Here is a 446149-nt window from a genome sequence, read left to right as displayed (position 1 = left end):
CCGAAGCCAGCGACGCCATCCCGGAACTCTCGGTCGAGGTCGTCGACGACGCCCGCGACCTCGCGGAACTCGCGCGCTCCTACGCGACGGTCGTCGCCCTCGACGAGGCGTTCGCGGGGGTCGATGTCGACGGCGACGTGCGCGTCCGCCCCGACGCGCTGGACCATCCCGAAGAGGTGGTGCCCGAACGACTGCTCGGCTTTTTCGCCGCGAACCGCGATAGCCTCTTGGCGGCCGCCCGCGTCCACGACGCCGCGGGGATGGATCCGCCCTGTGACCTGGCGGCGCTCCGGGACGCCCTCTCGCGTCTCGACGACGACGGCACCCCCGTCGGCGACGACGATCTCGACCGCCTGACCCGTGCCGTCGACGACCTGGACGCCGCCGTGAGCACGGCCGAATCCGTCGCCAACGACCATCTCCGCGACGCCATCCGGGAGCGCGACGTGACCATCGAGGGAACCGACTTCCTCTCGCTGGTCGAACAGGGCGCGCGGGTCGATACGCTCCTCGAACGCGAACTCGCCGACGCGTTCGACCGCGCGGTCGAGAAGGCGCACGCCCACCTCGTCGACAGCCTCGACCTGGCCGAGACGGAGGCCGACCTGGCCGCCCGGGTCTTCGGCGGCGACCCCACCTTTCCCCTGGAGCGCGACGACGACGCCGTCGCCCGCCTCCGCACCGAACTCACGGCTGCGCGCGACCGCCGCGCTGCCCGACTCAAGGCCGAGTTGGCCGACGACCTGGGGGACCTCCGCGACCCTGCCGACCGGCTGGTACGGGCGGCGCTCGAACGCGACGTTGAACTCGCGCTTGCGCGCTTCGCGTCCGACTTCGAGTGTACGCTCCCCGACATCGCAGACGATGTCACGGGCATCGCCGTCGAGGGCGGGCGCTCGCCCCTGCTCGACGTTTCCTTCGACGAGGTCGATCCTGTCGATTACGCCGTCTCCGGCGTTACCCTCCTCTCCGGCGTCAACAGCGGGGGGAAGACCTCGACGCTCGACCTGCTCGCGCTGACGGCGCTGCTCGCCCATATGGGATTGCCGGTGCCCGCCGACTCGGCCCGCGTCGAGCGCGTGGACGAACTCCACTACTACGCCAAGAGCCAGGGCACCCTCGACGCCGGCGCGTTCGAGGCGACGCTGCAGGATTTCGCCACCCTCGCGGCGGGCACCGACTCCCGTCTCGTCCTCGTCGACGAACTGGAGAGCATCACGGAACCCGGCGCGAGCGCGAAGATCATCGCAGGCATCCTCGAAGCCCTCGACGGGCAGGCCGTTACCGCCGTCTTCGTCTCCCATCTCGCGGGCGAAATCCGGGACGCCGCCGCCACCGATGTCGCCGTCGACGGGATCGAGGCCGTGGGCCTCGTGGACGGCGAACTCCAGGTGAACCGGTCGCCCGTGACGGACCACCTGGCGCGCTCGACGCCCGAACTCATCGTGGAGAAACTCGCGACGGAGTCGGACGGTCAACGGGCGGACGGCGGGGACGACTTCTACCGGCGGCTTCTGCGGAAATTCTGAAAGAAACTGCCAGTGTCGGCGACGCGCCCATCACCTTTATTTCCTAATATATTAATTTACACATGTATGACGGAGGACCATTCCGGGCTGTATGCCCGGCGAGTCGGGATCCCCCGGACGGCCGACGAAGTCCGCGGGTACTGGCTGTTCGTGGTTGGCCTTCTCGCTGGCGTCGTCGGCATCGTCCTCTTCCTGCCGAGCACGCCGGCGACGGGGCTGCGGGAGGCGAGCATCGCCCTCGGCGGCATCGGCCTGGCGCTTCTGGTCGCCGGACCGATCATCCGCCTCCCGTTGCGTCGGATGGCCACCTACACGACCCACCTCGGCCTCGCGGTCTGTCTCCTGGCTGTCGTCTGGTTCCTCCTCGCCTTCCCGGCGAACTGGAGCGTCCAGACGGGGAACACGGGCGTCATCGCGCTGTACGCGGTCGGCGTCGCCATCATCGGGATTGGCGGGATCCTCATCCCGTTGCTCACCCAGGCGACGGCGGCGACGGACGCCCGGACGGCCGGTCTGGAGGCGGAACTCGCGGCGGAACGCGAAGCGAGCGAGACCGAGGCCGAGACGGCGGCCGCGGAGCGCGACCGCCTCGAAGCCGAACTGGCCTCGCTCCGCCGGAGTCAGGCGCAGTTCGAGGTGTTCGAGGATGGATCCGGCGAGTGGCGGTGGCGACTCCGCCACCGCAACGGCAACGTCGTCGCCACGGGCGGTGAGGGCTACACGCGCAAGCACAACGCCCAGAAGGGCATGCAGAGCGTCCGCGCCAACGCGCTCGGCGCCGCGGTGCTCGATATCGAGACCGTCGCCGACGACGCGGAGGTGCCCAACCTCCCCGACTTGGCCGACGAGTCACAGGCGGCGTTCGAGGTGTACGAGGCCGAGGCCGGCGAGTACCGGTGGCGACTCGTCCACGAGAACGGCAACATCCTCGCCGACAGTGGCGAGGGCTACACCCGCCGTCGCGACGCCGAACGCGCCACCGAGAGCGTCCAGCGCAACGTCGCCCCCGCGGCGTATCTCCAGTTCGATCCCGCATCGTTCGAACTCTACCGCGACGCGGGCGGCGAGTGGCGGTGGCGACTCGTCCACAAGAACGGGAACGTCCTCGCCGACAGCGGCGAGGGCTACACCCGGCGGCGTGACGCGCGCCGGGCCGCCGACAGCGTCCGCGAGGGCGCCGGCGACGCCTCGATCGAGGAACAGGACTGATACTGATGGCTGTAAGTCGTGGAACGGTTCGGCACCTCGGGGTGCGAATCGTTCCCTACAGTTACAGCCGACAGTACGACGACCAACCCAGCAATCAACACCAAACATGAGTCAAACATTCGAAATCTTCGAGGACAAGGCGGGCGAGTACCGATGGCGACTCGTCGCATCGAACGGCGAAATCATCGCGGACAGCGGCGAAGGCTACGCGTCGAAAGACGGCGCGCGGCAAGCGGTCGAACGCATCCAGTCGTACGCGCCGAACGCCGACGTCCTCGATGTCGGCTACGCGGCCTTCGAAGTGTACGAGGACAACGCGGGCGAGTGGCGGTGGCGACTCCGCCACCGCAACGGCAACATCCTCGGCGACAGCGGCGAGGGCTACGACTCCCGAAGCGGGGCCCACGACGCCATTGAGAGCGTGAAGCGCAACGCGCCCGGTGCCGAGACGGAAGAGTAGCGCCGCCGCGCGCTCCGGTTTTTTCGCCCCGCGACAATCCTTAAGTGGTCACACGGGCGAGGTGAAAGTGATGACAGAGGACCCCGACGAGGGGATGCTGTCGTGGGACGAGTCCGTCTTTCGGGACGAACACGTCTTCGAAATCGACTACGTTCCCGAGACGTTCGACCACCGCGAGACACAGCTCGAGAGCCTGAAATACGCGCTTCGTCCCGCGGTGCGTGGCTCTCGTCCGCTCAACACGATGGTTCGCGGACCACCGGGGACGGGCAAGACCACGGCGGTGTTGAAACTGTTCGGCGAACTGTCGGGCCAGCCCGGGGTGCGGACCGTCCGCGTCAACTGCCAGCTCGACTCGACGCGCTACGCCGTCTTCTCGCGGGTGTTCGAGCACGTCTTCGACTACGAACCCCCCTCCTCGGGCATCTCGTTCAAGAAACTGTTCGGCCAGATCACGGACCGTCTGGTCGACGACGACGAGGTGCTGGTGGTCGCGCTCGACGACGTGAACTACCTGTTCTACGAGAACGAGGCGTCCGATACGCTCTACTCCCTGCTGCGCGCTCACGAGGGGAACGCGGGCGCCCGTATCGGGGTGATCGTCGTCTCCTCGGACCTGAACCTCGACATCCTGGACGAACTCGACGGGCGAGTGCAGAGCGTCTTCCGCCCCGAGGACGTGTACTTCCCGGTGTACGACGCCGACGAGATCGTCGACATCCTGCAAGAGCGCGTCGACCGCGGGTTCCACGACGGCGTCATCGGCCCGCAGGAACTCGACCGCGTGGCTGAACTCACCGCCGAGAGCGGCGACCTCCGGGTCGGCATCGACCTGTTGCGGCGGGCGGGACTCAACGCCGAGATGCGCGCCAGCAAGACCATCAGCACCGACGACGTCGAGGAGGCCTACGACAAGTCGAAATACGTCCACCTCTCCCGGTGTCTGCGCGAGCTCTCGGAGTCGGAACGCGCCCTGGTCGAGACCATCGCCGACCACGACGGCGAACAGGCCGGCACGGTGTACGAGGCGTTCCACGAGGCGACGGACCTGGGCTATACGCGCTACGCCGAGATCATCAACAAACTCGACCAGCTCGGCGTGATCGAAGCCGACTACGCCGATGTCGAGGGACGGGGACGGTCGCGGTCGCTCACCCTCTCCTACGACACCGAGGCCGTCCGCGACCGGCTGTAACCCGTTTTTTCTCACGCGGTTGGCACGGAAACGAGGCGGAACACCTTTACTCGCCGAACTCTGTGCAGTGGTGACTCATGCCACGACAGACGTTCACACGCCGGCGGTGGCTCGCCGCCATCGTCGGCGGTGTGACCGCGGGGTGTGGCGGGCGCTCCGCGACGGCGGACGCGACGTCGTCGCCACGAGCCGCGACGACAGAGCCACCGGTCACGACCACGGCGTCATCCGACCCCGTCGGCGCGCAGGACGCGAACCCCTCGTTCGAGCAAGGATCGGGCGCCTGCTCGCTGGGCGCCGCATCCATCGCCGACGGGACGTGGCCGATGACCCACCGTGATCCGTCGGGGACCAACGCCGCGCCCGCGGTCAACGGTCCCACGGCGTTTCCGCTCAACGAACGGTGGACGATGTCGGCACTCGATGCCCAGGTCACCTTCCCCGTAGCCGACGACCAGTTCGTCTACCTCGTCGCCGCGGACGCCGACGCCGACCCGAGCGTGCCGCAGTCGGCCGTGCTGTGTCACGACCCTCGACTCACGGGGGAGATCCAGTGGCGCCACCGAATCGATGCGACGCCGATCGGTCCCCCCGTCGTCGCCGGATCGGCGGTGTACGTCCCGTTCGGCACCCAGGACGACGCCCGCATCGTCGCCATCGACCGCGCGGAGGGGTCGCTGGTGACCACGTACGATCTACCCGGGCGGTTCGTCGGCGAACTGGCCAGCGCGGGGCCGAGTCTAATGATCCCCACTCAGCAAGCGTACCGCGTCGTCGACGCCCGGACGGGCGACCACTGCTGGTCGTTCACGCCGAACCGGGTTCGGGAGGCGGATCGCCGGGACCGTAACATCCGCGCGGCCGCCGTCGGCGACGGCGTCGCGTACGTCGGCACGGGCTATCCGGACGGCGACCAGGCGACCGAGAGCGGCCACCTGTACGCTGTCGACCCGTCGGTCGGCGGCGTTCGGTGGCAGGCGTCGCTCGACGGCCCCGTCGGTCGACTCGCCGTCTCGGACGGCGTCGTCGTCGCCACGACCGGGCACGGACTCGTGGGGTTCGGCGCCGAGACCGGCGAGCGCCGCTGGAGCGCGCCCGCTGAGGCCGGCGTCCGCCCGGCCACGCTCGCGGTGGCCGACGGCACCGCCGTCTACGGCACGCGGCGCACGCTTCACGGCCTCGATACGGCGTCGGGGACGGAACGCTGGTCGTTGCCCTTCGGCGTCCACGGCGACGTGATATTCGTCGGCGACGTCCTCTTCGGCGTCGGCCGGAGCGATCCGACGACGAACCGACTCTCGCTGGCCGCCGTCGACGCCGCAAGCGGGACCCAGCGCTGGCGACAGGAGATATACGACCCGATCGTGGACGTGATGGCTGCCAACGGCTATCTCTACGCCATCACGACTGACGGTAGCCTGTTCGCGTTCGGTAGCGTGTGAACGTGGTGCTCGGGTGGCCGTGACCCCGTCACCGACCGGGTCGTTTTTGCCCGCCGCCCACGCAGGCGTGGCCATGAAGACGCCCGGCGGTTCGGACGCGGCGAAGCGTCGCGCGGGGGAACACGCCGCCGCCCTCGTCACCGACGGCGACACGGTTGGCCTCGGGACGGGCAGTACCGCCGCCCACGCCATCCGTGCGCTGGGGCGGGCGGTCGACGACGGCCTCGACGTTCAGGGAGTCGCGACCTCCTACGCGTCGCGGGATCTGGCCCGCGAGGTCGGCATCCCGGTCGTCGCCCTGGACGCCGTCGACCGGATCGACATCGCCATCGACGGCGCCGATCAGGTCAGCGACGACCTGGCGTTGATCAAAGGCGGCGGCGCGGCTCACGCCCGCGAAAAGGTGATCGACACCGCAGCGGAGCGGTTCGTCGTCGTCGTCGACCCCTCCAAGGAGTCGGCGGCGCTGGATCGGTCGGTCCCGGTCGAGGTGTTACCGGACGCCCGGTCGACGGTGATCCGAGCGCTGCGCGCGCTCGACGGCGAGCCGACGGTTCGGGCGGCCGAGCGGAAGGACGGCCCCGTCGTGACCGACAACGGGAACCTCGTCGTCGACTGCGCGTTCGGGCCGATCACCGATCCGGCCGCCCTGGCGACCGACCTGTCGGCGATCCCGGGCGTCGTCGAACACGGGTTGTTCGTCGGTCTCGCCGACGAGGTACACGTCGGTCACGAGGACGGCGTTACAGTTCGCACGGCGGAGCGTCACGACTGACGGGCGTCGCCCCTGGCAAAAAAGTCGCGAAGCGGGTCTGAACCGCCGAATTAGAGGTCGCGCGGCTGGACCGTCTTCCGATCGTTCTGTTCGGCGCGCCGGGCGGCGTCGGCGAGCAGTTCTTCGACTTCCTCGTCGAGGGCTTCGTAGAAGTCCGAAGCAACGTTTTTGTCCTCGAACGCTTCCTTGACGGCGGCTTTGACAATAAGGTCTGCCATACGGACTACACATGCCTGGCCTTATTAATAAGATTTCCCAAATCGGCCGCACATACCCCTACAGGGCCGTTCTCGCGCATTTTGTTCCACGTATATAATATAATCGGCCGTGACGCCGGGATGCCGAGCGGCCTGCCCCGCCTGCGTGACGCCGCCATCGACGCCGAACCGACACCTACGAGTGGCTCACGGCCGGACAGCCGGTATGCGCGACATTCTCGATGCGGTGGCGCGGGGCGACCTCTCGCCGTCGGAGGCGGAGGCCCGGCTCGCCGGCTACGCCACGACGGGGGCAGGGCGGTTCGACGCGGCGCGCGAGCAGCGCCGGGGGATTCCCGAGGCGGTGCTCGCCGAGGGCAAGACGCCCGCGGAGGTGGTGGCGTTGGCCGACGCGGCGCTGGAGACGACGGGCCGCGTGCTGATCACGCGGGCCGACGACGCCACCGTCGCGGCCGTCACCGAGGGTCTTCCCGACGACGTGACCGTCGATCACCGCGAACGCGCCCGGGCGCTCGTGGCGCAGCTGCCCGACTTCGAGCCACCGTCGCTCGACGCGACGGTCGCCATCGTCACCGGCGGCACCTCGGACGCAGCGGCGGCAGGAGAGGCGGCCGTCCTCGCCCGAGCGATCGGCGCGACGGTCGACCGCGTCGACGATGTCGGCGTGGCCCACCTCGGGCGCGTCCTCGATCATCTCGAAACCCTCCGCGCGGCCGACGCGGCCATCGTCGCCGCCGGCCGCGAGGGAGCGCTCCCGACCGTCGTCGCCGGACTCGTCGACACGCCCGTCATCGGCCTCCCCGTCTCGACCGGCTACGGCTTCGGCGGCGACGGCGAGGCGGCGCTCGCCGGCATGCTCCAGTCGTGTACGGTGCTCTCGGTCGTCAACGTCGACAACGGGTTCAGCGCCGGTGCGCAGGCGGGCCTGATCGCTCGAGCTGTCGACGCTTCACGCTCCGAATAGAACGATATCTCCGGCTTTCCGCTCCGTTTCTGGACGTTCGTTTCCATCCCCCCGCCAGCGCAGCAGCCATTTACGCGTGTGAGACCATCGGCCGCGCGATGGTCGACGCGCGATGCCGGCACCGGTGGTAGCCGGCGTCATCATGGCACGTTGCGATCACTGCGGTCGCCCGTCTCGGAGCGCTTCGCGCGGGTGTTCGCCGACGCGAGTGGGCGACTCCTCGTCTGTCCAAGCTGCTCGGCGACCGCCGGTATCGCCGAAGTCCCCAGACGCCGCGCCCCGAACGCGTGACGCCGCAGCGCCGTTCGATCACCACGCGAAGCCGCCGTCCACGCCCGCCGCGTGACCCCACCGATACCGCGGCCAGTCCCCAACGCGATCGGCGCGTGTGGAACGCTTATCCGCCCGGGACTCCCCCACCCCACCAATGCACTACGTCTACATCCTCGAATGTCGCGACGGTACCTACTACACGGGCTATACGACCGACGTCGAGCGACGCGTGGCGGAACACGACGCCGGCGAGGGGGCGAAATACACCCGCGGGCGGACCCCGGTCGAACTCCGCTACACCGAACGCTACGAGACTCGTTCGGCGGCGATGAGCCGGGAACACGAGATCAAATCCCTCTCGCGACGGGCCAAAGAACGACTCGTCGCCGACGCGGAGACGAACGCCGACGACGCGTAGCCCTCCGTGTCGACGAGTCACAGACGGTTGATCTGTCGCACTTCCGTGGCGCCACACGCTGTACACGACGGGTCCTCCGCGTCCACGACCGCCTCGAACGTCTCGCCACACGCGTCACACCGGTAGACAGCGCGCTCGCCGGCGGTGAACATCTGTTTGAGGGTCTTGACGAGTGGCATGGTCTCACCCCACAGCGGCGATACTATAATGATCGATAATACTGTTTCGCTCGTGCCCCGGAACTGGACGTTCGTTCACGTCGTCGGACCGGGGACCACGACGCCTTTTTGACGGCCGCCCGGGAGGGTAGCGTATGGACGACGCCATCTCCTTTGGTACCGACGGGTGGCGCGCCCGCCTGGAGACGTTTACCGACGACCGCGTGCGGATGGTCGGCCAGGCGGTCGCGGACTATCTCGACGACGCGGGGCGCGACGCTCCGGTCGCCGTCGGCTACGACGCCCGGGAAACCTCGGAGGGATTCGCCGAATCGCTGGCCGACGTGCTCGCGGCCAACGGCTTCGACGTGCTCCTTCCACAGCGTGACTGTCCGACGCCCGTGGTCGCGTGGGCCGTCGTCGACCGTGACCTCGCGGGCGCGTTGATGGTCACCGCCTCGCACAACCCGCCCGAGTACAACGGCGTGAAGTTCATCCCCGACGACGGCGCGCCGGCGCTGCCCGCGGTGACGGACGCCATCGAGGCCCGCCTCGCCGAACCGCGTGACGACGGCCCGCGCGGATCGACCGACCGAGTCGATCTCGTCGACGCCCACGCCGCCCAGGCCCGGTCGGTGACCGACGCCGACTGCTCCGGGCTGACCGTCGTCTACGACGCCATCCACGGCAGTGGGCGCGGAGTCACCGACGCACTCCTCGAGGGCGCGGGCGCGACGGTGATCCGCCGGCGGTGTGAACGCGACGCCGACTTCGGGGGCGTCAGCCCCGAACCCAGCGCGGACAACCTCGGTGGCCTCGTCGACGCCGTCGAAACCCACGACGCCGACCTGGGCATCGCGAACGATGGCGACGCCGACCGCATCGCCGTCGTCACACCCGAACGGGGCTTCCTCGACGAGAACCTGTTTTTCGCCGCCGTCTACGACGCACTGCTCGAGGATCGGTCGGGACCGGCCGTCCGCACCGTCTCCACCACCTTCCTCATCGACCGCATCGCCGAGGCCCGCGGCGAGGACGTGTTCGAGACGGCGGTCGGCTTCAAGTGGGTCGCCCAAGCCATGGTCGACCACGACGCCCTGATGGGCGGCGAGGAGTCGGGCGGGTTCACCGTCCGCGGCCACATCCCCCAGAAGGACGGCGTCACGATGGCGCTGTTGGCGGCCGATGTCGCGGCCGCGGAACCGATGGACCACCGGGTCGACCGCCTGCTCGACACCCACGGCGACATCGTCGCGGACAAGGTGAGCGTCGACTGCCCCGACGACCGCAAGGCGGGAGTCATCGCGTCGCTCGGGGACGCCATCCCCGACCGTCTCGCCGGCCACGCCGTCGAGGATGTGGTCACCGTCGACGGGTTCAAACTCCTCCTCGATGACGGGTCGTGGGTGCTGGTCCGCCCCAGCGGCACCGAGCCGAAACTGCGCGTCTACGCCGAGGCCGGGAGTCGTGCCCGCGTCGACGAACTGCTCGACGCGGGGCGGGACCTGGTCGAGGCCCACCTGTGAAGTCGAAGCGGTCATAGTCCTCCAAACGGACTCTCTAGCCATGTCTGAGCGCCGCGTGCGCGTGATCGTCTCGGAGGTGGTCGCGTGAGCAGCGCCTACGGCCCGCTGACGCGGCTCCGACGCCGCCTCGCGACCGAGACGGCCGCCATCCGCTGGTGGTGTCTCGTGCTCGCCGCCGAAATCGCCGTCGTCACGGCGTATCTCGCGACGACCGATGTCGTCGTCACGGAACCGCGCTACGTCGTCTACCCCTTCGTCTGGATCAACGTCGGGGTGTGGGCGATGCTCCGCACCGACACGCCGTCGGTCGACCGCCGACAGCGGACCGTCGCCGTCGCGATTGCGGGCGCGTATCTCGGCCTCCTGTTCTGGGCAGGGGGCGTCCTCCTCGTGGGTCTCGACCCGCTTCCCGGCGGCGCCGTGTCGTCGATTCACTGGAACGTTCCCGGCTGGGGGCCCGCCGTCGTCTACGGGACGCCACACCTCCGCCTCTCGCTCGTCCCGTTCAAGGTCGTCGGCTACGTCGCGATGACGTATCTCGTCTACGCGCGCCTGCTCGACGCGACGCGGGCGGTCCTGTCCGGCGCCCTCGGCCTCGTCTCCTGTGTCGGCTGTACGTTCTCCATCATCCTCCCGCTGCTCGGTGCGACGACGCTGTTCGGATCGACGCTCACCGGCCTCGCGTGGGATCTCTCGACGCTCGTCTTCCTGCTCACGGTGGCCCTGCTCTACTGGGCCGACGAGGTGAGCGTCGCCTGCTCGCGTCGCCTGCGCGGTTAGGGGTCACGTCGTTCGCGCTGTCCGTGGAGGCGGTCCCCGTCGCCCTCCGCCTCGATATCGAACCCCAGCGACTCGTAGAAGGGTCGCACACCGGGGTCGAAGTCGGCGGTGAGCGTCTCCTGTCGGTCGAGCGCCGCCATCACGAGCGCGGTGCCGATACCCTGACTGCGGCGGCGTCGCCGCACCGCAACCGCCGTTACGTGGCCGTCGTCGTGGACGAGTGCGCCGACCACGCTTCCGTCGGCCGTCGCCACCAGTACCTCGCCGTCGTCGATGCGCGCCCGCACCGTCTCGCCGTCGGCCGCCAGCACCGCGCCGTCGACGACGCGCATCACGTCGAGATGGTCGTCGTCGTCGGCGGGACGGACGGTGACGCCGGCCGCGTCGCTGCCGCCCTTGACCAGACGGAGGACGCGCACCTCGTCCGTCTCGGCGCCGATCCGTCGGTCCTCGGGTACTGGCGATCCGTCGACGATGACCGCCGCCTCGTGGGCGCTGAATCCCAGGGCCGTGAGCAGGTCGCCGTAGGTGGCCTCGGCGTCGAGGGAAACTTCCTCGACGCCCTCCCCGACCACCTCGGTGCGTACCGTCGGCATGGACGGATGAAGGGGGTGGATCGCCCTGAACGTTCGGGTCCCGTCTCGGGGAGTTTATGTGCGGACCACCCCCTATATTCGGTATGAGCGAGGACGAGGGGTCGTCCGCGGGACGCGAGATATGGATCGAGAAGTATCGCCCGCAGACCCTCGACGACGTGAAGGGACAGGAGGACATCGTCGACCGCCTGCAGAGCTACATCGAGCGCGACGACCTGCCGCACCTTTTATTTTCAGGGCCTGCAGGCGTGGGAAAAACCACTTGTTCCACGGCTATCGCCCGTGAAATGTACGGCGACGACTGGCGGGGCAACTTCCTCGAACTCAACGCCTCCGACGAGCGCGGCATCGACGTAGTGCGCGACCGGATCAAGAACTTCGCCCGGTCCGCGTTCGGCGGCTACGACTACCGCATTATATTTCTCGACGAGGCAGACTCGTTGTGCGTGCCGCCAGGGACCGAGGTGGTTACGGGATATCCATCGAAACCGGAAGTGAAGCCGATCGAGGAGGTGAAACGGGACGGTGAGCCGATCCCATCTGTCGATTTCGAGACGAACGAGATACAGTCCGACAAGGGAACACTCGTGGATTCCGGTGTTGCGGACTTCTTCGAAATCGAACTGGAGGATGGACGGACGATTCTGGCAAGCCTGACCCACCCGTTCTTCGTCGTCGACGAGAACGGGGTCCTCGTTGAAAAAGAACTCTGGGAACTCTCCCCCGGTGACGAGATCGCGGATTTCAAAGATGATATCGGTGTGTCGCAGTGTGACATCTGCGACGCCTGGACTGCAGGTCAGTTCTGTTCCGTCGACTGCAAGAATGAGGGACACAGCCGCGAGATGCGCGGCGAGAAGAATCCGATGCACGGGACAACGTGGTCGGATGAGCGGCGAAGCAAGATCGTCGAGAAACTCTCGGATGGGCGGTTTGCAGGCGAAGACAATCCGAACTACGGCGGAGAGTTCCACGGAGTCAACGCCTGGGAGATGGACGAGGAGACGGTCGAGCGGGTCCGTGAAACGATCAGCGAGATGCGGTCCGGAACTCCGTGGGAGGAGTGGGTCGTCGACGCCGACCCCGACAGAGTGAAAGAAGACATCGGGACCGCTTCGGCCGAATGGTGGGCCGCTCTGGACGACGATGAGAAGGCAGCTATCATCGAAAAGAGCGTCGAGAACTGTGACTATCCCGTCTGTGATATCAGTGGCGACAACAATCCGATGCGCGACCCCGAAGTCGCACAGAAAGTTTCGGATGCTCTAAAAGGCCACGAGCCGACCGGTGGCAACGTCAGACACAGCGAGGAACTCGGCCACCTCGTTCGGTCAGACTGGGAGTACGAAGTCGGGAAGGCGTTACAGGACGCGGATATCGAATACGAGTACGAACCGTCGTTCGAACTCTCCGACTCGGTGTACCACCCCGACTTCTTGCTCGGCGATACGGTAATCGAAGTCAAAGGAGTCGCCGCACTGTGGGGACAGACGGAGAAGGTAGAAGAGTTCCTGGAAACGTACGGTGACGAATACACCTTCGTCGTCATCGGTGACGGTGACCTCCCCCATCACGAACACTCCGAGCGATCGGAGTTCGAGCCCTCAGTCCTTTCGGACGGTGGCAAACAAGCGGTTCGAACCGTGGGCATCAACCGCATCGGGTACAGCCACCGCGGGAAAGCCTACAACATCAGCATGGAGGGGACGCCGAACTTCATGCTCGCTAACGGGATTCTGACCCACAACACTTCGGACGCCCAGTCAGCGCTCCGACGCACGATGGAGCAGTTCTCCGACAACACCCGCTTCATCCTCTCGTGTAACTACTCGAGTCGCATCATCGACCCGATCCAGTCGCGGTGTGCCGTCTTCCGATTCTCGCCGCTGTCCGACGACGCCATCGCGGCGCAGGTTCGGGAGATCGCCGAAACCGAGGGCATCGAGATGACCGACGACGGCCTCGACGCCCTCGTGTACGCCGCCGGTGGCGACATGCGGCGGGCGATCAACACGCTTCAGGCGGCCGCGACGACGGGCGACACCGTCGACGACGAGGCGGTGTACATGGTCACCAGCACCGCCCGCCCTGAGGAGGTCGAGTCGATGGTCGAGGCCGCCATCGAAGGCGACTTCCAGCGGGCGCGGTCGACGCTCGAGACGCTCTTGGTCGACTCCGGGATGGCCGGCGGCGATGTCATCGACCAGCTCCACCGCTCGGCCTGGGAGTTCGACATCGACGAGCGCCGCACCGTCCGCCTGATGGAACGCCTCGGCGAGGCCGACTACCGCATCACGGAGGGCGCGAACGAGCGGGTCCAACTCGAGGCGATGCTGGCGGCGCTGGCGCTCGCGGACGACTAGCCTCGCGGCGCGAGACACCCGTTCCCGGAACTGTTTTAGGCGGAGACGGGCCAACTGGGTGTAATGAGCGAACTCGAAGACGCCTATCGCCTCGATTACTTCGAGGAAGAGGGGTTCACCCGCCTGGAGTGTGCCTCGTGTGGCGTGCATTTCTGGGCGCGCGACGCGGAGCGTGACACCTGCGGGGAACCACCCTGTGACGACTACTCGTTCATCGGCAACCCCGGGTTCGACGAGTCCTACACGCTCGAGGAGATGCGCGAGGCCTTTCTCTCCTTTTTCGAGGACCACGGCCACGAGCGCATCGACCCCTATCCCGTCGCGGCGAACCGCTGGCGCGACGACGTGTTGCTGACCCAGGCCTCCATCTACGACTTCCAGCCCCTGGTCACGTCGGGCGAGACGCCGCCGCCGGCGAACCCGCTCACCATCTCCCAGCCCTGCATTCGGATGCAGGACATCGACAACGTGGGCAAGACGGGCCGGCACACGATGGCCTTCGAGATGATGGCCCACCACGCCTTCAACGCCCGCGAGGACGCCGAGGGCGACTACGCCTACGAGGGCGAGGTCTACTGGAAAGACGAGACGGTCGAATACTGCGACGACTTCTTCGAACACATGGGTGCCGACCCCGAAGAGATCACGTACATCGAGGATCCGTGGGTCGGCGGCGGCAACGCCGGCCCCGCCTTCGAGGTCATCTACCGCGGCCTCGAACTCGCCACGCTCGTCTTCATGTCGATGGAGCAGGACCCCGAGGGCGAGTACGAGATGAAAGACGGCAACCGCTACAGCCCGATGGACACCTACATCGTCGACACGGGCTACGGGCTGGAGCGGTGGACGTGGATGAGTCAGGGCACCTCGACGGTGTACGAGGCCGTCTACCCCGAGATGATCGACTTCCTCACGGAGTACGCGGGAATCGATCATACGGAGGAGGAACAACAGCTCATCCGCGAGGCCGCCCGCCTCTCGGGTTATCTCGACATCGACGAAGTCGAGGACCTCGCCTCCGCCCGCGCGGCGGTGGCCGACGAACTCGGCGTCTCCGCCGACGAACTCGCCGACCTGCTCGAACCCCTGGAAGACATCTACGCCATCGCCGACCACTGCCGGACGCTCGCGTACATGCTCGGCGACGGTATCGTCCCCTCGAACGTCGGCACGGGCTATCTCGCCCGGATGGTGCTTCGGCGCACGAAGCGCCTGGTCGATTCGCTGGGTATCGACGCCCCGCTCGACGAACTCGTGGACATGCAGGCCGAACGCCTGGGGTACGCCAACCGCGACACCATTCGCGACATGGTGCGGACCGAGGAGCGCAAGTACAAGGAGACGCTCGAACGCGGTACTCGCAAGGTCGAGAGCATCGCCGAGGAGTACGCCGAGGCCGGCGACCCCATCCCGCGGGAGACGCTGATCGAACTCTACGACTCCCACGGGCTCCAGCCGGACATGGTCGCGGACATCGCTGCGGAGTTCGGCGCCGAGGTGGACGTCCCCGACGACTTCTACGGGCTGGTCGCGGAGCGCCACGAGACGGGCGGCGGCCCGGAGGCGGCGACCAGTCGCGACGAGCGCCTCGACGACATCCCCGACACCGACCGCCTGTTCTACGACGACCAGGAGCGCACGGAGTTCGAAGCGGTCGTCCTCGACGTCTTCGAGCGCGACGACGGTTACGACGTGGTGCTCGACCAGACCATGTTCTACCCCGAGGGCGGGGGCCAGCCGGCCGACCGTGGCGTCCTCTCGACGGACGAGACGACCGTCGAGGTCACCGACGTCCAGCGCCGTGACGGCGTGATCCTCCACCGCACGGACGAGAACCCCGGAAAGGGCGAGTTCGTCCGTGGCCGGATCGACGCCGACCGGCGCTTCAGCCTGATGCGTCACCACACGGCCACCCACGTCGTCGGCTACGCCGCCCGCGAAGTGCTCGGCGAACACGTCCGGCAGGCGGGCGCCCAGAAGGGCACGGAGCAGGCGCGCCTCGACGTGCGGCATTTCCAGCGCATCACCCGCGAGGAGGTCAAAGCGATCGAACGCGTCGCCAACGAGGTCGTGATGGACAACCAGCAGGTCACTCAGGCGTGGGCTGACCGGCACGAAGCCGAGTCCGAGCACGGCTTCGACCTCTATCAGGGCGGCGTCCCGCCGGGCCAGACCATCCGCCTCATTCAGGTCGACGAGGACGTCCAGGCGTGTGGCGGCACCCACGTTTCCCGGACGGGTGACATCGGCGCGATCAAGATCATCACGACCGAACCCGTTCAGGACGGCGTCGAACGCATCGTCTTCGCGGCCGGCGACGCCGCCATCGAGGCGACCCAGCGCACGGAGGACGCCCTCTACGACGCCGCCGACGTCCTCGATGTCTCCCCCGAGGACGTGCCGGAGACGGCCGAGCGCTTCTTCGAGGAGTGGAAGGAACGAGGTAAACAGATCGACCGCCTCAAGGAGGAACTCGCCGAAGTGCGGGCGTCGGCCGCCGAAGGCGAGGAAGTCGACATCGGCGGCATCACCGCGGTCATCCGGCGAATGGACGCCGACGCCGACGAACTGCGCGCGACGGCGAACGCCATCGTCGACGACGGCGCCGTCGCAGTCCTCGGAAGCGGCGCTGGCGACAGCGCCCAGTTCGTCGTCGGCGTCCCGGACGACATCGGCGTCAACGCCGGCGAAATCGTGGGGCAACTCGCCAGCCGCGTCGGCGGTGGCGGCGGCGGACCGCCCGACTTCGCCCAGGGTGGCGGTCCCGATGTCGACGCCCTCGACGAAGCGCTCGACGAGGCGCCCGACATCATCCGGGCGATGCAGAACGCCTGACTGACCGCCGGCTTCGCTCTCGGTCGGCGCGCCGATACGAACGATTGTAAGGCACTCGCGACCCAACCCGCGCCCATGCCCACCGCATCGAACGGCCCGGTGTCCCTGTATTACGAGACGGATGGCGACGGCGAGACGGTGGTGTTCCTCGGCGACGTGGGGTACGGCGCCTGGCAGTGGGGGTGGCAACACGGGGCGCTGGCCGGGCCGTTCGAGACGCTCGTGACGGACCTGCGGGGGACCGGCCGATCCGACGCGCCGCCGGGTCCGTACGCCGTCGACGACATGGTCGCCGATGTCCAGGCCGTCCTCAAGGACCACGGCGCCCGAGCTGTCCACGTCGTCGGCGCCGGGCTGGGCGGGATGGTCGCGCTCGAACTCGCGCGCGTCTCGTCGCGGCCGCGCTCGCTCGGCCTTCTCGGGACGGCCGCCGCCGGCGCCGGCCTGTCGCTCGATCCGCTGTTCGGCGACCCGGCCGACGCCGACACGCTACGGTCGTCGCTCGCGGCCGCGTTCTCGCGGGAATTTCTGGACGCCCACCCCGATGTCGCCGAGCGCATCGTCGAGTGGCGTACCGCGGAGGACGCCGCGCCCGACGCCTGGGCGGCCCAGACCGCCGCCGTCGAGGCGTTCGACATCTCGGATCGGCTGTACGAGGTCGACTGTCCCGCGCTGGTCGCCCACGGCCGCGACGACGCCGTCTGGCCGGTCGAGCGCGGCCGCCGCCTCGCGGAGGGGCTTCCCCGCGGCGAGTTCGCGGGGTTCGACGCGGGCCACCTCGTCGGCATCGAGCAGGCCCGCGCGGTCAACGACGAACTGTTCGGCCTCTTCGAGGGCGTAAGAGACTAACTTCTCGACCGCTTCAGACCAGACGATGAGTCGACCGCGGCTTGCGCTCCTGGACGCGTCACACGGGACCGCCCACACGCGACGCAACTTCCGGCGCGAACTGGACGCCGACCTCGTAGAGTTCGACGTAACGGATGGCACCCGCCCGCCGACGTTCGAGTACGACGGCGTCGTCGTCACCGGGTCGCGCTCCTCGGTGTACTGGGACGAGCCCTGGATCGACGCCCTGACCGACTGGGTCGCCGACGCCACCGACCGCGGCGTGCCGGTCCTCGGCGTCTGCTACGGCCACCAGGTGCTCGCCGAGGCCCTCGGCGGCCGGGTCGAGGCGATGGACGACATCGAACTCGGCTACCGCGAGGTTCGCCATACGGGCGATCAGCTCTTTGCGGGCATCGACTCTCCGTTCCTCGCCTTCGAGACGCATTCGGATCGAGTGGTCGACCTGCCCGCCGGCGCGACGCGCATCGCGGAGAACGACCGCGGCATCCAGGCGTTCCGCCACGGCGACTGCTGGGGCGTGCAGTTCCACCCCGAGTACGACCAGGCGAGCGCCGAGCGCATCACGCGGGGGAAAGACCTCCCCGCCGAGCGCATCGAGCGCGTGCTCGACGGGATCACCGACGACAACTACGCGGCCGCCTGCCGGACCAAGCGTCTCTTCGACAACTTCACGGCGCACGTTCGACGCCGAGAGCCAAGCCTCTCTGCCCACCAACCGTTTTGAACGCCGCTCCCGGAGTGGCGGTATGGCCCACGATCTGACGATCGACGAGAAACGGGTGTACGCCGACCGGATGGGGGCGGTCGAAGTGCTGGTCGCCGCCGAACAGGGGGTCGTCGTCGCGTCGCTCTCGGACGACCGCGTCGGCGAGTTCTCCCTCGATCACCGGACGACCGCTCGCGACGTCGTCGCCGACGGCACGCGCCGCGCCGTCGCCACCGACGAGGACGTCCTCGTCGGCGACTACAGCGCGACAGGCTTCGGCGCCGCCGTCGCCGTCGGTTTCGACGGCCCTGGCGGTGACTTGCTGGCGGCCGGTCCGGATGGCCGCGTGGCCCGTCTCGACGACGGGTGGACGACGGTCGGACACGTCGACGACCCGCGCGCCATCGACGCCGGCATGGTCGCCGCCGCCGACGGCGTCTGGACCGTCGACGACGGCCTGCGCAACGTCGGCCTCGCGGACGTGCGCGACGTGCACGGCCGCGGCCTCCCCCTCGCGGCGACTGGGGACGGCCTCTACCGGTTGGGTAACGGCTGGATGGACGAACTCGACGGCGCCGCCGACGTGGTGAGCGCCGACGACGCCGACGATCGCGCCCACGCCGTGAGTGATGGAACCCTGTTCGCTCGCGACGCCGTCGCGTCGTGGACGCCGGTCGACCTCCCCGCGGATGCGCCGCCGGTCGACGTGGGCTACACCGACGCGGCGACGGTGGCGGTAACGGAAGGGGGAACGCTCCTGACCGACGCGGGTGACGGCTGGCGCACGCGGGAACTGGGCGTCACGGGCGTCACGGGCCTCGCCGTCCAGTCGTAGGCGGGGCGCGGACGGACGGAAACCGTTTTCGGGGCGGGCGTCGACCCACGCAGTATGATCGTCCCCGGTTCGAACTCGCAGGCGCTCGCGGCGGCGCTGGCCGCCGAGACGGGGGAGTCGCTCGCGGCCGTCAGCTACGAGCAGTTCCCCGACGGTGAACGGATGGCGTCGGTGCCCGGCGTCGACGAGCGCGTCGACCGAGCCGTCGTCGTCGCGTCGACGACCACCGACGGCGCCCACGTCGAACTCCTGCAGTTACAGGACGCCGCGCGCGAGGCGGGCGCGAACGAGGTGGTGACCGTCCTGCCCTACATGGGCTACGGGCGACAGGAACGCGCGTTCGAGGCAGGCCAACCCGTCTCCGCCCGCGCCGTCGCTCGCGCCATCTCGACCGGCACCGACCGGGTGATCCTCGTCACACCTCACGAGGCGTCGGTGACGGACTTCTTCGACGTGCCCTGTGCCATCGTCGAGGCGGCGCCGCGCCTGGCTCGACCACTTCCCGCGGATCTGACCGACCCGCTCTTTCTCTCGCCCGACGAAGGCGCCATCGACCTCGCCGAGTCCGTGCGCGACACCTACGGCCGGGGCGACGTGGACTACTTCGAGAAGGTGCGTCACTCGGGCACTGAGGTCGAGATCATGCCGAGCGACGCCGCCGTCGACGGCCGCGACGTGGTCGTCGCCGACGACATCGTCGCCACCGGGTCCACGATGAGCGAATCCATCGGTGTCCTGAACGACCGCGACGCAGCGGGCGTCTACGTGACCTGCGTCCATCCGCTGTTCGCGCGCAACGCCCGGACGAAACTCGAACGCGCCGGCGTAACGGACATCTACGCCACCGACACCATCGAGCGCGACGTGACGGCCGTCTCCGTCGCGCCGGTCATCGCCGACGCGCTGTAAGGTATGTCCGACGCTGCTCCCGATCCCACACCGCCCACCGCCGACGACACCCTCGTTCTCGACGTCGACTGCCAGCAGTGTCCCGCCCTCGTGGAGTCGCGGGACTGCATCGCGTGGGGGAATGGTCCCCGTGACGCGGCCGTGCTGGTCGTGGGCGAGGCGCCCGCTGCTGGCGACCCCGACGACTCCACCTGGCCCGGTGGCAACCGCTCGGGACTGGCCTACACCTCTCGTCACTCCGGACGCCGCATTCGGTCGCTGCTGGCGAGCGTCGGCCTCGTCGACCGCGCGTTCTACACGAACGCGGTGAAATGCTTCCCGTCCGACGGCGAGGGGTCGAACCGGGAGCCGACGGCCACCGAGCGGGCGAACTGCCGGTCGCATCTTCGGCGGGAGATCGATCTCGTCGCGCCCACGGTCGTGCTTCCGACAGGCAAACACGCCACGGCGAGTCTGTTCTCGCTCACGGACCGGGAGCTGGACGGCTTTCTGGATCACGTCCTCGACCCGGTCGACCTGCCCGCCATCGATCCGGTGGTGATCCCGCTCTTGCATCCCTCCTACGCCGACGTGTGGCGGTCGCGTCTCGGCTACGACCGGGAGCGTTATCGTGAGGCGCTGGCGACGGCGCTGCGGGACTGCGGTCTCGATGCAACCTCGCCGTCGCCGGGACGCTTTTGAGACGGGACAGCGAATGGACCGGTATGAGCGACTGCATCTTCTGTTCCATCGTCGACGGCGACATCCCCAGTTACACCGTGTACGAAGACGACACCGTGCTGGCGTTTCTGGACGCCAACCCGCTGGCCCGCGGGCATACGCTCGTCATCCCGAAGGCCCACCACGAACGCGTCAACGACCTGCCCGCCGACCTCGCGGGCGACGTGTTCGCGGCCGTCCACGACCTGACCGAGCAGGTCGAGGCGGCGGTCGACGCCCCGGCGACGACGCTCGCGGTCAACAACGGCCCCGGTGCGGGACAGGAGGTCCCCCACGTCCACGCCCACATCGTCCCGCGGTTCGAGGGCGACGGCGGCCGCCCCATCCACGCCATCGTCGAGGATCGCCCGGACGTTTCCGACGACGAACTCGAAGACGTGGCGGCGGCGATCCGGGCCGACTGAGGCGGGTCCGTGTGACGTATCCCGGCGGTCGCTGCCTCCGTGGTCGGCGACCGCCGGAACTGACTGCCGACAGTTCGCCTGTGGCGCCGCGCGCCGCGCAGTGAGCCGCCCTTCTACGCGTAGCGGAGCGTGTGAACGACGGTACTGCCCCGCGAGAGCGACCGGTTCGTTCGGGTGTCCGTCGAGTCGCCTCCGCTGTTTCGGACGGACCACTACGTTGTACTAACCATTCATTCACAATACTACATAATTTCAACTGAAACACAGCACAAGTGATATAATTATATTAGGAAATGGCAGCAAAGAGGTTTTATACTCGAAATACGTTTGATTCAATGAATGAGGTGATCGATCATAGGGACACACCACACTGACTCGTGACCACCACCGTGGTCTGGTCCGAGACGTCGACTCATAGGGATTATCGTGCCTGTCGAGAGAGTCTCGGCGAGGCCCTCCGAGATGTCCGATGATCCCTATCAGCCACATGAGACGGTCAGTCTCCAGGGTGCTGCGTGAGGGACATGCTACCAAAATGCGTCGCCAACCGACCCACCTGCCCTACGCGGACTGTCCACCCTGTTTTCGCGACGTGCCACTCCTGTAATGCGTGATACTCCGAATTCGATGTCGGTATTTCCGCCGAGCAACGACTTCTGCGGACTCTCCTGACCCTCGGAGTTTAAATCCGAGGCGGCGGTCACACTACCGTATGACCGACGATATCGGCGACGTGGCGGCGCTGGTCGGTGCGACGGGAGGCGCTGGAACCACCCGATTGACCGTCGAACTCGGCGCGTTGCTCGCCAGCGACGGGCGTGCGGTCGCGATTCTCGATGCCGCGTTCGCCACCCAGGGACTCTCCGACTACCTCTCCGGGCGGATCGACCCCGATCTGACCGCGCTGTTGACCGACGAGCGAGAGGCGCCGCTTCAGGAGGGACTGCTCGAGTTCCCGCTCGACACCGACGCCGGGCGGATGGCGTGTCTGCCCGCCTTCGCGCCCTTCGAACGACTCGCCCGGGCGAAGTCTCCCGCCGCGGCGCAGGTATTCGAATCCCGGATCGATGCCGCGGCCGCGGCGTTCGACCACGTCCTCGTCGATACGCCACCGGTCGCGGCCAACCAGTCGGTCGCGGCGGTGAACGCTGCCGATCGTATCGCTCTCGTTGCCCCCGCAACGACCCACGGACGCGACGCCGTCCAGCGGATGGACGGTCGTCTCGCCGATATCGGCGTGGAGGCTGACGCCGTCGTCTCGACGCGCGGCGAACTGTCGGTTGCCGACGCGACGCTGCCCGAAACGGACATCGACGCACCGGCGTGTCTCTCGGAGCAACCGACGGCATCCGCGACTGCCGATGTCGCGGCGGCCGTGTTCGACATCGCGCTGTCGCCTGAGGAAACCGGTCTGTTCGGTTCGATCGGAGAATTCGTCTCGCGGTGAGCCGGCGTTACTGGAGGTCGTCGACCGAACTCATGGTCTCGGACAGTGCGTCGCGTTTGTGAACCGTCGCCGTCGCGTCGGGTTCGAGCACTCCCTCGACGGCATCCGCCAGCTCTGGCACGGCGTCGTGGGTCTCGATATACGCTGCCAGCGCGAACTCCGCGTCGGCAGCGCCCGTCAGTTCGATCGCTTCCGACCGCGGCAGCGTCCCGTCGAGCCAGTCCCGAAGCACGCGCTGGGCGGTTGGCGAGAGCGGTGAGAGCCCGCTGATGCCGCACCGATGGAGGAGTTTCGCTGCCGTCATCGGGGCGACGCCCGCTTCCCGGGCGCAGTCGCCGACGCTCGTTCCAGCGGTGTACGCCTCCAGAACCGTCGCGGCCGCCGCCGGCGTACACGGCAGCGCGTCCGCCCAGTTCTGGAGTTGGGAGCGGAGGTTGCCGCCGGTGGCGTCGACCGTCGGGACGCCACGGTCGCGCTGCTGTTCGTGTACCTCGACGCCAGCGGCGATATCCGAGAGCCCCATCGAGACTCAGTGGCCCCCTCATCACTATAAAAACCACCGCCGAGCCGGCGGGATGCCACCATAACGTACCGTTTACCGGTACGCTCTGTTCGCCGTTCGCCGCTATCCCTCCCTGCTCGCGCCCTTGTTTAAATACCCTATCGGGGACAATGTTCGACTGTGATGGCTCAGACACGCGAGGCGGAGTGTCCGGAGTGTAGCGGCCGACTGAACACGGAAGGCACCGAGACGGTCTGTGGACAGTGTGGGCTCGTCGTCGACGAGTACCGCATCGACCACGGACCCGAGTGGCGGTCCTTCGCCGACGACGAGACGTCTCCGGAGCGGACAGGGGCGCCGCTCACGCAGTCCCGACACGACCGCGGTCTCTCGACCGATATCGGCCGGTCGACGCGGGTGAAAGGGCGAAAGCGTCGCCGTCTCTCCCGGATGCGAACCCAGCATAACCGGGCACAGATATCGTCGAAGCGCGAGCGAAACCAGGTGTACGCGTTCACCGAGATTCGACGGCTGGTCGGGGAGCTGTCCCTTCCAAGACACATTCGCGAATCATCCTGCTCGCTGTTTCGCTCCGCGCAGGACGCGGATTTGCTCCGTGGGCGTTCACTAGAGGGTTTTGCCTCCGCGACCGTATACGCCACCTGTCGCGTGTGTTCGGTCTCTCGGACCGTCGAGGAAATCGTTGCCGCCGCGAAGGCGACGGCCGACGAACACCGGGCCGCGTACCGCGCGCTGAACCGCGAACTCGATGTTGCGACCGGCCCGATCCACCCGGCCGAGTACATCCCGCGGTACGCCACCGAACTCGATCTGAGCGAGGCCATTCGGCGGGACGCTGAGACCTACGCTCGCCGTCTCCGTGACTCCGGTGACACCGCCGGGCGCAACCCGAGCGGGGTCGCCGCGGCCTGCCTTTACGCGGCGGCACGGGACGCCGGCGCCCCGCTCACACAGCGCATGGCGGCTGACGTGGCCGACGTGACGCCCGTCACGATTCGAAATACCTACACGCTCTTGCAGGACTGAATCGCGGCCGCAAGCGACCGAACTCCATCGGCCGCGACGGAGTCCGGGGCTGCCGTGACCACCGGTGCCTCTTCGCCGACCGACCGGTCGACTCTGGGATCGGCCGGCACCGTCGATACGGGGGCACCGAGTATACGTCGGAGCACGTCCACTGGCGGCTCGTCCGTCGAAGTCGTCCGGTTGAGTGCGACCCCGACCAGCCCGGCGTCGAGTTCGCGGGCCAGTTCCCGTGTCCGCACCGCGTCGGCGACGGCGAACTGCCGCGGTGACGCCACGACGACGCAGACATCCGCGACCGCCAGGGGGACCCCCACGTCCGCGCGCAGGCCGGCGGGGCAGTCGACGATCACGTCGCCCGCCTCGGCGGCGACCGTCCGGAGCGTGTCTCCCAGGTCGCGGATGTCGACGGCGCGCGCTCCGGCGAGCGAGCGGCCACACGGAAGTACCGACACCGCTCCGCCCCGGATCGCTTCGGTCACCGCGGCCTGTCCCGCGAGAACGTCGTGGAGGTCCGGTCCCCGTCCTCGGGGCAGATCGGCCATGCTCAGATCGGCGTCGACGACCACCGCGTCCAGTGCCGCTCCGAGATTGTAGGCGATCGTCGTCTTCCCGACACCACCTTTCCCGCCAGCGACGGCAACGATCACGCCAGCCTCCGGAGCGCTTCGACCGGGATATCGACCGCTGTCGCCCGCTCTGCGAGCGCCGCGGTTCGATCCGCAAGTACGCGGAGTGCGGCCGCGTCCGCCGAGACGCGCGCGTCGAGTTCGACGATGTCGGGTGGGCCGTCGTCGAGCACGCTCGTCGCCGTCTCGACGGAGGCCTCGGTCAGCCGCTCTCCACGTTCGATCCGTCGTTCGACCGATTGCAACCACGTCTCGACTGATTCCGGCGGATGCACGTCGTGTTCCGTCGTTTCTCCGTCCCTCTCGGTATCGCTCTTGAGACAGGACGTTCGGATCGGAACCGCGTCGGCTGGCGGCCGCGGATCGGCGAGTTCACGAACGGCGATCGTGGCCGTCCGATCGGTCGATCCCTCTCTGTTCCCGGTCGCTCGTCCCTCGTCGATTACGTCCACTGGCGGCCGTCGTTCGGGTGCGGGACAGGCGTAGCCGATCGCCCGTCGCTCGCCCGCCGGCACGACTCCAGTGAACCCCCCGTCGTCCCACCCTGCCTCCGCAACGCCACCTCGCTGTGGCGGGAGAACGGGCCCATCGAGGCGGTTCCGTACGCACACCGATCGATCGACGGGCGAGGGGTTGTGCAGGTCGACCATCACGAGGGCGACGCCGTCACACCCTTCGAGCGAGCGTATCGACCATTCGGAGTCCATACCCCGAACTGGCCGCGTTACCGTGTATAAATCACGGGCGCGTCTAGCACCGACACGGCTTCGCTGGCCCCGGAAAATCGATCGAGGCCGTCAACGACGACCGGAGCATCGAGCGGGGCGATTCGGGTCACGCCCAGCGCCGCAGTCGCCGCGTCACCGTCGTAGTCGCCGGGCGATTCTCCGGCAGTCGCCGTTCCCGGGACGGTGCGGAGCGCCGATCGGAACCGGTCCCACACCGCACTCGTCAGGTCGCACCGGACCGTCCGCTCCAAGTTCGCTACCCGGTCTTCGAGTTCCAGGCGCCGGTCGCGACGGTCTCGGGCCTCCCTTGCGGCCGTCGCTGCGCGATCGAGCGCCTGTTCGGCCGCGATCCGTTCGGTTTCGGCCTCCGAGAGCTTCCGAACCGCCTCGTTCAGTTGTGCCTCGACGGCCGTCGTCGATGCCCCCATCTCCTGGCGTGCCTGCACGCGACCCCGCAGTTCCGCGACACGCTCGCGCAAGCGGTCCTCCTCCGTTCCTGCCTCGGCGACCCGCTGTCGCGCCGCTCGCCCGTCGACTGATGGCGGCGACAGCGACGCCAGTTCCGAGCGGGCGTCGGCGAGCGACGCACTGGCCGACGATTCGTGACCCAGCGCTCGGGCCACGTCCGCGAGCGCTGCCCGGCGGTCGAACGTCGCTGGCGGCAACAGCGCGACGTGACCGTGGGCGGCACCGGGTGTCGGACAGTCGACATCGAGCGACGCGCCGCCGCCATCGATCGCCCGCACGACCGCCGTCGCGGAGACGTCGAACTCGGTGAGGTCGATGGCCTGTCCCTCGCGCACCGCTCCGTCTATCCTCACTCGCATAAGTCGGCGTCTCGCAGAGTGTCCGGATTCGGATGCTCGGTGTTCGACGCGAACTTGGCGTACGGCGTGCTCGCTGTCTCGCGGTTCTCGTAGCTCTTGGCTGCCTCTCGGACACGGTCGGGAACCGTCGCGAACTCGTTGAGCGGGGAGGTCCGCTCGAGCTGAACGTCGTCGCCGTGTTTCTCACGGAGGCGCAAGGCGAGAAACGCGCCGAGTTCCGTCTCTTCGAACAGCGCCGCGCGGCCCAGTCGCCGAACCACGGTCGCCTCGTGGCTCCGACAGACGTTTCGGAGCGTCGTGCGGGCGGCCTGTGAGTACGTGACGACGAGTAGCACCGCGTGGGCGTGCCCCGACCGACCACCTAATGGTATCGGTACCGGCAGTCTCACCCGCTGGAGGTGGACTGCGCGTCGGTGAACTACGATAGCCGTTCGACTTCGACCGCGTCCCTGTCTGCCGCCTCGGCGTGAGACAGGACGCGTTCCCGCGCTTCCGTCCGCGAGGATGCGACCACCACGACACCGTCCACCGCCTCGGGACCGCGCCCCGCGTACGCCACGAGTCCCGTCTCCTCGTCGAACTCCGTGGCATAGGTTCGGAGCGTCGCTAGAACCCGCTCTTCGGTTGCTGCGAGGTCGGTCTCTCCCTCCTCGAACGCACGGAGTGCCTGCTCGACGTTTCTGAGTGCGGAAATTCGGTCCATCACACCACCTTGTACTGATCCGTCGTCGGACTGTACACGTCGCCTTTCCGGCGCAACTGCTCGATCTGATCCATCACTTTCTCCTCTTCGATGCCTTCGGCGGCCGCCCGGTCGATGATCGCGTCGATGGGGGCGCCGGCCTCGCCCTCGTACTCCGCGTCGACCGTCTCGATGACGTCCTTGATGCTCTTGATACGGTCGCGCTGACTCTTCGAGGTACCTGTCTCGATGACGTCGGCGTCGAACTCGCCGGTCTCGGGGTCGACTCCGATGTCCTGCAGACACGAGCGGACGATTTCGATGACGCGCTCGGCGTCCGACTGTTCGACCGTATCGGAGAGGCGGACGCGGGCGCTCGCCTCCGCGAGACGCACCAGGGCTTCGAGTTTTCGGGCGGTAACGGGGACTGGCGCGTCCTCGTCGGCGCCTTTTGCGCGCAGGTCGACGTAGAAATCGCGGATGGCCGCCTTCGCCTCGTCGGTCATCGTCGGGAAACAGGAGCGTTTGGCGTAGGCGATGTACTTCCGCAGGAGTTCGGGATCGATGGCGGGTTCGACCGTGTCGGTCACCGATTCGACCTCCGCCTCGCTGTACTCGGGGTTGGACACCTCCGTCCGCTGGGTGTTCAACTCGCCCGCGTAGTTCGTGCGCAGAATGTGTTCGGCCAGCGCGGCGTCCTCCTCCGGATCGGGCTGGTCTGTGACGGTGAAGATGAGGTCGAACCGCGAGACGAGCGCGGGTTCGAGGTCGATCTGCTCGCCGATGGGTTCGTACTGGTCGAACCGGCCGTATTTCGGGTTGGCAGCGCCGAGCAGCGAACACCGGGATTTGAGGGTGGCGTTGATGCCCGCTTTGGAGATGCTGATCTCCTGTTGTTCGAGCGCCTGGTGCATGGCGGAGCGATCTTCCGAGCGCATCTTATCAAGTTCGTCGACAGCGGCGATGCCCTGGTCCGCGAGCACGAGCGCCCCGGCTTCGAGGCTCCACTGTTGGCCCTCGCCGAAGTCGTCGCGAACTGCGGCGGCCGTGTTGTGCGTCACGATACCGTTGCCGACGAAGTTGTTCGTCTCGGGGACGGTGAGATCGAACAGCTCCTTCTTGCCGGTGTCGGTCGCCGTGACGACTTTGTCCCACACCAGGTCCGCCTCGGCTGCCTCGCGGACGACCGGTGCGATGTCACCGAGATCACGGTCCGCGAGCATCGCCCGGGCGCGCTCTCGACTGGGATTGTCGCCACGGTGGAAATTCTGATAATACGTCCCGGCCGGTCCTGCCGCGGCTGCGAGCGCCCCGGAGACGGGGAGTCGCTCGCCCCGCCGTTCGGCGCCGCCCACGACCGTTTCCAGTGCGGCCGTCTTCGCTTCCGACCGGAAGCCGACCCGCTCCGCGAACGTGTCGATGTCCTTGCCATAGATGGCCAGATGCGTCTGGATCGCCTTCGACTCGATTTCGTGTCCCGTCTCCAGTTCGTACGTCCCACGGCGGTCACGTTCACGCCGTCGTGCCCGGATGCCGTACGTTTCGAGCAGCAACTGTACCTGCTGGCCCAGCGCGTCGCTGATGGTCGAAAACTGGATACTGGAACCGCCATCATCGCGTGCGGAGACCGAACCATCCGCGTCGAACAGGCCGCGGAGGAACGCGTCGGCGTGCTCGGCAGTCGTCAGCCTCGGATCGAGTCGCAGATCGTCTTTCGGACTCTCCATCCCGAGATTCTGGAAAAAGCGGGCGATGGTGGCGCTGTGAATCCGGATGCAGGGCACGCGGTCAGGTTGGCGTTCGATGTCGACGGACTTGTCGAACGTCTCGTCGACGATTCGCGCGGCGTCTCGCAGCAGCTCCTCGTTCGAGTTGGAGATGCGGACGTGGCCGCGATTCCCGCCACGGCGAGACACCATGATGTCCCCGTCGCCGAAGACGAGACCGACGAGATACATGAGGTCCGCGTCGAACGTATCCGGGATCGTGACGCTGTTCCCGTGTCCGAGCATCGCGCGTTCGATGTCGATGTCCATTCGGTCTGCGCCGACGGCATCCAGAACGTGGTCGAGGCGGTCCTGTGGCAGGTGACGGTTGGACAGCGAGTCGTAGATGAAGTCTTCCGGCAGATCGAGCGCGGCGGCGGCATCGCGGAGCGTCCCGAACTCCTCCCGAAGCCGATTGCGGAGGAACTCGACCGACTCGGCCGTCGGTTTCAGTTTCTCCTCGGTGAATTCGAAGAAGGGGCGCGTCGACAGCGTGGACCGCTCGACATCGTCGTATTTCGGCACGGCGACGAACTCGCCTGCGTCCACGTCGGCCATCTCACGCCACTCGATGCCCTCGTCGCCACAGACCAGTACGGGCGTGTTGACCGACGTTTCCAGTTCCTTCCCGTGTGCCGTCTCGATCCGCCGACACGGCTTTTCCGGCATCCGCCAGACGTGTGAACTCTGTCGGCGGGTCATCGCCCCGTCCTCGCGGCCGAACGTGTATAGCTCGTGGCTGGCCGGAGCGGCGGTTTCCTCGTCGACTGGGGAGGGGTGATGCGGCGTGGCTAGTTCGCGAATCGGCTTGAACCCGTCAGCCGTGTGAATCAGCGTATCGCCCGTCACACAGAGGCCAGCCGAGGACGACCCCTTCCCCGACGTGTAGATGGATCGCGGCGCAATATTTCGGATGTACGAGAGCAACTGCGAGTTGTGCGAGACGACGCCGTTCGCCAAGTACGTGTGGGTGTCCGCGACTTCGAGGTCGTACACCCAGTCATCGTCGGGTTCGACGGCCTCGATCGATTCGATGCGATCCCAGACGATATCGTTCGTACAGGACGCTTCGAGTGAATCTACAGCCTCCGAAACGGACAGCGCATCGTCGATACGTTTGAGGATCGCATCTCGTGCATCGGCGGTACGGCCGCCGTCGGGAGCGACTGCGTTCCGTTCGTAGTAGCTCACGGCCGTCTGCTCAACGCCCATACGGTCTGCAAGTTCTCGCTGGGATACGTTCAGTTCTTGCCGGATCGCCTCGATGTCCTCCCAACTGCCGTTTTCCAGCTGAGCCCTCTGAAGCCACGTGAGACGGGTTCGGAATGCGTCGACGACTGTCTTGAGGCTCTGCCTGCTCGGATTACGGTCGCCGCGCTCGTAATGTTGGTCGGTCGTTCGTGGGATCCCACAGTCGAACTGTGTGAGCTGAAGTTGTTTCCGGATCTGACGAAGGTCATCACCGATTTCCGGAACAATATCTACGTTCGTATTGCTCGAAACGTCATCGTACGACCGGGATGCCTCCGTCTTCCGGTCCGTGACGAATCCAATACTTCGAACGTACGTTTCGAACGCCTCGCCGGAGATACGGAGGCGGTAACTTCCGTTGGCCCGTGGCGCAATGCTCGATTGGACACCGCAAGCCAGCAAGAGCGATTGAGCACCTTCCAGTAGTTCGCGACTCATCGATGCGACCGTAATCTCTCGTTGCGTTTCGGAGACATGGCCCTCCGCATCGACGTATGCGCGAAGGAACTCTTGTTTCGTCTCCTTCGTCGCGGTGAACAGCGCGTCTGGGACCCGTTGCGCTGCCGAATTACGAAGGATCGCTGGCTCGAGGTGTTCGAGGAAGCTGATGAACTCGCTGGCAGTACAGCGAACGTCACTGGTCGACCCACCGTTTCGAGAATCGTCGATGGTGTATGTCAGTCCGAGTTCTTCGTAGGCCTGAGAGGCGTCGGATAGGATCTCGTCGTCTTGATTCGTGATACGAACATCTGCCGTGTTGTCGTCACGGCTGATCACGTGCCCTTCGGCGACGATGTAGCCGACGAGACGCGCGAGACGGGGTGTCCACTGCTCCGGACAGTCGAGTCTGACAGTGTTGGGCGACTTTGACTGCCGATAATCAACATCGAGAGTATCATCTCCTTCTTCGCCGAGCCTTCGCGGCGTGGCAATACGCTCGCCAACGTCTAGTGTCTCTGCTCTGGTGGCGGTGAGCCGCCCGCCATCCTGTGTAAACAGGGGATGAGACGGTGTAACGTCAAGTTCCCGTCCGCTCGCCGTCCGAATGCGATACAGTTGTGCAGGTGCCTCCCGTTTCCACACTCTCGTCGCCTGTCGTGTCGTGAGCTGGCCTTCTGCGGTGACGGACTGAAGATCGATCTCGGCGTCGTCGTAGACGCCATCGTCGACTGGCGTCGGATCGTCGAGATTGCGTTCGACGAGTTCCCGGATCGGCCGTTCACGCCCGTCAGCGAGCGTCACGCGTGTGTCCCCATCGACGCACTTCCCGGTACCCGGATCCCCGATCAAAAGCATATGCAGGTCGCCACGAATCCGGGTGCCGTCCGGGAGTTCCTTGGTCACGCCCGAGAACAGCTGGAGGATCATGGCGAGTTTCTCCTCGTCGTAGCCGTAGATGGAGGGCGCGAGGGAGGCGACCATCTCGTCGTAGAGGTCGGGGTGGTTCGAGAGTTCGATGATCTCTCGCTTGTCCGTCTCGCTGATCTCCATCTCCTCGAACTGTTCGTCCTCGATCTCGACGCTGACGCCGTCCATATAGAGGTCGAACAGCTGGGACTTCTCGTTGCCCTCGGTCACCTGGTCGATGTGGAGGACGCCGGTGACGGTGACGTGGTCGCCGGCGGTCACCTCGCCCGTGATGTCGTCCTCGATGTCGATGTCGATGCTCTGGGGGGTCTCGCCGCCGCGGAGGCCCTCGGGCGACTCCTGGACACGGATCTTCTGGGAGTCGACGAACTCGGACTGGTCGTAGTTGACGCGGAAGGGTCCCTGCCGCTCACAGCCCTGGCATTCGTGGGGTTCCTGGAACCCGCCGTCGGTCTGTGGGATGTAGGTCATCGTGCCACAGCGCTGGCACTCGAAGGCCGCCTCGGTGATCTTGGGGCGGACGTCCGTCGCCTTGCGGATGATGCCCGAGACGGCGATGAGGCGGCCGACGTGGTTGTCGTGGACGCGGATCGATCGGATGTCCACGGTGTCGGGGAGGTTCCGCAGGCGGACGTGGGCCTGGCCGAGCGACACGTCCGCGGGCAGGTCGTAGACGCGAAGCGCCTCTTCGGCGTACTCGGTGAGCTGGTCCGGCTGAGAGAGGTAGTCCTCCGCGAGATCCGGATCGAACTGGTAGAGGTCGTCGTAGTCGACGTGGAGGGACCGCTGTTCGTTGGGGTAACGCTGGGCGAGCCGGCTGATCTCGTCGCGGTAGTAGTTCCGATAGAACCGGCCGAACCGGTCGATCAACTCCTGGTTTTGCGACGACTGCGCCATTATCCTCCCGTCGTTCCTACTCGCCTAAGAGTCTTCGCTAGAAGGAGACATCGGTCTCGATGTCCTCGGTCGCTTCCTGCAGGCCGTCCTTGCGGGAGTCGCTGGCGAGGTGGTCGGAGAGATCCGCGTCGGTCAGCAGTTCGGCGAAGGCGTCGCGGAAGCGGTCGTTGGCGCGGGTGGCCGTACGTTCCGCGTCGACGACCCGTCGGAGCGCGGCGACCGTCTCGGTGTCGAGCCCGTGTTCGTCGGCGATGGTCGCGTCGTCCGCGCCGTCGACGACGGCCGCGCGGACGGCGTCGTAGTCGGGGTGGTCGCGGTCGCTCTCGCGGACGAGATGGAGGTCCAACCGTGCCCGCTCGACGCGGTCCTCGTCGATGCCGAGGGCGGCCGCGAGCGCCGCGTCCGACGCGTCGTTATAGAAGCCACGGATGAGACGAGCGTACGCGTCGGCGGAGAGGTCGGTGTCGAACGCGTACTGCTCGCGCATGGGGTCGAGCAGGTCGTGCAGACGGGCCGCCTCCTCGTCCGCTTTCTCGTCGTCGACGAGCGAGCCGGGCGTTTCGGCCTGGCGTTCCGTGACCGACTCTTCGCCCGTCGCGTCGAGGAAGATGTCGCGTAGCTCCTCGGTTTTTTCGTCCATACTGACATGTACGAACGCCGCTCGGACGAAAAAACCCTCCGCTAAACCGACCGTATATCTTTCGTCAACCAGTAGCTACTAAGTGGTTTACGAGAGAGTCACCGCTATGACGACGGCAACGGACTCGGTCGAACTCGTCGGCGACGAGGTGACGGGCAACGTCGCCCGCGCGGTGCTGTTCGCGGCGGCGACCAGCGCCACGGCACCGGTCGACGTGGTGCATCCGCTCGCGCCGAACGTGCCGATCACGCTCCAGACGCTCTGGGTGTATCTCGCGGGAATCGTCCTCGGTCCGCTCTGGGCGGGCGTCGCGTTCACCCTCTATCTGCTCGCCGGGGTGGTTGGGCTCCCCGTATTCGCCGGCGGGAACGCTGGTCTCGGCGTCCTCCTCGGTCCGACCGGCGGCTTTCTGATCGGCTTCCCGCTCGCCGCGATGACCATCGGCGCCGTCACCCACGGCCCAGACGGGTTGACGCCGCTCGGCGACGTTCCGCTGGCGCGTCTCGTCGCGGCACTCGTCGCGGGCACGGCCGTCATCTACGCCGCCGGCGCGGTCGGCTACGCGCTGGTGCAGGCCATCGGCCTCGTTGCCGCCGTCTCGGCGGTCGTCCTCCCCTTCCTGCCGGTGGCGACGCTGAAAGTCGCGGCGACCGTCGCCATCGTCCGCAGCGACGCCATCGTCGCCCGATGACGATCACCGTCGAGGACTACACCGCCCGCTACGGCAAGGTCGTCGCGGTCGACGACGTGTCGCTCACCCTCGACGACGGCGAGTTTCTGTGTCTCGCCGGCCCCAACGGCTCCGGAAAGACCACGCTCGTCCGCGGGTTCAACGGCCTGCTGTCGCCCGACTCGGGCGAGGTGCGGGTGAACGGTCGCCAGGTCGAGGACGACCTGGTCGCCGCCCGCACCAGCGTCGGCATGGTGTTTCAGGAGCCGCGCGACGGCTTCGTCGCCGCGACGGTCGGGGCGGACGTGGCCTTCGGCCCGTCGAATCTCGGCCTCGATCACGCGGAGATCGACCGCCGCGTCGCCGACGCGCTCGACGCCGTCCGGATGGCCGGCCGCGAAGACGAGCGCATCGATCAGCTCTCGGGTGGCGAGCGCGAACGCGTCGCCATCGCGGGCGCGCTGGCGATGGACCCCGACCATCTCGTCCTCGACGAACCGTTCACGGGCCTGGACTGGCGCGCCCGGCAGTCGGTGCTCGACCGCCTCGCCGACCTGCAGGCGGCAGGCGTGAGCGTCGTCGTTGTCACCCACGACCTGCGGGACGTGGCCGCGCTGGCCGATCGGACGGTCGTGCTCTCGGACGGGCAGATTGCGCTCGATACCGCTGACCCCGCGCCGGCGGATCTGGAACCGCTCGGCGTCCGCCCGCCATGATCACGTACGTCGCGGGCGAGACGCCCGTCCACCGCCTCGATCCGCGGACGAAACTGTTCGTCCAGGCGGCCGTCGCCATCGCGGCCTTCGCCCGCACCACGCCGCGCGGGCTGCTCGTCCTCTCGGGGTTCGTCGTCGGCGTCTGCTGGCTGGCGGCGACGCCCATCCTGGCGAGTCTCCGCACCTATCGGGCCTTCCTCCCCTTTCTGGTCGCCGGTCCGCTCGTCGAGGCCGCGACGCTCGGCGCGCCGTGGGTCGTCCCCGCCGACGCCGTCACGCCCGCGCTGGCGAGCTATCGGGTGCTCCTCCTGTTGCTCGTCTCGACGGTCTACATCCGCACCACCCGCGTCCGTGAGTCGCGGGCCGCTATCCAGCGTCTCGTTCCGGGCCGCCCCGGCGTCGTCCTCGGCGCCGGCGTCGGGTTCGTCCTCCGCTTTCTCCCCTTGCTCCGCGACGACCTCTCGACGATCCGGGGGGCGATACACGCCCGTCTCGGCGCCGAGCGCTCGCTGTTCGAGCGGATTCGCCTCATCGGGGTGACCGGACTCCGGCGCGTGTTCGCCCGTGCCGACGGCTTCGCGCTCGCGCTCCAGGCCCGCTGTTTCGCGTGGAACCCCACGCTCCCCCGCCTCGATCCGACGTGGCGGGACGTGCCCGCCGTCGGCGTCGGTCTCGCGTTGCTTGCGTGGGCCGTGCTCTGATACCCTGCCCCGTCCGACTTATGAGGCCGATGGCCGAACGCCCGGCCATGCGCGTCAACGACGCCGACCTCGACTGGACGACGGTCGACCGCGGCGAGACGGGGTTCCGCCGCAAGAAACTCGCCGCCGCGGCGGGCGGGGAGCGACTCGGCTGTTCGCTGTACGAACTTCCGCCGGGGAAGCAATCCTGGCCCTTTCACTACCACACCGGTAACGAGGAGGCCATCTACGTCCTCAGTGGGACGGGGCAACTCCGGACCGCCGACGGCACCGACCCGCTCCGCGGCGGCGACTACGCGGTCTTCCCCACCGGCGAGGACGGAGGCCACCGCGTCATCAACGACGGCGACGACCCGTTGCGGTATCTCGCGGTGTCGACGATGCGCGACCCCGACGTGACGGTGTATCCGGACTCCGGAAAAATCGGCGTCTACGCGGGGTCGCCGCCCGGAAGCGACGCCGACCGGACGGTGTCGGGCTACTTCCGCCGCGACGACGACGTGGACTACTGGACCGACGAGCCGTGATCACAGCGTCGCCAGCGCGGTCTGTGCCGGCTCCCGGTCGCGCGCCGGCGGATCGACCAGATACGCGGTGCGGGCCTCGCGGGCCAGGCCGCGGTCGGCCGCATCGAGCGACGCGCACGCCTCACCGCGTTCGAGCACGTCCATCGCGTGGTCGGGCGACCCGCCCGCCGCGACGGTGCGTTCGACGTGGTCGAGCAGGGCGTCGTGGAGGACCCACGCCTGGTCGTGGGAGAGGTCGACGCCGTCGGGGCCGTGACAGGTGGTTGGGGACACGGTCAGTCACGTCGTTCGTCGGTCGACTGGATCTACCTTGGACCTCCGTCTTTTGGGCACGCGTCACACGCCCAATCACAGGAACTCGCGGACCTCGGAGTACCACATGTCGTGGTGATCCACCGCGCCGACGCGCTCGGCCACCTCGACGGCGAGGGCGTGCCAGCACCGCTGGGCCGGGTCGGAGGTGTCGAGGTTGTATTCGGCGTCCTTGCAGGTACAGCCACCGTCCTCGACGATGTACTCGTCGTCGTGGCCGACGACGACGGTGAAGTCGCGGTACTGCTTGATCCGTTCCTCGGAGACGGCTTCGATGGCGCGCTGGCCGCGGTCGCCGTGGACCGAGAGGATGGCGTCGACGATCGCCGGGGATAGCTCTCCCGCCGTCGAGAGCGCCGCCCGCCAGTCCTCGACCTCGCTCACGACGAAAATCGTCGGGCCTCGGCGACTAAACAGATTCGGTCGGTGTGAACCGAGGTGCTTTTCGGCGCGCCCCCGCCAGTTCCTCCATGCGCGTCACCGAGGCCGGGGTGGAGTTCGAGGTACCCGACGCCCGCGACGGCGCGAGTCAGGGCCGCGGCGAGGGGGTTTTCTACAACCCGACACAGGAACTGAACCGCGATGTCACCGTCGCCGTCCTGCGGGCGTACGCCGAGCGCGAATCGCGTGCCGACTCGTATCTCGACGCGATGACCGCGAGTGGGGTGCGCGCCCTCCGCGCCGCCAACGAGGGGTGGGACGTGACTGCCGCCGACACCGACCCCGACGCCGTTTCGCTCGCCCGCGAGAACTTCGCGCGCAACGATCTCGCCGGCGAGGTGGTCGAGCGCAACGCCAACGCGCTCATGCACGAGTCCGTCTTCGACGTGATCGACCTCGACCCCTTCGGCACGCCGATTCCGTTCGCCGACGCAGCCTTCGTCGGCGCGCGCGACCTGGTCTGTGTCACCGCGACCGACACCGCACCGCTCTGTGGCGCCCACTTCGAGAGCGGCGTCCGGTCCTACAGCGCGGTCCCCCGCAACACCGACTACCACCCCGAGATGGGCCTGCGCATCCTCCTCTCGGCGCTGGTGCGCACCGCCGCCCGCTACGACACTGCCGCCCGTCCCATCTGCTCGCACGTCTCCCGCCACTACGCCCGCACGTATCTCGAACTCGACGCCCGCGCGACCCAGGCCGACGCCTGTATCGACGAACTCGGCCACGTCTACCACTGCGAGGACTGCCTCACCCGCGACCAGGAGTACGGCCTCATCGCCCACCCGCCCGAGGACTGCCCGGCCTGCGGGAGCAATCGCTTCGTCACCGCCGGCCCCCTGTGGCTCGGCGCCATCCGCGACCGTGCCTTCGTCGCCGACGTCCGCGCCGCGCTCGACCCCGAGATGGGTGAGGCGACGCGCGCCGACCGAACGCTGCGCACCCTCGAAGCGGAACTCGACCGCCCGACCCACTACGACCAGCACCGCCTCTGTAAGGAGTGGGGGCGCTCGGCGCCCGCGATGGACGAGTTCCTCGATGACCTCCGGGCGGCGGGGTTCGAGGCCTCCCGCGCCCACTACAGCGGAACGTCGTTCAAGACCGACGCCGATGTCGAGGAGATCCGCGTCGCGACCGCTGATTGATACGGATTAGTGTAACTGTTTACCGGTGGTTCGCTGCACCGTCCCAGCGAACCACCGGCACTGACTTCCAATAAACCGTATGAGTGCGCTGGAATCGGCCGAAAGTATACCTCCCGGCGCCCGGAACATCGGGTCGATGCCGCGGGACACTCGACGGATCGTCTACTACCTCGGCGCCGTCGCGGCGACGACGGTGCTGTTTACGCTCCTGTACAATCTCGGCATGGCGACCCTCGAACACCGGCCACAGCCGATCTATCAGTCGCTCGAAGTCGTCGTCCAGACGTTCACGACCACGGGATACGGGGAGGACGCGCCCTGGCAGACGCCCCAGATGAACGTCCTGATGATCGTGATGCAACTGGCCGGCATCGGCCTCATCCTGACCGCCGTCGACGTGTTCGCGGTCCCGTGGATTCGGAACGCGCTCTCGGTCGATCCGCCCGTCGAGCGCCGTGATGTCACGGATCACGTCGTCATCTGTGGCCACTCGCCCCGTAGCGAGTCCTTCATCGAGGAACTCGACGCCCGCGATGTCGACTACGTCCTCGTCGAGGCCGATCACGACACCGCGATCGACCTGCACGACGCCGGCTACGATGTCATCCACGGCAACCCGGAGTCGGCCACGGTGCTCGACCGCGCGGGCATCGGCTCGGCGACGGCGGTCGTCGCCGACGTGGCCGACGACACCAACGCCAGCATCGTGCTCGCGGCCCGCGACGCCGCCCCCGACATCCACGTCGTGACACTCGTCGAGGACGCAACTTCGGAGCCGTACCACCGTGCGGCGGGCGCCGACGACGTCCTCTCGCCCCGCCAGTTGCTCGGGGAGAGCCTCACGCGGCGGGTGGCGACCGCCGTCTCCGCCGCCGTCCAGGAGGGCGTCACGCTCGGAGAGGCGTTCGAACTGGTGGAGCTGTCGGTTCAGGAGGGCAGTCGTCTCGACCGGCGATCCTACGGCAGCGCTCGGATCGACGAGCGGTTCGGCGTCAACGTCGTCGGCATCCGGACCGACGGCGAGTTCGAACTGTCGCCGTCCCCGGGGACCCGTCTCGAACCGGGGACGACGCTCCTCGTCGCCGGCGCGCCCGAGCGACTACAGGATCTGCAGGAGGCCGCTGGGTCGCGGATTCGATCGCTCGCGCCACAGGACGTCGTCATCGCGGGCTACGGCCAGGCCGGCTCGGCCGCCCACGAGACGCTCCAGGAGACGAACTCGCGGGTCACCGTCCTCGACATCGAGGAGAAAGCCGGCGTGGATGTCGTTGGCGACGCCCGAGATCCGGCTGTCCTGCGCGACGCGGGGATCGAGGACGCGTCGGTGTTGCTCCTGACGCTCGCCGACGACACCGTCGCCATCTTCACGACGCTGATCGCTCGCGAACTGAACCCGGAACTGGAGATACTCGTCCGGGCAAACGAACGGGAGGACACCGAGAAACTGTCCCAGGCGGGTGCGGACTACGTGCAGTCGCTGGCGACCGTCAGCGGGCGGATGATGGCCTCGACCGTCTTCGGCGACGAGGAGGTGCTCGCGTACGACACCCGGATTCAGATTATGAAACAGTCGACGGACGCGTTCGACGGGGACGCGATCACCGCCGCCGACATCCGCGAGACAGGCTGTACCGTCATCGCGGTCGTCAGCGACGGCGAGACGGTCACCGACTTCGACGCCGATCGGTCCTTCGCCGACGCCGACGCTGTGATCGTCGCGGGCGAGGACGACGACATCACGGCGCTCGAAGAGCGGTTCGGGTGAGACGGTCGATCAGTACGGTGGACGCTGGGCGCGAATGATCTCCGCCATCCGTCCCTGTTCGTCCGCGAGGAGTTCCGTCAGGTCGTCGGCCGTGATGATTCCGACCAGGTCGTCGCCGTCGCAGACGGGCAGTCGCCGCACGCCGTGGTCGCTCATGAGCTCCGTCGCGCGGTAGAACCCCGCCTGCTTGTCGATGGTGTGCGGATCGTCGGTCATCACGTCCGCGGCCGTCAGTTCGCTCGGATCGACCGACTCCGCGAGGACCCGAAGCGTGAGATCCCGATCGGTGACGATGCCCACCGGTTCGTCCCCGTCCGTGATCACGACACTTCCCACGTCCCGGGACCGCATCGTCGACGCGAGCGCCGAAATCGATTCGCCGGGTGGCGCCGTCACCACGTCGCTGCGCGCGAGGTCGTCGACTGGCATGGCCCCCCGTTCGGTGGCCACCGACGAGAAAGGTGTGCCTAACCGCGCCCGGTCTCACCAGCGCAGGACGAGATAGCACAGGACCGCGATCTGCCACCCGACGCCGACGGCCGTCGTGCGAGTGGCCGACCCCGGGTCCGGCGGGTTGCGAAACACCGCTTGCCAGAACAGCAGCGTCGCGAGCGTCGCCCCGCCCAGCAGGCTGTGGTGGAAATCGAGCGTCGGATGCTGGCCGCCGCCGACCCCGACGAGGAGCGCGAGAAACATCCCCCGAGGACCCGATCGTACTGGTCCATATGACGTTGGTAGGGGTGAGCGCCGAAAAATGGCGATGCTAACTCCCGATCACTCGATATCGACGAAGCGCTGAGAAACACGTTTTCGGGGATTCTCGGCGCTAGTCGTCTCCCACGACACCGACCGTGAGCAGCGTTCCGAACTCGCGGTACCGTTCCACCATCGCCTCGCGAGACTCCCAGCCGTCGGTCGGGAACGCCTCGGCGGGCGGGATCTCCACCTCACGGTCCGGGATGAAGTCCTGTTCGGCGACGAACAGCCCCGCCTCGCGGAACGCCTGCCGGTACTCGTCGGCGCTCCAGAGCGTCATCGAGATGTCGATGTCCGCCTGCCACTGGTGGGAATGGACGTTCTCCTCGTAGTAGTTGACGGCGCAGTAGACGGTGCCGCCGGGCCGGAGCACCCGGCGCAGTTCGGCGAGCGTCTCGGTCGGATCCGGCGCGTAGTAGAGCGCTTCCATCGAGAAGACGTGGTCCATGCTGTCGTCTGGGAAGGGGAGGTGATCGAAGTCCGCCCGCAGATACCCGATGTTCGGGTCGTCCGTGTACGAGCGGGCGTTGGCAACCATCTCGGGGGCGCGGTCGACGCCGTAGCCGCGGGCGACGGACGCCGTGTCCCGCAGCGCGCGCAGGGCGTAGCCCGACCCCGTGCCCAGATCCAGGACGGTGTCGCCCGCCTCGACCGGCATCCGGGCGAGGGCGTGTTTCGCCGTGTGCCAGTGGCGCTCTTCCATGCCTCGGTCGCGTCCCTCGCGGGCCCACTGATCGAACTCGTCGCGGACGCTCATACCCGCCGTACGTCGACGGGGCGAATAAGCCTGGCTCTCCGTGGCCTTTTGAGGGCGCCGGTCCAACTACCCGGTCGTGTCCGCTCGACTCCAGGGATGGCTCGCCGTCGCCCGGTCCGTCGCGCGCGAGGTACGGGCGCGGGATGTCACCTTGCTGGCCGCCAGCATCGCCTACTACGCCTTCGTCTCGCTCCTGCCCTCGCTCGTGTTGACGATGGTCGTCGCGACGGCCGTCGGCGGGCCGGCGCTCCGCACCGCACTCCTCGCGTTCGCGAGCCAGTCTCTCCTCCCCGTCGGCGAGGGACTCGTCGGAACGGCCCTCGAAAACACGACCGGCCAGGGTGGCGTCACCCTCGTCGGCCTCGCCATCCTGCTCTGGGGGACGCTCAAACTCTTCCGCGGCGTCGACACCGCGTTCGCCCGCATCTACGGCGCGCCGTCACGGGGGTTGCTCGGCAGTCTCCGCGTGGGCGCGACGGTTCTCGTGGCCGTCGGCGTCGGCGCCGTGTCCGGCCTCGCGCTCGTGGGCGCCTTCGCGCTCCTTCGGTCGCCACTGATCGCGGGCGTCGCGCCCGTCGTCTTCGCCGGCGTCCTCGTTATCGTCCTCTTCCCCGTGTACTATCTGACGCCGTCGGCGTCGCTCGCGCCGCGTGAGGCGCTCCCTGGCGCGGTCCTCGCGGGGGTCGGCTGGACGCTCCTCGGGACCGCCTTCGCCGTCTACGCCGCCGCGGCCACGACCAGCGGCCAGTTCGCGCTCTACGGCGTCCTCGGCGCGGTCCTGTTGCTCGTGACGTGGTTCTATCTCGCGGGACTGGTCTTGCTCGTGGGCGCGACGCTCAACGCCGTCCTCGCGGAGCGACACGTCAGCCAGGACCGGCAGGTACAACAGCCATCGGGACGAGACCACGTCACGACGGGAATGACCGGAGACGATACGCGACAGGGGGACGCCGAACCCTCGCCGGCGCCGGACATCGAGGACCTCGACGAACGGATCGACGCCGTCCGTGCCGACCTCGACGCCTTCGAATCCGACATCGAGGAGCGGACGGTCGACCGGCCGGAACTCGAAGCGGAGTTGAAGCGGTACGTCCGCCAGCGAATGCGGCGCGGACACGCCAGAGGCTGGGGACCGTATCTCGTGCTCCTCTACGGGACGGTCATGACGCTCGGCGCCTTCTACCTCCTCAACGACGACCTGCTCGCCATCGTCGCGATGCTCGTTATCTTCCTCTCGACGCTGGGGCTCTACACGCTCTTCGTGCTCGTCGGTGCCGGCCTCTCGCTGCTCGACATCCCCGGGCGCGCCCTCGGTGCGATGCGGCGCTTCCGGCGTTGACCGGTACGACTTGCAGCCGGTGGGCTAATGTCGCTGCTCGCGCACGTTCGAGACATGTCACGCGCCGACCCCTCGCTCGCCGCCGACCGCGGCATCGGTGAGACGGCGATTGCGGAGACGGCGCCCGACGCCGTCGTCGACCTGTTCGCGCTCGTCACGCGCCTCGGCGACCCCGTGACGCTCTTGCTCGTCGTCGTCGGTGGGTATCTGCTGGCCGATCAGCTCGATGTCCCTCCTGCGCGGATGGCGACCGCCCTCGCGCTCGCCCTCGGCGCGTTCGCGCTGACGCTCGCGCTCAAACACGCCTTCGTCCTTCCGCGCCCGCCCGGCGCCGCCGCCGACGGCTACGGCTTCCCCAGCGGGCACGCCCTCGGTGCGACCGTCGTCTACGGCGGCCTCGCCGCGCTCCTCGCTAGCCGTCGGGGCCGCGTCGCCGCCGCCGCGCTGATCGCGCTCGTCGCCTGTTCCCGGGTCGTCATCGGCGTCCACTACCTCGTCGACGTGGTCGCCGGCACCGGCGTCGGCATCGCCTACCTCGCGGCGACACTCCACGCTGGCGCCGGCTGGCGCCCCGACGACATCACCGCCGCCGACGCCCGGCGCGCGTTCGCCATCGCCGTCGGCGTCAGCCTCGTCGCGTTGAGCGTCGCCGTCGTCCGGGATACCGTCGTCGCCAGCGCCGCTGCCGTCGGCGGGTTACTCGGCTGGCAGTTCGCCGCCGACCGCATCGGTGATGGACTCCCCTCCTCTCGACGGCGATTCGCCGCGGCGCTGGTGGTCCTGCCCGGTGTCGCGCTCGTCGTCGGCGTCGTCCTCGAGGGTGGCGTCTCCCTGCCGGTGGCGGCGCTGCTGGCGGGCGGTATCGTCGCGCTCCTGCTCGCGCTCCCGGGACTGTCGGCGTCAGTGTCGGCGAAAAACGTGTGAGGGCGCGGCGTTAGAACTTCTCGAGGTAGCGGTCGACTTCCCAGTCGGAGACCTCGACGATGTACTCGCCGAACTCCTGGGACTTGGCCTCGACGAACTTCTCGGTAACGTGGTCGCCGAGCGCGTCCTGGATGACCTCGTCCTCTTCGAGGGCGTCGACGGCCTCACCGAGGTTGGACGGCAGCGTCGTGATGCCGTACTCCTCGCGTTTCTCTTCGTCGAACTCGTAGATGTTCTCGCGGACCGGGTCGGGGCAGTCGAGGCCGCGCTCGATGCCGTCGAGACCCGCGTGGATCATGGCCGCGAAGGCGAGGTAAGGGTTACACGACGGGTCCGGCGACCGGAGTTCGATTCGCGAGGCGGCCGGCGTGCGCGCGGCCGGCTTGCGGATGAGCGCCGAGCGGTTGCGGTCGGACCAGGCGACGTAGACCGGCGCCTCGTAGCCCGGAACCAGCCGCTTGTAGCTGTTCACGGTCGGGTCGGCGACGGCCGTGATGGCGGGCGCGTGGTCGAGGATGCCCGCGAGGAACTGCTTGGCCGTGCCGCTCAGGTTGAACTCGTCGTCGCCGTCGTGGAAGGCGTTCTTGCCGTCCTCGGTGAACAGCGACATGTGGGTGTGCATCCCCGAGCCGTTGATGCGCGCGATGGGCTTGGGCATGAACGTCGCGTGGAGGTCGTGTTCCGCCGCGATGGCGCGAACGACCGCGCGGAAGGTGGCGACGTTGTCGGCCGTCGACAGGGCGTCGTCGTACGTGAAGTTGATCTCGTGTTGACCCTGAGCCACCTCGTGGTGCGAGGCTTCGATGTCGAAGCCCATGCTCTCCAGGCCGTAGATGATGTCACGGCGGACGTCGCTGGCGAGGTCCTTCGGCGCGAGGTCGAAGTAGCCGCCAGCGTCGTTGGTCGTCGTCGTCGCCCGGCCGTCCTCGTCTTCCTCGAACAGGAAGAACTCCGGCTCGGGCGCCATGTTGACGTTGTAGCCCATCTCGTTCGCGCGATCGATGGCGTTTTTGAGGACGCCACGCGGGTCGCCCGAGAACGGCTCGCCGGTCGACGTGTTGATCACGTCACAGATGAGGCGCGCGGTCGCCCCTTCCTCGGCGTCTCGCCACGGGAGGACGGCGAACGTCGACGGGTCGGGATCGAGGCGCATGTCGGACTCCTGGATGCGGACGAAGCCGTCGATCGAGGAACCGTCGAAGTAGATACCCTCCTCGAACGCCTTCTCCGCTTGGCTCGCCGGAACGGAGACGTTCTTCACGGTGCCGAGGATGTCGGTGAACTGAAGTCGGAGGAAGTCCACGTTCTCCTCATCGATTTCGTCTAACACGTCCTGTTCTTCCGCCGTCAAACCGCCGTCAGTGACCGCATTTTCGTCCGTCATGTTCTGGACAGCGTTAATCTATACTCCTAGTATTAAGCCCTTTTTGTTGTCTGCAAATTACTCGGCGCTTCGATTGGAATTGGATATTCGTAAACTTCTATACCCCCCGGTACGTGCGTAACTGCCATGACGTACGAAAATCTCGACGCCAAGCTCATCAACGCACTACTCGGCGACGGCCGTGCGAGCCTGCGGAGCCTGGCCGAAGAACTCGACGTCTCGGTTACGACCGTCTCGAACCACCTGCGAGACCTGGAAGACGAGGGCGTGATCGAGGGGTACACGCCACGCGTGAACTACGACGCCCTCGGCTACGACGTCACCGCCATCCTGCAGTTGAAGGTGGAGGGAAGCGCGCTGCCCGATGTCACCGAACGGCTCCAGAACCAGAAACAGATGGTGAGCGTCTACGAGGTCACCGGCGACTACGACGTGATTGCCATCGGCAAGTTCCTCAACACCGACGGCATGAACGAGCAGATCAAGACCCTGCTCACCGACGCCGACATCCGCGAATCCAACACCAGCGTCGTCCTCAACGCCGCCGTCGAGAACAAGCAGTTCGACCTCGACGTCGACGACGAGTAACCGGGATCGCGGACGGCACGATACGATCCCGCTCCGCGGGGGCTACTCCCATCGGGTCGCCTCGTGTGGCGTCCCCTGGAGCTGTGCCTGTCGAACGACGGTGACGCGCCAGCGGAGCAGCCCCACGCAGACGAGCCCCACACCCAGCGCGCCGGCGACGACGTAGAACGCGAGCTCGTACGACCCCGTCAGCTCCACGATGCGCGCGACGAGCGTCGGGCCAGCGACGCCGGCCATCGACCACGCCGTGAGCGTGTAGCCGTGGATCGCCCCCAGCTCCTGCGTGCCGAACAGGTCGGCGAGATACGCCGGCAGGCAGGCGAAGCCGCCGCCGTAGCAGGTGATGATGAGAAACATCGCGCCCGCGAACAGGGGGACGGTCCGGAGGTTCGGCAACGCCAGAAAGGCGAGGATCTGCAGGGCGAAAAACACGGCGTAGGTCGCCGTCCGGCCGAGATAATCCGAGAGGCTGGACCAGACGATCCGCCCCGCACCGTTGAACACGCCGATCAGGCCAACGACGGCCGCGGCGGTCGCCGCACTCGCGCCCGTGATCGCCTGTGTCATGTTCGACGCCACCGAGAGGAGCATGATGCCCGCGGTGATGTTGAGAAAGACGATGAGCCAGACGAGGTAGAACTGCGGCGTCCGGATGGCCTCGCTCGCCGTCCGCTGTTCGAGGTCCGACGCGACGATGACGCCGTGGCTGTCGGTCTCCACGACCTCGTCTGCCGACACGCCCGCGGGCACCCACTCCTCCGGCGGCTTCTCAAGATAGCTCGCCCCCGCCGCCATCGCCACGAAGTAGCCGCTGCCGAGGACGTAGAACGTCGTCGGGATGTCCGTCGTCTCGATGAGGACGTTCGCCACGGGACCGGTCACCGGCGCCCCCGCACCGAACCCCATCACCGCAAGTCCGGTCGCCAGACCGCGCCGGTCGGGAAACCACTTCACGAGCGTCGACACGGGGCTGATGTAGCCGAGGCCGAGACCGACGCCCGCGACGACGCCGTACGTCGCCACGAAGCCGACGTAGCTCCCGACCTGCACCGCGACGCCGGCGAGGACCGTCCCGCCTGCGAACAGCACCGCCGCGCCGAGCCCCGATCGCCGCGGGCCGTATCGCTCCACGTACCGACCGAGCGCCGCCGTCGCCATCCCCAGGGTGAAGATGGCGACGGTGAACGCCAGCGACACGTCGGCGATGCTCCATCCCTGTGTCTCTTGGAGCGGCCGCTGGTAGACGCTGTAGGCGTACACCGACCCGATGGAGAGATGGAGCGACATCGCCGACGCCGCGATGAGCCATCGGTTCTTCTCTGCGTTCGGCGTGGCCATACGTCGTGTAGCGACGGGCGCCGGCAAAAAGCCTGGACCCTCCTGATGCCTCCCACCGACCGACTGCCACGGCGGTGGGCAACCGATATCCGCCTGGCGGACGAAGCGACACCCATGACGGACGACGATCCGTCGCCGAAGAACCCGCTCGCTCCGTACTCTCCGTCGGACACGCCCGACGTTCCGGGGACCGGCCGCACGTGGTTCGCCCTCCTCCTCGCCGCCATGTTGCTACTGGGGGCGGCGTACGGCGTGCTCTCGCTGCTGTTCGCCGGGTTGTAGCGAGTCGCGTCGCGCCTCGCTCAGAACCCGTCTTCGAACACGAACGTCCACATTCCACCTTTTACTCGCTCACTTCGTTCGCTCGCAAAAGCTGGACCAAAACGCTCTACGGCTTGTTCCTGTTCACCGGTGAGCCGCCGAAACAGTCCGGCGACCCACCGGTACTGACCTACAATAAACCGTCTCAGAACCCGTCTTCGAACACGAACGTCCCGTTGCGCTGGACCACGTCCCCGTCCACCTCGATGACGGAGTCCTCGGACATGTCGACGATCATGTCGACGTGTTCGGCGCTCTCGTTGCGTTCGTTCTCCTCGTCCACGGTGTCGGCGTAGGCGTTGCCCACCGCCATGTGGACCGTATCGCCCATCTTCTCGTCGAACAGCATGTTGTACGTGAACTGGTCGATAGAGCGGTTCATCCCGATGCCGAGTTCGCCGAGATAGCGCGCGCCCTCGTCGGTGTTCAGGATGCCCGTGAGCACGTCCTCGTTGCGCTCGGCGGCGTGGTCGACGACCTTTCCGTCCTCGAATTCGAGGCGTGCGCCCTCGATTTCCTTCCCTTTTCGGTACAGGGGCAGATCGAAGTGGACGCGCCCCTTCACCGACTCCTTGACGGGCGCGGTGAACACCTCGCCGCCGGGCAGGTTGTGCTCGCCGTAGTCGTTGAGCGTCGGGTTGCCCGTGACGGACATCGTCACGTCCGTCTCCTCGCCGCTTTCGATCCGCACTTCGTCGGCGCCGTCCAGAATCTCGACCATCTGGGCCTGGTGGTCGCGCTGGGCGTCCCAGTCGAGCGTGACGGCGTCCCAGACGAACTCCTGGTAGGCCTCGGTGCTCATCCCCGCGAGTTGGGCGTGGCCCGAGGAGGGGAACTGCGTGAGACACCAGCGCTTGCCCAGGCGCTCGTCGAGGACGGGGCGCATCGCCCGCCGATAGGCCGCGTTGGTGTCGGGCGTCACGTCGCTCTGTTCGGAGACGTTCGGCCCGCCGCGGGCGATGATGAACACGTCCGCCGCCTCGTAGAGCGCGAGCTGGTGGTCGGGCGTCTCGAAGGCGTCCTCGTCGCTCGCGCGGAGATACGCCCGCGTCGCCCGGTCGGAGTTGTGCAGGTACACCGGGTTCGCGCCCCGCTCACCGACGAGTTCGTGGAGCGCCACCGCCAGATCGTCGGCGACGGCCGGCATACTGATGACGACGTCATCGCCCGACTCGATGCGCGTCGAGTGGTCGACGATGGTCTCTGCGTGCGTGCGAATGCGCGGATCCATACCCGCGACTTCCGTCGCAGGCGGCAAAGCCTTTCGGCATCGGTCGGTCCCCTCGTTTCCAATCCGCGGGTCGGCGTGGCCGCCCGGCGCGCGGATCGGCGCCGTTCAGAGTTCGGGTTCGACGTAGACGAACCGCACCCGGTCGTCGTGGTCCCGGAGTTTCGCCTCGATGCGGTCGATATCGTCGTTCAGGTCGGCCGTATCGAGGTTCGCTTCGAAACTCACGTCGGCGGCGACGAGGAGTTCACCGGGACCGACGAACATCGTCCGGAACTGGTCGACGCCGGCGACACCCGGATGTTCCCGGATGATCGACTCGAAGTCGGACTCCAGCCCGTTCGGCGCGCTCTCCCCGAGCAGGAGCCGTTTGTTCTCCCAGGCCAGCGCCAGGGCGAAGCCCATGAGCATGATGCCGATCAACGCGGCGGAGACGGCGTCGTAGATGTAGTTCCCGGTGATGCGCGTCAGGACGATGCCGACCAGCGCCAGGACCGCGCCGCCGAGGGCGATGGCGTCCTCGGTGAACGCCGTCAGCGTCGTCACGTCGCTGGTCGACCGGAACGCCGTCACCAGATCCGTCCAGCCGTACTTCTCCATCTGCCGTCGGAGTTCGGCGTTGGCCTTCACGAAGGCGTACGTCTCGAACACGATGGCGCCCAGCAGGACGACGACGCTCACGTACACCGCGTCGAACGTCACGCTCGCCACGGTCACGGTGCCTGGCGCGGCCGAATGCCCGTTGACGATGGCGCCGTAGCCGTGTTTCAGGCTCTCCCAGCCGGCGATGCCGAACAGCAGGACGGAGACCAGGAAGCTGTAGAAAAACTGGGCCTTGCCGTAGCCGAACGGATGACCGCGACTCGCTTGCTTCTCGCTGTACCGGATCCCGATCAACAGGAACACCTGGTTGCCGGTGTCGGAGATGGAGTGATACGTCTCGGACAGCATCGAGGGACTCCCGGTGAGCAGAAACGCCCCGAACTTCAGGACGGCGATGGTGCCGTTCGCGACGAGTGCGGCTAGGACGACCGACTTGCTGCCTGCCATGTCCACGCCGTCGGTCGCCCCCCGATTCAACCTTCCGACCGCGGCCGCAACCGAATTGTCGCTGGCCCGCCTTCGACCGACATGCTCGTCATCTGCTCCGATACGCACGGCACCGACGGCCCGCGCCTGACCGGCCGGACGCGCACGGCCGTCGACGCGGCCGACCTCGTCGTCCACGCCGGCGACTTCACCACCGAAGCCGTCCTCGACGCCTTCCGCGACCGGACGGAGCGCCTGGTCGCCGTCCACGGCAACGCGGACACCCCGGCCGTCCAGGAACGGCTGCCGTCGGCCGCGTCGACCGCCTACGCCGACGCACCCATCGCGGTTACCCACACGGAACGCGGCGGCACGACCGCGCTCTCCCTGTTCGGCCGCCAGCGCGGCGCCGCGCTCGTCGTCTTCGGGCACACGCATCGGCCGACCGTCGTCGACGACGCGGGGCCGATGCTGCTCAATCCGGGGAGTTACGCCGATCCGCGGAGACACCGGCCGGCCCACGCCGAACTCTGGCGGGCCGCGGACGACGCGCCGCCTGACGGCGTCGAGGCGATGGACGCGGAGACGGGACTCGCGGGCGTGCTTCGGACGCCCGACGGCGACGTACTCGACCGGTTTCACGTGCCTCCGTCTGGATGACTCGTCTCGACGAAAAGTGGAGGGCCGAAGCGGGTCGGGGAGACCACGCAAATCGACGTACGGCCGGCGGGATAATATAAACACCGTAGGCTCAAACGGCCGTTTGACCGTCCCGTCGAAACGGCTTTGTGCGCGCCGGCGCACCTCCCGACCATGCATACGTCGGTCGTCGCGCTCCAGATCTCCGGGCTCCTCGAGGACCCCATCTTCCTCGTCCTGGTGGCGATCATGCTGTTGCTCGTCTTCTTCGGCTACCTGCTCGTCCGACGGACACTCCTCTCGCTCCGCGAGGGGTACGACGAGGGGTACCGATAGCCGACCCTCGTCGGCACACCGACCGCGTCCCGGGCCCGGTACCGATTAGTACCCCCCTCCCCCAGAAGGGCACGAACTGATGGTCGCTACCGGAACGCTGCTGACGTTCGTCGTCGCCGCTCTCGCGAGTCTCTTCATGGCGTGGGCCATCGGTGCTGGCTCGTCGGGATCGACGCCCTTCGCCGCCGCCGTCGGCGCCAACGCCATCTCCGTGATGCGCGCGGGCTTCATCGTCGGCCTGCTCGGCTTCGCCGGCGCCGTCCTGCAGGGCGCGAACGTCACCGAAGCGGTGGGTACGGAACTCATCGCCGGCGGTGTCTCCCTGTCGGCGACGGCCGCCATCGTCGGCCTGCTCACCGCCGCCATCCTCGTCGCTATCGGCGTCTTCACCGGCTATCCCATCGCGACCGCCTTCACCGTCACCGGGGCTATCGTCGGCGTCGGCCTCGCGCTCGGCGGCGACCCCGCGTGGGCGAAATACCGCCAGATTGCGACGCTCTGGGTGTTGACTCCCTTCGTCGGCGGCGGCGTCGCGTACGCGACGGCCCGACTCCTCCGCTCGCCGTCGGTCCCCGAGCGCTACGCCATCTCCGCCCTCGGCGGCCTCGTCGGCGCACTCGTCGCCACCATCGATTTCGCCCTTCTCGGCCCACCGGGCGAGGGTGGGTCGGTCGCCAGCACGTTCGCACCCGGCGTTCCCGGCGGGATACTCACCGTCACGCTCGGCTGTGCGCTTCTCTCGGCGGGCGTCCTGTTTCGCGGGCTCGCCACCGATCCCGAGGCGGCCCAGCGCCGCTTTCTCCTCGTCCTCGGGGGGCTGGTCGCCTTCTCGGCCGGCGGGAGTCAGGTCGGCCTCGCCATCGGCCCGCTCGTCCCTCTGCTCGATGACTTCCAGATCCCGTTGATCGCCGTGCTCGCGGGCGGTGGCTTCGGCCTCCTGCTCGGGTCGTGGACCGGTGCCCCCCGGATGATTAAAGCGCTCGCGCAGGACTACTCCTCGCTCGGCCCCCGGCGATCGATCGCGGCGCTCATCCCCTCCTTCGCTATCGCGCAGGCCGCCGTCGCCTTCGGTATCCCCGTCTCGTTCAACGAAATCGTCGTCTCAGCGATCATCGGTTCGGGGTACGCCGCCGGCGGTGGCGGGGTGAGCCGTCGGAAAATGATCTACACCGTCCTCGCGTGGGCCGGTTCGCTGCTGCTCGCGTTCGCGCTCTCGTTCGGCGTGTTCACCGCGATCGAGATGCTGTAAGGCTCGCCCCGCCGCGCGTGCCTCGTCCTACCCCTCGGCCTCGGCTTCCGTCTCCTCCGCTGGCTCCTCGCTGTCCCCGGCGTCGTGGATCGTGAGCCGAGCGCTCATGATCCGGGTGTTGTCCACCTGCTCGATGCGGATGGTGATGCCGTCGTAGTCGATCTCTTCGCCCTCCTCGACGAGGCGGCCGGCGCGGTTGAAGATGAAGCCCGCGAGCGTCTCGAACTCCTCCCCTTCCGGGAGGTCGAGATCCAGCATCTCGTTGACCTCGTCGATGTTGACCTCGCCCCGGACGATGACCTCGTCGTCGTTGACGAACTCGAACGGCTCTTCTTCGTCGCCCTCGAGGATGTCGCCGACGATCTCCTCGACCATGTCCTCCAGCGTGATGAGGCCCTCCGTGGTGCCGAACTCGTCGATGACGATGACCATCCGCATCCGGTTTTCCTGGATCTCTTCGAGCAGTTCGTCGACGTTTTTCGACTCGGGGACGTGTAGCGTCGGCTGGACCACGTCGGTCAGGTCGATGTCCCTCTCGCCGTAATGCTTCTGTCGAACCAGGTCACGGAGCGTGACGATGCCGATGATGTTGTCGAGATTGCCCTCGTAGACGGGGATGCGTTCGTGGTCGCTCTGAACGCAGGTCTCGATGGCCTCGTCGATGGCGGCGTCTTTCGGGACGGCCGTCATATCGAGACGCGGCGTCATCACCTCCTTGGCGATGGTGCGGTTGAACCGGAAGATGCGCTGGAGCATCTCCCGCTCCTCCTCCTCGATGACGCCCTCGCGCTCCCCGGTCTGGATCATGTTCTGGATCTCGTCGCGGGTGACGTAGGTCGTCTCGATGGCCGACCGGCCGCCAGTCACGCGGTTGATAACGCGGGTGAGGTAGTCGAAGACGATGACCAGCGGCATGAGCGCCAGCTCCGAATACTTGAGCGGGCGGGCGATGCGGAGCGCCCACGACTCGGTGTGTTCGACCGCGTAGGATTTGGGCGCGCTCTCGCCGAACAGCAAGACGAGGGTGGTGATGCCGAACGTCGCCGCGAGCACGGCCTGCCCCTGCGAGAGATAGAGGGCAAAGAGCCCCGTCGCAATCGAGGACATCGCGATGTTGACGATGTTGTTGCCGACGAGGATCGTGATGAGCAGGCGGTGGGGGTCGGCTTTCAGATCCTTCACGTCTTTCGCTTGCGGGACGCCCTCCTCGACCATCGAGTCGACGCGGTGGCGAGCCAGCGAAAACATCGCGATTTCGGACGACGAGAAAAACGCCGATAGTGCGATCAACACGAGTATCGCTAGCATTCCCGCGATGGTGACGGTCGTATCCGTGAGCGGCACGGAATCGGTGATCTGCGCCACGGCTCCCGCTCCGGCGGCGCTCGCTGGCGACAAACCCATGTAAGTACACGTCTTAGTTCCGGCCCTGAATTAAGCGTTGCCCTCATGGCCGCTGTATTCCCCGCAGCGAAGGGCTTAGGCCCGTGCCGTCCGTACGCCGGCCCATGTCGACCACCGACCCACCGATCACCCTGTATCGGCTGCAGGCCTGTCCCTACTGTGAACGCGTCGTTCGGGTGCTGCAGGACCTCGGCCTCGAGTACACCTCGCGGTTCGTCGAGCCGATGCACGCCGAGCGCAACGTGGTCAAGCGGGTCGCTGGATCCCGTCCCGTTCCCGCCATCGTCGACGACCGGACCGGCGTCACCATGTCCGAGTCAGCCAACATCGTCGAATATCTCGAATCTACCTACGGCGAGGGTCTCGTCGAGGCCGGAGGTGACGCCTGATGGTCGACTTCGACGTCGTCGACCTCCCCGACGCCGACCACGTCGCCGAGGGTGAGCAGGCGCCCGATTTCACCCGCCCGCTGGTCAACGCGGAGTTCTGGGAGGACGTCTCACTTTCGGCGCTGACCGCCGACGGCCCCGTCTGTCTCGTCTTCTATCCGATGGATGGCTCGTTCCCGGCGACGTACATCTGGAACGAACTCCGGGACCGCGACATCGGCGACTTACTCACCGTCGTCGGCGTCTCCATCTCGACGCCGTACGCCCACAAACGGCTCATCGAGGAGCGGGAGATGGCCGTCGACCTCTTTGCCGACCCCGCGAACGAGGTCGCCCGTGACTACGGTATCGCGCACGACCTCGACGGCATGGCTGGCCTCTCCGAACCCCGGCCTGCGGCGTTCCTCATCGACGAGGACCGGACGGTCCAGTACGCGTGGGTCGCCGAGGAGTGGCCCGACTTCCCGCCGTACGACGATCTCGAACGCGAGATTCGCGCGCTCGTGAACTGACCGCTCACGCCACGCTTTTCCCGCGCTCCCCCGGACAGTCGACTATGACACTCGATGCAGCAGCCGACGCCGTGCGCGACGGGCGCGCCGTGGTCTATCCCACGGAGACGGTGTACGGCCTCGGTGCCGACGCCACCGACGCCGACGCCGTCGAACGCGTGTTTGATCTGAAGGATCGGCCGCGGGACAACCCGCTGTCGCTCGGCGTTCCCAGCGTCGACGCCGCGCTGGAGTACACCCGCCCGACGCCCCGCGAGGAACGCTTCATGCGGCGCTTTCTCCCCGGGCCGGTGACCGTCGTCGTCGAACGGCGGTCGACGCTCCCCGACGTTCTCACCGCCGGCCGCGACCGCGTGGGCGTGCGCGTCCCCAACCACGAGCTGGCGCTCGCGCTCCTCGAACGCACCCCGCCGCTGACCGCGACGAGCGCCAATCGCTCCGGCGAACCGAGCGTCACTCATCCCGACCAACTCGACGAACGGATCCGCGAAGGGGCCGCCGTCGTCCTCGACGGCGGCGAAACGCCCGGCACCGAGAGCACCGTCGTCGACCCCGGTCGGGGCGTCATCCACCGCCGCGGCGCCATGGCCGACGACATCGAGGCCTGGCTACAGGCCGAGGAGTGATTTGAGCGAGCGCGTTCGCACCCCACACTCCTCGCGGTAGTCGCAGGCGTCGCATTTGGCCCCGTCGTCGATCCGCGGCGGCGGGCCGTCGATCGATCGGACCGTCCGCACCGTCCGCCGATAGATCGCCTTGTTGCGCGTCGTCAGATCGACGCGGCGGACGACGCCGTGAGCGGGGTATTCGATCAGCGCCGACGGAATCTCGCGTTCGCGCTCCCACGCCAGCGCTTTCGCCATCGCCACCGCTCGCACGCGTTGGGGTTCCCACACTCCCTGGTCGGGCGGGCGTCCGGGCGAGGCGAACGTCGGCGTCGGCGGATCTCCCGCCAGTAGTTTGTGAACGATACCGCGACACTCTCGCCCGTCCAGCAGCACGTTACGGGCCGCGGGGTCGATCAACGACTCCCAGTCCTCGCGTTCGGCGAGACGGTCGAGCGCCGCCCGATACGCCTTCGGCGGGCGGTCGATAGGCTCGGCGGCCAGTGTGGCGTCGCTCGCCGAGCGCAGCGCGGGATAGCGAAACGCCAGATCACGGCGTGCCTGGGCCACTGGTGGCGGCTCGTCGGCGTCGTCTCTCCGCGCGTAGTACTCCTGTCGCGGACAGTAAGCGGCCGTCGCGAGCGAACCGAACGTGAGCACGGACGGCGCTGGCCGCGTTTCCGTATTTGAACCTCCGCTCGCCGGCCGGACAGTCGCTACGCCGTCTCGACGTTGTCTCGGCCGCTCGACGCGCGGTTCTTCTCGTACTGCCATTCGCCAAGCCACCCGCCCACGGCCAGGCCGAACAGCGACATCGCCAGCGACGGGAACAGTTCGATCCCTGCGGCGAGCCCCGTTCCCGTGACCGCGAGAATGCCCATTGTCATGCCGATGATCGACGCCCTCGTGCGACTGTTGATCATTGCGAGCAGGGATATACCCTGTTCCGTATTTAGTATGATAAACCGTGTTATTTTGGCAACGACCGAAATATTGAATAGGAAAAGCTCACACCCGAGCGAAGTCGCGGTGCTCGTCTACGCCGTCTGAGAGTGACCGCCGATATCGGATGGGCGTCTCGATCGCAGTGCGTGCCTCTACCGTTTTTCGCTGCCCTCGGACGCCAGCCTGGTCTGGCCGCTGTCGTCCGGCGAACCTCCAACGCCGTGACTGACGGCGTCTCGACGACGGACGGCTAACGCGTGTCAGCGTGGGAGGTGGTCCTCTCTACCACTGCGGTGTCAGTCCTGTTCCGCCACGTCTGCCGACAGACACTCCATGCACTCCGCTCTGTCCGGCGTTTTGGCCGACTCGAAGACGTTTCCGCAGTCCTGACACTCGTACGTCCGACGGGTAACGCCCTCGTCTTCGACGGGGAGCACCGATTTGAGCTTCTGAAGCACGCTCATGCTCTCACTGTACCGGCCACGTTAACGGTTTGCACGGAAAAGCGCTGCGCGGTTTTTAGCGGCCGTGCCACGTGAAAACTTGCCACTGCTTGGCCATCGATAGGGTTTACCGGATTCGAACCACGGTCACTCCGCTCGCGTTGCTCGCTTCGTTCTCTGGCCCGAACCGGCAGAACGGACGAGTTCCTGCTCACTGACGTTCGCCGGAAATAGATGGGCCCTGCCGGATTCGAACCAGCGATCACCCGGTGTCCCATGACCACGACGCCGCCATCGCGAGCCAGTATGAGCCGGGGGCTTTGAGCCAGACTAAGCTAAGGGCCCGTACTCCGCCGTCGGCGCTCCGGCGTCTTGAACGTGCCGGACTGCCGGGCCGCGGACCAAAAGGTTGAGTACGGTCACCGTTATACCCTGGATAACCACGTTCGCCGACGGCGCCGGTCTGCCGTGCATCGGTGTCGTCGACTCTCTGCCCATGACAGACACGCCCGTCTCAAACGTCCTCCTCGTCACCGTCGATTCGTTGCGCGCCGACGCCATCGAACCGTACGGCGGCGAGTACGACACCCCGGCGCTCGCGGACCTCGCAGACCGCAGCACGATCTTCGAGAACGCCTTCGCTCACGGCAACTGGACGCCGATGTCCTTCCCGTCGATTCTCGCTTCGCGCCCCGCCTTCGCCGACACCGGCCGCATCGGCGTCGACGGTACGACGACCCTCGCCGAGCGACTGCAGGAAGCGGGCGTCGCCACCGGCGGGTTCAACGCCGCCAACGGCTTCCTCACCGAACACTGGGGGTACGACGACGGCTTCGACCACTTCGAGGCGTTCGTCGGCGACACCGACGGCCGAGCCAGCGAGTTCGTCGCCGCCCATCCGACCTGGGGAGCGTGGCTCCAACTGCTCACCTCGCCGTTCCGACGCGCCGGCAACTTCCTGCGCGGCGGGAGCGACGAGAAACCCTTCACCGACGCCTCGCGGATGCTCGACATCGAGCGCGAGGCCACATCGTTCATCGACGATACCGACGAACCGTTCTTCCTCTGGGTCCACTACATGGACGCCCACACGCCCTACGTCCCCGCGCCGCGCTACCTCCGCGACCTGACGGACCGCAACGTCGGGACGTTCCGCATGATGGTGGCCCACGTCCGAACGGGTCTCGGGTGGTCCGTCGGCGACCGCACCCTCGCGGACCTGCGCACCCTGTATCAGGCCGCAGTGCGCCAGGTCGACGCCAGTCTGGAGCGCCTGCTGACCGAACTCGACGACGCGGGCGTCGGCGACGACACCGCCGTCGTCCTCGCCGGCGACCACGGCGAGGAGTTCATGGACCACGGCCACCTCTCGCATTACCCCAAACTCTACGACGAACTCGTCCACGTCCCGCTGCTGGTCCACGTCCCCGGAACGGAACCGGGCCGCGTGTCCGAACACGTCGGTCTCGATGCGATCCCGCCGACCGTCTGTGAGCTCCTCGGCGTCGATCCCGCCGACGAGTGGACCGGCGAGAGCCTCTTGCCGACGATTCGAGGCGGGACTGCGCCCGTCACCGACCCCGTGATCAGCGTCGCCGTCCGCGGCGACGACGTGACCCAACAGCCCATCCCCCGGGGCCTCGACGAGGGTGACCTGCTGGTGAGCGCCCGGGAGACCGATTGGGTGTACATCCAGAACACGGCGACGGGGACCGAGGAACTCTACGACCGCCGGGCCGACCCCACGCAACAGTCGGACCGATCCGACGACGGCGATCCGTCGGTCGTCGCCGTCCGTGACCGCCTCCGGGCGGCCGTCGGCGACCACGTCGCCACGCTGGACGCCGTCGAGCCCGGGGGGGCTGCGGCGGATGTCGACGACGGCATCGAGACGCGGCTGAAAGCCCTCGGCTATCGCTGATGCTCCGGCGCTTCCTGCGGGCGATCCTCGTCGGCCCCGAGGCGCCCCAGATCCGCCGGTTCTTCCTCGTCGGCACCGTCGCTGCCGGGTTCCAGACGGCCCTGCTCGGCACGCTCGTCGAACTGGGCAACATTCAGTATCTCCTCGCCGCCGTGCTCTCCATCGAGACGACGATCATCCTCCAGTACGGCGTCAACAATCGGTGGACGTTCCACACCGACCGGCACGACGGGTGGCGGGAGTACGCTCACGGACTCCTCCGGACGAACCTGGTCCGTGGTTCGGCCATTCCGATCCAGGTCGGCGTCCTTTATGCCCTCGTCTCGGCCGCGACCATCCCCTATCTCGTCGCCAACGGCATCGGCATCGTCATCAGCGGCGTCTACCGGTACGTCCTCGATTCGCGGTGGACGTGGCAGGGCTGATCGTCACCAGTCGAGGCGTCGCTGGAGGAGCGTCGTGCCACCGAACAGGACCAGTCCGAGGGCGAACAGACAGACGACGCCGGCGTAGGTCAGCGCTGGCTGGATGTTCCGCATCCCCTGATTGACGAGCACACCGAGACCGCCGTTGGCGACGAACCACTCGGCGATGACGACCCCCGAGAGGCCGCTGACGAGCGAGAGTTTCACGCCGGCGATCACGGTCGGGAGCCCGTATCGGAGACGGACGATCAGCCGTGCCCAGCGCGGTGCCCCCACCGAATCGAGCAGCGATCGGTGGGCGTCGGGCAGCGTGGTGAGACCGCTCGCCGCCGCCACCGCGATGGGGAAAAACGTCGCGAGCGCGACGAGCGCGACCGCCGACAACAACGAGATGCCGAACCAGACGAGCAAGAGCGGCGCGGCGACGATGGTCGGCGTCACGCGCGCGCCCACGAGGAAGGGTCCGGCAACGGGGCGGGCCCGCGGCGCGAACGCGATGACCGCGCCGATCGTTCCGCCGATGCCCGCGCCGACCGCCCAGCCCGCCGCGAGTTTTCCCAGGGTTCCCACGGACGCCCGCAGAAACAGGCCCGGCGTCGCCCACAGCGACGCCGCGACGGCGGTCGGACGGGGGAGAAACGCCGATGTCGTCGGCAACAGGACGGTCCCGCCGACCCAGAGGCTCGCGATGGCCGCGAGCGCGAGCCCGCCGAAGACGAGCCGGTCCGGCGTCGGCGTCTCGATCCCGCCACCGCCGCTTCCGAACCCGCTCGCGACCCCCGAGGCGTCGTTCCAGCGGACCGCTCGCTCGGCGGCCGCGACCAGACCGAACAGCGCCAGGCCGATCCCGATGATCAGGACCACCTCCGCGAACAGCAGCGCCGTATCCAGCGCCGCGGCTGCCTGCAGAACGGCGTGGCCCAGGCCACGCGACGAGGCGAGAAACTCCGCGATCAACACGCCCTCGACGGCGAGCGGGGTAGCGATTTTCACCCCGGCGAAGACGCTCGGGACGGCGTTCGGGAGCCGGACGTGACGGATCCGCTTCCAGGTCGACGCCTCGACGGACTGCATGAGGTCGAGTTGGCGAGCCGGCACCGACAGCAATCCGTCGAGCGTCGCCACGGCGACCGGGAAGAAGGTGAGTATCGCGGCCATCAGCACTCGCGTCCGGAGCGTCGCGCCGAAGGCGACGATCAACAGCGGGGCGATGGCGATGAGCGGAACGATCCGCACCGACAGCAAGAGCGGGTAAACGGCGAGACGGAGGCGACGTGAGGCGGCCATCGCGCTCGCGCTGAGTATGCCGACGCCGACGCCGGCGAGCCATCCGAGACCGATCTCGTAGCCCGTGTACGCGACGTGCTGGACGAGCGCGCCGCCGTGCCCACCGAGCGCGCCGACCACGTCGACGGGTGACGGAAGGAGAATCGTCCGCACGCCGGTGAGTGCCGTCGCGGCTTGCCACAGGGCGACACCCACCACGAGGGCTGCGGCGGCCGTGAGCGGCCGAGAGAGGTCACCGGCGGCGCGACGAATCTGACCCGTTCGCATTCAGACTGGGAGGTCGTAGTCGGTGGTGACACGCGTCGCGTAGTCGCCGACGTAGTCCGCGTCGGTGTCGAGGCGGTCGTTCGACCAGGCGTCGTCGACGGCGACATCGGCGTCGATCACGTCGCTCTCGGTGAGGTTCGTTGCCACCCGATCCCAGATGTCCGCGCGCTGATAGCCCCAGCCCTGCTCGCGAACCGCCTCGCTCAACACGAGATTCTTCGCCGTGTACTTCAGTTTGAGCAGGCCGATGTCGCGGGATTTCGATAGGCTCTCTCTCGCGTCGATCATCCGATCCATCCCGTCGGCCGGCTCGTTCGAGGCCCACGCCCAGCCCCGAGCGGTCGCTCGCAGGAACCCCTCGATGACCTCCGGGTTCTCGGCCGCGTAGTCGGGGCGGGCGAACACCGTTCGGCCGATGGAGGGGGTGTAGTCGGAGAGCCAGAGCATCGACGCGTTGTAACCCTCGGCGTCGAGGCCGAGCGGGTCCGAGAAGATGCCCACCGCGGCGTCCGCGTTCCCCGAGAGGAGATGCGAGGTCTGCTGTTCGACCCCGACGCTGACGAGTTCCACGTCGTCGGCGATGCCCGCCTGCGAGAGGAGCATCTGCAGGTAGGTGTACGTCTTGGCCGATTCGGTGACGACCGCCACCCGCTTGCCCGCGAGTTGTGACGGGTCCGTGAGCTCCCCGCCGAACGCCTCTTCGACCGTGTAGATAACCGCGTTTGAGTCCTGTGCCGCCGCGAACGACTGAATGTCGAGGTCGCGGTTCCGCGCTTTCAGCAGTGCGATCCCCGTCCCGAGACCGATGTCCTGGTTTCCGAGGCCGACCTGCTTGGCGGCAAAACTCCCGCCCTGTCCGGACACAAGGTCGACCGAGAGACCCTCCTCCTCGTAGAATCCGTTCTGATCCGCGACGAAGTAGCCCGCCTGCGTCGCGTTGGGCTTCCAGTTCAGGATCACCGACACGTCCTGCTGGGACGACCCACCCGTATCGCCAGAGCCGATCGCCCCACCGACGCAGCCTGCCAGCCCGGCGACGCCCGCCGCTCCCGCTGCCTGCAATACGCCGCGCCGTGTCGTGGTTGACCGAGGCATACCTTGCAATGGCGATAGGATTCCCCTCACTTAAACGTTTCATCGGTACTATTATCAGTCACTCAGTGTCGCGAAGCCGGTGACTACCGACTGTCGTGCGACTACTGGGTGTAGAATACGGGAAGAAGCGCCGTCGCCAGGGCTCGAACCTGGGACCACCTCGTTAACAGCGAGGTGCTCTACCATCTGAGCTACGACGGCTCAAAAACTGATAGTTGCAGTCGGCAGAAAGGGCTTTCGTTTTCACCCGATCCCGTCGGTCGGTCCGGTGGGACCGACACGCTTTCGCCCGGGCGGGCGGATGTGCCTCCATGAGCGACTTCGAGTCCGTCGTCTCCCGTGTCGCCCGGCGGGTGACGCCCGACGCCACGGAGCGCGAACGCCTCCAGGCGGCCGTCGAGACGCTGACCGACCGGGTGCGCGACGCGGTCGACGACCTCCCCGTCGACGCGCGAATCGTCCAGGTCGGCTCGACGGCGCGCGGCACCTGGCTCGCCGACGACCGTGATATCGATCTCTTCGTCTGTTTTCCGCCCGACCTCGACCGCGACGAACTGGAACGGTACGGTCTCGCCGTCGGCCGTGCCGCGCTGCCCGACGGACGCGAGGAGTACGCCGAACATCCGTACGTCACCGGCGACATTCAGGGGTTCGATGTCGACCTCGTCCCCTGTTTCGACGTCGCGGACGCGACCGAGATCCAGTCGGCGGTCGACCGCACGCCCTTCCACGACGCCTACCTGCAGGAACGCCTCGACCCCAACCTCGCCCGCGATGTCCGTCTGTTCAAGGCCTTTCTCACCGGGATCGGCGCCTACGGGAGCGACCTCCGGACGCGTGGCTTCTCGGGCTATCTCTCCGAACTCCTCGTGCTCGAATACGGCGGGTTCAAGCCGCTCATCGAGGCCGCGGCCGACTGGACGCCGCCGATCCGACTCGATCCCGAGGGACACGGCACCGCCACGTTCGCCGATCCGCTCGTCGTGATCGATCCCACCGATCCGGAGCGCAACGTCGCTGCCGTCTGCGCCCCGGAAAACGTCGCTCGTCTCCAGCATTTCGCCCGGGACCTACTGGCCGACCCCCGCGAGTCGCTGTTCGTCGCTACGGACCCCGATCCAATCGACGCCGACGCCGTTTGCGACCATCTCGACCGCCGCGGCACGACCCCGGTCGCCGTCGTCTTCGAGACTCCCGATCTGGTCGCGGATCAACTGTATCCACAACTTCGGAAATCGCTCGATGGGATCGCGTCCGAACTCGATCGCCGTGGCTTCGACCCCCTTCGCACCGCCACGTTCGCCGACGACGAGGCCGTCCTGCTCGTCGAACTCGCCGTCGGCGAACTGTCGGCGATCCGTCGGCACCGCGGCCCGCCCGTCCACGTCAGCGAACACGCCACCGGCTTCTACGACGCGTACGCCGACGCCGACGTGTACGGCCCGTTTCTGGACGGGGACCGCTACGTCGTCGAACGCGAGCGGGAGTTCACGACGCCCGACGCGCTGCTCGAAAGCGACGCCATCTTCGAGGTCGCCCTCGGGACTCACATCGAGCGGGCGCTCCGTGACGAGTACGATCTGTTGGTCGGGAACGAGGTAACGTCGCTGGCCGAGACGTTCGGCGTCGCTCTCGCCCGATACTTCGATCCGTCGCCCTAGAGGCCGTGGATCGCCCGCACGTCGTCCAGCAGGTCCTGCGTGGCGTCGGTCGGGTCGCCCCGGTCGTCGACGGGCACGCGCCCGTCGAACGTCTCGTGGATGGTTGCGATGCTCTCGGAGAGCGTATCTAGACTGTAGCCACCTTCGAGAACGAATCCCAGTCCCGCGCCGACCGCCTCGGCCGTCTCGCGGAGCTGGTCGGTGAGGTTGGCGTACCCTTCGGTCGAGACGCGCATCCGCGAGATGGGGTCGTGACGGTGGGCGTCGAACCCCGCACTCACGAGCACGAGGTCGGGACCGAACCGCTCGATCGCCGGGCCAATCACCGTCTCGACGGCAGTGAGGTAGTCGTCGTCCCCCGCACCCGACGCGAGGGGGATGTTGAGCGTCGTTCCTTCGCCGGCCCCCGTTCCGGTCTCCTCGACGGCGCCCGTCCCCGGGAACAGGCCCTCTTCGTGGATCGAGGCGTAGAACACGTCGTCCTGGTCGTAACAGATCTCCTGGGTGCCGTTGCCGTGGTGGACGTCCCAGTCGAAGATGGCGACGCGGTCGGCGTCGCCCGAATCGATCACCGTCCGGGCGGCGACGGCGACGTTATTGAAAAAGCAGAAGCCCATCGCGTCGTCGGCGAGGGCGTGGTGGCCTGGCGGCCGACCGATCGAAAACGGCGTCTCTCGCCCGTCGTCGCCGGCGAGGGCGCGTTCGGCGACCCACTGCGCGAGGCCCACGCTCGTGCGAGCGGCCGTCCACGTCGCTCCCGAGGCGACCGTGTCCGGGTCCCAGTTGCCGCCGCCGTTCGCGCAGAACTCCCGCACGTCGGTCACGTAGTTGGCGTCGTGGACGGATGTCAGCGCGTCGACCGACGCCGGGTCGGTCGCGACGTAGTCGACGCCGTGGCGTCTGGATAACTGTTTTCGGATCGCCCGTAACCGGTCTGCCGTCTCCGGATGCCGGTCGCCGGTGTCGTGGTCGAGACAGGCCTCGCTGTAGCCGAACTGCATCTATTCGAAGAGGGCGAAATACGTCTCGATATCTTCCGCCTGGATGGTCCGTCTGTCGGCATGGTTCGCGAGTGTCGCGGCCGCCGCGGCGACGTTGTCCGCGTAATCCTCCAGAATATCGGCGAGTGCGATGCGCGCATCCATCGAGACCCGGTACTGCTCGCCGATTTCGAGTCGTGCGATGCGGTCGACGGGGGCGACCGGGAGTTCCAACGACTCCCGGTCGACGACCCGTTCGACGCCGAAATCGGCCGCCATCAGGGTCTTTCGTCCGTCTTCCGTCGCTCGTTCGGCCGCGTCGATGGCCAGGTTCGCCCCGTGGCGCTGGACGCGCCGTGCGAGTTCCTCCGCCGCGCCCGCACTCACCCGGAGGTCACCCGCATTCCGCCGGATGATCGTGTCTATCGGGGCGAACGGTAACTCGACGCTCATACGGTGATACCCGTTCCTGTCGCGTATAATCCTTTCCGTCGGCCGAGCGGCCGCGTCCGGGGCGTTCGACCGATTAGTGGACTTCGTCGGCGTCGATCCGCCCGTCACGGAGGTGGCCACGGACGGTCACCTCCTCGCCGAGACGGAGGTTGGCGTCGGTGTCGACGCTCCGCGTCTCGGTCCCGTCGTCGAGGACGACTGGATCGCCGGCCTGGACGACGGTCCCGGTGAACGTGACGGACTCGCTCTCTGCCTCGGCCGCGACGGCGGTTCCGCCACCTCCGCCACCGGACGCGTCGTCGGTGTCGCCGTCACCGAAGGAATCGAGACCCGTATTCCCGGTGGCCGTCTCCGTCTCCGTCCCCGCCCCCGAGTCACTGCTCGCCGCCGCCCCGGCGTCGGCCCCTGGCGCGTCCGCCGGTGGATCGGTGACCGTCACCGTCGACCGCCAGCCAGCCGAGGCCTCCAGGTCGTCCTGCCACCCCTCCTGAATCTCGGCGTCGGTGACGGCCACGTAGTCCGCGAGCTCGATGTCGAGGTCGGCTTTCTCCCCCCAGAGCGCGACCCGGATATCCCCCGTCTCGTCTTTGATCCGGACGTTCCGGACCTGGCCTTCCGACCCGTCGTCGCGGTCGAACGTCCGCTTGGGATCGGTTTCGATGACGCCGCCAGCGATGTCGGCCGTCTCGCCGAGTTCGAGGTCGTCGATATCGGTCGTCTCGGGGTCGTAGCGTATCTCCTCGTCTATCTCCTCGACGGCGCCGCGAGAGCCAACGTGCAGTTCGAGATCGCCGTCGCGTTCCCGGACGTAGCCGTCGACCACTTCGACCGACGTTTCGGGGTCGAGTTCCGTCGCACGGTCGGCCCGCTCGTCCCAGAGCGTCACCCGGACGCGCCCCGTCTCGTCGCCGAGGGTGAGATTGGCGACCCGACCTTCGGAGCCGTCGTCGCGGTCGAACGTCCGCACGGTGTCCGTCGACAGCACGCGCCCGCGCAGGTTGACATCCGACAGGCCGAGCGAGAGGTCCTCGACGTGGTAGGTGTCCTGTACCTGCACGTCGACCGCCGCGTCCTCGTCGATCTCAGCCTGGTCGACGCTCACCTCGACGCCGTTGTAGCCGTCCTGTGGTCGGCCCTTGATGCGGAGCACGTCACCCACTTCTATTTCGCCGTCGACGACCGACTGCGCCATCCGGTCCCAGAACGAGATGCGGAGCTGTCCCGTCTCGTCGGCGACCTCCACGTTGACGACGCGGCCCTCGTCGGCCTCGTCGTCTTCGTCCCCGTCGCTGTCGCGCTCGAACGTCCGCAGTTCGCCGATGCCGACCACTCTTGCGAGGAACTTCGCCTCGCCCATCCCGGGATCGATGTCGGCGATGCCGCTCACTTCCTCGTCTTTGAGTTCGTGGGCGATGAGCATCGCCGCCGTCTCCTCGTCGGCGAGCCCCCCCATCTGCTCGACCTTGTCGTGGACGGCAGCCTCGAACTCCTCGAACGCCACGTCGGTGTCGAGGTCTTCGTAGACGTCCTCGATTACACCCATCGTATCGTGCAACAGGCGAACCCTCCGGTTAAGCGTTGTCCTTGGCCGAACGACCCCACGCAGTCGGTCGATTTTCTCTGCCGTCGGTCGATCACGGTACAGCCTGGTCCCGGCTTCGGATAAGAACCTACGCCGTCACGACCGTCCGCCGGCCACCGGGCACGTCGTGAACCACACGGACCGCCGACGGTGCGCCACCCGCGACCCGGATCGTCGCCACGTAGCCCCGGTAGACGAGCGCCTGGGTGCAGGCCGTGCCCGGTGGCTCGTCCGACCCCGTCGTCACCGTCACGGTCATCGTCTCCTCGTCGAGCGTCGCCGATTCGAGCCGAGCAACCGCACAGCCGTTCGGCCCCGTGATACACCCCGTGACGCGGATCCGCGATGCGGTGGTGTCGACCGTCGCCGATTCGGGCTCCGAACACCGGCCCGTATCCCGGAGCGCCCGTTCAGTCACGCGCCGTGGCGGGTCGCTTCCGCCGTCGCCGCGGGGAGCGAGACAGCCACCGAGTCCCGTCGCCAGTACCGGAAGCGTTCGGAGCAGCGAGCGTCGCTTCATACGGCTCACCTCGGCCGGTGGCGACATACTCCTTCCCTAATCTCAAACGATCGTTTGACGTTTCCCCGCTCCGGTCGGTGTGTATCGTAACCGTCTTAAGCCGCTCCGGGGTATAGAGAGATGAGTCCTGGTAGGGTAGTGGACTATCCTCTTGGCTTGCGGAGCCAGGGACCGGAGTTCAAATCTCCGTCAGGACGTTTCCTTTCAGCGCAACACGACGAGCGTAGCGAGGAGTGTCTGCTGAAAGGAAACGGCCCCTAGATATTTGAGCAGACGAGTCGCAGCGGCCGAGCGGAGCGAGGCCGACCGTCTCGGCGAGTTCAAATCTCCGTCAGGACGCTCACTTCGTCGCCGGTCGACTTTGTCAACCGGCTGCATGCGAGACCGTCGGTCTCGCTCTGTTCCCGCCCTGACGTGGCCCACGCTCGCTGACGCTCGCGTGGACCTCCGTCAGGACGTTTCCTTTCAGCACAACACGACGAGCGTAGCGAGTCGTTCGCGCTGAAGAAAGTCCGCAAATATCGAACTCGCAGCGGCGCCTCCGCACACCACCGGAGCGGTCAGTGGTCGGGGCTCGGCGGGCCGTCCGCCTCGACATCCGCGTCGTACGCGACCCGGGTCCCGTCGGATCGGTCGAAGATGTACGACCGCTCGACTTCGATGGAGACGGTGTCGCCCTCATCGATCGGATTCCGTTCGGCGTCCACGACGGCCCGAAGTTCGCCGATGTCGCTGTCGATGTACAGGATCCCCTCGTCACCGACCGTCTCCACGAGCGTCACTTCGCCGCCGAGGCCGTCGGGTTCGCCGCGTCGAACCGTCGTGTGCCGCGGCCGGAAGCCGAACGTGATCTCGTTCGGCACGCTCTCGGTGATGTCGGTTTCGACCGTCCAGTCGGTGCCGTCGAGTTCGACGGTTTCGCCGGTGCCGCCCGGACACGTCGCCGGCAGGAGATTGATCTCGGGCGAGCCGATGAACTGCGCGACGAACGCGTTGCTGGGACGGTGATAGACCGCGTGTGGCGAGCCGTACTGCTGGATGTTGCCCTGATCCATGACCAGCATGCGATCGGAGAGGGTCATCGCCTCCTCTTGGTCGTGGGTGACGTAGACCATCGTCCCGCCGACCTGCTTCTGGATGCGCTGGAGTTCGACCCGCATCTCCTTTTTCAGCTTCGCGTCGAGGTCGCTCATCGGCTCGTCGAGCAGGTACGCCCGCGGCGACCGGATGATCGAGCGACCGATGGCGACTCGCTGTTGCTGACCGCCCGATAGCTGTCCCGGATATTTGTCGAGCAGTTCGCCGATCTGAATCGTCTCCGCGACTTCCTGGGCGCGGTCGTACCGTTCCTCCTTGGAGACGCGGTCGAGTTTCAGCGGATAGGAGATGTTCTCCCACACTTTCATGTGCGGGTACAGCGTGATGTCCTGAAACACGAACGCGAGGTTCCGGTTCTGGGGTGGCACGTCCGCGACTTCCTCGCCACCGAGGCGGATGCTCCCGCTCGTCGGCGTCTCCAGCCCCGCGATACACCGCAACAGCGTCGTCTTTCCACAGCCCGACGGGCCGACGATACACACGAACTCGCCGTCCTCGACGGTGAACGACACGTCGTCTACCGCGACAATCGTTCCGGCCTCTCCCGAGAACTCCTTGCGGAGGTCTTCGATCTGAATATCAGTCATGGATTGGATGTGGTGCAGTCATGCGGTTGCTTTGTACCCTTCGAGCAGATATTTCTGGAGGAAGTACACCAGCAGGAACGCCGGGATGATGATGGTGAACACGACCGCCATCACCTGATTCCAGAACACGTAGTTCTGGACGGCATACTGGGTAATCCCCGTCGTGAGCGGACGGAGCGCGTCCTCCGAGATGAGCACCTTCGGATAGGTGTAGTTGTTCCACGACGACTGGAAGGCGAAGATACCGACCGCGACCATCCCCGGTGCCGCCTGTGGGAGCGCGATGTCCTTGAACGAATGCCAGCGCGACCCGCCGGCCATCCAGACGGACTCCTCGAAGGAGAGCGGCACCGTCTGGAAGAACAGCCACATCGTCCAGATGCCGAACGGTAGCGGGATCGACGCCTCCGCCAGCACCAGGCCGAGCAGCGAGTTGAGCAGGCCGAGTTCCCGCCAGATCTGGTACATCGGAATCGACAGTAGGAGTGGCGGGAACATGTAGCCGAACAGGATGAACCGCGCGAGCCACTTCTTCCCGCGGAACTGCACCCGCGTCAGGCCGTAGCCTGCCAGCGTCGACGCGGTGACGGTGAACACGACGACGCCCGCGGCGACGATGAGGCTGTTCCTGTAGTAGGTGAAGAAGTTCGATGCGAGGAACACGTCCTGAATCGGCTGGACGGTGAAACTCCCGAGGATGCGCGAGAGGTTGCCTCCGAGGAGCGCGTCGAGACCGCTGAACGCTCCGATGATGACCCAGATGATCGGCGCCATCAACAGTAGGAGCGTCACCCACACGACGATCTGGTAGGAGATCGACTTGATCCGGGCAGCCTGCCGGTAGGAGATATACTCCCCGACGATCCGTCTCATGCCACCCGAACCTCCTCTTCGGGTCGAGCGACCCGGAAGTACACCAGCGACCAGCCGACCAGGAAGATGAACATGAGCGCGGCGATGCCCGCCGCCTGCCCGAGGTTATACTGGTTGAAGGCTATCTCGTAGGCGAGCAGGGGGATCGTCGTCGTCGCCTCGCCCGGTCCACCACGGGTCATGATGTAGATGATGTCGAACTTGTTGAACATCCACAGCGTGCGGAGCAAGGCCGCGATGAGGATGACGTTCTGGATGCGGGGGAGCGTGATGTCGCGGAACTTCTGCCACGCGTTGGCGCCGCACATCGTCGCTCCCTCGTAGAAATGCTCGGGGATCGACTGGAGTCGCGCAAGGGTCAGCAGCGTCACGAACACCGCGAACTTCCACGAACCGACGACCATGACCGTCACCATCGCGGTTTCGGGGAGGCCGAGGAACGCGATGGGCTGACTGAGGATCCCCAGTTCGAGGAGGACGAGGTTGATGATGCCGTACTGCGCGTTGAGCATGAACTGCCCGACCATGCCGATAACGACGGCCGGCACCATATATGGCAGGAGGGCAAGCGCGCGGGCGAGCACCGCGCCCTTGAACTCTTTGTTGACCAGCAGCGCCAGGCCGACGCCGACGACGAGCTGGAACAGAACCGAGCCGAATCCGAAGATCAGGCTCCGACCGAAGGCCGCCTGGAACTCGCTCGCCATGACGATGTCGGCCAGGCGGCCTGGCCCGGTCCACGTCCACACCGGATTCAGCGTCGACACCTCGTAGAGGCTGAGATTGAACGCCCACACCATCGGTAGGATGGCGATGAAGACGTACAGTACGAGCGCCGGCGCGAGACACAGCAGTAGCAGCGCGTAGTCGTTCTCGAAGATATCCGACAGGGTGCTGTCAGTCGTCTGCCGCCACTGTTCGGGCACGGCGGACACGACGAAATCCGTCACCGTCGACATACTCAGTTACTCCATTCCGGTGTTTTCGCGGAGGGTCGATGCGGTCTGGTCGATGGCCTGGTCGATGCCCATGCCACCCTCGGTCGCGTCGTAGAACATCTGGCCGAGCTGGAAGGAGGTGAACGCCGGCGAGGCGTAGGGGTTCGCCGGCTCCGTCTCCGCGGTGAACGGCGCCGTGCTGTCCGAGAACAGCGCCTCGCGCTCGCTCTGGATCGTCTCCTCGTCGAAGTTGTCGTTGAGGTAGTCCCAGCCCTCGCGGTACGCCGAGCCCGGCTCGTACCAGCTCTCGAAGATCGGAATGTTGTGGAAGCGGAGCGCGCGGGCGTACTCGACGAGTCGCTCGCCGGTCACCATGTACTGCACGAACTCCTTTGCGCCCTCGGGATTGGACGAGCCTTGGACCAGCGCGTATCCGGTCGCGGCCGAGTTGCCGAGATGTCCGTCACGGTTCGACGTGTTGTACGGGTTCGAGACCCGCTTGGTCGCGTCGGCCCACGGGCGGTCCTGGCCGATGGACTGCGTTTTCGGTCGGCCGCCGGAGTACAGCGCCGTGGCGGTCGTCCCGCCGGCGTAGGACTCGTAGATCTCTCCCCAGTCCCAGTTGGTCGCCGTCGGCGAGTATTCGACCATCTGCTGGGCGCGTTCGAGCACCTCGCGGACGCGGTCCCGGTTCCCGCCGGAGTCGATGGCAACCTCGACGGCGTCGCCGTTGCGCATCGCGACCTGGGCGTCGTTGCCCCAGAGCCGGTTCCACGCGTGATACGAGCCGTACACGGTCGCGGCGGTCGTGTAGCCCAGTCCGTAGAGGTCGTTGTCGGCCTCCGTGATCGCCTGGGCGGCCTCCCGCTCGGCCTCCCACGTCGTCGGCGCGTCCAGTCCGAGTTCGTCGTAGATGTCGGTTCGGTACCAGTTGTTCGCCAGCGACGCGACCGCCGGCACCAGGCGGTGCTCTCCGTCGTAGACGAACCCGAACTTCTCGGGAATGGCCTCCTCCGCCTCCTCGACGGCCTCGATGACGTCGCCGACGGGTCGGAGGATGTCCTGCGTGGCGTAGGCGCCGATGCGGAACTGCTCGGCGTTGATGATGTCCGGCGGGTTGCCGGCCTGGATGAGCTGGCTCACCCGCTGCCCGTAGTCACCACCGATCTCGGTGAATTCGATATCGACCGGGATGTCGCGCTCCGCCTCGAAGTCCTCGGCGAAGCCACGGAGCATCTCCTTGAACTGCGGCGAGTTGTTGTTGGAGATGTACGTGACGGCCTCGTTGCTGGAAGAGCCACCACCGAAACACCCTGCCAGTCCGAGCGTCATCCCTGTGGCGCTGGTTGTCGCCAGGAATCGTCGTCGAGATACCCTGCCCACCGTCCCTGTCGAATCTTCACTCGACATAGTTTCTCCTCTATATTCGAGATACAAAACCGTTTATCACGATTAACCCCGTCTATTATGTGGGTCCCGGCACCGCACACCGGACGAGCAACGGGTCGACGCGGCGTTTTTCCCGTTCGAGGCCCCAGTCTCAGCGCATGGACGCGTCGCTCCGCGCGGGCATCGCCCTCTACAACGACGGCGAGCACCACGCCGCCCACGACGCCTGGGAGGACCGATGGCTCGACCTGGAGCGCGACACCGCCGACGAGCGGTTCCTCCACGGCCTCATTCAGTTCACCGCCGCCGTCCACCACGCCCGGACGCGCAACTGGAGCGGCGCGACCGGCCTCGCGACGAGCGCTCGCGACTATCTCGCCGACCTTGAATCATCGTATCGCGGCGTCGACATCGCGGCCGTTCGGCGCTCGCTCGCGACGCTCGCCGCCGATCCGGCAGTCATCGAGCGCCGTCGACCGCCACCGCTTCGATTTGAGGGACAGGTGCTCGGCCTCGCCGACCTGCGCTTCGACGCGGCGGCCGTCGCCGCGGTGGTTCTGGCCGAGGCGTACGACTACGACGTGGCGACCGTCGACCGCGCCATCGAGTTCGCCCGCGAGGAAATCGCGGGCGGCGAGCGAACGCAGTTCACCGGCCTGGTGCTGTCGTTCGTCGCCGACGGCGACGCGCGGGATCTGGTCTACCAGCGCCTGACGGAACACGTCGATCGGCGGGAGCGGGAGTATACGGATGTCGAAGGGCTGTTCGAGGGCTGAGGACCTCTCCTCGGCTCACGCCCCGTCTTTCGGCTCGCCCGCCAGCGTGTACTCCGCCGAATCGTCCTGTGGCTCGTAGCCCAGCACCGCTTTCGCACGGTCGATGGAGTAGTACTTGCGCTCGTTGTCGGAGACGCCGTAGACGATCTCGTAGCCGTAGTCGGCGCGGATACACCGATCGAAGAGATGGGCGCAGTCGCGATGCGAGAGCCACATCGCCTGCCCGCGTTCGTAGTTGCGCGGCGGATGCCCCTCGGTGAGGTTGCCGATGCGGACACAGACGACGGCGAGGCCCTCGCTGTCGTGGTAGTAGCGCCCGAGCGTCTCGCCCGCGGCCTTGCTCACGCCGTAGAGGTTCCCCGGGCGGGGCAGTTCCGTCCCGTCGAGGCGGTAGTCGTCGTCCGTGCGGTACATTTCGGGCGTGCGCTCGTCGGTTTCGTAGGCGGAGACGGCGTGGTTCGAGGAGGCGAAGGCGACCTTCTCGACGCCCGCGTCGACGGCCGCCTCGAACACCGTCTGCGTGCCGTCGATGTTGTTTTCGAGCACCGAGTTCCACGGCGCCTCGGGCCGCGGGTCGCCCGCGAGGTGGATGACGGCGCCCACGCCCTCCATCGCGTCGGCCATCGCCTCGTCGTCGGTGATGTCCGCGACGACCACGTCGTCGTCGTCCACGCCCGGCGGGAGACGATCGCTCGACAGCGGCTCCCGGTCGAGCAGTCGCCACTCGTGGGCGTCGGCGATCCCGTTCAGGATCGCCTGCCCGACGCGCCCACCCGCGCCAGTCAGTAACACCGGGTCGTCCATTCGGGCAGTACTGGGGCGACCGAACCCAAGTAACAACCGATTCTCCGCGACGACAGACCTTACCACTGGGGGGGCCGACGCTCCCCTATGGCCACCGACGCCCAGCACGCCTGTTTCGAGGCGGGCATCAAGTTCGGATCGCTCTATCACCAGTTCGCGGGCACGCCGGTCTCCCCCGACAGCGCCGCGAGTCTCGAACGCGCGATGGCGGAATCGATCGAGAACCAACCCTTCTGTGAGTCGGTGTCGGTCGATATCGATGTCGACGCCCTCGCCGACGCGGCCGACGACCACGGCTACGTCGAACTCACGGGGCAGTTCATGGAGGTGCGGATGCGCATCGAACGCGAGGGCGTCGTCGTCCACGCCGAGATGTCGATGGTGGACGGCTACCCGCTGATGCAGCTCGTCGAGGTCGAGTAGGCCCGTTCGCGGGCCGAACGGTCGCATTTCACTTTCACTTTCGGGCGTGCGTTTAACTCACACGGCAGCGAACCCCCGTGTATGAGTCAGACGACGCTCGGCGACGACGAACTCTTCGGCGAAGCGGCAGACGAGATGCGCGCGGATGTCGAGGAGCATCTGGACGCGGCGCGGGCGGAACTGCCGGACGCGGCCGACGTGTGGGAGACCGACGCCGACAACGTCCTCGGCGTGTTGAACGGCCTGCGGTCGGCGCTCGACGCCGGCGACGCCCGCGAGCATCTCCGCCAGGCCAAGAAGTGGTACACGATGGGCGACCGTGCCGACGCCTTCGACCAGGCCGACGACCTCGCCGACGCCATCGCGGAACTCGAGACGCTGATCGCGTCCATCGATGACGCCCACGAGGACGTCAGCGACCTCACGAACGCGGTGCCGGAGCTCCGCGGCACGCTGGAGGACCTTGCCGACGGGGACGGGGACGCGGCGTAATCACCGCTCGGGCAGGTCGCGGTTCGCGACGGCCGTCAGCAGTCGATCGAGTGCGTCCGCCGCCAGATCCAGCAGTTCGTCACCCAGTTCGGCGTCGCCCGCGCTGGGGTCGCCGACCACGCCGTTTTTCGTGAACTCCGCCGAGTCGTGCGCGAGGTTCGTCCCCGTCCCCGGCACCCAGTCGCCCCAGCCATCGCTCGCGCCGTCGCGTGCGGCGCCGACCCGATCCTCCCGCACCAGTTCGGGGCGGGTCGCGCGCAGGAGTGCCGTCTCCAGTGGCCCGCCGTGACCCATCTCCGACCCGTGGTCGCCGACCGCCTCGAACCAGGTAAAGGGGACGGCGTAGGCGTCGTCGTGGCGGGTGATGGTCGCCGTCACCTCGCCGAGGGCGGAGATGTTCCCCCCGTGACCGTTGACGACGACGACCCGGTCCAACCCGTGGTGGGCGAGGCTGCCGACCACGTCACGGACGTAGCTGCGGAACGTATCGGGCGACACCCAGAGCGTGCCGTCGAACGATCGATGTTCCTCCGCGACGCCGACGGACACCGTCGGGGCGACGGCCACGTCGCTCGCGTGGCGGTCCGCGCCCGCCTCGGCGACGGCCTCGGCGTGGTAGGCGTCGGTGCCGAGCGGCGCGTGCGGGCCGTGTTGTTCGGTGCTTCCGACCGGCAACAGGGCGAGGTTCGTGTCGGTGTCGCGGACATCGGTCCAGGTCGCGTCGGCGAGATGCATACCGGGTGATCGGTGGCGGAGAACTTCAACGCCCGGCTACCCCGTGTCACCCGTTACCATTAGGTCGCTCCACCGTCCATACGTGGCTGAGCGCAACCAGAATGACCGACGGCACAGCCACGTCCCACGACGCACCCGGATCGGTCCGCGTGCTTCACGTGGATGACGACCCCGATTTCGCCGAGCTAGCGGCGACACTGCTCGAGCGAGCGGACGACCGGATCGCTGTCGAGGTGGCGACGAGCGCTCGCGAGGGACTGTCCCGACTGGCCGCGGACGATGTCGACTGTGTCGTCTCCGACTACGACATGCCCGGAATGGACGGGATCGCTTTTCTCGAAGCCGTTCGGGCCGAGTATCCGGACCTCCCCTTCGTCCTGTTCACTGGCAAGGGAAGCGAGGAGGTCGCCAGCGAGGCGTTCTCCGCGGGGGCGACGGACTACCTGCGGAAGGGGTCGGGGACCGAACGATACGAACTACTCGCCAACCGCGTTCGGAACGCCGTCGAAGCCCACCGGTCCCGGCGGATGCTCCGCGAGCGAACGCGCCGTCTGGAGACGCTGATCAGCAACCTCCCGGGCGTCGTGTACCGGTGTCGGAACGATCCCGGGTGGCCGATGGAAACCGTCGAGGGAGAGGTCGAGGCGATCACCGGCTACACCGCTGCGGAACTGGCGCGTGGCGACGTGACGTGGGGCGAGGAGGTGCTCCACCCCGACGACCGCGAGCCGATCTGGGAGACCGTCCAGAACGAACTCGACGCCGACGGTACGTTCGAGGTCACGTACCGGATCCACACCCGGGACGGCGCCACGAAGTGGATGTGGGAACGGGGGCGCGGCGTGTTCGAAGACGACGACGCTGACGAACCGGTGGCACTGGAGGGGTTCATCACCGACATCACCGACCGCAAGGAGCGCGAGCAGGAACTCGAGCGGCGGACCGAAGAGTTGGAGGCGTTGACCACCCGCCTCGAAGAGCAGTACCGGTATCTCTTCGAGGAGTCGCCGGTGATGGCCGTCGTCACGCGCGTCGACGACGGTCGTCCGATCGTCGAGGACTGCAACCGGCGGTTCGTCGAGACGCTCGGCTACGAGCGGGACGCCGTCGTCGGTGAGGAACTCGCCCAGTTCTACACGGCCGACTCCCGGCGACAACTGCTACAGGAGGGCGGCTACGAGCGCGCGCTCTCCGGCGAGTTCCTGCGCGAAGACCGGGAGCTGATGACCGCCGACGGCGAGACCGTCGAGGCGCTGTTGCGCGCCGTCCCCCGGCACGACGCCGGCGACGAAATCGTCGGGACGCTCGCGCTCTACGTCGACGTGAGCGAGCGGAAGGAACTGGAACGCGAGAAAGAACGGCTCCAGGAGTTCGCCAGCATCGTCTCCCACGACCTGCGGAACCCGCTGAACGTCGCCCAGGGCTGTACGGAACTGGCTCGGGAGGACTGCGAGAGCGAGCATCTCGACACTGCGATCGACGCCCACGAACGCATGGGCGCGCTGATCGAGGACCTCTTGACGCTCGCCCGGAGCGGCGACGACATCGACGAACTGGTGTCGGTCGACCTCGCGCCCCTCGTCGAGGACTGCTGGACGAACGCCGTGACCGACGACGCGACGCTCGTCGTCGAGACGGAGCGAGCCATCCGCGCCGACCGGAGCCGTCTCCGCCAACTCGTCGAAAACCTCGTCGTGAACAGCGTCGAGCATGGCTCGACTGGCAGTCGGATGGAATCCGACGACGCCATCGAACACGGTGGCGACGACGTGACCGTCACCATCGGCGAGCTCGACGACGGGTTCTACGTCGCCGACGACGGTCCCGGCATCCCCGAGTCGATGCGGGACGACGTGTTCGACGCCGGCTACTCGATGTCGGACGAGGGCACCGGCTTCGGACTGCGCATCGTCGAACAGGTCGCTGATGCGCACGGTTGGACGATCAGCGTCACCGACAGCGCCGACGACGGCGCGCGGTTCGAAATCCGTGGCGTCGAGTTCCTCTCCTGAGCTAGTCGGTCTGTGACCCGCGGCGCGTCGCCCGCTCGACGAACTCCTCGGGCAGGTCGTCGATTTCGCCCGCCTGCACGCCCCAGAGGTTGGCGTAGAGCCCGTCCACCGCGAGCAGTTCCTCGTGGGTGCCGCGTTCGACGACGCGGCCCTCGTCGAGGACGACGATCCGGTCGGCGTCTTTCACCGTCGAGAGGCGGTGCGCGATGACGAACGTCGTGCGGTCGGCGGTGAGGCGGTCGAGGCTCCGCTGGATCAGCATCTCCGTCTCGGTGTCGACGTCACTCGTTGCCTCGTCGAGGAGCAGCAATTCGGGATCCTTGAGCATCGCCCGCGCGATGGCGAGACGCTGGCGCTGGCCGCCCGAGAGCTTCACGCCGCGTTCGCCGACCATCGTGTCGTAGCCGTCGGGCAGGTTCGTGATGAACTCGTGGGCCTCCGCGGCTTTCGCGGCCTCGACGACCGCCTCGTGGCTCGCGTCGAAACTGCCGTAGGTGATGTTCTCCTCGACCGTGCCGTAGAACAGGAACGTCTCCTGACTGACGTAGCCGATGGCGTCGCGGAGGCTGGCGAGAGTCACCTCGCGGATGTCCTGGCCGTCGACCCTGATCGCCCCCGAATCAACGTCGTACATCCGAAGGAGGAGTTTCAACGCCGTAGACTTCCCAGCACCGGTCGGGCCGACCAGTGCCACCGTCTCGCCGCCCTCGGCGACCAAGGAGACGCCGTCGAGGATGGTGTCGTCGTCGTAGCCGAAGGTCACGTCGTCGTACGCGACGCGGCCCTCCGCCACGGTCAGTTCCGCGGCGTCCGGACGCTCGTCGATGCCTGCGTTCTCGTCCATCAAGCCGAAGATGCGGGCGGCGGAGGCGTACGCCCGCTGGTACATGTTGATGATCTGCCCGAACTGCGCCTTCTCCAAGAACTGTGTGTACGAACCGACACACACAAGTGACTGGGGTTAGAAACGGGGAGTGTAATGAGCGAACGCGTGAATCTCCGCGTACCCGAAGCCAAGAAGGAAGACTGGGACAGCCACGTAGAGGAATCCGACGTGTACGACAATCGCAGTCAGTTCATTCAACACGCGGTTGACCAACAGATACAGCGGGACAAGGGCGTGGGTGGCGACAGTACCGCTCAGACGGCTCAGACGGGCGCGAGTACGGAGCGGGTGGATAAGTTGGTGGAGACGGTCGAACGTATGTCGAACCAGATTGAGACGCTTGAGGACAGCGTAGAGGACGCTACGCGGGCTATGACCGCGGGCGGTGGGGTTGATGAGGAAACCACTACGGAAGTGTGGTCCGCCCTCCCCACGGCTCCCGAACGCGCTACCACCGCGGAGGGGATAGCGGAGGGGTTGGACACGGACCCCAACACTGTCCGCGTGGCCCTCGAAACCCTCCACGACAAAACGGGGTCCGCGGTGGAGAAGCGTGAGATACAGCAGATTGAGGAAGGCGACGGGACCACCACTGTCACGGACCACCAAGGGCGGACCCTTGAGATAGAGGACACGGGGACCGCGGTCAAACGTCGGAATCCTCTTTGGTGGAGGCGTGAGTAACGATGTCACTGGATAATATGGACACGTCCGACGTGGCGGAGGACCCCATAGAGCGGTTCAAACAGCGGTACGCCAGTCAGAAATCCGACTCCACCGCGGAGCGGTACACTACCCACCTTGAGCGGTGGCGGGACTGGTTGGAACTCCGCGAGAAGGACGTAGAGAACGTGGCGGAGGACGTAGACGCCCGTCCCGCGGACGTGGAGGGCGTGACCGCGGGGGACGTGGAGGACCACTTAGACGATATGTACGCCAGTGGCTACGCGGAGAACACTGCTAACGGGGCGCGGGCGGCTATCTCAGCCTTCTACCAAACCCTCCGCCAGTTCCGACGGAATCCAGCGGACGCGGACCATATCGACCGCTCTTGGTCCGCTACCACTCTAATTAAGGAGAAAACGCGGGACCCCGTGAAGTACCTCCCCAAGGAGGACGTGGAGGCGTTAGCCGATAACGTCCCGTCGCCAGTCCCTCGAAACGCCCTAATCGTCCGCCTACTCTACGCTACGGGCCTTCGACGTGGCGAACTGTGTAACCTCCGTGTGAAGGACGTAGACCGTGACAGTCAGACTATCGCGGTTTGGACGGAGAAGGCGGGCGACTCTCGAAAGGTCCCGTATCCCGACTCACTCCGCCAGCAGATAGCGAACTGGATGGACGTGGGGCGCGGAATGGTCTACGGAGCGGAGGACAGTGAGTACCTCTTTCCCACCCGCCAGAGTGACCGCATATCGGGCGAGACTGTCCGCTACTTAGTCACGAAAGCCGCGGAGGAAGCGGGCCTTCAAGAAGTGTACGGGACCGACGTGGAGGGCCGTGAGCGGGCGCTAATCACGCCTCACACGCTACGACACTCCTACGCGGTTCAAGCGGCCAAGAACGGTATGCGCGCCCCCTTCCTTCGGGACCTACTCGGCCAGCACGACATTAATGTCACTGAGATATACCTTCAAATCGCCAGTGAGGACGCGGTAGACGCGGGCAAGGAACACGGGCCGACTATCTGAGCCGCCCACTACGCCGTACTCAGACGCTCTTTTGCCGTTTGTAGCCGACTCAACCACCCAAGCCGCCACGTATCGACGGAATCGCTCAGACGGGAACCGCGGTCTTTGGATTTGAGTTGCGTGTGGGGTAGGGGTAGCGTGGACTAAGCACCGCCCCCGCTCTACCGCTCAGTATCAGCAGTCTCAAGCCGTCTCTGTCGGGTGGGGGTAAAACGCCTCTACGGCCCGTCTGTGGTGGGTAGAGACGCCGACGGGCCAATATCGGGGTGGCGGCCCGTGTCTGAGAGCCGTGACTCAAGCATAACTCACGGTCATATTGGCGGCCCCACAAACAGCGTGAGAGGCGGCTCAAGCGCGTTCGGTATCTCGCCCGTGGTTGGGCCGCGTTCGGCTACGGACGGGCGTAGGCGGGCGCACAACGCGCGCAACCCGGTCACGCTGGTTGTAGTACCGCACGACTACCAGCGTGGAGATTATTACACGGACGTATATATTTGCGCGCGTAAGAAGTGATACGGGCGTGTTACGGCCCGTACCGCCCGCTATCAGACGCCTTAGCCGATTCCATCTTTTCGGAATACCTACTTTCCTGACATAACCACAGCGGGCGGTCGTGGCGGGCGGCTATGCGGGTGGCTGGCATACTCCCGTCCCGCTCACGGCGGCTCGCGTTCTCAACCGCCCCCGCTGGCGGTGTGTTGGCCGATTGACGTGTCCTCGAATCGGGCGGCCGTTACCCGCGTACCCGCCCCTAATCCCGAATTGTGACTTCTACGGCCTTTGCGGGGCTTCTATCGGCTATTTTGTCCTTACGCGCCCGCGCCTGCGCGCAAGCCAAGGCGGTTCCAGTTATTAACTTGGTTCGGAGAATTATTAACTGTTTGCCGACACACATCCGACCCCATATCGCCTTTCACGTAAGCGCGGCCCAAATCGCCGTGAGTTACGGCGTGGGGCCGTCTATCTGTTGCTCAAGCCGATAGGGGCCGTGTCCCGAGAGTTGTGGGGACACTCGTCAGTACGGTATAACTGAGACGATGAGCGAACGACGAGACGCGGAACTACGGATTAACGAAAAGGACCGAGCGGCCATCAAAGCCGCCCGAAACGAACACTTCGACAAATCCACCGCCCTTGGATTTGTCGCCCGCTACGCCTGCGAGCAACTGGCGGAGGACAGTGAAGGCGATAGCGGAGGGGTCCGCCTATGAACGACCGACTCGGCTACACCGAGGCGGACGACCCCACTGGCGACGGTGAGGATTCTGTCAAATACTTTATCGAACTGGAGGGCGACGAATGAGCGAACTGGAGGTACTGGATACGGCCGTGTCGCCACTGAGCCGTGTGGAGTTTTCGGCAGATGGGCGGGTGGAGTATGACGACGGCCGTCTACGGTGTCTCTACCCGTCTGAGAAGGACACCACTGAGTTCGTTATCGCCGTGTTTCGGTACGCCGACAGTAACACGGTCGAACTCCCCGAGGGCGCGGTAGTTCTCAGTGTCGGGGAGGGCGTGGTAGTGACCGCTGTCCCATCTGACGCCTACGGTGTGGAGGGTGAGGAATGACGGACCTACACCCCGACAGTGTGGAGGCGGCCCGTGAGCGGGGTGGAGCGGCCGCGGAGGACCGCCCCGAGAGTATCACTGAGGCGGTTGAGCGGGCGGAACTCGGCTACGGCGACGGTGAGCCGCTGGTTGGTGAGTCGTACCAAGACTACCCCTCTCGGGAGGAACTGAGCAACCCCGACCGTGGGGAGTTCCTTCGGGACCTTCTCGCCCACCCCTTGGTTGATGGACTGGATACGGCCGTGGAGGAAATGACGGGGGCGGGCGACAGTCCGACCCTCCGTAAGTGGCTCAGTACCGTGGAGGCGGCCAGTGAGGCGCACAGTCTCGACGTGGACACTCTCACGGCCAAGGGTGGGGACCAAGGGGGTGGCGATACGCTCACGTCCCTTCTCGGCTACGAGCCGCCCGCGGACGTGGTACACCGTGACAACCCCGTGTTGGTGGCGGAGTTGTATACCCTTGGACTGTCCGTTGCGGAGATAGCCGACACCCTCACGCCAAGGGTGGAGGGTAGCGTCAGTGAGGGCCACGTTCGGGATATTCTCAAGACCGCAGGGTTACTGAAGGGTCGTACCCGTGACGAACAGCAAACGGCATTCGAGGACAAGGACGGCCGTATCGGTGGGACCACCTTCGACCGTTCGGAGGGTGGCGACAGTAATGGCCTTACTGTGAACGCCGAAGACTTCGCTTAGGACCGTCTGACAACCCTCTGCGGCTCTTTTTACGTTAATTCAATATCCCTTAGCCGAGGGTATAGCAGTGGCTCACTGGTATTGAGTAACACGAAAACGGTTAGAAAAAAGGAAGATGTCCAGAACGACAACGACAGTGGTGGTTGACTGGCTGACAGGCAACCACTGTGTGGTCATCAGAGCGGGCCGACAATCTCCCGCCCCTCTCAGTTATACCGTACTGACAAGTGTCGGGACGGGCGGCTCAGGCGCGTAGCCGTACTGCGGATAGCGAGGGACCGCAGGGACCGCCTCGACACGCGGGGCGGTGTGGTAACTTATTTCATAGTCTGACTTATTCTACTGTATGATGCCAGATACGAAACAGGATATACACGACTTGTGGGCGGATACTCCGATGACAGAGGACGATTCAATCGTTACCCAACACGTTAAGAATTTTATGATATACGCGGTTGGAATCGGGTTACTCACGGGAATTGTGAACGTGATATTAGGGGCGGCTCTTGGCGTGATTGGGGCGATAATCGCCCTCCCGCTCAATCTGTTTGTAGCCTACAAGGTCGTCACGAAACTGTTTACTGAGGTGGATAATCTGGTTGCCCGACGTATCCGACGGCGGGAGGGGAACCTTGCTGAGAATCTGAGCAAATAACTAATTTTGAGGCTCAGACACGGGTGGCGGGGCCGCTCATATATGCGCGGATTGTTCCGACACACCGCCCGCGGACACCCACCCCCTACCCAGTGAGGAACTGAGGACCGTCTGTTGTAATCTTCACGGGGGGAGTCGTACCGCCTTCGGGCGGTTATGGGCGTGGCGCGAGAAGTGGCGCGTGGCTTACATATCAGATTGGTAGAGTAGTCTGGCGCGTTCGGGCCGTGAATCCGCCCGTACTGTGTGTACGATACGACACACGTTGCTTTCCGAACTGCGCCATCGGCCAGATGAACCGCTGGGTGTAGAGGATGAACGTGACGAACTCGCCGGGGCGCAGGGTGCCGGTGAAAAACCAGGGTCCCTCGCCGCGGAACACCCAGAGACCGCCGACGGTGAACGTGAGCGCGAAGCCGATGCCAGCGAGTATTCGGAGGGCCGGGAAGAACTTGATCCGCGTCTCGATGGCGTCCCAGTTGGCGTCGAAATACTCCCCGCTCACCTCCTCGACCCGGTCGGCCTCGTAGGCCTCCGTGTTGCTCGTCTTGATGACCTGGATGCCGCCGAGGTTGTTCTCCAGTCGGGAGTTGACCTGCCCGACCGTCGACCGCACCTCCGCGTACTTCGGCTGGATGTTCTGCACGAACCGATAGGTGAAGACCGCGATGAGCGGGACGGGCGCCAGCGCCACGATGGCGAGTTGCGGGTTCATCCAGAGGAGGAACGCGGCGATGCCGACGACCATCACGCCGAGACGGAACGCCGAGTTCAGGCCGTCGTTGAGGAACCGCTCCAGGCGGTTCACGTCGTTCGAGAGCACCGACATCATCTCCCCCGTCTGCTTATCGGAGAAAAAGGTCATGTTCAGTCGCTGCATCGCGTCGTAGGTGTCGGTCCGGATGTCGTGCTGGACCTCCTGAGCGAACCGGTTCCAGCCCCAGTTGCGCACCCAGTGGAGGGCGGCCCCGCCCAGAAACGAAATCAGGACGATGCCGGCGGTCAGCCAGAACTGCGTCTCCGGATCCGTCGGGAGCCACGCATCGGGCACCAGCGGGAGGGAGAACGGGCCTTCGTCGAGAAAGACGGCGTCGACGGCGATGCCCAGCATCAGTGGCGGCAACAGGTCGAGCAGGCGGGCGAGCACGCTCGCGACGACGCTCACCGACAGGAGTCCGGGGCGGCCGCGGCCGTACTCGTCGAACAAGCGCCGCATCGGGTTCGCCGTTCGCTCACGCTGTCGCTCGAAGGGGTCGTCGTCCGCGGGGACGTCCATCACCCACTCTCGGTGGTCGGCAGGCAAAAGGCTGACCCGTCGGCGACGCGCCGCCCCGACGGCCCGCTCACAGCGACCGCGCTTCGACATCGGGGTCGATACCCGCCGCGTCGAGGTCGATGCGGACGCGCTCGCGGAGGGGGTCCGGCACCGTCTCGCGCCCCACCGGCACCGCCGTCTCGCCGTCGCCTTTCACCTTCCAGTAGAGGACGCAGTCGCTCGGCTCGTAATACTCGACCGCGTACCGCTCGGTTTCGCCGCGGTAGTGCACCCGCGCGGCGAACCCCTCGGCGCGCCACCCCTCCTGCTCGGCGAGCGCGTCGACCGACGACCACTCGTTCATGGGCGCCGTTCGTCGCCCTCGCCGGTGGTCCTTTCGGTCAGATGTCGCCGACGCGCACCCGGTCGCCCTCATCGATCCTCGTCTCGTTCGTGTAGCCCATCGGCACTTCGAGGACGTATTTCGCGCGGCCCGAATACCGTGTCAGGTCGTTCCCGCCCGCCCCCTCGGGCGGCAGCGGCGCGTGATGGATGGTCGTGATGGTGCCGTTCTCGGCGATGAACACCATGTCGAGCGGGAAGGCCATGTCCCGCATCACGTAGGCGTGATTACCCTCTTGGTCGTGGACGAACAGCATCCCCTGCCCCGGTTCGAGCGCGGTAGTGTCGCTCAGCCCGGTGTAGCGTTTGGTGAACGAATCCGCGATCCAGACGTCGACCGTCGCTAACTGCGTCCCGTTGCGGTCGACGAGGTCGACGGTCGCCGTCCGGTAGGAGTCGCCGGGAGTCACCGGTGTCTGTGTCGCGGTCGAGGCGGCGGTCTCCGTTCCCGCTGGCGTCGCTCCGTTCGGCGTCGGCGTCCCCGCTCCGCCACCGAAACAGCCCGCGAGGCTGACGGCGACGAGGAGGGCGACGGTGGCGAACACGGTCGCGCGGCGTGGCATGGATGACGACTCAGCCGCGTGCGGGTAAGCGTTTTGCGGACGACGAAGACAGAAACCGTTATTCGGCCGGGGGCCGGTGTTGACGACGAGGGCTCGTGGTCTAGTTGGTTATGACGCGGCCTTTACAAGGCCGAGATCGGTGGTTCGAATCCGCCCGAGCCCATCGGATTTTGTGACGAACCGCACGGTGAGTCACAAATCCGTGTACCGAGGGCGGTTCGAACGAGAGAAACGAGGAGCGAAGCGACGAGTTTCTCGTTGTTCGAATCCGCCCATTCCTCTGGAGACCACCCGCCATCTCACACCTAGCCGATTGGCTCCCAGGGACTGCGACCCGTGAGTCGTCTCGTGCCACTCGTTCTTCCCGAGATGGAGCTTCCGATCGGTCTCGTACCGGTCTTGATCGCGCTGGAGCAACCGCTTCGCCTGGGCTTTCTCGCTAGTCTGCATCCGCTTCGGCACGACGTAGGAGAGCCCACGCTGGCTGATCGTCTCCAGAACGTGCTGGCTGTCGAACTCCCGGTCCATTAACACGTTATCGACGTGAACGAGCTCTTCAGCCGAATCCAGCAAGTCCTCGACAATCTCTTTGCGTGACTCGCCTCGTCGAACTGGCCGCGCATCGAGCACAAGTGGGACAGCGTTGCCCACGAGCTGGACTGTCGCCCACTGGTAGGCGTACTCGTCGTTCTTCTCCTTCGTCCCGATGATTTCGTCTTCGTGGCCCGTGCAGTCGCCCGTAAAGGGATCGTCCTTGGTGATGTCGATCGCGACAATACCCGCCCGGAAGAACTCCTCCGTCTCCGCGAGCTCGTCGATGAGTTGCTGGGCCGCCTGTTGGTACATCTCGCGAGTTTGCTCGACAGGGATATCACGAATCTGGTCGCGATAACCGTGCCCGAGGGGTGTTCGATCACGTGTTGACTCGTGAATGACGCTCCGAGCGCCCTCGTTAGCCGCCAAGTTCTCACGGAGCCCCAGATAGGTCTGTAAGCCCCAGTGGACGTTCTCGTGTATCTCCCAGTCCTCGCCACGATTGAGCGAGAACTCGGGGAACACGACTCGATTGACGTGCTTGGTAATCGTTCCTCCCTTGTCGAGAATGGCTTGATCATTTGGGTCCGATTCAGCGGCGGCGTCGCCTTGATCCGGGAGACTCCGTTCTGGTTCGCGTGGCACGGCGACATCCGCATTCTGGGCTTTGATCAGAATTGCTCGAGCGGCTTTCTGGACCGTCTCCCGAAGCTCATCGGTGAAGCGCTCGTTCCAGGTGCGCCACAATGTAGATTGATTAGGGACCGTCCCCAACTCTAAGCGCTCACAGAGGTCGGAGTAGCTATCGAGGTACTCGAGTAGTGCTGTTTCGTGGTCCCATCCGTGGAGTTCTTTCAACACGAACACGCGAAAGAGGGTGTCCATCTCGTAGCGTGTCGAATTCCCGTAGCGATCGTGAGCCTCGAATCTGAAGTAGGCTATTGGGAGTTCGCAGACGAACTGCTCGTGTGAGTCGTGTTCGTGGTGAGTAAATCAGATTTCCGAGACGACTCGGATGTCCGATTCTAACCCGGCGAGCGAGGTTCGATCGTACAGCGGCGTCGAGTCATATGCGGGCCACTCGACGTGCTGCTGGTGTGCGATTCGTCGAAAGACACTCCATCGAGACTCGCGAGTCGCGACCACTATGGATGGATATCCCGGACATACTCAAGAGTCCGTCTAACTTATCTGTATAGCGGTTTCGGTAGCTCTATTGGATTCCTCAATCGCGAACAGGTCTGGTGTAGCTAATCGTTAGATGTAGTGTGAGCAGTCACCAACTTATCCCAACGTTGTATGGATTGATGCTCCGTCGCGAAGGTATCGCGATGATTAGACCCCATACTTTATCTGTCGGTAAACATAACTATTGATAATGGTAGAAACTGATCCTGATCCCGCCGAGTCTACGTTGTATGTGTGTCAAGAGTGTGGCGCTGGTGTCGAAAACCCGGAACATGAAGATGAGTGTCCCGACTGTGGTGGGCCATTGCGAAACACAACTGTCGCTCACGACTAATCCCAGTCGACGGCTTAGCTGATGATGCGATAGCCGTTAGGTTGCAGTAGCATTCGTATTCGGTTAAAGACCGAACCCGACAGACGCCGATGTCTTGATGATCTTATCTAAAAAACCGCGTAGAGAGAGGTTGTGCTGCCTGGATTCTCTCCAACGCTCATACGACGCCGGTTGGTTTCCCTCTTTCCTGCAGAACCGAACATGAATGGGCGTAACACGTAACCACTTGAATCTCAAAGTACTGTCAGATGAAACTCTCGACACTTATCCTTGTGGTCGGTGCGATCCTATTCTTGCTCCCAGGACGCCCGACGGGTTATCCGTCTCAGGACGTGGACGCGTGCCGGACCGATGGCGGACTGCGGCCGAGTCCCTGCTCGTTGACCTGGCCTGACCCGAGTTCGGCAGCCAGTTTTTCAATCGTGAGCGGAGTACGGCCGGTATGAGCGACAGTGAGGGAAGTCGTCCGAGCGACACGATGCGGGAGCGCGTGCCGGAGAGCAGCCGGAAATTCTGGCTACTGTTGAATGCGAACCGGTGGCTGGTTGCCGCTGGCATCGCGGGCGGCGTGTTCCTCGCGCTCGCCATCATCGGACAACTCCACCCGACCGGGACACCGGCGCTGTTCAGCCAGGAGGACCCCATCGAGACGCTGTTCCAGGGGCTGCTCACGTCCATCATCACGGGCGTCACGCTCGTGCTCACGCTCAGCCAGCTCGTCCTCTCCCAGGAACAGGGGCCGGTCGGGGACCAGCGCGAACGCATGGAGGGCGCGATGGCGTTCCGGAAGGATGTCGAGGATGTCATCGAGGAGCCTGTGAGCCCCGCCCAGCCCTCGGCGTTCCTCCGGTCGCTCGTGAAACTCACGAAGCGCCACACGGACGCTCTCCAGGACGCCATCGCGGACATCGACAACGACAACCTGAACGATCAGGTGGCCGCGTTCACAGAGAACGTGAAGCGGAACGCGGACGCCGTCGAGAGCAATCTCGAAGGCTCCCAGTTCGGGGAGTTCGACGTGGTGTTCTCCGCGCTGAACTACAACTACTCGTGGAAGTTGTACGCGGCGCGTCGCATCCGCGCAGAGAACGAGGACGTGCTCACCGAGGAAGCGCACCACGCGTTCGACGAACTCATCAACGCGCTCGAACTGTTCGGGCCGGCGCGCGAGCACTTCAAGACGCTGTACTTCCAGTGGGCGCTCATCGACCTCTCCCGGACGATGCTGTACGCGTCCATCCCCGCACTCCTCACGGCGGTCGCGGGTATTCTCTACCTGGAACCGGCGCTGTTCCCGGGGACCGTGTTCGGCGTGCGCACGCTCGTCGTGGTGGTGAGCGCGGGGGTCGCCGTCTCCCTGCTGCCGTTCGCGTTCCTGTTATCCTACATTCTTCGCATCGTCACCGTGACGAAGCGCACGCTCTCCATCGGGCCGTTCATCCTCCGGGAGACCGACCGGTCCCGTGACCTCGACTGGGGCGAACCCGAAGCGAAGAGCGAGGAGAACGCGGCCGTCGGCGACGAGGGTGAGTAAAGCAAACGTCGGCAACCAGAACGAGTAGCGCGGCCCGAGACTCACATGGTGGTGTCGCGTCAAGTACCACGTGTACGACGCGGTGCTCGTCCCGACCGATGGCAGTAACGCCGCGAGTCTCCCCGATCCAGTGATCTCGCCGCTTCGGAGCTCTCGCCAACTTATGGACTCTGGATGGAGTGATGGCCGGTGCCTCCGACGTTCGACCAGCGGACGCTTGCAACCCTTGTTCGGGAGGAACACAACGAGTTTTTTCGCCGGGCATAGGACTAGCCCTTCGTTCTTGTTGTCCGGCGACCGCGGATCGTACTGACTGACCGGTGGAGAGGCGTTCGCTGAACCTGCTTTTCGAAGTCTATCCGTTACGTTCGGGCTCACCCGTCACCGTCCACAGGACTATCCGACTAGAGAGCCAAAACTCAAATATGGCAGATGACAAACAGGGCCGAAACGAGCAAGCGGATGACGAAAAACGTCGCCAGCGAGAGCGGATGCAAAAGGAGGCACGTACCCGCGCCGATGAAGAAGAGCCGATGCGCGCCGATTCTGGTGAGCGGCTCGGTGACCTTGATGAAGCACTCGAAACCCACAACTATCCGACGACAACGGATAAATTGGTTGAAGCCTATGGCGACTATGAGATCGAAACGCAGGGCGGAACGGAAACCCTCGATGAAGTACTTGCCGCAACCGATAACCAAACGTACGACTCCGCCTACGACGTTCGAAGACGGCTACTGGAATTGATACATCACTAACGAGGGTGTCCTAGAACCATTCGGTGGTTTTTCATTGATCATTTTGCTGAAGAAGCTGACAAGCAGATCTCCCTATATATCGTTAGTGGTCATCTCCTGAATCAGACAGATCATCGTGCCGTCCTCCGTGTGGCTGAGGGCATGATCGACTTGAATTCGCTTACCGTCTTCACGAACGTACGTCGTGACGCCTGACCAGCGTCCTTCGACAGGGACGGTCGGCAGAATTTCATCGTAGAGGATATCAACATCGTCCTCTGGATAGAGAAATTCCCAGTGGTTGTCGAGGATGTCCGCCTGAGCATACCCGACCATCTCAGCAAAGGCTTCGTTGACATAGAGGAAGTACCCGTCTTCATCGAGAAGCGCGATGCCTTCGCGAGCGGTATCTATTGCTTTGAATCCGCGAACCATCTGCTGATTCGCATGATACCTGTCGATCGAATTCATGATGCGGTTTGCGAGGAGAGCATACTGGTCGGCACCTCCAGCTTTCTGGAGATAATCGGTTACGCCCGCAGCAATGGCTTCACTCGCAATCTCTTCGCTCCCCTTGCCGGTGAACAGGATGAACGGAAGGTCGGGATACCGTATGCGCACTTCCTCCAAGAATTCCAATCCGTCCATTCCCGGCATGTCGTAATCGCTAATAATGCAGTCGAGATCTGCAGCATCTAAGCGGTCAAGTCCGTCGGAGGCACTGGTTTCGGTGACCAGTTCGAACAGTTCCTGTTCGCGTTCGAGAAAGGTGGACGTGAGATCAACGAGTGGGGGGTCATCATCGACGTGGAGGATTCGATAGCGATCGGTGGGAGGTCGAACGATCCCCTCAATATCCAACCCATTATGTTGGTTATTGTTGTCCATACGATCGATTGGGGACGTTGTGTGTTAACTTTCATCATTATCTCTTCGTTCGAATCCTGCGGGTTCCCTCTTTAGAAGCAAATTCGAGTACTGTGTTTCTGTACGATGTGATAAGTAGCACCCCTGTACTGAACGGGAGTGTTACTGCTACCGTTGACGAAAGAAACAATATTTGCGAACTGTTAACACTGTTCTAGCTGGTTCACATTCTCAACCCCCACCCGCCGCCAAGTCTCTCAAGTGAAAGAACCCGTGCGCCAGTTGGCACGGACGTGCGTCGCGACGGGTTTTATCGCACCCTATGTGTCGAGAGCGTCACCCGATTGAGCGAGCGGCGCACGCAAACCATGTTCAAGACGCTGCCAGATAGTGCGCTGGCGTCGATTCGGTCGGCCGTCGAGGCCGTTCCGCCGAGCATCTTCGACCGCTCGACGAAACACAGGGAGATCAGCGGGTTCGACCAAATACCCCGAGTCGAGAGACGACTACACACCCGTCTCGGGGATCCAGAGAGAATCATCCTTCGCACGGCGAGGGAGTAGGTTCAGGTCGGAGAGCAAACAGGGGGACTCGGCGTTTCGGCGTCAAGACCGACCGAAATAGTATCCGTCGGGATTCACTCATTCCCACAGAGATGGCTCCTGACAGCTACGATACGACTCGTGACTACCAGACGATCCTCCGTTTCCAGATCGAGGAGGGGTTGAAGGAGCTTGAGCGCCCGGCTCAGGGCCAGTTCCTGTCGTCGCTTTCGTGTGGGCTCACGCTCGGCATCGGCGTCTTCAGCCTGCTCATGGTCACGACAGTACTCGGGCCCTTGTTCGGCGATGGAGCGGTGTATCTCCTCCGATCGGGGGCGTACACGTTTGGGTTCGTCCTCGCGATCATGAGCCAGACGGAACTGTTCACAGAACACACCACTCTCGCCGTGTTCCCCGTTCTTTCCGGGGATGCCACGTCACGCAGTCTCGGTCGGCTGTGGACTCTCGTGTTTGTCGGGAATATCGTCGGCGGGACGCTGTTTGCCGGATTCATCTCCGTGAGTGGTCCCGCCCTCGACCTGATCGAACCGGAGGTCTTCATCGATGTCGCCAGCACGTTCATCGAACTCTCTCCGCTCGCCGTCGTCACCGGCGGGATCATGGCCGGTTGGTTGATGGCACTGCTGTCCTGGATTCACACCTCCGTGGGCGACAGTATCAGTCGTATCGCCATCATCATCGTCTGTACGTTCCCGATTGGATTCGGTCACCTGCCCCACTGTGTCGCTGGCAACATCGAGGTTATCGCCGGCATGCTCGCTGGCGCCCAAATCACCCTCCTCCAGTGGGCTCAGTTTCTCGCACTCACCACGGTCGGGAACATCGTCGGTGGTGTCGTGTTCGTCGCTCTGCTAAACTACAGCCACGTCGTCTGGGGGACCGAAGGGAAGACCGTCGCCGAGTCCATCGAAGCGACCGAAGAGTAGGAAGGCGACCTCACGGGAGCCGTCGATGGTAGACGCGAGGGGTCGGCGGTGTGAATCGGCCTGAGAGGTGCCTCCACGAGAGCATTCAAAGGACGAGACAGTGGGAGGCATCACTCGCTGTCGGTTCGCTCCTCGGGCGGGACGAACGGGCCGACTGAGACAGTGTGGCGAGCGATGGTTGCCGCACGGAACATGTACGCGATGAACACCGCGAGCGGCGTGACGATGATCCCGAGACCGAGGCTAAACACCAGCGGGAGAGACGGTTCCGGAACGGTGACGGAGGCGGGCTGATAGATGAGGGCCATTGCGACGCTGGCGGCGAGGGCTACGAGGCCACTGTACGCGACCACACGGGAGAGTCGAGCGAAGTCCTGCTGGAGCGAGAGCGTCTTGAAGAACTGCCGCGTGACGGCGATCGCCTCCAAGAGGTCGTCGATCGCATCGAGTTCCGACTCGGCGGCCGGAGAGAACTGGTCGTACTCGTTCTGGAGATGTTCTGTCGCGGTCATGTTCCGTGCGTATTCAGTACCCAGGATGACCGCTAGAACGTTTACGATGGCTGTCTGACTCTCTATCTTCTCGGAGATGCTCTCACCGTAGGTGGCGATTCCCTCCGCGTAGTCTTCGGCCTCGGCAGAAGTGCCGTCACTGGACTCGAACGCTGAACTGAGGCGGTTCGCGCGTTCGGTGAGCGTCTCGGCGATCAGGCCGAGAAAATCCGCCGGATCGTTCGGCACGGATGACGCGCCGGCGTGCTCCCGCACCCGTTGGCGGAGGTCACGCGTGCCGTCCATCTGATCGAACAGTTCCCTGGGGGAGCCGAACATGCGCGAGAGGACCAGCTGGTTGATGGATAGCGCGATAGTGACAAGGGTCACCGTACCGGAGATGAATCCGCTCGCGAAGGCCGCCGCCGCAGCACTCCCTGGCCCGATGGCCAACAACCCGAGCCGGGTGAGTGCGAAAAACAGCACCGCGACAGCGCCGACGAGAACGCCAGTGACGGCGATTCGATTCCCACCGAGAAGGAGCCAATGCAACGCTCGTTCACCGACTCCCTCGATACTCCGGACCGAACTCGCCGTCGACGCTGTCCCACTCATCGACTCCTCCGAACAAACTGTGGCACGGTCGCGACAACTATCGATCTGAATATCACACGTTCACTCGGGCTTCGGGACGTTATTGTATAACTTGGGTGGTTGCGTAGGTGGAGTTAGGATACGAACTCCCCGATCTGGACGAATTATTATTGGAGCCGGCACAGAATCCGAGCCCACGAACGCTTTCGCAGACAGGTTGAATCAGGAGAGTTCGCCTTTGTTCGCCACTAAGAGGGTGTCATAGAAGGGTTCCCAAGGCGTTCATTAGAGAATGTCGTAGAACAGTTGCCATCCTTCTGCCGAGAGTCTGGTGGCTACTCACGATAGGGGTGTCTGTCTCAGGAAAACAGTTACTCTCTACGGAACGACACGGATGAATTAGTTCCTGGGAATCGGGGAGACTCCCCAGGCGTTGCGCGCTGACGAAAGCGTCTCGCCGGCGACAGCACCCTTGTATCCGAGGATGTCGTCATACCCTGTTTCGGACATCAGAATCGGAACGAAGGAGGTATCGGCTACGTATTCGTCCCTCTCGCTGCGTACGACGGTTGTCCCTGGTTCGACCACTTCGAAGTTGTCGACGAGGAGATCGTAGTTGGCGTCCGGCTGTGTCGAGACTGCTTCAGTCATCGTGTAATATGTCGAATCTGCCTCTACCGGTTCCCCAGGAAGTGCATCAACCAACTGGAGGAAGGCCTCAACGATTTGCCGCGCGTTCTCTGTCGCCTCCTCGGTACGCGTTCGGCCTGCTTCGATAGTGAGAACGGGTGCTGACGCTGCGAATGCTCCCTCAAAACAGGGCGTTGGGTCAACAACGTGAGTAACTGGGAGGCGAGCGGCTAGTGCCTGTACCTCGGGGTGTGACCGTGAGACGAGCGCGATTGGATCATCGTAGGAGTGGGTGGAATGGAGAGAGAGGACGACGCCACAGTCGCTGATTATTTTGAGGAGCGCAGCAGCGAGTCGGCGTTCGCGGTCCTCGCTGGCCGGATCGCCTGGAAACACTCGGTTCATGTCGGCATCGAGGTATCGGCGATGGCTCGCGACGGCAGGCGGATTCGCTACTACGAGTTGTATCGGTCGCTGTAAGTTCGTGGAGGATTCGAGAACTTCCCGGACTGCCCGAACGCCACTCGGTTCATCGCCATGAATGCCCCCGACAATTGCCACGTCAGCGTCGTCTCCGGGACCGAGTACTGCCGCTGCTGGCGTAATGTCTTCTCCGAACACTCTCATTACTATCCGGTGCAGGCCAAAATACCTCACGACCGGAATCATCCCACCTCAGCGTTCATCTAGCTCTTTAGTGTGGTAATCGTTCTATGACACCCTCCGCCACGAAAGTTGAACGAATGAAGGGCCGAGACTGGCGTCGGGACGACGCCCACCACACAGACTTTCCGTCACCAACTCGAAACGCTACCCCCATGCCCGCGGACTTCGAATCTCGCTTCGACGTCAACTACGACGGTGAACTACCGGGAAGCGTCGACGAGGCCGCGCTCAAGCGGATGGAGACGGTCGCGTACGTGCTCGACGAGAGCGTGCGCGTCCCCGGCATCGGCGTCCGCATCGGTATCGACCCGGTTCTGGGAGCACTCCCCGTCGCTGGCGACGTGGTGAGTGGCGCCTTCTCCCTGTACATCGTCGCCGAGTCGGCGTACCTCGGAGTCTCTTTCACGACGCTGCTGGAGATGCTCGCCAACATCACCATCGACGTGGCGGGTGGGTCCATCCCCTACATCGGGGCCGTGTTCGACGCGCTCTGGAAGGCGAACAAGCGCAACGTCGCGCTCGCACTGGAGGACCTGGCCGAAGCGGTGGAGACGGACGGGTCCGGCGGCGGGACAGGCGGCGTCGACATCCCCGTCGAACCTGACGACTGAGTGCTTATTCGACTGCTCTCAACGAGCCGGACTACGAGCGGCGGCTTTTGAACCACCGAGTCATGCGTGACGTGACTTCGAGATCACGTTTCGCCATGATGACGGTACTCTGAGATCGCTGGCGACCTCTTTCGGGAATGGTCCCGAACACGACATACTGGAGGGTCCTTCGCGAGACATCCCCGATACACGACGCTCAACCGGTAGGTGGTAGTCCCAGAAATTGTTTTGCCATCACTGGCCTAACTACTGTCGTATGCATTGAGATTAGCAGTCTCAACTTTTGGACCCGCGCCATTCTATATAGCGGAATAAGGTTTGTCCCATGCGGAAATGACTGTGGGTGATATTTTCGAAGGTGGGGCACAGAACAGCTTTACCGCCAGAATATGGGGGCTGGATGTGTCATGAAGCCCGGAACCCCAGCGGACGTGACGACTACCCCAGACGACTCGACCACCCTACGCTCCGTCCCCTCGGCACGTCGACCGAGAACGTGACGCGCCGCCGCTCGTCGGCCCCGAAGGCCACCGTCTGGCTGTCGTCGTAGGGATCGTCTCCTCGCTGTCGAGCAGTACGAGTTCGACGATCACGCCGCCCGCCGCGCCGTCGTTCTGGACGGTGACGTAGATGTCCGTCTCGCCGAAGAGCGCCTCGAACCCGCCTTCGATCGGTGTCGACGACGGTGGGATCGGGCGAGGCGAGCGCACTGCATCCGGCGAGCCCGGTCAGAAAGGCTGTACTGACACCGCTCACGACCGCTCGTCTGGAGGGCATGGGCGCGCCTTCGGCCGTCTCCGTAAGGGCTTTCCGGCAGTCACACCAGGCGCACCAGCGAGTTCTCCACTTCGCCGGCGACGATGACGACGCGCCCGTCGCGTCAGTACTCCTCGATCGGCTGTCCGACGTTTCTCCTCGATGGCCTCGCGGTCGATGGTCGTGTCAGGGGCGAAGACGTACGCACGTTCGGCCCACGACGTGGTCTCGCGCACGTCGAGTCGGCGTCCCGTGGCCACCGCCTCGCTCAAGGGGAGCCGTCGTCGGCGGTGGCTTCGAGCTCGCGGCCGGTGGCGTAGTCCGCGTCGCCGAAGTGGTCGACGAGCGTGGAGAGCGTCCCGTCGTTGGCGGTCCGGTACGGCCGCGTTCGTGTTGCTCGATGGACGCCGACAGCGGACCCCTCGCCGCCTCCGCGGCACTGATGCTGAGCAGCACGTCGTGGACGATCCCGACTCCGCACAGCCGGCAAGCCCGCCCGTTACGACCGTGGCCGCGAGCGCCTTCCGGAGATACGAACGGCGGTGCATCGCCCCGAGTTGGGACTGCGGGGTCTTATGCGCGTTCCCCGTGCGTGCCGCGCGTTCGGGACGAACAAAGCCTTTACCGGCGCCGGCGCGTAGTCACCGGTAATGGTACTCGACAATCTCGGGAGCTCTCTGCGGGACACCCTCTCGAAACTCCAAGGGAAGTCCCGTCTCGACGAGGACGACGTCCAGGAGGTCGTCAAGGAGATCCAGCGCTCCTTGCTTCAGGCCGACGTGGACGTCGACCTCGTGATGGACCTCTCCGACTCGATCAAAACGCGCGCGCTGGAAGAGGAGCCGCCGGGCGGCACGAGCGCCCGGGATCACGTCCTGAAGATCGTCTACGAGGAGATGGTCGACCTGATCGGCGAGTCGACCGAACTCCCCCTCGAACCGCAGACCATCATGCTCGCCGGTCTCCAGGGGTCGGGGAAGACCACCTCCGCCGCGAAGATGGCGTGGTGGTTCTCGAAGAAGGGGCTGCGCCCCGCCATCATCCAGACCGACACCTTCCGCCCCGGCGCCTACGAACAGGCCGAGCAGATGGCCGAGCGCGCCGAGGTCGAGTTCTACGGCGACCCCGAGAACGACGACCCGGTCGAAATCGCCCGCGAAGGGCTGGAAGCGACCAGCGACGCCGACGTTCACATCGTCGACACCGCGGGCCGCCACGCGCTCGAAGACGACCTCATCGACGAGATCGAGGAGATCGAGTCGACGGTCGATCCCGACCGCTCGCTGCTCGTCCTCGACGCCGCCATCGGTCAGGGCGCCAAAGATCAGGCCCAGCAGTTCGACGAATCCATCGGCATCGACGGCGTCGTCATCACGAAACTCGACGGGACGGCCAAGGGCGGCGGCGCCCTCACCGCCGTCAACGAGACCGATTCGTCCATCGCGTTCCTCGGTACCGGCGAGACAGTCCAGGATATCGAACGCTTCGAACCGGACGGCTTCATCTCCCGCCTCTTGGGGATGGGCGACCTCAAGCAACTCTCCGAGCGCGTCGAGCGCGCGATGGCCGAGACGGGGACCGAGGACGACGACTGGGACCCCGAGGACATCATGGAGGGGTCGTTCACGCTGAAGGACATGCAAAAGCAGATGGAGGCGATGAACAACATGGGGCCGCTGGATCAGGTGATGGACATGATCCCCGGCATGGGCGGCGGGCTGATGGACCAGTTGCCCGACGACGCCATGGACGTGACCCAGGATCGGATGCGCACCTTCGACGTGGCGATGGACTCGATGACCGACCAGGAACTGGAGAACCCGCGGACCATCGGTCAATCACGCGTCGAGCGCATCGCCCGCGGCGCCGGCGTCGACGAGGAGTCCATCCGCGAACTCCTCGAACAGCACAAGATGATGGAACGGACCATCAAGCAGTTCCAGGGGATGGGCGACGGCGACATGCAGCGGATGATGAAGAAGATGCAGCAGGGCGACGGCGGCGGCGGTGGCGGCATGGGCGGGATGGGCGGCATGGGTCCGTTCGGTTAGTCGCTCTCTTCTCACTCCGCCCAACTTTTCATCCCCGGCCGTGTTGCGTTCGACGATGACCGTCCGCGAGGTGGCGACCGAGGCCTACCGCGAGGCGCTTCCCGCCCTCGGCACCAGCCTCGTCGGCGGACTGCTGGCCGGCGTCGTCCTCGGCGGGATGCGCGCCGACCTCCGCGCAGTGCCGGGATTGCTCGTCCTCGTTCCCGCCTTGCTCGCGACGCGTGGCAACGTCTACGGCTCGTTCGGGGCCCGTCTGGCGACCGGACTCCACCAGGGGTTGATCGAACCGCGAATCCAGGCCGGCGACCCGCGATTGCGCGCCGCTGCGGCCGCGGCGCTCGCGAACGGCGTCGTCGCCTCGCTCTTCGCCGCCGCCGCGGCCTTCGCCGTCCTCACTGCCCTCGGCACTCCCGTCGCTGGCATCGAGCGATTGCTCGGTATCGCCCTCGTCGCCGGCGTCCTCTCGGGCATCACGCTCACCGTCGTCGTCGTCACCGTCGTCTTCGCGGGCTACCGCCGCGGCTACAACCCCGACCCGCTCGTCGGCCCCCTCGTGACCACTACCGGCGACGTCTTCGGCGTCCTCTTTCTCCTCATCGCCGTCAGATTCGTCGCGCTCGTCATGGGGGGTGCCTGAATGTCGACCGCGTGGACCGTTCGCGCCATAACCCGGGCGATGCTCCCCGTCCTCCTGCTGCTAACGCTCGTCGAAATCGGGAGCGGTCTCGTCCTCGGGAGCTTCGAGTCGACGCTCCTGCAGTATCCCTCGCTTCTCGTGCTCGTTCCCGTCACTATCGGTACCGCGGGGAATCTGGGAAGCATTCTCGCGGCCCGCCTCTCGACGGCGTTCCACCTCGGGACCCTCTCGTTCGCACTCGATGACGCCGCGCTCGTCGGCAACGCCGTCGCCATCGTCGCGCTGGCCGCCACGATGTTTCCCCTCGTCGGTTTCGGGGCGTGGGGACTGACCGCGCTCCTCGGCTCGACCGCTCTCCCGCTGTCGACGGTTCTCGTCGTCTCGCTCGCCAGCGGTCTCTCGCTCGCGGTCCTCGCCGTCGCCGTCACCGTCGTCGCCACGTACGCGGCCTACCGGTTCGAACTCGACCCCGACGACGTGGTGATCCCGGTCGTCACGAACACCTGCGACGTGCTCGGCGTGGTGCTGCTCTATCTCGCCGTGCTGGCGTTCGTGTAGCTCTTCCCGCGGACCCCCCGTATCAGTCGGGGTCGACCGGCGTTCCCTCTTCCGTCGGCGGCGCGACGTGATCGATGAACGACTCCACGTCGGGTTCGTGGACCGTCATCTGCACCTCGATATCGCCGAGTTCGTCCGGCGACCCGACCGAGAAGTTGATGATGCCCTTGAACGCCGCCTGCTTTTTCAGCGCGAAGGCGAACCCCTCGTCGTCGGCGCGGCGGAAGAACTCCTTGCGGGCGGTGTCGAGGATCGCCTGTTCGTGCAACTGTTCGGAGAGCGCCTCCATCGAGTGTGCCTCGGCGACGAGTCGTCCCGGTTCGTGTTCGATCTCCGCGTTCGGGAACAGGTTGTGGATCGCGTCGGCAACCCGATCGGTCACTTCCGTGTCGCGAACCGGCGCGACGATCCGCACGTCGACCTGGTGGATCATCGCTCGGCCTCCACGGGGTCGTCGAGTACCTCACGAACGCGGTCCCGGAACGCCGACAGCGAGCCGGTGTTCTCGATGGTCACGTCCGCGCGGTCCATCACGTCGCCCATGCCGAAGCCGAGTTCGCGCTCCTCGCGCTCTCGGAGCGCCTCCCGGTCGATATCGGTGGCGTCGCGTCCCCGTTCACCCAGACGCTTCGCGCGCGTCTCGAACGGCGCCTCGACGCTCACGAGGACGAACGCGTCGCCGAAGGCGTCCTCGAAGCGCGCCACCTCTTCGGGGGCGCGCAGTCCATCGACGAGCACTGCCTCCGCGTCCTCCAGCGCGTCCCTGATGTGTGGCAGCGAGCGTTCGGCGACGGCCGCAGGGCCGCCCTCGTCGCGGAGCGCCTGCGCCACTTCGCCGTGGTGCTCGGCCGGGTCGAGCCCGCGGTTCCGACACGCCGCTCTGATCACGTCGCCCATAGTCACCACGGGGACGCCCATCTCGCGGGCCACCTCCGCGGCTTCGCCCTTGCCGCTCCCGGGAAGCCCCACGGTGCCGACTACCTTCATTACCAGTCAGTACCGGCCTCGTGGCCTTATGTAATGCGATGCATCCGCGCTCCCGTGGCGCTTCTGGACCGCGCCAGGCTTTTGCTCGCGCCCCGCCACTCTCCACCGTGACGCAACGCTCCCTCTTCACCCGTGCCCTGTGGTTCGTCGTCGTCGGCTGGTGGGCCACGCCGGCCGTCGTCAACGTGGCGTGGTTCCTCTGTGCCACTGTTGTCGGCGCGCCCATTGGCGTCAAGCTCATCAACCTCGTCCCGACGGTGCTGACGCTGAAAGAACCCGAATCGATCGCGGATCCGTCCGCCGCTCCCGAGCAGCGCTCGCTCGCGCTCCGGGCGCTCTACTTCGTGTTCGTGGGGTGGTGGCTCGGCTGGCTCTGGGCGAACCTCGCCAGTTTCCTCGCGGTCACCGTCATCGGTCTCCCGCTCGCGATTCCCATGTTCGACCGGCTGCCGTACGTCACGTCGCTGTATCGGTTCGACGGCTGAGACGGATTATCGGAACTGTTTACCGGCGGTTCGCTGGGACGGTCCAGCGAATCACCGGTACTGACTTCCAAGAAACCGTATGAGACGGGTCGTTGTGCCGGTTTATCGGCGACGCCAACCGGTCCGTGTGAGTCGAACGGTTTTTTGACGTGCTACTCTACCTTCTCGACGAGGGCACGTAGCTCAGTCCGGATAGAGCGTCGGACTTCTAACCCCGAGGCTGGCGGGGGAAGTCATCCGACGGTCGTGGGTTCAAATCCCATCGTGCCCGTTCACTCACTTCGTTCACGGGCACGATTGAGTCCCACTCGCTCACTTCGTTCGCTCGCGGGACTCCCATCGTGCCCGCTATCTGCGAACGTCAGTGAGCAGTAGCGGCTACTGGATTTGAATCAGGGAGCGAACAGCGTGAGCGACCGTGGTTCAAATCCCATCGTGCCCGTTCACTCACTTCGTTCGTTCACGGGCACGATTGAGTCCCACTCGCTCACTTCGTTCGCTCGCGGGACTCCCATCGTGCCCGCTATCTGCGATACCGACTCAACAGCTCACTCCACGTCCTCAACCACGTACGCCCCCAGATACCCACCGAGCGCGCTCAGACCGACGGTGTACACCAGGCTGATCAGGACGCCGAACACGAACAGGAAGATGATCCCGCCGATGCCGAACACCATGTGCGGCTGGGGACCGAATCCGAGCATGAACGTTCCGACCGCGAGCACGAGGAAGATGCCGAGAAACAGCGGTATCGACGCGATGACGCCGGATATGGCGCCGATGCGGATGCCGGTGTCGTAGTCGGCGTCGTTCAGATACGCCGCGACGCCCCCGCCGAGGACGGGCGAGAACGGGATGAACGAGAGGACGACGGTCACGACGGCACCGATCAGTGCGTGGAGAGTCGAGTCGGAGACCATACACGCCCCTGTTTCGGTCGGAACAAATACCTTCGGCCGCGGTCACCCCTCCGGGATCATCGAGAGCGTCCGCGTGTACCGCCGGATCGTGTTCCCTTCCGCGTCCCGGAGGACGACCTGAAACTGCGTTTCGCCCGTCACCTCGGTCAACTCGCTCGCCCGAAGGTCGAACTCGAACGGCGGCGACCGGTCGATGGCGACACGCTCCCCGCCGCTCACGACCGTCACGTGATCGATGCCTTCGGAGTCAGTCAGGTGGCAGTGGACCTGTGTCTCCCCACCCGTCGCCGATTTCGGACAGAGCAGGTCGGGGTTGATGTCCGCGCCGGCGCAGTCGAGCGTTCGGACACGCGGTCGTCTGTCTCTCCCGGTTCCGTCGCCATGGGAGAGAATGGGACGATGAGCCGCGTATGTCTGGTTGCGAACCTGTTCGTGCCGGTTCCCAGCCCGTGAGAATCAGTGTCGCGGTTCGGACTCTCGGCCGCTCAGTGACGCCGGTCGATGACCCGTTTCGCGGCCGTCGCCTTCTCCTTCCAGCCGTAGCCCGCCTCGTAGACGTGGCGTTTCTTCTCGACCAGTGCCTCGGGCGACGCCTCCTCGAACCCGCCGCGGTCCCACGCGCCGCTCTCGTGAAGCCATTCGACGACGGTCGCTTTCGTCTCTGGCCAGGAGAGCCCGACCATCTCGTACCACGCGATCATAGCGAAGACGGCGTTGTCGTGACAGCCGGGGACGCTCCCGCGCTCGTAGAGGGTCTTGATCGGATCGCGGGTCGGCACCGACACCGCTTCGCGGTACTCCTCGGCCGGGAGGAGTCGCAGGCGGTCGTTGGACTCGTCGACCCGGCCGTCCTGCTGGAGGCGGTCGAGCGCCGCCTGCCGGATCGGTCCCCACTCCGCGACGCGTTCGGGCACGTCGTCGGCGTCGGTCACGCCGCCCGAAAGCACGCTGACGACGTCGACGTAGGCGGTCTCTATCTCCGCCCAGGGCGTCCCCTCGAACTGGCAGTCGGCGTCGTGGAGACTGTTCGTCGTCCGGCAGTCCGGGCACGGGTAGTCGAACGTCGGCACTACCACGTCGAGTAGGCCGGCGTGGACTTAGGTCGTGTGGTCCGGACGCGCTGACCGTCGCGCTTATCCACCCCGCTCCACAACCGTTCGGCGATGCGTCCCGACCCGCTCTACGCCCGCTATCCCTTCTTCCGTGCGGCACGGGAGGCGGTCCAGGCGGCCGACATCGCCCCGCCTCGCCTGGTTACCGAGGGTGACCCAGCGGTCGACCGCGCCCGCGAACGGGTCGAGCGCGCGCTCATGTCGGGCACCGTCGCCTCCGAGACGCCGGAGCGCTGGAGCGACCGCGACGAACTCCTCTCGTACCCCATCGCTCGCATCCTCGTCTCGCTGGTGGATATGCGGGCGGCAGTCGAGAAATACGCCGAGGCCGAGGCCGACACCGCCCACGACCGACTCGTCGCGGACCTCACGGCCGACGACGACGAACTCCGGAGCGTCGACACGACGCGCGCCACCCTGTCGCAGGTGCTCGACGAGTTCGACCTCACGGAATCGGTGACCCGCGTCGACGCCGGTAATGAGCGAGACGACGCCCGGGATGCCGACGCCTTCCGCATCGACGTGACCGACTACCTCCGCCTGGCCGACCCCGAGTGGGGCACCGACTGGCGACTGGTCAACCGCGAACTGGCCGACGGTGCGGTCCCGATCGACCGCAAGGAACTCCGCCGCCTGCTCCGAGAGGCCATCCGCCGCCGGGTCGCCGACGAGCTTCCCTTCGGGGTCCGCGGCAGTGCCAGCGGCGACGCCATCGCCGCCGCACTCGAAGACGACGTGGCGACGCTCCGCGACCGTCTCGCGGAGCGCGAACGCCTGCCCTCGGTCGATGTCGTCGCGCCCGACGCGTTTCCGCCCTGCATGCAGGCGTTGCTCGACGACGCTGCCGACGCGGAGCTATCACCCCACGCCGCCTTCGCCGTCACGTCGTTTCTCGTCTCCCTCGGCCTCGACGCCGACGCCATCGCCGACCGGTGGCCCGGCCTTGACGACGACGCGCTCGACTATCGCGTGACCGTCCTCGACGACGACGGCGGTCCCGGTGGGAGCCAGTACCCCACGCCCTCGTGTGCGACGATGCAGGCGCTCGGCGACTGTGTGAACCCCGACGAGCGGTGTGAGACGATCGATCATCCGCTCCGATACTACGCCGCGGCCCTTGACGACGCGACTCAGTCGGAGTCGAGCGCGGAGGGCGAGGCGGGCGATTAATCCGCGAGGAAGAGGCCGACGCCCGCCATCAGGAGAATGAACACCGCGATGCTGGCGACGAGGGCCAACCCGCCGGTTGAGCCAAGCCCTCCGTCGCTGTAGGTGGTACCGATGCCGACGACGGCCGCGACGAAAACGCCGACGACGCCGACTGAGATGGCTATTTTCCGGACCATCCCCTCTTCGAGTTCCATGTTCGCACATCCGTCAGCCTCGGCAAAAGGGCTTCGATGCGGCAGTGAGGCGCGGCCGCGCGGTCCCTGCCCTCGTGTCCGGGCGACAGCTCGGTGCTAGCCACAGCGATTTCTACCCCCGAGGACGCCGCATTCGGCCGGTAACGACCGCCCAAACGAGGGTTTAGGTGTATCGAGCGTCTAGTACCGATATCGGAGCGACGGTCGCTCCACACCTATGACGCAATCAGCATACACACCCGCGTCACTGCCGGCAACCCGTTCAAAAACGACGTTCCCCGCCGCGGGAACGGCGGGTCGGGAGCGACGCGCCCGGACCGAACCGATGGTCGTTCGCCCGCTTCGTGACGGCCGCTACGTCGTCGAAACCGATGGCGGAACGTACGTCGTCGCACTCGACGCCGACACTTGCACGTGCCCGGACAGCGAACTGCGCGGCGCCCGCTGTAAGCATCTCCGCCGGGTCGAACTCGAAGTGCGCGAAGGCCTCGTCCCCCGCCCCGGCGAGCGCACCGCCGTCTGTGCGGTGTGTGGCGGGCGCACGTTCGTCCCGACGGGCGAGCGCGGCCCGACTCTCTGTGACCGCCACGGCGTTCGCCCGGGAGCGTTCGTTCGTGACCGCGAAACCGGCGACCGACTCGTCGTCGTCGCGGCGACCGGTGAGCGCGCGGACCGGTTCGAGACGGACGAAGGACGCCTCGTCGCCGACTACCCGACCAACGAGGCCTACGGCGCGCACGAACCCGTCTTCCACGCGGTGTATTTCGACGCGCTCCGCCGTGACGGCGAGGTCAAGCGGTACGCCTTCCCGGCGTCGCGCCTCCAACCGATCGATCCTCGGGCGGACGACCCGACGCCCACGACCGACACTGCGGCCTCGGCCTCGGTGTCGCCGCCGCCCGTCTAACCGTCGAGGCGCGCCTGCGTCGAGTGGCCGACGAGTTCGTCGAGATCAGTCCCGTCAGCCAGCGCCGTCTCCTTTTTGACGCGGTAGTTGCCGCCGTCGGTCACGTAACAGTCGTCGGGGTGGAAGAAATACCAGTCCTCGCGGTCGAACCGGACGGCGATGCGGGCGCTCGCGCCGAAGTTCTGTGCGAAGTAGATCAGCGCCTCGACCTCTTCGCCGGTGAGATAGATGGGGTCGCCGGCGCTGGATTTCGCCTCGATGGCGTAGAACTGCTCGCCGTCACCCGCCAGCACGTCGGGGAGCTCTCGGTCGGTCGCGCTGCCGCTTGCCGGCGCGCGCATGACCGCAAAGCCGGCCTCGTCGAGTTTGTTGACGAGTTCGCGCTCCCGGCGGTCCCCCTTGCGGTTCGCAGACATACGAACGACTGGGCGGTGGTGGGTCTTAAATCGCCGGTTGCGGGCGGCGTCACGCGCCCGGTTCCGTCGGTGACACGTCGAAATGCTTGCGGAACCGCTGTATCGACTCGTCGCTGCCGACGATCGTGATTCGCTCGTCGCCGGTGAACTGCCGGTGGGGATCGATCCGCCCCGAGGGTCCCTCGCCGTCCTCGACGGCGATGACGCGACACCCCGTCTCCTCGTAGATCCCCGAGTCGGCAAGCGTCGTCCCCGCCAGCGGTTCCGCGGAGACGCGGACGATCCGAATCTGACTCGCCGGCGCGAGCACGTCCTCGCCGCGCAGTTCCCGGGCGACCATCCGGGCGCTCACCCGCGGCACCGAGAGGACGTAGTCGGCGCCCGCGCTCAGTGCTTTCCGCGTGGCGTCGGTGTCGCTCACCCGGGCCAGAATCTCGATGTTCGCGTTCAGCGACCGCGCCAGCACCGTGGTCAGCAGCGCCGTGGAGTCGTCCGGCAGCCCGATGATGATGGCGTCTGCCGTCTCCACGCCCGCTTCCCGGAGTGTCTCCTTCGATCCGGCGTCGCCGACGACGTCGATATCGTCGCCGTCCTCGATGTCGATGGTGATGGATTCGATCCCTGATTCGTCGACGACCGACCGCGCGGCCTGGCCGACCTCCCCCTGTCCGGCGAGGACGATCCGATCGTGACTCCGCACGCCGCGCGCCGGCCGAGTGAACTCGCTGAGCGCCTCCATCGCCTCGTGACTGCCCGAGACGAGCAACACCGTGTTCGGCCGGATGATCGCGTCGGGGTCGGGCGGCAACTGGAGTTCGCCGTCGATCCAGGCGCCGATGATGTTCGCGCCCGTCCGTTCCCGGACGTTCGAGTTGCGGATCCGCGTCCCGAGCAGTTGGCTCCCCTGGGCGACCGGAATCTCCGCCACTTCCATGTCGGCGCCGAGATCGATCGTATCCGTCAACTCCGAACTGAACGAGGAGACGGCCTTCTCCGCGAGCCGATGCCCCAGCACGCCGTGTGGCGACAGCACGCTGTCCGCACCGGTTTCCAGCAATACGCTCCGCATATCGCTGTCGTCCGTGAGCGCGATGATGTCGACGTCCGATCGGACCGATCGGACCGTCAGGATGGTGTTGACGTTCGCGTCGCCCGCGTCCGTGATGACCGCTCGGGCGGTGTCGATACTGGCGCGCTCGAAGGCGGTCGCGTCCTGTGGGGAGCCGTGGATGGCGGCGTATCCCTCGTCGGAGAGCGATTTTGCGCCCGCCTCGTCGGACGAGATCAGGACGTAGTCGATGCCGAGTTCTTCGAGTTCGTCGAGGAGTACGGCGGAGTCTCGGCGGTACTCACAGACGATGACGTGGTCTTCTTTCGGCGTGAGTCGGGAGTCGAGGTCGACCTCGGCCCCGGTGAAGAGAGGGATGATGATGAGCCGGAGCGTAAAGAAGCCGATCCCGATGCCGGAAATCTGGGCCAGCACTACGAACAGGAACATCAGGGGATGGCTCCAGATGCCCGAATCCTGGCCGTAGCCGGTCGTTGTCATCGTCTGGACGATGAACTCGAACGACGCGAAGATGGACTGGTCGACACCCTCGAGTCGAGCCATCGCGACGTTGTACGTGATCGTGTACAGACAGACGAGGAGCGCGAGGCCGACGAGGTAGTAGAGGATGAGCCGGTCTCGTCGGGAGAGTTCCGAGAGCCGGGACGGGAGTGACACCATCGATGTGTTCCGATTCCGGTGGCGCCGGCAAATATGTGTGGTGCGACGCGGACGGTCAGCCGCTCAGGTCCCGTGGCCCCACGAGTCCATGTACTCGCGCTGCTCGTCGCTCAACTCGTCGATGGCGACGCCCTCGGCGTCGAGTTTCACCTCGGCGACTTCGCGGTCGAGTTCGTCCGGCACCTCGTGGACGCCCGCGTCGTAGGCGTCGGGGTTGGCGGCGAGTTCGCGCACGCAGACGGCCTGCACGCCGAAGCTCTGGTCCATCACTTCCACCGGGTGGCCCATTGAGAGCGGGCCGGCGAGGTTGACGAGTCGTCCCTCCGCGAGGACGTTCAGGCGGCGCCCGTCGGGGAGAGCGTACTCCGTCACGCCGTCCCGGACCTCGCGGGTAAACTCCGCCATGGCATCGAGTTCGTCGAGGTTGATCTCCACGTCGAAGTGGCCGGCGTTCGCGAGGACGACGCCGTCGGCCATCCGCTCGAAATGCTCTTCGCGAATGACGTCGCGGTTGCCCGTCGTCGTCACGAAGATGTCCCCCTCGCTCGCCGCCTCCGCCATGGGCCGGACCTCGTGGCCCTCCATGTGGGCTTCGAGCGCGCGCCGGGGGTCGACTTCCGTCACGACGACGTCGGCGTTCATCCCGTCGGCCTTCTTCGCGACGCCGCGGCCACAGTAGCCGTAGCCCGCGACGACGACCGTCTTCCCCGCGATGGCGAGGTTGGTCGTCGCCGCGATGTTCGTGAGCGCGGACTCGCCGGTGCCGTGGACGTTGTCGAACAGCGTCTTCATCGGCGTGTCGTTGACGGCGAACATCGGATACTTGAGCGCGCCGTCGTCGGCCATCGACCGCAGGCGGTGGACGCCGGTGGTCGTCTCCTCGCAGCCACCCTTGAGCTGCGGGATGAGATCGGGGTGTTCCTTGTGAATGTGGGTCACCATGTCGGCGCCGTCGTCGACGGTGATTGTGGGATCGACGCCGATGGTCGCCTCGATGCCGTCGTAGTACTCCTCGGTATCGACGCCGTGGGCGGCGTAGGAGGTGACGCCGTCGACGGCGTTGAGCGCCGCACTCACGTCGTTCTGCGTCGAGAGGGGGTTACACCCCGTGATGGCGACCTCAGCGCCGCCGATCGCGAGGAGTTCGACCAGGACGGCCGTCTTGGCCTCGACGTGCATCGCCATGGCGATCCGTTCGCCGTCGAGGGGTTGCTCCGCGGAGAACGACTCGCGGAGTTCGGCCAGGATCGGCATGTGGGCTTCGGCCCAGTCCATCTTCCGCCGACCCTCGGCTCGGGCGGTCTCGGGGTCGTCGAGACGCTCGTCTATCGTGACGTGGCTCATACCTCCCATAGCGAGAGACGTGGCAAAACCCTACCGTCTCCGTCGCCCGCCGAGGATCAGACCTCGGCCCGATCCAGCAGATCCCGCGCGTGCTCGCTCGCCCGTTCCATCACGCGCACCTCGTCGAGGGTCAGCACCTCGCGGTCCCGCATCAGCACGCGCCCGTCACAGACCGTATGGCGCACGTCGGATCCCCGGGCGGCGTAGGCGAGGTGGCTCACCAGGTCGTGATCCGGCGTCAGGTGTGGCACGTCGAGGTCGAGCACCGCGAGGTCCGCGTTGGCGCCCGCCTCGAGACGCCCCGAATCGATGCCCAACACGTCGGCACCGCCGGCCGTCGCCATCCGCACGACGGCGGGTGCGGCGACCGCGCTCGGGTCGTCGGCCGCGAGTTTCCCGAGCATCGCGGCGTCCCGCATCTCGTCGAACAGGTCGAGGTCGTTGTTCGACGCCGGGCCGTCGGTCCCCAGTCCCACCGCGACGCCGGCGTCGAACAGTCGCTGGACCGGCGCCATCCCCGACGCGAGTTTCATGTTCGAGGCGGGGCAGTGGACGACGCCCGTCCCCGTCTTCGCGAGCAGGTCGATCTCGGTCTCGTCGAGGTGGACGCCATGGGCGAGAAAGTCGCGCTCGCGGCACATCCCGAGGTCGTCGGCCCACTCCAGCGGGCGCATCCCGCGCTCCTCGACGATCGGCTCCACTTCGTCGACCGTCTCGTTGGCGTGGTAGTGGAGGGGGACGCCGGCCTCGACGGCCTCCTCCGCGGCCAGTTCGAGCAACTCGGGGGTGACCGTGGTGAGACTGTGTGGCATCACCGCTGTCGACACCCGGCCGTCGGCCGCGCCGTCGAACCGCCGGGCCATCTCGACGCTCTCCTCGATGTCGGCGCGGGCCGCCTCGTCGTCCTTGCCCGCGGCGATGGCGCCGTGGCCGAGCACCGCCCGACAGCCCGCTCGCTCCACCACGTCGACCGTGCGGTCGATTTCGAAGTACATGTCGGCGAAGGCGGTCGTCCCCGACCGGATCATCTCCAGAACGCCGAGTTCGGCGCCGGCCGCGATATCCTCGGGCGTGAGCGCCGCTTCGACCGGCCAGATATCCTCGCGGAGCCACGTCTCCAGTGGCTTGTCGTCGGCGTAGCCGCGCAGGAGCGTCATGGCGGCGTGGGTGTGCGCGTTCACCAGCCCCGGGATGACGAGGCCGTCAGTGGCGTCGAGTTCGTCGTCGGCGTCGAACGCGTCGCCGACGGCCATAATTTCCCCGGCGTCGCAGTCGAGGAGGACATCGGCGTCGACGACGGTCATGTCCGGGCGGAGGACGCGCCCGCCCCGAATCGCAAGCGTCTGCATATCCGCTCTCTCGCTCCCGTCCGGGTTAAGCCACCGGGATTTCGGAAAGACATTTGCCGGTCGGCCGAGCACGTCACGACGATGCCCTCCCTGACCCGCAGACGCGCCCTCCACGGAGTAGTAGCCCTCCTCGCCGGCGTCGCCGGCTGTGCCGGCGAGCAGTCGGCGGGGTCGAGTTATCCCCCAGAATCGATCGAGAACGTCGATCTGGATCCGGACTCGTACAGCCTGCGACACGCCGAGCGAACGCCCGTCGTCTGGTCCGGCGAGCAGCCGACGCCCGTGACTGAAACCGAGGCCGAGACCCGCTGGCATCTGCGACATCACCTGCTCGTCGCCGACGCCAGCGACGCCGCCGATATCTCGTTCGCCGATATCGAGCGCGCCGGCGACGCGCGCGCCTTCCTCGACGCCACCGACTACGACGCGGCGACGGTGTACGTCGAACAGACGCCCGTCGAGGAGTGTTTCGAAAACGAACTCTGTCACGTCCGTTGGTCAGAGACGGAGGTGACGACGAGTTACGCCCGCCGCTACCGCGACGCCGACGTGGCCTGCGAGACGGGCGCCGAGGACGTCGTGGCGACGCTGATACGAATCCCCGCGACGCTCGATCCGAGCGAGGTCAGCGGCTACGGGTCGAGTCGCGGCTCCGCCTCCTGCGCGCGGCGCAACGAGCGGATCCGCCGTCAGCGGCAGGCCCGCAACGGGAGTGACCGACGGTGACCGATCTGACCCGACGCGGCGCGCTCGCCGTGCTCGGTGCGCTCGCGGGCTGTGGCGCGACGAACCCCCTCGGCGCCGACGAGTCGATCGAACTCGACGGCGCGGCGTTGCGCGCGCTCGCCGTCGCCGACGCACCGACCATCCCCCACCGTCTCCCCGTCGACATCGAGCAGTCGCATCTCGCGGCCGCACAAGGGCGGGCGGAGACGCTTCTCGATGCAGTGCCTGCTACCCTTTCTCCCGCAGAGATTCCGAACGGTGCGATCCGAGAACGAGTGCAGGGCGCCCGCGACCACGCCGCCGAAAGCCTCGAACAGGCACGGGAGCGAACCGCGCCGTTCGAACGACTCGACGCGCTCGGCGACGCCCGGGCCGACGCCCGCTTCGCCGCCGACGCGTGGCGGGCCATCGACGAGGGCTTGACGCGCGACGACCTGTCCTCGGCGGCCGCGGCCATCCGCGACGACCGCGCGGCGCTCCACGACCGATGGGCGTACGTCGGCGGTGACCCCGTGGACGCGACGCTGGTTCACGCCGCGATCGAACGGCGTCTCGACTCGGCGCAGGCCAACGCCACCCTGAGCGACCCGCATCGCTACCGCTCGGGCAACCCGCTCGGCGTCGGCGAGGCGGGCGAGGAACTCGAACGCGCGCGCGTCGCCGTCGACGACGCCGCCCACTTCTACGACCGCTATACGCGCGCGTTGGACGATCCGACCGATCTGCGCGCCCGACTGCAGGCGGCCCAGGAGGATCTGTCCGACGCGTTCGAAACGGAGCGCGAAGCGATCGAGGTCGCCGATCCGGATCGGCCCTGGGAAGTCGCCGACAGCGATATCGAAGACACGCCCGCAGCCGAGGCGTTACAGGACCTCGCCCGCCCGCTCCGGGCGGAAGTCGGCGGGAACCAGTTCGACGAAGGCGTGGCGCGGCCGCTGCTGTGGGTTCACGGCTCGCTCATCGATCTGCGGGCGTTCCGGGCGCTCCGCGATCGCGTCCAGTCCGGGGAGACGTTCGCCATCGAGTCCGTCGACGACGTGGCGGCGATGCGGACGGCGGCCATCGAGGCGCTCAACGCGGCCAACGAGAACCCGGGGGTGCCCGCGCTGACGCGGGAGACGCTCGCCAATCTGTCCTCCCGGCTGCGAGACCCCGAGGCAACCCTGTCGAACGCCGAGGGCGATGTCCGGGCAGCGTCGCTGCGGTACGACACCGCGACGTATCTCACCGTGATGGCGCGGGCCCGAGCGACGCCCCCCGAGAGCGAGCGGGTCGCCACAGCGTTGCGGTCGGGATAGCGCATCGAGGCCTCGCTCCCGATGGTCGCTCTCTCCCGCCCCGCCGCTCCACGGCTCGCGCTGCTCGCCGTTCCGCATCGAGGCCTCGCTCCCGATGGTCGCTCTCTCCCGCCCCGCCGCTCCACGGCTCGCGCTGCTCGCCGTTCCGCATCGAGGCCTCGCTCCCGATGGTCGCTCGGCCTCGCACCCAACGAAAAGCAATTCACCCGGCAGCGAGACGTGTCCGACGATGCGCATAGCCGTCCCCAACAAGGGCCGACTGCACGATCCGTCGATCGACCTGCTCGAACGCGCCGGCCTCCACCTCGAAGGCGGCGCCGAGCGGAAACTCTACGCGGACACGGTCGACCCTGACGTGACCGCGCTCTTTGCCCGCGCCGCCGACATCCCCGAGTACATCGCGGACGGCGCGGCCGCGGTGGGGATCACGGGCCTGGATCAGGTCCGCGAGTCGGGCCACGACCTGGTGGAACTGCTCGACCTGGAGTTCGGTCAGTGTCGCCTCGTCGTCGCCGCGCCCGAAGACGGCGCTATCGAGACGGTGGCCGACCTCGCGGGCGGTACCGTCGCCACCGAGTTTCCGACCATCACCCGGAACTTCTTCGCGGAACAGGGCGTCGACGCCGATGTCGTCGAGGTGACGGGCGCGACCGAACTCACGCCCCACGTCGACATGGCGGACGCCATCGTCGACATCACGTCGACGGGGACGACCCTGCGGGTGAATCGCCTGGCCGAAATCGCCGAGGTGCTGTCGAGTTCGGTCCGCCTCTTTGCCCACCCCGACACCGCCGACGATCAGAAGGTCCAGCAGTTGGTGACGGCCTTCGAATCCGTCCTGGCCGCCGAGGACCGCCGGTATCTGATGCTGAACGTCCCCGAGGACCGCCTCGACGACGTACGCGACGTGCTGCCGGGGATGGGCGGGCCGACAGTGATGGACGTGGCGGGCACCGACGACGTGGCCGTCCACGCCGTCGTCGAGGAGCGCGCGGTCTTCAGCGTCATCAACGATCTCAAGGCGATGGGCGCGAGCGACATCCTCGTCACCGAAATCGAGCGGCTGGTGGAGTGAGGGCGGTTCAGTCCCGCTCGTCGGGCGTCGGTTCCCACCGCGTGCCGTCGATGTCCTCTCGTCCCTCCCGGAGGTCGGGCGTCGTCACACCCGGTGCGATCCCCCGGTCTCCCGTCCGCCACCGCACCCAGGCAGCGATGGCGGCGCTTCCCAGACCCATCGCGCCGACGCCGATCAGGCCTGCTTCCGGGCCGAACGTCCCGCCCGTGAGGAGGCGCGGTCCGTCTCGCTGGATCGCGACGACGCTCGTCTCGATGCCGAGACCGGAGACGGGAAAGCCGTAGACGCCGCCCTGAAACAGGTTCCAGGTGGTGTGCAGGCCGATCGGAATCGCGAGATCGCCGGTCAGGACGTACCCCACCGCCAGCATGCCGCCCGCGAGGACGATGGCGCCTGTGCTCAGGAGCGTCGCGTTGGGGTTGCTCGCGTGGGCGAGGCCGAAGACGACCGACGAGATGGCGACGCCACCACCCACGGCGGCGCCGTCGCCGACCCAGCCGACCAGTCCCTCCGCGGCGTTCGTCAGAAGATACCCCCGCGCGAGCAGTTCCTCGTAGCCCCCGACGGCGACGAAGGCCACGACGAGACCCAGAAACCGGACGAGGAAGTCGGCGTCCATTGCGGCGATCCCCGTCACGCGCGTCCAGCCGGCGGCCACCTCAACGGCGAACACGAGCGTCATCAGGAGGGCGCCGAGCAGGAGGCCGAACCCGCAGTCGAGCCACCAGCCACGGTCCAGGTGGAAGCCGAAATCCCGCAGGTGCCGACGGTCGATGTAGCGCCCCGCGATCAGGACGGCGAGCGTGACGACGCCGGCCACGAGGACGATACCGGCGACGGCGCTCACCGTCGTGGCGACGACATCGCCGAACACGGCGGCGAGACGGGCGCGCAGGCCGCCGACCTCGACGCTCGCGCCGAGACTCGTGCCGAGCGCGAGCAGGACGGTGACGACGGTCAGCAGGACGACCCGCAGTGGCGCCCGAGGACGACGCTCCCTGTCGTTCCACACCAGCGTCCGCGGATCCATCGCTTGCATCTCCGGCGTGGCACGATATAGGCGTCGGGGATTGAACCGCTCTAGACGACAGCGGGAAAATATAATGAATATATACGAAACTTATGTGTCTATTGAGAACGTCTACCACGATATGGGGTCGATAACCACCGGTCCACTGGCGTTCGACTCGCCACTCGACACGGTCGACACCTGTATCACAGCGGGCGGCGCCGTCGGGTTACTGACCTACGTGGCGGGGCTGGCGCTCGGGAACGTCGAGGCGGCGACGACGGGTGTCGCCGTCGGCATCGTCTGTGTCGTCTGTGTTCTCACCTTTCGGAGCGTGCGCACCGCGACGGGTGTGTAGTCACCCCGGCGCCGACTGGACGAGGACATAGAGGCTGAAGAGGACGCTCCCGAGGATGACGCTCACGACGGCGTGAATCGCGGTGACGGCGGCGGTCAGACGCCGATCCAGCGCGTATACGGAGCGGAGCAACAGGGCATCGACCACGACGGCCACGGCGACGGCGGGGAGCGAGGGCAGGTCGAGCGCGCCGGCAGCGACGGCGATGGCGGCCGGGAGCGGCCCGATCAGAAAGGCGTTTCTGATCGGTACGTCGCCGAGGACGTTCCGCGCGGCGAGATGCGCGCTCAGCGACAGGAACAGCGCCAGTAGCGCCGCGGTGCCGGCGACGGCGAGTGGCGTCGCCGCGGTCTGAAGGAGGGCCATCGACTGGGCTGATTATTCCAGGAGACCGAGTTCTTCGAGACGAGTGACGATGACGTCGACGGCTTCCGCGGCGTCTTCCGGCTGTTTCCCGCCCGTGATGACGAGTTTGCCGGAGCCAAAGAGCAGCGCGACCACGTCCGGTTCGTCGAGTCGGTAGACTAGACCGGGGAACTGCTCGGGTTCGTACTCGATGTTTTCGAGGCCGAGGCCGATGGCGATGGCGTTCAGATTGAGATTGCGGCCGAGGTCCGCGCTCGTGACGATGTTCTGGACCGTGATGTCGGGGTCTTCGTCCACATTGATGCGGAGGTCACGGAGTTTATCGAAGACGATGTGGAGGCTCTCGTGGACATCGTCGGTCGACTTCGCGCCGGTACAGACGATCTTCCCCGATCGAAAGATGAGGGCTGCCGATTTGGGATCCTGCGTCCGATACACCAGCCCGGGAAACTGCTCGGGGTCGTAATCCGCCCCTTCGAGGTCCATCGCGACGCTCTGGAGGTCGAGTTCCTGTCCGATGCCGGTCGACGCAACCACGTTCTCGATATTTATGGTCTCCTTGGGGTCGGTCATAACACGACTTAAGTGTCGTATTTAAGGGTTAAAAAGATTGGTGTCCTGTCGGATCGCGGATAGTTGCGGTGTCGGGCGGTCGACACCCGCCGCTCAGTCGCCGACCTCCGGCGCTCGCGAAGAGTTTTCAGCCGTCCCGTCGATTGCCGCCCACATGAGCTATCGGCAGCTATCCGACCCGAACGCGTCGTACACGATGCGGGACCTCTCCGCGGAGACGATGGGGCTCTCGGACTCACGTGGCGACCGCGATATCGAGATTACGGACGTCCAGTCGACCATCGTCGAGGGGAACTACCCGTGGGCACTCGTTCGCGTGTACACGAACGCTGGCGTCGTCGGCACCGGCGAAGCGTACTGGGGCGGCGCGCTGCCGGAACTCATCGACCGCCTGACGCCCTTTCTCCTCGGGGAGAACCCGCTCGACATCGACCGCCTCTACGAGCATCTGATCCAGAAACTGTCGGGTGAAGGTTCCATCGCGGGCAAGGATGTCGCCGCCATCTCGGGGGTCGAACTCGCCCTGCACGACGTCGCCGGGAAGGTGCTCGACGTTCCCGCGTACCAACTGCTCGGCGGCAAGTACCGCGACGAGGTTCGCCTCTACTGTGACTGCCACACGGAGGCCGAGGCCGACCCCGCGGCCTGTGCCGACGAAGCCGAACGCGTCGTCGACGACCTGGGGTACGACGCGCTCAAGTTCGACCTCGACGTTCCCTCCGGCCACGAACGCGATCGCGCCAACCGCCACCTGAACCGCGCCGAAATCGAACACAAAGCCGAAATCGTCGAGCGAGTCACGGAACGGGTCGGCGACCGGGCCGAGGTCGCGTTCGACTGCCACTGGTCGTACACCGCCGGGAGCGCGAAACGCCTGGCACGCGCCCTCGAACCCTACGACATCTGGTGGCTCGAAGATCCGGTTCCGCCCGAAAACCACGATGTCCAGCGAGAGATCACCCAGGGCACGACGGTTCCCATCGCCACCGGCGAGAACGTCTATCGGACCTTCGGCCAGCGCCGCCTGCTCGAGGAGTCCGCGGTCGACATCGTCGCCCCGGACGTGCCACGCGTCGGCGGGATGCGCGAGACGCGAAAGATCGCAACGCTCGCCGATCTCTACTACGTCCCGGTCGCGATGCACAACGTCTCCTCGCCCATCGGCACCGCGGCGTCGGCCCACGTCGCCACCGCCATTCCCAACGCGCTCGCCGTGGAGTTCCACTCCTACGAACTGGACTGGTGGGCGGACCTGATCGAGGAGGAGCCGATCGACGACGGCTACGTCCCGATCCCCGAGTCGCCCGGCCTCGGCGTCACGCTCGACCTGGATGTCGTCGCCGAGCATCTGGCCGAGGGACAGACGCTGTTCGACGAGGACTGATCCCGTCGTCCCGTTCTCCCGACGCTTCGCCACTCGCGGCTTCGGTAGCCTCATGCCCGCGGCCGCCGAACCATTTGGCGTGTACGGTCTCGAACTCGCTGGCGAGGACGACGCCTTCGCGGCGCGGGAGGCGGCGTGTGCAGCGCGGGATGTCGAGGTAGTCGCCCCCGGCCTCGCGACGGCTCGCGGCGTCGACACCGATCGCTTCCGGACGCTCGCGTACACCCACCGCGCGATCCACCTGCTCGGCCAGTGTGCGGCGAGCGTCGACGCGGCGCGAGCGGTCGTGGACGCCGCGTCGCTCTCGCGGTCGGGCACCGTCGCCGTCCGGGCGCGCGACGTGCGCTCGACGGCAGGCGTCGACACCCGGCGCGCCGAGCGGGCGCTCGGTGCCACCCTCGTCGACCGTGGTTTCGATGTCGACCTCGACGACCCCGACCACGAACTCCGGGTGCTCTTTGCGGCCGACACCTGTCTCGTCGGCTGGCTCGTCGCGGAGAGCGTCCGCGACTACGGGGCGCGCCGACCCACGGACCGCCCCTTCTTCCAGCCGGGGAGTATGGCGCCGCTGGACGCCCGCGCGCTCGTCAACCTGACCGGCGTCGAGCCCGGCGAAACCCTCCTCGATCCGATGTGTGGCACGGGCGGCGTGCTGATCGAGGCGGGTCTCGTGGGTGCCCACGCCGTCGGCGTCGACGCGCAACGAAAGATGGTCCGGGGCGCCCGCGAGAACCTGCGGGCACATCTCGACACCGACTTCGACCTCGTTCGCGGCGACGCGAGCCGGCTCCCGCTCGCCGACGACGCGGTCGCAGGCGTCGTCTTCGACGCGCCGTACGGCCGGCAGTCGAAAATCGCCCGGCACTCGCTGTCCGACCTCGTCTCGGGCGCGCTCGCGGAAGCTCACCGGGTGGCGCCGCGGGCGGTCGTCGTCGCCGACCGGTCGTGGGTCGAGGCCGCGCGGGCGGCGGGCTGGACCGTCGAAACCACGTTCGAGCGCCGGGTCCACCGGTCGCTCACGCGGCACATTCTCCTGTTGGAGCGGTGAGCGGCGCCCCGCGTCACTCCCGTTGCGCGACGACTGTCTCACCTGCGCGCACCGTCTCGCCTTCGGCCACTAGCACGTCCTCGCGGCCGTATTCGGGCGGCAGGAGGATGTCTGCCCGGCTGCCGAAGGCGATGTGTCCGACCCGGTCGCCGCGCGCCACGTCTTCCTCGGGCGCGACGTAGGGGTAGATGCGCCGCGCGAACCACCCCGCGATCATCGACAGTTCGGCGTCGCCGAGGGCGATATCGACCCGCTCGTTGCGGTCGGACTCCTTCGAGAACGCGGGGCGGTGTGCGCCCGGGCGGTGGGTGAGCGCCGTGACGGTGCCCGACAGCGGCGCCCGGAGGACGTGGACGTCGGTGACGTTCATGAACACGCCGACGCGGAGGCGGTCATCCTCTTCGCGGACGACGGAGACGCGGCCGTCGGCGGGCGAGACGACGCCGTTCGGCGGTGGCGACCGTTCGGGGTCACGGAAGAACCAGCAGACGAAGCCGCCCAGCGCGAGCGCGAGCGCACCCAGCGGCGGCGAGAGCACGGCGAGCGGAACGGCCGCGACGAGCGGCGGGAGCGCGAACCGCCGCGCACCGGGAGCCAGACGCATCGTCAGGCCCCCGTCCCGGGATCGTCCTGGACGCTCCACGTCGCGAGCAGGTGCGTGAGATGGAGGCGGTCGTCCGTGCCGGTCACCAGGTCGAGGTCGATGTCGCCCGCAAGGCGGTGGAGGCGCGCGAGGTCGTCGCCGCTGTACTGCTTGCGCGCGGCGGCTAGGAGGTCTTCGAGCAGCGACTGGCCGTCGTAGCCCTCGTCGTCGAGCAGGGTGCCGACGGTCTTGCGCGCGTCGGCCAGGTCGCCGGCCGCCGCGTCCTGCAGGATCGATTCGAGTGCGTCGTCGTGACCCACGTCACGCACCGTCTCGTGGACCGTCGCCATCGTCACCTCGTCCGCCTGGGTCGCGGTGGTCTGGGCGGCCAGGATCGCCCGCCGGAGGTCGCCGTCGGCGTAGCCCGCCAGGAACTCCAGGCCGTCGTCGTCGTAGTCCACGTCCTCCGCGGCGAGGATGTCGTCGAGGACGGCCTCGATTTCGGCGGCCGTCGGCGCCCGCACCGGCACCGGGAAACACCGGGATCGGATGGGGGCGATGAGCGTCGACGGCTGGCGCGTGACGAGGACGAACTGCGTGGTGCGGTGGTACTGCTCCATCACGCGGCGGAGCGCCTGCTGGAAGTCCTCGCGGATCGCCTCGGCGTTGTCGAGGACGATGGTCTTGTAGTCACCCGAAACGGGGGCGTAACTCGCCGACTCCTTCAGCACGCGGTTGATCATGTCGCGTTTCGCCATCCGGGAGCGACCGGTGAGGAACTGCTCGAACCGAGGGTCGTTCTTGATCTCCTTTTTCGTCCGGTCGAAGAAGTCGGCGACGTTGATCTCCACGAGGTCGTTCGCCGGGTCGGCGTGGGCCTCGTTCGCGAGCGCTCGCACCGCGGCCGTCTTGCCCGACCCCGGCGGCCCCTGCACGACGAGGTTCATCGGCTCGTCGACCGCGCGCTGGAGGCGGTCGCGGACCGACTCCTGTGGCAGATCCTCGAGGCTCGGCGCGTGCGTCTCGGTCCACAGCGGAGCGTCCATCGTCCGTCTCTAGCGGGTCGGGGACCAAGAATCCCGCTATCCCTCGTCGGCCCACACCGACACGGGTTTATCGCCGCCGCCCGCAGTCGGGAGTATGTCGATGCGTGTGACGTTTCTCGGCACCAGTGGGGCCGTCCCGACGACCCAGCGAGCGCCGAGCGCCGTCCACGTCAACCGCGAGGGCGACCGCTTCCTGTTCGACTGCGGCGAGGGCACCCAGCGCCAGATGATGCGCTTCGGGACCGGCTTCGGCGTCTCCCACATCTTCGTCACGCATCTCCACGGCGACCACATCCTCGGCATCCCTGGCCTCGTGCAGTCGCTCGATTTCAACGACCGCACGGAGCCGCTGGCGATACACGCCCCCCCGCGATCGCGCGAACACCTCTCCGAACTGGTCCACGCCGGCGGCTACCAGCCCGGCTACCCCGTCCGCATCCACGAGGTGTCGCCGGGGTCGGTGGCCTACGAGGCCGAGTCCTTCGAGGTCCGGACCGTCGAAACCGAACACCGCACCCGCTCGATGGGGTACGCGTTGGTCGAGGATGACCGCCCCGGGCGATTCGACCGGGAACGCGCCGAGGAGCTCGGCGTGCCCGTCGGGCCGAAGTTCAGCCGGCTCCACGAGGGCGAACCGGTCGAACTCGACGACGGGCGCGTCATCCAGCCGGAGCAGGTGGTCGGCGAGCCGCGTCCCGGTCGACGGCTGGTCTACACGGGCGATACCCGGCCGGTCGAGGCCGTCGTCGAGGCGGCGACCGACGCCGACCTCCTGATCCACGACGCGACGTTCGCCGAGGACGCGAGCCAGCGGGCCAAACAGACGGGGCACGCCACCGCTCGCGAAGCGGGCGAAATCGCGACCCGCGCCGGCGCCAAACGCCTCGCCCTGACCCACCTCTCCTCCCGATACGCCGGCGAGTGGGACCGCCTCGAACGCGAGGCGGCAGCCGTCTTCGACGGCGACTCGTTCGTCGCGAGCGACGGCCAGACCGTCGAGGTACCGTATCCGGACGTCGGCTAGTCCGTAACCATCAACCTGCTCGCCGGCGACGAACAGGTATGGAATACCAGCCCGGACAGTGCAACATCGGGTCGCGACAGCGCCGGCGTCGGGCCGCCCTCGCCGTCGCCTCGATGCTCGTCGCCCTCGGCATCGTGGGCGGGTATCTCGCCGACGAACTGCCCCGATTCGCACTCGTCGTCCTGTTCGTCCCCCTCGCGATGGCGTTCGAGTGGGGGATTCAGGCCTACGAGTCGTTCTGCGTGCGGTTGGCCGTCTTCGGCCGCTACGATTTCTCGGGGAGCGGGGCCGACGACGCGGTCGGGACGGTGTCCGACCCGGCGGCGCGGCGCGCGGACCGGCGCTCGGCGTTACGGATCAGCGTCGTGAGCGTCGTACTGGCGGCCGTCACGACGGCACTGTGTCTCGCTTTACTGTAACCCCTCCTCGCCGTGGAGTATTTATCTCCTGACCCCCACTTTCCAGTGTGAACACCCGGACGAGTGCGCTCGACGCGCTGGTGTTCGGCGTCGACGTGCAGAGCGGCGACGTCCGCGGGGACGCCCCCTCGTATGCGGTGGTCGCTTACGACGGCGAGAACCTCGACCGAGACGTGGTGTCGTTCCGCAAACTACGGCGCCTCGTCGAACGCGAGGAACCGGCACTGCTCGCCACGGACAACGTCTACGAACTCGCCACTGACCGCGACGACCTCGTGCGATTCCTTCGGTGGCTCCCCGGCGCGACGCGCCTCGTACAGGTGACCGGTGCGGAGCGACCGGAACCCCTCTCGCGGGTCGCCTCGCGACACGGCGTCCCCTACGGCAAGGACCCGATGCAGGAGGCGGAGGCCGCCGCCCGTCTCGCCGCCGCGAACGTCGGCCACGAGGTGACGGCCTTCACGGATACGACGACGGTGAAGGTGTCCCGCGGCCGGTCGACGGGCAGTGGCGGGTGGAGCCAGGACCGCTACACCCGGCGCATCCACGGCAACGTGAAAGCCCGCGCCCGCGAAGTCGAGGATCTGCTCGACGAGGAGAATCTGGAGTACGAGCGCGACGTGACGGAGAAATACGGCGGGTTTTCGAACGCCGTCTTCACCGTCGAGGCCGCGCCCGACGACCTGCCGGTGTCGCAGTCGCGGTCCGGCGACACCCGCATCGAAATCGAGCGGGAGCGCCGGGACGGTATCGAGTTCGAGCCGCTGGTGAAGCGCCGCGACCGCGTGCTCGTCGGCATCGACCCCGGCACCACCACCGCCGTCGCCGTCGTCTCGCTCGACGGCGAGGTGCTCGACGTGTATTCGACGCGGACGGATGATACGGCGGCCGTCATCGAGTGGCTGGTCGAACGCGGGCGTCCCATCGTCGTCGCCGCCGACGTGGAACCGATGCCCGAGACGGTCGAGAAGTTCCGGCGGAGTTTCGACGCCGACGGCTGGCACCCCGATTCGGACCTGCCCGTCGACGAGAAACTCCACCGCGCCCGCGACTGCACCTACGACAACGACCACGAACGCGACGCGCTGGCGGCCGCCCTCTTCGCGTTCGACGACTACGCGGATCAGTTCGAGCGCATCACCCGGAAAGCGCCCCCGCAGTTCGACCGCGGCGAGATCATCGACCGCGTCGTCACGGGCGAGGCGTCCGTCGAGGCCGTGGTGCGCGACCTCTCGGGCGACGAGGAGAGCGACGACGAGGAGACGAGCCACGAACCCCGCGAGCTCACGCCCGAGGAGCGCCGCATCAAGCGCCTCGAACGCCGGGCGGATCGCCTCGACGAGAAGGTCGACGAACTCACGGATCGGCTGTCGGAGAAGGACAAACGCATCGCGGAGTACGAGGAGGAGTTGTCGGAGGCCCGCCGCGAGGAGCGCCGCGAGGCACGCGAGCGTCGCGAGATCAATCGCCTGGAGCGGGAGACGGATCGGCTGGAGCGCGAACGCGACGAGGAGCGCGAGCGCGCCGACCGCCTCGAAGCCAAACTCGAGCGGTTGAAGACGCTGTGGAAACTCGACCACTCGGACTTCGCCGACGTGTCCGAGGGTCGCGACCTCGTGCCGGTGAAAGTGATCGAGCAGTTCACCCGCGACGCCATCGATGCCGCCGACGAGGCCTACGGTCTCGCCGCCGGCGACGTGGTGTACCTCCGCGACGCGAGCGGGGCCGGGCGCTCGACCGCGGAGCGGCTCGCGTCGACCGGGCCACGGGTCGTCCTCCGCGACGGCAACCTCTCCGACGCCGCCGATCAGGTGCTCTTCGATCACGACATCCCCGTCGCACCCGCCGACAGCGTGACGATTCAGGAGGTGGACGAACTCGCCGTCGCCCGCGAGAGCGAGGTCGAGGCCGCCATCGCGGACTGGGCACAGCGCGCCGACGAGCGCGAACAGGAACAGAAATCGGCGATGGTCGATCAGATCATCAGCGAGCACCGCGCCGAGAGCGGCGACTAGTCGGCCACACCTCTTTATCCGAATGGGTGTCGTGTCCCAACGCATGAGCGACGCCGAGGGGCAGTCCGACATCGGCGCCGACGATGACACCGCCGCGGACGCCGACATGGGCGATCTCTTCGACGAACTCGAAGAACTGGAGGACATCGTCGACACGCCAGCCGAACGGGAGCAGGTGCGCGAGACGATGCGAGCCGCGATGGTGGCCTCGAAGGCGACGAGCCCGTTCGGGCGGGTCATCAGAGGGTACGACCGGGGCGACCTCGCGGAGGCACTTCTCGGGGCACTCCTCTTTGGCATCCCGATGGCCGTCGAGGGCGGCACCCAGGAGGTGGCCGTGTTTCTCGCCGCCCATACCGGCGCGCTCGCGGGAACGTTCCTGTTCTCCGTGGGTCTCGTCGTCGGCATCATCTACGTCGCCGACATCCAGGACGTGCGCGTTCACCAGCCGCTGTTCGGCCTGATACCGCGGCGCCTCGTCGGCGTGGTCGGCGTCTCCCTGCTCACCGCCACCCTCCTGTTGACGGGATGGGGGCGAGTCGACTGGAGCGCGCCGTATCTCGCCGTCGCAAACGTCGTCGTTGCCTTCGTCCCCATGAGCATCGGCGCGGCACTCGGCGACCTCCTGCCAGGGTCGTAACAGAAGTCATATTTCCGCGGTCCCGTTCTACAGGATATGGACGTCTACGAGCGGATCACCCGGAACGCTCCCGAGGTGGTCACCGAGGCGGAGGGACGGGCGCTGGCCGAGGACCCCGAGGGTAAGCGGGCGTACGTCGGCTACGAACCGTCCGGTGTGCTCCACATCGGTCACATGCTCACCGCGACGAAACTCATGGACCTCCAGGACGCCGGCTTCGAGGTGACGGTCCTGCTCGCGGACGTTCACGCCTATCTCAACGACAAGGGGACCTTCGAGGAGATCCGAGAGACCGCCGAGCGGATGAAAGCGCAGTTCCTCGCGTACGGTCTCGACGAAGCACAGACGGAGTTCGTCTACGGCTCCGCGTTCCAGTTCGACCGCGAGTACGTCCTCGACCTGCACGCGCTGGAACTGGAGACGACGCTCTCGCGGGCCGAGCGGGCGATGTCCGAGATCAAGAGCGGCGATTCGGTGACGGTTTCGCAGGCGGTCTACCCCCTGATGCAGGCGCTCGACATCGTCTATCTCGATGTCGACCTCGCGGTCGGCGGGATGGAACAGCGGAAGGTCCACATGCTCGCCCGAGACACCCTGCCGAAGATCGGTGAGGACGCGCCCACCTGTCTGCACACGCCGCTGATCGCCGACCTCGACACCGGCGTCGGAAAGATGTCGTCGAGTTCTGGCACCTCCATCTCGATGGAGGATTCGACGGCCGACATCGAGCGCAAGGTCAACGACGCCTTCTGCCCGCCGACGCGGGACCCCGCCCCCGACGACGACGGGAACGAGCGCGAGAATCCGGTGCTCCAGATCTTCGAATATCACGTCTTCCCGCGCTACGAGACGGTGGTCGTCGAGCGCCCCGAGCAGTACGGCGGCAATCTCGAGTACGGCGACTACGAGTCGCTGGCGGCGGATCTGGAGTCGGGCGAACTCCATCCCGCGGACGCCAAGGGCGCGCTCGCGTCGTATCTGGACGACCTCATCGCGCCGGGCCGCGAAAAGCTCCGCGAGAGCGCGGACGCGTAGACCGCCGGTGCTCGGCGCGACGCGTCGGTTTTAAACATCACGCCCCCGAATCGGCGTCCATGAGCGACGACGAGAACGGCGGGCGACAGGACCTTCGAATGCCCGACGACGACGAGGTGTTCGCCGTCGTCTTGGACATGCTCGGGGCGAACCGGGTGAAGGTGCGTTGTGCCGACGGCAAGGAGCGGACCGCCCGTATTCCGGGGCGGATGCAGAAACGCATCTGGATCCGCGAGGACGACGTGGTCCTCGTCGAACCCTGGGACTGGCAGGACGAGAAGGCGGACATCACGTGGCGCTACGAGAAATCGGAGGCAGACCAGTTGCGCCGCGAAGGCCACATCGAGTAGCGAGGGGTCTTTTACGGCCTGACGACGTAGCGTCGGTGAATGAGTGATCGCGAGGAGTTTGGCCTGCTCGCCCCCGAGGAGGGGGCGGGCGAGGACTTCGGCGACGAGTGGGAGGAGATCGATGTCTCCGATACGGAAGCCGACCGTATCGCCCGCCGTCGCGACCGGGAGTTTGCGGAGTTTCGCAAACGCCTGAAAGACGCCGACCAGTTCAAAGTCGAGCAGTCGGTGTTCGACGACGCCACCTTCGCCGCCATCTACAAACTCGTCCAGGACGGCTACATCGAGGCGTTCGGCGGCCCCATCTCGACGGGGAAGGAGGCGAACGTCTACGAGGCGCTCGGCGCCGACGATCGGGACGTGGCGGTGAAGATCTACCGCATCAACGCCTCGAACTTCCAGCACATGCGGGAGTATCTCGAGGGCGACCCGCGGTTCGAGGGCATCGGCTCGGACAAGAAGAAGGTGGTCCTGGCGTGGACGAAAAAGGAGTTCGCCAACCTGCGGCGGGCGCAGGCCGCGGGCGTCAGAGTTCCCGAACCCATCGCCGTCCAGCGGAACACGCTCGTGATGGAACTCGTGGGACTGGTGGAGGACCGCGCCCGCCGATTGGCGGAGGTCGATGTCGAGAACCCGGAGACGGCCTTCGAGGTGGTCCGTGAGTACATGCGCCGCCTCTACCGGGCCGGTCTCGTCCACGGCGACCTCTCGGAGTACAACTGCATCATCCACGACGGGGAACTGGTCATCATCGACCTCGGCCAAGCGGTGACGGTCCATCACCCCAACGCCGACGACTTTCTGGATCGGGACTGTCGAAACGTGGCCGCCTTCTTCACCCGGCAAGGTACCGACGTCGACCCCGATGATCTGCGGGCGTTCGTGACGGCCGACGAGTCCCAAAGCGAGAACGCGTGAACTACCCCACCCTACTCGCTCACGGCTAACGCCGTTCGCTCCTTGAGGGTGGGGCTTCCTGTTTCAACGACGCACTTTGCATCCACGACGGTGGACGACCCACCAGTCGCGGACGTAGGGAGTGCAGTCTCCGCAGGCGTCACTTCGGCGTATCCCACGCCTAACTCTGAAAGACCGCGTTGTAGCACGTTGTAGGCGGCGTTCTCGTCGCGGTCGGTCTCGAACCCACAGGTCGGGCAGGAATGCTCGCGCACCCACAGTTCTTTCTTAACCACAACCCCGCACTCGGCACACTCTTGTGTCGTGCCCTCAGGTTCGACTTTCACAAAGTGCGTGCCCTCGCGCTCGCATTTGTATTCGAGGAAGTCGATGAATGTCCGCCACGACGCCGACGCTCGGTTGCGACTGTTCGACGGCAGTTGCATCATCCCGTGAACGTCGAGGTCTTCGACTGCCACGAGATCGTACTCCCGAGCGTAGTAGTTTGAGAGTTTGTGCAGGAAGTCGCGGCGTTTCCGTACAATACGAGCGTGGTTACAGGCCACGCGGCGGCGTTGCTCGTGCCAGTTCTGCGAGCCTTCCTGTTTGCGACTCAACGCTCGTTGCTCGCGTTCGAGCCGCTTGTACTCGGATTCGAGGTCAAGACTGCCGACCATCGTGCTGTCGGTGTCGTGAGCGTACTTGATGATACCCACGTCGATGCCGACCATGTCGTCGCAGTCAACCTCATCCAGAACGGGTTTTTCGGGCGCGTCGTCTTCGGTTTCGATGCCGAAGATGACGTACCACTCGCCCGTTTTCTCTTGTTTGACTGTGACTTGTTTCACGCGGGCGTTATCGGGGACGTCGTGGTGGAGGTGTATCGGTATCTCACCAATCTTGGAAAGAGAAAGGATGGTCTGGTCACTCGTGTTCTTGAGTTCGAAACCAGACTGGTTGTAGGTGAGGCTCCGATACTCTCGCGGTGATTTCCACTTGAGCATCCCGACTTTGCACCCGTTGTCTTTCTTTTCTTTGAGGCGGTCGAGGTTGTCGCTGACACGGCGGGCAACCATCTGTAACACTTTCGAGTACACGTCGTTGAGATCGTCCCACCAATCTTTCAGGTCGGGAAGCATATTCTGCATCGCGGTATACGACAGGTACTCGCCCGTGTTGCGGAGTTCGTACAAGTAGTGGTTGTAGAGTTGCCTACAGGCATCTATGTGCCGTTCTAGTTCAGATTGAACGGCTTCGTCGGGGTCGATACGATACCTGTAGTTGTAGTTCATCGTGTTACTCGTCTTGGTCGTCGGTTTCGTCGGGGTCGCTGACGCGGATGACTTTCACGTCTGCGCCGCGCCAGTCTTTGGGAACGGTAACGTGGGCACTCCCGCCGAACTCCTTCGCTTCACGGTCAATGATTTCTTCGCCTTCCAGTTCGAACGTGCCCATACGTGAATATATATCTAATATATATATTATGTGTTTCGGTGGAGAGTGACGATAGCTCACGGCTGTATCCCCGTCCTACTGCGCTACTCACTCACTTCGCTCGTTGCGTTGCTCCTTGAGGACGGGGACTTAGCCTGTAAGAGTTAAACCGCTACACCCGGTACATCGGGTATGCAACACGTGAAGGTTCCGCAGGACCGACTCGGCGTTCTCATCGGTGAGGGCGGCGAGACCATGCGCGAGATCGAGCGACGCGCCGAGGTCCGTCTCGACATCGACTCCGAGAGCGGCAGCGTCGCCATCGACACCTCGGGCGACCCCGTCACCGCGATGGTCGCTCCGGACATCGTTCGGGCGATCGGCCGCGGGTTCCCGCCGGACGCCGCGCTCTCCCTCCTCGACGACGAGATGCGGATGTTCGACCTGATCGACATCGACGAGGCCACCCGAAACAAGAACGACCTCCAGCGGAAGAAGGGGCGACTCATCGGCGAGAACGGTCGCACCCGCGAACTCATGGAGGAGCTCTCGGGCGCCGAAGTCGTCATCTACGGCACGACCCTCGGCGTCATCGGCCAGCCGGAAGAGGTCCAGGCCGTCCGCCGGGCCGCCGAGATGCTGCTCGACGGCGCGCCCCACGGCGCAGTGTACGGCTACCTCGAACGCAAACACAACGAGCTCACGCGGAACGCGGGCCTCCAGCCGTCGAACTGACGGCGTATCGATCCCGTCGATAGCGTTTCGTTGGCCGACGAGAATCACCCCTGACTGCCGATCACTCTCCGAGCGCACCGTCCTTTCGCGACGCTAACGGCTGCTCGCCGTGGCGACTTTCACCGTCGAGCCACGCGACCGGACAACGGTATTCCCCCGTGCCAACAACCCTCATTCGAACCGCTAATCACCCGACTGCAGCGCGGTGGGGAACACGAAGAAACGAAACATTTTTATAGAATCACAATCAATCACTGAGTGATTATGTCTCAGCGAATGCAGCAGGGACAGCCGATGATCATTCTCGGCGAGGATTCCCAGCGGACACAGGGGAAAGACGCCCAGACGATGAACATCACGGCTGGCAAGGCCGTCGCAGAATCCGTACGGACCACGCTCGGTCCGAAGGGAATGGACAAGATGCTGGTCGACTCCGGCGGGAGCGTCGTCGTCACGAACGACGGCGTCACGATCCTGAAGGAGATGGACATCGACCACCCCGCGGCGAACATGATCGTCGAAGTCTCCGAGACGCAGGAAGAGGAAGTCGGAGACGGCACGACGTCGGCCGTCGTCATTGCGGGCGAACTCCTCGACGAGGCCGAGGAGCTCATCGACCAGGACATTCACCCGACGACGCTCGCTCAGGGCTACCGTCAGGCCGCGGAGAAGGCCGAGGAGATCCTGGAAGAGAACGCCATCGACGTCTCGCCCGACGACCGCGAGACGCTCATCAAGATCGCCGCGACGGCGATGACGGGCAAGGGCGCCGAGAGCGCCAAAGACCAGCTCGCCGACCTGCTCGTCGACGCCGTGCTCGCCGTGCGCGACGACGACGGCAACGTCGACACCGACAACATCTCCGTCGAGAAGGTCGTCGGTGGCGCCATCGGTAACTCCGAACTCATCGAGGGCGTCATCGTCGACAAGGAACGCGTCAGCGACAGCATGCCCTACGCGGTCGAGGACGCCGACATCGCGCTGATCGACGGCGCAATCGAAGTCAAGGAGACCGAAATCGACGCCGAGGTCAACGTCACCGACCCCGACCAGCTTCAGCAGTTCCTCGACCAGGAGGAGAAGCAGCTCCGAGAGATGGTCGATCAGCTGAAGTCGGTCGGCGCCGATGTCGTCTTCGTCGGTAGCGGCATCGACGACATGGCTCAGCATTACCTCGCACAGGAGGGCATCCTCGCCGTCCGCCGTGCGAAGGACAGCGACCTCTCGCGACTCGCCCGCTCCACCGGCGGCACGGTCGTCGGCTCCGTCGACGACATCACCGAGGACGACCTCGGCTTCGCCGGCTCCGTCGGTCAGAAGGACATCGGCGGCGACGAGCGCATCTTCGTCGAGGACGTGGCCGAAGCCAAGTCCGTCACGCTCGTCCTCCGCGGTGGGACCGAGCACGTGGTCGACGAGGTCGAGCGCGCCGTCGAGGACTCCCTTGGCGTCGTGCGCACGACCCTCGAAGACGGCAAGGTGCTGCCGGGCGGCGGCGCACCCGAAGCCGAACTCGCGCTCGGTCTGCGCGACTACGCCGACTCCGTTGGGGGACGCGAGCAGCTCGCCGTCGAAGCCTTCGCTGAGGCACTCGACGTCATCCCGCGCACGCTCGCCGAGAACGCGGGTCTCGACCCCATCGACTCGCTGGTCGACCTCCGCGCCCAGCACGACGCTGGCGACCTCACGGCCGGCCTGGACGCCTACACGGGCGACATCATCGACATGGAGGAAGAGGGCGTTGTCGAACCCCTCCGCGTCAAGACCCAGGCGATCGAGTCCGCCACCGAGGCGGCCGTCATGATCCTCCGCATCGACGACGTCATCGCTGCCGGCGACCTCAAGGGCGGCGGCACCGACGACGGCGGCGACGAAGGTGGCGCCCCCGGCGGCGGTATGGGCGGCGGCATGGGCGGCATGGGCGGTATGGGTGGCATGGGCGGCGCGATGTAGGATAGGCGCGCACCCCATCTCTCTCCCGTCTCCAGCATCGTCCGGTCGACCGAGTTCCGTATTTTTTCGAGACGCTGCGCTCGTAGCGCCGTCGCTGTCGGTATCGAGTCAGCACGAAAAACAGCGCCAGCCTACGCGAACAGGTCGCGAGCGTCGGCGACGGCGTCGACGAGGGCGTCGATCTCCTCCCGCGTGTTGTAGATGTAGAACGAGCCGCGGGCGGAGGCGGGGACGCCGAGTTTGTCGTGCAGCGGCTGCGTACAGTGGTCGCCGGCGCGGATGGCCACGCCGTGATCGTTGCAGATGCTGGAGAGGTCGTGGGCGTGGACGCCGTCGACGTTGAACGCGACGAGACCGCCCCGGTCGTCGCCCGGCGGGCCGTAGATGGTGACGTCGTCGAACTCGCTGAGGCGGTCGTAGGCGTACTCCGCGAGCAGTTCCTCGTGGTCACGGATCGACGCCATGCCGATATCCTCCAGGTATTCGATGGCGGCCGCGAGCGCGATGCCCTGGGAGATGGAGGGCGTGCCGGCCTCGAACTTCCAGGGGAGGTCCTCCCACGTCGCGTCCTCGTAGGTGACGCTGCGGATCATCTCCCCGCCGTAGAGATACGGCTGCATCGATTCGAGGAGATGCTCCTTGCCGTAGAGGACGCCGATGCCGGTCGGCCCACACATCTTGTGGCCGGAGAAGGCGAAGAAGTCGGCGTCGATGTCTTGGACGTCGACGGGGTGAGTCGGCGCCGACTGCGCGCCGTCGACGAACATCAGCGCGTCGTGGTCGTGGGCCATGTCGGCCAGGTCGGACACGGGGTTGACCGCACCCATCGTGTTCGAGATGTGGACGACCGACACCATCTTCGTGGAGTCGTCGATGAGTTCGGCGGCGTGGTCCATGTCGAGATAGCCGTCGTCGGTGATGCGGATGTACCGCACCTCGGCACCAGTCCGCTTGGCTATCTGCTGCCACGTCACGAGCGAGGCGTGGTGTTCCATCTCGGAGAGGACGACGGAGTCGCCGGGGCCGAGCTCGGCCAACCCCCAGGCGTAGGCCACGAGGTTCTCGCTTTCGGTCGTGTTCTTGGTGAAGACGATCTCCTCACGTCCGTCGGCGCCGATGAAGTCGGCGACGGTGTCGTGGGCCTCCTCGTAGGCCACCGAGGCCTCCTGACTCAACTGGTGAATACCGCGGTGGACGTTGGCGTTGTAGTTGCGGTAGTAGTCGCTGATCGTCTCGATGACGGGTTCGGGCGTCTGACTCGTCGCGGCGTTGTCCAGATAGTAGAGCGGCTGGTCGTCGTCGTCGCTCTCACCGGGCGACTCCACGTTCCCGCCGACCTGTCGGTCGAGGATCGGGAAATCGGCCCGGATGGCCTCTACGTCGATCGGATACGATTCCTGGACTCCCATTGGAGCGGCGTAGGTTCCGGAGGGATAACACCCCTTCGGTGTCTTACCTTTCGCTGAACCGGATTCGGTTACTCTGGCAGAATCGGTCGCCGCCTCGACACTTTCTTTAGGTAGACTCACGGGAGTTGATCTATGCAACGACGACAGATTCTGGCGACGTGTGGCGCCCTCGCGACCGGTCTTCTCGCCGGCTGTGGTGGCGGCGGTACCGATGCAACAGCCACGGCGACGGCAACAGAGACGGCGACCGCAACGCCGACGGCGACGGCAACAGAGACGGCGACCGCAACGCCGACGGCGACGCCCGGTCCCGACGGGCCGACCCACGACCTCGACGAGTCGTTCGTCGTCGGCACCGAACCGGACCACATCGGCTACCGCATCATCGACTTCTATCGCGCCGACCGGATCGGCAGTAGCGCGAACAACGCAACCGCCGACGGCACCTATCTGATCATCCTGCTGGAACTCAGTAACCCACAGGAGGAGGCCATCTCGTTCCCGCAGAACGCGTTCATCGTCGGCAACGAGGACCAACTTCGGTACGTCGACACCGGGGCGACGCCGAAAATCGCCGACGACGAGCGTCTCGACGTGGCGCCGCTCGCCACCGCGACGGTGCTCAGCGGGTCGTCAAAGGCGGGCGCCCTGGTGTTCGACCTCGACCCCGACCGGTCCTATCGGATCCGGATTCATCCCACGGGTGATTCGGGCGAGACGCATTACGTGCCTATCGGGGCTATTTCGGACGTTGAGGAACTGCAGAGTTCGAGATTCTGATAGCGATTCTTCTCGGGGCGATGCCCCCGATGATTACGGAAGTGCGAGGAGAAAGCCGCCCTTCAGGGCGGGAGGATGTCAAAGCCAGAGCAACTGCGCGTGGCGCGCGCCGCCCAGGTCGAGAACGCGCTCTTCGTCGACGAGGCCGGCCTCGATGGCGACGGTCACACACCGGTCGCCGACGAGGTTCGCGACCGTCGCACGGGTGAGCGAGTCGACCACGTCGTCGGCGTCGGCCTCGCTCCCGCCGTAGAACTCCTCGGTCACGGTCAGCGACACCTCGCCGTCTTCGTAGGTCTCGCCGAGACACTCCTCGTCGCAGACGGCGACAAGCAGTCCCTCGGGTGTGTCACGCTCCTGAACCCGCATCACGGCTGCTGATCCTCGACCAGTTCCTGCTCCGCCTCCTCGCGAAGTTCGTCCGCCTGCTTCTGGACGCGTTCGGCTTCCTCTTGTTCGCCCATCTCCTCCAGCGCCCGCGCTTTCTCTTCGAGCACCGCGGTCGTGCGCATCCCGAGGCGGATGGCGTTGTCGAAGCAGTCGACGGCGCTCTCGTGGAGGCCGCGTTCGGTGAGGAAGAAGCCGCGGTTGTACCAGGCCTGGCCGAATCGCGGGTCGACCTCGACGGCGCGTTCGGCGTGTTCCAGTGCCTGTTCGGTTCGGCCCCACTCCCAGAGCGCGTACGCAAGGTTGGTGTGCGCGGTGGCGGCGTGTTCGGACTCCTCGTCGATGGAGAGCGCTTCCTTGTAAGCGCCGACGGCCTCGTCGAACTCGTCGAGTTCGGCGTGGGCCGCGCCCTTGTTCACCCAGGCTTCCTGTTCGATCTGGTCGTCATCGGCGAAACTCGCCGCCCGCTCTAAGGTTTCGGTGGCCTCCTCGAAGCGGTTGATGCCCATGTACGATAGCCCGACATCGACGAGCTGCTCGGCGTCGACCTGGTCGCTGGCGACGTTGCGTCGGTCGAGCAGGTCGGTCAGGACCCGTGAGTCGACGGGGTCGACTTCGGCCGGGTCGACCGAGAGTTCGGGCGGGTCGAGCGAGAACTCCTCGTAGTCCTCGTCGAACCCCTGCCCTTCGGAGAACTGGTGAGGACGGTCGTCTTCCATGCGTCGTGATTGGGTGTCGGACGGGTTAAGGCCTGCGTCACCCGGCCAAGCACTCATACTGTCGGCTGTGACTGTATGGAACGATTCGTACCCCGAGGTACCGAATCGTTCCACGGACTTACAGACGTTAGTATTACCTCGCCGGCTTCCGACACCCGTTCGTATGCGTCTGTTCGTCAGCGTCGCCGTCGACGCGCTGGCCGACACCCTCGCCGCCGCGCAGTCACGCCTGCCCGACGCCGGCGGTATTCGCCCAGTCGATCCGGAGAACGCCCACATCACGATCAAGTTCCTGGGCGAGGTCGATCCCGACCGCCTCGACGCCGTGGAGGGCGGAATCGCGTCCGCCGTCGACGACGCCGGCGTCGATCCGTTCGCGATGACCGTCGCCGGATTCGGCGTCTTCCCCTCCCTCGAATACATCAGCGTCGTCTGGGCCGGCGTCCGCGAGGGGCGCGCGGAACTCACGCGCCTCCACGAGGCCGTCGAACGCGAGATGACGGCGCTGGGGTTCGATCCCGAAGACCACGACTTCACGCCGCACGTCACCCTGGCCCGCATGGACGACGCGCGGGGGAAAGAAGCCGTCCAGCGCGTGGTTCGGGACGATGATCCCACCCTGGGCCGTCTCGAAGTGAGCGCACTCCGGCTCACGGAGAGCACGCTCACGGCGGAGGGCCCGGAGTACCGCACTGTGGCGCGATACCCGCTGTAATCGGCGATTTCTTTCGGTGCGATGCGACGATGAGTCTCCGGCTGACGGGACAATTCTCTATAGCGATATATGATTTATTCAGGGGATCGAGGCGGTGTCAACACGCTTCGGGTGCATTCCGTACCGGGCGGCACTGTCGCCGTGCCTGGCCTGCTCTGCGGGCGAATCCTCGGCGTGCTGTGGGGAGCGCGGTGATGTCTGGCTGTAGTTCGGCCGATCTCCCGCGGGGTGCAGTCACGATCGTCGGATCGTCCTCGCTCCGATGAGTTCGAGGGGGAGTGACTACTGTACCACCCTGATGGTCCCAATCCTTCCGCGACTCGCCGAGAATCGTTCGCGGTGTGCCGGGAACTCAGAGCTCCCCCCAAGCACTGTCGTCTCGGTGGGGGTTCGCACGCGACAGAGATGTCCGCGAGGCGCCCTGCATTTGAGCTTGATCGGGCTTCCGGCGCTTCCTTACCGTCGATGACGTATGGCCCCGTAGCACGGGCGATCTCCTCGGGTCATCTACACCGAGGGGGCCTCCGACTATGCCACCGACGAGATAAATTCTATATCGCTATATCGAATCGGTGGGGCTGTGGCACCCCTCCCGATCGTGCCGTCGACGAGTCCAGCCGCTTCGGGGCGGACGACCGGTGTGAGACCGAATCGTCCGATGCTCTCGACTTCGCGGATCCGTGGCGAGTCGGAAGCGCCGACGACGGCGGCGCGTGACGGCCGAAAGAACAAGATTTTATGCGGCGCCGGGGTAGATGGCCCACTATGGGTAAGAAATCGAAGGCGAAGAAAAAGCGGCTCGCCAAACTGGAGAACCAGAACAGCCGCGTTCCCGCGTGGGTCATGCTCAAGACGGACCGACAGGTAACGCGAAATCCGAAGCGGCGCCACTGGCGCCGAAACGACACGGACGAATAAATGAGCGCCAACGACTTCGAGGAGCGCGTCGTCACCGTCCCGCTCCGCGAAATGAAGGCCGCGCCGTCGAACAAGCAAGCGGACCGGGCGATGACGCTCGTTCGCGAGCACCTCGCACAGCATTTCAAGGTCGACGAGAGCGACGTTCGTCTGGACCCCGACATCAACGAGGCCGTCTGGAAGCAGGGTCGGAACAACCCGCCGAGCAAGCTTCGGGTTCGGGCCGCACGCTTCGTCGAGGACGGGGAACCGATCGTCGAAGCAGAGACCGCCGAGTAACGTGTTACGCGCCTCCTTCGCCGGCTCCCCGTACGTGGGTGTGTTCGCCCGCGCGACCAACGACTGCTTGCTCGTCCGGCCCGACGCCGACAGCGACACCGTCGACGACATCGCAGACGAACTCGATGTCGAGCCAGTGACGACGACGGTCGCCGGCTCCGGCACCGTCGGCGCGCTCGCCGTCGGCAACGAGGCGGGGCTGCTCGTCTCTAGTCGCGCGACCGACCGCGAGGTGTCGGCCATCGAGGACGCGACGGGACGGACCGTCACTGAACTGCCCGGCCGCATCAACGCCGCCGGCAACGTCGTTCTCGCGAACGACTACGGCGCCTACGTTCACCCCGACCTCAGCCGCGAGGCGGTACAGACGGTGAAGACGGCGCTCGACGTCCCAGTCGAGCGCGGCGACCTGGCGGACGTCCGGACGGTCGGCACCGCCGCCGTCGCGACCAACGAGGGCGTGCTCTGCCATCCGAAATCGCGCGAACCGGAGCTCGAAGCCATCGAAGAGGCCCTCGATATCCGGGCCGACATCGGCACCATCAACTACGGCGCGCCGCTCGTCGGCTCCGGGCTCATCGCCAACGACAACGGCTACGTCGTGGGCACCGACACCACCGGCCCGGAACTTGGCCGCATCGAGGAGACGCTCGGTTATATCGAGCGCCAGTAGGAAGATACTTCCCGCTTCCTCACGACCATCCAGTACATGAGTCAGTTCGCCGTCAGCGGACGCTTTCAGGACCGAACCGGGTATCGTAGCTTCCAGAAGACGATCGAGGCCCCGAACGAGAACGTCGCGCGCGAGCACACGCTCTCACAGCTCGGGAGCGAGCACGGCCTCAAGCGCACGCAAGTCGAGGTCGAGGAGGTGACCGCCGCATGATGGGTGGCGGTGGTCAGCAGCAACTTCAGCAGCTCTCCCAGGAGATGCAGGCGATCGAAGAGGAGATCGAGGAGCTCGAAGAGGAGGTCGAGGACCTCCAGACGCGCAAAACCGAAATCGACGAGGCCATCGAGGCCATCCAGACGCTCGACACCGGGTCGACGGTGCAGGTGCCCCTCGGCGGTGGCGCGTACCTCCGTGCCGAAGTCCAGGACATCGACGAAGTGATCGTGGACCTCGGCGGTGGCTACGCGGCCGAACAGCCCCAGGGCGACGCCATCGAGGCGCTCGAACGCAAACAGGACGTGCTCGACGACCGTATCGAGGACGTGCAGGAGGAGATCGCGGAACTCGAAGCTGAGAGCGCCGAACTCGAGCAGGAGGCCCAGCAGATGCAACAGCAGATGCAACAACAGCAGATGCAGCAGATGCAACAGCAACAAGAGCAGGACGAGTAACGCAGGCTGATGTTCGACGGACTGAAAGACAAGTTGGACAGTTTCCGGAGCGACGTCGAGGAGAGCGCCGATGTCGAGCCGGAGCCGGAGGACGCCGACGCGGAAGCCGAGGCTGAATCCGAGGTCGCGGCCGAAACGGAATCCGAATCGACGGACACCGACGCGCCGACCCCCGCCGCACCGGAGGGTGACGCCGAGGCGGACGAGGGCAGCGACGGTCCCGGCCGTCTCCAGCGCGCCAAGGCCTTCGCCACCGGCAAGGTCGTTCTCGAAGAGGAGGACCTCGAAGACCCGCTCTGGAACCTGGAGATGGCGTTGCTCGAGAGCGACGTCGAGATGGGCGTCGCCGAGGCGATTCTCGACCAGATCCGGTCGAACCTCGTCGGCGAGACCAAATCCCAGATGGCCAGCACGGGCGACCTCGTGGAGGACGCCCTGCGCGACGCGCTTCTCGACGTCATCAGCGTCGGCCAGTTCGACTTCGAGGAGCGCATCGCACAGGCGGACAAGCCCGTCACCATCGTCTTCACCGGCGTCAACGGCGTCGGCAAGACGACCACCATCGCCAAGATGGCGCGCTACCTGGAGGAGCAGGGCTACTCGTCGGTGCTCGCCAACGGTGATACGTACCGCGCGGGCGCGAACGAGCAGATTCAGGAACACGCCGACGCGCTGGGCAAGCGTCTCATCGCCCACGAACAGGGCGGCGACCCCGCGGCCGTCATCTACGACGGCGTGGAGTACGCCGAGGCCAACGACATCGACGTGGTGCTCGGCGACACTGCCGGTCGACTGCACACCTCCAGTGATCTCATGGCCCAGTTGGAGAAGATCGACCGCGTGGTCGCTCCCGACCTCACCCTGTTCGTCGACGAGGCGGTCGCGGGCCAGGACGCCGTCGAGCGCGCCCAGCAGTTCGACGCCGCCGCCGAAATCGACGGCGCCGTCCTCACGAAAGCGGACGCCGACTCCCAGGGCGGCGCCGCCATCTCCGTCGCCTACGTGACTGGCAAGCCCGTGCTCTTTCTCGGCACCGGACAGGGGTACGAGGACCTCGACCGATTCGACCCCGAAGCGTTGGTCGACGACCTCCTCGGCGCGTAGCCCCTACACATACCCCGCTTGCTTTCCTACCCTCACGCATGAGTACCGTCATTGGCGTGGCGTGTGCGGAGGGCGTCGTCCTCGCGGGTGATCGGCTCGCAGTTACCGACGGCCACGTCCGGAGTCGTTCCCACCGACACGTCTTCGAGTTCGGCGAGGCCGGCGCGGCCATCGTCGGTGCGCCCGGTGACGTGGACGCCTTCGCCGACCGCCTCGACGCTGAGATCCGCTCGTATCGCACCGAACGGGGCCAACTTCGGATCGACCCGTTCGCACGGCTGGCCAGCGACCTGGCCGACGACCGCGGTGTTTCCGGCGTCGTGGCCGCGCCGGACGCCGACGGCGAGCCGGCGCTTCGGTCGATCACCCCCGGCAGCGTCACCGAGGACGACGTGGCGGCGTTCGGCAGCGGCGCGTCGGTCGCGCTCGGCGTCCTCGAAGCCGGCCACGACCCCGACGCGTCGCTGGACGACGCAGCGGAGCTCACCCGGCGGGCGCTCGACGCGGCGGCCGAACGCGACGCCGGCACCGGCGACGACATCGATACGTATCGACTATCGTGAGTCGTCGCGTGCGCGCGGGAGAGGCGCGGTCACCCGGCCGCCGTGTTCCGAAATCCTTTTGGCTCCGATTCACCTCCCAGCAAGTGCGCCGCCTTAGCTCAGACTGGGAGAGCACTCGACTGAAGATCGAGCTGTCCCCCGTTCAAATCGGGGAGGCGGCATGTTTCTGCGGCCGACAACGCGAACGAGCGTAGCGAGTGAGCCGTCGGCCGCGAAACTGCTCCCGACACGATTTGAGCAGACGAGTCGCAGCGGCCGAACGAGGCGGGATCGGAGGTCCCGCTGGCAGCCGGCGACGAAGTGAGGCCGACCGTCTCGGCGAGTTCAAATCGGGGAGGCGGCATTCCACTTTTTGTTGCGTCGGGTTTCCTCGCTCGCTTCGCTCGCTGCGGGAACCACTCCTTGCAAAAATTTGGGAAAAACCTCCGGACGCTCCCTTCGGTCGCGTCCGGTGAAACCGCGCCTCGCTCCGCTCGGCGCGGTACGTTCGGAACGCAGTTTTGCCCCACAACAAGGCGTGAAGTCGGATATTTCCGCACGATGAAACCTCAATCGGTCCGGATGCCGAAGGAACTGTGGGCGGCGCTGGAACAGGACGCCGAACAGCGGAACCGGACTACGGCAGAGCACCTCCGGGAAATCTGCCGGCAGGCGATCCAGCAGGACGTACAGGACATCTACAGCCGGATCAACGCCGTCGAGGACAGCGTCGAGAAACTCGAGCAGCGTGTCGAACAGCTTGAACAGCGGACGGAGCAGATCGACGAACTGGAAGAGTGTCTCGACCGACTGGAGGCGCAGATGTCGGGACTGACGGCGCGAACGGTCGATTCGTCGCAAGGTGAGCAGCGAACGGCTGCCGAGGGCGGCGGCCGCGAGGTGCCCGAATCGGTCGCGGACATCGATGATGTCGTCGCCATGGCCCGGGCGGAGTTCGGCGCCGCGGAATCGCAGGTCGCCGTGGGCCGGGAAGCGCTGGAACTGCTTCGCGAGCGCCGCCGGGTCTCGATAGACGAACTCCAGACGGAGATTCGGCGTGATGCCACTGATCCGGACGACTCGGCGGATGTCTGGTGGGCAGAGCAGGTCAAGCCCTTCGTCGACATCGCCATCGAGTGGGGACTGGTCGTGCAGCATCCCGGACACGAACTCGCATGGATCGGTCCACCGAACTGAGGGCATACCGACAGAACACGAGGCTGGACGCCGAATTCGGCGTCGTTCCGAGCCGGCCTCTCCGGCGGGCTCCCCGGTTATCCCTTTTCACGGGAGCGCCTCCGCAGCCGAGTACCACAAACCCGGTCCTACTGGCGTGTGAGGGTCTGACACGCGTCATACACCCCTACAGACCACAAAGCATTTACTACACCGAAGGGACATTTTGGATACCCCTACCGGTGGCTGGCGCAGCGCCAGACCACGAACTCGGCATGAAAGAGGGCAGCTCAGGATTGCCATCCGTAACAACGCAAAACATGACAGACTATAACGATCAGATCCGCGCAGTAGTCCTCGCGGCGCTCATGGTTTTCAGCGTCTTCGCTGGAACCGTGGCGCTGTCTGGATCTGCTGCTGCGGTTAACAGTGGTTCTGGTGCGCACAGCGTGTTCACCAATGCCACTGACGTGGACGAAGAGACAACTCGAACACACACGGTTAATTTCACATTCGATGGTTACACGGCTGATGGTAATACTGACACCTACACACTTGATGTCAGCCCAGCAAGCGGTGCCAATGTAACCTCGACTGCCGTGAATAGCGTCATCATTAATGGGTCTAGTGTCACGACCGGTACGAGCACTAACGACCCTGATAGTGACGGATCGCCGGAGCAGTTCCTCGTCACCTTCCAGCCGGACTCCAGTGCTGTTGGATCCGGGAACCTCAGCGGTAGCGTCAACGTGACTGTTGACGTCCAGACTGAACAGGTCTCATCCGATACTACCGCGACAGTTACCAGCACTCTCCAGGACAGTAACGATGGGACATCGACCAGCGCGTCTACGTCCTTCACCATCCGGGATGTCAGTGCACCGGGGACCTCGAACCGAGACCCGGCCGACCCTGTCGATGATGACACGACTGTCACCATCTACTCGGGTGCAACCGTCTTCCAGGGCGAGGAAGACCTCCAGTTCGCTGGCTCCACGAGTTCCCTGATCGGCTCGAGCGGTGACGCAGAGGGTCAGACCCTCACGTTCCCGATCGACCAAGACCAGGCAACGGGCCAGTACGACGCTAACGGACCGGACGCTGGCGACGGCGGGTTCAACGCAACGGTCCTTGAACCGCGCATCACCCAGCTTGAAGTCGACAACGTGAACGATGCGGACATCTCCGGCGGATCTGTCCCGCAGGGCGACAGTACCTCCGGTTCTGGTGCGCTCACTGTCGACGCGCACTACAACTACGAAGAGGCTGAAGAACTTGAACTGACCGTCGAAAACGATGACGGCCTTGATGTCACCGGCGACGCCCTGACGGGCACCCAGGGTGCCACGAAGGCTAACTCGAACGGTCAGGTTGAGTGGGGTGTCGATCTCTCCAACCTCAACACTGGCACCTTCACGTTCGAAGTTGCTGGTGCTGACGACCTCGACTTCGGTCGTGCAACGCAATCGACGACGGTCACCGTGACCGGCGACGACGACGTCTCGCTCGACCTTGACTCGGAGACGGTCACGCGCGGTCAGGACGTGACCTTCTCGATCCGAGGCTCGAACGCTGGCGACTTCCACGTCGTTGCCATCGAGGCAGACGACTTCCGTGACGGTGTCTCCGTCGGCGGCAGTGCCGCTAACGGCACCTTCCGCCAGGTTGGCGACACCGTCCGACGCGGCTCGATCAGCCTGTCGCAGGGCAACTACGCCTACGCAGTTGTCGAGGTCGACGACGACACCGGTGTCGGCGTCGGTCAGATCGACACGAGCAGCCTGGACACGACTGACGTTGATGTCAACGTCTACCAGGCTAACAACTCGAGCATCCCGCGCAGCGATCTCGTGAACCAAATCACCGAAAGTAATCTCGAAGACGACCCCTCGCTGACGATCGAAGAGGGCGACGTCTCCCTCAACACGCCCGGCAACACGTACGTTGTCGGTAGCGAAGTCGACGTCAACGGCACCGCCTCGGAAGGTGTCGAAGACGTTGCACTCTACGTCCGCCGTGAAGGCCGCTACCAGCTCCTCACCCTCGACGGTGACGAAACGATCTCGGTGGACGCTGACGACACCTTCGAGAAGGAAGACGTTATCCTCTCGAATGATCCCAGCCCTGGCAGCCAGCTCCTGTCGCTGCCCGGCACCTACCGCATCGGCGTGATTGACGCTGCTGACGTCGGTGGCACTGGAACCGTCCGTCAGAACGTCACGGTGTCCGAGTTCAACACGGGCACGAGCAACCAGAAGTCGCTCCGTGTTGTCGACACCGAACTGTCCGCTAGCGTCAAGACGGTCGGTGGACAGGTGTCCACCATCGACAACGAAGTGAACGTCTCGGGCACCTCGCTCGGCACGCAGAGTGTCGACGTGGTGTTCTTCGACGAGCGCGGCAACGCGAACCACGAAACGATCAACGTCGAGGATGACAACACGTTCGAGGACAACGAAGTCAGTCTCGGCAACCTTGCTACTGGTCAGATCAGCGTCCACGTCCTGACGCCCGGTCGAGACGGTGACTACGGTGACGGTGACGTCCCCGGCGGTACCCTCTCGGACTTCGTTGAGAAGAACCTGAGCACTGCGGGCCTCACGGGAGACCAGATGCGCGCACGCCTGCTCGACCAGACGACTGAAGAGGTTGCAAGCGACGACCGGATTGTCACGCAGAACTTCCGCCTCGCGGAACCGCGGACGTCCATCCAGAACGTCTACCCCGAAGGCATGCAGGCCTCGGGTGTCAACCCGGTCGCTGTCGACGACACGATGGTCGTCGAGGGCACCACGAACCTCCGACCAGACGACAACTCGATCACCGTGGAACTCCAGACGCAGGCCGGCAACTCGGTCGCACTGACGACGACCGAGGAGTGGGGCTACGATGGTCAGTACATGGTGTCGCTGGAACTCGAGGACGTGCAGACGGGCACGTACAACCTCGAAGCTGACGACGGCGAGAACACGGACCTCGTCGAAGTCCAGATCGTCCAGTCGGTCTCGACACCGACGCCGGAACCGACGGCAACGCCTGAGCCGACCGCGACCGCAACGGCAACGCCTGAGCCCGCAACGGCCACGGCGACGCCCGAGCCCGGTACGGCAACGCCCACGGAAACGACCGAGGGCGGCGGTCCTGGCTTCGGTGCCATCGTCGCAGTCATCGCGCTGCTCGCGGCTGCACTGCTGGCCACGCGGCGCGACAACTAACGACTAATCACGACTGACCGCCGAAAGCGGTCTTCACGCGGCTTTCTTTTATCGAACCTCCCCCGACAGAGCCATCCGTTCGTTTCGTACTCCGTGCTCGGTGCTAACGTGGGCACCGCTACGACGTTCATAATACACCTCCGGAAGACGGCCAGCTACTGGCGTAACCGTTCGAGACGCGCCCGTCAGTTCCGTCCGTCGCGGATGGCGGCGACATCTGCGCGTGAGCCGACGACGGTGTCGCCGACGATGGTTCGTTTGAGCGCCGCCGTCGCGACGCCCTCGGTCAACGCCTCCTTCACGTCGTCGCCGCGGAGGCGGCCGGAGAGGAAGCCACCGACGAACGCGTCGTGGACGCCGGCCGGATCGCGCAGTGCCGTTTCGAAGGCCGGCACCTCGTAGATCTCCTCGCCCTGCAGGCCAATCGTCGGCTGTTCCCACCGCCGGCGCGTGATGACGACGGTCGCGCAGTCGTAGCGCGTCCGGAGGCTGTGTCCCGCCTGGACCACGTCGCTGTCGAGGTCGAAGACGGCCTGGGCGTCGGCTTCGTCGATGATCAGCACGTCGACCCGATCGAGCAGGCGGTCGTACAGCTCACGGGCGGTCGCGGGTGCGAGTCCCGTCGCGTCGTATCGCGTGTCGAACGCTCGCGTCGTGTCGGCCTCGCCGGCCACGTCGAGGAGCGTCTCGGTCGTCTCCAAGAGCGTCTCCGAGCGGGCGGGGGTCGCTCCGCTGACGAACAGCGTCTTGGCGTCGCGAACCGCCCCCATCGGGAGGTCGTCGGGCGTCGTGGTCGTGATCGCGGCGTCCTCGCGGTCGGAGACATCGGTCGAATCGGTCGGGCCGCCGCGGTCGACGAACGATGTCGACACGCGGCCGGTGTCGGTCCACACGACGCCGGTCCGGACGCCGTGACGGCGCAGGTCGCCGATGACGCGTCGGCCGAGCGCCGTGTCCGGGAGTTTCGACAGCCAGGCGGCGTCGAGGCCGAGCGTCGCGGTCGCGACGGCGACGTTGCTCTCCGGGCCGCCAACGTGGGCGTCGAACGTCCCCGCCGTCTCGATGCGCTCGCCGCGCGGTGGCGAGAGCCGAAGCGTCGCCTCGCCGACGGTCACGAGATCGGTCACAGTCGCCGTTCGGCCGACGGTCGGAAAAAGGTGCGTTCGTCACTCGGAGCGGCGGCCGCCGTGACCCGGGTAGTCGCGCTCGAACCGATCCGTGATCTCCTCGCGGTCGAACGCGACGACGACGGGGCGGCCGTGCGGACACGCGTACGGGTTCTCGCAGGCGTCGAGCGATGCCAGCAGGTCGACGACCGACCCCTCCGTGAGCGACGTGTTCCCCGTGATCGAGGGGTAACACGCCAGATCCGCGAGCAGGGAGTCGGCCACGGCGTCGACGGTGCCGTCGGCGACGCCCGTCAGCGCGTCCCGGAGGAGCGACGGATCGAGCGCCGCGTCGAACACCGCCGGGACGGTCGCGACAGGGAGAAAACCCTGCACGGGATTGAAATCTGTTTTCGGGGCTATCATGGGTGACATCCTCGGTGACGAGATGGAGACAGGCGGAGACGATTAGAACCGAGCGATTTTCTCCCTCCCGCGAACCTATTTCAGTATCGACACCGTAGATGGAAGCAGAATGGCGACGCAAACATACCGGATCGTGTCGAGCGAGGAGTCGTCGGTCCACGATGAGCCCCACATCGAGGGAAGTCGAATTACCGTCCGGTACGTCCACGAGCGCGTCGAGGAGCGAGGACTTCGTCCGGAGACGGTTGCGGACCGTCACGGCCTCGATGTCGCGGACGTGTACGAGGCGCTGGCCTACTTCCATAACAACCCCGAGGAGATGAAGCAGGTCGAGGAGCGCCACGAGCGGGCCGTCGAGGAAGCCAAACGTCGGTCGACGCTGACGCCTCCCGGGGAATAGTGGATGGCGTATCGGCTGATGCTCGACGAGAACGTCGAGCATGAGGTGCTTCACCGACTCGAAAACTACGGCCACGACGTCGAACACATCGACTTTGCGGACGAACTCGGGAAGGGAACCGACGACCGGCCTATCGCTCGGTACTCTCGGGACACCGACCGCATCATCGTCACCTACGACGACGATTTCGTCCTCGAACTCGATGATGACGACTATCGAGCGGCGTTCTACTTCGCCGACGCGACCCTTTCGGCCAAGCAGGTCGCAGACGTGGTCCATCGAGTGTCACAGGTATACGCCCAAGAAGAGGTCGGCGGTCTCGAATACGTCGGGACAGAGTGGCTGTAGTTAGAGCCAGTCGACTTTCTCCCGAGCGCGGGTTTTTGCTTTCGTCGAGTAAGTTCCGAGGTACGCTTCTCGGGTCGCGACAGGGAGAAAATCCAGCACGGAATTGAAACTGACAGTTGACGAGCGTGTTGTGTGGAGTCGTGATGTCGCATTACGGGAGTACGTCGGGACGGCATGGTTCAAGGTCGAACAGAACTGGCCTCGTGACCTCGTCAAGTATCTACGGGGAGATATCCAATCTGGCGGTAAAATCCGCTCGCCCCGCGACGCAATCGACTCCTATATTCACACTTACGACGAAGATATCGAAGACCGATATCGTGGCGACATATTCAAATTCCGAATCTAATCCCCGTCATTATTGGTGCCCAGGGTAGTCACGTTCGAAGCGATCGTCAATCTCCTCGGAATCGATCTGAATCAACACCGGACGGCCGTGTGGACACGACCACGGATTTTCACAGTCGTCGAGCGCTGACAGGAGGTCGAATACCGACCCTTCGGTCAGCGACGTATTCCCCGTAATCGACGGGTGACACGCCATATCTGCCAACAGGTCGTCGGCCACTGCGTCGACCGTTTCTTCGGCTGTTCGTTCATCGTCGACGAAGTTGGTCAGAACGTCGCGTATCAGCGTCGGTCCTACCGATTCGGCAACGATGGCGGGCACGGTCGTCACGCGGACAGTTCGGTCGTCGACGAGATCGGCATGGAAGCCTAACTGCGCTACTGCGTCTCTGTAGGCGTCGAATACCGCTGCTTCGCGGGCGGTTAATTCGATTTCGACCGGTTCCGCCAACACTTGGGTTGTCGTGTCGCCATCAAATTGTTTCCGAAGACGTTCGTAGTTCACCCGCTCGTCGGCAGCGTGCTGGTCGACAAGAATGAGACCGTCGTCGGACTCGGTAACGACGTACGTATCGTGTAGCTGCCCCAATACGCGAAGATTGGGGAAGTTGTCGTATTCGGTCGGCTGGGACGCGTCGCCGCCGGTTAGGGACGTTTGCGTATCCGTCTCTGATTTCTCGGTAGACGGTGTCCGATACGAATCGGAGAGCGTGGATGGTCGTGTTGATTCGGGAGCCTTCGACTCTCGTGCCGTCGACTCCGATGACTGTGTCGTCGTCCCTGCCGATGAGTCCGACGACGTGTCCGGTGCTTCCTCGGATGACGATGCCAACTCCGACTGCGGCGACTGTGTCGAAGGCGTCGACCGAGACGAACCCGTATCATTCGGGGACTCTTCGACATCGTCGGGACCGGCCGTACTCGGTTCATCCAGTGCCGATTCGTCGGCTTCCGTACTGTTGACGTCAACGTCGGCGGTCGTCACTTCCTCGATTGACGATGTCGGATCGATGGGCGTTTCCTCGGGGGCGCTTCGCCCGCGCGGTGCCGACGAGCGAAGGATGCCCTCTTCGCGGAGCGCATCTTCCACGGCGCTACGGACTTGATGCTTGACGGCTTCCGGTTTATTGTATCTAACTTCCATCTTGCGGGGGTGGACGTTCACGTCGACGGTGTCCGGCGGCACCTCGATGAAGAGGACGGCGAAGGGGTAGCGGTCCGGCGCGAGCTGGCCGCCGTAGGCGTCGAGGACGGCCTCGCGGAGCGTGCCGGCGGTGACATAGCGGCCGTTGACGAACGTGGAGAGGTACTCGCGGCCGGCCCGCGTGGTTTCGGGGTGGCTCACCAGTCCCGACACCGACGCGACGGGGGCGTCCGTGGGGTCCCCCTCGACGGCGACCATCGACGACGCCACCTCGCGGCCGTAGACGGCGAGGACGGTCGATTCGAGGTCGCCGCTCCCCTCGGTGGCGAACACTTCGCGGCCGTCGTGTTCCAGCGCCATCGCCACGTCGGGGTTGGCGAGGGCGTACTGCGTGACCACGCGGTTGACGTGATCGAACTCCGTGGCCTCGGTCTTGAGGAACTTCTTTCGCGCCGGCGTGTTGTAGAACAGGTCTTCGACTTCGACGGCGGTCCCCGGCGGACAGCCCGAGGGAGTAACGTCGCCCGCGTCGCCGCCGTCGACGGTGAGTTCGTGTCCGCGCCCGCCGTCCCGGGGGCGACTCCGGATCGTCAGGCGCGACACCGCGCCGATGGTGTGCAGCGCCTCGCCGCGGAAGCCGAGGGTGCCGACGCCCCCGTCGAGGTCGTCGCTATCGGTGATCTTGCTCGTAGTGTGTTCCTCGACAGCGCGTTCGAGGTCCGCGTCGGTCATGCCGACGCCGTCGTCGCGGACGCGGATGCCGTCCGTCCCGCCGCCGTCGACGGCGACCGTGATCCGCGAGGCGTCGGCGTCGAGGCTGTTCTCGACGAGTTCTTTCACGACGCTGGCGGGGCGTTCGACCACCTCGCCGGCGGCGATGCGGCGAACCGTCGCGTCGTCGAGTGCGTGGATCGTCGGCGTCTCGCTCACGACACCATCCACGACGGGTTACCCTATCAAGGCAAGGGTGCGGTGCCGGCGACGTGCTTACTCGACGTTCAGCACGTCCACGTCGAACGTCAGCGTCTCGCCGGCCAGCGGATGTTCGAAGTCGACGCGCACGACGTCTCCGTCGATTTCGACGACGGTTCCGACGGCGCCGCCCTGGGCCCGCACTTCCATCCCTTCGACCGGCTCCTGCCCGACCATGCCTTCGAAGTCCTCGGCGTCGAACTCGCGGACGCTGTCGCCAGTCGCTTCGCCGTAGGCCTCCTCGGGCGGGACCGTGATCGTCTCGGAGTCGCCCTCTTCGAGGCCGAGCAGGGCCGATTCGAGCCCCTCGATGAGGTTCCCCTCGCCGACGGTCACCGTGAGCGGTTCGAACTCGCGATCCGGCTGCTGGTCGAGCAGGCCGGCTTCCTCCGCGGTGGATTCGTCGGTGGTGTCGAAGACGGTGCCATCGTCGAGCCGACCGGTGTACGCGATGGTGACGGAGTCACCAGTAGCAATCGCCATATCCGTCTGTGACTCGTCGCACCCATAAGGGCTTGGACCTGGGTTCCGGTCGGCCCGCCGTCGAACTTTATCTATCCGGATCGAGTACGGTCGCGTATGATCCTGACGGACGGCCGTCGCGGAGGACGAGTCCCGTGACCGGGCGCGCCGACGACTTGCATCCCGAGGCCCGAACCATCCTCGACCGGATCGACCTTCCGCCGACGCACGCGCTGTCGGTTTCGGGCGCCCGGGAGGCGCTCCGTTCCCAACTGGTGTCGGAGCCACCGGACGACGACCTGACGGTTCGGACCCTCTCGATTCCGGGGCCGGGCGGCGACCCCACGACGCCCCTGTCCGTGCGGACGTACACGCCACCCGGTGACGGCCACCCCGTCCTCGTCTACTTCCACGGCGGCGGCTGGGTGCGGGGCGATCTGGACACCCACGACGGCATCTGTCGCCTCCTCGCGCGGGCGGCCGACTGCGTCGTCGTCTCCGTCGACTACCGACGGGCCCCGGAGCATCCGTTTCCGACGCCGGTCCACGACGCCTACGCCGCAACGGCGTGGGCGGCCGAACACGCCGCCATCGCCGGCGGCGACCCGGGCCGCGTGGCCGTCGGCGGCGACAGCGCCGGTGGGAACCTCGCGGCCGCCGTGACGCTCCTGGCGCGCGAGCACGGCGGGCCATCCATCGACCACCAGGTGCTGCTCTATCCGATCACGGACCACGCGTTCGACACCGACTCCTACGCCGAGAACGCCGAGGGCTACCTGCTCTCGCAGGCGAGCATGCGCTGGTACTGGGCGCGGTATCTCGCCGACGACATCGACGGCGCGAACCCCTACGCGTCGCCGTTGCGGGCGCGGGATCTCTCCGATCTCCCGACGGCGACGGTCGTCACGGCGGGCTACGATCCGCTCCGCGACGAGGGGGCGGCCTACGCCGATCGCCTGCAGGCGGCCGGCGTGTCGGTGACCCACGCCCACTATCCGGGGATGGTCCACGTCTTTGCCTCCTTCCCCGACCTCGAACGGGCGACGGACGCGCGCCGGCGGATCGCGGCCGACCTGCAGGCCACCTTCGGCGACGAGTGATAGGGTTTATCGGAAGTCGTCGGAGGTTCTCGCCGGACCGTCACGGCGAGACTCTCTGGACCGTTACGATAATCCCGATGCGTGTGGCTGCCGGGAGCAGTCACAGACGCCTTTTACGTCGTGCGCTCGTATCTTCACTATGCTACTGATTCGCGGCAACGGTGGCGAGACGACGCTCACCGGAACCGTTTACGAGCGGGGCGAGCAGGCCCCGTCCTTCCAGGGGGCGCCCGACGAGGACGCCGCGTACGTCTGGGTCTGTGACGAGTTCTACGAGGTCGAGAGCGGCGGGTCGACCACCGAAATCGACGGCCGCGAGATACAGATCGCCTTCGAATCGCCCATGCCACGCGGGTTCGACACCCGTGAGCAGGCCATCGAGGCGGCGAAAGAACACCTCCGGACCCAGTTCGCCCGCGTCGGCATCCCCGAATCGACGGTGACGATCGAGGTCGAGAAGGCCGATCCGATCGACTGACGGCTGGTTCGACGATCGGGTGCGTCGGTTCCGGTGATCGCCGGGGAGTAGCGCCACCGACCCGGTTCAGAACTCCTCGCCCCACCGCCGGTCGTCGTACGTACTGACGAACGGCGAGTCCAGTCGCTCCTCGAACTTCCGTCTGAGCGCTGCCTTCTCGTCGACGCCGATCCGGGCGAGGGCGTCCGCGCGTTCGATGACGGGTGGCGGCCCGCGGGCGGTCGCCACGTCGCGGAGGAGCTGTCGCGTGAGCCGGTCGCGGTCGTCCGCGTCGCTCGTGAGTCCCGCCGGGGCTTCGATCCGGTAACAGAGTTCGGTTCGCGGGTCGTAGACGACGAAAAACGTCACTTCGTACGTCTCAGGGTCGTGCTGTCGGTCGACGCCGAGGGCGTCACCGTCCGCGGCGAGGGTGCGGTCCGAGCCGCCGCGGGAGACGAACCAGTTGGTGAACGTGAGCCGGTCGGTGTCGCCGGGTTCCAACAGGCGCGTGAACAGCGCGGTGTCGTCGACCCAGGGCGCGTCGACGCCCTTCTCCCGGAGCGTCCGGGTGACGAGTTTCGCCGACGGGTTCTTGACGAAGCCGGCGATGGTAACGTCTCGGTCGAGGAGGCGCTCGACCAGTCGGACGTAGTTCTCGACGATGGCGCGGGGTTTGGCCTCGGTCGTCAGCGCGCCGAGTTCGGCGTCGCGGTCCTGCCAGTTGAGCAGTTCTTTCGGGTACAGTGGCCCGTCGAGCAGGAGACAGTCGTCGACGGCGTCGGCGTGCTCGAGCGCGTGAGAACTCTCGGCGAGATAGAGCGCGAGCGCGTGGACGACGCCCTCGGCGTAGCGGTTCACCCGTGGGGCGTGCAGGATCTTGCGCCGGAGATACCCCTCGTCGCGGCGCACCCAGTCGGTGTCCAGCGAGAGGGTCGGGTCGTTGGCGTGGACGGTCGTGACGAGGCTTCGCGCGCGGTGGAGGTCGAGATCGGTCGGCGTGACCGCCATCGCGGCGTGGGCCACGTCGAGCACCAACCCGTTTTTGAACGTGGTGGGGTTGATCGTCCCCGAATCGAGGCCGTGGACGGTCGGAAACGGCGGGTCGATCAGCGCCACGTCGTCGATGGCGACCGAGCGCAGGCGTCGCTCGCCGAGCGGCTCGAGCACCGTCCGGCCGTCGACCTGGAGCGGATCGAGCCACTCCTCGAACGCCGTCCGCGCCAGGTCGTCGTGGTCGGTGTCGTCGACGCGGGACGCGAGCACGCCGGCGATGTCCGCGATCCCGTCGACGTGGACCGGATCGAGTGTCATACTCCACTCTCCCCGCGGAGACGCAAAAACCCCGCCGGAAGCCAGCACGCTCATACCCGTCGCCGGACTACGGCTGGTATGGAACCGGCCGCGGTCGCGTTCGACCTCGACGACACGCTCGCGGTCACGCGCAGGGATCGCGAGACGCTGTTGACGGAGTCGATGCGCGCCGTCGGTGCACCGCCGCGCTCACGGGACGCGTATCTCGACGCCCACGCCGAACATCTGACCGCCCGGAGTCGCGAACCCGTGTTCGAGCGACTGCTCGATGACGTGGACACCGACGCGGACCCCACCGATCTCGCGGCGGCGTACCGCTCACGGATCAACACGGCGCTCGAACCGGTTCCGGGCGTCGAAGAGATGCTCTCGACGCTGCGCGAGCGCTACCGACTCGGTCTGTTGACCAACGGCCCGGTCATCGCCCAGCGGTCGAAGCTCCGCGCCCTGGGCTGGGCGGACGCCTTCGACGTGGCGCTCGTGACGGGTGACCTCGACGCCGGCAAGCCGGACGCCTCGGCCTTCACGGCGCTCGTGGACGCGCTCGGCACCGACCCGGCGGAGACGGTGTTCGTCGGCGACGACGTGACCGCCGACATCCAGGGCGCGGCGGACGCCGGTCTCGTCGCCGTGCAGGTGGGCTATCCGGACGGGCCGTCCCCGAGTTCGGTCGCGACGGTCCACGTCGACCGGGCGGACCTGGCCGAGCGTCTCCCGGCGATTATCGACGCGCTGTGACTGATTCTCGCGGCGATCTGGCGCCTTACGCGTCCGCCTCGACGACCTGCTCGACGACGTCGAGCGCCCGCTTGACCGCCGCGCCGTTCTCCACGAAGACGACCGTTCGGGGTGCCTCGCTCGCCTTCGGTCGAACGCGTAGGTCGGCGTCGCGCGCCGCGGCGAGCGCCGTTTCGTGCCCGCTCTCGAACTCGATCCGGATCCGTTCCGGGTGGACGAACACCGTCGCCAGGGGATCGCCGTCGGCGCGCACCCGGTAGGCGCGCGATCCGTCCGCCGTCGGTTCGGCGTCCGGGTCGGCATCCGTCACCGTCACGGCAGTGAGCGACCCCTCGTGGCCGGCGAGGTCCGAGGCGAGTAACTGGGCGATGCGGACGCCGTCGTCGAGGCTGTCTTCGACCATACGCCGGCTACGCGCCCGAGCGGTTTCAACGCTCCTCGTCGACGGCGGGTTCGAGTTCCGCGAGGGCTCGGTCGGCGGTGCCGTCGACGTCGACGCCGCGGCCGCGGGCGTAGACGACGGCGGCGGCTTCGATGGTGACGCCGAGTTCGCGCTGGCGCTCGTTGATCGCTGCGACCGCCTCCTGTTTCTCGACGCCGTCCTCGACGAGCGCGGAGAGGACGCGCTCGAACGTGGACTGCTCGCGCAGGACGGATTCGTCGGGCGTGAACCCGTCGGGGATGGTGACGCTCGCGGGGTCGAACTCCGCGACGAGGGCGTCGTCGTCGCGGGAGACCAGACCGCGCCCGGCCGCCACGTCGACGAGGCGTTTGGCCTGGTCGGGCGTGAACCAGTCGCGGTCCAGCGAGAGGGCGACCACGAACTCCCCTTCGCCGAGTCGGGACTGTCCCCGGTCGCGGAAGGGTGCGGCGACGGCCACCTCGAGGCTCATGGTCCAGACAGCGCCGACGGCCCACTAAAGCGTACGGATCGGCGCCGCGGCGCCCGTTCGTTTCGAGCGATTCAAGTAGTTCCTGGGACTGGATAGGTGTATGAAAGATCAGGGACGCTCGACACGCAAGCGTACGGGAGGCCGCCTGCGCCCCTTCCGAAACAAGAAGCGCTACCAGCTCGGCCGCGAGCCGGCCGAAACGACGCTCGGTGAGCCTCGGTTCCAGACCGTCGACGCGCGGGGCACCGAAACGAAGACGCGAGCGCTCGCGACGAACGTCGCCCACGTCGCCGACGGCGGGGAGACGGTCGAAGCCGAAATCGAGAACGTGGTCGAGAACCCCTCGAACATCAACTACGTGCGGCGAAACATCATCACGAAAGGGGCGATCATCGAGACGAGCGAGGGGCGTGCCCGCGTCACCTCCCGACCCGGCCAGACCGGCCAGGTCAACGCCGTTCTGCTGGAGTAATCGGGCGTCTCGGTAATCTTCCGACCTTCTCACGGCGTCGGCGCTGCTTTCTGTAACGCCGTCTCCGCGACGTTGCCACCGTAGTCGGCGCTCCGTGACAGCGAGTCCACGACGAGACCGAGTAGCTGTGCCCGCGTGGGGTCGAGTTCCCGGAGGAGTTCGTCGATGGTTCGGGCGTGGCTGTCGATCTTCTGGACCGACTCCCGGGCCTCGTTGGCCTGCCGCGTGGCCTCCTCGTTGTCCTCGAGAAAGAGCGCGTCCATCGCGAGGTCGGTCACCGCGGCGGCGTCGTCGTGGAGTTCTTCGAGTGCGTCGGCCACGTCGTCGGGCACGGGGTCGTCGAATTCGAGCGCGAGGTGGGCAATCTTTGTCGCGTGGTCCGCGATGCGCTCGAGCTGTCGCGCCGCCGACTGGTAGTCGAAACAGACCTCGCGGGTGACGCCGAGTTCCTCGGCGGCCCGTGGGCTCCGCAGCGTCGCGCGGAAGATCCGCGAAACGACCATCCACAGGCGGTCGACGTCGTCGTCGCGCTGGATCACGTCCCGCGCCAGGTCGGTGTCGAGTTCGACCAGCGCCGCGACCGCGTCTTCGAGCATCGAGAGGGCGATGAGGCGCATCCGCGTCACCGCGTTGTTGATGGAGAGCTCCGAGGAGTCGAGCAGGTCACGGATCACCATGCGGTCACGCGTCTCTTCGAGCACCTCGAGGCCGACGAGGCTCTGGGTCGCCTGGCGGATCGTCCGCCGCTGGTCGGTCGTGATGCGCTGGCTTTCGAGGGCGATGATGTCGAAGCCGCTGACGTACATCGTCATGACGGCCCGGACGAGTTCGGGACCTTCGAGGTCACCCACGTCGAGGGTGCCCTCGGTCCGCTCTTCGCTCGTCCGGGGCGTCATGAAGAGGGAGTCGCCTTCGGGGTAGAACGCCACCTCGCTTCCCGCCGAGACGTCGTTCTCGTTCGCCCAGTCTTTCGGAAGCGACACCGTGTACGTCGATCCGCCGGTCACCTGCACCTTGCGGGTCTCGACCATACCCGGAACTGTTGGGCGACTCAAAATAAATCTGCTCATATCTATATACTCCTCTGGACGTGTGGTTCATCAGCGACGAAATCGGGGTTTTTCATCCCGTGTTCGGCGTGGTATGTTGCTGGGTCCGGAGCACCGACACGCCCCGTTCTGGTTGAAATGGGCGTTTAACCGTTCTGTGGCGGATATTCGCCGCTCTCTCCGCTGACGACCGACTGACGACGCCACGCCATCAATTCACGTACCTATATCTATATAGTTCTAATAGAAGGGTACTTATGTGACAGAAGATCACTTTCTGGTGATGACGGACGAACCTACGAGCGGGTCCGTGTCGCGACGAAAGTTCCTGGCGGCGACCGGTTCGGTCGGCGCCGTCGGTCTCGCTGGCTGCACCCAGAGCGGGAGCGGTGGAAACGGGTCCGATGACGGCCTGTCCGGAACCATCGACATCGCCGGCAGTTCGACCGTCTTTCCGCTGGCGACGGCGATGGCCGAGCGGTTCCAGTCCGAACATTCGGGCGTCAATATCAACCTCCAGTCGACGGGATCCGGTGGTGGCTTCGCGAACCACTTCTGTCCCGGCCGCACCGACTTCAACAACGCCTCCCGACCGATTCGCCCCGAGGAGGAGCAGGCCTGTGCCGACAACGGCGTCACCCCCGTCGAACTCACCGTCGCCACCGACGCGCTGACGGTCATCGTCAACAACGAGGCCGACTGGATCGACTGCATCACCGTCGAGGAACTCGCCGAAATCTGGGCGGCGGACGATCCGCCCTCGACCTGGAGCGAGGTGAACGACGACTGGCCCGATCGGGAGCTCGAACTCTACGGGCCGACCGACGCCTCGGGCACGTACGACTACTTCATCGAATCTATCCTCGGCGAGGAGGCCGGTCACCGACAGGACTACTCCGCGACCGAGCAGGACCGCACTATCATTCAGGGCGTCGAGGGCTCCGAGGGCGCCATCGGCTACCTCGGCTTCGCGTACTACTCCCAGAACTCGGACAGCGTGAAAGCACTCGGCGTCGACGACGGTGACGGCTGTGTGGAACCCTCGCTGGAGACCGCCCGTGCGGGCGAGTACACGCCCCTCTCCCGACCACTCTTCACCTACGCCAATCAGTCGGCGCTGGCCGAGGAGCACGTCGCCGAGTTCGCCCGGTTCTGGCTCGAGAACGCGACGAGCCAGGAGATCGTCGCCGAGGAAGTGGGTTATGTCCCCCTCAGCGACGACGACCAGGCCGAAGCGATGGAGCGACTCGAATCGGCGATCGAGAACGCACAGGGCTGACCGGGCGAACGAAGAGTTTTTTCGCCCCAACGAGAAAGCGACCACGTACTAGATGAGCACGGACGATATCGGACAGGACCTCACCCGCCGGACGGAGAACGCGCCACAGGAACTCCTAACGCGGTCGTTTTTCTTCCTGTGTGCGGTGCTTTCGATCGTCACGACGATCAGCATTATCGTCCTGCTGACCACCGAGGCGGCCAAGTTCTTCACCATCACGGCGCCCCTGATGGGCGTCGAAGGGGCCACCGCGTCGGTCGTCGACTTCCTCACCGGGACCAAGTGGATCATCAACAACCAGCAGTTCGGCGTCCTGCCGCTGGTCTCGGCGACGCTCGCGATCACCATCGGCTCCGCTGTCGTCGCCCTTCCGCTCGGCGTCGCGACGGCCATCTACCTCAGCGAGTACGCAAGCGCGCGCGCCCAATCGATACTGAAGCCCGCGCTGGAGGTGCTCGCGGGGGTGCCGACCGTCGTCTACGGCTTCTTCGCCGTCGTCTACATCACGCCCGCGTTGCAGACGATCATCCCGCAACTCGGCACGTTCAACATGCTCTCGGCCAGCATCGTCGTCGGAATCATGATCATCCCGATGGTCGCCTCCATCAGCGAGGACGCGATGTCCGCCGTCCCCGACTCCCTCCGGCAGGCGGGCTACGGCATGGGTGCGACGAAGTTCGACGTCTCCGTCGGCATCGTCGTCCCGGCGTCCCTCTCGGGCATCTTCTCCTCGTTCATCCTCGCGCTCTCGCGGGCCATCGGCGAGACGATGGCCGTCACCGTCGCCGCCGGCTCACAGGCCAACCTCATCAACCCGCTCAATCCCGCCGCGTATCTCGAAGGCGCCCTCCCGATGACCGCCGCAATGGTGAACCTCCTCACCGGCGACATCACGGGCGGCGGGATCGCCTACCGGAGTCTCTTCGCCATCGGTCTCACTCTCTTCATTATCACGCTCATCATGAACATCATCAGCGACCTCGTCGCACAGCGGTATCGGGAGGAGTACTGAGATGGCAACGGGTGACAACCGCATTGAGGGCTTCGGCCACGTTAGCCGAACCGTCGGGACCGTCTTCCGGTATCTCCTGCTCGCGGCGACGCTCTTCGGCATCGTCGCGCTGACGATCCTCCTGATCTACGTCGCCAACGACGCCATCCAGCCGCTGACCGCCGACCCCGGCTGGCATCTCACCTTCTTCCTGACGCTCGTCCTTCCGACGCTCGTAGCCGGTAGCTATCTCCTCCGCACCGACGTTCCCTCGCTCAAATTCGGCGCCGCGGTCGTCGGTATGCTCGCCGTCAGCACCATGTTCGCCGGCGGCGCGGCGATGATCTTCGTCGACATCGTCGAACCGGTCACCTGGTTCGGCTACGTGCTCGCGCTCGGCATCTCGCTCGCGGCCGTCGTCGGCCTCGAACGCCTCGACCGGCGGCTTCCCTTCCTCGCTCGCTTCGGCCTCGCGGGGGCGGTGGTCGTCCTGTCGGTGCTGTTCGTCCCCGCTTTCGTCCGATCACTGCCCGTCTATCCGAGCGACTGGATCATGCTGACGCTCTCGATCGGTATCCCCGTCGCCGCCCTCGTTGGCCGCTACGTCGCCGCCGAGGGCGGCCGCCGGGCCCTCGCCCTGGCGTTCGTCGTCGCCGTCGCGGCCATCGTGCTCGCGGGCATCGCCGGCCCGCTCGTCGGCGTCAGTTCCGTTCCCGGTCTGGTCGTGATGGCGGTCGCCGTCGTCCCGACTGGTGGCTACGCCGTGGGCACCGTCCGGCGCAACGCCGACCGCCAGACTGGACTGGCCTTCGCCGGTGTGATCCTCGGCGGCGCCCTCGTCGGTGCCGTGGCGGTCGATGCCCTGGGCTTTCACGGCCCCCGATCGTGGCTCGACTGGCAGTTCCTCACGAACGCCCACAGCGGGACCGCCGCCCAGGCCGGCCTCTACCCCGCCATCGGGGGCTCGATCCTGCTGATGGTCACCGTCGCTGCCCTCTCCTTTCCCCTCGGTGTCGGCGCCGCGGTCTATCTCGAAGAGTACGCCCCCGACAACCGCTTCACCCGGTTCATCGACGTCAACATCTCGAACCTGGCGGGCGTCCCCTCCGTCGTCTACGGGCTGCTCGGTCTCGGCGTGTTCGTCACGTATCTCGGCCAGCCGACCGGGACCGTCCTCATCGGCGGCGCGACGCTCGCGCTCCTGATCCTGCCCATCGTCATCATCTCCGCCCGCGAGGCGCTTCGGAGCGTCCCCGACGAGATGCGTCAGGCCTCCTACGGCATGGGGGCGACGCGTTGGCAGACCATCAAAAACGTCGTCCTGCCGCGGGCGTTTCCCGGGATTCTGACGGGGACGATCCTGGCGCTCGGCCGCGCCATCGGCGAGACGGCGCCACTCATCATGATCGGCGCGCCGAACGTCCTCTTCTCGCTGCCGACCGGTTTCTCCTCGAAAGTGAGCGCGATGCCCCTGCAGGTGTACGCCTGGGCGAGTCTGTTCGCCAGCGAACCGTTCTATCAGGCCGCCGTCCCCGCGGGCGTCGTCGTCCTCCTCATCGTCCTGCTCAGCATGAACTCGATCGCGATCGTGCTGCGCAACAAATACCAGAGTGATCAGTAACCCATGACAGACAGTGACCCCAAGACGTCGTTTGCCGCCGACGAATCGTCCGACGATCCGACGGCCGACGACATGGCCATCCAGACCGACGTCAGCGACAGCGTGAGTTCCACCAGCCCCACGATGCAGGCCGACACCGTCGTCCGCGCGGAGAACGTCGACGTCTGGTACAACGACGACCAGGCGCTGCAGGACATCAGCCTCGAAATCCCCGAGAACCAGGTGACGGCCATGATCGGCCCCTCGGGCTGTGGCAAGTCGACGTTCCTCCGGTGTATCAACCGGATGAACGACCTCATCGACGCCGCCCGCGTCGAGGGCGACCTCTACCTGCGCGGGAAGAACGTCTACGACGACGATGTCGACCCCGTGGCGCTCCGCCGCCGCGTCGGCATGGTGTTCCAGTCCCCCAACCCCTTCCCCAAGAGCATCTACGACAACGTCGCCTACGGCCTGAAGATCCAGGACAAGGAGGGCGACCACGACGAAATCGTCGAAGAGTCGCTGAAGCGGGCGGCGCTGTGGGACGAAGTCAAAGACCAACTCGACGAGTCCGGCCTCGAACTCTCCGGCGGCCAACAGCAGCGCCTCTGTATCGCGCGGGCCATCGCCCCCGACCCCGAAGTCATCCTGATGGACGAACCCGCCTCCGCGCTCGACCCCGTCGCCACCTCCCAGATCGAGGACCTCATCTCCGAACTCGCCGAGGAGTATACGGTCGTCATCGTCACGCACAACATGCAGCAGGCGGCGCGCATCTCGAACAAGACGGCCGTGTTCCTGACCGGTGGCGAACTCGTCGAGTTCGACGACACCGAGAAGATCTTCGAGAACCCCGAGAGCCAGCGCGTCGAGGACTACATCACGGGCAAGTTCGGCTGACTGCGCCGCCTTCATACAGATTATTGTAACTGTCTACCGGTGGGTCACCAAGACGGAGTGGAGACCCACCGGTGCTGACGTACAATAAACCGCATCAGTACGTAGGGGATAACGCTTAGGGTAGTTGAGACGAGACAGGACGTATGGCTCGAACCGATTATCAGTCGTCGCTCGAGGACCTCCGCGACGACGTTCTCTACATGAGTGAGGTGGTTGCGGAGCGGCTCAGAGCGGGACTCGACGCACTGGAACGGAAAGACGAACGACTCGCTCGAGAGGTCATCGAGGGCGACGACGAGATCAACGAGATGTACCTCGAACTCGAGGGCACCTGTGTCGACCTGATCGCCCTCCAACAACCCGTCGCCAGCGACCTGCGCTTCATCGCGGCGTCGTTCAAGATCATCACGGACCTCGAACGCATCGCCGACCTCGCGGTGAACCTCGGCGGCTACACGCTCGACGCGGAGCGTGACCTCTTCCCCGACGTGGACATGCAACGCATCGGTCGGACGACCCTGGAGATGCTCCAAGACGCGATGGACGCCTACGCCAACGAGGACGTCGACGCGTGTTACGCCGTCGCGGACCGCGACGACGACGTGGACGCGATGTGTGAGGCCGCGAGCGAACTCGTCGTGCGCGACCTCATCGAGGGCGACTATCTCGCCGATGAGGAAGCCGACGAGGACATCGAGGTGCTCATGCAGGACGTCTCCCGACTCCTGCTCACCATCCGCGACCTGGAACGGGTGGGCGACCACGCCGTCAACGTCGCGGCCCGCACGCTCTACATGGTCGAGAACGACGACGAACTGCTGTACTAACGGCGACAAAGCCGCTGCATGGCCGTCGCTTCGGCCTTCCGGAGATGTTCGGCCGCGGTCCCGGGCGCGATACCCATCTCCCTGGCTACGTCCGCCACCGACCCCTCGCGTGGCGAGTCGTAGTAGCCGCTCTCGACGGCGGCGGCGACCGCTTCGTACTGCCTGTCCGTCAGGCCTGCCTCCGGCGTCCCGGCCCGGCGGCGGTACGGTCCGATCGACTGGACGGTCGCTCGCATCCCGTCCGGTAACGCGTTGACGGCGGCGTCGAGGTCGGGAGCCGTCCCCACGAGCGTCAGCTCCGTCGTCCCGTCGCCGTTGAAGCGAATCGGTGGTACCACGACCAGCGTCCCACGGGCGAACGCGTCGAGATACCGCCGGTCGGCCGCCGTCACCCGGTCACGCACACAGCAGTAGAACACGCCATCGACCGCCTCGGTGACGCTGTAGGCCACCGTGGCGTCGCGCTCTGCCAACTTCGCCCGGAACACCTCGGGGTCGCCCCGGACCCGGAACACCTGGGCGTTCGTCTCGTCGAACACCGTGTTCCAGTGGCGGAGTTCCGCCCACTCGACGCGCTCGTGTTCCATCTCGAAGGCGTGCATCGGGTGGATCTGTTCGCCCGCGTGGTGGATCCGCAGCTGGAGCTGTTTCATCGGGACGATGTGATGAATGTATAAATAAAAACCTCGGTGCTGAGGCAGTCGGCACTCCGGCTCCCGGGCCGATGGCCGACATATGACGCCGATACAACTCGCCTTCGGCGCCGGCCTCGTGTCGGCCGCCGGCGTCTACGGCATCGTCCTCGGAACGCTGCTGACCGACCACGAGTGGTGGCCGCCCGGTGATCGCACGCCGGCGTACTACTGTCACTGGACGCTCGTCGGCGTGTTCGACGTGGCGTTGCTCGCCGTCGCCGACCTCGACTGGGGGAGCTGGAGGCTTGCCGCCCCGCTCTCGCTGGCCGGCGTCGGTCTCACCGTTCTCGGCACCGCGCTGTTCGCGTGGGGTGCTCGGACGATGCGGTCGGCGGAGACGATGGGAGTGACCGGCAACCTCTACACCGACGGACCGTACGCCTACACCCGGAACCCGCAGTATCTGGGGATGATCGTCGGCGTCGCCGGCTTCGCGCTGGCTGCCGATTCGCTGCTGCTTGCCGTCCTCGCGGCGATACACGTCGGCTGGGTCCTCCTGTTGCCGCGGGCCGAGGAGCCGCATCTGCGCGCCGAGTTCGGCGACGCGTACGATCAGTACGCTGCACGCGTTCCCCGATTCGTCGGCGTGCGGACGGTTCGCCGGGCCGTCGCGAGCGTTCGATCGTCCTGAAAGAGTTAACCTCCGCCGGCGCGACGTTCCCCGCATGAACGCGGCGGGGACCATCGAGGCGTACTACGCGGCGCTCCGCAACGGCGACCCGCTCCATCCCTACTTCGCGGAGCGTCCCGATGTCGTCAAGTTCGGCGTCGGCGAGCGACTCGTCGGCTACGAGGCGATCGCTGACGGACTGCGCGCCCAGACCCGGTCCACCGAGGACTGGACCGTCGAGAGCCAGGCGCTTCGGGTCACCGAACGCGACGACCACGCCTGGTTCTCCGATGCGGTGTTCATGTCCTGGACCGACACCGACGCTGACCACGAGTACGCCCTCTCCACGCGGTGGAGCGGGACCATGGAACGATCGGACGGCGACTGGCGCTTCGTCGGCATGCACGTCAGCACGCCGTACGTGGACTGAGATGGTCGAATCGAGCCTCACGGAGGAGAAACGACGGGCGGCGTCCCGACGGCTCAGGATCGTCTTCGTCGCGCTGGTGGGGCTCTCCGGTGGGTTCGTCGCGCTCGCCACCGGGGCGACGCCCGAGACAGCGCTCGCGGCCGTCGGCGGTGGCCTCCTCGTCGGCGCCGTGCTCCTCTTCTATCTCGTCCGCGTCGGCCGGGAGTGGCGCGGTACGCGGCGCTAAACCCGCGCGAGCCACTGCTCGGGATCGTCGAGTTCGGCGTCGGTCGGCAGGTTCTCCGGCCGGTCCCAGACGGCGCTCGCCCCTGCGAGCCCGCGCTCGTCGGCGACGGCACGGAAGAACGCGGCGCCGCGCTCGTACTGCCGCCGTTTCAGCCCCAGGCCCAGCAGGCGGCGGGCCAGACGCTGGATCGGGCCGCCGCCGCTCCGGCGCGCGTCGAGTTTGGCTCGCAGGTCGGCGTAGTCGTCGTCGAACGCGCGGTCCATCAGCAGTTCGGCGTACCCCTCGACGGCGGTCATGGTCGTGTCGAGTTCCGCGAACGCCTCCCGGTCGAGGTCGCCCGCCACGAGCGCCTCGATGCCGTGTTCGAGGCGGGTTTCGAGGTGGTCGGACAGCCAGGGGGCGGCCCCGAACTCCGCGGCGTGCGACACTTCGTGGAACGCGATCCATCGCCGGAACCGGGGCACTGACACGTCGAGCGTTTCGGCGACGTGCTCGATGTTCGGGTGGACGAAATAGAGGCCGTGGTCCTGATCACCTTCCGCGAGCAGGAGCGGATCGTACTGTCCGAGGACGTTCCGCCCGAGGAAGGCCAGCAGCACGGACAGCGTCCCCGTGTTGATGACGCGGGTGAGGTCGGGGAGCAGCGGGGTGGTGCCGTGTTCCTCGACCGGCGCCATGACGCGCCGGAAGGTGTCGACGTTGGCGTCGATCCAGTGGTGCCGGTTCTGGATCTCGATCACGTCGGGCAGCTCGAATTCGACGTCGCCGAGCGTCTGGAGTCGCTCGCGGGCCTCCCGAACGTCGGTCGCGTAGCCCGACAGCTCGGCGTCGCTCAGCGCCAGATCGCCCGCGTCGGTGCTGGCTTTCGCGGCCTCCGCGACCGCGGTCCAGTCGACGTGGCCGCGCCCCGACGCGCCGGTGACGGCTCTGGCGCTCCGAAAGAGATCCATACGGTTGCGAGTCGGCACCGACGGAAAACGCTTCCGCGCCGATCCATGGCCGCCGCTCCCCGCGTGGCAGCAGCAAAAGTGATCGGTGACCGGTTAGATGCCGGCCTCGAAGTCCTCGAGGGCGTAGGCCGGTTCGGCACCGCGGCGGTCGAGCGTCTCGTTGGCGAGCAGCCAGTAGACGACCGACAGCGCGCGTCGACCCTTGTTGTTCGTCGGAATGACGAGGTCGACATTGCTGAGCTGGTTGTTCGAGTCACACATGGCGATGACGGGGATGCCGACCGTGATGGCCTCCTTGACCGCCTGTGCGTCGCCGATGGGGTCGGTGACGACGACCACGTCGGGCTCGATGTAGCCGGCGTAGTCGGGGTTCGTCAGCGTCCCCGGGATGAACCGCCCGGTGCGGGCGCGGGCACCGATGGCCTCCGCGAACTTCTCGGCCGGGAACCGGCCGTACTGTCGCGAGGAGGTCACCAGCACCTGCTCCGGCGAGTAGTTGGCCAGGAAATCCGCCGCCGTGCGGATGCGCTTGTCGGTCTGGCTCACGTCGAGCACGTACAGCCCGTCGTCACGGACGCGGTGGATGAACCGGTCCATGTCCTGGGTCTTCTGCTGAGTGCCGATGTGGACCCCAGCGCCGAGATAATCCTCGACGGGGATGAGGAGGTCGGCCTCCTCGTCGGGCATCACGTTCTCGTCGAACGGGGAGCCCGCCTCTTCCTCTTCGGCCTCGGCCGCCTCGTCGGCCGCCTCGGCGGTCGGTTCGTCCTCCGTTCCGGCGTCGGGGGCGGCGTCGGCCTCGGGGGCCGCCTCACCCTCGTCGACATCCGGGTCTTCGAGTTCGTTGTCGTTGTCTGTCATACAGCGTCCTCCGCGATGCGGATGAGTTCGTTGAGTTTGGCAGTTCGCTCGCCACCGACCGTCCCCGTCTTGATGAAGGGGGCGTCGGTCGCCACGGCGAGGTGTGCGATGGTCGCGTCCTCGGTTTCGCCCGAGCGGTGTGAGACGACCACGTCGAGGCCGTTTCGGGACGCCATCTCGACCGCGTCGACGGCGTCGGAGAGCGTCCCGATCTGGTTCGGCTTGACGAGGATGGCGTTGCCCGCCCCCGCGTCGATGCCGCGCTGCAGTCGCTCGACGTTGGTCACGAAGAGGTCGTCGCCACAGAGGACCGTCCGGTCGCCGACCCGTTCGGTCAGCGTCGCGAAGCCGTCGAAGTCGTCCTCCTCGACGGGGTCCTCGACGTAGGCCAGGTCGTACTCCTCGACCAGGTCGGCCATGTAGTCGATCTGTTCGTCGGGCGTCCGCTCGCCGTCGCCGTAGCGGTAGACGCCGGCGTCGGCGTCGTAGAGTTCGGAGGCCGCCACGTCGAGGCCGACGCCGATGTCGAAGCCGATGTCGTCGGCCACGTCGTCGGTCGCTTCGTCGACGATTTCGAACGCCTCGGCGTCCGTGACGGCGGGCGCCCACGCGCCCTCGTCGCCCTTGCCGGCGGGCACGTCGCGTTCGTCGAGGATCTCGCCGATACGCTCGTGGACCGCGGCGTTGGCGAAGATGGCCTCGGAGACGCTCGGCGCGCCGAGGGGCACCGCCAGGAACTCCTGGATGTCGGTGGCCGCTTTGGCGTGTTCCCCGCCGCCGAGGACGTTCCCCAGCGGAATCGGGAAGTTCTCTCCGCGGAACGTGCCGCCGAGATGCTGGTACAGCGGCGCACCAAGAACGTCGGCGCCGGCTTTTGCCGCCGCCATCGAGATGGCGACCGCGCTGTTGGCGCCGATGCCCGAGAAGTCGTCGGTGCCGTCCGCTCCGTGCAGGGCGGCGTCGACGTCGCGCTGGTTGCCCGCGTACACCTCGTCGACGAGGCGGGGGCTGGCGTGCTGGCGCGCCGCGGCGATGGCCTCGCCGGGCGGTAGTTCGATCGCCTCGTACTCGCCGGTCGACGCACCGCTCGGTGCGGCCGCGCGGCCGAAGCCGCCGGACTCCGTCAGGACGTCTGCCTCGACCGTCGGGTTCCCCCGCGAGTCGAGGATGCGGCGCAGACTCACCGAGCGAATCAGCGTCATTTGCCCTCCCGCCTGACCGTGAAGGGAAGCACGCCGGCGTCGTACTCCTCGGCCGCAACGAGGATCGGTTCGGACTGCTCGGTCTCGACGAGAACGGGCGCGCCGTAGGACACCTGCAGGGCTCGCGCCCCGAGGATCCGCGCCTTCTCGTAGCGGTTGTAGCGTCCCTGGCTCATTGGTAGGGTGACACCACGTCGACCAGGTCTTTGTGCGAGACGAACATCCGTCGACAGCAGTGCCGGGTCACGCCCAGGTCGTCGAGGACTTCTGCGGGGTCCTCGTCGTCGTCGAGGCGGGCCTGGTACTCCTCCCAGTGCTCGCCGATGACCTTGCCGCACGTGAAACACCGGACTGGAATCATCATGGGTGGATCACCTCAGCGGTAGGACTTCTGGTAACGGGCCCGTGCGCCGGGGCCGCCCCACTTCTTGGGTTCGGACTGCCGGACGTCGTTGACCAGCAGCGACCGATCGAACTCCATGAACGCGTCGCGGAGTTCGGCGTCGTTGTTGTGTTGCACCAGCCCGCGGGCGATGGCGGTCCGCACCGCGTCCGCCTGGCCCGCGAAGCCGCCGCCGGAGACGCTGATGTCGATATCGACCGTCTCGCGCAGGTCCTCGCCCGCGATGCGGAACGGCTCCAGCATCTTCAGGCGGGACAGCTCCGGTTCGACCAGCTCGACGGGCTGGGAGTTGATACGCACGAGGCCTTCCCCATCGCGCACCGTAGCGCGGGCGACGGCCGTCTTCTTCTTGCCGCTCGTGTTAGTTACCATGTGACGTTCGCACCCAGTTGTTCGGAGACGTCTCCGAGGGAGACGAATTTGATGTTCGAGAGGCGGTCCAGCGACGTGCCCTCGAGCACGTCGCCGTCCTCGTCGAAGGGGTTGCCGACGTAGATGCGGACGTTCTCGAACGCCTCGCGTCCACGCGACGTCTTGTACGGCACCATCCCGCGAACCGCCCGCTTGAAGATGCGGTCGGGGCGCTTGGGGTAGTACGGCCCGCTGTCGGAGCCGAGTTCCGTGCGCTTGCGGTAGGTTGCCATCGTGTCCTCCTCGTTGCCGGTGATGACCGCGTCCTCGGCGTTGATGACGGCGACGCGATCGCCGCCGAGGGCGCGCTGGGCCACCTCGCTGGCGACCCGACCCATGATGCAGTCCCGGGCGTCGACGACGACGTCCGCGTCGAACTCGGCGAGACTCATCGGATCACCCGCACGTTGGAGCCTTCGGGGTTCTGTTCGGCGATCCGATCCAGCGTCACGGCGTCACCGACCTGTTCGATCTTCGTGCGCGCCGTCGACGAGAAGTCGACAGCGGCGACGGTTACGTTCTTTTCGAGCACACCGCTGCCCAGCACCTTGCCGGGCACGACGACGGTCTCGTCCTCTCGGGCGTATCGTTCGATCTGCCCGAGGTTGACCTCCGCGTGGGTGCGCCGTGGCTTCTCCAGGCGGGTCGCGACATCCTGCCAGACGTTGGCGCCGGATTCGCGCGCGACCGCCTTCAACTCGGCGATGAGACTATTGAGTCTCGGATTCGTCTTACTCATTGTCTACCTCCAAAAGGGAGTGCAGGGAGCAGGATTTGAACCTGCGGACCCCTATGGGACAGCGCCCTGAACGCTGCGCCGTTGGCCTGACTTGGCTATCCCTGCACGCACGTCGCAGTACCGGGCGCCCCTTCAAACCACTTTCGATAGCCACCCCGCGCCGGGACGCACAGCGTGCGCTCCCGACGGCGGCGGACGTCGATTGGGTTGGGGTCCGGGGCATAGTGGGGTCCTAAGCTGCGACTTTCGTTTCTAGTTCCGCCGCGCGGTCGCCGATGGATTCGGCGGCGCGCGTGACCAGTTCCTCGACGCTGAACGACCCGTCCGTTTCCACGTGGAAGACGAACGCGTCGGACACGTCGTGTACCTCGATTTCCTTGTCGGGATACCGGTTCGTGAGGTCGTGGTCGAACTCGCTTGTCGCGACGAGTTCGCCGTCCTCCGTCTCGATGACCCCGCGAAGGATGTTCGGCTCCTGCTCGTCGAACTCGCCGGCGTCGCCGACGACTTCGATGCGCTGGAGATGGCGGTAGCCGACGGCCACGCCGCCCTGATGTTTGGCGTGTTCCCGACCGCTGTCGAGTACGGCGTCCGCCTCGAGTTCGATCCGCTGTTGCTCTTTGAGTTCGATGACCGGGACGTTGTCGTCGGCCGGTTCGACCATCTCGTCGGACGTCTCGATGTCGCCCGAGTAGGCCGTTGCCGGGCCGTCGACGTCTAGCGCCAGCGTCACTTCGTCGCCCTCCTCGAAGTCGTCGAGGGGGGTCGTCAGCGGCACCAGCCCCAGACGCAGCGCGATCATCTCGTCGAACATCACCGACGAGTTCTCCACGAACCGAACGGTGTCGATGGAGAAGGTCGGCACGTCGGCGATCATCGCCCGGCGGATGCCGTTGGCGAGCGCCGGCGTGGCTCCTCGCACGAGGAAGCGTGCGTTCCGGTCGTCTCGTTCGATGAACTCGACGTCGAAGTCGGCTACCATGATGTTAGAGGCGGCTGTTTTTCGGCGCGCGGGTGCCGTCGTGTGGCATCGGCGTTACGTCCTCGATGCGGCCGATTTCGAGCCCGGCACGGGCCAGCGCTCGGATCGTCGCCTGTGCGCCCGGCCCGGGGGACTTGTTGTCGTTGCCCCCGGGACCGCGCACGCGAACGTGCACGCCCTCGACGCCGGCGTCGAGGGCTTCCTCGGCGACCACTTCGGCCATCTGCATCGCGGCGTACGGCGATGCTTCGTCGCGGTTCTGCTTCACGACGGTTCCACCGCTCGACTTGGCGAGGGTTTCGGCTCCCGTCTGATCCGTGATGGTGATGAGGGTGTTGTTGAACGATGCGTGGACGTGGGCGATGCCCCACTTGCTCTCTTGTTCTTCAGCACTCATTCTTGGGCCTCCGCGCGTTCAGGATGGAGTTCGTCGGCGAGCGGACTCGTCTCGTCGAACGCGACGGCGTCCTGCTCGTCGACCTCCACTTTCTTCGACGGGCGCTGGACGCGCGCGCCGTCGACCGTGATGTGGCCGTGGTTGACGAACTGACGGGCCTGATGGGGCGTGTTTGCCAGCCCCTTCCGGTAGACGACCGTCTGCAGCCGTCGTTCGAGCAGGTCCGTCACTTCCAGCGACAGGACGTCGCTGATGTCGTCCTCGCTCCCGAGGATGCCGAGCCGCTGGAGGCGGGCGACGAACTCGCTGCCTGCCTCGCCCGCGACCTCGACATCGCCCTGGGCCTCGCCAAGCAGGCGTCGCGCCTCGCGGCGCATCGATCGCAGTTCGGACTGCGACCGCCAGAGTTCCTGCTTGTTCTTCAGGCCGTAGCGCCCGAGGAGGTCGGCCTCCTCGGCGATGCGCTCGCCCTGGTACGGGTGGTTCGGCGTCTCGTAGAACTTGGTGTTCTTGCCGGTCGTCATTCTTCTTCCTCAGCTGCTTCTTCGGCCATGTCTTCCTTGATGGCCTCGACGTTGACGCCGATGGTGCCTTCGGTGCGGCCGGTGGACTTCGTCCGCTGGCCGCGCACCTTCTGTCCGCGCTTGTGCCGGACGCCGCGGTAGCAGTCGATCATCTTCATCCGATTGATGTCCTGCGTGCGCGTCTGGCTGAGTTCGGAGCCGGTGCGGTGGTCACTCTCGCCGGTGAAGAAGTCGTTTCGCCGGTTGACCATCCACTCCGGAACCTCGTCGTCGAAGTGCTCTACGACCTCGATCACGCGGTCGATTTCGTCGTCGTCGAGGCGCCCGAACGTGGCGGTTCGATCCACGTCGGCCGCGTCGGCGACGATGCGCGCCGTGCGCTTGCCGATGCCGTTCATGTCGGTGAGGCTCCGCTCGACGGCCTTCGTCCCGTCGAGGTCGGTCTGGCCGATTCGGACGAAGTACCGAAGGTCTTCGTCGTCCTCGGGGGAGCCGTCCTGTGGTTCTTCTGCACTCATTGGTTTGAATGTGCGAGCGTTGCGGCGGGGATTCGAACCCCGGAGGCTTGACGCCACAGAGTTAGCAACCCTGCGCCTTGGGCCAGGCTTGGCTACCGCAACACCTGCGTTTCGTATCGTCGCCCTACTCGGACTCGGGGCCGGGCGCCCCTGCAGCGTATGCAGTTCGAATCAACCCGGGGGCGCTACTTAAACATCACGAAAGCCCGGGGGTCGTGGAACGGCGTCACACGGTTGCAAAGAAGGAACAGCTCAGACCGTCGGGGCGCCGAGATACTCCTCGTTGATCTCCCACTCGCCCTCGTCGTTCTGGACCATGTACTCGCCGTAGTAGGGGACGCGGTTGGCGACCGTCTCGCGGAAGGTCTCGCGGATCTCGTCGCGGGTCATCTCGCCCATCGACCGGAGGTCGTCGTTGCGGTTGAGACAGCCCTTGAGGTAGCCCTCGTGGGTGACGCGAACCCGGTGGCAGTTGGCACAGAACGTCGGGTTCTCGACGGGGTCGACGATCTCGACCATGCCGCCGTTGACCCAGTAGCGCTTGCGGTCGTGCATCTCGCGGTGCTCGATTTCGTCGGCGATGTCCGCCAGCCAGTCGTGGACGCGACCGATGTCGATGTTCCACTCCGGCTTGCCTGTCAGTTCGGGCATGTACTCGATGAGCTGGAGCTGCAGCCCGTCGTTCTCGGCGACGTGGTCCACCATCCCCTCGACGTAGCCCGCGGTGTGCTCGAACACGACCATGTTCAGCTTGACGGGGGCGAGCCCGGCGTCGAGCGCCGCGTCGACACCCTCCATCACCTTGTCGTAGGCCCCCGATTTCGTGATCTCGGCGAACTCGTCGGGATCGAGCGCGTCCTGGGAGACGTTGACGCGTTCGAGGCCGGCGTCGACGAGCGCCTCGGCCCGGCCGGGGAGATAGGTGCCGTTGGTCGTCATCGATACCTCCATCGAGTCGGGCGTTCGGCGGATGATCTCCTCCAGGTCGTCTCGGAGCATCGGCTCGCCGCCGGTGAACTTCACGCTGTCGACGTCGAACTCCGCGGCGACCTCGAGGAACCGAACGATGTCGTCGGTCGACATCTCGTCGTCCTGTGGTTCCATCGGGCCGCGCGTGTCACCGAGCCCCTCGTTGTGACAGTAGACACAGTCGAAGTTGCACCGATCGGTGAGGGAGACCCGCACACCCGACACCTCTCGACCGAAATCGTCCTCCAGCATTCTATCAGTGCCTTCGTCCGGAGACGCTTAAATTAGGCCCATCGGTGCCGGTCCGTGTAACGTCGAACGGTTACTTCCCCCGGCCGTGGGTCACGGCGCGCGGTTCCGTGTTCGGTGCCGCTGTGGCTGCCAGAGTCCCGCGACAAAACCCTTATCCGCCGCTCACGCCGAGAACGTCGCATGGACGAAGCCGACGTACGGGCGCTGCTCCGCCGGGTCGAGGACCCGGACCTCGGCGACGACATCGTGTCGCTCGGCCTGGTCAACGGTATCGCCGTCGAGGGCGACACTGCGAAGGTGTCGCTCGCGCTCGGCGCGCCCTACGCCCCCAGGGAGAGCGCCATCGCCGCCGACATTCGCGAGACGCTCGCCGAAGCCGGCCTCTCGGCCGACCTCACCGCCAAACTCCCGGCCGGCGAGCGCGACGACGAGGTGTTGCCCGGCGTCAAGAACATCATCGCCGTCGCGAGCGGGAAAGGCGGCGTCGGCAAGTCGACCGTGGCGGTCAACCTCGCGGCCGGCCTGTCGAAGCTCGGCGCGCGCGTCGGCCTGTTCGACACCGACGTCTACGGGCCGAACGTCCCGCGGATGCTCGGCGCCGACGACCCGCCCGACGCGACCGAGGAGGACACCATCATCCCGCCGGAGCGCTACGGCGTGCGACTCATCAGCATGGCCTATCTCGTCGGGGAGGACGACCCCGTCATCTGGCGCGGGCCGATGGTGCATCAGGTGCTCACCCAGCTCGTCGACGACGTGGAGTGGGGCGAACTCGACTACCTCGTGCTCGACCTCCCACCCGGCACCGGCGACACCCAACTGACCATCCTGCAGACGTTGCCACTGACCGGCGCCGTCATCGTCACGACGCCCGAGGAGGTCGCCGTCGACGACGCCCGGAAGGGCGTTCGGATGTTCGGCAAACACGACACGAACGTCCTCGGCCTGGTCGAGAACATGAGTTCCTTCGTCTGCCCCGACTGCGGGAGCCAACACGACGTGTTCGGCGAGGGCGGCGGTCGGTCCCTGGCAGAGACCAACGACATTCCCTATCTCGGCGACCTCCCGCTCGATCCCGAGATCAGAACCGGCGAGGAGCCGATGGTGTTGAAAGACGACAACCCGACCGCCGACGCGTTCCGTGTCGTCACCGAGGAGGTCGCCAACAACGTCGGCGCCGTCAACCGGCGGCGCGTCTCGAATCGGTAGCGTCGCCGTAGCCGACCGCTTTTGTGCCCGGGGAGCCTTCCGTCGCTCGTGGATCCAGCACAGGAACACCCCGACAACCCGTTCGGCATGGACGCCGACTGTCGGAACTGTCCGGACCTCTGTGACGAGCGCACGACCGTCGTCCACGGCTACGGCGACGTGGCGGCCGACTTCCTGTTCGTGGGTGGGCGACCCGGTCCCGGTGCGGACCGCACCGGCGTCCCCTTCACGGGCGACCCGGCCGGCCGACGGCTGCAGCGCATTCTCGGCGACCTCGGTTTCTCGTCGTCGCCGCCCGACGCCGACCAGCCGGAACTCGACGGCGCCTACCTCACCTACGTCACCCGGTGTCGGCACCCGGAGCGCGGCCCGACCGACGAGGAGGTCGCCACGTGCGACGCCTATCTCACCGCCGACGTGCGCATGATCAACCCCGAAATCATCGTGCCGGTCGGCCAGTTGGCGCTTCGCCACGTCGCCGTCGAACACACGACCCGCGACGCGTCGACGCTCGACGTCGCGGACTGTCACGCCACGACCATCCGTGGCCGCGGATTCGAACTCGTGCCCATGCTCGATCCGGCCGAGCAGACCGACGCCGAGACGGCGGCCTTCGTCGAGCACGTCGGCGAGTCGGTACTCAACCGCGACTACCGCCAGACCAAGGGGCGAAGCGGTGCGCGGGACTGAGCGTCCGCCCCGCCGCGGACCGGCGCGTTCAAGGCCACGCCGCCACGAGCGCACGCCATGACCACGATCGCCGTGCTTGCCGACCCCCCGCGGGCCGGCCTCGTTGGCACCGAACTCGCGGCGACGAGTCCGCTCACCGAGTCCGAGGCCGCGGAGTGTTACGCAGCGGCCCTCCGTGATGTCCTCGTCGCGGTCGAACGCTCCGGTGGCGACCTGCTCGTCAACTACCGATCCGACGACCTGCTCCCCGACGAACTCGTTACGGAGACGGAGTCGGAAGCGGCCGTCCGGGCGCTCGCGGCCGCCGCGCTCGAGGACGTGAGCGACGTCCGTTTCGAGCCACAGGTCGGATCGTCGTTCGACGCTCGCGCCGGCAACACCGTCACCCACCTCCTGCGGGAGGAGGCGGTCAACTCGGTGGCCGTCGTCGACGGAGCCGCCGCCTTTCTCACTCGCCCGCTGATCGACAACGCGGCGATGAAACTCCGGCGCTCGGAAGTCGTTCTCGGCCCGTCGACGCGCGGCCGGACCTACTACGCCGGCTTCACCGAACCGGTCGACTTCGCGGACGCGTTCCAGCCTCCGGCGATGGAGACGTTGACCGCGCGGGCGCGGGACGCCGGCCACGACGTGGATTTCATCCCCATCCAGCCAGTCATCGAGACGGGCGCCGACCTGCTCGACGTCCTGCCCCTGGTGAACGCCCGCGTCGACGCCGAACGGATCGTCCCCACGAACACCGCGGCGTTTCTCGACGAGGTGGGGCTCCGCGTCGACTACGGCGACGACGGGGCGCACCTGGTCCGGGAGTGATGCGGGATATCGACAGGCCTTAGCCGCGCGATGCCGAACGTCCGGCCGCGGTGGGATGGCAGAGCGGCCTATTGCGCCTGCCTTGAAAGCAGGTAGCCTCACGGCTTCCTGGGTTCGAATCCCAGTCCCACCGGTGGCCGTCGCCCCCGTTTCTGGCGCGACGGCCGAGTACGACTGGTGGTTCGAATCAGAGCCCCGCTCATCTAACATTAACAATCATTATGTATCTGCGACTCGTTGGATCCCATATGTCGACACAGCGGTCGACACCGACGGCGACGCACCGATGTGGCTGTGGCGAGACGTTCGACTCGACCGAGGCACTTCTCCAGCACGCGCGCCACGTACACCGCTTCTCCCCCTGGTAACGGGCTGAGCGTAACGGCTTTGGGTCACCCGTCCGAGAGGCGGGTATGGACTGGCCACACGACCCCGACGGCGAGCAGGGGAGCGAGGGCCGGCGAAAGTACGGCCACGCTATCGTCGCCAAGAAAATCGACGAGGAGTCCGACTTCCCGCTCGACGTCGCGGCGTTCCTCGACGAGTATGGCGACGACCCCGTCCGTATCGACGCCGAGACGGTCGTTCCCGTGCGTGACCTCTTCGAGGGCGTCGACGCCGCGGAGTTCGACGACTTCCCCACGCTGCATCAGGCGCTCGGCGAATCGATGCGAGCGAACGACTACTGGTTCTACGAGGGTCCCGAGGCGTTCGTCGACGGCGCCTGAGACGGTTTATCGTACGTCAGTACGTGGGTCGCCGACCCGTCCTGGCGACCCGCCGGAAGACGGTTACAATACGCCGTCTGAGGGCTGCGCCGGAACTCACTTGCCCCAGGTGGCCCTACGCCGGGTATGGTCACGGTCGAAACGCCGTCGCCGGACGAGGCGGGGGCCGTCGCCGACCTCTGGGTGGCGCTCGCCCGCGATCAGCGCCGGCACGGATCGCATCTCCGCGGCGAGGCGAACTACGCCGCAGTCCGCGCCTCGATGGCTCGCCACGCCGCCGACGGGTCGCTCACGGTCGCCCGCGACGAGGACGGCGATCTCGTCGGGTTCGTTCGGTACGGCATCGACAGCGGGCCGTTGACACAGGACGCCACCCGCGGGGTCGTCCGCGACCTCTTCGTCGTCCCGTCGCGGCGCCGCGAGGGCGTCGGCGGGACCCTCCTCGACGCTGCCGAGTCGTGCCTCCGAGACCGGGGTGCCGAGGTAATCACGCTCGACGCGATGGCCCGCAACGACGACGCCGTTCGCTTCTACGAGCGGCGGGGCTACCGCCCGCATCGGATCGAGTTCGAACTGGAGGTCGAAACCGATAAACGCTCACGGCGGGACCGATAACCTGTTATCGCGCCAGGGGAGCATGGGCGGTTCATGCACTCGACTTGTAATCGAGACTTCGTGGGTTCGAATCCCACCCCTGGCTTCGCTCCGTTCTTCGAGTGATCTCACGCCCGCGGCAGCGGCCGGGCCGCTACCGACGCCGGAGCGCCGCGAGCGCCAGTCCGAACACGGCGACTGCGGCGAGACCGAAGCCGAAGCCGGTCGCCGGCATCTCCGTCGGCGTGGCCGGCGACGTGGTCGTCGCGTTCGCCGTTGGCGTCGCCGAGGCGGTGGCGGTCGGCGTCGGTGAGGCGGTGGCGGTCGGCGTCGGTGAGGCGGTGGCGGTCGGCGTCGCCGAGGGTGTCGCGGTCGGCGTCGGCGACGGGGTCGCCGTTCGGTCGCCCCGGATCGTGACGGTCGCGGACCGCTGTCCGGCGACGATGCTGCCCCGGACCGTGACGGTGTAGGTTCCGGGTGCGCGGTCGGCCATGTAGACGCTCATCCGCTCGCCGCTCTCGGTGATCCGGGCGCTCTGCGGGTTCAGTCCCAGTGGCTCGCCGTCGGGTCCCCGGATCGTCACGTCGAGACGGTCGACGTTGTCGAAGTCGTACTCGGCGCGAACGATGAGCGAGGAGAGCGACCGCACCGTTTGATCGGTGACGTTCCGGCCGTCGCCGCTCCGCAGGAGGAGACTGGTCACGTGTGGTTCGACGACGTGAATCTCCGGTCGCTGGTCGTTGTCCCGCGTCACGTAGTAGCGACCCGGATCCACGCCGGCGAAATCAGCGTTCGTCGGATCGTCGACATCGACCGACGCGTTCCCGTCGACTTGCTGCAGCGTGAGCGGGCCGTCGTTGATCTCGCCGTCCGTCGCCCCTGTCAACTGAACGTCCGAGACATCCAGCTGCTCGCCGACGTACACGGTGACCGGCGGCGACGTGTTGGTTGGCTCCGATCGGGGTTCGTTCACCGCGACGACCGGAAGGGCGAACACGCTCGCGATCAGGAGGCAGACGGTGCCGACTGCGAGTAGCTGTGTCCAGCGGGGATCCGATCCACGGCGGTGTGTCATCACCGACTTTTCGTGATGCGATGCTGTAAACGTACGGTCTAGACGGACTGATACAGGTTCAGTCCGCTTCGAACCCGCGCGGTTCCTCGGCGGGGTCGACGGTCTCGGCGGACCGGTCAGTGACCCGACCAGCGAGCCGCCGGTACTGACGGTGCGTGTCGATCGATTCGCTGCCGAGCACCGCGAACCCCGCGAAGATGGTGAGGAAGCCGGCGACGGCCAGCGTCGAGATGGTCTCGCCGAGGAGCGCCCAGCCGCCGACCGCCGCGACGACCGGGACGAGATAGAAGACGAGGTTCGCCCTGATCGCGCCCGCGGTGTCGAGGAGGCCGAAGTAGGCGATGTAGGCGATGGCACCGGCGAAGAGGCCGACGTACGCCAGCGCGGCGAACGCCTCCGGCGTCCAGCTGATCGCACTGGGGGATTCGCCGGCGCCGATGCTGAGGAGGTGACAGAGAAGCGCCCCGAACGGAAGCCCCCAGGCGGTGCGCACCGTGCTCGATAGGTCGCCACCTGCTCGTCGAATGAGGACGCTGCCGAGCGCACCGCTGACTGCGCCGGTGAACAGGATCGCTTTGCCGACGCCACCGCTCAAGAAACTCGCCGGGTCGGGGTTGACGACGAGGGCGACGCCGGCGACGCCGAGGGCCATCCCGACGACGCCCCGGAGCGAGAGGCGTTCGTCCGACAGCAGGAACGCCGCGAGGATGGGCGTCAGGATCGGATTGAGGCTGAAGACGATGGCGGCGACGGCACTGGTGGTGTACTCCTGGCCCACGAACAGGAGGGCGTTCGTCAGGCCGATGGCGAACACGCCCGTCGCCAGGATACCGGCCGCGTCGCTCCAGGTCCGCGGAACGAGGTCGGCACGCGGCGTCGTGAGCGCCGCGTAGCCGAGCAGTGCGACCGCTGCCACGTCGAACCGGAGGGCGACGAACAGGAGCGGCGGGAAATGCTCCAGACCGGCTTTCGCCGCGACGAACGTCCCACCGAAGAGGACGCCCGTCACCACGAACGCGACGAGGGCGCGACGGCTCGCCGTCGTCACTCTTCACCCCACTGGGGCGGTACGCTGCTCGATCCGAACACCGATGGCGGATGGAGGGAACTCATTACGTATCCGTACTGGTCGGAGCCGTATAGTTTAATTCGTAAAAAATTTCAAAGCAAGAAATGGCCGCACCCGACGTGGGACATTCGTGACGTGCAATGGTTCCACGGTGCGAAAGTGGTTTGTCACGTCGGTCACCAGACGTGGTATGGAGTCGGCGCTGTCGGAAATCGAATTTCTCGCCCTTTCGCCGAACCGGGTGGCTGTGCTCCGGCATCTCGCACAGGAACGGCGGACGCGAACCGAACTGGCACGCGAGACGGGCGCCTCGCAGGCGACGCTCGGGCGGATCCTGCGGGATTTCGAGGAGCGCTCGTGGATCCGGCGGACGGAGGGCGGCTACGTCGCCACCGCCACGGGTGAGCTTGTCGCCGAGGGATTTCTCGACCTGCTCGACATCATGCAGACCGAGGCGGACCTCCGGAACGTGGTGCCGTACCTGCCCACCGACGCCCTCGGGTTCGACCTGCGACACCTGGGTGACGCCACCATCACCATGCCGAGCGGGACACGCCCCAACGCGCCGGTACAGCGCCTCCTGGGCTTCCTGCGCGATGCCGACGAGGCCCGCGCGTTCTCGCACGCGTTCAACGAGGGGAGTCTCACCGTCATCGAGCAGCGCGTCACCGCCGGTGAGATGACGTTTCAGGGGGTGTTCTCCCGCCGTGCCATCGACGCCGTGGCCGACGACGCCGGCCTGCGGCGACGGCTCGAATCGCTGCTCGACGCCAGCGGCGCGGCCCTCCGGGTTCGCGAGGCGGAGATTCCACTAGCAGTGACGACCGCAGACGACATGGTCCATCTGCTCTTGCGGGACGCGAACGGCGTTCTGCAGGCGTCGGTCGACAGCGATGCCGACGCCGTTCGGCAGTGGGCCGACGAGACGTTCGAGCGCTACTGGGCCGCCGCCACGCCCGTCGACCGCGAGGACCTCCCGTCCTGACCTGGCACGTCCGTCAGGACCGGGACCGACGATAGTTTACGAGTCGTCCGCCGCAGGTCGGGCAGGTCATCCGAAACGGGCCCGCTTCGAGTTCCCGATCACAGCCTGGACAGACGTAGCGTGCCATCACACCTGCCCATTCGTTTCGCGTCCAATTAAACATTTTCGTAGGTATTCACTACGCATGTATCTCTTCTACGATTTTATCGGGACGTACGGGTGGTAATGCCCCGGCTGGAAGGGAACGCAAACACTTAGCACGCGGCTCCCGAAGCCGTTGCACATGTCCCAGTTGCGGTCCTGTTATTTCTGTGGCGCCGTCGGAGACTCGCTTCAGGAGTACGCGATTCCCGGCGTCGCGCCCGCCGAGTCACGCTCGGCGGTGCTGTGTTCGACCTGTCACGAGAAACTCCGCCGCGTGCTCGAACCGTTCGCCGGGTCGGACGCCCCCGACCGGCCGGCCGTGTCGGCGTCGGGGTCCTCCCTCCAAGAGGTCACTTTCGATTCGAGCGGTGACCGGGACGACGGCGTCGTCGCTGACGAGAACGGCGTCGGCGCGGACGCCGAGGCCGATACTGCCGACGACGTTTCCACCGGGGACGCCGATGGGCCGGACGACGGTGCGTCCGTCGTGAACGCTGCGCCCGATGTCGACGGGTCGAACAGCGACGCCGAGGAAGCCGCCGCCGAACCGTCTGCGAACGAGGGGTCGTCCGCCGACGCCGACGACGCGGACGTGCCGGAGGAGTACTACAAAGTCCTCCGACTGCTCCAGAACCGCGAGTTCCCGATGGAGCGCGCCGACCTGACGTCGCTGGTGACGGCCGCTTACGACGTCTCGCCGTCGCAGTGTGATCGAATCCTGGAGACGGCCGTCGAGCGCGGCGTGCTGGTCGAGGACGGATCGACGTTCGACCTGGGTCGGCACTGACCGCGACCGGACTACGTTTCGGCCGGCGCGAAGACGACGGTGGCAGTACTCGACTCGGTTGCCCGCGGCGACACCTCCCGGTCGCCGCTGAACCGGATCACGTCGCCCGCATCGAGGTCGTACGTCTCGTCGTCGAGCGTCAGTTCGAGGTGGCCGGCCACCAGATGGAGGACGACGTTCGTCCCCTCGTGGGTGTGTCGGGGCACGCGTTCGTCGGCTTCGAGCTGGAGACGGACGGTTCGCGGTTGCCGCCGTTCGAACACCTCTGCGTGTGGCGTTTCGTCCAGGTCTGCGAGACTGGTTCGTTCGGGCATCGGCGGCGCTACGCGCCCGGGGATGGTAACCCATCTCCCGATTCCGTTCGGGTCGCAATCGGCCACCGTTTTTGTGCCCGCTCTCCGTACGGCGTGGTATGCCAACGCACATCCTCGTTCCGTTCGACGGCTCCCCCCAGGCCGAATCGGCGCTGACGTTCGCCGTCGACGAGTGGCCCGACGCGTCCTTCACCCTGCTGTACGTCGTTGACCCCGTCACGTCCGGGCTCGGCCAGCGTGCGCTTCCCGGCAGCAGCGAGAACTGGTACGAACACGCCCGGGAGACGGGTCGAGCGCAGTTCGACGAGGCCCGCGAACTCGTGCGCCACCCCGTCGACACCCGAATCGAGGTGGGAAAGCCCGCACGGGTCGTCGTCGACGTCGCCGAGGCGGGGCCGTTCGACCACGTCGTCGTCGGGAGCCACGGCCGCGAGGGCGTCACCCGCATCTTGCTCGGCAGCGTCGCCGAGGAGGTGGTGCGTCGGTCGCCCGTCCCCGTGACCGTCGTTCGGTAACGCGAACCGCGACACCGGAACCCACCCGGCGAGTTCGGCCGATTTCAGCCGGTTCTTGTCCGTCCACCCCGTATCGGCGCATAATGCATTTCGACGATGTCATCCGCACCCGCCGATCCGTTCACCAGTACGCCGACGAAGACATCGGCGACGACACGCTCGCCGAACTCTTCGAGAGCGTCCGATACGCGCCCTCCTCGTTCAACCTCCAGCCCTGGGAGTTCCTCGTCGTTCAGGGCGACGACCTCGACCGGTTGCAGTCGGTCGCCTACGGACAGGAACACGTCACCGACGCCGCGGCCGCCGTGGTCGTCCTCGGGACGCTCGACCCGAGCGACCACGCCGACCGCGTCACTGCGGACCTACTGGAGAAAGGCTACCTCCCCGACGAGGAGGCCGCTGACGCGCGTCTCGACACCATCGACGGTCTCGCGAACGCCGACAGCGAGACGCGCCGCGTCTGGACCGTCCAGAGCTGTACGCTCGCCGCGATGGCGCTCATGCACGCGGCCTGGGGGCGGGGCATCGCCTCCTGTCCGATGGGTGGGTTCGACGCCGATGCGCTCCACGAGACGTTCGACGTGCCCACCGACTACGAACCCGTGTTGATCGTCACCCTCGGCTACCCCGAAGACGAAGCCGCCGACGTCGAACGCCCCCGGAAGTTCCGCCGCCCCACCGAGGAGTTCGTCCACTTCGGCGAGTTCGACCCCGTGGCCGCGCCGGCTGACGCCAGCGTCGCCAGCGACGACTAGAAGATGTTCGCCTGCCGGTAGACGTTGAGCCCCTCGTTCGTTATCTCGTAGGGCTTCGTCTCCCGGGAGTGGTTCGCGTCGCGGATCTTCTGGATTTCGACGGCCAGCCGCGTCTCCTGAAAATCGGAGGGACGGACGTACTGCAGGACGAACACCGCGTCGGCGAGATACTCGATGATACCGTAGCGCGAACTGTAGGGGTTGTCGCCGCTGGCCTCGCTGGTCACGAGCGTCGTCACGCCCGACTCCTTGAGCGAGCGACTGAACTGATACACTTCGCTCCGGCGTTCAGACGGGCGGTCGTACATCATCTCCAGCAGCGATACCGAGTCGAGGACGAGTCGGTCCGCGTCGAACTCGTCGATCAGTTCCGGCATGTCGCTCCGGATGCTCGTCAGACTGTTCGCCATCTCGATGGGATCGAGGTGGACGATGGCGAGCCGTCCCTCCTCGGCGTACCGCTCGAACGGCCAGCCCTTCTCCTTGGCCGTATCGAAGATCCGATCCGTGCTCTCTTCGAGCGTGAGATAGACGCCGCGGTCCCCGTTCCGGAGCGCCTGATCGAGAAACTGGAGGCCGAACGTGGTCTTCCCGGTTCCGGCGGAGCCGATGACCGAGATGAGCGACCGCTTCGGTACCCCGCCGAGGATCATGTCGTCTAGGCCGTCGATGCCGATGTCGACCCGATCGATCTCGGATTCGAACGACTCCTCGTCGAACGACTCCTCGGCAGGCGGTCCTCCGCCGAACTCGGCCGCCGGCTCTTCGCCGCCGAATTCGCCGGTCCCGGGTTCCGTCCCCGGACTGCCGCCCGACTCGGGGCCCGATCCCGGACCGCCGCCGAACCCCCCCTCCGGTTCGGGCGCGTTGTCGAAGGCGCTGGCGAAGTCCTCGTCGAACGGTGATTCGTCACCCTCCTCGGGCGATAGCGGGGTTTCGTCCGACGACGGTTCGGGTGGCGTCTCGGCCGATTCGCGCTCCGTTTCCCCCTCGCCTTCGGGCGCTTCTTCCCCCTCGCCTTCGCTCGTTTCGCCCTCGCTTTCCGTCTCGTCCGCTTCCGCCGCGCCCTGCTCGTCGCTCTCGGCCTCCCTGAGCGCCCGTTCGAACCAGTCCTCGTCGTCGTCGCTCATCGACGGCCGTCCGATCCGGCCGCAGTGATCATCGCCGACCCTGGCTCCGCTCGCTGCGCCATCGGTGCAAACTCCGGTGCCCTGTCCCATGAATGTTGTCCGTCCGGTGGGCTTTTTTTCCCCGACTGCAAGAGCGACGTATGTACGTCGGGATCGTTGCACAGCGGGACAACAGTCGTGCGGCATTTCTCGCCGCCGAGTTGCGGCGGCGACTCCGCGAGGAAGATGTCTCTGTCGCCGTCGACACGACGACGGCCGAGACGCTCGACCTCGACGGCTCGCCGGTCGAGTCGTTCGACGCCTGCGACCTCGTGATCAGCATCGGCGGCGACGGTACCTTCCTCTATGCCGCCCGCGGCGCCGACGGCACGCCCATCCTCGGCGTCAACCTCGGCGAAGTCGGCTTTCTCAACGCCGTCGGCCCGGACGAGGCCGTCGAGACGGTCCTCGACGAGGTGGCGGTCTTCCGCGCCGGCGAGTTGACGGTCCGCGAGGCCCCTCGCCTCTCCGCCAGCGGCGACGGATGGACCACGGCGGCGACGACCAACGAACTCGTGGTGCAGGGGCCGATCCGCGGTCCCGGCGGCGGCGTCGACATCGATGTCCGTGTCGACGGGTCGCAGTACTCCGTGGGACGCGCCGACGGCGTTCTCGTGGCTACGCCGACCGGGAGCACGGCCTACAACCTCAGCGAGTCCGGCCCGCTGATCCACCCCGACGTCGACGCTCTCGTCGTCAACGAGATGTGCGCCCGAGAGGGAATGCCGCCGCTCGCCGTCGCGCCGGACAGTGAGATAACCGTCGGCGTCACGGACGCCGACCGCGCCGTCGTCATCGGCGACGGGCGCGTGCTTCGCGAACTCGATCCGCCGACCGAGGTGCGGATCAGCCGCGCCGATTCGCCGGTGCGGATCGCCGGGCCGACCTCGGATTTCTTCGAAGCGCTCGGAAAACTGGACTAGGCGCCCCAGTTCGTCTGCCGGCGCGGGCGGTCCGAGATGGCCTCCACGTCGATGGGGTCGTCACGGTGGCGCAGTCCCTCGAGGACCGCCTTCGCCGACGCGTGCGTCGAGAAGTACGTGATGTCCTCCTCGACGGCGACTTCGAGCGCGTCCCGGTTCCGCGAAACGATGACATCGACCTTGCCAGCGCGGATGGCCGTCCGGAGGTCGTCGAACTCCTGCACGTCGAAGAAGTCGCTGAATCCGTCGATGAGCGCCTGTCCCTCCTCGGTGCCGGGACCGGGGAACTCCGACGCCGAGAGGTCGACGACGGCCGTCCCCTCCTCGGGAATGGCCTTGCCCGTCGCGGCCTGGGCCTTCTCGTAGGCCTTGCCGAAGTGCTGGGCCGTGCCCATCACCTCGCCCGTCGACTTCATCTCCGGGCCGAGACGTGGGTCGCTGCCCGCCAGACGGTCGAACGGTAGGACGACTTCCTTCACGCTCACTTTCTCCGGAATCTGCTCGTCCACGTCGAGTTCGTCGAGGCTGTGGCCCGCCATCACCTTCGCCGCGATCTTGGCGATGGGGACGCCCGTCGCCTTCGAGACGAAGGGGACCGTCCGCGAGGAGCGCGGGTTGGCCTCGAGGACGTACACCGTGCCGTCCTTGACGGCGAGCTGGACGTTCAGCAGGCCCACGGTGTCGAGCGCACGGGCGATTTCCAGCGTCACCTCGCGCACGCGGTCCATGACACCCGTGATTTCGTCAGCCTGCGGCGGGATCATGCACGCCGAGTCGCCGGAGTGGACGCCGGCGCTCTCGACGTGTTCCATCACGCCGCCGATGAGGACATCCTCGCCGTCGGCGACGGCGTCGACGTCGAGTTCCACCGCGTCGGCGAGGAACTCGTCGATGAGGATCGGTTTGTCCGGACTGACCCGGACGGCTTCCTCGATGTACTCCTTCAGTTCCTCGTCGTCGTAGACGACGTCCATCGCGCGGCCGCCGAGGACGTAGGACGGACGCACCAGCACGGGGTAGCCGATGTCGTTGGCGAGTTCGAGCGCCTCGCTCTCGCTGGTCGCGGAACCGCCTTCCGGCTGGGCGATGCCGCGCTTGTCCATCAGGCGGTTGAACCGGTCGCGGTCCTCCGCGAGGTCCATCGCGTCGACGCTCGTACCCAGAATCTCACAGTCCAGATCCCGGCGCTTGAGCTCTGCCTCCAGCGGGTGGCCGATGTTGACGGAGGTCTGGCCGCCGAACTGCACCATCACGCCGTCGGCGTCGGCGGCCTCGATGACGTCCGCCACTTCCTCGGCGGTGATGGGCTCGAAGAAGAGGCCGTCGGAGGTGTCGTAGTCCGTCGACACCGTCTCGGGGTTGTTGTTGACGACGTGGGCGTCGATACCCTCGTCGCGCAGCGCCTGGATGGCGTGGACCGAGCAGTAGTCGAACTCGACGCCCTGTCCGATGCGGATGGGACCCCCGCCGACGACGACGACGCTCTCGACATCGCGGTCGACGCGGAGTTCGTCCGCGGCCGATTCGCCCTCGAGGGGACCGGAGACGAACTCCGGTTTCCGCGAGGAGTAGTAGTACGGCGTCTGGGCGGCGAACTCGCCGGCGCAGGTGTCGACCTGCTTGTAGCTCCGGCCGGGAACCGCCGTCTCGACGGTGCCGACGTCGGCGCCCGCCGCGGCCGCGATCTCCGTGTTCGTGACGCCCTTGATCGCCGCTTCGGTGAAGTCGCCCTCCGACGCCGCTTCGACCGCCTCCGCGACGCGGCCGAACCGCTCGACGTACCACTCCTTGATGTCGGTCAGGGCGACGACGTCCTCGGTGGTGTAGCCGCGCTCGAACGCCTCGAAGATGGCGTAGGGGCGGTCCGGCGAGGGGCGTTCGAGATACTCGGTTTCGAGCGTCTCGTCGTCGACGGTCGCCCAGTCGACGGCCGGGTCGTACTCCGAGGAGCGAAGCGCCTTCAGCAGCGACTCCTCGAACGTGCGCCCGATGGACATCGCCTCGCCCGTCGACTTCATCGCCGGGCCGAGGGTGAAGTCCACGTCGCCGAACTTGTCTATCGGCCACCGGGGGACCTTCGTCACCACGTAGTCGATGGCGGGTTCGAACGCCGCCGTCGTCTCGCCGGTGATCTCGTTTTCGATCTCGTGGAGGCGCTTGCCGAGCGCGACCTTCGCGGTGACGCGGGCGATGGGATACCCAGTCGCCTTCGACGCGAGCGCCGAGGAGCGCGAGACGCGCGGGTTCACCTCGACGACGCGGTACTCGCCGCCGGGCGTGCCGTCGTCGTGCCACGCGAACTGGATGTTACAGCCGCCCTGAATGCCGAGTTCGCGGATGACATCGAGCGCGGCGTCGCGCATCTCCTGGTGGCCCTTGTCCGGAATCACCTGCGACGGCGTGACGACGACGGACTCGCCGGTGTGGATGCCCATCGGGTCGATGTTCTCCATGTTGCAGATGATGATGGTCGAGTCATCGGCGTCGCGCATCACCTCGTACTCGAGTTCGACCCAGCCGGCGATGGATTCGGTGACGAGCACCTCGTTGTTCCGCGAGAGGCGCAGGCCCTTCCGGACGCGTTCGACGAGCTCGTCCATGTCGTCGACGACGCCCGATCCCGACCCGCCGAGCGTGTAGGTCGTCCGCGCGATGACGGGGAGCCCGCCGACGTCGTCGACGGCGTCGCCGACGCGTTCGCGCAGGTCGTCCTCGTGGAGCCCGGACACCGATTCGTCGTCGTCGAGCGAGATGGTGGTCGACTCCGGCACGGGCTGGCCGATGTTCTCCATCCGCTTGCGGAAGAGGTCGCGATCCTCCGTCGCGTAGATGGTGTCCAGGGGCGTGCCCATGATCTCTACGTCGTGTTCCTCGAGCACCCCTTCCTCGGCGAGTGCGGCGGTGACGTTCAGCCCCGTCTGGCCGCCGAGGCCGGCGATCACGCCGTCCGGCTTCTCCATCCGGATGATCTCCGCGATGGCCTCGGTCGTGATGGGCTCGATGTAGACGCGGTCGGCCATCTCGGGGTCGGTCATGATCGTCGCGGGGTTCGAGTTGACGAGGACGACTCGGGCCCCTTCTTCCTGGAGGGCTCGGCAGGCCTGTGCGCCGGAGTAGTCGAATTCGGCGGCCTGTCCGATCTGGATCGGGCCGCTGCCGATCAACAGGATCGTGCGGTCCTCGGATTCGGTGGCGGTGTCCGCCACGGTGGCCTCGTCGGTCATCGTCAGATCCGAGTCTGCACATCGTAATAAGCCCGACGAAACAGTACGAGATGCGAAACAAAATTACGGATTTCGAAATCCGTATCCCGCACCGTATGCGGCGGCGCGACGCCGGCAGACGGCGGCGTCAGTTGCTCAACCGGTATCGATAGGGGCTCCCCTGCAGTACCTCGATGTCGCCCTCGTCCGCCCACCGGCCGAGGATGGTGGCGACGCGGTGGGCACTTTCGACCTCGTCCTGTTCGTCGAGGAGTGACAGGATCTCCCGGGCGGTCAGTGGCTCGTCGGCGTCGGAGAGCACGCCCCGGAGTTGCTCGTGCTTGGTTTGGGGGCGCATACGTCTCACAACGGCCGGGAACGCCTTAGTGTTCAGTGAGACGACCGTCCGACGACTGTCAGACGAGACGCGGTTCACGGTCCGATCCTGCCCGACCTGCCGCGCAGAGCGTTCAGACGCTCCCGTAGACGTCGTCGGCCTCGAGGTTGCGTTCCTCGCGGTACTGCTCGACGAACGCCGACACGTCGAAATCGAGCATCCGCTGTTCGAACTCCTGGATCGCCGCGTCGTCGTCGGCGTGGCTCACGGCGTGTTCCATCAACTCCACGACGAGTTCGACGATGACCTCGTGGAGGCGACGGGCGTCGAAGTCCGTCACCCACAGGAGCGCGTAGCCGACGTCGCCGTCCTCGCTCAGATCCGCCGTCGCCACCTGTGCGGGGAACTCCTCTAACACGACTCCCAGGAGATGCGGCGTGTCGAACTCCGGCATCTCCTCGCTCGTGGTTTCGACGGTTTCCTGGAGAATCTCGACGAGGAACTCCGGCAGGAATCGCTCGGGCGGGTGGACGTCCATCACGACTGCGTGCCGGTCGCCACACGGACAGTCGAACTCCCGCATCCCCAGGTCGAACTCCGTGACGCGGACGTCCTCCCCACAGGGGAGGTCGATCGTCCGCGTCTCGCCGCCGGGGACGCCCGGTTTCGTCATGCGTGCGGTTACGCGCTCGGTCGGTTAAAGGCCGCGTTCTCTATCCCTCGGCCGTCACCCACAGGATCGGGCCGACGACCAGCATGACGATGCCGAGAAACAGGTAGTGGACCGGCGCCAGCGCCTGTGGCGTCAGGATGAAGATGAGGCCGAACAGCGTCACGTTGGCGGCGATGACCCGCCGGGACTTCAGTGGGAGTGCCCCGACCGTCGCGAGAACGAAGACCAACAGGAGCGCCTGCCCGACGTTGTAGTTGAGCAGGAAACTGTCGATGACCTGTAGCGGGAGCATTCGTATTCACAACTCGCCCGGAATCGGCCATTAAAGTTCCGCTTACCGCTGGCGCGGACTATCGCTCGCTCGGCCCCGTGATATCGAGCGGTCGGATCCAGCCATACCACAGCAGCACGACCATCGTCCCGTAGCCGAGGACGAAGACCACGGAGCCGAGCGCGTCGTAGCCCTGTTCGGCGAGCAGTCCCCGTGCGATCCCCGATCCGCCGATGCCGACCACCAGCAGGGCGATGATGAGCAGCGTATCGCGGGTCAGAAACGCGTCGGTGTCCATGGCTGCTCTAGACACCCGTCGCTAGTCAATGGCTCGGTTCGCGAAAAAGCGGAAACCGCGCGGTCAGTTATGCCGGAGCAGTCGCGCGAGCGATGGTGTTGGTGCTGCCGCCCGAGGGGTTGGTCCAGATGACGCGGATGGTCTCACCGGTGTTAACGTTGTTGTAGGTGATCTGGTCACCCGCTTGGACCGTCCCACCCCAGTTGGATGTATCGAGTGTCAGGTTGTCTGTGCCGTCTCCGGTCACGCTGAGCGTGGAGTTCTCGATGGTTGCGCCGCCTTCGTGGGCGATGGTGACGCTGCTAGCGTTAGCATTATCGCCCATGGAGAACTCGAAGCTGAAGCTCGCCTGCGGTGCGTTTTCACTGACCTGGTCGCCGAGTCCGAGGACGAAGGTGCCGATGACGGCGGCGAGGATAACGGTAATCGCCACCATCAGAATGACACCGATGACCGGGCTGACGGCCCGGTCGTCCGTGAGTAGATTTTTGAGTTGCATGGGTTGTCTGTGCACGCCGGGAGCCAGGGGGAATCGCTCCCGCACGGGCAAACGTCGGCGTGCTTACCTACAAGGAATGAGGGGACCGGTTATAAATCACGTGGCTAAATATCACGCGGGATAATTTACGAAAAGACACCGTGTGACGACGTGGAAACGCCGCTCATGCTGCCGGCTGTTGTTGATGGCGAGATTCACTCCTTGAGTTGAGAACTCTCGAAACTACAGCCGACGGTATCAGTAACTCCGTTCTTTCGGCTCGTAGGTCTTCGCCTCGCCTTCGAGGACGACGGGCTTGTACCAGAGGTCGGGAGACCCGTCGTCCCACGAGACCATCGTGTGTTTGATCCACTCGTCGTCGCGGCGCTCCTGGTACTCCTTGCGCCAGTGGGCGCCGCGGAACTCCTCGCGGGCGAGCGCGCCGAGCGTGATCATCTCCGCGATGTCCAGCAGGTTCCGCGTTTCGATGGTCTGGATCAGGTCGGTGTTGTAGGTGCTGGAGGGGTCGGCGACGTAGACGTCGCGGTACCGCTGCCGGGCGGCGTGGATGTCGGCCAGCGCCTCCTTCAGCGCGCTCTCCTCCCGGAAGACGTTGACGTTGTCCGTCATCGTGCGCTGGACCGCCGCCCGGATGTCGGCGTGGCGGGTCCCCTCGTCGCGTTCGAGCAGGCGATCGATGCGCTCGCGTTCGCGTTCGAGCGCCCGCTCGACGACGGCCTCGGTCGCTTCGGTGGCCCCGCCGTCGGCGACGGTGCCGTCGCCGTTCCACGGTTCGCCCGGGTCGACGGACGTGTCGATGTCGCCCGGTTCGGCGTCCGGCCCCTTGCCGACCGGAATCTGGGGCTCACCCAGGTCCTCGCCGGCGACGTGGCGCCCGGTTCGTTTGCCAAAGACCGTGAGTTCGGGAAGGGCGTTCCCACCCAGGCGGTTGGCGCCGTGGACGCTCGCGCAGGCACACTCGCCGACGGCGTACAGGCCGTCGACGCAGGTCTGGCCGAACTCGTCGGTTTCGATGCCGCCCATCGCGTAATGCTGGCCGGGCTTGACCGGCATCGGCTCTTCGAGGCCGTCGACGCCCTCGAAGTCCTCCGCGAGATGGAGGATATTTTCGAGGCGGTCGAGCACCCGTTCCTCGCCGAGGTGACGCATATCGAGGTGGACGTACTCGTCTTCGATCCCTCGACCGGCGTTGATTTCGGTCAGCTCCGCGCGCGCCACCACGTCGCGCGAGGCGAGTTCTCCGTCGTTGTTCGCGTAGCCACGCTCGAACATGAGCCGCTCGCCCTCGTCGTTGTAGAGGATGCCGCCCTCGCCGCGGACGCCCTCCGAGATGAGGACGCCCGTGGAGGGGAGCGTCGTCGGGTGGAACTGGATCATCTCCATGTCCTCGACGGGGACACCCGCGCGGTAGGCCATCGCCACGCCGTCGCCCGTGTTCGCCACCGCGTTGGTGGTGTGGTCGTACACCTGCCCCAGACCGCCCGTGGCGAGGACGACGCCGTCCCGGGCGGTGAACGCCTCGACGTTCCCCGTCGCCGTCTCGTAGGCGACGACGCCGTGGCAGGTTCGGTCCGCGGGCTGGTCCTCGTCCGTGACCGCGAGGTTCAGCACGTACCACTCGTCGAACACCTCGATGCCTCGTTTGACCACCTGCTCGTAGAGCGTGTGCAGGAGGTGATGACCCGTTTCGGCGCCCGCGTAGGTCGTGCGGGGGAACGAGAGACCGCCGAACGGTCGCTGGGAGACGCGGCCGTCGTCGTCGCGGGAGAAGGCCATGCCCCAGTGTTCGAGCTGGATGGCCTCTTCCGGACTCTCCTGACAGAGGGCTTCGACGGCCGGCGCGTCGGCCAGATAGTCCGACCCCTTCATGGTGTCGTAGGCGTGCATCTCCCAGTCGTCGCCCTCGCGGAGCGCGGCGTTGATGCCGCCCTCCGCCGCTCCGGTGTGACTCCGGACAGGATGGAGTTTCGTGACGATGGCCACGTCGGCCCCCGCTTCCTGTGCCGCGATGGCCGCGCGCAGGCCGGCGCCGCCCGCACCGACCACGATGACGTCGTATTCGTGCATGGTTACCAGAATTTCAGGTTGCTCTTGACTGCCTCGCGTTTCAGCTCCTGGATGTGTTCGGTCAGGGGGATGTCCTTCGGACACACTTCGGTACAGGAGAACTGGGTCTGACACCGCCAGACGCCGTGTTCCTGTTCGATGATCTCCAGGCGCCGCTGTTTCATCTCCTCGCCCTCGCGTTCGTCCATCGCGAAGCGGTAGGCCTTGTTGATGGCCGCCGGACCGAGATACTCGTTGTCGCCCGCGGCGATGTTACAGGAGGACATACACGCGCCACACCAGATACACCGGGTCGAGGTCTTGATCTTCTCGCGGTTCTCCCGGCTCTGACGCTGTTCTTCTAGGTCACCCTCGGGCTGCTCGGTCGTCTGGAAGTAGGGTTCGACCGCCTCCATCTGGTCGTAGAAATGCTCCATGTCCACGACCAGGTCCTTGATGACCTCTTGGTGCGGGAGGGGCTCGATGCGAACCGGTTGCTCGAGGTCCGACAACTGCGTCTGACAGCCGAGGCGCTGCGAGCCGTTGATGAACAGGGCGTCGGAGCCACAGATGGCCTGCCGACAGGAGTGTCGGAAGGTGAGGCTGGCGTCGAACTCGTCGCGGGCGTAGATGAGGGCGTCGAGCACCGTCATCCCCGTCTCGTAGGGGACGTGGAAGTCGTCGAAGCGAGGCTCCTGTTTCCCCTCGACTTCGGGGTCGTAGCGGAACACCTTCAGATGGTAGCGCTCCGCGTCGGCGGCGGCGCGTTCGGTCTCTTCGACGCGTTCTCGCTCTCGCCGTTCGGCCTGCCGGCGTTTTTCGGCTTGGCGGCGCTCGCGGGGCGTCTCGGCCTCGGCGTCGGTTTCCGCGCTGTCCGCCTCGGTCTCGGTCTCGGGTCGTTGCGTACTCATAGTATCGGGAGGAGGTCGATGCCGGCCCACGCGTTCGCGGTTCGGAACCCCTGTACCAGCAGGACGAGGCTCGCGACGCCGAGGACGACTTTCACGACCTGTCGTTTGGTGCCGGTCAGTCCCACGTTGATCAGGGCGTTGTAGACGCCGTTGACGCCGTGGAACGTCGCCGTCACCAGAAAGAGGATCATCAGCGAGTAGTAGGACCACTGCTCCATCCGACCGGCACTCATCTGGAACGTCACCTCGTTCGCGTGGTGGACGAAATGCAGGAGGAAGAAATGGAAGGCGAGCACGACGATGAGGAAGGCAGCGGTGATGCGCTGCCAGAGCCACAGGCGGCCGCCCTCGGTGAACGAGGAGTAGCGCTCGGCCATCAGAGCGACACCCCCGCGAGGAACGTGGGGACGCTCGCGATCACGATGGCGCCCGTCAGGATCAGCGACGCGTAGAAGCTCTGGTCCTGGCTTTCGAGGCCGAGGCCCAGGTCGACCAGGAGGAGTCGCGTCCCGTTCAGGATGTGAAACACGGCCACCGCCAGCAGGCCGACCTCGAGGATGCGGACCACCAGCAGACTCTCCAGCGTCTGGATCGTCCGGGTGTAGAGGTCCTGGTTCGCCGCGACGGTCGCGGGGTCGGCGCTCGCCGACGTGAGTGCCGTACTCAGCACGGCGACGTGGGTGAACAGGTAGCCGATCAGCACCCACCCGGTGAATTTGTGAAAGATCCAGGCCCACATGCCGGCCGAGAACTCCCGCCACCGGCCGAAGTCCTCGATGAGGCCCCGATCATAGGACTGACTCATGCTCGACCGGGAGTGGGAACCGGCGTCGTATAGAAGTTACGTACATCCCGGTGTGTGTCCACACATGTCCCCCGACAGCCATCGACATCGCCTTCGGCGGTCGACGAGGGTCGACGACCGATGTACCGCGCACCCTCACTCCGGAAGGTCTATCCCGACTTGCCCCGAAGTACCGTCGAGGCGGCCGTTTTCGGCATTGGATCACCGAAAACCCTGCCGTCTCACCGTTCATACGCATCGTCCAGTCAGTGCTCGCCCAGCCGCGGCCGACGCGACAGGTTTTACCCCCGACCGGACCTCTGCCCTACTGATGGTCACGGTTCAGTTACCGTTCGACGCCGAGCGCTGTCTGGAGTATTATCTCGGCAACGCGCCCAGTCTCTCCACGCTCCTAGTCGCCAACGGCGTCGCCTTCCTCGTCGGCGTGAGTTTCTACGTCCACTCCTCGCCCTCGCTCGCGTCCCTGCCGGCCGTTCTCTATCCGCTGTTCGCCGACTCGCCGACGGCGCTCGCCCTCGTGACGCTCTCGCTCGCGACGTTGCTGCCGACGCTCGACCGGCGGGTCCGTACCGCACCCACGAACGTTCCGCTCGCCTACCTCCATACGTTCGCGTTCATCTGGCTCCTGAAGTACGGCCTCTGGACGGTCGTGGCGCTGAATCTCCGTCCCGACCTCTATGTCGGCTTCGCCGGCGCCGCGCTTTGGGACTACTGGGGAATCATCCTCACCCATCTCCTCTTCGTCGTTGAAGCGTTCGCCATCCCCTACTACGGAGTGACGACCGACCGGGCGCTGAAGGCGGCCCTCGGGGCGTTGCTCCTGAACGACGCCTTCGACTACCTGCTCGGCTACCACCCGCCGCTCCGCTACGACCCCGGCCTCCCCTTGATCCTCGCGACGCTCGCGCTGTCGGTCGGTGCCGTCGTCGTCGCCGACCGGATGTTCGACCGCCTCGACACCTTCGATCCGCTGGCGCCGGGAGGTGGCGAATGACCGACTGGAAGCGCGTCCTCCGAACGGATCCGGTGATGGCCGATCTGATCGAGACCCACGGCGATAACCGCGTCACACCGGCCGAGGGTCCGTTTCGACGGCTCGCCGTCAGCATCATCAACCAGCAGCTGTCGACCGCGAGCGCCGCCGCCATCCGCGAGCGCGCATTCGACTCCCTCGGTGAGGTGACGCCGGAGTCGGTGCTGGCGGCCGACCGCGACAGCCTCCGGGACGCCGGTCTCTCGCGCACCAAGGTGGACTATCTCCGCAACGCCGCCGAGGCGTTCCGCGACCGCGACCTCACGCCCGCAGGCCTGGCGGATCACGACGACGAAGCGGTGGTCGAGGAACTCACGCGGATCACGGGGATCGGTCGTTGGACCGCCGAGATGTACCTCATTTTCGTTCTGGGCCGCGAGGACGTGTTACCGCTCGGTGACCTCGCCGTCCGGCGCGGCCTGGAAACGCTCTACGGCGTCGACGACCGCGCGGCGATGCGCGACGTCGCGGACGCGTGGCGGCCGTACCGCTCCTACGGCACCCTGTACGTCTGGGACGCGTACGAGAGTTAGGTGCCGGCCGCGCGGTCGAGCGGGTCTTCGAGTTCTCCCAGCACGGCTTCGAGGGCGTCCGTCGCGGTGACGAGGCCGACGACCTCGTCGTCTTGGACGACTAGGGCGAGTTCCTGATCTTCGTCCTGAAACCGATCGAAGGCGTCGCTGATCGTCGTCTCCGGCGAGAGCGTCATCGGCGGGACGGCGATATCTTCGAACGTCCGCTCGTCGCGCTCGAGCGCCTCGAAATGCGTCAGTACCGACGGCGTGTAGACGATGCCCCGGAAGTCGGCCAGTCCCTCGCCGACGAGCGGGAAGCGGGTGTGGGGCGCCGCCCGCATCGTCTCTAGGTTCTCCGACACCGACGCCGTCGTCGAGAGCGCGACGATGTCCGCGGCGTCGACCATGATCGCTTCGACGTGTGTGTCCCCGACCGCGAGCGCGTTGAGCACCTCCTCCTGGCGCTCCTCCGAGATCTCTCCCTCCTCGAGCAGGCTGTCGATGCGGTTGCGGAGCTGGGCGCGGGTCTCGATGACCTCTTCCTCGGTTTCGAGCCAGGCGCCCGTCATCTCGATGCCGAACAGTTTGAGCGTCCCCTTCGCGACGGTGTCGCCGACGCGCATGACCGGCGAGATCAGCCACGCGAACCAGTACAGCGGCCGCGCGCCGTACCGGCAGACGAACTTCGAGCGCTCGACGCCGAGATACGTCGGTGTCTGCTCGCCGTGGGTCAGGTGGACGAGGTTGATGATGGCGTAGGCGACGAGCGCGCCGGCGCCGACCGACGCCAGCGCGCTCCCGGCGAATACGGGTTCGACGAGTGCGGCCAGGGCGGGTTCGGCGACGATCCCGACCGCGATGCTGGAGGCGGTGATGCCGACCTGACAGCTCGTGAGGTAGATTTCGAGGTCCTGTGTCATCTCCCACGCCCGACGGAGGGCGGGCGTGTCGAACTCCGATTCGGGGTACTGTCGGACCCGCGTGAGCGCGAATTCGATGGCGACGAAGAAGCCGTTTGCCAGGATGAGCAACACCCCGGCGAGGAGTCGGAGCGCGAGTTCCAGCGGTGTCATCGTTCCCTCGTACCGGCACGCGAGGGAAAGTAGCTGTGGCTCCGACGCCGCCCTGGCCCTCTTCGGCGAGCCGATCACCGCACCGATCCAACAGGTAGTTAACGCGCCCCGACTTCGCGCCGGTATGGAAGCCGCGCTGGTCATCCTCGACGGGTGGGGACTCGACGGCACCGGCCGTAACGCCGTCTCGGCCGCCGACACGCCCACGTTCGACCGCATCCTGGCGACCGGGGCCTCCGGGACGCTCGCCGTCTCGGGGCGGCGCGTCGGGCTCCCGGAGGGACAGATGGGTAACAGCGAGGTCGGCCACCTCAACATCGGCGCCGGCCGCGTCGTCACCCAACCCCTCGCGCGCATCAACGATTCTATCGACGACGGCTCTTTCTTCGAGAACGACGCACTCTTGGGCGCTATCGATCACGTCGAATCGACCGGTGGCCGCCTGCACATCATGGGCCTTGCCAGCACCGGCGGGGTTCACTCCCACCAGCGCCACCTCGACGCCCTCATCGACCTCGCGGCTCGGAACGACGTCGAGGCGGTTACCCACGCCTTCACCGATGGGCGCGACACGCCGCCGACCGACGGAGCGGACTCGCTGGCCGAACTGGATGTCACGGCCGCCGAACACGGCACTGGTGACGTGGCGACCGTCGTCGGTCGCTACTACGCGATGGACCGCGACGAGAACTGGGAGCGGACCAAACGTGCCTACGACGCCATCGTCGACCGCGAGGCCGACCACGTCGCGCCGACCGGCGTCGACGCCGTCGAGGCCGCCTACGATCGCGGCGAGACCGACGAGTTCGTCGAGCCCACGGTCGTCAGTGGCGCCGGGGATGTCGCCATCGAGGACGGCGACGCCATCGTCTTCGCCAACTTCCGCGCGGACCGCGCCCGGCAACTCGTCCGGATGCTCGCCGACATCGACCCCGAGTGGGGCGCCGCGGTCGATCCGCCGGCCACCCACCTCGTCACGATGACCGCGTACGACGAGCGGTTCGACTTCCCCGTCGCCTTCCCGCCAGCGGACCTCGACGACACGCTCGGGGCGATGCTCGCCCGCGCGGGCAAGACACAACTGCGGATCGCCGAGTCCGAGAAGTACGCCCACGTCACCTACTTCCTCAACGGCGGGCGCGAAGTGGCGTACGACGGTGAACGGCGTCACATCGTCGAGAGTCCCGACGTGCCCACCTACGATCAGCGCCCCGCAATGAGCGCCACGGCAGTCACCGCCGCCGCCATCGACCACATCGCCGAATCCGACCCCGACGTGCTGGTGGTGAACTACGCCAATCCCGACATGGTCGGGCATACGGGCGACTTCGATGCGGCGGTCGAGGCGGTCGAGGTGGTCGACACCCAACTCGGACGGCTCATCGAGGCGGTCCACGCCGCCGGCGGCGACGTTATCGTCACCGCGGACCACGGCAACGCCGAGTCGATGGGCGACCCTGACGACCCGCACACCGCTCACACCGCCAACCGCGTCCCCTTCGTCTATCTCGCGCCCGGCGACGATCCGTCCGGCGGCCGGCGCGTCAGGACCGGCGGATCGCTCTGTGACGTCGCGCCGACGGTGTTGGCGATTCTCGGGATCGAACAACCGGCGTCGATGACCGGCGAGTCACTCCTCGAGTAGGTCGCCCACGAGGAGGCGGTAACACGGGCCGACGAACGCCAGCGCCGCGAGGATGGCCGCGCCGACGATGACGCCGGGATGCATCGCGGCCGAGAGCGAGACGGTCTCTAACGACCCCAACGACGCGCCGGCAACGACGCCCGCGGCGACCCACGGTATTTCGCCGATGGCGGTGCCGAGCGCGAACGCTGGGAGCGAGACGCCGGCGACGCCCGCTCCCGCCGACACTACGTCCGAGGGGAGCGGAAGGAGACGACTCCCGACGACGCTCCGCAGGTCGCCCGTCTCCGCCACCAATCGCTCGCCGGCCAGGGCGACCCGCCCGCCGCCCGCGCTTCGCCCCGCGAGCCAGTAGGGCGGCACGCTCGTCAGCACGACCAGCGCGAGCGCGAGCGGGAAGCCGGCGACGCCCAGGCCGTAGCCCGCCACGACGGCGAGCAGCGTCGTCGGCCACGCGAACAGCGGGCGGACGACGGCCACGGCGACGAGGGCGGCCGTCAGTCGAAGCGGGTCGGCGGCCAGCCAGGCCAACCGGCGGAGCGCCTCGTCGGGGGCGACCAGCCAGCCGAGGAGGGCCACCGCTCCGACGAGACAGACCCCCACGAGCGGTCGCAGACGACGCTCCATACCGCTCCGGTCGCCGTCACGAACCAAACGGTTTGTGCTTCCCGCCGTGTCGGGACGTTCATGAGCGCCGACGTGTAACGGCCGGCTGTGACCGACGACGGCGTGACGGACGACCGAGCGCGAGACGACGCCCGCGTCGAACTCGCGCTCGACCTGCTGGCGAACCTCGAACACGACGAGCTATCGCTGTCGGCCGCCGTCGACCGCATCGAGACGGTGACGACTGATCCGACGCTGACGCGGACCATCCTCGACGAGGCGGAGCTACGGGGCATCATCGAGCGCGAGAACGGGCGCATCCGCGTTCGGCGCGGCGGGTTCGTCAGCTTCGAGCGCCAGGTGGTGACTCGCGAGGGCGAGTTCGACTGCCGACGCTGTGGGGCGAGTCTCTCCATCGGCCACTTCGTTCGGTTCGAGGCGGGCGAACTCGGCCCCTTCGGCTCTTCCTGTGTGCGAAAAGTGCTCGGACGGACGGACGACGCCTAGCTCAGACGGTTTATTGTACGTCAGTACCGGTGATTCACCGAAACGGTCCGACAAACCACCGGTGAACAGTTACAATAATCCGTATCACCCGCGACGCCGAAGCTCTTCGATCAGTTGCTGGATCGTCTGCTGCTGGCGTTCGAGCTGCTCGTTCTGCTCCTCGACGGCCTTCCGGAGCGCGGCGAGTTCCTCCGCGACCGCCGGGTCGTCAACGACGCCCGCCGACTCGAACCCCGAGGTACCGAACCCGTCGCGGTCCGGCGCGGGTTCGTCGGTCGTCTCGGATTCGGCGTCGGCGTTCGCCGGCGACGAATCGCTCTCGTCCGCGTCGGGGACGCTCGTCCCCAGCGGTTCCGGTCCGTCGCCGAACGACACGGTGTCCTCCGCGGTGTCGGCGTCCTCTTCCTCCACGTCGTCCTCGGCCGTGGTGGTCGTGGCCGCGCGAAGCGCGTCCACGTCGTCGACGCCGTGGTACGCACACACCGCGTCGACGAGCGCCTCGCGGAGCGCCCGGGCCTGATCGTTCGGCGTCTTGAACCGTTCCTGTCGATCGCCGACGGTGAGCACGACCGATGTCGCGACGCTTCCCTCCTCGAAGTCGAGGTCGGTCACGTCGTCGTAGTGGTACTCGTCGTACTCCTCGTCCCAGACCGCCGACCCGATGTGGCGGACGAGGCGCGCGCTCGTGATGACGATAGTCAACTCGCTGAAGCGGAAGGTACGCTTGATCGTCTCGCCCGAGTCGGTGATCCCACGGGCGTTCAACACGCCGGCGAGTACGGGGTGGAGCACCTGGTCGAGCCGGGCCGTCGGCACTGTAAACGTGCGTTCGCCGTCGAGACCGTAGTCGAGCGTGATCGTGGCCTTGCGCCGCCCCTCCTCGACGCCGACGTACTCGGCGTCGTGGGGGTATTCCTCGATCGATTCGTCCGACAGGAGGCCCTCGGCCCGGTAGACGAGCGTCCGCGTCGGCGTCACGAGGAGCAGATCCTCGCCGCCCAGATCCACGCGGGCGGCCACGGACTCGTCGTCGAGGGTCGTCCGGACGAGCTCGGGCAAACTCATGCGCGGAGTGTCCCCGCCGCGGATGATAATTCTGCCGGCTGTGAGACGATCGCGACGCTCGCTGGCCCGGGACGACGAGCATCGTGGCCCAGAAACCGTCGACAGCGCCGTCGTGGGGTGGACCGATATGAGAAGGTTCAAGAGTACCATCGGCCAACGGTTTACTGCGCCCGGGTGGCTTAGCTGGACATAGCGCCGCACTCATAGGGTATTCGAGATTCGGTGCGGATACGCCTTGGAAGCCTCCGCCTCCCTCGGGGCCCGCCGAGCCTCGTACCTGGGACATGCGGAGATCGTGGGTTCGGAGCCCACCCCGGGCATTCTCTGACTGCTATGCGCCCAGTCACGCCGTTATCGGCCGCGTTACGGTCTGCAAAATGAGAGCCGTGTTGCCGCTGTCCCGTTATTTGGACCAGATTGCCTTCACGTCGCCGCCCGAGAGTGACGCCTCCCACGTGAGGGTGAGGTCGCGTGCCTGGGTTCCTTCCGGCACTGCATACACCAGATCATCGCGCCGGATCGTCCGCCCCGCTAGTTCGCTCCCGTCGTACGGGTCGTCCGAGACCTCCTGATGCTGGGGTCGTTGCTCGCCGTTGACCGTCAGAACGAACGTACTGGGGTCCGGGGTTGTCTGGGCCTCCTGCAGTCGGTTGCGGACCTCGAGTTGCATGACCGCCCACGTTTCGCCGTCGCCGGGTGACGTGGGTGTTGGCGTCGTCTCGTTCGTCGCCGTCTCGTTCCCGCTCGTCGGATACGTTGACTCGAACGATCCGCCGAGAACGTTGAGAATGAAGCCGTTCGGTGACGCGTACTGCTTGCCGAAATCGAGTTCCTTCGGGGTCACCTCGACGGTCCACGTCCGGTCGAACTCGGGAAGTCGGAAATGGAACGGAGTCAGATACTGTCCGGTGAAACTCGGACTCCGCCATTCGCCGGTCTCGCCCGGTGAGAGCGGCATTTCGATTGTTCCCGATTTCTTCCATTCTCCCTCACCGTATTTCGATTCGAGTGGGGTGGTGAACGTCCCTTTCCCCGACCCGGTGTTCTTGACGCCGATCCGGAACTGCCCCGGCACGTTCAACGCGAGGGACTCCGGGGACTGGACGCCGATGAGTTCGAACGCGGGGGACCCGCCGCCGGGCGGCGTGCTCGTCGGCGTACTCGTTGGCGTCGCAGTCGTGTCGTTGCCGGTCGAACAGCCGGCGAGCGCGGCAAGCCCGACCGAACCGAGAAACGCGCGGCGTCGCATACCTCTCTTTCTGCGCGACCGACGTAAATGGCGTTCGGTCCCACTCGGCGACGGTGCGCAAACGCTATGCGCCTCTGCCCGTAGACCGTGCAGTATGGACGACGAGCGCATCATGACCGGCGATCCCGACGAGCAACCCCACGGCGGCACGTGTCCGGCGTGCAAGCGCCCCTATCGACAGGCGATCACGTTCACCGGCGACGGCGTCATCCGCGGCGACATCTCCGGCGATATGTGCATCACGCCCCAGTATCTGTTCGCGCACTCCGCCATCGAAATCGCCGAACCGGACGAGGAGTTCCCGACCAAAGAGGTTGGCGCGATGGGCCGGCGGCGGGAGGTGCCGGTGGAGAAGACGGAGGTGGGGGAGGTGTGGGTGTCCGATGGTGAGGAGGAGGCGTTCGTGTTCGTGGAGGAGTGAGCTTGACGTTCAATCGATGACTGAAGTTGACGACGAGCAGGATACCGGTCAGGAGGGGCCGAGGGGGCGTACGTCGTGCGAACGTGGGGGAACTGGATGACGCAGTTAGACGACCGAATCTTAGAATACCTCGCTGGCGCAGGGATGGCGACGCCGACCGTGACGGGTCACACCGCCCGATTTACAGCGAACCCATCGAGGATTCGGGGACGGTGTTGGACACTCGTTGAGAGGGAGATGGTCACCGGTTCACGCAGAGATGTTCGATATTACGAGGTTGGGGCAAGCACACCTTCGAGGCGATCTCGATGCAGAGTACCTACCGCGGTACTTAATCGGCTAGCTCCAGATGTTCCCTCTCACGGATCCGGATTAACATAATTCATATTTTCGGCTTTTGCCGCATCGACTAGGGCTGAATCTGCGCTAATGAACACAAAATTTGAACATTCGCTTTCAACTTTCTTTGCCGTAGCAAAGTGGATGGAATCAAGTGTCGTTAGACCATGCTTGTTTACATACCCGAGTGATTTCTTTAAAAAATCATTATCGGCGGGTAGTGTCAGATAGTCTCGTTTAGTTTCAAAAACAAACCGTGCCAGCCGCAGTCGGCCATTTTGGCTGGTGAGATTGTTATTACGAATCTTTTTATGAATAACAGAGGACATTTCGACAACGCCGATATTGCTAAAAACGATAGTATTTGCGGGGTTGCCAACTAACTCTTTCACCTTCCTGTGCCCCGGTTCCCTGTAGTAGCGTTTAGCAAGAGCGCAGGTGTCAAAATATACGACAGGCATTAGAACCTATCGTCTCCGCTCTTCTACGATCATCTCTGCGAGTGGTTGGCCAGAATCATCGTCTGATACCAGCTCATTAATGCTCTTGTCCGCTGCTTCCTTCATCGGTAGATCTTGGGTCTCGTAGTCCGGATTACTGCGGTTGTCATCCAACCACTGATGGTCTTTCTTTTCCTCTTCAGCGAGGTTGGGAAGATTTTGTGGTGGGCGGGCTAACTCCAAACCAGCCTCTTCTGCCTCTTCTTTGAGTGATCGGTAGCGATCAATGAACTCCTCCCTGTGCGCAGACAACTCTCCAAGCCGTCGTTTTTGAACTTGATCCTCGTATGGACCACGCACATTGTTTCGACTAATGATACAAGCGATAGCCCGCCACAGTCCTTCGTAATAAAACCCGTCACAATGGACGATTAGCGACGTTTTGGTATCGGTGTCTGTCTCAGTATCCTCTACTGCCCAATTCGAAATTGATGTGGCGACTTGTTCAAACACCTTCTCGTAAGGGATGACCTGAGAGAATTCTTCATGCATTAGCAGATCTAATTTCAAACGTTGGCAATCTCTCCGAATATCTTCTTCAAAATCATCCGGGGGTTCCCCGTTGCTCAATTGACCTGCACCATCAGTCAGGGTTTCATGGATATCCAAATTGTGCAGGTATAGGTCTCTGTACGGAATGTGATCGCTCTCACTGTAGTATTCCCGAAGATACCGGATGCTCGATCTGCGGACAAATTCGCTGAATGAGGGGGCTTCCATTGCAAGATAGAAATCAGCGATATCCTCAACATCCGGCGTATTAGACAGGTGATACTCGTTAGCCTGATCTAACAAGTCCTTTTTCCCGAATTCTCCCCTTCTAGCTAGTGTATTCCCTACTATTTCCCGTCAAGATACCACTGAATAGTGATTTCGTCACGAAGATTGAAGTGATCAATCGATTTCAGGAGAAGCTTCTGAAAGGTGATCGAATCGATATTCTCCATATCAACGCTTGATGACTCTAAGAGCGCCTCATACAACCCCTCCCTGATCTTCACGACCAAGATGTCCTCGCGATAGGGGTTACTCATTAGTATCCAATCTTTCCGGAAATGGATTAATTCTTTCCACCAGAAATCCTAGTTCGGTCATAGTCCCATACGCCGTTTTCACTTCTCTACTCCGTTCTAACACCATCGGTGATGTCTACCGTTTATTCGTCCGCTCGCAACGTGGATTCAGTTGAATTTGGTGTTGGACGATCTGGTGGTAACTTCTTCGGCGGATCGGGATGTTCAGCGCCGTCGATTTGAATATATTCAACACCTGTATTCTCAACCTCGTGGCGTGGTTCGCCGTCTCGATCAACGATGCCGATGCCGTCAAGTTCCCAACCGTCCTGTTCGGGGCACGCCTCAGACACCGAACGGCCGGGATCAGCCGCGAGTTCCTCGACACTCCGGTCGAATAGATCCTCACCGTATACACCGATGTATTCAGCGACGTACGAACCGATGTTTCCAATCACGTCGTCGGTGCTTAGTCCTCCGGGTCGAGCTCGGCGTCGACACGCGCCACGCTGGTCGGACGTGCTTCTGCCCCGGGAGCGTAGTAATCGTGGACGCTCGCGCCGGCTGGGTCGCAGTGCCGCAGGCCGGTGTCGCTCACCGGACGTAGGTCTTCCTCGGTCACCGTGACCTACCGTTTGATATTATCGTGGGCCATTTCGCGGAGTAAACCGCCAAGCTACCCACTCAACAGTAGAGACATCGATCACCTCGAAAGCAAAGTGGGACCGCCGTGATTCGAACACGGGTCCAACGCACCCCATGCGCAGAGGATACCACTACCCCACGGTCCCACGATTTCAGGAAGGAGAGTTCTCGGGTTAAGCGTGTCGTTTCCGTCTTCGTACTGACGGCTGTAAGTCCGTACAGTTACAATAATCCGTATCAGACCAGCACCCGTTCGAGGTCGACGACGAGACCCGAGTCGGCCTCCGGATCGCCGACGAGACGCCCCAGACAGACGGCCGATCCGTCGGGCGTGTGGCAGGCGACGAGCGGGGCTTCCCCGTTCTCGACGGGGCTAGCCTTGCTGTCGATCACGCCGGGCGCGTAGACGGGCGCGCCCGTCGCCACCTGCTCGGCGGCGCTCGGCGCGATCGTGACCGACGGGATGCCGTCGAGGATCCGTTCGGCGGGGTCGACGACCGCCCGAATCGGCTTCTCGTCTCTCTCCGCCGCGAACGCGAGGGCGTCGGCGAAGTCCTGCATGGTCACGAGGTCGCGGTCGTCGAAGGGATCGGTCGCCGTCCGACGGAGGTCGCCCATGTGGGCGCCGGTCCCGAGCGCGAGACCCAGGTCGTGACACAGCTTCCGGACGTACGTCCCGCTCGCACACTCGATGCGGAGCAACACCTGTCGGTCGCGCTGTTCGAGGACGTCCAACCCGTGGATCGTCCGGGTGCGGAGACGGCGGGCGACGGCGCTTTTCCGCGGCGGTTTCTGGTAGATTTCGCCCTCGAACTCCGCAACCACGTCGTCGAGGTTGGCGGGCGCCCGGCCGTGCAGTTCGAGGACGGCGACGTACTCCTTCCGTCCTTCGAGGAAGACGGGCGCGAGGCGGGTCGCGTCGCCCAGCATGACGGGGAGACAGCCCGTCACCTTCGGGTCGAGCGTGCCGGCGTGGGCGGCGCGGTCGAGGTCGGCCATGTCGCGGATCCAGCCCGCGACCTGGTGGGCCGAGGGTCCCGGCGGTTTGTCGAGGTTGAGCACGCCGAACCGAAGCAGGCCGTCGAGGTCGCGCGTTCCGGGCGGGTCGCGGAGGGTCACGGTTCGAAGTCGATGCTGTCGACGGGGTAGCGCCCCTCGTCGGTGCCGGCGTCGTAGCGTTCGATCGCCAGCGTGAGGATGGTTTCGACGTCCGCGGCGGTCCACCTGGCCGTGTTCATCACGAGGTCGTAGATCGCGAGGTCGTCGATGGGGATGCTGTAGTACTCGGCGTAGCGTTTCCGCTCGCTTCGCTCTCGGCGGAGCGTCTCCTCGCGGGCCTGGGCTGTGGATTTGTCCTCGCGGTCGGCGATGCGGGCGGCCCGGACGTCGATCGGCGCGTCGAGCCAGAAGCGGAAGTCGGCGTGGTCGCCCGCGAGCCACCCCGCGAGACGCGATTCGAGGACGACCCCGTCGCGATCCCGCGCGATTTCGTACAGGCGCCGGTCGAGGTCGCGGTCGATCTGTTCGTCCTCCTCGGCGAGTTCGTTGAATTCGACCGGCGAATACCCCCGCTCGGCCGCGAGATTGCGGAAGATGTCGCCACCGCTGACGTGATCTAGATCGAGAGTTTCCGCAAGACTGGCGGCAGTGGTGCTCTTTCCACTGCCCGCCGGTCCGGAGACGGTGAGTAGCATACCGCTAGTGAGAGGGGCCGCCTAAAAGAGCGTGTCCACTTCGGACGCGCCGTCAGTTCCCGGTGGGACTGATGTCGATGTTCAGCCCCTTGCGGATGATCTGGGTGAACCCCATCGAGCAGAGGAAATACCAGACGATCCACACTTGCACCGGCCCGAGCACCGGATCCTTCCACGCGACGCTCCCGCGGAAGGGGAGCACCATCCGCCCGAACTCGCCGCTGCTCGGGTCGCCGATGCCGACCTTCCAGTACATCCACAGGAAGACGGGGATGGTGAGGAACATGATCCAGACCATCGGGCGGAACTGCTCTTTGAACATGCCCATCTGGTCGCCCATGGCCTCCATCTGCTCGTCCTGAATGCGGTCGAGAGCCTCGTCGTCGCCCTCCTCTTTCGCTTTCTTCCGTTTCTCCTGGATCTCCTGCATCTTCTCCTGATACTCGCCCATCATCTCGGTGTCCATCAGGTTCGCCTGCAGGATCGTCGAGTACAGCCCCGTCACCACGGCGAGGACCATGACGACGGCGTAGAACGGCAGTGCGGCGTTCAACGGACCGAGGAACACGTCCATGAACGTGCCGATGACGTCCCGCATCGGTTGCCACGAGTACCCGGCGAAGAGCGCGACGCTGACGACGGCCGCGCCCTTGTCCCATTTCGACCACGAGGACTCCTCGTCCCCGTCGGTCGACGTGGTGGTCGTCGTCCCCGTCGACGTGCCGTTGCTGAGGGCGTCGCGGGTCGCCTCGGGGTCGGCCAGCTGAAAGCCGGCCTCGCCGTCGACCAACACCCCGCTCTCGATGAGGCGGCCCCACTGTCCGCTGGAGAGGTCGTCGCGGACGTCGACCCACTTGACCTCGCCGTCGTCCGCGCGGTCGAGGACCGTCCGAATGACGGCCTCCATCTCCGCGTCTTCGGAGACGAGGTCCTGCACCTTCTGCTCGATCCGTGCCATGCCCGTTCAGTAACCCCCTGCGGTTATGAACCTTTTACTCTCGGTGTGTCGGCCGCGGAGGGTGGCCGGCGGTCGTGTGGCCCGTCCGTCGTTCTCGACGGCCCGCAGAATCAGTTCGCCGCATCTTCGACGGCCGACTTGACGGCGTCGAACACGTCGTCCGGCGTGTCCTCGCCGTCGATTTCGACGAGGACGCCCTCGTCGCGGTAATGCTCGACGACTGGCTCGGTGTTCTCCTCGTACACGCGGAGTCGCTCGCGGACGGTGTCCTCGGTGTCGTCGTCGCGCTGGATCAGGTCGCCGCCGCATTTGTCGCAGACGCCCTCCGTCTCCGGCGGGTTGAACTCGACGTGGTAGTTGGCGCCACAGTCGTCACACACCCGCCGCCCGGTGAGGCGGTCGACGAGTTCGTCCTCGCTCACGTCGAGGAAGATGACGGCGTCGAGGTCGGTGATGTCGGACAGATACTCCGCCTGGTCGAGGTTGCGCGGGTAGCCGTCGAGGACGTAGCCGTCGGCCTCCTCCAGCGCCGTCTTCACGATCTCGTTGACGACTTCGTCGGGGACGAGTTCGCCCGCTTCCATGTACGCCCGCGGCGTGTCGTACTCCGTGTCCATGTGGCTCAGGTCCATGTCCTTGTTCGCGCGGAGCGCGTCGCCGGTGGTGACGTGTTCGATGTCGAACGCCTCGGCGAGCCGCTCGCTCTGGGTTCCTTTGCCCGCTCCCGGTGCACCGAGCAACAACACGTGTGGCTGGCTCATGTCACCATCTCCCGCCTCCGGGTATAAATCAGTGAAGAATCCGCGCGATACTGTCGGAACCGGAACCTACGACAGGTCGTGGATGGTCTCGACCACGGCGTCGGCGTACTCGCTCGTGGCGAGTTTGGTGCCGCCTTCGATCTGCCGGTGGAGGTCGTAGGTGACCGTGCCCGCGGAGATGGTCTCCTCGACGGCGTCGCGGACGAGGTCGGCCGCGTCGTCCCAGCCGAGCTGTTCGAGCATGATGCGGCCGGAGAGGATCATCGCGGTGGGGTTGACCTTGTCCTCGCCGGCGTACTTCGGTGCGGACCCGTGGACGGGTTCCGCGAGAACGCGGCCGTCGCCGAGGTTGGCGCCCGGCGCGATACCCAGACCGCCGATCTGTGCGCCCGCGGCGTCCGAGAGGTAGTCGCCGTTCAGGTTGGGCATCGCCAGCACGTCGTACTGCTCGGTGCGGGTCAGAAGCTGCTGGAGCATGTTGTCGGCGATACGGTCCTTGATGACCACCACGCCGTCCGGCGCGTCGCCGTCGTACTCCTCCCAGAGTTCGTCCTCGGTGATGACCTCGTCCCCGTACTCCTCCGTCGCGACTTCGTAGCCCCAGTCACGGAAGGCCGCCTCGGTGAACTTCATGATGTTGCCCTTGTGGACGAGCGTCACCGAGTCGCGGCCGTCCTCGATGGCGTAGTCGATGGCGCGCCGAACCAGACGCTTGGTGCCGAACTCCGAGATGGGCTTGATACCGATGCCGACGGGGCCGTCGTGAATCGTCTCGTCGAAGCCCATCTCCTCCTCGATGAACTCGCGGACCTTCTCGACTTCGTCGGTGCCGGCCTCCCACTCGATGCCGGCGTACACGTCCTCGGTGTTCTCCCGGAAGTTGACCATATCCATCTTCTCCGGCGACGTGACGGGTGAGGGGACGCCGTCGAGGTGGTAGGTCGGCCGGACGTTGGCGTAGAGGTCGAGTTTCTTCCGCAGCGCGACGTTCAGCGAGCGGAAGCCGGAGCCGACGGGCGTCGTGAGCGGTCCCTTGATGGCGACGCGGAACTCGCGGATGGCCTCGACGGTGTCGTCGGGCAGGTTCTCGTCATAGCGCTCGCGGGCGGATTCGCCGGCGTAGAGCCGCATCCAACTGATCGAACGCCCCGTCGCTTCGGCGGCGGCGTCGAGCACTTTCTGGGCGGCCGGGCCGACGTCCGTCCCGATGCCGTCGCCGTGGATGATCGGAATGATGGGATTCGACGGTACGTCGAGTTCGCCGGTCTCCGCGTCGGCGGTGATGCGCTCGCCGTCCGCGGGGACCTCGACTTGCTCGTAGCTCATATCGTCGGCGATTCAGCCACCAGCGTAAAAGAACTGCCGTTCTCCCGGTTCCGACGGTATCGATCCGACCCGCCGGTGCCGCCGTGCCGCAACCTCTTTCCCCGACTCACGCCAAGAGCGCCCATGAGCGTTGGACCCCTCGACGAGGAGACGGTCGAGAAGTATCGCCAGGCTGGCGAGGCGTTGCAGACCGTCCTCGACGAGGCAGCCGAGATGATCGAACCGGGCGTGACCCACCTGGAGGTCGCGGAACACGCCGAGGCGCGTATCGACGAACTCGCTGACGGCCCCGCTTTCCCCGTCAATATCAGCGTCGACGAGGAAGCCAGTCACTCTACACCCGGCCGCGACGACGACACCGAGTTCGGCGAGGAGATGGTCTGTCTCGATGTCGGCGTCCACGTCGACGGCTATATCGCCGACGCGGCGACGACGGTCGACCTCTCGGAGAACCCGGAACTGGTCGAGGCCGCCGAGGAGGCTCTCGACGTGGCCATCGATGCCGTCGCGCCCGGCGTCGACACCGGACACATCGGCGCGGAGATCGAGGATGTCATCCGGGGCTACGGCTACACGCCCGTCCTCAACCTCTCCGGGCACGGTGTCGAACAGTGGGACGCTCACACGGGGCCAACGGTCCCGAACCGCGGCGTCGACCGCGCCGCCGAACTCGAAGTCGGCGATGTCGTGGCCATCGAACCCTTCGCCACCGACGGCCGGGGGAAGGTGAGCGAGGGGAGCGATGAGGAGATTTACGGCCTGGAGCACGAGCGCTCGGTTCGCAACCGGCAGGCCCGGAACGTGCTGGAACAGATCACCGAGGAGTACCGCACGCTCCCCTTCGCGGCGCGGTGGATCGAGGGCGACCGCGCGGAGATGGCGCTCCGACGGCTCAAACAGCAGGATGTCATCCACGGGTATCCCGTGTTGAAAGAAGAGGAGGGGCGCCTCGTCAGTCAGGCCGAACACACCCTGATCGTCACCGAAGACGGGTGTGAGGTCACGACCGCTTGACGGAGTTCTCGGATGTCACGATACCTCCTCTCAGGCGTCGTTCATCCGCTGGATCGACTCCGCATCGCAGACAGTACACACGGCGACTCGATAGGGTTCTCGTGAGAACGCGGCGTTCGCCGAGGCGGGGTTCTCGGTTCGGATCTCCACGCGGACCGAGTGTCTGGTTTCCCGGCCGCAGTTGGGACACGGTTCTCGGTCGGTGTCCGGGTTCGGTCGCTTCGCCTTCATCGCCGTTCCGTACCGGGGCCGTTTGCATAAGCCCCGCCGTCGATTAACCCGGATTAAACCCGGTTAATCCGGTGTCTGACTGTTTTCAATACTGATAACGCCAGTTGTCTGACGCCCGGCTGACGATCCGCCCGCGGAGAGCCGACAGTATAAGCCGCTGGCTCTCCCTCGACACGACATGGATCAACTGTTCGCCCCGTGGCGCATCGAGTGGGTGGAGCGCGACGACGGCGGCGTCGACGGCTGTCCGTTCTGTGTCCTCCCCGAGCGCGACGACGACCGGGACAGTCGGATCGTCGCCCGGAGCGATCACGCCTTCGTCATCCTGAACAACTACCCCTACAACCCGGGGCACGCGATGGTTATTCCCGACCGTCACGACGGGAACTACGGCGCGCTCGACGACGCGGAACTACTGGATCACGCCCGGCTCAAACAGCGAACCTTCGACGCGATGGCGACGGCGTTCGACCCCGACGGCATCAACGCCGGTCTCAACCTCGGCGGCTCCGCCGCCGGCGGATCCATCGACGACCACCTCCACACGCACGTCGTGCCACGCTGGTCGGGCGACACCAACTTCATGCCCGTCATCTCGGACACGAAAGTCATCGTCGAGGCCGTCGACGACACCTACGATCACCTCCGCGACGCCTTCGCGTCCCAACCCGGGGCGACGGTGACCGGTGACGATCAGGCGGTCTCGCTCTCGTTCGAGGACCACTGACGGTCTGGATTAGACCGACTCAAAAGAAGGCTTGTAGGCGCCTAATGACACGGTTTATGTGGATATGGCTCCTTCGTGAAGCCACATGGCTGAGGATCGCGTTTCGTTTCTCAAGGCGTCGTGGGTAAACGTCGTCTCGAACGTCCTCAAAATCGTCGCGGAGGGGACGCTCGGACTCCTCTTCGGCAGCCTCGCGCTCATGGCCGACGCCGCCCACTCCGTCGCGGACCTCCTCGCGAGCGCCGTCGTGTTGATCTGGGGGCGGTTCGTCTACGACGACCCCGACGCCTCGCACCCCCACGGTCACGAGCGGTTCGAACCCCTCTCCGCGCTGTTCGTCGGCGGCGTGCTCGTCCTCCTCGGACTGAAACTCCTCTATGACGCCGGCAACGCCCTGCTCACCGCCCCCGCCGCCGAATACAGTGATATCCTCGTCGCCGGCCTCCTGTTCGCGCTGGTCGTTCGCTACGCCTGTTACTGGTACACCGTGCGCGTCAACCGCGAGGTCGGCTCACCGAGTCTCCGGGCGCTGGCGGCCGACAGCAAAAACGACATCTACACCACGCTCGCCGCCTTCGGCGGCGTCGTCGGCATGGCGTTCGGCTACCCCATCTTCGATCCCATCGCCGGGGGCGCCGTGAGTCTGCTCGTCATCTACCAGGGGATCGACATCTCGCGCGAGAACGTCCGGTATCTCTCCGACGGCGCGCCCCCGGCCGAGGAACGCGAGCGCATCGAGGCGGCCATCCGCTCTCACCCCGAGGTGCGCGGCGTCCACGACTTCGTCGCCTACTACTCCGGCCACGTCATCGAAGTCGAGTTCCACGCCGAAATCGACGCCGACCACTCCCTCGCCGAGGCCCACGACATCGAGACGGAACTCCGGGAGCGCGTCCGCGAAATCGAACCCGTCTCCGACGTGCACGTCCATCTCGACCCCGCCGGCCTCGGCGAGTGGAAAGACGCCGCCGATCGCCCGGCGTCGACGACGGCCCGGTAGGTCATACTGTCGGCTGTAACTGTTTCAAGCTATCTGCACCTCCCGGGGTGACGGATAGCTGGATTGACTTACAGCCGACAGTATCAGTCCGACAGCGCTTGGCCCATCCACTCGCAGTGGTCGCGAAGCGCCTGCTCGCCCGCCGCCGTGAGTTCGTATCGATCAGCGACGCCGTCGACGTGCGAGGTGAGATACCCCTGGCCAGTGAGCGCCTCCAGCGCACTGTAGAATGTCTTGGGTTCGATCCGGGCGTCGTATTTCGCTTCGAGCGTGGCCTTGCAGTGCTGGGCCGTCGGTTCGTCCTCGCTCGCGACGACGATGCAGATGTCCCGCCGGAGGCCGCTGCGGAGCCACTTGCTCATACTGGCTGTCCGAACGTGTACATCGCTTCGTAGCCCGTGATCTCCGCCTCGAAGGTGTCGCCGGGTTCGATGCCGCGCTCGTCGGCGCGCTGGACGATCACTTGCCGATAGGCCCCGTCGCGGCATTTCACGGAGTCGCCCGTCCCCGGCCGGACGGCGAGCACCTCGCGGCGATCGCCGACCATCGACTCGTGGACCTCGCTGACGACCTCGCGTTTCAGTTCCGACATCGCCTTCGACCGCTCCTTTTTGAGCGTCCCGCCGAGGCCCTTCAGGTCGGCCGCGTCGGTCCCCGGCCGTTTCGAGAAGCGCGTGACGTTGATCTTCTCGGGGCGAACCTCCCGCAGGAGATCCATGCTCTGCTCGTGGTCGGCGTCCGTCTCGGTGGGGAAGCCGACGATGAAGTCCGTCGCGAGCGTCCACTCGTCGAGACGGTCGTCGAACGTCTCAACCACCTCGCGGAACTCCTCGACCTGATGCTGGCGGCGCATGTCGCCGAGGACATCGTTCGATCCCGACTGGACCGGTGCGTGCAGGAAGTTGTAGAGTTCCTCGTTTTCGGCGAACACGTCGGCGAGTTCCTCGCGGATGCCGTGGACCCCCTTCGGGTTCGCCATCCCCACCCGCACCCGGAACTCGCCGTCGATGTCACAGATGCGGTCGAGCAGGACGTGGAGTGTTCGCTCGCCCGTGTCCCAGCCGTAGACGCCGGTGTCTTGACCGGTGATGCGAATTTCTTTCGCGCCCGCGTGGACGAGCGCCCGCGCCTTCTCGACGTTCTCCTCGACCGGCGGCGAGTCGATCTTCCCCGTCGCCCGCTTGGTGATGCAGTACGAGCAGTCGCTCATACACCCGCGGGCGATGGGGAGGATGCCGATGACGCCGTCCAGAATGGGGTCGGCGTCGGGCGTCGTCGTCGGGCACTCGCCGTTCATCGCCGCCGCCGGCACCTCGTCCCAGTGGACCACGTCGGCGTCGACGCCGGCCTCCGCGAACTCCTCGCCTTGGGCCAGCGCCATACAGCCCGTGACCACCAGGTCACCCGTCTCGGATTCGAGTTCCGCGGCCCGGCGGAGCATGTTCTGCTCCGTTTTCTCGACGACCGTACAGGTGTTGAGGATGGCCACGTCGGCGTCGTCGGGGCCGTCAGCGGGTCGGTGCCCCCCGTCCCGAAGCCGTTGCTCGATGGCTCGGCTCTCGCCACGATTGGCCGTACACCCGTACGTCTCGATGTGATAGCGGGCCATTTCGGTTGTCGATGATTGCGCGTGCGCGGAGAAAAACGCGACGGTCCGGGCCGACCACAGACGCTTTGATACGGATTATTGTAACTGTTCACCGGTGGTTTGTCGGACCGTTTCGGTGAACCACCGGTACTGACGTACAATAAACCGTATGAGGCTTCCGGCCGCAGTCACCATCGATGCCCTCCAGACGACGCGTGCTCGCCAGCCTCGGACTGCTCGCGACGAGTGGCTGTCTCGGCGACGACGCTCCGTCCCCGCCCCCCGCCGGTCGCACCGACTGGCCCCACCCCGATTTCAACGCCGGCGCGACGAGTTACAACCCGAACCCCGTCGGGCCACGCTCGGGGGCCGACGAGCGATGGCGTCGGCAGGTTCCCCAACCGACCGGCCGCCCCGTCGTCGCCGACGGGCGCGTGTTCCTCCCGACGCTCGGCGGCGTCCGGACGTTTGCCGTCGACGGCGACGAGGGCTGGTCGCTCTCGCCGCTCGCCGACCGCTCGACGGCGTGGATGACCAGCCCGGCCGTCCACGACGGCGTCGCGTATCTCGGCACCGACGACGCGCGGAGTCTGCTCGCGGTCGACGCCGCCGACGGTACCGAAATCTGGCGAACCGACGTCGGTGACGTGTCCGTCGCTCCCGTCCCCGACCACGACTGGGGGTCGCTGTTCGTCGGCACACGGGACGGATCGGTCGCCCGCGTCGACGCCGACTCGGGCGCGGTTCGCTGGTCGGCGTCGGTGTTCGGCGCGGTCACGTCGCTCGCGACGAGCGCCGACCTGGTCTACGCCGGGACCGAGGCGGGCGAGGTGTACGCCCTCTTCGACGGCCAGGGGCAGTGGCGGCGGAAACTCCCCGGGAGCGTCGTCGGCCTCGCTCTCGGCAACGGCGGCCCCGTGTACGCGACGACGTTCGGTGGCGGGACGTTCGAACTCGCCGACGGCCTCCACGCGGGCGCGACGCGGTGGCACGACGAGGACGGTACGGCGAAGGATTCGCTGGTCGTCACCGACGACACCGTCTACGGCGCCGATGGCGGCGGACTGACGGCGACGAGTCGCCACGGCGGCGACCGACAGTGGTCGACCGAGGGGTCGTTCACGGCGGGGATGGCCGGCGCCGGGGAGACGCTCTACATCGGCGAGGAAGACGGTGTTTCGGCGTATCGGATGGGTGGCGGCGTCGGCGTCGACGACTGGCGGGTCGGCGCGCGCCGCTGGCGAACGGCGGTGGGTGGGCCGGTCGTTCGCGGCCTCGCCGTCGCGGCCGGATCGGTGTTCGTGCCGGTCGGCGGCGACTCGGACGCGGAGGCGGCGTTCGTCGCGCTCGGCTAGTCGTCGAACCCTTCCACCAGCGCCACGCCCGCCGACGCACCGATGCGCTCCGCGCCGGCGTCCAGCATCGCCCGCGCCTCGGCGGTGGTGCCGATGCCACCACTCGCTTTCACCGGGAGATACGCCGCGAGCAGTTCCACGTCGGCCGTCGTCGCCGGGCCTGAAAACCCGGTCCCCGTCTTGAGGTAATCCGCGTCCGCGTCGACGGCCGCCTCGGCCGCGCGGCGCAGTTCGTCGTCCGTCAACAGCGGCGCCTCCACGATCACCTTCACCGGCGTCGGCACCGCCGCGACGAGTTCGGCCAGCTCCGCGACGACGGCGTCGTCCTCGCCCGCGCGCAGTCGCCCGACGTTCATCACCACGTCGAGTTCGTCGGCGCCATCCTGCCAGGCCGTGACCGCCTCCTCGCGTTTCACCGCGGGGGCGTGTTGGCCGTGGGGAAATCCGACCACCGTGGCGAGCGTCACGTCCTCGTCACGCACCTCCGCGACGTAGCAGGGTGGCACGCAGGCGTTCATCCCGTAGTCGGCCGCCTCGGCGACCACCTGCCGAGCGTCGACCGGCGTCGTCTCCGGCCCGAGGACGGTGTGGTCGATGCGCGCGGCGAAGTCGGTTCGGTTCATACTCGCGCGTCTCGCCCCCGGAGCGTAAGGCTTTCCCGGCGACTCGTCACTTAGCCCCTATGGCCGTACTCCCCGAGGGATTCGCGCTCCCGCCGCTCCCCTACCTCCTCGCCCTTCTCGCTGGCCTCGGCGCCGTCGCGTTCCTGCTCTCCCGTCGCCGCCCGCCCGTCACCGAGCGCCTCGTCCTCGCGCTCGCGCCGTGGATGGTTCTCGGCTCCGCGCTACACGTCCTCTACGCCCTCGGTGCACTCCCGGATCTGGTTCGTCCCCTCGCCGGTACGCCCGCGGTCTATCTCACCGTCGCCGTCGTCGCCGGCGCGACGTGGATCGCGACCGCCGCCGCGGTTCGCGATCCGCCGCGCGTTCTCGGCGCGCTCGGCGCCGTCGCGAGCATCGTCACCGTCGCCCTCGCCGCCGCCGCCGGGCAGGTGCTCCGCATCGTCCCCCTGCTCGCCATCCTGGTCGGCGCCGCCGTCGCGACGGCCGTCACCTGGGCGCTCCTCCGACGTCTCCGTCCCGGCGTGTCGGTCACCGGTCGCGTCGGCCTCCTCGCCGTCGCCGCCCACGCCCTCGACGGCGTCTCGACCGCCGTCGGTATCGACCTCCTCGGCTTCAGCGAGCGCACCCCGCTCTCGCGGCACATCATCGAGTTCGCGGCGTCGCTCCCGACCGCCGACCTCATCGGCGGCGGGTGGCTGTTCGTCCTCGTGAAACTCGTCGTCGTCGCGGCCATCGTGGCCGCCTTCGCCGAGACGGTGCGCGAGGCGCCCGCCGAGGGACGACTGTTCCTCGGGTTCGTCACCGCCGTCGGCCTCGGCCCCGGAACGCACAACCTCATCCTCTTCGCCGTCGCCGGGTAGCCCCCGCGGCTGACGGCTCACTCGACGTTCTGGAACCGGAGGCGGTACGTGTAGTACGTCCCGCCGTACTGCACGATGCCACGCCGAGGGTCGTCGGTGTACGCATCACTTTCGATGTTGCCGTCGAGGAGCGCCCGCGCGTGGAGCGCCCGCAACACCTCCCGGTAGGCGGCCGAGTACGGGTGTGGTTCGCCGTAGCCGTCGCCGCGCGCTTCGCGAAGCAGCGACCGTGCGTCGGTCGAGAGCGCCGACCGATCGACGCGCGCGTCGACGAACTTCGCGCGGAGGATCGCCTCCATTCGTTCGGGCGTCTCCGCCACGGGATCGACCGTCGCGCGATAGATCGCTTCGTGGAACTCTTCGTCGGTGCGCTCGATGGCGTACACCGTGTCGCGGTAGGTCACGTGGTCGGGAGCGCCCTCGCCGAGTAAGTTGCTCCGCGCTACGTCCTCGGACCGCCGATAGACGTACCCGCCGCGCTGAACCAGGCCCCAGGGAACGCCGCCCTCGTTCCCCCGCGCCCTGGCGGCGACGTGGCCGACGTGGACGACGTTCTGATCGAACTCCGACAGCCGATCCGCGTCGACGGCGTCCGGCGTCTCCGCCGAGTCGGCGTCGCCCACCGTCGACAGGCGGACCACCGGATGAGTGACGGTCACTTCGTCGACGACGATGGCATCGAGGCGGTAGTACGTCCCCTCGTATCGCGTGTAGACGGGATCGGGGTTCGCGCCGAACGGCCGGCGGTGCTGGGTCGTGTAGTCGTCGCCGTCGAGCGTGGTCTGGAAGGCCTGTTCGTCTCGGTCCGACCGCGTCTCGGCGAGGTCGACCACGTGTGCCGACCGGAGCGGCGTCGACTCGTCAGTGAGGGTGAGGTGGAGGGTTCGTTCCGCGTCGTCGCGACTGCCGTCGGTGCCGGAACAGCCCGCCAGGGCCACGGCGGCGCCCGCTACGAGAAACTGCCGTCGGTTCATACGGGCCGTACAGTCCCCGGGGGTATTCGTTCTGGGGAGACTCAAACCGACGCTTGAGTAACGCGGCGATAGAGCCGGGAGTGTTTTGCCCTCGGCGCGGCGTGACATCCGTATGGCTACCCAACCACACCTGCGGGTCGACGAGGGAGACGTTCACGACGTGGCGCTGCTCCCCGGCGATCCCGGCCGCGTCGAACGCATCGCCGCCCACTGCGACTCGGTGACGGAACTCGCCCACAACCGCGAGTACCGCCTCGTCAACGCCGAATACGATGGCGTCCCGCTGACCGTCTGTTCGACGGGCGTGGGGTCGCCCTCGGCGGCCATCGCCCTCGAAGAACTCGCCGCCGTCGGCGTCGAGACGGTGATCCGCCCCGGCACCACCGGCGCGCTCCAGTCTCACGTCGAAATCGGCGACATGGTCGTCGCGACGGGCGCGGCCAAAGAGGAGGGGACGACCAAGCGCTACGAGCGGGTGGAGTATCCCGCCGTCCCCGACTTCGAGGTGGTTCGGGCGCTGACCGACGCCGCCGAAGCACAGGACGAGGCGGTCCACGTCGGCCCCGTCGTCACCGACGACGCCTTCTACGCGGAAACGGACGACTATGTCGACGACTGGGAGGCCGCCGGCCTGCTTGCGGTGGAGATGGAGGCGGCCGCGCTGTTCGCGCTCGCCCGCCGGAAAGGGTTGCGCGCCGGCGCCATCTGCACCGTCGACGGCAACCTCGTCGAAGGGACCCAGAAGGGAAGCGGCGACGCCACCGAAGCGGAACTCCCGCCGAAGGCCCACAACAACGTCGAGCGGATGATCGGTTTGGCGCTCGACGCCGCCACCGCGCTCGACTAGGCCGATGCTGGACCGGGTGTTCGCGCGCGCGTCGTCGCCGCTGCCCGTCGGCTTCGACGGCTGGAGCGGCACGAACTCGCGGCGTTCGGACGGTGGTTGCAGGACACCAGCAACTTGCTTCATCTGACGGTGCTGGTCGCGGTGCCCCCGCTCATCGCCGTCGTGACGTTCGTCTCGAACGCCCGCACGGAACTCTCCTTCCTGCTGTTCCCGCCGCTGGCGTCCGGCGCGTACACCCTCTTTTCGGACCCGGAAGGGCGCTATGCCTCCCCGCGACGGTTCGTCGTCGGCCTCGTCGGCGGCGCGCTCTGTGGGTGGGCCGCACTCAGCCTCTCGGCGACGCCCCCGACACCCACCATCGTTTCGCCTGCCAGCGCGGCGCTCTCCATCTTTCTGGCCGGCGTCGCGACCCGGCTGCTCGACGTTGAGGAACCCGCGGCCTTCTCGACGGCGCTGCGCGTCCTGGTCACCGACGACGCCTCGCCCGAGGCGTACGTGCCCCTACGACACCGCCCGGAGCGGACGACCACGTCCGCGTCCCCATGCGCGGTGACCGCGACGCTCGCCGCCGCCGCAAACACGAACTGTGACCTCGTGGTGACGCCGTCCGAACAGGAGTACGGCCGCCTCTCGCCCTCCGTTCGCGGGCTGTTCGACGGCCGCCACGACACCATCGCGTTCCGTCTGACGACGGGTCGCCAGCGCTGGCGTCGCGTGCTCGTGACGGTAGCCAGACCGGGCAACACCGCCCACGCGATGTCGAGTTCGCCGCCCGCCTCGTCGGCCCGCGGAGAAACGCCTCGCGGACCGCCGAAACGGTCGATGTCGACGTCGAGACGCGGGTGTCCCGGAGTCAGATAACCGACTTCATCGGCGCCAACGCCGGTGCGTACAACCTGTTGATCATCGGGTCGTTCGGTGAGCGGTCGCGTGCCTCCCGACTCGTCTCGCCGCCGACCTTCGAGCGACTGCGAGCGGTGGGCTGCGACGTGGCCGTCGTCGACCGGAGACGGGTCTGAATCTCACTCTATATTTCGTCGAGCAAGCGATCGGCGATCGCTTCCGTATCCACGTCTCGCCCGCCGAGCGCCGACTCGACGAGCAGATGCCCGCCGATGCTCGCCGGACTGATGACCGTATCCGCGCCCGCCCGCCGCAGCTTGTCGACGTTCTCGCGGTGGGTCGCCGCCGCGACGATGTGAACGTCGGGCGCGAGTTGCCGCGCGGTCAGCACCGCGAGCGCGTCGGTTCCGTCGTCGTTCGTGGCGGCGACGACGGCGCGGGCGTCTTCGATGTGTGCTCGCTGCAGCGTCGCCTCGTCGCTGGTGTCGCCGGTCAGCGTGTTGATGTCACGTTCGCCGAGTCGGCGGGCCAGATCCCCGTCCGGGACGACGACGAGAAACGACGCCTTGTCCTGCAGTTCTTGCATGATCGATTCGGTCAGGTCGCCGTGACCCAGCACGAGGATGTGATCGTCGAGCAGGTCGAGTTCTGATTGTGTCATCTTTCCGAGAGCCTTGACGAGTCGTGCTTCGATGGCGGGCGTCAACAGCACCCCGAGCGCGATGGCGAAGCTCGCGGTGCCGACGACGAGCGCCGAGACGCCGAACAGCCGCGCCATCGCCGTCTGGGGCGTGATGTCGCCGTAGCCGACGGTGCTCGAGGTGACGATGGCGAAGTAGATCGCGTCGACGAGCGTCTCGATGCCGTTGAACTCCTCGCGGAGCGCGTACGCTCCGGCCGCGATGTACACCTGCGACCCTGAGAGCGCGAGGACGGCGGCGAGCTGGGTCGCCGAGAGGTCGATCGAGCGGTCGAACCGCCGGCGGTTGAGCGCGACGGCCGGCAGCGCCAGGAGGGACATGACGACCAACGGAATCGACGTCTCGCTCGCCTGGACGAGTCCCTGGCCCGCCGAGACGACGAGCAGGCAGAGCGTCGAGTACCAGGCGGCGCGGAGCCCGCGACGGAGGCCGAGCGCGCTCCCCAGCAGCAGGAACCCCGTGAGCGTGCCGGTAAAGCCCGCAGTCGCCCGTGCTACTGGCGGGACGAAGGGGACGAGCGGGCGGCCGACGGGCGCGCTCATGTGGACGATGCCCGTCACCATCGACAGCGCCCCCGCGAGGAGGGTCAGCCCCACGGCCGCCTGCACGCCGATGAACCGGTCACCTCGGCTCACAGCCATGCCTACGCTCTCGTCCACGAGGCTGATAAAGGGCCCGCAGGCGTCCCGTGATCGACGGTAATCCCTATACGTGTCCCCGCCGAGACGCGACTATGGCCTCCTTTCCGGTCGAGGTGCTGTTCGGCATCTATCTCGGCATTCTGACCGGCATCATCCCCGCGCTGGTCTCGTGGGCGTTCGGATTCCTGTTCAAATACGTCACGGGTGTCACCGTCCCCGCGTTCGGTGTCGTCGTCCTCGCGGTGGCGATCGCGGGCGTCAACGGTGGCTTGCTGGCGCTGAACGATCCGACGTTCACCCAGTCGGCGAATCAGGTGCGACTGACGGTGGCGGTGATCGTCGTGTTGATGCTCTCGCTGTACGCCCACAGCGTCGGCGACAAGATGGGCGCCGAGTTCCCCCGCAAGCTCTCGCTTCGCAAGCTCACGAACCGCACCCTCTCGACGGACGTGGTCGAACTCGTCGGCGGCCGCGGCCAGGTTCGGGTGACGGTTTCCGGCGACATCGCCGACATGGAGGGATACCCGCCCGTCCCCGCCGACCTTCGCCGCGAGATCCGGGAGGGCTCGTGGACCTTCCCCGCGGACGTTCCGATGGACGAACTGGAGTCCCGCGTCGCCGACCGCCTCCGAACCGAATACGACCTGACCGACGTGGCCGTCCGACTCGACGAGCGCGCGCGGGCAACGGTGAGCGCCGCGCCGCCCCTCGGCGGTCTCTCCAAGCGCATCCCTGCCGGCAAGCGCGGCGTCTCCCTCCGGGCGCTCCTGCCCACCGGCACGGCCCGCGGCGACGACGTGGTGGTGTCGACGGACGGCGACACCTACCGCGGCACCGTCGTGAGCCTGCGCAGTGATCGAGCGGGTGAGACGCCGATCACGGAGGGTCGACCCGCCCCCGACGGCGGGGAGGCGGCGACGCCAGCGCCGTCCCAGCCGCTTCCTGTGGCGGACGGCGGCGACGGCCGCGTGACCGTCGCCATCGACACCGTCCAGGCGGAGTCGTTGCTCGGCTCGACCGCCGATCGTCTCACGATCCAGTCCCGGGGGACGCGGCGGGAGTACCAGCTCGTCTCCCTGCTTCGCCGAGCGGGCAACCGCATTCAGAAGGTCTCCATCCGCGAGAGCGCGCCGATCGCCGGCACCACGATCGGTGACGCCACGGTTCGTGACACGTACGGCGTGACCGTCCTCGCCGTTCGACACGACGGCGACTGGCAGTTCTCCCCCCGCGGCTCACAGCCCCTGTCCGCCGGTGACGACCTGTTCGTCGTCGGCTCGCGTGCGGCCATCACGACCTTCCGGGAGGCAGTCGCGTGATCCTTCAGGTGTCGGTCCCGGCCGTCGAGCCCTCCCTGCTCCGTCTCGTCGCTCGCCTGCTCGCGTTCGCCGTGGGGTCGGCCGTCGTCAGCGGCGTCGCGGGACTCGTCTACCGCTGGTACACCAAGACCCGGCTCCCGCTGTGGCTGTCGATCCTGCTCGGGCTCTCGCTCGTCTCGGTCTATCTCAACACTGTCGGCGCGTTCTCTGACCTCCTCAGCGGCGAGATGGGGGTGTTCTCCACCGGCGCCGTCGTGTTCAACGTGTCGTCGCTCGCCGTCGGTGCCGCGGCCGCGCCGGTCGGGCGGGTCGTCGGCGACCGCATCGCGACCGACGTGTTCGCCGTCGCTGGCGTGCGCGAACTCGACGTGGAGGTGAGCCGGCTCGTCCGCTCAGTCGGCCGCATCACCGACGTCACGCTCCCCGAGGATCCCGACGACATCGCCGATATCGAGGGATACGACCCCGTCGACGCCGCCGTCAAGACGACGCTCGCGGGCAAGACGCTCATCTTCCCCCGCCGTCTGACGATGACCGAACTCGAGGACCGCTTCGTCTCCCGCCTGCAGGACGACTACGGCGTGGGGCACGTCGATGTCGAGCTCACCGACGACGGCACCGTCGACTATCTCGCCCTGGGGAGTCGCGCGACCGGTATCGGGCCGACGCTCGCGCCCGGCACCGTCGCGGTGGCGGTTCGGGCCGACCCCGCTAACGCCGCCAGCCCCGGTGATCGGGTGCAGGTGTGGCGCACGGATCCACCGGAGCGCCTGTTGACGGCCGAACTCCGCGCCCACGTCGACGACGTGGCGACGCTCGCGGTCAACGAGGAGGAGGTGACACGGCTCTCGTCGAGCGAAACCTATCGGCTGGTGACGCTGCCGGCCGAACCGCAGGCCGATCGCGAGTTCGCGTCGCTCCTGCGCGCCGCCGAGGAGACGATGTACGTCGTCACCGTCGCCGAGGGGAGCGATCTCGTGGACGCGCCGGTCAGCAGTCTCGACGCCACCGTCGTCGCGGTCGAAAGCGACCCTGGCGGCGTCGATACGCTCCCGCACGACCGCACGCTTGTCGCGGGCGACGAGGTGTATGTCGTCGGTCGTCCCGAAACGTACCGGCGACTCGACGCCCGGAGCCGCCCGTCGTCGGAGACGCAATCCCTTTGACTGACGGGGCGCGAGGAACGGGCATGCAGTGGAAGTTGTTCGCCGACCTCGCGGAGGTCGCTGGCGACCGTGAGATCCGTGTCGATGTCGACCCCGGTGCGACGGTCGGCGATGCGCTCGACGAACTGCTCGAGACCCACCCCGCGCTCCGCGACCGGGTGCTCGACGAGTCGGGCGATGTCGCCGACCACGTCAACGTCCTTCGTAACGGCGAGAACGTCGCGACTGGCGAAGGCCTGGATACGACGTTGGCTGCGGGCGACGAACTCGCGCTGTTCCCGCCGGTCAGCGGCGGAACGGATCGGGCGCGCTAGTCGGGGCGCGGGCGCGCGGTGAACAGCGTCTGGACGACGGAGAAGGGATCGTACGTCGACTGGTGACACTGGCAGTAGACGTTGTTCGGGTCGCCGAAACGGGCGGCGTCGGCGGACTGTTTGTAACCCGGGACACAGCAGAAGTGGGTGCATTTGTTGAGCCACGCGATGAACCCCTCGGCGGTGCTCGCCTGCAGCCATTCGTCGTCCTGGGCCGCCTCTTCGATGCGTTCGCTCCGGAGGAGCTGGATCGGAATCACGTCGTCGGCGTCCTGTGAGCGCCAAGTGCCGGTCGCGGGCTTGCCGACGCCCGCGGTCCCGATTCCGTTGCCCCATTCCGTGTAGTCGCTGAAGTCGTCGACGTGGAAGCGGTCGCCCGCCTCCTTCGCGGCGGACTGCCAGTCGTAGGCGGGGCTCGACCCCGAGTGGAAGTAGTTCTCGCTCTCGTAGCTGGGCTGGATGCCCTGATACCCCTCGACGCCGCAGTACTGGAACCACTCGGAGGTGTACGTCGTCCCGCCGAGATCCATCTCGGCGACCTGGATCTGCCGCCCGCCCTGCGTGACGGTTTCGACGTCGGGCCAGATACCCCTGACGTACCCCTCGGAGTCTATCTCCAGCGGAATCTGGGGCATCCCGCGGGGCGCCGGACCGCCCGTGTTCTCGATGGCCCACGCCTGGGTCATCCCCCCGCCCGACCCGGGCGACGCCGTTGCGCTGTTGACGGTGACCGTCCCGAGGGCACCGACGCCAGCGAGCGCCGACCCACCGACGACGCCCTTGACGAACCGCCGTCGGCCGCTCTCTTCGGGATATTTGTCGTCCGCGCTCATGCTCGGACCTTGGTGTGGGCAGTGAAAAGCATGACGAAGTGCTGGATACCATCGATTGAAACCCTTATTACGTCGACCGCCCAACAGAAAACGTGACTTACGATACCGTCGTCTTCGACAACGACGGTGTCCTCGTCGGTCGAACGCGTTTCGACGTTCTTCGCGAGGCCACTGCAGAGACGTTCGCGCAGTTCGGTGTGACCGACCCGGACCCCGACCACGTCGAAGAGATGACCATCGGTGCGACCCCCCGACGGGTCGCTGCCGTCTGTGACGAGTACGACTTCGATCCCGACCGGTTCTGGCGCACGCGCGACAGCACCGTCTCCGGCGCCCAACAGGAGGAGGCCCGCGCCGGCCGAAAGACGCCCTACGACGACATCGACACGCTTGCCGACCTCGACATCTCGAAGGGCATCGTCAGTTCGAACCAGCAGGAGACGGTGGATTTCCTCATCGACCATTTCGAACTCGGCGACCTATTCGACACTGCCTACGGTCGCGAGGCGACCATCGAGAGCCTCGACCTCCGCAAGCCGAATCCTCACTACATCGAGCGAGCGCTCTCGGATCTGGACGCGGACTCCGCGCTCTTCGTCGGCGACAACGAATCCGACATCAAGGCCGCCGAGAACGCTGGCATCGACTCGGCGTTCATCCGCCGCCCCCACCGCCGCGACTGGGACCTCAACGTGTGGCCCACCTGGGATATCGAGTCGCTCGACGACCTCCACCGGGTCTGTAGCGCGTAGGAACGACTGACCCTCGGGTCACGTCGTTACGACTGGTTCCAGGGTGCGTTCGGGAAGTCAACCAGACGCTTCTCCCGGTCGATACCGTCGATGCGCGCGATGTCCTCGTCGTCGAGGGCGATCCCGCGGGCGGCGTAGTTCTCCCGGATGTGTGCGGGCGTGCCGGCCTTCGGGATGACGGCGACGTTCTCCTTCGAGAGCGCCCACGCCAGCGACACCTGGGCCGGCGTGGCGTCGTGTTTCTCGGCGACGGCCTGGATCTCGGGCACGTCCGCGACTTCGTTGCGCGCGAGGGGCGCGTACGCGACCAGCCAGTAGTCGTGTTTCCGGGCGTGTGCGCGAAGTCCCTCCTGTTGGAGGAGGGGATGCATCTCGACCTGATGGGCCGCCGGCGCTCCCCCGAGACGGACGATGGCCTCGTCCAGTTGGTGGGGCGTGAAGTTGCTGAGGCCGACGTGCCGAGTCAGTCCCTGGTCTCGAGCCTCGGCCAGCGCGCGAAGCGTCTCGTCGGGATCGTACGTCTCTAGCGGCCAGTGGACGTACAGCAGGTCGAGCGTCTCCACGCCGAGGGCGTCGACGCGCTCCCGGGCGCTCTCGAGGAAGTCGTCGTGGCCGAGGCGGTCGCGCCACACTTTGCTCGCGAGGAAGATATCCTCCCGGGGCACGTCGCTCTCGGCGATGCCCTCGCCGACGAACGTCTCGTTGTCGTAGTACTCCGCGGTGTCGACGTGGCGATACCCCGCCTCGAGGGCCGTCTCGACGGCGGCCCGACACCGGTCGGAGTCGGTCAACTGGTACGTGCCGAAACCGAGTCGTGGCAGGTCCATACGCACGCGACGGCCGCGCGGGTCACGAATCCTGTGGTCTCCGCGTGTGCCGAGGGCGCCAGCGAGCACTCTGGGAGCGTGCCCCACGCCGCCCCGCCGAGCGAAACGATTTTGACCCGCGCTCGCGCAGGGTCGTTATGCCGACGGAACCCGACACCGGATACGACCCGGAACTGGGTCGGAAGTTCGTTTTCGTGACCGGCGGGGTGATGTCCGGTCTCGGTAAGGGAATCACGGCCGCCAGCACCGGCCGTCTCCTGTCGAACGCGGGCTTCGACGTGACTGCCGTAAAGATCGACCCGTATCTGAACGTGGACGCGGGAACGATGAACCCCTACCAGCACGGCGAGGTGTACGTGCTCAAAGACGGGGGCGAGGTCGACCTCGACCTCGGCAACTACGAGCGCTTCCTCGGGACGGACATGACGTTCGACCACAACGTCACCACCGGGAAGACCTACAAGCACGTCATCGAGAAGGAGCGGGCGGGCGACTACCTGGGCAACACCGTCCAGATCATCCCCCACATCACCGACGACATCAAGCGGCGCATCCGCGAGGCCGCCGAGGGGACCGACATCTGTCTCATCGAAGTCGGCGGCACGGTCGGCGACATCGAGGGGATGCCCTACCTCGAGGCGCTCCGACAGTTCGCCCACGAGGAAGACGAGGACGACGTGCTCTTCGCCCACGTCACGCTCGTCCCCTACTCCAAGAACGGCGAACAGAAGACCAAGCCAACCCAGCACAGCGTGAAGGAACTGCGCTCGATCGGTCTTCAGCCCGACATCGTGGTCGGGCGCTGTGAGGACCGACTGGAGCCGAAGACCAAAGAGAAGATCGCGCTGTTCGGCGACGTGCCGACCGAGGCGGTGTTCTCGAATCCCGACGTCGAGGACATCTACCACGTCCCGCTGATGGTGGAGGACGAAGGCCTCGACGAGTACGTCATGGACCGGCTGAACATCGCCGACGAGGCGTTGCCGGAAGACGAACGCGACAGCCGCTGGCGCGAGCTCGTCACCCGGGAGCGGACGGGCGAAATCGACGTGGCGCTCGTGGGAAAATACGCCCTCGAAGACGCCTACATGTCCATCCACGAGGCGCTGAAACACGCGGGCATCCACCAGGAAGTCGACGTGAACGTCCTCTGGGTCGACGCCGACGAGATGCGCGACCGACACACCGAACGCCTCCGGGAGGCCGACGCCATCGTCGTCCCCGGCGGCTTCGGCTCCCGCGGTGCCGAGGGCAAGATCGAGGCGATCCGCTACGCCCGCGAGAACGACGTGCCCTTCCTCGGCCTCTGTCTCGGCTTCCAGATGGCCGTCGTGGAGTACGCGCGCAACGTCCTCGGTCTCGAGGGCGCTCACTCCGCCGAAATCGATGAAGACACGCCCCACCCCGTCATCGACCTCCTGCCCGAGCAGTACGACCTTGAAGACCTGGGCGGGACGATGCGCCTCGGCGCTCACACCACCGACATTCAGGAGGGAACGCTCGCCCACCGCGTCTACGACGACGACGCCTGCACCGAGCGCCACCGCCACCGCTATGAGGTCACCCCCGAGTACATCGACGACCTGGAAGCGGGCGACCTCACTTTCTCAGGGCGCGCGGGAAACCGGATGGAGATCGTCGAACTCGACGACCACCCCTACTTCCTCGGGACGCAGTTCCACCCCGAGTTCCGGTCGCGCCCCGACCGCGCGAGTCCGCCCTTCGTCGGCCTCGTCGAGGCGACGCTTGAACAGGTCGACGCCGAACAGGAGGTGGAGGCCTGATGGTCGACGTTGACTCCTTCATCGAGGAGGCCACCGAGGAGATCAGCGAGGAGATCGGCGACGCCAACGCCATCATCGCGCTTTCGGGCGGCGTCGACTCCTCCGTTGCGGCCGCCCTGGCGTACCGTGCCATCGGCGACCGCCTCACCCCCGTCTACGTCGACACCGGGTTGATGCGGAAAGGCGAGACTGAGGGGATCCGCGAGACGTTCGCGTTCATGGACAGTCTGCGCATCGTCGACGCGCAGGACCGCTTCCTCGACGCGCTGGAAGGCGTCACCGACCCCGAGGAGAAACGCCACGTCATCGGCGAGGGGTTCATCCGGGAGTTCGAACGCGAAGCCCGCGAGGCCGACGCCGACTACCTCGTGCAGGGGACCATCTACCCCGACCGCATCGAGAGCGAGGGAAACATCAAATCCCACCACAACGTCGGCGGACTGCCCGATGTCATCGATTTCGAGGGCATCGTCGAACCCGTGCGCGACCTCTACAAGGACGAGGTGCGGGAAGTGGCGCGCGCCCTCGACCTCGAAGAGGTGGTGTCCGAACGGATGCCGTTCCCCGGTCCCGGCCTCGCCGTGCGCATCATCGGCGAAGTCACCGAGGAGAAACTCGAGGTGGCCCGCGAGTCGTGCCACGTCGTCGAGGAGGAGGTCGAAGAACACGACCCGTGGCAGGCCTTCGCGGCCGTCATCGGCAAGGCGACGGGTGTCAAGGGTGACAACCGCGTCCACGGCTGGGTGGTCTCCGTCCGCTCGGTCGAGAGCCGTGACGGCATGACCGCGCGCGCCCAGGACCTCCCCTGGGAGACGCTCCAGCGCATCCAGAGTCGCATCACCGGCGAGAACGACAACGTCGCGCGCGTGGTCTACGACGTGACGCACAAACCGCCAGCGACCATCGAGTACGAGTGACCCGAGTCGTCCTCGCGGGACCGGACCCGGACGGCCTCGGTGCGGCGCTCGAAGCCGAGGGGGCGGACGTGACTCATATCGAGGGGCTCCCAACCGGGCCGGTCCTCGACGACGCCGGCATCGCCGACGCCGACATCTTCCTGCTCACGGACCTCGCCGAGGCGACGGCGATCCCCGTCGCCAAGGACCGCAACCCCGACGTTCGGGTCGTGGTTTACAGCCACGATTCGCTGCCGGACTTCGTGAGCGGGCAGACTGACCTCGCGATGGATCCGGACCTGTTCGGCGTCGAGATGGTGGCCGAGGAACTGGTCGGCGGCAACGGCGACGATTAAATTCGGCTTAAATCGGCTTGACGCGCCCAGAACAGCCGCAATCTGGGTTTTAGCGTCTGGGCGGTTGAAGGAGGTGTCGCTCACAGTGACGGGTGCCATGTCCACTACGAAACCGCTCGCGATACTGCTCGCTGCGCTGCTGGTCACGACCGGCCTCGGCGCGGCGGCCGGCAGCACGTACGACACCGGTACAGACGCGTACGCGATGGACGCACAGTTGAACGACGGCACCGTGACGGTCACCGTGACGAACGGCGACGCGGGCGTCGAGAACGCCAGCGTCTCCGTCGGTGACCACGAGGGCGAAACCGATGCCAACGGCACCGCGACGTTCGAGCGACCCGAAGACGACGAGTTCGAGGTGAGCGTCGAGACGCCGCACGCCGAACTGGAGAGCACGTACGTCGTCGGGAACGGCTCGCTCGTCCTCGAAGAGAGCGAGTTCGAGCGCGAGGCCGACGAATCGGATGAGGAGCGGGAAGATGACGAACGCGAGGACGAATCGGACGACGAGCGGGCGAACGACGACGCCGACGAGTCGGCCGATGACGCGGATGACGAGAGCGACGATGTGAACGCCGACGTTGACGCTGACGCGAACGCCGACGCTGACGCGAACGCCGACGACGCGGCTGACCGACAGGGTCCGCCGTCGTCGCTCCCCGCGACCGTCCCGGATATCGGAGAACTGCTCGGCTCGATCTTCGGTCACGTGGCGCTCTAAGGTTTGACCATCCCACGGCTCCCGTTCGAGACGGTAGCACCTCATTTCGCTGCGTGACGGTCGGTGTCACGCCCGCGCTTCCGGACGCTGCGTCCCATTCCCCGCATCGTTAAGACGCAGGCGGCCGATTTTCCTCCATGACACTCGATCGACTGGAGGCGCTTTCGCCGGACGACGGTGAAGTGTCGACGGCCGAACTCGTCGTCAGCGACGACGTGCTGGTGAAGACCTTCGCCCTCGGGCCGGGCGCCGAACTGAGCCCGCACGAACACGGCGACAGCACAAACGTCTTTCACGTCCTCCGGGGCACGGTGACGGTGATTCAGGGAGACACCGACGAGGAGGTCGACGCCCCCGGCGTCGTCCACCACGACCGCGGCGTGTCCCACGGCGCCCGCAACGACACCGACGACGTTGCGGTGTTCACCGCGAGTCTCTGCCCGATGCCGGGGTCGGGCTAAGCCCCGCTCGCGATGCCACGCGCCAGCGTCACCACCTACGCGCGCCTCCATTTCGGCTTCTGTAACCTGAGCCTGGCGCACGAACGCCTCTACGGGAGTCTGGGTGTCGGTCTCGACCGACCACAGATACGCGTCACTGCCACGCCCCACGACGGGGTTCGCTGTGACCACTCGCCGGTCGACGAGTACGCCGAGCGAGCGGTCGACCTGCTCGGCGTCGACGGCGCCGACGTGCGCGTCGAGGGCGACTTCCCCCGTCACGTGGGGCTGGGAAGCGGGACGCAGTTCGCGCTGGCGACGCTCGTAGCCGTCGCTCGCGCACACGACCGATCGGTCGACGTTCGAGCGCTCGCGCCCGACCTGGGCCGTGGCGGGCGATCGGGCGTCGGCGTCGCCACCTTCGAGGACGGCGGCTTCGTCCTCGACGCCGGCCATCCGACTGCGCGGTTCACCACCGACCGCCCCGCAGTCGGGCAGTGGTCGGTGCCGCCGGTCACCGCCAGTCACTCTATTCCGGACGACTGGCGGTTCCTGATCGTCGTCCCCGACGCGCCGGTGGGGCCGAGTGGCGCGGCCGAAGACCGGAGCATGCGCTCGGTGGTCGAATCAGCGCCAGCGTCGCCGAGCGATCGTCTCGCGGGCGTGATCACGCGGCGCGTACTGCCGGCGATCGCCGAGGGGTCGGTCGAGCGGTTCGCCAGCGCCGTCGAGGAACTCGGCCGCCTCAACGGCACCTGGTACGCGGACGAACAGGGTGGCGTCTACCGGCCGCCGGCCGGCGAACTCGTGGCGACGCTCGACGACGCCCCGGCGGTCCACGGCGCGGGACAGTCCTCCTGGGGACCGACGGTGTACGGCGTGACCGACGCCGACCGCGCGAGCGAGGCCCGCGCCGTGGGCCACGATGCCCTCGACGACGCCGGGGTCGACGGGCGCGTCTTCGTCGCCGAGGGGCGAAATCGGGGGGCGCGGGTCGAGGAACGCCGCAACGAATAACTCCCGGAGCGCCATACACCGGGCATGGCCCGCATTCCCTTCGGCATCGCCCGCCTCGACTCGATCATCGGTGGCGGGGCTCCATCAGGAAGCGTCGTCCTCCTGACTGGCGAGGCCGGAGCGGGCGCCCGGGAGTTCATTCACACCAGTGCCACGATGAACGGCCTGTATCACGGCGACCGTGATGCGTTCGAACTCCACTACGGCGACGTCGGGGCGTCGGCGACGCCGCCCGACGAGATCCATTATCTCTCGTTTACCGCGGACCAGGACCAGATCGAGGAGGAGATGGCCTACACGCTGGATCAGGATCTCGTCGACTCCGCGGTCGACCACGTCCAGTTCCGCGATTTCTCTCCCGAATACTTCCAGTTGAGTCCCATCCCCCGCGAGTGGTACGCCGGGAAGTCACAGACGATCAGCGACCTGGCGGGCCGGCAGCGACACGACACCGCCCTCAGTGCACTGGGTGAGTATCTGGGAACCCACGCGGCCGGCAACCTCGTCGTCATCGACTCCATCACTGACCTCGTGGCGGCCATCAGCGACGATATGGCCTGGAGCGACATCGCCCTCGTGATGAAAGGGATCCAGCGAGCGGCCTACGACTGGGGGGGACTCATCCTCCTGCTGGTCCAACACGAGACGCTCGCCCCGACGGAACTGGGCCATCTGATGGACGCTGCCTCCGGCACGATCCAGTTCGAGTGGGAGAGTGGCGGCTCGCAACGCGCCCGGACCATGTTCGTCAAGGCGTTCCGCGGCGTCCTCGCCCGGCTCGAGGAGGAGAACATCATCCGCTTCGAGACGGAGGTTCACGAGGGCGGATTCGACGTGAGCGGCGTCCGGAAGATTCGGTAACTCGCCGTCCGATACTTAAGCCGCCGCGAAGAAACTACGCACAGAATGGACGGTGAGCAGTCCGAGGCTTTCCCGGACGAGTTGCGGGACTGGGTCGAGCGGCGCGCGGCCGAACGAGAGACGGATCCGGAGACCATCCTCGCCCGAGCCGTCGCGGCCTACCGCGCCCTCGACGCCGCGGCTGCGGACAGCGACCTTCCGGCCGCTGCCGACGCCGAGCGTCTCGACGAGGTGGACGACCGACTCGAGACGCTCACCGACCGGGTCGGCGCCGTCGAGGACGACCTCGACAGCAAGATCCAGGACGTCCGAGAGCGTGTGGTCCAGATCAAACGCGAGACGGACGCCAAGGCGCCGAAAGATCACGCCCATCCCAACCTCGCGAACCGCGTCGACGACGCCGTTCGCACCGCCGAGGACGCCGAGGCCCGGGTCGACGACATCGCCGACCGCCTCGATCAGGGCTTCGAGAACTACGAAGAGATTCTGGAGTATCTCACCGACGCGACCGACGAACTCGACCGGAAGGTGGATACGCTGGCGGGCGCCGTCGTCGACGTGCGGACGGAACTCCGGCGCATCGCCGCCGCCGAACACGACCGCCAGGCCGTCGATGACCTGCGGACGGCGGCGAACCGCCACGGCACGCGGACGGCCGTGTGTGCCGACTGCGACGCCACCGTCGACCTCGGCCTCCTCTCGCGCCCGCGGTGCCCACACTGCGAGGCGACGTACGTCGAGTTCGAACCCGCGACGGGGTTTTTCAGCAGCGCGACGCTCGCGACGGGCGACCGCCCGGCCCTCGCCGAAGCCGAGGGTAGCGGCGCGCCGACCGACGTCCCGGAGACGCCGGCCGATCTGTTCGACGCCGGGGAGGCGCCCGATGAGTGACGAGGACGCCGACTCCCCCGACGAGCGAGATATCATCGACGTTGAGCCGTCGTCGGACGCAGACGAGTCGGACCGCGACGCGGCGCCCGAGGCCGACGACTCACCGCTCGGCGACCTCGCGAGCGAAGTGCGCGCGCGCCGCGAGGCCCGCGCCGGCGAGGGGCCCGAACCCGGGACCGACCTCTTCGAGTCGGTCGAAACGCCCGACATCGACAGCGAGGCGATCTGGGAGGCGTTCATCGAGAACGACCCCGCCCCGGAGGAGCGTCTCGGACTCGGCGCGGACGTACAGGAGGCCGAGGAGGCGGACGAACACGTCGTCCCGAAGCGGGAGTTCTGCCAGCAGTGCCCGCATTTCACCGAGCCGCCAGAGACGGCCTGCACCCACGAGGGGACGACCATCGTCGAGGTGGTCGACGACGAGCATTTCCGCGTCCGGAACTGCCCCGTCGTCGACGCGGAACCTGGGGCGTCGCCAACCGACCGAGAGGTCGAGTGACCTTTGATACGGAGTATTGTACCTGTTTACCGGTGGTTCGATGGGATGGTCCAGCACCGGTACTGACTGACAACAAACCGTATGAGGGTCGACGCGCTACGGATCCTATGCAGTTTTGCGACGACTGCGGCTCGATGATGGTCTCTCGCGACGGCGAGATGGTCTGTACCGAGTGTGGGATGACCGCCGACCGCGATGAGGAGCGCGCGGCCGACTTCGTCTCGACGGAATCACAGAGCGAGGACGAGTTGATCGAGACGGCGGAGGGTGACAGTTTCGAAGGGAAGCCCACGGCGACCGACGTGACCTGCGACGAGTGCGGGCACGGCGAGGCGTGGTACACGATCAAACAGACCGGCGCCGCCGACGAACCGCCGACACGATTCTTCAAATGCAAGGAGTGTGGCAACCGCTGGCGCGGCTACAACTGATCACAGCGCGTCGGTGACAAACGCCGCCACGCGCTCGCCGATGTCCCGTTCCTGGCCGACGAACGCGTGACTCGCCTCGAACGTCGCGACGCTGCCACCCCGTTCGCGCGCCGCCGCGGCGACAGTCTCCGCTTCGACCGTCTCGTCTCGCGTCCCAACGCCGACCCAGAGCGGCGCGTCGATGTGGGCGACCGCGCTGGCGATGTCGCTCCCGTCCGGGAGTCGCGAGACGGGCGCGAGCGCGGCGACCGCTGCCGGATTTTCCGTCTCGGCGGCGGCCGTGATGGCGACGCCGCCGCCGAAACTGTAGCCGCACAGGCCGACGCGGGCGTAGCGGTCCGCGGCCCACGCACAGGCGGTGCGGGCGTCGGCGCGTTCGCCTCGGCCCTCGTCCCAGGGACCGTAATCGAACCGCAGGCAGTCGATCCGGGGCGGCAGTGCGTCGCTCACCGCGCCGAGGCGGGAGTCGTGGCGAGTGCCGCCGTGTTGGGGGTGGGGCGGGCAGGCGACGACGACGGCGTCGGCGTTGCTGTCCCCGTCGCGATCGAGACTCGCCCGCACGTCCCGGCCACCGGGCAGGCGGACGCGTTCGGTGGGCATCGCTGGCGCTACGCCGTGGAGCGGCACAATCCTGTCGCTCGGCGGGTGAGATTTTAAGGCACGCGTCCCAAAGGAGGGGTATGGGAATACTCTCGCGGGCCTCCTACGTCGTCCGGTCGAAGCTCAACGCCCTCCTGAACCGGGCCGAGGACCCGACCGAGACGCTCGATTACTCCTACGAGCGGATGCGCGACGAACTCCAGGAGGTCAAACAGGGCATCGCCGACCTGACGACCCAAAAAAAGCGCTTAGAGATACAGAAACGCCGCCTCGAAGAGAACGTCGAGAAACACAATGAACAGGCCCGTGAGGCCGTCCGGCAGGACCGCGAGGACCTGGCGCGGCGGGCATTAGAGAAGAAAAAGCAGAAGATGAACCAGATCGAGGACCTCGAGGGGCAGATCGCGGAGTTACAGTCCACCCAAGAGGACCTCGTCGAGAAGAAAAACGAATTACAGCGCCGCATCGAGGAGTTCCGGACGAAAAAGGAGACGATGAAGGCGCGCTACGAGGCGGCGGAGGCGTCGACCCGCGTTTCGGAGGCGATGAGCGGCGTCGGCGACGAGATGAGCGACGTGGGGCGAGCGCTCGAACGCGCCGAGGAACGGACCGACGAGATGGAGGCCCGTTCCGCCGCGATGGACGAACTCCAGGAGTCGGGCGCCTTCGAGGACGCGCTCTCCGACGAGGACGAAATCGACCGTCAACTGGAGTCGGGCAGGACCCAGACGGAGGTCGACGCCGAACTCGAGACGCTCCGAGCCGAACTCGGCGAGTCCGAGGCGAGCGAGGCCGCGAATGACGATATCGAGGCCGAACTCGAACAACTGCAGGAGAGCGAGACCGACACGGCGTCCGAGGACGACGAGGAGTCGGCCTGATGGGCGACGACGCCGACCACGCGGCTCTCGTCGCGGCGGTCGAGCGCTCGACTGACCCCGAGAGACGCGAGACGTTCGACCGGCGGGTGCGCGACCAGGCCGAGCGCATCCGCGAGGACATCCGCGCCGGGCGTCTTGACACCGACGAGTTCGCCGTCGGGATGGAACTGGAGGCCTACGCCGTCGACGCCGACGACCGTCTCACACCCATCCCGGACGCCGTCTTCGACCGCGCGGACTGTGCGACGGAGCTCGGCCTGCACAACCTGGAGGTGAACTCCGCGGCGACGGTGTTCGACGCCGCCGGACTCGCGGACCAGGCCGACCGCATCCGGGCGAACGTCGAGGCCGTCGAGGATGCGATGGCCGACCGTGACCTCGCGCCCGCCCTCGACGCGATGTGGACGATTCCGCCGGCCGAGGGCACCGACGCGTATCTCGGGGCGATCGAGCGCCGCGACGGCGTCGTCGTCGCGGCAAACATGCGTCAGTACCCCCGCTACGTCGCCCTCGACAACGAGATCCTGGAGCGAAGCGGCGGGGAGGTGACGGTCGACGTTCCCGGCGCCACCCTCTCCTATCCGACCATCCTCGTCGAATCGCTGGCGACGTCGATCCAGCCCCACCTCCAGATTCCGGACGCCGACGCCTTCCCGCAGTATTTCAACGCCGCCTTGCGGACGACGGGCCCCGTGCTGTCGCTTGCGAGCAACTCGCCGTTTCTCCCAGCGGACTGCTACGACGACGCCGACGATTCGGCTATCGTCGACGCGACGCCCCACGAACTCCGGATCCCCGTCTTCGAACAGAGCATCAACGCTGGCGCACCGCGCGGCGAGGGGAAGGTGCGCTTCCCGCGGGACCTCGACCGGGCGACCGATGTCCCCGACCGCGTCGTCGCCGACGAGACGTACGCGCCAGTCCTCGCCGACGACGAGACGGAATCTGACGACTACCGCTCGCGGATCCGCGAGTACGATCACAAACGCGGCGTCCACTGGCGGTGGGTGCGCGGCGTCGTTGGCGGACAGCCCGTCGGGACGGAACGCGAGGGAGCGTCGATCCGGATCGAATACCGCCCGCTGCCGACCCAGCCGACGGTCCGGGATACGGTGTCGCTGCAGGCGCTCGTCGTCGGCCTGCTCCGTGGCCTCGTGGTCGCGGCGCATCCGATCACGGCGCTCCCTTGGATGGACGCACGAGACGGCTTCTACAACGCCGTCGCCGACGGCCCGGACGCCGACCTCCACTGGGTGACCGCCGACGGTGATCGCACGACGGAGACGGCGACGATCTACGACGAACTGTTCGACTACGCGCGCCGTGGGCTTCGGGACGCCGGTCTCGACGACGGGACGATCGACGGCTACCTCGCTCCGATCGAACGCCGGCGTGACGGCTGCGTGCCGAGCGCGTGGAAGAAAGACCGCGTTCGGGACGCGGTCGACGACGGCGCGACGCTCTCCGAGGCAATCGAACGGATGCAACAGGCGTATCTCGACCGGGCGGGCGGCGAGACGGTGGTCGCCGACTGGTAGGTGTTACCTCGACCGGACGCCGGTCCCCGGGCGGTCGGGGAACGTCACCGTGCCGCCGGCGTAGGTCGGCCCGTCGAAGGCGTCGTCGGCGAGCAAGAGCGCGCCGTCGAGGTCGGCGTAGTCCACGAGTGGTGCGAGATGGCAGGCGGCCGCCAGCGACGCGGTGGATTCGACCATACAGCCGAGCATCACCTCCAGTCCGTGTGCGCGGGCGGCGTGGATCATCCGAATCGCCTCCCTGATTCCCCCACATTTCATCAGCTTCAGGTTCACGATGTCGACCCGGTCGGCGACGGCGGGCACGTCGGTGAGCGTTAGGCAGGACTCGTCGGCAGCGATGGGGAGGGCGCTGCGCTCGTGGACGTACCGCAGTCCGTCGGGGTGTTCGGCCGGGACGGGTTGTTCGAGGAACTCGATAGCCTGGTCGGCCAACCACTGACTTTTCCGCACCGCCTCGTGCGGCGTCCACGCCTCGTTGGCGTCGACCCGGATCGCCGTGTCGGGGGCAGCGTCACGGACCGCCGCGATGCGCTTCCGGTCGTCGTCGGTGCCGAGTTTCACCTTCAGGACCGTGTAGCCCTCGTCGACGGCCGCGGCGGCGGCGTCGGCCATGGCGTCCGGATCGTCGATGGCGACGGTGTAAGAGGTGGGCGGCGCGTCCGCGTGGTCGAGGCCCAACTGCTGGTAGAGGGGCACGTCCAGTCGGGTCGCCGCCAGGTCGTGACACGCGATGCTCACGGCGGCGCGGGCCGCGGGGTTGTCGCGGACGGTCGCCTCGAGTTCCCGGCCGATCCGGTCGAGCGACGGGGGGTCCCCGACCCGTTCGACGGCCGCGAGCAGGTCCGGCAGCACCGCGGTTACGGTCTCGACCGTCTCGCCGTAATGCGCGGTGGGGGCGGCCGCGCCGATCCCCTGCATTCCGTCCGACTCGATCCGAACGACGACCGTCTCCACCTCCGTCTGTGTCCCGCGCGAGATGGTGAACTCGCCGGCGACGGGGAGGCTGACGCGTTCGAAGCTGGTCGAGATCATCGCAGCGTGTCGAGGATGTCGTCGACGCCGAACCGGACGGGATCGGTCGCCGGCGCGTCGAGTTCGACGCCGTACTCCTCGACGGCGACGTGGGCGTCGCTGTCGTCGTCGATTGCTCGGGTGTCGAGAGCGCCCGCCACGACCGACGTGTCGGCGACGGGAGCTGCGAGGCGTTCGTACAGGTCGACGTAGGTGGCGACGGGCGGAATCGAGAACTCTTCGTAGCCGTGGATGGCCTCGCGCCCGGCGCTGTGTGTCAAGACGAGCGAATCGGGCATCGCGCCGTGGAGCAGGCTACAGGTCACCCCGGAGTACGCGGGGTGGACGATGGTGCCCTGTCCCTCGACGAACACCACGTCGTGATCGGCCGCCTGCTCGACGACCATGCGCTCGACGGCGCCGGCGGCGAAATCGGAGATCACCCGGTCGACGGGCGTCCCCCACCCGGCGATCATGATCCCCGTCTGGCCCGTGGGGACGAACCCGGCGTCGACGCCGCGCGCTCGCGCCGCCTCGACGAGTTCGAGCGTCGTCGTCATCTTGCCGGTCGAGCAGTCGGTGCCGACGGTCAACACCACCTCGCAGTCGACGTCGCCGGCCTCGCCGCCGCTCACGGTGAGGTCGGCCGGCGGCTGGCGGACGTCGATCAGGTCGACGCCGTGTTCGTCGGCGAGTGTGGCGAACTCGTCGTCGTCAGCGAGGAAGTAATGCAGGCCGGAGACGACGGTACAGCCGGATTCGATGGCGGCGCGCACGTCCGGGCGCCAGGACTCCTCGAATCCGCCGCCGATGGGCGCGATGCCGATCAACAGCGCGTCGATATCGTCGACAGCGAGGGCGTCCGCCATGGTCTCGACGATGGGGGCGTCGCTCACGTCGGGAACGTGGTCGGTGACGCGCTCGCCGGCGTGGTCCCGGTCGAGGACCGCCGCCACGTCGTAGTCCGCGTATCGGAGGACGCCGACGGCCGTCTTCGCCCGGTCGGGGAACTGTTCGTGAGCGAGGACGACCACCGTATCGTCCGGGCCGAGTTGGATAGACATGGGTCAAAAATGGTGCGTCGGCGGAATTAATACTGCCGGCTGTAACTGTTTCAAGACATCTGTCAGCCCGTGGCGACGGGTCTCTTGATTGACTTACAGCCGGTAGTATACCCCCTCGCTTCGAACGGGTCACTCGATTTCGAGGACGACCTTCCCGCGGGAGCCACTGGACATCACGCGTCGCTGGGCGTCGGCCGCCGACTCCAGCGGGTACGTCGCCTCGATTTCGACCTCGAAGGTGCCGTCGGCGAGCAGGGGACCGACCCGTTCGAGGATCGGCGCCTGGTCGTCGCCGGAGGCCATGATCGACATGAATCGGATGTCGGCGTCGGCGATTTTGCCGGTCATGGACGCGCCGGGATCGATCGTGATCGGCCCCTCCTCGCCGAGGACGACGATCCGACCGCCGCGGCCCAGGACTTCGAGGTCGGTCTCGACGTTGGCGGCGGCGTGGGTCTCCAGCACCACGTCAACGTCGTCGCCGACCGCCTCGCGAATGCGGTCGGCCACGTCGTCGCCGTGGTAGTCGACGGCGGCGTCGGCGCCGAGGTCGCGGACGAACGCCGCGTCGTCGCCGGTGGTCACGATGACCGTCGCGCCCGCGTGATCGGCGACCTGGACGGCGGCGTGACCGACGCCGCCCGCACCGCCCTGAACCAGACAGACATCGCCGATGGAGAGGTCGCCTCGGGTGACGAGGCCACGCCACGCCGTCGCAAAGGCCATCGCGGCAGCCGCGCCGTCGACGAACGAGACGCCGTCCGGGAGCGTGGCGAGGCGGTTGGCTGGGACGGCGACGTACTCCGCGTACGAACCGGATTCGAACAGGCCGAGGCCGGTCGCGAACACGCGATCCCCGACCACGAAGTCGGTGATGTCGTCACCCACCGCGTCGACGACGCCGGCGGCGTCCGCGCCGCCGACGTGTGGCAGCCCGCCGACTGGGCTCACGCCGCCGTCGCGAACGTAGGTGTCGATGGGGTTGACGCTCGCGGCGTGGACCCGGACGAGCACCTCGTCGGCCGCCGGTTCGGGCGTCGGCACGTCGTCTACCGTCAGTACATCTGCGTCTCCGTGTTCGTGGTATCGAATCGCTTTCATGGGTGGGTGGTTGCTGTGGATTCTCTCGTCTGTGCGCCCGGCTGGTCGTCGGGACTCACGCCCCTAGCCACCGTCCGGGATGACGATGACCGGGCGGTCGGTTCCCAGCAGGACGCCCTGTGTGACGCTGCCCAGGAGGACCTTTCCGATCGGGCTTCGCTGCCGGCCGGCCATGACGATGGCGTCCGGTTCCAGTTCCGACGCCACGTTGAGGATCGATTCGGCCGGGTCTCCGTGGCGGTGGTAGACATCAACGGTGAATCCCTTTTCGGAGAGCCGGCTGGCCGCCGCCGTGACCGCCTCGGGGAGTTCCTCGGCGTCGTAGAACTGCCCGGAGTCGATGTCGGACCACTCGCCGTGGACTTCGAACTCCTCGAAGACGTTGAGAAGCGTCAGGTGCGTCTCCGCGGGATCGTAATGGAGGTCGCTGATGCCCTCCACGATCCGGTCGACCTGCTCTTCTCGTTGGCTGAGTGGAACCAGGAGCTCCGGCATGACACTCCAGACGGGGGCTGTTGACTTATACTGTCGGCTGTAACTGTACGGAATGATTTGGCATCACCGGGTGCCGAATCATTCCACGGACTTACAGCCGGCATATTGAGCGCATGGCGGCCGCGCTACTCGCGTTCGTCCAGCAGTTCCGCGGTGGTCTTGACGGTTTCGACCGGATGTCGTCCCTCGGGTGGCCACCCGATGGCGACGATCCGACACGGTTCGTCGAACGGGTTGTGGACCAGGTGGACGCCAGCCGCACCGGCGTCGAATCGAACGGTATCTCCCTGTTCGGCGACGAACCGGTCGTCCTCGACCTCAACCTGACACCGGCCGGCGGCGACGTGGATCAGTTCGGCCTGACCGGGGTGGTAATGGAAGTGACTCTGCGAGAGTCGCTCGCCGGGGTTCAGGACGGCGACGTTCAGATTGAACTGGTCGATATCGAGGTCGGGAGAAAGCTCCCAGCGTCGTCCGGGTTTGTCGTCTCTCGGGTCGCTCTCCGTCGGTCGAACGCGGCGCCAGCCCTCTGACATACGTCCAGGTCAGCCGGAGCGCTAATAAAGACCTCGCCGGCGGCTACCCCTCAGCAGTCTGCGTGACTCCGAGGACACCCGGACGGAGGAAGTAGCCACAGGCGGCCACGATGGCGCCGACGAGCAGGAGCTGACCGATCGTCGTGGGAACGAAGATCGCGCCGAGCCCCAACAGCAGGAAGACCGGTCGCAGGAGCGTCGGGATGTTCTGTCGGATGCGGCCGGTGAGGCCGACGCTCACGGCGACGAACCCCGCGAAGACGATGACGAACGACACGAGCGTCATCGGACTGGGGTAGAGAAGCGGCTCGTTGAAGAAGAAAGCAAACGGCAGCAGGAACATCGGGAAGCCGATCCGGAGGGATTCGACGGCCGTCTCCCAGAAGTCGGAGCCGGCGATCCCCTGGCCGATGATGACCGAGAGCGCGATCGGCGGCGTGATGTTCGAGACGATGGCGAAGTAGAAGACGAACATGTGGGCCGTGAACTCCTGGACGCCGATCTGGACGAGCGACGGCACGACCAGCACGGCCACGATCATGTACGCCGCGGTCGTCGACATCCCCATCCCGAACGCGATGGCGGCGAGCATCGCCAGGAACAGCATGATGATGACGGTGCCGCCGGAGAGCACGACCAGATACGACGAGAGTTGCTGGGCGAAGCCGGTGACGATGAGCGCCCGGATCACGATGCCGAGGCTCGCGAGCAGGATCGTGATGTTGAGGGTTGCCTCGGCGCCCCGACGCATGCCTTCGAGCGATTCCCGGAGGAATAGCTTGATCGCGGGCCAGAGATCCTGGTCCGTGGCGTCGGTGAGGGCCTCAAAGACCACGCGGCCGACTCGAAGCCCCATCAGCGTGACGATGGCGTAGAATCCGGCGACCATCGGGTCCGCACCGATCCCGATGAGCCACCACAACAGGATGATGAACATCCCGATGTACTCGAAGTGACGGACGATATCGAACAGGCGCTTGCCGATACTCCGCGGGTCGGGTTCGGACGTGATCCGCGTGGAGACCTGCCCGCTCGTGCTCAGCGAGATGGCGACTGAGACGGTGAGGAAAAACAGGATCGCCGGTGCGACCGCACCGATGACGATGTCCGAGTAGTTCGGATCGATGAGTTCGGCCATCAGGAACGCGCCGGCCCCCATGATCGGCGGGAGCACCTGCCCCCCACAGGAGGCAACGGCCTCGATGGCTGCGGCGATCTTCGGTCGGTAGCCGTTCTCTTTCATCAGCGGGATCGTGAACGCGCCGGTCGTCGCCGTATTGGCGGCTGTCGACCCATTGATCGATCCCATGAACATGCTCGCGGCGACGGCGACCTGGCCGATCTCGATGTACTTGCGGCGCGCAGCCAGTCTGGTCATCCCCTTGATGAACGTCGCCATCCCGCCGTATTTCTCCATGAGTCCGGCGAGGATGAGGAAGATGACGACCCACGTCGCCGAAATCTGCAGGAGCGTCCCGAGCAAGCCCTCCATCTCGACGGAGTTCATCGTGATGATCCGCTCGATCGACAGCCCGCGGTGGGCGAGCAGTCCGGGCATCAGCGGCCCGAAATACGAGTACACCAAGCCGACCAGCGCGATGCCGGTGATCAGTTTGGAGACGTGCGCGAGCGCGATGAGCACGAGGATGATCACCAACACCCCCGACGCCATCGCGGCGTCGGTGTAGACGCCCGCAGTCAGTCGGATCTGGTCGTAGTTTGACTGGATGTAGTACAGCGGGATAACCGAGATTACGCTGTACAGCGCGTACCCGGCTCCCAGCGCTTTCCCCTTGATCGTCGACCAGTCCGTTCCGAGCATCTGAATGATGCCCCACAGCGAGAGCACCATCGCGAGGTGGATGATCCCGTGGCGTGCGCGGGGGAGCTGGAAGGTCTGGGCGTACCACAGGTGATAGAGGAAGAAGACAACCGTAATCGCGTACACCAGCAACTCGATCGGTCCCTTGTCCCAGATCCTTTCCGAGTAGCTATCCCGAAACTTCTCGTCGATAGTTTGCTCTATATCCGCGAGCGAACGGGTCTCCCGATCGGAGTCGTTGCCGGTGGCCATCGTCGGTAGTTACGCCTCGGGAGGGGCGGTCAGATCGTAATCTTCGAGTAAGCCCTGCTCCTCGTAGTAGCGGTAGGCCCCCTCGTGGAGCGGAACGTCCGGATGGAGCTGTCCCAGGAACCGGTCGGGGTCCGGGAAGAAGGCCATGACGTCGTCCTGTTCGAGCAGCGCCTCGCCCTCCTCGTAGGTGTACTTCGCGATGTCGTAGACGACGTCCGCGTCGGCGTTGGCGTTCACGACGTACAGGTAGGTCAGCGTGAACGTGTCGAGGGGTCCCTGGTAGTTCTCGGCGAACTGCGAGACCGTGTCGGCGTCGAGTTCGACGTACGTCGAGTAGCCGATCTCGTTGTTGAGCAGTTCGATGGTCGAGTCCGAGAGCGGGAGCGGCTCCCAGTTGACCGTTGCGTCGATCTCCTGGAACCAGCCCTGGGGCGTCGTCTGGTTGACCGTCCAGGTGAACGCCGCGTCGACCTGTCCCGAGCGGAGTGCGCTCGGAATGTCCGCGAAGGCCATGTATCGGTTGTCGACGTTGTCGAGACCGACCTCCGCGTCGACGATGGCTTCGACCGGCGGTCGCGTCCCGGAGCCGGCGGACGAGATGGCGATAGGCCGCCCTTCGAGGTCGTCCCAGCCACTCACGGCGTCGGCGTTGTACAGACCGAAGTTGTAGAAGCCCATGTAGCCCCGGACCTGCCGGTGGTTACTGAAGTCCTGCAGCGGCTGCTCCGAGTAGGGTCCCGTGTCGGGGGCGGCATCGAGCAGCTGCGTCGTCGTTCCGCTCATCTCGTACTCGCCGGCGTCGAAGCGGCGATACGACGCGCCCGTCCCCTCGGTGATGACGGCGTCGATGGATACGGAGTCCAACAGATCGTTCTGCTTCGCGTACTCGGTCCACGTCGATCCGATTCGGAACGACGACGACCCTTCAGAAGAGGTGCCGAGCGTCCAGCTTGCTTGACTGCCACCGCCGCCTCCGCCGCCGCCCCCGCCGCCCGAACAGCCTGCGAGGGTGGTCATCGCTGCGGTTGCTAGTCCAGTCCGCTTCAGAAACGTTCGTCGACTTTCCTTCATGGTAGTCCAGCCACAACTACCACGATGCAACCTAACGGATAAAAAATCATCTTACTGCCGTCCTGACACATTTTCGGCGTGAGAGCGGCAGTTTTCGCGGTTCTGTGAGTCGCCTCGTCTGTCGAAAATGTTATATTTTGGCGGCGGGCTTATACCCGAATCGACCGTATCGTCGGTATGGCGGTTTACCAGCGACGCACCCGTGTCGCCGCGTCGCTCGACGACGTGTGGGACTTCCACTCGCGAGTGCGCGGACTGGAGTCACTCACGCCCGGGTGGCTACGTCTGCGAATCGAAAGCGTTCGCGGTCCCGGCGGGGCTCCCGACCCCGAGATACTCGAAGCCGGGTCGCGGATTCGGGCGTCCGTCCGCCCGTTCGGCGTCGGTCCGCGACAGCGATGGACATCGATCATCACTGCGCGCGAACGCGCGGACGGCGCGGCGTATTTCCGCGACGAGATGGCGGACGGCCCGTTCCGACACTGGGAACACACACATCGATTTTTCGCCGACGGCGCCGATACGGTCGTCGACGACCGGGTCGAGTACGCCCTCCCGTTCGGATCGGTCGGTGACGCGATTGCTCCGCTCGCGCGTGTCGGCTTCGCCCCCATGTTCCGCTACCGGCATCGGCGGACGCGCGAACTGCTCGAGTGACCGTACGGTTTATTGTACGTCAGTACCGGTGGTTCGCCGGACCATCTTGGCGAACCACCGGTAGCCCGTTACAATAATTCGTATGAGTGCGGCGCTCCAACGGTCGGCCATGGATGTCGTCGACCTAGATCACGTCGCGCTCCGGGTGAGCGATCTGGAGCAGGCGCTCGATTTCTACCACGGCCTGCTCGGTATGCCGGTTCGGGACCGCGATCGGTACGAGGCGGGGGAGGTACCGTACGTCGCCGTCGTCGCCGGCGGCCGACACCTCCATCTCGTTCCCGCCGATGGGGCGGTCGATGTCGACGGGGAACACGTCTGTCTCCTGCTCCGCTCCGACGACACCGGCACCCGCGCGGAGATGGATGTTCTCCTCGACGACCTCCGGGACGCGGGCGTCACGGTCGAATCCGGTGAGCCGTACCAGCGCTACGGCGCCTATGGTCGGGACTGGGCGGTGTACGTCCGCGACCCCGACGGCCGGCGGGTCGAACTCAAACTTCACTGACGTGGCTGGCCGACGCGGTGATGTAGATCCCCGCGAGGACGATCACCCCGCCACCGACCGTCGCGGCGGTCGGCACCTCTGCCAGCAGCAGGACGGCGAGCACCGTGCTGCCGACGGGTTCACCGAGCAGCGAGACGCTGACGACGTGGGACTCGACGTGGCCGAGCGCCCAGTTCACGACGGTGTGGCCGATCACGCCCGGACCGAGCGCCATCGCGGCGAACAGCACCCACTCGTGGGGCGGGTACGCGAGGAGCGCGTGCCCCTGGGCGACAGCCACGACGAGCAACGTGAGCGCACAGACGCTGTAGACGACGGTCACGTAGGGAATAACCGAGAGACGGCGCCGAAGCGACCGCCCCGCAAGATAGTAGCCCGCGACGGCGACGGCGGCGAGTAAGGCGAGCGCGTTCCCGTACTGTGTGCCGGGGTCGGCGCCCGCCGCCGTCGCCGTCGGATCGATGGCCGCGAGCAGCGGTGCTCCGAACGACAACCCTGCCATGCCGAGCAGTGCGACACCGATACCGAGGACGGCCCGGCGGGTCGCTCGCTCTCCCAGCAGTAGCCATGCGCCGGCGACGACGAACACCGGTTGCGCCTGGACGAGCGTGACACTCGCGGCGACGGTGGTGTGATCGAGGCTCTCGAACCAGGCGGCGAAGTGAAGCGCGAGCGCGACGCCCGCCGCGGCGGCGACGAGGCCATCACGGTGGCTCATCCGACGCATCGCCGCTCCGCCGCTCCGTCTGACCAGGGGGAGGAGCGCGACTACGGTGAACGAGACGCGGTACAGCGCCTTGATGACGTTCGGTGCCTCGCTCCATCGAACCAGGATCGCGCTCGTACTGATCGCCAGGACCGCAACGCCGAGGGCGACGATCGGCGGGACCACGGGCGAGTCGTCCATCGCGGTCACATCGCTACGCTCGGCCGACAGGGGCTTACCGCTGTCGCCGACGCCGCCTCTGTCTCGCCCCGATGTCGCCATATCGAAGAAAATTCTTCTTCAAACTGAGGTATGAAGAATATTGCACATCATTTACGTGCCTGGATTCGTGATACGTCACCAATGACCCGATCGACACACGATTGGCTGTGGATTGCGGCGTTTGCGATACTGATCACGTTCTCGGTTCCCTGGTTCCTCTGGGGGTCGACCACCGTCGTCGCCGGATTGCCGGTCTGGCTCTGGTGGCACATCGGCTGGATGGGCGTCGCGACGGTCGTCTTCGCGCTGTTCACCCGGTACGCGTGGGATCGGATGATGGGCGTCGATCCCGACGCCAGCCTCGAGGACGGTCAGCCGAGAGGCGGTGAGAACGCGTGACGCTTCAACCGCTCTCGGTGGTCGTCGGCTATCTCCTCTTCGCGCTCGGCGTCGGCCTGTTGGCCTACCGCGTCGGCGACCACCACGCCGAGGACTTCTATCTCGCCAGCCGCACGCTCGGCACACTCGTTTTGCTGTTCACGACCTTCGCGACCCTGCTGTCGGCGTTTACCTTCTTCGGCGGGCCGAACCTCGCCTACCAGGCCGGTCCCGAGTGGATCCTCGTCATGGGTGTGATGGACGGCGTGCTCTTTGCCATCCTCTGGTATCTCATCGGCTACCGACAGTGGCTCATCGGACGGCGCCACGACTACGTCACGCTCGGGGAGATGCTCGGTGACCGCTTCGGCTCACCCGGACTGCGCGGCCTCGTCGCTGTCGTCAGTCTCCTGTGGCTCTTTCCCTACGTCATGCTCCAGCAGATGGGGGCAGGTGAGGCGCTCCGCGGACTGACCGGCGGCGCCGTCCCGTACTGGGGTGGCGCCGCGCTCATCACCGTCTTCATGATCGTCTACGTGATGGTCGCTGGTCTGCGCGGGGTCGCGTGGACCGACACGCTGCAGGGGCTGTTCATGCTCTCCGTGCTCTGGATCGCCGTCGTCTGGATCGTCAGTGCCATCGGGGGTGTCGGCGCGGCCACCCGCAGCATGATCGCCGCCAACCCCGACTTCGCGGCGCTCGGGGGCGGCGTCTACACGCCGCAGTTCATCATCTCCTCGGCGGTCACCATCGCCTTCGGCGTCACCATGTTCCCCCAGATCAACCAGCGGTTTTTCGTCGCCCGGTCGGCGCGCGTCCTGAAACGTTCCTTCGCGCTCTGGCCCGTGCTCGTCCTCCTGCTGTTCGTCCCCGCGTTCATGCTCGGTGCGTGGGCAACTGGCCTCCCCATCGAGGTGCCCGAGGGTGCGAACGTCCTCTCGGTCCTGTTGGCGGAGTACACGCCGGCCTGGTTCGCCGCCCTCGTCGTCGCCGGCGCGATGGCCGCGATGATGTCCTCGTCGGACTCGATGCTCCTCTCGGGGTCGTCCTACTTCACGCGTGACCTCTACCGGCCCTTCGTCCGTCCCGGCGCGAGCGACCGCCGCGAGGCGTGGGTCGCCCGCATCGGCGTCGCCGTCTTCGCCAGCCTGGCCTTCCTCGCCAGCCTCACGCGCCCCGGCACGCTCATCGAGGTCGGCGACACCGCCTTCTCCGGGTTCGCGCTGCTCGCCCCGCCGGTCATCATCGCGCTCTACTGGGACGCCACCACTCGCGACGGCATGGTCGCCGGCATCGCCGTCCCGCAGGTGCTCTACCTGCTCCACGTCCTCGTCCCCGCCACGACCGTCCGAGTCGCCGGGACGAGCGTCGACCTCCTCGCCCGCACGTACGGCGGCTGGGATGTCGCGCTCGCGTTCATGCTCCTCGGGACTGCGCTCACCGTCGGCGTCTCGGTGCGCTCGACGCCCGCGGTCGACGAGGACGCGGCTCGGTTCGCCGTCGACGGCGACTGATCGGGTGTCCAACAACGGTCGAGCGCTCCTCGCCTGTTCGCCTCGGTCGGAACACCTACTTGTGGGCAGTGGCCATGGCCCATTATGAGCGAGATCATCGACGCGGAGACGACGGCGAAACTGATCAAGCACATCCGGCAGGACGATCACGAGAGCCCGCACTTTCAGGCGACGATGATCAACTTCGTCTACTCGCTCCACCAGAGCGACGGCAACCTCGACGACATCCCGCTCGACGACGACGAACGCGAGGAGATTCTGAGCGGACTGCCGACCGATCCCGAGAAGGAACTCGCGTTTCTGGACTGACGCCCCGCCTTCTCAGTCCCTATCGATCCCGTCCGTGACCGATTCGTCTTCGGGGGCGGCGGACCGCTCGGGCATTCGGTGGACGACGAGTCGCCGCACCAGCCGGTAGAGGCCGTAGCCGAATCCCGCGAGCACGAGCAGGTCGATGAGATACAGCTCCGCTAGTTCGAGTACCGTCATCCGGCCCAACACCACATCGCCCGTATACGCGAGGAACACGAACGTGACGACGAGCAACAGCGCCGGCGAGAGCAACACCAGCATCCCGATCAACAGCAACACGACGCGATCCGGGAGGTCAGGGACGTCCATGCGTCCGGGTTGTCACCGACGGTATATTCGTCTGGCGGCTAACTGTGGAAATTGTCGGTCTGTTCTCGGTTCTGGAGGGGTGTTACTCAGTCGTCGGCTTTGGATTGGATGGAAAATGAGTCCGTCTTCCAATATCTGCCCGATGTGCCGAGGGCAAGTACGTGGGAGACTGCGCTTGAGGTCGGGATGTGGCACAAACGACGTGGATCGAGTGGCGATGCTGGATGTTAGCTGAGGGAGGCCTGACCTTTCAGCCGTTCCTGCCTAAGATGGTCTGTCTCTCGTCTCGGTGAGGTGCGCCAACGCCGGATTCTCCGCATCGACACCCTCAATAAACCGAAGCAACCGCTGCACTGCCGCCGGATCTTCCTCGATATTCCCCATGAAATGAATCATCCCCTGAACGGCCCGATTCTGTTTGTGGTAGTCCCAGCGATCCAGCTCCTGTTCGAGATCATCGTCGTCGATCACTTCGACGCCGGCCTCCCGAAGCGTCTCGGTTGCGCCGTCTCCAACCTCCTTACACATAGCGACGACGACCACGTTCGTCCGCCGCGCCAGTTCCATCATCGAACCCAGTTCGCTGTGGACATTCGAACTGTCGATGATGAGATCCTTCACCTCTACCGAGACCATCAAATCGGGGCCATAGTACCCATCGACATCGCCGTACCGATGCTGGCGAGATGATCCTGTTCGGACCTTACTCGCTCGGAACGAGAGATGCGGCCACTCCGTGCGGACGTAGCCGTAAGCGAGCGCCTGATAGGTCAGTCCTCCCTCTTCGCCCTTGTGACCCCGCTTGTAGTTCAGGAGGATCTCCTTCAGCGGCTCCGGAAACGGCGGGTCCCGCGTCTCGAACGATCGGGCGGCGAGACGGTCCAGACCGAGATCGATGATCTGCTGCGCGGCCTCGTACCGTCCTGCGCTGCTCAGCCGAAATGCCGACTCGAGGAGGTCGTCGTACCGTTCCCACTCTCCGGTGTGGTGCCCCGGTGAACTCGGGAAATTCGTCCGCTTGAGGTCCTCCCGGAAGAGGTCGATCACGTCATTGTGTACTGTTCGGATGGAGTAGCGTGTTCCGCCGTACCTGAGCGTGAGTGAGGTTTTCGCGGCGTTTTCGTACCACTCGAAGAGGTGGTTCCGATCGATGTCCTGTTGAAACCCATCAAGCCGATCGTCAACCCGAGAGAGTTGCTCGGCCACCATGAGGAAGTCGATCGCAACGCCGAGCGTCCCCTTCGAGGTACTAAACGCCTCACCGACTCGCTCAACCATCGATTCGATCTCGTCTCGCTCCCGACCAGAGAACTCTTCATCGAAGTTCCTCGTCCCGCCGTCCTCGTCAGCTTGATCGAACTGTGTCTGTACCTCGTCGTATCGTTCGGGGAAGTAGTCGGAGAGAAAGTCGGCGATTGCTAGTTTTTCCTGGGTGGATCGCTCGTAACTCATGACTGAGATCCGCCCCAGTAGAGAGAGAGGAGTGCAGTCGAGGGTCGATATTCAGCGACGGCGTCTACGAAATAGTACATACAGAACATCGCTAGCGGAGTGCTGAATTGAATGTTGGGGAGAGATTGAATCCGAGGCTACGCGTGCCCCGAATTATCGATTCCTCTCGTCGATGAACCCCCATTCGAAGGTTTCAGGGTCGACCTCAATGTGTCCGATCATTTCCGCTTCCGGTATTGAATCGAGATCTAATTCTTCGCGCAGATCACCGCTGATTTCCAGCTTTTTGAGTCGCCAGTTCTGGGTGTCGATGAACTTCTTCCGAGAGTTTTGGTCGAGAATATTGATTGAGCGTTCTGTGCCGTACTTCCGTTGTTTGACCTCGACCGTAATCGGAATCTCGACCATTGATCTGTCTGTTTCAGTTGCTCAGTTGTGAATACTGGGTTCAAGGAGTGCGAATGGTTAAATGCGATATAGACGAAAGTAGGCATAGTTGATGAGTGCTCAGACGCTGAGGTACGTCGATCTATTCGCAGGTGCCGGAGGCCTCTCTTTAGGGCTCGAAAACGCCGGGTTCGAGGCGGTTCACGCCGTGGAAGTTGATGAAGATGCTCAGAGGTCTTTCGCGAAAAACCGAGATGACTTCGAAGTTGAGGAGATAACGGGCGATATCCGGGAGGTCGACTCGGGCGAGATCTCGGAGTTAGTCGGCGGTGCGTCCATCGACCTCGTCGCCGGAGGCCCTCCGTGTCAGGGGTTCTCCGAGGTGGTGAGTCCGGATGGGTCCGACGAGCGGAACCATCTCTTCACGTACTTCATCGAGTGGGTAGACGAGTTACAACCGAAAGCGGCGGTGTTCGAAAACGTCCGAGGCATGGAGAACACTGCCGACGGCGAGTTCTTCGAGGCAGTGAAGGAGTCTTTCGCCAACATCGGGTACGAGGTCGTCCCGAATGTCGTTACTGCCTCGGACTTTGGAGTTCCACAGCATCGACGACGTCTCATCGTCCTCGCGTTTCGGGACGAACCGCCAGCTCACTCGATCGAGGGCTACGAACTCGATCCGATAGAGACACCGGGCGTGATGGATGGTATCGGCGATCTCCCGGAGGTCGGACCGGGAGAGGAAGTCACGAGGTACGACCAGACGCCGCGGACGGTTTTACAGCGAGATCTCCGCGGCGACAATCAGGAACTGACGATCCACCAAGCAGCTGACCACGACGACGACATGGTCGAGATGATTTCGCATATCTCCGACGGCGGGAATCGAACGGAGATCCCCGACGAGCTTCAGCCGTCGTCCGGATACCATAACTCGTACTCGCGGCTTGACTCCGAGAAGCCCGCCGTTGCGATCACGTCGAATATGTCAAAGCCCTCAAGCGCACGTTGCATTCATCCGTTCCAAGATCGCGGGCTCACGCCACGCGAGGGGGCGCGTTTGCAGACGTTCCCGGATCGGTACCAGTTCGTCGGTGGGCTAGTCTCTATCCGGCGGCAGATCGGGAACGCTGTTCCTCCGTACCTCGGTGAAGTGATCGGATACTACCTCAAGGAAGCTGTCTATGACGAGGAGCTGACCGGGCGAGATCAGGAGCGAATACGCACGCTTCGATCTGGTTCTCTCCCGATCAATCAATTTGAAGAGCGGCGAGAAGATATCGGGGGGCCGACGAAGCAGGTGACACTGGACTCGATGGATTAGAGCTCGTCTCATTGCCTGAAGTAGGGTTTTCATGTGACTTCACCGATTTCCGAAGTCGAGTTTTCCATCTTCGTTGATCGCGTGCTACTTGCAGACGCGACACCGGTAGTGACACATTCAAATCACGCCACCACGATCCCCTCCGTTCGATTGGAAGAACCGCAGGGCAGCGAGGCGGTCCGACTTGATGCTCGCCACACTTCGGAATCGGACGGGGAAGACCGAAACAGGAATCAGCGGCATCAGGTTATCGAGGCGGCAGAAAACAGCAATCGCTGTTCTGCCGTAGTTCGGCGGTGAAATGTATCCGCCCTCCCCGATTTTGAACACTGTGAGACGTGCTTACTTCGTTGCGCGCGCCTCACAAGCTCAAATCGGCTCGGTTAGATTTTCGGAGAAAATCCGCCCTCCCCGATTTGAAGCGGGCGAGACTCGCTTCGCTCGTCTCGCTGTTCCCCGCTCGCTTCGCTCGCGGGGACGGGGGGCAAGCCGATCATTGGGAAACTGTGATGCGGCTCGAAAACGAGTCCGCCCTCCCCGATTTGAACGGGGGGCAAGCCGATCTACAGTCGGCTGCTCTACCAGTCTGAGCTAAGGGCGGGCGCACCTACACCTAATCGGCAGACTGGCCTTAAGGATTCTCATTCGGCCGCCCGATCCGAACGCTTTCGTCGGCCGGTCACGTTCCCCGCGGCATGGACGAGGAGCGACAGGCGACCTTCGGTCCGGACGGCGAACTGGAGACGGAGGCGCCGGAGGCCACGGGGACCAACGACTTCGGCGAGGAGACGGGCGCCGACGAGACGGACGGCGGGTTCAACCGCTACGCGGTCGTCAGCCTGCTCCAGAAGGCGATCCGTCGCGGCGACGAGGAGGTGTCCGTGTGGTGTGCCTGGGAACTCGCCCGCTCGGGGTTTGGGTGGAACCTCTGGGAGCGACTGAACACGTTCGTCGTCGAGGATCTGCAAGCGGATCAGCAGGCCGCCCTGCTCGTCGGCCGCTACGAGGAGTTGGCCGAGCGCTGGGAGATGGGCTCCCGGCGCGGGCAGATGGCGGCGGTGCAGGCCGCCCTCGTCGTCGCCCGCGCTCGCGCCGCCCGCGAGGGGGCGAACGCGGTCAACGCCTTCCACGCCATCGCGGACAAGCGCGCCGAAGCCCGGTCGGCCGGCGAGGAGCCGACGCACACCTTCCCGGTGACGCCCGACGACCTCTCGGCGGGCGGCCGATACGATGTCGCGCTCGACGGCCACACTGGTGAGGGCGCGCGACTGGACCGGAGTTCGCCGTTCTTCCGGGTCCACGGCGCCCGCGTCGGCCCCGTGGGCGAGACGGATGTGGGCGCTCGCTGGAAGCGCCTGTATCTCATGCTCGACGCGTACGACTACACTGAGGAAGAGGTGGCCCACGCCCTCGATGCCGTCGACGCCGACGATCCGTGGGCTGAACCGGATTTCGCGGACGAGTGACGGCAACGGAGCCCTGGATCACTCGTCATCGCCCCACAGCGCGTACATGTCGTCGCGGATCGGTTCGACGTACCGCTCTTCTCCGAGAATGACGCCGGCGGGTCCCGCTTCGACGCGGCCGATATCGACGGCCTCGATTCCGGCGTCGGACAACGCGGCCTGCGCGTCCGCCACATCCCCGTCGGGGACGGTCGCCAGCAGGGCGCCCGACCCGAGGACGCGGAGCGGGTCGACGCTGACGGCGTCACACACCGCCTGCGTTTCCTCGCGCACGTGGATCCGTTCGGAGTCGATATCGAGCGTCACGTCCGCGGATAGCGCCAGTTCGATCAGGCCCTCGAGCACACCGCCCTCGGTCGGGTCGTGCATCGCCGTCGCCACGGGCGAGAGCACCGCTGCCTCGCGCAGGACGCTGAGGTCGTCGAAGGCGGCCGTCGCGCGGTCGACGACGTTCTGGGAGAGGTCGAGGCGGTCGCGGAAGTCGGTGGCGATGACGCCCGTTGCCTCGACCCCGGCGCCCTTGGTCAAGAGGACGTGATCGCCGGGCGTCGCGCCGCCGGTCGAGACGTAGCGGTCGGCGACGCCGAAGCAGGTGAGCGAGCAGAGTGGCCGTTCGAGGCCGGCGACGACCTCGGTGTGTCCGCCGGCGATGGTCAGGCCGAGGCGGTCGGCCTCGATGTCGAGTTGGGCCGTGATGGTGTCGAGGCGGTCGACGTCGGCGTCGGGTAGGAGGACGGTGCTGAGCAGGAACTCCGGGCGCCCCCCAGCAGCCGCGACGTCGTTAGCGGCGACGGCGACGGCCAGTTGCCCGATGCGTTCGGCCGCGAGCGAGATGGGATCGGTGCTGGCGATGAGCGTCCGATCGCCCACTCGGACTGCGGCCGCGTCCTCCCCGAACGCGGGGCCGGCGATCAGATTCGCACTCGACGCCCCGGTTCGCTGGAGGACGAACTCCGACAGCACCGCTCGGTCGAGTTTTCCGGTCATGGGCGTCGCTACGCCCGCCCCGCCCATGTGCCTTCCCGTCCGGCGACCGATTTGGGCCACACGCTACAAGCCGCTGGGGCCGAACACACGCGTATGCTCCTGACGCCCGGCCCGACGGCGCTCCCCCCGTCGGTCAGAGAGGTGATGAGCCACGAACTGCTCAACCCCGACGTCGATCCCGCGTTCGCCGAGCGATACGACGCCGTGCGCGAAAAACTCGAAGTGGTGTACGGCACCGACGACGATATCGTCGTTCTCGGCGGCGAGGGAATCCTCGGCCTGGAGGCGGCCATCGCCTCGACCGTCGCCCCCGGCGATCGCGTGCTCTGTCTCTCGAACGGCCCCTACGGCGACGGGTTCGCCGAGTTCGTCGAGAGCTACGGCGGCGAGGCGACGGTTGTCGGCGCTGGCTACGACCAGCCGCTCGATATCGACGCGCTGGCATCGACGCTCGAGGAGGGAACGTTCGATCTCGCGACGATGGTCCACTGCGAGACGCCGACCGGCACGCTCAACGACCTCGACGCCGCGCTCGACCTGTTCGACGACCACGGCGTGTTGACCGTCGTCGACGCCGTCTCCTCGCTCGGTGGGGTGCCGGTACCGACCGACCGCATCGACCTCTGTCTCGGCGCGTCGCAGAAATGCTTCAGCGCGCCACCTGGGCTCGCCGTCTGTTCCGTCAGCGACGCCGCCTGGGAGCGCATCGAGGCACGGGATCCCGATCCGCTGTACACGAATCTGCTCCCCTGGCGCGACGCCGAGCAGCCCTATCCGTACACGCATCTGACGACGCTCGTGGTGGCCCTCGATCAGGCTCTCGATCTGCTTCTCACGGAGGGGCTCGACGAGGTGTACGACCGCCACCGCGAGGCGGCCGCTGTCTGTCGGGAGCGCGGCCGTGGGATGGGGCTGGAGACGTACCCCGATCCGTCGCGAAGTTCGCCGACGGTCACCGCATTTTCCGTTCCGGGACGGGCCGGCGACTTACAGAAGCGTCTCCGCGCCGATCACGACGTGACGCTCGCGACGGGGCTCGGCGGGCTCGGAGACGACGTGTTGCGCGTCGGACATATGGGGTACAACGCCAAAATCGACCGTGTCGAACGGGCGATGGACGCGCTCGACGCCGAACTGTAGCCCGGCCGTCACTCGATACCCTGTTCGGTCACGCGGATCCCCTTCTCGGCGAGGTGGCGCATCTGCCGCTGGGCGAACTCCTCCTCGCTCGTGCCGCGGGTCGCCAGCACGTACACCGTCGCGCTCCCGGCGGGACGCATCGTCCGTCCGGCCCGCTGGGCTCCCTGGCGGCGCGACCCGCCGAGTCCCGAGGCGACGATGGCGAGCTCCGCGTTCGGCAGGTCGATCCCCTCGTCGCCGACGCGGGAGACGACGAGCGTCCGGCGCTCGCCGTCCCGGAACTCCGCGAACAGGCGGTCGCGTTCGTGATGGGGCGTCTCCCCGCTCACGAAGGGGGCGTCGATGGCGTCCGCGATCTCTCGGCCCTGATCCAGCCAGTCGACGAACACCAGCGCCTTCGCCGTCGGCTGCTCGGCGAGCAGATGCCGAACCTCGTCGATCTTCGCCGGATTCTCCGCGGCGACGCGGTGTTTCTGCCGCGGTTCCGCGCTCGCGTACGCGTTTCGTTCCTCGTCGCTCGCCCACGGCAGGTAGCGGATTTCGACCTCCGGCTCCTGAACGTAGCCGGCGTCGAAGAGCGCGTCCCAGTCGGTGCCGATGGGCGGGCCGACCAACGTGTAGATGTCCGTCTCGCGGTCGTCTTCCCGGACGGGCGTGGCCGAGAGGCCGAGACGGTGTTTGCTCTGGAGGTCTGCGCTCCGGCGATACACTTCGCTCGGGATGTGGTGGACCTCGTCGTAGACGATGAGTCCCCACTCTCGGCGGTCGAACAGCGATCGGTGACGGTCCATCCCGGCGACCTGATAGGTGGCGATAGTGACCGGGCGGATGTCCTTCTGTCCGCCGTGGTACTCGCCGATCTGTTCGGGGGCGAGCGTCGTGTGTTCGAGCAGTTCCGTCCGCCACTGGCCGGCGAGCTCGCGGCTCGGGACGAGGATCAGCGTCTCGCCGCCGATGGCGGTGAGCGCGCCGATGGCGGCGACGGTCTTCCCGCTCCCCGACGGGCCGACGAACACACCCGCGCGCTGGTCCAGAAAGCGGTCCACCCAGTCCTGCTGGTAGTCACGGAGCGAGGTCGTCAGATCGATATCGAGAGGGTCGCCCGTCTCCAGATCGCGCTCGTCGACGACGGGGTAGCCCGCCTCGTAGAGGATGCGCTTGATCGCGGCCTCGCTCCCCTCGACGACCCAGCTTTCGGTGTCAGAGATGGGGGCGTGCAGGTGTTCCTCGTCGAGTTTCTGTCGGGCGACGTTGCCCATCAGGCTCTCGCTCGCGGCTTCGAGGACCGTGTAGCCGTCCTCGTGGGTGGTGAGCGTGAACTGCCGGGCGCGGGTCCACTGGCGCTCGATCCACTCCTCCAGGTGGGGCGAGCGACGGGGCAGCACGGTGCGCACCGTCTGGAGGAGGGCGCTCAGATCGTCGAACGGCGCCGCCCACACGTCCTCCTGGCGCACGCGGTAGAGATACCCCTTGGTGCCCGAGGTGTCGACGAGGTGGGCGAACCGTGATAGCTGTGCGCGGGTGTACTGGCTCGGCTGGTCGACGACGAGTTCGCGGCGCTCGGGAAACAGGATCACGCGCTCGCGGTCCGCGAGGTCGCGCCACTCGGTCGGATACCAGACGACTGGATCGGCTTCCACGTCGAGGCGGTCGGCGGCGCCGTCGGCGGCCAATCGGTCGAGTGCCTCGCTAGCGGCGGCCTGCGAACAGTCGAGCCGGCGGGCGATCTGTTGGGCGGTCGCGACGGGCCGCCCTTCCGCCTGTAGCGCGTCGTGGAACGTCTTTCGTGTGACAGCGTCGGTGTCGATGTCGGATTCTTCGCCGTCATCGACGGACTCGTCGGTCATCGGCCACTGTAGGGTCCCGACGGAGAAACGCGTTGTGACCAGTCGGCGACGGCACGGCTCAGGGTGTGGCCGACCGATCACTCGTCTCGCTGTGATGATCGTTGCGGGCGCGTGTTACGGTTATCCCAGCAGGCCCAGGTCGTCGATCCGCTCGACAATCTCCTCGACTGCTTCGGCGGCGTCGGCGGTCCGCTTCCCGCCCGTGATGACGATTTTTCCGCTGCCGAACAGCAGGATGACGACGTCCGGATCGTCCATCCGATAGACGAGCCCCGGGAACTGCTCCGGTTCGTACTCGACATCTTCGAGGCCCAGCCCGATGGCGAGGGCGTTGAGGTTGAGCGTGTGCCCCAGGTCCGCGCTGGAGACGATGTTCTGGACCGTAATCTCCGGGTCTTCCTCGACCGGAATCTGGAGGTCACGGAGTTTCTGGAAGATGATATCCAATGCCTCGTGGACATCGTCGATGCTTTTCGCGCCCGTGCATACGATCTTCCCGGACCGGAAGATGAGGGCCGCGGCCTTCGGATCCTGCGTCCGATACACCAGCCCTGGGAAGTTGTCGGGGTTGAAGTCGGCGCCGGGTAGGTCCTCGGCCAACGCTTCGAGATCGAGTTCCTGTCCGATGCCGGTCGACGCCACCACGTTCTGAATCTCTATCGAATCTGCCGGGTCACTCATCGTATGCCACCAAATGCACGCCCCATCCTTATAAACCACCCCTGCTGAGACATGCGCTCACTGCCGTGTTTGTCCGTCCAGTGTGTTTTGTGGTGGAGTGCCCCACGACAGTGATCACCACGCAAATATCAACGCGTCTGGCGATCTCGCGGGAAATCAGAGGGGTTAAGTAATAACCTCCACTCTGAATGTAATGCGAAGAAGCGAGGGCACGAACGTCCTCGGCCCGGACTGGAACGCCGATGAACCGGCCGCCCGTCAACGCCCGATCAACGGGTTTATGATGGTCGCCGTCTTCGGTTCAGGTCCGGACGAAACATGAGGATCCCACCCCTGCGGTCCGCCGTAAGACGGGATCTGATGTGAGCCATGGTGGTTCGGTGTCACCCGGTCGACGCGGTGGACCGAACCGCCACCTTGGACCTCAGTGGTCTATACGACGAGAAGACAACGAGTCTTCCCGCCACCCCTCACTCCACACGGAGTGAGCCCATTCCGGTTGATCCTGCCGGAGGCCATTGCTATCGGGGTCCGACTTAGCCATGCTAGTTGTACGAGTTCAGACTCGTAGCAAATAGCTCCGTAACACGTGGCCAAACTACCCTACAGAGAACGATAACCTCGGGAAACTGAGGCTAATAGTTCATACCCGTCTCACGCTGGAATGCCGAGACGCGCAAATGCTCACGCGCTGTAGGACGTGGCTGCGGCCGATTAGGTAGACGGTGGGGTAACGGCCCACCGTGCCGATAATCGGTACGGGTTGTGAGAGCAAGAACCCGGAGACGGAATCTGAGACAAGATTCCGGGCCCTACGGGGCGCAGCAGGCGCGAAACCTTTACACTGCACGCAAGTGCGATAAGGGGACCCCGAGTGCGAGGGCATACAGTCCTCGCTTTTCACCACCGTACGATGGTAGTGGAATAAGAGCTGGGCAAGACCGGTGCCAGCCGCCGCGGTAATACCGGCAGCTCGAGTGATGGCCGATCTTATTGGGCCTAAAGCGTTCGTAGCCGGCCACGCAAGTCCACCGGGAAATCCGCCAGCCCAACTGGCGGGCGTCCGGTGGAAACTGTGTGGCTTGGGACCGGAAGACCCGAAGGGTACGTCTTGGGTAGGAGTGAAATCCTGTAATCCTGGACGGACCGCCGATGGCGAAAGCACTTCGGGAAGACGGATCCGACGGTGAGGGACGAAAGCCAGGGTCTCGAACCGGATTAGATACCCGGGTAGTCCTGGCCGTAAACGATGTCTGCTAGGTGTGACTCCCACTACGAGTGGGTGTTGTGCCGTAGGGAAGCCGCTAAGCAGACCGCCTGGGAAGTACGTCCGCAAGGATGAAACTTAAAGGAATTGGCGGGGGAGCACTACAACCGGAGGAGCCTGCGGTTTAATTGGACTCAACGCCGGACATCTCACCAGCACCGACAGCAGTAATGACGGTCAGGTTGATGACCTTGCCAGAGTTGCTGAGAGGAGGTGCATGGCCGCCGTCAGCTCGTACCGTGAGGCGTCCTGTTAAGTCAGGCAACGAGCGAGACCCGCACTCCTAATTGCCAGCACCATGTTCGCATGGGTGGGTACATTAGGAGGACTGCCGTGGCTAACACGGAGGAAGGAACGGGCAACGGTAGGTCAGTATGCCCCGAATGTGCTGGGCTACACGCGGGCTACAATGGCCAAGACAATGGGTTCCAACCTCGAGAGAGGACGGTAATCTCCTAAACTTGGTCGTAGTTCGGATTGAGGGCTGAAACTTGCCCTCATGAAGCTGGATTCGGTAGTAATCGCGTGTCAGCAGCGCGCGGTGAATACGTCCCTGCTCCTTGCACACACCGCCCGTCAAAGCACCCGAGTGGGGTCCGGATGAGGCATGGATACCCATGTCGAATCTGGGCTCCGCAAGGGGGCTTAAGTCGTAACAAGGTAGCCGTAGGGGAATCTGCGGCTGGATCACCTCCTACTGATCGGGACTCTCCCTTCTGGGGAGAGCCCACCACGTCCCACTGACGGTACCACAGGTGGCCGTTCGCCCACCACGCCGACCGGGCACCGAAGAACCACCATGGCTCACATATTACGCTCGTCCCAGGAAGGGACAGGGCCCGTAGCTCAGCGGTAGAGCACCTCCTTTGCAAGGAGGACGCCCTGGGTTCAAATCCCAGCGGGTCCATGCCGGACCGGGAAAATCGCCCGACGCGAACCACGCTGCTTAAGTGGTCAAGGGGGATAGAACTGGTCCAGACCGATGCACCATCCCGTGCGAACGCGGATGGGAAGGGTCGAACGCTCGCGCAACCCACGAGAGCGTGATGACGACCGTATGTACGTGCGATTCCAGGCGTCCACTGGACCCGACAGTCAAACCGGGTCACTAGTGTGACAAACCATCAATCTGGCTACTGTGCCAGCTGGTGAATGGCTCGGCTCGAGAGCCGATGACGGACGTGCCAAGCTGCGATAAGCCTCAGGGACCCGCATGGAGGGAAAGAACTGAGGATCTCCGAATGGGAATCCCCACCGCAATTGCTTCGCGCAATGGGGAACGCTCCGAATTGAAACATCTCAGTAGGAGCAGGAAGAGAACGCAAATATGCGATCCCGTTAGTAACCGCGCGTGAACGCGGGTCAGCCCAAACCGAATCTCTAACGAGACATGTGGTGTCGGCTGACAATCAGCACGCGACCCATCCCGAGAAATCTCCTGAAATGGAGTGCGATACAGGGTGACAGCCCCGTATCGGGATGCAGTAGCGTGTGAGTCAGTCCACGAGTAGCGAGGATTGGATATTCCTCGTGAAGATCCCAGGCATCAACTGGGAAGGCTAAACACTCCTCGAGACCGATAGTGAACAAGTAGCGTGAGCGAACGCTGAAAAGTACCCCGAGAAGGGGACTGCAATAGAGCCTGAAATCAGTTGGCGATCGAGCGACGGGGCATACAAGGTCCCACGATAAACGACCGAGGGGCGACCCTCTAGTAGGACTCGTGGGAAGCCGATGTTCCGTCGTGCGTTTTGAAAAACGAACCAGGGAGTGCACTTGCTTGGCGAGTCTAACCCGACCATCGGGGAAGGCACAGGGAAACCGATATGACCGCAGTCTTCATTCGAAGACCAGGGTCACCGTGTTCAAGCGCGGGGAGTCAAGCGGGTGCGACCCGAAACCGGGTGATCTACGCGTGGGCAGGGTGAAGCGTGCCGAAAGGCACGTGGAGGCCCGTTAGGGGTGGTGTCCTACAATACCCTCCCGTGACCTATGCGTAGGGGTGAAAGGCCCATCGAACCCGGCAACAGCTGGTTCCAGCCGAAACATGTCGAAGCATGACCTCTTCCGAGGTAGTTCGCGAGGTAGAGCTACCGATTGGATGATCCGCCTCCGAGAGGAGTCGGCCATCCTGTCGAACTCCAAACTTGCGAACGCCGTAGACGAAGGGAGTCCGGTGTGCGGGGTAAGCCTGTGCACCGTAAGGGAGACAACCCAGCGGTAGGTTAAGGTCCCCAAATGTGGATTAAGTGCGATCGAAGGTGGTCCCGAGCCCTAGACAGCCGGGAGGTGAGCTTAGAAGCAGCTACCCTCTAAGAAAAGCGTAACAGCTTACCGGCCGAGGTTCGGGGCGCCCAAAATGATCGGGGCTCAAATCCACTACCGAGACCTACCCGTGTCCTTCACCGGACAATCGCGTAGGCTGGCACGCCGCTCGGGCGGAAGCACGGGAGAGATTTCGTGTGGACCGAGTGGTGACGATAATCCTGGTCACAGTAGCAGCGATAGTCGGGTGTGACACCCGACGGCCTTACGAGCAAGGGTTCCTCGGCACTGCTAATCAGCCGAGGGTTAGCCGATCCTAAGTCTCACCGCAACTCGACTGAGACAACAGGGAAGCTGGTTAATATTCCAGCGCCATCATACACTGAAAGTCGACGCTTTGGGGACAACCGAGCTGGGCTTTCGCCCAGTCGAACCGAGTACCTCCGTGGAAGCCGTAATGGCAGGAAGCGGACGACTCTCGGGACAGCGCAAGTCGGTCGTACCTAGAGCCCGTGAAAAGACGAGTATGATGATCGTACCGAGATCCGACACAGGTGCTCTGCCGGCGAAAGGCAAGGCCCGTCGGGATCAACCGGCGTTAGGGAATTCGGCAAGTTAGTCCCGTACGTTCGCAATAAGGGATGCCTGCCTCGGAGAGAGGCAGGTCGCAGTGACTCGGGCGCTCCGACTGTCTAGTAACAACATAGGTGACCGCAAATCCGCAAGGACTCGTACGGTCACTGAATCCTGCCCAGTGCGGGTATCTGAACACCTCGTACAAGAGGACGAAGGACCCGTCAACGGCGGGGGTAACTATGACCCTCTTAAGGTAGCGTAGTACCTTGCCGCTTCAGTAGCGGCTTGCATGAATGGATCAACGAGAGCGCCACTGTCCCAACGCTGGGCCCGGTGAACTGTACGTTCCAGTGCGGAGTCTGGAGACCCCCAAGGGGAAGCGAAGACCCTATAGAGCTTTACTGCAGGCTGTCGCTGAGACGTGGTCGCTACTGTGCAGAGTAGGTAGGAGGCGTTACACAGGTACCCGCGCTAGCGGGCCACCGAGTCACACATGAAACACTACCCGGTAGTGACTGCGACTCTCACTCCTGGCGGAGGACACCGGTAGCCGGGCAGTTTGACTGGGGCGGTACGCGCTCGAAAAGATATCGAGCGCGCCCGATGGTTTCCTCATCCGAGTCGGAAACTCGGAAGAGAGCGCAAGAGCACAAGGAAGCCTGACAGTGATCTTCCCAACGAGGATCGCTGACGCGAAAGCGTGGTCTAGCGAACCCACGAGGTCCATTAATGGGACCCGTGGATGACAGAAAAGCTACCTTAGGGATAACAGAGTCGTCACCCGCAAGAGCACATATCGACCGGGTGGCTTGCTACCTCGATGTCGGTTCCCTCCATCCTGCCCGTGCAGAAGCGGGCAAGGGTGAGGTTGTTCGCCTATTAAAGGAGGTCGTGAGCTGGGTTTAGACCGTCGTGAGACAGGTCGGCTGCTATCTATTGGGGGTGTTGAAGGTATCTGACGGGAACAGGCGTATAGTACGAGAGGAACTCCGCCTGGGTGCCACTGGTGTACCGGTTGTCCGAGAGGGCAGTTGCCGGGCAGCCACGCACCGCAGGGTAAGAGCTGAACGCATCTAAGCTCGAAACCTACCTGGAAAAGAGATACCGCTGAGGTCACTCGTAGAAGACGAGTTAGATAGACTCGGGGTGTACGCGTCAAGGCAACGAGACGTTCAGCCCGCGAGCACTAACAGACCAAGCCACATTCATTGGATTTCGCACTGTGACCCGATTCGATTTGACTATCGGGTCCAGGCGTTAACTGGAATCGCACGGATATACGGTCGTTTTGACCCACCGACGCTGGCATTGCAACGGTTCGATTCCGTTGGTCGGCATGAAGGCGGCCATAGCGGCAGGGACACACCCGTACCCATCCCGAACACGGACGTTAAGCCTGCCTGCGTATCGGGCAGTACTGGAGTGGGCGACCCTCTGGGAGTGCCGATTCGCCGCCTCCCATTCATACTTCATTCACCCGCCGAGCACTGCGTGTACTCACAGTCGCTCGGCTTTTCTCATATCGAACGCGTCACGCAGTACGAGGATCGGCGCCGACGCCCGACCGCTAGGCTTAAGCGACGGACTCCGATACTATCGAACGTGCCAAGGTGGCAGAGTTCGGCCTAACGCAGCGGCCTGCAGAGCCGCCCATCGCCGGTTCAAATCCGGCCCTTGGCTTGTAACTTTTGTTACACAATCCCACTACTTAAGTGGGGTATCGTTCGGAGAAATCGACAGACAGCAGCGGCATTCACCAAATCCATTCCACCGGTTTACAACCTGTTCGAGCACAGGTAGCTCCTCCACTATCGCACTATCGGTCTTTCACTCGATAAATGTTGAGGCTCGAACGTCGACGGCGACCCCTTCAGCCCGGCCGATTTTGGACCGGGGTGAGACTCGATGACTCGGGAGTACCTTCGCGTGACCCCTACGTCCGCAGGGCTCGAACCTGACGTCGTTTCCACCGCAATCACCAGCCTGCACAAGCTTTCGGCGACCGACTCGGACGGCGTCATCGCGCGCCTAACTCCGTTCCGGAGCGAACAGCCGGTGACGTTCGAGTTCCTCGCGATTAGCGACGGGACAAACGAGCCGGTGGAGTTCTACTACGGGGCCGACACCAAGCTTGACGTTCTCCAGCAGCGCCTGCGATCCATCTACCCCGACTCCTTCGACATCGATCGTGTCGACATCGACATCGTGCGGAAGCTCATTCAGCCCGTCGAGCAGCAGCCCGCTGAATTTGATGGGGGGCTGGAGGAGGAGCGGCTTCTTGATCCAGACGCGGCTGATCCGCCCACCGACCGGAACCCGCCGATTGGGACGGACGGTGGGACGGTTCGGGCACGGCCGTCGCTAGAGGACGTCACTCCCTACGGTGTGCGCTGGCGGGGAAGCGTCGACCGGCGGAAGGATTGGATGACTTCCCTGACCGACTTCTCGGAGACCATCACGCCCACGCCCAATCACGCGGACGAGGAGAATCCGCATTCGGGTCGCGCACCCCTCGCCCCGTTGATCGACCAACTGACGGACGCTGCACAGCCGCTGGCCTTCCAGGTGGTGTTCCAGCGGAAACCGGACTGGTCGAGGCAGGCTCGACGGCGCTCGGGAGCGCTCCTCGCTGGGAAGGACACGCTCCTCCAGAAACTCCTCTCGATCGAATCACCTGGTCGGCGACACGATTCTCATCGCACATCGACGGGGAACCGACACGAACGCCACCGCCATGGTGTCGGTCGGGACCGTCGACGGCCATCCCAGACGAAGATGCGCGACCGCGAACGGGACCAGGAGACCGAGACGCGGCTCGACCACCTCCGCGAGAACACGCCGAAGCGAACCTTCACCGTGAACGCCCGACTGCTCGCACTCTCGACGGATGACGACATCGACGAGCTGGAGACACGCCTCGACACCCTGTGCTCGGTCTTCGACCCTCTCGATGGGCCATACTACGAGATCGAGGGCGAACGGTTCCGGGATCGGGGGTTGTTGGATCGCACGGCGGACACACGCGCTCGCTCAGCACTGGAGCGGTTCCGGACCCGCTCGATCGCGACGCGCCGACGCGACCATCTTCCGAGGCCGACGAACCGGGCGGACAGTCGGCTGGACCTCGTGCTGAACGCCGAGGAACTCGCGAATCTCATCGTCGTCCCGTCGGCGGCGGACCTCACTGTCGAAGGCAGCCGTGGCACGCGCGCCGAGCAGCGGAGCCGCAACCCGCTCCCGCGCCCGACCCACGATATCACCCGCCAACTGCGACGACCGGGCTTAGAACTCGGATACCTGCTCGACGAGAATCGCGACCCCGAGGACGAGCCACTCAGAATCCCACCGGATCTGCTCCCGTTTCACGTCGGCCGGTTCGCCAAGACCGGCGCCGGCAAGTCAATCGCGCTGATCAACGACGCGCTCTCGGTGTACGAGCAGACCTCGGGCCCCGTGTTCCTCATCGACACGAAGGGCGGCGGGCTGCCCGATAACTACATGCGCGCCCACGCGAAGCGCTTCGGCTTCGAGGACCTCGAGGAGAACGTCCTCCACTTCGACATCCCGGAGTTGCTTCCGGGCTTTGCGTTCTTCAACATCGAACCCGCGCTCGCGAACGGCGTCCCACGGCAACAGGCGATCAAGGACCGCGTGGACCACTACGTGGAGGTACTCAAGATGACGATGGGTGCGGAACGCTACGAGCAGGCGGTCGTCTCGCCAAACCTCCTGAAATATCTCATTCGGCTCATGTACGATGCGGAGCACGGCCTCGACCACGGTCGCTACCGCGAGTCGGTGGACTACTTCGGGCAATCACAGTTGGAGCAGGTGGTCGACCAGCTCTACGCGGCCGGCCCGCCACAGGCCGCGCCGGAGGAGGCACCACAATCCAGCAGCGAGGAGGTCACCTCGAAGATTCACCGGCACCTGATGGCCGACCCACAGACGTTCGCGAACATCATGGGCGGGGTGAGCAACCGGATGGACTACATCACGGCCGACCCGTTCCTCCGGCAGATTTTCGACACGACCGAGCCGTGCTTCGACATCAGGAACCTACTCGACGAGGACGTCGTTGTCATCTTCGACCTCGGGGACCTACGGGCGGATGCGGCGACGGTGATGGCGGGCGTCATCCTGACGAACCTGTACGACGCGGTCACGGAACGTGGGTCCGCGGAGCTGGCGGCGACCCCAGACGACTACGTCGCCAATCTCCTGATCGACGAGGCGTCGTCGATCGTGGTGTCGGACGTGTTCAACGACCTCCTCGAGAAGGGTCGCGAATTCAACCTGTCCGTGGAGCTGGTCTCGCAGTTCCCCGAGCAGATGGAACTCGAAGGCGACCGCGAGGTCTACCTGAACGTACTGAACAACATCGGTGCCCCGATCGTCGGCAAGATCGCCGTCGACGACGAGATCGCCCGGGCCCTTGCTCACGAAGACATGGACCCTACCGAGTTTCGGAACCGGGTCCGGGCGCTCCCGCGCGGGGAGTGGATCGCCCAAGTTCCGAGCCCGGAATTCGGCGAGACCGGACCGATGCCGTTCAGTATCGATCCCTTGCCGATTCCGGCGGGCCACCCGGAGAGCGAGGTGCCGCTTACGGCTGCCGAGGAAGCGCGCTTCGGGGACGCCCTCGACACCGTACACGAGCGGACGCAGGCCGACTACGGCGTTCCTGTGGACGGGAACGAGCCGACCGCCCGCGTGCCGGAGCCCCTCCAGGAGACACTCGAACTCGCCACGGACAGTCTCGACGAGTTGCTCGCGGTATTGAGCCGCTATGTCCAGCTCCGGGAGGGAGTTCGGGAGACGAACGAGCCGGTGTCCGTGCGGGCGGTGGACGACCTCCTCGAGACGTGGTACGATACCCAGCTCCCTGGATCGGATTCAGATGCAAATGACGAAGGGGACCGCAACGTGCCTTCGCGTGAGGCGCTCGCCGAGATCCGGGATCGCTCACCGCTGTTCGAGCTGTCGGTCGACACCGACCGAAACGAGACTGTAATGCGGCTGACCGAGACGGGCGAACAGACTTCCGAGCCGGAAACCGGCACGGTGCAGGCGGCCGGCACGGCTGCCCATGACGACGCGATCGGCCGGGTTGAGGCCGCGTTCACCCGTGCGGGCTTCCTGGTTGCACCGGTTCGACAGGACGGGAGCGCGCAGCCGGATGCGTGGGCGGTCCATCCCGAGGCCGAGGTTCCGATCGCCCTCGAGGTCGAAACCACGACGCACACGAAGCCCGCGAAGGTGCTGACCAATCTGGCCCGAGCTCAAGAACACGGTGTCGTCCCGGTGTTTGTGGTTCCTCCCGGCGACGACGCCGAGAGTGCCATCGCTCAACGCGTTGCGAACATCCTCGAGGATCCGGTCAAGACACGGAAGCGAGGCGAGGTCGAGTTGTACGTCGGGACCGACCACGTTACCTTCAACGGCGGGGCCGAGGCCGACAACGGCGTCACGGCCGTCCGACCCGTCGCGTCGGAGACCGACACGACATCGAATCGGACCCGGTGGCGCAGGGAGGGTAGGGAGTACGTCCTCACCGATGAGGATGGGACCGAGCACGCCCGGGTGGCGGACGTGGATGCGGCACCAAAAGAGCAGTTCCCCGCCACGTACAGTATCGACCGGGACTCTGGAACGGTGACGGTCTCGGTCCCGGGTGAACTCCCCCGGACGTACGAGTCGGAAGCGGCGTTCCGCGAGGACTGGGTGCCGGTCAAGCGCCCGGTCCTCCCGGAGAGTGATCTGCCTGTGGCGGAGTACGATCCGGAGACGTATGTGATCGGCGTGCTCCGTGATGGTGACCGAGCCACCGAGAAACGGAACGAGGACGTGGCCATCTACCAGGACAGCGCACTCCACCCGGTTCAGGGGCTCACCGAAGCCCTCCAGACGGGCGAGCTTCGAGCTGCGCGTTCCCACCCAGACGACGTCCACGGTTCTGAACAACCCGCCACAGTAACGGCTGATGGCGGCGCGTGCGAGCAGGATTTTGCAGGTAGGCAGGGAGAGGCTCAATCAACATCCACTGCGGAGACGAACTCATCGTCGCCGGACAGCGCGGCAGCAGGCGTGGAATCGTTCGCATCTGAACGGCTCGTCGAGGATGAGGGGAACGTCATCCCGTTCCGGGAAGTCTACGACGCATACGAGTTCTTCGTGGAGGCGAACGAGTTCGAGCCCAAGCCGGACACTCACCTCACACCCGCACTCAAGGAGCACATTACGGTCGAGAGCCAATCGAAGTGGTTCGACGGCGAGACCCAGCAGTGCTACATCGGCGTTGATCTGGTTGACAGCGGTGCCCAACGAGGTGACCGGGGCGAATGAGGGCGAAGACGGAGCCTCAGAGGATGACGTCTGGTCACCTCAGAGCCAGATCCCGATGCCACGTGGATCGCCCGACGGCGGTTCCTCAGAGGCAACTGGCTGCGGGGTCTCTGGGTCTGAGGGACGACTGCTGGCTCTTAGGCAGTTGTGTCACGCGATTTCCCCCGGCCACTTGCCGACCTAAGAGCCATCAATCGACTAGTATAGGTGGCGTTTTGAGCGCAAATGGGTGGTGGGGAGGCGAATCGGTGGTGGAGTGGAAATGGAGGGGTGAAAGATTGGAGTTGGTTGTTCGGGCCCCACGAGGGGGTGATGGCCATGCCGATGCAGATGCGTGACGTCGACGGCCTGCCGGACGCGCTGACGGCGCGCGACCAGTGGGTGTGCTGGCGGCGCGAGGACCGCGACGGCAAGGCGACGAAGGTGCCGGTCGAGCCGTCGACGGGCGGCTACGCCTCCACGACCGATGGGTCGACCTGGACGAGCGTCGAGACGGCGCTCGCGTCGACCGAGGGCGCCGACGCGGACGGCATCGGTTTCGTGTTCACTGACGACGATCCGATCGTCGGCGTCGACCTCGACGACTGCCGCGATCCCGACAGCGGGAAGATCGACGAGTGGGCACGAGACGTCGTCACCCGTCTGGACTCGTACGCGGAGGTGTCGCCGTCGGGAACCGGCGTCCACGTCATCGTCGAGGGCGACCTCCCAGAGGGCCGGAGCCGCTCGGGTGACGTCGAGATGTACGAGACGAGCCGGTTCTTCACCGTCACCGGCGACCACCTCGATGCGACGCCGAACACGGTGGACCGCCGCGACGACGCGATTCGGGACATTCACGCCGATTACGTCAAGGACACGACCGCTGACGACGCCGACGAGGACGAGGATGTCCCGCCGAGAACTGACGTCGGGGACGTCGATCTCGACGATTCGGAGCTGCTCGAGCGGGCCCGGGCCGCCGAGAACGGCGACCGATTCGACGCGCTCTGGCGGGGACAGACCAGCGGCTACGACTCCCACTCGGAGGCGGACATGGCGCTGTGTATGCACCTGGCGTTCTGGACGGGAGGTGATGCGGCACGGATGGATTCGCTGTTCCGCCAGTCCGGGCTGATGCGCGAGAAGTGGGACGAGGTCCACTACGCCGATGGGTCGACGTACGGGGAGAAAACCATCGAGCGGGCGATTGCGAACACGTCGGAGTTCTACGACCCATCGTCCAGCGACGACGCCGATGACGACCGTTCCACGTCAGGTGAGGTACCTACTGGGGCCGGTCGTGAGGAACCCGACCGCAGTCACGCGTATCTCACCGAGAAGACGCGGCTCTTGACTGCCCGGGTCAACGAACTCGAGGCGACGCTCGCCCGGAAAAACGAGCGCATCGACGCCCTCGAAGCGGAGATCGAGCGGCTTGAGGAAGCACTTGCAGCTGGTGACCGAGAGCCTGGGAATTCCCGAGACGCACGCACTGTCGATGCTGCTGAGGAGGATGACGAAGCCGGGGAGGCGTCCGTGTGGGACCGGACGAAACGGTGGCTCGAAAGTGATGCTACGTAGCCCCGGTGGACTGCAACGGCTTCGACCGAGGTTTGCCACAAGGTGAGTTCATTCGGCTTCAAGTTCGCGAGCGTCGAGTTCGCCGGTGAGATACTGCTCTCCCCGACGAGTGATGTCGTAGACGCCGTTTCCGAGGTGGACGATGAGGCCGTAGGTAACGAGTGTCTTGCAGCGGGCGTTGATGTGTTGGCGTGAGAATCGAACCCGATCGCTGTCCGCCATTTCTTTCGGGGTATCGGGGCCGGCTTCAGAGAGATGCTCTAGAATGCGGTCATCGGCGCGAGACATCCAGTCGGCGTCAAAGCGCATAATCACTTGTGGTTGCGCCGACGCTATCCCGAACGCGCTAAGTCAACCAGAAAATCTATAAGCAACTATAATTGACTCATAACCCTTTAAATGCCGGCCGTCCTAAGTTTCGAGCGTTGAGATGAATTGCTCTTCAAGCACGGGACCTGGGGCATCGCCGGATCTCGTCGTCGAGATTATCGAGACGCTCGAAGCGTGCGGGGTAGATCGGGACGAGTACCAGCTGTACGACGCTATCGACGTCGAAGCACTCGAACAGATCGTGAACTCGTCGGGTGGAAACGTGGAAGTACAGTTTACGGTGGAAGGGCACCGCCTTGCGGTGACTCCAGAGAGCGTCGACGTCCTGATTGACGACGAAACGTCCGATTCTACGGATCAGTAGGTGGTCTGCGATCAAAACCGTGGATCATCCTTGAAAGCCCACGGCCGCTCGGCATCCCGCGACCCACGCTGCGCGCCTCGTCCCTTCGGTGCTTGCGGGGTCGGGGGACGACCGAGGCGGCCGCGCCCTTTCTGAGTCCGCCAGGGAGGTGGATGGTTCACCGAGCGACGTGGCCGGCTGGACAGATGTGTACGTACCGGCCCGCCCCGCTCGCCGCTGCCGCCCTCCGCGTCGCTCGCGACCGACCATTCCGGGCGTGCGGGCGCTCTCCGCACCGCTCGCGCCCGTTCCGGGCTAAAGTGCATGTGCCCTCGTCGCCAGCGCTTCACCCGTTCGGGTCCTCCGGACCTCGGCAAAGCCGACCGCGACGGACGTGGTTGCGTCGCGGCGAACGGGGAATGCGCTGGACGCTCGCTCCGGGCGGGTCGGCGCGCGCTGCTGGTTGGGGCCACCTCGCTCGGGCGCGCTCTCGCTCGCGCCCGGTAGGGCGCTCGCGAAGGCGCGAGCGAGAGCGCGCAGTCGGTGCTATCGGTCGTCGACGTCGTCGGAAAACCGCGATGTAGGAGCATCGCGGTGGCGGCGCGTGAGCGCCTTCGGTCTTTGGTGAGACCAATGTCAAGTAACAGCTCTAGTAGCAAGGTCGTTACGGTGGATGAACAGGCATTCGAACGAACTGAAGACGCCGGCGTCGACGAGGACGGCTTCGAGGTGGTCGATGGGACACCGGAGCTCAGAGCGACGGTCGAGCAGGAGACGCAGGCGAAGGTGGATTCGAACCATCCGGACGGGATCGTCCAGGACTTCTCACACCTGCCGCTGGCCCAGGAAGAGCGCATTCGTGCCAGGGAAGCAGAACTGGAGCGCATCAGTGCGCAGGCCGAACTCGGAACGCAACACGGACGGGCGGAGCGCACGCGTGCGGTCGTCACCGAGCAGGTCCGCCGACGGACGAGAGCGAACTCGGACCGGGGACAGCACGGAGATACCGCTGATCCACGGGAAGCCCTTTCGCAAGAGCATCTCGCAACGGTCAACCAGGAGGCACACCGGATTGCCGAAAAGATCGAGCACGGTCCCAGTCGGGCGGCGATCGCCCGACTCCTCGCCGACAAGGTCGTGGACGGGCAGGGAATCACCGATGCGGTGTTCGACACGCTCGACGCCGTGAAGCAGATGCCCGGTGTCATCATCCCGATCGACGAGGTGCCGGACGTGCCGGTCAGCGAGGTGAGCGTCAGCGGTCAGATCATCGAGCTGTGGCGACCGAGTAGTTCGGCCATCAGTCAGGTCGGGCTGATCGCGGACGAGAGCGGCAAAATCAAGTTCACCAGCTGGTCGAAGAGCGACCAGAAAGGGGTCAGAGAGGGCGATCGCGTCCAGATCAAATACGCGAAGAAGAACTGGTACCGGGGCCGGTGCAGCATCGCACTGACCTACGACAGCCGGATCGTGTTCCCGGAGCGCGACCGGCAGTGGTGGAAGGGGTAGTGGACTAAGCGCCCCTCTTTTTGATGTGTGCCGAACCGGCCCGAGCCCCGCCACCCCACCCTCCGCTCCCGGCCTCCCTGCGGTCGGCCGGCAGCCACGACCCCGGTGTCGCTTGAACTGCGTTGCTGAGGGCAGTCGGACGCATATTTCCACCGGAAAACCCCTTTGTTTCGGCTTCAATTCCGCACGCAGTCATACGATTTTTACGTCAAAATTTCACTTTCACCTCGGTGACCTCAGTTTTAATGCTTGCGGTACCTTCAATCGAAGCACAGTGACGGATTTGAAAATCACCACCGTCAACGACTTCGACCGGAACGGCATTTTCCCGCTACGGAACATCCGCGTGGAGGGAAAGAAGATACAGACACCGACCGCAGCTACGCTACCTGGGAAACTCCGTCAGCACGAGGAGTTCCATCCAGACAGCGGCGGTGTAAGTGAGCTATACCGGACCGTGGGGGGCGACGACCTCGATGAGGCGATGCGCGATCCCGAGGGAAGTACAATCAACTCTGACCTCGAAAGTCAGTATTCCAGCGCACCCGACGACTCGTTGAAGGTCACTTTCACAAAGTACACCGAAGCAAGTACGCTCGGTGTAGCCCACGCCCAGTACCTGTCGGACATCCACGCCGCCTACTCCGACATACTCACTATCCCCCTGATGCCGAAGCTGGTGAGAAACGTCGAGGACGGACTCAACGACCCGTCCTATCGTTCGTTCAAGAAGAGCGCCGTCGCCTTCCTGAACCAGGTCGAAGAGCGACATCCTGACGCCCCTGTCATGGGCCTCATCCCGCGCTTGGGGTGGGAGTTCATCGACGATCTGCTGGAGGTATACGAGGCCCACGACGTGACGACCTACGCCTTCGACTTCGACCGGTGTAAGGTGACCACCGGCACGCAGTTGTCAATGGTCGCGCCGCTGATGCAGAGCATAGCGAACCGAGGTATCGAGGAACATACCCTGTTCTACGCCATCAATCCCTCACCGGGTACGAGACAGCAGGCAATCGGTGCCCGGCCTGCTTCCGACATCGCTTCAGTCGGTCTCGGCTTCGACATCATCGGCGGATGCCATGTGTCGCCCCGGATGCCCGAGGAAGCGTTCGAGGAGATGGAATCGGAACAGGGCGAGGATGGCGAACCCGAGTTCCGCCTGTTCGACAGGGCGGACTGGGTCTACCGTGACATTCCGGTGAGCGATCTACCGGATGTGTTCCCCGACGAAACCGCCTTCGACGCGGAGGGTGTCGCTGCTCGCGTTCGTCGCTCACCCACGAACGCTAAGTACCGCTTGCAGAAGCTGGTCAATGGCGAGCAAAAGGCGTTAGCGGCCAACGACCTCCGAGACGCGCTGGCGTCCGAGAAGGCCTATTCGAAAGTCATTACGAAGATCGGAGTAACCGACCAGACACAGTCGGCTTACAAAAAGGCACGAGCTGGGTTTGACGAAGAGCGATTCCGGCAATCGGGCGTTGGCGAGTTCTGAGGTAACTACTGGGTGTCCGGACCTGGACACCGACCGACAGCCGCTTTTCGTTCGTGTTCTATCGTTTGCATCGGTTGACCGCACTCTGGACAGAGGTCGTACTGTGGTTGGTCATCAGCGAACTGTGCGGTGACTTCGGCGAGTTTCTCCCATCCGTATCGTTCGCCGTCGTCGAGATAATTGCCACTCCAGAGGAGAAGCTGTGTGTCTGGTCCCGGTGCAGTCAATAGATAGCTCTCGTCGCCGGTGGTCAGAACCAGTTTGGGACCAAAATACGGCGTTGTACGTTTGACAACCGTGGTCTCCGACGGAATGTCGCCATGCTGTCCGAGGCGGGATACCACGTCAACAATCTGGATGTTATCACCACGTTCCGCTCGGAGCATCACCATCTTTGAATCGTACTCCGTTGCTGGTGGGCCGGGTTCCGCCTCGCGTTCAACCAGCCGTTGGTTCGCCACATGGTCCGTGGATGTTCGCTGCATGAAACGGTCTACCTAGCTGGAGAGGATAAAAGAGTGGGCTACGTCAATTGTATGTGGCTAACTACAAGGCCTTTGTTCCCTGCTTCGCTTGTCGTTACAGATAACCCTCGCTCCCATTCAGGCCGGTGCCGTACTGACTATGCGCACTGTATGAAGCAGGCTGGTATTATCAGATTTCGATGATTTCAACGGAGCTGTAAATTCATAACCTGCGGTTTGAAGCCACTCTCAGCAACGCATCGAGATTAATTTTGTCGGCCCCTGATTGGTGAGGGCCCTGCCACGACGCGGTCCTCGTTCTCCGGTGAAAACCATGGCAAGTAGAGACATCTACGAGAGAACGTTCGACGAGGACGGACAGGCTGACGCAAGCGCGAACCAGTGCCCCGAGTGCGGCGGTCACGTCACAACGAACGCCGTGGAAACGTTCTGTGAGGCCTGTGGGCTGGTACTCGACGCACAGCCGATCGACCACGGCCCGGAATGGCGAACCTTCGAAGATGACGAGACAGATCCCGAGCGAACCGGCGCGCCGCTGACGCCGACCCGCCACGATCGCGGCCTGTCGACCGAAATCGGTCGCAGGACCGACGGCAACGGGAACACGCTCTCAGGGCAGAAACGCTGCCAGTTGGGCAGACTCAGACGGGAACACAACCGCGGTCGCTGGCGCTCGAAAGCCGAACGGAATCTCGCACACGGCCTGGCCGAGACGCGCCGTGTCGCGAGCGCGCTTGACATCCCGGAGAGCATTCGTGATCAGGCCTGTGCGCTCTACCGCAGTGCATCCAGCGAGGACCTCCTTCCTGGTCGTTCCATCGAAGCGATCGCCGCCGCGAGCGTCTACGCGGCGTGTCGCTGTAACGTCCTTCCACGCACACTTCCGGAGGTTGGTGGCGTCGCGAAGGTCGCCGCCGAGCGCGTCGAGCACGCCTACGGCGTCCTCAATCGCGAACTCGGACTCCCGGCCATGCCGACGCCGCCCGGAGCCTACGTTCCCCGATTCGCGTCTGCACTTGGGCTCTCGGCTGGGACACGGCACCGGGCGGAGGCACTCGCAGCAAAAGCGAGCGACGAGCAACTCGCGCAAGGGTGTACTCCGAGTGGACTCGCGGCGGCCTGTCTGTATATGGCAGCTCAAGAGCGGTGCGAGCGGGTCACCCAGGCCGACCTCGCCGAGGTTGCGGACGTGACCCCTGTCACGATTCGCGCACGATGGGACGAACTCCGTACGCTCGTCGACGATGACGGCGACTGAACAACGGATTCCGTCAAGCTAACAGCCGCTCTATCGACTGCCGGACGATGGTCGGATCGACCTCGATGAGGCCGGCTGTCCGGTCGTAGAGATCGTCGCTCGTCATCGACTCGAACGCTGTAATGTCCTCGTCGGTCAGGCGTGCTCGAACCGCTGACCGAATGTCGGCATAGTCGGTCACGTACCAGAGGAGTGCGTGCAGGTCCGCGAGATCCTTCAGTTGCTTGTGGCTCTTGTCGCGGTCCGGAAACGCCCGGACCTTCATCGCTGCGAGGAGTTCGGCTGGGGCGATGAACGAGTCAGGCGGCTGCTCCCAGTCGACGTAGTCGGCGAGCGGCTCTCCCGCGTCTGCCTCGAACACTGGTTCGAGCAGGGGTTCAGCCGGTGGACGAAATCCAAAGGTGTCCTGAAAGACGTCGAGTGCTGTCGTATCCGGGATGATGTCGATGTCGACCCGGAAGACGTTGTGTGCCGGCTGGTCGCGCGCCGCTGCGTCGTCGAGGCGCTCGTGTGTGTCCCTGTGGAACTGCTGGTAGAAGCCGAACCGGCCGCGGCTGTATCCGAGGTCGTTCTCGATACGCTCGAGCGTGGTTGCAACCGGCGCTGTCTGCAGTTCGTCAGTCGACCACGCTGGGTCGACGTGGATCCCGAGGTCAATGTCCCGGGAGCCAATGTACGCGCGGTCGTGGGCGGCTTGAAAGCCGTCCGTGACCTGGAGGTGGACCGCCCACCCGCCGAGCAGACAGACGGGGGGTTCGGCAGCCGAGAGGACGTCCTGCAGTTCGCCTTCCGAGAGGGATGTCACCGGCTCGGCGTACTGGCTGCGATCCGCGTTACTCATCGGTCAGCCCGTGGTATTGCTTCAGGAGGCGATTCGCGGCTTCGACTGCCGGACCGTCCTCGTCGAGAAGATCGACGATCAACTGTGGGACCGAGACAGTCGTGACCTCGTCGACCGTCTGCGTATTGTAGAAGACGTGCTCGTCGGTTGCGCGGAGTTCGGTGTTTCCGCCGCCGACGAACCCCTTCTGTTCGATTACGTTCAGCCAGTCGTCGATGTCCTCCTCTCGCACGTAGAGTGCCGTCGTCGACGCGAACAGAAATCCCTGGTGTACCTGTTCGGCTTCGTCGGTCGTCAGCGCATAGTCGAGTCCCGCCTCGCGAATGGTCTCCAGCGGCTGTTGGAGCGAGACGCGCACCGCGTTCGGCTCGATCCGCGTCTCCACCCAGCGGTCATAGAGGGCTGCTGGGTCGAGGACGGTGGTGTCCTCGACGAGTCCGTCATCTTCGAGCTGGTCGAGGTAGTCGTACGCCCACGACGTGGAGACGTCCGCCTCGTTGGCGACTGCATAGCGGCTCAGCTCACCAGCATCGTGATTCAGCAGCACTCGGTGGAGGCGTTCCTTCTTGAACCCGCGCTCACGCGCTGGTTTCTCGAGTAGCATTGTGTCTAGGTTATCGGCCATACTTATATATGTAACCGGAATTCCGGTACTACGAGGAACTTAAATACTGAACCGGAACGTTTCAAGCCTGTCTTCTCAGTTCAGCTCATTTGTTCTGCGCCGGCGATGGGTGCCGGCGCAGCAGGGGTACCGATCGGATCCGTTCCACCGCGTCGGCGTGTTGAGGTGAGTACGATGCATATGGTCATTTACGCCATCGTAGAGGCATCGACGCAAGACAAAGCGCTGGCCACCGGAAAGACGGTGTTCGACCGGCTGGTCGGCGCAGACCCGCACTCCTGCGCCGTCTTCGATTACTTTGTCACGTTCGAACAGGAGGACACGACGGTCGCGGGCAAGGCGCGATGGGGTGAGCTTCCGACTGCGGCCCCGGTCGATTCCGATGACGGTCAGGCATTGCTCGAGCGTGGGTGGGAGGCGACGAAGGAGGAGTTCGAGCGCAATCTCGACCGGGTGAAGGAGGCCATCGACGAGCTCTCCGATGAGGAGATCATGCGTGACGAGGATCTCGCCCGGCACGCGTTCCACCAAGTGGGGGCGTACGACGGACCGACGGTGTTCCTGTACACCGAGCACGCAACCGGCATTCGCCACCGTGGACAGCTGGATCGACTCCTCGAGGAGAGTGAAGAGCTCTGGATCGTGCCCGCGGACGTCCACTTTTGAGCAGACATGCCCCGAATCACCAACTGGAGCCTGGAGAGTCGAACGCCCACACTCGCGTACCGGAACACCGAGACCGGTGCGCGAGCCGTCTTGCATCGAGCGCCAGACTCGTACGCCTCCAAGTGGCGCGCGGCCATTCTCGTCGACGGCTACCCGATTTGGTCGCGTGGATTCGACACGAAGGAGACGATCACGTTTCGGGATGCACTCCGGGACCGGCCGACTCCCGAACTGTGCTGTCCCGAGTGTCAGAGCGAAACCGTCTTCGTCGGCGAGAAATCGGCAGATGGATCAAAGGTACAGCGCTGGTTCGACTGCCCCGAATGCGGTTACGAAGCACCATCGAAAATCGTATACGGCGCTGAGCGCTGAAGATGTGTGCGCAACTACTGTAGGTCTATTTCTGGGCTGAGATGGGTGGCCCGTCCTGAGCGGGCTAGGTTCACCGATGAGTCTGGAAGTCATCGATCGCCACAGCGAAGCACTGTTCGAGTTCCTCTGGTGTCCGGTTTGCGGGCACGAGGTGTTCAGTCACATTCCCTTCGAGGGAGTGTTCTGCAAGAACTGCAACACGCAGGTCGTACTCCAAGAATCCCGAGAAACACGCGGCTACGAGGAGGTTGTGCTCGCCTGCTTCGACACCGACTCGACGTGGAACCTCCACGTCGACGAGAAACTGCGTTGCGACCTGCCTGACGGCTCGGCACGGGTGAAGGTTCTCGGCGCACCGGGCACAAACGAGGTCGACTGGTGGAGTCCAAAACCTGACGACGACTGGGAGCCGGTCGAGCGTGGTGAGTTCGACGATGTGGAGGAACCAGACGAGGTGTCACATCTAGCGTAGCGGATTTTAATCTCGCAACGACTGTGTGGTGTTGTTCCTGCGCCGGCGATGGGTGCCGGCGCACACGCGCCGGGGAGTATCGATGTCGACACGGAGCCAACTCCGATTCGTCCAACGAGTCGAACAGCCTGATGAAACAGCTGGCAGCGCCGCCCGCGTCGCGCAGGTGTACCGGCATTCGGACGGCTACCCGGCGAGCGTCCTCAGGGATCTCACTCAGCTGAAGGAGCTTCTCGATGCGACTCGTACCGAACGCGGACCGGGCTACACGGCGGCGACGTTCGTGTTCCTCGACAAGCTCTCGACGGTCGGCCTCTATCTGGATGGTGACTCGGAACGAACGATCGACGCGGTCCAGCCAGCGGACCTCCTCGATCCGGCCAACATGGAACACCTCGACCAGCCACTGTACCTGCTGGGCCACGGCGTTGAGGATCCGGCCGACGGCATTCACGGTGACGAGGAGTACCTCTACGTGGTCGAACTCCCGACGGAGAACGCGTTCGACGAGCCCGCAGAGTGGACCGTCAAGGTGAGCGGTCACTCCGCGTTTCCCCGCTGGGACGGTCCAACCGAAGAAGCCTTCGAGCGGGCCAGCTGGCAGTTCCACGGTCCGCTGGAGGACGCACTCGAAGAGCTGGTTGCTGAGCCGGCGTGAGAGCGCGACCGGTCTAAATGACGCCGCCGATGACGAGCAGGCCAACGACGAGCAGCAGCGTCGCGACTACGCTCCCGCCGGCCAGCCACTTGTTCTCCATCGCCTTCTCGTGGAGCGGCATCTCGGCGTACTCCTCGCGGAACGCCTCGAGGTTCTCCTCGTCGTAGAAGTATTTCGTCTTCAGTGCGAACCGCCCAGTGACTGCACAGCCCGTGCAGACCGGCTCGCCCTCCAGACGCACCGTTTTGGTGTGGCTGGTGCTGGCGATCGCCCCACAGTTGGGACAGTACGTGTACGTCTCGTCGACGCCGCTCGTGTCACAGTGGACGCAGCGATGGACGCCGTCCTCGGCGGTCACCCGTGACGGTCCTGCCGCGTAGTACTCGTAAGGGTAGGTGTACTCCTGGAGTTCGGTCGTCTGTCGAACCTCGGGGAGGTACACTGGTTCGATCGATTGGACGGAGATGTCCGAGCGGTTCGGGTCACAGGTTTTGTTGTACGTGACGTTGTTGTCGCCGGTGTAGGTCACCGTCGTCGTATGGTGCTGCTGGAGCCGCTCGACGGCCCACTCTTTGTACTCCGTTTGGGTCTGCCCGAACCGGCGCTCCTCGACCGTGTCGAACGTGTCCTGGAACTGCTCGGTGTCGAGGTCCACCGTCGCGTGGAGGTTGTCAGTGACGAGCGTCGCAACCTCGGTGTCGGCGACGTCGGGACGTCCCCGGTCGGCGTGCGCGACGAACTCCGTGCGCTCGTTAATCCGGTGGACGACGCCGACGGAGGTCTCGAAGACGGCGTTCGTGTCGGCGGTGATCGCGACCACTGGGCGGAAGGCCACTTCCGCGTGTGGGTCGGGGCGGTCAACGGCGTCGATGTTCTCGATGTCGCTGAATGCGTCGTCGACGGGCTTCTAACGAGGCGTCGTCGGGTCGTGCGGACGGAGCGTTTCGTCACAGAGAATTTCGATACGGCCGTTGTAGAGGTCGAGCCCGATCTCGTCGGCGATCTCCCGGAGGTCCTGCCCGTCGATGAGTTCGATGGGGTGGGGGTCGTCGTTCTGCTGGAGCCGGTCGGCATACTCCCGGGCGGGGTTCGTGAAGCGGCCTGTCGTGACGACCATGCCGCGTTTCGGGCCGGCGGCGTCGAATGTGGCGATCGCAGAGTGCAGTTTCTGGACGACCGGGCGGCCGGCGGTCGCGGTATGCTTGCACTCGACGACGATCGACCGCCGGGTGCCGTCGACGACCTCCTCCATGAGGACGTCCCGGCCCTCGTCGGCCGTGCGCTCGGCCTGGCGGACGTTCACGTAGCCGAGATTCCGGAACACGTCCTCCATGAGGTCTTCGAACTCGAAGCCCGAGAGATCGTCTAGTACAGCCATCCCGAATTATGTGGACAGTACGTTGCAACTGCCAAATACGTTGCCGAACGCAGCTACGTCCTGTTTTTTGAACCTCTGAGCATCTTCGATAGGTACTGGTGGGCTGCCTCTTTGTCTATGATCCCTTCCTTCGTCAGATCGAGAATGCATTCAAGCAGTATCTCGTCCCGCGTCTCTTGGCCTTGATCTCCTCTGTGGTCCTCAAGAGCCGGTTGGGACGTCTCGCTTGTTCTTCCGGCAAGGGCCGATATCGGATACCTCTCAACTGTTTCGGACTCAGAGAGGGGAATCGGGTTCTCTTCGTCGATCGGGAGAACATGGGGAGTGGGATGCGTTCGAAAATATTTCGCGGAACACATCGGGAGCCAGCGTTCACAGGACTGACAGAACCGCCGGAATTTGTTTCCAGGCCGCGGTCGCTGTTCAATCTCTTCGTCAAGGACGGGAACTACCTGGTTCTGCTGACAGTATTTACAGTTCTCCATGGGTCAGTACCCCTATCGAAAGGAGGTATAAATCCAAATTTGGATTAGCAGTCTCGTTGACCTCAGAAACCGTTGATAGGTCCCGGAAGTCGTGCTCGATACATCCCCGATATACAGTATTAGCGCTGAAACCAACATCGAGAGGACGCCGGCTAGCAGAGCGTCAACTTCCCCCAGCGTGACGCCGCGAGCGGTTTTCGCGCCCGTCGGAGAGGGCGAGGGCTCCACCGAGGGTCCTCGTTCAGAGGTGACTTCCTGTGAGTGAACAACAGAGTGCGAATAACGTCTCGATCGACGACATTCCGGTCGATATCGCGAACACGCAATCAGGCGACGTCGATCCCACCGAGGTTCCCGACGAGATCGAGTCGATCACGCGTGGGCTCGCCGGCGCGCACCCACCGACGAACCCACTCGTCGTTCTTAAAGCGGCTCGCTGGTGGTACGTCCACGGCAACGGTGGAACGGATCCCGCGTTTCGGTGGGCCATCGAGTGGGCACACCACCTCGCAACCGACGCACCGAGCGATGTAGTCCAGTTCGACGAGTTCCTCGAGTATCTCGTCTCGGTGGGCTTTGCAACCGAGAAACACGAACTGCGGTGATCGCCACCGCGAGTTTTTCTGCGCCCAGGAGGGGCGAGGCGCTCGCTGAGATGCAGCGAGTGCCGACTTCGTTCGGTGATATCCATGGGTACGACCAATCAGCCGGCGGCATCCTTCGATGATGCCGACAGCCGGTACGACGAGATGCACAGCCAGCTCGAGGCGTGGGTCGAGGAGCTGATCGACCTCGTCGATGAGGCCGCCGCGAGCGAGGAGTTCCGAGAGTGGCTCGATGTCCAGAGTCGCTTTCACGACTACTCTCACCGCAATTCACTGCTCATCAAGCTCCAGTGTCCCGAAGCGACGAAGGTCGCGGGGTACCGGACGTGGCAGGCGGAGTTCGATCGGCACGTACGGGAAGGTGAGCAGGCGATCTGGATCTGGGCGCCGATCATCGCCAAGCAGTGTCCTGACTGCGGGAACTCTCCCTCGTATCACGAGAGTAGTGACTGCGAATACGACGAGACGCCGCCCGAGGAGTGGTCGAAGGGCCTCGTCGGGTTCAAACCGACCACGGTGTTCGACGTGTCCCAGACCGAGGGTGAGCCACTCCCCGATCTCGACACGGAAGCAGCCGGTGAAGTCGGAGACCTCGTGTCGTCGCTGTGTGACGGGGCTGACGAACTAGGCGTCGACGTCCGGATCGTTCCGGCCGACGAGTGGGAGCATGGGGCTGCGAAAGGTGTCTGCACCGATCGGAGCCCGCATTCGCTCCAGCCGCTCGTCGAAGTGCAGGACCGAGAGAATCAGGCCGACCTCGCGGTGACGCTTCTTCACGAGTTCGCGCATGCCCTGCTACACTTCGACGTCGACGACGGGACCGAGCGTGCAAAGCGGGAGGTCGAGGCCGAAGCGGTCGCGTACATCGTCGGGCGATACTGCGGGCTCGACACGAGCGGGTCGGCGTTCTATCTGGCGGCGTGGAATTCCGATGATACCGAAGTGATTCAGGAGCGACTCGAGCGGATCAGTCGAACGGCAGAAGAGATCATTGGGGTGCTTGGTGGCTGAGGCTGGACCTTCGAAAGCGGAAGGAAATCCAAGATATGTTTGGGAGTAGGACAAAATTTGAGTCATCGTGGATCAGTCGCTCCTGAATCTATATGTGTAGGTAACCGTCTACACCAAGTGTGTGAAAGCCAAGTGGGACAATCTCTTCTGGTACCAGCGGGCCAATGACGAGGGGAAGGAGCAACTGGAGAACAATACCACGAAGGGATTCCTGAAGATCCTTCAGGAGTCGGAGGACCGACTTACCGATGAGTTTCTGCAGCAATTTCTTGATCTGAATCTCGAGAACGCAGAGTTCGAATACGATGCTCAGGTTGGGTTAGATGATATCGCCCCAACTGACCAATTCGTCCACCTTGTGGGGCTGTCCTACGAAGGACAGAATGTTGCAGCGGATGCAGAGCCACAGTCCGGTGATGGTCTGGTGGATGGTGTCATTACTATTCATTCGGAGGACTCACCCATTGCGATCGTTATCGAGGTCAAGACCGAGCGGGATACCTTGGGCCATGAACAGATGGGGAAATATCGTGGCGAACTCGGTATTGAATCGGACCAATTGTGCCACGGAGTAAGCTGGCTGGACGCCTATGAACTGCTGGAAGTCCACCGAGATCAAGCAGCACGTGATGTCGACCGGTTTCTACTGAAGGAATTCACCGATTACCTGGAGCTGATGAGAATGGTACCATTCAGAGGATTCGACCGAGAACGACTGAGAGGTCCAGGAAGTACAGAGTACAAGCAAGAACTCCTCCGTGGAGTTGACCAGAACAATACGGGAATCTTCTCCCAGTCTCTATACGATAAACGGGATGCCTATGGACTCGAAGCGTTCATGGCTACATCGAATCAGAAGAGTAGAGAAGTCCACCTCGCCGAGGAGGAGGCACTGAAGGACTATCCCTTCCCCAAACTGAATCACTTCTCCGCGGGATTCTGGCACGCTGGCCGGTTCAGTGTCCAGCTCTACATCACAAGACGAGTCGTCGGGAACATCACTCAAAGAGGAGCTATTGAGCCTGCCCCAGAGTTTGTTCGGGTCATGAAATCGGCCCTGCAGAATCTGGAGGACATCCAGCTCACTACCGATGATAACCCATTCATCTACATGCGCTACCAGCGGAACATTCAACAACCGAATGATTCTTTCTATGACACATTCACCTTTCCCACGGATTCCGTTGTGTATGCTCCCGGAATGACCGACGAGACGGGACTTGACCAACGATTGTCCCTCATTTCGCGATCCGTACGGGAGGCCACGAACGCTGAAATTGGCCAAGAGAAGTCATTCGTAATTGAGAAACAGATCCCCTACGATTCAGATTTCATCGACAAGAAGGAACTGGTCGACCACACCTTGGAATTCTTCGAGACACTTCTTCCCGTGTACGAGCATTTTAGCGACTAACCGGGTGGATCAAACGATCACCCGTACTTCGACCGACCGGAATCGTCCATCGAGATGGTCGGAAGACGGGCGGACGGAACGGGTAATGCGCACTATGATTGCGTTGACGAGAGGTTCGGTCAATCAGATCCATGTCTCGGAGCTTCCGAGTCGGCGTTTGTCGACCCTCGAGTGCTTAGAGTGGCTTTGTTTCTTCGACGGCAATTTCTAATCGATCGAGAAATGACGGGTCGTACTCTTCGTCGACGTGGTTCACGTTCCACAGACCGGACCGACGGATTTCTTCGCACGGGCTCGATTGCCCCACCCAGTCCTCATCCCGTGGATCGATCGATTCACATTCGAAGTTACTAACGAGGGCAATCGCGTTCCGCTCGATATAGGCCCGGTCACTTTCTGGTCCGGGCTCATCGTCTACGTTGATCCAGAGGAATGGGAGCTCTCTGATGGATTCGCTCACTCTGCGCTCATGTTCCAACTCGCTGAGGCGTCGCTCCCGGCCCGCGCTCGACCCCTCTCCCCAGTGAGGGTACTCGTTAGAGAGGTCATCTCTCTCGATCAAGGCCTCGCCGATACGCTTTCGGAACACCGACCCACGGTGGTTTCCGCCATCCTCGTACGTCCCGCTATTCGCACCGCGATGGGTCCGGAGGCGGTTCCAAAGAGAAGTGCCTGAACCGGCCGATACGGCGTGGGTCCCGACTCTCGTGAGCCGACGGTGATCGGTATCTCTCCGCCACTCGTTGTCGGCGAAAAAGAAGTAGACGCCGCGGTCGGGCCAATTCATGTAACCGGTGCATTCGTGCAATCGCTGCATCCCGTCGACACGCTCTTCGAGATTCTCCAAGAGGCCATAGAACCGGTCGAGATCGTCCAATCTGGACATTGGCGAAGGGTTTGTCACGAAGCACCAAGATTTTCCTGGTAACCGATGAGCACAATCACATGGGACCTAGCATCTTGATTCTGTCCGCATGCTCCGGGGAGAAGGCGGTCGACGAGGTGGTAACCTGCGCGGACATCGATGGCTCATCGAAGGAGGAGTTGGTCAACAGGCATCCAGACAAGTCCTTGCCGGCGCGGTCTCTGTATACTGGGGACGAGCATGGGCACGTAACAGAGGCTGTTGATCGCTTCAAGGCGATTGCTGATGTCGACTGGCGCATTATCTCTGCTGGGTTCGGTCTCGTCCGACCTGATACGGAGCTCCCCGCCTACGAGTGTACCTTTCGGAATACGGACTCGGTCCGCCGACGCGTAGAGCGAATGGGGTACGATCCGGATTCCCTAACACAACAGGAGCAAGTCCAGCGAGTAGCCAACGAGCTAGGGATCTCCGACGAGATAGAGGCGGCTCTCGATGACGGGATTGACGTCGCTTTCGTGGTGCTTGGGGAGGACTATTTGAACGCAGCTGGCTCTAGCCTTTCGTCGATCCCAGAAGACTGCACGGCGTTCGCTTTCGCTGCGGAGGGGAATCGAGACTTAATCGGTGATTGTCAATGGGTTCCATCGACTGAAACAGAACGAGATGCGCTTGGCACGACCTGGACTCAAGTCAAGGGCTATCAACTAAAGAACGTAGCTGACAACGTGGCGTCGGCCGACGACCTACTGAATCTTGAAAATGCAGCATCTGTCCGGGAAAAGAGTCTCTGTATTTGAATTTGAATTTGCTGACGTATTGTGCGAGCGACCGAACTTGGGGTCGTCACAACTGGATCCGCGGTTCGGGTTAAAGTCGAAGCCCCACAGTTCGAAACATCTTGAATAGGTGCAACCAGGCGAGGAGATATCTCCTGAAGAGGATCCTTTGGCACCATTTCAACCGGTCCTTCATGAATTGGTACGTAATCTACTACTGCCTTACATTGATATGGCTGGCTAGAAAGTTGTTTGTAGTGACCCTTTGTGACCGAGCCTTTCTCGCTGATTTCAGGACCCGATCCGGCCGAAGCGACAAAGCGAGCATTCAGCTGGGCTTCCGATACGGCTGCGGATGATCCCAACACCATTCTTTGTTTGACACAAAGTCGCGAACGAGCGGACCATCTTTCACGCCAATGGCGAGAAGAGGAAGATCCTGTTCGTTTCACCGCAACAACGGTAGACCAGCACATCGGTACGCTGTACGAACGGGCGAGTGCCTCAGTTGCCAGGAGTTCCCTGGCGAAGCCTGATCGGCTTCGTCTCGTTGAAGCAACAATCGAACGATTCGAGGCGGATAGTGGCCCGTTTTCCAACGTTCAACAGCCGTCGAACGACCTCGTTGATCAGGTGCAGGGGTTGTTCTCGTTACTTGAGTACGCCGGGTACTCCTCTTCAGATGCAATCGAACACGCACTACATTGCGCGGGAACGATGGGCGATGAGAGGATCGATCCCGAGCTCTATGGATCGTTCCGCGACGAGGAACCTGACACCCTTAACGGAGCACTCGCCGAGCAGGCAACGACCGTCTCCGATCTCTATTCGGCGTATCGAGAGCTACGTGACGAAATCCACCCGTCGTGGACGGCAGAAGCCCCGGAACAATACCTGGAGTTACTTGACCAGGAACTCCTCGTAGACACACTCCCGGCTTCCGTCGACGCTGTAATTTTGGACGGGTTGACTCGACTTGCGCCCGCTGAGCGAGAGGCAATCGCCCGAATCGCGAGGAATCGTCCTACTGTAGCGGTCGTCCCGCTTGTACACGATTCGATGAGCGGTACTGGGATCGATCTCGGTGTAAAACGCGCACTCCAGGTGTTTCTCTCGATCGGCTTTACACTCGATTACAGTACCCCAACGTCTACTGACCACGAGCGAATCGACGCCGTCAGAAGCCTCCAAACCCCCACTCACACTGAATCAACGTACTACCCAACCGACGTGGGGATAGAATGGCTTGAGCCATCGACGGAACGAGAGGAGGTGCGGACGACCGCTCGACGCGTTCGGGAGCTGCTTGCGCGTGATAGCGTCAAGCCTGCCGATATCGGCATCGTTGTTACCGACCGGTCGACCTACCGGGGCATCTTGAGCGAAACGCTCACCGGGTACGATGTCCCGTTCACGTTCACGAACGACATCGGTATCGAACAGACGCTCGTCGGGGGTGCTCTCGAAACGCTCCTCGACCTCGCTGACGACGATCCGAAGGGCAGCTCACTCGGAGCCCTTTGCTCGAACGTCTTTGTTTCGTTGAGTGACTTCGACATCGACGCGCCATCTCTCAACTCTGCCCGAGACAATGCCTCTACGGACTCGCTTCCGGAAATTCTCGAGGAACTCGAAGAGGCTGGAGCCACTGAGACAGCAGAGGGTATCGTCCGTCTCAACGACGCGGTCACCCCAGCTGACGATTCCCTCGCGGAGTACGCGAGGTCGCTTCGAGAGATGCTTTCGCGTCTCGGCATCGAAGATGCCGTCGAAGGATATGGTTCGCCGGACGAACCAACCGGGTCACACCGGCCTGCTTACGAAAAATCAGCGTGGTCGTCCATAGAGACTGTGCTCTCGTCCCTCGAAACGATCGCCCCTCATCTTCCTGATGGCGACCAACCGGGCCGCGTCCGTCGGGCACTCCGAGCGGAGCTCGTGGGTGGGCCAGACCAACGAGATGGATACGTCCGTGTCCTTCCGCTGGCCGAAGCTGAAATGACGTCGTTCGATCACTTATTCGTCTTGGGATTGACGTCAGGCTACTTCCCCAGCGAACAGGACACTATGGCGTTCTTTGGCGCAATCAACGATGCCGACGAGGAGTTCAGCCGGGCCCATACCGGCCGACGAGCACGGTACATCTTGGGGACGCTGTTGACCGGGTCCGGAAACGTAGTCCTCTCGACGCCCCGCCACACCGTCGACGGTACTGAACACGTCCCCGCACCGGTGGTATCGGAACTCCAGGAATCCGTCCAAGCACCGGAGGAATCCGAAGAGCCGTCTGACCGAGCACCCATCGTCTCCGCTGAAGACGTCCAACGAGAATATGCAACGTGGGCTGGAGATCAACAGTTCGACTCCCCGACCCGTGCTGTTGATGGCCTGAACACCGCCGAGGCCCTCTCAGATGATGCTCAAGCCTTCGCTATTCAGGGATTGAATACGGCCTGGCGACGTTCTCGGCCTGAACTGACCGCCCACGATGCACAGATCGAGGAGATCCTCGACGACGTGTTCCCAGCTTGGCGCCGGGGTCCGTATAGCCCCAGTGCGCTGGAAGATTACGCGAGGTGCCCGTTCGTTTTCCTGGCAAAGCGCGTTCTCGGCTTCGAAGAGGATTACGGCGAAGAAAACGACATCAGTCGTGCCGACCGGGGAACCTACGTACACGACGTGCTGGCGGAATTTTACCGCGAACTCCGTGAGGACACCCACGTCCCCGTCGACCTGAACCGGTTCGACGAGGACCGCCTCGAGGATGCGCTACTCCACGCAGCCCTCGACCGACTTGATACTCTCGGCGACGTCGAAACGCTGTTTGCCCAACGAACAGTCACTCGATTACTCGCCGGACTCGGATCGCCCGTGGACAACCCGTACTATGGAACGCACGGTAGCGATGACGTGAGAGGTCTTTTCGGCCGCTTTCTCGACGAGGAGCTCGCCGCCCACGAATCGGCTCAAGCCCGAGCGACCTACTTCGAGGCCGCGATAAATCTCGATTACGAAGACGTCGAATTACTCCAGGACGGGCCCGTTAGCGTAGACACCCCACACGGCCAGGTGGAGGTTCACGGGATCGCGGATCGGGTCGACGTCGTCGATGGGGACTCGCGGGGAATCCACGTCCGTGACTACAAGACCGGTAGCACGCCGTCCCGGAACGATGTCACTCTCGGAACGAAGCTCCAGTTGCCAATGTATGGGCTCGTCCTTGAGTCCGTCTTGGAAGAGGAAACTGGGATTTCTCACGAGATGCTCGGTGGCTCGTACTACAAGCTCAAATCGCCCGAGGACATCGGCGCCACCACTGCAAAGGTTTCCTCCCGCGAGGCCGTCGATGACGAGACTGGCACCCCAATGCTTCCGCCGCCGTCGCAGCCTTGGCGGCTGCCGTTCGACTCACGCAGAGAGTTCACCCGTCTCGTTCGCGATGTAACTCCTGCCCGTCTTGGAAAGATCGCGACCGGGATCGAAAACGGAGCCTTCCACCCGACGCTGCTTTCCGAGGACCTCGCGAACTGTGAGGATTGCTCCTTCAGGGATACTTGCGACGTTCGTCACCACCATCAGCAAGACACCATCGCAGGGTTGGACGAAACCCGCCACTACGTTTCGGAGCGGGCTCGGGACGTAGAACTGGAGCTCGACGCATACGCTCCAATGGGGGATGACTAATGGTGGAGTTCAGGCACTTGGAAGACCCACAGAAACTGGCGGCTCTGGCCCACGACCGCAACTATGCTGTCACAGCCGGGGCCGGCAGTGGCAAGACGACGACCTTTGCGATGCGGTATCTGAAGCTTCTCGAAACCACCGACGCCGACCCGCATTCGACCGCCGCAATCACCTTCACTGAAAGCGGTGCGGCAGAACTCAAGGAGCGGGTACGAGAGTCCGTTAGCGATCGATTGGACGAAACAGATGGCGATGGGTACGAACGGTGGCGTGAGTACCACGATGCACTCCCGGAAGCGTACATCCACACGATTCACGGCTTCTGTTCGCGACTCCTCCATGAGCATGCCCTCGAAGCCGATGTCCCGGTCGGCTTCGACGTCATCGAAGAGACGGCGGCCCGGGGACACCAACTCGAGACCGTGGAGTCGTTCGTTGAGGATCACCTGGACGACGAACGAATCGAGGAGTTGACTCATATCTACTACCGAGACAGGCTGGAAGACCTTCTCGGGGATTTACTGGAGGAACATCAACACGCTCGGGAATGGGCGGACGAGTGGGCGGATCAAGAGCCGTCGGACTACGTCGAATTCGTCCGCGAGCGTTACTCACCTATCGACGTTGGCGAAGCACGGACGCTACTTGACCGTCCAGACGTCGAGGAGGCACTCCGGGACATCCGGCAGGTGGCGGACGAAGAGAGCGCGGGCGGAAATCGGATCAGTATCGCCCAGAACGTTGCAACAGCCGTCGAGACGCACGATATCATCGGCGCGGCTCTGAATGACGTCGCTACCCATGACGCTGCAGCTGCTCTCTGTGAAGCTCTCACCTCGGACCGAACGCCGTACTATGGTAGCTGGGACAGTTGGTGTTACGGCGGACATGACGACTGGGACGACGAGAACGCCGAACGATACGACGAAGCAACGTCCGCGCTAGTGGAGGCACTCCCTGTCGAACGATGGGCCATTCCAGGACGGCTTGCCGTCGAGCGCAACGCCGCCCCGTACTACATTAGTCTCGCATCGCTCTTCCGTGATCTTCACGACGAATACGAAGATCGCAAGCGACGTGAGCGTGTCCTCGACTTCGCCGACCTGATCGACGGTTGTATCGATCTACTACGATCGTCTCCGACAGTTCGGGCAGACGTTCGAGAATCATTCGACCACGTCATGCTCGACGAGGTTCAGGACACGGACCCGAGACAATGGGAACTGGTCGAGTTGTTGACCTCCCTGGACGCCGAGTACGACGGGCTGAACGTCTTCGTGGTCGGCGACGAAAAACAGAGCATCTTCCGCTTCCGAGGCGCTGACGTTACACAGTATGCGGTAGAACGCGAGAGACTCGCCCAGGCAAACCAGCAGGCGTCGGTTCCACCGCTCGAAGAAACCTATGAGGTGGGGGAAGGGAGAGATCTGTCGCGTAACTTCCGGTCACTCCCGGGTGTTCTCGAACCGATAAACGAGCTGTTCGATGACCTCTTCGGCCAGGTCCCTCAAACCCATCAGGATGCGCCGCCGGGGATCCGTGGGGACGATACTTCCTTCGAGCCAGATCCACAACGTCTGGCCCCCGATAGAACTGACGAGGCCGAGATCGGCCTGGGTGCGACCTTCGTCCTCGTACCGGAAGAGCGGCCAGTGCGGGAGGAAGCCCTCACTGAAGATCACCAGCTTCGTGCACTCCCCGAAGATGGCGCCACCCTCGATGCACGAGCATTAGCTGCCGAGGTTGCAGCTTTCCTCGATGACGCACCTGAGCGCTACGAAGTTACTGGCTACGAGGATGGCGACCCCGTCGAGGAACCTGTCGAGCTGGAACCGAAGGACGTGGCTATTTTACTGCGGAAACGGACTCACCTCGAATCGTACGAACGAGCTCTCGCCTCGCTCAACGTTCCCTACACGGTGGCTTCGGGGATCGGGTTCTACGAGAGCACGGAGATCACGGCCATCAGGAATCTCCTCGCAGTACTTCAGGATCCAATCGATGATCTCGCACTGTTCGGCGTCTTGCGCTCACCTCTATTCGGCTTCGAAGACACGGACGTGGTCGGCCTCTGGGATAGTATCGAGCGCGACGACATCGGTGATGGTGAACTTTGGCGCGCGCTCCAGCGAACTGACCACGACCGACTGACCACTGCTCGAGAGCGTATCGAAACCTGGCGCCGACTCGCTGGCTGTAGCGGGCCGACGCCACTAGTGGAAACCTGGGACGCGTTACTCGGCCGGATAATCGAAGACACCGGGTATCTTGCGAGTCTCGCACTCGACGAGCGCGGCCAGCAGGCTATCGCAAACGTCGAGAAGTTCCGCGATCGCCTTCGAGAGTGGGGCGAAGACGGACTACAGACCCTCCCAGAAGTCGTCGACCGAATCGATCGTGAGGTCGAGCTCTCGAGCCGGGAGGGCGAAGCGGCAGTACCTGAGGATGCCGATGGCGTCAGGATCATGACCGTGCACGACGCGAAGGGTCAGGAGTTCCCGGCTGTATTCGTCCCGGGCCTCTCGACGGACTTCAACCTTCGACCTGGCTATGGCGAGAACATCGCTGAGTTCGAAATCATCGAGGACCCGCTGACAGACGACCGGCAGCCATTGCTTGGCATCCGTGCACCAGGAACCGTTGACGTCTTCGAGCAGCAAGACACGATCCTCAAACGACGACTCAACTTCTCCAGGAAACGCGAAGCCGTTGCCGAGGAGAAACGGATCCTCTACGTCGCTGCGACGCGCGCCAGGGACCACCTCTTCCTGATCGGCACCGCTGGAAGCGACGACGAGTCGGTCGAATCACTGGATACCGGTGATCGAGGCGAACCGTCGAACTGGTACGATATCGTTGCACCAGAGATACTCTCCAACGACGTTCTCGAAGAACTCGCTGTGGCCGGATCGACAGCGGTTCCGGAGGAGAGAGAAACCCCGGTAACAGTGCGGTTTCCCAGAATGAGCGCAGAGTCCGCCTCAACCGATGCCGCTGAACCCATCTCCCTGGAACCTGACGTCGATGCGTACGAGGTTGAACCGGAGTACGATATTGCGGCGTCGTACTTGGGTTCGCTCATCGAGGATGGGGCGCCCGGGGACATCGTCGTCGACCACACTGGACGGTACGTATCTTACGAACCCCCAGAGAACGATTCGGGTTCAGATACCAGTTCTTCAGGCAGTGAGTCTACGGGTCTTCCTCGGAACGTTTTCGGCGACGTCGTACACAAGGCCGTCGAGTTGCGTGTTAATCCCGACGACGAGTCCACCCTCCTGCGATTGACCGAACAGGTCGCGACTCAACACGAAGTTTCCTCCGACAACGTGACGCAAACCGACCTTTCAGATATATCGCGTCACGTGGCTACGGCATCGGAGTATCTGAACTCCCTCGATGAGGGTGGCACCGTAGACGAGAAAATGGTCCGAGCGATGCTGGATTCGGGACAACTGTACGGATACGTCGACCACATCTCGAAAACGGATGGCGGATACCACGTCGTCGACTACAAGACCAACGACATCTCACGTCCACATCAGATCGAAGCAAAGTCAGACTACTACGAGTGGCAGATGAAGGCGTACGCTGTGGCGCTTCACCAGTCTAATCCGCAGATGGACGTCGAGGCAACGCTGCTCTTTACCGAGGCTGGGGCCCAACGATCATTCCTGTGGAGTCCTGAGGAGCTCGAAGATCTGGAAACTGAGCTTGACGCTACCGTCTGTTCGCGACTCTCGACTCATCTGTGAGTAACACGACCTCATCTACAGAGATAGCCACGGAGTTGGAGGATTTAACGCGGTCTGGAACCCATGACTCACTGGAAGGCTGCGAGCCACAACTCGATAGAGTTCGAACGACTCCGAGAAATTGGATCTAAGGCGGGTGAATAGGTCGAAATGGGCCCGTTTGGCCGTCTGAGGACACTGGGCAAAACTGATTTAGCACCCCTTCTAATATTATAACGGAATGAGTCTCTGGAGATCCAAACGGCGCTACGAGACGGGGCGCCACATCAGTGATCAGGCTGATGATGCCCTGTACGCGCTTGCCCTTCTCCAGAGCAACGGGTCCGTCACGAGAACGCGCGCCGACGAACTCCGTGACAACCTCGAAGACGGGAAAGCTGTTCTCCGAACGCTCCGTGATGCGTTGGAGCACCCGGAGGAGGCTGACAACTACGCGTACACCTTGGCCCGCCGGGTACGAGAACACTACGGCGATATCGACAAGTACGCGATCAACCGTCTAAACCGGTATTTGGACCTTTTAGGACGGACGAAGGATGATCTGGAGTATCGCGGTGACCTCGACGAGGTCGTAGAGGTGTTGGAGTTAGTCGAGGAGTTGGCGACGAGAACGACCGACCAGGACGCAGAACAACTACGGGATTACGTTGCCCACACGGATCATTGATCACCGCGAGGATGATCTAGCGGAGCGGTTTGAACATCTTCAGGAGGAGGCCGAGCGCTTTTCTGACCTCCCGATTCGAACTGCGTTTGACGAGTATTTCACCGATATCCGAGGGACGTTCGAAGCAATCGACAGCCGCCGATCGGACGTCGAGGCCAATCCGGATAACGAAGCACTGTATCAGCGGTACCTTTCGAAGGTCATCTCCGCAGAGGCCGACATCTCGGATCTGGAGCTCGTACTCACTCATCTCGACTTGTTCACCCATCATCGGGAGCGTTGGTCGGACCGGATTCAACATGTCGAAGAGATCTGCGAGGAACTCACCGATGCGATCGGGCTCTCGGTGACCTGCTTCCCCGTCATCCGCGAGAACTACGCGCTCTTACCACTACTTGACGATGAGTTCTACGTAATATTCGTCCCTCGTGGAAGAGATATCGTCCCGACGACGCCGATCCTGGCACACGAAGTGGCGCACGCATTGTTGGACCAGCGTTCTTCCCGATCTCGCGAGTTCAGCCAACGGTTCGGTGAACTTCGGCGGCAGATGGATTCTGATAGAACTGAACGAGATTTTCATGGGAACTGGATTCACTGGTACGACGAGCTCTTTTGCGACGTCGCTGGCTTCTTTGCGTTCGGTCCAAGCTACGTGTGTGCCCAACTCCACCATCTCCTCTCCCAGAATCCGTACTTCATTCAACGCGACGTCGGTGTTGAGGACGAATTTCTTCATCCCCCAGACGCATTACGAGTGGAGGTCATTACTGACCTCGCAGACGAGTATCTCCCGGAGGAACTCCAGGACCCGCTTGAGGGTGTCCGAGCGGAATATTCTCAACACCTACAGTGCTATGAGGAATCAAAGCGCCCCTTTTACGACGAATGGGCTGATGACGAATTGGTCGAGGCAGTCATTTCAGATGCGGCGAGTGTCAACCACCAGCTCGATGAGCTCTGTGATCACATCCAGAATGGGGCCAATCCTTCTACTGTACCCGAGTTCGATTATCGACTGAAGGCAAATCGGTATTGGTTGGACGAGATTTAGCTGGGCAGGAATTTGAGCTGGGGGCACCTCTCGAACAACTTGTGCATCTCCGCAGGATATCTGGTCGTGATCGGATCGCTGATCTTCGAGCCAGGCGACCACCAGACCAAGAACGAGAGGTCGAAGACGTCTTGGCCGATTTCCGCGATATCGATGTCACTCGTTCCTGCTTTTTCTTGGATCCGGAATGTCCGTGGCGTTCCCTGATACGTGTATTCGCCTCCAGAGGGAGCCAGGACCATCGTGGATCCATCCACCTCAGCGTACGCTCCGGTTTGGCACTCACAGTCAGTGTCATCGGAAAATATCCGATACGACGTACTATCCCGTAGCTCGACTGCACTCCAGCTGAAGTCGTCGTCGATGTATCCTTCTTCCTTCAGGCTCTCGACGGCTGATTGGATCCCCGCAATTTCCTCGTTTCCGTAGGTTCCATTCCGGTGGACCACCAGTGAGTCGACGGCCCCCTCGTTATGATCGATTGCTTCGACGATCCCGTCGCCAATTAGCTTCTCGGCGTGGTCGAAATTGTCTACCGTCTTATCTCCTCGTCCGTGTGCTTGTTTCGTCCAGTCGATTACGTCCCCCGATTCTCCAGACACAGTAACCGAGCAGGCAGTGGTGCTTTGGTCCCCGGTTACACTCAGGCCGATGACGACATCTGCGGACAGCCCTCCCTCTAACAGGAACGGTCGCACACCGAGTTTCGACGCTAGATCTGTCGCTGTATTCCTAAGCGAATAACTCTCATCCCGGTTGCGCTCCTGTTGATAGTTATCGTGGCGAATGTGTTGGACCGGCTTCCCGGCCACTGCGTTGATCACGTCGTAGTATTCCGTTTGGCCATCACCGGTCAGGTACGCGAACGCGCCCGTAACCTTTGGAGCAAATTCTTCTTTCCACTGGTCGTATTCAGCTCTACTCTCGAAGCTTACACCGCCAGGCTGCTCTTTCAGATCAAGATCAGCGTACCGCTTCACGTACTCCCGGACGTCGTCGAACGCGTCGAATGCCGTTTGCCGGGTCGAATCTGTATGGAGCACGGCGACCCATGGCTCGTCCATCGGCTTTCGCTTCGGTCCGAACTCTTCGAGATAGTCGAGGGTTCGATACTCCCAGACATCTCTGGTCACGTCGCCTGAGCTTGTCAAGTCGGATGAACCGACCTCCAATACCGTATCGTCCCCGAAGGTGAGCGGCGGGAAATCGAATGTATCTACGCCCTCTTGGATCGGTTCGTCAGCGACATCGGCTTCGTGGTCTCCGAGGCGGATATAATGAACCGGGCGCATCCACTCCTGGACTTCCTCCCAGCGTTCGTACGCATCGAGCGTCGATGCCTGGGTCGTGACCTCCTCTTGATTGGGGATCAGACGAAGGAGTGACGGTGCAGCGTCGTAGGTTCGGTCTCCGCCCGAATACTTGTACTTCACAACCGGTTCGGTTGGATCGATTTTCCCGGCCCAGTCACTCCCGTAGTTGTCTTCGACGAACGAGAGCACCGAGGTTGGTTCTCCATCGATGTTCATCGTTTCGTCAGTGACGGTTGCGTCGGAAACTGAGTGCAGTTGTACTGGTTGTGGTTCAGGACGGTTGAAGAAGAAGTAGCGCCGTCCGTCCGCAAACTGGTCGATGACCGCGGATTCGCCCTGTGCTTCGAGGCGATCCGCGAGCGTCCGTTCGTCGACGAATTTCCGGGTGGGGTCGAGGCTGAGCATGAACCCGGAACCGGATCGGTAATCGATGCTAGTCCGGACCCCGCGGAACATCTCGAAGGTCGCTTCTTCGCCTCGAACGGTCCGAATTGGCTCGGCCTCGTAGAAGTTCCCCCGCTCGTTGTACTCCCAGCAGTCGAGGACTGACGTCAGGAATGATCCGAATCCATCTCGAAGAGCTTGGCCAAGAGCACCTCTATGCCGTGGATTCTCCGGATTCAGGGTGGTCTGATCCTCCAAGCTAAGGGTTATCCCGTCGGCATCGACCTCCTCAGGTTCGTGTTCGTGCCCAAAGACTGCGATACACCATTCTCCATCGTCCCCTCGAATGCGGTGGGCCTCTCCCCATGACCTGTCCGCCAGAATATTCTCAAAGTGAGCTAGTTCCGAGTAAGGGTTGTCCGGGAGTTTTGCAGATATCTCGTAGATCTCAGCAGGAATCTCGGGAACCGCTATCTGGAATGAGCTGAGGAACTGCCCCATTTTCGTAATCAGTGTCATGGGGCTAAGTTAGGCGTTTCGGGGGTGGGTGTTCGACTCGATGAAATGTGTTAACCAACACTCGCAGCGTCCATCGCGCGGGTGTTGGTTAATCGCGGAGAAGACGCCCTCCTGATCGTCGGTTACCACCTGCGAATGGGCGAGAGCGACTCCTGATCCAGACTTCTGCGGTAGTCCTCCTTTGCCTCATACACAGGATACCCAATAGAAGCGCCGCCGAGAGTTGTTGCTCGCGCCCGCGAGGGGTGAAGGCGCTCGCGAAAGCGCACGAGAGCGTGTAGTCAGTCCTGTCCATTCTGGATGTCAGAGATCCGCGATACTGAGACATCGCGGTGTCGTGCTCTGGTGAGCGCCTTCGGGTGCTAACCAACCGATGTCGAGTTACAACGCTCGCGAACTACTGGTTTCGGACGGACAGACGTCAACTACCGAGCAGCGCAGTCGCACGTTTCAGGTCGAGCACGAACCGTCGGCGCGGTCGACATGTCCGGAGTGCGAAGGCCAGGTGATCACCGAAGACGAGGAGTCGTTCTGTACGGTTTGCGGGCTGATCGTCGCTGACCAATGGGTAGATCTGAGCCCGACGCTGAACGACCTCGGAATGGTCGGTGACGCCGACCAGAGCATCGAAACCGTGGACCCGCTCCGGACGGACAAGGGCCTCCACACGAAGATCGGGAAGTCCACCGATGGCCACGGCAATCCCCTCAGCAACGAGCAGTGGGAGAAGTTCCAGCGTCTCCGGAAGTGGCACAAGCGCTACCAGTTCTGCAAGAAGCGCAAGCGGACCAAGCGGCTCAACGAGGGGCTGCGCGACATCGAGATGATCGGCGGCAACCTGGACCTACCCGACCACGTCGTTAAGACGGCAGCACGGTACCTCCAAAGTGCCTCGGAAGCACGGCTCCCCGGCGGGCGGATGGCCTGGGAGGCACTCGCCGGCGGCGCCGTCTTGCTGGCTGTGCGGGCCTCATCGATCGACCGAAACGAGATCGATATCGCGGTCGCGACGCACACCAAGGCGCCCCACGAGCGGGTGTGCGCTGCCGCCCGGAAGATCCGGTGTGAATGCGGGTTCGATGCACCGGTCATCCGGAGGGACGCCGTGATGACGGTGGTCGACGCACTTGAGGAAGACACGATTTCCGGGGCGCGGGCGGTGCGGACGTGGCGGCTGGCCCAACACCTGATGCAACTCGGCGACCAGGTGCCGGTTGGACCGGGGACGCCACGACGCACCGTCGCGGCGTCGGCGCTGTACGCGGCGGATCGGCTGCTCTCGCGCAAGCACCTCACCCAGGGGCAGGTCGCCGCGGCGGCGAGCACGATCGTGCCGACGTCCCGAAATCGGATCGCGCGGTACAGTCGCGAGCTCGTCGATGCCTACAAAGCCGAACACGGCACCGACGACCCGGGTGTCGGCCTCGGGGACGAGCGGGACACCCTGCGCTGAGCGGGTCGTTCCCCCGTTTTAGTGGCGACCGCCGCCCGTGGACGCCCCTCCACCCCACCCACCGCTCCGTGCTCGCTCCCTGCGGTCGCTGTGCGCGCAGCCACAACCTCGCTTACAGCCGTGTCATACACCTCTCGGGACCTCTGTTGATACTTTAGAAGAGGGTTCGTTCGGGGGACGAATCCGAAAGCTGCAGTGTATCCACTAGCCGGGTTGCCGGCAGGGAGAGGGGAGTGTGGGGGGAACGGGCCTTCGCCCGATTAACGACCTTCTTGCCCCACGTGGCCGCTTTTGATTTGATGCTGTACTTCTCATTCAGCCTCGACGCAATCTTGTACATCATCTGTTTCGTAATGTAGATGAACACCTCCTCGACGCCGCCCGTGACCGCCACCTTGCCCAGTTTCAATAGCGCCTTCCCTACCGACTGGGAGTCAAACCCATTCCCCTCCAGGGATTTGAACCCCGGCTACCTCCCCTGGAAGGCGGACACGGGTATGTCTACGTTAGACGTCCACATTAATCGAAGTTATGGTCGGTTTGAGAGGGCATACGGACTATTTCACCGTCGGCTCTCTCTAATCGAGGTGATTCCAACAGGGACGCTCTCGACGGTGCCTATGATCTCTGTAGGTTTGTCGTACCCACGAGGAGCGGAGTGAGAAACGAATGAAGGCAGTTCCATCGTACACGGTCGATAGAGAGACTGCAGCGACGCTCCGAGAGTGGTTGTTCGAGAACGCTGTCGAGAAACACGGCGAGTCCGCGATCTCCGAGCCACTCGCCGAACTGGCGGCTGCCATCGACGGCGTGCTCTACGAGGAAGCGGAGGCCGTCGAACTCGGCGCGTGGGCACAGACGGTTTCTCCCAGGTACCGAGATGCATCACACGTCGACGGGGCCCAGTCGAGGAATCCCAATCAGATGACGCACGCGAGCCAGCCGAGTCTGCTGCTCTCGATGTGGGCACCAGTAAGCCAGATCGCATCTACGACACGCTTCCTGATTCAGCGTGGCAGCTCGATCACGAGCAGTCCATGACGAACCGGGAGCGATCCCCGACAGCAGCGTCTCACGGCAAGGCGACACCGACAGCGAACCCCCGCACACGATGGCAACAGCACTGTCCGTCAGTCCAGTATCGCACCGCATACGAGTGTTCCGTGTGCGGTGGCGTTCGCGAGTTAGAAACCTCGCTTCTAGTCTGTGCGTTCGTCGATGAATGTGCGAACTGCGGAGCGGTCGCTCGCTTTACTGCAGACGGAATCCCCACGCCGCTCAGCGAGAGCTAATCACAGCGTGTTCACCAATAGTTACTGATTTTCAAGGTTCAGCCGTTCAATTTAGCCGGTTAGTATTATTTAGTGTGTATCAGTATCTTTCTCGCTCTCGAAATTTCCGATTTCAAAAATCAAATCCCAAAGCTCCTCTGTACCACGATCACGGCGTTCCCAAGGGAGGCCGAATCCTTCCATAATCAGAGTTAGACAGCGGAGCAATGCAGAAAATTCAGATCCTTCCTCGTGATATAGAATTCGCGTTCCTGTTCGAGGAATCTCAATAACATCTTCATATGATATCGGTGGGCCAAACTCATCAATAAGATCACTGAACCACTCGCTTTCGAACATCAATACTGTCCGATTTCCGTTTCTGATGCGGGCTTTGAAATGCAGTTCTCGCGTCGCGTTATCCATCCAGTTGTATTCATCCAGTAGATTCAGATAGGAGTTCAAAAGGACGAACGTGTTGAGAAGGAGGGCCCCACCATCAAGAAATCGGATATAATCGATATTTCCATCAACAGATTGATCGAGGGTTGACCATGCTCCGTAAGCTGGTTCAGGAAATGAGAGTTGAGGAACAGCAAGAAGTGCTTTTAAGCCCCCATCATCGAAGAATTTGACCGTTTCAGGTGCGCTCGCTGTATCTATTCGGCCACTATCCTCTTCCTGGAACCATTGTTGAGCTACCACCGCGTCACTACTTGCCCGATAAGCAGCGTAGGTCCGCCCCATCCCAAGTGATCCTTCTGCAGTTTCTTCATCAGTCTCCACGTCGTCGAACTCTGGTAGAACTAATTCAGATTGCTCAAGAATTGATTTGAAACCCTCAATATCATCCAGCACCTCAGAACAGATCGGGTCCCCCAGTGTAGAGGGCACCCCATATATCTCAAGAAATGGCCAGCCATCGGCCTGATGTTCTGTTTCCCCTGATTGTCCGCGGGTTAGAGTTATATCTGGATGACAAAATTGTTGTACTCGTTCGTTCCACTCATTTCTTCGTTCATACAGTTTGTCGAGGGTCCAGCGATCAGTTTCAGGCGAGATTGGGTCACTACCCTCGCCTGTACGTGTATAAATTTTCCCGCTGCTGTGTATGTGGGGTGCGTTATGACTTTCGGGAACTTCAATCAGAACGATCACGTAATCATCGTAATCCGGTCGCCGTATCACCCGACTGGTGAAATTCGGTGATGGGTTTAGGTGATCCCGTACAATATTTCGTATGGTCTCTTTTGGATTGGGATATTCCTCAACATTAACCCCGATCTGTCCCGAGGCTATATTTGTGAGATCTTCTTCAGCAAGGCCAATAAGGAAATATCCACCGTGAGTATTTGCAAATGAAGCAATAACCTTTGCAATACTCTGAGAATCGGGAAACCTCCGCTTGTATTCAATATAGGTGCCTTCGGACACGTTCTCTTCTGAAAGGCGATCTAAATCCTCCAATTCGACATCCTTCAGAGGCTTTCCAAATGGGTCGAAATCGATCATAATGTCCCTCTATGCCAAGTACAGATAGTCCTTCGGCTGAGTCTCCCTTTCCCACCCTAATCCATCAAATTCTGGATAACGTGCCCTCAGGGTGGCCGGAGATCGCGCCACCGAACATCCGTTTTTGTCCCGTCGTCCAGCTGAACACGGTACAGCACGGCGTCGCGATCATCACCCGTGACGGCGCCGGCGTCGTCCTCTAAGATAGCGATGATTTCGCCGTATCGCCCGTGTAGCCGGTCATAATCCAGGTCCGTCTCATCAGGAATTTCGATTCGCACACGGTCACCCTCCTCGAACTGGTGGTCGGTCATTCTCGCTCCCGGAGATACTCCGTTCGTTCGTGGACGTCTTTCTCGAACTCGACGAGCCACTCCTCGAATGGTGTGTCTTCCTCGTCAGTTCCGAAGAACCGTTGGATGAATCCTTCGTTTGTGTCATCGGAGGCAGGATCAAAGGTTCGAACTGAGATGTTGCGTCCCTCCGGCTGCTCACCCGCTTTGAGGAGCGCAAATGCCCGGTCGACGATTGTCGGGTCGTAATCACGCCTTAGGAGCCCAAGGTTGTTTGTCCACATCCCGAGACGGCCGTCTTCGAGCTGATCAACACGATAGGCAAGTTGAATCGTCGTAATACAGCACAGCGTTGCCAGGCCATCAATCCCGGCATCGGCAGCAGATTCGGTGATTCGTTTCCAGCCATCGTCGATGGACCCTTCGACAAATGGGTACTCCTCCTCCTCCGAGGCGCGATATCGGAGAACGGTCTGCGTGAAGCTGGCATATTCGCGCCAGACGTGTCGCAGTGGCTCCGCCTCATCGGGGAGTGTCCACTTTCGACCCTCAGTAGGGGAGATCCAATTGATATCTTGGTCTTGCACGTCGGCGCCGTACCGGTTAACGAGGACTTCGAATATCTCGCCCACCTCCCGGCTGTAGTAGTCACCGACGAGCCGGTGTGTGACGTTCGCATCCGGTCGTCGTCGGAGAAGAACAGCCATCTGATGATCCAGATGGTGCGATACCGCCAAGAACGTCGTATACTCAGCATCGCTGCCTGTGGCTTTCGTTAGTTCGAGCAGCGATTCTTTGACTGGGCTCCGAAGCCGATTCCCCTCCCACGTCAAGGGCGCCGCATCGAACGCGTCTCCGAGTCCCTCAGCAGCGTCCTCGGCGACGTCAGTAAAGCCGTGGTCGAGCCCGTCGAGAGCGACCGCCTCGACATCGTCGACTGCGTCCGAAACCAGGTCGTTTTGCTCGTGGGTGTATGCTTGCTCCAAGATCAGCGGGATATACTCTGTGAGGACCTCAGTCGAAACAGCCGATGCGTACTGGGCGGCGTCTTCTTCGGAGTGTTCGCTTTCGAGGTGCTCGAACGTCCGGATGAGAACCGTCCGAAGTCCGTAGATCCCCTGTTCTGCGGTTTGGTATTCGCCCAGCTCGATGGCTCGAGCAATCGTTCGGTACAGTGGCCGAATCGGATGGACCTCGATTTCGGTGAATTCCGTTGCGGTCGCTGGAAGGTATTCGTCCGGTGCGAGTTCCCGTTCGACCAACACCGAGATGAGATCGTCGGGGGAGCTGCGCTGGATCATCAGCTGGATGAATTGGTAGAGCGCAAACGTGGAGACAGCAGCAAGCGCAAACGCGATTCCGACGACTGCGTTCAGTAGGCGGCTGTTCTGTATCGGGAGCAGATAGACGACCAGCAGGTTGAACGCAATAGCGCCAACGAAGAGCGCGAATGTCGTACGGAACAGCGGCTCCTTGATGAACAGTGAGGTGAGGCGGGCCGAATATCGCGTCACAACGAGCTGTAGGGCGACGACGGTCACGGAGAATACGATCGCCAAGACGGAGGCTTCTGCCGTCGCTAACGTCGTCAGTAGCGCCCTGATATTCTCGGTCTGAACAGCCGGGTTGAGGAGAGCAGTCAGCGTCGCGACCACCGCAACCGTAGCGAGCGTGAGGAGAGTGTACCGAACTATGAGTAGGTGAGTCCACTCCGGAAGTACCCCTCGCCAGTTGCGGGCATTCATAAACTCGTTCTTACCCTGGCCTGCTCACTGTCACTACATAATTCTGTCAATCTTAGCACGGTCTCCCTCTCTCAGCGAATTTGAGAGTTCCAGTGGGGGTGAAGACCTTGCGATACGTCTGTTTTGATATCGAATTATATGCCGGCGGTACGGTTTTATTGGAACGCTATCTGAAGGGACATATGCCGGTAGATACTGACTCTGAAGAGTGGAAACACGCAGGCAGATATGATCCAATCACCGTCGAGATCAACTCACTTCTCTCAAACAACGAGGACCAAGCGTTCTCGATCAAGGAGATAGAGGAGCACCTCCTTGAGGATCATCAGCACCTATTTCCTAACCAGTTGGTAGGCGACGACGCTCTCGAAGGAGCAAAAGCAGCCCGACAATCGATTATCGCAAATATTCTTGAATATCGATACTGGCGCTCAGAGGTGGCTTTCCAGTACATTTCCGGAGATAGAGATTCAGACGCTGGACTCTACTTCACCTGGGATGGTCCAGGGCTCAACCCTATTGCAGAACTTGATGAAGTGAGTGACCCAAATCCGGAATCACCATTTGGAACCCTCTCAAGTCGTTTTCGACAGATCGAGAGCGACCTCGACGAGGAAGTATCTGAATTGGAAGAACGGCTCTCTCATATGGAGTACCGGCTTCGTGAAGAGCTCGATACCTACTGAGGCGGGACACAAAGAATCAGCTTACCCTAACGCCTTTTACTCAGTCGTGGAATTGAGTGAGATGACACGGTAATTAGATGGTACGAATCCTACATACTGCAGATATTCATCTCACACCAGACGCTGATGAACGCCAGGCGGCGTTAGAAACTGTCCTTTCACAAGCGGATACCAGTGATGTCGATCTCGTTACGATCGGTGGCGATCTCTTCGATAGTGATGTCGCAGCGGAGCAGCTACGGGAATCCCTCCGAGAATTATTTTCTGACCGTTCGTATCCAATCCTGACGATTCCAGGTAATCACGACGCCGATGCGTTCCGCAGTAACCTCTTCTTCGGCGAATCGTTCACGCCCGCAACCGAGACGCCTTTCGACCAGTTCGTCATCCACGACACTCGAGTTACCGCGCTCCCGTATACACCACAGGCGACTGACGAGCTCCTCGTTGGATTGCGTGATAGAGAACCATTCGACGGGACAGAAGCCCTTCTGTTACACTGTAGCTTGGAAGCTCCTGTTCAGGGTGGCGTCGGAGACGAGGGCGAACAACGGTATTTCCCCATCACCAAAGAGGAACTTGCCGAATTGGATTTCGACTACTATCTCGCGGGGCACTACCACTCACAGCACCGAACTGAACTCTCGAATGGAGGAACGTTCGTCTATCCCGGCACTCCAGCGTCGGTAACACGGAAAGAGATAGGTCGACGGACGAGTGTCCTCATCGACACCGAAGCAGCCCAGGACGTCCAGCTCCAGCCCCTCGACTCGTTCCACTATGATACGCTCGATCTCCGGGTCACTCCCGGGGACGAGGAGCGTGTCCTCGAAGAAATCCAATCGCAAGTAACCACCTGGGACAACCGGCACGTCGAACCGAAGATCAGCGTCGACGGATTCACTGAGATGGATGAAACGGCGTTCAGTGCAGCCCTCTCTGATGTGAGTGGCGACATCTACGTCGAGAACAGCACCCGAACAGTCGAACATATCCTGTCACATCCCCTGTTCGAGACGTTTCAACAGCGGCTCGAGGAGCGTGAGCAACTCCACGCTGTCGAGGAGCGCGACGATTACGATGTGGAGGGCTTCCAGGACGACGTCTGGGAAGAAATGCTCGCGATCTTCGCCGATCTGGCCGCGGAGGGGAAGCTCACATGAAGCTGACCGACATCCAAATCGATCGCTACGGGCCACTTCCCCGCTTCACTCACGAGTGTGGAGACAACTTCGAAGTCTTCTATGGGCCGAATGAGTCCGGGAAGACACTGCTATTAGAAGCCGTACTCAAATTACTCGAGCCGGATATTGAAAGCGCGATCCCGCACGTCTCCCGAGTTGACGAATCCCCGAGCGGCCATGTTGTCGTCGAGACCGGCGGCACCGAACAGAAACTCGGCGACGGATCGGTTCTCAGCGATCTGGTGGACCTCTCGCCACAACATCTTCGAAACATCTTCGTCATCCGGGATAGTGACCTGCAACTTCGCGATGAACACGAGTTCTACGATTCGGTCACCCAGCAGATCGGCGACCTCCACACGAACGAGATCGACGCGATCCAGTCTCGACTCGTTGAGCACGGACGACTGACCAGCGTCAGTGGCCGAGGGCTGTCGTCGGCCCGCAGCCGATCGAATGCAGCAGATGTGCGTGATCAGGCAGACGACCTCGCCGTGGACATCCAGGAGTATATCGCTGACGCCGAAGCGAACGATATCGCAGCAGTCGAGCGAGAGGTCGTCGCCGTCACAACTGAACTCCAGCGGTGTGAAGACGAGCTTGAGACACAGGAGGCCGCCGAAACGTGGGACACCCACGCGATACTTACGGAACGGCTGACCACGTATAGAGAGGCAATCGAGCAGCTCGACGATGAGGTGTCCCAATCGACCCTCAAAGAGTTAGAACAGCTCAACCGCGAGATCGTTGCAGCCGAGGACGAGATTGAGGACCTCGAAAACAAGCGTTCATCGCTACGTGAGGAGCGGACACAGCTCAAGACCGAGAAAGACTCCGTCGAAGCAGAGCTGGCACCGCTGGAGGCACGGGCCGACGATATTGATGAAGTTGAACAAGCGCTTGCGTCATTCAGGGAGTCCCACGGTGAGGCGGTCGGGGCATCCCGGGGGATGCGTTTCGCGAAGTACACTGCACTCGTTGGGCTCGGACTGGGCGGGGTCGCAGCAATCGTCGGGAGCACGATTGCGGGCATTCTCCTTACGGTAATCGGCGCCATCGCTGCGGGCTGGTATGGTCTGCAACATCGATCAGTAGCGGCCGCGGAACGAGAGCAGGAACAGGTTCTCCAGCAAGCGCAGGACGCAGGGCTCGATGTCACTACCACCGACGAAATCGGGCCAGCGATCAGAGCATTTCGCGACGAGTTAGCCGGCTTGCAAGATCGTCGCGACGAACTCGAACGACAAATCGAGGTCAAGGACGAACTCATCGAGGAGCGTAACGACGACCTCGAAACAGAGCGGGAAGAGCGACGCTCGAACCAAGAGAAGAAACAAACGCTGCTTCAGGAGGTAGACGCCGCCGACATCGAGGAGTACCGCGAGCGTGTGACCGCACAGGAGGCCCTCGAACGGAAGCATGACCAAGCAGCGCAAAGTCTCACAGACGCTCTTGGCACGCCGAGCACGACGACACCAGATCAAGAGGCGAAACTCGAGTACTGGGAATCAGAACTCGATGCGATGGTCGCGGACGTCGATGAGAGCGTGGACGCGGACGAGTACGACCCGGATCGACTAGCCACACTTCGCAAGCAACAGGAGGAATTGACCCACCGTCGCGATGAGCTCACAGAGCAGTTAGAGACTCACGACCGACGACTGCGTGAGTTTGACGAGCGGATTCAGGCCCTCTCTGCTGAGCCATTCCTTGATGAATCCGTATCGTTGCCGTCGCGCTCTATCGAAGGGCTTCAAGACGTCGTCCACGACTTGAATCAGTTTGTAGAGCAGATCGAGCGTGACGCAGATATTGCCCGGGAAGCGCTCGATATCTTCGACGGCATTGAGGCGGAAGAGGAACAGAAGATCACGGACCTCTTTGGCACTAAAAGCCGGGCTACAGACGTGTTCCAGGCGATTACTGACGACCGATACACGGGTGTTACCTACGATGCTGAGGAGAGGATCCTGCAGGTCCACAGGGACGGACAGGAGGTCCTCACACCTAAGCAACTCAGCCACGGGACGACCGAACAGCTGTATTTCTCAGCTCGTGTTGGGCTCGCAGAGCAGTTACTGAGCTCCGAACCTGGGTTCTTCCTTCTGGACGACGCCTTCCTCCCAGCAGACCGTACACGGCTTCAGGAAGGATTCGAGGTTCTTCGAGAGCTCGCTGATGATGGATGGCAAATCCTCTACTTCACTGCCAAGGACGAGGTTGGAAACGATCTCGTCGAGACGCACGATTTGCATTGCCGGATGCTTGACCCGCTCAGCTGAACGTGCTAATGGATGGATCTCACGACTTCTGCGGGTCGAGACGTACCGTATTAGATTCTTACCAAACACAAAGATGCAGTTGGGAGCCTTTGTTTGGTAAGAAGAAAATACCAGTCCACATTTGACATACCCAAACCTATTGACAATCTTTATTCCACGACCCACGGTGACTAGTCTCATGGGATTGTTCAGTCGCTTGTTCGGAGGAGATGGAGACTCTAATTCAAAGAACGATCCAGAACCGGAACCGGAGATCGTGATTGAGGACTCATTGGACAGCGAATTCATCCACGGACAATTCCGCGGCGAACGGGTCACTTTCTCATCAGTGTCATCGCCAAACGGCGGGTGGAGATGTTTATATGGACGCTCTGGAATGAATGGTGGTACCCCAATCATAGTGATAACGGGGGATAGAGAGGTACAACACGCATTCACTGTAACGCGAGCACAGGACGTTGTCGTCGCCGATACCGGTCATGTTGGCGTCACCGACATCGGAGAAGCCGACGATCAGGATCTCGGTGGGACGTTCGATGTCGTCGCCCCTGATGGTCAGCCACGTATTGAGCACGAATTCGATGCGAACATCTGGGAGTGTGCGATTACCGAAGACGGCCAGTACGCCTCCACAGCGACCCACAATCCTGATCGCTCAGTGTACATCTTTGACGTCGGGTCAGGCGAGCTGGCCACCAAATTCGACACGCCAGATCTCAACAGTCCAGCACAGGAGTTCGGAGAGATTGACGGCGAGATTGTTCTATACCTCTTAGACGAGGACGAACGGTACCGGGGTATCGACCTCGACGGTAATACAGTCTGGAAGAGCCAGTCCCTCAAGAATCAGGACCGTATCAATGAACTTCTGGACAGCAGTGACGAGGCAGATTTGGAGGAGGCTATTGAACTCCTTGAGGAGGCATACGAACTCGTCGACGACCAGAACAGAAAGAAATCGATTGCAAATAAACTGGCAGATGCTCACTGGGATCTGTCGAAAGAGATCCGCAAAGAGGACGGGGACACCGACGCATGGTGGTCACATCTTAACCAGGCGAAGCAGTACTATTACGAAATCGTATCCTGGCACGACGGAAGGAAGGGGGTTGCCAAGGTCGAGCGAAAACAAGCGAAGTACCACTTGAAGGAGGGCGACGAGGAGACAGCCCTTCAGCTGCTACAGAGTATCTCTGCGCTCGAGGAGGAGTACGACGTTCAGCTACTCACCGACGCTGACAAGGACAAAATCGAGAGACTCTCCTAATGCGATTCAGCTAGCCATCCAAGATCCACAGACTCGGTCGGTGTGTTTTGCAGTTGAGGGCGAGGTAGAATAGTCTAAGTAAAGACTATATTGGGGGGCTGAAACAGGCTTAGTATCCGAGATGACTCGTAAATCAATCGCCCGGAACTCGGGCAACTCCGGGCGAGTCAACATCTCCGGCTCCGAGCTCGAAGAGCTCAAGGCCGAGATCGGCGACGAAGTCGACGTCGACGTTGCCGACACGAAAGACGTCGCTCACGCGCTTATCGACAGCAAGGACGCGGATCGATTTCTCATCGTCACTCCCCGATAATCCATGCAAACGGCACTCACCTACCGAACGAATCGCGACCTGTTCTCGAACTACTACCTCGACGAGCACCTCCCCGAGACCGAGGCGTGGGACGAACTCAGCGAGGACGAACTCCGCGAGGCGAAAGCGGACATCATGGACCTGTGGGAGCGCGAGAGGGGGACGGCTCCCAAGCGCAACGAGTCCCAGCTCGAGGAAAAGTTCATCCGGCCGATGTTCCGGAAGCTGGGCATTCCCTTCGAGGTTGAGGAGAGCACCAGCCGGACCCAACGTCGGCCCGACTACGGCTTCTTCGAGTCCGAGGACGCCGCACGTGGCGCGTTCGAGCGCCGCGAGGAAGGTGGCGATTTCTACAAGGACGCCGTCGCCGTCGCGGACGCCAAGCGCTGGGATCGGCCACTCGACACCCGCGGGAGTGGAGAACACGAACGGGACTTCGAGAACCCGAGCTACCAGATTCACGTCTACCTGCAGGAGACGCCGGCGCGGTGGGCCGTCCTCACCGACGGGAAGAAGTGGCGGCTCTACTACGGCCCGACGAGCCATCGCCTCGACTCCTACTACGAGATCGACCTGCCGACCGTCCTCGAAAAGGGCGATCTTGAAGACTTCAAATACTTCTACCTCTTCTTCAGGCACGGCGCATTCCTCGAGGACTCCAGCGGCGAGTGCTTCCTGGACGAAGTCTACGACGAGTCCAATGTCTTCGCTCAGGAGTTGGGAGAGGACCTACAGGACAACATCTACGAGGCAATCAAGGTCCTCTCGGAGGGGTTCATGCAGTACCCGGATAACGACCTCTCCGAAGACGATCTCGACCTCATTCACGACAGTTCGCTCATCTACCTCTACCGGCTCATCTTCGTGCTCTACGCAGAGAGTGAGGGTCGTGACCTGCTCGACACGAACAACGAGATCTACGAGGAATCCTACAGTCTGAACACGCTCAAACAGGACGTCGCTGAAGAACTCGACAGCCCGAATCCGAAGTATCGCGACTGGCAAGACAACCTCTGGGACCGGCTGGACGAGCTGTTCAAACTCATCGACCAGGGGAGCAAATCGCGCGGTATTCCGGAGGAGGACCTCTACATCCCGGCGTACAACGGTGGGCTGTTCAGAACTGACCCGGACCAGGACGACAGCGTCGAAGCCCGGTTCCTCGCGAACCACCAGGTCGGGGATGCCTATCTCGCTGAGGTCATCGAACTGCTCACCAGGAGTCAGAACGGCAACGGCGGCGGGAAGATTTTCGTCGACTACTCGTCGCTGGACGTCCGCCACCTGGGGAGCATCTACGAGGGACTTCTCGAGTATCAGCTCGACGTCGCTGACGAACCGCTCGCACTGGAGGACGGTGAGTACGTCCCTGCCGACGAGGGTGACGAGGTGATCGTCGAGGAGGGTGAAGTCCACCTTTCGACTGGTTCTGGCGAACGGAAAGCCACAGGGTCGTACTACACGCCGGAGTACGTCGTTGAGTACATCGTCGAGGAGACGCTTGGACCACTCGTCGACGATATCTACCAGGACCTGTTAGCTAGTGATCCTTGGGGGAAGGAGGGTGGAGGCCAGTTTGCCGAGGATTTCGCAGAACGGGTGTTCGAGTTGAAAATTCTTGACCCAGCGATGGGGAGCGGACATTTCCTGACGAACGCGATTGATTACCTCGCCCGTGAGATTATCAACGCACAAGAGCGACAGGCTGAACAGCAAGGAATTGAGTCTATCGACCAGTCACGTGACATCAACTGGGCGCGCCGGCAGGTCGCCCAGCGTTGTATCTACGGTGTCGATCTAAACCCGCTCGCGGTGGAATTAGCAAAGGTGTCGCTGTGGCTCCGTACCCTCGCCGCTGAACAGCCACTTGCATTCCTCGACCACCATCTGAAGACGGGCAACTCGCTCATCGGGAGCGACATCGAGGATGTGCTCGACAACGGCGAGTCTGGGACTGAGGACGGACAGCTTACCCTCCAGCAGTCGTTCGCACGCACGCGTCAACAGGCTCTGGAGCACGTGATGGATCGTTTTCAAGACTTGCTCTCTATCGACAACGAATCCCTAGCGGACGTTAAGGAGATGGAGGCGGCCTTCGAGGACGTCAAGGACGATCCGTTATATCAGCGCCTGTTGGCAATGGCGAATGTCCACACTGCTGAAACGTTCGGGGTGGATATCCCAGAGGACGCCTACAAACGGATGGCCGAGGCACTCCGGGACGATACGTGGGAAGAAATCAAAAAGCAAGACTGGTTTGAGAGCGCTCAGGCGATAGCCGAAGAGGAGAAGTTCTTCCACTGGGAGCTTGAGTTCCCGGTCGCTTACTATGGAGAAGCGGGTGAACGATCAGCTGACGCAGGGTTTGATGCCGTTATTGGTAATCCCCCATATGGATACCGAGAGATTCCGAGTGATGCTGAGAAAGACTACCTCTCTTCAGTGTATGATTCACATCAGTATAATTATGAGAACTATATCTATTTCACTGAGAAGGCGATTAAGTTGGCAAAAGATGGCAAAAGGACCTCGTATATAATTCCAAATACCTATCTATCTGCCGATAAGATGGAGAGGTTCCGCGAATATATTCTAAACAGCTCATCAATAAAGGAAATATACTATCTTGGTCAGGGGGTGTTTGATGGTGTAACTCTTGAAAGCGTAATCCAGACACTAGAAGTGGGTGGTGAACCCACGGATACCCGGATTCGGTTCAACGAAGATGGACAGGACCTACGATCTCCGAACCAAGAATACGACATCCATCAATCCGAATTTGAGTCCTCAGAAAATAAAATTTTCAATATTTCAATTTCGCCTGAACGCCGAAATATTGTCGACAAAATGGAAAGCGAAATTCTGCTGGAAAAATTGGCATATGTGACTGTAGGAATAAATACGGGGTATATACGCGATGTGATGGTGAGTGACGAAAAAGAAGATGATCGGTATCATCGGATGGTTTCGGGCAGGGATATTGATCGATATCACCTAGAATGGAGTGGCGAGTGGATATGTTATGATCCCGAGTTAATTGAAGAGTATGGCGATAAAGCCCGTACACTTCCTCCTGAGTATATTTTTACAGATGACAAAATTCTACTTCAGAGAACCCGACGGGGGCTTGCTCGGAAATTGGTTGCAACTCTTGACCGCGAACAGTATTACAACCTAAATCGTGTATCTAACGTTGTATTGAATGACGAAGTGAACTATGACTTAGGTTATATTTTAGCACTCCTGAACTCGGAGTTGCTTGATTCGTACTTCAATTGGGTATTTGACGAATATGAAGTCAAACCGTCTCATCTACGAAAACTCCCAATAAAAGATCTTGATTTGACTTCTTCGGAGTCTGATGACTACAACATTAACTCAGAGTATATGGAGTATATCAATTCGGATACCTCACTGAAACAATTCGTCGATCACCTCCGCCAACAAACAGACCGAACTAAGCACGATGTTTTGTCCTTCTTAGCACAGAGTATCGAATCAGATTATGACTCACTTCGAGATCTCAACCTCGATCTCCTCGACTACCTGGGCAACTACACTGATGGCCCTACTCTTCCCGATATCGGGCTCTTTCAGCCTACTAACTCCAGCATCCTTAACGCCACCACCGAAGACTACGAGAACCTTCGTGTCGGCGATGTGAAAACCGAACGTGACGGTCGCCGCGTTACCATCTACGCAACGGCCCGATACAAGCCCGAGAACGAGAATGAACACGACACAGATCAGTGGGGATACACGGAAACCGACTACAAAGAAGCGTTCGCACTAACCGACCTCAGCGAGGAGGAGGCCGCGCTGGTTGGAGCGTTCGTCCCTGTCGCAGTTGAGGAGGCCGACGGCTTTGCAGGCTTCCGAGACAATGCCACGAAGACCAACTCGCTAATTGATCGGCTGAAGGTCATCACACTCCCTGACCCCGACGAGGTCGTTGACGATCTCCGGAGGTATATTAAAACAAAAGAGCGTGCCGAAGAGTTGGACGAGAAGATCGTAAAGACTGACCGACTCATCGACGAAATCGTCTATGATCTCTACGGGTTGACCGATGAGGAAATAGAAGTCGTTGAGTCAGAAGAAGGATGACTGGCTTCGTTGTCAATGATTGCGTCAAATTCGCTGGTAGACATAGAGAAGTCACGAAGATCGAAGAACAACTGAACGGCGGTCACCTCCTTATGTCTCCACTACAGAGGGACAGCTTCGCAAATCCCCCGTGGCCTTCCCCGACAAGACAGTTGGTCAAATATGAATAATAAATTAGAAGTTGTTAATATAGTAGGTTCTGGGGCACTTGACGTTGAAATAGACCTCCGTAGATTAGCTGATGATTTGCCGCTTGAAATTGTCTATATCAAAGGCCCAGGACTATATTTCAAATTTAAAGACGAAGGCCCAACCGTTGTTGTAGCACGAACTGGAAAGTATATTATCAGTGGTGCAACATCGAAAGATGGGCTACAAAACACACGCTCAAATGTTCTTGATTTACTTGAAGAGATGGGCGTTACAAGCAGTCAAGAAGATCTACATTTTTCCATCAAGAATATGGTATTCACATGCGACCTTGAAAACAGTATTAATTTGTCGGCATTAGCTATCCACGCCGGACTAGAAAATGTTGAGTACGAGCCCGAGCAGTTCCCTGGTCTTATTTTTCGTCCTCCATCCATTGATTCAGTTGCCCTGGTTTTTGCGACTGGAAAAGTGGTCATAACAGGTGTAACAAACGAATCACTCGCAGCAGACACAATTGAGTCGGTGATAACCCTGCTCGAGGGGGTTGGAATGTGAAATGACTCTTCTTTCATCATACTGTAGAATGTATCCCCGTTTATCGACAATCGTCACAAGAATATATTCACCCGTACCATCAATGAGTACCTCGATTATCTCGATGAATTTCTGGTTAAGGAGCACACCCTCTACGGCTTGGCTGATGGGGGAACCGTCGAATCGGTAGTTTACTATGAATAACTTCGAGATTGGCGACTACGTCAAGTTCGCCGGCGGGCGTGGAGAAATCACGAAAATCGAGGAACGGCCCAACGGAGGTCATCTCCTCCACGTCTACACCTCGGAGGGCCAGCTCCGCAAACTCCCTAGCGGCCTCCCTCACATCGAGAAACTCGATTCGCTCGTCGACCGCCTCACAGCGGGCCAATCCGACGCCCCGCTCCATTACGACCTCCGAGAGCGGGCGATCCGGCTGGATCTCGCCTACAAGTACGACCGCTTTCTCTCGCTGACCAGCAACCGCATCGAGATCGAACCGTACCAGGTCCAGGCCGCCTACGAGATCCTCAACTCCTACGACCACCGCTACCTCATCGGCGACGAAGTCGGCCTCGGGAAGACCATCGAAGCCGGCATCGTCATCGAAGAGCTCATCGCACGCGACCGCGCCGACCGGGTGCTCATCGTCGCGCCGGCGCCGCTGACCGTCCAGTGGCAGGAGGAGATGCGCGAGAAGTTCGACCGCAACTTCGTCATCTACGACCGCGAGACGGTCCGTACACACCGGAAGTCCCACCCCAACCAGAACGTCTGGAAGCAAGAGGATCTCATTATCACCTCCATCGACTTCGCGAAGCAGACCACGGACGACCCTGAGTCGGACCGCGTCTCCGTCCTCGATGCCCTCCAGAATCTCGACGAGGAGTGGGACGTTGCGGTCTTCGACGAGGCCCATCACCTTACGGCCAGACGGTCGAGCGACGACTCAATCGAGCGGACACAGCGGTATCAGGTCGGTGAGGCCGTCGCCGACAACTCCGATGCGCTGCTGCTGCTCACCGGGACCCCGCACAAGGGGAAATCAGACCAGTTCTACTTCCTCGTGAGTCTGCTCGACCCGTATCGCTTCAGCCACGAGTCGCAGATCAGTCCCGAGGCGCTTGAGGACCTGATGATCCGGCGGCTGAAGGACGATATGTACGAGACCGACGGGACCCGAATGTTCCCCGAGAAGAACATCGAGGCACTCCCGGTCGAGATGACACGCGAGGAGCGGAAGCTGTACGACGACGTCACCGAGTATATCCGCGAATACTACAACCTTGCTCAGCAGGAGGAGAACCAGGCGGCGGGGTTCACGATGGTCATCTACCAGAAGCGGCTGGTCTCGAGTATCTACGCGATCCGGAAGTCCCTCGAAAACCGGATGCGGGCGATTCAGAACGACGCCGTCGCAGAAGACCTCCCTGACGAGGTTCAGAACCTCATTCCGCGGTATAGTACCGAACCCGAGACACTGACCGACGCAGAACGCGCTCGGGTCGAGGAGGCGCTTGAGACGGTCACGATTACGCTCAATCAGTCGCAAGTCCAGCAGGAGCTGGACCGCGTGAAACAGCTCTGGCAGCAGGCCAAGAACATCGAGACGGACTCGAAGGCCCGATTGCTCCGACAGTTCGTCGACCGAATTCTCTCAGAGGACCCCGACGAGAAAATCCTGATTTTCACCGAATACACGGACACGCTGGAGTATCTACGTGACGAGGTCTTCGCTGACCACGACGTCGCCCAGGTGTACGGCGACCTCGAGCAGTCCCGTCGACGAGAAGAGATGAGCAAATTCGAGGAGGAAGCTAATCTGATGCTCGCGACCGACGCCGCCCAAGAGGGGCTCAACCTTCAGTTCGCCCACATCATGGTGAACTACGACCTCCCGTGGAATCCCATCCGGATCGACCAGCGGATGGGGCGGCTCCACCGCTACGGCCAGGAGCACACGGTCGAGATTCGCAACCTCTTCTTCGCCGATACCCGCGAGAGCGAGATCCTCAACCTGCTCATCGAGAAGACGAATCAGATCGAGTCGGACCTCGGGATGCGCTCAGATGTCCTCGGTCGCGTCCTCGAGGACGTCGACTTGGACGAGACGATCATGGCGGCTATCGCTGAAGGCGAGCCGACTGAACGTGTCGTCGCCGATATCGAGGCGACCATCGAGGAGAAACGCGAAGCGATTCAGACTGTCGAAAACGAGTTCCTGATTCGCGATCGCTTCGACCTCTCCGGCGAGGACGACGAGATTCTCGACGTGATCGAACGCAGTCAACACGGCGAGGTGTCCGAGGACGACATCGAGACGCTCGTGCGCGTGTTCTTTGACGAATTCGGCGGCTCCATCAAGGGTGTTCGACCCGGACCGGCCCGGATGGAGGGTGACGTGTTCCAGTTGGATGTCCCTGAGGTCTTGAGTGGAAATCAGGTGGCACGACAGTACCCACGGGCCACTTTCACCAAGGATATCGCGATGGAGGAGGATGATGTTGAGTTCATCTCGCTTGACCATCCTCTCGTCGAGTCGCTCATCGAATTCTGCTTGGACAGTGACCGGATCCAGGGTGAAATTGCGACGAAAATCGCTGCGACGGCGTCTCGAACGCCTGGCATCCTGTTCAATTACCGCCTTGGCTACGTCTCCGGTGCCGGGGATGTGGTGACCGAGAAGTTCGTTCGCTTCTATGCTCGCCCGGATGGCAGTGTAATGACGGATGTTCCAGAACTCTCGAAGACGGCCGCTCCCAGTGATGTCTCGTCGTCGCACGAGGTTGATCGGCTTTCGAGTATGGCGGAGGACCTCTACGAGGGCGCAGAAATGGAGGCGTGGACGCACGTTGAGTCGTTTGCCGAAGAGGCCCGAACCGAACGAGAACGGGAGATCGAAATCAAACGCGAGCACGCTGGGCGATACTTCGAAGAGCAAATCGAAGAGTGGGAAGAGCGGTTAGAGCAGTACCAACAGCGGGCTGAGCAGGGTGCGGATATGTCCGCGCCGATTGGGAACGCGAAGCAGAAGCTCGAAAGTCTGCGACGAGAGCGTGAAGAGGAACTGTCCCGGCTTGAGGAAGAGAAGCACGTCACGCCGCAGGAACCAGACCTCGTGACGGCAGCGTTCGTTGTGTCACCGCCGTCCGGAGGGGACTAAATGGTTGAGATCGCGAACGCCGTTGGCTCAGGCGATGTCGGTGTCGAACTGGACATTGCGGAAGTCGAAGCTGATCTCCCGGTTCCGTACACCGAATACGATCCCGAGAACTACCACGGTCTCTACGTACGGCTCGTCGAGGATGGACCACTCATCACCCTCTACCGGAGTGGCAAGTACATCATCAGCGGCCGTTCCAGCTTCGAGGAATTACACGAGACAAACCGTGCGTTCCTGCAAACCCTCGCCGGGCTGGACATCATCAATACATCCATCGAGACCGGGTTTACCGTCCAAAACGTCGTCTGTACGGGAGAGTTGCAGCGATCGGTGAACCTCAATGCGCTGTCGGTCGGACTGGGACTAGAAGCAGTCGAGTACGAACCCGAGCAGTTCCCTGGTCTCATCTACCGACCGCCGGATTTCCCAGCCGTGCTGTTAGTCTTCGCGAATGGTAATGTCGTGATAACCGGCGCAGCAGATGTAGAGACTGCGGAGGAGGCATTCAATCACCTTCAGACGAAGGTGGAGGGACTTCTCGTTGACTAATCTTACCAAAATATAGCCAAGCGATGCAGCCGAATTGTTTGGTAAGATACGACTAGTTATCTCCAGCTGACCACGTTACAAAAAGGCGAGACACCACCTCAGTCAGCGAGAACCGACCGAGTGATCCCAGCGAGATTCGGAGCTTCTAACGAGGACCCACAGACGCACTCGTACATCTCTGTGTCATCCTCTCCATCGGAGATGCGAGTGTAGAGCGCTCCACAGGAGCACTGTGGGAGTTCGGTTACCCCATCGGCGCCTGAACTCGGCATATCCGCGTCACCCTGTCGGACAAGTTTCACTCGCGAAGGATCCACGTCGAGGTCCTCCGCATACGTCCGTTGTGCATCATCACGGATGGTGAACGCGGTGTCCGTCCTCGGATCAGTGGCTGCCTCCTCAGCTTCGTCGGAACTTCCCTGTGCCATCGTAACGACGGCCGCCGATTCGCCACTCCAGTGGTCGAGCGCGAAGGCCACGATATCCCGCGCTCGTGCATCCAGCGCGTCGACGTCCCAGCCCGCTGCCGGAGCTGGGAGGTCATCACCAAGGATCTCCATCTGCGCGTCTTGGTAGATCTCCTCGTACTTTGTCGCATACTCGTCGTTCGACGCTGACGGATTATCCTTCGGCCCGAGGAGCGCGAGATTCCCCAACCGATTCACGTTCTCCTCGTGATTTTCAAGCTCCGCAGCGCTGGTCTCCGGCGTTCGCGGCGCGATGTGCTCGATCGTGAACTCGTCGAGGTCCATCACGCTGGGGAGCATTTTCAGCGACGTATCCGTGTTCTTCTCCTGGCGAAGGTGCTTCTCGTACTCGAACAACAGGAACCGGATCGCACCCTTGTTACAGAAGCCCGGCCACCCGCGCGTGTCGCTCCCCTGGATGATGTCCGACCGCGTCAGGTACTCGACGAAGTCGTTATCGGGGCAGTGCCGGCCGATGTAATTGTCGAGATACGCCGTCACCTCGTCGACGGCGGCAGCTGGGTTCTCGTAGGGCGGGTCGACGACCGCTTCACCGAACAGATCCTCGACGAAGCCGTCCTCGAACTCGGAGGCGTAGAGCCGGTGCGCTGCCTCCTTGAACTCGCGGCGTGCGGTTCGTTGCGATCGTTTGGCGACCTGGTAGACGCGGAACGAATAAACCTCACAGAGCGTGGCAATCCGCGCGAACTCCGGGCTGTCAGCATCGTATCGCTCGATGGCTGCGATGATGAGCGGCGCGATATTGGAGAAGTTGATGTTGTGGAGGGACTTGACGCGAGCCTGGACCTGGGGCGAGACGTCGGTTTGCCGGTTGAAAACGTCGAGATAATTCGCTTGGACGTAGGATTTGGAGACGCTCGAGAGCGTGTCGACGTAGTTGTTGACCCACGTCGCGACCTCTTCTGGATCCCGTTCGAGGGGAATATGGCGGGGTGATTCCTTGATACGCCGGTGGATTGGCGTCGGGCCAGATCGGTTCTTGCGGACTTTCTTGTACTCTCCCGTAAAGAGCTCCCAGTGGAACTGAACCAGTTGGTCGATATCGTCATCGTCGGTGGCGTACTGGGCGACCGTTTCGACTGCGTCGTTGAATCGGCGGGCGACTGCTTCTGAGTCCAACGTGTCGAATTCGCCGGAGACGTAGATCAGGTACGATTTGACCTTGTCGGCAAGGGTGATATCCCGTCCTCGGTCGTTGACAGCCTCGAAGAGCCGACCTGCCTCGTCCGTGCTCTCGACCTCTTGAGAGGTGAGTTTGAATTGGGAAGTGAGAACACCCGTATACCGCTTGATGGCCGTATAGTATTCGAGGAGATCCGCTTCCGTAGCCTGCCCCAGGTCTTCATCACCGAGGAAGAGTTCCCGCTTCTCACGGATCCACTTCTGGATGATTTCTTTCGCTCTGGCCAGCTTCTTCTCCGGGACAAGCCGCTCGTCATTGTCAAGGATCGTCTGTGGATCACCCTGGTCGATGATGAGTTCTGCATACGCTGCTTCAGTGAGTTCTCCGGGCTCAAGATGGCGGCCCTCCTTCCGGTCGCCAAGCTTGAGATAGTTCTCCGTGTAATTCGTCGCGAGATAGCCAGGAGGGCGAACGACACCTTCCGGGAGATCCTCCTTGCCGAGCCCCGCAGCATCGAATGCATCCGCGATCGCCTCGAGCTCCTCCACGATGCAGGCGATGAAGACGTTGGTCGTCGTGAGCCGCTGTTGCCCGTCAATTATGTCGTAAACGGTCCACTCCGACCCCATCATGTCCTGCTTGCCTCTCGCGTTGAGAACCAACGTCCCGAAGTAGTGGTAGACGTCTGAATTCCCGTTCATGTCGTTGCTGCCCGCATCGGATGGAGCAGTAGTCACGCTGCGAGCGTTCGGAGAGCCGTAGCGCCGGCGATAGACGTAGTCGATGTCGTTCAGGAGGTCCTCGACCTGCTGCGGTTCCCAAGCGTAGCTTCGCTGATAGAGTGGGACTTGTAATTTTGCGTCCGAAAAGACCTGTGAGACTGTTTTTTGATCCGCCTTCGGCATGTTAGCAGGTGTTTAAATGCCGCCGTAATAAATTCCAGTACCAATAGGGGACCAAACCCCACCTACGAACGTATGCCAGCAGGTTTCTACGCCGCACTCGCTACTTCGGCAAGCGTCTTTATCGGGATTCTGACCGCCCTCTTAGTCAGTAACCTCTCGAATCTCAAGGCCGAACGCCACTGGATCAACCGCCGGATCGAGGAGATCGACGCCAAGCTTCGAGGTCTCGACAGAGAACAGACCGATATCGAGGACAAGACGCACAATATTGACGAGCCTCGGTATGTCGAAAAACCCCGGTTGTCGCCGGAACGGGAGTTCTATCGCGAGTCGGAAGACTCACAGGCGGCGAACGTTCAAGCCGACATCCAGAGCGCCAGACGGCACAATCGAAACCATCGCCGCTGGATCCAGTTGCGGAGTCGACGGGAAGCACTCACCGACGAACGACAGCGGCTCGTGAGCCGATACGATGCTCTTGACCCAGCGAATGTAACAGGAACTCTCAAAGCGAGTGTGATCGCGATTCTCTTGGCGGTCGTTGTGCCTTCGCTCGCGTACCTCCTTCGTGTGTTGGGGATATCAACCGAGCTCGGACCAGCAGGTGTACGCTCGATAGCTGTGTTCGCAGCGTGGGTGTGTGGTCTCGGTTACGTATTCCTACACCTCTATCGAGAAATTACGGAGATTACGGACGAGTCACCCAAGCGGTCAGTGGATGATGACACGACGGACGCGGCGGACGAGAATCAGCCGGTCTAACGGTGAACTAAGTGGAAGGGTAGAGTAGTCCCTGATAGAATGCCACCTGAGTGGGGCGCTGATGTGCGCCCGCTAATCAAAGATGGAGTCCAAGCCGTCATCGAACGGCACTCCGACGTGGATGTCGATCCACCAACACGGACGTTCAATCAGCTGAGTGCTGGCGGGTTTATGCAGAACACCGAGGAAGTCTCGGTTCCAGCTCCCGGTGACCTCTTCGACGACAGGGATCTCTTCGATAATCTCTATGCTGGCGAATTTGCAGAGGCGGCCCAGGTCATCTACGATCAGCTCCCGGATCCTCCAGACGACGATCAGTTATCCGAAGCCAACCGTGTCGAGTCTATCGAACGGGGACTGTTCGAGTTCGTCGGGGTCGTGTTGAATTACGCCGGCGAGTTTCAGTTCGACGAGGATGCCTTCGCAAACGCCTTCGAGGAGCAGTTCGAGCCCCGGTTCACCGATCGAGAGTACTCCCGTTTTCTGCTCGTTCTAAAGAACATCTCCATCGAGCCAGACATCACGATTGACCTCGATACGGAGATCCAAGGTAGCCCGGACTATCTGGGACCATACGCCGTTGACACGCTCCGGATTCGCCCCTTAGACCGTCTGGAGGAAGCCGGAATCGCGACGCACGAAGCCCCGGGGACGAGCGTCCTCGAACCAGTCGAGACGCTCGATGCAGGCGGCCCGAACGCAGCGCTAGAAATCGTTCTCCGACGCCGGCGGCCCTTTAGAGAGATCGCTCGCGAGATCGATGACACCGAAATCTCCCCCTGGGAACGTCCCGATTTTGACGTCACACCGGCCGACGTCTATCCCTGGCAGCAGCTGACCAACGTAATAGAGTATCTCGCGGCGACCGTTCGTCGGTGTCTGCGGCTCCTCTGCCCGATGGGAACTGTTGGCTACGAGAAGGGCTACAACGTGGTGCCAGGCTGGGAAACGTACCGTGGAATTGCGGCACCGGTCACCTTTGAACTCGAATTCGAGTGCCCGAGTTCGACGGAAGGAACGCATATCGCTGAAGATCGTGCCCTGGAGATTCCTCGACTGTGGCGAGATCATCGACGCCGAATCGCCCCAGGCCATGACAAGTTTCAGAATCCGCTGGCCCGGTTCGAGCGAATGTTCAGCCGGGAGTCTCTCGAGGATCAATTAGTCGACTGCGTCGTCGGCTGCGAAACGACCGTGCTGAAAGGTGGCTCTCCTGGCGGGAACAAATACCGGCTCGGTGTGCGGACGGCAGTGCTTCTGGGTGAGCAGAACGCTCGCAATTGGTCGTCAGAACAGATAGGAGAGTTCTTCAGAACGCTGTATGATTACCGGAACGAGGTCGTCCACGAGGATACAACACTCCCAGACGAACCGAGCGATGGTGAGTGGATTACGGTCGAGGACGAGGAATTCCTTGCAAGCACGTTCCTCAACCGCGCTCGCGAACTCTATGCAGACCTCATCTTGGAGTACCTTGATCTAGTTTCATCACAGGACGTGTCCATACAGGATGTCAACGAACAGATCGACGACCGTACACTATGGTATGGCGCAGAGATACGCGAGCAGCTTTTCAAAACCTCTCCAGAATGATTTTAGTGGCGGCTATATTTTCATACCTCGTTGTTTATCTGAACGAGGCTATCATCCCGAATCTCTGGATGGTCTGAGTCGAAGAGGCTCCGGTCGCCTTCATCAATATCTTGGATATAGTTCAGATACCTTTCAAATGACATTACAGATTCATAATCTGTGTGTTCGAAGAGCCAGTGGCTTTTGCTGAACTGTGCCAGTTCTTGGGTACTCTGGTTCCGGGTACGCCCATGGACGCGATTAATGATCTCCCGTTTTGCATTACTCTCCAAGTGCTGGCCACTCAGGCCTTTATTGAGGTACTTGATCGTTTCATCCCCGTTTCGATAGACTGTCTGTGTGGGCACGTCGAGATCACGGACAGCTACCCGTACATCTTCGGAAAAGCTCCCATAGATGTATGGCTTCCAAGAAGCATCGGTAAGACGACGCTCGTAATTATCGATAGCATAGACCTCAGCGTAGAACACGAGCTTCTGGACTCTAAACTCGTACAGGTATCGATACTTGCTGAGAAATTCTTTGATTACACCTTTGAGTTCCTGAAAGTCATCCGGACTGAGCGAGGTTTCGATGCCTTGAGAACTCATAGGTGTGTTATCTCCGTTTTCCCTTTGTAAACTACACTTCCCCTACTTATTGTAGTTTGGCACGGAAAAGCCACTTTATTCTTCTCCTGATTCGTCATCCGTTGACTCCGCTGGTTCATCATCGTCCGGTAGCTGATCGGTGTTACTGATGGTACAGAAATCCGCGATAAGATACTGGACATAGTACTGCTTGTAATCGCCGGATGCATCGAAGAAGGCTAGGGTGGCAAGTCCAAGCAATAGGATGAATTCGGTCTCTAGGTTCCCAGTGACAGTGAAAAAGACGATATTGGAAACGGCGATTTCGTCGCCTCTGAGCTGTACGAACAATAAAATGAGTCCCTCAATTGCATCAACCACAACTGTTGCTAACGCGGAAACCGGCTTCATCACGAGAATTGAGATCCCCACTGGAACAGAGGGGACAAATGAGAGAACCAATAGTACAAGCAATCCGCTCATAGTCATCACTCCGAGAACAATCCCAAAGCTTGGACGTGTGGTGTCTAACCACCACTCTGTAGCGTATCCTACGCCCCAAGCTATCCCAATGGCAATCGGAAAAATCGCCAAAAGTGGGAACGACCGGGTTAGTTCTCCAACGACGTAAGGGGCATCAATTATCCCCTCACGAAGTGCCGCATACTCTCGGTGAACGAATAACGCTGTGTACAGAACGGTATAGGTACCCAGGACAACCCACATGCTGCGGCAAAACGAAAACCGAACCTGAAACCCCTGCGCACGGTTTACACCGGCTGATTCGATCCGGCTGGTGATCTGTGGGTAGAGTTCGTGGATGCGCTCAAAATCGTCGATATCCACGTTGAACTCGTTTCGAACAGCCCGGATGAAAGCTTGATATGAGAGATCAGAACGGTCTGCCGGGTCGCGATATGGATCAAGCTGATCGATGACTCGGTCTTCGAAGAGTCGCCGATGACTAGTGAGCGCAACTGAGATACCGTTCAACCGCCTGAGAATCCATTCGTAGACGCGGCCCGTGATATCGCTTGGATACAATCCTTCAACGGCAAATCCTCCTCGCTCTTCGTCTTCGGGTGGGACTGCTAACTCCTCAACGTCCGCTTCAGAGCTGTCTGAGGTAACTTCTGCCTCTGGTTCAGCATCGGTGTTACCAGGCTGCTCCTGAGAGAAGCCAATTTGAACTCGGAGCCAAGAGAGTCCAGATCGGATTAGGTCGGCGATACCTCGAAACCGACCGGAAAACCAGCCGACGACAGCCTCAATATTGACAGCCAGATTATGTACACTTTCTCCGAATGCAAGCCCAAGCGCGAATGCGACTACAATAAATCCAGCAACACTGGTGATCGTAATCTCTTGAGGGATGAGTACGAGCCCTGAATCGACAGGTAAAATCGAAATTAATCCTGCCAGTCCAACTAGTCCAGGGATCGCCTTGCCGAAGATATCGTAGGAACCGATAAAGTTGACGACCCCGAACCGTTGCATCATCTTCCACTCAAATTAGCGAGCCAAAATAAATTGTGTTCCACGATCCAAGCTAATCCAAAGGTATCAGTAGCATAGCTATCGACTACATTCCCTAATCACTCATCCACTGACGAGTTCGGAGTCCGGTTTATTGGCTGGACAGGCCTCCTCGCGATATGATTCGAATAACCCAGCTCCCCACTCGACGATAGCGTCATTGGTGCTCAGAATCATGGCGATGTGTTCACCACCGCCGGCCTCATTGTACACGCCAATCGCCACCTGCTGTTCGTCGTAGATCCCGATCCCGAGGGTCAGTGGCACTTCGAGTCGGTAGATATCGAACGCATCGTAGTCGGAGTCATCCAGAAAGTGTTCCATCCCCTCCTCGTGCAGCCGTTCATAGAGTGACGCATCGACGATTGCCTCTCCCTTGAGCCCGAGTTTGAGCAACATATCGTACGCTCTGAAGAGCGTGGGGTTGAAGATCGACGTCAGGACCCGGAAACGGTCCAGTCGTGGATCGCAGAGCTTGAGGGCGGCCGCGAGAACGATCCCCGGCGAGTCCGGACTCGAGACGTACAGCCTTGCACCGTCGAGCGCAGCAACCGGGATGTCGGCGTGAATCGGATCGAGCCGCTGAAACCACGGTGCCTTCTCCATCACCTGTTCGACCGTCACGCCGAGTTCGTCATAAGCGTCTAGCACGCGCTTCCCGGCGTGTGTAATCTGGTGATGTCCATCGACCTCCATGCTCCAGCCGTGTTCCGCAAACGTCTGCAACTCCCGCTGGACGGTTGGTCGAGACGGCGAGCCGGGGGTGTTCCTGGCGAGTTCGCTCGGTCGTGCCGGGTACTCGGACAGCGTTTGCAACAGGGGGAGCGCATGCGTAGATCCGGACAGGTGGGTTAGGGCGTCGCGATCAACCTGTTGTAGACATCGCTCGACGGCATCTACTATGACCTTCCCACCGGCCGTCAGCTCGTAGCCGCACTCCCCGGCCGTGGGTTTCGTCAGGCCACGGTCGGTGAACTGGGTGAGATGCTTCGAGGCGGTCTGTCGGGCGATCGGCCCGTGGCAATCGATGTCCGACGGCGTCATTACTCGCCCCTCGAGCGTGCGGACTACCTCGAGGCGAGACGAGCCAGCGAGTTCGCTAATGAACTCCCGGACGACGATTTGTTCGTTAGTGAGTGGGTTCGTGACCGCGCGTGCATCGCGGGTCATCTCAATTCACCTATTCTCGAATCTATGTCACCCATTACCATGAAATTATGGCTGGACTGCTATCCGCCGCCAGTATTTATTTTGTATCCGTAACAAGGGTTGAGTATCGTGGCGTCCCGGCTGCCTCCATCACCGTCCGGCTACCCAGTCCTCAAGAACGCGATCCATTTTGCTCGGGATCCGTTCGCGTTTGTGGAGGATGCCGTCGCCGAGTGTGGCGACATCTACCGCATGGAGCTGCCGGGAATTGACGACGTCTTCGTCTTCGCCCACCCCGAGTACTTCAATCGGGTGCTGGTAACCGACGTCGACGCGTTCGGGAAGACTGAGGATTACCGCCGGGCGTTCGGCAACGGGTTGCTCTCGGTGGAGGGCCAGCGGTGGCGACGGCAGCGCGAGATGCTCCAGCCGTTATTCTACCGCGACCGAATCCGTGGCTACACGGATCAGATGGTGGCCTGCACCAATCGACGGCTCACGACCTGGACCGATGGCGAGTCACACGACATGGAGACGGAAATGCGGGATCTGACACTCGAGGTCCTCTTCGCGACCTTGTTCGGTCGCCGGCTAGTCCCCGGCGAAGACCAAGAGCTCCGCGAGGCGGCCGATGGTCTCAACGAATGGTTCGCACCGTCATCGTGGATGTTGCCGCCCTGGGTGCCAACACCGGCTCGTCGACGCTTCAAGCAATCGACCAAGCGACTCAGACGGGAAGTCAGAGCACTGCTTGATGACAATAAGCAGGAGAACCCCTCGAACACAGATTCGGGCGTGGAGAACTCCTCGCTGAGTAACCACCGAGTTCCCGCCGAATCAGCCGTACACGATCTCCTCACCCAGCTCCAGCGTGCCCGGGAAACCGATGACGCCGCACAGCTCACGACCGAGGAGATCGAAGACCAGTTGGTGACGATGGTGTTCGCCGGTCACGAGACGACAGCGGCCGCACTCGGGTTCACGTGGTATCTGCTGGCGACGCATCCGGACATTCGCGACCGATTCCACGCGGAGCTCGACACGGTCCTCGACGGCGACCCCCCGTCTGCCGAGGACCTCGATGACTTGGAGGTTACCGAACGGATCATCACAGAAGCGCTCCGGCTGTATCCGCCGGTCCACACGATTCCTCGGCGGACGAAGACGAAAGTCGAAATCGGCGGCTACAGCATTCCGGCCGGGCACGAACTCCATCTGTCGATCATTCACGTCCACCGGGACGAGCAGTTCTACGACGAGCCGCTCGCGTTCCGTCCCGAGCGATGGACGGACGAGTTCGAGAAGGAGCTCCCCGACTTCGCGTACGCCCCGTTCGGCGGCGGCCGACGTTCCTGTATCGGTCGGGAGTTCGCGTTGCTCGAAGCCAAAGTTGTCCTCGCGACGATCGGTCAAGAATACCGGCTCGATTGGGAGCGAACGGGAGATCTCGACCTGTCGCCTCGGGTGACGACTCGAACGAAGGAAGGTATCCCGTTGCGAATTCGTCGCCGGTAATCTATTCCGTCACACCACATCAAGCAACTTCCCACCCTCTGTTCTTCAGCAGTTTATGAAACGGTCAATACAATTGAACGACGAAGCGTTCTCCGAACAGCTGCGATCAACCTGCGCAGACGCGATCGAGGCGTACCGGGCGGAGTACCCAGACGCACCCCCACTGACCGAGTCACTCCTGCAAGATCTCGACGGCCCTCTCGCCAGCGAGGCCGACCTCCACGAACGCCTGGACAAGCTCATGCGATTCTACGACGACCTGCTTGACGTCGACTCGACACCGTACCGCGACAGGTGGCGCGAGCACCTCGTCTACGACTATTCGCGACGCGAGCGTCTCGCGCTCCTCACGAGTGATCTGCCGGCGTCATTGACGCTCGTGTTCATCGGCGGGCGGTACTCTGCCCGGACGGGCTGGATCGGCGTGAGCCCAGGGCGGCTTTCCGAGTCGACGGCGTACACGTATTTAGCGTCGGAGCTGTGCCACGCCTATCAGCACCGGTTTGACTCGCCAACATGGATGCACCCGTATCTGCAGGAGGGGTTCGAACAGGCTGTCTCAATCCGTGCGCAAGCGTACCTTGCCGCCGAACTAAAACACGATTCGCTAGCCCATCTCGCCAAGAGACAGCGAACGAAGACGCTCTTGGAGGGTGTTCTCGCCCACGGGACCCGCCGGGGCGGGATTGAACCGGTGGCCGTTCGCGATCTCGGTGTAACCGACGAAGAACTAGCCGCGCTTCGAGCTCACCCGCTGTGGCGACCCTTGGGACATCTCCGACCACGATATCGGTGGAGTAACGTTGCGTTCCTCCCTGAATATGCCCTCTTCGGCTCAATGCTACTCGTGAGCGAGGCAACGGACGTGTCGGCTACATATGTTCGGGCATTCCACGGTGAGCACCCGTGGACGTCAATCGTTGATGAAATCACCGCCTCGACACCTGGCTACCTCTGGCGTCTATATCATCGGTAAACCGGAATTGAACGTTTAAGATCTAAGTCCCTCTGTTGAACGTGGTACAGTATGTCGAATTCATCGATCATTCCAGCTAGGAGATTCACTACTAATTCCCATCAACGTCATCGACCTTCGTACAGTCGGTCGCCGAGCTTACGAGGAAGGTATTTTCCAGTCTCATCTGCGACGGCTTCGATATCATAATCAACCCGATACCGGTCCACAGACAGAGACTTCAAGTCAACTACAGCGAATGCAGAGCGAGGATTCCTATCCCGAGGCTGGCCTACACTCCCTGGATTTAGTACGGTTGTCGACCCGATCTCCTTCACGAACGGTCGATGGGTGTGTCCAAAGATAACCAAGTCTGGCCGATTATCAAACCAATAGTCGAGTGCTCGTTCGTCGACTTCATCTCCCCAGATGTACTCGTTCAGCGGGTCTTCCGGAGAGCCGTGAACCACGTATACCTCTCGACCATCGATAGTTTCCTCGATTGTCATCGGAAGTGATTCGAGAAATGCGTTGCTCTCGGGCGTCAGTTGTCGCCTCGTCCAATCAGCTGCACGCTTAGCATCGATACTAAATCCTGAGGGCGTTTCATCAAGAACAGCAGCATCGTGATTCCCGACGATCGACCGAACATCGTGCTCTGCAAGGAGTGAGATGACTTCGTTCGGGAACGGGTAGTAGCCTACTACATCACCAGCACAAAGGGTCTGGTCAACATCCCTGTCGGCTAGACCATCCAGTACGACACGAAGAGCGGGAGCATTTGCATGGATGTCGGAGATAACTCCTATCTTCATTCCTATGTCAACTCTCTACAGGACATCAGACTTTATCGTGGACAGAGAGGCTTTCCAGTCACCATAGATTTGCTTCGTCGGTTCAGTGAGCATCCCGAACTCATCTTCAATTTCCTCATACAGCTCCTCGGCGTCTTCCACAGTTTGCTCTGCGGTCGCTATTCGTTCATCTATTGATTTCCCGCGGTATTTCCTCGAGATATCGTAACAAGACCAGATGTAGTGGTCCCAAGAAGCGTCACGCAGCGCCCAACCAACAGTGGACGGCGGGTCGGAGCTTTCGAAGAGCTGATCGTCGTAGTCCGATGGGGTTCGGACGGTCTCTAGGTCGAATCCGTCCTTCTGGTACATCAGATCGAGGTCTTGATCCACTCGTAGTTCGTTCAGCAGTTTGTCGGAGTAGTACTTGATGACCTGTCGGCCACCCCCCTGCTCGTTGTTGGGGTCCCAACGTCGTGTGTCGAACGCGCGGAGATTCACGTAGTGACCGGAAGCGAAGGCATCTACCCCAATCCCGAGATATAGGTGAGCGACCTGGTGAGTGTGGCCGACGACAACCTCGTAGTGGTTCTGCTTCAAGCTATTCAACAGGTCCAGAACGGAATACACGTTCGAAACGCCCGTTAGTGGGTATCTATTGTCTGTGTCGAATTCGGTAGATACGTAGAACCCGTCTGGGTCAACTCGCGTGGCGTTGTTTAGGAGTTTGCTTCGCTGGCTCTTATCGGTCAACGGTTGTTGGTCGACAGGGAGCGATGCGAACACCGGAATGTCGCGCCCTTCTTCTTCAGCGATGTGAAGGAACATTCCCGTGAGTTCCACCCATTCTTCGATTTTCTGGTCGGAGAACGTATCCAGGACTCGTGCGGGGGCGATGTAAGCATCGACATCTAAATCATCTTGTAAGTTGACGAGCTCTCGGCAGAGTGCTTCGTTCTCTGAGCCGACCGCTACGGTGTCGAAGTCGTCGCCTCCGAATTCCTGGTAGTAATCGTAGTGGTCGAACTTGGGTCGGTCGGACCGTGGGATGTAGAACTGTGGATCGAAGAGAACGGTGCCGTCGTAGCGATGGATGGTGTCCGAGATATCCTCGTTGTCGCCTTTGCTATAGTCAGCAGGGCTGAGGATTGCGCCATCTGCGTAGCCTCGTTGAAGGAGGTCTTCGACCATGAGGTGGCCGTTGTGGCCGATTTGGACGAGGAAGCTGGACTCTTCAAACATCGGCACCACCTGTGATATTGTTGAATTCTTGACGTGCGAACTTTGGCTTCCGGAATCGTTCGTAGGGCTCGAATGCGGTCATCTTCTTGAAGAATTCGTTGAGTTGTGCTTCAAAGTCTTTGTTTTCGATGTATCCGTCCAGTTCTTTTCGCTCTTCTTGTAGGATTGCATCGGGGATGGTAATATCGATGTCGTCCGGTGCGAAGGGGTGCTCTCCGGTGATGGACTCGAACATCACGATACCTGTTGCGAATAGATCTGTCCGGCATCCTTGGATTTCTTTCTCGTTGTTCAACTGCTCGGGGGCTGAATATGCGTATGTCCCAGGTGCGTGCGGGGCGAAAGTGGGTGTGAGGCTTGTTCGGTTTTGCATTCGTGCGATACCCACGTCAAGCAGAGTGATATCGCCGCTCGGGCGAACCATTATGTTCCCAGGCTTGATATCTCGGTGGATAATGTCGTCCTCGTCAAAGGCCGCGAGGACCGACAGGAGCGATCGCGTCACATCAATGCCGAGTTCGAGGTCACCGCCGTTTTCTTCGAGAACGTCCTTGAGCGTGTTCCCGGGGACGAATTCTTCGAGGATGGCGAACACGTAGGTTCCATCGATTTCCGTAGCAGTATAGCCATGAAGGTCGACCAGAATTGGGGAGTCAATTTTCTGCATGGTTTCGATCTCCCGTTTTGCGTATCCCTCGGCTCGTCTGTTGTCGATTGGGAGGATTTTGAACGCTATAGTCTGCCCCTCGTACTTTGCCTCGTACACTTGTTTATTCGCACCACCTTCGATCTCGCGTTGGATGTCGACGTCCTCGAAATGGGCGGTGATTTGGTCAATAGTGAGAGCACCGGACATATTAATCTGAACTAGCGTAGCAAGGGAACTCATCCCACATAGTTGTTTCATTGAGTCTCCACTTGTTCAGTGGTGAGTATGGGGTTTCCCGGTCCGGATCATAGTGCACAACGTATTGCTCGGAACCCTGATCGATGGAGATGAGGCCGACTCCGTAATCTTTGAAGACGTCGATGTTGTCGATTGCCCGGAGAATGTAGTCGTCATCGAGGGCGACGTACTGGTAGTCTGAGAAGGATTTGGAGCGGAAGGCCTGTTTCACCGCCTTCTGCCAATTTTTAAGTTTCAGTTCGATTGAGTACGAGCGGGTGATGTGTCTGCGGAGATGAGGGGCGGTTCGGATTCGGTCATCTTCGAGTTCCTCTACAAATCCGTTGGTGATGAGCCACTTGAGTGCTGACCTCTTTTTGCGTTCATCCATCGCTCCAAGGCGGAAAAAGTAGTCTTTCGAAATTTCGTCGCGGCTATGCAGGAGCAGGAAGGCACGCAGGTGGGAATCCTGTTCAATTGCGGTATTGATTCCGAGGACATCGAGTCGGTGTTCTCGATATGTTTCTGATTCTTTAGTCAGTACGAGATCGGTGCGGCCAGCGCCGTACGAGAACTCCTCGATTACGTTTGTTGGCCCGCCAGTGAAGCTACTATCCAGTACGTTCCTTGCAACCATTTTCATTTGTGTCTCTGATTCGAATCCCATTATATAGCCTCAGGGCAGCGTGCTTTGACTCCCAACAGCGGCTCTGTCGGGTTTTTGACTAACTAAGTCCACTCTAGGGCACTAAAAAAGTATTTCGTTGATTGAAGAAACGAGCCGTCGGTTGTGCCCCGATACAGAGATTTGGCTGGGGTACTTCGGGTTCTCGGATAGTATCCGCCTGAAAAGCGCGTTATTCGAGATTACAGATTTCGTCGACGGACGTCGTGCAGATTTTGATGCCGCCGTGGACTTAGATGTGGTCTCGGGCACACCCGCGGTACGTCCCGTAGCGTATTCCGGGTAGTATCATACGCAAGTCACATCCCCCGGTTCGAGGACGGGATCGGTCACAGGCGGTTCGTTCTTACTAGAGTCACCGTCGGTGCAGCCGTCAGTAATTTGGATAACATCCTGACTGGGTTCGATGACGATGGACGAATTCTCGCAATCGGACTCGTTCTGTCCTACTGGAGGTAGTAATCCACTGTCACCGCGTACACGCACCCGCCGACAAAGCTCGCAGCAAGAAGTGCGAGGACACCTGTCACCAATAGTTGGTCCCGGTTCACTGCGCGTACCCTCGGATTGCTACTATGTAGTGGCAGTCTGGCGCCCAGACGACCGTGAGTACACACAGAACAAGTGGTCGAACGTGACGACGCCCACGAGTACGAGCGGGAGGAAGAACACGCCGAGAGCGAGTGTGATAGCCAAGTCTGGGACCTGCGTGAACCTGCCATAGAATACTATGGAAACGAAAGGTGTGATGAGAACACGTTGGAGCGTGCTATAGGACTGCCAGAAAACGAGTGTATTGACCGAAGTCACGGCGAATAACGTGGTGGTCGGTAAGCATCTGTACTGAACAGACAATTCCCCAAACAATAGTCGAAATAAACCTCCTTCGGGATCTATTGTAAGACGATTTCCCATTGAGCCATTTACTCAGCTGTCGGTGTTCAGCCCCCCTGACACCGTCAGCGTGAGTGAGTATAACACGCATGCTTCATTAATTTAGTACTATATGGTACCGATAGCGAACCACCTGCAAAACGCCCTGCAACAGGTTCGAACCACTGGCTCGACACGGAGCGCCGTAGGAGCGGTCCTCGTGAGTGGCTTCTCGCTGACGCTGTTCGTCGGCCCCGCCGCCGCTCAGACCGAGGTCGGCAATACGCTCTGTGGGACGCCAATCGCCGAATTCATCAACGGCGTCGTCCCGCTGGTGGTGTCGCTCGCCATGATCGTCGGCGCCGTGTTCGCCGCGTTCATGCACGCTCGCGCCGGCGTCGCTCGCGACGCCGAACAGGCACGGTTCTACCTGGACTGGCGGAATCGTGCCGGATACACGGCCGTCACGGCACCGTTGCTGGCGTTCCTCATCCAGATGCTGATCGGACTCACCGGCACCGGTATCGCGTCGTGTGTCAATCTGGTCCCATTCTTCTGAACGAATGGGATCGAGCACACGAGCGGATTGGCCTGCTATCTCGGTGGCCGCTACGAGGGCGGCGGCCGCGACGAGCCCCATCGACGCCACTCACCCATGTGCAACCAGACACGACGGCCCGTCATCATCGGGGTGGTGATCCTCGTGATCATTAGCACCCTCACCGCGACTGGGGCTGGAACGGCGACGCAGCAATCGGTTCCCGAACCGCCCACCAGCAGCGATTCATCGCCTAAGCCGGCTAACGAGGTCGGTTCGAACGCAACTGACTCCGGCCACGATGATGATGGCAACTTCAGCGTCCCGAGTCGCGGCCACGGTGTCAACGCGACCGTATTCCCCCGGCTCTGGTCGGGTGACGTCGACGAGGCGGGGGCGACCGGTGACGGAACGGTTTCCGGAGTGGTCCTGTCGGCGACTGATTACGCATTCAGTCGGCCGCCGGACGCCGTCGAAACCTGGAACGCGGGTGATCACCAAGAGTTCCCCCGCACGGATGCGAACGCGTCCGTCTATCCGCCACACGCCGACCTGACCGACGAGCGTTGGATCGAGGACGCGTACATTGAGGTGTTCGCGATTCAGCCGAGTACTGTCGCCCACATCTCCCCCGACGACACGCGACACTACATCCGACCCTCCGGACAGGTGCTTGGAACGACCGACTACCGAATCGGGCTCCCACCGGACGAGCACCGCGACTACGATCCCCCAGCCCCCGACCCGGGGGAGACAGTCCTGGAGGCGGAGTCGGTCACGTGGCGACTCCTCGAGCACGAGATGAGCAACGTCACACTCCTGGCTGACGGAGAGCCGGTGGCCACGACCGACCCGACGCACAGGCCACGGCTCGCCTTCGACTCGATTCCGAATTCCACTGACCGCCTGACGCTGGAGGTGACCATCTCGGCGACGGTCGAGAAAACGACGCGCAAGACGTACCGAACGGCTACCGAGGACTGCGACACACATCCGACCGAGACGAACAACAACACCCAGACTGAGACTGACTGTGATGCCACCTATGACACCCACCAAACGTCCGATGTCGAGGTACTGAGCCACGAGGTGACCGTCCGGGATACGGTCGATGTCGACGTCTACTCGCTCTTGCCGACAGCGACCCGAACGACCTTCACCGACGGCAGTAGCGCCCTCGCCGTCAACCAGAGTGACGGCGATCCGTGGGCGATGTACCAGCTCCAGAACGGCGATACCGTCCACAACATCTGGCATTTCTACTCGGCCCGGAACCGCCACTGGGACACGCTTGTCGAGGGGACGGAGACGGGGACCACTCACCGGCAATCCGACGCGATCCCGCTGCAGGTGCATGCCTTCCCGTCCGATGGCGGGGCCTACACGCGAGCCGGGTTCGGCGAGCTCGAGGTCACACAAGTCTGGGGTCCCGAACGAGAGCCCCCAACACTTCATGATTCGATCACCATCCCTGTCGTCGACGGCCCGTATTCGATCGGATCGGTGGTCGTCGTCAGGAGCGACGGGGCAGTCGAACTCGACGGGCGAGTGACGGTCCACGGACTCGTTCGGGGTACCCAGACAAAGACAGCCGTTCGGACGACTCGGAATCAGCAGGCCACCGCGCTCGAAATGGAGTTGCTGGGAGTGAACCGCTCGGAGGGCACGGCCACGGTTCGGTTCTCCCTGCGCGAGGCAGCGACCGACCAGCCGATCGATCTCCGATCCCGGCCAGGTGTGGTCGTGGTCAACGGCGAAGCCGTCGAACCGAACGCCTCGGGGACTGCCGTCGTGACCGTTCCGCTCGCCGGACGGTTCGTCACGGCCGAATACGAGCCAGGGCCCTGGTGGGCGACCGACCCGGTCTACGACTCTGCTCGGGCGTCGGTCGCCCCGCCGACGGAATGGCCTGATCCACAGCGGCTCCTGACGGCAGCGTTCTTGGTCGTGCTCTGGCTCTCACCCCTGCTGTTCGGCATCTATCTCATCGACCGGTTGCTGGGGAAAGGGAGACTGTGGCCACCTTGGAGGGGAGTCGAATGACCGGGATTCGACCTCGCTGGTCGTGGCTGGGAACAGTCGTCGTAGCTTGTACCCTGGTGCTGTCATCGATTCTCGCGTCGCCGGTCGCAGCACAATCCGACTCGACGACCACCGAGTCCGACCCCTGTTCGGGAATGTCTCCCGGCTCGAAGTGGATCTGTGACGGGTTCATGGGCATCGTCGAGTGGGTCATCGACAGCCTCCAAGACCTCGTTCAGGGCCTGTTCACCGGTATCGTCGAGTTCATCGTCGACACGCCAGCGCCGTATCGGAACGGCGAGATGGCGTTCTTCAGCGCTCCCGACAACGCACCCTGGGCAAGCCTATACGACCTGTACCTGACGAAAACGCTCCCGATTGGTATCGCGCTGTGGGCGGTCATCGTCCTCCTCGTGCAGTTCACCCGCCTGTTCACGCACACGGCACAGGGCGAGTATCAGCGCACCCGGTTGACCCGCCGGGCGGCCTTCGGCTTCCTGATGCTGATCGCCTGGTGGCCGGTCGGAGCCTTCGTGCTCCACCTGGGTGGCGCGTTGACGACGACGATCGCTCCGTCGGGCGAGCAGATGGTCGGCACCATCAACGAGTTCTTCGCGAACATCGGCGGTGGACTCATCACTGCCATCCTGCTGTACTTCTCGTCGGGCGTCCTCGCCTTCTTGCTCCTGCTCGTGTTCTTCACCCGCCAGGTGGCCATCTACGTGCTGATGCCACTGATGCCGGTGTTGATCCCGCTGTGGATCATCGACGAGGGACCGATGAAGTACGTCTCCGGCGTGGCAGACTCGATCGGCGGTATGTTCGTACCGTTCGTGTTCATGACCGTCCCCACAGCAGCGATCCTGCTCGTGGGCTACTCGATCCAGGACGCGCTCCGGCAATCCCTGGGTTCGATCGCGGTCATGCCTGGTGTGAGTGGTGCGGCGACGACGGCGTACGGTCTCATGATGTTCGTCTTCTGGGTGATGGCCCTCGTCGCTCCGTTGTTCGTCTTGTTTGGCGGGCGCGCTGGCCTCCCACTCGCCTACCTCACTGCGGGATATCTGGCCGGTCGTGGCTTTAGCAGCGTCGCACGCCGGGGGGCGCGTGGATTCCGGAATGCCAGAGCCGGAGTTAGTGCGGCAAGCCAGAGTAGTGCAACGGCGGCCTCATCTTCAGTTGCCGGCAGTTCGGTTGGCGATCGACTCCCGGTTCACGGCCGATCAACTGCGCTGCAGTCCCAACTCCAGGAATCCGTCGGTGGTTCGGGAGGCGGAGCTGGGACGACCGGTGTCTCGGGGCCACTTGTTCGACTCCCCGGTGGTGGACAGTCGGATGTCGGTAGTGGGATGGGTGCTGGCTCTGGTAGAGGTGGGTTTGGAACCGATTCGACGTCCAGACCCTGGGATGACGTGACTGGTGGAATCGATAGTGAGCGGGTGCAATCACGGATTACACCGGGAACCGGATTTGGGGAGCAGCTCCCCGAAGAAAGGACCTACACATTCGGCTACTCCAAGAAGGGGAAGTTCCAGAAAGTAACCCAACAAGATCAACTAACGAAATACGACGTAATGAGCCGGAAATACCCGCAGATGGCTGATACGCATCTCTACTCCGATAAGTCCGACATGTATCTCAGAGACGACCAGGGCCAGCTCTACGATGTCACTCCACAGTGGCACTACGATCAGCAACACGCTAGGTTCGACGAGGAAGCTAGAGATGTCGTCTATCAGGCTCAAGATTACGGGTTCGAGTCGACGTTCGAGGCGGACCACACTAACAGGAGCAACTAATCATGAGCACGAACGATCCAACGAAACGAATTTTGACCGAGTTGGGTGAGCCTGATGACTTCTTTGGGTTCACGCTAGGGGACCTGAAGCTCCTGATTCCCACGCTGTTCGCTGGCATGTTTGTCGTTGGGAACACTCCACCGGAGATTCGAGCGATCGGCTGGGGTATCGCCGGTTGGCTTGTCGCGGGGGTACTCATCCTCATTTACGCCTCACCTGGGCATCTCACGACGGAAGCCTGGCTGAAGGCACGCTTGCAGCACCTCAGACGACCAGCGGTCCTCACGCTCAGACCTGCACGGCAGCCCGAAGACGCCGACTCATCGACTGAATTCGCCCCCGAGATCCAGGATCAGCGACAGTCCAGCAATCGAGGTGTTACCCATCGTATGACCGAGAATCTACCAGCTAGCACAAAAACGCGAACCCAGGACCTGACGGATATCGACCGCTTCCACGTCGCGCATCGAGCTGGAAAGCGAGAAGATGGATACGTGTTCGGGGCGGTGCAGGTCTCGCCGGCGAACATGGCGCTGGCTACGCGGGCCGACTGGGAGCACGCAGTCAATCGCTTCGGCAGTATCGTCAACGGCATCGAGTTCCCGTTCCAGATCTATAGTACGGTAACGCCGGTCGATCCCGAGCGGATCACGAAGGGGTATCGCGATCGGCTGGAGGATCAAACGACGGATTTCAATCCGGAATTCCGGTCGCTTCTTCAAACGTATCAAGAGAAGCTTCCCCGGGAATTCGACCGCCGAGGAACGAGTATCCGCGAGTTCTACGTTATCGTCTCCGTCAGCGCGCTCGATGTCCATCGAGACCTCAACGCGGTGAACGAGGCCGGTATCCTCGCGAAGCTGGAAGACCTTTCGTATGTTGGCGGCTTCGTCACGACATTGCAGGCAAGTCGACGCGACGTGTCTCCCCAGGAGCTCGAAGCCAAGCAGGTGGCCGAACTCGATCACCGGTTGACTACCATCGAGGAGGAACTCACGGGACTCGAGGGGTGCAGCACGACACGCATCTCTACATCCGAACTGGCGGCTCTCCTCAAGGATTTCTGGGGGCCAGGGGCTCGGAGTGACGACGATCCGACGCCGTCTGTTAGAACGGCACCGGTGGTTCGTGGCGAACCAGCGGTGGATGAAGGGGACACGTCGCCGTCACCTGGAGGTGATTCCTGATGGCTCAAACAAAATCGACGCCATCTGACCAAGACGACACGTCAACAGGGGATGGAGGAAGTAGACGCGACGACCGTAACGAGAACTCGGCTCGACCATCGACCACTGCCGAGACTTTCGGAGATCGCGACGACGGTTCGGTATATTCGTCACTAGGGAGCTGGATTTCGGGCCACGACGGGCAATCGGCTACGAAACTCAAGATCTATCTCGGGAGTGGGCTCGTCGGACTTGGCGTCTTGTTGATCGCTGCTGGCGTCGGGAGTTACATCTATGGCTTGCAGCTTCCCTCCGAGGCTACTCGATATGGGCTTGCTCTCGAAGCCGCCTACGGAATGGGAGCCAGCGGCGTCCCGGTCCTCCTCGCTGGGGCGACAGTCCTCCTCTCGAATTCGAGGAGATTGGACTTCGCGGCGGCGATCGGGACGGTCGGCTGTCTCAGCGCGGTTGGGTGGTTCATATCGGCCCTTCCAGATAGCTGGCGCTTGAGCGTGCCGTCACCGACTCTCTGGGTAGCGGGGCTGTACGGACTCGGCCTCACTGTACTCGTCCTTTGTGCTGGCATCGCAATCGGTCATCGGAACCACGACCGACAATTGGGGGCCGACCGATCCGAATCGGTCACTGAGACCGTCGACACTGAAACCGAGACTGACCAATCACCCGCTGACGTGGATGGAGTCAGCGGAACCGATGAACCGGCTAGCGTCACAGAGGTCGGCGATCTACACTCGTCGTTGATTGCAGCCCCGAGCGTTACGCTCACCTCGAAGGCCGCGCAGGTGGGCGAGCAGTGGGTGAAAACGGTAGTCATCGTTGACTACCCGGACACGGCCGGAGTTGGAATGCTCGACCGGGCTCTCACTCGCGTTCCGGATATCGACCTCGACTACAGTATCCACGTCAAGCCGCGGGATCCCACCAAAACCATCGGGGAGCTCAAGAAGAGCATTCGTGATCTGAAGGTCAAGCAGGCAGAAAAGTCAGAACGGGGTGATGTCACCCAAATCGACACCGAACAGACGCTCGACGACCACCAGGCGATCTATTCGCAACTGGTCGGCGGGTCCCAGCAGATCTTCGATGTGAGTATCTACCTGACGGTCCGCGGTGAGGAAAAGGAGGAGGTTGAGCAAGCAGCCGAGCGGGTTACAAGGAACCTCCAGTCCGTGCAATTGACAGCCAAGAGCGCGACGTATCGACAGGCCGACGCGCTGGTCGCCACCAGTCCAATTGGCAAGGACGTGATCGGCCAAACGGCGACGATGCTCGGCGGGGCAGTCGGTGCGCTCTACCCGTTCTCCTCGGGGACGCTCATCGAGGAGTCGGGCGTGTTGATGGGGTACCACTCGGTTACGGGCAGCCCCGTTGTTGTGGACCGGTTCGCTCGGGAGAAAGGATACAACTGCTTCGTTGCCGGGAACATCGGGGCAGGCAAGACGTTCAATACCATCTTGGGCCTGCTCCGGACCTATGCAAAGGACGACGATACGATGGTGATCGTTGCGGATCCGTTCGGGGATCTCGGGGCACTCACGGACATCCTCGGGGGCGAGCGGGTGGTCTTGAGCGGGAAGCGTGGCCTGAACCCGCTGGAGATTACGCCGACCCCCGACGCCGTTCTGGAGAAGAATCCCGACCTCGACCCGTACACGAAGACCGTCCAAAAGGACGTCATGGAGTTCATCCAGGCGTTCTTCACCATGGAGGACATGTCGCTGACGGGCAAGCGGGGCGTCCTCTCGGTCGCGATCAAGGAGGCCTATCGTCGGAAGGGTATCACGCCCGATCCGGCCACCCACCACAACGAGAGCCCGACCCTCCGTGATCTCCAGGACATCCTCACCGACATCTCACAGAATCCGGTCGAATACGTTGGTGACAATCCCGAGACGGTCCCCGATATCGAAGCGGATCTCTGGCTGAAGCGGGCAAGCCAACTCCGGATGGATCTGGCCCCCTTCCGTGAAGGTGGGGAGTACGCGAATCTGGCCCGGGAGACGGAGATAGACATCTCCGGCTCCGACGTGCTGTATCTGGACATGCAGCAGATCGAGGGGAAACAGAAGACGGGGTTAATGCTCCAGTTGGTCCTGCGGGCTGTTTACGAACGGGCGAAGCAGACGGACAAGAAGGCGATCTTCGCGATCGACGAGGCGCATTACCTGATGCAGAACGAGGCCAGTCTGTCGTTCTTGGAGCGTGCGACCCGGCACGCCCGGCACTACGATCTGTCCCTCCAACTCATCACCCAGACCGTCGATGAATTCTTCAGCCGGGCCGATTCGGACGAACTGGCACAGAAGACGAAGGCCATCGCGGACAATTGCGTGCTCAAAATCTTCCATCAGGTCGAGGGGCTGACCGACGCGAACGCCGAGGAGTGGCTCGACCTCTCCGGTCCCGAGGCCCAGTTCATTCGGAACGCGAAACCGGGGTCCGATGAGTACGGCTACAGCCAAGCACTAATCGAAGTCGGAGAGGCCGGTCGGTTCCCGGTCAACGTTCACGCCTTCCCAGAGGAAGAAGCGCTGATAACGAGAGCGACTTCCGAAAAAGGTAGTCAGCGAGAGGGGATCCATGCTGACTCACCGAACGACGGAGGGTCTACCGAGAAGTCTGGCCAGGCTACCGCCGAGGCCGGGGAAGCTGGCGATGATCAGGGAACGACGGCCGTCGCTAACGGGGCGGGTGACGGGGAACAGCCAACGGATTCGGAGGCCCGTTCCGATCACTCTGATAGTGACCTAACGAAAGATGAGGCCGAAAACGAGACTGCGGATTCTGGAAGTCCACTACTCAACCAAACCGACGACCTCGATCAGAGGGAGATAGCCCAATTGCTGAACGATGCTGACCCTTTAGAACTAAGAAGGACATTAGATCAAGAGGAGATAGAGAACCTCGAAACTGATCTCGATAACCATCCCAATGACTGAAGATTCTGGAGATCCGAGCGGCGACTCATTTCCTCATGATGAGGATGCATATTGGGAATTTATGGACGGGCCAAGGGACGTGTTCACCTGCGAGTCTTGTGATTCAACAGCTTATAGAGCCCATCGCGGTGGAGAACCTGGGGCATTCTATGCTGAAGTAGACGGTGAACCTGCTGTTGTTTGCCATGAGTGTGATGACCGATATGACTGGGAGACGATCGAGACCCGAATTCGAGAGCGCCGTCGAGCGACCCACCGTACCCTCGTCGGAGATTGGCTAACCCGCTTCAGAGCAGCTTTTCGACCGGTTTACACTCGCATTCCTGTTCCCCTCTCCGTCGACGAGATAGCTCCCGAAAGGCGAGATTCACTACTCCCGGAGCAAACAGTCTTCGTGGGACGGGTCGTCACGATCCTTGGCATCGTAGCGGCCGTCCTCGCTGGGGTCGCAGTCTTCGCCGCGCTCACGGGTGCTCTGTTCCTGTCGCCAAATACTGGGGTTCGATGGTTCGCAGCGACGGTGAATATCTATCACGAGTCGGTGTTGTTCCTCGTCGCCCGCCCGTTTCTTGTCCTGGGTGTCATCGGCCTCGGATACCTCACCCATCTCGTCGAATATCAGCGCCACGTTACAGACCTGGATCGGGATACGGGCCGAACCCGTCCTCGCTGGCACTATTTGACCATCTGTGCCGCTGGTGGCCTGCTTGGTTGGTTCGGCTGGGTGCTGAGCCAGCTCAATGTTCTCGGTTCGGTATTTCTACCGATAGGAGTGCTCACCTGGAGCGCGGGTACATTCGGACTCGTCTATTTCTTGCATGCAACCCTGCTGGAGGACCGCTGGAGCTACGGACTGCAGATTCACCCGGCCATCTGGAAGTTTCCCGTCCAGTACGCCGTGGGGCTCATGCTATACGATGGTGTCATTGGACTGCCCGGCTCCGAATCGAACACCCTTGCGGTGGCGATCGTTCCGCTCGTCGTCGGCCTGTTATACGCGGTGCGTCGATACTTCGCGTTCACGGAACGAGGGGCTGCATTCAGTCGCTGGGTTCGACAACTCACGTACCGCTGGCACCAGGTGATTCCGTGGCCTTCGACGTCACTGATTGGAGGCCGAGGGGATTCCCCGGAGACGAACCAATTCGGCAAACTTGACGAGTCGACGCGTGACGAACACGAAAGGGACGTCGGCGGCGCCAGTCGCCTCGATCGTGAGGAGGAACTGCGGCAGACCCGCGGTTGGGCGTCGTACCTGGAGTCGGAACTCCACGACCGCGAAGAACAGCTGCAGGACCTGGAAGCCCGCCTGGCCCAGGTCCGACAAGAACTGCAAGAGACCCGCGCAGCCGACTCGAACGACGACGAGCGAGAGGATCTGCTCACCGATCTCTTCGACATCCGGGATAATTTCCAGCGGGCACTCGACGCCGAAACCGTCCTCGAGGACGATGCAGCAGCCGAGATCACCGATGGGATCGAGCTGATCGACCGTCAGATCAAGTCGATCCTCGAGCGGGAAGGAGTCCAAGAGATCGACACGAGCGGGACGGTCGATCCCACGCGGCATCAGGTAGTCAAAACAGTGCCCGCGACTGACGCCGACCCTGGTGATATCGTCAACGTCTACCGGCTCGGCTACCGTCTTGACGACCGCGTGCTCCGCGAGGCTCGCGTCGTCGTGGCTGAAGAACCCGCCACAGACGAGGGGGGCGATGCGGCCGACGATGACAGTCAGGTCAATCGAGGGGGTGACGCGTCGTGAAGCGGCCCTACCTTCGGGTCATCCCTGGAGAGGAACCGATCGTCCCTCGAGACATCCCGGACACGATCACCAGTCTCCACAAACTATCGAAGAACGAATCCGAGTCGCTCCTCCGCCGATTGAACCCGTTCCACAGCCAGCCACCGCTCTGCTTCGAATTCGTTGCGCTCAGCGTGGGCGAAGGGCAGCCGGTGAAATTCTATTACGGTGCTGATGACCACCTTGACGCCCTCGAACAGCGGCTCCGGTCCATCTATCCGGCGTCCTACAACCTCGATCGCGTCGAGGTCGACGTCATGAAGCGATTGGTCCGGCCGGTTGCATACACTCGGGAGGAGTTTAGTGAGCGTCTCAAGGATGGTCGGCTCTATTACGAGTCAACAGCGCTCGCGGGTGATGAGCGAGCGACCGTCTCGGACGGTGGGGACGCAGCTGTCGAGCCTAGTCAACCTGCAGATGCACGTCGACCGCCAGAGGTGGAGGCAACCTCGGATGGGACTGATACCGAAGTCAGTCTGGACGGAATTGACTTGGCTTCCCCAGGTACGTACGACGAGGACGAGCCGCTAACCGCACTCGAGAAACCGACGCCGACAGACGAAGGACACATCCTGGCCCGTCCATCGCTGGCCGAGGTCCAGCCCTATGGCGTCCAGTGGTATGGCGCCGCCGAGCGCCGCAAGGACTGGATGACGACACTCACCGGACTCACTGATTTTCTCGCTGATGAACCGAGTTCGACTGTCGAGCGGATCGGACGTGCTCAACTCCCGCTCGCTCCCTTGATGAAACACCTCGTCGAGGCGCCGATGCCGGTCGCCTTCCAGGTGGTGTTCCAGCGGAAACCGGACTGGTCCCGTGACGCCCGGCGCCGAACCGGTGAGCTGTTGGACGGGACGGACACCCTCCTCCAGAAGATCCTTGGGTTCGAATCCTCGGGCCGTGGGCGGATGTCCGCCAGTAACGGTCGATCCACTCGTTCGACTCGCCGCACGTCAAGCAGTTCTCACCCACGACGAACCCAGTCACCCACCGGTGAAGGCCCCTCCCGACCGGCGAGCGTCGATGAGGCGACCCGGTACGACCTCGTCCGAGCCAACTCCCCGAAGCGAACGTTCTCGGGCAACCTCCGGTTGCTCGCACTCGCTGTCGACGAGGATGCATCGGAGGATGTAGACGCGTATTTGGATCCCTTGTGTTCAGTTTTTGACCTCATCGATGGCCGGTTCTACGAGATGGACGGCCGCCGGCTCCGATCACACGGCTACCTCCCGGGGTCCGGGGAGCGACACGCCCGCGCAGTCCTCGAACGCTTCACGTCGCGGTCGGTTGCGACCAGCGGGAACCGGTTCGCGATCACGAACAGGAGCGAATCCCGCCCGGACCTTGTTTTGAACGGGAACGAACTCGCCAACTTCCTGGTTATCCCCCCGTCACATGAGATCCCGAGTCCTTCCTCGGCATCGGTTAATGAATCTGAGTCCGACGCGACCGCAATGGAAGCACCGAGTGTCGAGAACGATGGAACTGAGAGCGCCCCCGTCGAAAGAGATGGAACGGAACGAGGGGCTGGAGCCGGGCCGTTTTCATCCATCCCCGACTCAGTGGTCCATCGCGACGACGAGGTGAACCAGCTCGCGGCCGTTCTGGAGCCACTCACCCGCGGCGAGCAGCACGATACCATTCTCATCACCGGTCCGCCAGGATCCGGAAAGACCTGCATCGCGAAGTACACCGTCGACCAGTTCTGTCGAGAGACCCCAGGGGTTGACGCGGTCTACGTCAATTGCTGGGAGGATCACTCTCCCTTCCAGACTCTCTACCGGATTCTGGACGAGCTTGAAGGCGCAGCTGATATCCACCGACAGTCGACTGCGACGGACGTCATTCTTGACCGGTTGCGCGACTACGACGAGTCACACTGTGTCCTGATTCTCGACGAGGTCGACCAGTTAGATGACGAGGACCTCCTCTACGATCTTCTCAATCTCCCACGATTCTCGCTTCTCCTTATCGCAAACCGGGAGGAGGACCTACTCGACGGACTTGACGACCGACTGGCGAGCCGACTTGGTGGCTGTGAGCGACTCCATCTCGACCGGTACGCCGTGGAGGAGCTCGTCGACATCCTCGATGAGCGGGCCACAGCAAGGTCGGTGTCGAGGGACATAAAACGGTCCGAGTTCGAGCGCATCGCCGACGCCGCGGACGGCGACGCGCGAGTGGCGATTACGACGCTCAGAATCGCTGCTCGACGGGCGGACGAGGACGCAGCAGATCGAATCACTCAGAACCTCGTCGAGCGGGCGCTTCCTGAAGCCCGCCGAGAGCTGCGACAGGAGCACTTGGATCGGCTTACGTCCCACCAGCAAGCTGTCTTTCGGGTGATCGAGGAGCAGGAGCGAATCGCTCCCCAAGAGCTCTTCGAGGAATATCGAAGCAGGGTTGATGAGCCGAAGTCAAACCGAACGGTTCGGACGTATTTGAAGAAGTTAGAACGCTACGGTCTGATAGTTGCTGAGGGTTCTACGCGTGATCGAATGTATCGCTGTCCAGATTCTCGTCCATCCAGAAGCAGTCGCTCTGCCTCTCATTTGGAGTAACTGGCCTGAGCGTTCGATAGAACTGTTCACAGAGAGTAGTTTTATCCCGAGCGATGGAACCTCTTGGTTAATAATTCTCTCTCGTTTGCGACGTCGAGAAAACACGAATTGACCGGACTCGCGGGCCTCAGCAATTCGTGTGCTCGTGGTCGTCTGTCTCACCAGCGTCACGCGGATAAGAATGGACTCCAATTCGATAGTTTTCGACGAGCCATGACACGAACTGGTTTATCCTGTCCTCGTTCGTGGTCTTCTTCTGGCCTATCTTCCCATTGGGGTTTTGGTATCCTTTGATAAGGGCCTCTCGCAGGTTATCGTCTTCTGGGAGGTGAACCTCTTTTCCACCGAAGTACCAGAACTGTCGACTCACGAGGACCGCCTGTCGGTCGGGATCATTCGGGGTATCCGCCTTGATTCGGGATGGCGGGTGATTGGGATTATCGAGTTGCACGAACGGATACGAATCTCGGTAATAAATCCGATCACCATCGGGCGTGGCAGCGCGATACGTGTCCGAGTCCTCAATCCGCTCACCACCCAGCGGCTTTCCCGTGTAGTAGATGTTATCGCCTTGCGAGTCATGGAGGTCACTATCCTTCGGCTTCTTGTACTCGAAGTCTTCGCGCTCAAAGTACTCGTCGTAGGGCAATACTTCCTCCACCCTCATCGCGTAGAGTAATCGTTCTTCGTTATCGTCCCTCGTAAGCGACCCTGTTCCAATCACCCAGTCACCCACGTTAGCGTTCATCCGGATTTTGGGCTTGCACGTTGCCAACGTACAGTACCCGTGGCTGACGTTTGGTGCAAATCCGGAGTCATGAGTCAAGACATAGGAGTAGAGTCTGGTGTCCGACCCGACCAGTCCTGTTGTTTCGTCATCTAACCACGCCCGAAGTAACCCTTCATCAGTCGGTTCCAGCCAACGGCCCGAGGCACGCGTGAGATCTTTTTCCGTGCTGTAGCCCGAAATCCGGGCTACGGAGTCTAGCATATGATACTGCTGATTGGTTCCGCTGACGTAAGCGTCAGTCAACGGGCGCGCTTTCTCGAGTAGCCGGCTCTGGTCGGGCTTCCCCTCGACGATAACAGGATACGCATCTTGGTCGGGATGTTTCGACTCCGGCGTCAACTTCGTCCGCTGTATGTGCGCGTTGTTCGAGAGCCGATCGGACAGGTCCGCCCGTTCGGTTGGCGTCTTGCCGTCCAGTTCGTGAATGGCATCAACGGTGAAGTAGCCAATCACGTACAGACGCGGATGACCCGCGGAAGTCTTCGGTTTGAGGCCAGCATAGAAGATGAGCAAGTCGTCTTCGGTGAGTTCCGCTAATTGGGATCGTTTCCGAGTGGGGTCCCCATATGTGTAGGTCGTGAACTCCGGATCAAGATGGAGAGGCCTGGATTCGTTATTGGATCCGACGTACTCGGCGTAAGGACGTCCGTCTCGCGTCGTTACCCCACCAAAGGTCTGCTGCTGCGTCGTTTCATAGCTTTCAGGAATAGGGATGTACTCGAACGTCCCATCATCGTAAATCGGTGCTAACCCGCCACCCGTGCCGTAATCTAGTCCAACCCTCAGCAGAAGCGCCTGCATATTCCTTGTTCCCGCACAGTGTCTATATAGTAGTTCGCCTGAACGACATTATCAGCTTAAATATTGTCTGGCGTCATTACCCCTTCCAAGACTGAGAAACATTCCGAGCCCTGTAACCCGGTTTTACGCCGGTTTCGGATTTCTCGTTTTCTATGGATGAACCGTTATCCCTCCGTCTCCCCCTGTTTTCCGGTAATGGGATGTGTCTGCGTGAAAGTAGTTTTGCCGTTCAAGCAGCAAAATACCCCGGGCACTCATTCCTGGGGGGCATGAGTTCTAACACTACCGCTAATGGCTTTGAATTCCGTGTTGATTGGCTAGTCTTTATGTTCCAATCATGGTTCCGTTTTTAGTATGCTCTCACCGGATCTGGACTCAATATCTATAGAACAGATACAGGCGCTGCTGGAAAGTGGAACGCCTGAACGCAAACAACTCGAGTTCAAACGCCAACTCAATCCTCGTGATAACGGTCACAAGGAGAAGTTCTTAGCCGAGGTCACATCCTTTGCAAACACTACGGGTGGAGATCTCCTGATCGGCGTCCCAGACCCGGATGATATTGAAGATGAAGAGGATGAAAAGCTGTGGTGGACCACCGACCACGACAGAGACCAGTACAAACTCGACTGGGAGAACATAATACGGAATAATACTCAGCCCCGGCTCAACACCCACGAAATACGGACAATCCCGAACCCAGATGGAGAAGGATACGTCGCAGTCATCAGAGTCCAGCAAAGCACGATTTCACCTCACCGCGTCACACTCAAATCCAAGAAACCGTTCTACGCCCGCAACTCCGCAGGAAAATACCCGTTAGACGTAGGAGAACTCCGCGAGAAGTTCCTTGAACAATACAGGTTGACAGAAGAGGTCGAACAATTCCTCGCAGATCGAACCGCAAAAATCCGGAGTGCCGATACCCCAGCACCATTTGAACCCGGACCATGTATGGTGTTGCACGTTATCCCGGCGACCGCTTTCTCGATGCAACCAGAAATCGATATCTCGAAAGCAGAGCAGGAGATAGCAGGTCTTCCACTCTTCCACAGAGATAGAGGGAATATTCACTCAGCTGCAAAACGGAACATCGATGGCATAGTCAACTCCCAAGACATCAAGAACTTCAGCAAAAGATCGGGAGAGGACAATCCATCATCCGAGTACGTCCAACTGTTCAGAGACGGTCGTATCGAAGCGGTTCACTCATTCCATTTCAGGAATCAAAGAAAAGACGAGGACCGGATTGGCTTTCTAACGCTTTACGAGATCTTGCAAGACCGTCTTCCGGACTACACGGGTTTCTTGTATGATCTTGATGTCCGGACTCCGATCTTCTTGTACCTTAGCTTTCTTGACGCAGACGGGTTCTATCTTGCATTGGGGGAAAACCGAGAGTCGAGTGAGCTTGATCGTGCAGTGGCCACGTTACCTGCTGTAACGTTGGAGTCCTATGATGTGAGCAGCGATGAAGTGGTGGAGGAGTTCTTAACCCATGTTTGGCACGCTTTCGGAGAACTTGGAGATCCGTTTGACTACTTCGACAAACCGGATGCCGCCTGATTATCGAGAAAAGAGAACTACAGCTCTAGTAGCTCTTCGAGCAGCCGGATGGAGTAAATAAGCGATAAGTCAGAGGCCCAATCGAGTTCATTGAAGATGGAATGCACCAGTTTTCGCGCTTTCTCGGCTTGAGAAGCTGGACGCCGTTTTAAGTAAGGCAAGTGAGTCATGGTCTGGCTGCTTGGGAGGTCTGGTGACAGCTTCGGAACTTGGTAGGCAGGAATCTCATCCAATTCAAAGTCCTCCCCTGTCTCTGTTTCCCGTGTAACCGTAATTACCTCTCTGCGTCGAACTTCATCAATTCGGTCATGCAAATCCAGAATGTAATCCTCACTACTTGAGTTGAACATCACAATGCTCTCTGCATTATGGAACTGAAGTAGGTTCAACTCGTCAACGACATCCGGAGATCTGATCAAGACCTGATTCTTGGAATTGCTGTCGAATACGTAGACTTCAGGGTCGTAAAGGAGCAAAATCCGGTTTCGATCTATTGGACAGAAGATTTGGAGTCCTCGATTCCCTAAGCCTGCTGGGACTAACCCCATTTCGTGCTTGTATCGGGGGATGTCGTGGACCATCGGCGCATCAGAGACAATGAACTCTCGGCTGGTGAGGTTACACAACATCACGCCATGTAGATCTCCGATACCGATATAGCCGAAGATTCCCAGTGCTATGAGGAAGTGATGAGTTCCAAGAAGAGAGGCGTCCACCATACTATCCTCCTTTTCCTGCTCGCTTAGCTCGGACTTCCAATTGATCTGACCCTCGTATCGATCGGCACCCATATCGTCTTTGACAGCTTCTCGCAGATATTCCTCACCACTTCTGATATCTTCTTTCGTGGACTTGGTCCGGGATCGCTGTGTTGTGATAAACGAGAGGAGGAGCGAGATATACTGATTAGATAGATCTGTTAAGTCGATTCCGTCACGGAGTTCTGTTATCGGTCGGGCGTGATAGCCGTCCAGGTTAGCAAGTTCTTTCTCTGCTACTGGCGGGTTACCATAGAAGTAGTCACGTGAGCATACGGAACTAGTGGCCTCCAAGAAGGATTGGTTGGCGGATAGCGGTAGAACATTGAGTTTTTGGTTAGTGGCCCAGGCACGGAGGTAGTGCTGGGGTACGTAATGCTGGTTCTTCCGCTTCACCATGTTGCTATGTAGAAGTGGATAATTGCGGGTCTATAGACCTTCCTGAGGCGTTCCACAAAATATTCACATTTCTATGTTTTGATAGGCCCTTAAATCACGTCTCCAAATTGCTCTTCCCAAATTCTCTCTTGCTCTCTACGTGAGCCTTCGACCCTTTCCGGCGTGAATTCTACTCCAGAACTTTCCGAAACAAAAGGCAGATCCGGAACAAACTCAGGAACGCTGATGTGCGTATAAATTCCTCTTCCATTTTGGGATTCAAATGCTCCACGCGAAGATCTATCTTGGTCTACCAACGGCTCTAGTTCATCATGCAGTTCCTGCATTTCAGCCTGTCTTCCCGACTCGCCATAGAACACGTTATCCTCACAATGCACCAGCTGTAATCGGTTTAGGTCTTCAACCATGTCTTCGTCATCGATCACCAGGGATCCGTCCGGATGACTTTCGACATCGTAGCACTCTGGATCGTGAAGAAGCAGGTAATGCTCGGACGTCAGCGGACAGTAAATCTGCAGACCCCGGGCCTGCCAACCAGCAAGCTGAGTATATCCTTCATCAGCGTAGTATGGATTGTGCCGAACAACCGGATGATCACTAGTGACGAATTTTGAGCTGGTCTCATTGATAAAGATCGTCCCGTAGAGGTCTGCGAGTAGCGGGGCGCAATGGATTTGATACAGCATAGAACTGAGTTGCGGACTCTGGTCCCACTCTAGTGTTATCTCTCCTGCTTGAACCCCTTCTAAATGCTCTGGCTCAAGTTCACCTGCTTCAACGCCAGCACGGACAAACTCCTCGAAGAAAAAGTCGCTATCACGTTCTAATTCCTCTCTTGATAACGCAGTTCTAGCCTCCTGGAAGGTGAGGAACTGCATTACTTGCAGCCAGTTCGGTTTCAACTCCTCCCTTACTTGGAATTCGCTGACTGCCTCTGCGTCAATTATCTCATTCAATCCTTCCGCCAATGAGCCTTCGATCTGGCCGATTGCTCTCTCGATGTCGGTGTTATCACTGTAGAAGTAGCTTCGTGAACAAACTCGTGAGATTGGCTCGTTGAATTCCTGTCGCGCTTGAGTATTATAGAGGTTGATTCGGTCACCGTCGTTTGAGAAGCGGCTGAGATAGAACTGCGGCACATAGTGCTGATTTCGATATTCTGGCATTCTTCAAAGTAGTGGGTAGTAATCAGTAATAAGTTTGGTTCAGGTAGACATCTGAGTACGATGTGTCGAAGAACCCGGCGCAAAACCTGTGGACTGCACCCCTGTCCAAGACATGGAAGAGAACTATGACAGCTACGAACAACTCCGAATCTAATGGTCGAATGAGGGGTGGTAGTCCTCGCTCTCAGAGGGGGCGACGTCAATCGCCAGTCGATACTGTTCACAGTATCGCTTTACCGACCCACCGAACTGTGCTCATATTCTGAGTGGCCTGCTTCGACTTATACCGACACTGCTGCTCCGCCACAGCTAAACCCCCCTCAGCTACGAACGTCGCAGTCGACTACGGGGTACAGTAGGGCGACAAGTCACGGCCTTCAAGATCTAGGCCAACCCCCTTCGCTACCCGACGGAACACTCCACGAAAACTGTCCTTGTTATACCGATTGCCGAAGCATGGCAGGTCCTCCTCGATGTAGTTGAGACGTAGCAGACTTCACGCGGTCAAGGCTTGATTAACCTCATTCGCCCTTTGTACAACCGTTTGGACATTTTGCTCCCATTCCTGCTGAGAGTCCTCCGGGAAGTAGGTTCTTTGTAGGTAATCAGCAATCTCTGACGGCGGATAGTTTGGATTCGCCCAATCGGTCAGCTTGGATATATTGAACTCCTCCTTTATGTCTTCATTATTCTGAATCAACGTTTCTCTCTTCTCCGAACTCAAATCCGGGAGGAATAGGTTGAGTGGTAATACTGTCAACAACTCGTCAGTAGATAGATACGATTCGATGAGTTTATCCTCCAAATTGAGCTTCACGACTTCTTGGCCTTCTGCTAAAATATTGGTTCGTGCTATGGCCTTTTTAGCATTATCAGAAGGTTGTGTTTCTTCATACCTTCTTTCAAGGATGCTCCCCTCGAACTTCGCTTTGTGGACTGATAGCCAACCATCGGCTTCTGTTTCTTGGTAGTATGGTTCTACGTGAGTTTCATAGAACTCGCTAATGTCCTCGTCGCCGTCAACCACAGCCAAGAAGGAACTGTAATATGAATTGGATATTCGCAAGTAGATGGAATAAGTAGAACCACCGTCACTTTTAACCGAGTCTTCAATTTTGGATTGAATATCACTATCGTGCTGAAGTTGGTTCATCAGGATGAGAAAATGCGTCTTGTCGGTTCGTGCTGTTTTGATCTCATTTTCGAAGCCAGAGAGGATCTGCTTAATACCGAACTCATTCAGCTTACCATTTTGGTATAGCGTGGATAGTGTTTGTTTGTAATTTCGGATTTCCTGTCGCTCTGAAGTTAGTTCAGAGATTAACCTTTCCTTCTCAACGTACTTACGAATAAATCGCTCATCAAGACAGTCATAATCGAAAACGTCAGCAGAAGCGTTGTCAAACGATATTTCAGTCGATGTCGTACAAAGTACGCTATGAATTCCCCATGCAGTTTGAACCGTCTCGTCCGTCGGGTTTCTCAAATCAAAACCTCGGCAAAAGGAGATGATTGAGTCGTCAAGCGAATTTCGCTCGAAGTGGTTCAAGTCGAACTCCGCTTCTTCGGCCAGATATACGTAGAATATGTGGAGATATTGTTCATATTCCTCCGGGAAAACGCCGTCACAATAGTCGATAAGGTTTTCAGAAGGCTCCGCCCCCTCGAAGTTCAAGATCGAGTCTTCGAATCTGTCCTCGAATTTTCTTAGTATCTTGTCGAACTTCTTTTGACGCCTCTCGATACGTCGGTTCTTCTTATAGGTCTCAAACTTCTCTTGAATGGTATTATACTGGCCTAATATCGCCAATAATGGGATGGTCGCTAAGAGGTATTGAGAAGGAACGTGATTGAGGCGTGTGAGGAGAGTGAGTGCAGGTATCGCTATGAGATAGATAAGAATCCACCATTTGTTTCGCCAAACGAACTTTCCGATAGCCATCACTAACAAATTGCTCTGGGCGGTTATAAAAGATAAGACGCCGGAGTGAAAGTAATGCAGTTACCAGATATGCTACACTACGACGATCCCATTTCCGAATCAATTACTGCTGTACTAGTACAAACCACCCGGCTTGGAACACACGTTCAACGGCTGTTTCACACATAAGACGGCGAATTGAAGGCTGCTCTGTCGTGTACAGCCTCAGTATCCTGTACATTGTTTCTGAGATCCGTCAGACAACAGTCAATCGAATGTCTGGACTTTCACTAATTCGTATCGAACAGACGAAGAGCTGTATGGCGGTTCTCCGACAGATTTGACTGCGAGCTGGTTCCCGAACTGGCGCCTTTTCCGAAAACGGTTCATCACACTGAATCACAGGAGGGGAACCTCCCTTTGGCGTTTCCGGAAGGTTTCGGAAATTTCCGAAATGCCCCGATAGCCGCTATTCGGCGAGTATCCGTATCATCGTGTCGCCATGTACGGTGAACTGAGCATACCCTCCGGACTCCGGAATCACCATCAGCAGCCCGTGATTCCCACGGAATCGGACGGACATGACCTGGGTGAGGTGATCGAACCATGACCAATGACGTGCCCGAATCGACGCGTCGGTACGTTCGAGAAAACCGCGAAGATCTCGAGTACATCCTCAAGCACGGGAGCAGCCTCGAGCTACGTGCTTACGCGGGTGCCCTACTTATCAGGGGACTCTCCGACCCAGAGATTAACCAGGTAATCGAGGAACTTCAGCAAGGCAAGGAGGCGCTGCAGTGATGTCAGTTGCCGCCCAGCGCCTCACGGAACCGTTTGGCATCCTCGAAGAGGTCGGGCCGCTCCTCGAAGACCGTCATCGCGTCCTGCGCGCGCTCGATGTCATTGAGGAGTTCGGGATCCTCCCGGATGAGCGTGAGGATGGAATCCCGGAGATCCTGCTCCTCGGCCTTGATATCTTGGACGGCATCGTGGGACGTCGCCTGGTCACACCAGACGCAGAAGTCCTTCTCTCGAGGGGTGTCTCGCCCGCAGCGCGGGCATTCCATCGGGGCGATGGGTTCCGGCTCCTCGTCGTCGTCGAGCTCCACTCCGTGGACTTTCGCGAGTTCGCGGTCGGCGTCCTGGCCGAAGACGCTGACGTAGCGGCTGGCCACGTCGCTGCCCCGGACCCAGCCGTGGTGGTCCTCGATGTGGGCCTGGTTCATCCCCTGCGAGGCGAGATAGCTCGCGGAGCTCTTCCGGAAGTTAGTGAACGTGACGGGCTTGTCGATATCCGCCTTGTCCGCGGCCCCTTCGAGGATCTTCGTGAACATCCGGTAGGAGAACTCCTCGGGCCGGTCGAGCTTGCACCAGAGCGGGGCGTTGGGGTCGTCCCGCGCGGGGTGATCCGAGAGCCACTGCTGGAGGTACGGGACCGAGGGAATCAGCGTGACTGTCCGCTGGCCGGTCTTCCCCTGGAAAGTGAGCTGGTAGCCGTGGCGGTGGTCAGTCACGTCACCGACCGAAAGCCCGCGAATCTCACCGCTCCGCGCCCCCGAGTCCCAAGCGGTAGCGATCAAGGCAGCGTCCCGACTGTATCGGGTCGCCTCGATCATCGGGAGGACGTCCGCCTCCCAGTGGAGCATGTCGCCGGGGTTGGGCGCGGGATCGTAGTTACTGGACGTTCCGGACGGGACCCACTCAATGCTCTCTGGCGGATCGTCCCCGTTCTCGTCGGTGGTGCGCCGGCCAAAGACGCTGAGGGCCACCCGGTAGTCGCGGTTGGTCTCCTCGTTGTCGTAGGTTCGGTTGATCCAGCGGACGATGTCCTCCGTCGCGTCGCGGTCCTCGAGGGCCTCGGCCAGCCCGCCGACGTGTTCGGCCATGCGAGTGCAGTGGCGGAGCAGCTTCAGGTGCCGATGGTCGCTGTACTTCGTCTGGAGCAGGTAGAGCTCGTCGCTGAAGTCGAACAGGGCCGACCGGTCGGTGTCGGAAATCTTGTCGGACGCCTCGATGCGGTCGCGCAGCGTCTCGATTTGCGCGCCGGGATCGCTCATATTCGAACATCTATCTCGACCCTCTTTAAATTATGGCATGTGAACCACTGGTTCAAATCCGGCCCTTGGCTTCCTATTCAGTAACCAGTGCCACCGACTGGGCTATCCTCGCCCTCGGTGGCCTATTCGTCGCCGCCTCGAGTTTACGCACGATGCCGCTCGCTCGCTTCTTCGATCGCCTGCGCGATGGCCGCCTCGTCTCCCATACCGTCGTCGACGGCCGATTCGTACGCGTCGGTGAACGCCACCATCACGTCTTTCGCGAGTTCCCGCACGGCCGTCTCCGACGGCTTGGCGTTCTCGATGGCCGTCGATTCCTCGGCCTCTTCGTTCACGACCCACACTTCGAAGCGTCCGTCTTGCTCCGGCGTCGGCTGAAATTTCACCTCCACCTCGACCGTGCGGTTCTCGTACTCGCGTCGCCCCGTCTTCAGCCAGCCGTCCGGTACCGCTCGACTCATACCTCTCCTTCGACGGGTAATCCAAATAAGAGTATCCCGGGAAGTCGGCAGCGGTGTGTTCGGTGACTCGCTCTCGCAGCATCCCTTCAATCGTCGGCAACGGGGGCGGCGTCGGCCTGTGCCCGCCATAGCGCGGCGTAGTCGCCATCCGCGCCGAGCAGGTCGTCGTGGGTCCCCGTTTCGACGATTTCGCCGTTCTTCAGGACGACGATGCGGTCGGCGTCTTGAATGGTCGACAGGCGGTGGGCGATGACGAACGCGGTCCGGTCCTCGACGAGACGGTCGAGGCTCTCCTGGATGCGCTCTTCAGTCTCGGTGTCGACATCGCTGGTCGCCTCGTCGAAGATGATGATCGCGGGATCGTTGAGGAGGGCGCGAGCGATGGCGAGCCGCTGGCGCTGACCGCCCGAGAGTTTCACGCCGCGTTCGCCGACGAACGTGTCGTACCCTTCGGGAAGGTCGGTGATGAAATCGTGGGCTTCCGCCGCTCTCGCCGCCTCGACGACCCGCTCGCGAGCGGTGGTCTCACCGTCGCGTTCGGCCGCCAGCGCGTCCTGATCGCCGTAGGCGATGTTCTCGGCGACGGTCCCCGAGAAGAGGTAGGGGCTCTGCTCGACGACGGCAATCTCCTCTCTGAGTGCCCCGAGGTCGTACTCGCGGACATCGACGCCGTCGACCCGGACCGCCCCGGCGTCCACATCGTGAAACCGTGGGATGAGTTTCACGAGCGTCGACTTCCCTGCGCCGGTCGGTCCGACGAGACCGACGGTAGCGCCCGCGGGCACGTCGAGCGAGACGTTCCGAAGCACGGGGTCCCGGTCGTCGTAACCGAAGGTCACGTCGTCGAAGGTCACGTCGCCCTCGACCGTCTCCGGCCGGTAGGGGTCGGTCGGCGAGGTCACGGTCGGTTCGCGTCCGAGGAGGCCGAACACGCGCTCGGCGCTGGATTTTGCGAGTTGATATTTGTTCGCGGACTTGCCAACGCGGCGCATCGGCGAGTAGAGGCGGCGCAAATAGAGGAAAAACAGGGCGAAACTCCCGGCCGTGAGCGCGCCTTCGACCTCGTTGATGTTGTCGAGGCCGCCGATGTAGAGGACGAGGACGAACACGACGCCGGTGAGTAGCCGGAGGGTGGCGAAGAAGGCCCGGCGGATGCGGAGCGCACCCACCTTCTCGTCGTGGTAGTCCTGACTCTGCTCGGCGACGCGCTCGTGTTCGAACCCGTACCGGTTGAACGCCTTGATGACCGCGGCGCCGCCGAGGTTGTTCTCCAGACGCGTGTTGAGGCGGGCGACCGACTCCCGGATCGACTTGTATCGTGGCTCGATCCAGGTGAGGAAATACCCGCTCGCGAGGCCGATGAGCGGGACCGGTGCCAGCGCGATGACCGCGAGTTGCGGCGAGTAAGTCCAGAGGATGACGGCGATGCCGCCGACGGTGGCGACGACCCGGATCATCTGTCGGAACTCGGTGTTGAGGAACTGCTCCAGTCGGTTGATATCACTGTTGAGTATGGACATCATGCCGCCGGTCTGGTGGTCGACGAAGAAGTCCATCGAGAGATGCTGGAGGTGATCGTACGTCTCGTTCCGGAGGTCGCGTTGGATCTTCTGGGCGGCCGACTGGAGGAGATACCGCGAGACGAAGCGAGTCACCGATCGGAGGAGATACGCCAGCGCCGCGATGGCCACGAGGCGTTCGAGAAACGCGATGCGGGCGGCCCGTCCCGTGATCGTGCCGCTAGGGAGCAGGCCAGCGGTGGCCAGCAGTCCCGGCTCGGCCGAGCCGAGGATGATCCGGTCGATGGTCGTCGCGACGAGAATCGGCGGGAGGAGGCGGGCAAAGCGCGTACAGAACGAGGCGATGACGCCGGCAGTCAGCCGGCGCCAGTAGGGACGGGCGTACGCCAGGAGGCTGACCATCGGGTGGCCGTCGACGTTCTCCCGGACATCCTCGAACCCGCCGTCGGTGTCCGCCATCGGCGCGCCGTACTCGGGGCAGGGTGAAGTATTGCGCGACTCCGCGATCAGAGCCGTTGGAGTTCGACGCAGAACACGGCGCCCTCGGGGTCGTTGTCCTCGATCCAGACCGTCCCGCCGTACGTCCGGACGAGGTTGTCGACGAGATAGAGGCCGAGGCCGCTCCCCGGGCTTTCGAGCCCTTTCTCTCCGCGTCCGAACACCTCGCGCTTGTGGACATCGGGAACGCCCGGACCGTTGTCGGCGATGCGAACGACCACCGACTCCGCGTCTACCGCGATGTCGACATCGATTTCGATAGCGGCCTTGTCGTTGTGGAAGACGGCGTTGTCAAGCAGATTGCCGAACACGGAGGAGAGAATCGGTGTCGCCAGGACGCGAACCTCGGGTAGGTCGTCAGCGTGGACGGAGATAGACTGCGAGCGATAATCGAAATCCGACCGCATACGGGCGATCTCTTTTTCGAGAACGGTGTCGAGACGGATGGGTTCGAGTTCCGGGTCGACCGTCCCCAGGATTGCCGCGAGGTCGCCGACTGCCTCCGTGAGTTCCTTGGTGTGGGTCGCCGCGGTCATGATGCGTTCGAGGATGTCCGCCGATCCGGGACCGAGACTGTCGGCGAGCTCGTTCCCCCACCCCAGCGCGACCGACATGTCGTTGCGGATGTCGTGGCGGACGATCTGATTGAGCACGGCGAGCCGATCGCGCTCGGTCTGCAGGGCCGTCTCGGCCTCCTTGCGATCGGTCACGTCGCGCTGGAAGCCGACGAAATGCGTGGGTTCGCCGTCCGCGTCGTACAGCGGGGCGATGGTCACTTCGTTCCAGAACTGCTCGCCGTTTTTCCGATAGTTGCGCACTTCGACCGTCACCGGCTCCCGGTTGTCGATCGCGTGGCGCATCTTCGCGACCGTTTCGGGGTCGGAGTCCGCGCCCTGCAGGAACCGACAGTTCCGCCCCACGATGTCCCCGACGGGATAGCCCGTGATCCGCTCGAAAGCCGCGTTGGCGTAGATGACGGGGTTGTCTTCCAGATCCGGGTTCGAGATGGCGATCCCAACCGGCGCCTCGTCCATCGCGCGTTCCTTGAGGTGGATATCGGCCGCCGTCCGGGACTCCGAGTGGCGGCCGACGTGTGTCACGACGGCGTAGCGGTCGCCGTCGTGATCGAGCGGTTCGAACCGGATCACCAGCGCGTCGCCGTCCTCGTCGGCGTGGTACGGATACTCGACACCGCCGTCGCCGTCGAGCACCGACTGGAGCCGTGTGGCGACTTCCCGAACCTGCTCGTTCGCGGACCGACGGAGCGCCGACAGATACGGCTCGTCGGTCGCCGGCAGTAGCGGGTGATCGGTGTCCGCGTCGAACGCTCGCCACGACGCGTTCGCTTCGACGATCCGTCCCGATTCGTCGAGCACCGCGATCCGCGCCGAGAGCGTATCGAGGACGGCATCAGTCACCCCCGGAGGCATACTATCGTCGTCACACCCTCTCCTCGGTTGCGATCCTCTTAGACCTGTCTGCTATCGACCCGACCGGAGGTGGATCCCGGACTTTTTGCCGGTCCGAACCGTTCATGGTTGTATGTCAGAGACGATGCGAGCAGCCGTCATCCCCGAAGCTGGCGCCGAGTTCGAACTCGTCGATCGAGCGGTTCCCACTCCCTCCCCGGACGAGGTCCGCATCGCCGTCGACGCCTGTGGCGTCTGTCACAGCGACGCCTTCGTCAAGGAGGGGACGTTCCCCGGCGTGAGCTACCCCCGCATCCCCGGACACGAGGTCGTCGGTCGCGTCGACGCCGTCGGCGACGATGTCACGGCTTGGAGCGAGGGCGACCGCGTCGGCGCCGGGTGGCACGGCGGCCACTGTTTCTCCTGTGAACCGTGTCGCCGCGGGGACTTCCTCCAGTGTGAGAACGCCGACATCACGGGGCTGACCTTCGACGGCGGCTACGCCGAGTACACGACCGTCCCCGCCGAAGCGGTGGCGGCCGTCCCCGACGACCTCGATCCCATCGACGCGGCACCCCTCCTCTGTGCCGGCGTGACGACGTACAACGCCCTCCGGAACAGCGACGCCCGGCCCGGCGACCTGGTCGCCGTCGTCGGCGTCGGTGGCCTCGGCCATCTCGGCATCCAGTACGCCCACGCGGCCGGCTTCGAAACCGTCGCCATCTCCCGCAGTCCGGGGAAGGAGTCGCTCGCCTACGATCTCGGCGCCGACCACTTCGTCGACGCGAGCGACACGGACGCCGCTGAGGCGCTGCAGGAACTCGGTGGGGCACGGGTCGTCCTCTCGACGGCCCCGTCGGCGGACGCCATCTCCTCCGTCGTCGGCGGTCTCGGCGCCGACGGCGATGTGGTCGTCGTCGGTCTCCCCGGCGAGTCCGTCCCCGTCGATGTCCAGCATCTCGTCGGCACCCGTGGCTCCGTCTCTGGGTGGGGCTCCGGACACGCCCGTGACTCCCAGGACACGCTCGAGTTCAGTTCCCTCCGGGAGATCACGCCCGTCGTCGAGACGTTCGACCTCGGCGAGGTCGGCGACGCCTACGCCCGGATGATGGAAAACGAGGCCCGGTTCCGCGCCGTCCTCGACGTCTAAGCCGCGATCGCGCCGTCACCGGGACCGAAACGCAGTAGTGGATTCGCCGCCTCACGCCCGGCCGAGTATGAACCGGAGAGCAACGCTCGGCATGTCGATCGCGGAACTGGTCATGGCGCGGATCGGCCACGCCGTCGCGGCGTTGTGCCTGTTGTTCGTCCTGCCGATCCTGCCCTTCCTCGCCGTCGCTGGCGCGGTGTCAGCGCTGTTGCGTCCGGAGACCGACCGGCCGGGGCCGTCCTATCGCCCGGTCTGGACAGACGAGCGCGCGTAAGTAGGTCGCTCAGTGATCGTGGTCGTGGTCGTGATCGTGGCCGCCGTCGCCCGCGACGAGGGCGTCGGCGTCGCCGTCGATCATGTCCATGTTCTTGAGGTTGTCCCGCTCCTCGAAGTCGTCGACAGCGTCGAGGATGTCCGCCTGCGTGAGCGCCGTGCGCTCCTCGGTGAGGGCTTCGAGGACGGCCTCCCGCAGCACCATCCGCAGGTCGCTCCCCGTGAGGCCCTCGGTGCGCTCCGCGACCGCCTGCGGATCGAACTCGGCGATGTCCATCCGCCGGGTGATCACCTCGAGGATGTCGGCGCGCATCTGCCGATCGGGCTTGGGGAAGTTGACGATTTCGTCGAAGCGTCGCCACGCCGCCGCGTCGAGCTGGTCGGGGTGGTTGGTCGCGCCGATCAGCAACACCTCGTCGCGGATGAGGCTGATGTCGTCGATGCTCTTTAGGAGGGTGTTGACCGCCCGCTTGAGCGCGGCGTGTTCGTCCGACCGTCGGGTTTTGGCGACCGAGTCGAACTCGTCGATGAAGAGAATACACGGCGAGAGGCGTTTGGCCACCTCGAAGGTCTTCTCGACGTTTTTCGCCGTCTCACCGAGATACTGGCTGGTGATCATCGACAGCTTCACCTCGACGAAGGGCAGGCCGAGTTCGTGCGCCAGTGCGCGCGTTGCGGTGGTTTTCCCGGTGCCCGGTGGTCCGACGAAGAGGAGTTTGCCGATCTCGCGCAGGCCGATCTCGGCCAGATACTCCCGGTGTTCGATCGCCTTGACGATCTTCTGGATCTCGCCTTCCTGGTCCTCGGTGAGCACGAGGTCGTCGAGCGTCATCTCGATCTCCTCTGGGGCGCGCACCTGGACCAGATCGAGCATCTCGGCGTCCTCCTCCTCGTCGAAGTAGGCGTCGAGGAGGCTGTCGATCCACACCCGGTCGGCGTGGATCGGGCGGGTCTGTTCCCGTGCCTCTTCGAGCGTCACGTCGACATCGTCACGGTCGGCGACGACGGACGCGAGCGTCGGGTTGGTGGCGATGCGTTCGCGGTCGGCCCGTTCGACCACCCAGTCGATGGCCATGTCGGGCTGTGTCAGCGAGATGCGGCCGGAGAAGTTCTCCTGCTCCGTGAACAGCAGGTCTGACACGGCGTCCCACGGGTGTTCGACGCCCGTCGCCTGGCGCGCGGTGCGCTCGGTAACGACGAGCGGTCGTTCGATCCCACCCGTTGGCATGTCGTCGTCGGCGTCGTCGGTGTCGTCCTCGTCGGCCCAGAAGACCCGCCGGAATCGCGGCGGCAGGTCGCTCTCCTCGAGAGATCGGTCGTCCGTATAGACGTGGGCTGTGAGGAGGAACTCAACGACTTCGAGAGCCGGATCAGTCATCCCTACGCTGTTCTCGTGGCAGCCGTTTAAGGTCGTCGGAACGACTGATAGCGGGCGCCCCGAGCGCTGCCCGCTCGCTCGGCGTTACTCGTCGGGGTGGGCGAACGACAGCGCCTCCATCACCGACTCGTCGTCGCCGATGACGGTGATTCGGTCACCGCGTTCGAGGACGCAGTCGCCGTCGGGGACGATCGTCTCGCCGTCGCGGGAGACGAGCGCGATCAGGCTGCGCGGCGGGAGATCCGGGCCGATTTCGGCGATGGACTTGCCGATGAGGTCCTCCGAGGTCACCTCGATCTCTTGGACTTCGCCTTCCTCTCCGATCTCGCTCATCCAGTTGACGAGCGCGGGCCGTTCGATGTAGTCGTCGAAGGCCATCGCCGTCGCGTCCACGGCGGAGATGGCGCGGACGCCCAGGTCCTCGAAGGCGTCCACGTTGGCGGGGTTGTTCACGCGGGCGAGGATGGTCTCGGGCGAGAACTTCGACTCCGCGAGCTGGGCGACCAGCAGGTTCACGTCGTCGTCGCCGGTCGTGGTGGCGACGATCTTGGCGTTGTCGGCGCCCGCCGAGCGCAACACCTCGGTGTCGGTGCCGTCGCCGTGGTGGACGGTCAGCCCCGCGTTGCGGGCCGTCTCTACGGTGTTCACGTCCTCTTCGATGAGGACGACGTTTTCGCCGCGGTCTTCGAGGCGCTGGGCGAGGGTCTGCCCCACGTCCCCGGCGCCGATGATGATTACACGCATGGGTATCACGTCCAGGAATTCGGCGATCTGTCTGGCGAAGCCAGCCTCCAGTGCGACCGTCAGGAAGATCACGAGGAAGACGGTGCCCACGAGCACGTTCGCCTCTTCGGGCATCCCCTGTGCCCGGAACTCGACGGCGAACAGCGTCGCGACCGACGCGGGGATGATCCCCCGCGGGCCGACGAAGCTCATGAACAGACGCTCCCCGCGAGTGAACCGATCGCCGGCCGTGCTGATGAACACCAGCAGGGGACGGATCACCAGCGCGACGGCGGCGGCGACGAGTATGCCGCCGAGTCCGAGCGCGAGGAGATACTCGAACTGGAGCAGGGCGGCGAGCGTAATGAAGACGAACGAGAGGACGATCAGCGTGATGTCGCCTTTGAAATCCGTGATCTCCTCCTCGTAGGGCACGTCGACGTTGCCGAGGATGATGCCCGCGGTGGCGGCGGCGGCGATCCCGGCTTCGGTGGCGACTGCCTCGGCCCCGCCGTAGGCCACGAGCGCGCCACCCAGCACCAGCAGCCGCGCGTTCTGCGGCGCGTTCCCCGGCGAGAGATCGACGTAGTGAAGCGCGTAGAAGACGATGGCCGCGACCGCGAGGCCGACGACGATGCCGCTTCCCAGTCGCTGGGCGAACAGCACGAACAGTTCGCTCGGCGCGTGGACATCCTCGATGATCGCCTCGAAGATGACGACCGCGAGGATCGCCGCCGTCACGTCGTTGACGATCCCCTCGGTTTCGAGGGCGGTGCCGACGCGGTTTCGCACCGGCACCACTTCCAGGATCGGCGCGATGACCGTCGGACCGGTCGCGACCAGGAGCGCGCCGACGAGCGAGGCGATCAGCCAGTTCACGTCGAGGGCGTAGTGGACGACGGCCGCGGTGCCGATGAGCGCGATGGCGGCCCCGAGCGTCACGAGCTTGAACGTCGCCGCCGGCGCCTCACGGAGCCGGCCGATGCGCAGGTGGAAGGCGCCTTCGAAGACGATGATGGCCACCGAGAGGCCGACGATGGCCGAGAGCGCGTTGCCGAAGGAGTCGGGGCCGACGATTCCGAGCACCTCCGGACCGAGGACGACGCCGGACGCCAGCAGGAACACGACGCTCGGCACCCGGAACCGGTCCGAAAGGATCTGCGCGACGACGCCCACGCCGATGAGGGCCGCGACCAGCGTGATGAGATTCCCACCGCCGGCGGCCATCAGCACACCTCCATTGTGTTCGTGACGATGGCTGCGATGAGGATAAAACCCGCCGTTTCGATCCGTGTCAGGGCGGGAAAAATTGGATAAGATCTGCTATGCACGCGATATAACGCCACGAACGATCACTTTCTGCCGATGTGGTCGAGGTAGCCGAGGGCGCCCCGGACGTTGAGGCGGTGTTCGGCTTTCGTCTTTCGTTCCCCCCACGGCTCGATCGGTTCGGCCGTCTCCGCGAAATGCTCGATGACGGCGTCGTCGTCGCCGAGTTCTCCCCGTTTCTCGCGCACCTGCTCCACCCAGTCGGTGAGGATGTCGCCGTACTCGTCCATCAGATCGGGAGAGAACGCCGCGTCGCCGAAGTGGCCGAAACAGATGGTCTCGGGGTTTCGGTCGGCGACTGTCGCCGCGTCGTCGAGACACGTCTCCAGATCGAAGTTCACCGGCGGCGACGTCGGGAACAGTGACTCCTCGGCGGGCGGTCGGATGCCCGCCGCGTCGCCCGTAAAGAGCACGTCGTCGGTTCGGTCGTGGAACATGACCTGATGGGGGGCGTGGCCCGGCGCGTGGACCACGTCGAGGCGGTGGTCGCCGAGGTCGACGGTGTCGCCGCCCTCGATCCCCTCGATCCGGTCCTCGGGCACGGGTTTCGGGTCGACGTAGTATTTCCACTGTTCGGCGACGGCCGCTTTCGTCCCCGCGACCAGTTTCGAGGGGTCGATCAGGTGTGGAACGCCGATGTCGTGGGACAGGACCGTCGCGTCGGGGTAGTGATCGAGCAGGTGTCCGGCGCCGCCGGCGTGGTCGAGGTGGACGTGCGTCGTCAGGATGGTGTCCAGAGCGTCGATACCGAGTTCGTCGAGTGCGCCGACGACGCGGTCGACGTTGGTGCCGAGGCCGGTGTCGACGACGGCGGGTCGTTCCGCGTCGAGGAGGTAGACGGAGCCGTAGCCCGGCACGTCGAACGCGCCGACATCGACGTAGTAGCAGTCGGTGTCGTCGGAGACGGCAGTGAGGTCGCCGATAGCCATGATCGAACGCCGTCGTCGTCGGTGAAAAGCGTTCGGACAGTCCCGACACGGTTTTGTCGCGTCCGCGAGAAACCCTGGCAAATGCTCAGCAGGCAGTATTTCCGCGAGAATCCGGACGTGGTGCGTCGGACCCTCGAGGATCGGGGGATGGCCGACGGCGTCGATCTCGACCGACTGCTGGAGATCGACGAGGAGTGGCGGTCGCTCAAGAGCGAGGGCGACGACCTCCGCCACGAGCGCAACCAGGTGAGCGAGCGCATCGGCCAACTGAAATCGGAGGGCAAGGAGGCCGAGGCCGAGGAGGCCATCGAGCGCTCGCAGGAACTCAAAGAGCGTCTGGCGGAGGTCGAATCCCGGGCCGACGAACTCGAATCGGAACTCGAATCGCGGCTGATGGAACTCCCGAACGTCCCCCACGACGACGTGCCGGTCGGCGAGGACGAGAGCGATAACGTCGAAACGCGGCGCCACGGCTTCGACGATCTGCGTGACCTGCCCGACACGGTGACGCCCCACTACGACCTCGGCGAGGACCTCGACATCATCGACGAGCAACGCGGCGCCAAGACCACGGGCGCGGGCTTTTACTTCCTGAAGGGGGCGGGCGCCCGCCTCGAACACGCGCTCATCCAGTTCATGATGGATGTCCACCGCGACCAGGGCTACGTTGATCTCTTTCCCCCCATTCCGGTCAAATCCACGTCGATGGAGGGGACCGGCCAACTCCCCAAGTTCGCGGAGGACGCCTACCGCATCGGCGGCGAGGAGACCGAGGACTACGACGACGACGACCTCTGGCTCTGCCCCACCGCCGAGGTGCCCGTCACCAACATGTACGCCGACGACATCCTGCTCAGCGACGACCTGCCGCTGAAACACCAGGCGTACACTCCCAACTTCCGGCGCGAGGCGGGCGAGCACGGGACGGAGACCCGGGGCATCGTCCGCGTCCACCAGTTCAACAAGGTGGAACTCGTCAACTTCGTCGACCCGGCCGAGAGCTACGACCGCCTCGACGGACTCGTCGACGAGGCCGAGGAAGTTCTCCGTCGTCTCGGTCTCCCCTACCGCATCCTGACGCTCTGTACCGGCGACCTCACCTTCGCCTCCGCCAAGACCTACGACATCGAAGTGTGGGCGCCCGGCACCGACGCCGAGGACGGTCCCGACCGCGGCGGCCGGTGGCTCGAAGTCTCCAGCGCCTCGAACTTCGAGGACTTCCAGGCTCGGCGCGCGGGCCTCCGGTACCGCCCCGAGCGCCACGAGTCGGCGGAGTATCTCCACACGCTCAACGCCTCCGGCACCGCCGTCGGCCGCGTGATGGTCGCCATTCTCGAGTATTACCAGAACGACGACGGCACCGTCACCGTGCCCGAGGCGCTCCGGCCGTACATGGGCGGCAAGGAGGTCATCGAGGGCCACGAGAAGGTTGGCGAGAGCGCGGTCGGTGCCGGCGAGAGGGACTGACACTCCCGCAAACGGTCTGACTCGCCCCGCGGCTACTTCGTGTAGGTCGACAACGCCTCGATGCCCGCCGTGCCGACTCGGTGGACGTCCACGAACCCGAACAGCGTCTCGCCGTCGGCCGCCCGCAGCAGCCCGCGGACGAACACCGTTTCCCTGTCCGCGGCCACCGCCACTGCCTCGACGACGTGCTCGGTGTCGGTCCGGGGGCGCTCCTCGCGCATGAACCGGACGAATCGCTCGCGGCCGTCGAGCGTTCGGTCGGGCCGGTGGTGGACGAACTCGGGAGCGAGCAGTTCCCGGAGACGGTCGTACGCGCCGTCGTCGATGGCGGCGTAGAAGGCGCGAACCGTCGCTTCGGCGTCCTCGGCGTCCGACTCGTTCATACGCTTCCGTGCGCGCCGACCGGGAAAACCATTCCCCCCTCGAGCGCGGCCGCGGTCGGATGCTTTCGGCGACTGCACCGAATACGTCCACGAACGCGGTGCTTTTGGCCGTCGACCGCCTGGTTCCGGCGTGGATCTGCACGTGCGCTACGCGGGCGACGACGACCCCGAGAAATGCACGGCCCGCAAACTCGCCCGGTTCGACCTCGCGACCCTTCACCGGTCGGACCGCGCGACGCCGTACGGGGTCGTACTCAACCCCCACGCGGAGCAGGCGCTCTCGCCCGCCGACGCGACGGAGACGCTCGTGGCCCTCGACTGCTCGTGGGAGTCGGCCGGCGAGGCGCGCTTTTCTCTCCCCGGCGACCACCGCGCGCTCCCCTATCTGGTCGCAGCCAATCCCGTCAACTTCGGCAACCCGTTCCAACTCACGACCGTCGAAGCACTGGCGGCCGGCCTCGTCATCCTCGGCCACCGCTCCCACGCCGAGCGCATTCTCTCGAAGTTCACGTGGGGCGAGACGTTTCTCGAACTCAACGACGAACCCCTGCGCCGGTACGCCGACTGCGACGACTCGGCGGACGTGGTGGCGGTTCAGCAGGAGTATCTGGATCGGTAGCGCGGCGTAGCCTTGATGCTGTCGCGACGACAAGACGACCGCATGCGAACCCGTCGGATGGTCCCCGTCGCGGCCGCGCTCGCCGGTCTGGTGGCTATCGTCATCGGCATCCATCAGGGCCTCGTCCACGTCGCCCCGGGGTCCGAGGGAACGATCATGACCGGCTGGGACGGCGACCTCAACCACGAGGAGCGACTGCTCGCTCGCCTCGCTCTCGTCGGCGTCGCGGGAACGGTCGCCGCTCTTCGGTAGCGATATCTCGCCATCATTCCCGTGGCGACGGGCGTCGTCGCCCTGTTCTACGCGCTCCGGGCTGTCCTGCTCTACGCGCTCGACCCCGGGCTCTACGTGGAGGTCTCGACGCACTTCGGGCCGACCCGGTTCGTCCTCGGCGCCGAACCGGTCCTGCTCGCAGTCGGCGGTGTGCTCCTCGTCGTCGCCGGCGTTACCGGCTGGCGCGCTCATCTCGATCGATCGGACGGGAGCATGCGGATCGCTGTGCCGTCGCTCCGGTAAGCCGTCCATCGCCCTCGGTGGCGGGCAACGGCGACAGCCGCGCTCACGGGGCCGAACGGACGACCTTTTATTCGCGCGTGTCGAAGTACCGACAATGATTTTCGAAGACCTACCGACTACGCCCCGGTCGGAGGAACTCATCGACAAGGCCTTCTCGCGGGCCGCCCGCTCCGGGCGGTCGAAGTCGGGACTCGAGGCCCAGCAGTCGATGCTGCAGACGGCGGGCAACATCCTCTCGGACAATCTGGAGAACGTGGTGACGGAGTGGCCGGACTTCGACATCGTCGATCCGTTCTATCGCGAACTCGCGGACGCGGTCCTGCGGGAGTCGGTCTCGTCACGCACCGCCGAGGACGGCACCGAACAGACCGGCATCGACGCCCTCCGGGCGAGCCTCTCCGAGGTGACCTGGGCGAGTCGGCAGGTGGAGGCTATCCAGCGGGAGTACAACAGCAAACTCCGGAAGACGGACGTCGACACCGCGCGCAAACACCGCAAGCAGGCCTTCGCCCGCATGGCCGATGTCGTCGAGGAGGTCGAGACCGACCTCCGGCGGGTCGGCGACGCCCGCAACGCGCTCCGTGACCTGCCCGACATCCGCCCCGACGAACCGACCATCGTCGTCGCGGGCTACCCCAACGTCGGCAAGTCGTCGTTCGTCAACGACGTCACCCGCGCGAGCAACGAAATCGCGCGCTACCCGTTCACCACGCGCGGCATCCAGATCGGCCATTTCGAGCGCGACCACATCCGCTATCAGATCATCGACACGCCCGGACTGCTCGACCGGCCGGAGGCCGACCGCAACGAGATCGAGAGCCAGGCCGTGAGCGCGCTCGCCCACCTCGCGGACGCCGTGCTCTTCGTCGTCGACGCGAGCGGGGCGTGTGGCTACCCGCTCGAAGACCAGCTTGCGCTCCGCGACGCCGTCGCCGACCGATTCGACGCGCCCGTCCGCACCGTCTGTAACAAGAGCGACCGCTCGACCGACGTCGAGGCCGACGCCTACATGAGCGTCGCCGAGGACGAGAACGTCGACGACGTGCTCGACCTGGCCATTACGACGGTCGACTGGGAATCCGACCTGCCGTCTCGGTAACCGTCGGAGTCATCCGGATATTGTAACTGTCTGCCGGTGAGTCGCCGGCCCGTCTTGGCGACTCACCGGTACTGACTTCCAATAAACCGTATCAGTCGCCGGCGACACCGCCCTCGGCGCTCGCTTCTGACTCGTCGCGCCACGTGAAATAACTCGCCAGCGCCGGCCCGGTGACGTTGTGCCAGACGCTGAATAGCGCGGGGATGAGCGCCGCGGCCGGAGAGAACAGCGCCGTTGCCAGCGCGACGGCGAGACCGCTGTTCTGGAGACCGACCTCGAACGCGCAGGTCCGGGTTCGGTCTTCGGACATGCCCATCGCTCGGCCGACGCCGAACCCGGCCCCGAGACCGATCGCGTTGTGGATGACGACCGCCAACAGGACCAACGCGCCGGCGGTGAGGATGTTCTCGACGTTCGCGCCGACGACGCCCGCGACGATGGCCACGATGGCCGCGACGCTGATCACGGGGAACACGTCGACGCCCACCTCGGCCGCACGCGGCGCGCGTCGGTCCAGCACGTACCGGATGACGAAGCCGAGCACGACCGGGATGATGACGATCTGGACGATGCTGACGAACATCTCCGCGAACGTCACGTCGACGCTCTCGCCGAGGATGAACAGCGTCCACGCCGGCATCACGATGGGGGCGGCGAGCGTCGTCAGCGTCGTGATCGCGACCGAGAGCGCCACGTCGCCCCGGCCGAGGTAGCTCATCACGTTCGAGGCGGTCCCGCCCGGGGCCGCGCCGACGAGAACGAGGCCGACGCCGATGGCGTCGGGTAGGTCGAACGCCAGATACAGGCCGTAGGCCGCCAGCGGCATCACGAGCCACTGCGTCACGGCCCCGATGCCGACGTCGACCGGGCGGTCGACCAGCCGCTTGAAATCCGCCGGCTGGAGCGTCAGCCCCATGCCCAGCATGATGAGGCCGAGCAACGGCGTGACGTAGTTCAGGATCGGCACGAACGGGTCCGGATTCACCAGCGCGGCGCCCGCTGCCACGACGACCCAGAGGACGAAGTACTTGCTCGCCAGTCTGCTCGCACGGGAGATTCGCTCGGTGGTGCTCACACCGACACGCTCGGCGCTGACGGGAATATAGCTCTGTTCATTCCGGCTTCCCCCATACGCCGAGTTTAAACCTCGCACCCGCCAAACGGAGTCATGTTCGAGGATCGTCCGGACCGCGACGAGGTCGTGCTCGTCGGCCGGTCCAACGTCGGCAAGTCGACGCTGATGCGGGAACTCACGGGGCATTCGGTGTCGACGGGGCGCAAGCCCGGCGTCACCCGCCAGCCCAACCATTTCGACTGGACGTCGGAGAGTTTCATGTTCACCGACCTCCCCGGCTTCGGCTTCATGTCCGGCGTCTCCGAGGAGCACCGCGAGCAGATCAAGACCGACGTGGTGCGCTACATCGAGGCCAACGCCGACGACATCCTCGCCGGCGTCCTCGTCGTCGACGGCAAGAGCGCCGTCGACATCATCGACCGCCACAGCGGCGAGGGCGAGGTGCCCCACGACGTGGAGCTCTTCCATTTCCTCCAAGAACTGGAGATTCCGACGGTCGTCGCCGTCAACAAGATGGACAAGGTCGACGACCGGGACGAACGCCTCGACGACCTCTGTGATCGACTCGGCCTCTACCCGCCGTGGCAACAGTGGCAGAACACCGTCGCACCGATCACCGCCAAGCGCGGCGATATCGACTCGCTCACGGACGCCTTGGAGTCACATTTCCACGACCAGAAACGGGACGACCTGCTGAAATTCCTCTAAACGACCTGGTTGGTCAGCGATTCGTCGGCGTCGAGGCGCCGGATGTTTTCGCGGACGATGGTCGCCACGCGCTCGTAGTACTCGTCGGTGAACGCGGCGGCGTGGGGGGTGACGATCACCTCGCCGTGATCCCAGAGCGGCGACTCCGGGGGAAGGGGTTCGGTTTCGAACACGTCGAGCGCGGCGCCCGCGATGGACTCTCCCTGGATGGCGTCGACGAGGGCGTCCTGGTCGACGACGGGGCCACGCGCGACGTTGACGAGATAGGCGTCCTCGCGCATGGCGTCGAAGACGGCCGCGTCGATCAGCCCTCTCGTATCCTCGGTCAGCGGCACCGCGAGCGCGACGAACCGGGCGTCGGCGACGGCCTCGGGGAGGTCCGCGGGCGGGTAGACGGCGTCGACGCCGTCGACCGGCGTCGGCGTTCGCTTGACGCCGGTGACGTCCATCCCGAGCGCCGCGGCGCGGGTGGCGATACCCTGGCCCAGCGTGCCGAGGCCGACGACGCAGGCCGACTCGCGGCGGAGGGGGAAGGCTTCGTCCCACGCCGGTTGCTCCCAGACGCCGGCTTCCTGATTCGAGCGATGGGCGTGCAGGCGGCGGGCGAACGCGAGCATGAACCCCAGCGCCGTCTCGCCGACCACGTCGCCGTGGATACCCGTGCTGTTGGTGAGGGCGATCCCCCGATCGTCCAGGGCGTCGAACGGGAAGCGGTCGACGCCGGCCTGGATCGAGTGGATCCAGTCGAGGCCGGCGTCGAGAAAGCGGTCTTCGTAGGCGAACGTCACGAGAGCGTCACACGCCGAGAGGTCGCCGTCCGGATCGACGACGCGAACCGACGGGCCGGCGTCCGCGAGGGCGTCGCGAAACACGTCCGTTGGAAACACCTCGCCGACCGAGTGGTGAACGCCGAGCGTTTCGATCGAGGGCATACTCGCGCCTACCGAGTCCGGCGGCAAAAGTGTGACTGCGAGCATGGTTGGAGGGCGTCGTCACGCAGCGACGGCTACGGCTGTCGAGAAACGGTGGCTCGGGTGAATGCTGTCGTCACACGGGGCTCAGCGGGGGTAACTCTCCTCATCGCCACCGTGAGAACGTACTCGCGCCCCGGTTAAAAGTCATCCGTCGGCGGGACGGCCGCTCTCGACCCGGATTCATCCCGCTTTATCGCCGTTAAAATCCGCTTAATAGCGGCTCAATCCAGCGAAATTCGGGTTTACGGCGATGCCCATTCAACACCCCTCGGCCACAGGGCATGCCTGCAACGATGACTCGAACCAAACTCGTCGCGGTCGTGTTCGCGGCGCTCGTGGTGACCGTCGGGACGGTCGCCGCAGTGCCCGGGAACGCGCCCGTGGATGTCGGTGCGGACGACCAGTACGACGACCAGGCCGAAGCGGCAGCCGATACCGACGACGCGGCCGCTAACGAGTCGGACGACGCTGACGACTCCGCCGCCGACGAGGCGGGTGGCCCGCCCGAAGGCGTACCCGCGGGTGACGACGCTGACCGGCGCGGCCCGCCCGCTGACCTCCCCGCGCAGGTGCCCGATCACTCTCGACGATCCACGGCCTCATCGGCGAGTTCCTGCACGGCGATCTCGACGGCTCGCTCGGTGACGCCGTCAGCGACGCGACGCCCGACGACGGAGAGAGCGGTGACGGGGCGTCCGCTGACGGCGGCGCCGACGAGACCGACAGCGACGGCGAGGGGAGCGCGTAACGCACGATGCCACCCATCACGATGCCCGGCATCGAGGATCGGCTGTTGACCTTCGCCGTTAGCCTCTTGGTCGGGGGCGCGGCGGTCCACGCGGGGGCACTCGTCGTCTCCGACGCGCGTGGCTACGCCCACGCCGTCCTGACGGCGCTTCTCGGCGCCGTCGTCTGGGCGCTGCTCGAACCGGTCCCGCTGATCGGCGGCCTCCTGGCGACCGTCGCGTGGGTCGGCGTCGTCAACTGGCGGTACGACGGCGGTTGGCTCCGCGCTATCGGCGTCGGGGCCATCGCCTGGGCCGCGGCCACGCTCGCCCTCGCTGCGCTGGACCTCCTCGGCGTCGGTGCGGTGTCGGCGCTGGGCGTGCCCGGAACCTGACCCCCGCTGGCGCGGCCCTCCCCCGTCCCTCGTTTCCCCCGTCTTCCACCGCCGCTCGGCGCCCGCAACGATTTTCCTCGCGCTCGCCGACGACCCGATATGGAGTTGGCGATCATCGGCGACACGCACGTCCCGTCCCGAGCGAGCGGCATCCCGGACTGGGTTCGCGAGCGCGTCGAGGCCGCGGATCACACCATCCACACCGGCGATTTCGAGACGCCCGAGGCGCTCCGGACGGTCCGGTCGCTCGCCGACGGGTCGCTCACCGCGGTGCGGGGCAACGTCGACCCTGCCAGCATCGACCTGCCGGCGGTCGCCACCGTCGACCGCGGCGGCGTCACCGTCGTCGTCACCCACGGAACGGGCGACCGGATGGGGTACGAGGACCGCGTCGCGTCGACGGTGCGGGACCACGCCGGTCCCGACGCCGTCGGCGTCGCCGGCCACACGCACGACCCGAGGGACACGGTCCACGACGGCGTGCGCCTCCTGAATCCGGGGTCGGCGACCGGGGCGTCGCCGGCGACGCAGACGACGATGCTCACGGCAACCGTCGACGATGGCGACCTGGATGTGGCCCTGCATCGCGACTGATACGCCCGCTGAACTACCGGCCGCCTTCGCCAGTGGCGCGTCCCTTTTTGGCGGTGCCTGCCCGAAGGGGTGTATGAACGTCTTCGCCGTACCGGACCTGCCGGAGGTGCACCCGGGCGACTCGCTCCCGGCGCTCATCCGCGAGCGGGTCGACCTCAGACCGGACGACGTGGTCTGTGTCGCCAGCACCGTCGTCTCGAAAGTCGAGCGTCGTATCGCCGACCTCTCGGCGTTCGACCCCGGCCCCCGCGCCCGCGAACTCGCGGCCGACCTCGAACGCGCCACTGGCGACGAGAAAGACCCGCGGTTCGCCCAGGCGGTGCTCGAAGAGAGCACCGACCTCCTGATGGAGGCGCCCTTCCTCCTGACCGAGACGCGGTTCGGACACGTCACCGTCAACGCGGGTATCGACCGCTCGAACGTCCCCGGCGGCGACCTGTTGCTCCTGCCGAAACGGCCGAGCGAGAGCGCCGCCCGCATCGAATCGGGCCTCGACGCCGACCGCGTGATCGTGACCGACACCTGCGGCCGGCCGTTCCGCCACGGGCAACGCGGCGTCGCGATCGGGTGGGCCGGGATGCCCGCCGCCCGCGACTGGCGGGGCGAACGCGACCGGGAGGGGCGCGAACTCGACGTGACGGTCCAGGCCGTCGTCGACGAACTCGCCGCCGCGGCCAATCTCGTCGCTGGCGAGGGGGCGGGCGGGACGCCCGTCGTCGTCGTTCGCGACTTCGAGTTCGGCGACCACGCGGGGAGCGACGCGCTCTTCCGCGACGTCGAGGGCGACTTCGTTCGCCAGGCGCTCCGGGGGTGGTCGTATGCTGGGCATTGAACTCACGCCAGAGCATCCGACCGACCGCATGGTCGACCTCGGGCTGGCGGCCGAAGACGCGGGCTACGACACCGTCTTCGTCTCCAGCCACTACAACAACCGCTCGCCGTTTGCCGTCCTTTCGCGACTCGCGGCCGCGACCGACGACGTTCGCCTCGGCCCCGGCGTCGTCAACCCGCTCGAACGCCACCCGGTGACGCTCGCGGGCGAGGTGGCCACCCTCGCGGAGGCGAGCGACGGCCGCGCCGTCTTCGGCATCGGTCCCGGCGACCCCTCGACCCTGGAGAATCTCGGCCTCGTCGAGGAGCGGGGTCTGCGGCCCGTCCTCGAGGCGTTCAAAGTCGCCCAGCGGCTCTGGGACGGCGAGCGCGTCACCCACGACGGCACCTTCGAGGCGACCGACGCCGGCCTCAACTTCGACGTGCCCGGGTCCATCCCCACCTACGTGGGCGGCGAGGGGCCGCATATGTGCAAGATGGCCGCCAAACACGCCGACGGTCTGCTGTTCAACGGCTCGCACCCCGCCGACCTGCGCTGGGCGCGCGACCAGGTCGCGGAGGGCCTCGACGACCGCCTCGACGGTCTCGGCGACTTCGACCTCGCGGCCTACGCGAGCGTCAGCGTCGCCGCCGACGGCGAGGCCGCACGCGAGGCCGCCCGCCCCCCTGTGGCCTTCATCGCGGGCGGCGCGGCGCCGCCCGTCCTCGCCCGCCACGACCTCGACGCGGACCGCGCGGCCGACATCGGCGACCACCTCAGCGCGGGCGAGTTCTCGGCCGCGTTCGACCTCGTGACGCCCGCCATGATCGACGCCTTCTGCATCGCCGGTACGCCGGACGCCGTCGCTGCACGCCTGGATGCCGTCCTCGAACACGCCGACAGCGTCGTCATCGGATCGCCGCTCGGCCCGGATCTCGACGCTGCGATCGACCTTGCGGCCGCGGCCCACGACCGCGCGACTGAGTAGCGATCAGCCCCGCCGCGGGTGGCGGTCGAACCCCTGCGCGAGATGCGCCTCGTCGATGGCCAGCACCGTCGGCCGGCCGTGCGGGCACGAGAACGGCTGCTCGCACGCCCCCAGGCGCTCGATCAGCGCCGCCGCGTCGTCGTCCGAGAGCGTATCGCCCGCCTTCAGCGACGGATGACAGGCCAGGTCCGCAAGCAGGTCGTCCCGCCAGTCGGCTGACTCCCCCTCTCGCAGGGCGGCGAGCGCTGCCTCTAGGGACTCCGGGTCGGCCACCCGGCCGAACGGGGCGGGCACTGCCCGTATTCGAACCGTTCCGCCGCCGAAGGGCGCACAGTCGAAGCCCAGGCGCGCGAGGGCGTCGTCGTGGCTCTCGACGGCGGCCACTTCGCCGGGTGACAGCGAGAGCGTCGCCGGCGGGTCGAGGTCGGCCGAGGGAACGCCCTCGGATTCGACCGCCATCCGGAGACGCTCGTAGTTGATCCGCTCGTGGGCGGCGTGCTGATCGATCACCAGCAGGTCGTCGTCGGCCGCACACAGGAGATACAGGTCGTGGAACCGGCCGACGAACTCGGCGTCGCCGAGCACCGACGGCCCGGAATCGACGGGGTCGAGCGCCGCCTCCAGATCCATCGCCACGTCCGCCGACCGCCGGAGGTCGGCCGTCGACAGGGCGTCGCTCACCGCGGCCTCGACGGCGTCGGCGACGGCGTCGCCCGCCCGAAGCGCCACCGTCTCCTTCGTCGGATGCACGTTCGGGTCCACCGCTCGCGGCGGGAGCGACACCGCGAGCGCGACGATAGGGTGGCGATCACCGGGGAGGAGCGAGCCGTAGCCCCGTTCGACCGCTTGGCGCAGCGTCGGTACCGAGACGGGTCGCCCGTTGACGGCGATCCGAACGTGGTCGTTCGCCGACCGCGTGACCGACGGATACGCGAGCAGGCCCCGGAGGTCGACCGCCGCTTCCTCGTCGCCGATTTCGACGCTCGTCTCGGCGGTCAGCGTCGTGCTCTCGCGGGCCACTTCGCGGCCGTACACCGCGAGTGCGGCGTCCTGAAACGAGCCCGAGCCGGGCGTCGTGAACACGCGGCGGCCGTCGTGGTCGAGGGTGAACGCCACGCCGGGGCGGAGGAGGGCATAGGCCGCGACTCGGTCGCTGATGCGTTCAAACTCCGTCGCCGGCGCGGCCAGCGACTCCTTGCGCGCCGGGCGGTTGTGAAACAGGTCGTGGACTTCGACGGTCGTACCGCAGCCACGCCCCGCCGACTCGACGCTCGCCTCGTCGTCGACGCCGACGCGCACCCCGCGGGCGCCGCCGTCGTTGGTCGTCAGCGTGAGTCGAGACACGTCGGCGATGCTCGCGAGCGCCTCCCCGCGGAATCCGAGCGTGTCGACACGCTCTAGGTCGCCGTCGGGGAGTTTGCTCGTCGTGTGGCGCTCGACGGCGAGTGCCGCCTCGTCGTCGCTCATCCCGCGGCCGTCGTCCGCGACGCGGATCCGTTCCGTCCCGCTTCCCGTCACCTCGATTTCGACGCGGCCGGCCCCGGCGTCCAGCGCGTTTTCCACGAGTTCGACCACGACCCGCGCCGGCCGCGTCACCACCTCGCCCGCCGCGATGCGGTCGACCGTCTCCCGATCCAGGCGTCGCACGCTCATGGTTCCTCGATCCGGTCTTTGAGATCTGCGAGCAGAGTCAGCGCCTCGATGGGCGTGGTCGTCGCGAGGTCAGCCTCGCGGAGCGCGCTGGCGACGGCATCGTCGGGGCCGTTCGTCTCAGCCTCTCGCGACGATGTCTCACTGGCGGCCGCCTTCGTCTCGACATCGTCGAGCGTCGCCTGCTCGGCCGCTCCATCGTCCGAGGTCGGGCTGTCCGCGACGAGCGCCCGTGACCGCTCGACGACGGGGTCGGGAACACCCGCCAGGCGCGCCACCTCGACGCCGTACGACGACGAGGCCGGCCCCTCCGCGACCCGGTGGAGAAAGGTCACGCCGGAGTCGCTCCCGGTCTCTCCGTCGCTCTCCGCGGCGAAATGCAGATTCCGCACGCCATCGCGTTCCGTCGCGAGGCCGGTCAGGTCGTGATAATGGGTCGCAAAGAGCGTCGTGGCGCCCACCTCGTCGTGGATGAACTCGGCGGTAGCGCGGGCGATGGCGCGGCCGTCGGCGGTGCTGGTCCCTCGTCCCACTTCGTCCAAGAGGACCAGCGAGTCGTCCGTCGCTGCGTGGAGGATGTCGCTGAGTTCGGTCATCTCGCGCATGAACGTGGACTGTCCGCCCGCAATGTCGTCGCTCGCGCCGACGCGGGTGAACATCCGGTCGACCACCGGCAGGCGGGCCGCGTCGGCCGGCACGAAACCACCCATCTGCGCGAGGACGACGATGAGCGCCACCTGACGCATGTACGTCGACTTCCCGCTCATGTTCGGTCCGGTCACCAGCGTTACGCTCCCCTGCGGCAGCGTGGCGTCGTTCGGGACGAACCGTTCCTGCGTGGCCTCGACGACGGGGTGGCGGCCGGCCGCCACCTCGACACCGTCGTCGTGGAACGACGGGCGCACGTAATCGCGCTCGACGGCGACGGTTGCGAGCGCTGCCAGCGCGTCGAGGTCTGCCAGATGCGACGCCAGCGCCTGCAGGCGATCGGTTTCCGCTGCGACCGATGTCCGAACTTCGCGAAAGCGCTCGTACTCCAGCGTGTCGGCGCGTTCGGCCGCCCCCAGAATCTCGTCTTCGCGGCGCTTGAGCGCCGGCGTGTAGAAGCGCTCGGCGTTTTTCAGCGTCTGGCGCCGCGTGTAGTCGTCGGGGACGCGGTCCAGGTTGGGGTCGGTCACCTCGATGTAGTAACCGTGGACCTGGTTGTGCCCGACCGACAGCGAGTCGATGCCCGTCCGTTCGCGTTCCCGCGCTTCGAGGTCGGCGACCCACTCCCGGCCCTCGCGTTCGGTCGCGCGCAGGTCGTCGAGTTCGTCGTCGAACCCCTCGCGGATCACGCCGCCCTCCGTCACCTCGACCGGTGGGTCGACCTGGATGGCTCGGTCGATCAGGTCCTGCACGTCGTCGAGCGGGTCGATGTCGGCTCGGAGGTCACGGAGACGGTCTGCGTCCGGATCCATTTCCTCGAGCGTGTCGAGCACGGCCGGGACGGCGTCGAGCGTCGCCTTCAGCGACCGCAGGTCGCGAGCGTTCGCTCGGCCGCGCGACACGCGCCCGGCCAGGCGTTCGAGGTCGTACACCTCGCGGAGCGCATCTCGGACCGTCTCCCGTGCCAGCGCGCCGTCGGCGAGGGCGGCCACGGCGTCGAGACGCGCATCGATGGCGTCGCGGTCGACCAGCGGCCGCCGAAGCCACTCGTCGAGGCGCCGGCGGCCCAGCGCGCAGGCCGTCTCGTCGACGACGCCGAACAGCGTCTCGCTCGCGCCCGCGCCGCGGTTTTCGAACAGTTCGAGGCTCCGCATCGCCGTCGCGTCCAGACCGAGCGCCTCGCGGGGGTCGTAGCGCGTGATCCGCGTGACGTACTCCAGTGGCCCGTCGTCGCCCTGCGCCCACTCGGCGTACGCGAGGACGACGCCGCAGGCCCGGCGTTCGATATCCGATTCGACCACGGCTTCGGGCGTGGCGACGTACGCGGCGAGTCGCTCCGTCGCCGCGTCCGCGTCCAACTCACTCGCCGCGTGATCGGTCACCATCGGTTCGGCCGACAGCGCGCCGATATCGACGCTGGCGTCGGGGCCGACCAGCAGTTCCGCCGGAGCGAGACGATCGAGTTCCGCCCCGAGACCCGCCGCGGTGTCGACGCTCGTGACTCGGCAGTCGCCCGTCGAGACGTCGACGGCGGCGACGGCGCGGGTCGATCCCTCTCTCACAACCGCCGCGACGTAGTTCGTCGTTCCCGTGCCGAGGAGTTCGTCGTCGAGGACGGTCCCCGGCGTCACGACCTGGGTGACCGCGCGGTCGACGAGGCCGGTCGCCTCTTCGGGTGTCTCGACCTGTTCTGCGATGGCGACGCGGTAGCCGGCGTCGAGCAACCGCTCCACGTACGAGGCGGCGTTCTCGACGGGGATCCCCGCCATCGGGTAGGTCCCCGTGCTGTCTTCGCGCTTGGTCAGCGTGAGTTCGCACACCCGCGCCGTCTCCTCGGCGGCCTCGCAGTACGTCTGGTAGAAATCCCCGTTCTGAAAGAGCACGAGGGCGTCCTCGTAGTCGGCACAGCAGTCGAAATACTGACTCAGCATCGGCGTGAGTTCGTCCCGAACGTCGACCATCCCGTCCGGTGGGCCGGTCACTGCGTCCGGATCGGTTCCCGTCTCCGCTGCGGCGTCCATATCCGCTACCGGGGGGTCGAGAGGTAAAAACCGTCAGGTTAGCCGAAGAGGCGCTCGAGTAGGCCGCGGGTCCGAGACCGCTCCGCGAGGACCACCGAACAGTCCACGTCGTCGACTACGTCGAGAACGAGCGTGCCGCTGACGAGCCGCGAGAGCAGACCGCGTTCGGTCGCCCCGATGACGAGCATCGTCGCGTCGGCGGCCTCCGCTGCGATGACGCGTTCGATGTCGCCCGAGCGGACGACGAGCTCCGCCTCGTCCAGGCCGTGTTCGGCCGCCCACTCCTCGAGGAACGCCTGGCCCGCCGCCACGTCGTCGGCGACGTGGAGCACCCGCACTTCGGCGTCGCGTGCCGCCCGCAGGAGTGCGGCCACCTCCGCGGCGAGTTCGGAGTCCGGACCGCCGGCTGTCGGCACGACGATCCGCGAGGGGTCGAACCCGCGGTCACGGAAGACGAGCACGTCACAGGGGAGCGAGTGGGTGAGTTCCTCGGTGGCGCTTTCGGCGCGCCCCGGCGCGCCGTGGGTGTTCGGCCCCCATCCCATCACGACGAGGTCGGCGTCGTGGGTGCGGGCAGCGTCGAAGATTTTCTCGAAGGAGCGGTGCGAGAGGATGGTGTGTGTCTCGATGTCGACGCCGAACGTCTCGGCGTCGGCGCGAGCACGGTCGAGCAACTGCTGGGAGGTTTCGTCGATTTGGTCGGCCCGATCGGCGGCCTGTTGCAGCGTGGTCTGGTCGGGGACGGTGATGATGTGGGTCGCGACGACCGTGCCGTTGCGCTGATCGGCGATCGTACTCGCCAGCTCGATCAGGTGAGACTCGTGTTCGGGATTGGCCAGCGGCACCATCACCCGGTAGTCGCCGCCGTCGGGTTGGACGCCCGCCGCGGCGTCGACGGCGGCGTCGGGCAGTTCGCCCGCCCGTTCGAGGATGTACTGCGAGAGGATGCCCTGCTTGGTGGCTCGCGTCCGCGCGTAGAGGAAATACCAGGCGATGGCGCACGCGACGAGGACGGCGCTGAGCGCGATGACCAGCGGCGCGATGAAGACGATGAGGCCGAGCGCGGTGAGCGCACCGAGGATGGGGACGACGGGATACAGCGGCACCGTGTAGTCGGGGTCGTAGTCCGCGGGGTTCGCCTCTCGCATCACGATGAGCGCGACGTTGAGCAGCGCGTAGATGAGCAGGTGGAGCACGCTGCCCATCGCGGCCAGCGTCTCGACGGTCCCGGCGGCGATGAACGCGAGGATGAGCGCCCCCGTGACGGCGATGGAGCGGTAGGGCGTCGCGAACCGGGGATGGATCTCGTTGAGCGACTCGCTGACGATGCCGTCACGGCCCATCGCGAAGTTGATGCGTGAGGAGGCGAGGATCGAGGCGTTCGCGCTGGAGGCCGTCGCCAACAGGCCGCCGAGCAGCATCGCGATCGCGCCGAGCGGCCCGAGCAACAGGCGGGCCACCTCGACGACGGCGATCTGTTCCGTCGGGAGCGCGTCGATGAACCCCCGTTCCACCGCGGCGGCCATCGTCACCAGCACGAGCGCGTAGATGACCGTCACTAGAAGCACGCTCCCGATGACCGCCCGCGGCAGGTTCCGGCCCGGATCCTTGATCTCCTCGGCGACGCTCGTGATCTGGACGAAGCCCAGATAGGAGACGAAGATGATGCCGGTCACGGCCATCGTGTCGTCGAAACCAGCGGCCGGCGGGAGATTGCTGATGTCCGCCCGGAGCGCGCCGTAGGCGGTGAACACGCCGAGAATCGCCACCAGCAGGATGACGATGATGTTCTGTAGTCGCCCGGTCTCTTTGGCGCCCACGTAGTTGATGCCGACGAACAGCGCGCCGCCGGCGAGGGCGATGAGTTTCACCGGATCGAGACCGATCGGCCCCAGCCCAACCGTGCCCGTGATGCCGAATATCTGCTGGATGTACTGGCCGAATCCGACCATGTAGAACGCGGAGGCGAAGGCGAGGCCGAGCCAGTTCGCCCACCCCGCGACGGAGCCGAACATCGGCCCGAGGGCGTGGTTGACGTAGTAGTAGGCGCCGCCGGATTTGGGCATCGCGGTCCCGAGTTCGCTGGCGGAGAACGCCGTCAGGAGCGCGATACCGCCGCCGAGGACGAAGGCGACGACGGCGAACGACCCCGCCTGACTGATCGCCGTCCGCGGCAACACGAAGATGCCCGCGCCGATCATCGTCCCGACGCCGATGGTCAACGCGGCGAGCGGGCCGAGGTCCTTGGCGAGCTCCTCGTCGTTCACTGCGTTTCCTCCTCGGATTCGTCGGCCGGGAACACGACCACCGGGCGATCGCTCTCCGTGACGAGCGCATCCCGCACGTCGCCGGTCAGGAGGTCGAGCCACCACGATCCGCCGCGGGGGCGGAACACGATGGCGCTGGCGTCGATGTCGCCGGCCGCCTGGATGATGGTCTCGGCGACATCGGTCCCGTATCGGATCTCGGTGTCGATGTCGAGACCGATGTCGTCGGCGTGGTCACGCGCGGCCGTAAACGCCGCTTCGGCGGCCAGTTCGCGCTGCTCGACGGAGGCCTTGTCGGGCGCGCCGCCGGCCTTTTCGATAACGTTGATGACGAGCGGCCGTCCACCCGCGGCCGCGATGCGTGGAAACGCCGTCCGACTGGTTTCGACGGCGTCTTCCGCCGTCGCGACGGGAATCAGCGGTCGCGAGAGCAAGTTTGCGTCGCTCACGCCGCGACGCCTCCGTGTTGTGATCGGCGTCCTCGGCTCATATCGGAGTGCCGGCGTTCCACGTATATGGTCGTTCCCCTCTTCTCATACGGATTATTGTCCCTGTCGACCGGTGGGTCACCAAGACGGGCCGGCGACCCACCGGTACTGACTTCCAATAAACCGTCTCACACCTGCGTCACCCACGCCCGGTAGTCGTCGTCGAGGTCGTAGGTCGCCTGTAGGGCGCGGTCCATGAACTGACCGAGGCGGCTCGCATCGGCGCGAGCGGTGATGCGGACGTTCGCTCCCTCCGCGTCCTCCGGCCGTTCGATCTGTTCGATGCGGAACTCGGGGAACTCGTCGAGTAGCGCCTTCAGGCGGTCGAGTTCCGCGTCGGTGCAGTCGAGGTTGAACGTTTCGTCGGCGAACTGGACCCAGGGAACGGTCGCGCTTTCGTCCGCGCCGCCGGCGTCCGGCACGTCGTCGGGGTCGACTTCGGCGGTGAGAAACGGGCTCCCGCGCTTCCGGTGGGCGAGCACCGCCTCCGCGAACAGCGCCGGTCGGTCGCTGGGGTCGGCAGCGTCGAAACGAGTCATGGCTGTCGTTTGGCCCCCGGTGGGGAAAAGCCGGTGGGGTTTCGCCCCGTCGGTCCGTATCCGAACGCCTTTTGCCGTCGCGGACCTCGGTTCGGTCGATGAACACGCTGTTCTGGGTGCTCCTCGGCGTTCTCGTCTACTCCCTCGGGGCGAAAGCCCTCCAGATCCGGGGGTATCTCCCGGACGCCGTTCGGATTCAGGGGCCCCTCGCGACGGTCCACACGCGCCGCGGCCGCGCCCTGCTCACCCGCCTCGCACGTCCGAAACGCTTCTGGCGGGCTTGGAGCAACGTCGGCGTCGGCATCGCGCTGGTCATCATGGCCGGGATGTTCTTCCTCCTGGTCTTCCAGGCCGTGAGCATCGTCCGCAATCCGCCGGCACCGACGGCGGTCAACCAGCCACAGAACTTCCTCGTCGTCCCGGGCGTCAACGACTTCCTCCCGCTCGCGGTCGCGCCGGAGATCGTCTTCGGCCTGCTCCTCGGCCTCGTCGTTCACGAGGGCGGGCACGGCCTGCTCTGCCGCGTCGAGGACATCGACATCGAGTCGATGGGCGTCGTCTTTCTCACGCTCCTCCCCGTCGGCGCGTTCGTCGAACCCGACGAGGAGAGCCAGGCTGACGCCGACCGGGGGGCTCGGACCCGGATGTTCGCCGCCGGCGTCACCAACAACTTCGTCCTGACGGCGGTGGCCTTTGCCCTCCTCTTTGGCCCCGTCGTCGGCGCTATTGGCGTCGCGCCGGGCGTCGCCGTCGACGGTGCGTACGAGGGGTCACCCGCCGCGACGGCGGGGATCTCCAACGGCGACCGTCTCACCGCCATCGCGGGAACGAACGTGACCACCGAACGCGACATGAACGACGCCCTCCTCGCGGCCGAGGACCGGACGGTCACGGTCGAACTCGACGGCGAGCGGACCGTCCAGGTCGAGCGGGAGCTGATGATCGTCGGCACCGTCGGCGGGAACCCCGCCAACCTCTCCGTCGAGGAGGGGAGCGAACCCATCGGCGTGACCGCGGTCAACGGCACGCCGGTCCACACCCGCGGCGAGTTCCGGGCGGCGACGGCAAACCGCACGGTCGCCAGCCTCGAAACGACGGCCGGTGAGCGCGTCGTCCCCATCGGGGCGTACGTCACCCGCGTCGCGCCGAACGGACCGCTCGCCAACGCGAGCGCGCCGACGAACACCAGCCTGATCGTCACCTCGATCGGTGGCGAGCGCGTCACCTCCTCGACCGACCTGTCGCGCGTCCTCGACGGCTACGACGAGGGCGACCGGGTTCCCGTCCGCACCCACGTCGACGGAGAGTTCCAGACCTACGACGTTCGACTCGGCGAGAATCCACGGGACGGCAACGGCTTCCTCGGCGTCGACATCTTCCCCGGCACGAGCGGGATGCTCGTGACCGACTTCGGCGTCCGGACCTACCCCGCGGGCACGTATCTCGAACTGCTCGGGGGGACCGACGAGACGGGATCGGCTGGCGCGTTCTCCGGGCTGACCGACTCGCCGTTCGCGCTCGTTTACTTGGCGCTCGTCTTGCCGCTGGCGTCGTTCGTCCTCGGCATTCCGAACTTCCCCGGCTTCACGCCCTCGATCACCAACTTCTACGTGATTCAGGGACCGCTCGCGCCCCTGGGTGACGGCGTGTTCATCCTCGCGAACACGCTGTTCTGGGCGGCGTGGGTCAACCTGCAACTCGGCCTGTTCAACTGCATCCCGGGCTATCCGCTCGACGGCGGCCGCATCCTGCGGATGTGCGCCGAGGCCGTGGTCTCCCGGCTCCCGGTCGAGAACCCGATGCGCGTGGTGCGGACCATCACCACCGGCGTCGGCCTGACGATGCTCGCGTCGCTGCTCCTGATGCTGTTCGGGCCGCAGGTGCTCTAAACGACCTTTTGCTGCGCTCCGACCTTTTATTGCGCTCGTTCGCTCCAACTCCGACCTTTTATTGCGCTCGTTCGCTCCAACTCCGACCTTTTATTGCGCTCGTTCGCTCCGCTCACTCGCTGATAAAAGCTCGACCAAAAGCCTGCGTCAGTCCCTCCGGGGCCTCCTTGGCCCGCTCACTCCCTGCGGTCGTTCGCGGTCGACACCCCTCCCGCCGCCACTGCAACCGCACCGCACTCGCCACCGCCGACCACACCGCCTCGGCGCGAACACGCAACTCCCATACTCCCGCGGTGCCAACGGGGCGGTACATGCGCGAGCCACCCCAGACGGACGAAGGCTGGTACGTACTGCACGACTTCCGTCGCATCGACTGGGCGGCGTGGCGCGACGCGCCCCAGCGCGAACGCGAGGACGCCATCGACGAGGGCGTCGACTACCTCCAGCGCCACGAGGCAGTCGCCGACGCGGACGACGGCGCCTCCGCCGTCTTCGCGATGGTCGGCCACAAGGCCGACCTCCTGATCGTCCACCTGCGCCCCACGCTCGATGCGCTGTCGACGGCCGAACGGCAGTTCGACCGCACGGCCCTCGGCGCGTTCACCGAGCAGTCCACGTCCTACGTCGCCGTCACCGAGGTCAGCGGCTACGTCTCCGACGCCTACTTCGAAGAGGACGAAGAGGAGGTCGACACCGGTCTCCGTCGCTACATCGAGGGGAAACTCGAACCCGAGATCCCGGACGACGGCTACCTCAGTTTCTACCCGATGAGTCGGAAGCGGGGCGAACAGGACAACTGGTACGACCTGCCCTTCGAGCGCCGTCGCGAGATGATGGAAGAGCACGGCGAACACGGCCGGGAGTTCGGCGGGCGGGTGAAACAGATCGTCGCCTCTTCCGTCGGTCTCGACGACTGGGAGTGGGGCGTCACTCTCTTCTCGGACGACCCGACCCATCTCAAGGACATCGTCTACGAGATGCGATACGACGAGGCCAGCGCTCGCTACAGCGAGTTCGGGCCGTTCTACGTCGGTCGCCGGTTCCCGCCCACTGACCTCGATGCGTTCCTCGCGGGCGAGTCGGTGCCGGTCGAGGGCGACGGCCATCACGATGCGGATGCCCACGGTGAGGGCGGTCACGACGACGGCCACCACGGCGACGACGCACACGGCGAGGGTGGCACCCACCACGACGGCGCCGAAGCCGACGACAGCGAGGGCGAGGACGACGATATCCGCGGCGAACTCGCGGATCTGGACATCTACGCCGGCCAGCCTCACGGCGAGGATGTCTACGCGACGGTGCTCTACTCCGAGGCCGACGCCGACGACCTGTTCGACGAGGTCGAGGGACTCCGCTCGAACTTCGATCACTACGATACGCACGTCAAGACCGCTGTGTACGACGCCCTCGACCGCGACCGGCGGGCGGTCGTGAGCATCTGGGACACCGCGAGCGCCGCCGACACCGCCGCGGGGTTCCTCTCGGAACTGCCGGGCATCGTGAGTCGGGCGGGCGAGGAGTCCGGCTTCGGGACGATGGGCATGTTCTACACCGTCAAGCCCGAACACCGCGAGGACTTCGTCGAGAAGTTTGAGACGGTCGGCGACGTGCTCGCGGAGATGGCGGGCCACGGCGAGACGGATCTAATGATCAACCTCGAAGACGAGAACGACATGTTCATCGCCAGCCAGTGGCGCTCGAAGGAGGACGCCATGGACTTCTTCCGCTCCGACGACTTCGCCGACACCGTCTCGTGGGGGCGTGACGTGCTCGCGGACCGCCCGCGTCACGTCTTCCTCGCCTGATACGGGCCGTAGACGTCAGTTCCGGCGATCGCCATCACGGAGGCGGTGACTGTCGGGACCCATTCCGCACGGTTCGGCCAGCTCTCTCCCCCCTGCTGTTCGCCGGCTGCGCACACCCGAACCCATTTGGGGGCCCATAGCTAATGACGCGTGCTATGACGAAGCGACGCGTCTCGCTCCCCGCGACGGCCGACGCGGGTGTCGAGGAATTTATCGATCACGTCGACGAACGCCTCTCCTCCGAGGAAGAAACGTGTGCGGTGGTTCAGGACGTGTTGGTCGACCTGTTCGGGGACCGCGAGGCGTACGAGCGATGGCAGGCGGGCGAGTCGGTGTCGCCGGCGGAGCGCGTCCGCCTGCAGGGGTACGACCCCTGTAACGCCACGCTCGAAAGCGAGTACTACGCCGAGAAAGACGAAGACCGGTTCCAGCGGTCGAAACATCTCCAGTGGCTCTGGCGACAGTTCGACGCCACGCCGATGGCCGACAACGTCGAGTTCGCCCTCCGGTTCCGCCGGATGCTCGCCGATCACCTCTTTGCGGAGTGTGGCGACAACTGCCGATTCTTCAAGGGCATCTCGGTCACCTACGGGCACAACATCTCCATCGGCGACAACGTCGTCATCCACGACGACGTCCACCTCGACGACCGCGGGCGACTGACGATCGGCGACCGCGTCTCCATCTCCGACGGCGTCCACCTCTACAGCCACGACCACGACATCGTCGACCAGACCGAGGTGCGCAACTACCACACGATCATTGAGGACGACGTCCGCGTCACCTACGACGCGATGGTCAGCGCGGGGTCCCGCGTCGGCGAGAACGCCGTCGTCGGTGCCCGAGCGGTCGTCCAGGGCGACGTGCCGGACCACCACATCGCCGTCGGCATGCCCGCCAAGAGCGTTCGCGTCAAGCCCGGCTGGGAGGAGGTGGCCGAACCGCTCGATGCGGGCGGCGAGAACCGCCAGGAGGCGCGCCGCATCGACTACGACCTGCCGGACGACCTCGACGTCTTCGACGAGTTCCAGCGGGATCGCACCGCGCCGAACTAGCGGCTGTCGCTCATCGGATCATCGTCACTGTCCAGCGATCCTCGCGGGGACGGTCCCCCGAGAATCTCTGCCGACTTCGGAGAAACCCTAGTTCGCCGCCCTGTACACGACCGCTACTACAGGCTTTTGTCCCTCGCTCCCCAGGTGTCGGTATGGACCGGCGCCGCTATCTGACGACCGTCGGCGCGGCGGTGGCGCTCGGCGGGTGTGCGGGTCGACAGGGAGGGCCGGACACCGACACGCCGGCGAGGAGCGCGACGCCCGCTACCCACGCCGTCGACGCCGAGGGGGTGACGGCCGAGATACTCGCGACGGGTCTGGAGGTGCCGTGGGGCACGGCCTTCCGAGACGGGACGCTCCATCTCACCGAGCGTCCGGGGCGGATCAGCCGCCTCGACGACGGCCGGGTCGTCCCCGTCGTCGAGGGGATCCCCGACCTCGCCCCGGTCGGCGAGGGCGGCCTCCTTGGACTCGCCTTCCACCCCGACGAACCGTACGCCTACACGCACCAGACCTACGAGACGGACGCGGGCCGACGGGCGAATCGCCTCGTTCGCCACGACCTCGACGACGGCTGGGTGTCGGAGACGCTGCTCGCCGGCATCCCCGGCGCGAACATCCACGATGGCGGCCGACTCCTCGTCCACGACGACGCGCTCTACATGACCTGTGGCGACGCCGCCGTCGAGGATCGGGGACAGAACCCCGATGTCCTCGCCGGGTCGGTGCTCCGCGTGACGTTCGACGGCGATCCACACCCGGACAACCCCTTCGACTCCCCGGTGTTCAGTTACGGCCACCGCAACCCGCAGGGACTCGCCGTCCGCGACGGCACGCTCTACAGTACCGAACACGGCCCGCGTGTCGGCGACGAGATCAACGTCCTGCGCCCCGGCGACAACTACGGCTGGCCCGTAGTGACCGGCCCGAGCGCCGACGACCGCTTCACTGACCCCGTCACCAGTTACACGCCGACCATCGCGCCGGGGAGCGCCACCTTCTACGACGGCCCCATCGACGCCTGGCGGGGGGACTTCTTTTTCGGGACACTCGTGGCCGAGCACGTCCACCGAGTACGATTCCGCGGCGAGGGCATCGACGCCGATGTCGCCACCGAGGAGCGCCTGTTCGACGGCGAGTTCGGCCGGATTCGGACGGTGTTCACCGGTCCCGACGGCCATCTCCACGCCGTAACCAGCAACCGCGACGGGCGGGGGTCGCCGGTTGCGGCCGACGACAGAGTGATTCGGTTCGTTCCGTCGTGAGGTGCAGCGTTGTGCGAAGACACTGGGACGCTGCGACTGATAGGGTTCACTTCCCGTGTCGATTCCGCCTCACTTCGTTCGGCGGAAATGCGCCGGCCGGGAGTCCCGCGAGGGAACGAAGTGAGCGAGTGGGATGTCGGACGGCAAACGACTGAAAGGAGTGCGCCGTCCGGGAATTGAACCCGGGCTAGTGGCTTGGGAAGCCACTGTCCTACCACTGGACCAACGGCGCAGACGGTCTCCGTCCGGTTTCGCTGTCCCGCGCCGGGACAGTCGGACAATGGTGCATGATTCGTATAAATACATCGGATCGCTCGGTCTCACCACTCTATCTCGGCGAAGACGCTCGATATCCGGGCACTCACCGCTGGAGACCAGTTTTTTTTACGTCCGAGGATGGGTGTCTCACGTATGGCCGACGAGTCGTCGTCGGAAGACGCCGACCAGCCGCTGGCGGTCTTCCGCCGGACGGAGTCCGCTGGGACGCCACTCACGACGGGCGAAGTCGCCGCCGAACTGGCGTGTGACCAGCGGACTGCCGCCGCCCGCCTCCGAACCCTGGTAGACGAGGGGGCGCTCCGGACCAAACCGGTCGGCTCTCAGCGCATCTGGTGGCGACCGGTCGATCAGAAACGGCCGTCCGAGGGGCCTGCTGATTTCGCCCCCGCCCAGTTCCAGGAACTCGTCCGCGCCGTGGCGGACTACGCCATCTTCGTCCTCGACCGGGACGGCTATATCCGGACCTGGAACGCTGGCGCGAAACGGTTGAAAGGCTACGATCGGTCGGAGGTCATCGGCGAGCATTTCTCGACGTTCTACACCGAGGAAGACCGTGCGGCCGGCCGTCCGGCGGCGAACATCCGGAAAGCGGCCGAACACGGTCGGATCGAGGACGAAGGCAAACGCGTCCGAAACGACGGGTCGACGTTCTGGGCCAACGTCACCATCACGGCGCTCCGCGACGACGACGACGGCGACGTACGGGGATTCATCAAGATCACGCAGGACATGACGGAGCGCCGGGAGTACGAACAGCAACTCGAACACGAACGCGAGCGTCTGGAGTTCATCAACCGTCTCGTGCGGCACAACCTGCTGAACAGTCTCAACGTCGTCGACGCGCGGCTCGGACTGATCAGGCAGTACGCCGATCCCGAAGCCTACACGCACGTCGAGACGGCGGCCGACCACACCGAGGAGATGATCGACCTCGTCGAGAAGCTGCGTGCGCTGATGGATGTCCTCACGACGTCCAAGGACCGAGAACTGGAACGGATCGACCTCGGGGATGTCCTCCGTCGAGAACTCGACCGAGCCGAAGCGACGTTCGAGCAGGCGACGTACGAGGTTCAGGGGTCACTCGACGATGTGGGCGTCGTCGTCGCCGACGAGTTGCTGGAGGAGGCGTTCGAGAACCTGTTGTCGAACGCCGTCCAGCACAACGACACGGAGCGGCCACGGATCACTATCGAGGTCGAACGGGACGCGGAGACGACGACGGTGCGTATCGCCGACAACGGTCCGGGCGTCCCGAACGAGATGAAAGAGACCATCTTCCAGCGTGGCGAGAAGCGGTTCGAGAGTCCTGGGACGGGCTTTGGGCTGTACTTCGTTAAGGAGATCGTCGAGGCCTACGGCGGCACGATCGATGTCTCGGACAACGACCCACGCGGGGCGGTGTTCTCGGTGACGCTCCCCCACGTGTGATGCGGATTATTGTAACTGTCATCCGGCGAGTCGCCGATCCGCCTTGGCGACTCACCGGTACTGACTTCCACTAATCCGTATGAGGCGAACGAACGCTTATGCCGCGCGCCGTGGTAGTGAACTAGTGTCATGGCATCACTCTCGTATCAGGTACACCTGACAGACGAGGCGAGCGACGCGTTCGGCGACGACCCGGTTCGTGCCGACAGTGTCGAGTTCTACGACTCCGGAGCCTGGATCTCTCACGTCGACGGTCGTGATTTCTTCCCGTACGAGCGCATCCTCCGGATCCGCGAGGTGGAGACGACGACCGACAGCAGCCAGGAACCGGGAGAGCGACGGGACGCATCCAGCGGGACCGCAGGCACCGTCGACGACGCGGATCTGGACGTTGGATGACCGCGAACTACCGATCTCGACCACCTGTCGCCGCTGAACCGGACAACCGTCAACCAGATCGCGTCAACGGGAGGGTATTTCAAACCGGGAGTCGTATTCGGTGGCGATGAGCGACGAATCCGTCATCCTGTCCGAGTCGGCTCCGCTCGACCTCCGCCTCTCGGAGGCGGAACTCGACGCGACACGGGAACACATCGTCTCGTTCGTCTCGGCGATGGTCGACCGCGCCGGTGCCGACGGCGCGGTGCTCGGCCTCTCGGGTGGGATCGACAGCACCCTGACCGCGCATCTCGCCGTGGAAGCGTTGGGCGCAGACCACGTCCACGGACTCGTCATGCCCAGCGAGGTGAACACCGCCGACAACATGAGCGACGCCGAACGCGTCGCCCGCGACCTGGACATCGCGTACGACGTGATCGACATCGGCCCGATCTACGACGCCTTCGTCGAGGCGTTTCCCGGCGAGTCGACGGCCGAACAGGTCGAAACCGACCCGCTCCGAACGGCCGCGGGGAACGTCCGGGTACGCATCCGGGCCGTCCTGAACTACTTCGTCGCCAACGCCGAGAGCCGTCTCGTCCTCGGGACGGGCAACCGGAGCGAGACGCTCACCGGCTACTTCACGAAGTACGGCGACGGCGCCGTCGACTGTCACCCGATCGGCAACCTCTACAAACAGCAGGTCCGCCAACTGGCCGCCCACGTCGATGTCGACGACGACCTGGTGGCCAAGACGCCCTCGGCCGAGATGTGGACGGGACAGACCGACGAGGCGGAGATGGGCGTGGGCTATGACACCCTCGACGCCATCCTCGCGCTCCACATCGACGGCCCGCTCTCGCAGTCGGCCACCGTCCGCCACCTCGACGTGACCCCCGAGCAGGTCGAGCGGGTCGTCACCCTCTACGAGCGGAGCGCGCACAAGCGTTCGATGCCGCCCGCGCCCGACCCGTTACACCTGTAGGCGCCCCGTCGCCCCGTGGACCGAATCGGGCGCCAGCGGCCGTTTCCAAAAGCCTTTGGCGCTTCCACCGCAATCGATCGGTAATGGACAACGCCGTTCGGGCCCGGCGTGTCGCCCGTGACGCCCTCGCTGATATCGAACCCGAACGCCTCCGGGGCGTGATTCGGGAGCGACTCGACGACGCCTCCATGACGCCCAGCGTCCTGACGCTGGTCAGCGCTCGCGCGCTGGACGCCACCGTCGACGCCGAGAGCGTCGCCGAACGCGGTGCTGGCGTCCAGCTCATCTACGAGGGGCTCCGACTCACCCGGTCGCTCGCCCACGCCGAACCCTGGGTCGACGGCGAGGCGGCGGCCGCCCGGCGGGCCGACTTGGATATCCTCGCCGCCGATGTCCTCGTCTCGCGGGGGTTCTACCTCCTCGCCCGAACCGAAACCGCCGGTCGCGCCGTCGAGGTGGTCCGGGCGTTCGGCCGGGATCAGACCCGCCGGCGCGAGGCCGACGCGGACCGTGGGGCCCTCGACCGGAACCTCGAAGCCGACGTCTTCGAACTCGCCGTCGCCGCCGGCGCGACCGCCGCTGGCGTCGACCCCGGAGACGACCTGCTCGACTACGCCGCGGGCCTCGCTCGCACCCTCGACGGATCCGACCTGCCGCCGCCCGACGCGGCGCTGCCGGAGACGACTGCCGACCGCATCCTCTCGCTCGTCGACGGGGATGCGACCGCCGCCACGGACCCCTAAATCGAAACGCCTAAAGATACCTCCGGCCAATCGATGCATGCGTGCCTGGGTAGCTTAGCGGTAAAGCGCGTCCTTGGTAAGGACGAGAGCCCGGGTTCAAATCCCGGCCTAGGCTTAAGCGGCCTTAGCGTCTCTCTCGGCTGATTTCGACCTTCTCAGGAGAGACGAACCATGCCCAATAACGTCCGAAAAGACTACAACCCGAAAGCCGCGCCGTCTTGCGATTCCGAAACGTGTCATGGCACACAAACAAAACGAGGGGTGCGCCGATGACCAATCAGCCCGATCCCCTCGACAACCTTCCCGCCGGAGATGGCACTCCACGGGAGGGCCTTCCGCCTGCTCCGGAGTCTGTCGAGTTCGACTTCCCGCTCGTCAGCGAACGCTCACGCGAAGACCTCGAAGCGTACGGGCTCAATATGGTCGAGGACTACCACGACTTCAAGAAGGAAGTTCTCTCGTGGCTCGCCACATACGGGAAGCACCCAGAGAAAGGTCAGGGCCTCGCACAGAGCACCCTTCAGTCAACACACTACAAGCTGGAGATCGTCTTTCGGTGGCTCTGGGAGGACGAAGACGCCTACACGACAGCCCTCACACCGGATCACGCTGACCGCTTCATCCGCCTCCTCAATCGCTCAGACGAGATGGCCGACTCCAGCGTGCTTCACTACGGGAAAGCTGTACAACGGCTATTCAAGTACCAGAACCACATCCACGGCACCGATTACGACTGGGAGCCGAAACCCGAGCTGAGTCAGGCAACCGGTGACGAACGTGATTACCTTCGCCGGACAGCGTTCAAGCCACTCTATCAGGCCGCGCTGGAATACAACTCTGTCAAGAGCTATCACAGTGAAATGTCCACCGAGGAGCGTGATCGGCTGAAGACACACGTCTCCCAGCGCCTCGGTGTCCCCAAGTCCGAGGTCGGCCCTGAACACTTCGAACAGGCGAACTCGTGGAAGGAGCCATCGATCATCGCGGTGACGCTGGACACTGGACTCCGTCCCATCGAAGTCGGTCGAGCCAGCACGGACTGGGTCAATCTTGAGAATAACGAGCTCAACATCCCCAAGGACGAGTCCACGAAGAACGAAGCCCACTGGAACTGCTCGATCAAGAAGCGTACGTCACGAGTCCTCAAGCGGTGGTTAGAGGAGCGAGCAACGTACGACAAGTACAACGATCGGAACGAACTCTGGCTCACGAAGCAAGGGAGCAAGTACAGTTCGAAGTCGTGTAACTATCTACTGAGCCGTCTGGTTGACGAGGGAGATCTCCCCATTCCGGAGCACAAGGAGATCACGTGGTACTCGATTCGTCATGGGGTAGCAACCTACTGGGCGAACCACATCGGCCCACATCACGCAAAGGAACAGCTTCGTCACAAGAGCGTCACTACGACGATGAAGTACCTTCACTCCGACGCTGAAACTCGCAACGACGCCGCCGAGCAGATCTGGTAGACACCCTGCTGTCGGAGCGTTGTCCTACGTCGCGACAGCAGTGGCGCGCTGTCCTTCGGCTTTGGCTGGCAAACAGAAGTATTTACTAACCAATAAGTTAACTACTAAACACTAACTCAGGGATACAGCACTACTCGCCAGAGGCATCGCTCCCAGACCAACGACAACGAACAAACGAACTATGAGCAACGATACGAACGACCTTGGAAAGCCACTTGACAACAACATGACGAAGGGCGGGTTCTCCCGCTACACAATGGCCAGCCTGCTTCAGAAGGCCGTCCGTCGTGGAGATCGAGAGAAGGCCTGTTTCGCGGCGTTCGAGCTCTGCCGTAGTGGATATAGCTGGAACTTCTGGGACCGAGCACAGACGGTTCTGCTCGAGGACTGCCGAGTCTCGATCACCGATGCTGACCTGCTCCCAGCTATCGAACGACTCCGACAACTCGCCACGAAGAAGTGGGACCCGGAAGAGGGAATGGGAATTGCCTGCGCTATGCGAGCCGCGAGCTTACTCGCTGAAGCCGAATCTGCTCGTGAACTCCTCCCGATGAAGAACTGGTGGCTGGAGATCGCCGGAGATCGAATGGAGTCGCTTCAGCGTGGTGAACAGCCAGAGCACGACTTCCCCGTACAGCCAGAGAGCAAAGACCTGGGCGAGCTGGGCTACGTCGTGAACGATACCCACACTGCGGCAGGCTCGAGAGCAGGCAGGAATCTCGCACACTATCTGATCGAGTCCAGCCGAACGACTGACCAATCGGAGCTGGGTCAGCAGTACCAGAGACTGATCATGGAGCATGAGATCAGCTACGACCTGACCGACGAGCAGATCGAGCACGGGACGACACCTGTTCCCGACGACAAACCCTGGGAACACTCTCGCGAGATCGGGTTCCCACGACACTAAGCCGACCCCACCCCGAGTTGGCTCCCCACCACCGGGTGGTTGGACGGACCATAGGGGACCGCGACCACTTTCACTCGAACACACGAATAGCACGACCAGGCTGGCCCGTGGATACCGGAATACTGCGTGCGATGTGTCTCAATCCTATCCCGCAACCGTGAGACGGGTTAGAGATTGATAGACTACGGACGGATCACGGACGTTTCGACCGAGCGGAATCGGCTTTAGCCACCTTTCGATTACTGCGGTGAGGCCCCGAACACCTCGTGACTGAGTTCAACGAGAAGGGCGAACGTCTCGGCGATCTCGTCGAGTACCTCATCCTGATTCAGCGGTTCGAAACTGTCCATTTCCCAGGTGAACATCACCACACGGTGGCGCGACCGCGTGTGGCTCACCTCGAAGCCGTGCTCCTCGAACAGGTCCGCGTGCTCCCGAATCGTCTTGACAGCCTCCTCGTCGTTATCGACATCGAGGGTTACTCGAACTTGTCCGTCGGTCCGGGGCTTGACTCGCAGACTGAACTCGACTGCCTCGGGATGGTCCAGATGCTCTGAGTGGAGTCGCGGCTCTCGACTGTCGAAGGAATTTACGAGCTGGCCGACGGTCGAACCGCCGACGAGCGACTGAATCTGCGGATAGACGCGTTCGAGGATCTCGCGGTTGACCTCGTCGTAGGTGGGGTTGCCGACACGACTCGGACGCACCCGCCTGTCATCGTAATCGACGACAACTGTCGTTGCCAACGTCTCCGATGCGCCGTCGGCAGACTCGAACAGTTGCACCTCTTGGGCTTGGAGATGCAGGCCTTGGTCCTGGAGGTAACGCACGTTCTCCGCGGTTTGGCCAGTGATGGTCTCGGCGACGATGACCATCCGCTGATACTGGTTGTAGTCCCTGGGCTTGATCACCCGTCCGAAGACTGCCTCGAACGCATCGTCCAGCGACTCGGCAGGGATGAGTGATTCATCGACAGCCCACTCGCCACTCCGGATCTGCTGTTGGTACTCCTGGTAGAGTTCGTTCAGGTCGTCGTAGTCGCACGGGCCAAGGGCTCGCGCGTAGTTCTGTGGCTGGCTGAGAATCGTTTCCTCACTTGCGCTTCCGGTCCCGCTGAGTCCCTTCTTGAGCTCGAACACGATGACGTTCCCGTACTGATCGAGTCCGACGAGATCCGGAAGGCCAGGGTCGAGGCTCGGTTGACGGCTGAAAATGAGCACCGGTTCGTCGAGAAGCACGTCCGGGTTCTGGTTGAGGATCGATTCGAGTTCCTGTTCGGTTTCGACAGGCCGCTGGTCCAGTTGGGTTAGTCCAACGGTCTGCCCGTCACCTGTTTCGAATACTCTCATGCGTCCGACCAGGAAGTTACACTATTCGCACATATAGACTTGCGTACTCAAGTCTAAAGAATTGATTACTATAGGCGATTGACTTGAGACAGTAATGCTATACTCAGGTGCTAATCGACCGGGGGGTAATGCGGCCCCGTGTACCGTGGATGACCAGCGCCGATAATCGCGTCCTTGAGTTTCTCGATGAGAAGGACATCGTCGCCACGCCGCACGTTATCTCCGCGAACATTGACTACTCTCAGCAGTACGTCAACGAACGTCTCCGTATTCTGGAGCACAACAATCTCGTCGAGAACACTGGTGGTGCGTTGTACCGGATTACCGACCGGGGCCGGGCTTATCTCGCTGGCGAACTCAACGCCGACGACCTGCCGCCGAAGCACGAACAGTAACCCGCTTTCGACGAAATCGAACGTAGGAAACTCGCTACGGGGAAAACTGGTATTAAGGGAGTATCTACTCTATTAATATATCACACATGGAGATCACGACCGTCAGCCTCGACAAGTCCACTCGGGATGCCCTCCAAGCGGTCAAGGAGGAACAGTCATTCCCGCACTACGACGCCACAGTCTCATGGCTCATCGAGGAGGTGAACAGTAAAGACTGATCGGTAGCTGGAAGCGCCGAGCATAAGGGAGGATGCTCGGCTTTCGGAGGCCGACAGGCGCGGGCTCTCCGTACGTATTTATGGTACGTGCGATCTTGGAGGTTTCGCCTCGTACGTCGGCTTCCGTGACTTTCAGCCCCGCTGTCGCCCATCTACATAATGACAGGATCTCAGCGAACAGGCGACGACTCGACGGAATATCAGACACCTGAGGATCTGGTACTCAAACTCAGTGCATACGGCACCATCGAGGAGCGATCGCGTAAAATCGCATTAGCGACTGTCAAACTGGTAGAGCAGTGGTCGCCAGACAAGCCGTTCGTCGTCCACGTTAAAACGACACAAGGGACGGGAAAGAGCACTGGGTTGATCGAAACTGTGGCGTACGACCTCGGATTCACCGCAGTATTCGCTCCTCGACACCAGGATATAGATGAGGACTTGGACGGAACAGCCTTAGGTAATCGGTTCGACTATCACTTTAGAGGGAAAGATCGCGTCTGCGAGAACGACGACTACGCTGGTAAACATCACCAAGTCCCGAACACCGTTAGTCAGGAATGGTGCCGTGGATGCCATCTTCGGGACAGTTGTGAGTACTTCACTGCGTACAGGTCGGTAGGGAGTTGGGATCCGGAGAAAGTACCACCGACGGATTCTGTAAAGGCTTCAGCCCCGAGCTTCATGGCAGTCCATCAGCACCTTTCGGTTCTTCCAGACGTGTTCGATTCCGACGACTCGGATCAACCCTCCACGTGGGAGCTTATTGACGCAGTCATTATCGACGAGTCCCCGTATGGTTCCCTCGTAACGGACCAGATCACAGTAGAACTCAGCGACATCCGGGCGGAGTTGGATGTCCTCGACCAGAGCGATCCTGGCGATCAGGAGGTGGCGGATCTGATCTCAAAGACTGCAGATCTCCTCGACACTACCAAGGCGGTGATCGAAGACGACGGCGATACGGTTTCGCTGTTCGAAGAATGGACTGCGTTCTACGAGGAATACGACGAGAACGAAGCGTTCGACAGAGTGGTCGGCCAGCAATGGGGCGAGCAATCGGACCGAACTGGTAGTCCAATCGTGTTGCCCATCCTGGATGCAATCCCTGACCTACGGGCTGTGATTGCTGACGCGATGGAGAGCGACCGAAGCCTAACTCAGGAATACGTGATTGAGCACCTCTGGAGCGTCACGGGCGGAGATCAACCAAAACTTGAGATTGCTTATGCTGACCTCTCCCCATTGCGGAGTGTTGCCCGCGAGAAGCCTGTCTTTGTTCTCGCCACAGAGTGGCCCAAGGAGATCTCTGAGGCGGTATTCAAACTTCCCGTTGTCGAGGTTTCAGACGACCTGAAACCGCCAGTCGATGTACTTCAGCTTGGCAAGCATGGCGCAGGGATCTGGGCGTTGGGAGAAGACAAAAGGTTGGCCCGTAACCTGCGTGAGTTAACTACGTTGGCTGTGCGACGAGAGGCACTTCGAGACCGCAAGACGCTCATCGTCTCGAAGAAGGCCTTGAAAGAGAGCATCCGGGATGCCCTCGATAACGAAGGGTTCGTCGAAGGGGACGATTACGAGATCGCCCATTACTACGGTCTGAGTGGGAGCAATAAATACGAAGATTGCGAGGCTGTAGTTCTCCACGGGAAGCCAGGCTACCCCGACGAGGTGTTAAAACTCAATCAACTGATGACGGGCATTTCTGACGAAGAACTCAGCTTCGAGAAATGCCAGGGCGAGATGCGGGATGCACTACACCGGATCCGTCCCGCTCAGAAAGACGGAGTGCGGGCGTACATTTGGTCAAATACACCCGACTTCAGAACGGACTTTGATGAGTCCCATGTGACGATGTCGGTGCCACGGTTGAGAGACAAGTTAACCAGCGAGATAGAGGCACACGGAGAACGAATCGAGCGAGAAGACCACGTAGTTGAGAAGTTGGATCAGTGGGATGGCTGGATGACCGGGACCGAATTTAAAACTGAGATCGGCGAACAGTATCTTGCCGCCCGTGACCGTCTTGTCGAACAGGGCCGTATTGAACATACAACAGAGTCGGAAGGCCGCGGCCGCCCAACCAAGAAATACCGCTCATAGTGCCCCTACTGATTTAATTCGGTAGAATTAGAAAACTGCTATTATAGGATACAAACAGCCACCACGAAAGTCTCGAATTAAATAGATAGGGCGATTCAGACGTAAGATTAAGCTGATCCTCGAACCCTGCTGTCAGCCTCTTCTGCCTGGGTAGCGGCTTCCGCGCCCTGCGTGTGCCTGGCCGCCGGTGCTGACAGCAGGGCGATCTTCGATGAGAGAAACAATCGGTAGAGCGTTTGGAAACCGCGAAAACCACCGTTTCAGATACTACTAACCTCTTACCACCCCACCCTTTAAGTGGGGAAACAGGCCACCAGCGAAAGCTTCGGGCTCTCGTTCGGAGCTGAAAACCCGGCGCTGGACCGCCGGGCTGTGGCTTCCCAATGGAGGCAAGAAGCCAATGGAACCAACGAACTCGATAGAGGAATCGCTGTCGAATCGCTCGCTCACTACGGAGGTCGGTTGCCGATGAAGATCCTTGACGCGCAGGTAGACTGGCGCGAGGATGTCGGCAACGACCCGCGGTTAGAGGTGCTCGTAGACGAGACCCCCGACCGTTCGGAACTGCGGTTCCAGCACGACGACGGTCTCTGGGTCGCTATCGACAACGGATATGTCGAATATTTTTCGTGGTCCGGTGACGGTAACGACGGCGGCTTCTCGGGGCGGTGCTTCGAGATCACGACGACCGACGGCGAACAGGTGACGCTCAGGGGACCGTGGAGTTCGCGGGCCGGGTGCGTCAACCAGCGAAGGTTCGGCCCGGTCGTGGACGTGCGACTCGCCACAGATCCGGCAGTCCTCGAACGCGGCTACACGTTCCGGAGTGGAACGCTCACCCTCTCGGCGGCGAAGCAAGCCATCGACCTCGCGGAGGAGGACGCCCACTTGGAACGCGTTACCAAGTTCGATTCGGACGAGCTCTACTGGGTTCCTGTCCGGGACGATAGGGGTGAGATCTGATGACGACGTGTCGAGAACTCGGGTGCCATCGCGAGGCCACGCACACCGTCATCGTCAACGCACCGACGCGCGGCTACGCAGAAGACCCTGCTTGTACAGAACACGCCGAGAAGGCTCGCGACCGGGTCTACGTCAGCGAGGTACTGGCCACCCGAGGTGACGAGGCATGAGCTCCGAATCGATCCAGCCCGACGTGGAACCGCGGACGGTTCGGGCGGCCACGGAGCACATGACCGTCATCGAGGAGGCTCCTGCGTTATTCTCGGTGACGACACAATCCGGCTCCGAGTACATAGTGGATCTGCGCGAGGGTGTCTGCTCCTGTCCCGACTACCGCAATCGCGAGCCAGAGGGTGGCTGTAAGCATCTGCGCAGGACCCGGATGGAAGTCGGACAAGTCGATGTCGAGACGCTGGCCAGCGAACTCGAACGGACCGCCAGCGAGTTGGAGATGAGTGCCGAGCAACTCGAACAGCAGGCACAGGATCTCAGCGAGGAGGCCTCGACGCTGGAGGCCGCGATTGATCGGCTTCAAGAGGTGGCTCGATGAGCCGTGATGTTCCAACCGAAACCAGGGGGTTGAGCGGAGAAACCCTCGATGAACGCCCCCCAATTACGGGTGATCGCGGTAGGTCACCAACGGCGAAGAACACAGTCTACAGGGGTCATCGTGATCCGGCCGCACCGGTCGGTGAAGAGGTTGAGGTAACGGCTGATGGTGAGCCGCTGGACTGTCGGTACGATCTGCTCAGCGCCAGTCCCTCCGGACTGGAGTTTGGTTACGGTGGCTCGGGCCCCGCCCAGTTGGCGGTGGCGATGCTGGCTCACGCGTTCGATGATGAGTTCGCCTGCGAGTACTACCAGCGGTTCAAGCACGAGGTTGTAGCGAACCTTCCCGAGGAAGGATGGACACTGACGAAGACCGACCTCGACGAGTGGCGTCGGGAGATGATCGCCGATGCTTGAACGACTCGTTCGGTTCCTCTGGTGGGTGATGCGGGTGTGGTATCCGGTGCTACGGATACTGGGTCGGTTCACTGGTCAGGAAGATCGTGTCGAGCAGTGGATCACGCTCTCGGAGGAGAACCTACAGAACACCCTCGACACGCTGGAGGAAGAATGAGCCGTCCAGATCCAGCGGCGGCGATGAACGGGGTCGGTACGGGGCACATATGCGATCGGTGCAACCGGAGAATCGACCACGGTGAGAAGGCTGGGATGTACGTGACGTGGTACGACGAAGGAGGATGGACCCCACGAAGAACCTACTGTTTGGACTGCTGTCCGGAGGGGGTCGATCCTACCACTGACGACGCCGACGAAGCGATACTACTTGGGGTGTTCTTCGCGCATAGGTTGGTGTCGGTGACTGTGAGAGATAGAAATTGATCAGTCACTCATAGGTCAGATTAGACTACCGACCTCGTGGAAGTCCACTTCAATCTGTCTGGGCGAATCAATATGGACTCTTAAGCGACAAATCGAAACAATAAACCGATGAGCAATACGTCACTTCCGTAGATGAGATTCACTCTTCAACGCTTCGGGAATCGATACAAAACAGAAATAAAATACTTTATAGGGAGTTTAGCATATATAACAGCATTATTCTTTATATTTTATAATTTCTCTACATTCTCAATGTCCACAGCCACTACCGCGGGTGATCAAGCATACTTTTCAATGGCAAGTAATCCGACTCAATTTGCTGGTGCTCCTTTCGGATACCGAATCCTCACCCCAGTCATCGTATGGTTGTTACCGGTTGAAGCCACGACCGGCTTTGTTGTAGTGAACATATTATCATTAGCAACTGTCTCTTCACTTCTGTATATTTACTTAGAGAAGCTAAATTTTAATGAGAAATTGAGCCAACTCGGGATGCTTTCATTCTTATTATCTCCTATGGTTTTAATATATTTATGGGAAATAACTTCGACTGTCGATCCACTCTCATATGTTTTCCTGATGGTTGGGTTAATAGCTATTAGAGACGATAATATTCTTCTTCTTTCTTCTTCGATATTTATTGGTATGTTGGCAAAAGAAACAACACTTCTATTGGTGGGAATCTATGGTCTGAAGATATGGTTCGAAAATGGTATTTGGGCTGGAATTAGGCAAGGAATCCCAATAGGGATAGCAGGGATTATTCCTTATCTGGGTATCAGGTTGATTTTCGGTTTTGAATCGTATTATACCATATCAGAGGTTATTCGGGTTCTTGAACACTTGCAATCAAGTATTCTAACAAGCCCGATAATGTTCCTCGGGAATATTTACATTATATTTGGATCTCTCTGGATATTATTCCCATTTGGATCTGTGGATCTTCGGAAGCCGATCTTGACGGCATCCTTAGTAGCCATAATTCCCGTATCTCTTCAGATTTTCCTTGGTGTTTCAACTACACGATTACTTTTTCTGGGGTTCCCGATTCTCATTCCAATATCTCTTGTAGCCTTCTCAGAAGAATCAACCCTCACAACGATGATTGCGCTGGTTGCTGTAGGTAGTGGAATATTGGGGATCGTCGGGGGAGGAGTATCGTTTATATTAGGAGTAGGTGGATTGGTACCTTGGGTAGGTACGATCTTTGGTATACACGAACTCGTTATAGCTTACTTTTGCTTCCAAGAGTATCAAACACCACTATCTAAAATTGCTTGAAAACCTTCTTAACTATCTCTAAAGCTCCTTGATCCCACGCAACACGATGATCTTTCCCCGTTTCATCTTCACTTTCTTCATAGTTTTCTAAGTACCACTGATACGTGTCAACCAGCGCCTCTTGGTTCGAGTACTCTGGTTCCCAGCCGAGGTTACAAAGCTTCTCGACGGAGACGTACGAGTCCTCGTGAGCCGTTTCATATACCCACGGGTAGAGTGGTGACAAATTGAGTTTGTTCAACACTCGGAGAGCAAAGCGGGTCAGTGTCGCTGGCGTTCCGACAACTCGCTTCCTTGTCCCCGCTTCGTCAATCGGGGCTTGGAAGTCTTCTTTCATCGCCCCGTATTCCGTCGCACCCACGTTGAACTCGTCATTCACCTCGCTTTCATCCAAGGTGAACATCATCTCGATTGCTCGAACGAGATCGTGAACGTGGAGTAACTGATACTTGTTGTTTCCCCACCCGACCATCGGGATGTTTGCACCATCCTCGATCCAGTCGAACAAGACCTGGAACACGCCAAGTCGCTGTGGCCCGATGAACGTCTTCGGGCGAATAATCGGAACGCACATCCCCATTCGACGGAAGTCTCGACAGACGTTCTCTGCTTCGATCTTCGCGTCTCCGTAGGGTCCGACACCGTCTAACGGCGATTCCTCGGTAATTGGATGGGTATCGTGGGTACCGTAGACAGCTGTGGACGAAATATAGACCACCCGCTCGACATCGTGTTCTTTTGCGGCCCACAATACCGAGCGAGTACCCTCGACTGTCACCTCCCAGATTTCGTCGTCGTCCCACAGCGGGAGCGCCGCCGCACTGTGGACGATGACATCCGCGTCAGCTTCCTCGATTGCCTCGGATACTTTCTCCTCGTCACGCACATCCCCCTCTATGTAGTCGATGTCTTCCGTATCGTCTTCCTCGTTGAACGGTTTGAGATCGAGTGCGGTTACGTCCCAGCCCTGCTCAGCAAAGTACTGGCACGTGTGAAGTCCCAGAAAGCCAGTTCCACCAGTGACCACGACAGAATCATACTGGCTATCCGTGGAGTCCATCTGCTCAGTCGTACTCATTATGTCGGGGAAGTTAGCGTAATGTCTTTATACTTCCTATTGCCGCATACCGATGAGCCCTGACACCTGTTTTCGAACCTACTGATCAAGCGGATCTGCTTCAATCCGGTGTCGACCAGTAGAACGGTAAAACTACGAATCTCCTATGAACACTACGACTGTACGATGTACTCGCGGAGCCACGCGATTATTTCTGGTATAATAGGCGTCCCACTGGCAGTTACTGCGCCAGAATTTCACCAACAATTATACATACTGATATATGTGGTCGTTCTGGGAGTCGGAATTGACTTGGATCACTTCGTAATTGGACGGATTAATCGCGGTGATTGGTCTAACCTCACTCGTTGTATTCGGAGCCCGTCGCAGGTATTCGTAGACCAAGCATCGATATTCGAGCGAGGTGATATATGGCGGGATCAACGGTTGTTTAGTCATCTTCTTATCGGCGGCGTTCTCATCGGATTAGTATGGTTTATTAGCGAGTATTTAGCCTTCGTCACGACCGTTACCATCTATACGCACGTCCTTGCGGATCTCTACTCAGATATACAAACCAGAGACGCCTATCTCAGCCAAAGTGAGTAGGTTCCTATTCCTCAATCACACAAGTTAACAGTATCTTTATTGTCCTGTTGGTCTCTGGATTAGACACTGAATGGCCAGCTCATCGCAGACGATTAATCCAGTAACCACAGTCACTGGACTGGTTCGAGAGATTCGCCCGTGGCAATGGTACAAACAGGGCGTAATGCTTCTCGGGATCGTCTTTTCGCAGAATATTCTTAATTGGGATGCCTGGCTTAGCCTCATGGTCGGCATTGTGGCGTTCACAACTGTCGCCAGCGCAACATACATTTTCAACGACATTAGCGACGTTGAAGAAGACCGCAATCATCCGGAAAAACAGCACCGTCCAATTGCAAGCGGACAGGTGTCAGTCCCGGTTGCCGTAATCTTCGGTCTCATCTTAGCTGGTATCGGGCTCGGAGCCGCCTACAGTCTCGGCCCCCTCTTTCTCGCAGTTTTACTTGCCTACCTCGCACAGAACGCCCTGTATTCGCTCGTTCTGAAGCAGTTCGTCTTCGTTGATGTACTGATCGTCGCTATCGGGTTCGTGCTCCGCGCTATCGCGGGAGTCATCGCTATCGAGGTATTCTTGAGTCCGTGGTTAATAGTGAGTACGTTCCTCCTTGCGTTGGTACTCGCGTTTGGAAAGCGTCGGAATGAACTGGAGGTGGCGACCAACCCAGAGGAAACACGTGATGTCTTGGGCGAGTATTCGGAGAACAATATTGATCAACTCCTTGTGATGGTGATGGCAACTCTGCTGATGTCGTACTCGCTCTACACGTTCTCACGGACGGACCCGACGATGATGGCAACGCTCCCGTTCGCATTTTTTGGCGTGTTTCGCTATCACCATCTTGTCCACACAACGAATATTGCTGGTCAGCCCGAATATCTCCTCACGGATCGCCCCTCCGTCGTGAATCTTATCCTCTGGAGTGTCGTCGCTATTGCTGTCCTCTACAACGTGCCAGAGATAGCTGTTGAGGTGATACAGTGAATCGATACGACCTCCAAGTCCATACCGACGCCTCACCGTGCTCACGAGCATCTCCCGCTGACGTTGTTAATGCGGCTGTTGATGCCGGATTAGATGGAATTGCTATCACAAATCACGATACGTTGGCGGGATACGATGAGGTCGCCGATCTCGCGCCTGCTGGCCTAACTGTGATTCCTGGTGTGGAAGTAACGACGACACAGGGCCACCTTCTCGCGTTGTACGTCAACGATGAACCACCGCAAGCGGACCCAGTAACCGTAATTGAACACGTCCACGAGCAAGATGGGATTGCGATCCTCTCACATCCGTTTGACCGATTTCGAGAGTATTACGACACAGACCTCGACGCAGTTGCCTCACGCGTTGATGCTGTTGAGGCTCAAAATTCACGTTGTCTGCTCCCCCGATTCAACCGTCGTGCCCGGGAGTTCGCTACACAGCACGACTTAGCGATCACGGGCGGAAGTGATGCCCACTTTCCGATGGAGGTGGGACGGTCTACAACACTGTGTGATCAGTCACTCCGTGCGGCTATCGAATCTACAACGACCCAGACAGCAGGACGAGGGGGGTACCTCTCAGGTCATACTGCGACAAAACTGAATGACGCACTCAGAATGGTGAATCTCTGATGCGTGTCCTTTCGACAGTCCAACGATCGATCCGCCAACACGGGCTCTGGGTCACAGCACTCCTGACGGTTGCCGTGTTCTTTGGGCTGTTCGTCGTCGGTGATGCCTCGCAAGTTGTTTCGGCACTCCTTGCGGTTGATCTCTGGCGGGTTGGTGTTGTGTTCCTCCTCGCTACGATTAGCTACGGTGTACGGTTTCTCAAGTGGGAATACTATCTCCGCCACTTAGACATTGACATCCCACTCAAGACGAGTCTGATCGTGTTTTTTAGCGGCCTGATGATGGTCGTGACACCTGGAAAAGCAGGTGAAGTCTGGAAGGCATGGTTCCTCCGCGACCTCCGCGATGTACCAGTCAGTCAGACAGCGTCCGTGGTCGGTGCTGAGAGAGTGACTGATCTGATCGCGCTATCGGCGTTCGCGTTTCTCGGCCTACTCATCTATCAGCGATCGTCCGCCGTATTGATCGGCGTGATCCTCCTGTTCCTTCTCGGCATCAGCCTGCTTCAGTGGCGAACGTTTTGTCTGCGTGTTTTGAGATGGTTGGAGACGCTTCCGGTTGTCGGGTCGTATGCAACTGAGTTAGAGGAGTTCTATGAGAATACGTACACGCTGTTCCAGGTGCGACCGCTCAGTATCGCGTTTCTCATTAGCCTCGTTGCGTGGGGCTTAGAGGGAGTTGCGCTGTGGTCGGTACTAAGTGGGTTCAGTTCAGAAGCGACCCTCCTCGCCGCGTTGTTCGTGTTCGGGTTGGGATCGGTCGTGGGTGCGGCCAGCCTCCTCCCCGGGGGATTAGCGGCCGCAGAAGCCAGTATGGTCGGGATGCTCGTCATCTTAGGATACACCCAGACTATTGCGGTGAGTGCGACGGTAATTATCCGGGTTGGCACGCTCTGGTACGGAGCAATCCTAGGAACGTGTGTCTTTGTCGTCTACCGGTTTGTGAGAAATCAGGGTCAAGTCACAAGCCCGAGCAACTGATTTAAGCTGGTTCGCTACTGGGTTTGGAATATAAATTGGTAGATCGGTCGTGCTAACAGAAGCACTGCAATGCAACTGACGATCAGCAGGAACTCGATATTGACCGTCTGAACTGTACCCGAAGAGAAGCTTTGGAGTGATTGTCCGATAGTGACGTAGAAGATAGCCCAGGGTAGTTCACCGATGAGAGTCCCGAGCGCAAAGTACCAACTGGAGATACCGGCCAAGCCAGCGCCAATGGAGACACTATCTGCGGGCGCGGGTGATAGTCGAGCGGCGACCATCCCCCGAAGTTCGCCTGTCGTCGTCACAATAGACTCACCAGTTGCCGAGATCTGTGAGACGTAGCCATTCACATCCTGAAAGTAGTCTGCGAGAAGGAACGGCGGGAAACACGTGACCAAGGTTCCAGTCAAGACGAGCGGCACGCCACTCGGAAATCCGACGAGATACCCGAGGAACACAGAGGCGAGGCTCAGCGGCCAGAGTACGAAGGGACGAATCAGATAGAAGATAGTCACGCCAACGGCTACGAGCATCCATCCACGTTCGTCGAGATTCTCGAATAAGGCCGCTGGCGAATATAACCAGTGAACACCGATGACAAAGACGAGGCCGAATAGAGGGAGAATCTGGAGTGTCCGTCTTTGCCAAGTTGGCATCAACATCCAGTGCGACCGAAACCGAGTAAAGAACATCGTTTTGATCGATCAGGGACTTGGATCAGTGTAGTTCGAATAATCGGCTACGTGCGCAAAGGCTTCTGGATAAGGTCTGGACTGCGCCGGGGTGCTGACAGCCTCGTTGGACCGTGCTCCGAATTTTAACCCAGGGGTCGGCTCAACTAACAGGCAACCTACCTCGCAGATGTCGTTATTTATAGAACACAATAGCGCGATCTGCGAGGTGGCCGCTGTCTGGTGTTTCTTTGCCTACGGTTCTGACAGCATACGCCGATCTGGATTGAACCCACAGGATTTTGGCTGTTTCCGGTGACAGACCAGATATGCCGTCCAGTGTCTCGTGGCACGGACTTCTCGACGAACTCACCAGTTTCCAAACTGGAGGTGAGGTACACGAATGACCGTTTCTGTCGAAGTACCGCCCCGATACGCCCGGCTTGCCTCTAAGATAGCAAAGGAACGGAACCAGTCGTTCGAAGAGAACAATGGCTGGGATAATGATTCGGATACCTGGGGAGTAGAGCCAGATGACCGCCATACGGTTGGGGCTATGGGTGAGATTGCGTTCGCTATCTATGCTGATCTACAGGTCGATACTGAAGTCGTAGCGTGGTCAGATGGAGGTATTGATTTTGAGGCCTCCATCGAGGGTGTTGAGCGGACGATTGATGTGAAGACCAGCCAGAAGGAGCCTCACGCGTTACCGGTGAAGGAGTATCGTGTTAATGCTGATTACTATGTTCTTGGGCATCTGGAGGGCCGGACTGTGACGTTCTTGGGGACAGCTACGAAGGAGATGGTTCTCAATGGAAAGCGAAGGCAGTCACAGTTTGGCCACTATAACTATCTGGTGCCGATTTCCTCGCTGAATCCGATGCCGGATAGTGAATCGATTTTGGGTCTTTAGTGGTGGGTGATTGCTGGTTCGGTGGGTTGTTATCTGGAACGTGCTCCTGTGACTCCCGAGAGTGTACCATTGTTTATTTATAGGATCGGTCAGTTATTTCGGGATGAGAAGGTTCGACCTCAGCCGAGAACCAGCAATATTGGCCGTGAAGCGGCCGATTTGGGGCGATCTCGAAAAAGTCCTTGGTAAGGACGAGACCCCGGATTCAAATTCCGGCCTAGGCTCTTTCCACTCTTCGTCTCGACCAGCTGCGTTCCTTCCGACGATTGGCGACGCCAGCTCTCCCCGGCTATTCGCGCGGCCCCAGCGGCTGGACGTGTTGTCAGGCCGCGTCGTCGAAAATATAGATGGTCCCGGGTTCGATCAGCACTGCTTCGGGCTGAGGATGGCGTTTCTTCCAACATATCCGCGATCGGTTACGGAAACGACGGCGGCGGCTGTCGTCTCACTCGGTCCGGGCTGCTACGGAGCCGCCGGTAACTGCCAGCGCGTCGAGAGCCCGGCTGTCGAACGGGACTCCCCCGCCCGACCCTAACCGGTTCGGTTCGGCACTTATTCCGCTCGACGGTTCACCACCGCCCGTGTTACTCGATCAGGACCGTCACCACTGGCTGGCCAAACGCGCGCTCACGTCCGAGCGCTTCGCGGCCATCGCCCAGCGCCGACTCGTCAGCGTTCACGTCGACGTTTTCACCGACCGGAGCGCCCCTGGCCACGCCGACGAGCGGCGCGCGTATTTCGCGTCCCTGTTCGACGGCCTCATCGACGGCTACCGGGTCGCCTTGGACGAGGGAAACCCCGAGGCGGGCGCCCGCGAATGCGTCCACGTCATGGCCAACCTCGATTTCTGGATCCACGGCTGGACGGAGTTGATGGAGTTCCCCGCCGCGGGACTCGACCCCCATCTCGAGCGCCACCGGGCCTTTTTCGAGCGCCACGGCGTCACTCGCGAGGATCCGCTCGGCGCGTTCCGCCCGGACGACCTGCCGGACGCCCCGGCGACGCCGGAGCGACGGAGCGACCCCACGTTCCCCAACGCGACCGCTGGCTACGCCGACGACGTGTACGTCGAGGACGCCGCCGGCGAGATTCACGTCGGCGCAGACCAACCGAACCCCGACGACGTGGATCTGTCCCAACTCCCCGCGTATATGGCCGAGATGGAGGCGAAATACGACGTCTCGCCGTCGATTGCGGAGCTGGATCTCCCGGCCTTTTCGGAGTAAGATTTATATAGAACCGCAAGCAACATCCCGTTGCAATCGAGGTGAACAGCCATAGCTCTGCAGCCGAGTCCCGCGAGTTCCTGGATGGGTGGTCTCGGCTTCCCGAGTCAGTTGTTCGAAACCGGCAGCAACGACTGCGAACTGTACGAGGCGGACGACGAGTTCGTCCTGAGCGTCGAGATGCCGGGGTTCGACCCCGCCGAAATCGACGTGACGTGGGACGACGGCGTCCTCAACATCGCCGCCGAACACACGGACGAATCGCGGTCGCACCGGCGGACCTACCACCGCCGGTTCCGGTTCCCCAAGTCGGTCGACGTCGAGGACATCTCGGCGACCTATCACAACGGAATCCTCGAGGTTCGACTGCCCGTCCTCGAGGACGCGACGCAGGGAACCACGATCGAGATCGAACACTAACGCGTGTTGGCTCCGTTTTTGAGTCGTCGCTCTGACCGATCGGCCGGTGAACCGGTCACCCTGGCTCGGTGCCCGGCCCCGTGAGCGTGTGGACTTCCGCTCCGGAGTCGTTCGTCACCGAAGGCGGCGCCGTGGGGGGAAAACGGCGCCGAGCACCGAGGTGCCAGTGGGGTGTGCCGGGCGCGCGGGTGGGGAGGATGGGAACTGAAGCCGGTAGTGCGCGCCCGGCCGTACAGTTACCATCCCCTGACTTAAATATGCGTCAGACATTCATAGGGGGTATCGTCACTGTACAGGGATTCTCGGCGGCCTCTCCCGTCGAGAATCTCCGCGGACTTCCGATATCCCTATACTCGGCCATCCCGCCGTCAGGAACGTTGGCAGCAACTCTTTCACCCTCCGGAACACACGACGAGCCGTGACCTGGGTCGACCTCTTTGCCCGTGCTGACGACTACGACCTGACCGAGGCGGACGTCGTTACGGCGCTCCGCCAGCGTCGCGAGCGCGAGGATGACTGACGCTGACCCGTCGCCGGCGCGGGTGACCGCCGACGCCGACGTGCTGGCTGCCGACCTGCTCGTCGGCGGCGACGCCCGCCGGGCGCTCGACTGCGTGCGCCGGCATTCGTGGATGACCCTCGTGGCCAGCGACCCGTTGCTCGACGACGCGGCGGCCGTCATCGCCGACCTCGCCGACGACTCGCTGGCGGCCGACTGGCGCGATCGCGTCGAACCGGCCTGCGAACGCGTCGATCATCCGCCCGACGACCACCCCGCCCTCGCTTCGGCCTACCGCGGCGGGGCGATGCACCTGCTGACCCTCGACGAGTCGCTGCTGTCGGCGTCGGCGGGGACGGCCATCCGTGGCCGCGTCGAGACCAGCGTTCGCCACCCGCGCGCGTTCGCGACGGTGTTCGACGCCGAGGGCCTCTACCGGCAGGTGGTCGGCGACGCGTATCCGGGGCCGGATCAGGATCCGCGGGCGTGACTGCCGGTCACCGGCCCGCGTACCACTCGGCGAACTTCTCTAGCGCCCGCCCGCGGTGTGAGATGGCGTTTTTCTCGGCGGCCGTCATCTCCGCGAACGTCGTTCCGTCGTGTTCGAACACGGGATCGTAGCCGAACCCGCCCTCGCCACGCGCTTCGACCATCCGCCCGCGAACGACGCCCTCGAAGAGTTTGACGGGTAGGTCGGCCGTCTCGTCGTTCTGGTCCGCCGCGGCGGCGGCCGCGCGGTCGGCCCGGTCGATCGGGTCCGGACTCGCGTCGAACGACTCGCCATCGCAGTAGGCGAGCACGCAGCGGAACGCGGCGCGTGCCGGGTCCGGCGCAGCGTCGTCGCGGGCGAGTTCGCTGACGCGGCGGATGCCGAGCGTCTCCTCGACGTACGAGGAGTAGGGACCGGGGAAGCCGTCGAGGCCGTCGACGAACAGGCCGGCGTCGTCGACGAGGACCGGTTCGCCGGCGTGCCGATACGCCGCTCGGGCGCCGCGGGCGGCGATCGGTTTCAGGTCCGGCGCCTGTATCTCGGGGTAGTCGAAATCGAGTTGGGCGACGCCGTCGTCGAGATAGTCGCGGGCCTCGCGGACCTTCCCCGCGTTGGTCGTGACGTACCGGAGCATACCGGCCGTCCGGTCGGTCGGTGCAAAGAGGCGTCGGTTGTGCCGGCACCGCTCTGCGTCGGAGAACAGCAACTTTATCACCGGCAGGAAGCGAATTTCCTCCAAGATTACTCTCAATGGCGAAGGAAACACCCCAGCAACCGGAGGTGAACATCGGTCTCGTCGGCCACGTCGATCACGGAAAGACGACGCTGGTCCAGGCCCTCAGCGGGTCGTGGACGGACCAGCACTCCGAGGAGATGAAACGCGGGATCTCGATTCGGTTGGGGTATGCCGACGCGACGTTCCGTCGGTGTCCCGACCTCGACGCGCCCGAGTGTTTCACCGTCGACGAAACGTGTCCCGACGGGTCGGAGAGCGAACCGATCCGCACGGTCTCCTTCGTCGACGCGCCGGGCCACGAGACGCTGATGGCGACGATGCTCTCGGGCGCCGCGCTCATGGACGGCGCCGTCCTCGTGATCAGCGCGGCGGATCCCGTTCCGCAGGCCCAGACCGAGGAACACCTGATGGCGCTCGACATCATCGGCGTCGAGAACATCGTCATCGCCCAGAACAAGATCGACCTCGTGGACCGCGAGCAGGCGATCCGGAACCGCGAGCAGATCGAATCCTTCGTCGAGGGCACGGTCGCCGAGGGGGCGCCGATCGTCCCGATCAGCGCTCAGCAGGAGGTCAACATGGACCTCCTCATCAACGCGATCGAAGAGGAAATCCCGACGCCGGACCGCGACGAGGCCGACGCGGCCCGGATGTTCGTCGCGCGGAGTTTCGACATCAACCGCCCGGGGACGACCTGGGAGGACCTGAAAGGCGGCGTCGTCGGCGGCAGTCTCGTCGAGGGGACGCTCGAGGTCGACGACGAACTCGAACTCCGGCCCGGCCGCGAAGTCGAGGAAGAGGGCCAGACCGAATGGCGACCCATCACGACCGACGTGCGCTCGCTGCAGGCGGGCAACCAGTCGGTCGACGCGGCCCGCCCCGGTGGCCTTCTCGGCGTCGGTACCGGTCTCGATCCGTCGCTCACGAAAGGCGACGCGCTCGCGGGGCAGGTCGCGGGTGAACCGGGGACGCTCCCGCCAACCCACGAGGCCTTCGAGATGGAGGTCGAACTGCTGGACCGCGTCGTCGGCGAAGAGGAAGAGGAGATCGAGGAGATCTCGACCGGCGAACCGCTGATGCTCACCGTCGGCACCGCGACGACCGTCGGCGCGGTCACCAGTGCCCGATCGGGCGAGTGCGAGGTATCGCTGAAACGCCCCGTCTGCGCGGAGCCGGGGACACAGATCGCCATCAACCGCCGCGTCGGCGCGCGCTGGCGGCTCATCGGTATCGGCACCCTGACGTGACGGAGACACTCGTTGCCATGGACACCAGTGCCCTCATGATGCCGGTCGAATGCGACGTGCGGGTGTTCGACGAGCTCGAACGCCTGCTCGACGACGTGGCGTTCGTCGCCCCGACCGCAGTCATCGAGGAACTGGAGTCGCTGGCGACGGGTGCCGGTGAGGAGGCCACCGCGGCGAGCGTGGGTCGCGACCTCGCCGAACGGTGCCGTGTGGTGGAGACTGACGAATCGTACGCCGACGACGCGCTCGTCGAACTCGCCGAACGGGGCGACTGCGAGTACGTCGTGACGAATGACGGTCCCCTTCGTGACCGCCTGCTCGAACGCGGCGTTCGGGTAATCGGTTTAAGGGGTCGGAACACACTGAACATAACACAACCTTAGCATGTACAAACGGGTACGACTCAAGGACACAGTCGAGGTGCCCCCACGGCACCTCGCCGACGTGACGCCCGAGCGGGTAAAGCGCCTGCTCCAAGACAAACTCGAAGGCCGGATGGACGAGGAGGTGGGGAGCGTCGTGAGCGTGGTCGAAGTCCACGACATCGGCGACGGCGCCGTGCTGCCCAACCGCCCCGGCGTCTACTACGAGGCCGAGTTCGACGCCATCACCTTCGACCCACAGATGCAGGAGGTCGTCGACGGTACGGTCGTCGAAGTCGTGGAGTTCGGGGCGTTCGTCGGGATCGGTCCCGTCGACGGCCTGCTCCACGTCTCGCAGATCTCCGACGAATATCTCGCCTACGACGGCGAGAACCAGCAGCTCGCCTCGACGGAGACGAATCGCACCCTCGGCGTCGACGACGAGGTCCGGGTGCGCATCGTCACCAAGAGCATCGACGAACGCAACCCCCGGGACAGCAAGATCGGACTGACGGCGAAACAGCCCGGTCTCGGCAAACACGGCTGGCTCGAGGAGGAGCGACAGGAACGCGAGGCCCAGATGGAGGGTAACTGATGGCCGAGGACCGCCTCGCCTGCCGTGAGTGCCACTACATCAACGAGCCGGACACGCAGACCTGCGGCAACTGCGGCGCGTCGAGTCTCACGGAGGACTGGGCGGGCTACGTCATCATCACCCATCCGGAGCAGTCCGAGGTGGCCGAAGAGATGAACGTCAGCGAACCCGGCGGCTACGCGCTGAAGGTCCGCTAACCGTGCTCGAACTCCCCGACGACCTCCGGGGAGCCTTCAAAGACCCACTGGGTCGCGTGTTCACCGATCCCGAGACCCTTCTCGACGCGCCGGGTGCCGGCACTCCCCTCGTCGCCGTCGGCGACGTGGTCACCGCACACCTCATCCGCGCCGGTCGGCCGCCGGATGTCGCGGTGATCGACGGCCGCACCGAACGCGAACGCGTCGACGCGGCCATCGAACGCGACCTCCCCGGCGGGGACATCTCCGTGACGAACCCGCCGGCGACGCTCTCCCGAGACCTGCTCCAGGCGCTCGTGGCCGCTCTCGACGCCGCAGAGCCAACCGTCATCCGCGTCGACGGCGAGGAGGACCTGGCGGCGCTGCCGGCCATCCTCGCGACGCCCCGCGGTGGCTGTGTCGTCTACGGCCAACCGGGCGAGGGGATGGTGCTCGTACCCGTGACCGACGAGACGCAGGCCCACGCCCGCACCCTGTTTTCGCGACTCGACGGCGACATCGACGCCGCGCTCGCACTCCTCGGCGTCGCGTAGGGCCGGCGGAGACGGTCGCCTGCCGCTTCGTAATCCTTTTGTCCAGTTCGGGACGACGTACGTGTAACTGAACGATGGACATCGATATCATCGAGGAAGACGAGAACCCCATGTTGCACCGGACGGACGTCAGATTCCAGGTCACCCACGAGGACGCGACCCCGTCGCGTCTCTCGGTTCGTGACAGTCTCGCGGCCAAGCTCAACAAAGACTCTTCGGAAGTCGTCGTCCACGAACTCGACACGAAGTTCGGGATGCGCAAGACCGTCGGCTACGCGAAGGTGTACGAGAGCGCGGACCACGCCCGTGACGTGGAGCAGGACTTCATGCTCGTCCGAAACAAGATCAGCCCCGACGGTGAGGAGGCCGACGAGGCCGACGTGGAAGCCGAAGAGGCCTGACGACTCACGCGATGCGCGTGCTCGGCGTCGAGGGGACGGCGTGGGCGGCCAGCGCCGCTGTGTTCGAGTTCGACCCCGACGCCGTCGCGGACGCCGATCCCCCAGTCATCGAAACTGACGCCTACCAGCCGGAGAGCGGCGGCCTTCACCCGCGCGAGGCCGCCGAACACATGGGCGAGGCCATCCCTGCGGTGATCGAGACGGTTCTCGACGCCGCTGACGGCCCTATCGACGCCGTCGCTTTCTCACAGGGACCCGGTCTCGGTCCCTGTCTGCGCATCGTCGGTACCGCCGCGCGCGCCCTCGCCGGTACGCTCGACGTTCCCCTGATCGGCGTCAACCATATGGTCGCCCACCTGGAGATCGGTCGTCACGGCGCCGACTTCGACTCGCCGGTCTGTCTGAACGCCAGCGGCGCCAACGCCCACCTGCTCGGCTACCACGACGGCCGGTATCGCGTCCTCGGCGAGACGATGGACACCGGCGTCGGCAACGCACTCGATAAGTTCACCCGACACGTCGGCTGGTCACACCCCGGCGGCCCCAAAGTCGAAGAGGCGGCCAAAGACGGCGAGTATATCGACCTGCCCTACGTCGTCAAGGGGATGGACTTCTCCTTTTCCGGCCTGATGAGCGCCGCCAAGGCCGCGTACGACGACGGCGTCCCCGTCGAGGACGTCTGTTTCTCGCTGCAGGAGACCATCTTCGCCATGCTCACCGAAGTCGCGGAGCGCGCGCTCTCGCTCACCGGCGCGGACGAACTCGTCCTCGGCGGCGGCGTCGGGCAGAACGCCCGCCTCCGGGAGATGCTCGCGAGCATGTGCGAGGCGCGCGGCGCGGAGTTTTACGCGCCAGAGCCGCGGTATCTCCGCGACAACGCGGGGATGATCGCGGTCCTCGGCGCGAAGATGTTTCTCGCGGGGGAGCGTCTCGATGTCGACGACTCCGCCGTCGACCCCAACTGTCGGCCCGACGAGGTGGCGGTCACGTGGCGCGACGACGAGTCAGTCACGCTCACGCCCACGGCGGGAGATGAACGCCGCGGCGCCGAAGCCGTCGTGACGGTCGAGCAGGCCGGCGAGGGGGATGCGCCCGCCGTCGACGGCGCCGCCAGCGTCGTCAAGCGGCGCGTGCCGAAGGCGTACCGCCATCCCGAACTCGACGCCCGCCTCCGTCGCGAGCGGACGGTCGCCGAGGCCCGTCTCACCAGCGAGGCGCGGCGGCACGGCGTCCCCACGCCCGTCGTGTTCGACGTGGACGTGGCCGAGGCGACGCTCACGTTCGAACACGTCGGCGACCGGGACCTGGCGGCCGCACTCACGCCCGCCCGCGCTCGCACCGTCGGCGAACACCTCGCGACGCTCCACGAGGCCGGCATCGTCCACGGCGATCCCACGGTGCGGAACGTCCGCATCGAGGACGGCCGCCTGTTTCTCATCGATTTCGGCCTCGGCTACCACAGCGGTCACGTCGAGGACCACGCGATGGACCTCCACGTCTTCGGCGGGAGCGTCCGGGGCACAGCCACGGAAACGGCGGCCGCGGACGTGCTGTCGGCGTTCGAGGCGGGCTACGCCGCCGTCGGCGACGAGGCGGTCATCTCACGGCTTCGGAAGATAGAGCGGCGGGGACGGTATCAGTAGGTCAATCCGCACAGAGGAGCGCCTCGGCGTCGTCGCGGTCGTCGACGACGCGGTGGCAGTCCGGACAGCGGAGCTGGCGGTGATCGGCGACCGTTTTGACGTGCCAGTCGCCGTCGACGGGGCTGGTGTGGCCACACGCCGGGCAGAACAGCGCCGACTTGCGGTGCGTGTCGTCGGGGGCGGGGTCCGACGGGGCAGGGGTGGCGGAACTCATTACGCATGGTTGGGGTCCGAGACGGATAATTCTGGCGCCAGAGGCCACAAAACGGTCGATAATGAACGATTCGCTTTCGAGCGAAGCACGGACGGAGGCCGCTCGGCCGGCCTCGGTCGTCGCACGGCACCGCCGGCGCTCCCGAGGAGAAACGATTTATCCCGGGGCGCCGTACGATCGGACATGGTCGACAAACCGCAATCCGGAACGATTCTGGGTGTTCCCTACAACTTCGAACGCCCCAGCCTCGGCCGACTGCTCTCCGCCCACTGGAAACCCGGCGAGGGGATGGTCGTCGAGAAACCGTTCGGCATCGGCTACACGCTGAATCTGGCGAACTGGCGCTCCTGGCTCGTCGTCCTCGTCGCGGGCGTCCTGCTCTGGCAGGAGCGCGGCGGCGAGAGCACCGAGACGGACGAGGCGGCCGACGACCCCGTCGAAGTCGTCGTCGACGACTAGGGCGTGGAATCGGAGTACGCCTTCGAACTGGCGCTGTGTACCCACCTCGAACGGACCCGGGACTGGGTGCTCGGACGCCAACTCGGCGCTGCCGTCGCGAATCCTGGCTCCCGCGTCACCGACGTCTGTGGCGTCGTTCCCGGCTCCGAGTTCGACCGCCGCGCTGCGATCACGAGCGAGACGATCCCGCCCCGCGCCGTCGAGAGTGCGGTCGGCCCCGGCCGTGCGGTCGATCCGACCGCTGCCTTCGACTGCTCTCCTGAGGTCGCCCAGCGCACCGCCGACCGCGCGGTCGAGGTCGGCTTTTTCGAGACCGAACGCGAGGGGAGTCGACGCCACGTCCGTCAGACCACCCGGTACCCCGACTGGATCGACCGCCTCGTCGGCATCGAAAACAAACCCGACCTCGGTCGACCCGGCGATCTCGAACGACAGCTGCGCCACGATGTCTCCCTCGGGCTGTTCGACACTGTCGTCCTCGCGACCGAGAGCTACGTCACGGGTGCCCACTTGAACCGCATCCCCGACGCGGTCGGCATCTGGCGGTTCGAGGCCGGAGACGAGTCGGCCACCGGCGACCTGACCGTCGTCCGTGAGCCGACCCCGCTCGATCCCGAGACGACGGGCGTCGAACCCCTCACCGACCACCCGCTCCGGACCGACGTGGAGTTCGTTTCACCGTCGGCGAAGGCGCAAAAGCGCCGAGCGATCGCCGAACGCGCTTACGGCAAGGGGTGGCGTCCCCGCGACTACCCCGCCTGCGCGTCGATGTGCCCGACCGACGACGGCCGTCCCTTCTGTGCCGCGTTCGACCGCGTTGTCGACCCCGGGACCGACTGCGGGCCGGCGTGTTCGGCCTACGAACCGGGTGAGTCGCCAGCCGTGGACCGAGCCGCCTTGCGCGACGCCCGGACGCCCTGGGTCGCCGACCCCGAGGGCGTCACGCGCCGGCAGACCGGCCTCGATCAGTTCACCTGAGGGCGTCGATGGCCGCCACTACCGTGACGGCGACGCCGATGGCAACGCCGACGGCGAGCGCCCGTCGCGGGTCGACGGTGTCGAGAACGAGCACCGCGACGGCGGTCCAGATCAGTACGCCCGCGAGGCCGCTCGCGGCCCCACGGCCGATCGTCGAGACGACGGTCATACGCCTGGCTTGAGACGGAGTCTTATAACTGTCTTCCGGTGGGTCGCTGTCCCGTCCGGGCGGTCACCGGTACTGACGTACAAGGACCCGTATGAGTCGGGCGCTCATTCAAGCTCGTACACTTCGCCGTCGACGGCGAGCGGGTCCTCGAACGCTTCGTCGGCCGGATAGAAATGCGCCAGATGCACCAGCCGCGTCCGCGTGGCGCCGAGTTCGGCCGCCAGGTCGAGCGCCCCCTCGCGAGTCATGTGTTTCGTGCCGAACGTCCGCGGCACGCCCTCGTCGTCGTGGTCTTTGCCGCCGAGCGGATGATGCTCGCACACCGACGCGGGGACGATGGCGTCGGCCAGCAGGAGGTCGGGATCCGCGAGCGCCGCCCGCGACGCCTCCGGAATGTCGTAGCTCGTATCGCCCGTAAGCGAGCATTTCGCCCCCGTTTCGGGGTCTTCGATGACGACGCCGTAACACCGGAGCGGTGGGTGATCGACGGGAACGAACCGAACGTCCAGGCCACAGATGCGGAACCGTTCGCTCGGGGTCTGGTTGTGGACGGTCACCCGGTCGAGATAGTCGTATTTCCGGCGGATGGTGTCCGCGACGCTCTCGTCGGTGGCCGGATCGGTGACGTTCGCCGCGTGGACGGGTAGGTTATCGAAGACGCGATACGCGTTTCCCAACCCATCGAGATGGTCGAAGTGGATATGGGTCACCAACGCGGCGTCGGGCAGGGGCACGTCCTGGGTGAGAAACTGGTGTCTGAAATCGGGGCTGCAGTCCACCAGCAGCGACTCGCCCGTCCGATCGTTTTCGACGTGGACCGAGAAGCGCGAGCGTTCGACATCGAGTTCCCGAGCGCGCCGGCAGGTGGCACACTCACACCCGACGGTCGGCGTCCCCGTCGTGTCGCCGGTGCCAAGGAGCGTCACCCGCATTCGTTCGGCCGTTGTCCCCCGGTGGTCTTAGTGGCCGCGGTTCGAGCAGCCCCGTCAGCGGCCGCATGAGCACTGACCGACGCGACCCCGGCAGCACCGAACTATCACCGCCGAGTGGTCGATTCCGGCGAGCGCGACTCCCGACGGCGGTCAGATACCGATGTGTTCCTTGATGAGATCGTCGTCCTGCAGTTCCTCGATGCTCCCCGACTCGACGATCCGGCCGTTTTCGATGACGTAGCCCCGGTCGGCTATCGCGAACACGAGGTCGATGTTCTGTTCGACGAGGACGACGGGAATGCCCTCGTTCCGGTGGATCTCCGGGATGATCTCGCCAATCTCCTCGACGATCGAGGGCTGGATCCCCTCCGATGGCTCGTCGAGGAGGATGAGTTTGGGGTTGGTTATCAGCCCGCGCGCGATGGCGAGCATCTGCTGTTGGCCGCCGCTGAGCGTCCCACCCTTCTGTTCGAGTCGTTCCTCCAGAATCGGGAAGTACTCGTAGATCTGCTCGCGGTCGACCGGCTGCCGGTCGCCCACGGCGTACGTTCCCATCTGGAGGTTCTCGTCGATGGTGAGGTCGGGGAAGATCTCGCGCCCCTGTGGAATGAGCGTGATCCCCCGGCGCGCGCGTTCGTGCGACGAGAGGTCGGTCACGTCTTCACCCCGGAACGTGATCGTCCCCGAATCCGGTTCGAGCGCGCCGGCGATGCTTTTCAGGAGCGTCGTCTTGCCCATCCCGTTGCGCCCGAGGACGGCGAGGATTTCGTCCTCCTCGCAGTGCAGCGAGAGGTCGTTGATGATTCGGGTCTCCCCGTACGAGACGTTCAGTGCGTCGATGTCGAGTACCATCTATCATCCACTCCCGAGATACACGTTCTGTACCTCCTCGTTCTCCTCGATTTCCTCGACGGGGCCCTGTGCGAGGACCGATCCCTGGTGGAGGACCGTAACCGGCGAGGACAGTCGTCTGACGAATTCGATGTCGTGTTCGATGGCGATGAGCGACGTCTCTTCCTGTTCGTTGATGGACGTGATCAGGTCCGCCGTTCGCATCGTTTCGTCGGTCGTCATGCCCGCGGTCGGCTCGTCGAGCAAGATGAGACGCGGGTCGTTCGCGAGCACCATGCCGATTTCGAGCCACTGTTTCGTGCCGTGGTCGAGCGCCCCGGCCGGCTCGTCGACGCGGTCCGCCAGTTCGATGAGATCCAGAATCTCCGTCAGTCGTGCCTCTCCGTCTGCTGGCTTGTCCTCACCGAACGCGATGCGGATGTTTCGCCGCACGCTCATCTCGTCGTACACCGAGGGGGTCTGATACTTCCGGACCATCCCGCGTTGGGCGATTTCGTGAATATCCTCCCCCGTGATGTCCTCTCCGTCGAAGTAAATCTGTCCGGAATCGGGGGTCAGGACGCCGGTGATGAGGTTGAAGAACGTTGTCTTCCCGGCCCCGTTGGGACCGATGATGCACTGAATCTCCCCTTCCGGCATCTCGTAGTCGAGATGGTCCGTGGCGACGACGCCGTCGAACTCCTTGACTAGGTCCACGGTACGCAAGATTGCGCTCACAGTTTCTCACCCCAGTCGTACCGGTCGGCGACGTAGCCGACGACGCCTTTCCGGAAGGTCACAACCACTGCGATGAATATCAGGCCGAGGATCAGGATGTACCGGTCCGCGACCAGCGAGCTCAGTCCCGTCGACGCGGCGTTGATCAGGATTCCACCCGTGATGGCTCCCAGAAGTAGTCCCCGGCCGCCGACCGCGACCCAGATGACCACTTCCGTCGAGAGGACGAACCCGGTCACCGGCGGCGAGACGAACTGTGCGAGCGTGGCGTACAGGGCGCCGGCGACGCTGGCGAGCGCGCCCGCGACCATGAACACCAGCGTCTTGTAGCGCGCCGTGTTGTACCCGAGACTCTTCGTCCGGGCCTCGTTTTCCTTGATGGCGAGCAGCGTCTCGCCGAAGTCGGAGCGGACGATGCGTCGACAGACGAGATATCCGCCGACGAGCGCGAGCAGGGCGACGTAGTAAAACAGGCGGTCGTTGCTGAGCTGGTAGTTGAACACGCCGGGAATCGAGACGGCCATCCGTGGCAGGTAGATGCCGTTGAAGCCGCCGAAGACGCTCGTCACGCTGACCGCGAGCTGTTCGAGGATCACCGACAGCGCGAGTGTGATGATGACGAAGTAGACGTCTTTCACGTCCGAGTAGAACAGGAACAGGCCGAGTACGCCGGCGATCCCGCCCGTGACTAGCGGCGCCAGTACCAGGGCCACGTACGCCGGGTTGATGCCCGGGACGAACGTGTACTGGAACGACCACGCCATGATATATGCGCCGAGGCCGAAGAAGGCTGCCTGGCCGAAGCTGAGGATGCCAACGTAGCCCCACAGGAGTCCGAGACTCAGCGCCAACAGTGCGAACAGGTAGTACTGTGCGGCGAGGAAGGCGAAATACGGACTCAACACTGCCGGGAGAAGGAACGCGATCACGGCACCAGTCAGTATCACTTTCGCCGACCCCGATGCGTCACCAAACGCGACTTTCGTTCGGTCGATATACGACATTTATGTTCCTCCGAACAGCCCCTCGGGTTTCAGTCGGATGACGACGATCGCGAGGGCGAACACGACCGTCTGTGCGAACGTCTGTGAACTGACGAACGAGAGCGCCGCCGCCGACCCGCCAATGAGTCCGGCCCCACCGAGCGTCCCTGCGAGCAACTGCCCCGTTCCGCCGACGATGACGACGAAAAAGGACTGGACGAGATACCCCAGCCCGGTTCGTGGGTCGGCGCCGACGATGGGCGCGACGGCGGCCCCGGCCAAGCCGGCCAGGCCAGCGCCAATCATGAACGTCCACATGTAGATGGAGCGGACGTCGGTCCCGAGCAGCCCCGCCATCTCGTCGTTCTGGATGACTGCGCGGGATTTGACACCGAAGTCGGTGTATTTGAACGTCGCGTACGTCACCACTAGCAGGGCGGCAGCGAGCGCCGTCAGGAAGATCCGGTACCGGGGGAGGTTCGCTCCCAGGATTTCGATCGGCGCCGAATACGGGTTCGGGACCGACTGGGCGCTCGTGCCGAAGATGACCTTGATGAGTTCCTGAATCACGAGCGCGAACCCCCAGGTCGCCAACAGCGTATCGACCGGTCGGTCGTAGAGCCGGTTGATCACCGTTCGCTCCATCACGAGACCGACGAGCGCGACGACGACCGGCGCGATGAGGAACGCAGCCCAGATGCTCAGTCCCGCGCTGGTGACCGCGTACGCGACGTACGCACCGGCGGTTATCAGGGCGCCGTGGGCCAGATTGATCACGCCCATCATCCCGAAGATGATCGCCAGCCCTAACGCCGCCACGATCAGTATCGACGTGGCGAACAGGGTCTGGCTGATGATGCTGGCGAAGTCGATCATTTCGGCGGAGCTACTGGCCCTTCCCGAGCGGGAACTCACAGTTCGCCGTTGCCGGGGTCACCGACTCCTGGTGATCGATGATTTCGAACATCCCCTCGAAGTCGTTGGGGTCGGACCAGTCGTCGGGCACCTGCACGAGATACGAGGGCAGCACCATCTGGTGGTCCTGCTCGCGCATCGTCACGTCGCCCTGTGGCCCGGTGAACGACTGTCCTTCGAGGCCGCTGATGATGTCGTCGGTGTTGACCGACCCGACTTCGTTCGCCGCGTTCGCGAACATGTGGCCGGCATTGTACATCGCGGCGCCGACGGTGTCCATCCCGGCGTCCTCGCCGTACTGCGATTTCACCTTGTCGACGAACTGGTTGTTGAGGTCCGTGTCGATGGTCTGGAAGTAGTCGAAGCTCACGTAGGTTCCCTGGGAGGCCTGCGGACCCTTCCCCTGCGTGGCGAACTCCTCGTCGTCGACGGTCCAGTAGGTGAACTCCTCGTTGAGTCCGCGGCTGTAGAACTGCTTGGCGAAGGCGATGGTGTCCGTGCCGGTGAGCGTGCCGAAGACGATGTCGGCGTCGGAGTTCGAGATGCGCGAGAGCACCGACCCGAAGTCGGACGTGCCGAGCGGGATGTACTCCTCGCCCACGACGTTCCCGCCCAGCTCTTCGAGGGACTGCTTGACGCGCTGGTTGGTGTACCGCGGCCACACGTAGTCGGAGCCGACCATGTAGAAGTTCGACCCGTGCTCGGAGGTCATGTAGTCCATCCACGGGGCCGCCTGCTGGGACGGCACGATGCCGAACATGAACAGGAGGTCGTTACACGTCCCCGGGAAGTTCTCCTGGTCCTGTCCCTCGTAGAAGGTGGGGTAGAGCAGAACCTTGTCCTCCTGAGTCACCACGGGCGCCGCGGCGTTCCGCGAGGCGCTGCTGAACGTGCCCGCGACGACATCGACGTTGTCCTGGCGGATCACTTTCTGGGCCTTCTCGGTGACGGTGCTGGGATCGGTCTGCGTGTCCTCGACGATGACCTCCACGTCGCGGCCGTTGATGCCACCGTTGTCGTTGACCTCCTGCATCGCGAGTTCGAACCCTCGACGGTGGGCTTCGCCGTAGACGGTCCATGCACCGCTGAGCGGCGAGAGGACGCCGACCCGTACCGGTCCCGAACTGCCGCCACCGCCGCCACCGATACAGCCAGCGAGGGCCGTCACGCTGGCTGACGCCGCGCCGGTTTGGAGCAATCGCCGCCGGCTCAGTCGTGGGTGCCCTGTCGACTCCGGTTCTGCATCTCGTTGAGACATAGTACCTCTAACTGCGCTCCTCCGGCATATAGTTTATTTATACTGGATGAAAGGTAATATTTTGAGATATCCGTGGCACAGTCGGACGAATACGTTTATGAATGTGGCCCCTGGGCAATCGAGCAGCCATGACCGATGACACACCACCGATCGACGAGAGTCGCTTGCGGGCCGACATCGAAGCGACGGCTGCCTTCGGTGCCGTCGACGCCGACGAGGGACGGGGACGGACGGTCCTCACCGGCACGCCGGCGAACGGTCAGGCGCGGGACCGACTCGTCGACCGTCTGGAAGACGCGAACATGAACGTTCGCGTCGACGCGGTGGGAAATATCGCCGGTCGCTGGACGCCGCCCGGCGCGGATCCGGACGCTGCGCCCATCGCCGTCGGGAGTCATCTAGACTCCGTGCCCCGCGGCGGTATCTTCGACGGCGTTCTCGGGGTGTACGCGGGGGTCGAGACGGTCCGGGCGCTGCAGGTGGCAGAGCGATATCCCGACTGCCCCGTAGATGTCGTCTCGTTCACGGAGGAGGAAGGGACGCGCTTTGCCGACGGCCTCCTCGGATCCTCCGTGGCCGCCGGGCACCGGTCCGTCGAGGACGCGCTCGCGCTCACCGACGACGACGGAATCACGCTGGCCGACGCACTCGACGACATCGGGTATCGGGGCGAGGGGCGACTCGATGCAGCCGGCTGGGACGCTTGGCTCGAACTCCACGTCGAACAGGCGACGCGGCTGGAGCGGGCCGGCGTCCCGGTCGGCGTCGTCACGACCATCGCTGGCGTTACCCACGGCGAAGTGACCGTGACCGGCGACGCGAACCACGCTGGATCGACCCCGATGACCGAGCGGACCGACGCGCTGACAGCGGCGAGCGAACTCGTCCTCGCGGTCGAAGACGCGGCCACGGCCGACGGGGCTCCCGACACGCTGGTCGGCACCGTCGGCCATCTCGACGTCTCGCCCGACGCGGTCAACGTCATCCCCGGCGAGGTCGAACTGAGCCTCGACGTGCGGGATGTCAGCGCCGACGCCATCGAGGGCGTCGTCGAGACGCTCATCCGGGAGCTGTCGCGTCTCGAAGCGGAGCGTGGGGTGGCGACGGCACTCGTTCGGGAGTTCGATCAGGAACCGACGGATATGAGCCTGCGTCTCAGGGAGTCGGTCCACGCCGCCGGCGACCGGCTCGGCGTCGAGACGCTCGACCTCCACTCCGGCGCCTTCCACGACACCATGTCCGTCGCGGACGTGACGGACGCCGCCCTACTCTTTGCCCCCTCGCGCGACGGCGTCTCTCACAGCCCCCGTGAGTGGACCGACTGGACGGACTGTGCGACTGCGACGGCGGTGCTCGCGGAGGCTGTCGCCTCGATGGGTGGTGCGTGACTGCGCCGTCGCGCTATCACTAACGCTTTTGCTCTACCCGCCCCTACTGTACGGTATGTCACAACCTGACGCGGTCGAACGGGACGCGCCGATCGTCGACGAACGCCAGCCGGGACGGGAATCGCTCGTCACGATCGCCTGTGCACAGTTCGAACCGCGGGTCGGTGACCTCGAGGGGAACCGCGAGAAGTCCTGCGAGTTCATCGAGAACGCCGCCGAGCAGGGCGCCGATTTCATCGTGTTGCCGGAACTCGCCAACTCGGGGTACGTCTTCAACTCCCGCGAGGAGGCACGGTCGCTCTCCGAACCGATCCCCGAGGGGGAGACGGCACAGCGATGGATCGACCTCGCCGCGAAACACGACGCCTACATCGTCGGTGGCTACGCCGAACAGGACGGCGACCTGCTCTACAACTCGTCGATCCTCGTCGGTCCCGACGGCTACATCGGCACGCACCGGAAGGTGCACCTCTGGAACGAGGAGAAACTCTGGTTCGAACCCGGCGACGATGTCGAGGTGTTCGAGACGAAGATCGGTCGCATCGGGATGCAGATCTGTTACGACCAGTGGTTCCCCGAACTGACCCGGATTCAGGCGGGCAAGGGTGCCGACATCATCGCCGAACCGACGAACTGGGTGCCGATCAACGAGTACGAACAGTCGGGGCAGATGGACGAGGACGAACTCGCTCGGGCGAACTACCTTGCCGTCTCGAACGCCCACGTGAACACGGTCTGGTTCGCCTGTGCGGACCGCGTCGGCACCGAGCGCGGCCAGCCGTTCCTCGGTCGGAGTCTCGTCGTCGACCCCGCTGGAAACCCCATCGCGGGCCCCGCGAGCCAGGAAGACGAGGAACTCCTCTTGGTCGAGGACTGCAACCTCATGGACGCCCGGAAACAGAAGACCTGGAACGACCACAACGTCATCCCGCGGGACCGACGCACCGACCTCTACGACGAACTCTGTGGCTACGACGACGACGCACACGCGTTCTGATTGCTGCCGCCGGTTTTTTGGAGCACTGTGCCAGCTCGAAGTTCACTACACGATCTGTTGGAACCGCGACGAAACTGCGGGTAACTCAGTACCGCGACGGCATGTACGCCATGCCGAGCAGCATGATCGCCGTGGCGAAACTCACGATGGAGACGCCCCAGAGACCGTTGACGTGGCCGTGGTACTCGTCGATCTCTGCGGTCTGGCGCTCGTACACGCCGTAATCGCTTTCGAGGACCAGCGTGCTGTTGTCGGGGAAGTACGCGACGTACTGCTGCCCGCTGAGCGTGACGTTGGCCTCGTTATCGACCTCGACCGTGTTGGTCCGCGGCGCGGTCCACGCGAGCGTCACGCTCTCGCTGGCGACGCTGTCGACCGTCGTTGCGTTCCCCTGGTACTGGAGGCGGTCGCCCTCGCTGTACTGCGTGGACGCCGGCGCCGGGAAATACTCGCTGGCCGGCGTGAGCGTGCGGTTCTCGCCGGACTCCTCGACGACGTACTCGGTGCCGTTCACGGTGACGAGTTCGTCACGGACGTTCGGATCCTCCTGGAGGATGGCGCTCCGGTTGATCTCCTCCTGTAGCCGGAACGTCGTCGGATCGTCGCCCTCGCCGACGACGACGCGGTACTGGTCGTCTTGGTACGTGACGGTCGCGTTGTGCTCCCAGGTCGCGGTGTAGCGTGCCGAGTCGTTCGTCCACGAGAGTTCGCCCGAGCGGGTGACGCTCGCGCCGCCGCCGTGGCCGCCCCCGCCGGATGTCTCTGCGGTGATCGCCGAGACGGTGTACTGCCGGTCGTCGACCGAGAACTGATCGCCCTGTGAGAGCCGGTGGTCCGGATCGTCGAACTCGACGGTCGGCGCAGTGGCCGTTGCGATCACCGAGTACGACGCCGCGCCGAGCACGATAAAGAACGCGACGTAGATGGCCGCAGCGCGTCGTTGCATACGTGGGGCCTAGTCCACCCCGCGTATAACGATTACTATAGCGTTAGTCGGGCCGATTTCGGGGGCACGGCGCGCCCGCTCGACCGAGTTAAATGATCCGGCCAAACCCATACGCTCGGGATGACCGACAGGTTTTGTATCGACCTACCCCTAGGCGGAGTATGACCTCCGGCGTCGTCTTGCTCAACTTCGGCGAACCGACGGGGACGGACCGTGACACCGTCGTCGACTACCTCGAGCGCATCTTCTTTGCGAACGCGTCGATCGAGGGGGAGGCGACCGAGCGGGAGGCCCGAGAGCGGTCTCGCCAACTGGCCGAACGCCGCGCCCCCGGTCTTCTTGAGGAGTACGAGGAAGTCGGCGGCTCGCCGCTCATCGACCACGCCAGCGCGCAGGCGTCGCTGCTCGGCGACGAACTCGATCGCCGCGGCTACGACGTCGAAACCTATCACGGTATGCAGTACACGGCGCCGTTCATCACCGACGCGGTGGAGGCCGCCCGCGACGACGGCGTGGATCACCTGGTCGGCCTGCCCGTCTACCCCCTCTGTGGCCCCTCGACGACCGTCCAGTCGCTCGACGAACTCGACGAGGCGCTCGACGAGGTGGGATGGGACGTTCCCACCGACCGGCTCACCGGCTGGCACAAACACCCCGCGTACACCCGCACCCGCGTCGATAACATCCGATCGTTCGTCGAGGCGAACGACCTCTCGCTCGGCGGCGACACGCGCCTCGTCTTCTCCGCCCACGGCACGCCCCAGTACTATCTCGACGAAGGCAGCCGCTACGAGGAGTACGTCGAGGAGTTCTGTGACGTGGTGGCTGCGTCGCTCGGCGTCGACGACTACGCACTCGGCTACCAGAACCACGAGAACCGCGATGTGGACTGGACCGACCCCGACGTGGAGGATGTCATCGAAACCGTCGACGCCGAACGGGTCGTGGTCGAACCGGTGAGCTTCATGCACGAACAGAGCGAGACGCTCTCGGAGCTCGACATCGAACTCCGCGAGGAGGCCGAGGAGCGCGGGCTCGACTTCTACCGCGTGCCCATCCCCTACGACGACGAGCGGTTCATCGGCGCGCTCGCGGATCTGGTCGAACCCTTCGTCGCCGGCTACGACCCTGAATACGCCGGCCTCAGACAGTGTGAGTGTCGTGACGAACCCGGGACGATGTGTCTCAACGCCCCTCACGACGCATGAGGGTCGGCATCGTCGGCGCGGGGATCACGGGGCTCGCCCTCTCGCAGTATCTCCGCGAACGGGGCGTCGACTCCATCGCGTTCGAGGCGGCGTCGGAGCCGGGCGGCGTGATCCGCTCCAGTCGCGTCGACGGCCGCATCCTCGAACACGGCCCTCAGCGAACGCGCCTGACGCCGGCCATCGAGGAACTCGTCGAGGCGTGTGACCTCCGTTCGGCCCTGCGGACGGCGGACACCGACCTCCCGCTCTACGTCTACGCCGATGGCCGCCTCCGGCGGGTGCCGTTCTCGCCACGACAGTTCCTGACGACCGACCTGCTCTCGACCCGCGGGAAACTGCGGCTGCTCGCGGAGCCGCTGACCGAGGGCGCCCGCGACGACGAGACGGCGGGTGAGTACTTCACCCGGAAGTTCGGCCCCGAGACCTACCGCAACCTGGTCGAACCCCTGTTCGGCGGCATCTACGGGTCCGATCCGAAGGAGATGCCCGGCAAGTACGCCCTGCAGACGGTCCGTAAGATGGAGCGCTCGGGGAGCCTCGTCCGCGCCGTGGCCCACCGCGCGCTCACCGACGCCGAGCGCCCGCCGCCGGTGTCGTTCGACGACGGCATGGCCCAACTCCCCCGCGCACTGTACGAACGCAACGCCGACCGGGTGGAACTGGAGACGCCGGTCGAGGGGATCCACGCCGCCGGCGACGGCTATCGCCTCGACACTGCGGACGAAAGCGTCACCGTCGACAGCGTGGTCGTCACCACGCGTGCGGATGTGGCCGCCGGCTTACTGGAGTCGGTCGACGCCGAGAGCGCCCGCGCGCTCCGCCGTCTCTACTACAACCCGCTGGCGTACGTCCACCTCGTCTCGGACGCCGACCCGGACGGCTACGGCTATCAGGTCCGCCACGACGAATCCCTCGACACCCTCGGCGTGACGTGGAACGCCAGTCTGTTCGACCGCGACGGGGTCTACACCTGCTTCCTCGGCGGGATGCAGAACCCGGACCTGGTCGACCGCTCGGACCGCGAACTCGGTCGCATCGCTCGCGAGGAGTTCGAGGCGGTGATGGGCGCGTCGGCCGAGGTGTGCAACATCACGCGGCACCCCCGCGGCATGCCCGCCTACGACGGGTCGTGGACGGCGATGGAGGCGGTCGACCTCCCGGACGGTATCACGCTGGCGACCAACTACGCCGGCCGGATGGGCGTGCCCTCCCGCGTCAGGGAGGCGAAACGCCTCGCCGACGGGTTCGCCGAGGCGGCCTAGCGCTCGACCGATTTCGCCGTCTCGACGAACGCGCGCACGGACTCGACGGGCGTGTCCCGGTGGACGCCGTGGCCGAGATTGAGGATGTGGCCGCGCGGGCCGGCGGCGTCGATGACCTCACGCGTCTTCTCGCGAACGAACGACTGCTCCCCGAACAGATACTGCGGATCGAGATTCCCCTGTACCGGCCGGTCGCCGAGTTCGGCGCGCGCGTCGCCCATGTCGACGGTCCAGTCGAGGCTGACGACATCCGCACCAACGGCGTCGAGCTGGTCCAGTCGCCCGCCCATGTTGCGCACGAAGACGATGGATGGCACCGAGAGCCCGTCGAGGATTTCGCGGTGCAGCGGCAGGACGAACTCGCGGTAGTCCGCGGGCGACAGCACGCCCGCGTACGTGTCGAACAACTGCACCACGTCGGCGCCGTTGGCGGCCTGATACTCCAGATAGTCGCGCACGACGTCGGCGAAGGCCGAAAGGAGGGTGCGGAAGGCCTCGGGGTGGCGCGCGCGGAATCGTCGGACGGGGCCGTGGTTGCGCGAGGCACCGCCCGCGACGGCGTAGGACGCGAGGGTAAAGGGTCCGCCGGCGAATCCGATGATTGCGGTCTCGTCGCCCACCTCGTCGACCAGTTTCGTCAGCAGGTCGCCCACGAACGACAGATCGTCGGCGACATCGCCACGGGGGCGCTCCGCGTCGTCCGGCCCCTCGACCGGATTCTCGACGACCGGCCCGACGCCGCTCTCGATGTGGTAGTCGAACCCCAGCGGTTCGAGCACGGTCAGGATGTCGGAGAACATCACCAGTCCGTCCGGTTCGTACAGGTCCCACGGGAGGAGCGTGATGCGCTTGGCCACGTCGGGCGTCTCGATGGCCTCGCGGAAACTGTACTCGGCGCGGATCTCCCGGTACTCCGGGATGTGGCGCCCGGCCTGTCGCATCAACCAGACGGGCGGGCGGTCGGTTCGTTCGCCCCGAGCCGCGCGGACGAGGAGGTGCGTCATGGGGGGTGATTGGACTCCGGGTGGCTAAGTATTCGGATTCGATTCGGTCTGTGGTGGCGTGACGCCGCAGCCGTTGTTGTAATTTGGACAACTGTTTTTACCCCTGGACGACCGACGGTGGAGCGCTGCCACTGCCAGGTGCCGATGACCACCACGACCGACTCCCTCGGCTGCTGTCCGCGCTGTGGGGAGTCGATTCCGTCGGCGTGGACGCTCATCGAATACGAAACCGGCGTGTTCGCCGAGTGTCCCGCCTGCGAGGCGGTCGTCGACCCCGACTGACGCCGATCCCCCCTGTTTCCCGGCGTCGACGACCGGAACCGACGGTCTCCCGTACGAGGCTCGCGACGCCACTCACCGCCGAGCGCGACCGCGGTCGATCCCGTAGAGCGCCAGCGCGAGCACGCTCGTCGCCAGGCCGACGGCGACGTACAGGCCGAGTATTTCGCGCGGGGCTGTCACGATCGGTTCCCCCTTCACCCAGACGAGATACACTCGCGCGAGCGCCCCGCCGGCGAGGGCGGAGGCGAGAAATCCGGCGAAACTGATGACGCCGACGCAGATGGCCCACGCGACACACGCCGACCGGGTGCGGCCGAGTCGGGCAGCATCCCAGTACACGAGCGCCGAGAGGGCCGGTGACACGAGGAGACCGAGTACGGCGACGAGCGCAGTCATGGATGGGTCTCCGTCGATTCGGATATAAACGCTCCGCTGGGGTGATCGTGGCTCGACGCGATGAACGTCAGCAGCGTATTTGTGTCTCGATCACGTACCACACGGCATGGAACCCCGCCTCATCGACGGGGACAGTCCGTCGGGCATGGACATCACGCTCCTCGGTCTGATCGCCGTCATCGTCGGTGGCTATGGGCGGTCGCTTTCGGTCCCTGCCGGCACCGCGCCCGATCTGATCCGCTTTTTCTCCGTGCCGCCGGAGCGCACCTACCCGGCCGTGATGCCCCAGGACAAGGCGCTGTTGCTGTTGAACGATCCGTCCATCGCCCGGTCGCGGCAGACGACCGCCGAGACCGCCGTCTCGCTCGACGGCGTCTGGACGCTCGTGGCGCTCGTCGGCGTCATGCTGGTGATCGCCGGTCCGGTTCTCGTCTGGCTCGACCGCGACTAGGCCGGCGCCTCGAGTTCGCGATCGTCGTCCATCCACTCCTGGGCCCAGTCGCCGATGGCGTCGAACACCGGGCAGAGCGACTGCCCCTTCTCCGTCAGCGAGTAGTACGTGGCCACCGGGGCGTCCTCCTCCATCCGTCGGTCGACGAAGCCCATCTCCTGCAGGTCGTCGACGACTCGCGAGAGCGTCCGCGAACTCGCACCCGTCGACCGTTTGAGTTCGTTGAACCGTTTCTCCTCGCCCTGTAGGTCGTGGAGGACGGCCAGTCGCCACTGCGAACCGATCTGTTCGAGCGAGTCGATGACGTAACACGTCTCGGCCTCGTCGTTCGCTGGCGTCGTCATACCGACACCAGGACTCCCGTTTGGTTAGCAGTTCCGATCCGAATCAGGTAACGAAATGTTAGTTCTCCCGGTAACACTGTCGTCACCTGGTAACATAATTGGCAGATAACGTATATATCCGCGCGCCACATACCATCGATGCGATGACCGAACTGAGTACGATGTCGTCCGATGTATCGCTGTCAACGACCGCTGTGGCAACGGTGGTGGTCTGATGGTCTTCGACACTGCTGGCGCCGGCGCCGCCTTCCTCGTCGCGCGCGTGCTGTTCGGTGGCGTTTTCGCATTCACCGGCCTGAATCACTTTCTGGACGCGGAGAGCATGATCGGCTACGCGGACGCGAAAGGCGTCCCTGCGGCGTCGCTCGCGGTCCCCTTCTCCGGCGGTCTGCTCATCGCTGGCGGCCTCGGCATCATCCTCGGCGTCTATCCGACAGTGGCGGCTGGCGCCATCGCCGTCTTCCTCATCGTCTCGACGCCCAAGATGCACGACTTCTGGAACGCACCGCCGGATCAGAAACAGGGCGAGACCAACAACTTCCTGAAAAACGTCGCTCTCCTCGGTGGCGCGCTTGCGTTCCTCGTCTTCGCCAGCCAGGCGTGGCCGCTGGCGGCGAATCTCGGCCTGTAATCGGCTCCAGCCGCACCGAGGCTTTGCTTTTATGATCGCCGTGATGCATAGCTAGGCCAATGCACACCGACTGGTTGCGCCGCGCCACGACCGGCCTGTTCGCGGTCGTGCTGCTCGCGTCGCGTCCCGGGGCCGCACACGTCGACTACGTCACCGAAGACGACGGCTCGGGGTCGAGCGTCACCGAGTTTCTGATGGCCGTGTTTTCGGACCCGCTCAACGTCGCGCTGCTCGTTGCCGGCGCCGTCGGCGTCACCGTCGCCGCCCTCGGCTGGCTCCGCTACGGCGACCACATCGAGGACGTGACGGTCACGCGGCGCACCCTCCGCTCCTACCAGCCGTATCTGGGCTGGCTCCTCCGGCTCGCGACCGGCCTCCCGCTCATGGGCGCCGGCTTCGCCGGCTACTACTTCTCGCCCATCGTCACCGTCGAGGTACGCCTGATCCAGGTCACCATCGCCTTCTTCCTCCTGTTCGGGCTGGCGACGCGACTGGCCGCCCTCGCCGGCCTCGTCGCCTATCTCGTCGGCCTGGCGACGTATTTCCCGGCGCTCCTGCACAGTTCCGAATACATCGCCGGCTTCCTCGGCATCCTCGTCCTCGGTCCCGGACAGCCGAGTGCCGACCTCCTGCTCCGCCGGCTGGTCGTCACTGACGGCACCATCATGAGCCGGTTCCGTGACGTGACGACGCCCGCCGACCTCCTCACCCGATTCGGCGTCGAGAAAGGCGTCGCGCCGCTGCTCATCCGCCTCTTTCTCGGCTTCAACTTCGCCTATCTCGGCCTGGTCGAGAAGTGGCTCACCCCCGGCCGCGCGCTCCAGGTCGTCGACAAATACGATCTGACCGCCGTGGTGCCCGTCGCCCCCGAGATGTGGGTGTTCGGCGCGGGCCTCGGCGAACTCGTCGTGGGGCTGTGTATCCTCACGGGGACGTTCACCCGGAGCGCCGCCGGCGCGGGTTTCATCATCCTCACCACGACGCTGTTCGGCCTTCCCGACGACCCCGTGCTCGCTCACATCACGCTGTTCGGCCTCACGTCCGCCCTGCTCATCACGGGCAGTGGCCCGTTCGCCGTCGACCGGACGGTGATCCCCGCGCTCCGTGACCGAATCGGCCGTCGCTCTTCGGACGCGTCGGAGACGGCCACGCCGGCCGACTGATACAAGTTCGTGTGAGTCAGTACGGTGGGTCGCCAAGACGGATCGTTGGCCCACCGGAACGTACAACCGTCCGTCTGACGACGTGGCGCCGGTACTGCCGCTGTCGGATCGATACGTCGAAGAACTGGCCGAGTGTCGACGCGGGCGCGCTACGGCGCCTCGCCCGTCTCGATGGTGAAGTCGTCTCTCGGGTAGGCCACACAGGTCAGCGTGTAGCCCTCGTCGAGTTCGTTGTCGTCGAGCATCTGCTGGTCGTTGTGGACGACGTAGTCCTCGGCGTTCCCGCCCGAGGTGATCTGGCCGGCACACGAGACACACTGGCCCTGCCGGCAGGCGTAGGGCAGGTCCCAGCCCTGGTCCTCGCCGGCTTCGAGGACCGTCTCGTTTTCGGCGACTTCGATGGTGTCGCCCTCCTTGGCGTATTCGACCTCGAAGGTGTCTGCTTCGTCGTCGGAGAGCGTCCACGGCCCTTCCTCCTCGCTGGCCGCCGCACCGCCTTCGAGTTCGGCGCCTTCCGCTTCGCCGCCGCCGGCACCGGCCGCGACGGCGCCACCGCCGCCCGCGCCGATGGCCCGGTTCATCGGTTCCGGGAAGTCCGTCTCCGGCACCGACTCCGCTCGGCGCTCGAGCACTTCCTGTGAGATGTCGGTGGTGGGCGTCCATCCCGTCCCCTTCGACAGGTGGAGCACAACGGCGGTGAGCGTCAGGGCCACGCCGATGCTCAGCCCCACCAGATTTACCTCGACCATGCGCGGCGGTACGAACGTGGGGGTTAAGGGGATTGTGATTGCCGGCACGTGAGCCGGTTCGTCACCCTCTCGGCGGTCGGATCACTCCCGCCGAACGACTTCGTGACGCCCGAACCCGTAGCGCAGGCGGTTGGCCAGTCGGCGCGAGAATCGGTCGCGACGCGAGGCGAACCGCTCCGCGAGGGCGCCGTGGATCAGCGGCACCGGCACTTCCAGTTCCAGCGCTTCCTGAACCGTCCACGTACCCGTCGACCCGCCGGAGACGTGATCCGCCACGTCGCCCAGGTCGCTGCCTTCCTCGCGGAACGCCTCCTCGCAGAGTTCGAGCAGCCACGACCGGATGACGGCGCCGTTGTTCCAGGTCCGGGCGACGGCTTCGAGATCGAGGTCGTAGCGCCCCTCGTGGAGCAGTTCGAACCCCTCGCCGTAGGCCTGCATCAGCGCGTACTCCACGCCGTTGTGGACCATCTTCACGTAGTGGCCGGAGCCGGCGGCGCCCATCCGGTCGTGGCCCGCCGGCCCGGTGGCGACGGCGTCGAACACGGGCCGCATCGCCTCGTAGGCGTCCTCGGGGCCGCCGACCATGAGAGAGAAGCCCAGTTCGGCGCCCGCGGGACCGCCGCTCGTCCCACAGTCGAGGTAGGCGGCGTCGCAGTCTTGGGCCCGCCGGACGCTGTCCTCGAAATGGGAGTTGCCGCCGTCGACCACGATGTCGTCCTCGCCGAGATGCGGCGCCAGGTCGTCGAGCGCGGCGTCGACGGCGTCGCCCGCGGGCACCATCAGCCAGATGCGTTTCTCGGTGCCCAGTCGGTCACAGAGATCTTCGAGCGAGTCGGCCGGTTCGGCGCCGGCGTCGGCCGCCGTCGCCACCGCCTCCTCGCTGATGTCGAACGCGACCACGTCGTGGCCGGCCGCGAGCGTTCGTTCGACGACGATCTGCCCCATCCGCCCCAGTCCGATGACGCCCAGTTGCATGGTCCGGCCTGCGGCGCGCCGGGAGGTAGTGGTTGCGGTTCCCGGCGTGTGGCTTTTGCCCGTCGCCGCCGACGCTCGGCCATGGACGACCGCATCCGCGCCCACGCCGAGACGCTCGTGGACTGGAGCGCCCGCGTCGAATCCGGCGACGACGTGGTGGTGCGCGTCGCCGAGGGCGCCCACGACCTCGCCGTCGCCGTCGCGGCCGAACTCGGCGCTCGCGGCGCGAACCTCGTCGCCACCTACGGCGCCGACGAAGTGACCCGGGCCTATCTCCGCGCCCACGACGGCGACTTTGCGCCCGCCGACGCCGAACGTGCCCTCTACGACCGCGCCGACGTCTATCTCTCGCTCGGCGGCAGCCGCAACACCGCTGCCACGGCCGACGTGTCCGGCGAGACCCAGAGCGCCCACGCCCGGGCCCGGGAGGACGTACGCGAGGCCCGCATGGCGACCGACTGGGTGTCGACGGTCCACCCCACCCGGTCGCTCGCCCAGGCCGCCGGCATGTCCTACGAGGCCTACCGCGACTTCGTCTACGACGCCGTCCTCCGGGACTGGGAGGCCCTCGCCGCCGAGATGGCGCAGTTGAAGGACATCCTCGACGCCGGGAGCGAGGTCCGGCTCGTCGCCGAGGGGACGGACCTCACCATGTCCATCGCGAACCGAACCGCGGTCAACAGCGCCGCCTCCGTCGCCTACGACTCACACAACCTGCCGAGCGGCGAGGTGTTCACCGCGCCGACGGCGACGCAGGGCGAAGTGACCTTCGACGTGCCCATCACCGTGCGAGGGCGGCGCGTCCGCGACGCCCGCCTCGTCTTCGAGGACGGTGAGGTGGTCGACCACGCGGCCGCGGAGGGCGAAGACGCTCTCGCGGACCTCCTCGCCACCGACGACGGCGCGCGCCGTCTCGGCGAACTCGGCGTCGGGATGAACCGCGGCATCACCCGCGCGACGGACAACACGCTCTTCGACGAGAAGATGGGTGGAACCGTCCACCTCGCGCTCGGCCGCGCCTACGACGCCTGTCTCCCCGCGGGCGACACCGGCAACGACAGCGCCGTCCACGTCGACCTCATCACGCGCATGGACGAGGGGTCGCGGCTCGTGGTCGACGGCGAGACGATCCAGCGAAACGGCACGTTCCGGTGGGAGGACGGTTTCGACGCCGACGGATGACGGATCCGATGGTCATCGCCCACCGCGGATTCGCGGGCGTCACCCCCGAGAACACGATCAGGGCTGTCAACGCCGCCGCTCCCGACGCCGATATGGTCGAAATCGACGTCGTCGCCTGCGCGGACGGCACGCCGGTCGTCTTTCACGATCATCGACTCGGTGGCGAGAGCGGGAGTCGCGGCATCACCGACGGCCACGGCGCCGTCGCGGACCTGCCGCCCGAGACGGTGACCGCCGCGGAAGTCCTGGAGAGCGGCGAGACGGTGCCGACCTTCGACGACCTCCTCGACGCCACGGACGCGCCGCTCAACGTCGAACTCAAGCGTCCGGCAGCGGGGGACGACGCTCCCCGCGAGCGCTGGCAACCCTTCGTGGACCGAGTGCTCGACGCCATCGACGGCCGCGAGATTCGCCTCTCCTCGTTCCGTGAGGGGGCGCTCGCGGCGGTTCGGGAGCGTGATTCCACGGTCCCGCTCGCGCCCCTGTCTCGGGACGCGGCGACGGCTGCCGAACTCGCTGACTGGTACGACGCCGGTGCGGTCCACCTGTCGCGGTCGGCCGTCGACGAGGCGGTGGTCGAGGCCGCTCACGACGCCGGCCGAACGGTGGCCGTCTGGACCATCCGCACGCGGCGTCAGGCGGCCGACGCCGACGCGACGGGCGCCGATGAACTGATAACCGACTATCCACTACACCGGTGGCTCGGCGGGAAAAGCGGCTGAGAGGAGTAAGCCCCCTTCTGTTCGACCCGGCATTCGGCTGAGCGTCTACCTCCGCGTCCGGACTACCTTGACGAGGCGGACTTGCACCGGTGAGGATTCGCCGTTCCATCCGTTCTCGGTCGTTACGGGACCCGACGGGTCCCGAAGGCGCGCAGTAGCATCGCACGCCTCGGAGAGACGTGGTATCTCCCACGTGGCATCTCCCTGCCCTCGGTGGGTTAACTCCCCTCGCTTGCGCTCGGGTTCGCACACCTCATCGGTCGGACCGAGTGGTCTCGTTTCTGTTCCAGAGCCAGCCGTCTCCGACTCCGGGCTTGCGCCCGGTCACCTGTCCGGACGGTGGGGGGACTTTCCTCATGCCCGAAGGCACGGGGGCCGGGCTCTCTCTGCCGTCTAGCCGTAGTTCGGGCGCCCGAATAAGCCGTTCGGTCGCCCCGATCTATCACGATTCTCCCTGTCGGAAAGGAAGGGTTCAAGTCGATTCGGGGCCACGTACGCGGTATGTCCGAGGCGCAGACGCTACGGCTTTCTTACGACGATGGGGCCCGAGCGGTCGAACTGGCTCGTGAAGCCGTAGAGGCGTACGTGCTACAGGGGCAGCGGGAACAGCCGGGGAGCATGCGAGACGCCTTCTACGCCCGCACCGGAGCGTTCGTCCGCGTCACGTCGACCCGTGGCCGCGGCCGTCTCCGCGGCTGTGCCGGCGCGTATCGCGGCTCCGACCAGCTCGGTCACGCCATCGTCGACGCGGCCATCACTGCCGCCTCCGACGACTCCTGTGGTTCGGAGATCGAACCCCCCGAACTGGAGAGCCTCAACATCTCCATCTGTGTCGTCTGCAATCACGTCCTCACGAACGATCCGCTCGCGGACCTCGAACTCGGCACCCACGGCGTCGCCATCGACGCCGACGGCCAGCACGCCTGGATGTACCCCACCCTGCCGGTCGAGAACGACTGGAGCGAAGAGGAGTTCCTCACACACGCCTGCCGGAAAGCCAGCATCTCGCCGCTCGCCTGGCAGGACGAGGACACCATGATCACGCTGTTCGAAGGCCAGGTCTTCCGCGAGCGCCCCGGCGGCGGCAGCGTCGAAGAACTCTAATAGAGTGTCTCGGAAGTCACGGTAGATTCTCCGGAAGTCCCGATGCGAATCTACCGACAGTCACATACTCACTCTAGTTACTCGCCGAAGCCGACCCGCTCCGCGTCCGACAGCGCCCGTTCTGCCGCCGCGTCGATGTCGAATTCGCGAACGATCTCTCCATCCCGCAGCAGCGGTTCGAGCAGCGGTTCGCCGTCGCTCGGCCCCGCCCGATCCGCGAGACCGACGTGGTGACCGCCGTTCGGCGTCCGGTACACCTGTTTCGTCCCCGACAACTTCCCGCGCTTGGCCGCCGGCTCGCCGTCGACTTCCACGATGTCGAGTGCGAAATCCACCGGGTCGGCGTTGGAGACGTAGCCCCCGACGCCGAACCCGTCGACCACGTCTCGGAGCGCCCGCAGTTGGGCCGGGTCGAGGCCGCCGCTTGCGAACAGGTCCACATCGCCGACGCCGCGGGCGTCGAGTTCCCAGCGCACTTCGCGCAGGATGTGTCGGAAGTCGCCGCGTCGCGACCCCGTCGTGTCGAGGCGAACGCTATCCAGGTCGTCCCCCAGCGTCTCCACCGCACGGAGCGCCTCGTCGACTTCGTCGGTGTAGGTGTCACAGAGCGCCACACGGGGTACCTCGGGATCGGTCGCGTCGTCGAAGGCCTGCCACGCCGCCTCCTGGTTTCCGCGACCGAAACAGATCAACAGGGCGTGGGGCATCGTGCCGCCCGCCTCCCGGTCCAGCACCTCGCCGGCGGCGACGTGCGAGAAGCCGTCGAGGCCGCCGACCAGCGCGCTCCGTTCGACCACCGCCGCGATAGAGGGGTGGACGTGTCGCGCGCCGAAGGAGAGGACGGTCGACTCGGGGGCGGCCCGCCGCGCCTCCAGCGCTGCCGTCGCCATCCCGCTTGCGTGCGAGAGGAAGCCGAGCAACGAAGTTTCCAGCCGGGCGAACTCCAGATACGGCCCCTCGATGCGGAGGACCGGTCCGCCGTCGAACAGGTGCCCCTCTCGCATCGCGTCGACGTCCACCGCGTACCCCTCCAGCAGGGCGGCGGCGTCTTTCACGCCGGCGAAGAGTTCGAACTCGCCGTCCGGGAACTGATCGGCCGTCACCTCGGCGACGACCGTCGGATTGCGGTCGGCGTGTCGGAGCGTCCGCTCCGTCTGGAGGAAGTAGGCGTCGGTCGCCGTCCCGTCGCGGATCGACTCGGGTCCGACGATGTCGAACGGTGGCATCGCCCTCGCGTTCGCTCCCCCCGGTGAAAAACCCGTTCGTTCGGTCGATCGTGTCGAAGAGGTTTCCTCTTCATCCGCCCCGGTCCATATCAACGTGCGGCGGTCTCAGCCCGCGTGAACCCCGCCGAGTTCCGCGACCGTCGGCGCGTTCACCACCGTCACCGTCGTCCCGTTCCGGGTGACGCGGAAGGCGTCGGCGTAGGGGCCGGCGGGCACGACGAGGACGTTGCCCTCGCGTCGCTCGGCCCCTCGGCGCGTTCGCAGGAGGCGACGGTACGCGATGGCGAAGGCCGCGGCGTCGCCCTCCGTCGCCCACTCCGTCCGGAAGACGTAGCCGTACGCGCCGTCGCCGTTCCGGTAGGGGACGATCCGGTCGCCGACCCACCCCGTCGACGTCGAGTGGGTGTAGTTGTACGCGCGGTACGGACGCGTCGTCTGCTGTAAGTGGAACGTCTCGACTTCACCGTTCGCCCAGAGTGTGGCGAACACCGACGCTTCGCCGACCGTCTCCCCCGCGGGCGAGCGCTCGAACCGCTCCCAGTCGTCGGTCGATCGGTCCGGAATCCGCACCGTTGTTGCCGACCAGTCGGGGTAGCGTTCGGGGTGGATCACCTGGCTCGTACTGGTCGGCGGGTCGTCGTAGGCGGCGTTCACCGCGGCCCACCCGTCGCGCTGCCGGAGGCGGTGGACGAACGCCGGCCCGTCGCTGTAGGGCTGGTAGGCCGCGACGTAGACGCCCATGTCGTCGCCGAGCGATCCACCTGGGCCGGCCGGGGGGCGTGCCACGCACGACCAGTCCCCACTACATCGCTGCTCGTATCGCTCCGCGACGTAGCCCGCGTCGCCCTCGATCAACCCCTGCCGAGCGAGTCGGGTGTCGCGCGTGAGGTTTTCCCGATCGAACACCGCGCCGAACTGCTGGTCCTGCAGCGCGTGGACGAGTTCGTGGGCGAGCGTCTGCCGGTCGATGGTCGGCTGTGCTGTCTCGCTCACCAGGACGATGCGGTCCTCGCTCGGCACGTACGAGCCCTGCACCGACTCGCCGTACAGCGACCTGAACACCTCGGCGACCGAGCGGTCCTCGCCGACCAGGAGGAGCGCCTCCCACACCTGCTCGTCCCACGCCGTCGCGGTCACGTTCTCCTCGGTCCGGTACGCCGTGCGCGACACCACCTCGACCGGGACCGTCGACTCGAACTCCAGTCCCCGGAGTCGTTCGACCCGAGCCATCGTCCGCGCGACGAGGGCCGACCGCTCGCTCTCGTTCAGTCCGTTCGAGGCGTTGATCGCCAGTGGCTCGTCGTACCAGTAGCCGGCCTCCCAGCCGAGGCGGTCCGCCGCCGGATCGCCGAAGTCGGCGGGCGAGGGATCGGGCGTCGTGGCCGTCGGCGTCGCTGTCGCCGGTTCCGTCGCTGTCGACGCCGTCTCCGTCGGCGTCGGCGTCGCCGTTTCCCGTTCCGTCATCGCGCCGCCGCCACAGCCCGCGAGGACGACGAGGAGCGCCAGGAGCAGGGACGCGCCACGCATGTCGTCGGTGTCGGCGTCGGTGCGTGAAAAGGATGCCGTCGGCGTCGGTGTCCGCCGTCAGGCGCGTCGTCGGGCGAGGACGGCGACCGCACCGATGACGGCGAGGATGGCCGTCAGCGCACCGAATCCGGGGGCTTCGAGCCCCGTCGAGCCGTCGGTCGGTTCACCCGGCGCGGCCGTCGCCGTCGAGCCACCGCTACTGTTGCCATCCGCCGCCTCGGCCGGTCGGATCTGTCTCACCGCCGTCGGCGTCGGCCCGTTGACGATCGTGACGCGCGTGCCGTCGCGGTCGATGCGGAAGGCGTCGGCGAACTCGCCGTTCGGAATCACGTGCGTGCCGTTCCGTTCGGTCGCGTCGTGCGCGTCGAGGATGGCGCGGTAGGCCTCGACGAACTGTGTGGCGTCGCGCTCGCTGTCCCACTCGGTCACCCAGACGTAGCCGTACTGCGTCTCGCCCGCTGCGGTCCGCTGGTACGGGAACACCCGGTCGTTCCCCCACCCCGCCGACGGCTCCGCGTCGTAGTTGTACATGTCGTACTCGCCGCTCGTCCGGAACAGCGAGTTCGCCAGGTTGCGGTTCGCGCCGGATGTCCGTGCCTGATACCAGAACATGACGTACATCGACGCCTCGCCCACGGTGTCGGAGCCGTTCTCACCCTGGGCGGGGAACGTCTCCCATCCCTCGCGGGCGCGGTCCTCGAACGCTATCGGCGTCGGCTCCGCGTCCGTCTGGTGGATGATCTGTTCGGTCGACTCCGGCGGATCCGCGAACGCCGCGTCCACGGCGTCCCAGCCCCCCTCCTGATACAGGTCGTGGATGTACGCTGGCCCGTCGGAGTAGGGGTGGAGCAGCGTCAGGAGGATGCCGAGATTTGGCGGCTGGCCCGCTCCGTCGCCGTCGCTCGGCGTCGAGACGCACTCCCACTCGACGCCACACCGATCGGTGTACTGCGCCTCGATGTAGTTGGCTTCCCCCTCGACGACGCCGTCGGTCGCGAGGTCGGCGTCCTGTGTCTCTGCGCTGCTGATCCGCTCGCCCAGGTCCCCGCTCTGATCCTGGAGCGCGTGGACGAGTTCGTGGACCAGCGTCGCGTTGTCTATCGTCGGACTGTCCGGCGAGTCGGTGATGATCCGGATGCGGTCGTCACTGGGTGCGTAGAAGCCGGCGGTCGTCTGGCCGGTCGCTCCCTGGAGGGCGGAGTTCGCCCCTTGGTCCTCGCCGATGACGAACAGCGCCTCCCACACCTGGTCGTTCCACGCGTCGTACGACGCGTTGCTGGTGGCGTTTTCGCTGGATCGCTGCTGGAACTCCGACCGCGAGAGCACTTCCACCGGCACCTCGCTCTCGAACTCCTCTTGCCGGAGATATTCGACGCGGGCCATCGCTCTCGCGACGTAGGCGTCCACTTCTTCGTCGGTGAGGCCGTCCGACTGGTTGATGTCGATCGATTCGTCGTGCCAGTACCCCCCTTCCCAGCCGATGACGTCCTCGTCAGGGTCGTCGCGCTGGGGAGCGACCTGCTGGCCGGTGTCGATGGCTGCTGGCTGTTGACCCGTTGCCACCGCCGGACCGACCGACGATAGGACGATCAGTACGGCGAAAACGACGGCTACCCCGTTTCGCATACCCCCCGTTAGGAATCGGTACGGAAGTACCTTGCCCGGTGGCGTCGCGGGTGACCGCCTCCGTGCTACGCTTCGCGTTCGAAAAGATCCGCGACTGCGTCGTGGGCCGCCTCCACTGCTTCGTCGGCGACCGCTTCCGGATCCGTCTCCGCGTCCGGGACGTGCAGATACACGTCGACATCGAGGACGCCGTCCTCGAAGGTGACCGTCACGTCGAGATCGCGCACGTCTGATTGGCGGTACTGCGCGAAGACCACGCCCTCGGCGGCCTCGGCGGCCGTCTGGACGACGGTTTCGTCGTCAGGAGCGTCGTCGGGCACGGCGCCCTCAGTCGCCGCCGGCGCCGCCCGGTCCCATCGGGCCGCCGCCGGCGCCGCCGGCGCCGCCCTGAAGCATCTGCTGCAGTTCCTCCTGGAGGGACTCGAACTGCTCCTGAACGCGCTCTTCTTGCTTGGTCAGCTGCTCGACGCGGACTTCCAGGTTCTCGACCTTCTCTTCGAGGTCCTCGTAGGCGTCCTCGTAGTCCGTCTCGACGAGCAGTTCGCCGACCTCGCGGTACATGACGGTGTCCTCGTCGATGTCTTCGAGGGCTTCGAGCGCCGTCTGGGACTCGTTGAGCGTCGTCTCAGACTGCTGTTTCTGTGCGGCGACCTGCTGGGCCGTCTCCTGAAGGTCCTGCAGTTCTTCGAGCTTTTCTTGGGCTTCCGGCGGCAGATTTCCTTGCATGAACGGATGGAGGTGATCCGGAGTGAAAAAGCCCCGTATTCCTTACTCGCCGCCCGTCGCCGCCACCGTCTCGGCAACGTCGAGCAGTCGCGTCCACGTGTTCGCCCCTGCGCGGAGGGCAACGAGGTCGGCCGCGCCGATCCGCACCCGGACCTGCTTGCCGTCGCGGTCGACCCGCGCCGCCGATCGGGCGTCGTCGATCTCGCCCACCTCGACCCGGACGCTCCGCTCGACGATCCGTGCCCGGCGCTCGTCGGCGTAGTCGAACTGCAGAGAGAGACGGTGTGGCGCGTCGTCCGAATCGGCCACGACTACTCGACGTCGACTTCCTTGACCGTCGGTGCGCGCTCTTTCAGGAGCACGCGGTGGCCGCAGTACGGGCAGCGGACGCCGCCGTACTCGTCGAGTTCGACGTCGCGCTTACACCGCGAACATTTGTAGCTCATTCCTCGGAATCGTCTTCGTCAGTCGCGAGCGCCGCGCGGATCGATCGTTTGACCGTCCGCCCACCGGGCGTCTCCGGGCGGTACGCGCCGCCCGTGAACACTTCGCCCGTTTCCTCGTTTTCCCACACGCCGGTGCCGATCCGGGTGACGCTGTCCCCGTCGACCGTCGCGCTCTCCATGTCCCCTTCGATCTCTTTGACGCGGCGGCGGGCGACGCGCCCGTATCGCGCGCCGAACCGACCCGCGCTCCCGGTACTGCGTGCCTTGTTCTCGGCCATAGTACCGTTTGATACCGTCACCGAACGGATAAACCCTGCGAGTCACGGCGCGGTCACTGGAGATCCGCAGTCGCCAGCGCGTCGTTCAGGTCGTCCCGGACGCGCTCGCCCGTCTCGCGGTTCATCGCCGTCGTGACGATGCGGTTCTCCTGCACGCTCGATCCGTCGCGCAGGAGCAGGCGGACGTTGCCGTTGCCGTCGGCCCGCGTCACCTTCGCCCGCAGTCCCGACTGCGACCCCGTCCCGCTGGCGTCGATCGGGCCCGGGACGATCTTTTTGACGTGCGGGTGTTCGGCCACCGTCGAGATGGCCTTCCGCCCGTCCCGGCCGCCGATCAGCGTCGTGTGCCGCCCGCCGAGCTTCTCCTTCGGCGGCGTCTCCACCACCTCCAGCGCCCGCTCGCCACGCCGGTCGAGCACCGCCGCCACGGGGTCCTCGCCCGGGACGCGGTAGAACTCGTAGTGGGTATCGGCCCGCACCGCCCGGATGATCTCGCGGTCGCCCGCCGCGAACACCGTCTCCGGGCGCTTGCGCCGGATCTCGTCGCCGATCAGCCCGGCGAAGTTGCGCCGCTCGATCACCCGGTTTCGGCCCTCCGTCTCCGGGCGGGTGGTGATCGCTGTCTCCCCGAGAATCGTCTCCTCGTCGAGCATCGTCAACGTCGCTCGGTCCTCGGCCACGTCGAGCACGACGGCGTCGCAGTTGCCGGTGTGACAGACCAGGCAGTAGTCACCCGGGCGATCGAGCGGGGAGCCACACCGCCGGCAGTCCATGTTCGATCGCAGGCGGTCGCGTGGGATAAGTTCGTCCTTCGTCGCGACACAATCTTCTTTGGTGATCGATGACACACGTCGTGTATGGTCCCCCGCAGCCACCTCCCCCGCGTACTCGTGGGTGTGCTCCTCGTCGGGGCGCTCGTTTCGGTTGCCGCGGGCCCGACGGCGGCCAGCCCTCGTCCTATCTCCGTCTGTGCCCCCTGTGACCGCGGCTTCGTCTCCGCCGCCCACGGCCACGACGTCGATGTCCGCATCGAACGCAGTACCGCCACGATGCGCGTCCACCGGAACGGAAGCGCGACGTGGACCGTCGAGAACCGCCTCGACGCGGCCGCCGCGTCGGCGTTTCGGCAAAACGAGACGCTCCGACGGGCCGTCGCGCGCGAGGCGGTCGGCGTCCACGACGGAACGTTGCTGTCGACGAGGATGGCCGACGATACGCTCCGGATGCGCTACCGGACGCCCGACGCCGCAGCCCGGGCCCCCGGTGGCGTCCTCCGGGTCGAACAGTTCCGCGACTCCAGTCTGCGGACGTACACCGACCTCGGTGCCGATCGTCTGACCCTCGTCGCCCCACCGGGGATGGTCGTCGACCGAGGACTTCCCGGTGCGAACGTCTCGAGTCGTCGGATGACGGTTACCGACTTCGACAGCGAGGGCGACGGACCCTTCGTGACGCTCGTCCCCGAGGGGGCGCTGGCCGGACCGCTGTGGAGCCTCCTCGCGATCGCCCTCCCGATCGGATCGGTCGTGGCACGGAACGCGCTCCTGCTGGTTGCCGTTCCGTCGCTCCTGTTCGCCGGCGGCCTCCGCGCCGTCGCGTGGGCGGTTTCGACCACCGACCTCGACGGTGAGGCCCTCACCAACCGCCCCGCGCTCGTCGTCGTCGCGCTCGCCCTCGTTCTGGCCGCCCACCCGCTGTACGGCGATCTCGCCTTCGTCGGGACCTCACCGTCGCTGTTCGCGGTCGCCGTGGGTGCCGCGGCGCTCGGCGGCGCACTCGCCCGTCCCGCCGTTCGTGAGCGGCTTTCGGTCGGCCGTCTCGCTGCCATCGTCGGGTTGGCGTTCGCCGTCGCCGCCGGGACCGCCCTCGCGTTGCAGGCGCTCCCGCTCGGAGACCTCTCACCCCGCGCCGACGCCACCCCCGCTCGACTCGTCCTGCCGGCGCTCCCCGTCTACACGGCCGCACTCGTCGGCTACGCGGCCGACACGGACCGCCTCCGGTGGTCGCTGGTGCTCGCCGCCGGCGCGTTCGCGCTCGTCCCGCTCACGACGTTCTCCGTCGCCTCACAGGGCGGGTCGCTCTACTTCCTCGGCGTCGCGCTGGTCACGTTCGGAGCCCTCGCCGGCGTCGTCGCGAGCGTTCCGCTGTTCCTGTTGGGGTACGGGTTGCCGGACGCCGCGCAACGGGACGGACGGGCACACTGAGCGGGATTCGGACCCCTGTCACAGATCCCGCGGGTCCACTTGCAGATACTCCCGGAGGACGGCCGTCGCGTACGACCCTCGCGGCAGCGAGAACGAGAGCGTCAGCGGCTCTCGCGCCACCGACAGGGTCGTCGCCACGAGGATCTCCCGGCGCGTCCCCGTCGAATCGAAGTTCCCGGGGAGGTCGAAATCGCCCGGTTCGAGGTCCAGGTCGTCGAGCACCGCGCGCTCGATGTCACCGGGGTCGCCGTCGCCGAGCGTCGTCTCCGTGCCGACGAGCGGCGCGGTGACGAACGCCCGCCCGCGCTCGCAGTGGCGGGTGATCACGTCCACTCGATCTTCGGTCACGCGCTGGAGGCGGTCGGTGTCGGTCAGCGTCACGCCTTCGGGTGCGTCAGTATCGGCGAAACAGACGACGTCGCCGGCGACGGGACGGTCGAACGGCAGGCCGCGACGCAGTCGTTCCGAGAGCATGCGGTTGAACGCGTAGGACTGCGCCGCGTTGACGAACAGGCGCTGGAGGTTCCACGGCACCGTCTCCAGCGCGGCGCGGAAATCGTCCGGCGTCGTTCCTCCCGTTTCGACCAGTTTGTGAAGCATCGACCGCTCGTAGCCGAGGTGGCCGGGCATCGCGTCGAGCGCGGCCTGCCAGTCGGGATCGTCGCTCGCGGCCACCGCCGCGACGCGGGATCTGGCCTCCTGGGTCCGCTCCGGTTCCGTCTCCGCGGGGTTGGCGACGTACGTCAGGACAGCCTCGCGCCACTCCTCGCGGGCGATGCACAGGCCGACCTCGTGGGTGACGGGTCGCTGGCTGCCGAACCGTTGGTGGCCGAAGACGTTCGGCACGGCGACGCTCCCACCGCCGAACGCTTCGAGCGCGTCGGTGATGGTGTCGACTCGATCCGGCCGTTCCGGGTCGCGAACCCGAATCTCGAAGGCGTTGCCGGCCAGGTCGCCGAACTCCAGGTTGCGTCCGATCCGACCGATGGCGTCGATGTCGGCGTTCCGCAGGTCCGGTAGGTCGGCGGCGTCCACGCCGCGAATCGAGAACAGTTGCGTCGTGACCGCGTGTTTGTCCTTGGTGCCGGCCCAGGAGATTCGCTCGCGACTGATCCCGAGGGCGTCCGAGAGCGCGCCCGCGAAGTCGTTGGTGTCCCACTCGGTGAGCGTCGCCCGCACCAACAGATGTGGGTACGGCGCCGGATCGGCGTCGAGCGGTTCCGGGTCGAACGTCTCTAGCTCCCGCACGCGGAAATCCTCGGGGTCCTCGCGCAGGCGCCCGCCGACGCCGGGGCCGTCGCTCACGTAGTACTCGATGCCGACCTGCCGTTCCAGTGGGTGTGCCTCGCGCATTCGGTGTCGATGGAGTCGTTCGCCGCCATCACGGGTGATCCTATCGGTTCATACTGCCGGGCCGCCCTCGATCAGTACAGCGAGAGGTCGCCCGTGATCCGATCCACCGCCTCGTCCTCGGCCGGGCCGACGGCCAGCGTCGTCACCGTTCCCGGATCGAGTTGGGTGTGCCCCGCGTCTCGGACGATGGCGTGCGGCAGCCCCGCGCGCTCGGCCGCGTCGGCCAGCTCGAACAGTTCGGACTCGCCGCTCGCTTTCAACACGACTTTCTTCTGTCCTCCACCCTTCCACGCCCGTCTAGTCTGCTGACTGGCGTCCTCGTAGGCCGACAGCGAGGCGTGGGCGACCTGCGCCGCGAGCTTTCCCTGTCCCATCCCGAGGTCGGTCCGCGCGACGATGGCCTGCTTCATACCCGTCGACTGGTCCGGCCGGGCCAAAGCGTCGTCGGTCCGGGTCAGAGGGAGTATCGCACCTGTCTGGAGATTCTTGCCGGACCGTCCCGGCGACCCACCGGTACTGACTTCCAATAAACGGCTCTGCTGACTTCCGATAGTTCCTCTCAGTACGCGTCGGCGTCGACGAGGCGGGCGGCGATGCGCTGTGCGCCCACCGCTGCCGACAGGGAGGGGTCGTCCGGCGCCACCACGTCAACGTCGCGTTCGAGTTCGTCGCTCAACCGCTCCTCGAACTCCTCGACGATGCCCGGGATGCACGTCATCCCGCCCGTGAGCACGATGGGTCGGTCGAGCGCCAACTGGTACACCTTGATGTAGTCGTTGGCGAGGTCAGGGAGGAAGGCGTTGGCCACCTCCTCGACGGCTTCGTCGACGTACTCGTCGACGGCGTCCATGACGCTCCGTTCGATGGTGAACTCGTGTGAGCCACCGCCGGGTTGCTGGATGATGTCCGTGAACGGCTCGAAATCCACGAAGTCGGCGTGCTCTTCCTTGTACTCTCGAGCGGTCGTCGTGTCGATGTTCACGCGTCCCTGGGTCTCCTCCTCGACGTAGTTGGCGATGCGGCGGTCCACCTCGTTGCCGGTGACGGCGCCGGTGGTGAACGGGATGAGTTGCTCACCGCGCCGGTAGGCCGACGCTTCGAGGTTCGTCGATCCCATGTTCACGGTGACGAAGATGTCGTCGATGGCTTCGAGGTCCGCGCCGAGGGCAGGGACTGCGCCACACAGCGATTCGGGGTAGCTTCGGATCAGCGTCTCGCCGATCGAACTCCCCTCGATGACCGATTCGAGGTTCGACAGGCCACGTTCGTTGTCGATGGTCGGGATGGCGTACACCACGGCGCTGTCCGTGGGCACGTCGTTGGCCTCGATGACCGATTCGAAAAACGTCGCCGTCAACTCGGCGGCGTCTTCGTCCTCCGGGAGCCCCGACCGGAGCGTGTACTGCACTCGGTCGGGATACTCCCGGGCCGCCTCCTCGCCGTAGAGGACTTTCTCCTCGCCCGTGATGGCGTCCTCGTAGGTGGCGAGACAGGTCAGCGTCTTCACCGTCCGTAGGCCGCCGTCCTCCGGAATCGCGATGACGGTTCGGGTGCTCCCGAGTTTGACGCCGATGGGCGTCGGTTCGTCGCCCTCGTTGGCTACCGCTTCAGCTTCGTCTTCGTCGCTCCCCGCGTCCGAGTCACTCATACGCAACCCGGTTCTCTCGGACGTGGTAAATAACTCACTCCCCGATTATCAGCGCTGCGAGTCGTGCGATGTATCGGAGGCTCACCTGGTGATCTGCGGTGTCGAGTTCGTTGTCCTCGTTCGCCCGCGACACCTCCAGTTCCGCGAGAGATGCATCGAGTTCGGCGGCGGCGTCCTCGCCGATCCAGTCGACCCGTTCGTACAGCGCTACTGCGTCATCCACGGACTCGCGGCCGGCCTGCAAGCACAGAAACTCCAGCCACTCGAACACGAGCCGCTCGGCCGCCGGCGACGCCGGCAGGGTGGGCAGATACGGTCGCTCGACGGTGCCGGCCGCCTGATCGAGGTTCGCGAGAGCACGCCGCACTGCCGCCTCGAACGCGACGGTCGCCGCCGGGCGGGCCGATTCCGCCTCGAACGCGTCGACCGCTGGCTCGAACTCACCCGGCCAGTCCGCTGGCTCGATTGCGGCCTCGAAGCCTCCCGGCCATGGGACTGCGCGACCCGGCGATTCGCTGCCGCTCACCGCCCGGAGTTCGTCCACGTCGTAGTTTCGCGGGTCGATGGCCATCGAACGCCCGGACGTACGCCGCCTGGGAAGGTAAGCGTTCCCGCCGCTCCGAAGTGGCCGTCTGTACGTCCGCGCACGTGATCGTGGGACTGCGTGTGCAACCGAAACCAACCGCTCCCCTCGCCCGGTGGCTTTTATCCCTCCGGCGGTCCGAGGGGGAGTATGGATCCGGGGGACGTCGAGTACGAACCGGTCAGCGTGAAGAACGTCCTCGTCGAGATGAAGGACACGGCCGAACTCCTCATCGATCTCTCGTATTCGGCCGTGCTCCACGGGAGCGACGAGGTGGCGGCCGAGGTGCTCGAACTCGAAGAGCGGATGGACGTGTTGCAGCTACAGGCGCGGATGAGCCTCCTGATGGCGGCTCGAAGCCCGGAGGACGCCGAGGGGCTGGCCCCCGTTCTCGGCGTCGTCGGCGCCGCCGAGAAGATCAGCGACGCCGCGGGCGACATCGCGAAGATCGTCCTCCAAGACATCGGCGTCCCCGAAGCGATGCGCGCGGCGATCCCGGAGGCGGTCGAAACCGTCGTCCGGGGACAGATCGATTCCGCGTCGGACTACGCCGGCCGGACGCTCGGCGATCTCAACCTGGAGACCGAAACGGGCGTGCGCGTCATCGCGCTCCGCCGGGCGGGCGACTGGGTCGCCAACCCCGACCGCGACACCACGCTCGATGCGGACGATGTCGTCCTCCTTCGGGGCACCGAAACCGCGCTCTCCCCGGTGTATGAAACCGTCACCGGCGACACCTACACCCCGCCCGATTCGGTGCCGTCCTCCATCGACGACCTGGACCGCGCGGTCGACTCCATCGTCCTGATGAAAAACATGAGCGAACTCGCGGTCGACCTGGCCTACGGGTCGGTGCTGTTCGACAGCGAAGGGGTGGCCGAGGAGGTGGTCGAACTCGAAGCCGAGGTCGACGCCCTGAAATCGCGGTTCGAGGCGTGGGTGTTGCGCGCCGCCGGACGGGTGGAAGACCCCATCACGCTCCGCGGGCTGGTCCATCTCGCGAGCGCGACCGAGGTCATCAGCGACGCTGCCTTGGAGATCAGCGAGGGCGTCCTCCGTGGCCTCGATACGCATCCCGTCGTCGCCGCCGCGGTCGAGGAGTCGGACGAGGTGATCGTCCGCGTCGGCGTCCGGGCCGGCAGCCATCTCGCCGGCGCCTCGCTCGGCGAACTGGAGGTCAAAACCGAGACGGGGATGCGCGTCATCGCGGTGCGGCGGGGCGACGGCGACTGGGTCGTCTCGCCCGGTCCACGGACGACCGTCCATCCCGGAGACGTGCTCATCGCCAAGGGCACCCGCGCCGGGGCGACGCGACTCGCCGAACTGACGGGCGACGAGGACCCCTTCGACTAACGGGAGGCGCTTCTGATCGCCAGTCGGCCCTACTCTCCCTGCTG

General features: G+C 64.2%; 452 protein-coding genes, 17 tRNA genes, 3 rRNA genes, 1 other RNA gene and 15 pseudogenes (2 of these 488 cut by a window edge). 269 read left to right on the top strand and 219 right to left on the bottom strand.

What is annotated here, in order from left to right; genetic code table 11:
* The 5 genes and pseudogenes from MXB53_RS02950 to rpiA form a co-directional block, all read left to right on the top strand.
* Positions 1 to 1529: the 3' portion of a MutS-related protein gene (locus tag MXB53_RS02950; protein WP_248895717.1), read on the top strand. Its footprint begins 469 nt before the window's first position; only the last 1529 of its 1998 coding nucleotides appear in the window; its start codon lies off the left edge, out of view; its stop codon occupies positions 1527 to 1529.
* Positions 1530 to 1595: 66 nt separating this feature from the next.
* Positions 1596 to 3198 (top strand): annotated as a pseudogene (locus tag MXB53_RS02945) (DUF1508 domain-containing protein).
* 70 nt (positions 3199 to 3268) lie between these two features.
* Complete coding sequence (locus MXB53_RS02940) at positions 3269 to 4393, top strand: ORC1-type DNA replication protein (RefSeq protein ID WP_248895716.1); 1125 nt, start codon at positions 3269 to 3271, stop codon at positions 4391 to 4393.
* 77 nt (positions 4394 to 4470) lie between these two features.
* Positions 4471 to 5835 (top strand): PQQ-binding-like beta-propeller repeat protein, encoded by a 1365-nt coding sequence (locus MXB53_RS02935; RefSeq protein WP_248895715.1) that lies wholly within the window; start codon positions 4471 to 4473, stop codon positions 5833 to 5835.
* 73 nt (positions 5836 to 5908) lie between these two features.
* Complete coding sequence (rpiA, locus tag MXB53_RS02930; protein WP_248895714.1) at positions 5909 to 6610, top strand: ribose-5-phosphate isomerase RpiA; 702 nt, start codon at positions 5909 to 5911, stop codon at positions 6608 to 6610.
* Between the two features lie 50 nt (positions 6611 to 6660).
* Here rpiA and MXB53_RS02925 read toward each other — a convergent pair whose 3' ends face one another.
* A complete protein-coding gene (locus tag MXB53_RS02925) occupies positions 6661 to 6828 on the bottom strand; it encodes a DUF1931 family protein (protein ID WP_248895713.1) in 168 nt (55 codons plus the stop codon).
* 205 nt (positions 6829 to 7033) lie between these two features.
* Here MXB53_RS02925 and larB point away from each other — a divergent pair, with 205 nt between their 5' ends.
* The 3 genes and pseudogenes from larB to MXB53_RS02915 all read left to right on the top strand — a co-directional run bounded on the left by larB (position 7034) and on the right by MXB53_RS02915 (position 8483).
* Positions 7034 to 7792, top strand: a complete 759-nt coding sequence (gene larB, locus MXB53_RS02920) for a nickel pincer cofactor biosynthesis protein LarB (RefSeq protein WP_248895712.1) — start codon at positions 7034 to 7036, stop codon at positions 7790 to 7792.
* Positions 7793 to 7934: 142 nt separating this feature from the next.
* A pseudogene (locus tag MXB53_RS15920) lies at positions 7935 to 8083 on the top strand (DUF7563 family protein).
* A 136-nt stretch (positions 8084 to 8219) separates the two neighbouring features.
* The gene (locus tag MXB53_RS02915) at positions 8220 to 8483 is read left to right on the top strand and encodes a GIY-YIG nuclease family protein (protein WP_248895711.1); all 264 of its coding nucleotides are present in this window, start codon (positions 8220 to 8222) and stop codon (positions 8481 to 8483) included.
* Positions 8484 to 8500: 17 nt separating this feature from the next.
* On the opposite strand, the gene MXB53_RS02910 is transcribed toward MXB53_RS02915, so the two are convergent.
* Complete coding sequence (locus MXB53_RS02910; protein WP_248895710.1) at positions 8501 to 8662, bottom strand: zinc ribbon domain-containing protein; 162 nt, start codon at positions 8660 to 8662, stop codon at positions 8501 to 8503.
* A 134-nt stretch (positions 8663 to 8796) separates the two neighbouring features.
* On the opposite strand from MXB53_RS02910, the gene MXB53_RS02905 reads away from it, so the two are divergent.
* Both MXB53_RS02905 and MXB53_RS02900 read left to right on the top strand, forming a co-directional pair.
* On the top strand, positions 8797 to 10167 hold the full coding sequence (locus MXB53_RS02905; RefSeq protein WP_248895709.1) for a phosphoglucomutase/phosphomannomutase family protein: 1371 nt from the start codon (positions 8797 to 8799) through the stop codon (positions 10165 to 10167).
* Between the two features lie 84 nt (positions 10168 to 10251).
* Positions 10252 to 10947 (top strand): DUF7546 family protein, encoded by a 696-nt coding sequence (locus MXB53_RS02900; protein ID WP_248895708.1) that lies wholly within the window; start codon positions 10252 to 10254, stop codon positions 10945 to 10947.
* Here MXB53_RS02900 and samp2 read toward each other — a convergent pair.
* Positions 10944 to 11543 (bottom strand): ubiquitin-like small modifier protein SAMP2, encoded by a 600-nt coding sequence (gene samp2 / locus MXB53_RS15765; RefSeq protein ID WP_345779689.1) that lies wholly within the window; start codon positions 11541 to 11543, stop codon positions 10944 to 10946. The genes MXB53_RS02900 and samp2 overlap by 4 nt on opposite strands.
* An 83-nt stretch (positions 11544 to 11626) precedes the next feature.
* On the opposite strand from samp2, the pseudogene MXB53_RS15760 reads away from it, so the two are divergent.
* The 11 genes and pseudogenes from MXB53_RS15760 to MXB53_RS02845 form a co-directional block, all read left to right on the top strand.
* A pseudogene (locus MXB53_RS15760) lies at positions 11627 to 11986 on the top strand (AAA family ATPase); the annotation flags it as partial.
* A gap of 3 nt (positions 11987 to 11989) precedes the next feature.
* Positions 11990 to 13288, top strand: a pseudogene (locus MXB53_RS15755) (replication factor C small subunit); the annotation flags it as partial.
* Positions 13289 to 13291: 3 nt separating this feature from the next.
* A pseudogene (locus MXB53_RS15750) lies at positions 13292 to 13906 on the top strand (replication factor C small subunit); the annotation flags it as partial.
* A 63-nt stretch (positions 13907 to 13969) separates the two neighbouring features.
* The gene (gene alaS / locus MXB53_RS02880; protein ID WP_248895706.1) at positions 13970 to 16741 is read left to right on the top strand and encodes an alanine--tRNA ligase; all 2772 of its coding nucleotides are present in this window, start codon (positions 13970 to 13972) and stop codon (positions 16739 to 16741) included.
* 75 nt (positions 16742 to 16816) lie between these two features.
* A complete protein-coding gene (locus tag MXB53_RS02875) occupies positions 16817 to 17590 on the top strand; it encodes an alpha/beta fold hydrolase (RefSeq protein WP_248895705.1) in 774 nt (257 codons plus the stop codon).
* A 25-nt stretch (positions 17591 to 17615) separates the two neighbouring features.
* Entirely contained in the window at positions 17616 to 18317 is a 702-nt protein-coding gene (locus tag MXB53_RS02870; protein WP_248895704.1) for a type 1 glutamine amidotransferase, read from the top strand.
* 22 nt (positions 18318 to 18339) lie between these two features.
* On the top strand, positions 18340 to 19134 hold the full coding sequence (locus MXB53_RS02865) for an HVO_0234 family beta-propeller protein (protein WP_248895703.1): 795 nt from the start codon (positions 18340 to 18342) through the stop codon (positions 19132 to 19134).
* Between the two features lie 54 nt (positions 19135 to 19188).
* Positions 19189 to 20043, top strand: coding sequence for a ribose-phosphate diphosphokinase (prs, locus tag MXB53_RS02860; protein WP_248895702.1), 855 nt, complete (start codon positions 19189 to 19191; stop codon positions 20041 to 20043).
* Positions 20044 to 20046: 3 nt separating this feature from the next.
* Complete coding sequence (locus MXB53_RS02855; RefSeq protein WP_248895701.1) at positions 20047 to 20724, top strand: uracil-DNA glycosylase; 678 nt, start codon at positions 20047 to 20049, stop codon at positions 20722 to 20724.
* A 23-nt stretch (positions 20725 to 20747) separates the two neighbouring features.
* The gene (locus MXB53_RS02850; RefSeq protein WP_248895700.1) at positions 20748 to 21167 is read left to right on the top strand and encodes an HIT family protein; all 420 of its coding nucleotides are present in this window, start codon (positions 20748 to 20750) and stop codon (positions 21165 to 21167) included.
* Between the two features lie 712 nt (positions 21168 to 21879).
* Positions 21880 to 22614, top strand: a complete 735-nt coding sequence (locus tag MXB53_RS02845; RefSeq protein ID WP_248895699.1) for a P-loop NTPase family protein — start codon at positions 21880 to 21882, stop codon at positions 22612 to 22614.
* Positions 22615 to 22621: 7 nt separating this feature from the next.
* Here the strand turns inward: MXB53_RS02845 and MXB53_RS02840 are convergent, their stop codons facing one another.
* Positions 22622 to 23137: a DUF7858 family protein gene (locus MXB53_RS02840; protein WP_248895698.1), complete on the bottom strand. Its 516-nt coding sequence runs from the start codon at positions 23135 to 23137 to the stop codon at positions 22622 to 22624.
* 162 nt (positions 23138 to 23299) lie between these two features.
* On the opposite strand from MXB53_RS02840, the gene MXB53_RS02835 reads away from it, so the two are divergent.
* Positions 23300 to 24163: a transcription initiation factor IIB gene (locus tag MXB53_RS02835; RefSeq protein ID WP_248895697.1), complete on the top strand. Its 864-nt coding sequence runs from the start codon at positions 23300 to 23302 to the stop codon at positions 24161 to 24163.
* Here the strand turns inward: MXB53_RS02835 and MXB53_RS02830 are convergent.
* The 7 genes from MXB53_RS02830 to MXB53_RS02800 all read right to left on the bottom strand — a co-directional run bounded on the left by MXB53_RS02830 (position 24142) and on the right by MXB53_RS02800 (position 32948).
* Complete coding sequence (locus tag MXB53_RS02830; protein ID WP_248895696.1) at positions 24142 to 24810, bottom strand: nucleotide-binding protein; 669 nt, start codon at positions 24808 to 24810, stop codon at positions 24142 to 24144. The two genes, MXB53_RS02835 and MXB53_RS02830, sit on opposite strands and share 22 nt — an antisense overlap.
* Complete coding sequence (locus MXB53_RS02825; protein ID WP_248895695.1) at positions 24807 to 25496, bottom strand: DUF7857 domain-containing protein; 690 nt, start codon at positions 25494 to 25496, stop codon at positions 24807 to 24809. The genes MXB53_RS02830 and MXB53_RS02825 overlap by 4 nt, the downstream gene beginning before the upstream one ends.
* A 17-nt stretch (positions 25497 to 25513) precedes the next feature.
* Entirely contained in the window at positions 25514 to 26338 is an 825-nt protein-coding gene (locus MXB53_RS02820; RefSeq protein ID WP_248895694.1) for a DUF7856 family protein, read from the bottom strand.
* Positions 26335 to 26679 (bottom strand): DUF7855 family protein, encoded by a 345-nt coding sequence (locus MXB53_RS02815; protein ID WP_248895693.1) that lies wholly within the window; start codon positions 26677 to 26679, stop codon positions 26335 to 26337. The genes MXB53_RS02820 and MXB53_RS02815 overlap by 4 nt, the downstream gene beginning before the upstream one ends.
* A gap of 83 nt (positions 26680 to 26762) precedes the next feature.
* Positions 26763 to 27047 carry a DUF7854 family protein gene (locus MXB53_RS02810; protein ID WP_248895692.1) on the bottom strand — a complete coding sequence of 95 codons (285 nt, stop codon included), beginning with the start codon at positions 27045 to 27047 and terminating at the stop codon, positions 26763 to 26765.
* A complete protein-coding gene (locus MXB53_RS02805) occupies positions 27047 to 32308 on the bottom strand; it encodes an LAGLIDADG family homing endonuclease (protein ID WP_248895691.1) in 5262 nt (1753 codons plus the stop codon). The genes MXB53_RS02810 and MXB53_RS02805 overlap by 1 nt, the downstream gene beginning before the upstream one ends.
* Before the next feature lie 37 nt (positions 32309 to 32345).
* Positions 32346 to 32948, bottom strand: coding sequence for a conditioned medium-induced protein 4 (locus MXB53_RS02800; RefSeq protein ID WP_248895690.1), 603 nt, complete (start codon positions 32946 to 32948; stop codon positions 32346 to 32348).
* A 106-nt stretch (positions 32949 to 33054) separates the two neighbouring features.
* On the opposite strand from MXB53_RS02800, the gene MXB53_RS02795 reads away from it, so the two are divergent.
* From MXB53_RS02795 to MXB53_RS02780, 4 genes are read left to right on the top strand one after another with little or no spacing between them, the layout of a single operon-like run.
* Positions 33055 to 33639: a biotin transporter BioY gene (locus tag MXB53_RS02795; RefSeq protein ID WP_248895689.1), complete on the top strand. Its 585-nt coding sequence runs from the start codon at positions 33055 to 33057 to the stop codon at positions 33637 to 33639.
* Positions 33636 to 34334 (top strand): energy-coupling factor ABC transporter ATP-binding protein, encoded by a 699-nt coding sequence (locus MXB53_RS02790; protein WP_248895688.1) that lies wholly within the window; start codon positions 33636 to 33638, stop codon positions 34332 to 34334. Before MXB53_RS02795 ends, MXB53_RS02790 begins: the two co-directional genes overlap by 4 nt.
* Positions 34331 to 35035: an energy-coupling factor transporter transmembrane component T family protein gene (locus MXB53_RS02785; RefSeq protein ID WP_248895687.1), complete on the top strand. Its 705-nt coding sequence runs from the start codon at positions 34331 to 34333 to the stop codon at positions 35033 to 35035. The genes MXB53_RS02790 and MXB53_RS02785 overlap by 4 nt, the downstream gene beginning before the upstream one ends.
* Positions 35036 to 35064: 29 nt before the next feature.
* The gene (locus tag MXB53_RS02780) at positions 35065 to 35562 is read left to right on the top strand and encodes a cupin domain-containing protein (RefSeq protein ID WP_248895686.1); all 498 of its coding nucleotides are present in this window, start codon (positions 35065 to 35067) and stop codon (positions 35560 to 35562) included.
* Here MXB53_RS02780 and MXB53_RS02775 read toward each other — a convergent pair whose 3' ends face one another.
* Positions 35563 to 35835, bottom strand: coding sequence for a DUF7853 family protein (locus tag MXB53_RS02775; RefSeq protein WP_248895685.1), 273 nt, complete (start codon positions 35833 to 35835; stop codon positions 35563 to 35565).
* Between the two features lie 75 nt (positions 35836 to 35910).
* Entirely contained in the window at positions 35911 to 36258 is a 348-nt protein-coding gene (locus MXB53_RS02770; protein ID WP_248895684.1) for a hypothetical protein, read from the bottom strand.
* An 86-nt stretch (positions 36259 to 36344) separates the two neighbouring features.
* On the opposite strand from MXB53_RS02770, the gene MXB53_RS02765 reads away from it, so the two are divergent.
* Together MXB53_RS02765 and MXB53_RS02760 are read left to right on the top strand one after the other, a co-directional pair.
* Positions 36345 to 37460 carry a tRNA (guanine(26)-N(2))-dimethyltransferase gene (locus MXB53_RS02765; protein ID WP_248895683.1) on the top strand — a complete coding sequence of 372 codons (1116 nt, stop codon included), beginning with the start codon at positions 36345 to 36347 and terminating at the stop codon, positions 37458 to 37460.
* Positions 37461 to 37596: 136 nt separating this feature from the next.
* Positions 37597 to 39225 carry a potassium channel family protein gene (locus tag MXB53_RS02760; protein WP_248895682.1) on the top strand — a complete coding sequence of 543 codons (1629 nt, stop codon included), beginning with the start codon at positions 37597 to 37599 and terminating at the stop codon, positions 39223 to 39225.
* Between the two features lie 9 nt (positions 39226 to 39234).
* On the opposite strand, the gene MXB53_RS02755 is transcribed toward MXB53_RS02760, so the two are convergent.
* The 3 genes from MXB53_RS02755 to MXB53_RS02745 all read right to left on the bottom strand — a co-directional run bounded on the left by MXB53_RS02755 (position 39235) and on the right by MXB53_RS02745 (position 40738).
* Entirely contained in the window at positions 39235 to 39654 is a 420-nt protein-coding gene (locus MXB53_RS02755; RefSeq protein WP_248895681.1) for a CBS domain-containing protein, read from the bottom strand.
* Positions 39655 to 39708: 54 nt separating this feature from the next.
* Positions 39709 to 39921, bottom strand: a complete 213-nt coding sequence (locus tag MXB53_RS02750) for a DUF8015 family protein (RefSeq protein WP_248895680.1) — start codon at positions 39919 to 39921, stop codon at positions 39709 to 39711.
* A gap of 130 nt (positions 39922 to 40051) precedes the next feature.
* Positions 40052 to 40738, bottom strand: a complete 687-nt coding sequence (locus MXB53_RS02745) for a class I SAM-dependent methyltransferase (RefSeq protein ID WP_248895679.1) — start codon at positions 40736 to 40738, stop codon at positions 40052 to 40054.
* 76 nt (positions 40739 to 40814) lie between these two features.
* Between MXB53_RS02745 and MXB53_RS02740 the strand changes: the two genes are divergently transcribed.
* Positions 40815 to 42077, top strand: a complete 1263-nt coding sequence (locus MXB53_RS02740; RefSeq protein WP_248895678.1) for a YihY/virulence factor BrkB family protein — start codon at positions 40815 to 40817, stop codon at positions 42075 to 42077.
* A gap of 27 nt (positions 42078 to 42104) precedes the next feature.
* Positions 42105 to 43001, top strand: a complete 897-nt coding sequence (locus MXB53_RS02735; protein WP_248895677.1) for a phosphatase PAP2 family protein — start codon at positions 42105 to 42107, stop codon at positions 42999 to 43001.
* Positions 43002 to 43011: 10 nt separating this feature from the next.
* On the opposite strand, the gene glnA is transcribed toward MXB53_RS02735, so the two are convergent.
* Positions 43012 to 44385 (bottom strand): type I glutamate--ammonia ligase, encoded by a 1374-nt coding sequence (gene glnA / locus MXB53_RS02730; protein WP_248895676.1) that lies wholly within the window; start codon positions 44383 to 44385, stop codon positions 43012 to 43014.
* A gap of 126 nt (positions 44386 to 44511) precedes the next feature.
* Here glnA and lrp point away from each other — a divergent pair, with 126 nt between their 5' ends.
* A complete protein-coding gene (lrp, locus tag MXB53_RS02725; protein ID WP_248895675.1) occupies positions 44512 to 44973 on the top strand; it encodes an HTH-type transcriptional regulator Lrp in 462 nt (153 codons plus the stop codon).
* A gap of 42 nt (positions 44974 to 45015) precedes the next feature.
* Here lrp and MXB53_RS02720 read toward each other — a convergent pair whose 3' ends face one another.
* Entirely contained in the window at positions 45016 to 46311 is a 1296-nt protein-coding gene (locus tag MXB53_RS02720; RefSeq protein ID WP_248895674.1) for an L-lactate MFS transporter, read from the bottom strand.
* 114 nt (positions 46312 to 46425) lie between these two features.
* Between MXB53_RS02720 and MXB53_RS02715 the strand changes: the two genes are divergently transcribed.
* Positions 46426 to 46593 carry a hypothetical protein gene (locus MXB53_RS02715; protein ID WP_248895673.1) on the top strand — a complete coding sequence of 56 codons (168 nt, stop codon included), beginning with the start codon at positions 46426 to 46428 and terminating at the stop codon, positions 46591 to 46593.
* A 184-nt stretch (positions 46594 to 46777) separates the two neighbouring features.
* On the opposite strand, the gene MXB53_RS02710 is transcribed toward MXB53_RS02715, so the two are convergent.
* Both MXB53_RS02710 and MXB53_RS02705 read right to left on the bottom strand, forming a co-directional pair.
* A complete protein-coding gene (locus MXB53_RS02710; RefSeq protein ID WP_248895672.1) occupies positions 46778 to 47863 on the bottom strand; it encodes an aminopeptidase in 1086 nt (361 codons plus the stop codon).
* 105 nt (positions 47864 to 47968) lie between these two features.
* A complete protein-coding gene (locus MXB53_RS02705; RefSeq protein WP_248895671.1) occupies positions 47969 to 48910 on the bottom strand; it encodes a cation diffusion facilitator family transporter in 942 nt (313 codons plus the stop codon).
* 81 nt (positions 48911 to 48991) lie between these two features.
* On the opposite strand from MXB53_RS02705, the gene MXB53_RS02700 reads away from it, so the two are divergent.
* The 3 genes from MXB53_RS02700 (at position 48992) to MXB53_RS02690 (ending at position 51113) form a co-directional block, all read left to right on the top strand.
* The gene (locus MXB53_RS02700) at positions 48992 to 49549 is read left to right on the top strand and encodes a metallophosphoesterase (protein WP_248895670.1); all 558 of its coding nucleotides are present in this window, start codon (positions 48992 to 48994) and stop codon (positions 49547 to 49549) included.
* 153 nt (positions 49550 to 49702) lie between these two features.
* Complete coding sequence (locus MXB53_RS02695; protein ID WP_248895669.1) at positions 49703 to 49864, top strand: DUF7859 family protein; 162 nt, start codon at positions 49703 to 49705, stop codon at positions 49862 to 49864.
* A 79-nt stretch (positions 49865 to 49943) separates the two neighbouring features.
* Positions 49944 to 51113 carry an inorganic phosphate transporter gene (locus MXB53_RS02690; RefSeq protein WP_248895668.1) on the top strand — a complete coding sequence of 390 codons (1170 nt, stop codon included), beginning with the start codon at positions 49944 to 49946 and terminating at the stop codon, positions 51111 to 51113.
* Positions 51114 to 51140: 27 nt separating this feature from the next.
* Here MXB53_RS02690 and MXB53_RS02685 read toward each other — a convergent pair whose 3' ends face one another.
* Entirely contained in the window at positions 51141 to 52517 is a 1377-nt protein-coding gene (locus MXB53_RS02685) for a hemolysin family protein (protein WP_248895667.1), read from the bottom strand.
* A gap of 104 nt (positions 52518 to 52621) precedes the next feature.
* Here MXB53_RS02685 and MXB53_RS02680 point away from each other — a divergent pair, with 104 nt between their 5' ends.
* The 3 genes from MXB53_RS02680 to MXB53_RS02670 are packed head-to-tail and all read left to right on the top strand — an operon-like array spanning position 52622 to position 54044.
* The gene (locus MXB53_RS02680) at positions 52622 to 52906 is read left to right on the top strand and encodes a glutaredoxin family protein (protein ID WP_248895666.1); all 285 of its coding nucleotides are present in this window, start codon (positions 52622 to 52624) and stop codon (positions 52904 to 52906) included.
* Entirely contained in the window at positions 52906 to 53418 is a 513-nt protein-coding gene (locus tag MXB53_RS02675) for a redoxin domain-containing protein (protein WP_248895665.1), read from the top strand. Before MXB53_RS02680 ends, MXB53_RS02675 begins: the two co-directional genes overlap by 1 nt.
* Before the next feature lie 44 nt (positions 53419 to 53462).
* A complete protein-coding gene (locus tag MXB53_RS02670; protein ID WP_248895664.1) occupies positions 53463 to 54044 on the top strand; it encodes an L-threonylcarbamoyladenylate synthase in 582 nt (193 codons plus the stop codon).
* Here MXB53_RS02670 and MXB53_RS02665 read toward each other — a convergent pair.
* The 4 genes from MXB53_RS02665 to MXB53_RS02650 form a co-directional block, all read right to left on the bottom strand.
* Positions 54027 to 54683: a CRISPR-associated protein Cas4 gene (locus MXB53_RS02665; RefSeq protein WP_248895663.1), complete on the bottom strand. Its 657-nt coding sequence runs from the start codon at positions 54681 to 54683 to the stop codon at positions 54027 to 54029. The genes MXB53_RS02670 and MXB53_RS02665 overlap by 18 nt on opposite strands.
* Before the next feature lie 56 nt (positions 54684 to 54739).
* Complete coding sequence (locus MXB53_RS02660) at positions 54740 to 54910, bottom strand: hypothetical protein (protein WP_248895661.1); 171 nt, start codon at positions 54908 to 54910, stop codon at positions 54740 to 54742.
* A 354-nt stretch (positions 54911 to 55264) separates the two neighbouring features.
* On the bottom strand, positions 55265 to 55432 hold the full coding sequence (locus tag MXB53_RS02655) for a hypothetical protein (protein WP_248895660.1): 168 nt from the start codon (positions 55430 to 55432) through the stop codon (positions 55265 to 55267).
* Between the two features lie 214 nt (positions 55433 to 55646).
* Positions 55647 to 55756, bottom strand: a tRNA-Ile gene (locus MXB53_RS02650).
* A gap of 151 nt (positions 55757 to 55907) precedes the next feature.
* Here MXB53_RS02650 and MXB53_RS02645 point away from each other — a divergent pair.
* Positions 55908 to 57332, top strand: a complete 1425-nt coding sequence (locus MXB53_RS02645) for a sulfatase (RefSeq protein ID WP_248895659.1) — start codon at positions 55908 to 55910, stop codon at positions 57330 to 57332.
* Entirely contained in the window at positions 57332 to 57757 is a 426-nt protein-coding gene (locus tag MXB53_RS02640; protein WP_248895658.1) for a GtrA family protein, read from the top strand. Before MXB53_RS02645 ends, MXB53_RS02640 begins: the two co-directional genes overlap by 1 nt.
* A gap of 3 nt (positions 57758 to 57760) precedes the next feature.
* Here MXB53_RS02640 and MXB53_RS02635 read toward each other — a convergent pair whose 3' ends face one another.
* The 3 genes from MXB53_RS02635 to MXB53_RS02625 form a co-directional block, all read right to left on the bottom strand.
* Positions 57761 to 59311: an ABC transporter permease gene (locus MXB53_RS02635; protein ID WP_248895657.1), complete on the bottom strand. Its 1551-nt coding sequence runs from the start codon at positions 59309 to 59311 to the stop codon at positions 57761 to 57763.
* A complete protein-coding gene (locus tag MXB53_RS02630; RefSeq protein WP_248895656.1) occupies positions 59312 to 60406 on the bottom strand; it encodes an ABC transporter substrate-binding protein in 1095 nt (364 codons plus the stop codon).
* Between the two features lie 128 nt (positions 60407 to 60534).
* Positions 60535 to 60607, bottom strand: a tRNA-Asn gene (locus MXB53_RS02625).
* Between the two features lie 110 nt (positions 60608 to 60717).
* Here MXB53_RS02625 and cca point away from each other — a divergent pair.
* Positions 60718 to 62067 (top strand): CCA tRNA nucleotidyltransferase, encoded by a 1350-nt coding sequence (gene cca, locus MXB53_RS02620; protein WP_248895655.1) that lies wholly within the window; start codon positions 60718 to 60720, stop codon positions 62065 to 62067.
* On the opposite strand, the gene MXB53_RS02615 is transcribed toward cca, so the two are convergent.
* From MXB53_RS02615 to MXB53_RS02600, 4 genes are all read right to left on the bottom strand, one after another.
* A complete protein-coding gene (locus MXB53_RS02615; RefSeq protein WP_248895653.1) occupies positions 62064 to 63068 on the bottom strand; it encodes a histone deacetylase family protein in 1005 nt (334 codons plus the stop codon). The genes cca and MXB53_RS02615 overlap by 4 nt on opposite strands.
* On the bottom strand, positions 63069 to 63500 hold the full coding sequence (locus MXB53_RS02610; protein WP_248895652.1) for a histone family protein: 432 nt from the start codon (positions 63498 to 63500) through the stop codon (positions 63069 to 63071). It abuts the gene before it with no gap.
* Positions 63501 to 63573: 73 nt separating this feature from the next.
* Positions 63574 to 65043, bottom strand: a complete 1470-nt coding sequence (locus MXB53_RS02605; protein ID WP_248895651.1) for a single-stranded DNA binding protein — start codon at positions 65041 to 65043, stop codon at positions 63574 to 63576.
* Positions 65044 to 65170: 127 nt separating this feature from the next.
* Entirely contained in the window at positions 65171 to 65602 is a 432-nt protein-coding gene (locus MXB53_RS02600) for a hypothetical protein (RefSeq protein WP_248895650.1), read from the bottom strand.
* Between the two features lie 124 nt (positions 65603 to 65726).
* Here MXB53_RS02600 and MXB53_RS02595 point away from each other — a divergent pair.
* Positions 65727 to 65799 (top strand) — tRNA-Arg (locus tag MXB53_RS02595).
* A gap of 363 nt (positions 65800 to 66162) precedes the next feature.
* Here the strand turns inward: MXB53_RS02595 and MXB53_RS02590 are convergent.
* The 4 genes from MXB53_RS02590 to MXB53_RS02575 are packed head-to-tail and all read right to left on the bottom strand — an operon-like array spanning position 66163 to position 70508.
* Positions 66163 to 67287, bottom strand: coding sequence for an ABC transporter ATP-binding protein (locus tag MXB53_RS02590; RefSeq protein ID WP_248895649.1), 1125 nt, complete (start codon positions 67285 to 67287; stop codon positions 66163 to 66165).
* Positions 67288 to 67305: 18 nt separating this feature from the next.
* Positions 67306 to 68160, bottom strand: a complete 855-nt coding sequence (locus MXB53_RS02585; RefSeq protein ID WP_248895648.1) for a carbohydrate ABC transporter permease — start codon at positions 68158 to 68160, stop codon at positions 67306 to 67308.
* A complete protein-coding gene (locus tag MXB53_RS02580) occupies positions 68157 to 69119 on the bottom strand; it encodes a carbohydrate ABC transporter permease (protein ID WP_248895646.1) in 963 nt (320 codons plus the stop codon). The genes MXB53_RS02585 and MXB53_RS02580 overlap by 4 nt, the downstream gene beginning before the upstream one ends.
* 6 nt (positions 69120 to 69125) lie before the next feature.
* Positions 69126 to 70508, bottom strand: coding sequence for an ABC transporter substrate-binding protein (locus MXB53_RS02575; RefSeq protein WP_248895645.1), 1383 nt, complete (start codon positions 70506 to 70508; stop codon positions 69126 to 69128).
* A 137-nt stretch (positions 70509 to 70645) separates the two neighbouring features.
* Here MXB53_RS02575 and MXB53_RS02570 point away from each other — a divergent pair, with 137 nt between their 5' ends.
* The gene (locus MXB53_RS02570) at positions 70646 to 71263 is read left to right on the top strand and encodes a DUF309 domain-containing protein (RefSeq protein ID WP_248895644.1); all 618 of its coding nucleotides are present in this window, start codon (positions 70646 to 70648) and stop codon (positions 71261 to 71263) included.
* A gap of 15 nt (positions 71264 to 71278) precedes the next feature.
* Here the strand turns inward: MXB53_RS02570 and azf are convergent, their stop codons facing one another.
* On the bottom strand, positions 71279 to 72067 hold the full coding sequence (gene azf / locus MXB53_RS02565) for an NAD-dependent glucose-6-phosphate dehydrogenase Azf (RefSeq protein ID WP_248895642.1): 789 nt from the start codon (positions 72065 to 72067) through the stop codon (positions 71279 to 71281).
* An 87-nt stretch (positions 72068 to 72154) separates the two neighbouring features.
* Here azf and MXB53_RS02560 point away from each other — a divergent pair, with 87 nt between their 5' ends.
* Both MXB53_RS02560 and MXB53_RS02555 read left to right on the top strand, forming a co-directional pair.
* On the top strand, positions 72155 to 72490 hold the full coding sequence (locus MXB53_RS02560) for a dihydroneopterin aldolase family protein (protein ID WP_248895641.1): 336 nt from the start codon (positions 72155 to 72157) through the stop codon (positions 72488 to 72490).
* 81 nt (positions 72491 to 72571) lie between these two features.
* Entirely contained in the window at positions 72572 to 72982 is a 411-nt protein-coding gene (locus tag MXB53_RS02555) for a DUF5790 family protein (protein WP_248895639.1), read from the top strand.
* On the opposite strand, the gene MXB53_RS02550 is transcribed toward MXB53_RS02555, so the two are convergent.
* Positions 72983 to 73717: a creatininase family protein gene (locus tag MXB53_RS02550; RefSeq protein WP_248895638.1), complete on the bottom strand. Its 735-nt coding sequence runs from the start codon at positions 73715 to 73717 to the stop codon at positions 72983 to 72985. It lies immediately after the preceding gene.
* Between the two features lie 101 nt (positions 73718 to 73818).
* On the opposite strand from MXB53_RS02550, the gene MXB53_RS02545 reads away from it, so the two are divergent.
* Positions 73819 to 75729: a hybrid sensor histidine kinase/response regulator gene (locus MXB53_RS02545; protein WP_248895636.1), complete on the top strand. Its 1911-nt coding sequence runs from the start codon at positions 73819 to 73821 to the stop codon at positions 75727 to 75729.
* A 1-nt stretch (position 75730) separates the two neighbouring features.
* Here the strand turns inward: MXB53_RS02545 and MXB53_RS02540 are convergent.
* Positions 75731 to 76642 (bottom strand): annotated as a pseudogene (locus tag MXB53_RS02540) (ABC transporter ATP-binding protein); the annotation flags it as partial.
* Positions 76643 to 76708: 66 nt separating this feature from the next.
* Between MXB53_RS02540 and MXB53_RS02535 the strand changes: the two are divergent.
* The 6 genes from MXB53_RS02535 (at position 76709) to MXB53_RS02510 (ending at position 81228) form a co-directional block, all read left to right on the top strand.
* Positions 76709 to 77299 carry a phage replisome organizer N-terminal domain-containing protein gene (locus MXB53_RS02535; RefSeq protein ID WP_248895635.1) on the top strand — a complete coding sequence of 197 codons (591 nt, stop codon included), beginning with the start codon at positions 76709 to 76711 and terminating at the stop codon, positions 77297 to 77299.
* Positions 77300 to 77301: 2 nt separating this feature from the next.
* Positions 77302 to 78306, top strand: a complete 1005-nt coding sequence (locus tag MXB53_RS02530; protein WP_248895633.1) for a tyrosine-type recombinase/integrase — start codon at positions 77302 to 77304, stop codon at positions 78304 to 78306.
* A 1037-nt stretch (positions 78307 to 79343) separates the two neighbouring features.
* Complete coding sequence (locus MXB53_RS02525; RefSeq protein WP_248895632.1) at positions 79344 to 79517, top strand: hypothetical protein; 174 nt, start codon at positions 79344 to 79346, stop codon at positions 79515 to 79517.
* A gap of 88 nt (positions 79518 to 79605) precedes the next feature.
* Positions 79606 to 79875, top strand: coding sequence for a hypothetical protein (locus MXB53_RS02520; protein WP_248895631.1), 270 nt, complete (start codon positions 79606 to 79608; stop codon positions 79873 to 79875).
* Positions 79872 to 80573, top strand: coding sequence for a hypothetical protein (locus tag MXB53_RS02515; RefSeq protein WP_248895630.1), 702 nt, complete (start codon positions 79872 to 79874; stop codon positions 80571 to 80573). The genes MXB53_RS02520 and MXB53_RS02515 overlap by 4 nt, the downstream gene beginning before the upstream one ends.
* Before the next feature lie 397 nt (positions 80574 to 80970).
* Complete coding sequence (locus tag MXB53_RS02510; RefSeq protein ID WP_248895629.1) at positions 80971 to 81228, top strand: hypothetical protein; 258 nt, start codon at positions 80971 to 80973, stop codon at positions 81226 to 81228.
* Positions 81229 to 81496: 268 nt separating this feature from the next.
* Here the strand turns inward: MXB53_RS02510 and MXB53_RS02505 are convergent.
* The 3 genes and pseudogenes from MXB53_RS02505 to MXB53_RS02495 form a co-directional block, all read right to left on the bottom strand.
* Positions 81497 to 82504 (bottom strand): annotated as a pseudogene (locus MXB53_RS02505) (ABC transporter transmembrane domain-containing protein); the annotation flags it as partial.
* Positions 82505 to 82571: 67 nt separating this feature from the next.
* Positions 82572 to 82847, bottom strand: a complete 276-nt coding sequence (locus tag MXB53_RS02500; RefSeq protein ID WP_248895628.1) for a DUF7538 family protein — start codon at positions 82845 to 82847, stop codon at positions 82572 to 82574.
* Between the two features lie 37 nt (positions 82848 to 82884).
* Positions 82885 to 83448 carry a DUF192 domain-containing protein gene (locus MXB53_RS02495; RefSeq protein WP_248895627.1) on the bottom strand — a complete coding sequence of 188 codons (564 nt, stop codon included), beginning with the start codon at positions 83446 to 83448 and terminating at the stop codon, positions 82885 to 82887.
* 89 nt (positions 83449 to 83537) lie between these two features.
* On the opposite strand from MXB53_RS02495, the gene MXB53_RS02490 reads away from it, so the two are divergent.
* Positions 83538 to 83611 (top strand) — tRNA-Val (locus tag MXB53_RS02490).
* 176 nt (positions 83612 to 83787) lie between these two features.
* Here MXB53_RS02490 and MXB53_RS02485 read toward each other — a convergent pair.
* A pseudogene (locus tag MXB53_RS02485) lies at positions 83788 to 85128 on the bottom strand (transposase); the annotation flags it as partial.
* Between the two features lie 232 nt (positions 85129 to 85360).
* Between MXB53_RS02485 and MXB53_RS02480 the strand changes: the two are divergent.
* The 4 genes and pseudogenes from MXB53_RS02480 (at position 85361) to MXB53_RS02470 (ending at position 87796) form a co-directional block, all read left to right on the top strand.
* Positions 85361 to 85504 (top strand): rubrerythrin-like domain-containing protein, encoded by a 144-nt coding sequence (locus MXB53_RS02480; RefSeq protein ID WP_143414393.1) that lies wholly within the window; start codon positions 85361 to 85363, stop codon positions 85502 to 85504.
* Between the two features lie 442 nt (positions 85505 to 85946).
* On the top strand, positions 85947 to 87038 hold the full coding sequence (locus MXB53_RS02475) for a DUF7972 family membrane protein (protein WP_248895625.1): 1092 nt from the start codon (positions 85947 to 85949) through the stop codon (positions 87036 to 87038).
* A gap of 106 nt (positions 87039 to 87144) precedes the next feature.
* Positions 87145 to 87278: pseudogene (locus MXB53_RS15915) on the top strand (site-specific integrase); the annotation flags it as partial.
* A gap of 185 nt (positions 87279 to 87463) precedes the next feature.
* Positions 87464 to 87796 carry a DUF5789 family protein gene (locus tag MXB53_RS02470; RefSeq protein ID WP_248895624.1) on the top strand — a complete coding sequence of 111 codons (333 nt, stop codon included), beginning with the start codon at positions 87464 to 87466 and terminating at the stop codon, positions 87794 to 87796.
* A 72-nt stretch (positions 87797 to 87868) separates the two neighbouring features.
* Here MXB53_RS02470 and MXB53_RS02465 read toward each other — a convergent pair whose 3' ends face one another.
* Positions 87869 to 88663, bottom strand: coding sequence for a response regulator (locus tag MXB53_RS02465; protein ID WP_248895623.1), 795 nt, complete (start codon positions 88661 to 88663; stop codon positions 87869 to 87871).
* Between the two features lie 347 nt (positions 88664 to 89010).
* On the opposite strand from MXB53_RS02465, the pseudogene MXB53_RS16015 reads away from it, so the two are divergent.
* Positions 89011 to 89124, top strand: a pseudogene (locus MXB53_RS16015) (hypothetical protein); the annotation flags it as partial.
* Between the two features lie 173 nt (positions 89125 to 89297).
* Complete coding sequence (locus MXB53_RS02455; RefSeq protein WP_248895620.1) at positions 89298 to 90131, top strand: formate/nitrite transporter family protein; 834 nt, start codon at positions 89298 to 89300, stop codon at positions 90129 to 90131.
* 110 nt (positions 90132 to 90241) lie between these two features.
* Here MXB53_RS02455 and MXB53_RS02450 read toward each other — a convergent pair whose 3' ends face one another.
* Together MXB53_RS02450 and MXB53_RS02445 are read right to left on the bottom strand one after the other, a co-directional pair.
* A complete protein-coding gene (locus tag MXB53_RS02450) occupies positions 90242 to 91237 on the bottom strand; it encodes a DUF7972 family membrane protein (protein WP_248895619.1) in 996 nt (331 codons plus the stop codon).
* A gap of 378 nt (positions 91238 to 91615) precedes the next feature.
* The gene (locus tag MXB53_RS02445; RefSeq protein ID WP_248895618.1) at positions 91616 to 92515 is read right to left on the bottom strand and encodes a M14 family metallopeptidase; all 900 of its coding nucleotides are present in this window, start codon (positions 92513 to 92515) and stop codon (positions 91616 to 91618) included.
* Between the two features lie 149 nt (positions 92516 to 92664).
* Here MXB53_RS02445 and MXB53_RS02440 point away from each other — a divergent pair, with 149 nt between their 5' ends.
* The gene (locus MXB53_RS02440) at positions 92665 to 93123 is read left to right on the top strand and encodes a DUF4112 domain-containing protein (protein WP_248895617.1); all 459 of its coding nucleotides are present in this window, start codon (positions 92665 to 92667) and stop codon (positions 93121 to 93123) included.
* A 461-nt stretch (positions 93124 to 93584) separates the two neighbouring features.
* Here the strand turns inward: MXB53_RS02440 and MXB53_RS02435 are convergent, their stop codons facing one another.
* Both MXB53_RS02435 and MXB53_RS02430 read right to left on the bottom strand, forming a co-directional pair.
* On the bottom strand, positions 93585 to 93833 hold the full coding sequence (locus MXB53_RS02435) for a hypothetical protein (protein ID WP_248895616.1): 249 nt from the start codon (positions 93831 to 93833) through the stop codon (positions 93585 to 93587).
* Positions 93834 to 94147: 314 nt separating this feature from the next.
* Positions 94148 to 94360, bottom strand: coding sequence for a hypothetical protein (locus MXB53_RS02430; protein ID WP_248895615.1), 213 nt, complete (start codon positions 94358 to 94360; stop codon positions 94148 to 94150).
* 169 nt (positions 94361 to 94529) lie between these two features.
* On the opposite strand from MXB53_RS02430, the gene MXB53_RS02425 reads away from it, so the two are divergent.
* From MXB53_RS02425 to MXB53_RS02415, 3 genes are read left to right on the top strand one after another with little or no spacing between them, the layout of a single operon-like run.
* Entirely contained in the window at positions 94530 to 95930 is a 1401-nt protein-coding gene (locus MXB53_RS02425; protein WP_248895614.1) for a signal recognition particle protein Srp54, read from the top strand.
* 55 nt (positions 95931 to 95985) lie between these two features.
* The gene (locus tag MXB53_RS02420; RefSeq protein ID WP_248895613.1) at positions 95986 to 96567 is read left to right on the top strand and encodes a magnesium transporter; all 582 of its coding nucleotides are present in this window, start codon (positions 95986 to 95988) and stop codon (positions 96565 to 96567) included.
* Entirely contained in the window at positions 96568 to 97125 is a 558-nt protein-coding gene (locus MXB53_RS02415; protein WP_248895612.1) for a magnesium transporter, read from the top strand.
* 22 nt (positions 97126 to 97147) lie between these two features.
* Here the strand turns inward: MXB53_RS02415 and MXB53_RS02410 are convergent, their stop codons facing one another.
* Together MXB53_RS02410 and MXB53_RS02405 are read right to left on the bottom strand one after the other, a co-directional pair.
* On the bottom strand, positions 97148 to 97558 hold the full coding sequence (locus MXB53_RS02410) for an RNA-binding domain-containing protein (RefSeq protein WP_248895611.1): 411 nt from the start codon (positions 97556 to 97558) through the stop codon (positions 97148 to 97150).
* The gene (locus tag MXB53_RS02405; protein WP_248895610.1) at positions 97555 to 98112 is read right to left on the bottom strand and encodes an AAA family ATPase; all 558 of its coding nucleotides are present in this window, start codon (positions 98110 to 98112) and stop codon (positions 97555 to 97557) included. Before MXB53_RS02405 ends, MXB53_RS02410 begins: the two co-directional genes overlap by 4 nt.
* 107 nt (positions 98113 to 98219) lie before the next feature.
* On the opposite strand from MXB53_RS02405, the gene MXB53_RS02400 reads away from it, so the two are divergent.
* Together MXB53_RS02400 and MXB53_RS02395 are read left to right on the top strand one after the other, a co-directional pair.
* Positions 98220 to 98597 carry a YccF domain-containing protein gene (locus MXB53_RS02400; RefSeq protein ID WP_248895609.1) on the top strand — a complete coding sequence of 126 codons (378 nt, stop codon included), beginning with the start codon at positions 98220 to 98222 and terminating at the stop codon, positions 98595 to 98597.
* Positions 98598 to 98769: 172 nt separating this feature from the next.
* Positions 98770 to 98868 (top strand) — tRNA-Arg (locus MXB53_RS02395).
* A 277-nt stretch (positions 98869 to 99145) separates the two neighbouring features.
* On the opposite strand, the gene MXB53_RS02390 is transcribed toward MXB53_RS02395, so the two are convergent.
* The 3 genes from MXB53_RS02390 to MXB53_RS02380 all read right to left on the bottom strand — a co-directional run bounded on the left by MXB53_RS02390 (position 99146) and on the right by MXB53_RS02380 (position 100587).
* Positions 99146 to 99517 carry a DUF5518 domain-containing protein gene (locus MXB53_RS02390; protein ID WP_248895608.1) on the bottom strand — a complete coding sequence of 124 codons (372 nt, stop codon included), beginning with the start codon at positions 99515 to 99517 and terminating at the stop codon, positions 99146 to 99148.
* Positions 99518 to 99559: 42 nt separating this feature from the next.
* A complete protein-coding gene (locus MXB53_RS02385; RefSeq protein WP_248895607.1) occupies positions 99560 to 99745 on the bottom strand; it encodes a hypothetical protein in 186 nt (61 codons plus the stop codon).
* Positions 99746 to 100002: 257 nt separating this feature from the next.
* Positions 100003 to 100587 carry a DUF7474 family protein gene (locus tag MXB53_RS02380; protein ID WP_248895606.1) on the bottom strand — a complete coding sequence of 195 codons (585 nt, stop codon included), beginning with the start codon at positions 100585 to 100587 and terminating at the stop codon, positions 100003 to 100005.
* Positions 100588 to 100680: 93 nt separating this feature from the next.
* On the opposite strand from MXB53_RS02380, the gene MXB53_RS02375 reads away from it, so the two are divergent.
* Positions 100681 to 101799 carry a DNA primase large subunit PriL gene (locus MXB53_RS02375; RefSeq protein ID WP_248895605.1) on the top strand — a complete coding sequence of 373 codons (1119 nt, stop codon included), beginning with the start codon at positions 100681 to 100683 and terminating at the stop codon, positions 101797 to 101799.
* Here MXB53_RS02375 and MXB53_RS02370 read toward each other — a convergent pair.
* Positions 101796 to 101993 carry a DUF7472 family protein gene (locus MXB53_RS02370; protein ID WP_248895604.1) on the bottom strand — a complete coding sequence of 66 codons (198 nt, stop codon included), beginning with the start codon at positions 101991 to 101993 and terminating at the stop codon, positions 101796 to 101798. The genes MXB53_RS02375 and MXB53_RS02370 overlap by 4 nt on opposite strands.
* A 217-nt stretch (positions 101994 to 102210) precedes the next feature.
* On the opposite strand from MXB53_RS02370, the gene MXB53_RS02365 reads away from it, so the two are divergent.
* Positions 102211 to 102900, top strand: a complete 690-nt coding sequence (locus MXB53_RS02365) for an SWIM zinc finger family protein (protein WP_248895603.1) — start codon at positions 102211 to 102213, stop codon at positions 102898 to 102900.
* Here the strand turns inward: MXB53_RS02365 and hjc are convergent.
* From hjc to MXB53_RS02345, 4 genes are all read right to left on the bottom strand, one after another.
* Positions 102897 to 103316: a Holliday junction resolvase Hjc gene (hjc, locus tag MXB53_RS02360; RefSeq protein WP_248895602.1), complete on the bottom strand. Its 420-nt coding sequence runs from the start codon at positions 103314 to 103316 to the stop codon at positions 102897 to 102899. The genes MXB53_RS02365 and hjc overlap by 4 nt on opposite strands.
* A gap of 49 nt (positions 103317 to 103365) precedes the next feature.
* Positions 103366 to 105045 (bottom strand): potassium channel family protein, encoded by a 1680-nt coding sequence (locus MXB53_RS02355; protein WP_248895601.1) that lies wholly within the window; start codon positions 105043 to 105045, stop codon positions 103366 to 103368.
* A 63-nt stretch (positions 105046 to 105108) separates the two neighbouring features.
* Positions 105109 to 106389, bottom strand: coding sequence for an adenosylhomocysteinase (locus MXB53_RS02350; protein ID WP_345779688.1), 1281 nt, complete (start codon positions 106387 to 106389; stop codon positions 105109 to 105111).
* 56 nt (positions 106390 to 106445) lie between these two features.
* A complete protein-coding gene (locus MXB53_RS02345; RefSeq protein WP_248895599.1) occupies positions 106446 to 107738 on the bottom strand; it encodes an amidohydrolase in 1293 nt (430 codons plus the stop codon).
* 81 nt (positions 107739 to 107819) lie between these two features.
* Between MXB53_RS02345 and MXB53_RS02340 the strand changes: the two genes are divergently transcribed.
* The 3 genes from MXB53_RS02340 (at position 107820) to hisG (ending at position 110837) form a co-directional block, all read left to right on the top strand.
* On the top strand, positions 107820 to 108464 hold the full coding sequence (locus MXB53_RS02340; RefSeq protein WP_248895598.1) for a hypothetical protein: 645 nt from the start codon (positions 107820 to 107822) through the stop codon (positions 108462 to 108464).
* Positions 108461 to 109762, top strand: a complete 1302-nt coding sequence (locus MXB53_RS02335; RefSeq protein ID WP_248895597.1) for a hypothetical protein — start codon at positions 108461 to 108463, stop codon at positions 109760 to 109762. Before MXB53_RS02340 ends, MXB53_RS02335 begins: the two co-directional genes overlap by 4 nt.
* 229 nt (positions 109763 to 109991) lie before the next feature.
* Positions 109992 to 110837 (top strand): ATP phosphoribosyltransferase, encoded by an 846-nt coding sequence (hisG, locus tag MXB53_RS02330; RefSeq protein ID WP_248895596.1) that lies wholly within the window; start codon positions 109992 to 109994, stop codon positions 110835 to 110837.
* Between the two features lie 7 nt (positions 110838 to 110844).
* On the opposite strand, the gene MXB53_RS02325 is transcribed toward hisG, so the two are convergent.
* Entirely contained in the window at positions 110845 to 111867 is a 1023-nt protein-coding gene (locus MXB53_RS02325; protein WP_248895595.1) for a CPBP family intramembrane glutamic endopeptidase, read from the bottom strand.
* Positions 111868 to 111988: 121 nt separating this feature from the next.
* Here MXB53_RS02325 and MXB53_RS02320 point away from each other — a divergent pair, with 121 nt between their 5' ends.
* Positions 111989 to 112204 (top strand): hypothetical protein, encoded by a 216-nt coding sequence (locus MXB53_RS02320; protein ID WP_248895594.1) that lies wholly within the window; start codon positions 111989 to 111991, stop codon positions 112202 to 112204.
* On the opposite strand, the gene MXB53_RS02315 is transcribed toward MXB53_RS02320, so the two are convergent.
* Entirely contained in the window at positions 112205 to 112570 is a 366-nt protein-coding gene (locus MXB53_RS02315) for a DUF7473 family protein (RefSeq protein WP_248895593.1), read from the bottom strand.
* A 12-nt stretch (positions 112571 to 112582) separates the two neighbouring features.
* Positions 112583 to 113143: a TATA-box-binding protein gene (locus MXB53_RS02310; protein ID WP_248895592.1), complete on the bottom strand. Its 561-nt coding sequence runs from the start codon at positions 113141 to 113143 to the stop codon at positions 112583 to 112585.
* Between the two features lie 154 nt (positions 113144 to 113297).
* Here MXB53_RS02310 and MXB53_RS02305 point away from each other — a divergent pair, with 154 nt between their 5' ends.
* Both MXB53_RS02305 and MXB53_RS02300 read left to right on the top strand, forming a co-directional pair.
* Entirely contained in the window at positions 113298 to 114527 is a 1230-nt protein-coding gene (locus MXB53_RS02305; RefSeq protein WP_248895591.1) for a mandelate racemase/muconate lactonizing enzyme family protein, read from the top strand.
* A gap of 79 nt (positions 114528 to 114606) precedes the next feature.
* The gene (locus tag MXB53_RS02300) at positions 114607 to 115575 is read left to right on the top strand and encodes a TIGR01177 family methyltransferase (protein ID WP_345779687.1); all 969 of its coding nucleotides are present in this window, start codon (positions 114607 to 114609) and stop codon (positions 115573 to 115575) included.
* A 13-nt stretch (positions 115576 to 115588) separates the two neighbouring features.
* Here MXB53_RS02300 and MXB53_RS02295 read toward each other — a convergent pair whose 3' ends face one another.
* Positions 115589 to 116179, bottom strand: coding sequence for a protein sorting system archaetidylserine decarboxylase (locus MXB53_RS02295; RefSeq protein WP_248895589.1), 591 nt, complete (start codon positions 116177 to 116179; stop codon positions 115589 to 115591).
* A 2-nt stretch (positions 116180 to 116181) separates the two neighbouring features.
* Entirely contained in the window at positions 116182 to 117204 is a 1023-nt protein-coding gene (locus MXB53_RS02290) for an AAA family ATPase (protein ID WP_248895588.1), read from the bottom strand.
* A gap of 100 nt (positions 117205 to 117304) precedes the next feature.
* Between MXB53_RS02290 and rnz the strand changes: the two genes are divergently transcribed.
* The 7 genes from rnz to rio1 are packed head-to-tail and all read left to right on the top strand — an operon-like array spanning position 117305 to position 123605.
* Positions 117305 to 118228 (top strand): ribonuclease Z, encoded by a 924-nt coding sequence (rnz, locus tag MXB53_RS02285; RefSeq protein WP_345779715.1) that lies wholly within the window; start codon positions 117305 to 117307, stop codon positions 118226 to 118228.
* 38 nt (positions 118229 to 118266) lie between these two features.
* The gene (locus MXB53_RS02280) at positions 118267 to 118647 is read left to right on the top strand and encodes a hypothetical protein (protein WP_248895586.1); all 381 of its coding nucleotides are present in this window, start codon (positions 118267 to 118269) and stop codon (positions 118645 to 118647) included.
* Between the two features lie 47 nt (positions 118648 to 118694).
* Positions 118695 to 120662, top strand: coding sequence for a DUF460 domain-containing protein (locus MXB53_RS02275; protein ID WP_248895585.1), 1968 nt, complete (start codon positions 118695 to 118697; stop codon positions 120660 to 120662).
* Positions 120663 to 120705: 43 nt separating this feature from the next.
* Complete coding sequence (locus MXB53_RS02270; RefSeq protein ID WP_248895584.1) at positions 120706 to 121302, top strand: DUF2391 family protein; 597 nt, start codon at positions 120706 to 120708, stop codon at positions 121300 to 121302.
* A gap of 36 nt (positions 121303 to 121338) precedes the next feature.
* Positions 121339 to 122337 carry a tyrosine--tRNA ligase gene (locus tag MXB53_RS02265; RefSeq protein ID WP_248895583.1) on the top strand — a complete coding sequence of 333 codons (999 nt, stop codon included), beginning with the start codon at positions 121339 to 121341 and terminating at the stop codon, positions 122335 to 122337.
* A 59-nt stretch (positions 122338 to 122396) separates the two neighbouring features.
* Entirely contained in the window at positions 122397 to 122687 is a 291-nt protein-coding gene (gene eif1A / locus MXB53_RS02260) for a translation initiation factor eIF-1A (RefSeq protein ID WP_248895582.1), read from the top strand.
* Positions 122688 to 122726: 39 nt separating this feature from the next.
* The gene (rio1, locus tag MXB53_RS02255) at positions 122727 to 123605 is read left to right on the top strand and encodes a serine/threonine-protein kinase Rio1 (RefSeq protein ID WP_248895581.1); all 879 of its coding nucleotides are present in this window, start codon (positions 122727 to 122729) and stop codon (positions 123603 to 123605) included.
* Between the two features lie 11 nt (positions 123606 to 123616).
* Here the strand turns inward: rio1 and MXB53_RS02250 are convergent, their stop codons facing one another.
* The gene (locus tag MXB53_RS02250) at positions 123617 to 124876 is read right to left on the bottom strand and encodes an RNA-guided endonuclease InsQ/TnpB family protein (RefSeq protein ID WP_248895580.1); all 1260 of its coding nucleotides are present in this window, start codon (positions 124874 to 124876) and stop codon (positions 123617 to 123619) included.
* 4 nt (positions 124877 to 124880) lie between these two features.
* A complete protein-coding gene (locus MXB53_RS02245) occupies positions 124881 to 125039 on the bottom strand; it encodes a DUF2080 family transposase-associated protein (protein ID WP_248895579.1) in 159 nt (52 codons plus the stop codon).
* A gap of 171 nt (positions 125040 to 125210) precedes the next feature.
* Between MXB53_RS02245 and MXB53_RS02240 the strand changes: the two genes are divergently transcribed.
* Positions 125211 to 125753 carry a KH domain-containing protein gene (locus MXB53_RS02240; RefSeq protein WP_248895578.1) on the top strand — a complete coding sequence of 181 codons (543 nt, stop codon included), beginning with the start codon at positions 125211 to 125213 and terminating at the stop codon, positions 125751 to 125753.
* Between the two features lie 294 nt (positions 125754 to 126047).
* Entirely contained in the window at positions 126048 to 127706 is a 1659-nt protein-coding gene (thsA, locus tag MXB53_RS02235) for a thermosome subunit alpha (RefSeq protein ID WP_248898054.1), read from the top strand.
* A gap of 131 nt (positions 127707 to 127837) precedes the next feature.
* On the opposite strand, the gene MXB53_RS02230 is transcribed toward thsA, so the two are convergent.
* A complete protein-coding gene (locus tag MXB53_RS02230; RefSeq protein WP_248895577.1) occupies positions 127838 to 129115 on the bottom strand; it encodes an aminotransferase class V-fold PLP-dependent enzyme in 1278 nt (425 codons plus the stop codon).
* A gap of 132 nt (positions 129116 to 129247) precedes the next feature.
* On the opposite strand from MXB53_RS02230, the gene MXB53_RS02225 reads away from it, so the two are divergent.
* The gene (locus MXB53_RS02225; RefSeq protein ID WP_248895576.1) at positions 129248 to 129895 is read left to right on the top strand and encodes a DUF4352 domain-containing protein; all 648 of its coding nucleotides are present in this window, start codon (positions 129248 to 129250) and stop codon (positions 129893 to 129895) included.
* A 78-nt stretch (positions 129896 to 129973) separates the two neighbouring features.
* Here MXB53_RS02225 and MXB53_RS02220 read toward each other — a convergent pair whose 3' ends face one another.
* Both MXB53_RS02220 and MXB53_RS02215 read right to left on the bottom strand, forming a co-directional pair.
* Positions 129974 to 130264, bottom strand: coding sequence for a DUF424 domain-containing protein (locus MXB53_RS02220; protein WP_248895575.1), 291 nt, complete (start codon positions 130262 to 130264; stop codon positions 129974 to 129976).
* Positions 130264 to 131001 (bottom strand): tetratricopeptide repeat protein, encoded by a 738-nt coding sequence (locus MXB53_RS02215; RefSeq protein WP_248895574.1) that lies wholly within the window; start codon positions 130999 to 131001, stop codon positions 130264 to 130266. The genes MXB53_RS02220 and MXB53_RS02215 overlap by 1 nt, the downstream gene beginning before the upstream one ends.
* A 163-nt stretch (positions 131002 to 131164) precedes the next feature.
* On the opposite strand from MXB53_RS02215, the gene thpR reads away from it, so the two are divergent.
* From thpR to csg, 12 genes and pseudogenes are all read left to right on the top strand, one after another.
* Entirely contained in the window at positions 131165 to 131716 is a 552-nt protein-coding gene (gene thpR, locus MXB53_RS02210; RefSeq protein WP_248895573.1) for an RNA 2',3'-cyclic phosphodiesterase, read from the top strand.
* A gap of 765 nt (positions 131717 to 132481) precedes the next feature.
* Positions 132482 to 132634 (top strand): 50S ribosomal protein L39e, encoded by a 153-nt coding sequence (locus MXB53_RS02205; RefSeq protein ID WP_248895572.1) that lies wholly within the window; start codon positions 132482 to 132484, stop codon positions 132632 to 132634.
* Positions 132635 to 132913 (top strand): 50S ribosomal protein L31e, encoded by a 279-nt coding sequence (locus tag MXB53_RS02200; RefSeq protein WP_248895571.1) that lies wholly within the window; start codon positions 132635 to 132637, stop codon positions 132911 to 132913.
* Position 132914: 1 nt separating this feature from the next.
* A complete protein-coding gene (locus tag MXB53_RS02195; protein ID WP_248895570.1) occupies positions 132915 to 133586 on the top strand; it encodes a translation initiation factor IF-6 in 672 nt (223 codons plus the stop codon).
* 36 nt (positions 133587 to 133622) lie between these two features.
* Positions 133623 to 133799 carry a 50S ribosomal protein L18Ae gene (rpl18a, locus tag MXB53_RS02190; RefSeq protein WP_248895569.1) on the top strand — a complete coding sequence of 59 codons (177 nt, stop codon included), beginning with the start codon at positions 133623 to 133625 and terminating at the stop codon, positions 133797 to 133799.
* Positions 133799 to 134257: a prefoldin subunit alpha gene (gene pfdA, locus MXB53_RS02185; protein WP_248895568.1), complete on the top strand. Its 459-nt coding sequence runs from the start codon at positions 133799 to 133801 to the stop codon at positions 134255 to 134257. Before rpl18a ends, pfdA begins: the two co-directional genes overlap by 1 nt.
* A 9-nt stretch (positions 134258 to 134266) precedes the next feature.
* The gene (gene ftsY / locus MXB53_RS02180) at positions 134267 to 135361 is read left to right on the top strand and encodes a signal recognition particle-docking protein FtsY (protein WP_248895567.1); all 1095 of its coding nucleotides are present in this window, start codon (positions 134267 to 134269) and stop codon (positions 135359 to 135361) included.
* A gap of 38 nt (positions 135362 to 135399) precedes the next feature.
* Positions 135400 to 135924 carry an Ntn hydrolase family protein gene (locus MXB53_RS02175; protein ID WP_248895566.1) on the top strand — a complete coding sequence of 175 codons (525 nt, stop codon included), beginning with the start codon at positions 135400 to 135402 and terminating at the stop codon, positions 135922 to 135924.
* A gap of 87 nt (positions 135925 to 136011) precedes the next feature.
* A tRNA-Phe gene (locus MXB53_RS02170) sits at positions 136012 to 136085 on the top strand.
* Positions 136086 to 136464: 379 nt separating this feature from the next.
* Entirely contained in the window at positions 136465 to 137100 is a 636-nt protein-coding gene (locus tag MXB53_RS02165) for a hypothetical protein (protein ID WP_248895565.1), read from the top strand.
* Positions 137079 to 137495: pseudogene (locus tag MXB53_RS15910) on the top strand (surface glycoprotein); the annotation flags it as partial. The gene MXB53_RS02165 and the pseudogene MXB53_RS15910, both read left to right, overlap by 22 nt.
* A 183-nt stretch (positions 137496 to 137678) precedes the next feature.
* Positions 137679 to 140294: an HVO_2072 family ArtA-dependent S-layer glycoprotein gene (csg, locus tag MXB53_RS02160; RefSeq protein WP_248895564.1), complete on the top strand. Its 2616-nt coding sequence runs from the start codon at positions 137679 to 137681 to the stop codon at positions 140292 to 140294.
* Positions 140295 to 140479: 185 nt separating this feature from the next.
* On the opposite strand, the gene MXB53_RS02155 is transcribed toward csg, so the two are convergent.
* Both MXB53_RS02155 and MXB53_RS02150 read right to left on the bottom strand, forming a co-directional pair.
* Positions 140480 to 141421 carry a sugar kinase gene (locus tag MXB53_RS02155; protein ID WP_248895563.1) on the bottom strand — a complete coding sequence of 314 codons (942 nt, stop codon included), beginning with the start codon at positions 141419 to 141421 and terminating at the stop codon, positions 140480 to 140482.
* Between the two features lie 39 nt (positions 141422 to 141460).
* Positions 141461 to 141778: pseudogene (locus MXB53_RS02150) on the bottom strand (DNA mismatch repair endonuclease MutL); the annotation flags it as partial.
* 157 nt (positions 141779 to 141935) lie between these two features.
* On the opposite strand from MXB53_RS02150, the gene MXB53_RS02145 reads away from it, so the two are divergent.
* Entirely contained in the window at positions 141936 to 142226 is a 291-nt protein-coding gene (locus MXB53_RS02145; RefSeq protein ID WP_248895562.1) for a DUF433 domain-containing protein, read from the top strand.
* A gap of 3 nt (positions 142227 to 142229) precedes the next feature.
* Complete coding sequence (locus MXB53_RS02140; RefSeq protein WP_248895561.1) at positions 142230 to 142574, top strand: DUF5615 family PIN-like protein; 345 nt, start codon at positions 142230 to 142232, stop codon at positions 142572 to 142574.
* A 358-nt stretch (positions 142575 to 142932) separates the two neighbouring features.
* Here the strand turns inward: MXB53_RS02140 and mutL (MXB53_RS02135) are convergent, their stop codons facing one another.
* Together mutL (MXB53_RS02135) and MXB53_RS02130 are read right to left on the bottom strand one after the other, a co-directional pair.
* Positions 142933 to 144996 carry a DNA mismatch repair endonuclease MutL gene (gene mutL, locus MXB53_RS02135; RefSeq protein WP_248895560.1) on the bottom strand — a complete coding sequence of 688 codons (2064 nt, stop codon included), beginning with the start codon at positions 144994 to 144996 and terminating at the stop codon, positions 142933 to 142935.
* A gap of 57 nt (positions 144997 to 145053) precedes the next feature.
* A complete protein-coding gene (locus MXB53_RS02130) occupies positions 145054 to 145521 on the bottom strand; it encodes an FKBP-type peptidyl-prolyl cis-trans isomerase (protein ID WP_248895559.1) in 468 nt (155 codons plus the stop codon).
* A gap of 134 nt (positions 145522 to 145655) precedes the next feature.
* Here MXB53_RS02130 and MXB53_RS02125 point away from each other — a divergent pair, with 134 nt between their 5' ends.
* Together MXB53_RS02125 and MXB53_RS02120 are read left to right on the top strand one after the other, a co-directional pair.
* Positions 145656 to 146600 carry an alpha/beta hydrolase gene (locus tag MXB53_RS02125; RefSeq protein ID WP_248895558.1) on the top strand — a complete coding sequence of 315 codons (945 nt, stop codon included), beginning with the start codon at positions 145656 to 145658 and terminating at the stop codon, positions 146598 to 146600.
* 139 nt (positions 146601 to 146739) lie between these two features.
* Positions 146740 to 147078 carry a DUF7113 family protein gene (locus MXB53_RS02120; protein WP_248895557.1) on the top strand — a complete coding sequence of 113 codons (339 nt, stop codon included), beginning with the start codon at positions 146740 to 146742 and terminating at the stop codon, positions 147076 to 147078.
* Between the two features lie 66 nt (positions 147079 to 147144).
* On the opposite strand, the gene MXB53_RS02115 is transcribed toward MXB53_RS02120, so the two are convergent.
* Positions 147145 to 148368, bottom strand: coding sequence for a DNA double-strand break repair nuclease NurA (locus MXB53_RS02115; RefSeq protein WP_248895556.1), 1224 nt, complete (start codon positions 148366 to 148368; stop codon positions 147145 to 147147).
* Between the two features lie 78 nt (positions 148369 to 148446).
* Between MXB53_RS02115 and MXB53_RS02110 the strand changes: the two genes are divergently transcribed.
* Entirely contained in the window at positions 148447 to 149106 is a 660-nt protein-coding gene (locus MXB53_RS02110; protein ID WP_248895555.1) for an HAD family hydrolase, read from the top strand.
* A 25-nt stretch (positions 149107 to 149131) separates the two neighbouring features.
* On the opposite strand, the gene MXB53_RS02105 is transcribed toward MXB53_RS02110, so the two are convergent.
* Together MXB53_RS02105 and MXB53_RS02100 are read right to left on the bottom strand one after the other, a co-directional pair.
* Entirely contained in the window at positions 149132 to 149509 is a 378-nt protein-coding gene (locus MXB53_RS02105; protein WP_248895554.1) for a DUF7993 family protein, read from the bottom strand.
* A 25-nt stretch (positions 149510 to 149534) separates the two neighbouring features.
* Positions 149535 to 149999 (bottom strand): DUF2240 family protein, encoded by a 465-nt coding sequence (locus MXB53_RS02100; RefSeq protein WP_248895553.1) that lies wholly within the window; start codon positions 149997 to 149999, stop codon positions 149535 to 149537.
* Positions 150000 to 150099: 100 nt separating this feature from the next.
* On the opposite strand from MXB53_RS02100, the gene MXB53_RS02095 reads away from it, so the two are divergent.
* The gene (locus MXB53_RS02095; RefSeq protein ID WP_248895552.1) at positions 150100 to 150471 is read left to right on the top strand and encodes a 30S ribosomal protein S8e; all 372 of its coding nucleotides are present in this window, start codon (positions 150100 to 150102) and stop codon (positions 150469 to 150471) included.
* A gap of 29 nt (positions 150472 to 150500) precedes the next feature.
* Here MXB53_RS02095 and MXB53_RS02090 read toward each other — a convergent pair whose 3' ends face one another.
* The gene (locus MXB53_RS02090; protein ID WP_248895551.1) at positions 150501 to 151502 is read right to left on the bottom strand and encodes a phosphate uptake regulator PhoU; all 1002 of its coding nucleotides are present in this window, start codon (positions 151500 to 151502) and stop codon (positions 150501 to 150503) included.
* A gap of 301 nt (positions 151503 to 151803) precedes the next feature.
* Here MXB53_RS02090 and MXB53_RS02085 point away from each other — a divergent pair, with 301 nt between their 5' ends.
* The 5 genes from MXB53_RS02085 to phoU all read left to right on the top strand — a co-directional run bounded on the left by MXB53_RS02085 (position 151804) and on the right by phoU (position 157120).
* Positions 151804 to 152799 carry a PstS family phosphate ABC transporter substrate-binding protein gene (locus MXB53_RS02085; protein WP_248895550.1) on the top strand — a complete coding sequence of 332 codons (996 nt, stop codon included), beginning with the start codon at positions 151804 to 151806 and terminating at the stop codon, positions 152797 to 152799.
* Positions 152800 to 152851: 52 nt separating this feature from the next.
* The gene (gene pstC / locus MXB53_RS02080; RefSeq protein ID WP_248895549.1) at positions 152852 to 153811 is read left to right on the top strand and encodes a phosphate ABC transporter permease subunit PstC; all 960 of its coding nucleotides are present in this window, start codon (positions 152852 to 152854) and stop codon (positions 153809 to 153811) included.
* Between the two features lies 1 nt (position 153812).
* Positions 153813 to 155411, top strand: a complete 1599-nt coding sequence (gene pstA / locus MXB53_RS02075; protein ID WP_248895548.1) for a phosphate ABC transporter permease PstA — start codon at positions 153813 to 153815, stop codon at positions 155409 to 155411.
* Positions 155412 to 155414: 3 nt separating this feature from the next.
* Positions 155415 to 156293 (top strand): phosphate ABC transporter ATP-binding protein PstB, encoded by an 879-nt coding sequence (gene pstB, locus MXB53_RS02070; protein WP_283102221.1) that lies wholly within the window; start codon positions 155415 to 155417, stop codon positions 156291 to 156293.
* Positions 156294 to 156436: 143 nt separating this feature from the next.
* Positions 156437 to 157120 carry a phosphate signaling complex protein PhoU gene (phoU, locus tag MXB53_RS02065; protein WP_248895547.1) on the top strand — a complete coding sequence of 228 codons (684 nt, stop codon included), beginning with the start codon at positions 156437 to 156439 and terminating at the stop codon, positions 157118 to 157120.
* On the opposite strand, the gene MXB53_RS02060 is transcribed toward phoU, so the two are convergent.
* The gene (locus MXB53_RS02060; protein ID WP_248895546.1) at positions 157117 to 157773 is read right to left on the bottom strand and encodes a helix-turn-helix domain-containing protein; all 657 of its coding nucleotides are present in this window, start codon (positions 157771 to 157773) and stop codon (positions 157117 to 157119) included. The genes phoU and MXB53_RS02060 overlap by 4 nt on opposite strands.
* An 82-nt stretch (positions 157774 to 157855) precedes the next feature.
* On the opposite strand from MXB53_RS02060, the gene MXB53_RS02055 reads away from it, so the two are divergent.
* From MXB53_RS02055 to MXB53_RS02045, 3 genes are read left to right on the top strand one after another with little or no spacing between them, the layout of a single operon-like run.
* Positions 157856 to 158446, top strand: a complete 591-nt coding sequence (locus tag MXB53_RS02055; RefSeq protein WP_248895545.1) for a methyltransferase family protein — start codon at positions 157856 to 157858, stop codon at positions 158444 to 158446.
* A 34-nt stretch (positions 158447 to 158480) separates the two neighbouring features.
* Positions 158481 to 158855, top strand: coding sequence for an AtzH-like domain-containing protein (locus MXB53_RS02050; RefSeq protein WP_248895544.1), 375 nt, complete (start codon positions 158481 to 158483; stop codon positions 158853 to 158855).
* Between the two features lies 1 nt (position 158856).
* Positions 158857 to 159081, top strand: a complete 225-nt coding sequence (locus tag MXB53_RS02045) for a hypothetical protein (RefSeq protein WP_248895543.1) — start codon at positions 158857 to 158859, stop codon at positions 159079 to 159081.
* Here the strand turns inward: MXB53_RS02045 and MXB53_RS02040 are convergent.
* The 15 genes from MXB53_RS02040 to moaA form a co-directional block, all read right to left on the bottom strand.
* Positions 159078 to 160031 carry a zinc-dependent metalloprotease gene (locus MXB53_RS02040; protein WP_248895542.1) on the bottom strand — a complete coding sequence of 318 codons (954 nt, stop codon included), beginning with the start codon at positions 160029 to 160031 and terminating at the stop codon, positions 159078 to 159080. The two genes, MXB53_RS02045 and MXB53_RS02040, sit on opposite strands and share 4 nt — an antisense overlap.
* A 93-nt stretch (positions 160032 to 160124) precedes the next feature.
* On the bottom strand, positions 160125 to 160892 hold the full coding sequence (gene rpsB, locus MXB53_RS02035; protein WP_248895541.1) for a 30S ribosomal protein S2: 768 nt from the start codon (positions 160890 to 160892) through the stop codon (positions 160125 to 160127).
* Positions 160889 to 162094, bottom strand: a complete 1206-nt coding sequence (eno, locus tag MXB53_RS02030) for a phosphopyruvate hydratase (RefSeq protein WP_248895540.1) — start codon at positions 162092 to 162094, stop codon at positions 160889 to 160891. Before eno ends, rpsB begins: the two co-directional genes overlap by 4 nt.
* On the bottom strand, positions 162091 to 162270 hold the full coding sequence (locus tag MXB53_RS02025; RefSeq protein ID WP_049936586.1) for a DNA-directed RNA polymerase subunit K: 180 nt from the start codon (positions 162268 to 162270) through the stop codon (positions 162091 to 162093). Before MXB53_RS02025 ends, eno begins: the two co-directional genes overlap by 4 nt.
* Positions 162267 to 162458, bottom strand: a complete 192-nt coding sequence (locus tag MXB53_RS02020) for a DNA-directed RNA polymerase subunit N (RefSeq protein ID WP_248895539.1) — start codon at positions 162456 to 162458, stop codon at positions 162267 to 162269. The genes MXB53_RS02025 and MXB53_RS02020 overlap by 4 nt, the downstream gene beginning before the upstream one ends.
* 12 nt (positions 162459 to 162470) lie before the next feature.
* On the bottom strand, positions 162471 to 162869 hold the full coding sequence (locus tag MXB53_RS02015; protein WP_248895538.1) for a 30S ribosomal protein S9: 399 nt from the start codon (positions 162867 to 162869) through the stop codon (positions 162471 to 162473).
* On the bottom strand, positions 162863 to 163300 hold the full coding sequence (locus tag MXB53_RS02010; RefSeq protein ID WP_248895537.1) for a 50S ribosomal protein L13: 438 nt from the start codon (positions 163298 to 163300) through the stop codon (positions 162863 to 162865). Before MXB53_RS02010 ends, MXB53_RS02015 begins: the two co-directional genes overlap by 7 nt.
* A complete protein-coding gene (locus tag MXB53_RS02005; RefSeq protein ID WP_248895536.1) occupies positions 163297 to 163647 on the bottom strand; it encodes a 50S ribosomal protein L18e in 351 nt (116 codons plus the stop codon). Before MXB53_RS02005 ends, MXB53_RS02010 begins: the two co-directional genes overlap by 4 nt.
* Positions 163648 to 163667: 20 nt before the next feature.
* Positions 163668 to 163752, bottom strand: a tRNA-Leu gene (locus MXB53_RS02000).
* 127 nt (positions 163753 to 163879) lie between these two features.
* The gene (locus MXB53_RS01995) at positions 163880 to 164629 is read right to left on the bottom strand and encodes a DNA-directed RNA polymerase subunit D (RefSeq protein ID WP_248895535.1); all 750 of its coding nucleotides are present in this window, start codon (positions 164627 to 164629) and stop codon (positions 163880 to 163882) included.
* Positions 164630 to 164633: 4 nt separating this feature from the next.
* The gene (locus tag MXB53_RS01990; RefSeq protein WP_248895534.1) at positions 164634 to 165026 is read right to left on the bottom strand and encodes a 30S ribosomal protein S11; all 393 of its coding nucleotides are present in this window, start codon (positions 165024 to 165026) and stop codon (positions 164634 to 164636) included.
* Positions 165023 to 165550: a 30S ribosomal protein S4 gene (locus MXB53_RS01985; RefSeq protein WP_248895533.1), complete on the bottom strand. Its 528-nt coding sequence runs from the start codon at positions 165548 to 165550 to the stop codon at positions 165023 to 165025. Before MXB53_RS01985 ends, MXB53_RS01990 begins: the two co-directional genes overlap by 4 nt.
* Positions 165547 to 166068, bottom strand: a complete 522-nt coding sequence (locus MXB53_RS01980; protein ID WP_248895532.1) for a 30S ribosomal protein S13 — start codon at positions 166066 to 166068, stop codon at positions 165547 to 165549. Before MXB53_RS01980 ends, MXB53_RS01985 begins: the two co-directional genes overlap by 4 nt.
* 17 nt (positions 166069 to 166085) lie before the next feature.
* Positions 166086 to 166170 (bottom strand) — tRNA-Ser (locus MXB53_RS01975).
* A gap of 150 nt (positions 166171 to 166320) precedes the next feature.
* Positions 166321 to 167289, bottom strand: coding sequence for a GTP 3',8-cyclase MoaA (moaA, locus tag MXB53_RS01970; RefSeq protein ID WP_248895531.1), 969 nt, complete (start codon positions 167287 to 167289; stop codon positions 166321 to 166323).
* A gap of 180 nt (positions 167290 to 167469) precedes the next feature.
* On the opposite strand from moaA, the gene MXB53_RS01965 reads away from it, so the two are divergent.
* The 7 genes from MXB53_RS01965 to MXB53_RS01935 all read left to right on the top strand — a co-directional run bounded on the left by MXB53_RS01965 (position 167470) and on the right by MXB53_RS01935 (position 171429).
* Entirely contained in the window at positions 167470 to 168498 is a 1029-nt protein-coding gene (locus MXB53_RS01965; RefSeq protein WP_248895530.1) for an Mrp/NBP35 family ATP-binding protein, read from the top strand.
* A gap of 48 nt (positions 168499 to 168546) precedes the next feature.
* Entirely contained in the window at positions 168547 to 169188 is a 642-nt protein-coding gene (locus tag MXB53_RS01960) for a uracil-DNA glycosylase (RefSeq protein WP_425601186.1), read from the top strand.
* Between the two features lie 57 nt (positions 169189 to 169245).
* Positions 169246 to 170001, top strand: coding sequence for a DUF2064 domain-containing protein (locus MXB53_RS01955; protein WP_248895529.1), 756 nt, complete (start codon positions 169246 to 169248; stop codon positions 169999 to 170001).
* A 49-nt stretch (positions 170002 to 170050) separates the two neighbouring features.
* Positions 170051 to 170134 (top strand) — tRNA-Ser (locus MXB53_RS01950).
* 280 nt (positions 170135 to 170414) lie between these two features.
* A complete protein-coding gene (locus MXB53_RS01945; RefSeq protein ID WP_248895528.1) occupies positions 170415 to 170729 on the top strand; it encodes a DUF5785 family protein in 315 nt (104 codons plus the stop codon).
* A gap of 126 nt (positions 170730 to 170855) precedes the next feature.
* A complete protein-coding gene (locus MXB53_RS01940; RefSeq protein ID WP_248895527.1) occupies positions 170856 to 171344 on the top strand; it encodes a GNAT family N-acetyltransferase in 489 nt (162 codons plus the stop codon).
* Positions 171345 to 171355: 11 nt separating this feature from the next.
* Positions 171356 to 171429 (top strand) — tRNA-Thr (locus tag MXB53_RS01935).
* A gap of 48 nt (positions 171430 to 171477) precedes the next feature.
* Here the strand turns inward: MXB53_RS01935 and MXB53_RS01930 are convergent.
* Positions 171478 to 172398 carry a hypothetical protein gene (locus tag MXB53_RS01930; protein ID WP_248895526.1) on the bottom strand — a complete coding sequence of 307 codons (921 nt, stop codon included), beginning with the start codon at positions 172396 to 172398 and terminating at the stop codon, positions 171478 to 171480.
* Positions 172399 to 172456: 58 nt separating this feature from the next.
* On the bottom strand, positions 172457 to 173446 hold the full coding sequence (locus tag MXB53_RS01925) for a DMT family transporter (RefSeq protein WP_248895525.1): 990 nt from the start codon (positions 173444 to 173446) through the stop codon (positions 172457 to 172459).
* A gap of 211 nt (positions 173447 to 173657) precedes the next feature.
* Here MXB53_RS01925 and MXB53_RS01920 point away from each other — a divergent pair, with 211 nt between their 5' ends.
* Both MXB53_RS01920 and MXB53_RS01915 read left to right on the top strand, forming a co-directional pair.
* Complete coding sequence (locus MXB53_RS01920) at positions 173658 to 174452, top strand: helix-turn-helix transcriptional regulator (protein WP_248895524.1); 795 nt, start codon at positions 173658 to 173660, stop codon at positions 174450 to 174452.
* Between the two features lie 283 nt (positions 174453 to 174735).
* A complete protein-coding gene (locus MXB53_RS01915) occupies positions 174736 to 175383 on the top strand; it encodes a hypothetical protein (protein ID WP_248895523.1) in 648 nt (215 codons plus the stop codon).
* 11 nt (positions 175384 to 175394) lie between these two features.
* Here the strand turns inward: MXB53_RS01915 and MXB53_RS01910 are convergent, their stop codons facing one another.
* Positions 175395 to 175697, bottom strand: coding sequence for a cupin domain-containing protein (locus tag MXB53_RS01910; RefSeq protein WP_248895522.1), 303 nt, complete (start codon positions 175695 to 175697; stop codon positions 175395 to 175397).
* Positions 175698 to 175795: 98 nt separating this feature from the next.
* On the opposite strand from MXB53_RS01910, the gene MXB53_RS01905 reads away from it, so the two are divergent.
* A complete protein-coding gene (locus tag MXB53_RS01905) occupies positions 175796 to 176212 on the top strand; it encodes a universal stress protein (protein ID WP_248895521.1) in 417 nt (138 codons plus the stop codon).
* Between the two features lie 83 nt (positions 176213 to 176295).
* On the top strand, positions 176296 to 176967 hold the full coding sequence (locus MXB53_RS01900; protein ID WP_248895520.1) for a nitroreductase family protein: 672 nt from the start codon (positions 176296 to 176298) through the stop codon (positions 176965 to 176967).
* On the opposite strand, the gene MXB53_RS01895 is transcribed toward MXB53_RS01900, so the two are convergent.
* Positions 176964 to 178097: a KaiC domain-containing protein gene (locus MXB53_RS01895; RefSeq protein WP_248895519.1), complete on the bottom strand. Its 1134-nt coding sequence runs from the start codon at positions 178095 to 178097 to the stop codon at positions 176964 to 176966. The two genes, MXB53_RS01900 and MXB53_RS01895, sit on opposite strands and share 4 nt — an antisense overlap.
* A 140-nt stretch (positions 178098 to 178237) precedes the next feature.
* Here MXB53_RS01895 and MXB53_RS01890 point away from each other — a divergent pair, with 140 nt between their 5' ends.
* Positions 178238 to 179059, top strand: coding sequence for an NAD(+)/NADH kinase (locus MXB53_RS01890; RefSeq protein WP_248895518.1), 822 nt, complete (start codon positions 178238 to 178240; stop codon positions 179057 to 179059).
* Here the strand turns inward: MXB53_RS01890 and carB are convergent.
* The 10 genes from carB to sdhC form a co-directional block, all read right to left on the bottom strand.
* Complete coding sequence (gene carB / locus MXB53_RS01885) at positions 179056 to 182283, bottom strand: carbamoyl-phosphate synthase large subunit (protein WP_248895517.1); 3228 nt, start codon at positions 182281 to 182283, stop codon at positions 179056 to 179058. The genes MXB53_RS01890 and carB overlap by 4 nt on opposite strands.
* Positions 182284 to 182410: 127 nt before the next feature.
* Positions 182411 to 182620, bottom strand: coding sequence for a hypothetical protein (locus MXB53_RS01880; RefSeq protein ID WP_248895516.1), 210 nt, complete (start codon positions 182618 to 182620; stop codon positions 182411 to 182413).
* 112 nt (positions 182621 to 182732) lie between these two features.
* Positions 182733 to 183272 (bottom strand): DUF5815 family protein, encoded by a 540-nt coding sequence (locus MXB53_RS01875; RefSeq protein WP_248895515.1) that lies wholly within the window; start codon positions 183270 to 183272, stop codon positions 182733 to 182735.
* A gap of 40 nt (positions 183273 to 183312) precedes the next feature.
* Positions 183313 to 183564, bottom strand: coding sequence for a DUF8006 family protein (locus MXB53_RS01870; protein WP_248895514.1), 252 nt, complete (start codon positions 183562 to 183564; stop codon positions 183313 to 183315).
* A 58-nt stretch (positions 183565 to 183622) separates the two neighbouring features.
* The gene (locus tag MXB53_RS01865; RefSeq protein ID WP_248895513.1) at positions 183623 to 183841 is read right to left on the bottom strand and encodes a DUF7996 family protein; all 219 of its coding nucleotides are present in this window, start codon (positions 183839 to 183841) and stop codon (positions 183623 to 183625) included.
* Between the two features lie 67 nt (positions 183842 to 183908).
* The gene (locus MXB53_RS01860; protein ID WP_248895512.1) at positions 183909 to 184340 is read right to left on the bottom strand and encodes a type IV pilin domain-containing protein; all 432 of its coding nucleotides are present in this window, start codon (positions 184338 to 184340) and stop codon (positions 183909 to 183911) included.
* 237 nt (positions 184341 to 184577) lie between these two features.
* Positions 184578 to 186407 carry an FAD-binding protein gene (locus MXB53_RS01855; protein WP_248895511.1) on the bottom strand — a complete coding sequence of 610 codons (1830 nt, stop codon included), beginning with the start codon at positions 186405 to 186407 and terminating at the stop codon, positions 184578 to 184580.
* 2 nt (positions 186408 to 186409) lie between these two features.
* Complete coding sequence (locus MXB53_RS01850; protein WP_248895510.1) at positions 186410 to 187297, bottom strand: succinate dehydrogenase/fumarate reductase iron-sulfur subunit; 888 nt, start codon at positions 187295 to 187297, stop codon at positions 186410 to 186412.
* Positions 187294 to 187674, bottom strand: coding sequence for a succinate dehydrogenase/fumarate reductase transmembrane subunit (locus MXB53_RS01845; RefSeq protein ID WP_248895509.1), 381 nt, complete (start codon positions 187672 to 187674; stop codon positions 187294 to 187296). The genes MXB53_RS01850 and MXB53_RS01845 overlap by 4 nt, the downstream gene beginning before the upstream one ends.
* Complete coding sequence (sdhC, locus tag MXB53_RS01840) at positions 187674 to 188102, bottom strand: succinate dehydrogenase, cytochrome b556 subunit (protein WP_248895508.1); 429 nt, start codon at positions 188100 to 188102, stop codon at positions 187674 to 187676. Before sdhC ends, MXB53_RS01845 begins: the two co-directional genes overlap by 1 nt.
* A gap of 310 nt (positions 188103 to 188412) precedes the next feature.
* Here sdhC and MXB53_RS01835 point away from each other — a divergent pair, with 310 nt between their 5' ends.
* Complete coding sequence (locus tag MXB53_RS01835) at positions 188413 to 189096, top strand: DUF1405 domain-containing protein (RefSeq protein ID WP_248895507.1); 684 nt, start codon at positions 188413 to 188415, stop codon at positions 189094 to 189096.
* Positions 189093 to 189668 (top strand): DNA-3-methyladenine glycosylase family protein, encoded by a 576-nt coding sequence (locus MXB53_RS01830; RefSeq protein ID WP_248895506.1) that lies wholly within the window; start codon positions 189093 to 189095, stop codon positions 189666 to 189668. The genes MXB53_RS01835 and MXB53_RS01830 overlap by 4 nt, the downstream gene beginning before the upstream one ends.
* Here MXB53_RS01830 and MXB53_RS01825 read toward each other — a convergent pair.
* Entirely contained in the window at positions 189665 to 190723 is a 1059-nt protein-coding gene (locus MXB53_RS01825) for a CNNM domain-containing protein (RefSeq protein WP_248895505.1), read from the bottom strand. The genes MXB53_RS01830 and MXB53_RS01825 overlap by 4 nt on opposite strands.
* 124 nt (positions 190724 to 190847) lie before the next feature.
* On the opposite strand from MXB53_RS01825, the gene gpmI reads away from it, so the two are divergent.
* Entirely contained in the window at positions 190848 to 192368 is a 1521-nt protein-coding gene (gpmI, locus tag MXB53_RS01820; RefSeq protein WP_248895504.1) for a 2,3-bisphosphoglycerate-independent phosphoglycerate mutase, read from the top strand.
* Here gpmI and MXB53_RS01815 read toward each other — a convergent pair.
* On the bottom strand, positions 192354 to 192995 hold the full coding sequence (locus MXB53_RS01815; RefSeq protein ID WP_248895503.1) for a TVP38/TMEM64 family protein: 642 nt from the start codon (positions 192993 to 192995) through the stop codon (positions 192354 to 192356). The genes gpmI and MXB53_RS01815 overlap by 15 nt on opposite strands.
* Before the next feature lie 87 nt (positions 192996 to 193082).
* Here MXB53_RS01815 and MXB53_RS01810 point away from each other — a divergent pair, with 87 nt between their 5' ends.
* Complete coding sequence (locus MXB53_RS01810) at positions 193083 to 193481, top strand: DUF5830 family protein (RefSeq protein WP_248895502.1); 399 nt, start codon at positions 193083 to 193085, stop codon at positions 193479 to 193481.
* Positions 193482 to 193565: 84 nt separating this feature from the next.
* On the opposite strand, the gene MXB53_RS01805 is transcribed toward MXB53_RS01810, so the two are convergent.
* Positions 193566 to 194546 carry a DUF7115 domain-containing protein gene (locus MXB53_RS01805; protein ID WP_248895501.1) on the bottom strand — a complete coding sequence of 327 codons (981 nt, stop codon included), beginning with the start codon at positions 194544 to 194546 and terminating at the stop codon, positions 193566 to 193568.
* 168 nt (positions 194547 to 194714) lie between these two features.
* On the opposite strand from MXB53_RS01805, the gene MXB53_RS01800 reads away from it, so the two are divergent.
* Positions 194715 to 194866, top strand: a tRNA-Met gene (locus tag MXB53_RS01800).
* An 83-nt stretch (positions 194867 to 194949) separates the two neighbouring features.
* Here MXB53_RS01800 and MXB53_RS01795 read toward each other — a convergent pair.
* Positions 194950 to 195795 carry a hypothetical protein gene (locus tag MXB53_RS01795; protein WP_248895500.1) on the bottom strand — a complete coding sequence of 282 codons (846 nt, stop codon included), beginning with the start codon at positions 195793 to 195795 and terminating at the stop codon, positions 194950 to 194952.
* Between the two features lie 94 nt (positions 195796 to 195889).
* Here MXB53_RS01795 and MXB53_RS01790 point away from each other — a divergent pair, with 94 nt between their 5' ends.
* Positions 195890 to 196216 (top strand): hypothetical protein, encoded by a 327-nt coding sequence (locus tag MXB53_RS01790; RefSeq protein ID WP_248895499.1) that lies wholly within the window; start codon positions 195890 to 195892, stop codon positions 196214 to 196216.
* A gap of 359 nt (positions 196217 to 196575) precedes the next feature.
* On the opposite strand, the gene MXB53_RS01785 is transcribed toward MXB53_RS01790, so the two are convergent.
* The 10 genes from MXB53_RS01785 to icd form a co-directional block, all read right to left on the bottom strand.
* A complete protein-coding gene (locus tag MXB53_RS01785) occupies positions 196576 to 197016 on the bottom strand; it encodes a type II toxin-antitoxin system VapC family toxin (RefSeq protein WP_248895498.1) in 441 nt (146 codons plus the stop codon).
* A 6-nt stretch (positions 197017 to 197022) separates the two neighbouring features.
* Complete coding sequence (locus MXB53_RS01780; protein ID WP_248895497.1) at positions 197023 to 197850, bottom strand: DUF8098 family protein; 828 nt, start codon at positions 197848 to 197850, stop codon at positions 197023 to 197025.
* 44 nt (positions 197851 to 197894) lie between these two features.
* On the bottom strand, positions 197895 to 198089 hold the full coding sequence (locus MXB53_RS01775) for a hypothetical protein (RefSeq protein ID WP_248895496.1): 195 nt from the start codon (positions 198087 to 198089) through the stop codon (positions 197895 to 197897).
* Positions 198090 to 198211: 122 nt separating this feature from the next.
* Positions 198212 to 198526: a hypothetical protein gene (locus MXB53_RS01770; protein ID WP_248895495.1), complete on the bottom strand. Its 315-nt coding sequence runs from the start codon at positions 198524 to 198526 to the stop codon at positions 198212 to 198214.
* Positions 198527 to 198788: 262 nt separating this feature from the next.
* Positions 198789 to 198859: transfer RNA gene (locus MXB53_RS01765), tRNA-Pro, on the bottom strand.
* 91 nt (positions 198860 to 198950) lie between these two features.
* Positions 198951 to 199832 carry an RNA-guided pseudouridylation complex pseudouridine synthase subunit Cbf5 gene (locus MXB53_RS01760; RefSeq protein WP_248895494.1) on the bottom strand — a complete coding sequence of 294 codons (882 nt, stop codon included), beginning with the start codon at positions 199830 to 199832 and terminating at the stop codon, positions 198951 to 198953.
* Positions 199829 to 200407: a (d)CMP kinase gene (gene cmk, locus MXB53_RS01755; RefSeq protein WP_248895493.1), complete on the bottom strand. Its 579-nt coding sequence runs from the start codon at positions 200405 to 200407 to the stop codon at positions 199829 to 199831. Before cmk ends, MXB53_RS01760 begins: the two co-directional genes overlap by 4 nt.
* A gap of 52 nt (positions 200408 to 200459) precedes the next feature.
* Positions 200460 to 201365 (bottom strand): DUF106 domain-containing protein, encoded by a 906-nt coding sequence (locus MXB53_RS01750; RefSeq protein ID WP_248895492.1) that lies wholly within the window; start codon positions 201363 to 201365, stop codon positions 200460 to 200462.
* A 110-nt stretch (positions 201366 to 201475) separates the two neighbouring features.
* Positions 201476 to 202126 carry an adenylate kinase gene (locus MXB53_RS01745; protein ID WP_248895491.1) on the bottom strand — a complete coding sequence of 217 codons (651 nt, stop codon included), beginning with the start codon at positions 202124 to 202126 and terminating at the stop codon, positions 201476 to 201478.
* A 66-nt stretch (positions 202127 to 202192) separates the two neighbouring features.
* On the bottom strand, positions 202193 to 203452 hold the full coding sequence (gene icd / locus MXB53_RS01740) for an isocitrate dehydrogenase (NADP(+)) (RefSeq protein WP_248895490.1): 1260 nt from the start codon (positions 203450 to 203452) through the stop codon (positions 202193 to 202195).
* A gap of 123 nt (positions 203453 to 203575) precedes the next feature.
* Between icd and map the strand changes: the two genes are divergently transcribed.
* Positions 203576 to 204466: a type II methionyl aminopeptidase gene (map, locus tag MXB53_RS01735; RefSeq protein ID WP_248895489.1), complete on the top strand. Its 891-nt coding sequence runs from the start codon at positions 203576 to 203578 to the stop codon at positions 204464 to 204466.
* Positions 204467 to 204496: 30 nt separating this feature from the next.
* On the opposite strand, the gene MXB53_RS16010 is transcribed toward map, so the two are convergent.
* Entirely contained in the window at positions 204497 to 204697 is a 201-nt protein-coding gene (locus tag MXB53_RS16010; protein WP_486606373.1) for a DUF7835 family putative zinc beta-ribbon protein, read from the bottom strand.
* A 178-nt stretch (positions 204698 to 204875) separates the two neighbouring features.
* On the opposite strand from MXB53_RS16010, the gene MXB53_RS01730 reads away from it, so the two are divergent.
* On the top strand, positions 204876 to 205424 hold the full coding sequence (locus MXB53_RS01730; RefSeq protein WP_248895488.1) for an HIT family protein: 549 nt from the start codon (positions 204876 to 204878) through the stop codon (positions 205422 to 205424).
* An 85-nt stretch (positions 205425 to 205509) separates the two neighbouring features.
* Complete coding sequence (locus MXB53_RS01725; RefSeq protein WP_248895487.1) at positions 205510 to 206424, top strand: cation diffusion facilitator family transporter; 915 nt, start codon at positions 205510 to 205512, stop codon at positions 206422 to 206424.
* Positions 206425 to 206507: 83 nt separating this feature from the next.
* Here the strand turns inward: MXB53_RS01725 and MXB53_RS01720 are convergent, their stop codons facing one another.
* Together MXB53_RS01720 and MXB53_RS01715 are read right to left on the bottom strand one after the other, a co-directional pair.
* Positions 206508 to 206786: a PadR family transcriptional regulator gene (locus tag MXB53_RS01720; protein WP_248895486.1), complete on the bottom strand. Its 279-nt coding sequence runs from the start codon at positions 206784 to 206786 to the stop codon at positions 206508 to 206510.
* The gene (locus MXB53_RS01715) at positions 206783 to 208033 is read right to left on the bottom strand and encodes a tRNA (N(6)-L-threonylcarbamoyladenosine(37)-C(2))-methylthiotransferase (RefSeq protein ID WP_248895485.1); all 1251 of its coding nucleotides are present in this window, start codon (positions 208031 to 208033) and stop codon (positions 206783 to 206785) included. Before MXB53_RS01715 ends, MXB53_RS01720 begins: the two co-directional genes overlap by 4 nt.
* 176 nt (positions 208034 to 208209) lie before the next feature.
* On the opposite strand from MXB53_RS01715, the gene MXB53_RS01710 reads away from it, so the two are divergent.
* Positions 208210 to 209367, top strand: coding sequence for an outer membrane protein assembly factor BamB family protein (locus MXB53_RS01710; RefSeq protein ID WP_248895484.1), 1158 nt, complete (start codon positions 208210 to 208212; stop codon positions 209365 to 209367).
* Here MXB53_RS01710 and deoC read toward each other — a convergent pair.
* The gene (gene deoC / locus MXB53_RS01705; RefSeq protein WP_248895483.1) at positions 209364 to 209990 is read right to left on the bottom strand and encodes a deoxyribose-phosphate aldolase; all 627 of its coding nucleotides are present in this window, start codon (positions 209988 to 209990) and stop codon (positions 209364 to 209366) included. The genes MXB53_RS01710 and deoC overlap by 4 nt on opposite strands.
* A gap of 59 nt (positions 209991 to 210049) precedes the next feature.
* Between deoC and MXB53_RS01700 the strand changes: the two genes are divergently transcribed.
* Positions 210050 to 210850, top strand: coding sequence for a DUF63 family protein (locus tag MXB53_RS01700; protein ID WP_248895482.1), 801 nt, complete (start codon positions 210050 to 210052; stop codon positions 210848 to 210850).
* 17 nt (positions 210851 to 210867) lie between these two features.
* Here MXB53_RS01700 and MXB53_RS01695 read toward each other — a convergent pair whose 3' ends face one another.
* Positions 210868 to 211824: a hypothetical protein gene (locus MXB53_RS01695; protein ID WP_248895481.1), complete on the bottom strand. Its 957-nt coding sequence runs from the start codon at positions 211822 to 211824 to the stop codon at positions 210868 to 210870.
* Positions 211825 to 211936: 112 nt separating this feature from the next.
* Between MXB53_RS01695 and MXB53_RS01690 the strand changes: the two genes are divergently transcribed.
* Positions 211937 to 212671, top strand: a complete 735-nt coding sequence (locus MXB53_RS01690; RefSeq protein ID WP_248895480.1) for a nucleoside phosphorylase — start codon at positions 211937 to 211939, stop codon at positions 212669 to 212671.
* Positions 212672 to 212731: 60 nt separating this feature from the next.
* Positions 212732 to 213690 (top strand): annotated as a pseudogene (locus MXB53_RS01685) (HPP family protein).
* Positions 213691 to 213698: 8 nt separating this feature from the next.
* Here MXB53_RS01685 and MXB53_RS01680 read toward each other — a convergent pair.
* Positions 213699 to 214850, bottom strand: coding sequence for an NAD-binding protein (locus MXB53_RS01680; protein ID WP_425601211.1), 1152 nt, complete (start codon positions 214848 to 214850; stop codon positions 213699 to 213701).
* A gap of 98 nt (positions 214851 to 214948) precedes the next feature.
* Here MXB53_RS01680 and MXB53_RS01675 point away from each other — a divergent pair, with 98 nt between their 5' ends.
* Genes MXB53_RS01675 through MXB53_RS01665 form a run of 3 tightly spaced genes read left to right on the top strand, consistent with a single transcriptional unit; the run spans position 214949 to position 217655 of the window.
* Entirely contained in the window at positions 214949 to 216175 is a 1227-nt protein-coding gene (locus tag MXB53_RS01675) for a potassium channel family protein (RefSeq protein WP_248895478.1), read from the top strand.
* Positions 216172 to 217341, top strand: a complete 1170-nt coding sequence (locus tag MXB53_RS01670) for a DUF8167 domain-containing protein (RefSeq protein ID WP_248895477.1) — start codon at positions 216172 to 216174, stop codon at positions 217339 to 217341. The genes MXB53_RS01675 and MXB53_RS01670 overlap by 4 nt, the downstream gene beginning before the upstream one ends.
* A gap of 23 nt (positions 217342 to 217364) precedes the next feature.
* Positions 217365 to 217655 carry a ubiquitin-like small modifier protein 1 gene (locus MXB53_RS01665; RefSeq protein WP_248895476.1) on the top strand — a complete coding sequence of 97 codons (291 nt, stop codon included), beginning with the start codon at positions 217365 to 217367 and terminating at the stop codon, positions 217653 to 217655.
* On the opposite strand, the gene MXB53_RS01660 is transcribed toward MXB53_RS01665, so the two are convergent.
* Positions 217652 to 218488 carry a Rieske (2Fe-2S) protein gene (locus tag MXB53_RS01660; RefSeq protein ID WP_248895475.1) on the bottom strand — a complete coding sequence of 279 codons (837 nt, stop codon included), beginning with the start codon at positions 218486 to 218488 and terminating at the stop codon, positions 217652 to 217654. The genes MXB53_RS01665 and MXB53_RS01660 overlap by 4 nt on opposite strands.
* Positions 218489 to 218580: 92 nt before the next feature.
* Here MXB53_RS01660 and MXB53_RS01655 point away from each other — a divergent pair, with 92 nt between their 5' ends.
* Complete coding sequence (locus MXB53_RS01655) at positions 218581 to 219240, top strand: HAD family hydrolase (protein WP_248895474.1); 660 nt, start codon at positions 218581 to 218583, stop codon at positions 219238 to 219240.
* 26 nt (positions 219241 to 219266) lie between these two features.
* Here the strand turns inward: MXB53_RS01655 and MXB53_RS01650 are convergent, their stop codons facing one another.
* A complete protein-coding gene (locus MXB53_RS01650) occupies positions 219267 to 220067 on the bottom strand; it encodes an aldo/keto reductase (protein WP_248895473.1) in 801 nt (266 codons plus the stop codon).
* 137 nt (positions 220068 to 220204) lie between these two features.
* Between MXB53_RS01650 and pyrG the strand changes: the two genes are divergently transcribed.
* The 10 genes from pyrG (at position 220205) to MXB53_RS01600 (ending at position 227966) form a co-directional block, all read left to right on the top strand.
* On the top strand, positions 220205 to 221851 hold the full coding sequence (gene pyrG, locus MXB53_RS01645; RefSeq protein ID WP_248895472.1) for a CTP synthase: 1647 nt from the start codon (positions 220205 to 220207) through the stop codon (positions 221849 to 221851).
* On the top strand, positions 221851 to 222768 hold the full coding sequence (guaA, locus tag MXB53_RS01640; protein ID WP_248895471.1) for a glutamine-hydrolyzing GMP synthase: 918 nt from the start codon (positions 221851 to 221853) through the stop codon (positions 222766 to 222768). Before pyrG ends, guaA begins: the two co-directional genes overlap by 1 nt.
* The gene (locus MXB53_RS01635; RefSeq protein WP_248895470.1) at positions 222765 to 223103 is read left to right on the top strand and encodes a DUF7126 family protein; all 339 of its coding nucleotides are present in this window, start codon (positions 222765 to 222767) and stop codon (positions 223101 to 223103) included. Before guaA ends, MXB53_RS01635 begins: the two co-directional genes overlap by 4 nt.
* A gap of 97 nt (positions 223104 to 223200) precedes the next feature.
* Positions 223201 to 223827, top strand: coding sequence for a hypothetical protein (locus MXB53_RS01630; RefSeq protein ID WP_248895469.1), 627 nt, complete (start codon positions 223201 to 223203; stop codon positions 223825 to 223827).
* A gap of 137 nt (positions 223828 to 223964) precedes the next feature.
* Positions 223965 to 224288, top strand: coding sequence for a cupin domain-containing protein (locus MXB53_RS01625; RefSeq protein WP_248895468.1), 324 nt, complete (start codon positions 223965 to 223967; stop codon positions 224286 to 224288).
* 12 nt (positions 224289 to 224300) lie between these two features.
* Positions 224301 to 225284 (top strand): beta-ribofuranosylaminobenzene 5'-phosphate synthase family protein, encoded by a 984-nt coding sequence (locus MXB53_RS01620; protein ID WP_248895467.1) that lies wholly within the window; start codon positions 224301 to 224303, stop codon positions 225282 to 225284.
* A 24-nt stretch (positions 225285 to 225308) separates the two neighbouring features.
* On the top strand, positions 225309 to 226145 hold the full coding sequence (locus MXB53_RS01615; RefSeq protein WP_248895466.1) for an RAD55 family ATPase: 837 nt from the start codon (positions 225309 to 225311) through the stop codon (positions 226143 to 226145).
* A gap of 45 nt (positions 226146 to 226190) precedes the next feature.
* On the top strand, positions 226191 to 227036 hold the full coding sequence (locus tag MXB53_RS01610; RefSeq protein ID WP_248895465.1) for a CopG family transcriptional regulator: 846 nt from the start codon (positions 226191 to 226193) through the stop codon (positions 227034 to 227036).
* The gene (locus tag MXB53_RS01605) at positions 227029 to 227535 is read left to right on the top strand and encodes a DUF8135 domain-containing protein (protein WP_248895464.1); all 507 of its coding nucleotides are present in this window, start codon (positions 227029 to 227031) and stop codon (positions 227533 to 227535) included. The genes MXB53_RS01610 and MXB53_RS01605 overlap by 8 nt, the downstream gene beginning before the upstream one ends.
* 107 nt (positions 227536 to 227642) lie before the next feature.
* Positions 227643 to 227966, top strand: coding sequence for a transcription factor S (locus tag MXB53_RS01600; RefSeq protein ID WP_248895463.1), 324 nt, complete (start codon positions 227643 to 227645; stop codon positions 227964 to 227966).
* Here MXB53_RS01600 and MXB53_RS01595 read toward each other — a convergent pair whose 3' ends face one another.
* The gene (locus MXB53_RS01595) at positions 227967 to 228566 is read right to left on the bottom strand and encodes a dienelactone hydrolase family protein (protein WP_248895462.1); all 600 of its coding nucleotides are present in this window, start codon (positions 228564 to 228566) and stop codon (positions 227967 to 227969) included.
* An 80-nt stretch (positions 228567 to 228646) separates the two neighbouring features.
* On the opposite strand from MXB53_RS01595, the gene MXB53_RS01590 reads away from it, so the two are divergent.
* Positions 228647 to 229447 carry a PspA/IM30 family protein gene (locus MXB53_RS01590; protein ID WP_248895461.1) on the top strand — a complete coding sequence of 267 codons (801 nt, stop codon included), beginning with the start codon at positions 228647 to 228649 and terminating at the stop codon, positions 229445 to 229447.
* Positions 229447 to 230985: a glutamate-cysteine ligase family protein gene (locus MXB53_RS01585; protein ID WP_248895460.1), complete on the top strand. Its 1539-nt coding sequence runs from the start codon at positions 229447 to 229449 to the stop codon at positions 230983 to 230985. The genes MXB53_RS01590 and MXB53_RS01585 overlap by 1 nt, the downstream gene beginning before the upstream one ends.
* Before the next feature lie 3 nt (positions 230986 to 230988).
* Here the strand turns inward: MXB53_RS01585 and MXB53_RS01580 are convergent, their stop codons facing one another.
* The 7 genes from MXB53_RS01580 to MXB53_RS01550 form a co-directional block, all read right to left on the bottom strand.
* The gene (locus tag MXB53_RS01580; RefSeq protein ID WP_248895459.1) at positions 230989 to 232017 is read right to left on the bottom strand and encodes a dipeptide epimerase; all 1029 of its coding nucleotides are present in this window, start codon (positions 232015 to 232017) and stop codon (positions 230989 to 230991) included.
* Positions 232014 to 233060, bottom strand: a complete 1047-nt coding sequence (locus MXB53_RS01575) for an N-acetyltransferase DgcN family protein (RefSeq protein WP_248895458.1) — start codon at positions 233058 to 233060, stop codon at positions 232014 to 232016. The genes MXB53_RS01580 and MXB53_RS01575 overlap by 4 nt, the downstream gene beginning before the upstream one ends.
* 129 nt (positions 233061 to 233189) lie before the next feature.
* Positions 233190 to 234161 (bottom strand): NADPH:quinone reductase, encoded by a 972-nt coding sequence (locus tag MXB53_RS01570; RefSeq protein WP_248895457.1) that lies wholly within the window; start codon positions 234159 to 234161, stop codon positions 233190 to 233192.
* Positions 234162 to 234224: 63 nt separating this feature from the next.
* A complete protein-coding gene (locus MXB53_RS01565) occupies positions 234225 to 234656 on the bottom strand; it encodes a universal stress protein (protein ID WP_248895456.1) in 432 nt (143 codons plus the stop codon).
* A gap of 125 nt (positions 234657 to 234781) precedes the next feature.
* A complete protein-coding gene (locus MXB53_RS01560; RefSeq protein ID WP_248895455.1) occupies positions 234782 to 235192 on the bottom strand; it encodes a cupin domain-containing protein in 411 nt (136 codons plus the stop codon).
* Positions 235193 to 235235: 43 nt separating this feature from the next.
* A complete protein-coding gene (locus MXB53_RS01555; protein WP_248895454.1) occupies positions 235236 to 237266 on the bottom strand; it encodes a TRAP transporter permease in 2031 nt (676 codons plus the stop codon).
* Between the two features lie 9 nt (positions 237267 to 237275).
* The gene (locus MXB53_RS01550; protein ID WP_248895453.1) at positions 237276 to 238283 is read right to left on the bottom strand and encodes a TAXI family TRAP transporter solute-binding subunit; all 1008 of its coding nucleotides are present in this window, start codon (positions 238281 to 238283) and stop codon (positions 237276 to 237278) included.
* Positions 238284 to 238514: 231 nt separating this feature from the next.
* On the opposite strand from MXB53_RS01550, the gene MXB53_RS01545 reads away from it, so the two are divergent.
* Together MXB53_RS01545 and MXB53_RS01540 are read left to right on the top strand one after the other, a co-directional pair.
* Positions 238515 to 238994, top strand: coding sequence for an SRPBCC family protein (locus MXB53_RS01545; protein ID WP_248895452.1), 480 nt, complete (start codon positions 238515 to 238517; stop codon positions 238992 to 238994).
* A 109-nt stretch (positions 238995 to 239103) separates the two neighbouring features.
* Entirely contained in the window at positions 239104 to 239502 is a 399-nt protein-coding gene (locus MXB53_RS01540; RefSeq protein ID WP_248895451.1) for a VOC family protein, read from the top strand.
* Here MXB53_RS01540 and MXB53_RS01535 read toward each other — a convergent pair.
* A complete protein-coding gene (locus MXB53_RS01535; protein WP_425601210.1) occupies positions 239489 to 240418 on the bottom strand; it encodes a DMT family transporter in 930 nt (309 codons plus the stop codon). The genes MXB53_RS01540 and MXB53_RS01535 overlap by 14 nt on opposite strands.
* 153 nt (positions 240419 to 240571) lie before the next feature.
* On the opposite strand from MXB53_RS01535, the gene MXB53_RS01530 reads away from it, so the two are divergent.
* The 3 genes from MXB53_RS01530 to MXB53_RS01520 all read left to right on the top strand — a co-directional run bounded on the left by MXB53_RS01530 (position 240572) and on the right by MXB53_RS01520 (position 242631).
* Positions 240572 to 240829, top strand: a complete 258-nt coding sequence (locus MXB53_RS01530) for a DUF3311 domain-containing protein (RefSeq protein WP_248895449.1) — start codon at positions 240572 to 240574, stop codon at positions 240827 to 240829.
* Positions 240826 to 242322: a sodium:solute symporter family protein gene (locus MXB53_RS01525; RefSeq protein ID WP_248895448.1), complete on the top strand. Its 1497-nt coding sequence runs from the start codon at positions 240826 to 240828 to the stop codon at positions 242320 to 242322. Before MXB53_RS01530 ends, MXB53_RS01525 begins: the two co-directional genes overlap by 4 nt.
* An 84-nt stretch (positions 242323 to 242406) precedes the next feature.
* The gene (locus tag MXB53_RS01520; RefSeq protein WP_248895447.1) at positions 242407 to 242631 is read left to right on the top strand and encodes a hypothetical protein; all 225 of its coding nucleotides are present in this window, start codon (positions 242407 to 242409) and stop codon (positions 242629 to 242631) included.
* Positions 242632 to 242643: 12 nt separating this feature from the next.
* Here MXB53_RS01520 and MXB53_RS01515 read toward each other — a convergent pair whose 3' ends face one another.
* The 3 genes from MXB53_RS01515 to MXB53_RS01505 all read right to left on the bottom strand — a co-directional run bounded on the left by MXB53_RS01515 (position 242644) and on the right by MXB53_RS01505 (position 244803).
* Positions 242644 to 242943, bottom strand: a complete 300-nt coding sequence (locus MXB53_RS01515; protein WP_248895446.1) for a hypothetical protein — start codon at positions 242941 to 242943, stop codon at positions 242644 to 242646.
* Positions 242944 to 243207: 264 nt separating this feature from the next.
* A complete protein-coding gene (locus tag MXB53_RS01510) occupies positions 243208 to 244395 on the bottom strand; it encodes a hypothetical protein (protein WP_248895445.1) in 1188 nt (395 codons plus the stop codon).
* 153 nt (positions 244396 to 244548) lie between these two features.
* Complete coding sequence (locus MXB53_RS01505) at positions 244549 to 244803, bottom strand: hypothetical protein (protein WP_248895444.1); 255 nt, start codon at positions 244801 to 244803, stop codon at positions 244549 to 244551.
* Between the two features lie 91 nt (positions 244804 to 244894).
* Between MXB53_RS01505 and MXB53_RS01500 the strand changes: the two genes are divergently transcribed.
* Positions 244895 to 246106, top strand: a complete 1212-nt coding sequence (locus tag MXB53_RS01500; protein WP_248895443.1) for a DNA cytosine methyltransferase — start codon at positions 244895 to 244897, stop codon at positions 246104 to 246106.
* Between the two features lie 527 nt (positions 246107 to 246633).
* On the opposite strand, the gene MXB53_RS01495 is transcribed toward MXB53_RS01500, so the two are convergent.
* Positions 246634 to 246707: transfer RNA gene (locus MXB53_RS01495), tRNA-Tyr, on the bottom strand.
* Between the two features lie 94 nt (positions 246708 to 246801).
* Between MXB53_RS01495 and MXB53_RS01490 the strand changes: the two genes are divergently transcribed.
* Positions 246802 to 247572 carry a hypothetical protein gene (locus MXB53_RS01490; RefSeq protein ID WP_248895442.1) on the top strand — a complete coding sequence of 257 codons (771 nt, stop codon included), beginning with the start codon at positions 246802 to 246804 and terminating at the stop codon, positions 247570 to 247572.
* 18 nt (positions 247573 to 247590) lie between these two features.
* Here MXB53_RS01490 and MXB53_RS01485 read toward each other — a convergent pair whose 3' ends face one another.
* Positions 247591 to 248559, bottom strand: coding sequence for an AIR synthase related protein (locus MXB53_RS01485; protein ID WP_248895441.1), 969 nt, complete (start codon positions 248557 to 248559; stop codon positions 247591 to 247593).
* 93 nt (positions 248560 to 248652) lie between these two features.
* Here MXB53_RS01485 and MXB53_RS01480 point away from each other — a divergent pair, with 93 nt between their 5' ends.
* Positions 248653 to 249699, top strand: a complete 1047-nt coding sequence (locus tag MXB53_RS01480) for a pyridoxal-phosphate-dependent aminotransferase family protein (protein WP_248895440.1) — start codon at positions 248653 to 248655, stop codon at positions 249697 to 249699.
* 8 nt (positions 249700 to 249707) lie between these two features.
* Here MXB53_RS01480 and MXB53_RS01475 read toward each other — a convergent pair whose 3' ends face one another.
* Together MXB53_RS01475 and MXB53_RS01470 are read right to left on the bottom strand one after the other, a co-directional pair.
* A complete protein-coding gene (locus MXB53_RS01475; protein ID WP_248895439.1) occupies positions 249708 to 251546 on the bottom strand; it encodes a DEAD/DEAH box helicase in 1839 nt (612 codons plus the stop codon).
* Positions 251547 to 251666: 120 nt separating this feature from the next.
* Positions 251667 to 252227: a TATA-box-binding protein gene (locus MXB53_RS01470; protein WP_248895438.1), complete on the bottom strand. Its 561-nt coding sequence runs from the start codon at positions 252225 to 252227 to the stop codon at positions 251667 to 251669.
* Between the two features lie 193 nt (positions 252228 to 252420).
* Between MXB53_RS01470 and MXB53_RS15595 the strand changes: the two genes are divergently transcribed.
* From MXB53_RS15595 to MXB53_RS01435, 8 genes are all read left to right on the top strand, one after another.
* On the top strand, positions 252421 to 252549 hold the full coding sequence (locus tag MXB53_RS15595; RefSeq protein WP_283102220.1) for a hypothetical protein: 129 nt from the start codon (positions 252421 to 252423) through the stop codon (positions 252547 to 252549).
* 170 nt (positions 252550 to 252719) lie between these two features.
* Positions 252720 to 254190 (top strand): 16S ribosomal RNA (locus tag MXB53_RS01465).
* Positions 254191 to 254329: 139 nt separating this feature from the next.
* Positions 254330 to 254401: transfer RNA gene (locus tag MXB53_RS01460), tRNA-Ala, on the top strand.
* Between the two features lie 217 nt (positions 254402 to 254618).
* Positions 254619 to 257543, top strand: a 23S ribosomal RNA gene (locus MXB53_RS01455).
* A gap of 130 nt (positions 257544 to 257673) precedes the next feature.
* Positions 257674 to 257795, top strand: a 5S ribosomal RNA gene (gene rrf, locus MXB53_RS01450).
* The 16S, 23S and 5S rRNA genes sit together here with 2 tRNA genes alongside, the layout of an rRNA operon.
* Positions 257796 to 257939: 144 nt before the next feature.
* Positions 257940 to 258015, top strand: a tRNA-Cys gene (locus tag MXB53_RS01445).
* Between the two features lie 246 nt (positions 258016 to 258261).
* Positions 258262 to 262680, top strand: a complete 4419-nt coding sequence (locus MXB53_RS15745) for a primase-like DNA-binding domain-containing protein (protein ID WP_248895437.1) — start codon at positions 258262 to 258264, stop codon at positions 262678 to 262680.
* A 324-nt stretch (positions 262681 to 263004) separates the two neighbouring features.
* Positions 263005 to 264243, top strand: coding sequence for a phage NrS-1 polymerase family protein (locus MXB53_RS01435; protein WP_248895436.1), 1239 nt, complete (start codon positions 263005 to 263007; stop codon positions 264241 to 264243).
* Between the two features lie 48 nt (positions 264244 to 264291).
* On the opposite strand, the gene MXB53_RS01430 is transcribed toward MXB53_RS01435, so the two are convergent.
* Positions 264292 to 264552 carry a MarR family transcriptional regulator gene (locus MXB53_RS01430; protein ID WP_345779686.1) on the bottom strand — a complete coding sequence of 87 codons (261 nt, stop codon included), beginning with the start codon at positions 264550 to 264552 and terminating at the stop codon, positions 264292 to 264294.
* A 121-nt stretch (positions 264553 to 264673) separates the two neighbouring features.
* On the opposite strand from MXB53_RS01430, the gene MXB53_RS01425 reads away from it, so the two are divergent.
* The 3 genes from MXB53_RS01425 (at position 264674) to MXB53_RS01415 (ending at position 267920) form a co-directional block, all read left to right on the top strand.
* Entirely contained in the window at positions 264674 to 264937 is a 264-nt protein-coding gene (locus MXB53_RS01425; protein ID WP_248895434.1) for a HalOD1 output domain-containing protein, read from the top strand.
* A gap of 612 nt (positions 264938 to 265549) precedes the next feature.
* A complete protein-coding gene (locus tag MXB53_RS01420) occupies positions 265550 to 266425 on the top strand; it encodes a DNA-binding protein (protein WP_248895433.1) in 876 nt (291 codons plus the stop codon).
* Positions 266426 to 266699: 274 nt separating this feature from the next.
* Positions 266700 to 267920 carry a hypothetical protein gene (locus MXB53_RS01415; protein ID WP_248895432.1) on the top strand — a complete coding sequence of 407 codons (1221 nt, stop codon included), beginning with the start codon at positions 266700 to 266702 and terminating at the stop codon, positions 267918 to 267920.
* Between the two features lie 5 nt (positions 267921 to 267925).
* Here MXB53_RS01415 and MXB53_RS01410 read toward each other — a convergent pair whose 3' ends face one another.
* Positions 267926 to 268381, bottom strand: a complete 456-nt coding sequence (locus MXB53_RS01410) for a hypothetical protein (RefSeq protein ID WP_248895431.1) — start codon at positions 268379 to 268381, stop codon at positions 267926 to 267928.
* Positions 268382 to 268718: 337 nt separating this feature from the next.
* Between MXB53_RS01410 and MXB53_RS01405 the strand changes: the two genes are divergently transcribed.
* The gene (locus MXB53_RS01405) at positions 268719 to 269663 is read left to right on the top strand and encodes a transcription initiation factor IIB (protein ID WP_248895430.1); all 945 of its coding nucleotides are present in this window, start codon (positions 268719 to 268721) and stop codon (positions 269661 to 269663) included.
* 13 nt (positions 269664 to 269676) lie between these two features.
* Here the strand turns inward: MXB53_RS01405 and MXB53_RS01400 are convergent, their stop codons facing one another.
* A complete protein-coding gene (locus tag MXB53_RS01400) occupies positions 269677 to 270504 on the bottom strand; it encodes a nucleotidyl transferase AbiEii/AbiGii toxin family protein (RefSeq protein ID WP_248895429.1) in 828 nt (275 codons plus the stop codon).
* Positions 270497 to 271108 (bottom strand): hypothetical protein, encoded by a 612-nt coding sequence (locus MXB53_RS01395; protein WP_248895428.1) that lies wholly within the window; start codon positions 271106 to 271108, stop codon positions 270497 to 270499. The genes MXB53_RS01400 and MXB53_RS01395 overlap by 8 nt, the downstream gene beginning before the upstream one ends.
* Before the next feature lie 195 nt (positions 271109 to 271303).
* Between MXB53_RS01395 and MXB53_RS01390 the strand changes: the two genes are divergently transcribed.
* The 4 genes from MXB53_RS01390 to MXB53_RS01375 all read left to right on the top strand — a co-directional run bounded on the left by MXB53_RS01390 (position 271304) and on the right by MXB53_RS01375 (position 273297).
* Entirely contained in the window at positions 271304 to 271795 is a 492-nt protein-coding gene (locus MXB53_RS01390; protein WP_248898051.1) for a DUF7995 family protein, read from the top strand.
* A gap of 6 nt (positions 271796 to 271801) precedes the next feature.
* Positions 271802 to 272167 carry a DUF7568 family protein gene (locus MXB53_RS01385; RefSeq protein ID WP_248895427.1) on the top strand — a complete coding sequence of 122 codons (366 nt, stop codon included), beginning with the start codon at positions 271802 to 271804 and terminating at the stop codon, positions 272165 to 272167.
* Positions 272168 to 272243: 76 nt separating this feature from the next.
* Positions 272244 to 272639, top strand: a complete 396-nt coding sequence (locus MXB53_RS01380) for a DUF7567 family protein (RefSeq protein WP_248895426.1) — start codon at positions 272244 to 272246, stop codon at positions 272637 to 272639.
* 82 nt (positions 272640 to 272721) lie between these two features.
* Entirely contained in the window at positions 272722 to 273297 is a 576-nt protein-coding gene (locus MXB53_RS01375) for a hypothetical protein (RefSeq protein WP_248895425.1), read from the top strand.
* A 13-nt stretch (positions 273298 to 273310) separates the two neighbouring features.
* Here the strand turns inward: MXB53_RS01375 and MXB53_RS01370 are convergent.
* A pseudogene (locus MXB53_RS01370) lies at positions 273311 to 274675 on the bottom strand (restriction endonuclease).
* A gap of 53 nt (positions 274676 to 274728) precedes the next feature.
* On the bottom strand, positions 274729 to 275160 hold the full coding sequence (locus MXB53_RS01365; RefSeq protein ID WP_248895424.1) for a hypothetical protein: 432 nt from the start codon (positions 275158 to 275160) through the stop codon (positions 274729 to 274731).
* Positions 275161 to 275417: 257 nt separating this feature from the next.
* Between MXB53_RS01365 and MXB53_RS01360 the strand changes: the two genes are divergently transcribed.
* The 3 genes from MXB53_RS01360 to MXB53_RS01350 all read left to right on the top strand — a co-directional run bounded on the left by MXB53_RS01360 (position 275418) and on the right by MXB53_RS01350 (position 278190).
* Entirely contained in the window at positions 275418 to 275765 is a 348-nt protein-coding gene (locus tag MXB53_RS01360; RefSeq protein ID WP_248895423.1) for a DUF8013 domain-containing protein, read from the top strand.
* 84 nt (positions 275766 to 275849) lie between these two features.
* The gene (locus MXB53_RS01355) at positions 275850 to 276776 is read left to right on the top strand and encodes an ArdC-like ssDNA-binding domain-containing protein (RefSeq protein ID WP_248895422.1); all 927 of its coding nucleotides are present in this window, start codon (positions 275850 to 275852) and stop codon (positions 276774 to 276776) included.
* Positions 276777 to 276897: 121 nt separating this feature from the next.
* Positions 276898 to 278190 carry a hypothetical protein gene (locus MXB53_RS01350; RefSeq protein WP_248895421.1) on the top strand — a complete coding sequence of 431 codons (1293 nt, stop codon included), beginning with the start codon at positions 276898 to 276900 and terminating at the stop codon, positions 278188 to 278190.
* Between the two features lie 175 nt (positions 278191 to 278365).
* Here MXB53_RS01350 and MXB53_RS01345 read toward each other — a convergent pair whose 3' ends face one another.
* On the bottom strand, positions 278366 to 279076 hold the full coding sequence (locus tag MXB53_RS01345) for a GIY-YIG domain-containing protein (RefSeq protein ID WP_248895420.1): 711 nt from the start codon (positions 279074 to 279076) through the stop codon (positions 278366 to 278368).
* Between the two features lie 59 nt (positions 279077 to 279135).
* Between MXB53_RS01345 and MXB53_RS01340 the strand changes: the two genes are divergently transcribed.
* The 5 genes from MXB53_RS01340 to MXB53_RS01320 all read left to right on the top strand — a co-directional run bounded on the left by MXB53_RS01340 (position 279136) and on the right by MXB53_RS01320 (position 288994).
* Positions 279136 to 279855 carry a DUF6884 domain-containing protein gene (locus MXB53_RS01340; protein ID WP_248895419.1) on the top strand — a complete coding sequence of 240 codons (720 nt, stop codon included), beginning with the start codon at positions 279136 to 279138 and terminating at the stop codon, positions 279853 to 279855.
* A gap of 612 nt (positions 279856 to 280467) precedes the next feature.
* Positions 280468 to 283518 (top strand): PD-(D/E)XK nuclease family protein, encoded by a 3051-nt coding sequence (locus MXB53_RS01335; protein WP_248895418.1) that lies wholly within the window; start codon positions 280468 to 280470, stop codon positions 283516 to 283518.
* Complete coding sequence (locus MXB53_RS01330; RefSeq protein WP_248895417.1) at positions 283518 to 287273, top strand: UvrD-helicase domain-containing protein; 3756 nt, start codon at positions 283518 to 283520, stop codon at positions 287271 to 287273. Before MXB53_RS01335 ends, MXB53_RS01330 begins: the two co-directional genes overlap by 1 nt.
* 220 nt (positions 287274 to 287493) lie before the next feature.
* Positions 287494 to 287940, top strand: a complete 447-nt coding sequence (locus MXB53_RS01325; protein WP_248895416.1) for a hypothetical protein — start codon at positions 287494 to 287496, stop codon at positions 287938 to 287940.
* On the top strand, positions 287921 to 288994 hold the full coding sequence (locus tag MXB53_RS01320) for a hypothetical protein (protein ID WP_248895415.1): 1074 nt from the start codon (positions 287921 to 287923) through the stop codon (positions 288992 to 288994). The genes MXB53_RS01325 and MXB53_RS01320 overlap by 20 nt, the downstream gene beginning before the upstream one ends.
* Here MXB53_RS01320 and MXB53_RS01315 read toward each other — a convergent pair.
* Positions 288991 to 291210 (bottom strand): argonaute/piwi family protein, encoded by a 2220-nt coding sequence (locus MXB53_RS01315; RefSeq protein WP_248895414.1) that lies wholly within the window; start codon positions 291208 to 291210, stop codon positions 288991 to 288993. The genes MXB53_RS01320 and MXB53_RS01315 overlap by 4 nt on opposite strands.
* 373 nt (positions 291211 to 291583) lie before the next feature.
* On the opposite strand from MXB53_RS01315, the gene MXB53_RS01310 reads away from it, so the two are divergent.
* A complete protein-coding gene (locus MXB53_RS01310) occupies positions 291584 to 292663 on the top strand; it encodes a transcription initiation factor IIB (RefSeq protein ID WP_248895413.1) in 1080 nt (359 codons plus the stop codon).
* 154 nt (positions 292664 to 292817) lie between these two features.
* Here the strand turns inward: MXB53_RS01310 and MXB53_RS01305 are convergent, their stop codons facing one another.
* The gene (locus MXB53_RS01305) at positions 292818 to 293072 is read right to left on the bottom strand and encodes a hypothetical protein (RefSeq protein WP_248895412.1); all 255 of its coding nucleotides are present in this window, start codon (positions 293070 to 293072) and stop codon (positions 292818 to 292820) included.
* Positions 293073 to 293332: 260 nt separating this feature from the next.
* Here MXB53_RS01305 and MXB53_RS01300 point away from each other — a divergent pair, with 260 nt between their 5' ends.
* The gene (locus MXB53_RS01300; RefSeq protein WP_248895411.1) at positions 293333 to 293704 is read left to right on the top strand and encodes a hypothetical protein; all 372 of its coding nucleotides are present in this window, start codon (positions 293333 to 293335) and stop codon (positions 293702 to 293704) included.
* 320 nt (positions 293705 to 294024) lie between these two features.
* On the opposite strand, the gene MXB53_RS01295 is transcribed toward MXB53_RS01300, so the two are convergent.
* The 3 genes from MXB53_RS01295 to MXB53_RS01285 form a co-directional block, all read right to left on the bottom strand.
* Positions 294025 to 295446, bottom strand: coding sequence for an AlbA family DNA-binding domain-containing protein (locus tag MXB53_RS01295; RefSeq protein ID WP_248895410.1), 1422 nt, complete (start codon positions 295444 to 295446; stop codon positions 294025 to 294027).
* A gap of 86 nt (positions 295447 to 295532) precedes the next feature.
* Positions 295533 to 295760, bottom strand: coding sequence for a DUF8139 family protein (locus tag MXB53_RS01290; protein ID WP_248895409.1), 228 nt, complete (start codon positions 295758 to 295760; stop codon positions 295533 to 295535).
* Entirely contained in the window at positions 295757 to 297484 is a 1728-nt protein-coding gene (locus MXB53_RS01285) for a DUF2254 family protein (RefSeq protein WP_248895408.1), read from the bottom strand. The genes MXB53_RS01290 and MXB53_RS01285 overlap by 4 nt, the downstream gene beginning before the upstream one ends.
* Positions 297485 to 297666: 182 nt before the next feature.
* Here MXB53_RS01285 and MXB53_RS01280 point away from each other — a divergent pair, with 182 nt between their 5' ends.
* From MXB53_RS01280 to MXB53_RS01240, 9 genes are all read left to right on the top strand, one after another.
* Positions 297667 to 298170: a hypothetical protein gene (locus MXB53_RS01280; protein ID WP_248895407.1), complete on the top strand. Its 504-nt coding sequence runs from the start codon at positions 297667 to 297669 to the stop codon at positions 298168 to 298170.
* A 77-nt stretch (positions 298171 to 298247) separates the two neighbouring features.
* Entirely contained in the window at positions 298248 to 299333 is a 1086-nt protein-coding gene (locus MXB53_RS01275; protein WP_248895406.1) for a metallophosphoesterase family protein, read from the top strand.
* A complete protein-coding gene (locus MXB53_RS01270) occupies positions 299330 to 301636 on the top strand; it encodes an ATP-binding protein (protein WP_248895405.1) in 2307 nt (768 codons plus the stop codon). Before MXB53_RS01275 ends, MXB53_RS01270 begins: the two co-directional genes overlap by 4 nt.
* A 376-nt stretch (positions 301637 to 302012) precedes the next feature.
* Positions 302013 to 302903, top strand: coding sequence for a hypothetical protein (locus MXB53_RS01265; protein ID WP_248895404.1), 891 nt, complete (start codon positions 302013 to 302015; stop codon positions 302901 to 302903).
* A 121-nt stretch (positions 302904 to 303024) separates the two neighbouring features.
* Positions 303025 to 303216 carry a hypothetical protein gene (locus MXB53_RS01260; protein ID WP_248895403.1) on the top strand — a complete coding sequence of 64 codons (192 nt, stop codon included), beginning with the start codon at positions 303025 to 303027 and terminating at the stop codon, positions 303214 to 303216.
* 3 nt (positions 303217 to 303219) lie between these two features.
* Positions 303220 to 307323 carry an Eco57I restriction-modification methylase domain-containing protein gene (locus MXB53_RS01255; RefSeq protein ID WP_248895402.1) on the top strand — a complete coding sequence of 1368 codons (4104 nt, stop codon included), beginning with the start codon at positions 303220 to 303222 and terminating at the stop codon, positions 307321 to 307323.
* Between the two features lie 162 nt (positions 307324 to 307485).
* Positions 307486 to 308031: a TATA-box-binding protein gene (locus tag MXB53_RS01250; protein ID WP_248895401.1), complete on the top strand. Its 546-nt coding sequence runs from the start codon at positions 307486 to 307488 to the stop codon at positions 308029 to 308031.
* Between the two features lie 175 nt (positions 308032 to 308206).
* Positions 308207 to 311173 (top strand): DEAD/DEAH box helicase, encoded by a 2967-nt coding sequence (locus tag MXB53_RS01245; RefSeq protein ID WP_248895400.1) that lies wholly within the window; start codon positions 308207 to 308209, stop codon positions 311171 to 311173.
* A complete protein-coding gene (locus tag MXB53_RS01240) occupies positions 311174 to 311722 on the top strand; it encodes a TATA-box-binding protein (protein WP_248895399.1) in 549 nt (182 codons plus the stop codon). It begins immediately after the preceding gene.
* Between the two features lie 98 nt (positions 311723 to 311820).
* On the opposite strand, the gene MXB53_RS01235 is transcribed toward MXB53_RS01240, so the two are convergent.
* Entirely contained in the window at positions 311821 to 314238 is a 2418-nt protein-coding gene (locus MXB53_RS01235) for a DUF262 domain-containing protein (protein ID WP_248895398.1), read from the bottom strand.
* Between the two features lie 72 nt (positions 314239 to 314310).
* Here MXB53_RS01235 and MXB53_RS01230 point away from each other — a divergent pair, with 72 nt between their 5' ends.
* Complete coding sequence (locus tag MXB53_RS01230; RefSeq protein WP_248895397.1) at positions 314311 to 315000, top strand: hypothetical protein; 690 nt, start codon at positions 314311 to 314313, stop codon at positions 314998 to 315000.
* Between the two features lie 117 nt (positions 315001 to 315117).
* Positions 315118 to 316593: a HEPN domain-containing protein gene (locus MXB53_RS15740; RefSeq protein ID WP_248895396.1), complete on the top strand. Its 1476-nt coding sequence runs from the start codon at positions 315118 to 315120 to the stop codon at positions 316591 to 316593.
* A 20-nt stretch (positions 316594 to 316613) separates the two neighbouring features.
* On the opposite strand, the gene MXB53_RS01220 is transcribed toward MXB53_RS15740, so the two are convergent.
* The 3 genes from MXB53_RS01220 to MXB53_RS01210 all read right to left on the bottom strand — a co-directional run bounded on the left by MXB53_RS01220 (position 316614) and on the right by MXB53_RS01210 (position 319868).
* Positions 316614 to 317183, bottom strand: a complete 570-nt coding sequence (locus tag MXB53_RS01220) for a type II toxin-antitoxin system antitoxin SocA domain-containing protein (protein WP_248895395.1) — start codon at positions 317181 to 317183, stop codon at positions 316614 to 316616.
* Positions 317184 to 317258: 75 nt separating this feature from the next.
* The gene (locus MXB53_RS01215; RefSeq protein WP_248895394.1) at positions 317259 to 318659 is read right to left on the bottom strand and encodes a hypothetical protein; all 1401 of its coding nucleotides are present in this window, start codon (positions 318657 to 318659) and stop codon (positions 317259 to 317261) included.
* A gap of 102 nt (positions 318660 to 318761) precedes the next feature.
* Positions 318762 to 319868, bottom strand: a complete 1107-nt coding sequence (locus MXB53_RS01210) for a helix-turn-helix transcriptional regulator (RefSeq protein WP_486606372.1) — start codon at positions 319866 to 319868, stop codon at positions 318762 to 318764.
* A gap of 108 nt (positions 319869 to 319976) precedes the next feature.
* Here MXB53_RS01210 and MXB53_RS01205 point away from each other — a divergent pair, with 108 nt between their 5' ends.
* Together MXB53_RS01205 and MXB53_RS01200 are read left to right on the top strand one after the other, a co-directional pair.
* Positions 319977 to 321362, top strand: coding sequence for a cytochrome P450 (locus MXB53_RS01205; RefSeq protein WP_248895392.1), 1386 nt, complete (start codon positions 319977 to 319979; stop codon positions 321360 to 321362).
* 73 nt (positions 321363 to 321435) lie between these two features.
* A complete protein-coding gene (locus MXB53_RS01200; protein WP_248895391.1) occupies positions 321436 to 322338 on the top strand; it encodes a hypothetical protein in 903 nt (300 codons plus the stop codon).
* A 107-nt stretch (positions 322339 to 322445) separates the two neighbouring features.
* Here the strand turns inward: MXB53_RS01200 and MXB53_RS01195 are convergent, their stop codons facing one another.
* The 4 genes from MXB53_RS01195 to MXB53_RS01180 are packed head-to-tail and all read right to left on the bottom strand — an operon-like array spanning position 322446 to position 325882.
* Entirely contained in the window at positions 322446 to 323132 is a 687-nt protein-coding gene (locus tag MXB53_RS01195; RefSeq protein WP_248895390.1) for a metallophosphoesterase family protein, read from the bottom strand.
* A 15-nt stretch (positions 323133 to 323147) separates the two neighbouring features.
* On the bottom strand, positions 323148 to 324353 hold the full coding sequence (locus MXB53_RS01190) for a hypothetical protein (protein WP_248895389.1): 1206 nt from the start codon (positions 324351 to 324353) through the stop codon (positions 323148 to 323150).
* Positions 324346 to 325209: a serine/threonine protein kinase gene (locus MXB53_RS01185; protein WP_283102218.1), complete on the bottom strand. Its 864-nt coding sequence runs from the start codon at positions 325207 to 325209 to the stop codon at positions 324346 to 324348. The genes MXB53_RS01190 and MXB53_RS01185 overlap by 8 nt, the downstream gene beginning before the upstream one ends.
* 1 nt (position 325210) lies before the next feature.
* Entirely contained in the window at positions 325211 to 325882 is a 672-nt protein-coding gene (locus tag MXB53_RS01180; protein WP_248895387.1) for a hypothetical protein, read from the bottom strand.
* Between the two features lie 1048 nt (positions 325883 to 326930).
* Between MXB53_RS01180 and MXB53_RS01175 the strand changes: the two genes are divergently transcribed.
* The 6 genes and pseudogenes from MXB53_RS01175 to MXB53_RS01155 all read left to right on the top strand — a co-directional run bounded on the left by MXB53_RS01175 (position 326931) and on the right by MXB53_RS01155 (position 335282).
* Complete coding sequence (locus MXB53_RS01175) at positions 326931 to 327356, top strand: hypothetical protein (RefSeq protein WP_248895386.1); 426 nt, start codon at positions 326931 to 326933, stop codon at positions 327354 to 327356.
* A 96-nt stretch (positions 327357 to 327452) separates the two neighbouring features.
* Positions 327453 to 329378, top strand: a complete 1926-nt coding sequence (locus MXB53_RS01170; RefSeq protein ID WP_248895385.1) for a DUF8186 domain-containing protein — start codon at positions 327453 to 327455, stop codon at positions 329376 to 329378.
* Positions 329375 to 331156: a TrbL/VirB6 family protein gene (locus tag MXB53_RS01165; protein WP_248895384.1), complete on the top strand. Its 1782-nt coding sequence runs from the start codon at positions 329375 to 329377 to the stop codon at positions 331154 to 331156. Before MXB53_RS01170 ends, MXB53_RS01165 begins: the two co-directional genes overlap by 4 nt.
* A 2-nt stretch (positions 331157 to 331158) precedes the next feature.
* Complete coding sequence (locus tag MXB53_RS01160) at positions 331159 to 332343, top strand: TraC-like domain-containing protein (RefSeq protein ID WP_248895383.1); 1185 nt, start codon at positions 331159 to 331161, stop codon at positions 332341 to 332343.
* Positions 332343 to 332858, top strand: a pseudogene (locus tag MXB53_RS15905) (cell division protein CdpA domain-containing protein); the annotation flags it as partial. The gene MXB53_RS01160 and the pseudogene MXB53_RS15905, both read left to right, overlap by 1 nt.
* 330 nt (positions 332859 to 333188) lie before the next feature.
* Positions 333189 to 335282, top strand: a complete 2094-nt coding sequence (locus MXB53_RS01155) for a VirB4 family type IV secretion system protein (protein WP_248895382.1) — start codon at positions 333189 to 333191, stop codon at positions 335280 to 335282.
* A gap of 370 nt (positions 335283 to 335652) precedes the next feature.
* Here MXB53_RS01155 and MXB53_RS01150 read toward each other — a convergent pair whose 3' ends face one another.
* Positions 335653 to 335889 (bottom strand): hypothetical protein, encoded by a 237-nt coding sequence (locus MXB53_RS01150; RefSeq protein WP_248895381.1) that lies wholly within the window; start codon positions 335887 to 335889, stop codon positions 335653 to 335655.
* Between the two features lie 207 nt (positions 335890 to 336096).
* On the opposite strand from MXB53_RS01150, the gene MXB53_RS01145 reads away from it, so the two are divergent.
* Both MXB53_RS01145 and MXB53_RS15735 read left to right on the top strand, forming a co-directional pair.
* A complete protein-coding gene (locus tag MXB53_RS01145) occupies positions 336097 to 337047 on the top strand; it encodes a nucleotide exchange factor GrpE (RefSeq protein ID WP_248895380.1) in 951 nt (316 codons plus the stop codon).
* Positions 337044 to 339650 carry an AAA family ATPase gene (locus MXB53_RS15735; protein ID WP_248895379.1) on the top strand — a complete coding sequence of 869 codons (2607 nt, stop codon included), beginning with the start codon at positions 337044 to 337046 and terminating at the stop codon, positions 339648 to 339650. Before MXB53_RS01145 ends, MXB53_RS15735 begins: the two co-directional genes overlap by 4 nt.
* Positions 339651 to 339777: 127 nt before the next feature.
* On the opposite strand, the gene MXB53_RS01135 is transcribed toward MXB53_RS15735, so the two are convergent.
* Positions 339778 to 341241 (bottom strand): Nmad2 family putative nucleotide modification protein, encoded by a 1464-nt coding sequence (locus tag MXB53_RS01135; RefSeq protein ID WP_248895378.1) that lies wholly within the window; start codon positions 341239 to 341241, stop codon positions 339778 to 339780.
* A gap of 354 nt (positions 341242 to 341595) precedes the next feature.
* Here MXB53_RS01135 and MXB53_RS01130 point away from each other — a divergent pair, with 354 nt between their 5' ends.
* A complete protein-coding gene (locus tag MXB53_RS01130) occupies positions 341596 to 342807 on the top strand; it encodes an RNA-binding domain-containing protein (protein WP_248895377.1) in 1212 nt (403 codons plus the stop codon).
* 17 nt (positions 342808 to 342824) lie between these two features.
* Here MXB53_RS01130 and MXB53_RS01125 read toward each other — a convergent pair whose 3' ends face one another.
* The 3 genes from MXB53_RS01125 to MXB53_RS01115 all read right to left on the bottom strand — a co-directional run bounded on the left by MXB53_RS01125 (position 342825) and on the right by MXB53_RS01115 (position 347072).
* Positions 342825 to 343964 (bottom strand): DUF4238 domain-containing protein, encoded by a 1140-nt coding sequence (locus MXB53_RS01125; protein WP_248895376.1) that lies wholly within the window; start codon positions 343962 to 343964, stop codon positions 342825 to 342827.
* An 89-nt stretch (positions 343965 to 344053) separates the two neighbouring features.
* Positions 344054 to 345130, bottom strand: a complete 1077-nt coding sequence (locus MXB53_RS01120) for a DUF4238 domain-containing protein (protein ID WP_248895375.1) — start codon at positions 345128 to 345130, stop codon at positions 344054 to 344056.
* 496 nt (positions 345131 to 345626) lie between these two features.
* Positions 345627 to 347072: a hypothetical protein gene (locus MXB53_RS01115; protein WP_248895374.1), complete on the bottom strand. Its 1446-nt coding sequence runs from the start codon at positions 347070 to 347072 to the stop codon at positions 345627 to 345629.
* A 585-nt stretch (positions 347073 to 347657) separates the two neighbouring features.
* On the opposite strand from MXB53_RS01115, the gene MXB53_RS01110 reads away from it, so the two are divergent.
* Entirely contained in the window at positions 347658 to 347852 is a 195-nt protein-coding gene (locus MXB53_RS01110; protein WP_248895373.1) for a hypothetical protein, read from the top strand.
* 2 nt (positions 347853 to 347854) lie between these two features.
* On the opposite strand, the gene MXB53_RS01105 is transcribed toward MXB53_RS01110, so the two are convergent.
* The 4 genes from MXB53_RS01105 to MXB53_RS01090 form a co-directional block, all read right to left on the bottom strand.
* Positions 347855 to 349108, bottom strand: a complete 1254-nt coding sequence (locus MXB53_RS01105) for a tyrosine-type recombinase/integrase (RefSeq protein WP_248895372.1) — start codon at positions 349106 to 349108, stop codon at positions 347855 to 347857.
* A 143-nt stretch (positions 349109 to 349251) separates the two neighbouring features.
* Positions 349252 to 349569 (bottom strand): hypothetical protein, encoded by a 318-nt coding sequence (locus tag MXB53_RS01100; RefSeq protein ID WP_248895371.1) that lies wholly within the window; start codon positions 349567 to 349569, stop codon positions 349252 to 349254.
* Positions 349570 to 349655: 86 nt separating this feature from the next.
* Positions 349656 to 351548, bottom strand: a complete 1893-nt coding sequence (locus MXB53_RS01095) for an ABC transporter ATP-binding protein (protein WP_248895370.1) — start codon at positions 351546 to 351548, stop codon at positions 349656 to 349658.
* Between the two features lie 47 nt (positions 351549 to 351595).
* On the bottom strand, positions 351596 to 353017 hold the full coding sequence (locus MXB53_RS01090; protein ID WP_248895369.1) for a PAS domain-containing protein: 1422 nt from the start codon (positions 353015 to 353017) through the stop codon (positions 351596 to 351598).
* A 124-nt stretch (positions 353018 to 353141) separates the two neighbouring features.
* On the opposite strand from MXB53_RS01090, the gene MXB53_RS01085 reads away from it, so the two are divergent.
* Entirely contained in the window at positions 353142 to 354146 is a 1005-nt protein-coding gene (locus MXB53_RS01085; RefSeq protein WP_248898050.1) for an alcohol dehydrogenase, read from the top strand.
* Positions 354147 to 354213: 67 nt separating this feature from the next.
* A complete protein-coding gene (locus MXB53_RS01080) occupies positions 354214 to 354420 on the top strand; it encodes a hypothetical protein (RefSeq protein ID WP_248895368.1) in 207 nt (68 codons plus the stop codon).
* A 9-nt stretch (positions 354421 to 354429) separates the two neighbouring features.
* On the opposite strand, the gene MXB53_RS01075 is transcribed toward MXB53_RS01080, so the two are convergent.
* The 3 genes from MXB53_RS01075 to MXB53_RS01065 form a co-directional block, all read right to left on the bottom strand.
* On the bottom strand, positions 354430 to 355797 hold the full coding sequence (locus tag MXB53_RS01075) for an ATP-binding protein (RefSeq protein ID WP_248895367.1): 1368 nt from the start codon (positions 355795 to 355797) through the stop codon (positions 354430 to 354432).
* Positions 355798 to 355881: 84 nt separating this feature from the next.
* Complete coding sequence (locus tag MXB53_RS01070; protein ID WP_248898049.1) at positions 355882 to 357750, bottom strand: cation:proton antiporter domain-containing protein; 1869 nt, start codon at positions 357748 to 357750, stop codon at positions 355882 to 355884.
* A 122-nt stretch (positions 357751 to 357872) separates the two neighbouring features.
* Entirely contained in the window at positions 357873 to 358778 is a 906-nt protein-coding gene (locus tag MXB53_RS01065) for an MBL fold metallo-hydrolase (RefSeq protein WP_248895366.1), read from the bottom strand.
* 81 nt (positions 358779 to 358859) lie between these two features.
* Here MXB53_RS01065 and serS point away from each other — a divergent pair, with 81 nt between their 5' ends.
* Positions 358860 to 360245, top strand: coding sequence for a serine--tRNA ligase (serS, locus tag MXB53_RS01060; protein WP_248895365.1), 1386 nt, complete (start codon positions 358860 to 358862; stop codon positions 360243 to 360245).
* 32 nt (positions 360246 to 360277) lie between these two features.
* Here serS and MXB53_RS01055 read toward each other — a convergent pair whose 3' ends face one another.
* Complete coding sequence (locus MXB53_RS01055) at positions 360278 to 360628, bottom strand: nuclear transport factor 2 family protein (RefSeq protein ID WP_248895364.1); 351 nt, start codon at positions 360626 to 360628, stop codon at positions 360278 to 360280.
* Between the two features lie 130 nt (positions 360629 to 360758).
* Between MXB53_RS01055 and MXB53_RS01050 the strand changes: the two genes are divergently transcribed.
* The 4 genes from MXB53_RS01050 to MXB53_RS01035 all read left to right on the top strand — a co-directional run bounded on the left by MXB53_RS01050 (position 360759) and on the right by MXB53_RS01035 (position 362862).
* On the top strand, positions 360759 to 361247 hold the full coding sequence (locus MXB53_RS01050; protein ID WP_248895363.1) for a DUF367 family protein: 489 nt from the start codon (positions 360759 to 360761) through the stop codon (positions 361245 to 361247).
* Between the two features lie 42 nt (positions 361248 to 361289).
* Positions 361290 to 361499, top strand: coding sequence for a hypothetical protein (locus tag MXB53_RS01045; protein WP_248895362.1), 210 nt, complete (start codon positions 361290 to 361292; stop codon positions 361497 to 361499).
* Positions 361500 to 361520: 21 nt separating this feature from the next.
* On the top strand, positions 361521 to 361763 hold the full coding sequence (locus MXB53_RS01040) for a hypothetical protein (RefSeq protein WP_248895361.1): 243 nt from the start codon (positions 361521 to 361523) through the stop codon (positions 361761 to 361763).
* Between the two features lie 94 nt (positions 361764 to 361857).
* Entirely contained in the window at positions 361858 to 362862 is a 1005-nt protein-coding gene (locus tag MXB53_RS01035; RefSeq protein WP_248895360.1) for an NOG1 family protein, read from the top strand.
* 91 nt (positions 362863 to 362953) lie between these two features.
* Here MXB53_RS01035 and MXB53_RS01030 read toward each other — a convergent pair whose 3' ends face one another.
* On the bottom strand, positions 362954 to 363787 hold the full coding sequence (locus tag MXB53_RS01030; protein WP_345779714.1) for a bile acid:sodium symporter family protein: 834 nt from the start codon (positions 363785 to 363787) through the stop codon (positions 362954 to 362956).
* A gap of 243 nt (positions 363788 to 364030) precedes the next feature.
* Here MXB53_RS01030 and engB point away from each other — a divergent pair, with 243 nt between their 5' ends.
* Complete coding sequence (gene engB, locus MXB53_RS01025) at positions 364031 to 364645, top strand: GTP-binding protein EngB (RefSeq protein ID WP_248895358.1); 615 nt, start codon at positions 364031 to 364033, stop codon at positions 364643 to 364645.
* Here the strand turns inward: engB and ddh are convergent.
* On the bottom strand, positions 364642 to 365577 hold the full coding sequence (ddh, locus tag MXB53_RS01020; protein WP_248895357.1) for a D-2-hydroxyacid dehydrogenase: 936 nt from the start codon (positions 365575 to 365577) through the stop codon (positions 364642 to 364644). The genes engB and ddh overlap by 4 nt on opposite strands.
* A 284-nt stretch (positions 365578 to 365861) precedes the next feature.
* Positions 365862 to 366200: a hypothetical protein gene (locus tag MXB53_RS01015; RefSeq protein WP_248895356.1), complete on the bottom strand. Its 339-nt coding sequence runs from the start codon at positions 366198 to 366200 to the stop codon at positions 365862 to 365864.
* A 173-nt stretch (positions 366201 to 366373) separates the two neighbouring features.
* Here MXB53_RS01015 and MXB53_RS01010 point away from each other — a divergent pair, with 173 nt between their 5' ends.
* From MXB53_RS01010 to MXB53_RS00995, 4 genes are all read left to right on the top strand, one after another.
* The gene (locus tag MXB53_RS01010; protein WP_248895355.1) at positions 366374 to 366739 is read left to right on the top strand and encodes a hypothetical protein; all 366 of its coding nucleotides are present in this window, start codon (positions 366374 to 366376) and stop codon (positions 366737 to 366739) included.
* A gap of 99 nt (positions 366740 to 366838) precedes the next feature.
* Positions 366839 to 367333, top strand: a complete 495-nt coding sequence (locus MXB53_RS01005; protein WP_248895354.1) for a metallophosphoesterase family protein — start codon at positions 366839 to 366841, stop codon at positions 367331 to 367333.
* Between the two features lie 73 nt (positions 367334 to 367406).
* The gene (locus MXB53_RS01000) at positions 367407 to 368165 is read left to right on the top strand and encodes a coenzyme F420-0:L-glutamate ligase (protein ID WP_248895353.1); all 759 of its coding nucleotides are present in this window, start codon (positions 367407 to 367409) and stop codon (positions 368163 to 368165) included.
* Positions 368152 to 369132: a 5,10-methylenetetrahydromethanopterin reductase gene (locus tag MXB53_RS00995; RefSeq protein WP_248895352.1), complete on the top strand. Its 981-nt coding sequence runs from the start codon at positions 368152 to 368154 to the stop codon at positions 369130 to 369132. The genes MXB53_RS01000 and MXB53_RS00995 overlap by 14 nt, the downstream gene beginning before the upstream one ends.
* 3 nt (positions 369133 to 369135) lie before the next feature.
* Here the strand turns inward: MXB53_RS00995 and mutL (MXB53_RS00990) are convergent, their stop codons facing one another.
* The 5 genes from mutL (MXB53_RS00990) to MXB53_RS00970 form a co-directional block, all read right to left on the bottom strand.
* On the bottom strand, positions 369136 to 370785 hold the full coding sequence (gene mutL, locus MXB53_RS00990; RefSeq protein ID WP_248895351.1) for a DNA mismatch repair endonuclease MutL: 1650 nt from the start codon (positions 370783 to 370785) through the stop codon (positions 369136 to 369138).
* Positions 370782 to 373451 carry a DNA mismatch repair protein MutS gene (gene mutS / locus MXB53_RS00985; RefSeq protein WP_248895350.1) on the bottom strand — a complete coding sequence of 890 codons (2670 nt, stop codon included), beginning with the start codon at positions 373449 to 373451 and terminating at the stop codon, positions 370782 to 370784. Before mutS ends, mutL (MXB53_RS00990) begins: the two co-directional genes overlap by 4 nt.
* Positions 373452 to 373489: 38 nt before the next feature.
* Positions 373490 to 375718, bottom strand: coding sequence for an amino acid permease (locus MXB53_RS00980; RefSeq protein WP_248895349.1), 2229 nt, complete (start codon positions 375716 to 375718; stop codon positions 373490 to 373492).
* Positions 375715 to 376167 (bottom strand): universal stress protein, encoded by a 453-nt coding sequence (locus MXB53_RS00975; protein WP_248895348.1) that lies wholly within the window; start codon positions 376165 to 376167, stop codon positions 375715 to 375717. Before MXB53_RS00975 ends, MXB53_RS00980 begins: the two co-directional genes overlap by 4 nt.
* A 167-nt stretch (positions 376168 to 376334) precedes the next feature.
* On the bottom strand, positions 376335 to 376745 hold the full coding sequence (locus MXB53_RS00970) for a DUF7975 family protein (protein ID WP_248895347.1): 411 nt from the start codon (positions 376743 to 376745) through the stop codon (positions 376335 to 376337).
* Positions 376746 to 376843: 98 nt separating this feature from the next.
* On the opposite strand from MXB53_RS00970, the gene MXB53_RS00965 reads away from it, so the two are divergent.
* The 4 genes from MXB53_RS00965 to MXB53_RS00950 all read left to right on the top strand — a co-directional run bounded on the left by MXB53_RS00965 (position 376844) and on the right by MXB53_RS00950 (position 382762).
* The gene (locus MXB53_RS00965; protein ID WP_248895346.1) at positions 376844 to 378634 is read left to right on the top strand and encodes a site-2 protease family protein; all 1791 of its coding nucleotides are present in this window, start codon (positions 376844 to 376846) and stop codon (positions 378632 to 378634) included.
* 311 nt (positions 378635 to 378945) lie between these two features.
* Positions 378946 to 380442, top strand: coding sequence for a heme-binding protein (locus MXB53_RS00960; RefSeq protein ID WP_248895345.1), 1497 nt, complete (start codon positions 378946 to 378948; stop codon positions 380440 to 380442).
* A gap of 155 nt (positions 380443 to 380597) precedes the next feature.
* On the top strand, positions 380598 to 381497 hold the full coding sequence (locus MXB53_RS00955; protein WP_248895344.1) for an acyltransferase: 900 nt from the start codon (positions 380598 to 380600) through the stop codon (positions 381495 to 381497).
* A gap of 152 nt (positions 381498 to 381649) precedes the next feature.
* The gene (locus tag MXB53_RS00950) at positions 381650 to 382762 is read left to right on the top strand and encodes a PQQ-dependent sugar dehydrogenase (RefSeq protein WP_248895343.1); all 1113 of its coding nucleotides are present in this window, start codon (positions 381650 to 381652) and stop codon (positions 382760 to 382762) included.
* A gap of 161 nt (positions 382763 to 382923) precedes the next feature.
* Here the strand turns inward: MXB53_RS00950 and MXB53_RS00945 are convergent.
* Positions 382924 to 382994, bottom strand: a tRNA-Gly gene (locus MXB53_RS00945).
* A 179-nt stretch (positions 382995 to 383173) separates the two neighbouring features.
* Between MXB53_RS00945 and MXB53_RS00940 the strand changes: the two genes are divergently transcribed.
* The 7 genes from MXB53_RS00940 to MXB53_RS00910 all read left to right on the top strand — a co-directional run bounded on the left by MXB53_RS00940 (position 383174) and on the right by MXB53_RS00910 (position 388954).
* Positions 383174 to 384469: an ATP-binding protein gene (locus tag MXB53_RS00940; RefSeq protein WP_248895342.1), complete on the top strand. Its 1296-nt coding sequence runs from the start codon at positions 383174 to 383176 to the stop codon at positions 384467 to 384469.
* 129 nt (positions 384470 to 384598) lie between these two features.
* Entirely contained in the window at positions 384599 to 384868 is a 270-nt protein-coding gene (locus tag MXB53_RS00935; RefSeq protein WP_248895341.1) for a hypothetical protein, read from the top strand.
* A 106-nt stretch (positions 384869 to 384974) separates the two neighbouring features.
* Positions 384975 to 385832 (top strand): NAD+ synthase, encoded by an 858-nt coding sequence (locus MXB53_RS00930; RefSeq protein WP_248895340.1) that lies wholly within the window; start codon positions 384975 to 384977, stop codon positions 385830 to 385832.
* Positions 385833 to 385915: 83 nt separating this feature from the next.
* On the top strand, positions 385916 to 386575 hold the full coding sequence (locus MXB53_RS00925; RefSeq protein ID WP_248895339.1) for a DUF7114 family protein: 660 nt from the start codon (positions 385916 to 385918) through the stop codon (positions 386573 to 386575).
* Positions 386576 to 386618: 43 nt separating this feature from the next.
* A tRNA-Thr gene (locus tag MXB53_RS00920) sits at positions 386619 to 386690 on the top strand.
* A gap of 304 nt (positions 386691 to 386994) precedes the next feature.
* Positions 386995 to 388044: a tyrosine-type recombinase/integrase gene (locus MXB53_RS00915; RefSeq protein WP_248895338.1), complete on the top strand. Its 1050-nt coding sequence runs from the start codon at positions 386995 to 386997 to the stop codon at positions 388042 to 388044.
* A gap of 181 nt (positions 388045 to 388225) precedes the next feature.
* The gene (locus tag MXB53_RS00910) at positions 388226 to 388954 is read left to right on the top strand and encodes a hypothetical protein (protein ID WP_248895337.1); all 729 of its coding nucleotides are present in this window, start codon (positions 388226 to 388228) and stop codon (positions 388952 to 388954) included.
* 239 nt (positions 388955 to 389193) lie between these two features.
* Here the strand turns inward: MXB53_RS00910 and MXB53_RS00905 are convergent, their stop codons facing one another.
* Positions 389194 to 390303: a PDDEXK family nuclease gene (locus tag MXB53_RS00905; RefSeq protein ID WP_248895336.1), complete on the bottom strand. Its 1110-nt coding sequence runs from the start codon at positions 390301 to 390303 to the stop codon at positions 389194 to 389196.
* Positions 390304 to 390452: 149 nt separating this feature from the next.
* On the opposite strand from MXB53_RS00905, the gene MXB53_RS00900 reads away from it, so the two are divergent.
* The 10 genes from MXB53_RS00900 to MXB53_RS00860 all read left to right on the top strand — a co-directional run bounded on the left by MXB53_RS00900 (position 390453) and on the right by MXB53_RS00860 (position 396652).
* Entirely contained in the window at positions 390453 to 390698 is a 246-nt protein-coding gene (locus MXB53_RS00900; protein WP_248895335.1) for a winged helix-turn-helix domain-containing protein, read from the top strand.
* A gap of 86 nt (positions 390699 to 390784) precedes the next feature.
* Positions 390785 to 390916 carry a hypothetical protein gene (locus MXB53_RS15570; protein WP_283102216.1) on the top strand — a complete coding sequence of 44 codons (132 nt, stop codon included), beginning with the start codon at positions 390785 to 390787 and terminating at the stop codon, positions 390914 to 390916.
* A gap of 159 nt (positions 390917 to 391075) precedes the next feature.
* Positions 391076 to 393019, top strand: a complete 1944-nt coding sequence (locus MXB53_RS00895; protein WP_248895334.1) for a hypothetical protein — start codon at positions 391076 to 391078, stop codon at positions 393017 to 393019.
* Between the two features lie 297 nt (positions 393020 to 393316).
* A complete protein-coding gene (locus MXB53_RS00890; RefSeq protein WP_248895333.1) occupies positions 393317 to 393982 on the top strand; it encodes a C-type lectin-like domain-containing protein in 666 nt (221 codons plus the stop codon).
* Positions 393982 to 394152, top strand: a complete 171-nt coding sequence (locus MXB53_RS00885) for a hypothetical protein (RefSeq protein WP_248895332.1) — start codon at positions 393982 to 393984, stop codon at positions 394150 to 394152. Before MXB53_RS00890 ends, MXB53_RS00885 begins: the two co-directional genes overlap by 1 nt.
* On the top strand, positions 394149 to 394532 hold the full coding sequence (locus tag MXB53_RS00880) for a hypothetical protein (protein WP_248895331.1): 384 nt from the start codon (positions 394149 to 394151) through the stop codon (positions 394530 to 394532). Before MXB53_RS00885 ends, MXB53_RS00880 begins: the two co-directional genes overlap by 4 nt.
* A complete protein-coding gene (locus MXB53_RS00875; protein ID WP_248895330.1) occupies positions 394529 to 394948 on the top strand; it encodes a DUF6166 domain-containing protein in 420 nt (139 codons plus the stop codon). The genes MXB53_RS00880 and MXB53_RS00875 overlap by 4 nt, the downstream gene beginning before the upstream one ends.
* Positions 394941 to 395105, top strand: coding sequence for a hypothetical protein (locus MXB53_RS00870; protein ID WP_248895329.1), 165 nt, complete (start codon positions 394941 to 394943; stop codon positions 395103 to 395105). Before MXB53_RS00875 ends, MXB53_RS00870 begins: the two co-directional genes overlap by 8 nt.
* Positions 395102 to 395371 carry a hypothetical protein gene (locus tag MXB53_RS00865; RefSeq protein ID WP_248895328.1) on the top strand — a complete coding sequence of 90 codons (270 nt, stop codon included), beginning with the start codon at positions 395102 to 395104 and terminating at the stop codon, positions 395369 to 395371. The genes MXB53_RS00870 and MXB53_RS00865 overlap by 4 nt, the downstream gene beginning before the upstream one ends.
* Positions 395372 to 395623: 252 nt before the next feature.
* Entirely contained in the window at positions 395624 to 396652 is a 1029-nt protein-coding gene (locus tag MXB53_RS00860) for a hypothetical protein (protein ID WP_248895327.1), read from the top strand.
* Here the strand turns inward: MXB53_RS00860 and MXB53_RS00855 are convergent.
* On the bottom strand, positions 396639 to 397730 hold the full coding sequence (locus MXB53_RS00855) for an NAD-dependent epimerase/dehydratase family protein (protein WP_248895326.1): 1092 nt from the start codon (positions 397728 to 397730) through the stop codon (positions 396639 to 396641). The genes MXB53_RS00860 and MXB53_RS00855 overlap by 14 nt on opposite strands.
* Before the next feature lie 751 nt (positions 397731 to 398481).
* Here MXB53_RS00855 and MXB53_RS00850 point away from each other — a divergent pair.
* Genes MXB53_RS00850 through MXB53_RS00845 form a run of 3 tightly spaced genes read left to right on the top strand, consistent with a single transcriptional unit; the run spans position 398482 to position 400915 of the window.
* Positions 398482 to 399300: a UbiA prenyltransferase family protein gene (locus MXB53_RS00850; protein WP_283102215.1), complete on the top strand. Its 819-nt coding sequence runs from the start codon at positions 398482 to 398484 to the stop codon at positions 399298 to 399300.
* Positions 399297 to 399935 (top strand): PHP domain-containing protein, encoded by a 639-nt coding sequence (locus MXB53_RS15730; protein WP_345779685.1) that lies wholly within the window; start codon positions 399297 to 399299, stop codon positions 399933 to 399935. Before MXB53_RS00850 ends, MXB53_RS15730 begins: the two co-directional genes overlap by 4 nt.
* Positions 399935 to 400915: a lysylphosphatidylglycerol synthase transmembrane domain-containing protein gene (locus MXB53_RS00845; protein ID WP_248895324.1), complete on the top strand. Its 981-nt coding sequence runs from the start codon at positions 399935 to 399937 to the stop codon at positions 400913 to 400915. Before MXB53_RS15730 ends, MXB53_RS00845 begins: the two co-directional genes overlap by 1 nt.
* A gap of 14 nt (positions 400916 to 400929) precedes the next feature.
* On the opposite strand, the gene MXB53_RS00840 is transcribed toward MXB53_RS00845, so the two are convergent.
* Positions 400930 to 401583 (bottom strand): TVP38/TMEM64 family protein, encoded by a 654-nt coding sequence (locus MXB53_RS00840; protein WP_248895323.1) that lies wholly within the window; start codon positions 401581 to 401583, stop codon positions 400930 to 400932.
* A 412-nt stretch (positions 401584 to 401995) separates the two neighbouring features.
* Here MXB53_RS00840 and MXB53_RS00835 point away from each other — a divergent pair, with 412 nt between their 5' ends.
* The 4 genes from MXB53_RS00835 (at position 401996) to MXB53_RS00820 (ending at position 405140) form a co-directional block, all read left to right on the top strand.
* Positions 401996 to 402505, top strand: coding sequence for a hypothetical protein (locus tag MXB53_RS00835; protein ID WP_248895322.1), 510 nt, complete (start codon positions 401996 to 401998; stop codon positions 402503 to 402505).
* 581 nt (positions 402506 to 403086) lie between these two features.
* Positions 403087 to 403731, top strand: coding sequence for a DUF6149 family protein (locus MXB53_RS00830; RefSeq protein ID WP_248895321.1), 645 nt, complete (start codon positions 403087 to 403089; stop codon positions 403729 to 403731).
* 84 nt (positions 403732 to 403815) lie between these two features.
* Entirely contained in the window at positions 403816 to 404151 is a 336-nt protein-coding gene (locus MXB53_RS00825; protein ID WP_248895320.1) for an Hsp20/alpha crystallin family protein, read from the top strand.
* Between the two features lie 512 nt (positions 404152 to 404663).
* Positions 404664 to 405140: a DUF7384 family protein gene (locus MXB53_RS00820; RefSeq protein ID WP_248895319.1), complete on the top strand. Its 477-nt coding sequence runs from the start codon at positions 404664 to 404666 to the stop codon at positions 405138 to 405140.
* Between the two features lie 7 nt (positions 405141 to 405147).
* Here the strand turns inward: MXB53_RS00820 and MXB53_RS00815 are convergent, their stop codons facing one another.
* Complete coding sequence (locus MXB53_RS00815; RefSeq protein ID WP_248895318.1) at positions 405148 to 405774, bottom strand: non-canonical purine NTP pyrophosphatase; 627 nt, start codon at positions 405772 to 405774, stop codon at positions 405148 to 405150.
* A 116-nt stretch (positions 405775 to 405890) separates the two neighbouring features.
* Between MXB53_RS00815 and MXB53_RS00810 the strand changes: the two genes are divergently transcribed.
* The 7 genes from MXB53_RS00810 (at position 405891) to MXB53_RS00780 (ending at position 410854) form a co-directional block, all read left to right on the top strand.
* Entirely contained in the window at positions 405891 to 407123 is a 1233-nt protein-coding gene (locus tag MXB53_RS00810; RefSeq protein WP_248895317.1) for a translation initiation factor IF-2 subunit gamma, read from the top strand.
* A 17-nt stretch (positions 407124 to 407140) separates the two neighbouring features.
* On the top strand, positions 407141 to 407506 hold the full coding sequence (locus MXB53_RS00805) for a PIN domain-containing protein (RefSeq protein WP_248895316.1): 366 nt from the start codon (positions 407141 to 407143) through the stop codon (positions 407504 to 407506).
* Position 407507: 1 nt separating this feature from the next.
* Positions 407508 to 408080, top strand: coding sequence for a DNA-directed RNA polymerase (locus MXB53_RS00800; RefSeq protein ID WP_248895315.1), 573 nt, complete (start codon positions 407508 to 407510; stop codon positions 408078 to 408080).
* Positions 408080 to 408277: a transcription elongation factor subunit Spt4 gene (gene spt4 / locus MXB53_RS00795; RefSeq protein WP_248895314.1), complete on the top strand. Its 198-nt coding sequence runs from the start codon at positions 408080 to 408082 to the stop codon at positions 408275 to 408277. The genes MXB53_RS00800 and spt4 overlap by 1 nt, the downstream gene beginning before the upstream one ends.
* A gap of 2 nt (positions 408278 to 408279) precedes the next feature.
* Entirely contained in the window at positions 408280 to 408810 is a 531-nt protein-coding gene (locus tag MXB53_RS00790) for a GTP-dependent dephospho-CoA kinase family protein (protein WP_248895313.1), read from the top strand.
* A 74-nt stretch (positions 408811 to 408884) separates the two neighbouring features.
* Entirely contained in the window at positions 408885 to 409211 is a 327-nt protein-coding gene (locus MXB53_RS00785) for a 30S ribosomal protein S24e (RefSeq protein ID WP_248895312.1), read from the top strand.
* Between the two features lie 11 nt (positions 409212 to 409222).
* A complete protein-coding gene (locus tag MXB53_RS00780) occupies positions 409223 to 410854 on the top strand; it encodes a bifunctional N(6)-L-threonylcarbamoyladenine synthase/serine/threonine protein kinase (RefSeq protein WP_248895311.1) in 1632 nt (543 codons plus the stop codon).
* 1 nt (position 410855) lies between these two features.
* On the opposite strand, the gene MXB53_RS00775 is transcribed toward MXB53_RS00780, so the two are convergent.
* Positions 410856 to 411068, bottom strand: a complete 213-nt coding sequence (locus MXB53_RS00775) for a DUF8106 domain-containing protein (protein WP_248895310.1) — start codon at positions 411066 to 411068, stop codon at positions 410856 to 410858.
* A gap of 183 nt (positions 411069 to 411251) precedes the next feature.
* On the opposite strand from MXB53_RS00775, the gene MXB53_RS00770 reads away from it, so the two are divergent.
* Together MXB53_RS00770 and MXB53_RS00765 are read left to right on the top strand one after the other, a co-directional pair.
* A complete protein-coding gene (locus tag MXB53_RS00770) occupies positions 411252 to 411527 on the top strand; it encodes a DUF5808 domain-containing protein (RefSeq protein ID WP_248895309.1) in 276 nt (91 codons plus the stop codon).
* Between the two features lie 3 nt (positions 411528 to 411530).
* Complete coding sequence (locus MXB53_RS00765; protein ID WP_248895308.1) at positions 411531 to 412505, top strand: DUF5787 family protein; 975 nt, start codon at positions 411531 to 411533, stop codon at positions 412503 to 412505.
* Here the strand turns inward: MXB53_RS00765 and MXB53_RS00760 are convergent.
* From MXB53_RS00760 to MXB53_RS00730, 7 genes are all read right to left on the bottom strand, one after another.
* Positions 412498 to 412674, bottom strand: coding sequence for a hypothetical protein (locus MXB53_RS00760; protein ID WP_248895307.1), 177 nt, complete (start codon positions 412672 to 412674; stop codon positions 412498 to 412500). The genes MXB53_RS00765 and MXB53_RS00760 overlap by 8 nt on opposite strands.
* Before the next feature lie 104 nt (positions 412675 to 412778).
* The gene (locus MXB53_RS00755; RefSeq protein WP_248895306.1) at positions 412779 to 413606 is read right to left on the bottom strand and encodes an MBL fold metallo-hydrolase; all 828 of its coding nucleotides are present in this window, start codon (positions 413604 to 413606) and stop codon (positions 412779 to 412781) included.
* 150 nt (positions 413607 to 413756) lie between these two features.
* A complete protein-coding gene (gene urtE, locus MXB53_RS00750) occupies positions 413757 to 414458 on the bottom strand; it encodes an urea ABC transporter ATP-binding subunit UrtE (protein ID WP_248895305.1) in 702 nt (233 codons plus the stop codon).
* Between the two features lie 3 nt (positions 414459 to 414461).
* The gene (locus MXB53_RS00745; RefSeq protein WP_248895304.1) at positions 414462 to 415175 is read right to left on the bottom strand and encodes an ATP-binding cassette domain-containing protein; all 714 of its coding nucleotides are present in this window, start codon (positions 415173 to 415175) and stop codon (positions 414462 to 414464) included.
* On the bottom strand, positions 415172 to 416179 hold the full coding sequence (locus tag MXB53_RS00740; protein ID WP_248895303.1) for a branched-chain amino acid ABC transporter permease: 1008 nt from the start codon (positions 416177 to 416179) through the stop codon (positions 415172 to 415174). The genes MXB53_RS00745 and MXB53_RS00740 overlap by 4 nt, the downstream gene beginning before the upstream one ends.
* A complete protein-coding gene (locus tag MXB53_RS00735; protein WP_248895302.1) occupies positions 416180 to 417034 on the bottom strand; it encodes a branched-chain amino acid ABC transporter permease in 855 nt (284 codons plus the stop codon).
* Positions 417035 to 417044: 10 nt separating this feature from the next.
* Positions 417045 to 418331 (bottom strand): ABC transporter substrate-binding protein, encoded by a 1287-nt coding sequence (locus MXB53_RS00730; RefSeq protein WP_248895301.1) that lies wholly within the window; start codon positions 418329 to 418331, stop codon positions 417045 to 417047.
* A gap of 128 nt (positions 418332 to 418459) precedes the next feature.
* On the opposite strand from MXB53_RS00730, the gene MXB53_RS00725 reads away from it, so the two are divergent.
* Positions 418460 to 419719 (top strand): M20 family metallo-hydrolase, encoded by a 1260-nt coding sequence (locus MXB53_RS00725; protein WP_248895300.1) that lies wholly within the window; start codon positions 418460 to 418462, stop codon positions 419717 to 419719.
* Positions 419720 to 419774: 55 nt separating this feature from the next.
* The gene (locus tag MXB53_RS00720) at positions 419775 to 420716 is read left to right on the top strand and encodes a nitrilase family protein (protein WP_248895299.1); all 942 of its coding nucleotides are present in this window, start codon (positions 419775 to 419777) and stop codon (positions 420714 to 420716) included.
* 85 nt (positions 420717 to 420801) lie between these two features.
* On the opposite strand, the gene MXB53_RS00715 is transcribed toward MXB53_RS00720, so the two are convergent.
* The gene (locus MXB53_RS00715; RefSeq protein WP_248895298.1) at positions 420802 to 421662 is read right to left on the bottom strand and encodes a hypothetical protein; all 861 of its coding nucleotides are present in this window, start codon (positions 421660 to 421662) and stop codon (positions 420802 to 420804) included.
* A 161-nt stretch (positions 421663 to 421823) separates the two neighbouring features.
* Between MXB53_RS00715 and hemH the strand changes: the two genes are divergently transcribed.
* Positions 421824 to 422870, top strand: a complete 1047-nt coding sequence (gene hemH / locus MXB53_RS00710) for a ferrochelatase (protein WP_248895297.1) — start codon at positions 421824 to 421826, stop codon at positions 422868 to 422870.
* Positions 422867 to 424132, top strand: coding sequence for a protoporphyrinogen oxidase (gene hemG / locus MXB53_RS00705; RefSeq protein WP_248895296.1), 1266 nt, complete (start codon positions 422867 to 422869; stop codon positions 424130 to 424132). The genes hemH and hemG overlap by 4 nt, the downstream gene beginning before the upstream one ends.
* Here the strand turns inward: hemG and hemE are convergent.
* The gene (gene hemE, locus MXB53_RS00700; RefSeq protein WP_248895295.1) at positions 424129 to 425136 is read right to left on the bottom strand and encodes a uroporphyrinogen decarboxylase; all 1008 of its coding nucleotides are present in this window, start codon (positions 425134 to 425136) and stop codon (positions 424129 to 424131) included. The two genes, hemG and hemE, sit on opposite strands and share 4 nt — an antisense overlap.
* Before the next feature lie 144 nt (positions 425137 to 425280).
* Here hemE and MXB53_RS00695 point away from each other — a divergent pair, with 144 nt between their 5' ends.
* Positions 425281 to 425418: a DUF7837 family putative zinc-binding protein gene (locus MXB53_RS00695; RefSeq protein ID WP_248895294.1), complete on the top strand. Its 138-nt coding sequence runs from the start codon at positions 425281 to 425283 to the stop codon at positions 425416 to 425418.
* A gap of 72 nt (positions 425419 to 425490) precedes the next feature.
* Here MXB53_RS00695 and MXB53_RS00690 read toward each other — a convergent pair whose 3' ends face one another.
* Positions 425491 to 425814, bottom strand: coding sequence for a hypothetical protein (locus MXB53_RS00690; protein ID WP_248895293.1), 324 nt, complete (start codon positions 425812 to 425814; stop codon positions 425491 to 425493).
* Between the two features lie 106 nt (positions 425815 to 425920).
* Between MXB53_RS00690 and MXB53_RS00685 the strand changes: the two genes are divergently transcribed.
* Positions 425921 to 426265, top strand: coding sequence for a hypothetical protein (locus MXB53_RS00685; RefSeq protein ID WP_248895292.1), 345 nt, complete (start codon positions 425921 to 425923; stop codon positions 426263 to 426265).
* Here the strand turns inward: MXB53_RS00685 and MXB53_RS00680 are convergent.
* On the bottom strand, positions 426262 to 426609 hold the full coding sequence (locus tag MXB53_RS00680; protein WP_248895291.1) for a winged helix-turn-helix transcriptional regulator: 348 nt from the start codon (positions 426607 to 426609) through the stop codon (positions 426262 to 426264). The genes MXB53_RS00685 and MXB53_RS00680 overlap by 4 nt on opposite strands.
* A gap of 214 nt (positions 426610 to 426823) precedes the next feature.
* Between MXB53_RS00680 and MXB53_RS00675 the strand changes: the two genes are divergently transcribed.
* Positions 426824 to 427240 (top strand): DoxX family protein, encoded by a 417-nt coding sequence (locus MXB53_RS00675; protein WP_248895290.1) that lies wholly within the window; start codon positions 426824 to 426826, stop codon positions 427238 to 427240.
* Positions 427241 to 427299: 59 nt separating this feature from the next.
* Positions 427300 to 428403 (top strand): DoxX family protein, encoded by a 1104-nt coding sequence (locus tag MXB53_RS00670; protein ID WP_248895289.1) that lies wholly within the window; start codon positions 427300 to 427302, stop codon positions 428401 to 428403.
* Between the two features lie 149 nt (positions 428404 to 428552).
* Here MXB53_RS00670 and MXB53_RS15565 read toward each other — a convergent pair whose 3' ends face one another.
* Positions 428553 to 429152: a 2Fe-2S iron-sulfur cluster-binding protein gene (locus tag MXB53_RS15565; protein WP_283102214.1), complete on the bottom strand. Its 600-nt coding sequence runs from the start codon at positions 429150 to 429152 to the stop codon at positions 428553 to 428555.
* A gap of 81 nt (positions 429153 to 429233) precedes the next feature.
* On the bottom strand, positions 429234 to 430127 hold the full coding sequence (gene gnd, locus MXB53_RS00660; protein WP_248895288.1) for a phosphogluconate dehydrogenase (NAD(+)-dependent, decarboxylating): 894 nt from the start codon (positions 430125 to 430127) through the stop codon (positions 429234 to 429236).
* 81 nt (positions 430128 to 430208) lie between these two features.
* On the opposite strand from gnd, the gene MXB53_RS00655 reads away from it, so the two are divergent.
* Together MXB53_RS00655 and MXB53_RS00650 are read left to right on the top strand one after the other, a co-directional pair.
* Positions 430209 to 431309 carry an aminopeptidase gene (locus MXB53_RS00655; RefSeq protein WP_248895287.1) on the top strand — a complete coding sequence of 367 codons (1101 nt, stop codon included), beginning with the start codon at positions 430209 to 430211 and terminating at the stop codon, positions 431307 to 431309.
* On the top strand, positions 431306 to 432031 hold the full coding sequence (locus MXB53_RS00650; RefSeq protein WP_248895286.1) for a glycerophosphodiester phosphodiesterase: 726 nt from the start codon (positions 431306 to 431308) through the stop codon (positions 432029 to 432031). Before MXB53_RS00655 ends, MXB53_RS00650 begins: the two co-directional genes overlap by 4 nt.
* On the opposite strand, the gene rnpB is transcribed toward MXB53_RS00650, so the two are convergent.
* An RNA gene (rnpB, locus tag MXB53_RS00645) (RNase P RNA component) lies at positions 432026 to 432422 on the bottom strand. The two genes, MXB53_RS00650 and rnpB, sit on opposite strands and share 6 nt — an antisense overlap.
* 110 nt (positions 432423 to 432532) lie before the next feature.
* On the opposite strand from rnpB, the gene MXB53_RS00640 reads away from it, so the two are divergent.
* Positions 432533 to 433135, top strand: a complete 603-nt coding sequence (locus MXB53_RS00640; protein WP_248895285.1) for a TIGR00296 family protein — start codon at positions 432533 to 432535, stop codon at positions 433133 to 433135.
* 77 nt (positions 433136 to 433212) lie between these two features.
* On the opposite strand, the gene MXB53_RS00635 is transcribed toward MXB53_RS00640, so the two are convergent.
* The 9 genes from MXB53_RS00635 to MXB53_RS00595 form a co-directional block, all read right to left on the bottom strand.
* A complete protein-coding gene (locus tag MXB53_RS00635) occupies positions 433213 to 434361 on the bottom strand; it encodes a nicotinate phosphoribosyltransferase (RefSeq protein ID WP_248895284.1) in 1149 nt (382 codons plus the stop codon).
* Positions 434362 to 434466: 105 nt separating this feature from the next.
* The gene (locus MXB53_RS00630; RefSeq protein WP_248895283.1) at positions 434467 to 435888 is read right to left on the bottom strand and encodes an Hvo_1808 family surface protein; all 1422 of its coding nucleotides are present in this window, start codon (positions 435886 to 435888) and stop codon (positions 434467 to 434469) included.
* Positions 435889 to 435945: 57 nt separating this feature from the next.
* Positions 435946 to 437514: an Hvo_1808 family surface protein gene (locus MXB53_RS00625; RefSeq protein ID WP_248895282.1), complete on the bottom strand. Its 1569-nt coding sequence runs from the start codon at positions 437512 to 437514 to the stop codon at positions 435946 to 435948.
* Positions 437515 to 437579: 65 nt separating this feature from the next.
* Positions 437580 to 437834 carry a DUF3194 domain-containing protein gene (locus tag MXB53_RS00620; protein ID WP_248895281.1) on the bottom strand — a complete coding sequence of 85 codons (255 nt, stop codon included), beginning with the start codon at positions 437832 to 437834 and terminating at the stop codon, positions 437580 to 437582.
* Positions 437835 to 437841: 7 nt separating this feature from the next.
* Positions 437842 to 438240, bottom strand: a complete 399-nt coding sequence (locus MXB53_RS00615; protein ID WP_248895280.1) for a prefoldin subunit beta — start codon at positions 438238 to 438240, stop codon at positions 437842 to 437844.
* Between the two features lie 42 nt (positions 438241 to 438282).
* A complete protein-coding gene (locus MXB53_RS00610; protein ID WP_248895279.1) occupies positions 438283 to 438549 on the bottom strand; it encodes a KEOPS complex subunit Pcc1 in 267 nt (88 codons plus the stop codon).
* A 2-nt stretch (positions 438550 to 438551) separates the two neighbouring features.
* A complete protein-coding gene (locus tag MXB53_RS00605; RefSeq protein WP_248895278.1) occupies positions 438552 to 438686 on the bottom strand; it encodes a DNA-directed RNA polymerase subunit P in 135 nt (44 codons plus the stop codon).
* The gene (locus MXB53_RS00600; RefSeq protein ID WP_248895277.1) at positions 438683 to 438964 is read right to left on the bottom strand and encodes an eL43 family ribosomal protein; all 282 of its coding nucleotides are present in this window, start codon (positions 438962 to 438964) and stop codon (positions 438683 to 438685) included. Before MXB53_RS00600 ends, MXB53_RS00605 begins: the two co-directional genes overlap by 4 nt.
* A gap of 53 nt (positions 438965 to 439017) precedes the next feature.
* Positions 439018 to 439737 (bottom strand): DUF2103 domain-containing protein, encoded by a 720-nt coding sequence (locus tag MXB53_RS00595; RefSeq protein WP_248898047.1) that lies wholly within the window; start codon positions 439735 to 439737, stop codon positions 439018 to 439020.
* An 84-nt stretch (positions 439738 to 439821) separates the two neighbouring features.
* Between MXB53_RS00595 and MXB53_RS00590 the strand changes: the two genes are divergently transcribed.
* The gene (locus tag MXB53_RS00590; RefSeq protein WP_248895276.1) at positions 439822 to 441168 is read left to right on the top strand and encodes a hypothetical protein; all 1347 of its coding nucleotides are present in this window, start codon (positions 439822 to 439824) and stop codon (positions 441166 to 441168) included.
* A gap of 18 nt (positions 441169 to 441186) precedes the next feature.
* Here the strand turns inward: MXB53_RS00590 and truD are convergent, their stop codons facing one another.
* The 4 genes from truD to MXB53_RS00570 all read right to left on the bottom strand — a co-directional run bounded on the left by truD (position 441187) and on the right by MXB53_RS00570 (position 444740).
* Positions 441187 to 442521 carry a tRNA pseudouridine(13) synthase TruD gene (gene truD / locus MXB53_RS00585; protein WP_248895275.1) on the bottom strand — a complete coding sequence of 445 codons (1335 nt, stop codon included), beginning with the start codon at positions 442519 to 442521 and terminating at the stop codon, positions 441187 to 441189.
* Between the two features lie 71 nt (positions 442522 to 442592).
* A complete protein-coding gene (gene pth2 / locus MXB53_RS00580; protein WP_248895274.1) occupies positions 442593 to 442931 on the bottom strand; it encodes a peptidyl-tRNA hydrolase Pth2 in 339 nt (112 codons plus the stop codon).
* Positions 442932 to 443080: 149 nt separating this feature from the next.
* Positions 443081 to 444169 carry an actin-like salactin gene (locus MXB53_RS00575; protein ID WP_248895273.1) on the bottom strand — a complete coding sequence of 363 codons (1089 nt, stop codon included), beginning with the start codon at positions 444167 to 444169 and terminating at the stop codon, positions 443081 to 443083.
* A 34-nt stretch (positions 444170 to 444203) separates the two neighbouring features.
* The gene (locus MXB53_RS00570; RefSeq protein WP_248895272.1) at positions 444204 to 444740 is read right to left on the bottom strand and encodes a FlaD/FlaE family flagellar protein; all 537 of its coding nucleotides are present in this window, start codon (positions 444738 to 444740) and stop codon (positions 444204 to 444206) included.
* A gap of 162 nt (positions 444741 to 444902) precedes the next feature.
* On the opposite strand from MXB53_RS00570, the gene MXB53_RS00565 reads away from it, so the two are divergent.
* Complete coding sequence (locus MXB53_RS00565) at positions 444903 to 446105, top strand: potassium channel family protein (protein ID WP_248895271.1); 1203 nt, start codon at positions 444903 to 444905, stop codon at positions 446103 to 446105.
* Between the two features lie 29 nt (positions 446106 to 446134).
* Here the strand turns inward: MXB53_RS00565 and MXB53_RS00560 are convergent, their stop codons facing one another.
* A protein-coding gene (locus tag MXB53_RS00560) for a DUF7536 family protein (protein ID WP_248895270.1) crosses the window boundary here: on the bottom strand, positions 446135 to 446149 show its 3' portion. 285 nt of this gene lie beyond the right edge of the window; the window shows 15 of its 300 coding nt (coding positions 286-300); its start codon lies off the right edge, out of view; its stop codon occupies positions 446135 to 446137.

The sequence above is a fragment of the Haloplanus sp. XH21 genome (assembly GCF_023276355.1).
GTDB lineage: Archaea > Halobacteriota > Halobacteria > Halobacteriales > Haloferacaceae > Haloplanus > Haloplanus halobius.
The sequence above is the reverse complement of the archived record's forward strand: the minus strand, read 5'-3'. Positions and strand labels throughout refer to the sequence as shown.

Coding starts and splice junctions, on each gene's coding strand:
- MXB53_RS01475 (WP_248895439.1), bottom strand. CDS start 251,546: ATGACCGACGAGTCCGTCGATGACGGCGAAGAATCCGACATCGACACC.
- MXB53_RS01995 (WP_248895535.1), bottom strand. CDS start 164,629: ATGGTAGCCGACTTCGACGTCGAGTTCATCGAACGAGACGACCGGAAC.
- MXB53_RS02230 (WP_248895577.1), bottom strand. CDS start 129,115: ATGGGAGTCCAGGAATCGTATCCGATCGACGTAGAGGCCATCCGGGCC.
- MXB53_RS02310 (WP_248895592.1), bottom strand. CDS start 113,143: ATGACCGACCCCAAGGAGACCATAAATATCGAGAACGTGGTTGCGTCG.
- MXB53_RS02535 (WP_248895635.1), top strand. CDS start 76,709: ATGAGCGAACGCGTGAATCTCCGCGTACCCGAAGCCAAGAAGGAAGAC.
- MXB53_RS02350 (WP_345779688.1), bottom strand. CDS start 106,389: ATGAGCCACGTCACGATAGACGAGCGTCTCGACGACCCCGAGACCGCC.
- MXB53_RS01815 (WP_248895503.1), bottom strand. CDS start 192,995: ATGGAGCGTCGTCTGCGACCGCTCGTGGGGGTCTGTCTCGTCGGAGCG.
- MXB53_RS00965 (WP_248895346.1), top strand. CDS start 376,844: ATGAACACGCTGTTCTGGGTGCTCCTCGGCGTTCTCGTCTACTCCCTC.
- MXB53_RS01165 (WP_248895384.1), top strand. CDS start 329,375: ATGACCGGGATTCGACCTCGCTGGTCGTGGCTGGGAACAGTCGTCGTA.
- MXB53_RS00685 (WP_248895292.1), top strand. CDS start 425,921: ATGGAACCCCGCCTCATCGACGGGGACAGTCCGTCGGGCATGGACATC.
- MXB53_RS02745 (WP_248895679.1), bottom strand. CDS start 40,738: ATGAGCGTCCGCGACGAGTTCGATCAGTGGGCCCGCGAGGGACGCGAC.
- MXB53_RS01530 (WP_248895449.1), top strand. CDS start 240,572: ATGACCCGATCGACACACGATTGGCTGTGGATTGCGGCGTTTGCGATA.
- MXB53_RS01570 (WP_248895457.1), bottom strand. CDS start 234,161: ATGAAAGCGATTCGATACCACGAACACGGAGACGCAGATGTACTGACG.
- gnd (WP_248895288.1), bottom strand. CDS start 430,127: ATGCAACTGGGCGTCATCGGACTGGGGCGGATGGGGCAGATCGTCGTC.
- MXB53_RS02940 (WP_248895716.1), top strand. CDS start 3,269: ATGACAGAGGACCCCGACGAGGGGATGCTGTCGTGGGACGAGTCCGTC.
- pstC (WP_248895549.1), top strand. CDS start 152,852: ATGAGCACGGACGATATCGGACAGGACCTCACCCGCCGGACGGAGAAC.
- MXB53_RS02575 (WP_248895645.1), bottom strand. CDS start 70,508: ATGTCGAGTGAAGATTCGACAGGGACGGTGGGCAGGGTATCTCGACGA.
- MXB53_RS01650 (WP_248895473.1), bottom strand. CDS start 220,067: ATGGACCTGCCACGACTCGGTTTCGGCACGTACCAGTTGACCGACTCC.
- azf (WP_248895642.1), bottom strand. CDS start 72,067: ATGGACGACCCGGTGTTACTGACTGGCGCGGGTGGGCGCGTCGGGCAG.
- MXB53_RS01150 (WP_248895381.1), bottom strand. CDS start 335,889: ATGGGTGAGGTATCCGAGGCCGATGACACCCAGGACAAGAAACGGGCG.
- MXB53_RS02680 (WP_248895666.1), top strand. CDS start 52,622: ATGTCGACCACCGACCCACCGATCACCCTGTATCGGCTGCAGGCCTGT.
- MXB53_RS00880 (WP_248895331.1), top strand. CDS start 394,149: ATGAGCTCCGAATCGATCCAGCCCGACGTGGAACCGCGGACGGTTCGG.
- MXB53_RS02355 (WP_248895601.1), bottom strand. CDS start 105,045: ATGGTGTCACTCCCGTCCCGGCTCTCGGAACTCTCCCGACGAGACCGG.
- MXB53_RS02290 (WP_248895588.1), bottom strand. CDS start 117,204: ATGGACGCTCCGCTGTGGACCGAGACGCACGCGCCGAGCCTCGAGGAT.
- MXB53_RS00780 (WP_248895311.1), top strand. CDS start 409,223: ATGCGCGTGCTCGGCGTCGAGGGGACGGCGTGGGCGGCCAGCGCCGCT.
- MXB53_RS00575 (WP_248895273.1), bottom strand. CDS start 444,169: ATGAGTGACTCGGACGCGGGGAGCGACGAAGACGAAGCTGAAGCGGTA.
- MXB53_RS01065 (WP_248895366.1), bottom strand. CDS start 358,778: ATGGCTATCGGCGACCTCACTGCCGTCTCCGACGACACCGACTGCTAC.
- MXB53_RS01330 (WP_248895417.1), top strand. CDS start 283,518: ATGGTGGAGTTCAGGCACTTGGAAGACCCACAGAAACTGGCGGCTCTG.
- MXB53_RS01315 (WP_248895414.1), bottom strand. CDS start 291,210: ATGACACTGATTACGAAAATGGGGCAGTTCCTCAGCTCATTCCAGATA.
- MXB53_RS02675 (WP_248895665.1), top strand. CDS start 52,906: ATGGTCGACTTCGACGTCGTCGACCTCCCCGACGCCGACCACGTCGCC.
- MXB53_RS02915 (WP_248895711.1), top strand. CDS start 8,220: ATGCACTACGTCTACATCCTCGAATGTCGCGACGGTACCTACTACACG.
- MXB53_RS00940 (WP_248895342.1), top strand. CDS start 383,174: ATGGCCGACGAGTCGTCGTCGGAAGACGCCGACCAGCCGCTGGCGGTC.
- MXB53_RS01345 (WP_248895420.1), bottom strand. CDS start 279,076: ATGTCCAGATTGGACGATCTCGACCGGTTCTATGGCCTCTTGGAGAAT.
- pstA (WP_248895548.1), top strand. CDS start 153,813: ATGGCAACGGGTGACAACCGCATTGAGGGCTTCGGCCACGTTAGCCGA.
- MXB53_RS02110 (WP_248895555.1), top strand. CDS start 148,447: ATGGAACCGGCCGCGGTCGCGTTCGACCTCGACGACACGCTCGCGGTC.
- MXB53_RS01395 (WP_248895428.1), bottom strand. CDS start 271,108: ATGCTACTCGAGAAACCAGCGCGTGAGCGCGGGTTCAAGAAGGAACGC.
- MXB53_RS00675 (WP_248895290.1), top strand. CDS start 426,824: ATGGTCTTCGACACTGCTGGCGCCGGCGCCGCCTTCCTCGTCGCGCGC.
- pstB (WP_283102221.1), top strand. CDS start 155,415: ATGACAGACAGTGACCCCAAGACGTCGTTTGCCGCCGACGAATCGTCC.
- MXB53_RS02445 (WP_248895618.1), bottom strand. CDS start 92,515: ATGATTCCGGTCGTGAGGTATTTTGGCCTGCACCGGATAGTAATGAGA.
- MXB53_RS01245 (WP_248895400.1), top strand. CDS start 308,207: ATGAATAACTTCGAGATTGGCGACTACGTCAAGTTCGCCGGCGGGCGT.
- MXB53_RS02470 (WP_248895624.1), top strand. CDS start 87,464: ATGGCAGATGACAAACAGGGCCGAAACGAGCAAGCGGATGACGAAAAA.
- MXB53_RS01250 (WP_248895401.1), top strand. CDS start 307,486: ATGAATAATAAATTAGAAGTTGTTAATATAGTAGGTTCTGGGGCACTT.
- MXB53_RS00820 (WP_248895319.1), top strand. CDS start 404,664: ATGACTGACGCTGACCCGTCGCCGGCGCGGGTGACCGCCGACGCCGAC.
- MXB53_RS01665 (WP_248895476.1), top strand. CDS start 217,365: ATGCAGTGGAAGTTGTTCGCCGACCTCGCGGAGGTCGCTGGCGACCGT.
- MXB53_RS02205 (WP_248895572.1), top strand. CDS start 132,482: ATGGGTAAGAAATCGAAGGCGAAGAAAAAGCGGCTCGCCAAACTGGAG.
- MXB53_RS02695 (WP_248895669.1), top strand. CDS start 49,703: ATGCATACGTCGGTCGTCGCGCTCCAGATCTCCGGGCTCCTCGAGGAC.
- MXB53_RS01620 (WP_248895467.1), top strand. CDS start 224,301: ATGCCACGCGCCAGCGTCACCACCTACGCGCGCCTCCATTTCGGCTTC.
- MXB53_RS01715 (WP_248895485.1), bottom strand. CDS start 208,033: ATGGCCCGCTATCACATCGAGACGTACGGGTGTACGGCCAATCGTGGC.
- MXB53_RS01280 (WP_248895407.1), top strand. CDS start 297,667: ATGCCGGTAGATACTGACTCTGAAGAGTGGAAACACGCAGGCAGATAT.
- MXB53_RS01505 (WP_248895444.1), bottom strand. CDS start 244,803: ATGGTCGAGATTCCGATTACGGTCGAGGTCAAACAACGGAAGTACGGC.
- MXB53_RS01945 (WP_248895528.1), top strand. CDS start 170,415: ATGGACTGGCCACACGACCCCGACGGCGAGCAGGGGAGCGAGGGCCGG.
- MXB53_RS02800 (WP_248895690.1), bottom strand. CDS start 32,948: ATGGACGAAAAAACCGAGGAGCTACGCGACATCTTCCTCGACGCGACG.
- MXB53_RS02085 (WP_248895550.1), top strand. CDS start 151,804: ATGACGGACGAACCTACGAGCGGGTCCGTGTCGCGACGAAAGTTCCTG.
- MXB53_RS00900 (WP_248895335.1), top strand. CDS start 390,453: ATGACCAGCGCCGATAATCGCGTCCTTGAGTTTCTCGATGAGAAGGAC.
- MXB53_RS01830 (WP_248895506.1), top strand. CDS start 189,093: ATGACCGACTGGAAGCGCGTCCTCCGAACGGATCCGGTGATGGCCGAT.
- MXB53_RS01520 (WP_248895447.1), top strand. CDS start 242,407: ATGAGCGAGATCATCGACGCGGAGACGACGGCGAAACTGATCAAGCAC.
- MXB53_RS01845 (WP_248895509.1), bottom strand. CDS start 187,674: ATGGCCGAGCGCTACTCCTCGTTCACCGAGGGCGGCCGCCTGTGGCTC.
- MXB53_RS02630 (WP_248895656.1), bottom strand. CDS start 60,406: ATGCCTCGGTCAACCACGACACGGCGCGGCGTATTGCAGGCAGCGGGA.
- MXB53_RS01215 (WP_248895394.1), bottom strand. CDS start 318,659: ATGCAACGGTTCGGGGTCGTCAACTTTATCGGTTCCTACGATATCTTC.
- MXB53_RS16010 (WP_486606373.1), bottom strand. CDS start 204,697: ATGAAGGCGAAGCGACCGAACCCGGACACCGACCGAGAACCGTGTCCC.
- MXB53_RS00640 (WP_248895285.1), top strand. CDS start 432,533: ATGTCCGAGGCGCAGACGCTACGGCTTTCTTACGACGATGGGGCCCGA.
- MXB53_RS01700 (WP_248895482.1), top strand. CDS start 210,050: ATGGCCGTACTCCCCGAGGGATTCGCGCTCCCGCCGCTCCCCTACCTC.
- MXB53_RS02415 (WP_248895612.1), top strand. CDS start 96,568: ATGTCGACCGCGTGGACCGTTCGCGCCATAACCCGGGCGATGCTCCCC.
- MXB53_RS01385 (WP_248895427.1), top strand. CDS start 271,802: ATGCCCCGAATCACCAACTGGAGCCTGGAGAGTCGAACGCCCACACTC.
- MXB53_RS01405 (WP_248895430.1), top strand. CDS start 268,719: ATGGCAAGTAGAGACATCTACGAGAGAACGTTCGACGAGGACGGACAG.
- MXB53_RS02835 (WP_248895697.1), top strand. CDS start 23,300: ATGGCTCAGACACGCGAGGCGGAGTGTCCGGAGTGTAGCGGCCGACTG.
- MXB53_RS02240 (WP_248895578.1), top strand. CDS start 125,211: ATGCAACACGTGAAGGTTCCGCAGGACCGACTCGGCGTTCTCATCGGT.
- MXB53_RS02780 (WP_248895686.1), top strand. CDS start 35,065: ATGGCCGAACGCCCGGCCATGCGCGTCAACGACGCCGACCTCGACTGG.
- MXB53_RS02405 (WP_248895610.1), bottom strand. CDS start 98,112: ATGAAGGTAGTCGGCACCGTGGGGCTTCCCGGGAGCGGCAAGGGCGAA.
- MXB53_RS00715 (WP_248895298.1), bottom strand. CDS start 421,662: ATGCAACGACGCGCTGCGGCCATCTACGTCGCGTTCTTTATCGTGCTC.
- MXB53_RS01155 (WP_248895382.1), top strand. CDS start 333,189: ATGCTCGACCGGGCTCTCACTCGCGTTCCGGATATCGACCTCGACTAC.
- MXB53_RS02315 (WP_248895593.1), bottom strand. CDS start 112,570: ATGGCCCTCCTTCAGACCGCGGCGACGCCACTCGCCGTCGCCGGCACC.
- MXB53_RS01005 (WP_248895354.1), top strand. CDS start 366,839: ATGGAGTTGGCGATCATCGGCGACACGCACGTCCCGTCCCGAGCGAGC.
- MXB53_RS01695 (WP_248895481.1), bottom strand. CDS start 211,824: ATGAACCGACGGCAGTTTCTCGTAGCGGGCGCCGCCGTGGCCCTGGCG.
- MXB53_RS02455 (WP_248895620.1), top strand. CDS start 89,298: ATGGCTCCTGACAGCTACGATACGACTCGTGACTACCAGACGATCCTC.
- MXB53_RS01010 (WP_248895355.1), top strand. CDS start 366,374: ATGCCACCCATCACGATGCCCGGCATCGAGGATCGGCTGTTGACCTTC.
- MXB53_RS02555 (WP_248895639.1), top strand. CDS start 72,572: ATGAGTCAGACGACGCTCGGCGACGACGAACTCTTCGGCGAAGCGGCA.
- MXB53_RS00815 (WP_248895318.1), bottom strand. CDS start 405,774: ATGCTCCGGTACGTCACGACCAACGCGGGGAAGGTCCGCGAGGCCCGC.
- hisG (WP_248895596.1), top strand. CDS start 109,992: ATGCGCATAGCCGTCCCCAACAAGGGCCGACTGCACGATCCGTCGATC.
- MXB53_RS01340 (WP_248895419.1), top strand. CDS start 279,136: ATGGGACCTAGCATCTTGATTCTGTCCGCATGCTCCGGGGAGAAGGCG.
- MXB53_RS02515 (WP_248895630.1), top strand. CDS start 79,872: ATGACGGACCTACACCCCGACAGTGTGGAGGCGGCCCGTGAGCGGGGT.
- truD (WP_248895275.1), bottom strand. CDS start 442,521: ATGCGCGAGGCACACCCACTGGAACGGCAGGTCGGCATCGAGTACTAC.
- rio1 (WP_248895581.1), top strand. CDS start 122,727: ATGAGTGATCGCGAGGAGTTTGGCCTGCTCGCCCCCGAGGAGGGGGCG.
- MXB53_RS02320 (WP_248895594.1), top strand. CDS start 111,989: ATGGGGTCGATAACCACCGGTCCACTGGCGTTCGACTCGCCACTCGAC.
- MXB53_RS02790 (WP_248895688.1), top strand. CDS start 33,636: ATGACGATCACCGTCGAGGACTACACCGCCCGCTACGGCAAGGTCGTC.
- eno (WP_248895540.1), bottom strand. CDS start 162,094: ATGACGCTGATTCGCTCGGTGAGTCTGCGCCGCATCCTCGACTCGCGG.
- MXB53_RS01000 (WP_248895353.1), top strand. CDS start 367,407: ATGAACGTCTTCGCCGTACCGGACCTGCCGGAGGTGCACCCGGGCGAC.
- MXB53_RS01355 (WP_248895422.1), top strand. CDS start 275,850: ATGGGTACGACCAATCAGCCGGCGGCATCCTTCGATGATGCCGACAGC.
- MXB53_RS01860 (WP_248895512.1), bottom strand. CDS start 184,340: ATGCAACTCAAAAATCTACTCACGGACGACCGGGCCGTCAGCCCGGTC.
- phoU (WP_248895547.1), top strand. CDS start 156,437: ATGGCTCGAACCGATTATCAGTCGTCGCTCGAGGACCTCCGCGACGAC.
- MXB53_RS02550 (WP_248895638.1), bottom strand. CDS start 73,717: ATGCATCTCGCCGACGCGACCTGGACCGATGTCCGCGACACCGACACG.
- MXB53_RS02055 (WP_248895545.1), top strand. CDS start 157,856: ATGACGCCGATACAACTCGCCTTCGGCGCCGGCCTCGTGTCGGCCGCC.
- MXB53_RS02280 (WP_248895586.1), top strand. CDS start 118,267: ATGGAATACCAGCCCGGACAGTGCAACATCGGGTCGCGACAGCGCCGG.
- guaA (WP_248895471.1), top strand. CDS start 221,851: ATGGTCGACGTTGACTCCTTCATCGAGGAGGCCACCGAGGAGATCAGC.
- MXB53_RS02840 (WP_248895698.1), bottom strand. CDS start 23,137: ATGGGGCTCTCGGATATCGCCGCTGGCGTCGAGGTACACGAACAGCAG.
- hjc (WP_248895602.1), bottom strand. CDS start 103,316: ATGTCTGCGAACCGCAAGGGGGACCGCCGGGAGCGCGAACTCGTCAAC.
- MXB53_RS00835 (WP_248895322.1), top strand. CDS start 401,996: ATGACCGTTTCTGTCGAAGTACCGCCCCGATACGCCCGGCTTGCCTCT.
- MXB53_RS00855 (WP_248895326.1), bottom strand. CDS start 397,730: ATGAGTACGACTGAGCAGATGGACTCCACGGATAGCCAGTATGATTCT.
- MXB53_RS01880 (WP_248895516.1), bottom strand. CDS start 182,620: ATGCGCCCCCAAACCAAGCACGAGCAACTCCGGGGCGTGCTCTCCGAC.
- MXB53_RS01730 (WP_248895488.1), top strand. CDS start 204,876: ATGGATCAACTGTTCGCCCCGTGGCGCATCGAGTGGGTGGAGCGCGAC.
- hemH (WP_248895297.1), top strand. CDS start 421,824: ATGACCTCCGGCGTCGTCTTGCTCAACTTCGGCGAACCGACGGGGACG.
- MXB53_RS02925 (WP_248895713.1), bottom strand. CDS start 6,828: ATGGCAGACCTTATTGTCAAAGCCGCCGTCAAGGAAGCGTTCGAGGAC.
- MXB53_RS00960 (WP_248895345.1), top strand. CDS start 378,946: ATGCGCGAGCCACCCCAGACGGACGAAGGCTGGTACGTACTGCACGAC.
- moaA (WP_248895531.1), bottom strand. CDS start 167,289: ATGCTGGAGGACGATTTCGGTCGAGAGGTGTCGGGTGTGCGGGTCTCC.
- MXB53_RS00970 (WP_248895347.1), bottom strand. CDS start 376,745: ATGACTCGTTTCGACGCTGCCGACCCCAGCGACCGACCGGCGCTGTTC.
- MXB53_RS01900 (WP_248895520.1), top strand. CDS start 176,296: ATGCATTTCGACGATGTCATCCGCACCCGCCGATCCGTTCACCAGTAC.
- MXB53_RS02545 (WP_248895636.1), top strand. CDS start 73,819: ATGACCGACGGCACAGCCACGTCCCACGACGCACCCGGATCGGTCCGC.
- MXB53_RS01125 (WP_248895376.1), bottom strand. CDS start 343,964: ATGGTGAAGCGGAAGAACCAGCATTACGTACCCCAGCACTACCTCCGT.
- MXB53_RS02760 (WP_248895682.1), top strand. CDS start 37,597: ATGCCGCGGGACACTCGACGGATCGTCTACTACCTCGGCGCCGTCGCG.
- MXB53_RS01985 (WP_248895533.1), bottom strand. CDS start 165,550: ATGACGACCGGCAAGAACACCAAGTTCTACGAGACGCCGAACCACCCG.
- MXB53_RS01270 (WP_248895405.1), top strand. CDS start 299,330: ATGAAGCTGACCGACATCCAAATCGATCGCTACGGGCCACTTCCCCGC.
- MXB53_RS01500 (WP_248895443.1), top strand. CDS start 244,895: ATGAGTGCTCAGACGCTGAGGTACGTCGATCTATTCGCAGGTGCCGGA.
- thsA (WP_248898054.1), top strand. CDS start 126,048: ATGATCATTCTCGGCGAGGATTCCCAGCGGACACAGGGGAAAGACGCC.
- MXB53_RS01805 (WP_248895501.1), bottom strand. CDS start 194,546: ATGAGTTTGCCCGAGCTCGTCCGGACGACCCTCGACGACGAGTCCGTG.
- MXB53_RS01585 (WP_248895460.1), top strand. CDS start 229,447: ATGGGCGACGACGCCGACCACGCGGCTCTCGTCGCGGCGGTCGAGCGC.
- MXB53_RS01870 (WP_248895514.1), bottom strand. CDS start 183,564: ATGCTCCCGCTACAGGTCATCGACAGTTTCCTGCTCAACTACAACGTC.
- MXB53_RS02045 (WP_248895543.1), top strand. CDS start 158,857: ATGGTCGAATCGAGCCTCACGGAGGAGAAACGACGGGCGGCGTCCCGA.
- MXB53_RS02465 (WP_248895623.1), bottom strand. CDS start 88,663: ATGGACAACAATAACCAACATAATGGGTTGGATATTGAGGGGATCGTT.
- MXB53_RS02785 (WP_248895687.1), top strand. CDS start 34,331: ATGATCACGTACGTCGCGGGCGAGACGCCCGTCCACCGCCTCGATCCG.
- ftsY (WP_248895567.1), top strand. CDS start 134,267: ATGTTCGACGGACTGAAAGACAAGTTGGACAGTTTCCGGAGCGACGTC.
- MXB53_RS01850 (WP_248895510.1), bottom strand. CDS start 187,297: ATGAGTACGCAACGACCCGAGACCGAGACCGAGGCGGACAGCGCGGAA.
- serS (WP_248895365.1), top strand. CDS start 358,860: ATGCTCAGCAGGCAGTATTTCCGCGAGAATCCGGACGTGGTGCGTCGG.
- MXB53_RS01750 (WP_248895492.1), bottom strand. CDS start 201,365: ATGGCACGGATCGAGCAGAAGGTGCAGGACCTCGTCTCCGAAGACGCG.
- MXB53_RS01690 (WP_248895480.1), top strand. CDS start 211,937: ATGGCTACCCAACCACACCTGCGGGTCGACGAGGGAGACGTTCACGAC.
- MXB53_RS01230 (WP_248895397.1), top strand. CDS start 314,311: ATGCCAGCAGGTTTCTACGCCGCACTCGCTACTTCGGCAAGCGTCTTT.
- MXB53_RS02475 (WP_248895625.1), top strand. CDS start 85,947: ATGAGCGACAGTGAGGGAAGTCGTCCGAGCGACACGATGCGGGAGCGC.
- MXB53_RS02560 (WP_248895641.1), top strand. CDS start 72,155: ATGGCCACCGACGCCCAGCACGCCTGTTTCGAGGCGGGCATCAAGTTC.
- larB (WP_248895712.1), top strand. CDS start 7,034: ATGCGCGACATTCTCGATGCGGTGGCGCGGGGCGACCTCTCGCCGTCG.
- MXB53_RS02010 (WP_248895537.1), bottom strand. CDS start 163,300: ATGAGTCTCGCCGAGTTCGACGCGGACGTCGTCGTCGACGCCCGGGAC.
- MXB53_RS01675 (WP_248895478.1), top strand. CDS start 214,949: ATGGCCTCCTTTCCGGTCGAGGTGCTGTTCGGCATCTATCTCGGCATT.
- MXB53_RS02410 (WP_248895611.1), bottom strand. CDS start 97,558: ATGATCCACCAGGTCGACGTGCGGATCGTCGCGCCGGTTCGCGACACG.
- MXB53_RS00760 (WP_248895307.1), bottom strand. CDS start 412,674: ATGACCGTCGTCTCGACGATCGGCCGTGGGGCCGCGAGCGGCCTCGCG.
- rpl18a (WP_248895569.1), top strand. CDS start 133,623: ATGAGTCAGTTCGCCGTCAGCGGACGCTTTCAGGACCGAACCGGGTAT.
- MXB53_RS02245 (WP_248895579.1), bottom strand. CDS start 125,039: ATGGGCACGTTCGAACTGGAAGGCGAAGAAATCATTGACCGTGAAGCG.
- MXB53_RS02655 (WP_248895660.1), bottom strand. CDS start 55,432: ATGAGCGTGCTTCAGAAGCTCAAATCGGTGCTCCCCGTCGAAGACGAG.
- MXB53_RS02585 (WP_248895648.1), bottom strand. CDS start 68,160: ATGAGACGGATCGTCGGGGAGTATATCTCCTACCGGCAGGCTGCCCGG.
- MXB53_RS00955 (WP_248895344.1), top strand. CDS start 380,598: ATGACGAAGCGACGCGTCTCGCTCCCCGCGACGGCCGACGCGGGTGTC.
- MXB53_RS02580 (WP_248895646.1), bottom strand. CDS start 69,119: ATGTCGACGGTGACGGATTTCGTCGTGTCCGCCGTGCCCGAACAGTGG.
- engB (WP_248895358.1), top strand. CDS start 364,031: ATGTTCGAGGATCGTCCGGACCGCGACGAGGTCGTGCTCGTCGGCCGG.
- MXB53_RS00915 (WP_248895338.1), top strand. CDS start 386,995: ATGGTCGAGGACTACCACGACTTCAAGAAGGAAGTTCTCTCGTGGCTC.
- eif1A (WP_248895582.1), top strand. CDS start 122,397: ATGAGCGACGACGAGAACGGCGGGCGACAGGACCTTCGAATGCCCGAC.
- MXB53_RS02500 (WP_248895628.1), bottom strand. CDS start 82,847: ATGAACGAGTGGTCGTCGGTCGACGCGCTCGCCGAGCAGGAGGGGTGG.
- MXB53_RS02025 (WP_049936586.1), bottom strand. CDS start 162,270: ATGAGCCAGGGACGCTACAACCGCTACGAGAAGGCGCGGATCCTCGGG.
- MXB53_RS01255 (WP_248895402.1), top strand. CDS start 303,220: ATGCAAACGGCACTCACCTACCGAACGAATCGCGACCTGTTCTCGAAC.
- MXB53_RS02870 (WP_248895704.1), top strand. CDS start 17,616: ATGAGTCGACCGCGGCTTGCGCTCCTGGACGCGTCACACGGGACCGCC.
- MXB53_RS02805 (WP_248895691.1), bottom strand. CDS start 32,308: ATGGCGCAGTCGTCGCAAAACCAGGAGTTGATCGACCGGTTCGGCCGG.
- MXB53_RS01710 (WP_248895484.1), top strand. CDS start 208,210: ATGCCCTCCAGACGACGCGTGCTCGCCAGCCTCGGACTGCTCGCGACG.
- MXB53_RS00725 (WP_248895300.1), top strand. CDS start 418,460: ATGACCGATGACACACCACCGATCGACGAGAGTCGCTTGCGGGCCGAC.
- MXB53_RS00775 (WP_248895310.1), bottom strand. CDS start 411,068: ATGAGTTCCGCCACCCCTGCCCCGTCGGACCCCGCCCCCGACGACACG.
- MXB53_RS00630 (WP_248895283.1), bottom strand. CDS start 435,888: ATGCGTGGCGCGTCCCTGCTCCTGGCGCTCCTCGTCGTCCTCGCGGGC.
- MXB53_RS01190 (WP_248895389.1), bottom strand. CDS start 324,353: ATGTTTGAAGAGTCCAGCTTCCTCGTCCAAATCGGCCACAACGGCCAC.
- pyrG (WP_248895472.1), top strand. CDS start 220,205: ATGCCGACGGAACCCGACACCGGATACGACCCGGAACTGGGTCGGAAG.
- MXB53_RS02100 (WP_248895553.1), bottom strand. CDS start 149,999: ATGAGCCTCGAGGTGGCCGTCGCCGCACCCTTCCGCGACCGGGGACAG.
- MXB53_RS02935 (WP_248895715.1), top strand. CDS start 4,471: ATGCCACGACAGACGTTCACACGCCGGCGGTGGCTCGCCGCCATCGTC.
- MXB53_RS02495 (WP_248895627.1), bottom strand. CDS start 83,448: ATGCCACGCCGCGCGACCGTGTTCGCCACCGTCGCCCTCCTCGTCGCC.
- MXB53_RS02525 (WP_248895632.1), top strand. CDS start 79,344: ATGAGCGAACGACGAGACGCGGAACTACGGATTAACGAAAAGGACCGA.
- MXB53_RS01510 (WP_248895445.1), bottom strand. CDS start 244,395: ATGAGTTACGAGCGATCCACCCAGGAAAAACTAGCAATCGCCGACTTT.
- MXB53_RS02720 (WP_248895674.1), bottom strand. CDS start 46,311: ATGGCCACGCCGAACGCAGAGAAGAACCGATGGCTCATCGCGGCGTCG.
- ddh (WP_248895357.1), bottom strand. CDS start 365,577: ATGCCCTCGATCGAAACGCTCGGCGTTCACCACTCGGTCGGCGAGGTG.
- MXB53_RS01540 (WP_248895451.1), top strand. CDS start 239,104: ATGGATGTCGTCGACCTAGATCACGTCGCGCTCCGGGTGAGCGATCTG.
- MXB53_RS01400 (WP_248895429.1), bottom strand. CDS start 270,504: ATGAGTAACGCGGATCGCAGCCAGTACGCCGAGCCGGTGACATCCCTC.
- MXB53_RS00905 (WP_248895336.1), bottom strand. CDS start 390,303: ATGAGAGTATTCGAAACAGGTGACGGGCAGACCGTTGGACTAACCCAA.
- MXB53_RS02795 (WP_248895689.1), top strand. CDS start 33,055: ATGACGACGGCAACGGACTCGGTCGAACTCGTCGGCGACGAGGTGACG.
- MXB53_RS02685 (WP_248895667.1), bottom strand. CDS start 52,517: ATGGGTTTGTCGCCAGCGAGCGCCGCCGGAGCGGGAGCCGTGGCGCAG.
- pfdA (WP_248895568.1), top strand. CDS start 133,799: ATGGGTGGCGGTGGTCAGCAGCAACTTCAGCAGCTCTCCCAGGAGATG.
- MXB53_RS00565 (WP_248895271.1), top strand. CDS start 444,903: ATGGATCCGGGGGACGTCGAGTACGAACCGGTCAGCGTGAAGAACGTC.
- MXB53_RS01135 (WP_248895378.1), bottom strand. CDS start 341,241: ATGCAGGCGCTTCTGCTGAGGGTTGGACTAGATTACGGCACGGGTGGC.
- MXB53_RS02450 (WP_248895619.1), bottom strand. CDS start 91,237: ATGAGTGGGACAGCGTCGACGGCGAGTTCGGTCCGGAGTATCGAGGGA.
- MXB53_RS02910 (WP_248895710.1), bottom strand. CDS start 8,662: ATGCCACTCGTCAAGACCCTCAAACAGATGTTCACCGCCGGCGAGCGC.
- sdhC (WP_248895508.1), bottom strand. CDS start 188,102: ATGAGTCAGTCCTATGATCGGGGCCTCATCGAGGACTTCGGCCGGTGG.
- MXB53_RS01915 (WP_248895523.1), top strand. CDS start 174,736: ATGTCCCAGTTGCGGTCCTGTTATTTCTGTGGCGCCGTCGGAGACTCG.
- MXB53_RS01575 (WP_248895458.1), bottom strand. CDS start 233,060: ATGTCTATCCAACTCGGCCCGGACGATACGGTGGTCGTCCTCGCTCAC.
- thpR (WP_248895573.1), top strand. CDS start 131,165: ATGCGTCTGTTCGTCAGCGTCGCCGTCGACGCGCTGGCCGACACCCTC.
- MXB53_RS00670 (WP_248895289.1), top strand. CDS start 427,300: ATGCACACCGACTGGTTGCGCCGCGCCACGACCGGCCTGTTCGCGGTC.
- MXB53_RS01300 (WP_248895411.1), top strand. CDS start 293,333: ATGAAGGCAGTTCCATCGTACACGGTCGATAGAGAGACTGCAGCGACG.
- MXB53_RS02750 (WP_248895680.1), bottom strand. CDS start 39,921: ATGTTTCTCGCGCTCCTCGTCGGGGTCGGCGGCGGCCAGCATCCGACG.
- MXB53_RS01365 (WP_248895424.1), bottom strand. CDS start 275,160: ATGGAGAACTGTAAATACTGTCAGCAGAACCAGGTAGTTCCCGTCCTT.
- MXB53_RS00885 (WP_248895332.1), top strand. CDS start 393,982: ATGACGACGTGTCGAGAACTCGGGTGCCATCGCGAGGCCACGCACACC.
- MXB53_RS01605 (WP_248895464.1), top strand. CDS start 227,029: ATGAGTGACGAGGACGCCGACTCCCCCGACGAGCGAGATATCATCGAC.
- MXB53_RS02825 (WP_248895695.1), bottom strand. CDS start 25,496: ATGGACTCCGAATGGTCGATACGCTCGCTCGAAGGGTGTGACGGCGTC.
- MXB53_RS01075 (WP_248895367.1), bottom strand. CDS start 355,797: ATGACTGATCCGGCTCTCGAAGTCGTTGAGTTCCTCCTCACAGCCCAC.
- MXB53_RS01595 (WP_248895462.1), bottom strand. CDS start 228,566: ATGCCCACCGAACGCGTCCGCCTGCCCGGTGGCCGGGACGTGCGGGCG.
- MXB53_RS00755 (WP_248895306.1), bottom strand. CDS start 413,606: ATGCGGGTGACGCTCCTTGGCACCGGCGACACGACGGGGACGCCGACC.
- MXB53_RS01855 (WP_248895511.1), bottom strand. CDS start 186,407: ATGCACGAATACGACGTCATCGTGGTCGGTGCGGGCGGCGCCGGCCTG.
- MXB53_RS02700 (WP_248895670.1), top strand. CDS start 48,992: ATGCTCGTCATCTGCTCCGATACGCACGGCACCGACGGCCCGCGCCTG.
- MXB53_RS01580 (WP_248895459.1), bottom strand. CDS start 232,017: ATGATCTCGACCAGCTTCGAACGCGTCAGCCTCCCCGTCGCCGGCGAG.
- MXB53_RS01030 (WP_345779714.1), bottom strand. CDS start 363,787: ATGCTGGGCATGGGGCTGACGCTCCAGCCGGCGGATTTCAAGCGGCTG.
- lrp (WP_248895675.1), top strand. CDS start 44,512: ATGACGTACGAAAATCTCGACGCCAAGCTCATCAACGCACTACTCGGC.
- MXB53_RS01210 (WP_486606372.1), bottom strand. CDS start 319,868: ATGACCCGCGATGCACGCGCGGTCACGAACCCACTCACTAACGAACAA.
- MXB53_RS15570 (WP_283102216.1), top strand. CDS start 390,785: ATGGAGATCACGACCGTCAGCCTCGACAAGTCCACTCGGGATGCCCTC.
- MXB53_RS15595 (WP_283102220.1), top strand. CDS start 252,421: ATGCGAAGAAGCGAGGGCACGAACGTCCTCGGCCCGGACTGGAACGCC.
- deoC (WP_248895483.1), bottom strand. CDS start 209,990: ATGAACCGAACCGACTTCGCCGCGCGCATCGACCACACCGTCCTCGGG.
- MXB53_RS01260 (WP_248895403.1), top strand. CDS start 303,025: ATGACTCGTAAATCAATCGCCCGGAACTCGGGCAACTCCGGGCGAGTC.
- MXB53_RS02735 (WP_248895677.1), top strand. CDS start 42,105: ATGTCGCTGCTCGCGCACGTTCGAGACATGTCACGCGCCGACCCCTCG.
- MXB53_RS02140 (WP_248895561.1), top strand. CDS start 142,230: ATGGCGTATCGGCTGATGCTCGACGAGAACGTCGAGCATGAGGTGCTT.
- MXB53_RS01100 (WP_248895371.1), bottom strand. CDS start 349,569: ATGAGTCGAGCGGTACCGGACGGCTGGCTGAAGACGGGGCGACGCGAG.
- MXB53_RS01875 (WP_248895515.1), bottom strand. CDS start 183,272: ATGACGAAACCGGGCGTCCCCGGCGGCGAGACGCGGACGATCGACCTC.
- MXB53_RS02705 (WP_248895671.1), bottom strand. CDS start 48,910: ATGGCAGGCAGCAAGTCGGTCGTCCTAGCCGCACTCGTCGCGAACGGC.
- MXB53_RS00950 (WP_248895343.1), top strand. CDS start 381,650: ATGGACCGGCGCCGCTATCTGACGACCGTCGGCGCGGCGGTGGCGCTC.
- MXB53_RS01435 (WP_248895436.1), top strand. CDS start 263,005: ATGCAGATGCGTGACGTCGACGGCCTGCCGGACGCGCTGACGGCGCGC.
- MXB53_RS01390 (WP_248898051.1), top strand. CDS start 271,304: ATGCATATGGTCATTTACGCCATCGTAGAGGCATCGACGCAAGACAAA.
- MXB53_RS00625 (WP_248895282.1), bottom strand. CDS start 437,514: ATGCGAAACGGGGTAGCCGTCGTTTTCGCCGTACTGATCGTCCTATCG.
- MXB53_RS02105 (WP_248895554.1), bottom strand. CDS start 149,509: ATGGTCGAAGACAGCCTCGACGACGGCGTCCGCATCGCCCAGTTACTC.
- MXB53_RS00850 (WP_283102215.1), top strand. CDS start 398,482: ATGCTTCTCGGGATCGTCTTTTCGCAGAATATTCTTAATTGGGATGCC.
- MXB53_RS00590 (WP_248895276.1), top strand. CDS start 439,822: ATGGTCCCCCGCAGCCACCTCCCCCGCGTACTCGTGGGTGTGCTCCTC.
- MXB53_RS01425 (WP_248895434.1), top strand. CDS start 264,674: ATGAATTGCTCTTCAAGCACGGGACCTGGGGCATCGCCGGATCTCGTC.
- mutL (WP_248895351.1), bottom strand. CDS start 370,785: ATGAGCGTGCGACGCCTGGATCGGGAGACGGTCGACCGCATCGCGGCG.
- MXB53_RS00600 (WP_248895277.1), bottom strand. CDS start 438,964: ATGGCCGAGAACAAGGCACGCAGTACCGGGAGCGCGGGTCGGTTCGGC.
- MXB53_RS00995 (WP_248895352.1), top strand. CDS start 368,152: ATGCTGGGCATTGAACTCACGCCAGAGCATCCGACCGACCGCATGGTC.
- MXB53_RS02120 (WP_248895557.1), top strand. CDS start 146,740: ATGCTACTGATTCGCGGCAACGGTGGCGAGACGACGCTCACCGGAACC.
- MXB53_RS01185 (WP_283102218.1), bottom strand. CDS start 325,209: ATGTCCGGTGCTCTCACTATTGACCAAATCACCGCCCATTTCGAGGAC.
- MXB53_RS02715 (WP_248895673.1), top strand. CDS start 46,426: ATGACGGACGACGATCCGTCGCCGAAGAACCCGCTCGCTCCGTACTCT.
- MXB53_RS01290 (WP_248895409.1), bottom strand. CDS start 295,760: ATGACCGACCACCAGTTCGAGGAGGGTGACCGTGTGCGAATCGAAATT.
- MXB53_RS02040 (WP_248895542.1), bottom strand. CDS start 160,031: ATGGATCTCTTTCGGAGCGCCAGAGCCGTCACCGGCGCGTCGGGGCGC.
- MXB53_RS00925 (WP_248895339.1), top strand. CDS start 385,916: ATGGACAACGCCGTTCGGGCCCGGCGTGTCGCCCGTGACGCCCTCGCT.
- MXB53_RS01490 (WP_248895442.1), top strand. CDS start 246,802: ATGGACGAGGAGCGACAGGCGACCTTCGGTCCGGACGGCGAACTGGAG.
- MXB53_RS01275 (WP_248895406.1), top strand. CDS start 298,248: ATGGTACGAATCCTACATACTGCAGATATTCATCTCACACCAGACGCT.
- MXB53_RS02600 (WP_248895650.1), bottom strand. CDS start 65,602: ATGAAGCGACGCTCGCTGCTCCGAACGCTTCCGGTACTGGCGACGGGA.
- MXB53_RS01725 (WP_248895487.1), top strand. CDS start 205,510: ATGGCTGAGGATCGCGTTTCGTTTCTCAAGGCGTCGTGGGTAAACGTC.
- MXB53_RS01285 (WP_248895408.1), bottom strand. CDS start 297,484: ATGAATGCCCGCAACTGGCGAGGGGTACTTCCGGAGTGGACTCACCTA.
- MXB53_RS02375 (WP_248895605.1), top strand. CDS start 100,681: ATGCGTCCCGACCCGCTCTACGCCCGCTATCCCTTCTTCCGTGCGGCA.
- MXB53_RS01035 (WP_248895360.1), top strand. CDS start 361,858: ATGATTTTCGAAGACCTACCGACTACGCCCCGGTCGGAGGAACTCATC.
- gpmI (WP_248895504.1), top strand. CDS start 190,848: ATGGAAGCCGCGCTGGTCATCCTCGACGGGTGGGGACTCGACGGCACC.
- MXB53_RS01660 (WP_248895475.1), bottom strand. CDS start 218,488: ATGAGCGCGGACGACAAATATCCCGAAGAGAGCGGCCGACGGCGGTTC.
- samp2 (WP_345779689.1), bottom strand. CDS start 11,543: ATGCCGACGGTACGCACCGAGGTGGTCGGGGAGGGCGTCGAGGAAGTT.
- MXB53_RS02095 (WP_248895552.1), top strand. CDS start 150,100: ATGAAAGATCAGGGACGCTCGACACGCAAGCGTACGGGAGGCCGCCTG.
- MXB53_RS00805 (WP_248895316.1), top strand. CDS start 407,141: ATGGACACCAGTGCCCTCATGATGCCGGTCGAATGCGACGTGCGGGTG.
- MXB53_RS01565 (WP_248895456.1), bottom strand. CDS start 234,656: ATGCCGGAGCTCCTGGTTCCACTCAGCCAACGAGAAGAGCAGGTCGAC.
- MXB53_RS02845 (WP_248895699.1), top strand. CDS start 21,880: ATGACCGACGATATCGGCGACGTGGCGGCGCTGGTCGGTGCGACGGGA.
- rpsB (WP_248895541.1), bottom strand. CDS start 160,892: ATGACAGACAACGACAACGAACTCGAAGACCCGGATGTCGACGAGGGT.
- MXB53_RS02220 (WP_248895575.1), bottom strand. CDS start 130,264: ATGCGGGTTCAGGAGCGTGACACACCCGAGGGACTGCTTGTCGCCGTC.
- MXB53_RS02610 (WP_248895652.1), bottom strand. CDS start 63,500: ATGAGCGTCGAGTTACCGTTCGCCCCGATAGACACGATCATCCGGCGG.
- MXB53_RS02295 (WP_248895589.1), bottom strand. CDS start 116,179: ATGCGTCTGGCTCCCGGTGCGCGGCGGTTCGCGCTCCCGCCGCTCGTC.
- MXB53_RS02390 (WP_248895608.1), bottom strand. CDS start 99,517: ATGGTCTCCGACTCGACTCTCCACGCACTGATCGGTGCCGTCGTGACC.
- MXB53_RS01795 (WP_248895500.1), bottom strand. CDS start 195,795: ATGCGACGCCGCGCGTTTCTCGGTTCGGTCGGGCTTGCCGCGCTCGCC.
- MXB53_RS01610 (WP_248895465.1), top strand. CDS start 226,191: ATGGACGGTGAGCAGTCCGAGGCTTTCCCGGACGAGTTGCGGGACTGG.
- MXB53_RS02590 (WP_248895649.1), bottom strand. CDS start 67,287: ATGACTGATATTCAGATCGAAGACCTCCGCAAGGAGTTCTCGGGAGAG.
- MXB53_RS02710 (WP_248895672.1), bottom strand. CDS start 47,863: ATGGATCCGCGCATTCGCACGCACGCAGAGACCATCGTCGACCACTCG.
- MXB53_RS02615 (WP_248895653.1), bottom strand. CDS start 63,068: ATGCAGTTCGGCTACAGCGAGGCCTGTCTCGACCACGACACCGGCGAC.
- MXB53_RS01905 (WP_248895521.1), top strand. CDS start 175,796: ATGCCAACGCACATCCTCGTTCCGTTCGACGGCTCCCCCCAGGCCGAA.
- MXB53_RS01130 (WP_248895377.1), top strand. CDS start 341,596: ATGCTCTCACCGGATCTGGACTCAATATCTATAGAACAGATACAGGCG.
- MXB53_RS01785 (WP_248895498.1), bottom strand. CDS start 197,016: ATGCCTGTCGTATATTTTGACACCTGCGCTCTTGCTAAACGCTACTAC.
- MXB53_RS01555 (WP_248895454.1), bottom strand. CDS start 237,266: ATGGCCACCGGCAACGACTCCGATCGGGAGACCCGTTCGCTCGCGGAT.
- MXB53_RS01105 (WP_248895372.1), bottom strand. CDS start 349,108: ATGAGCGATCCCGGCGCGCAAATCGAGACGCTGCGCGACCGCATCGAG.
- MXB53_RS01095 (WP_248895370.1), bottom strand. CDS start 351,548: ATGGCGGACACCGACGGCGGGTTCGAGGATGTCCGGGAGAACGTCGAC.
- MXB53_RS02635 (WP_248895657.1), bottom strand. CDS start 59,311: ATGCGAACGGGTCAGATTCGTCGCGCCGCCGGTGACCTCTCTCGGCCG.
- MXB53_RS01235 (WP_248895398.1), bottom strand. CDS start 314,238: ATGCCGAAGGCGGATCAAAAAACAGTCTCACAGGTCTTTTCGGACGCA.
- MXB53_RS00870 (WP_248895329.1), top strand. CDS start 394,941: ATGCTTGAACGACTCGTTCGGTTCCTCTGGTGGGTGATGCGGGTGTGG.
- MXB53_RS01630 (WP_248895469.1), top strand. CDS start 223,201: ATGTCCACTACGAAACCGCTCGCGATACTGCTCGCTGCGCTGCTGGTC.
- MXB53_RS01325 (WP_248895416.1), top strand. CDS start 287,494: ATGAGTCTCTGGAGATCCAAACGGCGCTACGAGACGGGGCGCCACATC.
- MXB53_RS02005 (WP_248895536.1), bottom strand. CDS start 163,647: ATGAGTAAGACGAATCCGAGACTCAATAGTCTCATCGCCGAGTTGAAG.
- MXB53_RS02810 (WP_248895692.1), bottom strand. CDS start 27,047: ATGGACCGAATTTCCGCACTCAGAAACGTCGAGCAGGCACTCCGTGCG.
- MXB53_RS02875 (WP_248895705.1), top strand. CDS start 16,817: ATGCCCACCGCATCGAACGGCCCGGTGTCCCTGTATTACGAGACGGAT.
- MXB53_RS00860 (WP_248895327.1), top strand. CDS start 395,624: ATGTCCACAGCCACTACCGCGGGTGATCAAGCATACTTTTCAATGGCA.
- MXB53_RS00740 (WP_248895303.1), bottom strand. CDS start 416,179: ATGTCGTATATCGACCGAACGAAAGTCGCGTTTGGTGACGCATCGGGG.
- MXB53_RS01600 (WP_248895463.1), top strand. CDS start 227,643: ATGCAGTTTTGCGACGACTGCGGCTCGATGATGGTCTCTCGCGACGGC.
- MXB53_RS00810 (WP_248895317.1), top strand. CDS start 405,891: ATGGCGAAGGAAACACCCCAGCAACCGGAGGTGAACATCGGTCTCGTC.
- MXB53_RS00615 (WP_248895280.1), bottom strand. CDS start 438,240: ATGCAAGGAAATCTGCCGCCGGAAGCCCAAGAAAAGCTCGAAGAACTG.
- pth2 (WP_248895274.1), bottom strand. CDS start 442,931: ATGAAGCAGGCCATCGTCGCGCGGACCGACCTCGGGATGGGACAGGGA.
- icd (WP_248895490.1), bottom strand. CDS start 203,452: ATGAGCTACGAGCAAGTCGAGGTCCCCGCGGACGGCGAGCGCATCACC.
- MXB53_RS01480 (WP_248895440.1), top strand. CDS start 248,653: ATGCTCCTGACGCCCGGCCCGACGGCGCTCCCCCCGTCGGTCAGAGAG.
- MXB53_RS01965 (WP_248895530.1), top strand. CDS start 167,470: ATGGACGAAGCCGACGTACGGGCGCTGCTCCGCCGGGTCGAGGACCCG.
- MXB53_RS00695 (WP_248895294.1), top strand. CDS start 425,281: ATGACCACCACGACCGACTCCCTCGGCTGCTGTCCGCGCTGTGGGGAG.
- MXB53_RS01045 (WP_248895362.1), top strand. CDS start 361,290: ATGCGAACCCGTCGGATGGTCCCCGTCGCGGCCGCGCTCGCCGGTCTG.
- MXB53_RS02060 (WP_248895546.1), bottom strand. CDS start 157,773: ATGAAACAGCTCCAGCTGCGGATCCACCACGCGGGCGAACAGATCCAC.
- MXB53_RS01160 (WP_248895383.1), top strand. CDS start 331,159: ATGAGCACGAACGATCCAACGAAACGAATTTTGACCGAGTTGGGTGAG.
- MXB53_RS02270 (WP_248895584.1), top strand. CDS start 120,706: ATGAGCGACGCCGAGGGGCAGTCCGACATCGGCGCCGACGATGACACC.
- MXB53_RS00895 (WP_248895334.1), top strand. CDS start 391,076: ATGACAGGATCTCAGCGAACAGGCGACGACTCGACGGAATATCAGACA.
- MXB53_RS01790 (WP_248895499.1), top strand. CDS start 195,890: ATGGACGACGAGCGCATCATGACCGGCGATCCCGACGAGCAACCCCAC.
- MXB53_RS02440 (WP_248895617.1), top strand. CDS start 92,665: ATGCCCGCGGACTTCGAATCTCGCTTCGACGTCAACTACGACGGTGAA.
- MXB53_RS02250 (WP_248895580.1), bottom strand. CDS start 124,876: ATGAACTACAACTACAGGTATCGTATCGACCCCGACGAAGCCGTTCAA.
- MXB53_RS00720 (WP_248895299.1), top strand. CDS start 419,775: ATGTCACAACCTGACGCGGTCGAACGGGACGCGCCGATCGTCGACGAA.
- MXB53_RS01775 (WP_248895496.1), bottom strand. CDS start 198,089: ATGAGTAACCCCTATCGCGAGGACATCTTGGTCGTGAAGATCAGGGAG.
- MXB53_RS02115 (WP_248895556.1), bottom strand. CDS start 148,368: ATGACACTCGATCCGGTCCACGTCGACGGGATCGCGGACATCGCCGGC.
- rnz (WP_345779715.1), top strand. CDS start 117,305: ATGCGTGTGACGTTTCTCGGCACCAGTGGGGCCGTCCCGACGACCCAG.
- MXB53_RS02305 (WP_248895591.1), top strand. CDS start 113,298: ATGAGCTATCGGCAGCTATCCGACCCGAACGCGTCGTACACGATGCGG.
- MXB53_RS02130 (WP_248895559.1), bottom strand. CDS start 145,521: ATGGCGATTGCTACTGGTGACTCCGTCACCATCGCGTACACCGGTCGG.
- MXB53_RS02145 (WP_248895562.1), top strand. CDS start 141,936: ATGGCGACGCAAACATACCGGATCGTGTCGAGCGAGGAGTCGTCGGTC.
- MXB53_RS02200 (WP_248895571.1), top strand. CDS start 132,635: ATGAGCGCCAACGACTTCGAGGAGCGCGTCGTCACCGTCCCGCTCCGC.
- MXB53_RS01110 (WP_248895373.1), top strand. CDS start 347,658: ATGACCAATGACGTGCCCGAATCGACGCGTCGGTACGTTCGAGAAAAC.
- MXB53_RS01955 (WP_248895529.1), top strand. CDS start 169,246: ATGACCACGATCGCCGTGCTTGCCGACCCCCCGCGGGCCGGCCTCGTT.
- MXB53_RS00570 (WP_248895272.1), bottom strand. CDS start 444,740: ATGGCCATCGACCCGCGAAACTACGACGTGGACGAACTCCGGGCGGTG.
- MXB53_RS01195 (WP_248895390.1), bottom strand. CDS start 323,132: ATGAAGATAGGAGTTATCTCCGACATCCATGCAAATGCTCCCGCTCTT.
- MXB53_RS02020 (WP_248895539.1), bottom strand. CDS start 162,458: ATGATGATTCCAGTCCGGTGTTTCACGTGCGGCAAGGTCATCGGCGAG.
- MXB53_RS02345 (WP_248895599.1), bottom strand. CDS start 107,738: ATGCAGACGCTTGCGATTCGGGGCGGGCGCGTCCTCCGCCCGGACATG.
- MXB53_RS00690 (WP_248895293.1), bottom strand. CDS start 425,814: ATGACTGCGCTCGTCGCCGTACTCGGTCTCCTCGTGTCACCGGCCCTC.
- MXB53_RS01240 (WP_248895399.1), top strand. CDS start 311,174: ATGGTTGAGATCGCGAACGCCGTTGGCTCAGGCGATGTCGGTGTCGAA.
- MXB53_RS02225 (WP_248895576.1), top strand. CDS start 129,248: ATGCAACGACGACAGATTCTGGCGACGTGTGGCGCCCTCGCGACCGGT.
- MXB53_RS02530 (WP_248895633.1), top strand. CDS start 77,302: ATGTCACTGGATAATATGGACACGTCCGACGTGGCGGAGGACCCCATA.
- MXB53_RS02690 (WP_248895668.1), top strand. CDS start 49,944: ATGGTCGCTACCGGAACGCTGCTGACGTTCGTCGTCGCCGCTCTCGCG.
- MXB53_RS01825 (WP_248895505.1), bottom strand. CDS start 190,723: ATGACACCGCTGGAACTCGCGCTCCGACTCCTCGCCGGGGTGTTGCTC.
- MXB53_RS01380 (WP_248895426.1), top strand. CDS start 272,244: ATGAGTCTGGAAGTCATCGATCGCCACAGCGAAGCACTGTTCGAGTTC.
- hemE (WP_248895295.1), bottom strand. CDS start 425,136: ATGACGCACCTCCTCGTCCGCGCGGCTCGGGGCGAACGAACCGACCGC.
- MXB53_RS01545 (WP_248895452.1), top strand. CDS start 238,515: ATGGCGGTTTACCAGCGACGCACCCGTGTCGCCGCGTCGCTCGACGAC.
- MXB53_RS00735 (WP_248895302.1), bottom strand. CDS start 417,034: ATGATCGACTTCGCCAGCATCATCAGCCAGACCCTGTTCGCCACGTCG.
- MXB53_RS00650 (WP_248895286.1), top strand. CDS start 431,306: ATGACGGATCCGATGGTCATCGCCCACCGCGGATTCGCGGGCGTCACC.
- MXB53_RS01470 (WP_248895438.1), bottom strand. CDS start 252,227: ATGAGTGACCCGGCAGATTCGATAGAGATTCAGAACGTGGTGGCGTCG.
- MXB53_RS02425 (WP_248895614.1), top strand. CDS start 94,530: ATGGTACTCGACAATCTCGGGAGCTCTCTGCGGGACACCCTCTCGAAA.
- MXB53_RS01420 (WP_248895433.1), top strand. CDS start 265,550: ATGTCAAGTAACAGCTCTAGTAGCAAGGTCGTTACGGTGGATGAACAG.
- MXB53_RS01220 (WP_248895395.1), bottom strand. CDS start 317,183: ATGAGTTCTCAAGGCATCGAAACCTCGCTCAGTCCGGATGACTTTCAG.
- MXB53_RS00825 (WP_248895320.1), top strand. CDS start 403,816: ATGGGTGGTCTCGGCTTCCCGAGTCAGTTGTTCGAAACCGGCAGCAAC.
- urtE (WP_248895305.1), bottom strand. CDS start 414,458: ATGGTACTCGACATCGACGCACTGAACGTCTCGTACGGGGAGACCCGA.
- MXB53_RS01930 (WP_248895526.1), bottom strand. CDS start 172,398: ATGACACACCGCCGTGGATCGGATCCCCGCTGGACACAGCTACTCGCA.
- MXB53_RS01170 (WP_248895385.1), top strand. CDS start 327,453: ATGTGCAACCAGACACGACGGCCCGTCATCATCGGGGTGGTGATCCTC.
- MXB53_RS00730 (WP_248895301.1), bottom strand. CDS start 418,331: ATGTCTCAACGAGATGCAGAACCGGAGTCGACAGGGCACCCACGACTG.
- MXB53_RS02165 (WP_248895565.1), top strand. CDS start 136,465: ATGAAACCTCAATCGGTCCGGATGCCGAAGGAACTGTGGGCGGCGCTG.
- MXB53_RS02325 (WP_248895595.1), bottom strand. CDS start 111,867: ATGGATCCGCGGACGCTGGTGTGGAACGACAGGGAGCGTCGTCCTCGG.
- MXB53_RS00840 (WP_248895323.1), bottom strand. CDS start 401,583: ATGTTGATGCCAACTTGGCAAAGACGGACACTCCAGATTCTCCCTCTA.
- MXB53_RS02640 (WP_248895658.1), top strand. CDS start 57,332: ATGCTCCGGCGCTTCCTGCGGGCGATCCTCGTCGGCCCCGAGGCGCCC.
- MXB53_RS01615 (WP_248895466.1), top strand. CDS start 225,309: ATGGCCCGCATTCCCTTCGGCATCGCCCGCCTCGACTCGATCATCGGT.
- MXB53_RS00680 (WP_248895291.1), bottom strand. CDS start 426,609: ATGACGACGCCAGCGAACGACGAGGCCGAGACGTGTTACGTCATCGAC.
- MXB53_RS01055 (WP_248895364.1), bottom strand. CDS start 360,628: ATGAACGAGTCGGACGCCGAGGACGCCGAAGCGACGGTTCGCGCCTTC.
- MXB53_RS00785 (WP_248895312.1), top strand. CDS start 408,885: ATGGACATCGATATCATCGAGGAAGACGAGAACCCCATGTTGCACCGG.
- MXB53_RS00635 (WP_248895284.1), bottom strand. CDS start 434,361: ATGCCACCGTTCGACATCGTCGGACCCGAGTCGATCCGCGACGGGACG.
- MXB53_RS01485 (WP_248895441.1), bottom strand. CDS start 248,559: ATGACCGGAAAACTCGACCGAGCGGTGCTGTCGGAGTTCGTCCTCCAG.
- MXB53_RS02905 (WP_248895709.1), top strand. CDS start 8,797: ATGGACGACGCCATCTCCTTTGGTACCGACGGGTGGCGCGCCCGCCTG.
- MXB53_RS01560 (WP_248895455.1), bottom strand. CDS start 235,192: ATGTCAGAGGGCTGGCGCCGCGTTCGACCGACGGAGAGCGACCCGAGA.
- MXB53_RS01890 (WP_248895518.1), top strand. CDS start 178,238: ATGTACGTCGGGATCGTTGCACAGCGGGACAACAGTCGTGCGGCATTT.
- MXB53_RS01115 (WP_248895374.1), bottom strand. CDS start 347,072: ATGGCTATCGGAAAGTTCGTTTGGCGAAACAAATGGTGGATTCTTATC.
- cmk (WP_248895493.1), bottom strand. CDS start 200,407: ATGCTACTCACCGTCTCCGGACCGGCGGGCAGTGGAAAGAGCACCACT.
- MXB53_RS01910 (WP_248895522.1), bottom strand. CDS start 175,697: ATGCCCGAACGAACCAGTCTCGCAGACCTGGACGAAACGCCACACGCA.
- MXB53_RS02265 (WP_248895583.1), top strand. CDS start 121,339: ATGGACGTCTACGAGCGGATCACCCGGAACGCTCCCGAGGTGGTCACC.
- MXB53_RS01895 (WP_248895519.1), bottom strand. CDS start 178,097: ATGAGCGACGACGACGAGGACTGGTTCGAACGGGCGCTCAGGGAGGCC.
- MXB53_RS01920 (WP_248895524.1), top strand. CDS start 173,658: ATGGAGTCGGCGCTGTCGGAAATCGAATTTCTCGCCCTTTCGCCGAAC.
- MXB53_RS00605 (WP_248895278.1), bottom strand. CDS start 438,686: ATGAGCTACAAATGTTCGCGGTGTAAGCGCGACGTCGAACTCGACGAG.
- MXB53_RS02370 (WP_248895604.1), bottom strand. CDS start 101,993: ATGGAACTCGAAGAGGGGATGGTCCGGAAAATAGCCATCTCAGTCGGC.
- cca (WP_248895655.1), top strand. CDS start 60,718: ATGAGCGACTTCGAGTCCGTCGTCTCCCGTGTCGCCCGGCGGGTGACG.
- MXB53_RS02510 (WP_248895629.1), top strand. CDS start 80,971: ATGACAGAGGACGATTCAATCGTTACCCAACACGTTAAGAATTTTATG.
- MXB53_RS01080 (WP_248895368.1), top strand. CDS start 354,214: ATGAACCGGAGAGCAACGCTCGGCATGTCGATCGCGGAACTGGTCATG.
- MXB53_RS01175 (WP_248895386.1), top strand. CDS start 326,931: ATGGTACCGATAGCGAACCACCTGCAAAACGCCCTGCAACAGGTTCGA.
- MXB53_RS02765 (WP_248895683.1), top strand. CDS start 36,345: ATGCGCGTCACCGAGGCCGGGGTGGAGTTCGAGGTACCCGACGCCCGC.
- MXB53_RS01375 (WP_248895425.1), top strand. CDS start 272,722: ATGTCGACACGGAGCCAACTCCGATTCGTCCAACGAGTCGAACAGCCT.
- MXB53_RS01745 (WP_248895491.1), bottom strand. CDS start 202,126: ATGAGCCAGCCACACGTGTTGTTGCTCGGTGCACCGGGAGCGGGCAAA.
- hemG (WP_248895296.1), top strand. CDS start 422,867: ATGAGGGTCGGCATCGTCGGCGCGGGGATCACGGGGCTCGCCCTCTCG.
- MXB53_RS01265 (WP_248895404.1), top strand. CDS start 302,013: ATGAATGGTGGTACCCCAATCATAGTGATAACGGGGGATAGAGAGGTA.
- MXB53_RS00800 (WP_248895315.1), top strand. CDS start 407,508: ATGTACAAACGGGTACGACTCAAGGACACAGTCGAGGTGCCCCCACGG.
- MXB53_RS02660 (WP_248895661.1), bottom strand. CDS start 54,910: ATGACAATGGGCATTCTCGCGGTCACGGGAACGGGGCTCGCCGCAGGG.
- spt4 (WP_248895314.1), top strand. CDS start 408,080: ATGGCCGAGGACCGCCTCGCCTGCCGTGAGTGCCACTACATCAACGAG.
- MXB53_RS02605 (WP_248895651.1), bottom strand. CDS start 65,043: ATGGGTGTAATCGAGGACGTCTACGAAGACCTCGACACCGACGTGGCG.
- MXB53_RS02670 (WP_248895664.1), top strand. CDS start 53,463: ATGACACTCGATGCAGCAGCCGACGCCGTGCGCGACGGGCGCGCCGTG.
- MXB53_RS01550 (WP_248895453.1), bottom strand. CDS start 238,283: ATGACCACCCTCGCAGGCTGTTCGGGCGGCGGGGGCGGCGGCGGAGGC.
- MXB53_RS01625 (WP_248895468.1), top strand. CDS start 223,965: ATGACACTCGATCGACTGGAGGCGCTTTCGCCGGACGACGGTGAAGTG.
- MXB53_RS01085 (WP_248898050.1), top strand. CDS start 353,142: ATGCGAGCAGCCGTCATCCCCGAAGCTGGCGCCGAGTTCGAACTCGTC.
- MXB53_RS02420 (WP_248895613.1), top strand. CDS start 95,986: ATGACCGTCCGCGAGGTGGCGACCGAGGCCTACCGCGAGGCGCTTCCC.
- MXB53_RS15565 (WP_283102214.1), bottom strand. CDS start 429,152: ATGGTCGAGGTAAATCTGGTGGGGCTGAGCATCGGCGTGGCCCTGACG.
- mutS (WP_248895350.1), bottom strand. CDS start 373,451: ATGGACGCCGCAGCGGAGACGGGAACCGATCCGGACGCAGTGACCGGC.
- MXB53_RS02645 (WP_248895659.1), top strand. CDS start 55,908: ATGACAGACACGCCCGTCTCAAACGTCCTCCTCGTCACCGTCGATTCG.
- MXB53_RS02215 (WP_248895574.1), bottom strand. CDS start 131,001: ATGGAAGACGACCGTCCTCACCAGTTCTCCGAAGGGCAGGGGTTCGAC.
- MXB53_RS01120 (WP_248895375.1), bottom strand. CDS start 345,130: ATGCCAGAATATCGAAATCAGCACTATGTGCCGCAGTTCTATCTCAGC.
- MXB53_RS02865 (WP_248895703.1), top strand. CDS start 18,340: ATGGCCCACGATCTGACGATCGACGAGAAACGGGTGTACGCCGACCGG.
- MXB53_RS01940 (WP_248895527.1), top strand. CDS start 170,856: ATGGTCACGGTCGAAACGCCGTCGCCGGACGAGGCGGGGGCCGTCGCC.
- MXB53_RS00910 (WP_248895337.1), top strand. CDS start 388,226: ATGAGCAACGATACGAACGACCTTGGAAAGCCACTTGACAACAACATG.
- carB (WP_248895517.1), bottom strand. CDS start 182,283: ATGACCGACGAGGCCACCGTGGCGGACACCGCCACCGAATCCGAGGAC.
- alaS (WP_248895706.1), top strand. CDS start 13,970: ATGAGCGAACTCGAAGACGCCTATCGCCTCGATTACTTCGAGGAAGAG.
- MXB53_RS00875 (WP_248895330.1), top strand. CDS start 394,529: ATGAGCCGTGATGTTCCAACCGAAACCAGGGGGTTGAGCGGAGAAACC.
- MXB53_RS00595 (WP_248898047.1), bottom strand. CDS start 439,737: ATGGACTGCCGGCGGTGTGGCTCCCCGCTCGATCGCCCGGGTGACTAC.
- map (WP_248895489.1), top strand. CDS start 203,576: ATGAGCGTTGGACCCCTCGACGAGGAGACGGTCGAGAAGTATCGCCAG.
- MXB53_RS00655 (WP_248895287.1), top strand. CDS start 430,209: ATGGACGACCGCATCCGCGCCCACGCCGAGACGCTCGTGGACTGGAGC.
- MXB53_RS00935 (WP_248895341.1), top strand. CDS start 384,599: ATGGCATCACTCTCGTATCAGGTACACCTGACAGACGAGGCGAGCGAC.
- MXB53_RS01295 (WP_248895410.1), bottom strand. CDS start 295,446: ATGATCGATTTCGACCCATTTGGAAAGCCTCTGAAGGATGTCGAATTG.
- MXB53_RS01590 (WP_248895461.1), top strand. CDS start 228,647: ATGGGAATACTCTCGCGGGCCTCCTACGTCGTCCGGTCGAAGCTCAAC.
- MXB53_RS01980 (WP_248895532.1), bottom strand. CDS start 166,068: ATGAGTGCAGAAGAACCACAGGACGGCTCCCCCGAGGACGACGAAGAC.
- prs (WP_248895702.1), top strand. CDS start 19,189: ATGATCGTCCCCGGTTCGAACTCGCAGGCGCTCGCGGCGGCGCTGGCC.
- MXB53_RS00930 (WP_248895340.1), top strand. CDS start 384,975: ATGAGCGACGAATCCGTCATCCTGTCCGAGTCGGCTCCGCTCGACCTC.
- MXB53_RS02050 (WP_248895544.1), top strand. CDS start 158,481: ATGAACGCGGCGGGGACCATCGAGGCGTACTACGCGGCGCTCCGCAAC.
- MXB53_RS01180 (WP_248895387.1), bottom strand. CDS start 325,882: ATGAAAATGGTTGCAAGGAACGTACTGGATAGTAGCTTCACTGGCGGG.
- MXB53_RS01090 (WP_248895369.1), bottom strand. CDS start 353,017: ATGCCTCCGGGGGTGACTGATGCCGTCCTCGATACGCTCTCGGCGCGG.
- MXB53_RS02855 (WP_248895701.1), top strand. CDS start 20,047: ATGTCCGACGCTGCTCCCGATCCCACACCGCCCACCGCCGACGACACC.
- rpiA (WP_248895714.1), top strand. CDS start 5,909: ATGAAGACGCCCGGCGGTTCGGACGCGGCGAAGCGTCGCGCGGGGGAA.
- glnA (WP_248895676.1), bottom strand. CDS start 44,385: ATGACGGACGAAAATGCGGTCACTGACGGCGGTTTGACGGCGGAAGAA.
- MXB53_RS02755 (WP_248895681.1), bottom strand. CDS start 39,654: ATGCCAGTCGACGACCTCGCGCGCAGCGACGTGGTGACGGCGCCACCC.
- MXB53_RS01990 (WP_248895534.1), bottom strand. CDS start 165,026: ATGAGTGCTGAAGAACAAGAGAGCAAGTGGGGCATCGCCCACGTCCAC.
- MXB53_RS02175 (WP_248895566.1), top strand. CDS start 135,400: ATGAGTACCGTCATTGGCGTGGCGTGTGCGGAGGGCGTCGTCCTCGCG.
- MXB53_RS01835 (WP_248895507.1), top strand. CDS start 188,413: ATGGTCACGGTTCAGTTACCGTTCGACGCCGAGCGCTGTCTGGAGTAT.
- MXB53_RS00845 (WP_248895324.1), top strand. CDS start 399,935: ATGCGTGTCCTTTCGACAGTCCAACGATCGATCCGCCAACACGGGCTC.
- MXB53_RS02340 (WP_248895598.1), top strand. CDS start 107,820: ATGCCCTCCCTGACCCGCAGACGCGCCCTCCACGGAGTAGTAGCCCTC.
- MXB53_RS02090 (WP_248895551.1), bottom strand. CDS start 151,502: ATGGTCGAGACCCGCAAGGTGCAGGTGACCGGCGGATCGACGTACACG.
- MXB53_RS02480 (WP_143414393.1), top strand. CDS start 85,361: ATGGTAGAAACTGATCCTGATCCCGCCGAGTCTACGTTGTATGTGTGT.
- MXB53_RS02520 (WP_248895631.1), top strand. CDS start 79,606: ATGAGCGAACTGGAGGTACTGGATACGGCCGTGTCGCCACTGAGCCGT.
- MXB53_RS02850 (WP_248895700.1), top strand. CDS start 20,748: ATGAGCGACTGCATCTTCTGTTCCATCGTCGACGGCGACATCCCCAGT.
- MXB53_RS02365 (WP_248895603.1), top strand. CDS start 102,211: ATGACGCAATCAGCATACACACCCGCGTCACTGCCGGCAACCCGTTCA.
- MXB53_RS01310 (WP_248895413.1), top strand. CDS start 291,584: ATGTCGAGTTACAACGCTCGCGAACTACTGGTTTCGGACGGACAGACG.
- MXB53_RS02570 (WP_248895644.1), top strand. CDS start 70,646: ATGGACGCGTCGCTCCGCGCGGGCATCGCCCTCTACAACGACGGCGAG.
- MXB53_RS01430 (WP_345779686.1), bottom strand. CDS start 264,552: ATGCGCTTTGACGCCGACTGGATGTCTCGCGCCGATGACCGCATTCTA.
- MXB53_RS01720 (WP_248895486.1), bottom strand. CDS start 206,786: ATGAGCAAGTGGCTCCGCAGCGGCCTCCGGCGGGACATCTGCATCGTC.
- MXB53_RS02015 (WP_248895538.1), bottom strand. CDS start 162,869: ATGGTAACTAACACGAGCGGCAAGAAGAAGACGGCCGTCGCCCGCGCT.
- MXB53_RS00770 (WP_248895309.1), top strand. CDS start 411,252: ATGGTCGACAAACCGCAATCCGGAACGATTCTGGGTGTTCCCTACAAC.
- MXB53_RS00865 (WP_248895328.1), top strand. CDS start 395,102: ATGAGCCGTCCAGATCCAGCGGCGGCGATGAACGGGGTCGGTACGGGG.
- MXB53_RS01865 (WP_248895513.1), bottom strand. CDS start 183,841: ATGGACACCGACGCGTTTCTGACCCGCGATACGCTGCTCATCATCGCC.
- MXB53_RS01515 (WP_248895446.1), bottom strand. CDS start 242,943: ATGGACGTCCCTGACCTCCCGGATCGCGTCGTGTTGCTGTTGATCGGG.